Here is a 460012-nt window from a genome sequence, read left to right on the forward strand (position 1 = left end):
CTCGATGAACCCACCGCCACCCTGACGCCCAGCGAAGCCGAACTGCTGTTCGACATCATGCGCGAGCTCAAGCGCCAGGGCGTGGCGGTGATTTTCATCTCGCACCACCTGGAGGAGATTTTCCAGGTGTGCGACCGCATCAGTGTGCTGCGCGATGGCGGCAATGTGGGCGTGACGGATGTGGCCGACAGTGATATCGACCGCCTCGTTGAAATGATGGTGGGCCGCCGCCTGGAACACAGTTTTCCGCCCAAACCGACTCAAGCGCGCGGCCCGTTGCTGCTGGAAGTCAAAGACATCCAGCTGGTGCGCAACGGCCCCCACAACAGCTTCCAGTTGCACAAGGGCGAAATCCTCGGTTTCGCCGGGCTGGTCGGTTCCGGCCGCACCGAACTTGCCCTGGGCATGATGGGCGCGCTGCCGTCGGTGAGCAAAGACGTCTGGCTGCGCGGCGAGAAAGTCAGCCTCGACGACCCGGCCCAGGCGCTGGCTCACGGCATCGGTTTGCTCCCGGAAAGCCGCAAGAGCGAAGGGCTGATTACCGATTTCAGCATTCGCGAAAACATCTCCCTGAACAACCTGCCCAAATACCAGAACGCCTCGGGCTTGATCGACAAGGGCCGCGAATGCGCGAGTGTCGAAGGCCTGATGAAACAGCTGTCGATCAAGGCGCCCAGTGGCGAAAGCCGGGTGTTCAACCTCAGTGGCGGCAACCAGCAGAAGGTGGTGATCGCGCGCTGGATCAACCACCACTGCGACGTGCTGGTGTTCGACGAACCCACGCGCGGCATCGACGTCGGCGCCAAGGCGCAGATCTACACGCTGATGCGCAGCCTCACCGAACAGGGCTACGCCATCATCATGATTTCTTCCGAATTGCCGGAAGTCATCGGCATGTGCGACCGCGTCGCCGTGTTCCACAAGGGCGCCATCGTCAAGGTACTTGAAGCGTCTGCCGTCAATCCTCAAGAGGTCATGCGCCATGCAACAGGGGGCTCAAGTGAATATGTCCATTAAAACCGCCGACAGCGCCCGGCTGCGCCTGAACCTGGCGCGGCTGGTGCGCTCGCCGGCGTTTTACCCCTTTGTGGGGCTGGTGGTGGTGACGCTGGTGATGATTCTCGCCAGCGACACCTTCCTGACCACCAGCAACCTGTCGAACATCGCCCGCCAGGTGTCGATCAACGCGATTATCGCGGTGGGCATGACCTGCGTGATTCTCACCGGTGGCATCGATCTGTCAGTGGGCCCGGTGATGGCGCTGTCCGGCACGCTCACGGCGGGGCTGATGGTCGCGGGCCTGCCGCCAGGCCTGGCGATAGGTGCCGGCATGCTGATCGGCGTGGCCTTCGGCATCGGCAACGGCCTGTTCGTGGCCTACCTGCACATGCCGCCGATCATCGTCACGCTGGCGACCATGGGCATCGCCCGTGGCCTGGGCCTGATGTACACCGACGGCTACCCGATTTCCGGGCTGCCGGACTGGTTTGGCTTCTTTGGCCGCCAGAGCCTGTTCGGCATTGAAGTGCCGATCCTGATCATGCTGATCACCTATTTCGCCGCCTACGTGTTGCTGCAGCACACGCGCATCGGCCGCTATATCTATGCCATCGGCGGCAATGAAGAGGCGGTGCGGTTGTCTGGCGTGCGCGCGGCGCGCTTCAAGTTGCTGGTGTATGGCATCAGCGGCCTGACCGCCGCGATTGCCGGGCTGGTACTCACGTCACGCCTGATGAGCGGCCAGCCGAATGCCGGCGTGTCGTTCGAGCTGGATGCGATTGCCGCCGTGGTACTCGGCGGCGCCTCGATTGCCGGTGGGCGCGGGGTGATTGTCGGCACTTTGCTCGGCGCCATGCTGCTCGGCGTCTTGAACAACGGACTGAACATGCTCGGGGTCTCGCCCTACGTACAGAGCGTGATCAAAGGCGGGATCATTTTGCTGGCGATCTTTATCAGCCGTCAGCGCCACAAATAAACCTCTTACAAGAACAGGACCGAAAACCATGGACAAGCACACCGAAATGCAAGCCGTCGTCTGCCACGGCCCGAAAGATTACCGCCTGCAACGCATCAGCAAACCCCAGGCGCGGCCCAATGAACTGGTGATCCGCATCGCCGCCTGCGGCATCTGTGCCAGCGACTGCAAATGCCACTCGGGCGCGGCCATGTTCTGGGGCGGCGACAACCCGTGGGTCAAGGCGCCGGTCGTGCCGGGCCACGAGTTTTTCGGCTACGTGGTGGAAGCGGGTGAGGGCGCCGAGGAGCACTTTGAGGTCAAGGTCGGCGACAAGGTGATCGCCGAGCAGATCGTGCCGTGCGGCAAGTGCCGTTTCTGCAAGTCCGGCAAGTACTGGATGTGCGAAGTGCACAACATTTTCGGCTTCCAGCGTGAGGTCGCCGAAGGCGGCATGGCCCAGTACATGCGCATTCCCAAGACCGCCATCGTGCACAAGATTCCGGAGTCGGTGTCGCTGGAAGACTCGGCGCTGGTGGAGCCGATGGCCTGCTCGATCCACACCGTCAACCGTGGCGACATCCAGCTCGATGACGTGGTGGTGATTGCCGGCGCGGGCACCCTCGGCCTGTGCATGGTGCAAGTGGCCGCGCTGAAAACGCCAAAAAAACTGGTGGTGATCGACATGGTCGACGAGCGCCTGGAATTGGCGAAAAAATTCGGTGCCGACGTGGTCATCAACCCGGCCCGTGACAACGCCCGCCAGATCATCAATGGCCTGACCGATAACTACGGCTGCGACGTCTACATCGAAACCACGGGCGTTCCGGCCGGCGTGACCCAAGGCCTGGACCTGATCCGCAAGCTTGGGCGTTTCGTCGAGTTCAGTGTGTTTGGCGCCGAGACCAGCGTCGACTGGTCGATCATCGGCGACCGCAAGGAGCTGGACGTACGCGGCGCCCACCTCGGCCCGTATTGCTACCCGATCGCCATCGACCTGTTCGAGCGCGGCCTGGTCACCTCCAAAGGCATCGTCACCCATGACTTCCCGCTGGACGACTGGGCCGAAGCCTTTGAGCTGGCCAACTCGACGAAGTCGATCAAGGTGCTGTTGAAGCCGGTAATTTGAAGATGAACTACATCATGGGTGTCGACATCGGGACCCAGAGCACCAAGGCGCTGCTGGTGGATGGTCAAGGCACGATCATCGCCCAGCACAGCCAGGGGTATCGCGTGGATACCCCGAAAGTGCGCTGGGCCGAGCAATGGCCGCAGGTCTGGCTGGACGCCGTCGAGGCGTGCGTTTTGCGCTGCATGGAAAAGGCCGGGGTTACCCGCGAGCAGGTCAAGGCGCTGTGCATCAGCAGCCTGTATGGCGGCTCGGGGATTGCGGTGGATGCGCAGATCACGCCACTGCACCCGTGCCTGATCTGGATGGACCGCCGCGCGGGTGAACAGGTCGCCTGGGTGCGGGAACATGTTGACCTTGAGCGCCTGTTCGAAATCACCGGTAACTCGGTGGACAGCTACTACGGCTTCACCAAGATGCTCTGGCTCAAACAGCATCAGCCCCAGGTGTGGGCCAACACGCGCTACTTGCTGCCGCCCAACAGCTACATCAACTGGTGCCTCACCGGTGAGTTGGCGGTGGACCATAGCAGCGCGGGCAATATCGGCGGCGTCTACGACGTGAAGGCGCGCGGTTGGTCAGCCGAAATGCTCGACGCGCTGGGCATCCCGCAGACGATGATGCCCGAGCGATTGGTGTATTCCGGCGAGGTGGTGGGCGGCTTGCAAGGCAGCTGGGCCGCGCGTCTGGGCTTGCCGGCGGGCACGCCGATTCTGGCCGGTGGCGTGGATGCGGCCATGGCGACGCTGGCAGCAGGCGTGACACAGCCGGGCAACCATGTGGCGATGATCGGCACGAGCATGTGCTGGGGCTACTTGAACCAGCACGTGGACGCGCACCATGGTTTGGTGAGCATGCCCCATGTCTACAACGGCCATCAGGACCTGTACATCTTTGGTGGCGCGATCACCGCCGGGGCCTCGGTCAGCTGGTTTCGCGAGCAGTTCTGCCAGGCTGAAGAACAACAGGCCAAAACCACCGGCCAGGACAGCCTGGTGCTGCTGGAACAGGCCGCGATGAAGATCCCGGCGGGCAGCGAAGGCGTGGTGTTCCTGCCGTATTTGATGGGGGAGCGCAGCCCGGTGTGGGACGACCGCGCCAGCGGCAGTTTTGTCGGGCTCAACCTCTACCACAGCCGCATTCACCTGTACCGCGCGGTGCTCGAAGGGGTGAGCTTTGCCCTGCGCCATAACATCGAGGCGGGCACGCGCGGTGCGCACTCGCTGGACCCGCGCCTGATTGTGGTGGGCGGCGCGAGCCATTCGGATTTGTGGATGCAGATCATCGCGGATGTGACGCGGTATCCGGTTTACACCATTGTTCAGGAGGTGGAAGCGGCACTCGGCGCGGCGTTGCTGGCGGCGCACACGGTGGGGTTGGTGAGTGACGGGGAGATGGAGAAGGGTTGGGTGCAGCTCGAACTGAGGGCGCAGCCGAAGCGCGAGAATGTGGCGGCTTATGAGCAGGCGTTTGCCGAGTATTTGAAGCTGTATCCCGCGCTGAAACTGATCATGCATAACCTGCAAACCACCTGACTCACCAAGGTCCAAATGTGGGAGCGGGCTTGCTCGCGAATGCGGTGTGTCAGTCACCTAATGTGTTACTGAAACACCGCATTCGCGAGCAAGCCCGCTCCCACAGGGAATCTTCATCGCCTATGGAAGCATGACTATGACCACCACTTTTGACTTCACCCACCAACGCATCCTCGTGACCGGCGCCAGCAGCGGCATTGGCCGCGAAATCGCTTTGCAACTGATCGCCAGCGGCGCCGAGGTCTTTGCCCTTGGCCGCGATGCTCAGGCTCTCGCTCAACTCGGCTGCCAAACGCTGTGCCTGGACATCGCCGACAGCGCCGCCCTCGATAAAGCCCTGCAAGCTCTGCCGCCCTTGCACGGCCTGGTCAACTGCGCCGGCATCTCGCGCCTGGAACCCGCCGCTGCGATCAGTGCCGAGGCGTTCGACCAGGTGATGAACGTCAACGCCCGCGCTGCTGCACAAGTCGCCAGCCGGGTCGCTGCGAAGATGATTGACGCGAAGATCGCCGGCCGCATCGTCAACGTCTCAAGCCAGGCGTCGCTGGTGGCGCTGGACGATCACCTCGGCTACTGCGCGTCCAAGGCCGCACTGGACGCAATCACCCGCGTGCAGTGCGCCGAATGGGGGCGTTTCGGGATTCGTGTCAACAGCGTCAACCCCACCGTGACGCTGACGCCGATGGCCGCGATGGCCTGGTCCGAACCGGCCAAGCGCGATCCGGCGCTGGCGGCAATTCCGCTGGGGCGTTTTGCCGAGCCGGCAGAAGTGGCGATGCCGGTGCTGTTCCTGCTCAGTGATGCCGCGAGCATGATCAGCGGCGTCAGCCTGCCCATCGATGGCGGCTACACCAGCCGCTAGCCGTTTTCCAGCTGGCCTGCGATGACCACCTTGTCCCTTGGTTTGAACGGGTCTTCGAGGCGGTCCAGCAGCAGGCGCACGGCGCTGCTTCCGGCCAAGGAGGCGTCATGCGCCACGCAGGCAATGGGCACGCCGAAGATATCGGCGAAGGGCAGGCGGTCGATGCCGCAGATGGTCAGGCTGTCATGGGCGATGTTGTGCATGCGCAGGGCCCGCAGGGCGCCGAGGGTGATCAACTGGTTGAAGCCCATGATCGCGTCCGGCGCCGAGTGTTCGGCCAGGTAATCGAGGGTGTGCAGGTAGGACGGCATCAACGTGTAGTCGCCCGCCTGCACTTCAACGTGCACCTGCGGATGCTCGGCGAGCACTTCGCGCAGGCCCTTGAGGCGCTCCACGGTAATGCGTGAATGCTCGGGGCCGGTCAGCACCAGCAGGCGCTTGAGGTTCGGGGTTTGGCGCAGCAGGTAGTGGGCGGCCTGGATGCCGCTGTGGTAATTGTCGAGCACTACGCGGCTGAACGGGCTGTCGTGGATCGTGCGGTCGAGCAGCACCACCGGGGTTTTGCCGTTGCCCAGGCGTTCCAGGTAATCGGGTTGGTAATCAGGTTCGTCAGAGACCGGTGACAGGATGATTCCCGCCACGCGGTAGCCCAGCAGAGTGTCCACGGCTTTGCTTTCCAGCTCTTCGAGTTCGTCGGTGTCCACCAGCATGATGGTGTAGCCGTGTTTTTTCGCCTCGCGGGAAATCGCCTTGATCATCTCGCTGTAGAACGGGTTGTCCACCGACGCGGTGATCACCCCGATGATCAGGCTTTCACTGCGCTTGAGCCCACGCGCGAAGGCGTTGGGCACGTAGTCCAGCTCGCGCGCCACCTCAAGGATGCGCGCCAGGGTGGCGGGCTTGACCAGGTCGGGTTTGCTCAAGGCGCGGGACACCGTGATGGTGGTCATGCCGACCCGTTTGGCGATGTCGCTGATGGTGACGGACTTTTTCTTGTTCATCGGTCAGGCTGCAAAAGGAAACACCCGCAGGCTAGCACGCGCGCGGGCGTAGAGGGCTTCAAATCAGCGGGTCCCAGCGTTGCGACCAGTCACTTTCGGCCTTGACCACGCCGCGCAGCAACTCCAGTGCCCGTTGCAATACCGCCGAATCCCGCGCCCGTGAGTACACCAGATACGTCGGGAAGCTGAACTCCGGCGCCTTGGGCACGCGTTGCATCACGCCGCTGTCCAGGTAGCTCTGCACCACGCGGGTACGGAAGTAGCCGGCGCCGCCGTTTTCCAGGATGTACTGCAAGGCCAATGGGCCGAGGTTGAAACTCAGGGCGGCGCGGGCCTTGTCGGGCAGGGCGGCGTCGTGTTGCTGACGAAAACCGGGGCCCCAATCGATATACACGTAGGGCGCCGGGTTGCTCGCCAGTTGCACCAGGATCAGCTTTTCTTCCAGCACCTGCTCCACCTGCAAGCCGGGCCAGTATTGCGGCTGGAACACCAGCGCGGCATCCAGCACACCCAGTTCCAGTTGACGCAGCAGGTAGTCACCTTCACGCACCTCGGTGCGCAGGGCATGGCCGGGGATGTGTTGGCGCAGGGCCTGGGCCCACCCCAGCATCAGCGGGTTGCACAGGCTGACTTCACCGCCGATATGCAGCACGTTGCGGTAGCCATCCGGCAGCGGCAGGTCGCGTTTTGCGGCTTCCCAGGTTTGCAGCAACTGGTTGGCGTACACCACAAAAGCCTCACCGTCCGGCGTGAGGCGTGCCCCGGCGCGGTTGCGCACGAACAGCGTGCTGCCCAACTGGCTCTCGAGGTTTTTGACCCGTGCGGTGATCGCGGTCTGGGTGACGTGCAGTTTCTCGGCCGCCGCGGCGAGGCTGCCGCAGCGGGTGATTTCGAGGAAGGTGCGTGCCAGTTCGATGTCCATGAAGCCCCCGGGGATGAATGGGGGACATTGTAATGGAATGCGGTTAAACCTGTGGGAGCTGGCTCCCACAATTGACTGCATTTCAGGTCGGGGTTTTGGGTGCTTGCAAGTGTGAGGTAGGGAATGCTTTGGCATACGCCTGGCACACCCGCAGCACCTGTTCATCGGCAAACCGCGCGCCCACCACATGCAACCCCACCGGCAACCCGTTTGCCGCCAGCCCGCAGGGCACTGAGGCGGCGGGTTGCTGGGTCAGGTTGAAAGGGTAGGTGAACGGCGTCCACTCCATCCATTCTTCCATGCCTGATCCCGGTGGCACATTGTGCCCCGCCTCAAATGCGGTGATCGGCATCATCGGCGACACCAGCACGTCGTAATGCTCATGGAACGCGGCCATCCGTGCGACCAGTGCGGCGCGGGCTTCGAGGGCGTCGTTGAAGTCGCGCAGGCTCAGTTGCTCGCCGCGTCTGGCAATGCGCAGCAGGCCGGGGTCGAGCAGGTGTTTTTGCGCATCGCTCATGGCACCCGTCAGGCGTGCGGCGCCGGCGGCCCATAAGGTGCTGAACACTTCCAGCGGGTCAGTGAAGCCCGGGTCGATCTGCTCGACGTGCGCGCCCAGTTGCACCAGGCCGTCAACCGCCTGGGCGACGACCCTGGCCACCTGCGGGTCGACGTCCACATAGCCGAACGTGGGGCTGTAGGCCACGCGCAGGCCTTTGAGGTCTGTACCCGGCGTGAGCCATGGCGCGGTGCGCGGCGCGCCGATCAGGCCGTCGCGCGCATCCGGCTGCGCCACGGTTTGCAGCATCAGCACGCTGTCTTCCACGGTGCGGGTCATGGGCCCAAGGTGCGAGAGGAGGGTCATCGAGCTGGCCGGCCACTGCGGCACATAACCGAACGTCGGCTTGATTCCGAAGGTGCCGGTAAACGCGCAGGGAATGCGGATCGAACCACCGGCATCGCTGCCCTGATGCAACACCCCCAGGTTCAATGCCGCCGCCGCACCCGCGCCGCCGGATGAACCGCCCGCGGTGGTGCGGGTGTCCCACGGGTTGCGGGTGATGCCGTACAGCGGGTTGTCGGTGACGCCTTTCCAGCCGAATTCCGGCGTGGTGGTCTTGCCCAGCAGCACCGCGCCGGCTTTGCGCATAAACGCTGAGAAGGGCGCATCGACATCCCACGGGCCTTCAGCGGAGGAGGTGCGTGAACCCTTGCGGGTAGGCATGCCGATCGTCAGCGTCAGGTCTTTGATGGAACACGGCACACCGTCCAGCGGGCCACAGGGTTGGCCTTTTAGCCAACGTTGCTCCGAGGCGCGCGCGGCATCGAGCGCGCCTTGCGGGTCCACGTGGCAATAGGCATTCACTGCCGGGTTGAAGCGCTCGATACGCAGCAAGGCATCTTCGGTGACTTCCACCGGCGACAGGCTTTTGTCGCGAAAGTGCTGCAGCAGTTGCACGGCTGTCAGTTGGCCGACCTCACTCATGCCACATCCCCCTGCGCTGCGTTGACCATGGCGCGCAGCAACACCGCGCAGCCCGCTGCGAGATCGTCCGGCGCGGCGTTTTCGATTTCGTTATGGCTGATGCCGCCTTCGCACGGCACGAAGATCATTCCGGCGGGGCCCAGTTCGGCGACGAAAATCGCGTCGTGCCCGGCGCCGCTGACAATTTCCATATGGCTTAGGCCCAAGGCCTCGGCGCCCTCGCGCACGGCGTTGACGCAGGCCGGGGCGAAGTCCAATGGCGGGAAGTCGGCCGTGGGGGTCAATTCAAAGGTCAGGCCATGTCGTTTGGCGGTGGCTTCGATCACACCGCGCACTTCATCGACCATGGCTTGCAGTTTGTCGGCATGCAGGTGGCGCAGGTCGAGGGTCATGTGCACCTGGCCTGGGATAACGTTGCGCGAACCGGGGTGCAGGCTCAGGCAACCGACGGTGCCGCAGGCGTGGGGCTGATTCTGGTGGGCGATGCGGTTGACCGCGCTGACCACCTCGGCGGCGCCGACCAGGGCGTCCTTGCGCAGGTGCATCGGCGTCGGCCCGGCGTGGGCTTCGACGCCGGTCAACGTCAGGTCGAACCACTTCTGGCCCAGGCAGCCCATGACCACGCCAATGGTGGTGGCCCTGTCTTCCAGCACCGGGCCTTGCTCAATGTGCGCTTCGAAATACGCGCCCACCGGGTGGCCCAGCACCGCGCGCGAACCGGCGTAGCCGATGCGCTGCAATTCGGCGCCGACCGACAAGCCTTGGTCGTCGAGTTTGTCGAGGGTGTCCTGCAAGTCGAACTTCCCGGCAAACACCCCGGAGCCCATCATGCACGGCGGGAAACGCGAACCTTCTTCGTTGGTCCACACCACGACTTCGATGGGGGCTTGGGTTTCGATATTCAGGTCATTCAGGGTGCGGATCACTTCCAGCCCGGCCATCACCCCGTAGCAGCCGTCGAACTTGCCGCCGGTGGGCTGGGTGTCGATATGGCTGCCGGTCATCACCGGGGGCAGGGCAGCATTGCGCCCGGCGCGGCGCGCAAAGATATTGCCGATGGCGTCGACTGTGACGCTGCACCCGGCCGCCTCGCACCAGTGCACAAACAGGTCGCGGGCCTGGCGGTCCAGGTCGGTCAGGGCCAGGCGGCACACGCCGCCTTTGACCGTGGCGCCGAGTTGGGCCAGGTCCATCAGCGATTGCCACAAGCGGTCGCGGTTGATCAGCGGGGCATTGCTCTTGAGCGGTTGCGCAAAACTATTCATCAGCAGTCTCCGGTCAGGCACTCAGGGCCAAATAGCGGTTTTTGATGGTCGGATCAGCGCGGAAAGCGGCGGCGCTGCCTTCGTAGACCACGCGGCCCTGTTCGAGGACGTAATGGCGGTCGGCGAGCTTGTCGCAGACCATCAGGTTCTGTTCCACCAGCAGCACCGGCAGGCCATCCTCCTTGACCTTGCGCAGGATCTTCACCAACTCGTCGACGATCACCGGGGCCAGGCCTTCGGTGGGCTCGTCGAGGATCAGCAGCTTGGGGTCGTTGAGCAGGGCGCGGGCGATGGCGAGCATCTGTTGCTCGCCGCCAGACAAGGCGTGGCCGGCGTTTTTGCGGCGTTCCTTGAGACGCGGGAACATGCCGTACACATCCTCCATCTGCCAGCGGCTGGTTTTGCGCACGGCAATACGCAGGTTTTCCTCAACGGTGAGCAGGCGGAAAATTCCGCGGTTCTCCGGCACCAGCGCCAAACCCTGGCGCGCAATTTCAAAGATCTTCTGGCCGACCAGCGCCTGGCCGTTGAAGTGAATCTGGCCCTGGCGCGGGCAGATAATCCCGAGGATGCTGCGCAGGGTGGTGGTCTTGCCGGCGCCGTTACGGCCCAGCAGCGTGACCAGTTCGCCCGGGTTGACGGTCAGCGACACGCCTTCGAGCACGTGGCTCTTGTCGTAGTAGGAATGGATATTCTCGACGATCAGCATCAGGCAGCCTCCCCAAGGTAAGCGGTGCGCACACGCTCATCGGCGCGTACGAACTCCGGTGTGCCTTCGACCAGGATCTGGCCGTGGCTCATGACCGTGATGCGTTGGCTGATGGACATGACGATGCTCATGTTGTGTTCAATCAACAGCACCGTGTGGTCGCGGCCGAGGTCGCTGATCAGTTGGGTCATGATCGGGATGTCATCGATGCCCATGCCCGAAGTGGGTTCGTCGAGCATCAACAGTTTGGGTTTGGAGCAGATCGACATGCCCACTTCCAGCACCCGCTGCTGGCCGTGGGACAACTCGCCGGCGAGGGTGTCGGCGCGGGCGCTGAGTTGCAGGCGTTCCAGCACCTGGTCGGCCATCTCCAGGTGTTCGCGCTTGCTGTCGACGCGGCGCCAGAAGTTCAGGGCGCGGGCGCCATCGCGGCCTTGCGCGGCCAGGCGCAGGTTTTCGCGCACGCTGAGGTTCTGGAACAGGCTGGTGAGCTGGAACGAGCGCGCCATGCCCAGGCCTACGCGGCCGTGGGCCGGTTTGCGCATCAGGTTCTTGCCGTCGAAATGAATCGCCCCGGCGGTGGCCTGGCGCTCGCCGGTCAGGCAATGGAACAGGCTGGTCTTGCCCGCGCCGTTGGGGCCGATGATGGTGTGGATGGTGCCGGCTTCAACTTTGAGGTTGACGCCATTGACCGCATGGAACGCGCCGTAGGCCAATTGCAGATTTCTGGTTTCCAGCAGGATGCTCATAGCACTTGCTCCTTGGCCGTGACCGAGGTTTTGCGGCGGCTGCGCACGCGTTCGAACAGCGATGCGAGGCCGCCCCATAACCCGCCGCGCATAAAGATCACCACGAAGATCAGGATCACGCCGAGCAGCATCAGCCAGCGCGGCCACAGGTCGGAAAGGAAATCCCCCAGCAGCACGATGGAACCGGCGCCCAGCAGCGAGCCGAACAGCGAGCCGGTGCCGCCGACGATGGTCATGATCAGGATGTTCTCGGACATCGCCAGGTCGATGTTCGACAGCGGCACGAAGTGCAGCAGCATCGCGTACAGCGCCCCGGCAATCCCGGTGACAGCGCCGGACAGCACAAACACCAGGATCTTGAAGTGGCGTGTGTCGTAGCCGATGGCCGAGGCGCGGGTTTCGTTTTCGCGGATCGCCATCAGCGTGCTGCCGAACGGTGAGGCGATCACCCGGCGTGCGCCGATGAAGATCAGCAGGAACAGCACCGCGACAAAGGCGTAAAAGGCACGGGCGTCGCTGAGCGACAGCAGCACCGTTTCACCGATACGGATTTCCGGGCGCGGCACGCTGAGCAGGCCGTTGTCGCCGCCGGTCCAGTCGCTGAGGGTGTAGGCCACGAAGTAGGCCATTTGGCTGAACGCCAGGGTGAGCATCACGAAGTAGATGCCGGTGCGGCGGATCGCCAGGGCGCCGACCAGCAAGGCCAGGAAACCACCCGCGACGGCAGCGCCAATCAAGGCGCTGAACAGGCCCAGTTGCAGGTGAATCATCAGCAGCGCCGCGCAGTACGCGCCCGCCCCAAAGAAGATGCCTTGGCCGAACGACAACAGCCCGGTGTAACCCAGCAGCAGGTTGCAGGCGAGGGCGGCCATGGCGAAGATCAGGATCTCGGTGGCCAGGGTCGCCGAGGGCAATATCAGCGGCAGGCCGATCAGCACCGCCAGCACCCACAGCAACATCGCTTTGGACTGGGTTTTGGCAAATGGCAGGGGGTTTTTCTCGCTCATGTCAGGCTCTCCCGAACAGGCCGTAAGGGCGTACCAGAATCACCACGGCCATGGCGCCGTAGATCATCAGGCTCGCGCCTTGGGGCCAGAGTGTGGTCATCAGGCTTTGCACCACGCCCACCAGTAAACCGCCGACCAGCGCACCGCTGAACGAGCCCATGCCGCCGATCACCACCACCACGAAAGCCACGCCCAGAATCTCCGGGCCGACAAAGGGCTGGGCGCCGCGCAACGGGGCGAACAGCACCCCGGCCATGCCCGCCAGGCCGACGCCGAGGGCGAAGGTCATGGAAAACAGGCGGAAAATATTCGTGCCCAGCAGCGACACGGTTTCGGTGCTTTCACTGCCGGCACGCACCAATGCGCCGAAGCGCGTGCGTTCCAGCAGCAGCCACAGGCCCAGCCCGACCAACCCGGAAAAACCGATCAGAAACAGACGGTAGTGGGGGTATACAAAGTCGCCGACCACCAGCACCCCGCGCAGCAGTTGCGGCACGGCGACGCTTTTGCCCACCGGGCCCCAGATCATCACGCTGGCTTCCTGGATGATCAGTGCGATGCCCAGCGTCACCAGAATCTGGAACATGTGCGGCAGGTGGTAAATCCGCTGGATCAACAATCGCTCGATCACCCACGCCAGCGCAGCCACCACCAGCGGCGCGATCAGCAGCGCCAGCCAGAAGTTGCCGGTCAGGCTCACGGCGGTGTAGCAGATGTAGGCGCCCAGCAGAAAGAACGCACCGTGGGCGAAGTTGACGAAGTTGAGCAGCCCGAAAATGATCGTCAGGCCGACCGCGATCAGGAAGTAGATCATCCCCAGCCCAAGGCCGTTGAGGATCTGGAACAGGTAAAGATTCAGCATGCAGAAACCCTCGGCAGGACGCCGCTTGCACGGCCCTGCGCTGCAAAATTCAGGGGGTCAAGCGAGCGTGCAGCCCGTGGCTTCCACTGGCGGGAACGACTGGCCGGCACTGAGCACTTTGGCCAGGTCGTCCTTGTCGGCCATGTCGCCGGCCGCCTTGCCGATCATCAGGTAGTAATCCTTGATCACCTGATGGTCGCCGGCACGGATCGATTCCTTGCCGGTCGGGCCGTCGAAGCTCAAGCCTTGCATGGCCTTGGCGACCGTTGGGCCGTCGAAGCTGCCGGTGGAAACGATGGTGTCGAGCATGACTTTGGTGCTGATGTAGTCAGCGGCCAGCGGGTAGGTGGGGTTGATGCCGTATTTGGCCTGAGTCAGCTTGACCAGCTCACGGTTGAGCGGGCTGTCGACCTGGTGCCAGTACTGCGCGCCGAGGTACACGCCTTCGAGCACATCACTGCCCAACTCCTGGAATTGATCCAGGCCTGCGGACCACACCAGCAGCACTTTCATGCGTTCCTTGATGCCGAAGTTCACCGCCTGGCGCAGGGTGTTGGACGACTGGCTGCCGAAATTGAGCAGCACCAGCACATCGGGTTTGGCGGCGATGGCGTTGGTCAGGTAGCCGGAAAACTCCTGCTCCTGCAACGAGTGGTAGCTGTTGCCGATATGCTCCAGGCCGTTTTCCTTGAGCACATTCTTGGCGCCTTCAAGCAGCGCTTCGCCGAACACGTATTGCGGGGTGATGGTGTACCAGCGCTTGGCGTCCGGCAGCAGCTTGATCAGCGGCACCATGGTTTCGCGGATCGCGCCGTAAGTGGGCACCGACCAGCGGAACGTCGCGTGGTTGCAGTCTTTGCCGGTCACTTCATCGGCGCCTACCGGGGTCATGAATACGCCACCGACCTTGTCCACTTCCTTGGCCACGGCCAGTGCCGACGACGACAAGGTGCAACCCTGGAAGAACCGCGCGCCGTCCTGCTGGATGGCTTCCTGCACCTTGCGCACGGCTTTGCCGGCGTTGCCTTCGGTGTCGATGACTTTGTAGTTCAGCGGGCGGCCGAGCAGCTGGGGGTGCTGTTCCACGGCCAGGCGTGAACCCATGTCGGCAAACTTGCCGTAGCTGGCAAACGCGCCAGACATGGACTTGAGGCCGTAAAAGGTAAAGGGCTCGGCGGCGAATGCCGAACGCACGCTCAGCGGGAGGCTGAGGGCGGCTGCGGCGGTAAGACTGGCTTTCAACAACGTACGACGCTGCATGGGGTGACTCCCTGGTTTAGTTATTGGCAGGAGCGGCAAGGGCGATACGGTGGAGCAAGGGCCTGTGGGCAGGCCTGTTATTGAATTGGGTGAAGCGGTCTGACGGTTGGAACCGGGTTTGTGTGGGAGCTCCCACATTGGATTCGCGGTGTCCTTAGCGGTGATCGAACTCCAGCAAAAAGTGCGGGCTGACTTCGCCTTCCAGCGCGGTCATGTGGTGTTCGGCATCACACATGTGTTCGTGCATCAACCCGCGCACGGCGCTTTCATCCCCGGCGCGAAAGGCGATCAGCAATTGCTTGTGATAGTCCAGGTTGGCCGCGTCGAACTGTTTGCGCTTGGGCTTGTAGGCTTTTTTCAGCACCACCAGGTCGCGCAGCAGGTCGTTGAGAAACTGCGCCATGAAACTCAGCAACGGGTTGGGGCAGGCCCTGGCCAGCAGGTTATGGAACTCAAGCTCGGCCAGGCGCTGTTCGCGCTGGCCGGCTTCGCTGTCTTCCGGCGCGCTGCAAAAGTCCACGTTGTCTTGCAGGGCGCGGTAGTCGTCTTCGCTCAGGCGCCCGAGGACTGACACGGCCAGTTCTACTTCGATGACTTTGCGCAGCTGGTACACCTGCTCACCATCCAGATGCTGAAAATGCAGGTAGTTACGCAAGGCACGGCTGGCCGGCTCGGTGCCGGCCTGGTTCAGGTAGGCGCCGCCACTGGGGCCGGTGCGCGTGCTCACCAGGCCTTCAACCTCCAGCGCTTTGAGCGCTTCACGGGCCGACCCTTTGGAGCACTGAAAGCTTTCCATCAGCTCGCGCTCGGTGGGCAGGCGGTCGCCGGGCTTGAGGGCATCGGTGACGATAGAGCGCTTGACCGACTCGACAATCACATCGGAGAGCTTCTGGCGTTTGCGTCGCAACGGGCGGCTGAGCATGGTGTGCTATTGATCCTATTAATGCGGATTAATAGCACTTAATAACGATTGGGCGGGAGCGTCAACGCAGGGTGTCGTTTTCGACGCGAAGAGGTCGTAAACGCGGTGATTATTCCCAACCGCCCCGGTCGAGGCAGCGCGTGGAGACGGGCGGCTGTTTGCCGTACACCAGAAAATCCCCGATCCATTGCTTGATACATCCACTGGCGGTGGCGCCGGGCTGTGCTACCTCCTTGAGCTTCAGCAGGTCCACACCCGAAACAGCCGGGTCGTCGCGTTCGGCGTTGACCAGCGCCATGCGAGCCACGCGCTCGGGAAACAGCTCGGCATAGCGCCCACCGAGCCGGGCTGCCTGCGCAACGCCGAGGAAGTTGAGCTGCGGGTCTCCCAATTGACCGCGCACAAACTCCATATCCCGTGCGGCTTGCTCGATAGCGTTGTCTTGCGCCAGGTCGCGGGCGCTCAGTTCGACCACGTCATACCGGTTGGCCAGTGTGCGATAGGCCGGGGTGGCGTAGGACTCCCAGCGGCTGACCAGGGCGAGGGCGAAAGCTGCGTCTTGGGTGGCATGCCGTTCACCGGCCTGAATGAACACCACGCCCTCGCGGCTTAGCGGGTGCCGGGCGCCGACGCGGGTGACTGCCAGGCGTACGCTGCCACGCGCCGGCGCAGCGTGATCGCGGGGCACGCTGACTGTGCCGCACTGGGTTCGCTCCAGCACTTCGGGGTCCGGGCGTACAAGGGCGGGAAAGGGGCAGTCCAGCAGCCAGTCAATGGCGGTGGGGGCGATGAGCGGTTCAGCCAAGGCCGGCCCCGCGCTCAGCCACAGCCAGGCAAATGCCAAGGTTTTCAGAAGAGCGCTGGGTTTCATCAGCAGAATCCGGGCAACCGATTAAGTGCGGTTTTGTACCAAGGACCTGGGGTAGAGGAATGTAGGACTAGTAAACGCTTTATGTAAGTAAACGGAGTTTTGTCATCAGGTGCCCGGTTGCCAGCCGCCGCCCAAGGCTTTGTACAGCGCAATGCTGGCTTGCAGGCGTGAAAGCCGCAGTTGCACATCCAGGTCTTGGGCCGCGTACAGCGTGCGCTGGGTTTCCAGCACCGTGAGCAAGTCTTCAGCCCCGGCCTGGTAGCGGCTTTGCGCAATCCCGAACGCGGTCCGGGCCTGTTGCAGTTCTTCGGTCTGCCATTGGCGCTGCTGGTCCAGGCGCGTGATGCTGCTAAGGGCCTTTTCCACATCGGCAAAACCGTTGACGATTGCGCCGCGATAGATCTGCAGCAGTTCGTCCTGGCGGGCACGCGCCTTGTCACGCTCGGCGGCCAGGCGGCCATTGTTGAAGATGGGCGCGACCAGGCCGGACGTCAGGTTGTAGAACGGGCTGCGCAGAATGTCTTCGGCCTTGTACGAGCCTGAACCCAAGGTAGCACCGAGGGTCACGGTGGGCAGCATCGCCGCGCGTGCCACTGTGACATCGGCACTGGCGGCCGCCAACTGCGCTTCAGCCTGGGCCAGGTCGGGCCGGCGGCTCAGCAGTTGGCTGGGCACGCCGGGGCCGATGCCTGGCCAGGTCAGCGCCTGAAACGGTTCGCTGCCCACTTCCAGCGCCTGCACGGGCTGGCCGAGGAGGGCGGCAAGGGTGATCAGGGACTCTTCGGCCACTTGCTGAATCATTGGCAGTTGGCGCCTCTGGCCGGCGACCAGGCTTTTCTGTTGGGCCAGTTCGAGTGCGGTGGCGGAGCCTGCGTCATAGCGCGTCTGCACCAGGTCGAGCACGTTGCGCGCATTGGCCAGGTTCAGCTCGGCGATCTGTTGGCGCTGGCGGGCGGCGAGGGTTTGCGCATAGCGGTCGGCCACGTTGCTGAGCAAGGTCAGCTCCACGGTGGCCCTGTCGAACTCACTGGCGCGCAGGGTTTGCACGGCGCTGTCTCGCGCGGCGCTGCGGCCACCCCAGAAATCCAGCTCGTAACTGGCGGTGAGGTTGGCGCCAAAACTGTCGACGGTTTTTTCGCTTTCGGTGGCGTCCAGGTCCGAGTTGCCGGTACCGCGCAGCAGTTTTTCGCGGCTGGCGGTGAGGTTGAATTTCACCTCGGGCAATAACGGCGCACCCGCGATCACGGCACTGGCCCGGGCCTGGCGCACCCGTGCCATGGCGGCAGCTACGTCATGGCTGTCACGGCGTGCCTGGTCAATCAGGCGGTTCAATTGCGGGCTGCCAAATTGCGTCCACCAGCGCTGGTTGACCGCCTGGGCGGCGTCACGCTCGGCGTATTGCCAGGCGGCCGGCGGCGCGATTTGACTGTCGACGACGGCCGGGGTGCCGGTGCAGGCGTTGAGCAACAGGCACAGGCTGAGAAGAGAGAGTCGATTATTCACTGGTCAACGCCTTAACCGGATCGAGCCGGGCAGCTTTACGGGCCGGCATGAAGCCGAATACGACGCCGGTCACCAGCGCACAGCCAAATGCGCCGAACACCGCCACCAGGGAAAACTGGACTGCCACCTTGGCCAGCACCAACACGCCGCCCACCAGCAGCGCGAGCGCGATACCGCACAGGCCGCCGACCACCGAGAGCATCACCGCTTCGGTGAGGAACTGGCGCAGGATGTCGCGCTGGCGCGCACCGGTGGCCATGCGGATGCCGATTTCGCGGGTCCGCTCGCGCACGGTCATCAGCATGATGTTCATCACGCCGATACCGCCCACCAGGAGGGAAATCGCGGCAATCGACCCCAACATCAACGACAGTGTGTTTTGCGTGCGCGCCTCGGCCTGGATCATCGCGGCGCTGTTGGTCAGCCGGTAGTCGCGCTTGCCGTTGTGCAGCTTGAGCATGAGCTGGTCGATGGCCTGTTCGGCCTCATGCACCTTGCGTGCATCGGCGGCGGCGATCACCACGTATTCGGGGTTATAGGTGCCGAACAGGCGCACGCTGGCGGCGGTGTAGGGGATGGCGACACGGTCGTCGCTGTCCTCACTGCCGGAGCTGGAGCCTTTTTCCGCCAGCACGCCGATGACCTGGAAGGGCACGTTTTCAATCAGGATGTACTTGCCGATCGGCGTGGCGACGTTCTTGAACAGTTTTTCGCGGATGCGATGGCCGATCACCGCAACGGTGGCCCCCGTCCGCTCGTCGGCCTCGGTGAAGTAACTGCCCTCGACCACTGGCCAGTTGAAGATGTCCGGGAAATTGACGTCGTTGCCGCCCACATAGGCGAGGTAGTCGAGGTTGCCAAAACGCACCCCGGCGTCGTTGCCATTGACCGGCATGATGCGCTTGACCTGGGGCAGTGCGGCCAGGGCCGCGACATCACTGAGGGTGACCACACCCAGCGGCGTGCGCGGGTTGGGCGAGGAGCCGCTGAGGTAGATGATGTTGGAGCCGAACGCGCCCATCTGCGCCATGACCTGGCGCTTGCTGCCTTCGCCCACCGCCAGCATCACCACCACTGAAGCCACGCCGATGATGATCCCGAGCAAGGTCAGCGCGGTGCGGAAGCGGTTGATCCACATCACGCGCCACGCCGCTTGCACAGCGTCCAGCAACTCGGCCTTCCATGCGCCGTTGTGTTCGGCGCCGTCGGCCAGGCGCTGGCGCAGGTCCACGGCTTGCAAGGCGTCGCTGTTGGCGGCTGCCGGGACAAAGGTGTCCTCTTCGCACGAGTCACTGATGATCAGGCCGTCGCGAATCTCGATGATGCGGTTGGCTCGCGCGGCCACTTCACGGTCGTGGGTAATCAGGATGACCACATGGCCCTGGCTGGCCAGTTCGTCCAGCAAGGTCATGACCTCGGCGCCGCTGTGGCTGTCGAGGGCGCCGGTAGGTTCGTCGGCGAGAATGATATGGCCGCCGTTCATCAGCGCCCGGGCAATCGACACGCGTTGCTGCTGGCCGCCGGAGAGCTGGTGCGGGCGGTTGCCGGTGCGCTCGGCCAGCCCCAGGCGGGTGAGCAGGGCGTTGGCGCGGGCATGCCGTTCGGCAGCGCTGATGCCGGCATAGATGGCGGGCATCTCGACGTTTTCCAGGGCTGAGCCCGAGGGGATCAAGTGATAACCCTGGAACACAAAACCAAAGGCTTCGCGGCGCAACCAGGCCAGCTCGTCGCTGCCCAGGTCGGCGACATTTTCACCGGCGAACAGGTACTCGCCGACGGTGGGGCGGTCGAGGCAGCCGAGGATGTTCATCAGCGTGGATTTACCGGAACCGGAGGCGCCGACAATGGCGACGAATTCCCCGGCATGAATCGACAGGTCGATCCCGCGTAATACGTCGACTTGCGGGCTGTCGCCGCCGCCGTAGGATTTGCGGATGTGCTTGAGTTCGATCAGGGGCGTGGCCAACTCAACCCCCACTGCTATTGGCCGGGCCGATCAGCAGGTGGTCGCCTTCGTTGAGGCCGCCCAGCACTTCGACCCGCAGGCGATCACTGATGCCCAGGCGTACTTCACGCTCCTCGATGGCACCGTTTTTCGCCACGACCCGGGCAATCGACGTGCCGCTGCCCGCGCCGTTCAACAACGCAGCGACTGGCGCGGTGAGGGCATCCTTGACCTGGCCTGCGACGAAAAACACCTGGGTGGTCATTTCCGCCATCAACGCGTGGTCGGCGTTGTCCACATCGAGCAGTACCGTGTACAGCACCACGCGGCCGCTCCCGCTTTTGCTGGTGCTGTTGGGGCTGCCACCGCCCTGGCTTGTTTCATTGAGCGGCTTGGGCGGGATGGGCAGAATTTGACGCACGGTGCTGGTCCAGCGCCGGTTGCCGCCGCTCAAGGTGGTGAAGTAGGCGGTCATGCCGGGTTTGACGTGGCCGATGTCGGCTTCGGAAACTTCTGCCCACACGGTCATGGGCGACAGCTTGGCGATGCGCAGGATCAGCGGCGTCTGCTGCTGGGCGTTAAGGGTCTGGCCGACGCGCGCGTCCACCGCGACAACGGTGCCGTCCATCGGCGCGAAAATACGCGTGTAGCCCAATTCGGCTTCGTCGCTGCGCAGGCTGGCCCGCGCTTGACGGATCTGCGCCTGAAACATGTCGACGCGCGCCTGGGTGGCGCTCAACTCCGCCTTGGCGGTTTGCACGTCCTCTTCGCGGGTGGCGTTGCCGGCGGCGAGACGCTGTTGGCGCTGGTACTTCTGGCGCGCCAGTTCGTGCTGGGCTTTCTGCTCCTGCAATTGAGCCTGCAGGTTTTCAATCGCATAGCGGCTGGCATCGAGCTTGGCCTTTTGTGTGGACGGGTCGATCTCCACCAGTAACTGGCCTTCCTTGACCTGATCACCGGCCTCGACGTGAATCTTCTGGATCTGCCCGGACGCCTGCGCACCCACGTCCACATAACGACGCGGTTGCAGGGTGCCGAGGGCGGTGACGCTGCTTTCTATATTGCCGCGCGTCACGCTGACAGTGGCGAGGGCGTCGCGCCCCGCGGGCTGCATCTGCCAGGCGGCGACGGCGATCACGGGAATCAGGCACGCCACCACAAGCAGGGCGCGTCGGGCAGGTCGAGGGCGTTTCATGCTTAGGTTCCAGCCGGGAAAGATCGGAGCGCAGTTGCGCTGAGCTGACAGTTAAACGAGGAAATTGCTTGGAGATTTAGGCCGTTACACAATCGGTAACAGCTGCGCGGAATAAAAAAATCGACGGTTGGTGCGAGATTTCTTTAAAAGTAGATGAGAATTATTATAAATTGCACGCATTCAAACTGCCATCATCGGTAGGCTGCACTTTTAGCAATCAGGGATCGGATGCCGTCTGCCCGGACGGTCGGGAGTCATGTTGGAAAACTACTATCGCGAGCTGGTGTGTTTCCTCAACGCCAAGCTGGGCAACCGTCAGGTGGCCGAGGATGTGGTGCATGACGCCTATGTGCGGGTGCTGGAGCGTTCCAGCGACACGCCGATCGAGCAGCCCCGCGCATTTTTGTACCGCACTGCGCTGAACCTGGTGATCGACGGCCACCGGCGCAACGCCCTGCGCCAGGCCGAACCGCTGGAAGTGCTGGACAGCGAAGGGCGCTTCGCCAACGGCTCGCCCCACGCCACCCACGATCAAGGGCAACGCCTGGAGCTGCTGGAACGGGCATTGGCGGAGCTGCCGGCCGCTTGTCGCGACAGCTTCCTGCTGCGCAAGCTCGATGGCCTGAGCCACCTGCAAATCGCTGAGCGCCTGGGCATTTCCCGCTGCGTGGTGGAAAAACACATTGTCAATGCCATGAAGCATTGCCGGGTGCGCATGCGCGAGTGGGATGCGCACTGAGCGTCCATTGGCTAAATTTTATTTCATTGTCCTCGTTTCCTATCAACACATGACCTGTTGATCAGCCTTCAGGTCTCGAAGGTATTCCCGCCCCACCGCCACGGGGTTTATCCAGAGGACACTGGAATGACACAGGCAATTGCTTCGCCCGCGGTTCATGACCTGATCGGTATCGGTTTCGGCCCTTCGAACCTGGCGCTGGCCATCGCGCTGCAGGAACGCGAGAAAACCCAGGGCAAACTGGACGCGCTGTTTCTCGACAAGCAGGCCGACTACCGCTGGCACGGCAATACCCTGGTCACCCAGAGCGAGTTGCAGATTTCCTTCCTCAAAGACCTGGTAACGCTGCGCAACCCCACCAGCCCTTACTCCTTTGTCAATTACCTCAAGGCCCACGACCGCCTGGTGGACTTCATCAACCTGGGCACCTTTTACCCGTGCCGCATGGAGTACAACGACTACCTGCGCTGGGTGGCGGGGCAATTTCAGGCCCAGGGCCGTTATGGTGAGGAAGTGCTGGCCATCGAGCCGATCCTGCATCAGCAGCAGGTCGAAGCGCTGCGCGTGATCTCCCGTGATGCCCAGGGTGAGCAGCATGTGCGCACCACCCGTTCGGTGGTGGTCAGCGCCGGCGGTACGCCGCGTGTGCCGGCTGCGTTCAAGGGGCTCAAGGACGACAACCGCGTGTTCCACCACTCTCAATACCTTGCGCGCATGGCCCAGCAGCCGTGCGTGGAGGGCAAACCGATGCGCATTGCAATCATCGGTGGCGGCCAGAGCGCGGCTGAAGCCTTCATCGACCTGAACGACAGTTTCCCGTCGGTGCAGGTCGACATGATCTTGCGCGGCTCGGCCTTGAAACCGGCCGATGACAGCCCGTTCGTCAATGAAGTGTTCTCGCCGGCCTTTACCGACCTGGTGTTCCAGCAAGTCGGCGCCGAGCGCGAGCGCCTGGTGGCCGAGTACCAGAACACCAACTATTCGGTGGTGGACCTGGACCTGATCGAACGCATCTATGGCATCTTCTACCGCCAGAAAGTCTCCGGCATCGCCCGCCATGCCTTCCGTACCATGACTGTGGTCGAGAAAGCCGCGGCCGGCCCGCTGGGCATCGAGTTGACCCTGCGCAACAACGCCAACGGCGAAACCACACTGGGCCATTACGACGCCGTGGTGCTGGCCACCGGCTACGAGCGCCAGATGCACCGCGAATTGCTGGCGCCGCTGGATGACTACATGGGTGATTTTGAAGTCAGCCGTGATTACCGCATCGTCACCGACGAGCGTTGCAAGGCCGGTATTTATATTCAGGGGTTCAGCCAGGCCAGCCATGGCTTGAGTGACACCTTGTTGTCGATCCTGCCGATCCGCGCCGATGAGATTGCCGCATCGTTGTATGAGCATGATCGCCATCGTGGTCACGGGCGTTCGGTACGTGACCTGCTGCTGGCCACGGCCAGCTGATCGTTGTGGCGAGGGAGCTTGCTCCCGTTCGGGTGCGTAGCGCCCGCAAGCTTTTGGGGCCGCTGCGCAGTCCAGCGGGAGCAAGCTCCCTCGCCACGAAGGATGGATCCTACAGGCGGCACTGGCATCATGAATGAGCTACTGGTACTGTACAAAAAACCAGTATCGGTAGCCCTCCATGCAGTTGATCGAAAAACTCAGCATCCTCGCCGATGCCGCCAAGTACGACGCTTCCTGCGCCAGCAGCGGCGCGCCCAAGCGCAGCTCGGAGGGCAAGGCGGGGCTGGGTTCTACCGATGGCATGGGCATCTGCCACAGCTACACGCCTGACGGGCGTTGCGTGTCATTGCTCAAGGTGTTGCTCACCAACTTCTGTCTGTACGACTGCCAATACTGCGTCAACCGCCGTTCCAGCGACGTGCCCCGCGCACGTTTCAGCCCGGAGGAGGTGGTCACGCTTACCCTGGATTTCTACCGGCGCAATTGCGTCAGCGGGCTGTTTCTCAGTTCCGGCATCATCCGTTCGGCCGACTACACCATGGAACAATTGGTCCGGGTCGCCAAACTGCTGCGCGAGGAGCATGACTTTCGCGGCTACATTCACCTCAAGACCATTCCCGAAGCGGACCCTGCGTTGATCGCCGAGGCCGGGCGTTATGCCGACCGGCTGAGCGTGAATATCGAGCTGCCCACCGATGCCAGCCTGCAGACGCTTGCACCCGAGAAGCAGATTGTCTCGATCAAGCAAGCGATGCAGACCATCTACACCGGTGAGCAGACGGTATTGAACGAGCCGCGTGCGCCGCGTTTTGCCCCGGCCGGGCAGAGCACACAGATGATCGTCGGCGCCGATGACACAGATGACAGCACCATTCTGCACGGCGCCGAGGCGTTGTACGGCAACTACAAACTGCGCCGCGTGTATTACTCGGCGTTCAGCCCCATCCCCAACAGCCCGAAAAGCGTGCCGTTGGCGGCGCCACCCTTGATGCGCGAGCACCGTTTGTATCAGGCGGATTTCCTGCTGCGCAGCTACGGTTTCAGTGCCAACGAACTGTTTGAAGGCCCCGGCCATCTGGCATTGGATATCGACCCCAAGCTGGCCTGGGCGCTGGAGCATCGCGAGGTGTTTCCGCTGGACCTGAACCGCGCCGAACCCACCCTGATCGCGCGTATCCCGGGCATCGGCCTGCGCACCACCCAGCGCCTGGTCGACCTGCGCCGCGAACGCAAGATTCGTTTTGAAGACCTGGCGCGCATGCGTTGCGTGCTGGCCAAGGCCAAGCCGTTTTTCATCACCAGCGACTACCACCCGCAGCAGGCGGAAAGCTCCAGCGTGTTGCTGCGTGAACAATTGCGCGACCGCCCGGCGCCTCAGCAAATGGGGCTGTGGGGATGATCAGCCTGGAATGCGACAACCTGTTCGGCACCTGGCGCGAGCAGGCGCGCTGGCTGCTCAGCCATCAGGTGGATCCCAGCCAGGTCAGCTGGGGCGAGGCCGAAGTGGCGGACCTGTTTGCCACCGATGAGCCGATTCCCGAAGGGCTCGGTCCGTTCCAGGCACGGATTCCCAAGGCCTTGCTGGAGTTGCTGGAGTCCGCCGCCTGTTACCACGGCGATCAGCGCTGGAGCCTGTTGTATGAAGTGTTGTGGCGCGTCAGCCATGGCGACCGTACGGCGATGCTGGCAGGCGACAAGCTGGGCAGCGAGTTGCAGCGCAGGATCAAGCAGGTGAGCCGCGAAGCCCATCACTTGCACGCATTTGTGCGATTTATTGCGTTACCGACCGAGGCCGGGCCCGAGTTGCCCGAGTATGTGGCCTGGCATGAACCGGCCCACGATATTTTGAAGTCTGCCAGCCAGCATTTCGTGGGGCGCATGGGGCGCCATCGCTGGATGATCGCCACGCCACTGGACGGGGTGTATTACGACGGCGAGCAGTTGATTCACAGACGCGAGTGCCCCGAGGTGTGGCGGCAGCTGGCGCAGAATGTGGATGACCCGCACAGCGCCATGTGGCTGACCTATTACAGCCACATCTTCAACCCGGCGCGGTTGAACCCCAAGGTCATGGAAGGGCATTTGCCCAGCCGGTTCTGGAAGAACTTGCCGGAGGGCAAGTTGATACCCGGCTTGATCAGCGAGGCGCGGACGGGCAAGCAGAAGGATGGGCAGGCGAAGATGATTGGGGCACGGCCCGGTAAAAGAATTGCGAACCCTGTCAATGTGGGAGCTGGCTTGCCTGCGATGGCGGCGGGTCAGATTGAACAGAATTGACTGATGCGCCGCCATCGCAGGCAAGCCAGCTCCCACAGGGTTGTGCGGTGTTTAGGAGGTCGGGAGTCAGGCCAATGCTGTCGCGGTGTTTTTCACCACCGCCAACTCCGGATGCGCCACCAACTTATCAATATGCAACTCCTCATTGTTCAACCAGCTCTCCGTCAGCACCCGGTAATGCTCCATATCGCGGCAGCGCATGCGCAGGCTGTAGTCGAACGGCCCGCTGATCAACTGGCATTCGAACACCTGCGGGCAGGCTTTGACGCACGCCTCGAAGGCCTTCTGCGCCGAGCGCCCGCTCTGATTGGACAAGGCCACCAATACCAGCAGCGACAACCCCGGTGAGACCATCTGCACATCGATGATCGCCCCGTAGCCGCGGATCACACCGCGCCGTTCCAGCTTACGCACCCGTTCCAGGCACGGTCTGGGGGTCAGGTGTACCAGTGACGAGAGCTTTTCGTAAGTGATACGCCCCTGATGGCGCAGCACGTCGATGATTGCCTCATCGATGCGGTCCAGTACGGGGGCGGAATGAGGGCCGGTGGCCTTGGTATCCATGGTGTTCACTTCAAACAGTTGAAAAAAGGCGGCAAGCGTTACGTGCTTGCCTGACCTGCCACATGGTACGGCTGTAAGCCTGGTTCAAGCGCGCTTTTTTTGCTGCACGGCGGGCTGTTGGGCCAAGCGTGCGAAGAGGTTTTTTGGGTCGGCGAGTGCCGGCACCAGCTCCAATTCGCTGCCCACCTCCAATGCGGTCGCCACGTCCAGCACATAGCGCAGCGCCGAGTAATCTTCGAGGGCAAAACCCACCGAGTCGAACAGGGTGACTTGGCGTGCATTTTCGCGACCTGGTTTCTGGCCGTTGATCACTTGCCACAACTCGGTGACCGGGGAGTCCTCAGGCATGTGCTGGATTTCACCTTCGATACGGCTTTGCGGTTCGTATTCGACGATCACGCGGGCACGCTCGACGATGCGCCGGTCCAGCTCGGTTTTTCCCGGGCAGTCGCCGCCCACGGCATTGAGGTGCATGCCGGGTTCGATCATGTCGTCGGTCAGGATCGTCGCATACGTCTTGTCGGCGGTGACGGTGGTCACGATATCAGCGCCTTTGACGGCCTCGGCCACGCTGCTGGCCAGAATCACCTTTAGCGCCGTGAAGGCCTTGAGGTTGGCGGCCAGCTTGGCGGTGGCATTGGCGTCGATGTCGAACAGGCGGATTTCTGTGATGCCCAGCAGGGCGTGGAAAGCCAACGCCTGGAATTCACTCTGCGAACCATTGCCGATCAATGCCATGCTGCGGCTGTCGCCGCGCGCCAGGTAGCGCGCCACCAAGGCCGAGGTAGCGGCGGTGCGAATGGCAGTGGTCAGGGTCATTTCTGCCAGCAGGACAGGCCTGCCAGTGTCCACATCGCCCAGCGCGCCGAAGGCCATGACGGTGAGCATGCCCGCCTGGGTGTTCTTCGGATGGCCGTTGACGTATTTGAAGGCATACAACGACGCGTCGGACACCGGCATCAACTCGATCACACCTTGCGCCGAGTGGTTAGCCAGGCGTGCGCACTTGTCGAAATCCTGCCAGCGCAGGTAGTCGGCACGGATGTACTCGGCCATTTCGGCGATGCAGGTTTGCAGGCCTTTTTGCGAAACCAGGTAGCTCAGGTCGTTGACGTCGATATAGCGGGTCATGGGGGCTGCTCCTTATTGTTCGAAGACGACCAGCGCTTTCTGCTGTGTGCAAAGCGAGAGGGCGGGTGTGGCTGTGCGGCTATTGTCTGGGTTCTTGCGCTGGGATCCCGGCTGAAACAGAGGGCTTGCTCAGCCGGGAAAGCTGAAATGTGGGGTGTGACAGCCGAATCGGCTGTCCGTGCTGAAGTGCGATCACGCTGTGGGCGCTGGCTGGCCTGCGAAGCGGTGTTTACTGACAGACCGCTATCGCAGGCAAGCCAGCTCCCACATTAGTATGGTGGCGGTCGAAATACCTGAGCCAAGAAGGAGAGTGCATGTCCACCGCCGTTCGTCTCGCCCAAACCGCCGATGCCGAGGGCATCAGCCAAGTCATCCTGGCGGCCTTGCACAGCAGCAATGCGCGGGATTACCCGCCGGAGGTGATCGCCCGTGTGGCGAGCAGTTTTACGCCGGACGCGGTGTTGGGGTTGCTCAAGCGCCGGTTGGTGCTGGTGGCGGTGCAGGATCAGGTGATCGTGGCTACGGCCGCCCTGGACAGCACGGTGGTGCGTTCGGTGTTCGTCAACCCGGCGTTGCAGGGGCAGGGGATTGGCCGGTTGTTGATGATCGAGATCGAATTGCGCGCCCGTGAAGCGGGGGTGACGGTCTTGAGCGTACCGTCTTCGCTGACGGCCGAGCCGTTCTACACAAAGCTTGGGTTCAACACAGTGCGCGACGTTTACCACGGCAATGAGCGCACGTTGGTGATGGAGAAAGCCTTATTGTCCCGGCATCCCATCGGCGTGTATCGCGACCGTCAGCATCGGGCGCAAGTGGTCGCCTTGTGGCAGCAGGCGTTTGGCTATGATGCGGCGCACAACCTGCCCACCCTGGCGATTGACAAGAAGCTTGCCGTCAACGACGGGCTGTTCTTTGTGGCGACGGACAAGAAAGCCGTGATCGGTACCCTTCTCGCCGGTTACGACGGGCATCGAGGCTGGCTGTACTCGGTGGCGGTGCACGCCGATTACCGGCGTCAGGGCCTGGGCGCTTCACTGGTGCGGCACGCCGAACAGGCGTTGACCGCCTTGGGCTGCATGAAGATCAACCTGCAGATCACCGGCGGCAATGATGCGGTGGTGGGGTTCTACGAGGCGTTGGGGTATGGCGAGGAGCCAAGGATCAGCATGGGCAAGAAGATCGTGCAGAACATCCCGAAACAATCTTGAGCACACTGGAGATCAAATGTGGGAGCGGGCTTGCTCGCGAAAGCGATGGGTCAGTCAATAAATCTTGTGACTGACCCACCGCTTTCGCGAGCAAGCCCGCTCCCACACAAGCCAGCTCCCACAGGGGGCTTGCAGTGTGGCGGTCAGACCTTGACGATCCAGCCTGCTGGCGCTTCAACGTCACCGGTCTGCACACCGGTCAGCTCTTTGTAGAGCTTTTGGGTGATCGGGCCGACTTCGGTCTCGCTGTGGAACACGTGCAGCTGGCCGTTGTACTGGATGCCGCCGATTGGCGAGATCACCGCAGCGGTACCGCAAGCGCCGGCTTCCTTGAACTGGTCCAGCTTGTCGATGAACACTTCGCCCTCGACCACTTCAAGGCCCAGACGGGTCTTGGCCAGTTCGATCAGCGACAGGCGGGTGATGCCTGGCAGCACCGAAGGCGACTTCGGCGTGATGAACTTATTGTCGTGGGTGATCCCGAAGAAGTTGGCCGAGCCGACTTCCTCGATTTTCGAGTGGGTCATCGGGTCCAGGTAGATCGCGTCGGCGAAGCCGGATTTCTTCGCTTCCGAACCTGGCATCAGGCTGGCGGCATAGTTGCCACCGACCTTGGCGGCACCGGTGCCTTGTGGCGCGGCGCGGTCGAAGGTGGAAATCTGGAAGTTGTGGGGCACCAGGCCGCCCTTGAAATAGGCGCCAACCGGAATCGCGAACACCGAGAAGATGAATTCCGGTGCGGTGCGCACGCCGATGTTGTCACCGGTGCCGATCACGAACGGGCGCAGGTACAGCGCGCCGCCGCTGCCGTACGGCGGGATGAAGCGCTCGTTGGCCGCGACCACTTTTTTGCAGGCTTCGATGAAGTCCTCGGTCGACACGTGCGGCATCAGCAGGCGGGCGCAGCTGCGTTGCATGCGCGCGGCGTTCTGGTCCGGGCGGAACAGGTTGATCGAACCGTCCTTGCAGCGGTAGGCCTTGAGGCCTTCGAAGCACTGCTGGCCATAGTGCAGGGCAGTGGAGCCCTCGCTGATGTGCAGCACGTTGTCGTCGGTCAGGGTGCCTTCTTGCCACTCGCCGTTTTTCCAGACCTGGAGAAACCGCTTGTCGGTCTTGATGTAGTCAAAACCCAGCTTGTCCCAATTGATGCTTTCGTTACCCATGACACCCTCTATCTCTGGTCAACCGCCTGGTCGAAGGCAGGCTTGTCGGTTTTTTTCTGGATGGGCGCAACAATACTTCATTCTTGCTTTATGTGGGAGCGGGCTTGCTCGCGAATGCAGGGTGTCAGTCAATACGTCTGTGACTGATCCACCGCTTTCGCGAGCAAGCCCGCTCCCACAGGGGATCTGCGCAAAATTACAGATGGAGCGCGTGGCCCAAAGCCCGTAACGCGGCCTCCAGTACCGCTTCGCCGAGCGTCGGGTGGGCATGGATGGTGCCCGCCACATCTTCCAGGCGCGAGCCCATTTCCAGGCTCAAGCCGAAGGCCGTGGACAGCTCGGAGACCCCGACACCCACGGCTTGCCAGCCGACAATCAGGTGGTTGTCACGCCGGGCTACCACGCGCACGAAGCCGGTTTTCGATTCCAGTGTCATCGCCCGGCCATTGGCCGCGAACGGGAAGCTCGCCACCACGCAGTCCAGCCCAGCGGCCTTGGCTTCGTCCGGGGTTTTGCCGACCACCACCACTTCCGGGTCGGTAAAGCACACCGCCGGGATCGCCGCCGGGTTGAATTCGCGGGGTTGACCGCTGATCAGTTCGGCGACCATTTCGCCTTGGGCCATGGCGCGGTGAGCCAGCATCGGCTCGCCGCTCAAGTCGCCGATGGCGTACACATTGCGCATGCTGGTCTGGCAGCGGCTGTCGATTTTGATCGCCGAGCCGTTCATCTCCAGGTTCAGCGCTTCAAGGTTCCAACCCTGAGTGTTGGGTTTGCGACCGACGGCGACCAGCACCTGGTCGGTTGCCAACGACAGGGTGTCGCCATTCGGGTCGCGTACTTGCAGGCTGCCATCGGCAAAACCGGTCACGCTGTGCTTGAGGTACAGCTTCACGCCCAGTTGCTTGAGGGATTCAGCCACGGGCAGCGTCAGCTCTCCATCATAGGCAGGCAGAATGCGCTCCTGCGCCTCGACCACACTGACCTCGGCGCCCAGTTTGCGGTAGGCGATGCCCAACTCCAGGCCGATGTAACCGCCACCCACCACAATCAGGCGCTTGGGCACGCTTTTCGGCGCCAGGGCTTCGGTGGACGAGATTATCGGCCCGCCAATCGGCAACATCGGCAGGCTGACGCTTTTCGAGCCCGTGGCCAGCAGCAGGTGCTCGCACTGGATGCGTTGGTCACCGACGTCGACGGTCTTGCCGTCCACCACAGTCGCCCAGCCGTGGATGACCTGCACCTTGTGTTTCTTCAGCAAGGCGGCGACACCCGTGGTCAGGCGATCAACGATGCCGTCTTTCCATTCCACGCTTTTGCGGATGTCCAGCGTCGGCACATCCACTTCGATGCCCAGCTTCGAGCCTTGGCTGTGGTGCACGGTTTGCTGGAATTGCTCGGCGACGTGAATCAAGGCTTTGGACGGAATGCAGCCAATGTTCAGGCAAGTGCCGCCCAGCGCCTGGCCTTCCACCAGGATGGTCGGGATGCCCAACTGGCCGGCACGTATCGCCGCCACATACCCGCCAGGGCCGCCGCCGATAATCAGCAGTTTGGTATTCAGGGTTTGCATGGCTTACTCCAGGAACAGGCTGGCGGGTTGTTCGAGCAAGCCGCGAATGGCCTGGATGAATTGCGCCGCGTCCATGCCATCGACCACGCGGTGATCGAAGGAACTGGAGAGGTTCATCATCTTGCGCACCACAATCTGGCCCTTGATCACCATTGGCCGTTCGACAATGCGGTTGACGCCGACGATGGCCACTTCCGGCAGGTTCAGCACCGGCGTGCTGACGATGCCGCCCAGGGCGCCCAAGCTGGTCAGTGTGATGGTCGAGCCTGACAGCTCGTCGCGGCTGGCCTTGCCATTGCGCGCGGCGGTAGCCAGGCGTGCGATTTCTTCGGCATTGCCCCACAGGCTGCGGGCTTCGGCGTGACGTACCACCGGCACCATCAGGCCCACGTCGCTTTGAGTGGCGACGCCCACGTGCACCGCACCGAGGCGGGTGATGACCTGGGCTTCGTCGTCATAACGCGCGTTGATCTGCGGAAAATCACGCAGGGCCACCACCATGGCGCGCACGATAAATGGCAGCAAGGTCAGCTTGCCACGCGTGGCACCGTGCTTCTCGTTGAGGTGCACACGCAACTCGTCGAGGGCGGTGACGTCGATCTCTTCCACATAGCTGAAATGCGCGGCGCGGCGGGTGGCGTCCTGCATGCGCTGGGCGATCTTGCGGCGCATGCCGATCACCGGGATCTGTTCTTCGGTGTTGCGTTCGGCGTAAGGATTGCCAGCCACTGACGACTTTGTCGTGCCTTGTTGCAGGTAGACGTCGAGGTCTTCGTGCAGGATTCGCCCGGCGGGGCCGGAACCCTGTACCAGACGCAACTGAATGCCGGCGTCCAATGCGTGTTTGCGCACGGCCGGGGAGGCCAGTGGACGCTCGTCGGCTGCACGCGCCACAGGTGCCTGGGCCGTAATAACCGGCGCCGGTTTGCTTTCAACCGCCACCTGCGCAGGCTTGGCTTCAACCACCGGTGCGGCCTTCGGCGCTTCCTTCACCACGGGGGCTTCCTTGGCGTTGCCCGCGCCTTCCACTTCAATGCTGATCAAAATGCTGCCCACAGCCATGACCTCACCCGGCTCGCCGCCGAGGGAAATCACCTTGCCGTGCACCGGCGAGGGAATGTCCACCATCGCCTTGTCGGTCATCACATCCGCCAGCACCTGGTCTTCAACCACCAGGTCACCGACCTTCACATGCCACACCGACAGTTCAACTTCCGCGATGCCTTCGCCAATGTCCGGCATCTTGATAACGTGCGTGCCCATTCAGACCTCCATGACCCGTTTCAACGCCGCGCCCACTCGGGTCGGCCCTGGGAAATACGCCCACTCCTGCGCGTGCGGGTAGGGAGTGTCCCAACCGGTGACGCGTTCGATCGGCGCTTCCAGGTGGTGGAAGCAATGCTCTTGCACCAGCGAGACCAGCTCGGCACCAAAACCGCAGGTGCGCGTGGCTTCATGCACCACCACGCAACGGCCGGTTTTCTTCACGGACTTGACGATGGTTTCCAGGTCCAGCGGCCACAGGCTGCGCAGGTCGATGACCTCGGCGTCGATGCCGGTTTCTTCAGCGGCGACTTGCGACACATACACGGTGGTGCCGTAGGTCAGCACGGTGACGGCAGAGCCCGGGCGCACGATGGCGGCCACGTCCAGCGGCACGGTGTAGTAACCGTCCGGCACTTGGGCTTGGGGGTGTTTCGACCACGGGGTTACCGGGCGGTCGTGGTGGCCGTCGAACGGGCCGTTGTACAGGCGTTTGGGCTCGAGGAAAATCACCGGGTCATCGTTTTCGATGGAGGCGATCAGCAGGCCCTTGGCGTCATAGGGGTTGGATGGCATCACCGTGCGCAGGCCGCACACTTGGGTGAACACCGCTTCGATACTCTGGCTGTGGGTCTGGCCGCCATAGATGCCGCCGCCGCAGGGCATGCGCATGGTCAACGGTGCCGTGAACTGGCCGGCCGAGCGATAACGCAGGCGCGCCGCTTCGGAGATGATCTGGTCGGTGGCGGGGTACACGTAGTCGGCAAACTGGATCTCGGCGACCGGACGCAGGCCGTAGGCCCCCATACCTACCGCGACGCCGACGATGCCGCTTTCCGAGATCGGTGCGTCGAACACCCGCGAGCTGCCGTATTTGGTCTGCAAACCTTCGGTGCAACGAAACACGCCGCCGAAGTAACCCACGTCCTGGCCGAACACCACCACGTTGTCATCACGTTCAAGCATCACATCCATGGCCGAGCGCAGGGCCTGGATCATGGTCATGGTGGTGGTGGTGGTGGTCATGGCGGTTTCCACTTCAATACTGTTGTTGTGATCGTTCATGTCAGATCCCCAACTCCTGACGCTGGCGCTTCAAGTGCTCCGGCATCTCTTTATAAACGTCTTCGAACATGGTCGCGGCGCTTGGAATCTGGCCGCCGGCGAGGGTGCCGAAGGTTTCAGCTTCTTTCTGGGCCGCGATCACTTCGGCTTCAAGTTCGGCACTGACCGCCACGTGTTCCTCTTCGGACCACTGGCCAATCTGGATCAGGTGCTGCTTGAGGCGGGCTATCGGGTCGCCCAGAGGGAAGTGGCTCCAGTCATCGGCCGGGCGATATTTGGACGGATCATCGGAGGTGGAATGCGGACCGGCGCGGTAGGTGACCCATTCGATCAGGGTCGGGCCCAGGTTGCGGCGCGCACGCTCGGCCGCCCAGGCGGAGGCGGCGTACACCGCGATGAAGTCGTTGCCGTCCACGCGCAGGGAGGCGATGCCGCAACCGACGCCGCGTCCGGCGAAAGTGGTGGCTTCACCGCCAGCAATGGCCTGGAAGGTGGAGATGGCCCACTGGTTGTTGACCACGTTGAGGATCACCGGCGCGCGGTACACGTGGGCGAAGGTGAGGGCGGTGTGGAAATCGGATTCGGCGGTAGCGCCGTCGCCGATCCAGGCCGAAGCGATCTTGGTATCGCCCTTGATGGCCGAGGCCATGCCCCAGCCCACGCCTTGTACGAATTGGGTGGCGAGGTTGCCGGAAATGGTGAAGAAACCGGCGTCTTTTACCGAATACATGATCGGCAACTGGCGGCCCTTGAGCGGGTCGCGCTCGTTGGACAGCAGTTGGCAGATCAGGTCCACCAGCGGCACGTCGCGGGCCATCAGGATGCTTTGCTGGCGGTAGGTGGGAAAGCACATGTCGTCGATGTTCAAGGCCAGGGCCTGGGCGCTGCCGATGGCTTCTTCGCCAAGGCTTTGCATGTAGAACGACATTTTTTTCTGACGTTGGGCGACCACCATGCGGTTGTCGAAGATACGCGTTTTGAGCATGGCGCGCATGCCACGGCGCATGATCTCGACCGAGACGCCTTCAGCCCATGGGCCGAGGGCCTGGCCCTTGTCGTCGAGCACGCGAATCAGGCCCTTGGCCAGGTCAGCGGTGTCGGCGGGTTCTACGTCGATGGCGGGTTTGCGCACCGTGCCTGCGTCAGTCAGGCGCAGGTAGGTAAAGTCGGTCTTGCAGCCGGGGCGGCCTGAGGGTTCAGGCACGTGCAGGCGCAGTGGTTCGTACTGCTGGGTCATGGCTTTCTACGCTCTATCTTGTGAATTTCTTGTAGTGGGCGCGCTAGCTGACAGTCCGTCTCCGGGTAGGAGAAATCTTGTCCTACAACAATCATAGGCGGGGCGTAGAAGAATATTTATCTGTGTTTCATTGCGCTGCGGATCATTTGCGGATAAAAAAACTGCATAACCATAATAAACAGGTGATTTTGTCTCATGCGCAAACTGGACCGTACCGATATCGGCATTCTCAACGCTCTGCAGGAGAACGCCCGCATCACCAACGCCGACCTGGCTCGCTCGGTCAACCTGTCGCCCACGCCGTGTTTCAACCGGGTGAAGGCGATGGAAGAACTGGGCTTGATTCGCGACCAGGTCACGCTGCTCGACGCCGATTTGCTGGGGCTGCACGTCAACGTGTTCATCCATGTGAGCCTGGAAAAACAGAACGAGCTGGCGCTGCAGCAGTTTGAAGGTGCGATTGCCGACCGGCCGGAAGTGATGGAGTGCTACCTGATGGCGGGTGACCCGGACTACTTGATCCGCGTGCTGGTGCCGACGATTCAGTCGCTGGAGCGCTTCATGATGGACTTTTTGACCAAGGTGCCGGGGGTGGCGAACATTCGGTCGAGCTTTGCGCTCAAGCAGGTGCGCTACAAGACTGCGCTGCCGTTGCCCGCCAATGGCATCAACCTGGGTTCCTGAATCCATCCGATTCAAATGTGGGAGCTGGCTTGCCTGCGATAGCGGTGGGTCAGCTGGCACATTTGCTACTGATGTACCGCTATCGCAGGCAAGCCAGCTCCCACAGGGTTTTGCATTTCAGAGTTGGTTGAGGGGGATCTTCAGGTAAGTCACGCCATTGTCTTCCGCCGGCGGCATATGCCCCGCCCGCACATTCACCTGAATCGCCGGCAGCAGCAACGTCGGCATTCCCAGCCCGGCATCCCGCGTGGTGCGCATCTCGACGAACGCCGCCTCATCCACCCCGTCATGCACATGAATATTTCCCGCGCGCTGCTCGGCCACCGTGGTCAGGCATTTGGCCTCGCGGCCTTCGGGCGGGTAGTCGTGGCACACGTACAGTTCGGTTTCCAGGGGGAAGGCCAGCAATTTGCGCATCGACGCATACAGCTGCCGCGCATCGCCGCCGGGAAAATCGCAGCGGGCGGTGCCCACATCAGGCATGAACAAGGTGTCGCCGACCAGAATCAACCGACCATCGATCAGGTAGGCCATGTCGGCAGGGGTGTGGCCGGGCACGTGCAGCGCTTGTGCCTTGAGCTCGCCGATATGAAAGATCTCATCCGGCGCGAACAGGTGATCGAATTGCGAGCCGTCCACGCGAAACGCCGGCTCCAGGTTGAACAGGTTTTTGAAAACACCCTGCACCTTGCTGATGGACCGGCCAATGGCGATCTTGCCGCCCAGCGCCTGGCGCAGGTACGGCGCGGCAGACAAGTGGTCGGCATGGGCGTGGGTTTCCAGCAGCCATTGCACCTGCAAACCGTGTTCACGCACAAACGCGATGACCTTATCCGCCCCGTCAGTCGCGGTGCGCCCGGACGCGGGGTCGTAATTGAGCACTGAATCGACAATGGCGCACGGGCCGCCGTCATGTTCATAAATGACGTAGGTGAAGGTCGACGATGCCTCGTCCAGAAAAGCTTGAATCAACGCTGGCATGGCGGCTGTACCTGCTGAGGAATAAAGGTGAAGAAAAAAGTGGTTACAATCAGTTTACGTTTACACATAATGTTTTGAGCTTAAGTGACACAAAGGACCCGAAGCAAATGGAATCTACTCTGAGTGAAGGCGAAGTCGCCCAATTGCGGGCGTCGGCGTCCAAGGCCTGTTCCTTGCTCAAGGCGCTGGCCAATGAAGACCGTTTGTTGATCCTCTGCCAGTTGACCCAGGGCGAGCGCAATGTCGGCGAGCTGGAAGCCTTGACCGGTGTGCGCCAGCCCACGTTGTCCCAACAGTTGGGCATCCTGCGGGACGAAGGGTTGGTCGCCACCCGTCGGGAAGGTAAATACATCTTCTACGGGCTGGCCAGCCACGAAGTGATTCAAGTGATGAAAACCCTGTCCGGGCTGTATTGCGGCGCGGTCATCAAAAGCTGGGCGTGACGCCATCCGGCAGCGACCCTTGTGTGCACCCTAAGAAAGGCGATTGACCATGAACGACCAACACTGGGGCCCAACCATCAGTGGCGATGTCGTCGTCATCGGCGGCGGTTCGGCGGGCATCGGCCTGCTGGCCAGCCTGCTCAAGCGCGACCCGCACCTGAACATCACCCTGATCGAACCAAGTGAGTACCACTGCTACCAACCTGCCTGGACATTGGTGGGTGGCGGTGCCTACGACTTGAAAAAAACCCGGCGAGCGCTGGCGGACGTGCTGCCCAATGGCGTGACTTGGGTGCAGGCCGCCGTCACCGAGTTGCTGCCCGACGAGCAAACCCTGGTGCTCGACAGCGGCCAGCGCATCAGTTGGAACAACCTTATCGTCTGCCCCGGCCTGCGCCTGGCCTGGGAGAAAATCGAAGGGCTGCAAGACACCCTCGGGCAGAACGGCGTCACGTCCAATTACAGCTACCAGCATGCCGCCTACACCTGGCAACTGGTGCAGCAGCTCAAGGGCGGCAAAGCGATCTTCACCCAGCCGGCCATGCCGATCAAATGTGCGGGCGCGCCGCAGAAAGCCCTCTACCTGTCCTGTGATCACTGGCTCAAGCAGGGCGATCTGAACAACATCAATGTGGAATTCAATCTGGCTGGCGCTGCGCTGTTTGGAGTGCCGACCTTTGTGCCGCCGTTGATGAAATACATCGAGAAGTACAACGCGCACCTTGCGTTCAATTCCAACCTGATCAAGGTTGACGGGCCGGCGCGCAAAGCGTGGTTCGAGGTGAAGGACGCCGAAGGTAACGTCACTGTCGAAGAAAAGACCTTCGACCTGCTGCACGTGGTCCCGCCGCAAGTCTCCCCTGATTTTATCCGCGAAAGCCCGCTGGCCGACGCCGCCGGCTGGTGCGAGGTGAACCCCCACAGCCTGCAACACCTGCGTTACCCGCACATCTTTGGCCTGGGCGACGTGTGCGGCACCACCAATGCCAAAACCGCTGCCGCCGTGCGCAAGCAAATCGTGGTGGTGGCGGAAAACCTGCTGGCCCTGCGCAAACACGCGCCGTTGCCGCTCAAGTACGACGGCTACGGCTCCTGCCCGCTGACCGTGGAGAAGGGCAAGGTGGTGCTGGCCGAGTTCGGCTATGGCGGCAAGTTGCTGCCAACGTTCCCCCTCGACCCGACCCGGGCGCGGCGTTCGATGTGGTTCCTCAAGGCCACGCTGCTGCCGTGGTTCTATTGGAATGGCATGCTCAAGGGCCGCGAGTGGCTGACCCGCCTGAGCAAGGTGGACTGAATGTTACTGGCCAGTCTGTTGGGATTATTGATGGGCCTCGTCATGGGCCTGACTGGCGCGGGCGGCGGCATCCTGGGGGTGCCGGCGCTGGTGTTGGGGCTGGGCTTGAGCATGACTCAGGCCGCGCCGGTGTCATTGCTCGCGGTGGGGGCGGCGGCGGCAGTCGGCGCGATTGACGGCTTGCGCCACGGCCTGGTGCGCTATCGCGCCGCGTTGTTGATCGCGCTGCTCGGTGCGTTGTTCTCGCCGCTGGGGGTGTATTTCGCCCACCAGTTGCCGGAAAAACTGCTGATGGGGCTGTTCAGCGCGTTGATGGTGCTGGTGGCGTGGCGCATGTTGCAGCGCGAAAAAGTCGAAGCCGGGCCGAGTGACCACGGCGCCGCGTCCTGGGGCCAGAAGAACTGCATGCTCAACCAGCAGACCGGGCGCCTGGCCTGGACCGCCAAATGCAGTGCCACTCTGGCCGCGTTGGGCGCGGTGACGGGTGCGGTGTCGGGCCTGCTCGGCGTGGGCGGTGGTTTTCTGATCGTGCCGGCATTCAAGCAACTCACCGATGTGCAGATGCGCGGCATTGTCGCCACCTCGTTGATGGTGATCAGCCTGATTTCGTTGATTGGCGTGGGCGGTGCGCTGCAGGCCGGTGTGCGCATCGAGCCGATGGGCTGGGTGTTCATTGGCGCGAGCATTGTCGGCATGCTGGCCGGCCGGCGCCTGTGCGCACAGGTTCGTGCGCGAACCTTGCAAGTCGGGTTTGCCAGCCTGTGCGTGCTGGTGGCCGCCGGCATGTTGCTACGGGCGCTGGCCTGAAGCTGGCAGCGCGTCGGTAAGGTAACGGCGCTGAAATATTTTTCCCGGGGGCGCATACAAATGCGTTTGGGCAAGGCAAAATCGCGCCTGAATTGATGGCACGGTGCCATTTTGAGCCTCCAGGGACGATCTGCTCTATGAACCGCATTTTCAGTGTGATCTGGAATCACAGCCTTAACGCATGGGTAGTTGCCAGCGAAAACGCTAGCCGAGAGGGCAAGCGCGGCACTGTCGGCGCCATTTCAAACACTGAGAATACGCAGGGTAAAGGCCGCTTGCAGCGGCTGTCGGTGGCCATCGCGCTGACGCTCGGCGGCGGGTTGCTGACGTCCATGCCGGCCCTGGCGGTGGACTTGCCCAACGGTGGCAAAGTGGTACTCGGCAACGGCCAGATCCTCACGCCTGACCAGCAGAAAATGATCATCAACCAGTCCTCGCAAAAGCTCGCCATTGACTGGCAGAGCTTCAATATCGGCGCGGACAAGTCAGTCACCTTCGTGCAGCCGGGCAAGGACTCGGTCGCGTTGAACCGTGTGGTCGGCAGTGACGGTTCAAAGATCATGGGCCAGTTGAATGCCAACGGTCAGGTGTTCCTGGTCAACCCCAATGGTGTGTTGTTCGGTAAAGGCGCGTCGGTGGATGTCGGCGGGTTGGTGGCCTCGACCCTGGATATCTCCAACAAGGATTTCGCGGCAGGCAACTACCAGTTCAAGGGCCAGGGCGAAGCCGGCAATGCTGCTGTGGTCAATCAGGGAACGCTCAAGGCCGGTGATGGCGGCGCCGTAGCGTTGCTCGGCGGTACGGTCAGCAACGAAGGGGTGATTGTGGCCCGGCAAGGCAGCGTCGCCTTGGCCGCAGGCAATAAAATCAGCCTGGACTTTGTGGGCGACGGCTTGCTGAATGTGCAAGTGGACGAAGCCACCAAGAATGCCTTGGTGCAGAACAAACAACTGATCCAGGCCGACGGCGGCCAAGTGATCATGACCGCCAAGGCCGGCGACGCGCTGCTGCAAACGGTGGTCAACAACACCGGGATCATCGAGGCTCGCACCTTGGGCGAGAAGGGCGGCAAGATCGTCCTGCTCGGCGGCTTCGAAGGCGGCACCGTGCAAGTCGCCGGCACCCTGGATGCCTCGGCCCCCACGGGTAACGGCGGCTTTATCGAGACCTCCGGCGCACATGTGAAAGTCGCCGATTCGGCGCAGATCAGCACCGCCGCCTCCAGGGGCAAGACCGGCACCTGGTTGGTAGACCCGACGGATTTCACCATTGCCGCCAGCGGTGGCGACATGTCCGGCGCCACCGTCACCCGCAACTTGCAGAGCACCAACGTGCAGATCCAGAGTGACGCCGGGAGCGTGCAGGGGCTGGGCGATATCCACGTCAATGACAGCATTACGTGGAGCGCCAACACGCTGACGTTCACGGCGCAAAACACCATCAATATCAACCGCGAACTGTTCGGCTCCGGCAGCGCCAGGCTGGTCCTGCAATATGGCCAGGGTGCGCCGGCGGCGGGCAATACCGCCAAAGTGAACGTCAAGGCCCCGGTGAACCTGGCGGCCGGCCAGCATTACAGCACGAAGCAAGGGCGCGATGGCGCTCAGGTCGACTACACCGTCATCACAGACCTGGGCGCGGCCGGCAGCACCAGTGGCGCTGATTTGCAAGGGATCAACGGCGCGCTCAATGGCCACTTTGTGCTGGGCGCCAACATTGATGCCGGTGCTACCAGCGGCTGGAACGGCGGGGCAGGTTTCGATCCTCTGGGCGGTAGTGCGGCGTTCACCGGCGTCCTCGAGGGCAACGGGCACTTTATCAAGGACCTCACCCTGAACCGTCCGGGCCAGAATGGTACGGGGCTGTTCGGTGCCATCGGCGGTACCGGGCAGGTCGGCAACCTGGGGCTCAACGGTGGCAGCGTCAATGGCGGTGCGCTCACGGGGGCCTTGGCAGGTTCCAGTGCGGGCACGCTGAGCAACGTCTTTTCCAGCGCGGCGGTCTCGGGTTCATCCGGCGTGGGCGGTTTGGTCGGCGAGTTGTCCGCCGGTGGCGTCATTCGCGATGCTTACGCCAGTGGCACGGTGAACGCCAGCCAGAACCAGGCGGGTGGCCTGGTGGGGAATGTGGCCGGTGGCCAGATCGACAGGAGCTATGCCAGTGGTGCCGTCACCGCGGCCCAAGGCACAGTGGGTGGGTTGGCGGGTGGCAACGCCAACGGGCAAATCACCAACAGTTTCTGGAACATCACCGGCACTGGGTTGAGCGTCGGTACACCGAACGCAGAGGCGGGCGCGACCGGGCTGACAGATGAGCAGGCCCACACCCGTGCCACCTTCGCCAATGCCGGTTGGGACATGAATGGCACGTGGGTGGTCTACGACGGTATTTCCGGCCCGTACCTGCGCAACTTCATGACGCAACTGACCTACACCGCCAACAGCGCGGCTAAAACATACGATGGCCAAGCCTATGCCGGCGGCTACAGCGCTTCGGCGCAAGGCGATTCACGGCTGGTCGGCAATGTGGTGGTGGGCGGCACGGGGGCCGGGGCGATAGACGCCGGTGACTACAGCCTGCAACTGAGCGGCCTGGCCTCCACCGGCGGCCAGTACGGCTATTCGATCAACTACGTCGACGGCCGGCTTTCAGTGGGCAAGGCGTCGCTGAGCCAGGCCGGTGCGACGGTGGCCGACAAGGTGTATGACGGCACGACCACTGCTTCGGTGACCGGCGCTGTTTTCAATGGCGTGATGGCCCGGGACGTTGGCCGCTTGACCACCACCGGGCAGTTCGACAGCAAGAACGTCGGCACCCGCATCGGCGTGACACTGGGGCTTGACGGTGAGGCAGCGGGTAACTATTTCCTCACACCGTCCTATGTGACCGGCAGAATCACGCCAAAGGACGTGACCGTCACCCAGGTATACGCCGACAAAGTCTATGACGGCTCCCAAGGCACTTCGGTGCACTTCGCAACCTTGCAGGGCGTGGTCAACGGTGAGCAGTTGGGGTTCACCGGTAACGGCATCTTCAATGACCGTAACGTCGGTCTGATGAAACCTCTGGTTGTCCTCAACGGTACGCTGTTCAGCACCACCGGATCAGCCTCCAACTATCGCCTTGTCACGCCTGTGGGGCTGACGTCGGCGATTACCCCAAGGCTCTTGACGGTCAGTGGGATTACGGTCAATGACAAGGTGTATGACGGCAACACCACGGGTAGCGTCAACCTGAACAACGTGCGCTTCAACAACAGTGTAGCGGGCGACTCCCTTTCGGTGGCCAACGCCATTGCGCTGTTCAGCGATAAAAATGTGGGCGCCGGCAAGGCCGTCGACATCAGGGGGATCACGCTGGGCGGCCTGGACGCCGGCAACTACCAGTTGAATGCCCTGCCTGTGTTCACAAACGCCACGATCACCGCTAAAAGCCTGGCGGTCAGCGGCATCACGGCCGCCAACAAGACCTATGACGGAAACGTCACGGCCGACCTGAATACCTTGAACCCCGTCTTTGGCGGCATCGTACCGGGTGATTCGCTTTGGATAGCCGGCGCTATTGGCCGCTTCACCGACAAAAACGCGGGCAGCGATAAAACCGTGGGTATCAGCAGCATCAGCCTCGGTGGCCAGGACCGCAACAATTACATGGTGCCCGGCAATGCCACGGCCCGCGCGAATATTTCACTCAAGAGCCTGTCCTTGAGCAACATCAGCGCCTACGACAAAGTCTACGACGCCAGCACCTTTGCCTACCTGAACCTGAGCAACTACCGCCTTGATGGCCTGTTGGCAGGCGACTGGGTCGAGCTGGCCGGCGCTGTCGGCAGCTTCACCGACAAGAATGTCGGCGCCGGTAAAATCATCAACGTCAGTTTCAGCCTGTTGGGTAATGGTGTGAGCAACTACCTGATCAATCCCAATGTAGTGCTCAGATCGAGCATCACGCCCAAGGAAATCACCGTTAACGCCATCTCCGCTGCCAACAAGGTCTACGACGGCACGACGCTGGCAGCGTTGGACCTGGGCACTGCAACCATTCGTGACAAGGTAAGAGGCGATGACCTCTCTGTAGGCGCCGCCACTGGTCACTTCAACGACAAGAACGCCGGCGCCAAGAACGTCACCATCAGCGATCTTTCCCTCAGTGGTGCGGATGCCGGTAACTATTGGGTGAGCGGTATTGGCGGGGCCAGTGCGTTTATCACGCCCAAAGACGTGATCGTCACGGGCATCACCGCCAACAACAAGGTCTATGACTCGCGCACGAGCGCCAGCCTGAACGTGGCCAATGCGGCTTTTAACGGCCTGGTCGCCGGGGATCAGTTGGCGGCAGGTTTTGCCACTGGCCGCTTCAGCGACAAGAATGTGGGCGTTGGCAAGACCGTCGAGGTCAGCAACCTCAACCTGACCGGCGCCGACGCGCGCAATTATCGGGCAAGCACCGGGCCGACGACGGCAGACATCACGCCCAAGGAAGTCAACATCTGGGGCGTGCGCGCTGCGAATAAAGCCTACGATGGGACCACGGTGGCCACCTTGAACCTTACGGGCGCAGGGGTCGATGGCCTGGTGTGGGGCGATTACGCCTTCTTGACGGGGGCGACCGGCTATTTCTTCGACAAGAATGCCGAATGGTTCAAGCCTGTGGGCACCCGTGACTTCACCCTCGGCGGTCAGGATGCGGGCAATTACACAGTCGGCGGCATGATCACCCGGGTATCGGCCAATATCACGCCCAAGTTCGTGACCGTCAGCGGTATCACCGCTGATAACAAGGTGTACGACACCACCACCAACGCCACGCTGAACCTGGCCAATGCGCACATCAACGGCCTGGTCGAAGGTGATCATCTGGCGGTGGATTCCTCCTACGGCCGCTTCGCCAACCAGGAGGCTGGCATCGGTAAAGGTGTTCACATCTACGAGATCAACCTGGCCGGCAGCGATTTGCGTAACTATACGGTCCATCCTTACGCCGACACGACAGCCGACATTACCAAGGCGGCGTTGACCGTCAGTGTCAACGACGCGAGCAAACTGCAAGGCCAGCCCAACCCGGTGTTCGGGGTGACCTACAAAGGTTTCCTGGGCGAGGACCGTGCCGAATGGGATTTGAACGGCGACCTGGCCTTCAGTACCACTGCCACCGGCAGTTCCGCTGCCGGGGTGTACCGCGTCAGTGCGGGCGGCCAGTCAGCCACCAACTACGACATCGCCTACATCGATGGCCAGTTGACGGTGGCCCCGCAGGTGCCCGGCCAACCGCCTTTGCCGCAGCAGGTTCCCTTGGCAGAAGTCGTCAGCACGGTGCGCCCACTGCATAACCTGCCTGCGCCGGTGCTGCCGATCGCCCCGCCAGGGCCACGTCGCTCCAATGACCTTTACACCCTTATCGACCAAGGCCTGCGCCTGCCAGAAGGACTCTGATTCATGCGTTTGCGTTTAAACCCGATCACCCTTGCCTTAATGACCGTCGTGGCAGGGGCAGCCCATGGCGCCGAACGCGCCCCGGATGCCGGGCAGTCGATTCGAGAGATCCAGAACCAGCCTTTGACCCTGCCACCCCGGCAGACCCTGGAATTGAACCTGCCTGCGGCGCCAGACACTCGCGTTCAAGCCAGTGGGCCGACCCTGCAGGTCAATGCGTTCAAGCTGACCGGCAACACCGCCATTGGCAGCGACGAATTGCTGCCCCTGTTGGCCGACCTGCAAAACCGGATCGTCAGCCTCGGTGAGATCCAGGCGGGCGTAGCACGGATCACCCAGCTGTATCGCCAGAAGGGCTACCCCTTGGCGCGTGCGTATTTGCCTGCGCAGGAAATTGACGGTGGGGTGGTCAGCGTCGCTGTGCTGGAAGGCCAGTATGGCCAGATCAAACTCAACAACCACTCGCGTGTGCGTGACTTCGCCCTGCGAGCGCCGCTCTCGGCTCTGGAACCTGGCGAAGCCGTGCGCGCCGCGCCGCTGGAGCGCAGTTTGCTTGAGCTGCAACAAACGCCGGGCGTGGCGATCCAGTCGACCCTGCAACCGGGCACGGCGGTAGGCGCCACCGACCTGGTGGTCGACGTGAACTCTGCACCGCTGCTCTCCGGCCAGGTCGACCTGGACAACTACGGCAACCGCTTCACCGGCGAGTACCGCTTGGGCGGCACACTGAACCTGTCCAGCCCTTTGGGCATCGGCGACCAGGCGAGTGTGCGGGTGATGGGCAGCGATGAAGACCAGCACTACTATCGCGCCGCGTATCAGTTGCCGATCGGCCCCTGGTCGACGCAAGTGGGTGTGGCCTATTCGGACATGGACTACCAATTGGCCAAGGACTTCGATGACCTCGACGCCAAAGGTAATGCGCGCATCGCCAGTGTGTTTGTGCAGCAGCCACTGATTCGCAGCCGCCAGTTCAGCCTGAATGCGCAATTGCAGTACGACCACAAGCACCTGCGCGACGACATTGACCTGTACGACTCACAGAGTAAAAAGCAGTCGCGGGTCGTGACTGCGAGCCTCGACGGCAACCTGCGCGACACGTTGTTGGGCGGCGGCGTCACGGCCTTCTCCCTGGCCTGGAGCGAGGGCAGCCTCAACCTGGATGGGGCGTTCGACAAGTTCTTCGACGGCCTCACCGCCAAAACCGCCGGGCGATTTCAGAAGATCAACCCAAGCGTGGTTCGCCTGCAGCGCCTGAGTGACCGTTTCAGCCTGTATGGGCAAGTGCAGGGCCAGTGGGCGAACGGTAACCTGGACTCTTCCGAGAAAATCAGCCTGGGCGGTGCAACTGGGGTGCGCGCCTACCCTCAGGGCGAGGCGTCCGGCGACCAGGGTTACGTGGCCAACCTTGAGCTGCGTTATGCCCTGACTGAACAGTGGAACCTGCTGACCTTTGTCGATCACGGCGCGGTGCGGCTGAACAAGGACACTTGGGCGAGCGGTGAGAACCACCGCAGCTTGTCGGCCACCGGTGTCGGCGCCAACTGGAGCCTTTCCGGCTGGCGGCTGAGCACCGTGGCGGCCTGGCGCCTGGGCAATGCCGATCCGCAGAGCGATGTGGCACGTACGCCACGGGTATGGGCGCAAGTCAGCAAGGCGTTCTGACCTTCAGTCAGGCCGGATGACCCTCGGAAACTGGCAAGATGAACTCCCCTCAGGTTTACTACTCCCTGAGTCACGGACCCACCGGCGCAAAGCGCCGGTCATCAAGGCCATCGAATGGACAAATACACCCCCCACACCTGGCAGCCCCACGAGCGACCGAGCCTGCCCGGCTCACCGTCGACGCCGCTGCATTCCACGCCCAGGCGCTGGCTGTTTGCGCTGGTCGGTGTGCTGGTGGCGATCACCGGGGGGCTGGGTAACGCGCTGGTAATCGCCAACCTGCAATACCTGCAAGGCGCACTCGGCGCGACCACCGCCGAAATGGCCTGGCTGCCTGCCGCCTATGTGATGACCAACGTGTGCATGAACCTGCTGCTGGTGAAGTTTCGCCAGCAGTTTGGCTTGCGCGCGTTTACCGAAGTGTTTCTGGTGCTGTATGCGCTGGTGACTTTCGGCCATTTATTCGTCAATGACCTCAGCTCGGCGATTGCGGTGCGGGCGGCCCACGGCATGGTGGGTGCCGCACTGAGTTCGCTGGGCTTGTACTATATGATCCAGGCGTTCCCGGCCAAATGGCGCTTGAAAGCGCTGGTGCTGGGGTTGGGCACGGCGCAGCTTGCGTTGCCGCTGGCGCGGCTGTTCTCCGAAGACTTGCTGCAAATCGCCGAATGGCGCGGCCTGTACCTGTTCGAATTGGGCATGGCGCTGATCTGCCTGGGTTGCGTGTTCCTGCTCAAGTTGCCGCCGGGCGACCGTTTCAAGACCTTCGAAAAACTCGACTTCCTGACCTTCGCCATTCTCGCCACCGGTGTGGCGCTGCTCTGCGCGGTGTTGTCTTTAGGGCGCATTGACTGGTGGCTGGAAGCCCCATGGATCGGCGTCGCATCCGCCTGCTCGCTGGTGCTGATCATGGCCGGGTTGGCGATTGAGCATAACCGCGCCAACCCACTGTTGATGACGCGCTGGCTCGGCAGCGGCGTGATGATCCGCCTGGCGCTGGCGGTGGTGCTGATTCGCATGGTGCTGTCGGAGCAATCCACCGGCGCGGTGGGTTTCATGCAGATGCTGAACATGAGCTACCAGCAGATGCACACGCTTTACGTGGTGATGCTGGCCGGGGCGATTGCCGGGCTGGCGGTCAGTGCGCTGACGATCAACCCCGCGCATCTATTGATGCCATTGGTCATCTCTTTGGCATTCATGGCCACGGGTTCGGTGATGGACAGTTTCTCCAGCAACCTGACCCGGCCGGAAAACCTGTATGTCAGCCAATTCCTGCTGGGCTTTGGCGGCACCTTCTTCCTCGGGCCAACCATGGTGCTGGGCACAAAAAACGTGCTGACCAACCCGCGCAACCTGGTGAGTTTTTCGGTGATGTTCGGCATCTGCCAGAACCTCGGCGGCCTGATCGGCGCGGCCTTGCTCGGCACGTTTCAAATCGTGCGCGAGAAGTACCATTCGAGCATGATCGTCGAGCACCTGACCCTGCTCGACCCGCGTGTGGCCGCACGCGTGCAGAGCGGCGGCTCGGCCTATGGCGGCATCGTCGCCGACCCGGAACTGCGCAACCTCATGGGCATTCGCAGCCTGGCCACGGCGGCGACCCGTGAGGCGAACGTAATGGCCTACAACGATGTCTTCATGCTGATCGCGATCATCGCGATCCTGACCATGATCTGGATCTTTATCCGCAGCCTGTGGCTGATGAGCACCACCCAGGCAGCAACCCCTCCTGTTCAACCCAGCGGCGTGACTCAATGACTGAAACCACCACCACCACCAATGCCGTCGCCTCCACCCCTGAAGGCACCCCGCCCGCAGGCTCAACCGTGACTGAGCCGCGCTCTTTACGGGTGCGCATCATCTCCTCGCTGGGCTTTGCCGCGATTGCCATCGTCGGCGTGTTGATCGTGCTGTACGCCTGGCAGTTGCCGCCGTTCAGCAGTGCGGTGGAAACCACCGAAAACGCCTTGGTGCGCGGGCAGGTGACGATTATTGGCCCGCAGTTGGCCGGCTATGTGTTTGAAGTGCCGGTGCAGGACTTCCAGTACGTGAAAGCCGGTGACCTGCTGGTGCGTCTGGACGACCGCATTTACAAGCAGCGCCTCGACCAGGCGCTGGCGCAGCTGGCGGTGCAGAAAGCCGGGTTGGCCAATGTGGTGCAACAACGCAACAGCGCCGAAGCCACCATCAAATTGCGCCAGGCGGCACTGGCGGACAGCGAGGCTCAGGCGCGCAAGAGCACGGCGGACTTGCGCCGCAATGAAGAACTGATCAGCGATGGTTCCGTGTCCAAACGCGATCTGGACGTGACCCGCGCGGCGAACGCCCAGACCATCGCGGCGGTGGCCCAGGCCCAGGCCAGCCTGGAAATTGCGCGGCAGGATCTGCAGACGGTCATCGTCAATCGCGGCTCACTCGAAGCGGCGGTGGCGAATGCCGACGCGGCGGTAGAGCTGGCGCGGATCGACCTGTCCAACACCCGCATCACCGCGCCGCGTGACGGCCAGCTGGGGCAGATTGGTGTGCGCCTGGGGGCTTACGTGAATTCCGGCGCGCAACTGATGGCGCTGGTGCCGCCGCAGTTGTGGGTCATCGCCAACATGAAAGAAACCCAGATGGATAACGTGCAGGTTGGCCAGCCGGTGACCTTTACTGTGGATGCGCTGAACCACCGCAAGTTTCACGGCACGGTGCAGCACATTTCCCCGGCGACCGGCTCGGAGTTCAGCCTGTTGCAGGCGGACAATGCCACCGGCAACTTTGTGAAGATCGCCCAGCGTGTGCCGGTACGCATTACCGTGGACCCGGATCAGGCCGAGAGCGAGCGGCTGCGGCCGGGGTTGTCGGTGGTGGTGAGTATCGACACGGCGGGGCGGCTGAAAAACAGCCCGCCCTGATACCACAACGAGCAAAAATGCGGGGCTGCTTTCTGTGGCGAGGGAGCTTGCTCCCGCTGGGTTGCGAAGCAGCCCCAAAATACTTGCGGGCGCTACGCACCCGAGCGGGAGCAAGCTCCCTCGCCACAAAAGCCAGCTCCCACAATGGGAACGTATTTCATGCGGAATTCGAGTTGGGTTGACTGGCCCTGTTCCAAGAGTTTTAGCCCCGGCCTTCCTGGCAAATGGTGGGCATTCACCGGATGGCTCACCGGCTCGATGCAAAAGAACTCGAACTCGGGCGGGCAGAACAGCAGGAAATAATCCGCGCCGCTGGCCTGGCATTCCAGCGCATAACCCAGCTCCGGCTGCTCAATCCGGCAATGCCCGTCCCACGCGCAGAAGCCGTTGTCCACCCGCCTTTCGGGCAGGCTTTTGAGTTGTTGGAAGTCCCAGTCCGCCGGTATCGGCGCCAGGGCAGTGGGCAATTTTGACGCATCACTCATCCATACCTGTGAAGCCTTGGCCTGCAACCGCGTACCGGGCCTGCGTGGCAAATACGGGTGCAACCCCAACCCGTGCCACGCCGCTTTTTCAGCCAGATGGGTGACGCGCAAGGTGATGCTCAATGCCCCGTCACTCAAACTGAAACGTTGCTCGGCGCGGTAGGCGAAAGGCGTCGCGCATTCCACCGCCAGCACCACTTCATCCGCCGTCTGGCTGACCACTTGCCACGCTTGCTGCCACGCCGATCCATGAATCGGCAGCGGGTCGAGCAGGCTGTTTTGCTCCAGCGCCAGCCAGCCGTCCGGGTTGTTGAAACCGCCTTCGGCAATCCGGTTGGACCAGGGCGCCAGCGGGTAGCAGCCCAGTTTGCCCGGCAACCCGGTGTTTACCGCGTGCTCGTCACTGTGGCGCAGCAGCGGCTGGCCGGTGGCGATGACGGTCCAGTTGACGATGCTGCCGCCGATGGCGGGGGCCAGGGTGAGGTGGGTTAAATGATCTGAGAGTTCCAGCATGTGTTTACCTCGGTACAGGATGCATTCCCACGCAGAGCGTGGGAACGATCGTTTACAACACCAGGCCCGGCAGCCACAGCGACAGCGCGGGAATGTAGGTCACCGCCATCAGCACCAGGAACAATACGCCATAAAACGGCAGCAGTGCCTTCACGGTTTTCTCGATGGTGGTTTTGCCCACCGCCGCACCGACGAACAGCACCGCGCCCACCGGCGGGGTGATCAGGCCGATGCCGAGGTTGACCAGCATGATCATGCCGAAATGCACCGGGTCGACGCCGATACCGAGAATCACCGGCAACAGAATCGGTGTGAGAATCAGGATCAGCGGCGCCATGTCCATCACCGTACCGAGCAACAGCAGCATCAGGTTGATGCACATCAGGATCACATAGCGGTTGTCTGACAGGGTCAGGAACAGCGTGGTGATCTTCGCCGGGATCTGCATCAGCGTCATGATGTAGCCGAAGCTGGCGGCGAAAGCGATCAGGATCATCACGATGGAAATGGTGCGCACCGTGCGATGCATCAGCTTGGGCAGCTCGCGCCATTTGTAGTCGCGGTAGATGAACATGGTCACGAAAAATGCCCACAGCACGGCAATGGCGGCGGACTCGGTGGCGGTGAAAATGCCCGAGAGAATGCCGCCGAGGATGATCACCATGGCCATCAGGCCCCAGAGCGCGTCGGCGCAGATCTTCAGCGCCTGCTTGAGCGGGATGACTTCGCCCTTGGGGTAGTCGCGCTTCCTGGCGAAGATCAGGCACAGCACCATCAGGCACGCGCTCATCAGCAAGCCCGGCACCACGCCGGCCATGAACAGCGAGGCGATGGACACGGTGCCGCCAGCGGCCAGCGAGTAAAGCACCGAGTTATGGCTGGGCGGGGTCAGCAGCGCCTGCACCGAGCCGCTGATGGTCACCGCTGTGGCGAACTCGCGGGGATAGCCGCGGCGCTCCATTTCCGGGATCAGTACCGAGCCGACCGAAGCAGTGTCGGCCACCGACGAGCCGGAGATCGCGCCGAAAAACGTCGAAGCCATGATGTTGACCAGTGACAGGCCGCCGCGCACAAAGCCCACCAGCACCCCGGCAAACGCCACCAGCCGGCGCGACATGCCGCCCTCGGCCATGATTGCCCCGGCGAGTACGAAGAACGGAATCGCCATCAGCGAAAACTTGTTCACGCCGCCCGCGACCTGAATCATCAAGGCCTGGAATGGAATGTCGATCCACCAGGCGCCAATCAGCGCCGACATGCCCAGGGCGTAGGCCACCGGCATGCCGATCAGGATCAAGGCGATAAAGCTGCCCAACAGAATCAATGCGTCCATATCAGGCAGCCCCTTCGCTTTCTTCAACCAGGTCGAAACGCACCACGCGCCGGTGGCTTTGATCGCCGAGCAGGAGCTTTTCCAGCACGAAGACCAGGGTCAACAGCCCGCCAATCGGGATCGGCATGTAGGTGATGCCCACGCGCAGGGTCGGGATCGCGCTCATGAACTGGTTCCAGGTCGAGAGGCACAGTTTGCCGCCCCAAACCGTCATGAACAGGCAAATGGTCGCCATCAAGAGTTGGGAAACGATGCCGACAAGGCGGCGTTGGGTGGGTGGCAGGCGGTCGGTGATCATCGCCACCGACATATGCGCACCCGCACGGTAGCTGGCGGCAGCGCCGATAAAGGTGAACACCAGCATCAGCAGGATCGCGGTGGGCTCCGGCCAGCTTGAGCCGGTGCCGAGGATGTAGCGGGCGAAGATGCCCCAGGGAATGATCAACGCGACCCCCAATACCGAGAGGCCGGCGACCCAGATGCAGGTCATGTACAGCCGGTCATTGAAGCGCAGCAGTAAATTCTTCATGGCGTTCACCGTAACCGGGCGCGTCGAGGCCGACCGCGCCGGGCCTGTTGAGAGAGGAGGGTGATTACTCGACGGCGTCGATGCGCTTGATCACGTCGGCATAGGCCGCGCCGTATTTCGCGCGAACGGGGGCCGTGGCGTCATAGAAGGGTTTTTTGTCGACGGTGATGAACTCGACGCCGGCGGCCTTGAGCTTGGTTTCGCTGCTGGCGGACTTGGCGTCCCACAGCACACGTTCGTCAGCCTGGGCGGCCTTGGCGGCGTTTTTGACCATCACTTGCTGCGCGGGGGTGAGCTTGTTCCAGGTGATTTTCGACATCACGATGGGCTCGGGCAGGATCAGGTGTTCGGTGAGGGTGTAGAACTTGGCGTTCTGGAAATGGTTGTGTTCGAGCAGGGTCGGCGGGTTGTTTTCCGCGCCGTCGATCACGCCGGTCTGCAGGGCGCTGAAGATCTCGCCGGTGTCCATGGCGATGCCGTTGGCCCCCATTTCATTGAAGGCGTCGATGAACAACGGGTTGCCTTGCACACGAATCTTCATGCCTTTGAGGTCTGCGATCGAACGCACCGGTTTCTTGGTGTAGATATTGCGCGTGCCGCCGTCCATCCAGGCCAGGGCGACCAGGCCGAACTCGGAGTCGGTGATTTTGGCGAGGATTTCGTCGCCGATTTCGCCGTCGATGACTTTGCGCATGTGCGCCTGGTCACGGAACACGAACGGCAGGTTGAACACGTTTACGTCCGGCACCACCGGGCCGACGATGCCGAGGCTGACCCGCGCCATCTGGATGGCGCCGACCTGGGCTTGCTCGACGACTTCTTTCTCGGAGCCAAGTACGCCGCCCGGAAAGTACTTGAAGGTCAGTTCGCCGTTGCTCTCTTTGGTCAGGGCCTTGCCCATGTTTTCCTGGGCGACGACGGTGGGGTAGCCGGCGGGGTGGATGTCGGCAATTTTGATTTCCAGCGCGTGGGCGGCGCTGGCGAGGGTGAACAGTGCAGCGGCGAGCAAGGTGCGTTTGAAGTCCATGGGGTGTCTCTCCTGTCTTGTTATTGTTGTATTCAAGGCACAGCAATGCAGCTTTAGAGCGTGAAGCAGGGTTCGGCCAGTCCTTGTACGCCGGGGTTGAGGGCGAACACGCCGCCAGACAGCGACTGCTCACTGTTGTCATCGCGAATCGAGGTGACGAACAGCGTGTCCAGGCGGCTGCCGCCAAAGGCGCACATGGTGGGTTTTTTCACCGGTACGGTGAGGGAACGGTCGAGGCGGCCGTCGGGGGTGAAACGGTGGATCAGGCCGGCGTCGTTGGCGCAGATCCAGTAGCAACCGTCGGCGTCCACGGCTGCGCCGTCGGGGCGGCCGAGGAATTGGTGCATGTCCACAAACACGCGGCGGTTGGACGGCGTGCCGGTCTCGATGTCGTAGTCGAAGGCCCAGATCTGCTGCACCAACGGGTGCGAGTCTGAGGCGTACATCGTGCGGCCGTCAGGGCTGAAAGCCAGGCCGTTCAAGGTGATAAAGCCGCCCAGTTGCGCGTGGGGCGCCGAGCCTGACGCATAACGATAAAGGGTGCCCTCGGCCGCATTCAGGCCCATGTTCAGCACCATGCTGCCAGCCCAGAAGCGGCCCTGGCGATCACAGCGGCCGTCGTTCAGGCGCATGTCCGGGCGCGGGTGTTTCACGCCTGCCAGCGGCGTGGTATCGAGGCTGCCGTCGTTGTGCGGGGTGAGCTGGAAAAAGCCCGTCTCCATGCCCGCCACCCAGTTGCCCGCGTCGGTGCGGGCGATGCAGGCGAGCATCTGCGGGGCCTTCCACGCGGCGACGTGGCCGCTGGCGGCGCTCCAACGTTGCAGGCCGCCGTTGGGAATATCCACCCAGTACAGCGCGTTTTCTTCCGGTACCCATACCGGGCATTCGCCCACGGCATTGCGGGCGTCAACAATCAATTCAGCCGTCATGGCCACTCATTCCTTTGGGTTGTTGATGTGTACTCAGTCACCGAACGGGCCCGCCGCGCAGAACGCACCGCCCTGATACACCTTGGCCGGGTCATCGGCGGCCACCGGTGGTTGGGTTTCGACCTGTGCGCGGAACACTTCGGAGCTGTCCTTGGGCGCGAAACCCAGGTGCGCGGCGTAGCGGTTGTCCCACCAGGTGTCGAGGTTATCCGACATGCCGTAGACCACGGTGTGGCCCACGTTTGGCGTGTACAGCGCGCGTTCGAGCAGTTGGGTCAGGTCATCGAAGCTCAGCCAGGTGTGCATCATCCGGCGGTTCTGCGGTTCGGGGAACGAGGAGCCGATGCGGATGCTCACGGTCTCGATGCCGTAGCGGTCGAAGTAGAAGCTGGCCATGTCTTCGCCGTAGGATTTGGACAGGCCGTAATAGCTGTCTGGGCGGCGCGGGGAGTGGGCGTCGATGGTTTCGCCCTGTTTATAAAAGCCGATTACATGGTTGGAGCTGGCAAAAATCACGCGCTTCACGCCATGGCGGCGGGCGGCTTCGTAGATGTGGAAAATGCCGCTGATGTTGGCGCCAAGCACTTCTTCGAAAGAACGCTCAACCGACACACCACCGAAATGCAGGATGGCGTCGACGCCTTCGACCAGGTGATGCACGGCTTGTTTGTCGGCAAGGTCACAGATTTGCACTTCTTCGGCGGCATCCGCAGCGGGGGCCATGTTGGCGATGTCCGACAGGCGCAGCACTTGGGCATACGGGCGCAGGCGCTCGCGCAGGACTTTGCCCAGGCCGCCGGCGGCACCGGTGAGCAGCAGGCGGTTGAATGGAACGGGCGTGGTGGTGGTTGTGGTCATGGGGGTTCCAATGTTGTTGTAGGTTGTCGTATGACTTGGTGGAAGTATCGTTAGTGATTCCCCAGGTTGTCAACGCTCCTTCAGACGAATGAGATCAAATGTGGGAGCGGGCTTGTGTGGGAGCTGGCTTGCCTGCGATGCAGGCACCTCGGTCTGTCAGTTACATCGCGGCGATGCTATCGCAGGCAAGCCAGCTCCCACAAAAAGCTGGGTCTCAGATAGCCAACATCCACATTGATCGGGTTACAACAACGAAATCGGGTAGCTGATAAACAGCCGGTTCTCATCAAACTCGTTGTTGCTGAAATCCCGACGCATAGTCGAATTGCGCCACCGTACGTTCAAATCCTTCAGCGTACCGCTCTGTACGGTGTAGGCCAGTTCCGACTCGCGGCCCCATTCCTTGCCGTCGGTGATGGCCCCGGTGTGCACATTACTGCCGCTGATATAGCGGTTCATCATGGTCAGCCCCGGGATACCCAGCACCACGAAGTTGAAGTCATGGCGCACCTGCCAGGATTTTTCCTTGGCGTTGTCGTAGCTGGCGTTGTAGCTATCGTTGGCCAGCGTGCCGCCGCTGGTGCCGTTGACCTTCATCCACACGCTGTCGCCGGTGAGCTTTTGCAGGCCCACATAGAAGGCGTTGCCTTTGTATTTGGCCGAAAGCAAAGCGAAGGCGGTTTTGTTGTCGAGGTCGCCGGCCAGTGCGCTGCCGTCTTCCTTGCCGGTGAAGTAACCGAGGTTGGCGCCCAGAGTCCAGTCGCCCACGGGCTGGCTGTGGGTCAGGTTGAAGTACTTCTGCTGGTAGATATCACTCAGCTCGGCGTACCACACGCCGACCTGGGTGCGCTTGTCATTGAAGGTGTATTCGCCGCCGCCGAAGTTGAAACGGTCGGAGGTGAACGCGGCTTTGCCGTTCATGAACATGTCTTCCATGCTCGCGTCATTGCGCGGGCTGTTGCCACGGAACTGCCCGCCGTAGAGGGTCAGGCCGTCGATTTCCTTCGAGGTGACCTGGCCACCACGGAAGGTTTGCGGCAGTGAGCGGCCGTCGTCGGAGCGCAGGATCGGCAGCACCGGCATCCACTCGCCGACCTTCAATTCTGTCTGCGACAGCCTGGTTTTCAAGGCCACGCCCAGGCGCCCGAAGTTGTCGGCGGGGCGGCCGTCGCTGTGGATCGGCAGCAACTGTGTGCCGCCAGTGCCTTTGCCGCCATCAAGCTTTTGCGAATACAACCCGAGCACATCCAGCCCGAAACCCACGGTGCCCTGGGTGAAGCCGGACTTGGCATCGAGGATGAAGTTTTGCGTCCACTCTTCAGCTTTAGCCTGAGGGTAGGTCGGGTTGGTGAAGTTGCGGTTGAAGTAGGCGTTGCGCAGGTTGAGCGTGGCGGTGGCGTCTTCGATAAAGCCATCGGCCTGGGCGCTGAGGGGGAGGGTGAACGCCAGGCTGCCGAGACCGATAAGACCGAGGCGCGTGGAGGAATTACGGGCGAATGGACTCACAGTGAAGCTCCCTTTCTATTGTTGTTTTTATTATTTGTCGTACGTCGTCGTACAACATTAGGCGGATATTTGCGGGGTTTTCGCAGAGTGTCAAGCGGAAGTTATACGATGACTAGGCGTTGAACGGTCAAAAAGCGGGCACGGTTAATGTGGGAGCTGGCTTGCCTGCGATGCAGACACCTCGGCCTGTCAGTGACACCGCAGTGATGCTATCGCAGGCAAGCCAGCTCCCACAGTTGAGCGTATTTACAAGGGGATATTAGTTAGCCATGACCATCGGCGGCAGGGTGCCGAGGAGGGAGACGGCGGCTACCGCTGAAACACCCAATAACCATTCGAGCATCACGCTGGCCTTCAAACTGCCCCGGCGTGCCTCGCAGCGTTCAATCCGCAACCGGTTCAGCAGCGCCAGCGCCAACATGCCCAGCACCAGCAGCACTTTGATCAGCAGAATCAGCGCAAAGCCATCAAACAGCGGCGTGGGCCACAGCTGCCCGGTGAGCACGCGCACGTTGATCAGCCCGGTCACCAGCAACCCTGCCACCAAGCCGTAACCCACGCCGCTGAAACGCCGCAAAATCGGCTCCAGGGCCAAGCGTTCGGGCTGCCGCAGGATCAACACCAGCAACAACAGCCCGCCCAGCCAGGCACCAACGCACACCAGATGCACCACCTGATTTAGGATCAGCAATTGCCCGCTCAACCCGTTGAGCATGGCGCCATGGCCGACCGGTGCGAGCGTCGCCAGCAACAGCGTGATCAAGGGCAGGCGCAACGCCGGCCAGGGTTTGATCAACACGATGACCAGCAGAAGATTCAGCAACAGATGCCACGCCCACACCTGGCCGAAGAAGGTCTTGCCCAGCACCAACTGCACGGTGGCCGGTTGCAGTGCTGCGTCCCAACTGCCGGCCATGCTGGCGGTGATCAACAGCAGCCAGGCTACGCCGGAACCGAGCCCGACCCAGGCCAGGCCACGGGTGATGCGCAAGAGCTGCCGGTCCAGTGCCGGTTGCAATTCCTTGCCAAGCAACAGGGGCCTGAATACGCAGGCCCCGAACATCAGCAACACGACGATGAAATGCAGGAAGCGGCACAGCACCAGCACGGTCGCCATGGGTTATTGGCCGACCTTGAAGCTGTATTCACCGTTGCTCTTGTGGGTGTCGACCGACACGGCGTTCCACACCACCTTGTAGTTACCGGCCGCCAACGGTGCGGCGGGGGTGACCACCAGCACTTTTTTGTCGGCGTCGGGGGTTTCCAGGCCCTTGATGGCGATTTCGGTGCCGTCTTTGCTCAGGGACACTTTGGTGAAGGTGGCTTCCACGCCTTCGCTGAAGGTCAGGCGCAGGTCGGCGGGGGCGGCGACGGTGCTGTCTGGCGCAGGCGTCGAGCTTTTCAGATGAGCATGGGCAAACGCCGCCGAGGCGCCGAGCAAAGAGGCGAGGAGGGCGACGGTGGTCAGGGCTTTCTTGATCAGCATTGTTCAATACCTCAAGGTTTGGGAGTTGGAAGAGCCATGTGCAGCAAGGGAAAGGGCTTGCCTTCGCCGTCCAGCGGCGAACGCCCCACTTGAATAAACCCATAGTGCAGGTAGAAGCCTACGGCCTGGGGGTTTTGTTCGTTGACGTCCACCGTCAGCGTGTCGTGGCGCGCCAGCGCGTGGTCCAGCAACTGGCGGCCGATGCCCTGGCCACGGCGTGCAGGTTCGATAAACAGCATTTCCACGTTGTGCCCGCCGGTGGCGACATAACCGGCGATGCCCTGGGCGTCTTCGTACACCCACACGTCAAGTGCCGGCATCGGCAGGTAGGTGTCCCTTACCAAAGGCAGCAGACGCTGGATGTCATCCTCGGGGAGGAAGTCATGAGTGGCTCGTACCGAGCGCTCCCACAGTGCTCCGAGCACTGGGTCGTCGGCGGCCACGCGAGGTCGAATAGTCATGGCAATGATCCTTCAAAGGGACCGCGATCCTAACCAATCCTTTTTGGAGGGGAAAGCTTCGCGCAAGAAGTTTCACGTGGCTCTGCGCCGGGCTTATCACCCACCGGCAACCCGGCGCCGTTTGGTTTGGTACATGTCGTCATCTGCACGGCTGAGCAGCGTATCGGCGTTCTCGCCGTCTGCCGGATAAACGGCCACGCCGATGCTGCAGGACGGCATGGTGACGCCGTGAAATTCAGCGCCCAACGGTTCATTCATGACCGTGAGTATCTGGGCCACTTTCGCGGATACAGCGTCCTGCGACTCAATGCCCGTCAGCAGTACCGTGAATTCATCGCCCCCCATCCGCGCCACGAGGTCGCCCTCACGCACACAGCGCTCCAGCCGCCGTGCAATCACGCAGAGCACCCGATCGCCGACTGCATGGCCATGCACGTCGTTGATGGCCTTGAAGTCATTGACGTCCAGAAACAGCAGGGCAAAAGTGCTGTTCTGACGCTGCGCTGCCTGCAGCGCCGAGTCCAGCCCCTCATTGAACAGCGAGCGGTTGGTGAGCGCCGTCAACGGGTCGTGATGGGCGAGGAAGCGCAATTCTTCCTCGGCCTGGTTGAGCGCCGTGACGTCCCTGGCCACCCCGATTCGCGCGCCCACCTCTTCGGACCAGAAGGCGGCCCACAGGATGTGGACGATGCCGCCGTCCTTGCGGATATACCGGTTGCGGAAATCGACGTGGGGCTTGCCGTTCATCACCCGCACAATCGAGGCCCGGGTGCGCGCCAGGTCTTCGGGGTGCATGTAGTCGGTGATGAGAGTGCCGGTCAGCTCGTGCGCCCGGTAACCGAGCAGCGCTTCACAGGCATCGCTCACAAAAACGATCAGGTTGTCGCTGTCAACCACGAAGACCGTGTCCAGCATCAGGTGGATCAGTTTGGGGTAGAGGGCTTGCAGGTCAACGGCCATAGGTCAGGTGTCCGGTTCAGATTCGCCGATCATAGCCCGATCTGTCGTTCAACGGCGCACGGCGGCGGCGCGTCCGGACGACCTGCCGGTACGTCGGGGTGAAAGTGAAGGCGTGTGGCCTAATGCGGCTGTTCGTGATGTGATGGCGCATCCCTAACAGTGAGTGAGCTTGCAGTACCCATGGGCAATCACAAGATCGGAATTCGGCGGGTCAACGTCGAAAAAATCCTGCTGGCGGCGGAGAAGATCTTCGCCGAGAAGGGCTATGGCAGCACCGCCATGGCCGACATCGCCGAAGAAGTGCAGCTGCCGCGCTCCAACCTGCATTACTACTTCACCACCAAAAGCGAGCTGTACAGTGCGGTGCTGTTCGACCTGCTGGAGGTGTGGAAGCAGGACGCCTTGAGCTTCGAAACCTTTGATGACCCGCGGGTGGTACTCAGCAGTTACATCCGCGCCAAAATGCAGCGCTCGCGCACACGGCCGTATGGCTCCAAAGTCTGGGCGAATGAAATCATCCACGGTGCACCCACCCTCGGTGAGGCACTGGATGAAAGCCTGTATGACTGGGCCAAGATGAAGGAAGCGAAAATCCGCCAGTGGGTGGAAGACAAACGCATTCTGCCGGTGGAGCCGTCGAGCCTGCTGTACATGATCTGGGCCTCGACCCAACACTATGCGGACTTTGACCACCAGGTGAAGATTCTGAATGATCACCAGCCGTTGTCGGATATGCAGTTTGAGAGGGCGATTCAGACGGTCACGAGTGTGATTTTGCGGGGGATCGGGTTGGAGCCCTGATTTTAGTGGTGGGGCTGAGGGCCTCATCGCAGGCAAGCCAGCTCCCACATTTGAATGTGTTCACAAATCAACTGTGGGAGCGGGCTTGCTCGCGAAGGCGGTCTAAAGGGCTACACCGCCTCCCGGTAAGGATTGCGCGGATCCTGCGTCCAGTTCAAAAACGGCTTGCCCGTGTCCATCGGCACCATCTCGATGCACTCGGCCACCGGGCAGGTGATCTGGCACAAATTGCAGCCCACGCACTCATCATCGATCACCTCGTATTTATGCGTCCCGTCCGCCTGTTTCAAGCTGGCGATGGCCTGGTGCGAGGTGTCCTCGCAGGCAATATGGCAACGCCCGCAGCCAATGCAGGCTTGCTGATCGATCTTCGCAATCACCTGATAGTTGATGTCCAGGTACTTCCAGTCGGTGGTATTGCCTACCGCCCGCCCGGAAAATGCCTCCAGGTTTTTATACCCTTGGCTGTCCATCCAGCGCGACAGCCCGTCTTTCATCTCTTCCACTATCCGAAACCCATGCAGCATCGCCGCCGTGCACACCTGCACCGCGCCACAGCCCAGGGCGACGAATTCCGCCGCATCGCGCCAGTTGCCAATGCCGCCAATCCCGCAGATCGGCAGGCCCTGGGTCTGCGGGTCGCGGGCGATTTCCGCCACCATGTTCAGCGCAATCGGCTTGACTGCCGAGCCGCAATAACCGCCGTGGGTACTTTGGGTGCCGACCATGGGCAGGGCGACCATGCGCTCCAGATCCACGCTGGTGATGGAGTTGATGGTGTTGATCAGCGACACCGCGTCCGCGCCGCCGCGATAGGCCGCGCGTGCCGCCACGCGGATGTCGGTGATGTTCGGCGTGAGCTTGACGATCACTGGCAGCGAGCAATAGGTCTTGCACCAGCGCGTCACCTGTTCCACGTACTCCGGCACCTGGCCCACCGCCGCACCCATGCCGCGCTCGGGCATGCCGTGGGGGCAGCCGAAATTCAATTCGATGCCGTCGCAGCCGGTGGCCTCTACCAAGGGCAGAATGTTTTTCCAGGATTCTTCAACGCACGGCACCATCAGCGACACGATCAGCGCGCGGTCCGGCCAGTCCTTTTTCACCTGGGTGATTTCCCGCAGGTTGATCTCCAGCGAGCGGTCGGTAATCAATTCGATATTGTTGATGCCCAGTACTTCACGGTTCGCGCCGTAGTGCGCCGAGTAGCGCGATGACACGTTGACGGCCGCCGGGTCCTCGCCGAGGGTTTTCCACACTACGCCACCCCAGCCGGCTTCAAAGGCGCGCACCACGTTGTAGGCCTTGTCGGTCGGCGGCGCAGAGGCCAGCCAGAACGGGTTGGGGGCTTTGATGCCGGCAAATACAATCGAGAGATCAGCCATTACGCAGCCTCCACCTTCAGCATGAGTTGGGTGTGCATGGCCTCGGCGGCCAGCTTGCCGTGTTGCACGGCCTGCACGGTGAGGTCCTGGCCGAGGCTGACGCAATCGCCCCCCGCATAGACCCCCGGAATGCTGGTTTGCAGGTGCTCATCGACGAAGATCCGTTCGCCCACGCGGTGCAGCTGCTGGGCCAGCGGGTCGTGCAGCGCCTCGTTGTCGAAGCCTTGCCCGATCGCCTTGAAGATCGCATCGGCGGCCAGTTCGAAGGTTTCGCCGGTGGGGTGCAGGCGGCCGTTTTCCATGCGCGTGCGCAGGAAGCGCATGCCACGCACGTGGCCATGCTGGTCGAGCAAAACCTCTTCGGGTTGGGCCCAGATCAACAGCCGCACCTGGTTGGCCTTGGCGATGTCTTGCTCGTGGTGGGTGGCGCCCATGTCCGCCAGGCCTCGGCGGTACACAAGGTTGACATCGCGAGCACCGAGGCGGGCCATTTGCACGGCCATGTCGATGGCCGTGTTGCCGGCGCCGAGCACGATGCAGCGGTCGGCGAGAGGCAGTTGGGTCAGGTCATCGGCCTGGCGCAACTCGCGAATGTAGTCGGTGGCGGCGAGCACGCCGGGTGCGTCCTCGTGCGGCAGGCCGAGCTGTTTGCTGGCGGCAAGGCCCAGGCCGAGAAACACCGCGTCGAATTGCTGGTGCAGTTCGCTCAAGGTCAGGTTGTCGCCCAGGCGCTGGCCGTGGCGGATTTCGATGCCACCGATTTGCAGGAGGAACTCCAGTTCCTTCTGGGCAAAATCATCCACCAGTTTGTACTTGGCGATCCCGTATTCATTCAGGCCGCCGGCTTTTTCGCGGGCTTCGAAGATCACCACGTCATGGCCGTGCAAGGCGCTGCGGTGGGCGCAGGCCAAACCGGCAGGCCCGGCGCCGACCACGGCGATGCGCTTGCCGGTGGGCGCGGCGCGGTGGAAGGGGTGTTCGCTGAAGTGTGCGTTGTCCACGGCGTAGCGTTGCAGCAGGCCGATCAGCACCGGTGCGCATTCTTCACTGTTGTTGCGCACGCAGGCTTGCTGGCAGAGGATTTCCGTGGGGCAGACCCGCGCACAGCTGCCGCCGAGGATGTTGGCAGACAGGATTTTCTGCGCCGCGCCTTGCACGTTGTCGGTGTGGATATTGCGGATGAAGGACGGAATGTCGATCTCGCTGGGGCAGGCATTCACGCAGGGCGCGTCGTAGCAATACAGGCAGCGCGAGGCTTCCAGTTGCGCCTGGCGGGCGTTGAGGGGCGGCGCCAGGTCGGTGAAATGGCTGGCGAGCGTGGGCCCGTCTTCATGGGGGTGGGGGAGGTGGGTCAGGGTCTGGATCACGGTGTTGGCCTCACGGTTATTGAGGTGCTGCCTCTGATGGGCAGTGGTTTTTGTGTTGCCTGTGCTGGCCCCTTCGCGAGCAAGCCCGCTCCCACATTTTGAATGTATTCACAAATCGAAATGTGGGAGCGGGCTTGCTCGCGAAGGCGGCCTCAGCGGTTCACAGCCGCTGGCTTGGAATAAGCTGCCCGCTTGCCCAACTGCTCAAACACCGGCGGGTACGCCGGCCGCTCCACATACCGCCCGGCACCGCGCTCGGCGCGCAGGTCGCCATCAGCCCAGACCAGCTTGCCCCTGCTGATGGTGTGGCTCGGCACGCCGCGCACGGTCTTGCCTTCGAAGATGTTGAAGTCGACGTTTTGATGGTGGGTCTTGGCGGAAATGGTCCGCGTACCCTCGGGGTCCCACAGCACCAGATCGGCATCGGCACCCACGCGGACCGCGCCTTTGCGGGGGTAGAGGTTGAAGATTTTTGCGGTGTTGGTGGAGGTCAGCGCTACAAACTCCTGCATCGACAGGCGCCCGGTATTCACGCCTTCGTCCCACAGCAGCGCCATGCGGTCTTCGATACCGGCGGTGCCATTGGGGATTTTGCTGAAGTCATCACGCCCGGCGGCTTTTTGCTCGGCGCAGAAGCAGCAATGGTCGGTGGCGGTGGTGTGCAGGTTGCCCGATTGCAGGCCGTGCCACAGGGCCTCCTGATGGCCGCGCGGACGAAACGGCGGGCTCATCACGTAGCCGGCGGCGGTCTGCCAGTCGGGGTGCTGGTACACGCTGTCGTCCAGCAGCAGGTGGCCGGCGAGCACTTCGCCGTACACCGGTTGGCCTTTGGCCCGGGCGTAGGTGATTTCGTCGAGGGCTTCCTTGGTCGAAACGTGCACCAGGTACAGCGGCGTGCCAATGGTTTCGGCGATCCTGATCGCGCGGCTGGCCGCTTCGCCTTCCACCTGGGACGGCCGCGACAGCGGGTGCGCTTCCGGCCCGGTGATGCCCTGGGCCATCAGCTTGCGTTGCAGGTGATACACCAGCTCGCCGTTTTCCGCGTGCACGGTGGGCACCGCGCCCAGTTCCAGGCAGCGTTCGAAGCTGGCGACCAGGGTGTCGTCGGCCGCCATGATCGCGTTCTTGTAAGCCATGAAATGCTTGAAGCTGTTGATGCCGTGGTGGCTGACCAGCTCGGCCATTTCCTCGCGCACCTGCTCGCTCCACCAAGTGATCGCGACGTGAAAACCGTAGTCGGAGGCGGATTTTTCCGCCCAGCCACGCCACTGGTGAAAAGCTTCCATCAGGGATTGCTGCGGGTTGGGAATCACGAAGTCGATGATCGATGTGGTGCCCCCCGCCAGGCCCGCCGCCGTACCGCTGAAAAAGTCTTCGCTGGCCACAGTTCCCATGAAGGGCAGTTGCATGTGGGTGTGGGGGTCGATGCCGCCGGGCATCAAATATTGGCCGCTGCCATCGAGTGTTTCCGTGCCGGCGGGAATATCCAGGTTCGTGCCAATGGCGCGAATTAGACCGCCTGCGCATAACACATCGGCGCGGTAACTTTCATCATGGGTAATAACGGTGGCGCCACGGATCAACAGCGACATGTCGAGTTCCTCACAGGCTTGACCGGCTTGTGCCAGTTCTAAGTGTTGTAGTGCTGCTAACCGACGGTCGGTTAATTCCTGTCATCGGTGACAGGAATAGAAACTAGCCCGAGTTTTTCGATTGGGCAAGAAGATTTTTTATAAGCTTATATCGTGTTTAAATTGTTGATTATTAACGATAAAAAACTGTTTTCACCAAAATGAAGCGCCGTCTCACCATTTTGACGCACTTGACAGGTTCCTGAATTGAGCAACATTTCTTATTGCAAATCAGACGCTTGAGACATGCCTCTTGACGGGCATGGGAAATAAAAATAATTGTGTTGCACCAGATTGAGTCATGAAGGTTCGGACAACTTCCACGTTATTTAGCCTGAGTAACGCGGCAAGTACCGAAGGGCCAATCGGAAAGCTGATAAACATCAGCGAGTTATATAAGCGGTACGGGTTCGGTAACGGTTGTCGGCACGGATATTGAGTGCAGTGGCGGCTGGCCGGGCCCGTGATGTCATGTTGTTTATGCGGTACTCCGGCCGCCTGCACTCACCTTGCAGGCGAGCAAAAATAATTCGAAAAAACCGTGGAGCGGCCATGCAACAGAACAGATCGCAAGTCATTGAGCGCAACGGCCTGTACGAACTCGACGCCGGCCCCGACGTCCTCGACAGCCCGCGCTACAACCACGACATGGCACCGACCAAGGTGCACGAACGAACCTGGAACAAATGGCACATCACCGCGCTGTGGGTCGGCATGTCGATCTGCGTGCCCACCTACACGCTGGGCGGCGTGCTGACCGCCTACTTCGGGCTGTCGGTGGGCGAGGCGCTGATGGCGATTTTGCTGGCCAACATCGTGGTGCTGATCCCGCTGACCCTCAACGCCTTCCCCGGCACCAAGTACGGCATTCCGTTTCCCGTGTTGTTGCGCTCCTCGTTCGGCATCCTTGGTTCCAACGTGCCGTGCCTGATCCGGGCGCTGGTGGCGTGTGGCTGGTTTGGTATCCAGACGATGTTTGGCGGGCTGGCGATTCACCTGTTTCTGGGCTCGATTTTCGAGGGCTGGAAATCGTTGGGCGGTACCGGCGAAGTGATCGGTTTCATGATTTTCTGGTGCCTGAATTTGTGGGTGGTGTTGCGCGGCGCGGAGTCGATCAAGCGCCTGGAAACCCTGTCGGCGCCACTGCTGGTGGCGGTGGGCATTGGTTTGCTGGTGTGGGCGATGCCCAATGTGTCGCTCAGCGAGTTGATGGCGATCCCGCCGAAACGCCCGGAAGGCGCGAGCCTGACCGGTTACTTCATGGCCGGCCTGACGGCGATGGTGGGCTTCTGGGCCACCTTGTCGCTGAACATCCCGGACTTCAGCCGCTACGCCAAAAGCCAGAAAGACCAGATCCTCGGGCAGATTTTCGGCTTGCCGCTGACCATGTTTCTGTTCGCCGCCCTCGGCGTGATCATGACCGCGGCGTCGGTGAAACTGGTGGGCGTGAGCGTGTCCGACCCGGTGACCCTGATCGGGCATATCCAGAGCCCGGTGTGGGTGGCTATCGCCATGGCGCTGATCATCATCGCCACGTTGTCTACCAACACGGCGGCGAACATCGTGTCGCCTACCAATGATTTCCAGAACATCGCGCCCAAGCTGATCAACCGCACCACGGCGGTGATTCTCACCGGGCTGGTGGGGTTAGCGCTGATGGGCCACGAATTGCTGAAAAAGCTCGGGCTGATTGTTTCCGATGTGAGCCTGGAAACCGTGTATTCCAACTGGCTGCTGGGCTATTCAAGCCTGCTGGGGCCGATTGCCGGAATCATGGTGGTGGACTATTTCATCACCCGTAAACAGCAACTTGACCTGGCCGGTTTGTACCGCGATGACGTGTACCCGGCGTGGAACTGGAGCGGGTTTATTGCGTTTGGCGTGCCAGTGGTGTTGACGCTGCTGTCGCTGGGCAGCGATGCGTTCAGTTGGTTCTACAGCTATGGCTGGTTTACCGGTTCGGCGTTGGGTGGGGTGTTGTATTACGGCTTGAATGCCAAGCGCGCTGCCCGCCCTATCGCGGTGAAAAGTTGAAATGTAAGTCAAATGTGGGAGCGGGCTTGCTCGCGAATACGGTGTATCAGCCACTAAAAATGTTGTCTGAAAGACCGCTTTCGCGAGCAAGCCCGCTCCCACATTTTTGATCGAGTTCCGCCAGTTGAAACCATAAGAAATGTAGCCTGAGGAGATCCCCATGAACGCTGCCCTTGACGTTCTGCAATCCACCCATCAGCACATCAACCGCGACCGTTTGTGGCAGTCCCTCATGGACCTGGCCAAACTCGGCGCCACGCCCAAGGGTGGCGTCTGCCGCCTGGCCCTTACTGATCTCGACCGCAAGGCCCGCGACCTGTTTGTGAAGTGGTGCGAAGAGGCCGGTTGCAGCGTGACCGTCGACGGCATCGGCAACATCTTCGCCCGCCGCCCTGGCCGCAATCCCAACCTGCCACCGGTGATGACCGGCAGCCATATCGACACCCAGCCCACGGGCGGCAAGTTCGACGGCTGCTTTGGTGTGCTGGCTGGTGTGGAAGTGCTGCGCACCCTAAACGACCTCAAGGTGGAAACCGAGGCGCCCCTTGAAGTGGTGGTGTGGACCAACGAAGAAGGCTCGCGTTTTCCGCCATGCATGATGGGCTCCGGCGTGTTTGCCGAGAAGTTCTCATTGGCCGACACCTTGGCCAAGGTGGATGCCGAGGGTATATCCGTGGGTGACGCGCTGAATGCCATCGGCTATGCCGGCACGCGCCCCGAGAGCGGGCACAAGGTCGGCGCCTATTTTGAAGCGCACATCGAACAGGGCCCGATTCTTGAGGATGAAAAGAAAACCATCGGCGTGGTCTTGGGCGCGCTCGGCCAGAAGTGGTTCGACTTGAAACTACGCGGCGTTGAAGCCCACGCGGGGCCGACACCGATGCATCTGCGCAAGGATGCCCTGGTGGGTGCGGCAGCGGTGGTTGCGGCGGTGAATGCGGCGGCGCTCGGTCATCAGCCTCATGCGTGCGGCACAGTGGGTTGCCTGCAGGCCTATCCGGGCTCACGCAACGTCATTCCGGGTGAGGTGCGCATGACCCTGGATTTCCGCCATTTGGAACCGGCACGGCTCGATTCAATGATTGCCCAGGTGCGAGAGGTGATTGATGAAACCTGCGCCAAGCATGGCCTGAGTTTCGAGATGGAGCCCACGGCGGATTTCCCGCCGTTGTACTTCGACAAAGGCTGTGTGGATGCCGTGCGCGATGCGGCGAATGGGTTGGGCTTGTCGAACATGGACATTGTGAGCGGGGCAGGGCACGACGCGATTTTTGTGGCCGAACTGGGCCCGGCGGGGATGATCTTCGTGCCGTGTGAAGGTGGCATCAGCCATAACGAAATCGAGAACGCCGCACCGGATGATTTGGCCGCGGGGTGTGCGGTGTTGTTGCGGGCGATGGTGGCGGCTTCGGTGGCGATTGCCAGTGGCAAACTTGCTGCCTGAAAAACACCGCAGAACCAATGTGGGAGCGGGCTTGCTCACGAAAGCGGTGTGTCAGCAAAGTATGTGTTGACTGAAGCACCGTATTCGCGAGCAAGCCCGCTCCCACACAAGCCCGTTCCCACAGTTGAGTTGCTTTGCAGCAAAAAACTCGTCAGGCGCCCGGTTGCCAGCCGCCCCCCAACGCAGTCACCAACCCCACACTCGCCTGCAACTGCCGCGTCTGCACTGCCTGCAACGTTCTCTGAGCCTGCAACGCCGCCGTCTGCGCGGTGACCACATCCAGATAACTCACGGCCCCCGCCTGATAGCTGTTCATCGCCAGTGACTGGGTATGTTCGGCCGCATCCGCCGCCGCTTGCTCATCCTGGGCTTCTTGCTGCAGATCGCGCAGTTGCGCCAGGTTGTCTTCCACCTCACGCACGGCTTTGAGCACATGGCTGCGGTACTGCGCCGAGGCTTCTTCAAACTCGGCTTTGGCCTGGCGTTCATTGGCGCTCAAGCGGCCGCCATCGAAGATCGGCAGGTTGACCAAAGGCCCCAGCGCCCAATAGCGATTGCCGGCGGAAAGCAGATTGCCCACGCCCTGAGTTTGCCCGCCGATCAAGCCGGTCAGGCTGAAATCCGGGTACCACGCCGCTTTGGCCACGCCGATGTTCGCGTTGGCGGCAAACACCCGCCGTTCCGCCGCTGCAATATCGGGGCGACGTTGCAGCAGGTGGCTGGGCAACTGCGACGGAATTCCCGGCAGCGCGATCAATTGCTGGCTCGCCGGCAGCTCGAAATCACTGGCCGCGACGCCAACCAACTCGCCAATCGCATGCTCGGTCAGGTTGCGCTGCCCGCGTACTTCATCCAGTTGCGCCTTGGCTTCGGCCAGTTGGTTTTGCGCCCGCGTCAGGTCCAGCTCCGACGCAATCTGGCCCTCGTAACGGCTGCGCGTGAGTTGCAGTGCCTGGCTGAAATCATCCAGCGAGCTGTTGAGAATCCGGCTCTGTGCATCCAGCCCGTTGAGCTGCACGTACAAGGTCGCCAACTGATGTTGCAGGCTCAAGCGCGCCACCGCCAGATCATCGCCGGACGCCTGCGCCTGGGCATCTCCGGCGGCGACCTGATTGCGGATTTTGCCCCACACGTCCAGGTCGTAGCTCAACGAAAACGCCGCCGTATTGCTGTTGTACACCGAGGGCTGCGTATCCCCGCGCAAGGGCCGTGAATCCGATTGGCGCTGACGCAACGGCTGCGCGCTGGCGGTGATCTGCGGGAACAACCCGGCGTGCAGTTGGCTGGCATAGGCCTGGGACGCATCGAAGTGCGCCAGCGCGGCGGCCAGGTCCGGGTTGGCCTTGAGCAGTTGCTGTTGCAGGTCGTTCAGGCGCGCGTCGTTGTAGAGCTTCCACCACTCGGGCGCCAACTGGTCGGACGGCTGCGCACTGTGCCAGGGGCCATCGCGGGTCTGTTCGCGGTAGCCCGCCGGCAGGTTGACCGTTGGCACCTTGTAGGTGGGCGCCATCGAGCAACCTTGCAGCGCCAGCAGCATCAACGCCGCGAGGGGGTTAAGCCTTGGGCGCATGGGCACCTCCGGCTTCGGCCAACTGCACGGGGTCACCTTCGCGCAGGGCATCGGGCGGGTTGTCGACCACCCGGTCGGCCGGGTTGAGGCCCTGGTCGATCACCAGGCGGGCGCCGAGGTCGAGGCCGATGTGGATGGCTTGCAGGTGCACATGGTTCTGCGCATCGAGCAGCGCAACCTGAGTGCCCTCGGCGCGGAAGATCAGTGCGCTGGCCGGAATGCTCACGCCATGGGTGTCCGCTGGAATCGGCAGGGTAGCTTCGGCGTAATCACCGGGCAGCAATTCGCCGTTGGGGTTGTCGGCGACGAACTGCGCGAGCAAGGTGCCGGAGCGGCGGTCGATGGCGGTGGAGTCGCCGATCAGGTGCGCCTTGAAGTGCTCGCCGGGGTGCTCGGGCACGGTCAACTCGGCTTCGAGGCCAGGGTGAATGACCGCCGCGTAGTTCTGCGGCACCGGTACGTAGAGGCGCAATTGGTGGGTGTCGGCGATGTTGAACAGCTCCGGGTCGCTGTCGGTATCGGCCTTGATCAACTGGCCGATATCGGTGTTGCGCGCGGTGATGGTACCGGCGAACGGCGCGCGGATGGTCTTGTAGCTTTCCAGCGCCGACAAGCGTGCATAGTCGGCGGCGGCAGCTTCGGCGTTGGCCTTGGCGGCGGCGGCGTTGGAGGTTTTCTCATCGGCCTCCTGGCGCGACACCGAGTGGCTGGCCAGCAGGTTTTGCCAGCGGGTCGCGGTGGTTGCCGCCAGGCGTGCGTTGGCTTGTTCCTGGAGCAGGCGGGCGTGGGTTTGCGCCAGCTGCTGGTCGAGGTCCGGGCTGTCGATTTCCCCCAGGATTTGCCCCGCCTTGACCTGGCTGCCGATGTCGACCTTCCAGTCCTTCAAATAGCCGCTGACCCGTGCGTGAATCGGCGCCTTGCTCCAGGCTTCCAGGTGCGCGGGCAGGCGCAGGGTGTCGCCGGCGGCGTTCTGTTTGGGTTGGAACACCATCACTTGCGGGATGGCGGCGGTTTCCGTCCAGGCGGTAACCGATTGTTCGTGCAGCGTGCGGGCGTGCAGGCCGTTGGCGACCAACAAGGCGGCCAGTGTCAGGCCGCCGGCACCCATGAGCATCAGACGCTTGCGCGAGGGTTTGTGATCAGACGACATGTGGCGTTTCTCCAGCAGTTGCGCGAGTAGGGTGACGGCCGTGGACCAGGCTGAAGACCACGGGAACAAACAACAAAGTGGCGACGGTGGCGAAGATCAAACCGCCGATGACGGCCCGGCCAAGCGGGGAGTTCTGCTCCTCGGACAGCGCCAGCGGCAGCATGCCGATGATCATCGCCAGGGCGGTCATGCACACCGGGCGAAAGCGCGTGTAACCGGCTTCCATGGCGGCCTTGAGTGCATCGCCATGTTCGGCGAGGCGTTCACGGCAGAAGCTCACCACCAGGATCGAGTTGGCGGTGGCCACGCCCATACAGAGGATGGCGCCGGTCAGCGCGGGCACCGACAGCGAGGTGCCGCTGAGGAACAGCATCCACACGATGCCCGCAAGCGCCGCCGGCAATGCGGTGATGATCACGAACGGGTCGGCCCAGGATTGGAAGTTGACCACGATCAGCAGGTAAATCAGCACGACGGCGCCGAGCAAGCCGAAGCTCAAACCGCTGAAGGCTTCATGCAGCGCATCGATTTGCCCGTGCAGGCTGATCACTGCGCCTTTGGGGCGCATGGACGCGGTGTCATTCAGCACTTTTTGCACATCGCGCGCCACGCCGCCGAGGTCACGGCCCTGCACGTTGGCGTACAGGTCCAACGTCGGTTCGATGTTGTAGTGAGTCACCACCGCCGGGCTTTGCACCCGGGAAATGCTCGCCACACCGCCGAGGATTTGCGACTGGCCGTCGGCGCCGGTCACGGGCAGGGCCTCCATCGACGGCAGGCTGTCGAGGCGGTATTGCGGGGTAGCCGCGACGATCGAATAGGACACGCCGTTGGCCGGGTTGAGCCAGAAGGTCGGTGCCACTTGGGAGCTGCCGGCGAGAGAGGCGACCATGCTGTTGGTTACGTCGCGCTCGGTAATGCCCAGGCCGTTGGCGCGCATGCGGTCAACGTTGACTTGCAGCGACGGGTAGCCGGTGGACTGCTGGATACGCAGGTCGGCGATGCCCGGGATGTGCGACAGGCGACGCTCCAGTTCCACCGCGTAGGCGCGGTTTTCCTCATCGCTGCGCCCGGAGATTTTCACGTCCAGCGGGGCCGGGGCGCCGAAGTTGAGAATCTGGCTGCTGATGTCGGCGGGCAGGAAGGCGAAGTGGCTGCCGGGAAAGCTTTCCGGCAAGGCTTCACGCAGTTTTTTCACGTAATCGGCGGTCGGCGCATGCTCCTTTTTCAGCGTGACCTGAATATCGCCGTCCTGCGGGCCGATGGTGCCGCTGCTGCTGTAGGCCATGTCGATGCCACTGAGCGGAATGCCGATGTTATCGACGATGGTGTCGAGTTCTTCGGCGGGAATGACTTCGCGAATCCGCGCTTCAATCCGGTCAAAAGCCGCCGCGCTTTCTTCAATGCGCGTGCCCAGCGGCAAGCGCACGTGCAGGGCAAGGGCGCCGGCGTCGGTGGCCGGAAAGAAGTCCTCGCCCAGGCTTGGCAACAGCAGGAATGAGGCGAGCACGCAGGCCAGGAAGCCGACGATAAACCGCTTGCGCGCGCCGAGAGCGAGGATCAGCAGCCCGTGGTAGGTGTCGCGGATATTCGAGAAGTGGCGCTCGAAGCCCTGCTGAAAATTCAGCACCGATTGCAGCACGCGATTGCGGGGCTTCTTGTGCTGCTCACCTTCGTGGTGGTTGATGAATGCATCTTCGGGGTGATGCCCTGCACCTGGCTCCGGTGTATGCGGCTTGAGCAGGAACATCGCCAGGGTCGGCACCAGGGTGCGCGAGAGGATGAACGAGCTGGCCATGGCGAAGATCACCGCCAGGGCCATCGGCCGGAACAGGTAGCCGGCGATGCCTTGCAGCAGGAACATCGGCACGAACACGATGCAGATGCACAGCAGCGACACGAAGGCCGGGCCGACGATCTGCGCGGCGCCGTCAAGGATCGCAGTCTTCACCGCCTTGCCTTGTTCCAGGTGCCAGTTGATGTTTTCAATGGTCACCGTGGCGTCGTCCACCAGAATCCCCACCGCCAACGCCAGCCCGCCGAGGGTCATCACGTTGAGGGTTTGCCCGGTGGCCGCCAGCAGGGCGATGGCCGAGAGCACCGCGAGCGGAATCGAGGCGGCGATGATCAGGGTCGAGCGCCAGCTGCCGAGGAACAGCAGGATCATTGCACTGGTCAGCAGCGCGGCGATGATGCCTTCCTGGGCCACGCTGCCCACCGATTGTTTGACGAACACCGAAGCGTCACCCAGCAGCGAGGTCTTCAGCGACGGCGGCAGGGTTTCGTTGATGCGCGGCAGCATCTGGCGGATGCCGTCGATGATCGACAGCGTGGAAATGCTGCCGTTTTTCAACGCAGGCATGAGCACGGCGCGGTGGCCGTCCACGCGCACGATATTGGTCTGCGGCGGCGAACCGTCGCGCACGTGGGCCACCTGGCCGATGGTGATGATCGCGCCGTCGACCGTCTTGATCGGCAGGTCGTTCAGCTCATCGATCGCCTTGGGGCTGTTGTTGAGCAGGATCGTGTATTCGTTGGGGCCGAGCTTGGCGGTGCCCACCGGGATGATTTGGTTCTGCAAGGCCAGCGCGTTGCCGACGTCCTGCGCTGACAAGCCTTTGGCGGCCAGTGCCTGTGGGTCGAGGTCAAGGGTGATCTGGCGTTGCTTGCCGCCCATGGGGGTGGGCATGGCCAGGCCGGGCAGGGCGCTCAGCGGCAGGCGAATGTTGTTCTGTACCAGGTCGCGAATTTTGGCTTCCGAGAGGCTTGGGCTGGAAAACGCCAGTTGCAGGATCGGCACCGTGGAGGCGCTGTAGTTGAGGATCAGCGGTGGCGTGATGCCGGGTGGCATCTGCTTGAGCACGGTTTGTGAAACCGCTGTCACCTGGGCGTTGGCGGTGCGGATATCCACGCCGGGCTGGAAGAAGATTTTCACGATGCCCATGCCGGGCAGCGATTGCGATTCGATGTGTTCGATGTCGTTGACGGTGGTGCTCAAGGAACGTTCATAGGTGTAGATCACCCGACCGGCCATGGCGTCCGGTGACAGGCCGTTGTACTGCCACACCACGGCGACGACGGGGATGCCAATATCGGGAAAAACGTCCGTGGGGGTTCGCAGGGCCGCCATCGGCCCGATGATGCAGATGAATATGGCCAACACGATAAACGTGTACGGCTTTTGCAGTGCGGTCTTTACCAGCCCGAGCATGCGTGAACCTCCGAGGGAGCAAAATTGCAAACCCCGGCAGTCTTGCCCGACCCACCTAACACGCACCTTTCAGCCAGGTGAAGGAACATTTAGTTAACGGCTGAAGATCGTTTCATATGTATTCATTTGTTGTACATAAGGTGGCCCTCCAAGCTTGTAGCCCATCGGACACGACACAATTACGCCGAGTCCACCGAGTTTACTGATGCCCTTTGGAGCCCTGCCATGTCACTCAAGCACCTGTCACTTAAACCACTTTTGTTGATCCCTGCCCTCGGCGCCGTGCTGCTGTTGTCGGCCTGTGCCGGGCCCATCCCGAAAGCTGACCCCAGCGAAGCCTGGATCGGCCTGAAAGAAGAAGCGCCGAATGACCTGATGGCGGAGCGGGTGGATGGCAAGCGCGTGGATGATGGCCGTTTCTTTGAAGTCACCCCCGGTGACCATCGTCTTGACGTAACCCTGTTTGAAGAAGAGCCAGGCGACGACAACCAGCAAGACTGCCAGGGCCGGGTCGAGTACAAAGACTTCAAGGCGGGTGAGCACTACACCCTGGTGGAATCCAGCCTGGGCACTACCGTGCGCGCATCCCTCAAGGATGAGCACGGCAAGGAAGTCGCAGCGACGCAGGACTTCAATTGCATGCCTGGCTAGGCGTGATGCGCCGCCGCCCTTTGGGGTTTGGCAGGTGCAGCAGGTTTGACGTGGGGGTGATGATGCCGGCGCGTGACGCGCATCACGCCCCACAACATGGCGGCGGCTACTGCCAGCCAACCGCAGACCAGCAGGAAAATCGTTGTTGCAAGGCTCATTCGGGCCTCCTTTCGCCCCGCACGGGGCACACACAGTCTTCTCAATGGACAGTCTAGCTACCTGGCGGTTGCCTGCTATTGACCAATGGTCGTGTCCGTCCAACTTGTTTGCTCTATGCCGGGCGTTTTACTGACGTTGAAGGCTATACCGGCGTGGCTGGGCGCCCTATGATCAGGGCCCTTACCGGCAGTTGATCAAGAGAGCAGAAAATTGCGTTTACGCTCGAACGTTAAAACCTCCTTGTTGTTGGCCTGCGCTCTGGGGCTCGCGGCCTGTTCCGGGCACCCGTCCAGGCTTGCGGGCTTGCCGGAACGTGTCGAACTCAATGGCGTGCCGACCTTTCGCAGCGAGGCTTACCTGAGCGGCCCGAGTGCTTTAGCCAGCATGCTGTCGCAACAAGGCATTGTCATGACACCCGGCTTGCTCGATAAGCCGCTGCACTTGCCAGGCGGCGAGGCTGACCTTGAGCGCAACATGCAGGTGCTGGCGCGTGAGTACGGGCTGATGGTGTATCCGCTGGACACCGAGCTGACGGCGGTGCTGGCGCAGGTGGCGGCGGGTTACCCGGTGATGGCGCGGATCAACCCGAGCCTGTGGTCCGGCACGCGGTATGTCGTGGTGGTGGGGTTCAATCAGCAGAAAAGTACGGTACTGCTGCGTTCCGGCCTGGACCGCCGTTTGCTGATGAGCTTCAGCGATTTTGAATCAGCGTGGAAGAGCGCCGGTCACTGGGCCATCCTGACCCAGCGCCCGAGCCAGTTACCGGCGAACGTTGATGCACAACGCTGGCGTGAGGCGGCGAATGCGACGGCGCAGGCCGGGCAGGAGCAGGCGGCGGCGCAGGCGCTTAAAGTGTTGGCCGAAAAGAAGTAACCGCACTGACGTTCATCAATGTGGGAGCGCGTTTGTGTGGGAGCCGGGCTTGCCCGCGATGCAGGCAACTCGATTTTTCAGCCGGACCGAGTTGATGCTATCGCAGGCAAGCCAGCTCCCACACAAGCCTGCTTCCACATTGGAACTGTGATGTTTAGCGACGCACTTCTGCAGCGTTCGGCCGGTTCTTCAGGTTTTTGTCGGCCTTGTAGCGCAACGCCACATCCGGTACCGAACCGCTCTTGCCAGTCTCGACCCAATTACGAATGCGCGTGGCATCGGCGAAGTGGGTGAATTTGCCGAACGCATCAAGGATCACCAGCGACACCGGGCGGTTACCCATGCTCGTTACCAGCACCAGGCAATGGCCGGCCTGGTTGGTGAAGCCGGTCTTGGTCAGCTTGATATCCCAACTGGCGCGGTTGATCAGGTGGTCAGTGTTGGAGAAACCCAAGGTGTAGTTGGGCTTGCGGAACGCCACGGTTTTTTCCTTGGTGGTGCTCAGTTGGCTCAGCATCGGGTATTTACGCGCGGCGGCCAGCAGCTTGCTCAGGTCGCGAGCAGTGGACACGTTGTGAATCGACAGCCCGGTGGGTTCTACATAGTGCGTGCTGGTCATGCCCAGCGCCTTGGCCTTGGCGTTCATCGCCGCAATAAAGGCCGGGTAGCCACCGGGGTAGTGGTGGGCCAGGCTGGCGGCGGCACGGTTCTCTGAAGACATCAGCGCGATCAGCAGCATTTCTTTACGCGGCATTTCACTGCCGATTTTCACGCGGGAGAACACACCTTTCATTTCCGGCGTGTCCTTGATGTTGATGTCGATGTACTCGTCCATGTTCTGCTTGGCTTCGAGCACGATCAAACCGGTCATCAGCTTGCTCACCGACGCAATGGGCACTACCACGTCAGGGTTGCTGGCATAGATGACTTTGTTGGTCTGCAGGTCCACCAGCATGGCGCTGCCGGAGGCGATTTGCAGTTTGGACGTGTCACGCGGGGCCAGGGTGGATTCGGCGGCGTGCGCAAAGGTGCCTGTAAATGCAAAAAATAGGCTGACAATAGAGAGACGAATTTTCACGCGGGTGAACTCGCTAAAAAGGTAAGAAAATACCGTTCTGGAACGGGTGTTTTGAAAAATTACGTTACATTCTAGAAGTATGGATCAGAAACTGTCGAATGTTCTTCTAGAACCGGATGAAAGTTATTAAAAACTAAGAAAAAACAGGTTTTTCTCCGGGCAATAAAAAGCCCTGCGATAAGGCAGGGCTTTTTCATTACGGCTGGTTATTAGCCGTGCAGGGTCTCTGCTGCATACAGCGTATTTTCCAGCAGGCAGGCACGTGTCATCGGGCCAACGCCGCCGGGTACCGGGGTAATCCAGCCTGCGCGGGGCAGGGCGGTCTCGTAGACCACGTCGCCGACCAGCTTGCCGTCATCCTGGCGGTTGATGCCCACATCGATAACGATCGCGCCTTCCTTGATCCACTCACCTTTGACCAGGCCCGGCTTCCCGGCGGCAACCACCACCAGGTCGGCGCGGCCGACGTGGCCGGCGAGGTCTTTGGTGAAACGGTGGGTCACGGTCACGGTGCAGCCGGCCAGCAGCAGTTCCATGGCCATCGGGCGGCCTACGATGTTGGAGGCGCCCACTACCACGGCATCGAGGCCGTACAGGTCGACACCGGTGCTTTCCAGCAGGGTCATGATGCCTTTCGGCGTGCAGGGGCGCAGCAGCGGGATGCGTTGAGCCAGGCGGCCGACGTTATAAGGGTGGAAACCGTCGACGTCTTTGTCGGGGCGGATGCGCTCCAGCAATTTGGAAGCATCCAGGTGTTCGGGTAACGGCAGCTGGAGCAGGATGCCATCGATGGCCGGGTTATCGTTGAGGCCGTCGATCAGGTCGGTAAGGGCCTGCTGGGTGGTCTCGGAAGGCAAGTCATAGGCTTTGGAAATAAAGCCGACCTCTTCACAGTCTTTACGCTTGTGCGAGACATAAACCTGAGAGGCAGGATCGCTGCCGACCAGGATCACCGCGAGGCCGGGCGTGCGCAGGCCTTGCTGGCTGCGCTCGGTGACTCGTTTGGCGATCTGCTGGCGCAGGCTGGCGGCGATTGATTTGCCGTCGATAAGTTGTGCAGTCATTACGCGTGATTAACCATCGAGAGGGGGAAGAAAAGTGCGCGCATTCTCGCACGCCAAGGCGTGAGGGCAAAGGCGCTTGGTCTGCAAATTGCCCTAACCCCTTAAATAAAATGAATTTTTTTCAAAAAAGATTTGACGGGTTTCGGGGGCATCTATACTATTCGTCGCACTTGTCGGGCACAGCCTAGCACTGGTTAAGAAGGCCGAGCACAATTGTTGTAGTGCAAGGCCGGAAAGCACTTAGTTTGTAATCCTCCAAGAGTACAGATTAATAAGGCGCCCGTAGCTCAGCTGGATAGAGCATCCGCCTTCTAAGCGGATGGTCGCAGGTTCGAGTCCTGCCGGGTGCGCCATTAGGCAGCTTTGGCACAAGTAGCGTTAGATGGTGGGCGTAGCTCAGTTGGTAGAGCACGGGATTGTGACTCCCGTTGTCGAGGGTTCGATCCCCTTCGTCCACCCCATATTTTAAAAGGCGCCAGATTAATCGTCTGGCGCCTTTGCTTTAAGAGCTTCAAGCGCGGATGTGGTGGAATTGGTAGACACACTGGATTTAGGTTCCAGCGCCGCGAGGCGTAAGAGTTCGAGTCTCTTCATCCGCACCAATCAAGTTTCATCCAGCTTCAGGGTTGAATGAAACCAGGCAAGGAAGATGTTTGAGTTCCTTGTTGATGCAAGATGGTGGGCGTAGCTCAGTTGGTAGAGCACGGGATTGTGACTCCCGTTGTCGAGGGTTCGATCCCCTTCGTCCACCCCATATTCAGAAAAGCGCCAGATCAATGATCTGGCGCTTTTTTTTGCATCCGAAAAATACCCTGCCTCGTATGTATTCGCGAGGATGGCCTTGGACGGGCCTGGATCCTCATCGGGCGTTACCGTCGAGGGCAGTGAAATGTTGGCACGACAACAGGGTGAAAGTCGGGAGTTGGTCGGCGCAGAGGCGCACTTGCTGGGGCGACTGATGAGAGGTGACCAGGCCGCCTATAGCGAGATGGTCAGCAGCTATCAAGGTGCGATGCGGGCGGTGGCATCGGCGATTGCGGGTCATCGGCACGTCGACGATGTGGTGCAGGACGCTTGGCTGGCGGTGGTCAGGGGGTTGAGTGGTTTTCAGGGGCGGTCCAGTCTCAAAACGTGGGTGTTGACGATAACGGCCAATCAAGCGAAGGGCCGCTATGGGCGAAGCCGCCGTGATGGCGTACTTGAGGGTCGCTCGGATGATGGTTGCTTTTGTACGGTCACGGGGCAGTGGTTATCGGCGCCCTCCGGCTGGCACGAGGACACGCCGGAAGCGTTGCTGAGTGAAAATGAATTGCGCGAATGTATTGAGTACGCGCTGGAGGAGCTTTCCGAGCTTCAAAGCGGCGTACTGTTGCTGCGCGAGCGCGTGGGGCTTGAGCTGGAGGAGGTTGCCGAGTTGCTCGGTGTCAGCCTGTGCAATGCGCGGGTGTTGCTGCATCGGGCGCGCATTCGTGTATTTGCGGCCATCGACAGGTATCAGGCGTGCGGTAACTATTGACGCCAAGAAAAAACAAGCATTCTCAATGCCTTGGCGTTAGAATCGTTGCCGGTTTTGAGCGTGTGGAACTGATCCGAAGCGATATCCGGGTTGGTGCAGCTATTTAATAGCGAATTACGGCGCAGTACCTGAACAAGGACTGTGCCGTTTTTGTTTAAGCGTTTTGAATTTTCAGGGCAGGGCGTTTCATCGTATTTGTGTTTCTCGATGCTGCTGCCATGCCCTCCGGCCTTGTTCGCACGGCTGGTAGTCGAGGGCGTGCATCCAGGCTCTTCTATATATAGAAGGCTTGATGCAGAGCCTCGGCGTGTTGAGCTGTATTTGCTAACGGGATGAGGTGCATGCGTGCACTTGAACCTATAAATGGCCTGCTGTTTTTCTACCCGTTTTCAGTAGGGTGACTTCTTGAGTTTGACCCACTAGAATGCATGCCCTTGATTCTGGGGTCGGAAACGGCCGGCTAACGTCTGTGCAACGAGGAATATCCATGCAAGTTTCTGTTGAAAATACTACTGCTATCGAGCGCCGCCTGAGCATCACCGTGCCGGCAGAGCGCATCGAGACTGCGGTCAACAAGCGTCTGCAGCAGACTGCCCAAAAGGCCAAGATCGCTGGTTTCCGTCCAGGCAAAGTGCCGATGAGCGAAATCAAGCGCCGTTTCGGCGCTGATGCGCGTCAGGACGCTGTAGGCGACGTGATCCAGGCTTCCTTCTACGAAGCTGTTGAAGCGCAAAACCTGAAGCCTGCCGGTCAGCCTTCGATCGAGCCAAAATCCCTGGAAGCCGGCAAGGACCTGGAATACGTTGCCGTATTCGAAGTGTTCCCGGAATTCGAAGTTGCCGGTTTCGACGGCATCGCCGTTGAGCGCCTGAGCGCTGACGTGGCTGATAGCGACCTGGACAACATGCTGGAAATCCTGCGCAAGCAGAACACCCGTTTCGAAGTGGCCGATCGCGCTGCCCAGAACGAAGACCAGCTGAACATTGATTTCGTTGGCAAGGTTGACGGCGAAGTCTTCGCTGGCGGCTCCGCCAAGGGCACTCAGCTGGTGCTGGGTTCCAACCGTATGATCCCGGGTTTCGAAGACGGCCTGGTTGGCGCCAAAGCCGGCGAAGAGCGTGTTCTGAGCCTGACTTTCCCGGCTGACTACCAGAACCTGGACCTGGCTGGCAAAGCCGCCGAGTTCACCGTGACCGTCAACAGCGTTTCCGAGCCTAAGCTGCCAGAGCTGAACGAAGAGTTCTTCAATCAGTTCGGCATCAAGGAAACCGGTATCGACGGCTTCCGCACCGAAGTTCGCAAGAACATGGAGCGTGAGCTGCGTCAGGCCATCAAGTCCAAGGTCAAGAACCAGGTCATGGACGGTCTGCTGGCTGCCAACCCGATCGAAGTGCCTAAGGCCCTGCTGTCCAACGAAGTGGATCGCCTGCGCGTCCAAGCCGTTCAACAGTTCGGTGGCAACATCAAGCCTGACCAACTGCCGGCCGAGCTGTTCGAAGAGCAAGCCAAGCGCCGCGTTGTGCTGGGTCTGGTCGTGGCAAAAGTGGTTGAGCAGTTCGACCTCAAGCCTGACGAAGACCGCGTTCGCGAAATGATCCAGGAAATGGCTTCGGCCTACCAGGAGCCTGAGCAGGTCGTGGCTTGGTACTACAAGAACGACCAGCAACTGAACGAAGTACGTTCGGTTGTGCTGGAAGAGCAAGTTGTGGATACTGTTCTGCAGAAGGCTAAGGTGACCGACAAAGCGGTCTCTTACGAAGAAGCAGTCAAACCGGCGGAAGCAGCACAAGCCGACTGATTGTCCAACTCGTTGGAAATACAACCATAAGCCAGCCTCGCGCTGGCTTATGCGTTTTCAAGACATGACTATTTGGGAGTAACTGCAGAGCATGTTCCGTAATTCCTATATTCAGCAGAACTCTGATATCCAGGCCGCTGGCGGCCTGGTCCCGATGGTTGTCGAGCAATCTGCTCGTGGCGAACGCGCCTATGACATCTACTCGCGCCTGCTCAAGGAGCGAGTCATCTTTCTCGTCGGCCCGGTAGAGGACTACATGGCCAACCTGATCTGCGCGCAGCTGCTGTTCCTTGAAGCGGAAAACCCGGACAAGGACATCCATCTCTACATCAACTCCCCGGGCGGTTCGGTCACTGCAGGCATGTCGATCTACGACACCATGCAGTTCATCAAGCCAAACGTGTCGACCACCTGTATCGGCCAGGCCTGCAGCATGGGCGCGTTCCTGCTGACCGCGGGTGCCGAAGGCAAGCGTTTCTGCCTGCCGAACTCCCGTGTGATGATTCACCAGCCACTGGGCGGCTTCCAGGGCCAGGCGTCGGACATCGAAATCCACGCCAAGGAAATCCTGTTTATTCGTGAGCGTCTCAACACGCTGATGGCCAAGCACAGCGGGCGCACCCTGGAAGAAATCGAGCGCGACACCAATCGCGACAACTTCATGAGCGCCGAAGCCGCGCAGGCATATGGCCTGATCGATAAAGTGATTGACCGTCGCCCCGCTTAATATAAGCCGCTCAAAATAAGGCGGGTCGGCATGTCCGACCACCGGCGGGCTTGAAAAAGCCCGCATAAGCCTTCATCTTGTGTTGCAAGCCTATCGGATTTGGATCGAACGAATGACTGACACCCGCAACGGCGAGGACAACGGCAAGCTGCTCTATTGCTCCTTCTGCGGCAAAAGCCAGCATGAAGTGCGCAAATTGATTGCCGGCCCCTCGGTGTTTATCTGCGACGAGTGCGTCGACCTGTGCAATGACATCATCCGCGAGGAGGTGCAGGAAGCCCAGGCCGAGAGCAGCGCGCATAAATTGCCTTCGCCTAAAGAAATCAGCGGCATCCTTGACCAGTATGTGATTGGTCAAGAGCGTGCAAAGAAGGTTCTGGCCGTAGCGGTGTACAACCACTACAAGCGCTTGAACCAGCGTGACAAGAAAGGCGACGAAGTCGAACTCGGCAAGAGCAACATCTTGCTGATTGGTCCTACTGGCTCGGGTAAAACCCTGCTGGCAGAAACCCTCGCTCGTCTGCTGAACGTTCCGTTCACCATCGCCGACGCCACCACCCTCACCGAGGCCGGTTACGTGGGTGAGGACGTCGAGAACATCATTCAGAAGCTGCTGCAGAAGTGCGACTACGACGTAGAAAAAGCCCAGATGGGCATTGTCTACATCGATGAAATCGACAAGATTTCGCGCAAGTCCGACAACCCGTCGATCACCCGGGACGTTTCCGGTGAAGGCGTGCAGCAGGCCCTGTTGAAACTGATCGAAGGCACGGTGGCTTCCGTACCGCCACAAGGCGGCCGCAAGCATCCGCAGCAGGAATTCCTTCAGGTTGATACGCGCAACATCCTGTTCATCTGTGGCGGTGCGTTCTCCGGGCTGGAAAAAGTTATTCAGCAACGCTCCACCCGTGGCGGCATCGGTTTCGGTGCGGAAGTGCGCAGCAAGGAAGAAGGCAAGAAGGTGGGCGAGTCCCTGCGTGAAGTCGAGCCTGACGATCTGGTCAAGTTCGGTCTGATCCCGGAATTCGTTGGCCGTCTGCCGGTTCTTGCCACGTTGGACGAGCTGGATGAGGCTGCTCTGATTCAGATCCTCACCGAGCCGAAAAACGCCCTGACCAAGCAATATGCCAAGCTGTTCGAGATGGAAGGTGTAGACCTGGAATTCCGTACCGACGCACTCAAATCAGTGGCCAAGCGGGCACTGGAGCGCAAAACCGGTGCACGGGGTCTGCGTTCGATTCTCGAAGGCGTGTTGCTCGACACCATGTACGAAATCCCCTCGCAGTCCGAGGTGAGTAAAGTGGTGATCGACGAAAGCGTTATCGAAGGCAAGTCCAAGCCACTGTATATCTACGAAAACAGTGAGCCGACTGCCAAGGCTGCACCAGACGCGTAAGCGTTTTGCAGTTGCAGCACAAACAAGGGGCCTTTCGGGGCCCCTTATTTTTTGAGCCTGGTTTTGGGGCGTCTTTTAAATTTGCGTTTATTCATGCGTTTAACTGCTGGCATTGAGCTTGTTTTTTTTGCATGCAGCCCCCATCTTGGTTTCAAGCTAATTTTTCAACTGTCATAGAGGCGAAATCATGAAGACAACCATTGAATTGCCTCTCCTGCCGTTGCGTGATGTCGTCGTCTATCCGCACATGGTTATCCCGCTGTTCGTGGGGCGCGAGAAGTCTATCGAAGCCCTCGAGGCCGCGATGACGGGCGACAAGCAAATCCTGCTGTTGGCCCAGAAAAACCCTGCTGATGATGATCCGGGCGAAGATGCTCTGTATCGCGTCGGTACCATCGCCACTGTCCTGCAATTGCTCAAGCTGCCTGATGGCACCGTCAAGGTGTTGGTGGAAGGCGAGCAGCGTGGTGCGGTAGAGCGCTTCATGGAGGTGGATGGTCACCTGCGCGCCGAAGTGGCGCTGATCGACGAAGTCGAAGCCCCTGAGCGCGAGTCCGAAGTATTTGTGCGCAGCCTGCTCTCTCAGTTCGAGCAGTACGTGCAGCTGGGCAAGAAAGTCCCGGCTGAAGTCCTGTCTTCCCTCAACAGCATTGATGAGCCCAGCCGCCTGGTCGACACCATGGCCGCGCACATGGCGCTTAAAATCGAGCAGAAGCAAGACATCCTCGAAATCATTGACCTGTCGGCCCGTGTTGAGCACGTGCTGGCCTTGCTGGATGGCGAGATCGACCTGCTGCAGGTTGAGAAGCGCATCCGTGGTCGCGTGAAGAAACAAATGGAGCGCAGCCAGCGCGAGTATTACCTGAATGAGCAGATGAAGGCCATTCAGAAAGAACTCGGTGACGGCGACGAAGGCCATAACGAAATCGAAGAGCTGAAAAAGCGTATTGATGCCGCAGGCCTGCCGAAAGACGCCCTGACCAAAGCCAATGCCGAGCTGAACAAGCTCAAGCAGATGTCACCAATGTCGGCCGAAGCCACTGTGGTTCGTTCCTACATCGACTGGCTGGTACAGGTGCCGTGGAAGGCCCAGACCAAGGTGCGTCTGGACCTGGCACGCGCTGAAGACATCCTCGACGCTGACCACTACGGCCTCGAAGAAGTCAAAGAACGCATCCTTGAATACCTCGCCGTGCAAAAGCGTGTGAAGAAAATTCGCGGCCCTGTGTTGTGCCTGGTTGGGCCTCCAGGTGTGGGTAAAACCTCCCTGGCCGAGTCGATTGCCAACGCCACCAACCGTAAATTCGTGCGCATGGCCCTCGGTGGTGTGCGCGATGAGGCGGAAATCCGTGGTCATCGTCGTACTTACATCGGTTCGATGCCAGGAAGATTGATTCAAAAGATGACAAAGGTGGGCGTGCGCAACCCACTGTTCCTGCTCGATGAAATCGACAAGATGGGCAGCGACATGCGCGGCGATCCTGCCTCGGCGTTGCTCGAAGTGCTCGACCCCGAGCAGAACCACAATTTCAATGACCATTACCTGGAGGTCGACTACGACCTGTCCGACGTAATGTTCCTGTGCACCTCCAACTCCATGAACATCCCGCCAGCGTTGCTGGACCGGATGGAGGTGATTCGTCTGCCGGGTTACACCGAAGACGAGAAGATCAATATCGCCGTCAAATACCTCGCGCCCAAGCAGATTTCGGCCAATGGCCTGAAGAAGGGCGAGATCGAATTTGAAGTCGAAACGATCCGCGACATCGTGCGTTACTACACTCGCGAGGCCGGTGTACGGGGCCTGGAGCGCCAGATTGCGAAGATCTGCCGCAAGGCGGTTAAAGAACATGCACTGGAAAAACGCTTCTCGGTGAAGGTCACGGCCGACTCGCTCGAACATTTCCTGGGCGTGCGTAAGTTCAGCTACGGCCTGGCCGAGCAGCAGGATCAGGTCGGTCAGGTGACTGGTCTTGCATGGACTCAGGTGGGCGGCGAGTTGCTGACCATCGAAGCCGCGGTGATCCCTGGCAAAGGCCAGTTGATCAAAACCGGTTCGCTGGGGGATGTGATGGTCGAGTCCATCACTGCCGCGCAAACCGTGGTGCGCAGCCGCGCCAAGAGCCTGGGGATTCCCCTGGACTTCCACGAGAAGCACGACACCCACATCCACATGCCGGAAGGGGCGACCCCGAAAGACGGCCCTAGCGCCGGTGTAGGCATGTGCACGGCCCTGGTGTCGGCATTGACCGGCATCCCTGTGCGTGCGGATGTCGCCATGACCGGCGAAATTACCCTGCGGGGTCAGGTATTGGCCATCGGTGGTCTGAAAGAGAAATTGCTTGCTGCACACCGGGGTGGTATCAAGACCGTGATCATTCCTGAAGAGAATGTTCGCGACTTGAAAGAAATTCCGGACAATATCAAGCAGGATCTTCAGATTAAACCGGTTAAATGGATTGACGAGGTCCTGCAAATTGCGCTGCAATACGCGCCGGAGCCCTTGCCGGATGTGGCTCCGGAGATAGTCTCGAAGGACGAAAAACGCGAGTCTGATTCCAAGGAAAGAATTAGCACGCATTAATGCGATTAAGCCTGGGGGCTTCCTTGACAGCTTTTTAGAGCCCTTGTTATAAAGCGGCTCTTAAGTGTCTGTAGGCCATTCAGCACTGGTTTTTGCTTTCACCAAAAAACTTAGAATCATACTCAATAGATATATAAGGGGACTTAGAGTGAACAAGTCGGAACTGATTGATGCTATCGCCGCATCCGCTGATATCCCGAAAGCTGCTGCTGGCCGTGCGCTGGACGCAGTAATCGAATCCGTCACTGGCGCTCTGAAGGCCGGCGACTCCGTAGTACTGGTAGGCTTCGGTACTTTCTCTGTGACTGACCGCCCAGCTCGCACTGGCCGTAACCCACAGACTGGCAAAGCACTGCAAATCGCTGCTGCCAAAAAACCAGGTTTCAAAGCCGGTAAAGCCCTGAAAGAAGCCGTTAACTAAGCTTCGTTCAAGCCTTGCCTACCCGGGCCGGACGCAAGTCTGGCCTGGCAGCGGAGCGGCAGCTGGCCCGTGTATCCATCGGGCGCCAGGGCCTGGGGTGTGGGTTCAAACCCCCGTCCGCTCCGCCAGTTACGAGAAGGCGCATCCTCGGATGCGCCTTTCTTCTATCCGGACTCTACCCACGCTCCACGGTTGCCTAATTTTTGAAGATCAACCGTTTCTGGGGGACGCATGCTGCAAAATATCAGGGACAATTCACAAGGCTGGATTGCCAAGACCATTATCGGGATCATCGTCGCATTGATGGCGTTCACCGGTATCGAGGCCATTTTCCAGGCTTCGACCAACAACAAGCAGGACGTGGCCAAGGTCAACGGTGAAGAGATCACTCAAACCGAATTGAGCCAGGCCGTCGACATGCAACGCCGTCAGCTGATGCAACAGCTGGGCAAGGATTTCGATGCTTCACTGCTGGACGAAAAACTGCTGCGCGATGCAGCCCTTAAGGGCCTGATCGATCGCAAGCTGTTGCTGCAAGGTGCTGCGGATTCCAAGTTCGGCTTCTCCGAAGCGGCGCTGGACCAAGTGATCCTGCAGACACCGGAATTTCAGGTGGACGGCAAATTCAATGCCGAACGCTTTGACCAGGTGATCCGTCAACTGGGCTACAGCCGCATGCAATTCCGTCAGATGCTGACTCAGGAAATGCTGATCGGCCAGGTTCGCGCAGGCATCGCCGGCAGCGGTTTCGTGACTGACGCCGAAGTGCTGGCATTCGCCCGTCTGGAAAAACAGACCCGTGATTTCGCCACCGTCAATATCAAGGCTGACCCTGCGGCGGTGAAACTCACCGACGATGAGGTCAAGGCTTACTACGACCAGCACGCCAAGGAGTTCATGACCCCGGACCAGGTGGTCATTGACTATCTGGAACTGAAGAAGGCTTCCTTCTTTGACCAGGTCACCGTCAAGGATGAAGAGCTGCAGGCGGCTTATCAGAAAGAAACCGCCAACCTCGCTGAACAGCGTCGTGCCGCGCATATCCTGATTGAAGTCAACGACAAGACCACCGACGCGCAAGCCAAGGCCAAGATCGAAGAAATCCAGGCGCGCCTGGCCAAGGGTGAGAAATTCGAAGCCCTGGCCAAGGAATTCTCGCAGGATCCGGGTTCGGCCAACAATGGCGGTGACCTCGGTTTCGCAGGCCCGGGGGTCTACGATCCGGACTTCGAAACAGCCTTGTACGCGTTGAACCAGGATCAGGTTTCGGCGCCGGTGCGTACTACCTTCGGTTGGCACTTGATCAAGCTGTTGGGCGTTGAGGCACCTCAAGTGCCGACGTTTGCCAGCCTGAAAGACAAGCTGACCCGTGAGCTCAAGACCCAGCAGGTTGAACAGCGCTTTGTCGAAGCGACCAAGCAACTGGAAGATGCGGCATTCGAAGCGTCCGACCTGGCTCAGCCGGCGTCCGACCTGAAGCTGACCGTGCACACCTCCGCGCCGTTTGGCCGTGAGGGCGGTGAAGGTGTTGCGGCCAACCGTGCCGTGGTCACTGCTGCGTTCAGCCCGGAAGTGTTGGATGAGGGTGCCAATAGCAGCGCCATCGAACTGGATCCGGAAACCGTCATTGTATTGCGTGCCAAAGAGCATCTGAAGCCTTCGCAGTTGCCGCTGGAAAGCGTATCTGCCGCGATTCGCACCCAGATGACCAAAGAGCGTGCCAGTGCGGCTGCCAAGACTCACGCTGACGAGCTGATCGCCAGCCTGCGTGATGGCAAAACCCCGCTGAACCAGCCGGTTGATGGCCAGGCCTGGAAAGTCACCGAAGCCGCTACCCGTAGCGCCGAAGCGATAGACCCTGCCGTGCTGCAAGCGTTGTTCCGCATGCCCAAGCCTGCGGCCAAGGACAAACCGACCTTCACCACCGTGACCCTGGCTGACGGAAGCCTGGTGATCGTGCGCTTGAATGGTGTGAACGAGGCGGCTGCGCCAACGGATGAAGAAAAGGCGCAATACCGTCGTTTCCTCGCTTCCCGTATTGGCCAGCAAGACTTTGCTGCGTTCCGCAAGCAGTTGGAAACCAAGGCTGACATCAAGAAGTTCTGATGTCGGTTTGAAATCAAAGCCCCCGGCCTGAAAAGCCCGGGGGCTTTTTTATGGGCGCTGTCCCGTCTTGAATAAGGTTTACGCCTTCTGACCTATCTTCAGGAGGAGTCAATGGATTCGGGCAAAAGGCGAAGCCGCACTGCACTTATCTGTTCGCCCACCGCACATCCATTTTCGGCAGCAAGAATCGGAGTGCCAGCACATTTCGAAGCCCCTTACGATGAAACTCCAAACCTAGAGGAGTCCACCCTGGCTTGCGTATGGCTGGCCTTTCCCCCTTATCCACTCCAACAACTTTTTGGATTGCCGGGCATCAGCTATGCAATTCTCGAATCTTTTTGAGTTAACGAACGGCGCTGGAGGCAACCCATGAAATTACCCGATTATGTTCGACTACTTGCGCTGGCAGCGATCTGGGGCGCCAGTTTCCTCTTCATGCGCATCTCTGCTCCTGTTTTGGGTGCATTGCCGACTGCATTTTTTCGCGTGTTGTTGGGCGCTATCGGCTTGGCCGTCATTCTTGCCATGTTAAAAACCAACGTCGACTTCAAAGGCAAGCTGCAGCGGATCATGGTGTTGGGCGTTATCAATTCGGGCATCCCGTTTTTGATGTATAGCGTGGCGGCACTGCTGTTACCTGCCGGCTACTCAGCAATTTTCAATGCGACCACACCGATGATGGGGGTCTTGATCGGTTGGATGTGTTTCAGCGATTCGTTGACACTGAAAAAAGGTGCCGGCGTGTTGATCGGGCTTATGGGCATTACATTGCTGACCAGCACCGGCCCCGTCACACTTTCAATGACCGTGGTCATGGGCGCGTTGGCGTGTTTGGTCGCTACCAGTTGCTACGGTGCAGCAGGGTTTCTGACTAAACGATGGGTCGCTGACAAGGGTGGGCTGGACGCGAAACTCGTCGCTTTTGGCAGTCAGATCGGCGCAACGCTGTTTCTCGTACCGTTTTTCGGACTATCAACCGCAATAAACCCTCCGGCGAGCTGGGGTAACCCAGAGGTCTGGATAGCACTGATTGCGCTGGGTTTCATCTGCACGGCTTGTGCGTACATTCTGTACTTTCGCTTGATCGCGGATATCGGGCCAGTGCGTTCGCTGACCGTGACCTTCCTTATCCCTCCCTTCGGTGTGTTGTGGGGTGTGATGTTCCTGGGTGAACGTCTTTCGGCCGCGCATTTGTACGGCGGCGGGCTTATCTGCTTAGCTGTATGGTTCGTTCTCAGCAAGAGCACGCCGAAGCAAGCACCCTCGCCAGCTTCGGATTAACCCATCAACTTACCTGCCCTCAGCGATTTCTCATCTGATGGGCGAGTCGCCACTTAAGTGAATACCTTGTCTTGGTCTCGCGGCACCTGGTAGATGGCTTGGCCGGACGGATACGAAGAAGGAGCTTCAAACGTGCTGATTCAGGGAATGGCTTGCTGGGTTATCCGTCGCGCGAGTGTGGCGGATGCGCCCGCTGTGCTTCAGGTGTTTGATCAAGTGATCGGCTGGTTCGTGGGGATGGGCAATCAAGGCCAATGGGGCACCGAACCCTGGTCGGGCTTGCCTGAACGCGTTGCGCGGGTGTCTGAGGCCTGCTCGATGCCGGACGCGTGGGTGGTGGAAGACCCTGAGGGCTGTATTCGGGGCGCACTCGTGCTGGGTGAAGCCATGCCTTACGTGCCTTCGGCGACGGAGCCCGAGGTTTATGTCCGGCTGTTGATCACTGCCCGAGGTGAACACGTACGGGGTGTCGGCCGGCGTCTGATGGCCTTTGCCGATGATCGCGCTCGGGCTGCGGGGGTAAAGCGTTTGCGTGTGGACTGCTATGGCGGAGGGAGTGGCGCTTTGGTCCGCTTTTATGAGTCCTGCGGTTATGAGCGAATTTCAACCTTCGACGTGCAGGGGTGGCCGGGGCAATTATTGGGGCGCAGCCTGTGATGCCCCGGCCGGGGCTTTACTCAGCGCAGGTGCCGGGCTTGCACTGTGGTCAACAGGGCTAGAACCAGCAAGCCAATCACCGCCCAGGCAAATGAGCCCACGCCCAGCCCTTGCAAGAGCAGGCCGCCGGCCAATCCGCCACCGGCAATGCCTAGGTTCCAGACGGTGACCAGCATGGACTGTGCCGCATCGGCGGACGGGCCGGCGGATTTGGCCAGCGCTGTTTGCAGTAATGCCGGCAAGCCACCAAAGGCCAGGCCCCAAGCCGCCACGGTGATGTAGATGACTGCCGGTGAGCTGATCCACAACGCCAGCGCCAGGGCAGAGAGGGCAAACAGCGCGCAACTGATCAGCAGCAGCACGCGTAGCCATCGATCAATCCACACACCGGTAAGCCAGATGCTCAGCAAGGCAGCCAGGCCAAACACCAGCAGCACTCGGTCGATATCCGCAGCGATCCCGGCGGGCTCCAGCAAGGGGGCAATGTAGGTATAGAGAATGTTGTGGGCCAGCACGTAGGTCAAGGTGACCCACAGCACCGGACGAATGCCTGGCAACGTCAGCACTTGGCGCAGCCCCAAGCGTTTTTCTGCCGGCTCACCGGCGAAATCCGGGAGCTGCCAGCGCGCCCAAACCAGCAGTAGCAGGGTCAGCCCGGTCATGATCGCAAAGCTCAGGCGCCAGCCGACGGCAGTGCCGAGAAAGGTCCCGGCAGGTACGCCCAGGGACAAGGCCAGCGGTGCTCCCAGCATGGCCACGGCGATCGCCCGGCCTTGCAGGTGGGGCGCAACCATTCGGCTGGCATACCCCGCGAGCAGCGCCCAGAGCAGCCCGGCAAATACGCCTGCGAAGAAGCGCGCCACCAGCGTCAACCCGTAATGGCTCGACAGCGCGGTCACGCTGTTGACCAACGCAAAGCCGCCGATAGCGACCAACAGCAACGGCCGCCGCCGCCAACTGCGGGTCCACAGCGTGAGCGGGATTGCCGCCAGCAACGATCCGAGGGCGTACAGCGTGACCAGTTGGCCAACCAGTGCTGGCGAAACGCCAAGCCCTACGCTCATTTGCGGCAGTAACCCGGCTGGCATGGCCTCGGTGAGGATGGTGATAAACCCGGCGCACGCCAGGGCCAACAAGCCGGCCAGGGGCAGCGCATCCTGTCGGGTGGTGGGTGCGGCTTGGGCAAGGGAAGGGCAGTCGCTCATGTTCTGTGTCCATGCAAAAAGGCGAGGAGGCAGAATAGGGGGCTGTGGGCTGCGGAAAAACAGGCTAAGGTTCCGAACTTAACGGATGTTTTTGTCCGTAATGATCAAGGGGCAGGGCATGGACAGTCTGGGCAGTCTTTCGGTGTTTGTGCAGGTCGCGGAAACCCGTAGTTTCACCGCTGCGGGCCGGGTGCTGGGAGTGTCTTCGTCAGCGGTGGGCAAAAGCATTGCGCGCACCGAGGCGCGTCTGGGCGTGCGCCTGTTTCACCGCAGCACGCGCAGCATCACGTTGACAGCCGAAGGCGCACTGTTCCTGGAACGTTCGCGACGGATTCTCGCCGAGGTCGAGGCGGCGGAGCAGGAGTTGACCGAAGCCAGCGCCACGCCGCGCGGCAAGCTGCGTATCAGCCTGCCGCAAGTGCGTGGCCTGTTGATGCCTGTGCTCAGCGACTTTATGCGCGCTTACCCGCAGATCGAACTGGATGTGGATTTCTCCGACCGCATGGTGGACGTCATCGAGGAAGGTTTCGACGCGGTGATTCGCACTGGCAAGCCGGAAGATTCACGCTTGATGGCGCGCCACCTGGGGCATTACCGGCTGGTATTGGTGGGCACGCCGCAGTACTTCGCTCACTATGGCACCCCGCAACAGCCTCGGGACTTGAGTGGTCACGCCTGCCTGCGCCACAAATTCTGCGCCACCGGCAAGCTGGAGCCCTGGCCTTTGCGCCACGTACCTGGCGCTGCAGAGCCGGTGTTGCGTGCGCCATTGGTCAGCACGACCATCGAATCCCTCAACCATGTGGTGCACGAAGGCTTGGGTATCGCCTGTCTGCCGGACTTCATGGTCAATCAGGCCGTGCAGCAGGGGCGCTTGCAGCGGGTGCTGGATGATCACCTCGAACACCAAGGCAGCTTCTGGCTGCTCTGGCCATCGAGCCGTCACGCGTCAGCCAAACTGCGGGTGTTTATCGACCATATGTGTGCCAGACTTTTTCCTGCAGCCCCCGCCTGATAAACCTGTGACGTTTTACCGACAGGAATGCGCGCGCCAAGCCCTCGTTCTGTTGCACAATACCGCCCGGACCGTTTTCCTCAGGATTTTCAATGTCGACATCATTTCACTTGCGCAGCCTCGGGCTGGCGCTGGTGCTGGCGGGCGCCGCGGGCTGCTCGTCACCCAAGACCGCTATTTATGAACATGAAAATTTCGACGACTCCGGCACGTTTTCCCGTGATTACCCTGTCAGCGATGTGGCCGCGTGCGAAGCGGCCCGTCGTGCGTTGCTGAGCCAGGGTTACATCATCACCAGCAGCGATCCGAAACTGGTGGTGGGTAACAAGAGCTTTCAGCAAACCGGCGAAACCCACTTGCAGATCAGCTTCAACGTGGTGTGTGCCGCAGACGGCAGTAAAGGCTCGAACCATTCAACGATGTTCGCCAACGCCTTGCAGGATCGTTACGCGCTGAAAAAGGTCAACAATTCCGCGAGCCTGGGTGTGGGCGTTCTGGGTTCGGTATCGATGCCGATCGGCTCTACCGACGATTCGATGGTCAAAGTGGCGAGCGAGACCGTTTCGGCGCCGAAATTCTATGACCGTTACTTCGCGCTGGTGGATGTGTTCCTGCCCCAGGAAGTGAAAAAGGCCGAGCATATTCCCGAGAAACCCAAGGCGGAACTGGGCGTGCCGGAACCCAAGGTGGCTCCGGCAGCCGAGACGGTCGAGGCGCCAAAGGCAGAACCCGCAGCGCCTGCCGTTTCGCAGCCAGTCACGCCGCCGCCTGAAGCCGCGCCGATTGCCCCGCAAGCGGAACCGGTGCCTGCTGCGACGCCAGCCGTTGAACCTGCACCTGCGGCGACTAACCCGGCATTGCCGGCGCCGACGGAGGCGATTCCACCCCTGCCGACGCCTGCGCAATAATTCAGACCGCTACGGGGTTCGCCTTGTCGACGTTTATCCCGTAGCGGCTGATGGCCTCACTGACTTTTTCGCGGCTAACCACGCCGTCATCTGCCAGCGCCTTCAGGGCCGCCAGCACGATAAAGTGCCGGTCCACTTCAAAGAACTCACGCAAGGTTTCCCGGGTATCCGATTGCCCGAAGCCATCGGTGCCGAGCGCCACGCAGCGGCGGTTGTGCACGAAAGGGCGAATCTGGTCAGCGAACAGTTTCAGGTAGTCCGTCGCAATGACCAGCGGCCCCGTCTTGCCATCGAGGCACTGCTCTACGTAGCTCATGCGCGGCTCCTTTTCCGGGTGCAGCAGGTTCCAGCGTTCCACGGTGTGCCCGTCGCGGCGTAGTTCGGTGAGGCTGGTAGCGCTCCATACGTCGCTTTGCAGGTTGAAGTCGCTGTGAAGCAATTCGGCTGCAGCGATCACCTCGCGCAGGATCGACCCGCTGCCCATCAATTGCACCTGTGCTTGCTCGCTGCCGCTCAGCCGGTACATGCCTTTTAGAATGCCGGTTTCCACGCCTTCGGGCATTGCCGGGTGCGGGTAATTCTCGTTGAGCAGGGTGATGTAGTAGTAAATGTCCTCCTGCTCGACATACATGCGTCGCATGCCTTCGCGAATAATCACCGCCAGCTCGTAGGCAAATGTCGGGTCATAGGACACGCAGCATGGAATCACCGACGACAGGATATGACTGTGCCCATCGTCATGCTGCAAGCCTTCGCCCATCAAGGTAGTACGCCCGGCGGTAGCACCCAGCAGGAAGCCGCGCGCCCGGGCATCACCGGCCGCCCAGGCCAGGTCGCCGACGCGCTGGAAACCGAACATGGAGTAGAAAATATAGAAGGGCACGGTCATCAAGCCGTGGTTGCTGTAAGACGTGCTCGCCGCAATCCACGAGGAAATGGCGCCGGACTCGTTCAGACCTTCCTGCATGATCTGCCCGTCTTTGCTCTCTTTGTAGTAGCTCAGTTGCCCGGCATCCTGCGGGGTGTAGAGCTGGCCGACTGCAGAATGAATACCAATCTGGCGGAACAGACTTTCCATACCGAAGGTGCGCGATTCGTCCGGCACGATGGGCACGATCAGTTTGCCCAGGTGCGGGTCTTTGAGCAGGGTGCCGAGGATGCGCACGAAGGCCATGGTGGTGGAGATGGCGCGGTCGCCGGTGTCGTTGAGCTGGGTGGAGAAAACGCTCAGTTCGGGAATGCGCAGCGACGCTACGGCGCTGTGGCGCGCCGGTACATACCCGCCGAGGGCTTGGCGGCGTGCGGCAAAATAGCGGGCCTGCGCACTGTCGGCGGCGGGTTTGAGGTAGGGGATTTCGTCGAGCTGGTCATCGGCCACGTCCAGGTTGAAACGGTCGCGGAAGGCTTTTATCGCGTCGGCACCCATCTTTTTGAGCTGGTGGTTGATGTTCTGGCCTTCACCGGCCTCACCCATGCCAAAGCCTTTGACGGTCTTCGCCAGTATCACTGTGGGTTGGCTACGGTGGCGTACAGCGGCGGCGTAGGCGTTGTAGACCTTGTCCGGGTCATGGCCGCCGCGTGAGAGTTTCCAGATTTCTTCGTCGGACATGTCCGCAACCAATGCCAGCAACTCCGGGTATTTACCGAAGAAATGTTCGCGCACATAGGCGCCGTTCTGGGACTTGTAGTTCTGATAGTCGCCGTCCACACATTCCATCATGCGTTGGCGCAACAGGCCGCTCTGGTCCTTTTCCAGCAGTGCATCCCAGCCGCCGCCCCAGATCACCTTGATCACATTCCAGCCGGCGGCGCGGTACAGGCTTTCGAATTCCTGAATGACCTTGGCGTTGCCACGTACCGGGCCGTCGAGGCGTTGCAGGTTGCAGTTGACCACGAAGATCAGGTTGTCGAGTTTTTCACGGCCAGCCATGGAGATGGCAGCCAGGGATTCCGGCTGGTCCATCTCGCCATCACCGAGGAAGGCCCAGACCTTGCGGCCCTGGTGGGGTTTCAGCTGGCGAAATTCCAGGTAGCGCATAAACCGCGCTTGATAGGCCGCAGTGATCGGCCCCAGCCCCATGGACACGGTGGGAAATTGCCAGAAGTCCGGCATCAGGCGCGGATGCGGGTAGGACGACAAGCCTTCGCCCCCGGCCTCGCGCCGGAAATTGTCCAACTGGGCTTCGCTGATGCGACCTTCGAGGTAGGCGCGGGCGTAAATGCCCGGCGAGGAATGGCCCTGGATATACACGAGGTCGCCGTCGAAGCTGTCGGTACGGCCACGAAAGAAATGGTCAAAACCTACGTCGTACAGCACGGCGGCTGACGCATAAGTCGCAATATGCCCACCGACGCCCGAGTGTTTGCCGGCACGCAGCACCATCGCCATGGCGTTCCAGCGGATAAACGCATTGGTACTGCGCTCGATTGCCAGGTCGCCGGGGTAGGGCAGTTGGCGGTCCACGGCAATGGTGTTGACGTAAGGGGTGGTCACCCGCCCGTAGAAGTCGCCATGGCGCGCAACGTCGAAATCCAGCAACTGATCAATCAGGTAGTGGGCGCGCGGGCGGCCTTCGGTGGACAGCACCGATTCGATGGACTCAAGCCACTCGCGGGTTTCCTGTGGATCGTCGTCCAGTCTTGCTGCGTTGTTCGGGGTCATGTGAGGCTCCAGGGTCGGTGGATTTCAAGCGGCGTGCTCCTTGTGGGAGTGTGCCAATGTAATTGCAATTGCAACTACATGCCTGAATCTAGCGCGGGATGAGCTACTATTGCAACCTTCTTGAAATTCCCCGGATGGTGTTGCATGTCGTCGAAAGAGCCTGATGTATGGTTCCGTTTTGTCAGGGCCCACAGGACGGTCATCCGTGAAATCGAACGCCGCCTGGCCGACGCTGGCCTGCCGCCGTATGCCTGGTACGACGCGTTATGGGGCCTGGAAAGCGGCCCCGAAGGTACCCGCCGCATGCACGAATTAGCGGATGTGCTGGCGATTGAGCGATACAACCTGACGCGTCTGGTTGATCGCCTGGAAAAGGACGGCCTGGTGGAGCGTTCGCGTTCCGACGGCGATGGTCGTGCGGCGTTTGCCTCGATTACCGATGCCGGGCGGGTATTGCGTAAAAAAATGTGGAAGATTTACGAAAGCACGGTGGATGAGTTGTTCCTGTCGCAGATTGAGCCGGAGCACCGCCAACTGTTTGCCGATACGCTGGAGCGTACGGCGGGGTTGGCGATGGATGCCTGTGTGCAGACCCGAAGCCGGCGCAAAACCTGAAGAGCAAGGAAGATTCAATGCGGGAGCTGGCTTGCCTGCGATGGCTGCCCATGGGCACTGTTGTACAGTTTGACAGGCCGCAATCGCAGGCAAGCCAGCTCCCACAGTTGATCGTGTTCCAACCCATTAAAGTCGATACAGGGCCAGCGCTTCCTCTACCTGCCGGGTACCCATACGTCCCTCATCCGCCAACGCCCTGAGTGCCGACACCACAATCCAATACCGGCTCGGCGCCCCCGCCTGCACCGAACCGGCCCCCAGCGCGACAAAGCGCGCATCCACGTATCCTGCCAACTGATCGACAATCGCTTGCGGGTACCCGGTTACAGCCACCACCGGCGTCACGGTACCGGCCAGGCAATTACGTAAATGGCAGCTGCGTTTCGGCGCCACGGGGTGCAAGCGATTCCAGCGTTCAGCGCTCGCAGCCTCGCGGGCCAAACGGGTATAGCTGGGGCAACTCCACAGCTGCGCCGTGACTTTCCAATCCTGTTCAAGCAATCGCGCGGCCTGCACGACTTCCTCAAAGGCGCGTCCTGCGCCGAGCAACCGCACGGAGCCCGCGTGGCCCCGCCGTATCGGATACATGCCTTTGAGCGCGTCCTCACAGTCTTGCGCATTCAAATGCATTCCATTGTCCCGGTCATGCAACGCCAGGTAATAAAAACCGGGTTTGCTGTCGACATAGAGCGCGCGCAGCGCCGCCAGCACAATGGCCCAGGTTTCCTCGCCGGATGCCGGATCATAGGGCGTGCAATGCGGATGGCTGGCCAGCCAAAGCGGCAGCGACGGTTGGGTTCCCTTGGGCCAAGGCGACGGTTGGTTTTCGATGGCATTGCACAGGATGCCGCGTTGCGCGGTCTCGGCCGAGAGTGCGCACAATTGCACCGAAGATTGCGCGTTGTGCAGATACAGCAGCGGTTTTTCGGGGGTATTGCGTGCGAACCAACTGGGCCAGGTGCCCGCTCGCCGTGAGCGCGACAGGCCTCTTATCACCCAGGCCTGTCGGCTGGACTCCAGGGTGTCGGCGATCGCCATGACGGTGGACAGCGGCGAACTGCGCTGCGGTCCGGCCGCGTTCAACGCATCGATACAACGCTGCGCGGCGAGGGTGGAGAGGGTGGTCATGGGGAGTGGGCACCGTGGCTACGAATGCCCATACCCTAATGGAAATCTGTATTTGATTGCAATTGCAATGATTGCAATCGCGCCTCGAAGCCAAGGTGCTAAATCACCGCAACGCTGCTACGTTTTATCTGCAAGTGCAGGAACGTCATGGCGCCGACATTTTTTCGTCATCACGGCACTTTAGGCTGGGTTTGCAGGTCATTTATCTGCAACCGCTTTTAACCGAGAAGGAGTCCACCATGGACGATTACCAGGAAGAACTGCTGGAGTACCACGCGTTTGAAATGGATCCACTGGATCCGGCTGATGACGCCACCGAGCTGTAAGACCGACTTCAGGCGGAATGCCGCTGACTGCGGCGAAATTCCCCTGGGGTCTGGTTGTTCCACCGCCTGAACGCCCGTTGAAAGGCCTGGGCTGAAGCAAAACCGAGCAAGTAGGCGATTTCGCCGAACGCCAGTTCCGTGTCGCGAATGTAGGTCATGGCCAGGTCGCGGCGGGTATCGTTGAGAATTGCGCGAAACTGAGTGCCTTCGTCGGCCAGTTTGCGGCGCAGCGTCCAGGTTGGCAGCTTCAAGCGTGCCGCCACTTCTTCCAGGTCGGGTTCCCGGCCGCCATTGAGCATCGGCCCGAGCAACCGGGTAATGCGCTCGCGCAGGCTGCGGGTGCGGGTGAGCTGCTCCAACTCCCTTTCACACAGCTGCAACAACAGGTGCCAGGTGCTTGGGCAGTGCTGCGGGTTGCGCAGGGCCAGCGTCGGTTGGTCCAGGCGCAATTGGTTGGCAGCGGCGCCGAATTGCACAGGGCCGTCACCCAATACGTTGTAGTGCTCGCTGTACTGCGGCGCTTCAAACTCAATCTCGATGCGCTGCGCTTGCAGGGGCTGTTGGGCCAGGCTCGACAGTTGGTGCAGCCAGCCGGCGATGATCGAATCCACCACAAAGCGGTTGTAGGCGTTGTACGGGCTGATGGAGTAGAAGCGCAGCCAGGCGCCCTCGGCGTCTTCATGAAAACTCGACTGCCCGCGATAGTTGGAGCCATACAGCGCTTCAAAGCGGGTCAGCGTGCGCGCGGCTTCGCGCACGTTGGGCGCCTGCGCGGCAGTCACGCCGGCCAGCCCCGCCTGGCTCAAACGGCTGAACTGGCCCATGCGCAGGCCCAGGCCCGGGTCGCCGGTGAGCTGGATGGCGGCGTGGCCCAGGCGCATATAGCGCGGGATCGACAACCGTGCGCCAGCTTCGGCAAGGCGCGCCGGGTCCAGGCCGTATTGCAGCAGCAGCGGTTGCGGGTCTACACCGTGGCTATGAATCGCATCGGCCAGGGCTTGCACGAAGCCCACCGACAAATCCCCCAGGCGCACGGGCTTCAAGGCGTTACAACCAGATATTCAGCAAGCGCGCGCCACGGGCATCGCTGTCGGCGGTGACTTGCCCGTTGCTGCTGAGAAAGCTGTGGCCGGCGGTGCCCAAGTCCCAGAACTGCCCGCGCAGGAACACGCTCATGCCGGCCGTAGCATGGCTGATCGGCTGCTGGCTGATCAACGTGAGCCGGCGCCAAGCTTCACCTTCGCTGAGTTCTTCGGGTTTGAGGCTGATTTCAGTGGGCGTGGACACACTTTTAAAGCCGCGCCATGGGCGGTCCCAGGTGTCGCGGCCGGTCACGAGTGCCGGTACTGCAACCAACTGCGCGCCTCTCTCGTTGAGCTTGCGGTAGTTGTCCGGGTACCAGCTGTCACTGCCGATCAGGATGCCCAGGCGCCCGGCCGGGGTGTCGACCACGCTGACGATGTTTTCATCGCCCGGCTCGATAAAGCCGCGCTCATCGTAGATGGGATAGAACTGACGCTGCGGCTGGCCCACCGGCAGACCATCAGCACCAAATACCAGGCTGGCGTTGTACAGCGCGCCATGGCCGATCTGCAATTGCCCGTCGTTTACGCTGGGGTCGGGCAGGGCGATGGAACCGGCTACCAGGGTGACGCCGAACTCTTTGGCCAAACCGCCGAACAGCAATTGGTAGTCGCGGGCCATGGTGGGGGCTTTCATGCGCAGGTAGGCGTCGTCCATGCGGTTGTCGCCAGTGGCACCGAGCCATGCCCGCGCAAACAAAAACGGGTTGCTGGCCGTCAGCCAATTCATCGCGTCTTTAAGGTGGATGGCCTGGTACAGCTCGTTTTTTTCGCCTTTGAGCATCAGCCACGTGCCGATATGTTCCGGCAGCACGACGATGGTTTTTTCATTGATCAGCCCTTGGTCGCGCGCCTTTTGCAAATACGCCGCGAGCTTCAGGTGCAGGCGCTCAACGCTCTGATAATCGGCGGGGAACAGCTCCGGCTGGATGCCGAGCAAATTGCCGCGATCGGCCGGCACGCCTTCATTGACGGCCAGGGTGATACGCAGGTCCGACAGGTAATGCGCCACAGGGCGCTCCTGGGTCCAGACCAGATACGCGGCGACGACGGCAACCAGGGCCATGGTGAGGGTTAACGCTAGAAGTTTACGCATGGGGCAACAGACAACAGACCGGGTGCAGGGTTCGCCGACTAGGGTAGGGCGCGCGGCCTGAGTTGCCAAGGGGCGCTGTGCATTTGGATCAATAACTTGTGAGTTTCGGTCATTGAGCGGTAGGCCAACGACTCTTAGTCTGTGGGACATAAACCGATGGGGTGTCATTCGAATGCCCCACGTCCCGTGATGATCCGTTGTGGAGCTGTACCATGACCGCTGCTGCCTACCCGCACCTGCTGGCCCCGTTGGACCTGGGTTTTACCACCTTGCGCAACCGCACCCTGATGGGCTCGATGCACACCGGCCTTGAAGAAAAACCCGGCGGTTTCGAGCGCATGGCGGCCTACTTTGCCGAACGCGCCCGTGGCGGCGTCGGCTTGATGGTCACCGGCGGTATCGGCCCGAACGATGAAGGTGGCGTGTACGCCGGTGCAGCCAAGCTGACGACCGAGCAAGAAGCGCAACAGCACAAGATCGTGACCCAGGCCGTACACGAAGCGGGCGGCAAGATCTGTATGCAAATCCTCCACGCCGGCCGTTATGCCTACAGCCCCAAGCAGGTGGCACCGAGCGCGATCCAGGCACCGATCAACCCGTTCAAGCCCAAGGAGCTGGACGAGGAGGGCATCGAGAAGCAGATTCAGGATTTCGTTACCTGCTCGCTGCTGGCGCAGGTCGCCGAGTACGACGGCGTGGAAATCATGGGATCGGAAGGCTACTTCATTAACCAGTTTCTCGCCGCGCACACCAACCATCGCACCGACCGTTGGGGTGGCAGCTATGAAAACCGCATGCGCCTGGCGGTGGAGATCGTCAGCCGTGTGCGTGAAGCGGTAGGCCCGAACTTCATCATCATTTTCCGTCTGTCGATGCTTGATCTGGTGGAAGGCGGCAGCACTTGGGAAGAAATCGTGCAACTGGCCAAGGCCATTGAAGGCGCCGGCGCAACCATCATCAACACCGGCATTGGCTGGCACGAAGCGCGTATCCCGACCATCGCCACCAAAGTGCCGCGCGGCGCGTTCAGTAAAGTCACCGCCAAGTTGCGCGGTGCGGTAAAGATTCCGCTGATCACCACCAACCGCATCAACACGCCGGAAATCGCCGAGCAGATCCTGGCCGAGGGCGACGCCGACATGGTGTCGATGGCGCGCCCCTTCCTCGCCGATCCGGAGTTCGTCAACAAGGCGGCTGCCGGGCGTGCCGATGAAATCAATACCTGCATCGGCTGCAACCAGGCCTGCCTGGACCACACGTTCGGCGGCAAGCTGACCACCTGCCTGGTCAACCCGCGGGCGTGCTACGAGACTGAACTCAATTATTTGCCGGTCAAGCAGATCAAGAAAATCGCCGTGGTCGGCGCCGGTCCTGCAGGCCTGGCGGCGGCTACTGTGGCGGCTGAGCGTGGTCATCAAGTGACGTTGTTCGACTCGGCGAGCGAGATTGGCGGCCAGTTCAACATCGCCAAACGCGTGCCGGGCAAGGAAGAGTTTTTCGAAACCCTGCGCTACTTCAAGCGCAAATTGCAGACCACCCACGTCGAGCTGTGCCTCAACACCCGCGTGGACGTTGAACAACTCAAGGCCGGCGGTTATGACGAGATCATCCTTGCCACCGGCATTGCGCCGCGCACGCCGGCCATCCCGGGCGTCGAGAACGCTAAGGTGCTGAGTTACCTGGACGTGATCCTCGAGCGCAAGCCGGTCGGCAAACGTGTGGCCGTGATCGGCGCCGGCGGCATCGGTTTCGACGTGTCGGAATTCCTCGTGCATCAGGGTGTGTCCACCAGCCTGGACCGCGAAGCGTTCTGGAAAGAGTGGGGCATCGACACCCAACTGCAAGCGCGCGGCGGTGTGGCCGGCATCAAGCCGCAACCCCATGCCCCGGCGCGTGAAGTGTTCCTGCTGCAGCGCAAGACCTCCAAGGTCGGCGACGGCCTGGGCAAGACCACCGGCTGGATCCACCGAACTGGCTTGAAGAACAAACAGGTACAGATGCTCAACAGTGTCGAATACCTGAAAATTGACGACGAAGGCCTGCATATCCGTATCGGCGCCGAGGGCGAGCCTCAAGTGCTGGCGGTGGACAACATCGTTATCTGCGCCGGCCAGGACCCGCTGCGCGAGTTGCAGGATGGCCTGGTTGCCGCCGGGCAGAACGTGCACCTGATCGGCGGCGCGGATGTGGCGGCCGAGCTGGATGCCAAGCGCGCGATCAACCAAGGCTCGCGCCTCGCCGCCGAGCTGTAAGAAGAGAGAAGGGGCGGTGTTAGACTACCGCCTCTTTTTTCATGCAGAGCCCTCCCGATGGGTCCATTCGACTGGCTGCCCCACGCGCCCCTTGAGCCCTTGCAACTGGATTGGCTCAAGGGCGTCGAACTGGCCGTGCTGCGCCTGGACCGCATCGACCCGCTGATCAGCGGCAACAAGTGGTTCAAGCTCACCGGGCACCTGGCTCAAGCGCAAACGGCCAAAGGCGTTATCAGCCTGGGCGGCGCCTACTCCAACCATCTGCACGCGCTGGCGGCAGCGGGGAAGCGTTTTGGCTTCCAGACCGTCGGCCTGCTGCGTGGCCACCCGCAAAGCACACCCACTGTCCTCGACCTTGAATCTTTCGGCATGCAGTTGCATTGGCTGGGTTACGGCGGCTATCGCGCGCGCCACGCGCCGGGGTTCTGGCTGCCCTGGCGCGAGAGATATCCCGAGTTGCACCCTGTGCCTGAAGGCGGCGGGGGCAGCGAAGGGGCGTTGGGGTGCGGGGTGTTGGTCGAGCAAGCCCGTGCGCAGTTGAATACCCTGGGCTGGACCGATTACAACGGATGGTGGCTGGCGGCTGGCACCGGAACCACGTTGGCTGGCCTGGCGTTGGCCGAGGCAGGTGCGCACCCGGTCTACGGCGCCATGGCCGTGCCGGACGACCACGGTGTGGCGCAAAACGTAGAGGCCATCGTGCGGGGCGGGTATGAATTGCTGGACGCCAGCCGTGGCGGTTTCGCCAAGGTTGACCCGCCGTTGCTGGACTTCATCAACGCCACAGAGCAAGCCTGTGGTTTACCGCTGGAGCCGCTGTATACCGGCAAGGCGCTGCTGGCGCTCAAAGGTCAGATCGAAGCCGGGCGCTTCGCTCCCGGTACCCGCCTGATCTTTGTCCACACCGGCGGCCTGCAGGGCCGCCGGGGCTTCAACGCCTGATACACAACTCTAGGTGGGAGCTGGCTTGCCTGCGATGGCGATGTGTCAGTCAATGGATTTTCCGACTGACCCACCGCTATCGCGGGCAAGCCCGCTCCTATCCGGCATCATGCGCATCGCCGTGTTATCGCGCAGCACATAGTGATGAACCAGCGCGGCCAGTGCATGCAGCCCGATCAGCCAATAACCGATCTTGCCGAACAGCACATGCCAGCCTTCGATCTGCTTGGCCAATGCCTTGTTTTCCGCGATCAGCGGCGGCAACTCCATGCCATAAAACATCACCGAATGCCCCTCGGCGCTGACAATCAGCCAGCCCGCAATCGGCATGCCGATCATCAAGGCGTACAGCGCAAAGTGCATCAGCGTGGCCAACAGGCTCTGCCATTGTGGCGGCGCGGGCACGATCTTCGGCGCAACCCCCAGGCTGCGCGCAAACAGGCGCAGCCACACCAGTACAAACACGGTGAGGCCGAACATGAAGTGCATTTCGACGATCAGCGTGCGCCCGCCACTGCCTTTGGGGAACTGGCCGCGTAGCTCAATGCAGGCGTAAACCACCGCCAGCAGCACCACCATCAACCAGTGCAACGCGATCGACATGGTGCTGTAGCGCGTATCGGAGTTTTTCCACGGCATCGCTGGGTTCCTCACTCATCAGGGCAAACCTCCATTCTTTTGACGGAGTTCATTAACTGTATGCCGGTTTTGAGCGGTTCGCCTGGCGTGAGTGCCGTTGTTTTGACCTCTGTCAGTGGCTTTGCGGCATTTCACCGCGCGCCAGGCGTTTGTTGATGTCGCTGATGACGGCAGGCAGGTCGTTGAGCGTGTCGATCAGGTAGTGCGGGCGCGAGCCTTCGAACAGGGCCTCGATGCGCTTGCGCTCGCTGGCCAGTGTGGCCGCGTCGAGGGCGCGGAACTGCTCGTAGGTCAGGCCCAGTGCATTGCCGGAACAGGTCAGCGCCACGGTCCACATCCCGGCGCGGCGGCCTTCGAGGATGCCCGGCACGGTGTCGTCGACCTTCACGCAGGCCGCCACATCATCAATGCCCAGCGCGATCACGTTGGCCAGGGCCTGGGCCGGCCACGGGCGGCCATTCGGCACCTCGTCGGTGGCGACCACGTGGTCGGCGATGTAGCCGTTGGTGGCGGCCAGGGCGACGACCTTGTCCATCACCTGCTTGGGGTAGCCGGAGCAAGAGCCGACCTTGATGCCTTGCACGCGCAGGCGGGCGATGGTGTCCAGCGCGCCGGGGATGAGTGCCGAATGCTCGGCGATCTTCTCGATCTGCAAGGGCATGAAGCGTTGGTAGATTGCGGTGACGTCGTCGTCCGTGGGCGTGCGGCCGAAGGCCTTGCGGTAGCGCTCGGCGACTTGCGGTTGGTCGCACAGCGTACGGATATGGTCCCATTTGCCCATGCCCATCGGGCCACGGGCCTCTTCGATGGACACCTGCACGTCGAACTCGGCAAAGGCTTCGACAAAGATCTGCGTGGGGGCAAACGAGCCGAAGTCGACCACGGTGCCGGCCCAGTCGAGGATCACGGCCTGGAGGGTGTTGGGGTTTTCATAGTTCATGGTTGCGATCCAAACGTGGAAGGTTGATGTGCAGTGCGTGCAGGACTTCAGCGATGGCGGCCACGGCGGCGTGCATGTCCGTCGCGTGAACATTGCCGATACAGCCCACGCGGAACGTGTCGACCTGGGTCAACTTGCCCGGGTACAGGATGAAACCCTTGGCCTTGACGCCTTCGTAGAAGTCTTTGAATTGGTAGCGCGGGTCTTGCGGGGCGTGGAAGGTGACGATGATCGGCGCCTGGATCGCCGCCGGCAGAAAGCTGCGCAGGCCCAGTTCGGCCATGCCGTCGAGCAATGCCTGGCAATTGCGTGCGTAACGCCCGTGGCGTGCGGGCAAGCCGCCTTCCTCGGCGTATTGCAGCAACGCCTCGTGCAGGGCCGCAACCACATGGGTCGGCGGGGTGAAGCGCCATTGGCCGGTTTTGGCCATGTAGCTGTGTTGGTCGAACAGGTCCATCGCCAGGGAATGGCAGTTGCCTTGGGCGGCGGCCAGCGCGTGTTTGGCGGCGAAGACAAACCCCATGCCCGGCACGCCTTCCAGGCACTTGCCCGAGGCGGCGATCAGCGCGTCGAAGGGGATTTCACGGGCATCGATCGGCAGTGCGCCGAAGGAGCTCATGGCGTCGATGATCAGGCGCTTGCCGTGGTTTCTCACGACATGGGCGATTTCCGCCAGCGGGTTGAGGATGCCGGTGCTGGTTTCGCAGTGGATCAGCGCCACGTGGGTGATGGCCTTGTCGGCGTGCAGCAGGCGGTCCACATCGGCGGCGGTGGTGGGGAGGTCCTCGGCGGTTTCGAAGGTGCTGAAGTCGCGGCCAATGACTTCGCAAATCTTTGCCAGACGCTTGCCGTAGGCGCCGTTGATCAGCACCAGCACCTTGCCATTGCGCGGCACCAACGTGCCGATGGCCGCTTCGACGGCAAAGGTGCCGCTGCCTTGTAAAGGCACGCAGTGGTGGCTGCCGGCGCCGTGGATGATCGCCAGCAACTGCTCGCAGACACTGGCGGTGAGCTGATTGAAGCGGTCATCCCATGAGCCCCAGTCCACCTGCATCGCCTGGCGGGTGCGGGCCGAGGTGGTCAAGGGGCCGGGTGTCAGCAGGATGGGCGCGGGGGTGGTCATCTCAAATCCTCGTAAAACTAGGGCTGAATCTACGGCGCCTAAATTGCAGTTTGGCTTGTCATCAATCAAATTGTTTGTTGTTATGCGAGCTATCAGTGAGGCCGATAGCCATGAATTTGTTTCAACTGCGTGCATTCGATGCCGTGGCCCGTGAGGGCAGTTTTACCCGGGCCGCCACGCGGCTGTTTATCAGCCAGCCGGCGGTGACCGGGCATATCAAGGCGCTTGAGGAGCACTACCAGATCCCGCTGCTGCGCCGGACTGCGCGGCGGGTGGAGTTGACCGAGGAAGGCACGCGCCTGGCGGCCATCACCCGGGCGATCTTTGGCCTGGTGGATGAGGCGCAGACCCTGCTGGAGGCCAATCGCCAACTGCTCACCGGGCGTCTTGAAGTGGCGGCGGATGGCCCGCATCTGGTGATGCCGATGATTGCGCGGCTGCGCGAGCGGTACCCGGGCATCACGGTGAACCTGCGCCTGGGTAACGCCCAGGAAACCCTCGCAGCGCTGCTGTCCGAACATGCGGATGTGGCAGTGCTGACCGAAGTGGAGCCGCGCAACGGCCTGCATCTGCAACCGCTCGGCGAATCAAGGATCTGCGCGCTGGTGCCGGCGGGGCATCCTTGGCTGGCCGAACCAGAGGGCATCTGCCTGGAGCAATTGCACGAGGTGATCATGGTGCTGCGCGAGCCCAGCTCCATCACCCGCCGCACCTTTGATGAAGCCTGTGCCTCGGCGGGTGTGAAGCCCAGGGTGCTGCTGGAGCTGGACAGCCGTGAGGCCGTGACGGAGGCCGTCGCCGCCGAGTTGGGGGTTGGGGTGGTGTCATCGATGGAGGTCAGCCGCGACCCCCGGGTGCATGCCATTCCGTTGCAGGGCGAAGGGCTGGTCAACCGGCACATGCTCGGTTGCATGGAGCGGCGCCGCGCGTTACGCCTGATCCAGGCGTTTTTCGAGTTGGCGTCGTGACGGTTTTTTGCTGGAACGATCTTTTCCTGCCCTATAAACTCTGCCCCCAAAGCGCCGGCCAGTAGACGTTTCGGCGCGATGGACGAGAAGAGAGTGAGTCATGGGCGCACAGTGGAAAGTCAAACATAAAGAAGCGGCATCCAATGCCAAGGGCAAGATCTTTGGCAAGCTGGTGAAAGAAATCACCATCGCCGCCCGCAACGGCGCCGACGTTGCGACCAACGCCCACCTGCGTCTGGTGGTGGAGCAGGCCAAAAAAGCCTCGATGCCCAAGGAAACCCTGGAGCGCGCCATCAAGAAAGGCGCCGGCCTGCTGGGTGAAACCGTGCAGTACCACCGCGTGACGTATGAAGGGTTCGCGCCGCACCAGGTGCCGCTGATCGTCGAGTGCGTGACCGACAACATCAACCGCACCGTGGCTGAAATCCGCGTGGCCTTCCGCAAGGGCCAATTGGGCGCTTCCGGCTCGGTGGCCTGGGACTTCAACCACGTCGGCCTGATCGAAGCCTCGCCGGATACCCCGGACGCTGACCCGGAAATGGCCGCTATTGAAGCCGGTGCGCAGGATTTCGAAGACGGCGAAGAAGAAGGCGCCACCTTGTTCATCACCGAGACCACCGACCTGGATGCCGTGCAAAAAGCCTTGCCGGAGCAGGGTTTCACCGTGCTGTCGGCCAAGTTGGGTTACATCTCGAAAAACCCGGTCAGCGGTTTGACCGATGAGCAGATGGCCGAAGTTGAGGCCTTCCTGGAAGGCCTGGACAACCATGACGACGTGCAGGATATGTTTGTCGGCCTGGCGGGCTGATTACTAGCTGAAGAAACCCTGTCCAAATGTGGGAGCGGGCTTGCTCGCGAAGGCGGACTGTCAGTTGACCGATTAATTGACTGATACACCGTATTCGCGAGCAAGCCCGCTCCCACATGGGGTTAGTGGTGTTGGATAGAGTTGAGCATTGCCTCGATTTCCTCAAACCCAGGCCGCGCCAGTACATCCGGCTGACAGCAAGCCGCCTGCAGAGCGTTGAGCGCGTCATCTTTCACCCCGTCAACCCGCTCCAGCAACTCCCCCAGCAACACCCCGAATGCGCGCACTTCAATGCGCTGCAACGCCCGTGTTTCCAGGGTGTCTGCCGTGGCATGGAATGACGCCGCGCCAAAATCCCCCAGCAGGCAATCGCCCGCTTCATTCCACAAAATATTGTGGCCGTACAAGTCGCCATGGGTGATGCCGTGCCGGTGCAGGTGGGCTGCCACTGAAGCCACGCCCCGCGCCATGCGTAACGCCACTTGCGGGCTGAATCGAGTCGTTGGCGCGTAGATATCGCGGGTGCACGACGCCAGGCTCGGCAAGGCCGCCAGGTTGCGGTAGCTCGGCTCGATCAGGTCCATCACCAGCGCGGCCTGGTCATCCGGGTGGCCGATCACGCGGCCTTCCACCTTGATCAGGTTCGGGTGCAACCCGGCGGCGATGCAGGCCTGCATTTCGTGCAGCGGCGAGCCGTCGCTGGTGATCGTGCCTTTATACAGTTTGACCGCGACTGGCTTGGCCGCAGGCTTCCACAGCGCCTTGCGGATAATCCCCGAAGCGCCTTCGCCCAGTACCTCGCCCAGTTCCAGTTCAGGCCAGGGAATATCCGGCGTCGCGTCATCAGCCGCCACGTCCACCGCCATTTCCACCGGATTGCCCGCATAGGCCAGCCAGGTCAGGCCTGGCATCGTCAGCAGCCACGGCGGCAACTGGGTGAAACGGTTGGCGGCGATGCGCAGCAATTCGAGGTTGTGGCACTGCGCCAGGCTTGGCGGCAACTGGGCCAATTGGTTACCGGCCAGCATGAGTTTTTGCAGCAACGGCCGCTCGCCCAGTTCAGCGGGCAGTTGGCTGATGAGGTTGTCGGTGAGGATCAGCCAGCGCAGCTGCGGCGGCAGGGCGGCGGCGGGTACTCGGCTGATCTGGTTGGCCTTGAAGCCGATCATGCTCAGCTTTTCGCACTGGCCCAAGCACTCCGGCAGCTCGGTAAAAGCATTGTCCGAACAGAACAACACGCGCAGGTGCGTCAGGCGGTGCAGGTCGTCGGGCAGGCTGCTCAGGGCGTTGCCCGTGAGGTTGAGGATTTCCAGGGTGTCGGCCAGTTCGAAGATTTCCCGGGGGAACTCGGTCAGCCCGCAGGCCAGGTCCAGGCGCGTGATGCCGGCCAATTGGCCGGCCTTGAGTTGGGCGAGGGTATTCATGAACGGCGCGGCTACTCGGCTAAAGGGCGTAAATGGCGCTCATGATACCGGGTCGGATGCGTGTTGCGGGCTGGCCTTTTGTAATTGATGCAGGCGGCTGGCGGTGCGGGCGAGGTCGATGGCTTGGCCGCTCAAGGCAGTGTCCAGCGACTGCTCGCCGATCAGGGTCAGCCGTTTGTCGCGGTCGTAAAGCACGTCCACCAGGTTGATAAACCGCTGCTGCACGGCGATCGGGCAGTCCGCCAGCAGTGGCAGGCCGTCGATGATCCAGTGGTCGTAGTCCTGGCACAGCAGCAGGTAATCCATCACGGCAGTGAGCTGTTCGCAAAGATCATTGAAGGTAAAGGCGATGGTGCGCGCGCCATGGCTACGGCAAGTCAATTGCCGGGTGCCGACCGTCAAGGGCTGCGGCGGGCAATCCGTGCTCGGCAGGCCCAGCGCCTGGCGTTGTGACGCCGTGCCCGGCCAAACGTACTGCCCGCTGGTAAAGCGTTGTGAACTGCGGGCCTGGGGCAAGCTGCGAAAGTCCTGCGGCGAGCTGACTTCCAGCACGTCCATGCGCGCGGCGATCAGGTCGATGACCGGTTTGAAACGTTCGTGGTACAGCGGGTTGGGCAGCAAGCCTGCGGGCGGGTAGTTGGACGTTACCAGCACCAGCACGCCCCGCTTGAACAAGGCCTTGAACAGGCGGCTGATCAGCATGGCATCGCCGATATCGTGGACATGGAACTCGTCGAAACACAGCACCCGGCAGCCCGCCAGCAGTTCGTCGAGGGTCACGGCCAGGGCGTCGTCGTGTTCGCGGTGCTTGAACATGCCGCGATGCAGCCGCGCGAAAAACTCGTGAAAGTGCACGCGCTGCTTCTCGGCAACCGGCAACGCCTGGAAAAACCCATCGAGCAGCCAGCTTTTGCCACGCCCTACCGGGCCGTGCAGGTACAGGCTGCGCGCCGGTTGGCCCGCGAGCAGGTGCGCGGTTTCACGGGCCAGCGCCGCAATGGCTTGGGACTGGCCGCTGCTGAGGGTGTAGCCCTGCTGTTTTGCCCTGTTCTGGAAAAACGCCGGGATGGGGGTGTCGGCAGGGCTCTGGGTTTTTTTACCGAGCAGGCGCTGGATCAGGGAAAGCACGGCCAAGGCGGGTCACTCTGTGTTTCGGTGGTCGCTCACTTTAGGGCGAGCCGGGCGATTTGACCAATAGAGAAGGGGCCCTCCAGCTATGCCGAAAAGGCATGGCGTGGGCGCAATCCCGTCTGGACTGGCAGTTTCCCTCTTAATGACTAACCTCATACACAGCAGTCACCCCTGTATAAGGAATTGGGGCAGTGAAGGGACCCGCGGTATTGGCAGTCATGGGCGCGATGCTTTGCAGCTCGGCCGGCGCTGCGCAGCTCCAGGTGGAGGTGCGCATCGACGTGCAGCGCGGCTGCCAGCTGGTGGGCACCACCCGCAGCGCTGGCATCGAGCAACTTGGCGTATTGGATTTCGGCAGCGGCCCGCGTCTGGATGACCCGGCCGGGCCCCTGAGTGCGGCCCTGATCAGCCAGCGCCAGCCGCGCCTGGAATGCAACCCCGACACCCCTTATCAAATGCGCGTTGACGGCGGCTTGCACGGTGGCGTCGGTGAGGTGCGCTATCTGAGCGCGGCGAGCCCGTCGAGCAAACCCATTCCTTATCGCATCTACGCCGACGCCGCGCGGTTGATTCCGTTGCCGGTGGACGTGCCGGTCAGTGGCCGCGTGCCGGATTCCGGCTCGGTGGATTTGCCGCTGTATGGCCGCATCGAGCCGCTCAAGGCTATTCCCGCCGTCGGCCGCTATTCCGACCTGCTCAAGGTCACCGTCACATGGTAAGCCGCTACCTGGCCGTGATGGCCCTGGGCGGCTTGTTGCTGCTGGCCGATGACGCCCAGGCGGCGGCCGTGAGCGGGCAGATCCATGCGCGGCTGGTGATCACCGCCAGTTGCGAGGTGAGTAAAGGCAGTGACAGCGCCCCGGTCAGCCCCAACGGCGGCACCGCGCTGCTGGATTTCGGCAGCCAGGGGCCGACCTGGAACAACACCTTGGGCGCCGGTATTTCCGACGGTGACAAGGCGCCGCTGGCCGTGTCGTGCAACCCCTCGGTTTCAAGCTTCACCGTGACCATTGACGGTGGCACCAACGGCGATGGCACCACGCGGCGCTTGAGCAACGGGCGTCAGACCATTCCTTATCGACTGTCTGCCGACCCTCAGGGGCGCAGCAGTTACAGCATCGGGCAACAACGCAATTTTGTCGTGGCCAGGGGGACACAAATACCGATCCCGGTATTCGGCTCCGTGGTGGCAAATACCAGTGCCTTGCCGGCAGGGATCTACACCGACACGTTGACGGTGACACTGGACTGGTAAATCAAGAGGATGAACATCATGCATGCACTTGTATCTCGGATAGGCATTTGCGCAGTGGGCCTGGCGATGGCCTCCAGCCTCAATGCGGCGACGACCGTGACCGGCCAGATCAGCTCCACGCTGACGCTGATTGCCAGTTGCCAGGTCAATGGCTCCGGCGCGGCCACCGGCCTGAACTTCGGTAGCCTGAACTTCGGCACCACCAACAGCCTGTTCACCAACGCCGATGCCCAACTGCTCGGCGGCACCGGCACCGGCGGCGCGTTGTCGGTGCTGTGCTCGGCCGGCACCACGCCGGCCATCAAGGTACGCGCCGGGGCCCATGACAATGCCTCACCCGGCGGCACTCGTGCCCTGGCGGACGGTGCCGGCAACTTCGTGCCCTACGACTTCTACACCGACAGCGGGCATTCCACGCTGCTGGCCATCGACGGGGTCATCACCCTGGCGGCCAGTACCGGCGTGGCGCAGACCGTGAACCTCTACGGGCGTGCGGTGGGCAAGGCGGGGCTGCCGGCTGGCACCTACACCGACACGGTGGCAGTGGAACTGACGTTCTGACGCCATGAACCGTTCGGTGGCGAGGGCAGTGCTGGCGTGCACGCTGGTGGTGCCACTGCCGTTGTCGGCGGTGACCAGCCAGAGCTTTCAGGTGAGCGCGACCATCACGCCGGGCTGCCTGATTGTGGGCGGGGGCTCCAACTACGGTGCACTGACCTACGGCAGCTATTCGGCTCTGGCGACAAGCACCGTCACGGCGGCGCTGACCGGCGGGGTGACCTTGCAATGCACGCCGGGCGTGACGTTGAGCATGAGTGTCAACGGCGGCCTGCACAGCAGTACCGGGCGTAACTTGCAGCTCAACAGTGGCAGTGCGCGAGTGGCTTACCAATTGTTTCGGGATGCGGCGTTCAGTCAGGCCCTGGGGATCAGTCAGAGCGTCAACGTGACATACAGCGATGCCAACAACATCAGCCTGCCGATTTACGGACGGGTGCAGTTACCGGGCAATCAGCCTGGGGGGACGTACAGCGACACGCTGCAGGTGCAGCTGACGTGGTAAGGGCTATCGGTATAAGGAGTGGGTTTATGCGTTCAACTTCCCGGCGGTCGTGGGCCGCGGGTGCTGCCTTGGGTGCCTTGTGCGCCACAGGGTGGGTGCAGGCCGCCAGTTCGGTGCTGATCTGGCCGATCGACCCGGTGCTGGAGGCCGACCAACAGGCCAGTGCGCTGTGGCTGGAAAACCGTGGCACCGAGACCGCCAGCTTGCAGATTCGTGTGTTTGCCTGGAGCCAGAGTGGTTTTGACGAGCAATACCAGAACCAGCGCGATGTGATCGGCAGCCCGCCGGTGGCGAAGATAGAGCCGGGTCAAAAGCAACTGGTACGCCTGACGCGCACCCGTGAAGTGCCGCCGGGGCAAGAGTTGGCGTATCGCATCATCATCGATGAAATTCCCACGGCGCTGCAGGTTCCGCCGCCACCGGAAGGCAAGAACACTGCCGCCGCCATTCGCTTTCAGATGCGTTATTCGGTGCCGCTGTTTGCCTACGGCGCGGGGTTGTGGAGCAAGGACGACGCCACACGTCAGCGCGACCCCAAAGGTGCCGGCAAACCGGACCTGAGCTGGCAAAAAGTCACGGTGGCCGGGCGCACTTACATTGAGGTGCGCAACCAGGGCGCCGTGCATGCGCGCCTGACCGATGCCTCGTTCAAGCAGGGCGGGCAGGCTCGCCCCCTGGTCGACGGCTTGCTCGGTTATGTGCTGCCGGGCGCGACCATGCGCTGGCCGGTGCCGGATGCGATATCCGCCGACCAGTCGTTGCAGGTGCGCGTCAACGGCGCCCCTCAATTGGAGAGCCTGGCACCGAAGCGTTAAGCGTTTTTGCAGCGGGACGGGATGATGCCCGGGTTTAACAGGATGGAGATGTCCATTGAAGGACACAACGCCATGGAGCCGTGGTCGGGCTCGTTGTAGGTGGCCGTCGGTGGCAGTGGTGAGCGGGCTGTGGGGCGCAATGATCGCGCTTCCGGGCGTGGCGGGCGACCTGCCGCCGCCCCCGGGCAGTATGGAGGCTGTCGCCGATGCACAGCTGTTTCTGGAGCTGGTGGTCAACCAGATGGACACGGGCCGGGTCATCGCGGTCGATCAGCGTGCCGGGCAACTTTATGTGCCGGCCAGCGCGTTGCAGGACGTGGGCATGAAACTGCCCGGCGACTTGAGCGGCAGCGTCGACCTCGACAAGGTGCCCGGCCTGCACAGCGACTACGACAGCAACGGCCAGCGTTTGCTGCTGGATGTGCCGCCGTCGTGGTTGCAGGAACAGTTCATCGGCAATCGCAATACCTACCCGCGTACCCAGGCGATGAGCAGCTTCGGCGCCTTGCTCAACTATGACGTGTATTTCAACGACACCGATGATGGCGGCCGCTACCTGGCGGCCTGGAACGAAGTGCGGCTGTTCGATAATTGGGGCACCTTGTCCAACACCGGGCAATACCGCCAGACCCTCGCCGGTGGCGTCAGCGACAGTACGCTCAATAATGGCTACCGGCGTTACGACACGACCTGGCGTTTTTCCGATGATGAGCGGTTGCTGACCTATGAGGCCGGTGACGTGATCAGCGGCTCGCTGCCCTGGAGCAGTTCGGTGCGCCTGGGCGGGGTGCAGTGGTCGCGGGACTTTGCCGTCCGCCCGGACCTGGTCACTTACCCCTTGCCGCAATTTGCCGGTGAAGCGGCGGTGCCGTCCTCGGTCGATCTGTTTATCAACGGTTACAAATCCGAAAGCGCGCTGCTGCAGCCGGGGCCGTATACCCTGACCAACGTCCCGTTTATCAACGGCGCCGGCGAAGCGGTGGTGGTCACCACCGACGCGCTGGGGCGCCAGGTGTCGACGACGGTGCCGTTCTATGTCACCAGCACGCTGCTGCAAAAGGGGTTGACCGATTTCTCGGTCGCCGCCGGGACCTTGCGCCGAGACTACACCGTGCGCGATTTCGGCTACGGCCCGGGCGTGGCCAGTGGCACCTTCCGTTATGGTTATTCCGATAACCTGACCCTGGAAAGCCACGCCGAAGCCTCCAGCGACCTGACCCTGGGCGGGCTGGGTGGCAACCTGCGCCTCGGCAACTTTGGTGTGCTCAACACCGCCGTCAGCCAGAGCCAGTTCGATGGGCGCACCGGCCAGCAATTGAGCCTGGGCTACCAGTACAGCAGTTCGCGCTACAGCCTCTCGTATCAACGGGTTCAGCGGCGCGACGAGTATGCCGACCTGACCCTGGTCGACACGCCTTATGCCAGCCTCAGCAAGCGCAGCGAGCAAGTCACGCTGAGCCTTAACCTTGAGCGTTTCGGCAGCCTGGGCGTTGGCTATTTCGATGTGCAGGCTGCGGACGATTCACGCACGCGCCTGCTCAACCTCAGCTGGAGCAAACCGCTGTGGCATAACACCAGTTTTTACCTGTCAGCCAACCGTGAGATCGGCGACAGCAACTGGGCCATGCAGGCGCAATTGGTCATCCCGTTCGATATCAACGGCAGCCTGGCCTTGAGCACCGAGCGCAGCAAGGACGGCGCCAGCCGTCAGCGCATCAACTACAGCAGCGCGGTGCCGAGTGACGGTGGGGTGGGCTACAACCTCGGGTATGCTCAGGGTGATGGCCCGACCTACCGCCAGGCCGACCTGACCTGGCGCCTGCAATCGGTGCAGTTGCAGGCCGGTGTGTACGGCAGCAGCGGCGCTGAAACCCGTTGGGCGGATGCCAGTGGCTCGCTGGTGTGGATGGGCGGCGACACTTTTGCCGCCAACCGCATCAATGACGCGTTTGTGGTGGTGAGTACCCAGGGTTTTGGCGGCATTCCGGTGCGCTATGAAAACCAGCTGGTAGGCCAGACCGACCGTAACGGCAAATTGCTGGTGCCGTGGAGCAGTGCGTATTACCGCGCCAAATATGAAATCGACCCGCTGAACCTGCCGCCGAACGTGCAGAGCCCGAACGTGGAACAGCGGGTTTCAGTGCGCCGTGGCAGTGGTTATCTGCTGGAGTTTCCGCTGCGCCGGGTGCTCGCCGCGAGCATCACCCTGGTGAACAGCCAGCACCAGGAACTGCCACTGGGCAGCCTGGTCATCCATGAGCAGAGCAACAGCCAGGCCGTGGTCGGATGGGATGGCTTGGTGTACCTGGAAAACCTCAGTGCGCACAACACGCTGCAGGTCACGCTCGGCGAAGGCCGTAGCTGCCAGGCGTCATTCGATATCAATGAGCAGCAACAGGATGTGCCCTTGATCGGGCCATTGGTGTGCCAGTGAGCGGTTGAAAGAGGAGTGTGCGGGTGAGGGGCAAGGGATGGCTTTACAGTGTGTTGGCCGGCGCGGGCCTGGCAATGTCCAGCCAGGCAATGGCTGTGTGTTCCACGGTTGCCACGTCACCGGCGAGTTTCGGCTCGGTCAGTTCGATCAATGTGAACACCACCGTGCAAAACAGTTCGACCTTGAACGGGGGCTTGAGCTGCGGCCCTTCGCTGATTGCACTGGGCACCAGCGATCACTTTTATCTGACGATCTCTTCGCTGACCTCAGGGCTGGTCGGCCCCACGGGCGATGTGATCGGTTACACGGTCTACGGCAATAACTCCACCAGCTTTCCGATCAACCGTAACACCCTGTTCGATTTCGGGCCCAATGGCATTGCCACCGCGGCGGGGCTGTTGACGGGGCCGGGGAACAAGTCTTTGCCGCTCTACCTGGGCAGCATCACCGGCAGCAACGTGGCGGCAGGGGTTTACACCGAGGTCTTGACCCTGGCCTGGGGCTGGGATTATTGCATTGGCCTGGGGGTCGGCAGCTTGTGTGTGCTGCGCGATAAAAACCTTGCCCCCGCCACCCGTACCCTCACCGTCACCCTGACGGTCACCAATGATTGTCAGATCACCGCACCGGCGATCAGCTTTGGCAGCGCTCCAGTGATCAGTGGTTTTGCCACCGTGAATGGCCAGGCGAGCGTCTCCTGCACCAAGGGCAGTTCCTACAGCGTGGGCCTGAGCGATGGGCAGAACCCGATCAGCGTGGGGGGGCGCCGCCGAATGGTGTCCTCTGGCAACTACCTGGCGTACGACATTTTCAAAAGCGCCGGCACGACTCGCTGGGGCAGCGTGGGCGCGGCGCGGCGCGACAGTTCGACTGCCGAGATCAACCCGGGCAACGGTCTGGGCAGCGGCGCCAGTGGCGGCAGCCAGGTGTTCAACTACAACGCCAAAATCTACACCGACCAGACCACGCCACCGGGCGGCACCTACCTGGACAACGTGGTGCTGGATGTCGGGTTCTAGAACTTCAGCATCTGCGTGGTCGGCTGATCTACCGGGCTGACCACCGCATAGTTGTAGCCCGCACCTGACCAGTACTCGGCTTGCAGCCCGTCGGCGCTGCGACGGCCACGGGGCAGGAAGCCGTTTTCCGGGCCTGGCGGGCGGATATAGAAGCTGATGCGCCGGCCTTGAGGGTCCTCGTACAACACCATGGCGGCCGCGCCTTGCTCTGTAGTGAGCAGGCGCCCGCTGACCGGCTTGAAGCCTGACTGGCTCAGGTCGGGCAGGCGGTGGGCCTGGTTGAAGTAACGGTCCAGCCAAGCCTGCATGGTGCCGCCGTCCCCAGCGTTGTAATCGGCGGGCATGATGCCGTCCTGGCCAAACAGGCGGAACGCTTGCATCGCATCGGCCATGGGCAGCATGGCGGGCTGGGCGGCTTCGCGGGCTTGCCAGCCGCCGAGGCCGCCAAGGCTGACCGCGATAAGCAGCACGGCCGCCGTGGCAAAGTGGCGACGGGTTTGATGCTTGATGCGCTGGCGGATCAGCGCCGGGTCAAGGTCGGGGTTGGGCGGTTGTTGCAGGGCCCCGCTTAACGATGCACGCAGCAGGTGCGCATCCTGTTGCCAGGCCTGCACTTGGGCGGCGGCGTCGGGGTGGGTGGCCAGCCAGGTTTCAAGCACGCGTCGGTCGGCCTCCAGCAATTGGTGGTCGACGTAGGCATGCAAATCGCGTTCGCTGGGGGGCAGGCTGATCATTTGAGTATCCGCAGGGAAGGGCTGGCAATTTCGCCGTCGCTGAGTTGACGCAAGGCTTGGCGCGCGCGGGACAGGCGTGACATCACGGTGCCAATGGGTACATCAAGAATCTGGGCGACCTCTTTGTAACTAAGGCCCTCGACTGACACCCAGAGCAGCAGGGCGCGTTGTTCGGTGTTGAGCTGGTCGAAAGCCTGAAGGGCTGATTGAGCCATGACCGTACGCTCCACCGAGGGCTGTGCGTCGTCACGGCCGGTGAAAAATTCGAGCATGCGGGCGTAGCGCCTGCTGCGCCGGTGAGCGTCGAGGAACTGGCGATAAAGAATCGAGAACAGCCAGGCGCGCAAATCGCCTTCGATGCGTTTGTCGGCCCAACTGATGATCGCCCGTTCCAGGGCCGACTGAACCAGGTCGTCAGCGCTGCTGGCGTTACGGGTCAGGGACACGGCAAAGCGCCGCAACCTGGGGATGAGTTCACGTAACTGTTCGTCGAGTTCATGCATGGTCGGCTGGCTGGTCACTACGCTGGGACTAGAGAGACGTCCGGCGCTGAAGGTTATTCCTTTCCCTGAAAAATAAACTCAGGGGCCTGGAATAGAGCGGATCGGCGTTCGTCTTAATGCTCCGACCTTATGTTTCACCCCCTAAGGCCTCTGGCCCTGGAGTCACTTCATGGTAGATCACTCATCACCGCCCCGTCCTGCGTTGAGCACTGCGAGCCTGATCGCGCGACTCGCCGGGATCGGTGCCGTGGTTGCGGTTGTTGCCGGGGCGTTTGCCTACGTCAATGGCACGCTCGACCCACAGCGCCTGCGCCCTAAAACCCTGGTCAATGCCCTGGAAACCAACAATGGCATACACCCGGGCTTTCGCCGCAACCACGCTAAGGGCGTGTGCGTGGCGGGTTATTTCGAGAGTAGCCCTGAGGCGCGCGCGTACTCCAGCGCGCAGGTATTCAGCGAGGCGAAAACCCCGGTGATCGGCCGCTTTGCCCTGCCGAGCGGCAACCCTTACGCGCCGGACAGCAGTGTGCCGATCCGCAGTTTCGCCCTGCAATTCAGCCAGGCCAACGGCCAGCAGTGGCGCACGGGGATGAACAGCATGCCGGTGTTCCCGGTAGGCACACCCGAGGCGTTCTACCAGATGCTCAAGGCCGGCGCACCCGACCCGGCCACCGGCAAGCCGAACCCGGCGAATATGCCGGCGTTTTTTGCCTCACACCCGGAGACTGCGCCGTTCCTGGCTTGGGTCAAGACGGCCAAGCCGTCCGCCAGTTATGCGACTGAAACCTATAACGGCATCAATGCGTTTTTCCTGGTGGGGGCCGATGGCAAGCACCAGGCCGTGCGTTGGGGCGTGGTGCCGCAAAGCCAGGACGCGCCGGGTGAAACCGCGCCGTCGGGCAGTGATTTCCTCGAAAAAGATTTGGTACAGCGTCTGGCTTCAGGGCCACTGCGTTGGCAGTTGAACATGACGCTGGCCAACCCCGGCGACCCGCTGGACGATGCGAGCAAGGCCTGGACGGGGGAGCACAAGGTACTGAACGCCGGCACCCTGGTGTTGCAAAGCAGCCAGCCACAAGCGGATGGCGACTGCCGCGACATCAACTTTGATCCGCTGATTTTGCCCAGTGGCATCGAAGCCTCCAACGACCCGTTGCTGGCTGCACGGTCGGCCGCCTATGCCAGTTCATACGTGCGGCGTGCGGGTGAAGTCAGCCCGCTGCACAGCGCCCCTCAGGAGTCGAAGCCATGAATGCTCAACCACGGTTTTTCGCGCCACTGGCGCGCCTGCTGCATTGGCTGATGGCGCTGATGATCATCGCCATGCTGTTTATCGGTGCGGGCATGGCGGCGTCGGTTTCCGAACGGCACGAATGGTTGATTCACCTGCATAAGCCGCTGGGCATCGCCATTCTGGCGTTGGTGATCGTGCGGCTGATCGTGCGCTTCTCCACTCGGCAACCGCCTTTGCCTGCCGATTTGCCGCTCTGGCAGAGGTTGGCGGCCAAGGCGTCCCATGTGTTGCTGTATGGGTTGATGCTGGTGTTGCCAGTGCTGGGCTGGGCGATGATTTCGGCGGCGGGTGACCCGGTAATGCTCAGCAGCTCCGTGCAATTGCCGGCACTGGTGGGGGCGAACGCGCCGTTGTTTGCACTACTGCGCAAAGCCCATGGCTATCTCGCCTACCTGTTGTTCCTGACGGTGCTGTTGCATCTGGCGGCGGCGTTGTTCCATGGGCTGATTCGGCGCGACGGCGTGCTGCAAAGCATGACCGGCATCAAGGACTGACGCGGTTAGCGTGTGTGGTGAGCGAGCTTTTGTGGTGAGCAAGCTCGCTCGCCACAGATCAGCGCAAGGCTGTGACGATATCCGCCACGCTGCTCAATACGTCTTTGCCTAGCTGCTTGGAGCGCTCACCGGACCAACCGGTTTTCGGGTTGGGCATGTCGTCGTTGTCCTTGAAGGGCATCTCCAGGGTTAACGACAGGCAGTCGTACTTCTCGCCAACCGCATTGCAGGCCAGGGTCATATTGGCTTCGCCCGGCAGGTCGCGGGTGTAGCCGTGGGTGGTCTGGAAGTCACGGGTGAGGGCGCTCAAGTGGCTGCGAAAGTGTTTCTCCAGTGCCTCGATACGCGGGGTGTAGCCCGGGTTGCCTTCGCAGCCGGCGGTGAACACATAGGGGATTTCTTCGTCACCGTGGATGTCGAGGAACAGGTCGACGCCGTACTTTTCCATTTGTTCCTGGGCAAACAACACTTCAGGGCTGACTTCCTGACTCGCGCTTTGCCAGGCGCGGTTGAGGTCCTGGCCCATGGCGTTGGTGCGCAAGTGACCATGAAAAGCGCCATCGGGGTTCATGTTGGGTATCAGGTACAGGTCGGCGACGGACAGGAGTTTTTTCAGCTCATCGTCACCGTCCTGTTGCAGGCGTTCGATGATGCCTTCCATAAACCATTCGGCCATGTGTTCGCCAGGGTGCTGCTGGGCAATGATCCAGACCTTGCGTTGGCCCTCGCCACCTTTGCCGCGGCGCAGCAGCTGGATATCACGGCCCTCGGCACTTTTGCCGGTGGCAAGCAACTGGGTGCCGGCGCGGTTCAAGGCTTGCTCGATCAGCCAGTCGTGGCGTTCACGGCTGTAGGGCTCGAAGTAGGCAAACCAGGCGTGTTTTTCGCGGGTTTCCAGCGTGATGTGCAGCGTTTCGCCATCAAAGCGCGTGGGGACGCGGAACCAGTTGATATGGTCGTAGGACGCCACGGCGTTGTAGCCGCTCCAGGCGTTTTTATAGGAAGACTGGCTCGCGTTGCTCAGGCGAAAGTTGTGGGTGTGGCCCACGTGCATGCCTTCGGCCTTGAAATGGAACCATTGGAAATGTTGGCTGCGGGTGTCGGGTTTGATTGCCAGCAGCAGTTGGTAGGCGTCGCTGGCATCCAGGACCTGGATGTTGCCGCTGTCAAAGTCGGTGCTGATCTTGATGGAGGTCAAAGCCACGGTCATAGTCTGATTGCCTGAATATGAGTGTTGTGGCGGATATCTTACACAGGAGCCAGGCAAAATCTTGCGGCAAAATTGTTGCGTGGGAAGGGGGCGTCATCCTTGACGCGTCAGCAGCTTAGAATCTATGAGATTGATTCTCAAGCGCTATTTCGCAAAGATCCGGGCTAGAGCGTTCGTTCGGCTTTCTTTTGGCAATGGTCTTTTGCTACCATGCGCGCCATCAAGCAACACACAGTCTTCATTAGCCTGAAGCCACGCCAGGGAAACTGGCAAAAAAAAGACCCGGCCAAAGAGCCGGGTCAAAAACCGTGATTAGCCTGATGAGGAGATATTCCAAGAGTCCGACCTAAGGTCCCTTGGTCTATCGACTGATCTCGCGATCAGCTGGGTCCAATAATAATCATTATCATTTGCAAGTCAAATGTTTTTATCCGCGAGATAGAAATATTTTTCTTCGCGCCTGTCATGTGCTTGCCTGAGTAGCGCCGGGCGACTGCAACGACCGCTCCACCATCGCCTTCGCCATATCGATCAAATACACCACTGAAAATGCCAGGTCGCGTTGGTTGCCCTGATGGCTGCTTGCCGATTCGTAGGCCGTGGCCGCTGCGCTGCGCAACAGGTCCGAGGCGTGCACCAGGGCTTCTTCTTGGCTAAGGCCGGGCTTGATGGTAAAGAAGGCTCCGTCCGGGGCTGATGCCGACATATCCTCTTTCAAGTAATAGTCCAGCGCGCGCCTGGCAGCGCCGCTGCTGCGCATATCGTTCAGTTCGTCGTTTTCGGGTGTGTCGAGCAGGCGTTGCGGGGCTGTTGTCATGAGGGTCGGTACTCTGGCAGGGGGGCAAAAAACCATGGAACCGATAATAGTACGTATCGTATTTATGTCCTTTTATGGATTACTACAAACTGTTTATTGTCCTGAAAAATACGCAACGTATTGTCAGGCCCCATGGATAACTGGATAGCGTTGGTCAAGGCCAACATGAAAGACCGCAAGGTCACTCAAGACAAACTGGCCGAACGCCTGGGCATGTCCCAGGGCGGCGTGGGCCATTGGCTGAACAAGCGCCGTGTGCCCACACTCGCCGATATGAACCGGGTGCTCGCGGAGCTGGGGTTGGGATACCTGGAAGCGGTGCTGGAAATTCGCGAGAAGGCCGATGAAGCGCCGGCCCCGGAAAAACACTACAACCCGTATTTCCGCTACCCGGTCAGCGACTGGAAAGGTGTCTGCGAGATCCGCGAAGAACGCCCGGCCTACGGCGCCGCACGGTTCGAATTGACCGACTATCACGCCCGTGGCGAAGCCTTCTGGCTACCTGTAACGGGAGATGCCATGACCGCCCCCAGCGGCCTGAGCATCGGCGCAGGCATGATGATTCTGGTGGACCCGGCCATTGCCGTCGAGCCCGGCAGGCTTGTCGTCGCCCAGTGGGCTGGCAGCACCCAGGCCACCTTCCGCCAGTTGAGGGAAGAGAGCGGCCAGCTTTATCTGGTCCCCCTCAACCCCACTTATCCCAAGCAACTGTGCACCGCCGAGTGGCGAATGCTCGGCGTCGTGGTGCAAGCCACGGCGAAGTTCTAGCCCGCCGTTTCAAGCTCCACCAACGCACTGCCTTCTGCAACCATCTCGCCTTCCTGGCAAAACAGTGCCTTGATCACCCCGGCCCGGGGCGCGCGGATGCTGTGCTCCATCTTCATCGCCTCCAGCACCACCAGTTGCGTGCCGGCCTCCACGGTTTGGCCGATCTCCACCAGCACCCGAACGATGCTGCCGTTCATTGGCGCCGTGAGGCCGCCTTGTTGGGCACCATTGGCCTCGACCGCTGCAATCGGGTCAAACAGGCTGACCGCGTGCATCTCGCCGTCCCAGCGCAGGTACACAGTGCCCTCGCTACGGACTGCAAGATGGCTGCGCCGCACACCCTGGTGTTCGATGACCAATTGTTCGCCTTGCCAGTGCGCAGCGCTGCTGGCCAACGTCACCAGCCGGTCCTGCCCGGCGCTGCTCAAGTGCAACGAGACCTCGGCAGGCAGCCCTGCGCGAAACCCCCGCGTGTCGGCCCAAGGCCCGTTACCCACCGGCAAACTCTGCATAAAGGCCGAGCCCGCCGCCTGCCAGAACTCATCGCTCATTTCGCCGGCCACCGGCAACAGCTCATCCTGATAACGCGGAATAAACCCGGTATCCAATTGCGCCGCCGCAAAGGCCGGGTGCCCGATAATCCGCCGCAAAAAGCCCAGGTTGGTCTTCACCCCGCCGACGGCGAACTCGTCCAGCATGGCCAACAACCGCAGGCGCGCCTGTTCACGGTCTTCACCCCAGGCAATCAGTTTGCCCAGCATCGGGTCGTAAAACGGCGAAACACTGTCACCTTGCGACACGCCGCTGTCCACGCGCCGGCCCGGGCCGGGCGCCGATTCACGGTACAGCGCGAGGCGTCCGGTCGCCGGAAGAAAATCATTGGCCGGGTCCTCGGCATACAGTCGAACTTCAATCGCATGCCCGATCAATGGCACCTGTTCCTGGGTGATCGGCAGCGGCTCACCTCTCGCGACGCGAATCTGCCACGCCACCAGGTCGAGGCCGGTAATTGCTTCGGTCACCGGGTGTTCCACCTGCAGCCGCGTGTTCATCTCCATAAAGAAAAATTCGCCACGGGCGTCCAGCAAAAACTCCACCGTGCCTGCGCCCACATAGCCGATGGCCTGGGCGGCGCGCACGGCGGCTTCGCCCATGGCTTTGCGCTGTTCAACGCTCAAGCCGGGTGCCGGCGCTTCTTCCACGACCTTTTGATGGCGACGCTGGATCGAGCAATCACGCTCATTCAAATACAAGCAGTGGCCGTGCTGATCGGCAAACACCTGGATTTCCACATGGCGCGGCTTGAGCAGGTATTTCTCCACCAGCATCTGCCCGTTGCCAAATGACGACAGCGCCTCACGCTGCGCAGAGGCCAGCGCTTGAGCCAGTTGGCTGACGTCCTCAACCACTTTCATGCCCTTGCCGCCGCCTCCGGCTGTGGCCTTGAGCAACACCGGGTAGCCGATGCGCTCGCAGGCGGCGCGGAAAGTCTCCAGGTCCTGGGCCTCGCCGTGATAACCCGGCACCAGCGGCACCCCGGCGGTTTCCATCAGGGCCTTGGCGGCGGATTTGCTGCCCATCGCGTCAATTGCCGAGGCGGGCGGGCCGAGGAAGATCAAGCCAGCGGTTTCAATCGCACGTGCAAACCCGGCGTTTTCCGACAGGAAGCCGTAGCCCGGATGAATTGCCTGGGCGCCGCTGGCTTTGGCGGCCGCAATGATTTTGTCGATTTGCAGGTAGCTTTCGGTGGCCTTGCTGCCACCCAGGTCCACCCGAATATCAGCCTCACGGCTATGGCGTGCATCGCGGTCGATGGCACTGTGCACGGCCACGGTGGTCAAGCCCATGGCTTTGGCGGTGCGCATGACCCGGCAGGCAATCTCGCCGCGGTTGGCCACCAGCACGGTGGTCAAGGTTTTGCTCATGAACGTGGCTCCTGGGCTTGCCAGCTGGGCGTGCGTTTTTGCAGGAAGGCGCGCAAGCCTTCCTGGCCTTCGGGGCTGACACGAATCCGCGCGATGGCATTTTCGCAATAGCGGCGCAGGGCCGGGGTAAGGGCGCCGTTACCGACTTCGCGCAGCAAATCCTTGCTGGAGCGCATCGCGGCGGGGCTGTTTTGCAGCAGGTTGGCGATCCATTTTTCAACCTGCAGGCCCAGCTCCACGGCGGGATAACTTTCCGCCAGCAAACCGATTTCCCGCGCGCGCTGGCCGCCAAAACGCTCGGCGGTCAGGGCATAGCGCCGTGCTGCGCGTTCGCCGATCGCCTTGACCACGAACGGGCTGATCACCGCCGGGGCCAGGCCAATGCGCACTTCCGACAAACAGAACTGCGCGTCATCTGCGCCAATCGCCATATCACAGCAACTGATCAAGCCCAGCGCACCGCCGTAAGCCGCGCCTTGCACCACCGCCAGGGTTGGAATCTTCAGCTTGGCCAGGTTGTACATCAGCTCGGCCAGTTCGCGGGCGTCATCCAGATTGGTGTGGTAATCGAGTTCGGCCGACTGCTGCATCCAGGCCAGATCGGCCCCGGCGCTGAAGTGCTTGCCGCGCCCGCGCAGTACCAGAAAACGCAGGGAGGCGTCGCTCTGCACCTGGTCGAGGGCAATGATCAGTTCGCGGATCATCTCGGCATTGAACGCATTGTTCTTTTCTTCACGGCTGAGCCACAGCGTGGCAAAACCACGGCTGTCGGTGATCAGTTCAAGGGTGTTGAAATCGCTCATGGGGTACGGCTCCATTTACATGCGGAACACGCCGAAGCGGCTCGGCTCGATGGGGGCATTCAGCGCGGCGGACAAGGCCAGGGCCAGCACATCACGGGTCTGCAGCGGGTCGATGACGCCGTCATCCCACAGGCGGGCGCTGGAATAGTAGGGGTGGCCCTGGGTTTCGTACTGGTCGAGGATCGGCTGCTTGATCGCGCTTTCCTCTTCAGCGCTGAACTCGCTGCCCGCCCGTTCAGCCTGTTCGCGCTTGACCTGCACCAGCACGCCCGCAGCCTGTTCGGCCCCCATCACGCCAATGCGCGCATTCGGCCACATCCACAAGAAACGCGGGTCGTAGGCCCGCCCGCACATCCCGTAGTTACCGGCGCCAAAGCTGCCGCCGATGATCACGGTGAACTTCGGCACCTTGGCACAGGCCACCGCGGTGACCAGCTTGGCGCCATGTTTGGCAATACCGCCGGCTTCGTACTTCTGGCCGACCATGAAACCGGTGATGTTTTGCAGGAACAGCAGAGGAATGCCGCGCTGGCAGGCCAATTCGATAAAGTGCGCGCCTTTTTGCGCGGCTTCTGCGAACAGAATGCCGTTGTTGCCCAGGATCGCAATCGGGTAGCCGTGCAGGTGTGCAAAACCGCACACCAGCGTGGTGCCGAACAGCGCCTTGAACTCATCGAACACCGAACCGTCCACCAGCCGTGCGATCACTTCGCGTACGTCAAACGGCTGCTTGGCGTCTGCCGGGATCACCCCGTAAAGCTCTTCGCTGCTGTACAGCGGCGCGACGGGCGCGCGTTGCAGCAGCTCGCCTTGTTTGCGCCAATTGAGGTTGGCCACGCTGCGCCGCGCAAGGGCCAGCGCATGTTCATCGCTGTCGGCATAGTGGTCGGCGACGCCGGAGATCTTGCAGTGCACATCGGCGCCGCCCAGGTCTTCAGCGCTGACCACTTCACCGGTCGCGGCTTTTACCAGCGGCGGCCCGGCGAGGAAGATGGTCGCTTGCTGGCGCACCATGATCGCTTCGTCCGCCATGGCCGGCACATAGGCGCCACCGGCTGTGCAAGAACCCATCACCACGGCAATCTGTGGAATGCCCTGGGCGCTCATATTGGCCTGGTTGAAGAAGATCCGCCCGAAGTGCTCTCGGTCCGGGAACACTTCGTCCTGACGCGGCAAGTTGGCGCCGCCGGAATCCACCAGGTAGATGCACGGCAGGCGGTTCTGCTCGGCGATGGCCTGGGCGCGCAAGTGTTTTTTCACGGTGAGCGGATAGTAGGAGCCGCCCTTCACCGTGGCGTCGTTGGCGACAATCATGCATTCGACGCCTTCCACGCGGCCGATGCCGGCGATCACACCGGCCGCCGGCACGTCTTCGCCGTACACCTGATGGGCGGCCAACTGGCTCAATTCGAGAAACGGCGAGCCCGGATCAAGCAGGCGGTTGATACGTTCGCGGGGCAGCAGTTTGCCGCGCGAGGTGTGGCGTTCCTGGGCTTTGGCGCCGCCACCTTGCTGCACCTGGGCGAGCAGGGTGTGCAGCGCGTCGACCTGTTGGCGCATGGCGGTGCTGTTGGCGGAAAACTCTGGCGAGCGCGGGTTGAGCTGGGTGTGCAAGATGGCCATGGTGCGCTCCTTCAGCGGGTTTCGTTGAAGAGTTCGCGACCGATCAGCATCCGGCGGATCTCACTGGTACCGGCGCCGATTTCGTACAGCTTGGCGTCACGCAGAAGGCGCCCGGCGGGGAATTCATTGATGTAGCCGTTGCCGCCGAGAATCTGGATGGCATCCAGGGCCATCTGTGTGGCGCGCTCGGCGCTGTAGAGGATCACCCCGGCGGCATCCTTGCGCGTGGTTTCGCCGCGTTCGCAGGCCTGGGCCACCGCGTAGAGGTAGGCGCGGCTGGCGTTGAGTTGGGTGTACATGTCGGCGACCTTGCCCTGGATCAGCTGGAATTCGCCGATGCTCTGGCCGAACTGCTTGCGGTCGTGGATGTAGGGCACGATCAGGTCCATGCAGGCCTGCATGATCCCGGTCGGGCCGCCGGAGAGCACGACGCGCTCGTAGTCGAGGCCGCTCATCAATACTTTCACGCCGCCATTGAGCACGCCGAGGATGTTTTCCTCGGGCACTTCGACGTCATCGAAAAACAGTTCGCAGGTGTTGGAGCCGCGCATGCCCAGCTTGTCGAACTTGTTGCTGCGGCTGAAGCCTTTCCAGTCGCGCTCCACGATAAACGCGGTGATGCCGTGAGCGCCTTTTTCCAGGTCGGTCTTGGCGTAGATCACGTAGGTGCTGGCGTCGGGGCCGTTGGTGATCCAGGTTTTGCTGCCGTTGAGTACGTAATGGCCACCGCGCTTGTCGGCGCGCAGTTTCATCGAAACCACATCGGAACCGGCATTCGGTTCGCTCATGGCCAGGGCGCCGACGTGCTCGCCGCTGATCAGTTTGGGCAGGTATTTGAGTTTCTGCTCATGGTTGCCGTTGCGGTTGATCTGGTTCACACACAGGTTGGAATGCGCGCCGTAGGACAACGCCACCGAGGCCGAGCCGCGGCTGATTTCTTCCATCGCCACCACGTGGGCCAGATAACCCAGGCCGGCACCACCGTATTCTTCCGGTACCGTGATGCCGAGCAGGCCCATGTCACCGAACTTGCGCCACAGGTCGGCGGGAAACAGGTTGTCGCTGTCGATCTGGGCTGCGCGCGGCGCGACTTCCTTGGCCACGAAGTGCTGCACCTGGTCGCGCAGCATGTCGATGGTTTCACCGAGGGCGAAGTTCAGGGACGGGTAACTCATGGACAGGCACCTTACTGTGAGCTTTGTTGTTGTGTGGACGGCGCCGGAGGAGGGCGCTCACCTTTACGTTAACGTAAGCTTGCGTTGCGAGGCTGTCAATCGTAGTTTACGTTTACGTCAAGCAACCGCCGTCCACCTTACAAAAAAGACAAAAGGGGTCGTTATGGATCAACTGAACCCGAGCTACAGCCGTGGCTCTCAGGACAAGACTTTGCTGGCTGAAACGATCGGCCAGGCCTTTGATAAAACCGCCGCGCGCTACCCGGACGGCGAGGCGTTGGTGGTACGCCATCAGCAGCGTCGATATTCCTGGCGGCAACTGGCCGAGACCGTTGATTTGCATGCCCGCGCATTTATGGCCCTGGGCATGCAAACCGGTGATCGCCTGGGCATCTGGGCGCCCAATTGCGCCGAGTGGTGCATCAGCCAGATCGCCAGTGCCAAGCTCGGGGTGATTCTGGTCAACATCAACCCGGCGTATCGCAGCAGTGAACTGGAGTACGTGCTCAAGCAGTCCGGCTGCCAATGGCTGGTGTGTGCAGGTTCATTCAAAGCCTCGGATTACCACGCAATGTTGCAGGCGTTGAAACCCGACCTGCGCGCCATCATCAGCCTCGACCCCAGCCCGCCCCCGGGCTTTGTGCCCTGGTCGCAACTGTCGGCCCTCGGCGCAGGTGTTACGCCCGAGCAGTTGCACAGCCGCCAAGCCAGCCTGCATTTCGATCAGGCCGTAAACATCCAGTACACCTCCGGCACCACCGGTTTCCCCAAGGGCGCGACCCTCAGCCACCACAACATCCTCAATAACGGCTACATGGTCGGCGAAAGCCTGGGCCTCACCGCGCAGGACCGCCTGGTGATACCGGTGCCGCTGTATCACTGCTTTGGCATGGTGATGGGCAACCTGGGGTGCATCACCCACGGCACCACCATGATTTACCCGAATGACGGCTTCGACCCGCTGCTCACGTTGAGTGCCGTCGCCGAAGAGCGGGCTACCGGCTTGTACGGCGTGCCGACCATGTTTATCGCCATGCTTGATCACCCGCGCCGAGGCGAGTTCGAACTGTCAACCTTGCGCACCGGGATCATGGCGGGCGCCACCTGCCCCATCGAAGTGATGCGCCGTGTCATCAGCGAATTGCACATGGGCGAAGTGCAGATTGCCTATGGCATGACCGAAACCAGCCCGGTCTCGTTGCAGACCGGCGCGAATGACGACCTGGAGCGGCGCGTGACCACCGTCGGGCGCACCCAGCCGCAACTGGAAAACAAAATCATCGACGCGGCCGGCAACACCGTTGCGCGCGGCGAAGTCGGTGAGCTGTGCACCCGTGGTTACAGTGTAATGCTCGGGTACTGGAACAACCCCGAAGGCACCCGCGACGCCATCGACGACGCCGGCTGGATGCACACCGGTGACCTGGCGACCATGGATGAACAGGGTTACGTGTGCATTGCCGGGCGTAACAAGGACATGATCATTCGCGGTGGCGAGAACGTGTACCCGCGTGAGCTGGAGGAGTTTTTCTTCACTCACCCGGCGGTGGCGGATGTGCAGATCATCGGCATTCCGGACGAGCGTTATGGCGAAGAGATCGTCGCCTGGGTCAAGTTCCATCCCGGCCATGTGGCCAACGAGCTGGAATTGCAGACCTGGTGCAAGGGCCGCATTGCGCACTTCAAGACGCCCAAGCATTTCAAATTCGTGGATGAGTTTCCGATGACAGTGACCGGCAAAATCCAGAAATTCCGTATGCGCGAGATTTCCATCGAAGAGCTGCGAACCCAACCCGATTAGCGCCACAAGGCCCATGTGGGAGCTGGCTTGCCTGCGATAGCGGTGCGTCTGACAGGCCGCAATCGCAGGCAAGCCAGCTCCCACAGATTGGACAGTTGAGTGTCAGGTGCAAAAAGCACAAAGGGGACCCGAAGGTCCCCTTTAATTTGTCGTTGCGTGCTCTTTTTTTATTATTGAGGGGCGGTCTATTGTTGTTTTTGGCAACCGTTACCCTTTACCGCTGTTTTTGGCGACCCCCATCCGGGGTCAAGAGCAAACGTATTTTTTTGAACGCTGACCTGCTTCTTCGTGATCGACCCAACCAGTGGCAGCTACCTGAGGTAGTTTTATTTTTCTCTAACCGGTTGCGGGTTTCGGCATGCCGTACCCTGCGAAGCACATCTTCTTCAAAAAAATCTGTTAGCTGCGTCTCTGCCGTGTTGTTTTTGTTATGTCAGAGTCGTTTCGTCTTATTTTTATTAGGTTTGGCGCTTTTTATTCTTGTTATGCCATAGAGATAGCAGAAGCCGTGCCAACTTTTAAAAGTCCTTAAAAATCAATGGTTTGATTTTTATGTGGGACATGGCCTTCAGCAAATGCGACAAAATATGTTCCCGTGTTACTCGAAACGTAAGCGTGCGGTAACACATTGTCACAGCCTCCCTACTCAAACGGCATTACGTGCCTTGGCGACGCGCGACCCGGTAGGCCGGCCCAGCACCTGGCTGATTTGCCGGCCCGCACGCATCAAGGCGTCCAAGTCGATACCCGTTTCGATCCCCAGGCCGTTGAGCAGGTACAGCACATCCTCGGTGGCGACGTTACCGCTGGCGCCCTTGGCGTACGGGCAGCCGCCCAGGCCCGCGATAGAACTGTCGAACACATTGATACCTTCGAGCAGGCTGGCGTAGATATTGGCGATGGCCTGGCCATAGGTGTCGTGGAAGTGCCCGGCCAGCTTGTCCCGGGGTACCTGCGCCCCGACCACCTCGAACAACCGCCGTGTGGCGCCCGCCGTGCCGGTGCCGATGGTGTCACCCAACGACACTTCGTAGCAGCCCATGGCGTACAGCTCACGTGCGACGGCGGCCACTTGCTCCGGCGCGATGTCGCCTTCGTAAGGGCAGCCCAGCACACACGACACATAACCACGCACGCTGATGCCGTTGTTCCTGGCTGCGGCCATGATCGGCGCAAAGCGCTCCAGGCTTTCGCTGATGGAACAGTTGATATTGCGCTGGGAAAACGCCTCGGACGCCGCCGCAAATACAGCCACTTCCTTCACGCCCGCAGCCAGCGCGTCTTCAAAACCGCGCAGGTTCGGGGCCAGCGCGCCGTAGGTCACACCGGGCTTGCGCTGAATCTGCGCAAATACTTCGGCGGAGCCGGCCATCTGCGGCACCCACTTGGGCGAGACGAAACTGCCGACTTCGATATAGCTCAAGCCCGCAGCGCTCAAGGCGTCTACCAACTGCACCTTGTCGGCGACGCTGATGGGTTGGGCTTCATTCTGCAAACCGTCGCGCGGGCCGACTTCCACCAGGCGCACGTGTGAGGGGAGGGGCATGGCAGTTACCTTCTGATCAATGGCCAACCTGGCTCATGGTGTGCGCGAGGGCCTGGGTGCAGCGCTCTTCGGCGGTGTCCAGTTCCAGTTTCATCTGTTCGATGTCCAGCAACTGCTGCTCAAGCTGCTCACGGCGCTCAGCGATTTTCGCCAGCATGCTGTTGAGCTGAATGTGGTTGCCGCTGCTGGGGTCGTAGAGTTCGATCAGTTCGCGGCACTCGGCCAGCGAAAACCCGATGCGCTTGCCGCGCAGGATCAGCTTGAGGCTGACCTTGTCTCGCGCCGAATAAATACGCTCCTGGCCCCGGCGCTCCGGGGCCAGCAGGCCTTGTTCTTCATAAAAGCGAATCGCGCGGGTGGTGATGTCGAGCTCGCGAGCGAGGTCGGAGATGCTGTAAGTGGTGCTCATGGCGGCGCTCAAGAGGGGCTTGGCGCTAAGCTAATGTCAGGTTGACGTAAACGTCAAGCAAATAGCCCGCATGGGCACTTATCCTGTGGCGAGGGAGCTTGCTCCCGCTGGGCCGCGAAGCGGCCCCAAGAGATGGGCCTGCTGCGCAGGCCAACGGGAGCAAGCTCCCTCGCCACAGAAGCGGTCAGGCTTGCTTGCCATCCAGCTTCTTCTCGTGCGCCGTGACTTGCTGGCACAACTCGATCATCTGCTCGCGCATCCAGCGGTTGGCCGGGTCCTGGTCGGTGCTTTCGTGCCAATACAGGTGGGTTTCCACCGGCGGTACGTCATTGACCGGCAGGTTGAACCAGTGCAGTTCATGGCGGCGGGCAAAGCGTTCGGGCACGGTCATCACCATGTCGGTCTGCTGCAACACTTGCGAAGCCATCAAGTAATGCTGTGAGCGCAGGGCGATCTTGCGCTGCAGGCCCATCTTGCCGAGGGCCAGGTCCACATGGCCCAAACCGTTGCGGCGGCTGGAGATATGGATGTGGGTCAGCCCGAGGTAGTCATCCAGGGTCAGCTTGTCCTTGCCCGCCAGCGGGTGGCCCTTGCGCATGGCGCACACGTAACGGTCTTCCATCAACTTGACGTGGCGCACTTGCGGGTCGGTGTTGAGCGGCGCATCCACGGCAAAGTCCAGGCGCCCGGCGGCGAGTTCCTTGGTGGTTTCACGGCGTTTGGACAGGAAGCTCTCGATCACCACCGTCGGCGCCAGGCGGCGCAGGCGCTGGAACAGCAGCGGCAAAATCACCGCCTCGGTAAGGTCGGTCATGCTGATGCGGTAGGTCTTGGCCGCTTGTTGCGGGTTGAAAATCCGGCTTTCCTGCACCGACACCCGCAGCAACGACAACGCATTGCGCACCGGGCCGATGATGTTCTGGGCCATGGGCGTGGGCACCATGCCTTGTGCGGTACGCACGAACAGCGGGTCGTTGAAGGTCTCGCGCAAGCGTGCCAGGGCGTTGGACACTGCCGGCTGGGTGATGCCGACAATCTGCCCCGCGCGGGTCAGGTTGGCTTCGGTGTAGATCGCGTCGAAGACGATGAAGAGGTTGAGGTCGACCTTGCTCAGATTCATTTCGTTGCGCTCTTATTGTTAGATGCCGATAGGCCGATCATATATCGGTGATGAATGTTAATACACGCCGAGAATAGGCTAGGTAAATTATCAACGCTGTTCTAGCATCGATTGCATGACCTAAACAACCTCTCAGAGAAGGGAGCTGCTCATGGATTTCGCCTATTCGCCCAAGGTTCAGGAACTGCGTGAACGTGTCACCGCGTTCATGGACGCTTACGTTTACCCGGCCGAGCCGGTGTTTGAACGCCAGGTCAGCGAAGGTGATCGCTGGCAGCCCACCGCCATCATGGAAGAGTTGAAGGCCAAGGCTAAGGCCGAAGGTTTGTGGAACCTGTTCCTGCCGGAGTCCGAATTGGGCGCGGGCCTGACCAACCTTGAATACGCACCGCTGGCCGAGATCATGGGGCGCTCGTTGCTGGGCCCGGAGCCGTTCAACTGCTCGGCACCCGACACCGGCAACATGGAAGTGCTGGTGCGCTACGCCAATGAAGAACAGAAACAACGCTGGCTGGAACCGCTGCTGCGCGGCGAGATCCGCTCGGCGTTCGCCATGACCGAACCGGATGTAGCATCTTCGGACGCCACCAACATGGCCGCCCGCGCTGAGCGCCAGGGCGACGAGTGGGTCATCAACGGCAAAAAATGGTGGACCTCCGGCGCCTGCGACCCGCGCTGCAAAATCCTCATTTTCATGGGCCTGAGCAACCCGGATGCACCGCGCCACCAGCAGCACTCGATGATCCTGGTACCGGTGGATACCCCCGGCGTGAAAATCGTGCGCCCGCTGCCGGTGTTCGGCTACGACGATGCGCCCCACGGCCACGCCGAAGTGCTATTCGACAACGTGCGCGTGCCGTATGAAAACGTACTGTTGGGTGAGGGCCGTGGTTTTGAAATCGCCCAGGGCCGCCTGGGCCCTGGCCGTATCCACCACTGCATGCGCTCCGTCGGTATGGCCGAGCGGGCACTGGAATTGATGTGCAAACGCTCCGTCAGCCGTACCGCGTTTGGCAAGCCGTTGGCCCGGCTGGGCGGCAATATCGACAAGATCGCCGACTCACGCATGGAAATCGACATGGCGCGCCTGCTGACCCTGAAAGCGGCGTACATGATGGACACCGTGGGTAATAAAGTCGCGAAAAGTGAAATTGCCCAGATCAAGGTGGTAGCACCGAATGTGGCACTGAAGGTCATCGACCGCGCGATTCAGATGCATGGCGGTGCGGGTGTTTCCAACGACTTCCCGCTGGCCTACATGTACGCCATGCAACGCACCCTGCGCCTGGCCGACGGCCCGGACGAAGTGCACCGTGCGGCGATCGGCAAGTTCGAGATCGGCAAGTATGTGCCTCGGGAGTTGATGCGCGGCGAGCGGTAAGACCGAGTCGCCTGTATTCGCGAGCAAGCCCGCTCCCACACTTTGATTTGTGAACACATTCAAAATGTGGGAGCGGGCTTGCTCGCGAAGAGGCCAGTCTGAACAACACACAACCTCAGAGTTCAGTACACCCAAACCTCCACCCGCCGATTCTTGATCCGCCCCTCATCCGCCGTATTCGTCGCCACCGGCATCTGCGCACCAAACCCGCGAATATCGCGCAGTACAACACCGCTTTTGACCAATTCCCGGCGCACCGCCATCGCCCGCAATTTGGAGAGCAGCGCCGCCCGCTGCGGGTCATTCTTGGCATCACCAAACCCGACCAGCGTGACCTGCTTGTCGAGTTTGTTGTGGCTTCTTAAATAAGCCACCACTCGCTGCAGATCCTGGCGTGCCTTGTTGTCCAGGCTGGCGCTGCCCTCCTCGAAACGAAAATTCACGGTCAAGCGCTGGGCGTCACGGGCGATGGCCTGGTAGTCCTCGGGCATGGAGGCACGCGGTTCTACGGCGATGGCCTGCACGTGCTGCGCGATAAACCCGTTGGCCGCCACAATCGCCTGGCCCTTGCTGCTCTGGGCAAAACTCACCAGTGCATTGGCCCACAGGTTATGGCCCGACGGCGGCAGGTAAAAATACAGCCGGCGCGACAGCGGGTAGTCCTCGGTGGCAATCAGGCTGGTCAGTGGCAGCATGGGCTGCGAATCGCCGTCGACAATCGCCACCGCCTTGGCCTGACGCACATAGGGCAGGCCGATAAACCCGATGCCCTGAGGGTCATGGCTGACCGCATCGGACAGTTCTTCGCTGGACTCAAACCGCTTGGCGCCAGGGGCCAAGGGTTTGCCGCGCAGGCGCAGCACCAGTTCCTTGAAAGTGTCGTAGGTGCCGGATTGATCATCGCGGGCGTACAGATGAATCGCGCCGCCGACACCGCCCAGTTCCTCCCAAGTGCTGACCTCGCCGTTGAAGATCTGCGCCAGTTGCTCGGTGGTCAGCGTGTTCAACGGGTTGCGCGGATTGAGGATGATCGCCAGGCCGTCGATGGCAATCACCTGCTCGGCGCCCGGGCTTTTCAGGTCACCGAGCGGTTCAAGGTCCACCAGCTCACTGTCCTTGATCGGGCGCGAAGAAGCTGCAAGGTCGGCGCTGTTTTTTTTCAGCGCTGCAAACCCGGTGCTGGAGCCGTGGGCCGCGACGTCGATGGTCACGGTCTTGCCCAAGCGGGTCTTGCCGATCAGCCGCTGTTCATTGGCGCCTTCGGCCGCTTCGCTGTGCACGCCCTGTAACCCCTGATGCTCCATCAAGCCCATCACCAATGCCGGCCCCAGCGCCGCGCCAATGGTGTTGGAGCCCTGGATGCGCAGTGCGGCGCCTTGATCGGGAACGGGAAGAGGGGCGGCAACAGCGTAGAAGGGAAAAACGGCCAACAGGAACAGAACGCGCAGCTTCATGCCGGCACCTTCTCAAGCCAAAGGGAGTGCCGGTAGATTAAGTCAGTTGGGTTTCAGCATTGTGACTGACACACAACTTATCCAAGTGTGGGAGCAGGCAAGCCAGCTCCCACACTGAACAGTGTTGTCAGCTCAATTCGAGCCAGATCGGCGCATGGTCCGACGGCTTTTCCAGCCCACGCAATCCGTAATCCACACCCGCATCCTTGACCCGTGACACCAAGCCATTGGACGCCAGTATCACGTCGATGCGCAGGCCACGCTTGGGCTCATCTTCAAACCCGCGGCTACGGTAGTCGAACCAGCTGAAGCGGTCGGCCACGTCCGGGTTCAGGTGGCGGAAGCTGTCCACCAGGCCCCAGTTCTTAAGGCGCGCCATCCATTCGCGTTCTTCCGGCAGGAAACTGCACTTGCCGGTTTTCAGCCAGCGCTTGGCGTTGTCGGCGCCGATACCGATGTCGATGTCTTCGGGGGAAATATTGATATCGCCCATCACCACCAGTGGCTGGTCGTTGCTGAACTGGCTTTCCAGCAGTTGCTGCAAGTCTTCATAGAAGCGCTGCTTGGCCGGGAATTTAGTCGGGTGGTCACGGCTTTCGCCCTGAGGGAAGTAACCATTCATCACGGTGATCGACTGGCCATGCTCGTCGGCGAAGCTGCCCCAGATAAAGCGGCGCTGGGCGTCTTCTTCGTCGCTGGCAAAGCCTTTGTGCAGGCTCAACGCCGGCTTGCGCGAAAGGAGCGCGACGCCGTAGTGGCCTTTCTGCCCGTGGTAGTACACGTGATAGCCCAGGGCCTCTACTTCGGCCAGCGGGAACTGGTCATCGTGAACCTTGGTTTCCTGCAGGCCAATCACATCCGGTTGGTGCTTCTCGATCAGTGCCGCCAGCTGATGAGGGCGGGCGCGCAGCCCGTTGATGTTGAAGGAGACGATTTTCATGGTCGGCAGTCCAGTCTGGCAAAAGGGCGATGCTAGCCGACAAGTCGGACGGGGGCCAGCGTGGCAGTAGGGCAGATGCGCTGCTAATGTCTGGGAACGACTCGTGCTGCGCAGGTTCGTACTCATAAGAACGCTGCCTTTTGAGTAGCGCCCAGGGAGATTGACGCTATGCCGGACACTTCAACTGCCACTGCCGAAATTCGCCTGCTCAACAGTGGCTACTCTCGCGAAGCCCGCTCCCTGTTGTACCAGGCCTATCGGCATGAGCCGACGTTCGCCTATATCTTTGAAGCCGAGCGGCCGGGTTACGAACAGCGCGTGCGCGCCACCGTGCGCGAACTGGTCAAGCAGCATTTCTTCCAAAAGCTTCCCGCCATCGGCCTGTTCGTCAATGACCGGCTGATCGGCATCGCGTTGATCGCGCCACCGCAACGGCGCCTGGGGATTACCGAGAGCTGGGCCTGGCAGATCCGCATGTGGCTGAGCACCGGCGTGCGGGGTACGCGGCGTTATCTTGAATATCATCATGCCGTGCTCGCGTGCCTGCCGGGGGAATCGGTGCATGTGCTGCCATTGCTGGGCATTCACCCGCAATTCCAGGGCAAGCACTACGGCGAGCAACTGTTGGAGGCGGTGCACAACTGGTGCGCCGAAGACCCGCATTCATCCGGCGTGGTGCTCGATACCGGCAACTCGCGTTACCTGGAGTTCTACAAGCGACAGGGCTATGAGGAAATCGGTGAAGTTGCTGTAGGACCGGTCCTGGAACACGTGTTTTTTCATGCCAACCCCCAGGCGTTACAGGCTGCAACGGTTTGAGACAGAATTATTCAGACAATTCCGGGTTCAAAGAGTCTCCCAAGCTCGTGTAGCATCCGCGCCTATGAAGTTTCCAGGAAGATTTACCAGCGGCTTGATTCTGCTGTTCACAAGCTGCGGCGCCTTGGCGCAAAGCGAACTGGACGTGCGCATCAAGCCCTCAAACGACGCGTTGAAAGCCAATATCGAAGGCTATATCGGCGGGGTAGGCGATCGTGATGAAGAAGCCCTGCTGCGGTTCAGCCGCGGCGCCGAGGAGCAGGCGCGCAAAGCCGCGCAGGCCTTGGGCTACTATCAGCCACTGATCGAAAGCGACGTGAAGGGCGGCAAGAACCCGCGCCTGATCCTCAACATCGACCCCGGCGAACCGGTGCATTTGCGCGACGTGACCATTCGGGTCGATGGCCAGGCCGCCGACCTCAAATCCTTTCGCGTGCCTGCCGGCGACGACCTCAAGCCCGGCGCCGTGCTCAACCACGGCCATTACGAAGACGCCAAGCGCCTGATCCAGAACCAGGCCTCGCGCTACGGTTTTTTCAGCGGGCGCTTTACCCGCCAAAAACTCTCGGTCGACCCGCAGGCGGGTGTGGCCGATATCGAGCTTATCTACGACAGTGGCCCGCGCTACACCATGGGCAAGGTCAGCTTTACCGGCGACACGCCGTTTGATGAAGACCTATTGCAACGCATGGTGCCGTTCAAGAGCGGCACGCCTTACGACTCCGAACTGATCGCCGAACTTAACCAGAACCTGCAAGGCAGCGGCTTCTTCGAGGGCGTGCGCGTGGACGCAGCGCCTGCCGCTTCGGCCAACGATGTGATCCCGGTGGCGGTGCAACTGGAGACGCGCAAGCCACGCACCATGGGCCTGGGCCTGGGGTATTCGACCGACGTCGGCCCGCGCGGCAAAGCCAACTGGACGCGGCACTGGGTCAACCCCCAGGGCCACAGTTATGGCTGGGAAGCCGAACTGTCGGCGCCGCGGCAGAACGTCGGCCTGTGGTATGACATCCCGCTCGACCCGCCACTGACCGACAAGTTGCGCTTTGCCGGCGGCTACCAGAATGAAGAACTGGCCAACAGCGACACGTTGAGTAAATTGCTCACGCTGGGCCCGGAGTGGCACAGCAAATTGCCCAGTGGCTGGACCCGCATCATCTCGCTCAAATACCAGCGTGAAGAATACCGCGAGGGCAACGACTCGGGCCTGAGCAACCTGGTCATGCCGGGTATCAATTATTCCTACCTGCGCAGTGATAACCGCATTGACCCGCACAATGGTTATCGCCTGGCGTTCGACGCCAAGGTCGCCAAAGAGGGCCTGGGCTCAGACACCAACCTGCTTTATGGCACGGCCACGGTGAAAGGCTTGACCACCTTGTGGGACAACCACCGCTTCCTCGGCCGTGCCCAGTTTGGCGGCAGCGCCACCAACGGTTACAAGTCGATACCGCCGTCATTGCGTTTCTTTGCCGGTGGTGATCAAAGCGTGCGTGGTTACGAATACCAGACCCTGTCCCCCGAAAATGATCGCGGCGACCGTATCGGCGGCCGCTACATGGTGGCCTTGAGCGCCGAGTATCAATATTCCATTACCGATAAATGGCGGATCGCGACCTTTATCGACCAGGGCAATTCCTTTAATACCCTCGACCTGCCCAGCCTGAAAACCGGCGTCGGCGTGGGCGTGCGCTGGGTGTCGCCGGTCGGTCCGATTCGCCTTGATCTGGCCCATGCCCTGGAAGACCCGGGCGGCATTCGATTGCACTTTTCCATGGGGCCTGAGCTGTGATGCGTGGTTTGAAAATAGCGGGGCTGGCCGTGGTGGCGGTCCTCGCCTTGATACTGCTGGCGCTGTGGACGGTGCTCGGCACCCAGGCGGGCAGCCGCTGGGCGTTGGGCCAAGTGCCGGGTTTGACCGTGGAGAATTTCCAGGGCCACCTGGGTGGCCAATGGAGTGCCGACCATCTGGTGTGGCAGCAGGATGCCAGCCGGGTCGAACTTAACGCGCCGACGTTTGATTGGTCGCCTGCGTGCCTGCTGCGCATGACGTTGTGTATCAATCAACTGGAGGTGGAGCAGGTCAGCCTGCAATTTCCTCCGGGCACCGAGCAGAGCAGTGGGCCGATTCAATTGCCCGAGTTGAAACTGCCTGTTGCCATCCAGTTGGGCGACGTTCGCGTCGGCAGCCTGTTGTTTAACGGCAGCGAAGAACTCAAGGGCCTGCAACTGGCGGCGCACTGGACCGCCGCCGGCCTGCAGATTGACTCCGTGCACCTGCAACGTGACGGCCTGGTGCTGAACCTCAACGGCTTGCTGCAACCCACCGGAGACTGGCCGCTCAATGCCACCGGTGACCTGAGCCTGCCATACGCCCCAGGCGGCGCGCCTTGGAAACTGGCGCTCAAGGTCGAGGGCGACCTGCTCAAGACCCTCAAGCTTGATGCCGACAGCAGCGGTTATCTGCCCGCCAAACTGACAGGCGAGCTGCAACCCCTGGTGGAAAACCTGCCCGCGCAGTTGCACATCACCTCCGACAGCTTCAAACCCAGCGCCGACCTGCCCGATACCTTGCAACTCAACGGGCTGGACCTCACGGCCAAAGGTGACCTGAAAAGCGGTTACCAACTGCTGGGCAAGGCTGTGTTGCCTGCGGAAAAAGGCCCGGTGGATTTGTTGCTGCAAGGCAAGGTCGACGCCAAAGGCGCGCAGATCGCCGGCCTGGACCTGAATGCCGGTGACAAACAAAGCCTCAAGCTCAGCGCCAACCTGGACTGGCAGCAAGGCTTTAGCGCCGACGCGAAAATCGCCTGGCTGGATTTTCCCTGGCATCGCCTCTATCCATTGATCGACGAGCCGCAGGTCAGCTTGCGCACCTTCAATGGCGAGGTTTCCTACAAGGACGGTAACTACCTCGGCAACTTGAATGCCGACCTCGATGGCCCGGCCGGCAAGTTCAATGTGGTCACGCCGTTCAGTGGCGACCTCAAGCAAATCTTCCTGCCCGAGCTGAAATTGACCGCCGGCCAAGGCAAGGCTGAAGGCCATTTGAATGTGCAGTTCGCCGACGGTATTGCCTGGGACACGGCGCTGGACCTGTCGGCGCTGAACCCGGCGTACTGGGTGGCGGAGTTGCCGGGCACACTGGCCGGGCCGTTGCGCAGCAAGGGCGAGTTCAAGAATGAACAGCTCAAGCTGAACGCCGACCTTGACCTCAAGGGCCGTTTGCGCGGCCAAACTGCTGTGTTGGCGGCCAAGGCCGAAGGCGCGGGTGAGCAATGGACCCTCGCCAACCTGGATATCCGCCTGGGCGACAACCGCATCAATGGCAGCGGCAGCCTGCAGCAGCGGCTGGCCGGGCAGGTCGATATCAAACTCGCGCGTCTGGCCCAGTTATGGCCGCAATTGCGCGGGCAAATCAATGGCCGCCTGGATGTCGCCGGCAGCCTGAAAGCGCCGCAAGGCAAGCTGGACCTCAAGGGCCAGCAACTGGCCTTCGCCGACAACCAACTGCAAAACCTGACCCTCGATGCGAGTTTGGATAACGCCCAGCGCGCCAGGATCGACCTCAAGGGCAGCGGCATCCAGGCCGGTGAGACCCAGGTCGGCACCCTGACCGCCAGCGCCCAGGGCGATATCAAGAGCCAGAAAGTCCAGCTCGACCTGGCCGGGCCTCTGGTCAAGCTCGCCCTGGCGCTGGACGGCAACCTCGACAAGGGCAATTGGCGCGGCCGTCTGGCCAGTGGTGAGGTGCAGGCCGGTGGCCAGGACTGGAAGCTGCAAGCGCCAGCGAAGATCGAGCGCCTGGCCGACGGCAAGCTGACCTTTGCTGCGCATTGCTGGGTCTCGGGCCCCGCCAGCCTGTGCGGTGAAGATCAGCGTCTGATGCCCGAGCCGAAGCTGCGTTACCACCTCAAGCAATTCCCCATCGACAGCCTGGCGGCGTTTTTGCCCAAGGATTTCGCCTGGCAAGGCAAGTTGAACGCCGACGTGCAGCTCGACCTGCCGAACAGCGGCCCCAAAGGCGTGATTGCGGTGGACGCCAGCGGTGGCACCTTGCGCGTGAAAGACAAAACCCAGTGGGTGGATTTCCCCTACGACACCCTGAAGCTGGAAACCACGCTCAACCCCAAGCGCATCGACACCCAGCTCAACTTCCGTGGCGGCAAGCTCGGCGAGCTGCTGGTGCAGGCACAGATCAACCCGCTGCCGAAGAACAAGCCGATCACCGGCAATTTCACCCTCAACGGTCTTGATCTCGCCGTCGCGCGACCTTTCGTGCCGATGGTGGAAAAACTCAATGGCAAACTCAACGGCAGTGGCCGTATTTCCGGTGGGCTGCTGGCGCCACAGGTCAACGGCAACGTAAACCTGGTGGGCGGTGAGGTCTCTGGGCCGGAATTGCCGGTCAGCCTCGAAGGCTTGAATGTGCAGGCGCTGATTGCCGGCGAAAGCGTGCAGCTCAATGGCGCCTGGCGTAGCGGCCAGGTCGGGCAGGGCAGCCTCAAGGGGCAGATCGACTGGGGCCAGGCGCTGGTGGTGGATTTGAGCCTGCAAGGCTCGCAATTGCCGGTCACGGTGGAGCCCTATGCGGTGCTGGAAGTGGCGCCCGACCTCAAGATCAGCTTGAAGAACGACAAGCTCGCGATTGCCGGCAAAGTGCAGATCCCGCGTGGCGAGATCACCGTGCGCGAACTGCCGCCGTCAACCGTCAAGGTCTCGGATGACACCGTGATCGTCGGCAGCCAGACCGAAGAGGGCAAGCCGCCAATGGCGATGGCCATGGATATCGACGTGGTGGTGGGCGAAGACAAGCTCAGCTTCTCGGGCTTTGGCCTGACGGCCAAGGTGCAGGGCCACGTGCATATCGGCGACAACATGGACACCCGCGGCGAGTTGTGGCTCAACGACGGCCGCTACCGCGCCTACGGCCAGCGGCTTGACGTGCGCCGTGCGCGCCTGCTGTTCGCCGGGCCGCTCGACCAGCCGTACCTGGACATCGAGGCCATCCGCAAGACCGATGACGTGACTGCCGGCATCCGCCTGAGCGGCAGCGCCGAGCAGCCGACCACGCAGATCTTTTCCGAACCGGCGATGAGCCAGGAACAGGCGCTGTCCTACCTGGTGCTGGGCCGTCCGCTGAGTACCACCGGCGAAGACAACAACATGCTTGCCCAGGCGGCGCTGGGCCTTGGCCTGATGGGCAGCGCCGGGGTGACTTCGGACATTGCCAATAAGCTGGGCATTCAGGACTTCGACCTCGACACCCAGGGCAGCGGCAACAACACCGCCGTGGTGGCCAGCGGCAAGATCACTGAAAAGTTGAGCTTGCGTTACGGGGTGGGGGTATTCGAACCGGCCAACACCATCGCGTTGCGCTATCTGTTGAGCAAGAAGGTGTATCTGGAAGTGGCCAGCGGTTTGGCCAGTTCCCTGGATATTTTCTACAAGCGGGATTTCTAAAAACCGTACGCGGTAAAACTGTGGGAGCTGGCTTGCCTGCGAAAGCGGCGGCACGGCCAATCAAGAGGTCGCCTGACCCACCGCCTTCGCAGCCTCGCTGAAGCTCGACAGCTCCCACAGGAGATCGACGGTGACTAAGAAATCGTTATTGCCACGTCGCTGGCGCCGTGCACTTTCTACCAAACAATGAAGCTCTAATGTGGGAGCTGGCTTGCCTGCGAAGACGGCGGCACGGCCAATCAAGAAGTCACCTGGCCCACCGCCTTCGCAGCCTCGCTGAAGCTCGACAGCTTCTATCCCATGCCACTTGTCGCGAAAATAGCAAGCAAGCTAATAATTCCATTTGACATTCGCTGCCTAAGCAGTAACATCTTGTCATACATTCACTGCCTAGGCAGTAATAAGGTGACTTCCGATGACCCACTACACCCCTGACAGCTTTCGCAATTGCCACCTCGGCCTGCTGCTGGGCCGTGCTGCGCTGCTCAAGGACCGCATCATCGACACCCATATGGAACCACACGGCGTCACCGCCGCGCAGTTCAAGGTGTTGATCATCATTGCCCAGTTTGACGTCGATACCCCTGCCGAGCTGTGCCGCAACCTGTCCCTGGACAGCGGTTCGATGACACGCATGCTCGACCGTCTTGAGCAAAAAGGCCTGCTGGCGCGCAAACGTTCCGAGCTGGACCGCCGCCAAGTGCAGTTGGTGCTCACCGAAGACGGCCAACGCCTGGCAGACATGCTGCCGCACATCGGCGCGCAGTCGATGAATGAGTTGGCCGGTGCCCTGGCGCCCGGTGAGTTGCAAACCCTGGAAGCCATTCTCACAAAAATTCTGGTAGCTGCCGGTGACGCCATCGTCATCGAGCGGGTAGGTAATCAATGAACACTCGCGCACTGAGCCTGGTGCTGGTGGCAATGACGCTGGCCGGTTGTGCCAACTTCAGCGGCCTCGACACCCAAGGCAAACGCCTCGACGCCAACAGCTTGCAAACCGGTAAGTCGTTGAACGGCGTCACCCTGTCGAACGCTGCGTGGCCAACCGCCGACTGGTGGAAGAGCCTGGGCGACCCGCAACTCGATGGCTTGATTGCCGAGGCCCTGCAAAACAGCCCTGACATGCAAGTCGCCAGCGCCCGCGCCCATCAGGCCGAAGCCGCCGCCTATGCGGCCAATGCCGCACGCTTGCCGACCCTGGATGCCAGCGCCGGCGTGAGCCGCTCGCGCCTGGCCAAGGATCAGGACCCGCGTGGCGAGGGTGATGCCTACGCCACCGTGCGTAACATCGGCGCCAGCTTCAATTACAACTTCGACCTCTGGGGTGGCCAGCGTGCCGCCTGGGAGGCCGCGTTGGGTGAGGCCCGCGCCGCCGAAGTCGATCAGCAAGCCGCGCGCCTGACCCTGGCCGCCAATGTGGCCAAGGCTTACAGCGACCTGGGCCAGGCCCACATCGTGCGCGACCTGGCCAATGACGACCTCAAGCGCACTCGCCAGATGCTCGACCTGAGCAAGCGTCGCCTGAACTCGGGTATCGACAGCGAATATCAATACCAACAGACCGAAAGCCTGGAAGCCAGCTCCCAGTCGCAACTGATTGACGCGGAAAAGCAGCTGCAAAGCGCCAAAATCGCCCTGGCCGTATTGCTCGGCAAGGGCCCGGACCGCGGCAGCGAGCTGGTGCGCCCGAACGTGCTCAAGCCCAGCGCTGTGGCTGTGCCGTCGGTACTGCCGGCCGAGCTGCTGGGCCGGCGCCCGGACCTGATCGCCGCGCGCTGGCGCGTGGAGGCTGCGAGCAAAAACGTGGCCGCGAGCAAAACCCGCTTCTACCCCAACCTCAACCTGAGCGCGAGCGCCGGGGCGGAGTCGTTGCTGGGTGATGCGATGTTTGGGTCGGCCAGCCGTTTCTTCAGCATTGCGCCGACGATCTCGTTGCCGATCTTCGACGGTGGCCGTTTGCGCGCCGACCTCGATGCGCGCGACGCCGATTACGACCTGGCGGTGGCCCAGTACAACAAAACCCTGGTGCAAGCCCTGGGTGATATCGGCAACAGCCTGGTGCAGTTGCGTGAAACCGGGCGCCAGATCCAGGCGCAGCAACACGCCGCAGACATCGCCCAGCAGTCTTACGACACCGGCGTGCAGCGTTACAGCTCCGGCATCGGTAACTACCTGGATGTGCTCAGCATCGAGCAGCAACTGCTGCAAGCCCAGCGCCAGCTGGCGACGCTGAATGCCGCGCAGATCGATCTGTCGATTCAATTGATGCAAGCCTTGGGTGGCGGGTTCAACGCCGATAACGTGGCCGCGACCACGACCCGTCCCGCCACCCGTACGGAATAATTTGAGGTATTTGTCATGGCCACTGCCGAAAGCAACACCCCTGAACAACCCAAAGAAGACAGCAACCCGCGCAAACGCAAAGTCCTGCTGATCGGCCTGGCGCTGATCGTCATCCTGTGTGGTGTGGGCGTATGGGGCTGGTACGAATTTTACGGGCGCTTCAGCGAAAGCACCGATGACGCCTACGTGAACGGCAACGTGGTGGAAATCACCCCGCTGGTCACCGGCACCGTGGTCAGCATCGGTGCTGACGATGGCGACCTGGTCCATGAAGGCCAGGTGCTGATCAACTTCGACCCGAACGACGCCGCCGTCGGCCTGCAAAGTGCCCAGGCTAACCTGGCCCGCACCGTGCGCCAGGTGCGTGGGTTGTACAGCAATGTCGATGGCATGAAAGCCCAGGTCAATGCACAGAAAGCCGACGTGCAAACCGCTCAGGACAATTTCAACCGCCGTAAAACCCTGGCCCAAGGCGGGGCGATTTCCCAGGAAGAACTGTCCCACGCCCGTGACAGCCTGACGGCGGCGAAGAATGCGCTGACCAACCTTGAGCAACAATTGAAAACCACCAACGCTTTGGTGGATGACACCGTCATCTCGTCCCACCCGGACGTGCAAGCCGCCGCTGCGCAACTGCGCCAGGCTTACCTGACCAACGCGCGCAGCACCTTGATTGCACCCGTCACCGGCTACGTGGCCAAGCGCACCGTGCAGTTGGGCCAGCGTGTGCAGCCGGGTACCGCATTGATGGCCGTCATCCCGCTGAACCAGCTGTGGATCGACGCCAACTTCAAGGAAACCCAACTGCGTGACATGCGCATCGGCCAGCCGGTGGACATCGAAGCAGACATCTACGGCAGCGACGTGAAATTCAGCGGCACCGTCGACAGCCTCGGCGCCGGTACCGGCAGCGCGTTTGCCCTGTTGCCTGCGCAGAACGCCACGGGTAACTGGATCAAGATCGTGCAACGGGTGCCGGTGCGCATTCATATCAACGCCGAGGAATTGGCCAAGAACCCGCTGCGCGTCGGCTTGAGTACTGTGGTCAAGGTTGACCTGCATGACCAAAGCGGCCCGGTACTGGCGCAACAGGCCCCTCAAAAGGCTTCGTTCACCACAGACGTATACGACCGCCAACTGGCCGAAGCCGACGCCATGATCACGCAGTTGATCCATGACAACAGCAGTGCCGCCACGCCCAAGGCTGTGCAACGCTAATGAGCAATAACGCCTCCTTCACGCCACCCAGCCTGTTGATGGCCACTATTGGCCTGTCGCTGGCGACCTTTATGCAGGTGCTCGACACCACCATCGCCAACGTGGCGTTGCCGACCATTTCCGGCAACCTGGGTGTGAGTTCGGAGCAGGGTACCTGGGTCATCACCTCGTTTGCGGTGAGCAACGCCATTGCCTTGCCACTGACCGGCTGGTTGAGCCGCCGGTTTGGTGAGGTGAAGCTGTTCCTGTGGGCGACGATGCTGTTTGTACTGGCGTCGTTTCTCTGTGGTATTTCCACCTCGATGCCCGAACTGATCGGTTTCCGGGTGCTGCAAGGCTTGGTAGCGGGGCCGTTGTACCCGATGACCCAGACCCTGCTGATTGCGGTCTACCCACCCGCGAGGCGCGGCATGGCCCTGGCGTTGCTGGCGATGGTCACGGTGGTGGCGCCGATTGCCGGGCCGATTCTGGGGGGCTGGATCACCGACAGCTACAGCTGGCCGTGGATCTTTTTCATTAACGTCCCCATCGGCATTTTCGCGGTGATGGTGGTGCGTTCGCAGCTGAAAAAACGCCCCGTGGTCACCAGTTACCAACCCATGGATTACGTCGGGCTGCTGAGCTTGATCGTCGGTGTCGGCGCCTTGCAGATCATTCTCGACAAGGGCAATGACCTGGACTGGTTCGAATCCAACTTCATCATCATTGGCGCAGCGATTTCGGTGATCGCCCTGGCGGTGTTCATTATCTGGGAGCTGACTGACAAGCACCCGGTGGTCAACCTGAGGTTGTTCGCCTACCGCAACTTCCGCATCGGCACCATCGTGTTGATTCTTGGCTACGCAGGCTTTTTCGGCATCAACCTGATCCTGCCGCAATGGCTGCAAACCCAGATGGGCTACACCGCGACCTGGGCGGGCCTGGCAGTGGCGCCGATCGGTATTCTGCCGGTGCTGATGTCGCCTTTTGTCGGCAAATATGCGCACAAGTTCGACCTGCGCCTGTTGGCGGGCCTGGCGTTCCTGGCGATTGGCTTGAGCTGCTTTATGCGCGCCGGTTTCACCAATCAAGTCGACTTCCAGCACATCGCCCTGGTGCAGTTGTTCATGGGTATCGGCGTGGCGCTGTTCTTCATGCCGACCTTGAGCATCCTGATGTCCGACCTGCCACCGGCACAAATCGCCGATGGTGCGGGCCTGGCCACCTTCCTGCGGACCCTGGGCGGCAGCTTCGCGGCGTCGTTGACCACCTGGATCTGGATTCGCCGGGCGGACCAGCACCATGCGTACATGAGCGAGAACATGACCACCTACGATTCGGCGACCCGCGACGCCTTGCAGGCGCTGGGTGGGGCAGGGCACAAAGCGTACGCGCAGCTGGACCAGATCCTCACCAGCCAGGCGTACATGATGTCCACCGTGGATTACTTCACGTTGCTGGGGTGGATGTTCATGGGCTTGATGTTGCTGGTGTGGCTGGCGAAGCCGCCGTTTGGCGCGAAAGCCGGGCCGGAGGCTTCCGGGCACTGATTTCGGGATGTACGCGGTCAAAAATGTGGGAGCGGGCTTGCTCGCGAAGACGGTGTGTCAGTCGATACATAAGTTGACTGACACACCGTCTTCGCGAGCAAGCCCGCTCCCACATTTGGATCTCTGTTCACATAGGATCAGCGGTGTTTGAGGTTCAGGCCCCAGGCAGTGCCAACTGCGGGTTCACAAAATCAAACGCCGCCAATTGAAACCCTTGCTCATCCACCTGTAACACCCAGCCCTGCTTGTCCCAGTCCCCCAGCACAATACGCTTGGCCGCCTGATCACCAATCTGCAGCTTATGAATGGCTGGGCGGTGGGTATGGCCATGGACCAGGGTGCGCACGCCGAACTGCTGCATCACCTGCGGCACTTCCTCGGGCGTCACATCAACTATGTCGTTGGCCTTCATGCGTGTTTGCGCACGGCTTTCGCTGCGCAGCTTGCGCGCCAGCTTGTGGCGGGTGCTCAGAGGCAGGTGGCGCAGGATGAACAGCACAACCGGGTTGCGCAGGATGCGCCGCAGCTTCATATAGCCGAGGTCGCGGGTGCAGAGGCTGTCGCCGTGCATCAACAGCACAGGCTCGCCGTAAAACTGCACGACACTCGGGTCCTTGAGCAAACGGGCGCCTGCTGCTCTGCAGAACGCTTTGCCGATCAGGAAATCGCGGTTGCCGTGCATGATGAAAATCTGGGTGCCGCTGTCGCTCAGCTCACGCAGAGCCTCGCCAATCGAACGCTGGAAGGGGGTCATGCCATCATCGCCAATCCAGGCTTCAAAGAAGTCCCCCAGAATGTACAACGCCTGGGCGCCACGGGCGCGGCCGTGGAGCAGATCCAGAAACGCCCGGGTGATGTCCGGGCGCTCCTCTTCCAGATGCAGATCTGAAATAAGCAATATCACGCTTAGATGATCTCGGCTTTCTCGACGATAACGTCTTCTACCGGAACGTCCTGGTGACCGGCTTTACCGGTGGTCTGCACGCCTTTGATCTTGTCGACGACGTCCTGGCCTTCGGTCACTTTACCGAATACCGCGTAGCCCCAACCCTGCACGTTCTTGCCGCTGTGGTTCAGGAAGGCGTTGTCGGCCACGTTGATGAAGAACTGCGCAGAGGCCGAATGCGGCTCCATGGTACGGGCCATGGCGACGGTGTACTTGTCGTTGGAAAGGCCGTTGTCCGCTTCGTTCTGGATGCTTGGGCGCTTGTCTTTCTTTTCTTTCATGCCAGGCTCGAAACCGCCGCCCTGGACCATGAAGTTACCGATCACGCGGTGGAAAACGGTGTTTTCGTAGTGGCCGGCGTTTACGTATTCGATGAAGTTGGCGACGGTGATCGGCGCTTTCTCGGCGTTCAGCTCGATGACGATGTCACCGTGGTTGGTGGTCAGTTTGACTTGAGTCATGGTCGTTTCTCTTTCAAGGAATTCGTGGGTGTAGACGCCTGCAGCGCCTTACCGGTTTGGCAAAACTTCGGCCAAGGCGCGCAGTTTAGCGTGCCCGGCAGGAATTTCGAGGTGGTTTTTTACCGCCGGTGCATTAAATGCAGCAGTTTTCGGCCTCGCTCTGTCAGGTACTTGACAGCATCAGCTATGATATCGCCTTTGTTTTATCTGGCCTGACCCGGCCACGTACCTGTCTGTTCAAGGATCCTATGAGCAAGCCCACTGTCGACCCTACCTCGAATTCCAAGGCCGGACCTGCCGTCCCGGTCAATTTCCTGCGCCCGATCATCCAGGCGGACCTGGATTCGGGCAAGCACACGCAGATCGTCACCCGTTTCCCGCCAGAGCCCAACGGCTACCTGCACATCGGTCACGCCAAGTCGATCTGTGTGAACTTCGGCCTGGCCCAGGAGTTCGGTGGCGTCACGCACCTGCGTTTCGACGACACCAACCCGGCCAAGGAAGACCAGGAATACATCGACGCCATCGAAAGCGACATCAAGTGGCTGGGCTTCGAATGGTCCGGTGAAGTGCGCTATGCCTCCAAGTATTTCGACCAATTGTTCGACTGGGCCGTCGAGCTGATCAAGGCCGGCAAGGCCTACGTTGACGACCTGAGCCCGGAACAGGCCAAGGAATACCGTGGCACGCTGACCGAGCCAGGCAAGAACAGCCCGTTCCGCGACCGTTCGGTGGAAGAGAACCTGGACTGGTTCGCCCGCATGCGCGCCGGTGAGTTCCCGGACGGCGCCCGTGTACTGCGTGCCAAGATCGACATGGCCTCGCCGAACATGAACCTGCGCGACCCGATCATGTACCGCATCCGCCACGCCCATCACCATCAAACCGGTGACAAGTGGTGCATCTACCCCAACTACGACTTCACCCACGGTCAGTCGGACGCCATCGAAGGCATCACCCACTCCATCTGCACCCTGGAATTCGAAAGTCATCGACCGCTGTACGAATGGTTCCTGGACAGCCTGCCGGTACCGGCGCACCCGCGTCAGTACGAATTCAGCCGCCTGAACCTGAACTACACCATCACCAGCAAGCGCAAGCTCAAGCAACTGGTCGATGAAAAGCACGTGCACGGCTGGGACGACCCGCGCATGTCCACGCTGTCGGGTTTCCGTCGCCGTGGCTACACGCCAGCATCGATCCGCAACTTCTGCGACATGGTCGGCACCAACCGTTCCGACGGCGTGGTTGACTTCGGCATGCTCGAATTCAGCATCCGCCAGGACCTCGACGCCAACGCCCCGCGCGCCATGTGTGTGCTGCGCCCGTTGAAAGTCGTGATCACCAACTACCCGGAAGGCAAGGTCGACAACCTCGAACTGCCACGTCATCCGCAAAACGAAGCACTCGGCGTGCGCAAGCTGCCGTTCGCCCGTGAAATCTACATCGACCGCGATGACTTCATGGAAGAGCCGCCAAAAGGCTACAAGCGCCTGGAGCCAAATGGCGAAGTGCGCCTGCGTGGCAGCTATGTGATCCGCGCCGACGAAGCAATCAAGGATGCCGATGGCAACATCGTAGAACTGCGTTGCTCGTACGACCCGGACACCCTGGGCAAGAACCCGGAAGGCCGTAAAGTGAAAGGCGTGATCCACTGGGTGCCGGCTGCCGCCAGCATCGAGTGCGAAGTGCGCCTGTACGATCGCCTGTTCCGTTCGCCGAACCCGGAAAAGGCCGAAGACAGCGCGAGTTTCCTCGACAACATCAACCCTGACTCCCTGCAAGTACTCACTGGTTGTCGTGCCGAACCCTCGTTGGGCGAAGCACAGCCGGAAGACCGTTTCCAGTTCGAGCGCGAAGGTTACTTCTGCGCGGATATCAAGGACTCGAAACCTGGTCAGCCGGTATTCAACCGTACCGTGACCTTGCGTGATTCGTGGGGCCAGTGATTCAGTCTAAGGAATTGTCGTGCTAACGATTTACAACACACTCAGCAAGACCAAAGAAGTCTTCAAGCCGCTGGATGGCAACAAGGTGCGCATGTACGTGTGCGGCATGACCGTGTACGACTACTGCCACATCGGCCACGGCCGCAGCATGGTGGCCTTCGACCTGGTGACCCGCTGGTTGCGGTTCAGCGGTTATGACTTGACCTATGTGCGCAACATCACCGACATCGAAGACAAGATCATCAACCGGGCGCGCGAGAACGGCGAACCGTTCGATGTGTTGACCGAGCGCATGATCACCGCGATGCACGAGGATGAAGCGCGTCTGAACATCCTGAAACCGGACATGGAACCGCGTGCCACGGACCACATTCCGGGCATGCTGAGCATGATCCAGACCCTGATCGACAAGGGTTACGCCTACGCCCCGGGCAATGGCGACGTGTATTACCGCGTCGCCAAGTTCATGGGCTACGGCAAGCTGTCGCGCAAGAAAATCGAAGACCTGCGCATTGGCGCTCGCATCGAAGTCGACGAAGCCAAGCAGGACCCGCTCGACTTCGTGCTGTGGAAAGGCACCAAGCCGGGCGAGCCGAGCTGGGAGTCGCCATGGGGCGCCGGGCGTCCGGGCTGGCACATCGAATGCTCGGTCATGTCCACCTGCTGCCTGGGTGACACCTTCGACATTCATGGCGGCGGCAGCGACTTGGAGTTCCCGCACCACGAAAACGAAATCGCCCAAAGCGAAGCGGCCACCGGCAAGACCTACGCCAACGCCTGGATGCACTGCGGCATGATCCGCATCAATGGCGAGAAGATGTCCAAGTCCTTGAACAACTTCTTCACCATTCGCGACGTGCTGGAAAAGTACCATCCGGAGGTTGTGCGTTACCTGCTGGTGTCCAGCCACTACCGCAGCGCCATCAATTATTCGGAAGACAACCTCAAGGACGCCAAGGGCGCCCTGGAGCGTTTCTACCACGCGTTGAAAGGCTTGCCATCCGTGGCGCCTACCGGCGGCGAAGCCTTTGTGGCCCGCTTTACCGAAGTCATGAACGACGACTTCGGCACCCCGGAAGCCTGCGCCGTGCTGTTCGAGATGGTGCGCGAGATCAACCGTCTGCGTGAGAGCGATCTCGATGCAGCGGCTGGCCTGGCGGGGCGCTTGAAAGAACTGGCGAGCGTGCTTGGGGTTCTGCAAATGAAGCCCGAGGACTTCCTGCAAGCCGGCGCTGAAGGGCGTGTGGATGCGGCTGAAGTGGACGCGCTGATCCAGGCGCGTTTGGCCGCGCGTACCAATAAAGACTGGGCGGAATCCGACCGTATCCGCGACCAACTCACCGCCATGGGCGTGGTGTTGGAAGACGGCAAGGGTGGGACGACGTGGCGGTTGGCGGATCAGGTCTGATCGGTAACGGCTGAGTAAAAAATGCCCCGACTGGTTCGGGGCTTTTTTTAAGTGTTTTTTCAGCGGGGCTGGGCAGGTTGGTGGCTTCGAGGGCCGTCACGCAATGGTTAGGTGCCTCGGATTTTTTCTATGGCGAACGGGTTTTTCCTGATAGCAGGCGGTTTGGCGTTCTTTCTAATTTGAGGGGGACGGTTCTCAGGATGAGGACATTTTCAGCCATCTCTCTATAGAGTAATGAATATGCCAGTCTCCATGTTGCTGCAACCTGTACACGAAACCCCCTCTGTTGCACCGGTGAATGTGCTACCGGCCCGTTCTGACCTTTCCCCTCCGCTCAGCCCTTCAAGCCAAAGCACGGCATCTGCCCAATCCTCCCCGTTGCAGGAGGGTCAGCAACGCTCTCTCGAATCGTCACGCTCAGGCATGCACAAGGCGTTGGAGTCTGGCGAGCAACCCGCAACCTTGAGGCAGCTGGCGCTCGGTGCTGCAGTGCAGGAAGGCGCCGGCCTGCCACGTCAGAAACGTGAGTCTTCGCAGATACCCCTTAATCCGCCGCACAGGACGTTGGGCATTTTGGGGGCTCCGACTTCTCACGCTGAAACCGCGGACCATTTCCTGCAGACAGACATTATTTCGCTAATATCAGGTGTGCCTGATGCAGCGGTGATGGTGCCCGAGCACTCGCTGATTTCGCAGCCGTTCAAAATCTACAAACATGTTGTGAATAAGCTGGAGGTTATGGCGTGGCTCAGGGGCAAGGGTTTTTTCCTCGATTCGGTCATTATCAGCAAACAGGGTATTTCGGGGTTTGTCTCACACAAAGGTGAGGTCGCGTTCAAGAGCTATACCTTGCAAGACAATTCCGGCTGGTGGCAGGTCAGCGGCCGGCTCATGAGTGTGCTTGAAGCATTGGACCCCCTTAATAAAGGTGTGCCTTACGTAAATGAATCCAGCCAGAACATTTCCCGAAATGTTGCGATGAGGTTTTATGGGGTAACCCCAGCGACTTCCCCGCGAGAAGCGCAAGCCTTGGTAACCGCTACTGAGGCGGGTTGGCCCGCGCTCTCTACGGCGCAAACGCGCAGCCGCCAACTCGCGCTTGAGCGGGGCAAACGCGATATTGACCAGCAGGATGATCGGGACAACCTGGCAGATGCTTTGGAAGACGCGGCCAAAGGCTTGGTGGACAGCGAAAGGCTGGCATTGTCGGATATAGATTTTGAGGTCTCACGCACAAACCCGTTGAAGAACGATGACGATGCCCGTGCACGCTTGGACGCGTTCGTGGCGCGCCCCGAGGTTCGAGCCATTATTAAGGAAATGGCAGAAAATTTGCCGGACCAGCCACTGCGTGTGTATGAAGGCAAACTGCAGGTATTGCAGCCTATATCGCAAAAGTGGCAGGACGTGCCTGATGGCGAAGGCTGGACTCCAGTGTTGAAAACTGAATTGGCAGCGATTTCGGAGTTGACCAAAAAACTGGGGAACGCGCTTTATACCGAGGAACGCCACGATTTGCGTCAAGTGGCGATCTCCATGAACCTGGGGCCAATTGAAAAGGCAGGTGAGGCTCGGGCGGCTGCAAATTGGTTGAGAACCCGCTTTGCACCGCCCGCATCGATCGGAAATTATGCGACGCTGCTCCCTCAAGAGTGGGCTCCCGGAAGCTTGTCGGACGCCAACAAGCAGACACTGGCGGCGTTAGCGACGGATCAGAAGTATGGCGCCAATACGATAGGCACGGTGATGGGGCGCCGTATCGTGACCGATGTTGACCCGGGGCAGGCCGCTTCCAAGGCCGAAGAAATCTGGGTGCAGTTGCTCAATACGCCAGAGGCTCAAGCCTGGGGCAAGGAGCTCGCAAATGCAGTGGGTTGGTATAAGAAAGGGGTCAATTGGGAGGTGTCGGCTTTGGACCAAAAAAAGCTGGTGGCCGCCACTATCATGCTCAGTGTGGACTCGAACGTGCCGGGCGTTCCGGGCACCGCTGCCGGGTATAACTTTTACGCGCCGAAAAACATGGGGCGTGAGTTAGGCTCAATACGTAAAGACTTTGAAAAATACCTGACGGAAAAAAAGGGCGTGAGTGCGCGCGCAGCACCCTTGGTCGCTCATCTTTTTCTCGCACATGCCGCACCGGAATTTCTGGTGAAGCCTGATCTGCAGCAATTGGCAAAAACCCCTGGGCCATTGCGTGTGCCTGTGGATCAGATCCGCCTGGGGAGCCCGGCGTGGATGACGCTCGCCCTGGGGAGCGCTTTGGCCGAAGTGTGGGGCGGAGCCGGCTCCAGCCGCGGTATGAATGTCAATGAGCTTGGTGCACTAACCAAACTGGAGGGCGTTCTGCCCGAACATAAGGCTCTGGCGGTTGCGCTGGGTACCAGGGTTTCGCTGCAGATGGGTGTGATGAGCGGGAGTGTAACGCCACGCCCTGATGGCAAATACACTCCCGAGGACTATCGCAAGGCAACGCAAGGCATTACCCAGAGCAACACAGTGGTCGAGCATTCGATCAAAACTCTCGGCACGGCGCCACCTACTCGCACCAGCCTGGCAATAAAGGCGCTGAAGGAGGCATTTCCGGAATTGACGGGCGCTGAGCTCGAAACTATCACCTTGAGAAAACCCGCGACCAAGTTTACCCAGTGGGGGCAGGGCACAAACGCCAAACGGCCCACGTTGCTTGAGGCTTATGCAACGGGGGATTTACACGAGGGATGGTTTGGCTTCTCGCATCCGCACGTGACGCAAGCGCAGTTTGAGTCACGGATAAAGTCACTCCCCAAAATTGCCGATCAAGTAACCGGGGCAGTTGACCGCTATCTGCATGATGTCAAAGGCGCGATGCCTGGCCTCATGAAGATGACCCTTGCGAACTTGCCCTTAGAGGACCGGCAGGCGCTGGAGTGGGGCACGGTCAGCGTCTACAGGTTGCGGCGCGAAACCGGTGAATCACAACCGCAGGATGCCGCCAAGGGCAATAAGGTCGCTGAAAACCGAGGGTGGCACGGCGTATTGCTGTGCAGTGAATACGAGGGGAAAAAGCGTTATTACGAGTATTTTCCGACCTCCGGGACAGTCATTAACCGGACCGCCGATCTTTCAAGGTCGGATCTGAAACTTGACGGCCGGATTCAAACCGTGAATGAGAGCGTCGGCAGGTTTAACACAAAGCGGGTTCGCTACTTGCGAGGCTCGTCCCAACCGTTTGACTTCGAGGCTTACCTGACGGGCCAGCCCCCACGCCCCGGCTACACGTCCAACGCAATCCTTTCCAAAGTAGGGACTTCGTTGGCAGCATCAGCTACCAAAGGGCATGGTGAAAAACCTGAGGACTGGGTGCCTGATACCTTCAACTCCGCCAAGACCCAAGCAATTATTGACACTATCCTTCACGGTAACTACATCGGTAACTACAGCGGGCATCGTAAAGAACTCATCAGTCATGCAAATGCGGTACTGCCCAGCGAAGACACCGCCCGGGGTTACATTGATCGGCTGATGACAAAGGAAAACGGTCGGGCACTGGTTTCGATGATTTCGTTCGTCGGTCCTATAGTCAGCATGATTGAAGGCGACGTTAAAGATGGCTTCAAAGGCTTGCTGATCGATGTGATGTCATTCGCCGGTACTGGAGGGTTACAGGCCGGCTACAAAGCCTGGAAGGCAGTACGTTTGGCTTCAGGGCTAAACGGTCAGATGTTTCGTTCTGCGTTAAATACAGAGGGTACTGCGTTACTTCGTGGCATATTCAATCCTGCAGAAGGTTTTCTTGGGCTGGCGAGTCAGCCCGGCAATCTTTTGAAATTCTTGCAGCGCACCCGCAAAGGCGTGCCCACGAAAGTAGGGATGGGGATTTTTGTACCCGCTGATGTTTTCGAAAAAGCCCGTTTCATCCAGGATTCCACACCTGTCTTTTCCGAGATGCTGAGGGCAGCCTCCGCAACGCCGCCGAAGGTGCAGGGTACTGTCAGCCAGGTTACCCTTGAGGCCATCCAGGAAGACGGCCAGTGGTATGCGATTGATCCCCGCAGTGACCAGCCATTCGGTGCCCCTCTGGTTGGCTTTGTCCCCGCCGCTGCTTGATACCTTGGGCTAACCTGTGGGAGGCGTTTGCTCCCACAGGTTTTTCAAGATGATCGAAGATTAGCGAGCTGCTTTCCGAGCGGCAACCCTAAAACGCTGCCGGAAAATTCCGTGCGATTTTGCTTGCTCCTGCACTCAACTTGGCAATACATCCCGTGGTGCTCTGTGTTACCTGTATGCATAACGCGTTGTCTGCTGAATTGAAAACGCCCCGAGCAATCGGGTTTTTTCTCGCAGTTGTCTGCGCGACGGTTTCAAAGGGCTGTGTACTCCAACGGTTGGTAACAATTCCATGATGACGGGTGCGGCGAGCCTACATTGGGTATGGAACTGTCAACGTCTGCTCTACCACAGAATGCGTCGGAGCCCAGTGAGGCTCGTCAATCAGTCGGAGAGTTAAAGATGTTGAACTCAGCTGTGACAGGGATGATGGTCAGAGGCGTTGGTTATGCGCCAACTGTGGGGCGGTCGGAATCCGGCCCTGTTGTATCTGCAGCTGACATGGCTGCGGTTAAGCAATTGCTCAATGAACTGTCTCTCGCGACGCCCCCTGCCAAGGCACAGGCAGCGCGAAATCTGTCTGGCAAGTTAAAGTCGCTTCACGACAAGGCCGGTAGCGGCATGTTCAAGAACAATCTCAATGACCTGATTCAAACCCTGGATGGCCGCATAGCATCGCAGACGGCAGTTAGCCAGCCCATGCAGCAAGTTTCCCCGCAGACAAGTAGTTCACCGCTGCCTAGAAAAAAACGCGACCTTGACCAATATCGCGAATTTTTCAATAAACCCACACTTCGTACGCCGCACTATATAAACAACCAGGCATACAGTGCGCCGATCAGCCGGTATGACTACTACACAGATACAAGTAACCCCGGTAGAAGGCCCGGAGTAGGCAATGAACACGGCAATATCTGGAATGGTTTTTATCAGGGGCCGAACAAAGCGAACTGCACCACGGTTTCGTCAATAAAGGCCGCAATGATGAGGTTTGGTCAGAAACCCTCCGATATTTTCACCCAAGTGAAAGTGTCGGGCGATGGCTATGACGTAACGATGCGAGACGGGTTCAGGCTCTATCTTTCCAAGAATGAGTTAGCGGACGCCATCTACAGATCCGATTTTCGTGGCTCGGATAATGCGATGCTGGCGGATGCTTATTTTTTGTATGCCGTAAGTGCAAAGCGGGCGCAAATCGAAAATAACAAAGGTTATGCTGGACGGGGTTTCGATAGTGCTTTGTATAGCATCAACAATATGGGGTATACGTATGATGGGCTGCGGCGTTTGGGTTTGAGTGATCACATTCGACACACCACCGCTGAAAACTTGGCGTATGGGCAGTTGGGTATTGTGGATCACTACGTCACCAACTTTGTAGGCGCGGTCTTCTCTCATTCTCTTGCGGTGGTTAACGGGCGAGAGGAGGTTTGGGGTAATCAGGGTTGGTATCCGCCAGCTGATTCATACGCGCTGGCCCTTGTCTGAACCGGGTAATCTACGTTTCATGGTTTGATGTGTTTTTCCAGTCTTTACGGTATCGATTGATTGGGTCCTGTCACTCGATACCGGCTCTGAACAAATCCGTTCTGCGACACGCAGGTGTCGATATGGCGGAGTTCATGCTCGCTGCCGACCATGCTGAACAACGTAATCCCTTGCCCCAGCAGCAGCGGAATTCGGGTAATGATCAATTCATCGATCAAGCCCGCTTCAAGAAACGACTGAATGGTCTGCCCGCCGTCGATATACAGATGCTTCATGCCGCGCTCGGCCAACTGCTTGACCAGTGTGCCCACATCCGCCGCCAGCACTTCCACCTTGCCCTGTAGATGCGCGGGAATCTCCAGCGCCTGGTGAGACAGCGCGATCACAGGCAAACCCTCATAAGGCCACTCGGGAAAGGACAGGACTTTCTCCAAAGTCTTGCGACCCATGACCAAGGCATCAACAGTGGCGATGAAGTGTTCATACGTCACGCCATTCAAAGCGGCGGTTTCGTATTCGGGGCGGTGAAGCCATTCAATGTCACCGTCAGGCCGTGCAATGAAACCGTCAACGCTGGCTGCGATAAATACGGAGCACTTGATTTCCATGTGGGTTAAATCTCCTTTTTCCTGCTTGTTTTGACGAGCGCCGAATCGTAGCTTTAGATAGCCCCACGACTCAACTCATGACGAAAATGGCAGTGATTAAAATGGATTGTATTTTCTGCAGCATTGTCCGCAAAACCGCGCCGGCCCACATTCTGTGGGAAGACGACCAGCACATGGCCTTCCTCTCGATCTTCCCCAACACCCCGGGTTTCAGTGTGGTGATCCCCAAGCAGCATTACGGCAGCTATGCGTTTGCGCAGTCGGATGAAGTGCTGGCGGCGCTTGCGGTGGCGGCGAAGAAGACGGCCTTGCAGATCGACCGGGCGTTTCCCGATGTGGCGCGCACGGGGCTGATCATGGAGGGGTATGGCGTGGACCACCTGCATGCGAAGTTGTTTCCCATGCACGGGACCGGGTCGGACAGTAGGTTCAAACCGCTGAGCTCGAAGGTGGACAAGTTTTTCGAGGCCTATGAAGGCTATATCTCGTCCCACGACCATGCGCGGGCGGATGATGGTGCACTTGCGGAGTTGGCGAAGCACATCAGATCTTTTGCCTAGCGAGAACCCAATGTGGGAGCGGGCTTGCTCGCGAAAGCGGAGTGTCAGTCACTATATGTGTTTCTGATACACCGCATTCGCGAGCAAGCCCGCTCCCACATTTTTTACTGTGTTCGCCTGAGAAATCAGCGACGGCTGCTGACTTCAGCCGGCACATCATCCCCGGCCATGCGCTTGCGAAACAACGCCGTGCGCGCCAGCAGCAACGTCGTCACCGGCACCGTGATCGACAACAAAACCGGAATCAGCCAGCCGTGCAACACCGGCCCGGACTTGAGCACCGAAAAGTACACAATCGACGCCAGCGCCACGCACCACGCGCCCAACGTCGAGGCCAGTGCCGGCGGGTGCATGCGCTGGAAGAAATCCTTCATCCGCAGCAACCCAATCGCGCCAATCAGCGCAAATACGCTGCTCAGCACCAGCAGCACCGCCACGATCACTTCCACCCATAACGGCATCATTCAATCACCTCGCCACGCAGCAGGAACTTCGCCAGGGCAAACGAGCCGACGAAGCCGAACAGCGCAATCAGCAGCGCCGCTTCAAAGTACGTGTCACTGGCATAGCGAATGCCGAGCACCAGCATCATCAGCATGGCCAGGATGTACAGGTAATCCAGCGCCAGTACCCGGTCCTGGGCCGAGGGGCCTTTGAACAGGCGCACCAGGGTCAGCACCATGGCCAGGGAGAACAGGAACAGGCTGAACAGGATTGTATTGGAGAGCAGGGTGCTCATTCGAAGATCTCCATCAGGGGCCGCTCGTAGGCGGTCTTGAAATGCTCGATAAACGGCGCTTCATCCTCAAGATCAAACACATGCAAGAGCAGGACGCTGCGGTCCAGCGCCAGTTCCGACCAGATGGTGCCAGGCACCACGGTGGTGATCATCGACAACGCGGCGAGGCCGTTCGGATCGCGCAGGTCCAGGGGGATTTTGATGAAGCGTGAGCGTGGCGGGCGGGAGCCGCAGGTCAATACGCCCCAGGCCACTTGCAGGTTGGAGACGATCACATCGCGGCCCACCAGAAAAAACAGGCGGATGATCACGCCAGGCCGGCGGATACGGATTGGCAACGGCCGCAGCGGCGCCATCAGCAGCGGTGCGAGAAAGCCCAGCAGCGCGCCCAATAACAGGTTGCCGGGGCTCACGGACAGGTTCAGCACCAGCCACAACAACCACAAGGCCAGTGACAGCCATGGCGCAGGGAACAGGCGTTTCATGGCTGCACCTCCAGCATGGCGGCCTTGGCTTCAGGGCTCGGGACCGGGCGCGTAGCCATGACGGCCATCACGTAGTGTTCCGGGTTGTTCAGGCTGTCGGCGGTGGCCTGGGTGTAGCGCATCAACGGTTCCGCCTTGAAGGTCAGCAGGATGCTCAAACCCAGCAGGAAGAAAATCGGCACGCACTCATAGCGGCGCAGCAGCGGTGAGGGGCGTTCTTCGGGGGTCCAGAAACGCTGGATACCGAGGCGGGCGAAGGCGATCAGCGAGGCCAGGCCGGACAGGATGAGCAACGCCACCAGCCCCCAGGCAGCAGGCCGGATCGGCTCATCCACACTGACGCCAAGCCCCATTGGATTGACCAGCGCACTCAACAGGCTGAGTTTGCCGATAAACCCGGACAATGGCGGCATGCCGATGATCAGCAGGGCGCAGGCGATAAAGCTCAAGCCGAGGAACGCCATGGTCCAGGGAATCACCTGGCCGACCACGGCTTTCTGCTCGTCATCGAGGTTCACGCCGGGGCGTGGGTGCAAGGATTCCATCGCTTTGGGCAGTGCATCGATTTCCTCGTCCAGCGGCAGATCATTGGCCGAGCGCGAACGCTCGATCAATTCGGCCAGCAGGAACAGTGCGCTCAAGGCCAGGGTCGAGCTGACCAGGTAGAACAGCGCACCGGCGGTCAGGCTCGGCTGAGCAAAACCGACGCAGGACAGTAAAATCCCCGCCGACACCAGAATGCTCAGGCTGGCCATACGCTCCAAGCGTTGCGCCGCCACCATCGCCAGAGCGGCGCAGATGATGGTCGCCATACCGCCATACACCAGCCAGTCGCCGCCAAACAGCGCTGAGGCTCCGGCCTGGCCGGAGAACAGCAAGGTCCACAAGCGCAGCACGGTGTACACGCCCACCTTGGTCATGATCGCAAACATCGCCGCCACCGGCGCGCTGGCCGAGGAGTAGGCGGGTGCCAGCCAGAAGTTCAGCGGCCACATGCCGGCTTTGGCCAGGAACGCTGTCGCGAGGATCGCCGCACCCGCATGCAGCAGGCCGCGATCAGCCTCCGGCACCAGCGGAATTTTCAATGCCAGGTCGGCAAAGTTCAGCGTGCCGGTCACCCCGTAGATCATCGCCGCGCCAATCAGAAACAGCGACGACGCCAACAGGTTGATCGCGATGTAATGCAGTCCCGAAGACACCCGTGCGCGGCCCGAGCCGTGCAGCATCAAGCCGTAGGATGCCGCCAACAGCACCTCGAAGAACACGAACAGGTTGAACAGGTCGGCGGTCAGGAAGGCGCCGTACAAACCCATCATCTGGATCTGGAACAACGCATGAAAGCTGGTGCCCGCGCGGTCCCAGCGGGCCATGGCGAACAGCAGCGCACTCACGCCGATGATCCCGGTCAGCACCAGCATCAGTGCGGACAACTGGTCCACCACCAGCACGATGCCGAATGGCACTTGCCAGTTGCCCGGCAGGTACACGCCAATCGAACCAGGGCCGCCTTTTTGCGTCCAGTACAACAGCAGAATCGCGATGCCCAGGCCGAGCAGGCTGGAGATCAGATTGATCTGTGCCTTGAGCGGCCGGCGCTTCTCGCCCAGCATCAGCATCAGGGCGGCGGTCAGCAAGGGCAGCAGGATCGGCGCCACGATCAGTTGGTTGACCCAATTCATTCCTTGGGCTCCCGGCCGTCGACGTGGTCCGTGCCGGTCAGGCCCCGGGAGGCGAGCAACACCACCAGGAACAAGGCGGTCATGGCGAAGCTGATCACGATGGCAGTCAGCACCAGCGCCTGGGGCAGTGGGTCGGTGTAGTTGAGCAGGTCTTGCGGCACACCGTCCTTGATGATCGGCTCTTTGCCGATGAACAGGCTGCCCATGCTGAAAATGAACAGGTTGACCCCGTACGACAGCAGGCACAGGCCCATCACCACCTGGAATGTACGTGGCCGCAAAATCAGCCAGACGCCGGAGGCCGCCAGGACTCCAATGGCAATTGCGATGACTTCTTCCATCAGGCGGCTCCTTCCGTTGCGGCAACGGCCTTGGCCTGGTTGCTCGGTTTATGGGCCCGCACGGACTGGTGGCCGAGGGCGGTGAGCATCAGCAGCGTGGAGCCGACGACCATGGCGTACACGCCGACGTCGAAGAACAGGGCGCTGGCGATATGGATATCGCCCAGCACCGGCAAGCTGAAATGCCAGGTATGGGTGGTGAGGAACGGGTAACCGGCAAACAGTGCGCCGAGCCCGGTCAGGGTCGCCGACAACAGGCCGAAGCCCATCCAGCGCATCGGCCGCAGGCTCATCTGTGCCTCGACCCACTGCGTACCGGCGACCATGTATTGCAGGATAAACGCCACCGACATCACCAAGCCGGCGACAAAGCCACCCCCCGGTTGGTTATGGCCGCGCATGAACAGGTAGAACGACACCACCAGCGCAATCGGCAGCAGCAGGCGCACCAGCGCCGCCGGCACCATCATGAAGCCCAGTGCGGTGTCGCTGGCCTGGCGCGGGTTGACCAGGTCGGTGGCCACATCCGGTGCCAGTTGGCGCTGTTGCGCGGGCAGTTGCATGCTTTCCTTTGACGGGCGGAAGCGGCGCAGCAGGGCGTACACCGTCAGCGCCACGGCGCCGAGCACGGTGATTTCGCCGAGGGTGTCGAACCCGCGAAAATCCACCAGCATGACGTTCACTACGTTGCTGCCGCCGCCTTCGGGCAGGGCGCGGCTCAAGTAGAACGAGGAAATGTCGTTGGGCGTCTGGCGGGTCAGCATGGCGTAGGACAGCAGCGCCATGCCGCCACCGACCACGGTCGACAGCAGGAAGTCACGCAGACGGCGGATGCGCGCTTTGCGCAGTGAGCTTGGCAGGGGCGAGACCTCTTCGATCCGCCGTGGCAACCAGCGCAGGCCCAGCAGGATCAGCACAGTGGTGACCACCTCGACCACCAGTTGGGTCAGCGCCAGGTCCGGCGCCGAGAACCACACGAAGGTGATGCACGTCATCAGCCCGCACACGCTGACCATGGTCAGGGCTGCCAGCCGGTGGTATTTGGCTTGCCAGGCGGCGCCCAGGGCGCAGGCGATTGCCAGCAGCCACAGGGTCACGAACACGATGGAGCCTGGAATCTTCGGCCGGTCGCCCCAGCTGAGGCCGCTGTTGAGCATCGGGATCACGCCTGCGATCACTGCCGCCAGCACCAGCAGGAACAATTGGGTTTGCAGGCGCTTGGTGCTGATGCGCTTCTCGATCCGGCGCACGCCGCGCATCATCACCACCAGGCAGCGCTCGAAACCGCGCTTGCCGTTGAAGTAGCTGATCAGCGGCGGGTATTTGAAGCGCCCGCGCTTGAGTTGCTTGCGCAGCAGCAGGTACAGCACCACACCGCAACTCATGGCCACCAGGCTCATGATCATCGGCGCATTCCAGCCGTGCCAGATGGCCAGGCTGTATTCGGGCAGCACACCGCCGACCACGGGCAAGGCTGCGGCGGCGAGGATCGAACCAACCACCTGGGCCGGGAAAATGCCCACCAGCAGGCAAGTGAACACCAGCAATTCGACCGGTGCGCGCATCCAGCGCGGCGGCTCATGTGGCGTGTGCGGCAGGTTGGTGGCGGTGGGGCCGAAGAACACGTCGACGGTAAACCGTAGCGCGTAGACCACGCTGAAGGTGCCGGCGATGGTTGCGATCACCGGCAGGGCAAACTCCACCCAGGCGGTGGACGAGATAAATACGGTTTCGGCGAAGAACATTTCCTTGGACAGGAAACCGTTAAGCAACGGTACGCCAGCCATGGCGGCGCTGGCGACCATCGCCAGGGTGGCGGTAAACGGGATCAACCGCACCAGGCCGCTGAGTTTGCGGATGTCGCGGGTGCCGCTTTCGTGGTCGATGATACCGGCGGCCATGAACAGCGAGGCTTTGAAGGTTGCGTGGTTGAGGATGTGGAACACCGCGGCGACGGCGGCCAGCGGGCTGTTCAGGCCCAGCAACAGGGTGATCAAACCCAAGTGGCTGATCGTGGAATAGGCCAGGAGGCCCTTGAGGTCGTTCTGAAAGATGGCGCAGTAAGCGCCGAGGAGCAGGGTAATCGCGCCGGCACCGCCGACGATATAGAACCATTCTTCGCTGCCGGACAGCGACGGCCACAGGCGGGCCAGCAGGAACACGCCGGCCTTCACCATCGTCGCCGAGTGCAGGTACGCCGAAACCGGCGTGGGGGCCGCCATCGCGTGGGGCAGCCAGAAGTGGAACGGGAACTGCGCGCTTTTGCTCAGCGCGCCGATCAACACCAGGGCCAGCATGACCGGGTATAGCGGATGCGCGCGAATCTGATCGCCCGCCGCCAGCACCTGGTCCAGGTCGTAGCTGCCGACGATATGCCCCAGCAGCATCACGCCCGCCAGCAGGCACAAGCCTCCGGCGCCGGTGACCATCAAGGCCATGTAGGCACCGCGCCGCGCATCGGCGCGGTGGTGCCAATAGCCGATGAGCAGGAACGAGAACAGGCTGGTCAGTTCCCAGAAGAACACGATCTGGATCAGGTTGCCGGAAATCACCAGCCCGAGCATGGCGCCCATGAAGGCCAGGAAAAACGCGAAGAAGCGCGGCACCGGGTCATCCGGCGACATGTAGTAGCGCGCATACAGCGACACCAGTGTGCCGATACCGAGCACCAGCAACGAGAACAACCAGGCGAAACCGTCCATGCGCAACACGAAGTTCAAGCCCAGGCTGGGCAACCACATGAATTCTTCGCGGATCACGCCACCGTGGGCGATCTGGGGGTAGAGCAGGGCGACTTGAAGGGTGCCGACCAGGGCCACAAGGCCGGCCAACAGGGATTCGGTGTTACGTGCATTGTGCGGCAGCAAGGCCGCCAGACAGCTGCCAATGAACGGCAGAAGCAGTAGAACTATCAGGGACATAGGCTTCTAATCTGCGGGAGTTTGGGATGCATCATACGTGCCGCTTTCTCGATCACCAAACGGCAACATGTGGCAGGATCCTACAAGGTAGGCCGAAAACCCCCGTTTGGCATTGTTTCAGGCACCAACTTCAAGTGTGGGAGCGGGCTTGCTCGCGAAAGCGGTGGGTCAGTCAGCACATTTGTAACTGATACATCGCATTCGCGAGCAAGCCCGCTCCCACATTTGACCGAGTCCGGACCTATCCCTGTCGCTCTTGCTCCAGCTCGTCTTGCAACTCAAGCGCCTTCTGCCCCTTGGTCTTCATTTCACTCACAATCACCGCCGCCACAATCAATGCCGCGCCGACCATCGCAATCGGCGGGAAACGCTCCCCGGCAATCCGCCCGACCACTCCGGCCCACACCGGCTCACCGGCATAAATCAACGTGGCCCGCGTGGGTGAAACACTCTGCTGCGCCCAGTTCATCGCCACCTGGATCACCGCACTGGTTAAGCCCAGGCCCACCGCGCTGAACAGCAGCAGCCACGAAAACCCCGGCAGCGCCTCGCCCATCGGCACCACCATCATGAACGACAGCACCGAGGCGGTGGCCAGTTGCACCACGGTCACCCGGCGCACATCCACTTGCCCGGCAAACGCGCTGATCAAAATGATCTCGGCGGCAATCGCGATCGCGCCGATCAAGGTCGCGATCTCGCCGGGGCTGAAATTCAGCGAGGCCCCGGCAGGCCCGGTCAGCAACATCAAACCGGTAAACGCCAGCATGATGCCGATGCTCGGCATCAACCCCGGGCGACGGCCCAGTACCAGCCACTGCAATAGAGGCACAAACGGCACATACAGCGCGGTGATGAACGCCGACTGGCTGCTCAAGATGGTTTGCAGGCCAATGGTCTGCAGCCCGTAGCCGAACATGATCGCCACGCCGATAAATACCCCGGCTTTCAACTCGAACAACGTCAGGTCGCGCAGCGTTCGCAAGGAAAAGAAACCCACCACAATCGCCGCCGCCGCAAACCGCAGGCCGACGAAAAACATCGGGCCGCTGACGGTCATCGCGTGTTGCACCAGCAAAAAGGTGCCGCCCCAGATCATGGTGATCACCACCAGAATGCATTCGGCTTTGCTGAAACGGTTGAAACGAGGGGAAGTGTTCGGGGTGGTCATGGCGGCTCGGTCTTGCAAGGGAAAGGTACGGACCGCACAATGCGCCGCACGCTGGGCAGTATACTGCGCACATCCACCCATTGAGCAATATAGTGCACAAAGAAAATCCACAACGCGCTTCGGTGCTGCAACACGTCAGCCAGAATGTCCGACGGCTGCGCCATGCTGCGGACCTGAGCCAGACCGCGCTATCGGAAAAATCCGGGGTCAGCCGGCGCATGCTGGTGGCCATCGAAGCGGGCGAAAAGAACGTCAGCCTGTCTACGCTGGACCGCGTGGCCGAAGCCCTGGATGTTGCGTTCAGCGACCTGATCCAGGCCCCGGACGCCCCCGACCACAGCCGTATCAACGAGCTGGCCTGGGCCGGTGACATCCCCGGCAGCAAGGCGGTACTGCTGGCCAAAGCCACGGCGCGGCGTGAGGTCGAGTTGTGGGAGATGCAGTTGGAACCCGGCGATCGCTACAGCCCTGATCCCGACCCGGAAGGCTGGAGCGTGCAACTGTTTGTGTTCGAAGGTTGCCTCACGCTGCTGGTGGGTGAGGAAGAAAAGCGTGTCGCTGCCGGTGAGTTTTATATGTTCGCCAGCCGCCACGTCCATGGTTATCGCAATGACGGCGATGTGTCTGTGCGCTTTGTGCGCAACGTGGTGATCTAACTGTTCGCCTGGCAACAGTGGATGCACACTTTGCTGGTTTGAAACGCGCTCCACTGCGTTGAATGGCCGGCAAACCGCTGAATTTATTGGCGATTAAATTCGGGCACGACTCCTGCAATCACTCCTGTATCCCATCGGAGCCTGGAGTCGGCCCATGTCAGCCCACCCTCAACACCCTGCCCATATCATCCGCTCGGACGCCGAAGCCATCGAGGTGGCGACCCGCCTGGCCGCACGCTTCGCCGTCGAGGCCAGCGTGCGTGACCGTGAGCGCCGCTTGCCCGTGGCCGAACTCGACGAGTTCTCCGCCAGCGGCCTCTGGGGCATCACCATTCCCAAAGCCTACGGCGGCGCCCAAGTGTCCTATGTGACGGTGGCCGAGGTCATTAAGCTGATTTCCGCCGCTGACCCGTCACTGGGGCAAATTCCGCAGAACCACTTGGGCGTGGTGGACATCCTCCTGCAAACCGCGACTGAAGCCCAAAAGCAGCATTACTTCGGAAAAGTCCTGCAAGGCTACCGCTTCGGCAATGCGTTCTCCGAAGCCAAAAGCAAAAACGCCGGCACCTTCGAGACGCAAATCCGTTTTGACGGCGACACCGCGCACATCAACGGCGAGAAGTTCTACTGCACCGGCGCGCTGTTCGCCCATATCGTGCCCACCGTCGGCAACAACGAAAACGACCAGGCATTTATCGCGTTTGTTGAACGCGATGCGCCCGGCCTCAGCGTGGTTGACAGCTGGGATGGCTTCGGCCAGCGCACCACCGCCAGCGGGGGCGTGACCCTCGACGGCGTGGCGGTGCCCCTGAGCGCGGTTATCCCGGCTCACCGGGCGTTCGACCAACCCACCGCCAACGGCCCGATTTCGCAGATCATCCAGGCCGCCGTCGACACCGGCATCGCCCTCGGTGCCCTCGAGCAGGCCAAGATTTACGCTCGCCAGGCCCGCCCCTGGATCGACAGCCAGCAGGATCATGGCTGGCAAGACCCGTTCACCCTCGCGGCCATCGGCGACCTGGAGTGGCGCGTTCACGGCACCGAAGCCATCCTCGCCAAAGCCGGTAAAGCCGTAGACCTGGCCCTTGCCGAGCCGAATGAAGACACCGTGGCCAACGCGTCCTTTGTTGTCGCCCAGGCCAAAGTGCTCTCCGCTGAAACCGCGTTGCTCGCCAGCAGCAAGCTCTTCGAACTGGCCGGCACCCGCTCGGTTACCGGCAAACACAACCTCGACCGTTACTGGCGCAACGCGCGCACCCACACCCTGCACGACCCGGCGCGCTGGAAATACCACCTGATCGGCAACTTTGTGCTCAACGGCGTAAAGCCTGCGCGCCACGCCTGGAACTGAGGAACTTGACCATGACCGCACTCAACCTCGCGCGCCAACTGCTGGACAACACCCTGCGCCATGTCGGCCAAAGCGATGACCCCTATGTGATCAGCCGTTTCGGTGACCTGCAGATACGCGTCGATGTCGCCGCCGCTTTGCTTGAACGCGCCGAAACTCACCCCGGCCCGGTGGCTGCGACAGAGGCGCAAATCGCCGCCGCTGAGGCCTTGCTGTTTGCCAGTGCCACCGAGTTCGAACTAACCGGGCAGCGCACCGAGCTGCCGCCGACGCTGGATGATCCCCTGCGCCACAAATATCAGGTCGTCGGCAACTACCACCTTAACGGAGTGCTTTGATGTCCCGTGAAATCCGCTTGAACGCCTTCGACATGAACTGTGTCGGCCACCAATCCCCCGGCCTGTGGGCGCACCCGCGTGACCGCTCGTGGCAGTACAAGGACCTGGAATACTGGACCGATCTCGCCAAAATCCTCGAGCGCGGCAAGTTCGATGGCCTGTTTATCGCCGACGTGCTGGGCATTTATGACGTGTACAACGGCAACGGCGACGCGGCGATTCGCCAAGCGACCCAGGTGCCGGTCAATGACCCGCTGTCGCTGATCGCGCCGATGGCGCTGGTCACCGAACACTTGGGGTTTGGCTTGACGGCGTCGTTGTCGTTCGAGCATCCGTACCCGTTTGCCCGCAGGCTTTCCACCCTCGACCACCTGACCAAAGGCCGCATCGGCTGGAACATCGTCACCTCTTACCTGGAAAGCGGCGCCAAAAACCTCGGCCAGAAAGCCCAGACCGAACACGACGCACGGTATGACTATGCCGAGGAATACCTGGAGGTCTGCTACAAGCTCTGGGAAGGCAGTTGGGAGGAGGGAGCCGTGCTGCGTGACCGCGAGCGCCGGATTTTCAGCGACCCGAGCAAGATCCACGAAATTCGCCATGTCGGTAAGCATTTCCAGGTGCCCGGCATCCACCTGTGCGAGCCGTCACCGCAACGCACGCCCGTGCTCTATCAGGCCGGTGCGTCCAGCCGCGGCAAGCAGTTCGCCGCCGAGCAGGCCGAATGTGTATTTGTGGCGGCGCCGTCCAAGGTGCTGCTGAAAAAAACCGTCGCCGACATCCGTCGTCGCGCCGCCGAGGCCGGGCGTGATCCGAAGAAAATCCTGATCTTCAACTTGCAGACGGTGATCGTTGGCGAGACCGACGCCAAGGCCAAAGCCAAGTTCGACGACTACAAATCCTACGTCAGCTATGAAGGCGCCATGGCCCTGATCTCCGGCTGGACCGGCATCGATTTCAGCCAGTTCAAGCCCGACGAGCCGCTCAAGCATGTGCACACCAACGCGATTCAATCGGCGGTGGAAGCGTTCTCCACGGCAGACCCGAACAAGGTCTGGACGCCCAACGAGCTGGCGGATTGGGTCGGTATCGGCGGCTTCGGCCCGCTGTTCGTCGGCGGCCCGGAAACCGTCGCGGACCTGCTGCAGGAGTGGGTCGAAGAAACCGACGTGGATGGCTTCAACCTGGCCTATGCGCTGACCCATGAAACCTTTATCGACGCGGTAGACCTGCTGGTGCCGGAGTTGCAAAAACGCGGTGTGTACAAGACTGAATATGCTCAGGGCACGTTGCGCGAGAAGCTGTTTGGCGAGGGCGCGCGGTTGGGCGCCAATCACCCGGGCGCGGGCTACCGCAATTTGTCGGATATACATAAGGCCACTGTGGGAGCGGGCTTGCTCGCGAAGGCGGACTAATATTCAACATTGATATCGACTGAGTCACCGCTTTCGCGAGCAAGTCGAATCGTCGCACCGCCGCTCCCACATTTGATCTTCATTGTTTGATCTATTTCAGCCAGCGGACCACCGCACGCACACCCCTTCAATAGGAGTATTACCCCTATGAGCGTGCATGAACTCAAACCCCCGCTGGCGCTGGAATGGCCCGCTGAACGGCTCGACAACTTGCCAGAGGCATTGGAACACCTGCATCACTGGGCACAGATCACGCCGCTGCACACCGCCCTGCGCCACAAACGTGAGGGCCAGTGGTATGCGTGGCGCTGGATCGACGTGCTGCGCGATGTTGAGCGCCTTGCCGATGGCCTGCGCCAGCAAGGCTTCAACCAGCAATCGCGGTTGGCGCTCAGCGGGGCTTTTGAGCCCAATCTGTTGCTGCTGGCCCTGGCGGCGCAGTCCATCGGTGGGGAGGTGCTGACCCTGGCCGATGATCTGGAACCCCACGTGCTCTATCAACAGCTATGGCGGATCAGGCCCAGCCATGCGTATGTGCAAGGCCGCCAAGCGGTGGGGCGCTGGCAAGCCGCCAAACCGGTGGATTTTGCCCAGTTGCTGCGCCTGACCGACTCGGCGCAGCATGTGCAGCGCTGGTGGCAACCTCAGGGTGAAACGCTACTGTGGAGTGAAGAGGGCACTCACTGTCAGGGCGGCCTGGCGGCATTGCTTGAGCAGTGGCTGAACAGCGGCCATGGGCTGGGGTTTGCGCAACACCCGGGCTCGGTGCCCGGTGGTTACATTGACGGGGCGCCTTCAGGCCTGCGCAGGTTGTTCAAAGGGCTGCCGGGCTTGCAGCGTTTGATCTGAACGTCGCACGCTGGCGGCTACTTGCTGGATACTGCGCAGGACCACTTGCATGACATTTATCTGGGTAAACAGTAAGGGCGAAAGGGCATGACTGAAACCACCCGCAACGCTGATGTCTTGATCATCGGCGGCGGCCTGAGCGGCACGATGCTGGCCGTGCAACTGCTGCGCTTGCCTGGGCAGCGGCAAATCCTGGTGATCGAACCGCGCGCCGAACTTGGCCGTGGCGAGGCCTACAGTGCCGTCGAACTGGGCCACACCCTGAATGGCAATGCGGCGCGCATGAGCGTCGACCCGGACAATGCCGAGGACCTGACCCAATGGCTCACCGACTACATCGCTGCCGGTGGCTGGCCGGAGTCGGACGAGCAGCACGTACCGATCAGTGAACTGTTCCCGCCGCGCGGAATATTCGGTTTGTACGCGCAGCAGCGCCTGGCAGAGGCCAAGGCGTTGTCGGCATCCACCGTCGAGCATATCCGCGCCGAAGTGGTCGACCTGCAAGTGGACGAGACGTCCACCGTGCTGACGCTCGATAACGGCCAGCAGTTGCGTGGTGCACACGCGGTATTGGCCACCGGCATGTTCCCGGCCGCACGCACGCCGCAGACCGAATCCAGCGGGTTGAATGCAGCGGCGGTGGACCCGTGGGACGTCAAGGCCATGGCCCAAATCGACCCTCAGGCGCCGGTGCTGATCATCGGCTCCGGGCTGACCATGGTCGATGCCGTGGTGTCGCTTGAGCAGGCTGGCCATCGCGGGCCGATCCGGATTTTCTCGCGCCACGGGCTATTACCCCATGTGCGCCGCCAGCCACCGGCCTGGGTGGACTTCCTCGCCGACGACCACAGCCTGCGCAGCCCCCGGCAATTGCTGCGTGAAGTGCGCCGCCAATGCCGCCTCGCCCAGGCGCAAGACATTGACTGGCAAGCGCCGCTGGACACCGTGCGGGCGCACATCGGGCGGTTGTGGAGCCAGGCCGGTGAGCGCGAGAAGCGTCAGTTTGTGCGCCATGTAAGGCCCTGGTGGGAAAGCCATCACCACCGCTCGCCGCCGCTGAGCGCGCAGTTGGTGGCGCGGCTGCACGGGGAGGGGCGGTTGCAGATTCAGGCGGCCTCGTTCAAGGGTGTGGTGCCGTCCGATGAGGGCGTGACCATTCGCTTGCGCTACCGCGGCGAGCAGGCACTGACAGAGGTATCAGGTGCGGCGCTGATCAACTCCAGCGGCATCGAATACGACTGGCGCCGCGTGGCCCGGCCATTGCCGCAGCAGCTGCTCAAACGCGGGTTGATCCAGCCCGGGCCGCTGGCGCTGGGGATTGCGGCGGACAAGTCAGGGGCCGTGGTGGATGCCCAAGGTCAGGTGAGCCAGCGGTTGTTCGCCATGGGCCCGCCGTTGCGTGGGCTGTGGTGGGAGAGCACGGCTGTCACGGATGTGGCGTTGCAAGCCAAGTCACTGGCCGCCAAATTGGCACATTTCTGAAGGTGGGAGCTGGCATGCCTGCGATAGCACCACCACGGTGTCACTGATGCACCTCAGTGTCTGCATCGCGGGCAAGCCCGGCTCCCACACAAGCCCGCCCCCACCTTTGGATCTTCCTTTACCTTGCGGTTTTCACAAAGCCGGGCTTGAGCCCAAACACCTCAACCCCCTGCGCCGTCGATTGCCCGGTGGTCACCTTCACCCGCTCCTGCGGCTGATCCATGGCGGCGCGATACGCCACCGTCATGTCCTCACGGTTGATCGCCTGGGCCGGGATCACAATGGCCTGCTCATTGTTATAGGTCACGATGGTCAACCGTGCGCTCATCCCCAGCCGCACGCGCTGCACCTGTTGCGGCGTGAGCCTGGGAATCGACAAGGTCACCGGAAATTGCGCGCTGCCCTGGCTGTCGCTGGCAACCGCCAGGCCGCTGACCACGCTGACGGAACCGCTCAACCGTTCGCCATCAAACCCGTCGCCCATCACTTCCACGGGTTGGCCCTGATGCAAACTGTTGATGTCCAGTTCCGACACTTTGGCGACGATTTTCAGCCGCTCGATATTCGCCAGGCCGAACAGCACCTGGCCCTGGCTGACCTTGCTGCCCGCTTGCACCGGCGCGTTGCCGTTGGCGGCGGCCGGTGAGGTATTGTTGCCGGGCGCGGGCACCACGATGCCGGAGAAGGGCGCCTTGACCTCTTTGCCATCGAGCAGCTTGCGCAGGGCGTCGTATTTCACGGTGGCGTTGGTCAGCTCCATCTCGGCAATCTGGCGGTATTCGCCCTTGCCCTGTTCCAGCGCCTGTTGCAGTTCGCTGCGCGCCGCTGCCAGGTCCAATTGCTGCTGCTGGGCCTGTTGCTTGAGGTCATCGAGTTCGTTGCGCGGGATGATGCCGCGTTTGAACAGGTTTTCGCTTTCGGTGAGTTTGCGCTGGGTGTTGCCGGCGGTCATTTCCGTGGTGCGCAGGCTGCGGCGCGCACGGCTGACGGTGGGGCCGTTGTCCCAGTCCTGCATCTCCTGCACGGCACGGCGGGCCTTGAGTTGGGCGGACAGGGCATCACGCAGCTGTATTTCCAGAGTGGCCGGGTCCATGCGCAGCAATAGCTGACCGGCGTCGACCCGCTGGCCTTGCTCCACCAGGTTGGCCAACACATTGCCGTCAAACGGTGCGGTGAGAATGAGGGTGGCGTCGGGTTCGATCTTGCCCACCAGGCCGATCTGATGCACCAGCGCGTCAGGCTTTATTGCCAGCCATTGCTCGGCAGCCGGTGCCTGCCCGGTGGCGGGGCTGCGCAAGGCAATGCCTGCACCCGCCAGCAGCACCAGCAGTGCAGCGCCCAGCAGGTATTTTTTATCAGTAGTCATTGAGGGCTATTTCCCAACTTTCCAGCGTCATGCCCAGGGTCAAGTCGAGCTGGGTCTGGGCGTTCAAATAAGCGATCAGTGCATTGAGCTGCGCGTTTTCAGCGTTGCGCAGGTCAGTCTCGAAACTCAGCACCTGGAAGTTGGTGGAGCGCCCGGCGCTGAGTTTTTCCCGCTCGATCTCGATCTTGCGCCGCGACAATTCGACGGCGCGCTGGGAGATTTCATACTGGCGCCAGCGCGTACCGAGGTCACGTACCACGTCGTTGACGTTGCGTTCCAGCTCTTGGCGCGCGTCGGTGATGCGCACTTCCTGATCTTCCACATTCACCCGTGCACGGACTTCGGCCTGGCGGGTGCTGATGTCACCGATGGGGATCTGCACCTGCACCCCGGCGTAGCTGTTCCAGGTGCGGTTATTGTTGTTGCCGTTGTCGTTGTTGCTGTAGGCATCGCGGATCTGGTTGGCACCGGCCACCAGGTCGACTTGCCAGCGTCCGGAGTCTTTAGCAATGACCAGGTTGAGGTCAGCCTGCTGGCTGCCGAGCAGCGCGGCGAGGTATTCCGGTTGCTGGGTTTGGGCGAGGTTGAAGGCCTGGCGCTTGTCGATGCTCATCGGCTTGGCCTCCAGCGCCTCGCTGGCGCGGATCGGCGTCGACAGGTCCAGGGCCAGCAGGCGCAGCAGGGCCAGGCGGCTGGTGTCCAGCTGGTTCTGGGCTTCTTCCACGCCCAGTTGCTGGGTGGCCATATCGGCTTCGGTCTGCACGATTTCGAACTCGGCCATGCGGCCCGAGGCGATCAGCGCCTTGTTCACCTCCAGCAACGTCCCCGAGCGCTTGAGGGCGTCCTGCACGATGCTCAGTTGCTCCTGGGCGCGCAGCAGCTCGCGGTAAGTGGCGATGATCTGGCTGATGGTCTGTGCCACGGTGGCCTTGAGGTTCAGGCGGTTGGCCTGCTCCGACAGACGTGACAGGCGCAGCGGCGCAGTGGTGGCGTCCCAGCCGGCACCGCGCATCAGCGGCTGGATCAGCGCCAGGTCGAGGCCGTCGCTGCGGTAGCGGCCGGCGCGGTCGGCGTTGTTCAGTTGTTGGGTCCAGGCCATGCTCAGCCGGGTGCCGTATTCGCCGAGCAAGGTGGCGTTGGGCGCCAGGTTGGCGTTACGTGAGTTATCCGCCGAGCCACGGCTGTTGCGGTAATAACTGTTGAGGGTGAGCTTGGGGTTGAAAGTGTCTTCGGCCACCCGCAGGTCGAATTTCTGTGCCACCCGCTGCAAGTACGCGCTGCGGATCGCCGGGTTGTTGCGCAAACCCAGGTACACCGCGTCGCCCAGGGTCAAGGTGGTGACCTGGGCATTCAGCGACACGCTGCGCTCGTAACCGCTGCGCGTGGTGCTGGGCGCCGACGGGTTGATGACGACATCGGCAGCGGCTGCCGGCAGGCTGATCAGCGCGAGCAACCAAAGCCCCTTATTCATCGCGCAAGGCCTCCACCGGCTGCAGGCGCGAGGCCGAAACGGCCGGGTAGATGCCGAAAAACAACCCCACCAGCAACGTACTGCCCACCCCCAACGGCAGGGCGGCGGCGGCCAAGGCAAACTCCCAGCCTGACAGCCAGGCGTAGAGCCAGGCCGCCGTCATGCCCAGCACCGCACCACACAGCGCGCCGACAGCGGTGAGGGTCACGGCTTCGAGCAAAAACAGATTGCGGATATCCCGCTGGCGCGCACCCAACGCCATGCGAATGCCGATTTCACGGCGGCGCTCCGACACGTTCATCAACATCACGTTCATCACACCGACTCCGCCGCCCACCAGAGAAATCGCGCCCAGGGCCAGCAATAGATAAGCGAACGTGCGGCTTTGCCGGGTCATGCCATCAATCATTTGCTGGGGCACCTGGATGTTCACATCGTGGTCGGTGAGCTGGCTTTTCAGTGCCTCGCCGGCGTCGTGGGCCAAATGCTCCATGTTTTCACCGGGTACCGCGCGGATAATCACGTTGCTGATTTGCGGGGTGGGGTAGATGCGGCGCATGCCTTCAGCGGGGAGGTACAACGACTCATTGGCTTGCACCGGCATCAACAGGGCGCGGGGCTGGTTCTGCAAGATGCCCACGATCAAGAACAGGTAGTCGTTGATGCGCACACGGTCGCCCAGTGCCAGGGGCACCCCGTGGGCGCCAAGGGCCTGGGCGATCTGGTCACCGATCACGGCATAGGTTTCGTTGGTGTCAAAGGGCGACAAAAACCGGCCTTCACGCACGGCCAAACGCATGGCCTCCTTGATCCCCGGTGTGCTGCCGACAAAAGTGGCGCTGACGGTCTGGCCATTGAACACAATCGGGCCGCTGAACTGGGTCAGCGCACCGATATGGGCAATGCCGGGCACCGCCCGGCGCACGGCCTCAAGGTCGAGGCTGGCGCGCATCGGCGCGGTGCTGTTGCCCTTGGGCGGGAACTGGGCGACCAGGGTGTCGGTGCCCATGTCCTTGAAAATCAGCGCCGCATCGACCGCTGCGTTGTGGCCGATGTTGATCAAGGCCACCACCGACGAACTGCCGATCACGATCCCCAGCAGCGCCAGCACTGAACGTTTGCCCAGGGTGCGCAGGCTGACGAAGGCTTCATGCAGCAGTTGGCTCAGGCTCTGTTCAACCCGTCGGCTCATGGGCGGCCGGCCTCATGCACCACGCCATTGCGCACCAGAATCTTGCGCTGCAGGCGCTCGGCGATGTGCGGGTCGTGGGTGACGATGATCAGCGTGACCTGTTGTTCGCGGTTCAGTGCCAGCAGCAGGTCCATGATTTCCTGAGCGGTGGTGCTGTCGAGGTTGCCGGTGGGTTCGTCGGCGAGAATCACCGACGGGTTGCCGACCAGGGCGCGGGCAATCGCCACGCGCTGGCGCTGGCCGCCGGAGAGGTCGGCGGGGCGGTGGTGGGCACGCTCGGCCAAGCCGACTTGTTCGAGCATGCGTAGCGCCTGTTCCACCGATTCATGGCGCGACACGCCGCGATAACTCAGGGGCAGCGCGACATTGTCCAGGGCGCTCAAGCGTGGCAGCAGGTTGAAACTCTGAAACACGAAACCGATCTGGCGGTTGCGAATTGCGGCCAGTTCATCGGGGCTTGCGTTGAAAATATCGTGCCCGGCGAAGTGGTAGTGGCCGCAGTTGGGCAAGTCCAGCAGGCCGAGAATATTGAGCAGGGTGCTCTTGCCGGAACCGGAAGCGCCGAGGATGCCGCAGCTGTCACCGCGGGCGATGGTCAGGCACACATCATTGAGAATGGACAGGTGCTGGCCGGCCAGCTGATAGCTTTTGCCGATGCCTTGCAGGGAGATCAAACCTGGGTGCGCGGGGGTCTGTGTCATCATGACTACGCCTGCAGTCTCGACGGTGCCGTCCTGCCCCCGGTAAAGCTTTGTAACAAGTTCGGGAGCTGCCTTGTACGCGTCACGGACTGGTTTTATTTCTTGTTTTTAAAATATTGTTTGAATAGTACCCGCGTTCACTGCGCTTCGCCAGCCGTGGATGTAGAGCGGTTTTACCCTTTGAAATGAATTTCCAGGCGTGCACTCCAGGCGCTTGAAAAAGCCTTCGGCTAGCCTCCGCATGCCCGGTTATACGGGCTTTTGATGATATGGCGCAGTGTCACTACTTGCTTTCAACAGGCCGCCCCGGTATAAAAAATCAAATTATTTTTTAAAACAATATTTCCCCCGTGGAACTCTTTATGGTCGCGAAGAAACTCAGCGCTCCAAACGTTACCAAGACTCGACTGCTGGATGCGACAGAGGCTCTCTTCATCAAATACGGCTACGACGCCGTGCTGCTGCGGCAGATTACTGAGCGGGCCCAGGTGAACCTGGCCGCCGTGAACTATCACTTCGGGGACAAGGATTCCCTGATGAAAACCCTGCTGATGCAACGCCTGGAGCCGCTCAACGAGCAGCGCCTGGAACTGCTGGCGCGCTGCGAAGCCGAATCCGACGGGCCCCTCGATTGCGACACCTTGCTCGGCGTGCTGTTCGCCCCGGCCATGGGCCTGGAGCGCAGCGACCCGGCGAGCGGCGAAGGGCGTTCGTTCATCCGTTTCCTCGGCCGCGTTTACAGCGATACCTCACCGTTTATCCAGGAATACCTCAAGGTGCATTACCAGCCGGTGTTTCAACGGTTCTTCGAGGCGTTTGCCCTGGCCTTGCCGGACCTGCCGCGCAATGAACTGGGGGTGCGCCTGCAATTTGCCCTCAAGGCCATTTCCGGGGTCATGGCCGGCACCGAACTGCGCCTGCTGATGAACTCCATGAGCCTGGGCCGCCCGGCCACAGATGCCGAGGTGATGGCCAAGCTGATCACCCTGGTGTCGGCGGCCATCCGCGTGCCGCAGCAAAGCCCGGAAGCTGAAACGGCGTTGGCCAAGGTGCTGGATACCCAACGTGCCATTCGCGAACACGCCGCCTCACCTGCCGTCAAAGCCTCGCGCTGAACCCAAATCCCAGGCAAAAAAAAGCCCGCTGGGGCGGCGGGCTTGATGTGCAACGTTTGTAACGGATGAGGCTTCACCCTACGGCTGTGGATGTGAATAAATCGTGAAAAATATGTAAGAAAAAAGGCGCAACAGAAAAAGTTTCAACGCCACCTCGGCGCCCGCCGGTTTGTTCCAGGGCGTTCACGCCAATGCTCCGCGCGCTCACTCAGCCGGGTGAGGCCAGCGTTCAAATCTTCCAGTGACTCGATGATTTGGCTAATCGCTGGCGCATCCCATCGACATTCCCCGCCAGTTGCAACGTCAACAACCGATACCCATCCAGTGCACTGTGCACCGGCGCGTCCAGCGCAACGTCATCCGCGGCATGCGCAGCGGGCCGCTCCAACCGTTCTGTGACTCCGGACTTCAATGCCCGCGCCATGCCCACCAGTTGCACGCGAATCTGTCGGTTTTCGGCCTTCAACAGCACCTGCATCCGCGCCATTGCCTGTTCATCCCGAGGATCCGGGCGCGTATTGCCGAGAATCTCCAGGGTGCTGATGCACATCCTCAAATGCCGCTGGATCGCGTCCAGCTCCGTCATGGAGATGCGCACTTCCTTGGACACCGACGGCATCAACGAACGCAGTTGCAACATGGCCGCGTTCAGGCGGTTGAGCAGCTTGAGGTGTTCATCATCGGTGACCGACTGGCCGCTGATGATGCGGCTGTAGATCGCGGCGCAGTCACGCAATGCACTGGCCAGGTTGTAGCGCCAGGAATAAACGGCGTACAGCGGCAGGGCGAAGGAAAAAGCCAGGGCCAGCACGATGCCGATCAGGATATCGACCGTGCGCCACAGCCCGTCCGACAACGGGTTGTCGCCGTGGCCGGCGACGATAAACACGGTGATCGCCGACAGCAGCGCGATGTAGCCGCCTTTGCCGATGGCGTGGTACGAGAAGAACCCGCACACGATGGACATCAGCAGGTAAGTGACCAGCGGCTGGCCGAGGTACGCCTGTTGCGCCACGATCGCCAACCCCACGCTGGCGCCGATCAGGGTGCCGTAGGCGCGTTCCACGGCTTTTTTGCCGATATTGCCGTGGTGTTGCAAGCCACCGATCACGATCAGCATGGTCACCGAGGCCCACTCACCGTGGGGCAGGTTGATGCCGGTGGTGAGCAGGATGGTGGCGAGCAGGCCGATGGACACGCGCACGGCGTGGATCAGCTTGGCGTGACGATAGCGGCGGTAGGGGTCGAGCAAGGGGCGCAGCAGGCGCCTGGCGAAGAGGGGTAGATTCATCGGTATTAAAAGGGCCTCGGTAGTCAGGGCGAACTCGGTCAAATGCAGAGCTGGCTTTTGTGGGAGCTGGCTTGCCTGCGATAGCTTCACCTCAGTCTTTCAGGCAGACCACAGTGATGCCATCGCAGGCAAGCCAGCTCCCACACAAACCAGCCCGGCAGGGTGAGCTGCGGTGTTCTTAGAAAATGTAGTCGGTGGTCAAAAAGCTCGAGTCACGGTTACGCAGGATGTCGCTGACCAGCGCCTTGTTGCTCTCCTGGAACTTGGTCGCCACCAGGGTGCGGATCGAGAACACGCGCAGGGCGTCATGCACCGACAGCGTGCCTTCGGCCGAGTTTTTGCGGCCGTTGAACGGGAAGGTGTCCGGGCCGCGCTGGCACTGGGCGTTGATATTGATGCGGCCGACCTGGTTGGCGAAGGTGTCCACCAGTCGGCCGACTTCCACGGCGTTGGTGCCGAAGAGGCTCAACTGCTGGCCGAAGTCTGAATCCAGCACGTACTCGATCACGGTTTCCAGATCGCGGTACGGCACGATCGGCACCACCGGGCCGAATTGCTCTTCGTGGTACACGCGCATCTGCGGGTTCACCGGGTAAAGCACGGCCGGGTAAAAGAACGATCCACGGCTTTCAGCGCCATGCTCATTCACCACGCGGGCGCCGTGTTGTGCGGCATCGGCCACCAAGCCGTTGAGGTAATCGACCTTGCCGACTTCCGGCAGTGGCGTCAGCGCCACACCGTCTTCCCATGGCATGCCGGGCTTGAGCGTGGTCAGCTTCTGGTTGAATTTCTCGATAAAGCTTGCGACCACATCCTCATGGACGAACAGGATTTTCAACGCGGTACAACGCTGGCCGTTGAACGACAGCGAGCCGGTGACGGCCTCGTTCACGGCGTTGTCCAGGTCCACTTCGGGCAGCACGATGCCGGGGTTTTTTGCGTCCAGGCCCAGAGCGGCGCGCAAGCGGTGAGGTTTGGGGTGCAGCTTTTTCAGGTCGCTGGCGGCCTTGTTGGTGCCGATAAACGCGAAGATGTCGATCTTGCCGCTGGCCATCAACGCGCTGACGGTCTCACGGCCGCTGCCGTAGATCACATTGATCACGCCGGCCGGGAAGCTGTCACGGAACGCTTCCAGCAGCGGGCGAATCAACAGCACGCCGAGCTTGGCCGGTTTGAACACGACGGTGTTGCCCATGATCAGCGCCGGGATCAGCGTGGTGAAGGTTTCGTTCAGCGGGTAGTTGTAGGGGCCCATGCACAGCGCGACGCCCAGTGGCACGCGGCGGATTTGCCCGAGGGTGTCCTGTTCCAGTTCGAAGCGGCTGGAGCGACGGTCAAGCTCTTTGAGGGCATTGATGGTGTCGGTGATGTAGTCGCAGGTGCGGTCGAATTCTTTCTGCGAGTCTTTGAGATTTTTGCCGATTTCCCACATCAGCAGCTTGACCACCGCGTCGCGTTGTTCACGCATGCGCCGCAAAAACGCCTCCACATGCTGGATGCGGTCGGCCACGCGCATGGTCGGCCATTCACCCTGGCCACGGTCGTAGGCGCGCACGGCAGCATCGAGGGCGGTGAGGGCGGTTTCGGCGTCCAGCAGCGGTGTGCTGCCGATATGCACGCGCTCGTCGCCAAACTGCACCGGGCTTTGCACCTTTGCCAATGGGCCGTTCCATACCTGCAACTGGCCGTCGACCAGGTAATCACGCTGTTCAATCGGCGCTCCCAACTGGAATGGCGCGGGAACCTCGGCGGCGGAGGCGGGAAACAGCTGGGCGAGCAGGTTGCTGGTGGTCATGTCACTACCCCTGGAATAGTTGCAAAACATGACTAGAGAGTCACCCAACAACAGGCTCTATGGCAAGGCTTGCGCGCTTTCTTGTACGCCTGCGGGTAAACTGCGCGGCTTTTCAGAAGGAGTTCACATGAGTCACTACCAGCCGGGCATTCTTGCCGCCCCGGTGCCGTTGCAGGCACGCCATCTGTTTTTTGCCGTGGATACCCTGGCCGCTGTGCCTGCCGCGTTGGACGCGCTGGTGCAGTTGACGGATTCGGCCGCAGTGGTCGGTTTTGGTGCGCCGCTGGTCAGTGCCCTGGGGGCTCAGGTGGCAGGGCTGCGCACGTTTCCCACCGTCAGCGGGCCGGGCGCGCATAACCCGTCGACCCAGCAGGCGTTGTGGGTGTGGTTGCACGGGGTGGATCGCGGTGAACTGCTGTTGCGCAGCCGCGCGTTTGAAAAGGCCCTGGCGCCTGCGTTCCGCCTGGTGCAGATGACCGAAGGCTTTCGCTACAAGACCGGTTTCGACCTCACCGACTATGAAGACGGCACCGAAAACCCCCACGACGATGCCGCCGTGCAAGCCGCGCTGACCGACAGCGGCGCCAGTTTCGCCGCAATCCAGCAATGGCAGCACGACCTCGACGGCTTTGCCGCATTGCCCGCGCAAGAGCGTGACCACATCATCGGCCGCCGCCATGGCGACAACGAAGAGCTGGACGACGCTCCCGAGTCCGCCCACACCAAACGCACCGCCCAGGAAAGCTTCACCCCGGAGGCGTTCGTGGTGCGCCGCTCGATGCCGTGGGCCGAGAACGGTCAGGCGGGGTTGATGTTCCTTGCGTTTGGCCATTCGTTCGATGCGTTTGAAGCACAGCTGCGGCGCATGAGCGGGCTGGAAGACGGGATTGTCGATGGCTTGTACCGCATCAGCACTCCGTTGACCGGTGGTTACTACTGGTGCCCGCCGGTGAAGGATGGGCATTTGGACCTGAGTGCACTCGACGTTACACCGCAAATCTAAAATGTGGGAGCGGGCTTGCTCGCGAAGGCGGAGTGTCAGTTGATAAAACTCTCACTGATCCACCGCCTTCGCGAGCAAGCCCGCTCCCACATTTGATCTTTGTTGGCTGATAAAAAGTGCTTCAGATCACCCCACACACCAACCGCTCACCCCCACCGCCCAAAGGTTTAGGCATGTCGGAATGGTTGTCGCCACCGGCGTGGATCATCAGCGCGCGGCCTTTGATCTGCGCGATGGTTTTCAGGCGTGGCGCCAACACCGGGTTGGTGGAGGTGCCGTCCATGCTTACGTACAGCGCGGGCAAGTCGCCGAGGTGGCCGTCGGCGTAAGGGCCCAGGTGCTTGCCGGTTTTCTGCGGGTCGAAGTGGCCGCCGGCGGCAAGGGCCGCGACTTTCACACCGTCTTTCACACCCGCCTCACAGCTGCCGTTTTCATGGATATGAAAACCGTGCACGCCGGCTGGCAGGGATTTGAGGTCAGGGGTGAAGATCAGGCCATAGGCCGACTCGCTGATGGTCACGCTGCCCACGGGCTGCGGCGCGCCATCGGCACTCACCAGGTTGACCGGGACTTGCAGTGAAGCCGCTTGTGCGGTGCCGACTGCAAGAAGACTGAGCAGGCCGAGCATAATGGAGCGATTCATAAAAAGAGTTCCTGATAGTTATAGGTGTTGGGCAGTGTCAGGAACTACAACGATTGGGCCGCGCCGATAATTCCGTTGGAAAAAACATATTTTTCCAACGGAATAACCTTCACGGATCAGCTGTTTTGCATATCGATCCGCACGGGCTGCATGGGCGCAAAAAACGGCATCATCGCCGCGCTCCGGCAATGGCGGCAGCCGTATACGCCCAGCACCACGGGTTCTTTCACTTCAGGCACCGGCGCCTGTTCGAACCAGGTCGGCGCGACAAACCGGTAGCCCTGGCCCGCCGCTGTGGCGATATAGGACGATTCATCATCGCCCAGGGCCCGGCGCAGGGTCTTGATCTGCGTGCGCAGGTTGCATTCTTCCACCACCAGCCTGGGCCAGGCGATGTCGAGCAATTCGGCTTTCGCCAGCAATTCGCCGGGCCGCGAGGCGAGGGCGATGAGTAACGTCAGGGCACGATTGCCCAGGGCCACGGGTTGCCCGTGTTTAAGCAGCAAATGACGTTTGGGCAGCAGTTTGAACGGGCCGAAGTGGATCTCAAAGGAAGCGTCATCGGTAAGGTGGCTGCGAGTCGAGTACGTCATGTCATTAAACCTTTATGCGTTGGAAAACAGCCTGGCGCGGCTCCCTTTCATGCCGGGCTGCAGAAGGGTGTCGAGAGGTTACTCATCGAAATTTGCTGCTTTCATATATAGAGCGCCTGATGAACTAACGTTTTTGGCTATTAGTGCAACTGTACTAATCGGGCCTTCAGCGTTAGTTGCCAGCGAGTATTAAGGCCGCTTGCGCCGAGCTATGAAACGCGATGATTAAGTCGCTTTTGTTACAAATAGAAATATCTTGAAAGTTGGGCAAAGGGCTATTAGCGAAAAATGTGAAGTCGACACGAAAAAACCTGTGAAGGCCTGCCGAAAAGGTCATTCAAACCCGGGCCTGTTGCTCGACGATGCGCGTCATGCCGCAAGAAGGGCCCCGTAAACATTGGCGTTTACCGTGTTTTGGTTTTTTGCAAAAAGTTCAACACGCTCAGAGGGATGAGATTTTTTCAACGCCAGGTTGAGCCAAACCTTTCACGGCCTGTATCTGAAACGTTTCACAAGCTTTCACAGCGAAGGCGTTTTGATCGTGAGTAGTATGGAACCCATGCAAACCAACGGCGGTTCGAAAGCTCACTGTCTGACGTTTTGGGCATTCACCGGTTTGCATACTTTCAGCTTGCTGTTGCGCAACTGAATAACTTCCCTATCGATGCAAGGAGATGAACATGGCTGATGTCCCACCAGTAAAAGCAGGCGGCGCCGACGACGCTATCGCGAAGATGGAAGCGACCTTCAACATGGCTATCGAGAAGTCGGCCAAGATCACCGAAATCAGCACCGCGAAAAAAGCTGAGCTCGACGCTACCAAACAGCGTCCGCAGAACTGATTTGCCAAACGGGCGGCGCCGGCGCTGCCCGTTTACCCATCGCTTGTGGCTTGAAAAAACACTGTTTGAAAAATGTTGCACCGTTGTTGATCCACGCAGGCGTGCATGCGGCCTGTGATTCTCAAGGGGGCAAACCCGAACATGACAGCCTTGATTTCCTTGGGTCCGGTCGCCGGTACTGGCGCACCGACCCTGACTGTGACCGGCGGTTTGCACCAGGGCAGTTCCCTGGTGCTCGACCAGCCTGTCTACACCATCGGCGCGGACCTCGCGGCCGATCTGGTACTCAGCGATCCCGGCATTGCCGGCCTGCACCTGCGCCTGCGGTTTTTTGAAGGCGCTCAGGTGGCGGTCGAGGCGTTGGGCGGTGACGTGCTGCTCGGCGCCAATGTGCGCATTCCCCAAGGCAGCGGGCATCGCGCGCGGCTGCCATTGCAACTGCGCATCGGCACGGCAGGCGTGAGCCTGGCGCTGCCTGAAGGGGCAGAAAAACCCGCCGCCGCACCGCGCAAATTGACGCCGTGGATCGTGGCGGGCGCCTTGTTGTTTCTCTGTGCGGGCGCGCTGGCGTTTCGCGGTGAGGCGCCGTTGGCGTCGGCCGCAAGCGTGGTTGAGGTGCCTGCGGTTAAAAAAACTTCCCGCGAACAAGCCAGGGCCTGGTTTGAACAGCAGCTTCAGGCGGCGCACCTGGATGACATCAAGGTCAGCAACCTGAATGGCCAGCTCAGTGCCACCGGCACCTTCGAGCATTCGCAAAAACCGCAGTGGGTGGCGTTGCAGCAGGCCTTCGACCAGCGTTACGGGCAGCAAATCGTGCTTAACCCGAAAGTGGCGGTGCGCGCTGATGCGGCACGGCCGCGCGTGCGTTTTCAGGCCGTCTGGTTTGGCACCAACCCTTATGTGATCAACGACAGCGGCAAGCGCCTGTACCCCGGCGCGGCGCTGGCGGACAACTGGGTGCTGGAGCGCATCGAGAATAACCAAGTGATTCTCGCCAGGGGCGAGGAGCGCTTTACCTTCACGCTATGACCACGCTTTTTTAGCTAAGGCCCTGGGATGAAAGTCGAACCCCGCCCGTTGATTCCCAGTGATGTGCGCAGCGCACCGGTCGAAGCCATTCGCCCGGTCAACTCGCGCCAGGCGACCGCCTTCGAAGCGGTCCTGAAAACCCGCAAGACCCAGACCCGCCGCTCGCTGCGCAGTGACCTGGAAGAACTCACCAGCGCGGCCGGCGTCGACTCGCTGCTGTTTGGCAGCGCGCGTTCGCTTGAGCTGCTGGAACACGTGATGGAGCACATTCTGCCGACGCTGGACGCCGAACCTGAAATCAAGGAACTGGCCCACGACCTGATCAGCGAAGAGATCGAAGTCCGCCGCAACCTCGAACAGCAACGCTCGGAGGTACATGCCTGATGGCCCGCGATAACGACGACGCCGTGCAACTGCTCAAAGGCATTGGCGAGCTGTACCGGCGCAATGGCCAGTCCCAGCGCGCCTTGGTGATGTTGTTGATCGCCGTCAGCGTCGCCCCTCAAGACGGCGTGCTGTTGCGCTCGTTGGTGCTGGCCTTCACCGACAGCGGCGACGCCACCCGCGCCCTCGGTGCGCTGGACCGGCTGGTGGCGCTGGAGGGCGAGTCTGCCAGCTTGTTGCTGTTGCGCGCCCGCGCGCTGTGGTACGGCGAGCGCAAGGACGAAGCGCGCCAGTGCTTCAAACGCTACCTCGCCGCACGCAGGGCCGGCGCATGAGTGCAATGAACCGCTTGAACAACCTCGCGCGCATGGCCGCGCAACGCACTGACGTGATCATCGTCGCGTTCATGCTGATGGCGATTGTGATGATGATCATCCCGCTGCCCACCTACCTGGTGGATGCGCTGATCGGCCTCAACATTGCGCTGAGTATCCTGATCCTGATCGTCGCGTTCTACATCGGCCACTCGGTGGAGTTCTCCGCGCTGCCACCGCTGATCCTGCTCAGCACGCTGTTTCGCTTGTCCCTGTCGATCACCACCACGCGTTTGATCCTGCTGCACGGCGACGCTGGCCATATCGTCAAGGCCTTCGGCGACTTCGTGATCGCCGGCCAAGTGGTGGTGGGCATGGTGGTGTTCCTGATCATCACCGTGGCGCAGTTCGTGGTGATCACCAAAGGCGCCGAGCGCGTGGCCGAAGTGGCAGCGCGTTTCACCCTGGATGCCATGCCCGGCAAACAGATGAGCATCGACAACGATTTGCGCAACGGCGATATCGACCAGGCTGAAGCCCGTCGTCGCCGCTCGCGCCTGGAGCGTGAAAGCCAGATGTTCGGCGCGATGGACGGCGCCATGAAGTTTGTGAAAGGTGACGCCATCGCCGGCCTGGTGATTCTGGCGGTCAACCTGCTGGGCGGCATGCTGATCGGCATGATTGAGCGCGACATGCCGTTCGGCGTGGCGGTGCACACCTACTCGCTGCTGACCGTGGGTGACGGCCTGATCGCACAGATTCCCGCGCTGCTGATCTCGGTCGCGGCGGGTACCGTGGTCACCCGCGTCAACAGCGACGGCGAAGCCGGTGACCTGGGCAGTGAGATTATCAAGCAACTGGGCGCCAGCTACCGCGCGCTCGGTTTGACCGCGCTGATCATGATCGGCGTGAGCCTGCTGCCGGGTTTCCCGACTTGGGTGTTCCTCGGCTTGTCCGCAATCTTTGGCGGCGCGGCGTTTGTGATGTACCGCCGCCACACCCGTCAGCCCCAGGGCGAGATGGAGGTGCTGGCCGAGGTGCCGGAGCCGGTGGTGGAAGTCCAGGCCGAACTGGATGACAACCTGCTGCCCGACACCCGCGTGCTGCTGACCATCGGCAATGGCCTGTCCCAGAGCGCGCCGCGCCAGTTGCTGCGCCAGCGCATCGAAGCCTTGTGTCACGACATCCGCACCGAGCTCGGCGTGGACGTGCCGGTGCCAGGCATTTACATGGAGCCCAAGGCGCCGCCGGGCGGCTTTCGTGTGTCCCTGGAAGGTGTGCCGGTGAGCGAGGGCGAAATGCCGGTCAACTGCCTGTTGCTGCAGGATGACCCGGTGCACGTACAGCTGCTCGACATCGCCACCCTTCAGGCCGACTCGCCGCTCAATGGCCGCAACGCCCACTGGATCGAGCGCCAGCACGAAGAGACCTTGCGCAACGCCGGCATTGGTTTCCTGCTGCCCGATGAAGTGCTGCGTGGCGTGCTGGAACGCAGCCTGCGCCGTTATGCCGCCGACTTCCTCGGCATCCAGGAAACCCGCTTGCTGCTGGAACGTACCGAAGCCACCTACGGCGAACTGGTCAAGGAAGCCCTGCGCCTGGTGCCGTTGCAACGCGTCGCCGAAACCTTGCGACTGTTGGTTGGCGAAGGCGTGTCGATCCGCAACCAGCGCGCCTTGCTCGAAGCCATGGTGGAGTGGGGTGCCCGCGAGACGGATGCCGGGCGTTTGGCTGAGCACTTGCGCGCGGCCTTGGCGCGGCAGATCAGCCATCAATACGCCGACCGCAACCGGGTGATCGGCGCGCTGGTATTGGCACCGGGTCTGGAAGATCAATTGCGCGCCTCGCTGCGTCGCCAGGAGCCCCAGCGTGAATTGATCCCGGAAGAGGTCAGCCGCGCCTTGCTCGCTCAACTGCGTCAGGCCTGCGAGAACACCCGTGAAGTCAACAGCGCCGTGTTGCTGGTGCACCCGGAGTTGCGCCGCAGCCTGCGTCGTCTGGTGCTGCGCGGTGAGCTGGACCTGGCGGTGCTGTCGTTCCGCGAGCTGGCCACCGAGTACAACCTGCAAGCGCTGGTGACCATCAGCCTCACCGACATCTCCAACCGCCGCGCGCCTGCCGCGGCTTCCGTCACCCCCCTGGCGTCTGCCTCATGATGCGTTTTTGTGTGCTGTTGCTCAGTGTGTTTTCGTGTGTGTGCCAGGCTCAGGAAATTGCTGCCGGTGCTGGTGGCTCGATTAATCTGGCGTCCGGGGAAGGGCGCATTCTGCACTTTGTTGCGCCGGTGGAATCGGTGTTGGTGGCCGAACCGAATGTGGCCGACCTGCAAGTGGTGTCTCCGGGCACGCTGTATATTTTTGGCAAGGCACCAGGCACTACCAGCCTGATCGCGCTCGGCGAAAACGGTAAGCAACTGGCGAGCCTGACCTTGTCCGTCAGCAGCGGTACCCAGGGGGTCACCGCGCCGATGCAGGAATTGCACCCGGGCAACCGCGCGCAGATCACCGGCGCCGGTAACCGGCTGATCGCCAAAGGCACCGTGGGTTCGGTGGCTGAAGCAACGGACCTCAATGCGCTGCTCAATCCCCAGGGCCAAGGCTTTCAAAGCGCGATCAACACCACTGAATACACAGGCTCGGCCCAGGTGAACCTGCGTGTGCGCTTTGCCGAAGTGTCCCGTTCCGAACTGCTGCATTACGGCGTGAACTGGAACGCGATGTTCAACAACGGCACGTTTTCCTTCGGCCTGATCACCGGCGGCGGTTTGGCGGCGGCGACTGCCGGTGGCCTGGCCACGGCGGGCACCGGCTCGGGCAACGTGAACATCGACGGCATGCTCGATGCGCTGCAAGCCAACGGCGTGCTGCAGATCCTCGCCGAACCGAATATCACCGCCATGACCGGCCAGACTGCCAGCTTCCTCGCCGGTGGCGAAGTGGCGATTCCGGTGCCGGTCAACCGTGACCTGGTAGGTATCGAATACAAGTCGTTTGGTGTGTCGCTGCTGTTCAACCCCACCCTGCTGCCCAACGGCCGGATCGCCCTGCAAGTGCGCCCGGAAGTCAGCAGTGTGGTCAGCGGCGGCACCGTGGATTTCGGCAATTTCCATGTGCCGTCCTTCAGCGTGCGCCGCGCGGATACCCGCGTGGAAGTCGGCAGCGGGCAGACGTTTGCCATCGCGGGTTTGTTCCAGCGTGAGAGCAGCCAGGACATCGAAAAGCTGCCGTTGCTAGGCGACTTGCCGATCCTGGGCAACCTGTTCCGCTCCAAGCGTTTCCAGCGCAATGAAACGGAATTGGTGATTTTGATCACGCCGTATCTGGTGGAGCCGGTGCGCGGTCGCACCCTCGCCACGCCCCTGGACGCGCCAGCGGTTACCGCAGCGGCCACCGGGCCACGCAGCGGCGGGGCGTTCGGTTTTTACATGAATTGATGAGGGGGCTTGCGATGACTGTTTTACGTGTGTTGATGCTGCTCCCCCTGGCGCTGATGGGCTGCCAGACTCACCTGGCGCCGGTGTATTACTCGCCGGAGTACCGCGCCGATGGGTTGCCCACCCAGTGTCAGCAGCCGCCTGCGACCGACACGATTGGGTTGGATGAGGATTTCAAACCGACGTTGCCGCTGGGCTGTGCGAACAATCTGAATTTGATGCAGATGGTCGAGCGTAAGCAGGACCTGACCCAGGGCCGCGCCACCGGACCTGCCATGGCCGCGCCAGTAGGCCGCGCCGCGCAGGTGTATATCGAGGGGTTTGATCGGGAGCAGTTGCAGCGGCGTAAGGATCAGCAAGAGGCCAAGGCCGAAGCGGCGGGGGGCGGGCAATGACCTCCCTGGAAGTGATCGTTCCCTGTGACGAGCGGGCTTGTTATGGAAAGTGGGCTTATTGTGGCGAGCGGGCTTCCTGTGGCGAGCGGGCTTGCCCCGCGTTGGGCTGCGAAGCAGCCCCTTTCAATACCACCGCGATTAAACAGACACATCGCATGGCCCGGTTTTGGGGCCGCTTCGCAGCCCAACGCGGGGCAAGCCCGCTCGCCACAGTAAGCCCGGCAGCCTCAGGTTCAACGCGGATCAACCAACCCCAGTTCCTTGGCTTGCGCCACAGGATCGCTGATCGCCTTGATGCGCTTCGCTTCCGTCACCAGGCGCTCGCGCTCGGCGGCGGGGATGTCGTCCAGCGGCAAGCCGGCAACGCGTTGCTCGTAGCCGGCCAACACCATTACCAGCAGCTCGTTGCGTTGATGCCTTGGCAGTGCGCGGGGCGATTGGGTGACGGGGGCGATGGTGTCCAGCGCCTGTTGCGACTGCCCGCCCAGGGCGTAGGCCAGGGCCAGGTTGCAGCGGTTGTCGAGGTCGTCGGGCTTGAGGCTCAGGCTCTTGGCGAAGGCGGTTTGCGCGGCACCGGCCTGGCCGTTGAGGATTTGCGCGACGCCCAGGCGGGTGTAGGCGACCGGCAGGTGGTTGATCTCTGCGGCCTGGCCCAGAGCAGTGACGGCGCGTTGGGTCTTGCCCAGTTGCAGTTGCGCAGTGCCAAGGCCGAGCAGGGCGTCGGCGTTGCGTGCGTCAAACCCCAGGGCTTGCTGGAAGGCGCGTTCGGCGCCGAGTGCGTCCTTGGCGTCGAGCCTGGCCTGGCCGAGTTTGAGCCACAGGTCGAGGTTGGCCCCCGGTTGTTGGGTCGCGCGTTCGTACAGCGCCGCCGCGCTGGCGTAGTCGCCGCGTTTGCTCAGGTCGCCCGCCAGTTGCAGGGACTTGTCGGAATCGGTTGCAGGTTTACTCGAGCAGGCGGCGAGAAGCAGGGTACTGGCAAGCAGAAAATTCTTGGACATCGTCACAACTCGTCTGGCAAAGGCGCAGGCCATGTAAGCATATTTTTGACGGCACTCCTATGCCTCTTCAACGCCAGTTTCGCCAGCGCCGCCGAAGAGCCCGCGTGGTTCTCCAAACCCTACGCCTACGTGCTGGTGGACCAGGATGTGCGCAGCGCCCTGGAAGAATTCGGCCACAACCTCGAGGTGCCCCTGGTGCTCTCGGACAAAGTGCGCGGCAAGGCCCGCAGCACGATTCGCGCGGCCACCGCCGGTGAGTTTCTGCAAACCCTGTGCAGCACCAACGGCCTGACCTGGTACTTCGACGGCAACCTTCTGTACCTCAACACCAGCGACGAAATCACCACCAAGTTGTTCAAGGCCAGCGCCCTGAACCTGGACCAGTTGCAGGCCTATTTGAACAACCTCGATGTGTTCGGCCAGCAGTTGTCCATGCGCAATGGCCCCGAGGGCGATGAAGTATTCGTGTCCGGACCACCGCCGTACCTGGCGTTGGTGCAACAGCACGTCGATCACCTGCAACCCGTTCGTGTGGCCGCCCCGGTGGCGCGCGGGCAGGGTGTGCGGGTGTTCCGCGGCGCGCAAGTCAGCACTGAAACCCCAAACCAGTAAAGGAGCAGCACCATGTCCGTAACGGCCGTAGACAGCAATCTCGCCCCTGGTGGCGCCAGCCCTGAAGCCAAGTTCAATGCCGCGGTGGATAACGCCAAGGCCGCCGACAAACCGGCGGATACCTCGGACGCAGACGACGCCAAGTTCAACGATGCGTTGATCACCCAGGCCGTCACCATCGGTGGCCAGTTCATCATCATGCCGAAGATGCAGGAACTGCTGAACGATGCCATGTCCGATGACGACGACGAGTAGGAACCTCTTATGACTATCAGTCTCGCCGCCGGCGCTTCGGCCTTGCCGCCGTCCGCTGGCGCGGGGCCCGCCGGGGCCTCGCAGAATCTGTTCGAGCACATGGCCAATACCGCCAAGGGCATGCCCGAAGGCGCGAGCCCGCACCAGATCGGCTCGGGCTTGATGGAACGCATGAACAGTTTTATCGACCGCACGCGCGCGTTTTCCGAGCGTGCCGACGTGCTCACCAACAACCCGTCGGCGCCGCCACCGGCCTCGGCGCAAATCCGCACGGCCAGTGCCTCACCTCAGGCAGAACCGGGGAAAAAAGTCGGCGAGCAGCAGGTCGACCAGATCGTCCATTCCCTGGGCAAGATGTTCGACTACTCCATCGAAACCCAGATGGTGGTGCGCGGTGCGACGCAGATTTCCGGTTCCGCCAACACGCTGCTCAAGGGTCAATAACGCCATGCCAAGCCCAAACCGCGCCTTGCGCCTGTTGCTGATCGGCCTGCTCGCCAGCCTGTTGCAAGCGTGCAACACCGACCTCTATACCAACCTCAGCGAGCGCGACGCCAACGCCATGGTCGCGGTGCTGCTGCGCGGTGGCATTCCGGCAGAGCGCAAGACCCAGGACAACGGCCAGCTCAAGGTGGTGGTCGACGAAGAACGCTTCGCCGAAGCCATGACCCTGCTCGACAACGCCGGCCTGCCGCAGCAGAGCTTTTCCAACATGGGCGAGGTGTTCAAGGGCAATGGCTTGGTGTCGTCGCCGGTGCAGGAACGGGCGCAGATGATTTATGCGCTGAGCGAAGAGCTGTCGCACTCGGTGTCGCAGATCGACGGCATCGTGGCCGCGCGCGTGCACGTGGTGCTGCCGGATAACGACTTGCTCAAGCGCGTGATTTCGCCATCCTCGGCCTCGGTGCTGGTGCGCTACGACCCGGGCACCGACATCAACACATTGATCCCGCAGATCAAGACGCTGGTGGCCAATGGCATTTCCGGCCTGAGCTACGACGGTGTTTCCGTTACGGCGATCAAGGCGGCTGTCGCCATCAGCCAGAACCCCGCGCAACCGCGCCTGGCGCGTTTTATGGGCCTGTGGATGCTCGAAGACAACGTGCCTCAGGCGCGTTTCATGTTCGGCGGTTTGCTGCTGATCGCCCTCGGCGCCCTCGGTGTGTTGGCTCGCCAGCATTGGGCGCGGCGTCAGTCACAGGCCCTGTATGTACTCAAGGAGGGTGAATGAGCTTGTTTGAACGCTGGCAAGGGCTGATCGCCGAGCCGTTGCAGTTTGTGCGTGGGCCGAGCCTGGGCGCCTGTTTTGCCGATGACCTGCCGGATGAAGTGCTGCACGCCATGCAGGCCCAGCCGCGTTTTCGCCAGCGGCTAGAGGAGTTGCTGGTCAGCCATTACCAACTGGCGCCGCTGGAGCAACTGGTCTCGCCGTTGGCCGCTGACTTGCCGGTGCTGTTGTTGTCGGACGCGCAGTTTGCCCGCCTGCCAAGGTTGTGCGGGGCCATCTGGCATGCCTCGACCTTGAGCCGCGAGATTCGCCGCGAGGTGGTCAACGAGCTGCGCGCCGGCCTGGGGGCGCAAGTGTTCAGCCAGGCCCTGGCCCTTCGGCAACTGGGCGGCGCGGCAGATTTGCTGCGTGACCCCGCCGAGCTGATCGAAGCGATTGACCGCGACGGCCAGGGCTGTGTCGCCGCCTGGCTGCACGCCCAGCACGCCGATTTCCAAGGCTGGTTGCGCTTGCGTTTCGCCTTCCCCCAGGGCCACAGCGCCCGGCTGCCGCGCGACCTGGAAGTTGTTCAGGCCGCCGCCGCGTGCCTTGCCGCCGAGGACATTGCCCCATGAGTGAATTACCGAGCCGTCCGACGGCGCGCATCCTGCGTGCCGAAGAAGCCGCACTCTGGACTGACGGGTTTGCCTTTCTGCAAGCCGCCAAAGCGCAGGCCGAGCAGGTCAAGGCCGACAGCGACCAGTGGCTGGATGCCGCCCGTGCCGAAGGGTTTGAAAGCGCACGGCAAGAGGGCGCCGAGCAGGTCGCGCAGTTGCTGGTGCAAACCCAGTCTCAGGTGCAGCATTACCTGAGCGGCCTGGAAACTGCATTGGCTGATTTGGCCTTGGGCATCGTGCGTGAAGTGTTGGGTGAGCTGGACAATGCCGACCGCGTGGTGCGCTGCACGCGCCAGGCGCTCAGCGCATTTCGTCAGGATCAGGCACTGACGCTGTGGGTGGCGCCTGCCGAGGTGGATGCCTTGCGCCAGCGCCTCAAAGGTGAAGGGCTGGCGATTGCCGTGGACAGCGATGAGCAGTTGAGCGCCGGCCAGGCACGGCTGAGCAGTGCTGCCGGTTCCGTCGAACTGGGCCTGGAAGCGCAATTGCAAACCCTGCGTCGCAGCCTGTTGCCCTTCGCCGAAGAGGGCGTGGCATGAACCTGGAGCAGTTGCTGCCGCGCTTGAATGAGCGCCTGGCCCAGGCGCGACTGCGGCCGATGCACGGCACGGTGTTGAGCATTCGCGGCGTATTGCTGCGCGCCAGTGTGGCCGGGGCGAGCATTGGTGAACTGTGCCAGCTGCGTGACCCGGGCAGCGGTCGCAGCCTCAGTGCCGAGGTGATCGGGTTTGATGGCGACGAAGCGATCCTGTCGCCCATCGGCTCCATGGAAGGCCTGTCCACCCGTACGCAAATCACCGCCACCGGCGAGACGCTGGGCGTGGCGGTCGGTGATGCGCAGCTCGGGCGGGTGATCAGCCCCATGGGCGAATTTCTGGATGGCGACGGCATCCCGCCGACCGTGGCCTTGCAGCACTACCCGTTGCACGCCGAACCGCCCGCGCCCTTTTCACGGCAGCTTATCGTGCGCTCTATGGCGCTGGGCATCCGCTCCATCGACGGCCTGCTGACCCTGGCCCAAGGCCAACGCATGGGCATCTTTGGTGAGCCCGGCGTGGGCAAATCCTCGTTGCTGGCCAGCATCATCCGCAACAGCGAAGCCGATGTGATCGTGATCGGCCTGATCGGTGAGCGGGGCAGGGAGGTGCGAGAGCTGCTCGACGTGCAACTCGACGCTCAGGCCCGCGCCCGCACTGTGGCAGTGGTGGCTACCTCGGATCGCCCGGCGGCCGAACGGGTGCGCGCGGCGTTTGTCGCCACCACCCTCGCCGAATACCACCGTGATCAGGGGCGCAATGTGCTGCTGCTGATGGACAGCCTGACCCGTTTCGCCCGCGCCCAGCGTGAGATCGGCCTGGCCGTGGGTGAGCCGCCGACCCGGCGCGGTTATCCGCCCTCCTTCTTTTCGGCGTTACCGCGCCTGCTGGAACGTGCAGGCCCTGGCCCCACCGGCAGCATTACGGCGCTGTACACCGTGCTGACCGAAGGCGATGCCGCCAGTGACCCGGTGGCGGAAGAGGCACGTTCGATCCTCGACGGGCATATCGCCCTCAGCGCCGAGCTGGCCCAGCGTAACTACTTCCCGGCAGTCGATGTGCTGCGCAGCCGCAGCCGTTTGATGGAGCAGGTCGCCGGTGAAGAGCACAAACGCCTGGCCATGCGCATCCGTGAGCTGATGGCGCGCTATGGCGAGATCGAAATGCTGATCCGCGTGGGTGAGTACTCGGCCGGCAGCGACCCGTTGGCTGACGAAGCCATCACTCGGCACTCCGCCATCGAAGCCTTTTTGCGGCAGAACGCCGGTGAACCGAGCAGCCTGGAACAAACCCTGATCCGCATGCGCCAGGTGTTGGCATGAGAAGGTTTAGCGATTGCAGGCCTTGTTTTTGTGCCGGGCAAGCTCTTTGTGGCGAGCAGGCTTGCCCTGCGTTGGGCTGCGCAGCAGCCCCAGAAACGGCGAGCGTATTTTGCCCGGAAAAGCGCGGTGCTTTTGATGGGGCTGCTGCGCAGCCCAACGCGGGGCAAGCCCGCTCGCCACTGAATTTTGTGTTGGCATGATGATGGAGACGGTCCAATGAAAACCAATGAACTGCGCACCCTGCAAACCCTGCGGGTATTGCGTGAGCAGCGCGCCGCCAGCCAACTGGCTGCCCAGCAGCAACGCTGCGAGCAAACCCATGGCGTGCTGACCGACGCCAAGGAGCAACTGCGCCTGCACCGTGAAGCCATTGCCGAGGAAGCGCGGCAGGTCTATGCCTCCCTCACCGAAGGTTTGTCGGTCGCCAGTTGGCAGGCCGCGCAGGATCGCCTGCGAGGGCTGTCGGATGATCAGCAGTTGCTGGAAAACGACGTGACCCATGTCTCCACGACCCTGCAAAGCCAGGAGCGTGAGCGTGACCTGTTTCGCCAGGAGCGCCTGAGCCGTCAGCGCCAGTCCGACGCCTGGCAAAGCCTGCTGGAAGGCCGCGAAAGCGATGAGCGCCGCGTCGGCGAACTGCGCGACGAAGGCGTCGGCACATGATCGCAGCCCTTGCCGACCCTCTGTCGCCGTGGCTGACCCATTACGACCCGGCGTTGCTTGCGCTGCACAACCAATTGCACCGCCGTCGCCGTGCTTGGCAAGGCCGTTGTGCCGGGCAGGACCTGCGCGTGAGTTGGGCCGCCGAGCCGCAGGCCCTCAGCGCGCCGCGCGATGTGCTGCTGTTGCTCGGCCGCGCCCCGGTGCGCCTGCGTTTGTCGGCGGCGGCCCTTGAACAGGTGATGGTGCCGCTGGCGTTGCAGTTTGACGTGCAACAGCTGCCGTCATTGCCGCGCTCGTTGCTGCTGGAGCTGGCGGTGCTCGACCTGATCGAGTCCCTGGAGCCGCTGCTGGGCCACGCCGTGCAATTGCTTGAAGCCACTGAAGGTCTGGAACAGCGGCCGTTTGCTGTGCACCTGGCCCTGGAATTGAGCTTCGGCAACGGGCCGGCCATCAGCGCGCAACTGGACCTGAGTGAAGGCGCCGCCGTGATGGTGGCGCAGTTGTTGGCGCAATACGCCGAACTTGAACCGGACCCGTTGCCTGGCCTGCGCCAGACGCTGGCGGTGGTGGCCGGGCGGCAATGGCTGAGCCTCGGCGAGCTGAGCAGCCTGCGCCCCGGCGATGTGCTGATGCTGGAGCAAAGTTCGGGTTTGTTGCTCGACCTCGACGGTCGCTTGCAGGCCCGCTGCCAACAGCAGGGCGACGCGTTGCGCCTGCAAGAAGAATTGAAAGCGCCCCTTTTGGACATGGAGAACACGATGACTGACGTTGATGCGGCTGCGGCCCTGGATGACTTGCCGCTGAAACTGGTGTGCCAGGTCGGCAGCCTGGAACTGACACTTGCGCAATTGCGCGAGCTGGGTGCGGGCAGCCTGTTGCAACTCAATACACCTGGCGTGGACAACGTGGACCTGATGGTCAACGGGCGTCGCGTCGGCCAGGGCCAACTGGTGAAAATCGGTGACGGCCTGGGTGTGCGCCTGCTGAGTTTCGCCACCCCATGACCGGTTATCAGCCGAACCTGATCGAGATTATCCTGGTCGTTGCGACGATCGGGCTGATCCCGTTGGCGGTGGTCACACTCACCGGTTTCATGAAAATCTCGGTGGTGCTGTTCCTGATCCGCAACGCCCTTGGGGTACAACAAACGCCGCCGAACCTGGTGCTGTATGGCATCGCACTGATTTTGTCGGTGTACGTGACCACGCCGTTGATTGGCGACATGTACCGGCAAGTGGAGGGCCGCGACCTCAATATCGAGCATGTGGAGCAACTCAAGGACCTTGGCGACGCCCTGCGCCCGCCGTTGCAGGCGCACTTGAAGCGGTTCGCCAATGAATCCGAGCGCGGCTTTTTTGTGCAGGCCACCGAGACCATTTGGTCGCCTGAAGCCCGTGCCGACCTGCGTGACGACGACCTGGTGGTGTTGATCCCTGCGTTTGTCAGCTCGGAACTGACCCGCGCCTTCGAGATTGGCTTTTTGCTCTACATCCCGTTTCTGGTGGTGGATTTGCTGGTGTCCAACGTGCTGATGGCAATGGGCATGTCCATGGTCTCGCCGAACTTGATTTCGATCCCGCTGAAGATCTTTTTATTCGTGTCATTAAGCGGCTGGTCGCGCCTGATGCACGGTCTGATTCTGAGTTACGGCGGCTGAACCCTGCAGGGTGAGTGTGCATTTAAGGGGTGAGTGATGGGCCAGGACGTATTTTTATCCTTGATGAAACAGGCGCTGATGACGGTGCTGATGCTCTCCGCACCGGCGTTGGGCGTGGCAATCATCGTGGGCTTGAGCGTGGGGCTGTTCCAGGCGCTGACGCAGATCCAGGACCAGACCCTGCCCCAGGTGGTGAAGCTGGTGGCGGTGTTGCTGACCATCGTCTTCCTCGGCCCGGTACTCGCCGGGCAAGTGGCGGAACTGGGTGGCCAGGTGCTGGACAATTTCCCGATGTGGACGCGCTGACCGCCCATGGATGCCAGCCTTACCGCGCAGTTTTTGGAAGTCGCCTACCCGGTGATCAGCTCCGCTTCGCTTGCCGCCTGCCGCGCCATGGGCGTGGTGGTGATCACCCCGGCGTTCAACCGCCTGGGCCTCACCGGCATGATTCGCGGCTGTGTGGCCGTGGCCATTTCGATTCCGATGTTTTTTCCGGTGTTCGAGGCGCTCACGGCGATGCCCGAACACGGCAGCGTGTTTATCGCCGGGTTGCTGATCAAGGAGTTCTTGATCGGCATCCTGATCGGCCTGTTATTCGGCATTCCGTTCTGGGCTGCAGAGGTGGCGGGGGAGTTGATCGACCTGCAACGCGGATCGACCATGGCACAACTGGTGGACCCGTTATCGTCCGGGGAGTCCAGCGTGATGGCGACGTTGCTGACGGTGATGCTGATCACGCTGTTCTTCATGTCCGGCGGTTTTATCCTGATGGTCGACGGCTATTACCACAGCTACCAGTTGTGGCCGGTGACCTCGTTTACCCCGGTATTTGCCAGCTCCGCGCTGCTGGCGGTGTTGTCGATCCTTGACCAGATCATGCGGGTGGGCGTGCTGATGGTGTCGCCGCTGCTGATCGCGCTGCTGGTGACGGACCTGATGCTCGCCTACCTGTCGCGCATGGCGCCGAACCTGCATATCTTCGATTTGTCGTTGCCGGTGAAAAACCTGTTTTTCAGCATCCTGATGGTGATCTACATCGGCTTCCTGATCCCCATGATGCTCGACCAGTTGGGGGAGTTTCGTGGCACCGTCGAACTGCTCAAAACCCTCGCGGGCATGGAGTAGCCCATGGCGGATACCAGCGAAGAGAAATCCCAGCCGGCCACGGACAAGAAGCTCAAGGACGCGCGGCAAAAAGGCCAGGTCGCCAAGAGCCAGGACCTGGTGTCGGGCATGGTCATCCTGTTCTGCACCCTGTGTATTTCCATCCTCGCGCCCCGGGCCAAGGCCCAGGTCACGGCCTTGATCGACCTCACCGCGCAAATCTATATCGAGCCGTTCGCCACCGTGTGGCCGCGGGTGCTCGACCATGCCGAGCAGTTGGTGATAGGCATCACCCTGCCGGTGATGGCGGTGACCACCGGCGTGGTGATCCTCACCAATATCATTACCATGCGTGGGTTTGTGTTCTCGGTGGACCCGATCAAGCCCGAGTTCAAGCGCATCAACCCGGCGGAGGGCATGAAGAAGATCTTTGCCCTGCGCAACTTCGTGGAATTCATCAAGGGGTTGATCAAGGTGCATGTGCTGGCGATCGCGTTTTACGTGGTGGGCAAGCACGCGTTGCAGGCGCTGATGGAGTCGTCACGTTGTGGCGCCGAGTGCATGGAATCGACGTTTTTCCTGGTGCTCAAGCCGCTGGTCTTCACCGTGCTGTGCGCATTCATCCTGGTGGGCGCGGTGGACGTGATCATGCAGCGCTGGCTGTTCGGCCGCGACATGAAAATGACCCGCAGCGAAACCAAGCGTGAACGCAAAGACATCGACGGCGACCCGCTGATCAAGAGCGAGCGCCGGCGCCAGCGCAATGAAATGCAGGCGTTGGCCACCAAGCTGGGCCTGGGCCGCGCGTCAATGATGATCGGCACCACCGATGGCTGGGTGATTGGAGTGCGCTATGTGCGCGGCGAGACGCCAGTGCCGGTGATCGTGTGCCGGGCTTCGCCGGAGGAGGCGTTATTGATGCTGCAGGAGGCATACGACCTGGGCATTCCTCACGCGCCGGACAAGCCCCTGGCTTCCGAGATTGCGCGTAAGACTGTACCGGGCGACCCGGTGCCGGACGCATCGTTTCAGGCGGTCGCGGACTGGCTGGTAGCGGCACGCCTGATCTGAAGACTTATACCTGCGCAAAGTGCGTGTCGTATTCCAGGCTGAGTGCCTTTGCCTTTTCCGGGCTGAAACCGCCTTTGGCCGCCAGTTGATCAATGGCTTTGAAGTACTTGTCCTGCCCGCCGGGCAAGGTCCAGTCGAGCATGCGACCGACCGTGTCGCCGACGTTCTTGAAGCTGTGCACGGTGCCGCGCGGAATGAACAGCAACGTCCCGGCCCCTACCGTTTGTTCAGCCCCGTTGACGATCACCTGGTAGGTGCCCTCAACAATGAAGATGTATTCCTCCTGCGAGTGATGCAGGTGGTGGGGCGGGCCTTCACCGGGATTGTGGCTGGCGATGATCACGGAAGTCGCGCCGCCGCTGGCTTCGGTGCTCAGTAAAATACGCATGTCGAGCCCGAACGGATGTACCGGCAATGCATCTTGCGGGGAGACAACAAGCGGGAGCAGGGCTTGGGGCGATAGGTTCATGGTGTTCCTTCAGGGGTGGCAGTAGGGAAAGCGTGTCCCGTCCTGACTAAAACAACTGAAGGCGGTTTTTATTCCCGCCACAGTGGCAAGCGGGCTTCTTGTGGAAAACAGGCTTTTTTGTGGCGAGCGGGCTTGCCCCGCGTTGGGCTGCGAAGCAGCCCCATCAAGGCCACCGCGTGCTTTCAGTTAAACCGAGGTGGCAGGTTTTAGGGCTGCTTCGCAGCCCAACGCGGGGCAAGCCCGCTCGCCACAATGAATCACCCAGCAAAGACTATTCCCAGGACAACCGTGCATTGCGCCGTTCAAGGGCTTTGGAGGCGAAAAACGCCGCCGAGGCCAGCAGCACGTAGAACACCGCCGTCAGCGTGTAGGTTTTGAAGAATTCGAAGTTGCCCCCGGCCAGTTCCTGCATGCGTGCAAAAAACTCCGGGTACTGCACCAGAAACGCGATGGAGCTGTCTTTGAGGTTGTAAATGACCTGGTTGGTCAACGCAGGAATAGAGGTGCGCAACACCTGGGGAAGAATGATCCCGGTGTAGATCTGCACATCGCTGAAGCCTTGCGCCGTGGCGGCTTCCAGCTGGCTTTTGTCCAGGCCGTTGTAGGCCGTCAGCAAATACGCCGCATTGTAGGCGCCCACATTGGCGGTAAAGCCGATGACCATCACCTCGAACGGGCTGAGCCGCAGCCCCAGCCCCGGCAGGCCGTAGTAAAGGATATAAATGATGCAAATCAGCGGCGTGCCGATGAAAAACGACTTGTACGCCTCGACACTTCTGGCCACCCCGGCGCGCTTGCTCAGGCTTAAATAAAACACCAGCACGCCAAGCGCGAAGCCGGTCACCGAGACGGTCAGGGTCAATTTGACGGTCGCCAGGATGCCTGACGCGATCAATGGCCACTGCTCAACGAAGTCCTGATAAAAACTCAGCCAGCTCTCAAGCATCACGTTTCTTCCCGAAGAACCAGGCGACTTCGGGAATCGGCGCGTGCATTGCCAGATCTGCAACCGGGCCCTGGGCGACAATCTTCCCCGCGTACATGAACACCACGTTCTGGCTGATCTGGTCGGCAAAGGCGATGTCATGGGTCACGCATACCGTGGTGATCTTGCGCGCTTCAAGCTTCCTGATCAGCAAAGCCACTTCCTGGCTCATCAAGGGATCCAGCGCTGAGGTGGGTTCGTCGAGAATGACGATTTCAGGCTTCATCACCAGGGTTCTTGCCAGCGCTACGCGCTGTTTCTGGCCGCCGGACAGCTGTGCCGGAAACTTCTTTGCATGGGCGGCCATATCAAAGTAGGCCAACTCTTCCATTGCCAGGGCCCGTGCGTCTTCACGGCTTTTGCCTTGAAGTTTGCGCAAGCCCAGGGTGATGTTGTCCAGCACGCTCAGGTGCCGGTACAAGGCGAAATTCTGGAACACAAACCCGATGTTCTTGCGCAGCGTGCGGATATCCAGCTGCGGGCTCAGCAGGTCTTCGCCGTGAAACAGAATCGTGCCCTCGTCGGGCCGTTCCAGCAGGTTCATGCAGCGGATCAAGGTAGTTTTGCCGCAGCCCGAAGGCCCCATGATTACCAACGTGTCGCCGGCATGCACCGTAAGGTCAATGCCGTTCAATACAACATGATCGCCAAATGCCTTTGTCAGGTTGCTTATGTGCAGAATCGGCATGTTTTCTTCCCGGTATCACTGGTCGGCAAAGCGGCGCCGAACCATCAGCATCGCCACAGCGAATATTTTATAGATGCAAAAGTACATCAGGCCTGCGACCAAATAGATGTTCACACCCAGCGACGTGGAGGCCGTGAGCGCCTTGGCTTGCCCGAGGATCTCGGTGAAGCCGACGGTGTAGGCGAAGGGGGTATTTTTCAAAATGGCGGTCAGTTCGTTCATCACGCCCGGCAGGGAGAAGCGCAGCATTTGTGGCAGTTCGATATACAACACCACTTGCAGGTCGCTGAAGCCCATTGACTGGGCGGCCACCCGTTCCTGGTGCTCGACCGAGCCCAGGGCTCCCCGGAAAACTTCGGAGATGTAAGCACCGCCAATCACACCCAGGCTGAGGTTCATGGCGATCATCGGCGAGGGCCGAATGCCCAGGCTGGGCAAACCGAAATACACGAGGAACAGCAGCACCAGCACCGGAATCGAGCGAACAATGAACACCAGGGCGCTCAGCACGGCGCCTGTGCGATGGCCGGAAAGCCGCCGTAACACGGCGACTCCCAACCCCAATGCAAAGGCGGTGATGAAGCACGACAGCGTGATGTAGAACGTCGCCACCACGCCGTGCAGCAACAGCCCTATGACATCGAAGAACTGACGATCAAGCATCAGTTACGACTTCAGCCACTTGTCCATGATGGCGGCCAGCTTCTGCGGGCCCAGTTCTTTCAAGTAGGCATCGAAGTCGGCGCGGATCGGCGAGCCTTGCTGGAAGGCAAAACCGAGGTGGTCAACCCCCTTGAAGGAGTAGCTGACGGCGATGGGCAATTTTTGGTGGAACTTGTAGTTGTCGTACACCGGCTCTTCAATAAAAGCCAGATCCAGATTGCCGTTTTGCAGGTCTGTGATCACTTCATTGTACGAAGGGTACAACTTGGCATCGGCAACTTTGTAAATGCCTTTGGGCTCCAGGTCAGTCTTGATCAAGTCGGCGTACGCCATCCCGCGCGGGTAACCGATGCTGTATTTTTTCAACGACGCCAAGTCAGTCAAGGTCAACTTCTTGGATGCCAGGCTCACCAGGTTAAAGGAGTTCTCATAATATGGGATTGAGAAGTCCATCACCTTCTTGCGCTTGTCGGTAATTGAAATGCCCGAGAACGCGAGGTCTGCCTGTTTGCTGGCAACTGCACCCAGCATACCGTCCCAGTCATACTCGGTGGTCTTGATTGTGCAACCGCGAGACTTGCAGTAACCGTTGAAGATTTCCAGGTCAACGCCTTGCAGTTGCCCGCTCTGATCCTTGAACAGCATCGGCGGCGAGTTGGGTGAAACGGCGACTTCAAGGGTTTTCCCTTTCACCAGGTCACTGGCAGAAGCGCCGACGGCGACCAGGCTCAGCAAGGATGCAAACATTATTTTTTTTAAGCTTCGCATATCACGCTCTCATCAAAGTACAGGGAACACACCAGGACGGTTTATTCCGTTGAGATTGGTGATCCATCACACATTCACAGATAACTCTCCCAACAAAAGTGGGTGAGCCTCTCTTATCCAAAGGGGTGTTTAAACGGTCACAAGAATAAGTGAGGTGTGGCCATTATTTGCGTCTCGGTATTAAAAGGACGTGTTCATGAAGTGGATCCAATAGTGTGAATTTGTTTAGTTTGGATCCAATGAAAAAATAGTCACGTTGTCACATTTATATTACTGACACGTTTAGAGTGGCATAACTGAAATAGTTCGAGCGTGAACTTATATTTTTTTTAGTGTAAGTGCACCACATTGGAACTAAACGTTTTCGCCCTGAGGGGGGGTGTGCCGAATGTTGAGCACTAAGTAGCACGCGACCGCCAGCGTGACTACCGACAGTGCTGACAGAATGGACACCGTGACTTCGGCACCCGTCAGCGACAACAAATAACCGACGGCCAAGGGGGTAAGCGCCTGGCTGAAATAGACCGGCGCGGCCATTTTGCTGGAGACCAGCGCATAGTCTTTCAACGGCACGATGGCGAGCGGCAATGTGCTTCGCACGATGGCTCGAAGCCCGTTGCCGGCACCGTAAAGTACCAAGGCCCAGGCCGCAAAACGCTCGGCGAAGGCAAGCATGGACAAACCAGCGGCGGTCATGAACACCGAAATCAGCATGGTCCACATGGGGTGTTTGTTGCGGGTCAGCAGGTCGACGATTCGCGACCCTACTGAGGCGGGGCCGATGATCGCACTCAGTGCGATGGCGGCAGTCAGGGAGTTGCCGCGTTCTTGCAGCAGCACGATCACCACCACCGAGATAGCCGTCATCAGCACTGCAGACAGCGAAAACAGCACCGTCATCAGCCAATAGACCTTCGGGTCCATGGACAGGGCCGTGCGGGCCGAAGCCTGTTTTTTTCCGGGCTGGGCCTGTTGGTGCGGCAAGCAGTACCGGTAGAGCGGGTAAATGCCGATCATAAGGACCAGGCCGTATAAGTAGCAGGTGCCACGCCATCCCAAGGTGTGCACCAGCAACGCCAGCAGCGGCCAGATCACAGTGGTGCAAAAGCCGGAGATCAGGGTCACGCCAGTGATGGTTCCGCGCGCTTTCATTCCGTAGAGCGCGCCCAGCGCGCAGAAAAGGGCGTCGTAGAGTCCCGCTGCCATGCCCATTCCAATCAACACCCACGCTGCCAGGAACAGGGGCAGGGTATGGGCGCTGGCCATGATCCACAGCCCGGCCGCCATCAGGAAACCGTGGCAAGCCAGCACGCGTCGGCCACCGTAGCGCACGAGCAGCCTGCCGCACGCCGCAGAGACCACGCCCGCCGTCAGCAAGCCAATGGACACGGAACCCAGCACCCATTCGCGCGACCATCCGGTTTCTGCCACCACGGGGTCTGCGAGCACGGCCATGAGGTAAAAAGAGCCGCCCCAGGTCAGGATTTGCAGCAGGCCCAGCAGGGCAGTTTTACCGATGGAAAGGCTTGGGTGGATGACGGTGGTGTTCACGACGGCGCAGAACCTTGTGTTGCAGGTATTTGGGGGTGATTAAGTGCCGAATGGCGCATAAAAAAAAGCGACAAATACTCAAGGGTATTCATCGCTTTTTGTGATGCAACGACCAGCGCTGTCTCTGTGGCGAGGGAGCTTGCTCCCGCTGGGCTGCGAAGCAGTCCCGTCTTTGGGGCCGCTTCGCGCCCCAGCGGGAGCAAGCTCCCTCGCCACAGGCGGTTCGGTTGAGATCAGCCGTTGTCTACATCGTGATAAGGCCCGCCGTAGCCGTCACCGACCCGCCAGGTGATGTTGTGGTTGTCGTCGGTCCACTCCGACGGCTTGAGCGAGTACTTGAAGTCCTCCGACCTGCGGTTGTTGCCGTCGCCGATATAGTCCGCGTGATCCCGCTGGTGATCGCCGCTGCCCACCGTCGCACGGGCATCCCATTCGCTTTTGCGGAAGTCAAAGATGCTCTGGTCCTGCGGCGCGTCGCGCTGGCTCCAGTCAGACAAGTAGGTTTGCAACCACACGTAGGCTTCGTCGCCGTTGGGCTTGAGCAAGCCGTCTTGTTTGAAGTCCTGGATCTGGTCCCAGTTCTGCATCGAGATCTTGTGCAGCTTGTGCGACTGCACGGTGCTGAGGATTGCGCCGATAAAGGACAGCGCACCGGAGACCAGAAAACCGACCGGCCCCAGGAACGGGATGACCCGCCCGGTGATGCCAAGGGTGGTCAGTACACCGCCACCGGCGGCCACCAGGCTGCTGACACCGCCGGCCAGGGACAGCGAGCCGCCGGCAATTTTCATCGGGTCTTTCTCGCGCACGCCGTCGCGCAGAGTGAACGCGGCTTGCACCACACTGATCACGCCGCCCGCCACGTCGGTGGCCATGCCGATGACCTTGATCGCACTGCTGGCGAACTTGGCGCCGAAACCCGCACCGGCCACGCCGCCACGGCTGGCAATGCCTTTTTCAATGCCTTCCTGGACCTTCTTCGCGCCTTCGTCGCTCCAGCCGCCACTGTTGAGCACCTTGCCCACGTCCTTGCCGTCGTCCATGGCCTGGTCAACGATGTCGAAGTACTTCTTCTGGATCGCTTCGGCGTCCTTGGGCAGGGCGTGGTAACCCTCGCCCGGCTTGGCCCACAGGTCGGGCACGGAACGGTCGAAGCCCATCAGTTTGTAGGCGTTGGTGCCGCGCAGTTTGTCGTAAACCTTCAGTCCCAACGTGGCGAAGTGCGAACCGGTGCCGATGAAACCGAGGAAGTCGTTGGCGATGCCAAGCCGTTTCATCGGCGTGTTCGCCAGCTTGCCGCCCTGGCCCACGAGTTGGTAGACGATACGGCCCATGCCGATGGCACCACCGACCGAGCCGAGCACGCCGTTGTCCTTGAGGAAGCTCAGGTTCTTCACAAACGAACTGCGGTTCTCTTCGCTGAGGCTCGGCATGATCTCCTTGCTCACCGCGTGCTCGATGTCGCTGAAGCTGATCACGCCGTTTTTCTGCCAGGTATCGCCCAGGGAAATCATCGCCTTGCCGAAGTCGGCAGCGGCGTTTTTATCTTTGAGCAATTGGTCGACAAACTTCGAATACACGCCCAGCGCCTGGCGCGGCAGGCCGTCGGCGCTGCCCTTGAGCATCGACAGAATCGCCAGGGTGTTGTCCTGGGTGGCCAGCGCGGTGTTGTCGTCGCTGATCTTGCTCGGGTCGTCCATCAGCTTTTCAACGGCGTCGGTGTAGCCGTCGATCTGCAGGTTCTGCATGAAGTTGTCGGCCTTGGCCGGGTCGATGTCGGCGAGGGCGGTGTAAGCCGTCTGGATTTCCTGGGTGGCCAGTTCGGTCTTGCCGCTGTCCTGCAGGGACTTGATGTACTTGGTGAAGTTCTCCGACGAGGTGCTGTCGATCAGCTTCTGGTGCACTTCATCGACCTTGGCCTGGCCGCCGTCGACCTTGCCCAGCGCGGCGTCGTGGTTGGCCTTGATGTCGGCCTGGATGGTCGAGTCGCCCAGCAATTCGCCGATGGTTTTGTCGATGGACTTGGTGTCGAAGATATTGTCACGCACATCCCGCGAGGTGACGTCGATCGGCGGTGTGGCAGTGCCCTGGTTGTTGAAGCCGTGTTCGGGAATGATCGACATGCCGTTGTCGGCCATGCTCTTGGCTTCCACCGCCCGCAGGAATTTGGCGCGCGGGTCGTCCTTGGCGATGCTGCCGTCCTTGACCCCGGCGCGGTAGCTGTCCACCAGGGTTTTCATCGACAGGTCCTGCACGGTCAGCGGGTTGCCGCTGTCGTCTTTCTCCGTGGTGGTGAGGCTGTCCACCGACACGTCCTTGAGCGGCGGCAGGCCATTGTCGGCGCGCAATTTGTCCACGTCGGTGGTTTGCTGCGCGATATCGGTGCGGTAGCCGGAGATCTGCTCGAACATCTGCGGGTTGGTTTCTTCGCTGACGACGATTTTTTCTTCGCTGCCGCCCGGCTTGTGCTGGGTGAACGCGATCAAGCCCGGGCCATAATCGCCGACGCCGCCGACGCTCATGATGTCTTCGGTGGACGACAGGTACGCGTCCGGCCCGGCCAGGCTGTAGCCGTCGCCCTTGGCTTTCTCGATGCCGGCCAGGGTCTGGCCCTTGGTGGTGTAGGCGGCGAAGGCTTCGGGGGTGATGTCCTTGGAGACCACCAGCAGTTTGCCGTCGGCCTGATTGACGACAAGGATGCCGTCCATGGGCGCGTCGACCTTGCTGATATCCCCCAGCTTGAGGCTGGCCTCATCCTGTCGCAGCAGTGCCTGGCCGGGCAGGGACTGGGCATTCTTGATGTAGTCGAACGCCTGCGTGCCTTCACTTGCATGCACGGCGTGCAGGAAGTTGTAGAGGCTGCTGCCGGCGTTGGGGTTGGGGTTGCTGAGGTCAGCGCCGGGCTGCGGCAGGGCGGCCTCGGACTGGCTGATCATGTACTTCTTGCCCTGGTGCTCGAACAGGATCACCCCGGACTTCTGATCTTCGGACACCACTTTGAGCTGGCTGAAATCCAGGTCGCCGGGCAGGCTGGTGACTTCCTCGAAACCTTTGGCCTTGCCGTCGGCGAGGGCTGCTTTGGTCACCCCGGCGCTGTTGAAGCTGGCGAAGGCCTGGGGCGTCAGTTCTTCGGAAATCACCAGGGTCTGGCCGCTGGCCATTTCGACTTTGACCACGCCGTCTTTGGCTTCACCGACCGATTTTATATTGGCCAGGCGCACGGCAGGGTCGTCTTCGCGCAGCAGTTGCTGGTCGGGGGTGCCCAGGGCTTCACGAATGGCCTTGCCGGCGGGCGTGCCCTGGGTTTCGGCGAGGGTGTGCAGCAGGTCGTAGAGTGGCGTGCCTTCGTCCGGCCCGCCTTGGTTGACCGGCGCTACCGCGTGGCCGAAGTGCAGGCCCTTGAGCATGTCGAAACCGTCCTGGACCTTCTCGGCGCCTTCACGGGTGATCTTGAACTTGCTGCCGTCCTGCTCGAAGTAGATGACGCCGGCATCTTTGTCTTCGGACACGACCGTGAGCTTGTCGATGTCGAGCTTGGCGGGCAGGGCGGTGACTTCCTTGTAGTCGTCGGGTTTGATCTCACTGGGCTTTTTCAAGCCTTCGCCGGATTGCGCGGCGAGGACTTTGGGCTTGAAGGTTTTATCGCCTGACCCGGCGGCCGCCAAGGTTTTGGCCTTGTTCAGCAGCGCATCGAAGATACGCTCCGGTGCTTTGGTTTCGCCTGCGCGGGGGGAGGCGGCTTTCTCGGGTCGGTTGATCATTATTCAGTCCATGTGAGTGGGGGCGCACGAGGACTCGATATTAGGCGTTGATGGGGTGTGAAAACGGGGTTGTGGGTGAGATCGCACAAGCTTTCACAGCTGTGAAATGAGGGTGTCATTTGGGTGTGAATAGGGCATGTCCGTTATTTAGGTGACGGCTGATATTGGTTCGGCTCTTACAGCGGGTCGCTTTTTGAAGAGCGCAAAAAGTAATCAAATCAAAAGCACGGTGGCCTGATGGCCGGCCTGAGTGGTTGAAGCAAAAGCGCTGCTTTTGTCTGGGCAGGTTGCGTTCCTTCAGATATATGAATACCCAACTGTGGGAGCGGGCTTGCCCGCGATAGCGGTATTTCAGTGACAAATGTATTGGCTGACACACCCTCATCGCGGGCAAGCCCGCTCCCACACTGACCGCTTTTTGCTTCACTCCACTGCTCAGCGATGCTGAAACCGTGGCAACGAAGCAATCCGCAACTTGGGCTCCTGCAGCCGCGCCAGGTCCGTCGCAATCTGCGCCCGCCAAAAATGCGCCCCTGCCAACTGCGCATCGACCCACGCCTGGCGCAACACCACCTTGGCCTTTTCCACTGAACCATAGTGCCCCTGGCGCAAGGTCAATTGCGCCTTGATCCGCAACATCTGCGGCACAAACCAGCGCTCATGCCGGCCCAGCGCCAATTGCAAGGTGTCTTCCAATACCTCCAGCGCCAGTTTTTCCAGGCCCAGGCGCGCCAGCCCCAGCGCATATTCACAGCGCAGCATGCTGTAGAGCTGGCTGTCACCCTGGCCTTGCAGTTCATGCAGCGCTTCACCCAACTGCGGTACGCCTTCTTCCGGTGAACCTTGGCGAATCAGCAGGATGCTTTCAAAACACAACCGGAATTGCCGCCAGATATGCAGGTCCTGGCGGGTGGTACTGTCTTGCAGCAGGCCCAGGTAATGGCGCGCCTTTGGCAGGTTCGAGGCGAGTAATGCAAGGGGAATGGCGCCCAGGCACAGGGTGTACCAGAGGGTTGCCGGATGATCGAGCGAGATGGCCTCGTCAACACAAGTGCCGATCAGGCGCAGCGCCGGGTCGACGTCGCCCTCCAGCAATTGCACCTTGGCCTTGAGGCAGCGTGCGGCGATGCGTTGGTCGAAGTGCACGTCGATGATGTGCGAGCGCGGCGCCGACGGTGAGCCGAGGGCTTCGTCGATGTTTTGCCGTGCACCGGCCAGGTCGCCCATATGGAACAAGGCCACCGCGCGCATGCGCTTGCCGAGCAGTTGCTGGTTGCCGCTGTTGTTCAAAGCGATGTAACGCTCGGCCAGCTCCAGGGCTTCGGTGTACTGGTTGCAACCGACGCGGTCGGTCCACAGGCCCCACAGGGCGCGCAGTTTATGTTCGGCGTCACCGAGGTCGCGGGCGTCTTCGCGCACCTGGCGCCAGGCTTCGCGCATGGGGCCGCCGGTGCCGTAGGTGAGCATCAACACACTGGCCAGGGCCGTCTGCAACAGCATGCGCTGGCGCACCGGCAAGGCGCTGATCGCGTCGCTTGCCAGGCCTTTGTCGACCCAGGTGCGGCACTCGCTGACCAGCGACAGGCGCAACCATAACGGCACAGCACCCAGGGTCAGCTCAATGGCCATGGCCAGGTTGCCGTTGGGTGAATACGCCCATTCGAGGGCCGAGCGGATCGTATTGCTCTCGGGGCCGTAGAGGGCGATCCAGGTTTTCGGGGACAGCCCGTCGAGGGTCTGCCCGGCTTCCTGCAACACGCCAAGGGCGTAGTGTGCGTGGCGCTGCGCGGTGGAGTTGGCCTCGCCGTACTCGATCAGTTTTTCCTGGGCGTAGGCGCGGGTGGTTTCCAGCAGGCGGTAGCGCTTGAGCAGTTGCGATTCACCGGCGATCAGCAGCGACTTGTCCATCAGGCTTTCCAGCAAGGGCAACGCGTTGCGCGGGTCGAGGGTGCTGCTGGCAGTCATGGCCTTCACGGCGTCGAGGGTGAAGGAACCGGTGAACACCGCCAGTTGGCGCAGCATCGCCTGCTCGTCGTCGCTGAGCATGGAATAGGTCCAGTCCAGTGTCGCGCTGAGGGAGCGATGGCGGGCGAGGGCGGTGCGCCGGCCGGTCATTTGCAGGCGGAAACTGCCGTCGAGCAGGCCGACCAGATCCTGGATGCCGAAGGTGCGCACCCGGGCTGCAGCGATTTCGATAGCCAGTGCATTGCTGTCGAGCTTGCGGCAGATCGCACTCACGGCTGCCACGTCGGCATCGTTGAAGACAAATTCGGGGTCGAGGGCGCGCACGCGCTCCACAAACAGGCGCACGCCGGACCAGGCCAGGGCTTCGCCGACGCTGAGGCTGGCGCCTTCGTCGGGTACTTGCAATGGCGCCAGGTCGTGCACGCGCTCGCCGTCGGCGCGCAGTGGCTCACGGCTGGTGGTCAGCACGCAGCAGTGGGGCGCGGCACGCAGCAGGGTTTCGGCGATGTCGGCGATGGCGGGCAGCACGTGTTCGCAGTTGTCGAGCACCAACAGCAGGCGGCGCTCGGCGAGGGTGGCCGCGATGCTGTGCAGCGGGTCGTCGCTGATGGTCTGGATACCGAGTGCGCTGGCCAGCATGCCGGCGACCCATTGCCCACTGGTGGCGGGCGCCAGGTCGACGAAGCAGGTGTCGAGGTTGAACTCGCTGGCCAGGTTGTGGGCCACGGCCATGGCCACCGTGGTCTTGCCGATGCCGCCGGGGCCGGTGATGGTCACGAAGCGCTGGCTGATGACCTGACCGGCCAGGTTGGCGACCAAGGCATCGCGGCCGATCACTTCACCGGCCGGCGCGGGGAGGCTGGGTTCTTCGACACGTGCAGGAGGCGCAGGCAAGAGCTCTTCGCCGGCGGCCTGCACGGTAACGGGTGCCACGAAGCGATAGCCCCGGCCCGGCACGGTAACGATGTAACTGAAATTGCCGTCGTCACCCAGGGCCCGGCGCAGGGCCACAATCTGCGCCCGCAGGTTGCATTCCTCCACCACGACCTTGGGCCAGGCGAAGGAGATCAGTTCCGATTTCTCCAGCAATTCGCCGGCGCGGGTGGCCAGGGCGATCAGCAAGTACAGGGCACGGCTACCCAAGGTGACGGGCTCGCCGTTGCGCAACAACACGTGCTGGCGTGCCAGTAACAGAAAGGGGCCGAAGCCGATGGCGCTCTCGGTGGAAACCGGGGCCGGGTGGTCTGCGTCCATACAGGACACTGCGTGGGGCTTGCTCGAGCTCATCAATTCGTCCTTTTTATAGTCGGGCTTGTTATTGGCGATCAGGCCATTCGCCCTTTTGGGTGCAGATGTGCAGCAGCAGTCTTGGAAAGTTGATGTCGATCAAAGTGTCGAAAAGGCCACCCTCCTTTGGGGTGTGTCGTTTTTATGGCGTGTCACGGAGCCTGTCTCAGTTGATGAGACTGTCTCAAAGCTGAAACATTTTATTACTAGAAACCTGGATAAAGCAGAATGTATGCCAGTTGGCATGTAACGAAGATGACAACAACCGCATGAAATTTATGGTGATTTTTGTGGTCTTCGGCGACTTTTCGGCACGCTCGTTCGGAAAGGCGAATATTTCTAATTGTGTCGTTCGGGATGCCGAATAAAACGGCAGTGAATTGGCGCTGTTTTTCCGGCTGTGTATCGCACTGTATCCCCGCACCAGCCTGATACACCTGCATGACGTTCTGTCGTGTTTGCGACACAGACCGGATACACGCCTGGCTTTAACTCTGTTCACCAGCCGGCGCTGGCGGTCACCCACCGTCACACGCGCCCTGGCCACACTCAGTCAAGCCAGGAGATACACCGATGAAGCGTCCTTACGCAGCCCTCGCGGCCACCCTTGCCCTGTCCCTCAGCGCTTTCGCGGCGGTGGCCCATGCCGATGAGGCCAAACCCCAGGAAAAATGCTTCGGCGTGGCCCTCGCCGGTGCCAACGATTGCGCCGCGGGCAAAGGCACTTCGTGCGCCGGCACCGCGACCGCCGACTACCAGGGCAACGCCTGGGTGCTGGTAGACAAAGGCACCTGCACCCAAATCAAGACGCCCAAAGGCTACGGCAGCCTGACGGAGCAGCCATGAGCCGAGCCGCCGCGGCGGTGGTGATCCGCCGCCTGCTGCCTGAAGCGCTGCTATTGCTGGTGGCGCGCGTGGGTATCGCGTCGGTGTTCTTCCTCTCGGGGCGCACTAAGGTCACCGGCTTTCTGGAGCTCAAACCCTCGACCTACACGCTGTTCCGTTCGGAATACGCCTTGCCGCTGATTCCGCCGCAGTGGGCCGCGCACCTGGCGACGTATGCCGAACACCTGTTCCCGCTGCTGCTGGTGCTGGGCCTGCTGACCCGCCCGGCGGCCGCTGCGCTGCTGGGCATGACCCTGGTGATCGAGGTGTTCGTGTACCCCGACGCCTGGCCGGTGCACCTGACCTGGGCGGGCCTGTTGCTGCCGTTGCTGGCCTATGGCGGCGGGGCGTGGTCGCTGGATCGCGTGTTGTTTTCCAAACCTTTACTTCCTTGATGGAGACTTTCTGATGCGCATGCTTTCTTCCCTGGCCATTGCCATGGCCCTGACTGTCCCGATGCTGGCCCACGCGGCCGATGCGCCGCAGCCCGGCACCGGTAAAAGTGTGGTGATCGTGCCCGGCTCGTTTGTCGACGGTTCCGGCTGGCGTGTGGTGCACGACATCCTGATTCACAAGGGCTACAAGGTCACCGTGGTGCACCAGGGCCATGAAAACCTTGCTGCGGATGTGGCCGAAGCGCGTGAGGTGCTGGAGCAGCAAGTCGGCCCGGTGGTGCTGGTAGGTCACAGTTCCGGCGGCGCGGTGATCTCGATTGCCGGTGACCGTGACAAGGTCAAGTCGCTGGTCTACGTCTCGGCGCTGCAGCCGGAAGTGGGCGAGAACATGGCCCAGTTGATCGGCTCCATGCCGGCGCCCAGCGATGACATCAAGCCGAGCCGCGACGGTCACCTGTTCTTCGACCGCACCAAATTCAACGCCGACTTTGCCGCCGACCTGACCACCAACCGCACCGACTTCATGGCCGCCTCCCAAGTGCCGGCCACCACAGCGCTGTTCGGCGGCACCGTGTGGGCCGCGGCCTGGCACAAGAAACCGACCTACGCCGTGGTCTCCACCGAAGACCGCGCCCTGAGCCCGGACCTGCAACGCTGGATGTACAAGCGCGCCGGTTCCAAGGTCACCGAAATCAAGGCGAGCCACTCGGTGTACATCTCCCAGCCTGAGGCTGTGGCGAAGGTCATCGAAGACGCTGCGTCCGTCATCAAGTAATTCAACCCAACCCTGGAGAAATACCCATGAACACTGCACTCAAATCCCGCCTGAGCCTCGCCGCTGCGGCTGCCCTGGTTGCCATGGCATCCGCCACGTTCACCACGGCCGCCAGCGCCGCCGACCAGCAGGAAAAGCCCGGCCGCTGCTACGGCGTCAACACCTGCAAAGGCACCAGCCTGTGCGCCACTGCCAAGAACGACTGCAAGGGCCTCAACAGCTGCAAGGGCGAAGGCGTGATCGTCAAGACCCCGTCCGAATGCCTCAAGGCCGGCGGCACGTTGACTGAGCCGAAGTAAACCACCCGGCGGGTTCCTTGCGGGCCCGCCACCTTTTCTTTGCGGAGATCCGTCATGGCGACAGCCAACCCTCACTTTTCAGGCTACGGCCTGGGGCTGCGCAAGGAGCATTACTGCGACTTTCTGGAGACCTCGGTGCCCGTGGATTTCGTTGAAGTGATTTCCGAAAACTTTATGGTCGAAGGCGGCCAGCCCCGGCATATCCTGCGCCAGGTGCGCGAGCGGCACCCGGTGGCGCTGCATGGGGTGTCGATGTCGATTGGCACTGCCGAAGGGCTCGACCTGAGCTATCTGCACCGCCTCAAAGCGCTGGTGGACGAGATCGAGCCGCTGTTTGTTTCCGATCACCTCAGCTGGTCGCGCAGCGGCGGCTTCAACGCCCATGACTTGCTGCCCGTGCCCTATACCGAGGAGGCGCTGGACCTGGTGTGCAGCAATATCCATCAAGCCCAGGACGTGCTGGGCCGCACGATGTTGTTTGAGAACCCGTCCAGCTACCTGGCCTTTGACGGCGCCGAGATGAGCGAATGGGCATTTATCGCCGCCATGGCCGAGCGCACCGGCTGTGAATTGTTGCTGGACGTCAATAACGTGTTTGTCAGCGCCAGCAACCATGGCTTTGACGCCCTGGCGCTTCTCGACGGGATACCCGCTGAACGCGTGCGGCAGGTTCATCTGGCCGGCCATAGCCAGGGCCGCGATTTGTTGATCGACAGCCATGACAGCCCGGTGTGTGCCGGGGTCTGGGCGCTGTACGCCGAGGCCCGCGCCAGGCTCGGCCCGGTGGCGACCATGATCGAACGTGACGATGAGATTCCGCCGCTGGCCGAGCTGCTTGAGGAGCTGTCCATGGCGCGGGCGTTGGGGGGTGGGCGATGAACCTGGCGCAGTGGCAGCAGGCCTTTCGTACGTGGCTGGTAAGCGCTTCGCAAGAATCGGCGAAATCGTTGGGCGATCACCACGCGGGCCTGGCGGTGTACCAGAACAACTACCGGGCGCAATTGGTGGGGTGCCTGGAGCAGGCGTTTCCCAACCTGCGCCGCTGGATGGGGGAGCAGGCGTTTCTGGCGGCGAGTATTCACCATATCGACCGGCAACCGCCGCATGCCTGGACCCTGGACGCCTATCCCGAGGGGTTTCATCACAGCCTCAAAACACAGTTTCCCCACAACCCCGATGTACACGAGCTGGCCTGGATCGAGGCAGCGCTCAATGACGCTTTTGTCGCTGCCGATGCCCGGCCTTTGGCGATGGACACCTTGGCCGGGCTGGATTGGGACACGGCGGTGCTGCAACTGAGCCCGTCACTGCGCTGCCACGCCTTGACGACCAATGCCGAAGCCATCTGGTCGGCACTTTGGCAGGAAACACCCCCGCCCGAAGCGGCGATGCTGGACGAGGCGGGCGGCCTGGTGGTCTGGCGGCGTGCGTTCACTTCGCGCCTGCGTCAGGTGGATGCCTTGGAATTACAGGCCCTGTTGCACGTGCAGGCGGACGGCAGTTTTGCCGGGCTGTGCGAATTTCTGGTGCGGCGCCTGGGGGAAGATGCGGGTGTGCTGCAAGCGGGCGAATACCTGGCCGGGTGGCTGGGCAGTGAATGGATTGTGGGGGTGAGTCATGGTTGAACGTCGTGGTTTTTTGCTGCTGGCGGCGGTGGCGGTGGCCGCGCCGGCCTTTGCGGTGCAACAGGTCAGCTCCGATGAGCAGGCGTTCAGCTATGAACATGCCGGGCCGGAGGAGGGGCACGCGGTGATTTTGTTGGCGGCCGACGTCAAGGCGTTCGCTGAAGTGACAGCGCCACTGGCCGCCCAGGGGTATCGCGTGATCGTCCCTTACCTGCGCAGCGCCGATGACGCGGCACTCGGCCAGGATGTGCTGGAGCTGATGAACGCCCTGCACATTCCCGAGGCGGTCTTGGCCGGCGTGGAGTCAGGCGCGCGGGTGGCGGCACGGGCGGCGACGCTGAAGCCGAGCCGTTGTGTGGGGCTGGTCACCGTGAACAGCGCGCCGCACGCCGGTTTTGCCGAGGCGGTGGCCCTGATGGCAGAGACGGGCCATTGGCGAACATGAAAATATTGACAGCCAGGCAATAGGCCACTGAAAAAAATCCCGTCTGCCCTTACTCTAGAGTCCTTCGTCACCTGTGTGGATTGTTCATGTCTTCTGTCGCCGATGGGTTGCCCTCCAATAAACGCTTGCCGGCGGTGATCGCCCTGTCTTTGGGGATTGGCATGGCAACCCTGGACACGGCCATCGTCAACACGGCGCTGCCGACGCTGGCGCAGGGCATCGGCACCGATTCGGCGTCAGTCATCTGGGTGGTCAACGCCTACCAGTTGGCGATCATCGCCACGGTGCTTCCGTTTGCGTCCTTGAGCGATGTGCTGGGGCATCGCCGCGTGTATCTGGGCGGGTTGCTGCTGTTTATTGTCTCATCGCTGTTTTGCGGGCTCGCCGGCTCACTCTTGACCCTGACCGCCGCGCGGGTGGCCCAAGGGCTGGGGGCGGCGGCCTTGATGAGCGTCAACACCGCGCTGCTGCGGCATATCTACCCCTCGAAAATGCTCGGGCGAGGGCTGGGCTACAACTCGCTGGTGGTGGGGTTGGCCTTTACCCTCGGGCCGACGGCCGCGTCGGCGATTCTGTCAGTGGCGACCTGGCATTGGTTGTACCTGATCAACGTGCCACTGGGCCTGCTGGCGCTGGGGTTGGGCTTTCGCTCGTTGCCGGTGCTGCCATTGACCGGGCATGCCTTCGACCGCATTGCGGCGGTGCTGTGTGCCGGGCTGTTCGCCTTGCTGGTGCTGGGCCTGGGCACGGCGGTGCACGGGGCGCAGGGCGCCTTGACCCTGGGGTTGATTGCAGTGGCGCTGGTGTGTGGCGCCTTGCTGTTGCGCCGCGAGGCCGGTCACCCGGCGCCGATGCTGGCCGTGGACCTGTTCAAACGCCCGGTATTCGCGCTGTCTTCCCTCACAGCCATTTGCGCGTTCAGTGCACAAGGCCTGGCGTTTGTCTCGCTGCCGTTCCTGTTGCAGGCGGTGCTGGGGCATAGCCAGGTGGAGACCGGTTTTCTGATGACCCCGTGGCCGGCGGTGGTTGCGGTGATGGCGCTGGTGGCGGGGCGCCTGGCGGATCGGGTGTCGCTGGGGGTGCTGTGCGGCATCGGGTTGTTGATGCTCAGTGTCGGCATGGCGGCGCTGGCGACCCTGGGCAGTGGCGCATCAGCTTTTGATATCGGCTGGCGCATGGCCCTGTGCGGCGCCGGGTTCGGTTTTTTCCAGTCACCCAACCTCAAGGCCATCATGACCAGCGCGCCGCTGGCCCGCAGCGGCGGAGCGAGTGGCATCGTGGCGATTTCGCGGTTGCTGGGGCAGACGCTGGGGGCGTCGTTGGTGGCGTTCTGTTTCCACTTGTCCCTGGGCAGCGGCCCGCAGATCGCGCTGTGGCTCGGTTGCGCGTTTGCGCTGGCGGGCGCCGTGGCCAGCTGGTTACGCTTGTTGCCCTATGACAAAAAGGTGTGATCGGGCGTTGTAAAACACCGTTCGGGAAGGCTACCGTGGCGACCTGAATATTTCGGGATGTTTCAGATTTATGTCCAGCCTGGCCCAACGCACCGCTGATGTTTCGTCCCGCCGCGCCGCGCTGACCCTCGCTTTATGCCTGCCCAGTGACGTGTTGCTCTACCTGCTGCTGCCCATGGAATCCCAGGCGTTCGGCATCACCCTGGCCCAGGCCGGTGTGCTGCTGGCCGCCAACCGCCTGGTGCGGATTTTCGGCTACCGGCATGTGCTGAATTTCTACGCGCGCCATGGCGACCGGCTGACGTGCATGATCGCTGCCGGCGCTGCCACCGTGTGTGCGCTGGGCAACTCGATGCTGTCCGGCTTTGCCGCGCTGCTCGTGCTGCGCTTGATCTGGGGCCTGTGTTTTGCCGCGCTGAATCTGTCGACACAAGTGCTGGCGACTTCCGAGCCAGCCGGGTCGGCGCGCCGGGCGGGGCGCTCACGGGCGGTGATTGCGCTCGGGCCGATGCTCGCACTGCCGCTGGGCGGTTGGCTGACATTATGGGCCGGGCCACGGCCGATCTTTCTGATTCTCGCCGGGTGTTGTCTGTTGGGCGTGTGGGCAGCGCATGGGCTGCCTCGCGTGGGCCATAATCTGCACAGCACGGGGCGCCGCTTTAAATGGCCGGACAGTGTGGCGGCATGGTCCTTTATTGAGGGCGTGGCGCTGGACGGCCTGTTTATCTTTGGCCTGTCGATCCAGGCGCAGAAAATTCTCGGCGGTGACGCGGTGCTGATCGCCGGTGGCTTGATGGCCCTGCGCTACGCCTCGGAAATGCTCCTGAGCCCCTTGGGCGGGCGCGCCGCGCAGCACTTTGGCGCGACCTCGATGCTGCTGCTGTTTTCATTTATGAGCGCCCTGGCCCTGACCGCGTTTGGCAGTTACTGGGTGATCGCCGGCGCGGCGGCAGTGCTGGTGCTGCGCGCGCTGCAACTGCCGCTGGTGACCACGTTGGTGGCCGAGCGCAACCCAGGTTCGATGCGCGTGTCGGCGCTGGCCTCCAACTCGGTGTGGCGTGATGTCGGCGCCGGCCTCGGGCCGTTGCTGGCCGGCCTGTTGCTGCCGGTGGCGTCGGCGCACTGGGTATTCGGCCTGGCAGGCGCGGCCATCGCCGTGAGCGCGGTGTTCTGCTGGCGTGCAAAGGTTTCCAACTGATCGATGTGAGGTTGTGTGTGTCCCTTCAAGAAAACTTCGTACACCGGCTGGATGAGGCGTATCGACACTGGACCGGCCAGGGACTGCCGGCCCCTCACCACCTGAGCCCGCAACAGCGTCTGGCCTGGCTGCACAGCCAGGCACCGTATAGCCTGCTGGCCCATGACGGTGCCGCCGACCCGCGCTTTACCTATGTGAATGACTGCGCGTTGCAGTGCTTCAAATACCCGCGCGAAAGCTTTATCGGCATGCCTTCGCGCTTCAGCGCCTCGGCGCTGGACCGCGCCGCGCGCCAGGTGCTTCTGGAGCAAGTCACCGCCAACGGCATTGCCGACGGCTACAGCGGCTGGCGGGTGGATGCGCACAACCAGCCGTTCATGATCTATGCCGGCGTGGTGTGGACACTGCTGGATGAAGCTGGCCAGCCGAACGGGCAGGCGGCGCTGTTCTGGCCGGATGAACAGCGCATCGGCGTATTGGCTTAAGCGCTTTTAAGGCTTTCCAGCCAGGCGGGGTCGAGCCGGCGCGTTAGAGTTCGGGTCAGGTCTCAGTGTGGGGCGGCGTGGCATCACCCCATGCTGAACCCACAGGATCCGATCAGCCACTGAATGATGCGGTTTGTATCGTTTAACCTATTGTATCTACGTATAATTGCGCGCTGAAAAGTCACTGCACACGCGCTTTTTTATTGGTGCAGGTTGGAAATATTTAATTCGGATTATTATTTCAGGGAGCAACATGAAAGCAGAGACGGCTTACGCAATCCATGAATCCATGGGTGTTATTTTAAGTAGAAAACTTATGGACTGCCTTGACAGGATTGAGGAGTTAAGCACGCTTCAAACCACAAACGAATTCAGGGTTCTTGAATTGCTTCAGCGTACGGTTCCTGAAGCTGATTGTCTTGTTGGTGAGCCAGCTCCAAATGTTTCTTTCGAGATAGTTGTCGGACTTTGGAGTCAATTCAGTGATGAGGTGAACGCACTGAATGATACCTATAAGGCATTTCTGGACTCGGTGGCGCGAAGGTTTAAACTAAATGTGCCTCATCCGATTTTTTTGTTTGGCAGCATCGTGAAGCATGAAAAAAAGATTCGCGATAAGTTGGATGTGAATTTGCGGCCGCTGCTTAAAGAATATGTGATCGGTGCCGACGAAATAATCAAGCGCTTTAAAGTCGGCTTGCTTAATTATCAAGCAGCTGATTCAGTTGATCGCTTTCTTGATAATAGTGAGCCTTTTGAAAAGAGCGACGTGAGGTTTTTGCCGGCCGTGCTCGGCGTCCCGACGATCTATCTGGATCTGAATGCGGTCGCATTTATCTTGTCCAAAGCGAATATCAAGCGGCAATGTGTGGCCGCCAGTCAGGCGAATAAAATTGCATTTGTTTACAGCAGTTTTACGCTGGAAGATATTGTGCTATCCAACCCACTGTTTGTCTCAGACCTGATCGAGGCGCTTCAAGAGCTTGCGAGAGACCATCTGGTGGGCATTCTGAGCCAAGAAGTAGCGTTTGTTACGGAGGATATCTATCACACCTATGAGAGGGTAGAACTCTTGCGGCCGGGTACCCGTAATTTTGAGCATTATAATTTAGTGAGTACTGTTCGCCACTATCATGACTATCCTGCGTTTAGGCGAGGCGAGAAAGTTTACAATATTATTGTTGACGATCCCATGGCGCTTTTCGGTAAGGATAGCCTCCATCGAACCATTCCAGAGATGGAGTTTCTGACGCTGGAGTTTCGTGATGAACAGTTTGTTCAGGCGCTTCTTCGCACCGGTGAAGTCACCTTGGCCACGCCGGCGGACAGTTGCGAGGCAATTGAGCAGCTTTTGAAACTTTGCGATTTTATCAATTTTCAGACGGAAGTTGTGAAGATGGATAATGCGTCAAAAATTTCCAGTAGTTATCGCGATAACAAGCATATTTTGCATGCGAGTATCACGGATTATCTTATCAGTGATGATGAGAAACTCAGGGCAAGGGCGAAGTTCGTTTACGGGGTTCTTGGAATCACTACTGAAGTGATGACATCAAAAGTGTTTTTGCAACGGTCAAAAGAGATTCTTGCGGGCCTTGCCGCAGGTTAGTTTAGCGTGTGATAAAAGCTGTCGGCAAAAAAAGACACCGGCGTCATCGTCGGTGTCTGTGAATGTTGATAAGTGTATGCGTCAAATTTATTTGGGCGCGACCCAGGTGACCTCGGTAATCCCGAACTTTTCCGCCCAGGGTCGGGTGGTCTTCTTCACTTGTTCGTGGCCCACGCGGCCAATACGGCTGACGTGCGCAATGTCGGCATCAACCGCCGCCCAGTGCCAGGCCTCGGCGTTATTCATCACTTCGGCGCGCACCACAAAGGATTTCGGTTGACCGTGCAGCTGATAGTGGATGGTGTAGATTTTTGCGGTACTCATGTTGCCTCCCTGTCTTGTTATAGATGGATAGGTTGGCGCTCAAAAAGGTTCATTCAAAATGACAAATCCGCTGCCTGCGCGGCATAGTGTCGCGATCGCCTCGCACTCAAGGATTGCTTCATGCCTGGATTGACTCACTGCCAGCTTTACCTGCAACGCCTGGGCTACGATTCGCCGCCACCGCCTACGCTGCAAACCTTGCGGGAATTGCAGTTGCGCCATGTGTGCACCTTCGCCTTCGAGAGCCTGTCGACCTTGATGCACTTGCCGGTACCCATCGATTTGCCGAGCATCGAGCAAAAAGTCCTGCTGGACGGGCGCGGTGGTTACTGTTTTGAGCTGAACTACCTGTTCCTGAGCCTGTTGCAGGCGCTGGGTTTCGATGCGCGCGGCCTCACTGGCTGGGTGGTGATGGGCGGGCCGCCGGACGCACGCACCGGGCGCACCCACCGCCTGAGCCTGGTGACGCTGGACGGTGTGCGCTACATCAGCGATGTCGGTTTTGGCGGCATGGTGCCGAGCAGCCCGCTGCAACTGGACACCGAGGCCACCCAGGCCACCGCCCACGAACCGTATCGGCTGACATTCAATGAAGGCTGTTACACCTTGTGGGCCCAAGTGGGCGAGGAGTGGCGGGGGTTGTATGTGTTCGACCTGCAGCCCCAGGCGGATATCGATTACGAAATCGGCAACTGGTACGTGTCCACGCACCCGGCCTCAACCTTCGTCGGCCAGTTGAAGGCGGCGTTGTTGGCACCGGGTCAACGGCATACGCTAAGCAACGCCAACTATGCCGTTCACTCGCTGGACCGCCCCAGCGAAAAACGGGCAATCGACAGCGCCGATGAACTGCTGGCCTTGCTGCAAACCACCTTTGGCATTCGCCTGCCGGTCCAACCGCAACTTCGTGAAGCACTGGAGCGATTGGTCAAGGCTTGACTGTCCGCCCAAGCCCCCTTTGTGTCCCCCAAAACCCTCAACGCCGCGCAGCACCTGTCTTAGTGTGGAACGCAGGTTCCATACCATAAAAAGAGAGGGTGGCCATGCGCCGCATCCTGCTGTTGCTCGTTGTATCAGGCCTGCTCACGGCCTGTGACGGTCCCCCCAAGCACGCCTCCGAACACGCCGGCGCAGGCATGCCTGCTGACCCAGCGCTCGCCCAGGTCTACGACACCAGTTGCAAGCTGTGCCACGCCAACCCGGCGTCCGGCGCGCCGCTGAGCGGTGACCGTGCGGCCTGGAGCCCGCGTGTCGCCCAGGGCGCGGACACACTGCTGGATCACAGCATCAACGGCTACAACGGCATGCCGCCGATGGGCCTGTGCATGCAGTGCTCCGAGGCGCAGTTCCTCGCGCTGATCAGCTTTATGGCCGGTGTTGAACTCCAACAACAATAAGAAGAGGTGGTGGATGGCGCTTTCACGGCGGCAACTGTTGCAACGCTCAAGCCTGGCCGGGGCTTTTCTGGCGGTGACGAGCAATCCGGTGCTGGCCCAGCTGGTGCGGGCGCCCAGGCTGATCCCGTGGCGCAACTGGTCGGGCGCGCAGACCTGCCTGCCACTGGCACGCGTGGCGCCCAAGGATCTGGATGAGCTGGTGCAGGTGATTCGCCAGGCCCCGGGGCAGATTCGCCCGGTTGGCTCGGCCCATTCATTCAGCGCGCTGGTGCCCACTGACGGCACCTTGCTGTCCTTGAGTTACTTCAACGGCCTGCTTGAGCACGACGCCGCCACCCTGCAAGCCACCTTTGCCGCCGGCACGCCGATGTCGCGCATGGGCCCGGCACTCAAGGCGGTAGGGCAGGCGCTGCCGAATATGGCGGATATCGATTACCAGACCCTGGCCGGGGCGATTTCCACCTCCACCCACGGCACCGGTGTGGGGTTTACCTCGTATTCCGGCTGCGTGACCGGGTTGCAGCTGGTGACAGCCCAAGGCGAGGTGCTCGATTGCGACGCTCAGCGTCACCCTGAGGTCTTCAGCGCGGCTCGCGTGTCCCTGGGTGCACTGGGCGTTGCCACCCAAATCCGCTCGCAGAACCGCGCGCCGTACCGGCTGCGCGAGCGCCAATGGATTGCCAAGACTGAAGAGCTGCTGGAAGACGTCGACAAGAACACCCGGGAAAACCAGCACTGGGAAATGCTCGTCGTCACCCATTCCGACTACGCGCTGTCCATCGCCCTCAACGAAACCACCGACCCCGAAACCCCGCCGGTCGACCCGGCCGAGGCGGGTGGCAATGAGTTCGTGACGATCATCGAGAAGCTCGACAAATACGCCAGCGATTTCCCCGACACCCGGCGCACCTTGCTCAACAGCCTGCGTTTTTTCGCGCGTTTCGACGACCGCGTGGCCGAGTCGTTTCAGGTCTACGCCAACGTGCGCAATGTGCGCTTCAACGAGATGGAATACTCGGTGCCGGCCGAACACGGCCCGGCGTGCCTGCGCGAAATCCTCAAGCTGATCACCGACAAGGACCTGCGCACCTGGTTTCCCATCGAGTACCGCTACGTCAAGGCCGATGGCATTCCCCTGAGCATGTTCGAAGGCCGCGACAGCTGTTCGATCTCGGTGCACCAGCATTACGCCATGGACCACCACAACTTTTTCGCCGCGGTGGAGCCGATTTTCTGGAAGTACGCCGGGCGGCCGCATTGGGGCAAGTTGCACACCCTCAATGCGCGCACGTTGCAGCCGTTGTACCCGCGCTGGGATGAGTTCGCCCGCGTGCGCCGCGAGCTGGACCCGAGCGGAAAACTCCTCAACGCCCACCTGTCATCCATTCTGGGAGTGGCCTGATGAACCGTCGACATTTCGTATTGGGCACCGGTGCTTTGCTGGTTGCGGGTGCCTGGTGGCTGCGCCCGGGTGATCGTGGCAGCCCGTACACCGACTATTTTCGCACGCTCAACGCCGAGCTGAAGGCTCACGGGCCGATGCGCCCGGTGATGCTGATTGACTTGGACCGGCTGGATCACAACATCGACGTGGTGATGCAGGCGGTGCAGCGCGGCGGCAAGCATCTGCGGCTGGTGGAGAAATCCCTGCCGTCGCCGGGCCTGCTCGCGTATATCGCCAAGCGGGCAGGGACGCAGCGCTTGATGTCGTTTCACCAACCGTTTCTGAACCACGATGCGCAGGTGTTTCCTGACGCCGATATCCTGATCGGCAAGCCGCTGCCGGTGCGTTCGGCCGAACTGTTTTATCAGACGCACAAGGGCGCGTTCGACCCTTCGCGGCAGTTGCAATGGCTGCTGGATACGCCTGAGCGGTTGCAGCAGTATTTGGCGTTGGCTCAAGGGCTGGGCACGCGGTTGCGGGTCAATATTGAACTGGATGTGGGGCTGCATCGAGGCGGTATCAACGATAACGCTGTGTTGGGGCAGATGCTGACGTTGATCAGTGCCAACCCACAGCATCTGGCCTTCGCCGGGTTCATGGGCTACGACCCGTTTGTGGGCATGGGCGTGCCGGGGGTTCTCGGTTCGCCCCAGGCGCTGTTTGATCAGGTCATGCTGCGCTACAACGGTTTTGTGGATTTCACTCGCCAACAGTTCGCCGGGTTGTGGCGCGAGGGGTTGACCCTGAACACGGCGGGGAGCCCGAGTTATCGGATTCACCAGCAGGAAAGGCTCAGTACGGAAGTGTCGGTGGGCACGGCGCTGCTCAAACCGACCCATTACGACCTGCCGTCGTTGAGTGAGCATGTGCCGGCGGCGTTTATTGCCACGCCGGTGTTGAAAAGCACCGGGCCGGTGAATATCCCGGCGCTGGATGGCAAGTCGCGGGTGTTTTCGTGGTGGGACTCGAACCAGCGCCAGACGTTCTTTATTTATGGCGGTAACTGGATGGCCGAATTCGAGTCGCCCCAAGGGCTGCAAAGCAATGATCTGTACGGGCGCAGTTCTAACCAGGAGATGGTCAACGGCTCGCTGGCGGTGGGTTTGAACATTGAGGATCAGGTGTTTTTACGCCCCACCCAGAGTGAGTTTGTGCTGTTGCAGTTTGGTGATTTGCTGGCGGTTCGCGGGGGCAAAATTGTTGAGACCTGGCCTGTCTATAACAACTGACTGAGACGAACCTCTGTGGGAGCTGGCTTGCCTGCGATGGCGGTGGATCATTCACCACCGCCATCGCAGGCAAGCCAGCTCCTACATTTTTGGTTGGGTTTACAGGGCGAAAGGAATAGTGAGCTTGGCCCACAACATATCGCCTTCCGGCCGGTTCTTCACATCAAACTCCTTGGCCCAACGCACCTCCGCACTGGCGTATTTGAGAAAGGTGAAATACACCGCCGGGCCGATCGCAAACACCTGCCCGCGTACGCCGTCATTTACGTCTTCGCCATAGATGTTCACCACGGTGCGCCCGTTCTGTTTGTCGTCGGTGGTTTGCTTGAGGTAGTAGCCGTTGACCCCCAGGCTCAGGTTGTCGGTCACCTTGTAGCTGGCCGAATAATCGAAGTGAAAAATCTGCCCGGAGCGGTAATCGGTGTCGTGGTTTTCTTCGTTGAAACTGTAGGTGGTCTTGATCGACAGCTCGGTGCGGTCGTCTGGCATCCAGGTGGCCGACACGAGGGGTTTGTAGGTGTAGAAGTTATTGCTGGTATTGGCCAGGCGCGTGGCGTCGTATTCGCCCGTGGGCAGGGTGATTTCCACGGCGGCAGCCAGGGTCAGTTTCGGGCCCATGTCCCACAGGATGATCGGCGCCAGGGTGGTGTCGCCCATGCTTTCGCGCGTGTCGGACATACCGAACAGCGAGACCTGTTGCTTGAGGTAAGGCTGGGCAATGTAGCCGCCCAGGCGTCCGCCGAAGATGCGCACGGGGCTCAGGTAGTCCAGGCGCGGGATGATTGCGTCGGACTTGATGCGCACCTGCGAAACTTTGCCGCCCAGGGAACTGATGTCCAGTTTGCGGGCCTGGTAGTGGTTGTAATACAGGTTGAAGGCGAACATGTGGTCCGGCAGGTTGTTCACGTCCAGGGGCAGGATGTAGAAGCCATCGGTGCCGGGGCCGATGTTGTCGACGCCGCCTTCGGTGGCCAGGGCCGGCAGGCTGATCAGGCTCAACAACGCGAGTTGCAGCGGGTGAAGTGTGCGGGTGGGGTTCATGTCTGGCCTCGTTCTTATTGTTAGGGCACTGCTGGCCTTAGAAATAAGCCCTCAGGGGCTGGCAGGGCAGGGTTTTGGAGGACAGATAGGGGGACTTTGCCGGACAGGTTTCACTCAGGGTGCAGCGACTCTTGCAAGCGCCTATGATTGTCAGAATGTTTCTAAAACAAGAACTGAAGTACTCAGTCAGGAACCCGTGATCCATGCAAAGGAAAGCCGTTGACCCGCAATTCGAGCTGGCGCTGGTGTCGCCTTTTCTGTTGCAAACCCTGGCACAGGTGGTTTCGCAGAAGGGCGCCAGTGCCCAAGCGCTGTGCCGCGGGCTGGGGTTTACCCTGGCCGACCTGGATGACCCCTCGCAACGCATTTCCTATCGCCAGGCCGTGGCGATGATCCAGCGGGCGCTCAAGGCCTTGCCCGATCAGGGCCTGGGCCTGTGGGTGGGGCATCAGAACGTACTCGGCACCCTGGGCCTGCTCGGCCATGTGATTTCCCTGTGCAAGACCCTGCGCGATGCCTTTGCCATCGGCGAGCGGCATCAGCACACCTCCGGCGGCATCGCCACCACCCGCACCCATGAAACGCCGCAGGAAGTGTGCGTCGACGTTGAATGCCTGTTGCCCTACGCCGACGTCCAGGTGTTTGCGGCCGAAGAGTTCTTTGCCAGTCTCATGGTGTATGGCCGGGCGTTGGTCGGCGCCGATTTCAAGCCGCAGCGGTTGGAGTTTGTGCACGCAGCACCGTCCTATGTCGCCGAGTATCAGCGCTTGTTTGGCACGGACGTGCGTTTTGGTTGCCTGCACAATCGCATGGTGCTGGCGCCGCACTGGCTGGACACGCGCCTGCCCAATCATCACCCCTTGGCATTGCGCCAGGCCCTGGATTTGCTGGAGCTGGAAAGCGCCCAACTGCATCAGAAGATGGACCTGATCCAGGCAGTGGAGCGCGCCATCTCGCGGGATCTGCAGGGCAGCCAACTGGAGAAGGTCGCCGGCGACCTGAACATGAGCGGGCGCACCCTGCGCCGGCGCCTGACCGAGCACGGCCTGACCTTCGAAGCACTGCTGGAGCAGGTTCGGCGCGCACGCACCATGGGGTTGCTGGGGAATCCGGGGTTGTCGATCGAGCGCATCACCGAGGAAGTCGGTTACAGCGACGTGCGCAGTTTTCGGCGGGCGTTCAAACGCTGGACGGGGGTGAGCCCCAGTGCGTTTCGCGGTGATGGGGGAGGGTTGGCGTAGTCCTTAGGGTGGTCCCGTTCAGGACGCCGGTCTAGAGCGGCTTCACGAAGCTGACGAGCTTTGCGGTCGAGCGCGCAAAGGTTTGCTTTTTGGCGAATCAAAAAGCGCGCCGATCGCCTGACGCGCACGGGACAGCCGGCTCATGACGGTGCCGATCGGCAAATCGAGCATCTCGGCGGCTTCCTTGTAGCTGAAGCGCTCAACGCCCACCAGCAACATGACTTCGCGCTGGCCTTCGGGGAGTTTCTCCACGGCTTCGATGATTTGCCGGTGCATCAAGTCAGACTCCGGGTTGGGCGCCTCGGGGTCGCTGACGGTTTCCAGGAATTCGTCATTCCAGTCCATGCGCGAGCGGCTGCGGACTTTGCGCGAACGCAGTTCGTTGATCCAGGTCGAGTGGACAATGGAAAACATCCAGCTCAGCACCGACGTGTCGGGCTGCAACTGATGGGAGCGTTCCAGTGCGCGCACGCAGGCGAGCTGAACCAGGTCTTCGGCATCGTGCTTGTCGCCGGAAATGCGCAACGCAAATGCCCACAGGCGTGGCAGCAGTTCTGGAAGCAGTGCGGGTAAGTCAGCACCGGTGATCGACATATTTCCTCTTTTTATTTCTTGATGCCTAAAATGGTGCGGTCAGGCTACGAGGTCGATACCGTAGCGGATGCCTGTGTCGCGGCGTCCTTTTTGCGGTGCTGAGGGTCCTTGGGTGACGGTAAATTGTATCAAAATGCTGACAAATTGTATCAATTTGGATCGATTTTGAAAGGTTATTGACAGCTTATGCAGGTACCAGGCCAATAATTCTGACAATCGTGTCAGGAAAATTACCCGTACACATAGTGAAACATATAAGATTTATTCGGCCCTGGGAATATTTTCAATTCCAGGGTGTTCTCTTAGAGTATTTGCACCTGTCACTGAGTGCCTGTCGGTTGCTTTAAAGTTTTTTTGACCTGTTGCAACGTTAAAGATGATATCAATATGATGGCCTGTCGCTACCCGCAGATCGGTCACTTCGGCTCACAAAGCCGGACATCACACAGCAATAATTGATGAATACAAACGGAGAGATAACCCCATGGTAGCGGATGATGCCTTGCTAATGGCCTATGTTGACGGCGAGCTCTCGTCGCAACAGAACCAAGAGCTTGAGCGGCTCATAGACGCTTCGCCGGATCTGGCTCAGCGAGTCTCTCGGTTGATGGCTTCCTGCCTGCCTTATGAGGAAGCGTTTGCTCGCCAGAACGTGCCACCGGTGCCCGAGAGCCTGAAGCTCAGTATCGCGGCGTTGGCGGCTCAGCATTCGGCTGCGCAATCGACGGCTGGAACTGTTCCGACGAGTGGAGTGAACTCTTCCGATAAAGCAGACAGCGTTTTCTCGCGCCTGTTCGCGTTCCTCCAACCTAAATTTGCATGGCCGGCCCTGACGTTCGTTGCGGGTGCTGCCTGCTATGCCCTCGTGCTTCAAGTTGGTGCGTTCAGCGGCGCCCTCAAGCCCGGTTTTGATGCGAGCGCTCCGGCTGTTGCCCAGACCTCTCCCTGGGTGCAACAAGCGGCCGCGTACCAGCATCTTTATACCCGCGAAACCGTGGCTTACGGCGCTCAGCCCACTGATGTGGTGACCCAGACCCTCGCCGATATCCGCCAGATAGACGGCCTTGCCCTGCGTGTTCCGGACCTGAGTTCCGCCGGCCTGACCTTCAAGCGGGTGCAGCGCCTGCGCTTCAACAACAAGGCGTTGATCCAGTTGGTGTACCTTCCCGCCAATGGCGCGCCGGTTGCATTGTGCGTGATGAAAGAGCCCAAGCCGGATCAGTCCATCGCACAACAGAGCGTCGCGCAGATGAACGTAGTAACGTGGCGTCAGTCTGAACTGGGCTACGCACTTATCGGCGAGCCCGAAGGTGTAGACCTCAACGCCGTTGCCCGACTTGTCGCCGACCGAAGTGCTGCCCAGCTGTTCGCTGCTGTGCCCGCACCGATGTGGATCGCCGCCATCCAGAAATAACCGTGCTGGGGTCGGGCATTGGTTCCCAATGTCGTGATCCCAGATAGCTAGATGAAAACAACCTTCTCGCTGAAAAAACGCCATTACCTGCCTCTTGCCCTCGCTGCTGTGGTGGTCACAGGCCTCGGTGCCTGGCTGCTGCCGTCCTTTTATTCGCCTTCGCCGACGGCCACGCAAATCGTCGATGAGATGGAAGCGGTGGCCGGTGGTGCTCATCCCGGGTTTCGTCGTAATCACGCCAAGGGCCATTGCATCAGTGGCCGCTTTGAAAGCAACGGTCATGCGGCAGAGATTTCCCGCGCATCCCTGTTACAGCCTGGCAGCGTGCCGCTGATCGGCCGGTTGTCGGCCGCCGGTGGCGACCCGTCCCAAGCCGACGTACACGGCATGATCCGCAGCATGGCCCTGCGCCTGGCCGCCGCCGATGGCGAAACCTGGTACATGGCGATGAACTCCGTGCCGGTGTTTCCGGTAAATACCCCTGAAGGCCTGTATGAGCAGTTGCGCGCCTCGATGCCGGCGTACGGCGGCAGCGGCCCTGACCCGCAAAAAATGCAGGCCTTCAAAAACGCTCACCCTGAAATGCGTCCATTCGAGACCTGGCTGGCGGAGCATCCCGAAGCTTCAGGTTTCGACAATTCGACCTTCTACAGCGTGAATGCTTTCCGCATGACCGACGCTCAGGGCCGGGTGCACTTCGTGCGCTGGAGCATGGTGCCTGAGACGCCTTACAAACCGATGACAAGCGGCCAATCCCGCGACCCGGATTTCCTTGCCTATGGCTTCGCCAAACAGCTTGAACAAGGGCCGGTGCGCTGGGACCTGATCATCACCCTGGCCGAGCCCGGCGATGTGACCACTGACGCCACCCTGCGCTGGCCCCAGGGGCGGCGGCAGATCAATGCCGGCACGCTGATCATCGACAGCCAGCAATCCCAGGTCGAAGGGCCGTGCCGCGACGTGGATTTCAACCCGCTGGAGCTGCCGGACGGCATCGGGCCGTCGGATGACCCGTTGCTGATGGCGCGTGAAGCCGCCTATGCCGAATCCCACCGGCGGCGTATCGAAGAAGAAAGTGTCCATTAAGAATTTTTCCCGTCACGCGGAATAAATCATTTCCCTCGCCTGTTCTATTCCCAGAACAACTTGAACGAGGGAAGTACGATGGGCCTGCCCACCGAAGCTCAAACACTGGATTTCACGGTGCTGGCCCAACCTTTGGGCGAGGCTGGCGCGTGTGGCCAGAACCTTGAGTACGACCCGCAGTTTCTGGAGCTGGAAGAGGAAGCCCTCGGCAAACCCGAGGTGCAGTACGGCGACACCATCACCCAGGCCATCGAGCCGAACTGGAAACGCGTGATGGTCCTCGCTCAGCCCATGCTGGAGCGCAGCCGCGACCTGCGCCTGGCCATCTGGCTGACCCGCGCCCAACTCAACCTGAATGGCATCGCCGGCCTGGCCGCCGGTCTCGAACTGGTTCAGGCCCTGCTGGAAAACTGCTGGGACGGCTTGCACCCTCAGCTCGATCCCGACGACGACAACGACCCGCTGCTGCGCATCAATATTCTGGCGTTCCTCTGTGAACCGGCCGGCGTGCTGCGTGACGTGCTCGACGCGCCCTTGATCAGTGCTCGCAACTTGGGCGCCGTCACCTTGCGTCAGTTCGATCTGGCCAGCGGCGAGCAAAGTGGGGAGGGCGAAAACGTCAGCCTGGCGATGATCGAAGGCGCGTTTACCGAAGCCGACCCGCTGGAGCTGACGGCCACCGACGCCGCGCTGACACGTGCGTTGGAGCTGAGCGTTCAGATTGAGCAACTGCTGACCGAAAAGGTCGGCGTCGGTCGCGCCATCGACCTCAGCGGCCTGGCCACTTTGCTGCGCCGCGCGGGTGAAGTGATTCGCCGCCGCCTGCCCGGTGAGGCTCCTGTCGAAATCGCGACAGCCGCGACGGCCGCGACGCCTGTGGCAACCGTCGCCGCTGTCGCCGCCCCGCAAGCCCTGCGTGGCGAGATCAACAGCCGCGAAGACGCGCGCCAGACCATCGACCGCCTGTGCACCTATTTTCAGACATTTGAACCCGCAAGCCCGGTGCCGATTCTGCTGCAACGGGCGAAGAAATTGATCGACAAGAATTTCATGGAATTGCTGCAAGACCTCGCCCCCGACGGTCTCGCGCAACTGGCGCTGGTCAGCGGTATTCGCAACAGCGACAACTGACCCTTTTTGTATCAACCCCACTCACTGGAGCTTTTCCTGTGGCCAAAGAAAGCAGTCAGAAGTTCATCGCTCGCAACCGGGCGCCACGCGTGCAGATCGAATACGACGTGGAAATCTACGGCGCGGAAAAAACCGTGCAATTGCCCTTCGTCATGGGCGTATTTTCGGACCTTTCCGGCAAGCCTGCCGAACCGTTGCCGCCGGTGGCTGAGCGTAAGTTCCTGGAAGTCGATATCGACAACTTTGACGAGCGTCTCAAGTCGATGAAACCGCGCGTGGCGTTCCAGGTGCCCAACACCCTGACCGGTGAAGGCAACCTGCCGGTGGAAATCACCTTCCAGTCGATGGATGACTTCACCCCGGCGGCCATCGCCAGCAAGGTGCCGAGCCTTAACCAGCTGCTCATCGCGCGCAGCCAATTGTCCAACCTGCTGACCTACATGGACGGCAAGGTGGGCGCCGAGGAATTGCTCGCCAAGCTGCTGGCGGATCCGACCGTGATGCAAGCCTTGAGCTCGGCTCCCAAGCCAACCGAATAACTGAATAACCGTTAACGCCGCCGGTGCCCTGTTTGCCCCGGTACGGGGACGCTTTGCCCAAAATTTGAGGATACCGTCATGTCCACCACTCAATCTGAACAGCCAGGGCAGCTTGCCCCCGCCACGGATTTCGACGCCGGCGACTTCGCCAGCCTGCTGCAAAAAGAGTTCAAGCCCAAGACCGACAAGGCCAAAGAGGCCGTCGAAACGGCGGTGCGCACCCTGGCTGAACAGGCGCTGCACGGCACCAACCTGATGCCCAACGACGTGCTGGGCACCATCGAAGGGCTGATCGCGGCGCTTGATCAGAAGCTTACCGAGCAGGTCAACCACATCCTGCACCACGAGGAATTCCAGGGCGTGGAAAGCGCCTGGCGCGGCCTGCATTACCTGGTCAACAACACCGAGACCGACGAGACCCTGAAAATCCGCGTGATGAACATCTCCAAGAACGAAGTGCACAAGACGCTGCGCAAGTTCAAGGGTGTGGCCTGGGACCAGAGCCCGATTTTCAAGAAGCTGTATGAAGAGGAATACGGCCAGTTCGGCGGCGAGCCATACGGTGCGTTCGTGGCGGACTACTACTTCAACAACAGCGCGCCGGACGTGGAGCTACTGACCCAGATGGCCCGCGTCAGTGCCGCGGCTCACTGCCCGCTGATCACCGCCGCCGACCCCAGCGTGATGCTGATGGAGTCGTGGCAGGAACTGGCGAACCCACGTGACCTGACCAAGATTTTCCAGACCCCCGAGCACGCGGCCTGGCGCAGCTTCCGCGCCAGTGAAGACTCGCGTTACGTGGGCCTGGCCATGCCGCGCTTCCTGTCCCGCGCACCTTACGGCGCCAAGACCAACCCGGTGGAAGAATTTGACTTCGAAGAAACCACCGACGCTGCCGGGGCCAAGGATTTCACCTGGGCCAACGCCGCGTACGCCATGGCGGTGAACATCAACCGCTCGTTCAAACACTACGGCTGGTGCTCACAGATTCGCGGCATCGAATCCGGTGGTGTGGTGGAAGGGCTGCCGGTGCATACCTTCCCGACCGATGACGGCGGTGTCGACATGACCTGCCCAACCGAAATCGCCATCAGCGACCGCCGTGAAGCGGAGCTGGCGAAGAATGGCTTCATGCCGCTGGTGCACAAGAAAAACAGCGACCTGGCTGCGTTCATCGGTGCGCAATCGATGCACAAACCGGCCGAGTACGACGACCCGGACGCCACCGCCAACGCCAACCTGGCTGCGCGCCTGCCGTACCTGTTCGCCACCTGTCGTTTCGCCCATTACTTGAAGTGCATCGTGCGCGACAAGATCGGCTCGTTCAAAGAACGCGACGACATGCAGGTGTGGCTCAACAACTGGATCGGCCGCTACGTGGAACACAACCCGGCCACAGCCACCGACGCCGACAAGGCGCGCAAGCCGCTGGCCGGCGCCGAAGTGGTGGTTGAAGAAATCGAAGGTAACCCCGGCTATTACGGCGCCAAGTTCTTCCTGCGCCCGCACTACCAGCTCGAAGGCCTGACCGTGTCCCTGCGCCTGGTCTCCAAGCTGCCGTCCACCAAATCCAACTGATCAACCTGAAAGGTAACGACCATGATCCTGCTGAACTTCAAAGGCACCCAAATCAAGGGCACTTCCACCGTCGACGCGCACAAGGACTGGATCACCATCGACGCGATCCAGATGGGCGTCGGCCGCGCCATCTCCATCAGCGGCGGCGGCACCGACCGCGACACCAGCAACCCGTCGTTCTCGGAAATTTCCATGACCAAGGCCACCGACCTGGCCTCGGCTGACCTGTTCATGCAAGCCGTGTGCGGCAAGAGCCTGGGCGATGCCGAGATCCACTTCATCCAGACCGGCGGCCCGGACAAGAAGCAACAGGTGTTCCTCAAGCTGATCCTGGGCGAAGCCATCATCAGCTCCTACTCCGCCAGCAGTAATGGCGAGCGCCCGAGCGAAACCTTCTCCATCAACTTCACCACCATCAGCTACGAGTACGACTCCTTCACCGGCGATACCGTGATCACCGGCACGCCGAAGAAGTGGGACCTGGAAAAGAACCAGAAGATCTGATTCTGGCTCGGCCTGGTGCGGCGGGCGGGGCAGTTGTGGCAACCGGGTTTTCTGTGGCGAGCGGGCTTGTTGTGGCGAGCGGGCTTGCCCCGCGTTGGGCTGCGCAGCAGCCCTCAAAACCTATGCCGCGATCTGTCTGCAAGTGCGCGGTGGCCTTATTGGGGCCGCTTCGCGCCCCAACGCGGGACAAGCCCGCTCGCCACAACAGCCCCGATCACCACAGAAAGCCCGCTCGCAGCAACATGATGGAGTACTGATTTTATGGCTGAGCTCACCAGTCGCGAACGCTTGCAACCCTCGCTGCTCGATCGCCTGAGCGACGACGACACCGAACATGCCGTGGAACCCCGCGACAAACGTGTGTTGTCGATGCGTGGCCTGCGCAAGGCGGTGTTGCGTGACTTGGGCTGGCTGCTCAACAGCACCAGCCTGGGCAGCTTTCGCGACCTCAGTGCTCATCCTCTGGCCGGGCAATCGGTCATCAATTTTGGCTTGCCGGACCTTGCCGGCAAGACCGCCGCCGGTTTGGACCGGGAAGAGCTTGCGCGGCGCATCCGCCAGGCGATCTGGGATTTCGAGCCGCGGATTTTACGTGACAGCGTGCGGGTGGTGCCGGTGGCACCCGCCAGCAATGCCGCCAGCCCTAATCAGATGGCTTTTGAAATTCATGGCGAACTCTGGGGCCAACCGTTGCCCGAGCGCCTGTACCTGAAGACCGAACTCGACCTGGAAGCAGGCGAGGCGAGGGTCTTCGATATCGAGACAAGGGACGTGCGGTGAACGCCAAACTGCTGCGCTATTACGAACGTGAACTGGCCCACCTGCGCGAAGTCGGCGGTGAGTTCGCCCGCGACTACCCCAAGGTCGCCGGTCGCCTGGGGCTGGAAACCTACGCCTGCGCCGACCCCTATGTGGAGCGGCTGCTGGAGGGCTTCAGCTTTCTGGCGGCGCGGGTGCAGCTGAAAATCGACGCCGAATTCCCGCGTTTTACCAACCATCTGCTGGAACTGGTATACCCGCAATACCTGGCGCCCACGCCCTCGATGGCCGTGGTGCAATTGCAGCCGGACATGAGCGAAGGCAGCCTGGCTGCCGGTTTCAAAGTGGCCCGCGACACCGCACTGCACAGCCAGCTCGGCAAGGGCGACCAGACGGCCTGCGAATTCCGCACCGCCCATGACGTGACCCTGTGGCCGGTTGAGCTGGTCGAGGCGCGCTATTTTGCCTGTGGCGCGCAAGTGGCGGGTGTCGACCTGTCACGTCTGGGCGCCGTGAAGGCGGCGCTGCGGCTGCGCTTGCGCGTCGGTGCCGGGCTGACCTTCAGTGACCTGACACTCGATAATTTGCCGCTGCATATTCGCGGCGGCGAAGCCATGCCTTCGCGCATCCTCGAACAACTGCTGGCCCAGGCGGCGGGTGTGTTGGTGATGCCGGTGCAGGAACATGTGGACTGGCACCAGTTCCTGCCCAAAAGCGCCATCCGCAGTCTGGGTTACAGCGACAGCGAAGCCCTGCTGCCCAGCGGCCCGCGCTCGTTCCAGGGCTACCGGTTGCTGCAGGAATATTTCGCCATGCCCCAGCGCTTCCTGTTCGCCGAAATCGCGGGGCTGGCGAACAGCGTGAGCCGCTGCGCCGCCGAGCAACTGGACGTGATCGTGCTGTTCAAGAAGCTTGATCCGGTGCTGGAACAAAGCCTCAGCGCGGCCAACTTCGGGCTCTACTGCACGCCCGCGATCAACCTGTTCCCGATGCGCACCGAGCGTGTGCACCTGTCGGACCAGCAATCGGAGTACCACGTGATCCCTGACCGCACGCGGCCGATGGATTACGAGATCTATCAGATTGAAGGCGTTACCGGCTACGGCAGCGGTGCCGAGGCCAGCCAGACCTTTGAGTCGTTTTACCGCGCCAATGACCTGCACGCGCGCACGCCGCCCAAAGCCTTTTATCAGGTGCGCCGCGATGCGCGGGTGCTCTCCGAACAACAGCGGCGCCAGGGCCCGCGTTCCAGCTACATTGGCAGCGAGTTGTTCCTGTCGCTGGTGGACGCCCAGGAAGCCCCGCACCGCAGCGACTTGCGCCAACTGGGCATCGACACCCTATGCAGCAACCGCGACCTGGTACTGAGCATGCCGGTAGGCAGCGGCCGCACCGATTTTACGGTCGAGTCCGGCGCGCCGGTGCAGTCGGTGCGCTGCGTGGCCGGGCCTACCGTGCCGGCGCCATCGTTTGCCGAGGGCGAGACGGCGTGGCGTTTGGTCAGCCATTTGTCCCTCAACTATCTGTCGTTGCTGGATCAGGACCAGGAGCAGGGCGCTACCGCCTTGCGTGACCTGCTGCGCCTGTATTGCCGCATCGACGACGAGGCTGCGCATAAACAGATTGAAGGCCTGCGTTCCGTCACCGCCGAGAGCATCGTGCGGCGCCTGCCGCTGCCGGGGCCGATCACCTACGGGCGCGGCCTGCAAATCAGTGTGACCCTGGATGAGTCAGCCTTTGAAGGCGCCGGGGTATTCGTGCTGGGCTCGGTACTGGAGCAGTTTTTTGCCAAGTACGTGTCGCTCAATTCCTTCACCGAAACGGTGATCAAAAGCATGGCACGCGGCGTGATCATGCAATGGCCGGCGCGGGTGGGCAGATGCGAGATCCTCTGACCCTGCTGGGCGAGCTTGAAGCGCACCCGGGGCGCTTCGACTTCTATGGTGCGTTGCGCCAGCTGGAGTGCGCTTTCCCGCAACTGCCACGCATCGGCCAGGCCGCACGCCCGGCCGATGAGGCCGTGCGATTTGGCCAGCAACCGTCACTGGCGTTTGAACCGGCGATGATTGCCGCGCTCAAGCCTGGGGTAACACCCAAGCTGCTACTGAATTTCTTTGGCCTGATGGGCGCCAACGGCCCGTTGCCGATTCACCTCACCGAATACATCCGCGACCGCCAGCGCAACCTGAATGACCCGACCCTGGCGGCGTTCTGCGACGTGTTCCACCACCGCATGATCAGCCTGTTCTACCGCGCCTGGGCCAGTGCCCAGCCGGCGGTGAGCCTGGACCGGCCGGGGGCGGACCGTTTCGCCCAATACCTGGGTTCATTGATCGGCATCGGTCAGTCGTCGTTGCTCAGCCGCAACGCCGTGCCGGATGTGGCCAAGCTGCACTTTGCCGGGCGCCTCGGGCCACAGACGCGCAATGCCGAAGGTCTGGCGGCGTTGCTCACCGACTACCTCGGCGTGCCGGTCAAGGTTGAGCAGTTTGTCGGCCACTGGATGGCGTTGCCCGCTGACGGCTTGTGCGCCCTGCGCAGCGGCCCCGACGCCGCCGTGCTCGGCCAGACCACCGTGATGGGCAAGAAAATCTGGAACACCCAGCATAAATTCCGCCTGCTGATCGGCCCCCTCGACCTCGAACAAACCCGGCGCCTGTTGCCCGGTGGCGACAGCCTGCAACGCGTGCAGGACTGGGTGCGCCAGTACGTCGGCCTGGCGATGGACTGGGACGTCAACCTGATCGTCAAAAAAGAACAATTGCCCGGCCTGCGCCTGGGTTCCGCGCCCTTGGGCTGGACCAGTTGGCTGAGCAGCAAAACCCCTAAACACGATGATCGGCAATTGCTGATCAACCCTCGCATCTCTTCTCAAGGACCTGCCCATGGCTGACATCAGTCGCGTCGCGCTTTTCGGCAAACTCAATAGCCTGTGCTACCGGGCCATCGAAAGCAGTACCGTGTTCTGCAAGATGCGCGGCAACCCCTATGTGGAGCTGGTGCACTGGTTGCAGCAGATCCTGCAACTGACGGATTCGGACCTGCTGCGGCTGATCCGTCATTACGGCATCGACCCGGCGGTACTGGCCCGCGACCTGACCGCTGCGCTCGACCGTCTGCCGCGCGGCTCGACGTCGGTCACCGACCTGTCTTCGCAAGTGGAAGAAGCCGTCGAACGCGCCTGGGTCTATGCCACCCTGATGCTCGGTGAATCCCAAGTGCGTTCCGGCCATTTGCTGTTGGCGCTGCTGAAAACCCCGAGCCTGCGCAATGGTTTGTATGGCGTGTCCCGCGAGTTCAATAAGGTCGGCATCGATGACCTGAGCGAACAGTTCGGCGCGCTGCTCAAGGATTCCCCGGAAGCGCAAATGACCGCCAGCGATGGCTTCCAGGTGCCGGGTGAGGAGGCTGGCGCCCTGGCGCCGGCGGCGATGGGCAAGCAGGAAGCCTTGAAGCGCTTCACCGTCGACCTCACCGAACAGGCGCGCAACAGCAAGATGGACCCCATCGTGGGCCGTGATGAAGAGATCCGTCAGGTCATCGACATCCTGATGCGCCGCCGCCAGAACAACCCGATCCTGGTGGGTGAGGCCGGCGTCGGCAAAACCGCCGTGGTCGAAGGTTTCGCCCAGCGTATTGCCCGTGGCGACGTGCCGCCGAGCCTCAAAGACGTTCAATTGCTCGCGCTTGATGTGGGCCTGTTGCAAGCCGGGGCCAGCATGAAGGGCGAGTTCGAACAGCGCCTGCGTTCGGTGATTGATGAAGTGCAGGCCAGCGTCAAACCCATCGTGTTGTTTATCGACGAAACCCACACCCTGGTCGGCGCGGGCGGTGCAGCGGGTACCGGCGATGCGGCCAACCTGCTCAAACCGGCGCTGGCCCGTGGCACCTTGCGCACCGTAGGTGCGACTACCTTTGCCGAATACAAAAAACACATTGAAAAAGACCCGGCGCTGACCCGGCGCTTCCAGACCGTGCAGGTTGACGAACCCGACGAAGCGCGCGCCTTGCTGATGCTGCGCGGCATTGCCGAAACCATGCAGAACCACCATCAGGTGCACATCCTTGATTCCGCGCTGGAAGCGGCGGTGCGCTTGTCGAATCGCTACATCCCGGCGCGCCAGTTGCCGGACAAGGCGGTCAGCCTGATCGACACCGCCTGCGCGCGTGTTGCCATCAGCCTGCACGCCACGCCTGCCGAAGTGGACGACAGCCGTCGGCGCATCGAGGCCCTGGAAACCGAGCTGGCAATCATCGAGCGCGAAACGGCCATCGGTGTGGAAACCGCCAGCCGCCGCGTATCGGTCGAGGCCTTGCTGGCCACCGAACGTGAGCGCCTGGACGACGTGGAGGGGCGCTGGGACAACGAACTGGCGCTGGTGGAGCAGATCCAGCGTTTGCGCAGCCAACTGGCGGACTCCAGCGACCGCGAGGCCGGGCTGGTCGAACTGCGCCAATTGCAGGACGAGCTCGTCGCGCAACAGGGCGAGCATCCACTGGTATTGATCAGCGTCGATGAACAGGCCGTGGCCTCGGTGGTGCAGGACTGGACCGGCATTCCGGTGGGCCGCATGGTCAAGAATGAAATCGAAAACGTGCTGCGCCTGGCTGACCGCCTGGGCCAACGCATCATTGGCCAGAGCCACGCGCTGGAGATGATCGCGCGGCGCATCCAGACCTCCCGCGCCGGCCTCGACAACCCGGGCAAGCCGGTGGGCGTGTTCATGCTCGCGGGCACCTCCGGCGTGGGTAAGACCGAGACCGCGCTGGCGCTGGCCGAGTCGCTGTATGGCGGCGAGCAGAACGTGATCACCATCAATATGAGCGAATACCAGGAAGCCCACACCGTTTCCACTTTGAAGGGCGCGCCACCCGGCTACGTGGGCTATGGCGAGGGCGGCGTGCTGACCGAAGCGGTGCGGCGCAAGCCTTACAGCGTGGTGCTGCTGGATGAAGTAGAGAAAGCCCACCCGGATGTGCACGAGCTGTTCTTCCAGGTGTTCGACAAAGGCTGGATGGAGGACGGCGAAGGCCGGATCATCGACTTCAAGAACACCTTGATCCTGCTCACCACCAACGCCGGTACCCAGCTGATCAGCCGCCTGTGCCGCGACCCGAAGACCATGCCCGCGCCGGACGACATTGCCAAGGCCCTGCGCGAGCCGCTGCTGGAAGTGTTCCCGCCGGCCTTGCTCGGCCGTCTGGTGGTGATCCCGTATTACCCGCTCAGCGACGCCATGCTCGGCAGCATCATCCGGCTGCAACTGGGGCGCATCGAGAAACGCATCGCCGACGGCCACAAGATTCCGTTCACCTACAGCGACGAGGTGGTGCAGTTGATCGCCAGCCGTTGCACGGAACTGGAAAGCGGCGGGCGGATGATCGACGCGATCCTGACCAACTCGATGCTGCCGGCGATCAGTACCGAATTTCTCAACCGCCTGCTGCTGGGCACGCCGGCGACCCAGGTGCAGGTGGGCGTCGAGGGCGGCGAATTTACCTATGGGTTCGAGGCGCCCTGAAGCCGTCACATCACGAGGTCGCTGAACCCTTCTGTGGAATAAATCCGCTCGCCTGACTGTTCTGTCCAGGTGAGCGGACTGATCGCGCGTAGCTCGGACGGCCTGGACAGCATTTTCCATTTGCCTTGCAGGTAGAACACCAACGATGGCGACTCTTCAACAGCACCGCGAAATACAAGTAACCAGCGTGCTCGGCACCGATGTGCTGCTGTTTCGGCGCATGCAGGCCACCGAGGGCCTGTCGCAGCTCAGCGAATACCACCTGGAGTTGTATAGCGAGCGCGCCGACCTGAATATCGACGACCTGCTGGCCACCCAGATGACCGTGGCCGTAGACCTGCCCAAGGGCGGCAGCCGCTATTTCAGCGGGCATGTCAGCCACTTTTCGTTCAGCACGCGGCAGGGGCGGTACTCAACCTACAAGGCGGTATTGCGGCCATGGCTGTGGTTTTTGACCCTGGCCAGCGACTGCCGGATCTTCCAGGAACTGAGCGTGCCCGACATCCTCAAGCAGGTGTTTGCGCCCTACAGCATCGCCGATGTCGACACCTCGGGCCTGAGCGGCAGCTACAAGCCATTGACCTACTGCGTGCAGTACCGCGAGAGCGATTTCAATTTCGTCAGCCGCCTGATGGAACAGGAGGGCATCTACTACTACTTCAAAAGCGCCGCCGGGCGCCACACCCTGGTGCTGGCCGACTCCTACGGCGCGCATTCGCCGGCGCCGGGTTATGCCCAGGTGCGCTTCATGCCCGCCGAAGACCACGCCATGCGCGAAAGTGAAGTGATCTACGACTGGCGCATGGGCGGTGATGTGGAGCCGGGCGGCTACACCCTGCAGGATTTCGACTTCGAAAAACCCACCGCCAACCTGCTGGCCAAGTCCACCCTGGCTGGCAGCTACCCGCAATCGCGGCATGAACGCTACGACTATCCGGGCAAGTACACCGAGCGCAAAAGCGGTGAAAACTACGCGCGCACCTTGATTGAATCCCTGCACACCGGCACCCAGCGGGTCACCGGTGCCACCCGAGCGCGCGGCCTGTTTCCGGGGGCTTTGCTGACCTTGACCGAACACCCGCGCAGCGAGCAGAACGCGCAGTTCCTGTTGCTGGAAGCGCGTTACGCGTTGTCGTCCGACACCTACGAGCCGACGCCACCGGCCGAGCCTGCGCCGGTACTGAGTTGCGAGTTCGTCGCACTGTCGCGCCAGCAGCAATTCCGCGCGCCGTGCGTGTCGCGCAAACCGCTGATGCAAGGCCCGCAGACCGCCATGGTGGTGGGCAAGCAGGGCGAGGAAATCTGGACCGACAAGTACGGGCGCATCAAGGTGCAGTTCCACTGGGACCGCGAAGGCAAGCGCGACGAAAACAGCTCGTGCTGGATTCGCGTGGCCCAAAGCTGGGCCGGCAAGCGCTGGGGCGCGCTGTACACGCCGCGCATCGGCCAGGAAGTGGTGGTTAGTTTTCTCGAAGGTGACCCCGACCAGCCGCTGGTGACCGGCAGCGTCTACAACGCCGACACCATGCCGCCGTATTCGCTGCCGGAAAATGCCACGCGCTCGACCATCAAAAGCAATTCGTCCAAGGGCGGTGGTGGCTACAACGAACTGCGTTTCGAGGACAAAAAGGGCTCGGAGCAGGTGTTCCTGCACGCCCAGAAAAACCTCGACCAACGCGTGCTCAAGGATTCTTTGGATTGGGTGGGTGGCGACCGCCACTCCAAGGTCGACAAAGACCTGCGCGAGAAAGTCGGCGGTGACCGGCATTCCTCGGTGGGCGGCCACCGCAACGAGAAAGCCACCGGTGACGTGTCGATGGCGGCGGGCGCCAACATGATCATCAACGGTGGCATGAAGACCGGCATCACCGCCGGCATGGACACCTACATCAAGGGCGGCATGAACGTGGTGATCGAGGCCGGAGCGACCATCACCCTGAAAGTCGGCTCGACGTTTCTCACCCTGACCCCGGCCATGATCGTCGCCTCGATCATCCCGCTGCCATTGCCCGAAGCGGCCTCGGCAGCGCAAGCCCTGGCCCTGACGGCCGCCACCGGACCTGCCGGCACGCCGCTGCCGCCAAAGGACGCCGACGATGGCAAGTAACCTTTTCTGGAGCCCGCTATGAACCTGATCCTGCTGGTTAAAAGCTACCGCGACCAACCGATGCCCGGCGACGTGATCTGCCGCTTTACCGAGGTCGGCGGTTCCATTGGCCGCGGGCCGGACAATGACCTGACCCTGGACGATCCGGGCAAATACATCTCGCGTGTGCATGCGCGTGTCGAGTTGCGCGGTGAGCAGTTTTTCATCACCGACACCGGCAGCAACCCCAGCCTGGTCAACGAACGCCCGCTGGGTAATGGCCGCGAGCGTGCGCTGGAGGAGGGCGATCGCCTGGTGATCGGCGACTATGCACTCGAAGTGCGCCTGGAACAGCCGCACGTGCCGGAGCTCGAAGATGACGCCCTGGCGACGCGAATTCTACCGCCGCTGTTCGTGCCGCCCCCGCCGCCGGTAGCCGCCGAATTGCCGCCGCTGGAAATACCGCAGCCGCTGTTGCGCGACCCCGAAGTGGTGGTGCCGGTAGTACTGCACGACGACCTGGCGGGTGCGCGCATTCTGGAAGGCCACTCGCTGTTTGACGGCGCCATGCCGCTGTCCGACCCGCTGGGTTTGAACCCGGCGCTGACGCCGGTATTTCGTGGCACCGAGAGCGACCATGTGGCGCCGCAGATGCAGGCATTCAACCCGCCGATCTGGCAGGCCGAGCCGCAGGTGATTCCGGATGACTACGACCCGCTCCATGGGCTATCCACCCAACCCGCAGTTATCCCGGAACTAACTGTGGGAGCGGCGGTGCGACGATTCGACTTGCCCGCGATGACGGTCTCTGAGATTGAAGTAATTCCAGAAACAATCATTGTCCCTGAGGCCATCGCGGGCAAGCCCGCTCCCACACCGACCGTGCCCAACAGTGATGACGCAGTGTTGAAGGCCCTGCTTTCAGGCCTGGGCCTCCCCGAACTGCACACCTCCCGCACCCCCACCGAACTCGCCCAATTGGTCGGTGAGATGCTCCGCGCCGCCACCGGCGGCACCATGGATGTACTCATGGCCCGCGCGTTGACCAAGCGCGAAAGCCACATCGACATGACCATGATCGGCGCCTATTCCAACAACCCGCTCAAGTTCTTCCCCGACGCCGACAGCGCGCTGACCCAGATGCTCAACGGCGATTCACCGGCCTATATGCGCCCGGTCAAGGCCATGAACGCCTCCTTTGATGACCTCAAGGCCCACGAACTGGCAGTGATCGCCGGCATGCGCGCGGCTTTGGGCGCGGTGGTGCAGCGCTTCGACCCGGCGCGTGTGGAGCAGCGTCGCACCACCCACGGCGCGCTCGACAAGTGGATGCCGGCACGGCGCAAGGCGCGTTTGTGGGACCGCCTGGTGGAGCGCTACGAAGACCTGGCGCGCGATGCCGATGAGGATTTGCAGCGGTTGTTCGGGGAGCTGTTTTCCAAGGCTTATGAGGAGCAGGTGGCGCGGATGAGGCAGTAAGGGGCTGCTGCGCAGCCCAGCGGGAGCAAGCTCCCTCGCCACAGAAAGCCTCTTGCCACAACTGTCTGCTCAGTTTGAGAGAAGAATTTATGTCCTGGAATAACAAGGTAGTCTGGTCCGAAGGCATGCTGTTGCAGCCTCAGCACCTGCAACAACATGACCGGTTTTTGCAAACCCAGCTGCAAGCGCGCGTCGCCCCCTTGCGTGCCTACGGCTGGGGTTTTTCCAAATTGGAAATCGACCCGCAGCAGTTGGCGATGGGCAAGTTGTCGTTGCTGTCGTACAGCGGCATCTTGCCCGATGGCACGCCGGTGGGCCTGCCGTTTGATGATGAAATGCCGCTGCCGCTGGAGATCCCCGACGACGCCCGCGACCTTAAAGTGGTGCTGGCTTTACCGAGCCTGCGCCCGGGCGTGTCCGAGGTTGACGACAACCCCAGCTTTGAAAACTTCGCCCGCCACCGCAGCAGTGAATACGAGGCCTGGGACAGCAATGGCCTGGACAGCAGCGCGCTGATGAGCATCGGCAAACTGCGCCTGCGCCTGGCCTTTGAGGGGGATGTGGCCGACACCCACAGCGTGCTGGGCATCGCCCACGTGGTGGAAAAACTCGCGGACAAAAGCGTGGTGCTCGACCGCGAATACTGCCCGCCGTGCCTGGATATCCGCGCCGCCGAGCGCCTGCGCGCCTTCAACGATGAACTGCTCGGCCTGGTGCAGCAACGGGTCGAGGCCCTGGCTTCGCGTCTGACCCGCCCCGACGGCAGTGGAGCGGCGGAAATTGCCGACTTCCTGTTGTTGCAGTTGCTCAACCGCAGCCTGCCGCTGGTACGGCATTTGTCGGCGATGACCGGCCTGCACCCCGAGCAGTTGTACCGTGACCTCGCGTCGCTCGCCGGTGAGCTGGCGACCTTTACCCGCGACGACAAACGCGCCGCCAGCTACCCGGTGTACCGCCATGCCGCCCTGGCGGAAACTTTCGCCCCGGTGATGCTCGACCTGCGCCGCGCGCTGTCGGCGGTGATGGATGTGCGCGCCATCGCCATTCCGCTGGAGGAGCGCCAATACGGGATTCGCGTGGCGGTGTTGCCCGACCAGGAACTGCTGCGTTCGGCCACCTTCATCCTCGCGGTACAGGCACAAATGTCCGCCGAAAGCGTGCGCAACGGCTTCCCGCCGCAAGTGAAGATCGGCTCGGTGGAGAAGATCCGCGACCTGGTCAACCTGCAACTGCCGGGCATCGGCCTGCGCCCATTGCCGGTGGCGCCGCGGCAGTTGCCGTTCCATGCCGGCTTTACCTATTTCGAACTCGATCGCAGCAGCGAATATTGGCAATTGCTCAGCCAGTCGGCCGGCTTTGCCATGCATATCGCCGGGGTGTTCCCGGGGCTGGAAATGCAGTTCTGGGCCATTCGGAACTAAGGCAAGGTGACTGACGTGAACGACACTTTTGATGGCGGCCAGGACCCTGACCGCACCTTGCTGATCCCCACGCCCGGTGGGCGCCGGGCCGCGCCTGCGAGTGCGCCTGCCGCTGATGTGCAGCGCGCCGCCCTGGTGCTGCACGGCAAGGGCCTCAACCCGCTGGTGCGCGCCGCCAACCCGTTGCTCGACCTCGTGGTACCACTGCGCACCCTCACCGCGATGCCGGATATGGAAAGCCTGCGCCAGCGTTTGATTCAGGCGGTGCAGGCCTTCGAAGCCCAGGCCCGCGCCAGCCAGGTCGACGTGGAAACCGTCGCCGCTGCGCGCTACGCGTTGTGCACGCTGGTGGACGAAACCATCGCCAGCACGCCGTGGGGTGCAGGCGTTTGGGGCAGCCGCAGCCTGTTGGTGACGTTCCACAACGAAGCGTGGGGCGGCGAGAAATTCTTCATGATTTTGCAGCGTCTGAGCCAGGACCTGCGCACCCACATCGACGTCTTGGAATTGATGTACCTGTGTATGGCGCTGGGGCTGGAAGGGCGTTATCGCGTGCTGGATCGTGGCCTCGATCAGTTGGGCCTGCTGCGTGAGCGCTTGCTGCAATTGATCAACCAACAGCGCGGCAACCAGGAGCAGGACCTGTCGCCACGCTGGCGCGGTGCCGAGGCCCCGCAGGCATCGATGCTGCGCCGTGTGCCGTTGTGGGTGCTGGCGTCGGTGGCTGCGGTGTTGCTGCTGAGTGTGCAGTTGACTTACAGCTGGTTGCTCAACCGCGCATCCGACCCGGTGTTCGCGCAGTTGGGGTCGATCCGCGTGGCCTCGCCGCTCAAGGTCGCGGTGCCGGCGGAACCGGCGCCGGTACGCTTGTCGGGCTTCCTTGCGCCCGAAGTGGCCCAGGGCCTGGTGGTGGTCAAAGACAGTGCAGACCGCTCGGTGATTACGTTGCGCGGCGACGGTGTGTTTGCGTCCGGCAGTGCCGAGGTGTCGAGCAACTTTGACGGCTTGCTCGCGCGCATCGGCGATGCCTTGGCCACGGTGCCGGGGGATGTGGTGGTGGTTGGGCATACCGATAACGTGCGGCCGTCGGCAACCTCGCGATTGGGTTCCAACTTCGACCTGTCCCAGGCGCGGGCCAAGACCGTGGCGCGGTTGCTGGCACAGCGTGCCGGGCCCGTCGAGCGCTACCGCAGCGAGGGCCGTGGCGAAACCGAGCCGCTGGTGCCCAACGATTCAGCGGCCAATCGCGCACGTAACCGTCGCGTCGATATCACCGTGTTGATCCCTTCCCAGGCGCAATAACCATGAACTTTTCTTCGTTTTTCTCATTGTTATGGTCCCCGGTGGAGCGCTTTATTCTGTGGCTGCTCAAGCCGTGGTTGCTGTCACTGATCGGCGTGGCGCTGCTGTCGTTGCTGGTGTGGTACGAAGGCCCGTTGCTGGCGTTCAATGGCAGCGAGCCGCTGGCGCCGGAGTCGCGGCGCTGGGGGTTGATCGCGCTGTTTGTGCTGATCTGGGTGGGTTATTTTGCCTGGCGCCTGTGGCGTGCCTGGCGGGCCAACCGTGGCTTGATGGCCGGGGTGGCCGAGGCGCCCGTGGTGGCGCCCGGCGTGCGTGAAACCCAGGCCGAAGTCGCCGAGCTGGGCGAGCGCATGCGCTCGGCCATGGCCGTGCTGCGCAAGGCCAACCCCGGCTGGAAGATGAGTGGGCAGTACCTGTATCAACTGCCGTGGTACATGTTTGTCGGTGCGCCGGGCAGCGGCAAGACCACCGCATTGACCCATTCCGGCCTGCAGTTCCCCCTGCGCGAAGCCATGGGCAGCGGCGCCATCGGCGGCGTGGGTGGCACGCGGCATTGCGATTGGTGGTTTACCGACGAGGCGGTATTGCTCGACACCGCCGGGCGTTACACCACCCAGGACAGCTACACCGAAGTGGACCGCGCCGCCTGGGGCGGTTTTCTCGACCTGCTGAAAAAGTACCGCCGCCAACGCCCGGTCAACGGTGTGATCGTCGCATTGAGCGTCAGCGATTTGTTGCAACAGACCGAAGCCCAGCGCCAGGCTCAGGCCGTGGCCATTCGCGCGCGCATCAACGAGTTGTATGAACGCCTGGGCCTGCGTTTTCCGGTGTACGTGATCATCACCAAGTGCGATTTACTCGCGGGGTTTTCGGAGTTTTTTGAGAACTTTGGCCGCGATGAGCGCGCGCAGGTGTGGGGCGTGACGTTCCCGCTGGCACAGCCACCGCAAGCGGATACCGGCCTTGCGTCGTTCCCCGGCGAGTTCGATGCGCTCGAACGCCAGCTGCAACGTCGTGTGCTGGAGCGCCTGCAGCAAGAGCGCGACCTGTCACGTCGTGCCTTGCTCTACAGCTTCCCGCAGCAATTCGCCAGCCTGGGTGACGGCCTGACGCGGTTCCTCAATACCGTGTTCGAAGCCAACCGTTATCAGGAACCGGCCTTGCTGCGCGGGGTGTATTTCACCAGTGGCACCCAGGAAGGCAGCCCGATTGATCGGGTGCTGACCTCGCTGGCGGCGTCGTTCGGCCTGGGCCGCAAGGTGCTGGCGCCGAATGTGGCCAGCGGGCGCAGCTACTTCATCACGCGGTTACTGCGTGAGGTGATTTTCAAGGAGGCCGGGCTGGCTGGGGTCAATCATCAGGAAGAGCGGCGTCGGCGTTTGCTGGGGCGGGCCGGGCGGATCACGGCGGCGGCGGTGTTCGTGCTGTTGCTGGCGGCGATGACCATCAGCTACAACCGCAACCTGCAATTGATCGCCGATGCATCAGCCGCTGCGACCAATGTCGCGCAACTCGCCAAGGCACTGCCGGCTGACGGTGACGTGCTGGTGACATTGCCGCTGCTCAACGCTGCGCGCGCCTTGCCCAGCGGCTATAGCGACGCCGACAACAGCGTGCCGCTGCTCAGCCGCATGGGCCTGTATCAGGGCAACAAGCTGGGGGCCGGCGCGGTGACCCTGTATCGCCGTCTGCTGCGCAGTACGCTGTTGCCGCACATCGTCGCGAACATGGAAAACGCCCTGCGCCGTGGTGATGCGAGCAATCAGGAGTTCCTCTACGAGACCTTGCGCGCTTACCTGATGCTCGGCGAGCGGCAGTACTTCGACGCCGCCTCGGTGCAGGCCTGGGTCGATGTGGATTGGCGCCGCGAACTGCCTCAGGCCACGCCGGCGCAGTTGCAGCAACTGTCGGACCACGTTGCGGCGCTGCTGGAAGCCGACGACGAAGCCGAACCGGTGCAACTGGACAGCGCGTTGATCGCCAAGGTGCGCCTGGCGCTGGCGAGCATGCCGCTGTCTCAGCGTATCTATAACCGGGTCAAGCGCCAGGTGGATCAGCAACATCTGCCGGAGTTGAGCGTCAACAGCGCGGTGGGGCGGGACGTGTCGTCGTTGTTTACCCGTGCCAGTGGTGAGCCGTTGTCCCGTGGGGTCAGCGGCTTGTACCGCATCGCCGGTTACCGTGAGTTGACCGACAAGACCCCGCAGGCCGTGGCCGACATGGCCAAGGACAGCTGGGTGCTGGACCGCCAGGAGTCGGCACAGATTGCCGGTGGCAACCCGGCGATGCAGGCGGCGGTGCTGGAGTTGTATTACGCCGACTATATCCGCCAATGGGACACCTTTCTGGCGGATGTGCACCTGTCGCCATTGACCAGCCTGGGGCAGGCGGCCCAGGTGACCAATGCGCTGGCGGCTGCCGACTCGCCGCTGCGCGCCTTGCTGCAGGCCGTCTCGAAAGAAACCACGCTGGACGGCGCCCTGACCTCGGCCACCAGTAAAGACACCGACCAGCGCGTACGCGACAAGATCGCCGCCGCCACCCAGAAACTGCAATCGGCGCTGGGCGGCGACAGCCCGGCCCCGGTGGCGGATGCCTCGGCCAACCCGGTCGACCAGCATTTCGCCGCGCTGCATCGCTTGGTGGGCACCGGCACCGGGCCGCAACCGCTGGATGAAGTCCTGGCGTCCTTGAAGGATGCCGGGCAGTTTTTCGACAGCGCCGATGCGGCCCGTCGCAGCGCCGCACCGGCACCGTCCAATGAAGTGCTGGGGCGCTTGAAGCGCTCTGGTGATGTACAACCGGCGCCGCTGTCGTCGCTGCTGCGTGATGTGGAATCGGGCGGCAGCACACTGACCCTGGGCAACGAAAAAGCCCGCTTGAATGCACTGTGGGAAGCCACCGGCGCGCCGTTCTGCCGGGTTGCGATTGACGGGCGTTATCCGTTGGTGCGCAGTTCCGGCCGCGATGCCACTGCCGATGACTTCGGCAAGTTCTTCGGCCCGGGCGGTTTGATGGACGACTTTTTCAGCAAAAACCTCGCGCCCTATGTCGACATGAGCGGCAACCAATGGCGTTGGCGTTCTACGGGGGTGACGCCGCTGAATATTTCCCAGGATGTGCTCAACCAGTTCCAGCGTGGCGCCAAGTTGCGGGACATGTTCTTCGTGGCCGGCGCGCGCCAGCCGTCGATGCGCTTTGACCTGAAGACCCTGAGTGCCGACCCGGCGCTGACCAAGGTCACCCTGGACATCGACGGCCAGCCGGTGGTGTACGACGCCGGTAGCGTGGCGGACTTTACGGGTATCTCCCTGCCCAGCGGAAAATCTGGCGGCCTGGTGCGCTTGGACGCCACGCCGGCGCTGGTCAGCCCGTTGCGCAGCGATGGCCCCTGGGGCTGGTTGCGGATGATGGACAAGGCCTCGGTCAGCCCTCAGGGCGAACAGTTGCAACTGACCTTCAATGTGGAGGGCCACCGGGTGGTCTACCTGTTGCGCGCGAGCAGTGTGATCAACCCGTTCCGCCGTGATGGTTCAGACTCTTTCCATTGCCCCAGCAGCTTTTAAGGACCCGCCATGAATGGATTTTTCGGCAAGGTGATCAGCCATGGGGATTTTGTCAGCCGGCGTTTGCCGTCGACGTTTTTGGGGCCATGGGATGAATGGTTGCAGGCAGGCTTGCAGTGCAGTCGTGAGCGCCTGGGTGAGCAATGGCTGGAGGTCTATTTGTGTAGCCCGGTCTGGCGTTTTGCGTTGGCCGCAGGTGTGTGCGGCGAGCAGGGTTGGGCGGGGGTGATGATCCCCAGCCTGGATCGGGTGGGGCGTTACTTTCCGCTGACTCTCGCCACTGCGGGGGAGGATGTACCGTTGCTGGCGCGGCTGGAGCGCGATGTGCTTTGGTACGGCCAGTTGGAACGGCTGGCGTTGTCGGCGCTGAGTGAAGGTTTTTCCCTGGAGGCGTTCGACGAAGCGCTGTTGGCGCTGCCATTGCCCGGATGTTGGACCCCGCCGAGTTACTCGGCCGGCCTTGCCGCCCCTGCGCGCTGGCTTGATTTGCCTGACCCCGAGCGTATCGGCGACGGCATGCCGCAATTGAGTGCTCAGCTTGATGCGCGGGGGCTCGTCGGGCATTCGTTGTTCTGGACCGAAGGCTCGCCGCGTGTGGCGCCGTCGATCCTGGTGGGGGAAGGGTTGCCCGATGGGGCGACCTTTGCCGAAATGCTCGGCGGACGATGATGCCCCATGAAAAAATCCCGAACTTGCCGGGTTTTTCGCACTGAGTGACTTGTTGTGGTGTGTGGGCTTCCTGTGGGAAGCCCGCTCACCACAGAAAGCCCATTCACAACTCGGGCGTTGGTTTTCAGTTCAAGGCTGCCAGTTGCGCAACGGTCTCCGGGAACCGCGCCACCAGACGGATCAAGGTGACGGCCTGCGCATTGGGCTTGGCCCGGCCTTGCTCCCAGTTTTCCAGGGTGCGCGTATTGGTGCGCAGGTACATGGCGAACACCGACCGGGAGAGGTTGAGTTGCTGGCGCACCGCAACCACTTCTTCGGCGGTGAGCGGTTCCAGTTTGTTGAGGTGAACCTTGTGGGTACGCAGGGTGATTTTGCCTTGGCGTTCGTCTGCCAGGGCGTCGAAGCCTTCGACCAGTTCGGAAAAAATTTCACGTTTCATGATGTGTTCTCGCTTTGATTTCCTTGTCCAGCATCTGTTTAAGCGCTTTTTTGTGGTGGGGTGCCAGGTCGTCCTGTTCGTGTTTGCCGTACAGGGTGAACAACCAGAATTGCGTGCCGCCCGACCACCAGTAATAAATGACCCGCAGGCCACCGCGCTTGCCTTTGTTGCGTCGTTCATCGACGAAACGAACCTTTCGTAGGCCGCCTGTTCCTTCAATCACATCGCCTGCTTCCGGGTTTTTCATCAACTCCTGTTGAAAACCTTGGAAAAGCTCGTCGCTCAAGTAGTCCTTGCGATGCCGCTCGAAGGCCGGCAGTTCAATAAATAGAGCATCCATGTTCTGTACGTAGCCTGCGTATAGTTTGCTGGCCCACGCACCAAGGGTCAAGTGACCTGGTTGTGGGAACTTTCCTAAAACGCAGCCACCATACGGCGGCCTTCAACGGTTGAATGCCAGACGAGGAGGCGGGGAGGAGAGGAATTTTCTGCGATGGGGGAAAGTAAAAGAACGAGCGTGACCTGAACCCTGTTGATCGACAGGGTTCAGGCCTGAGAGGTGGATCAGTAGGCAGCAATCAACCCATCTTTACGCGGGTCTGTGCCCCCCACATAACCATGCCGGGTGCGCTGGATAATCTGCGCGCCGCCAAAGGCGAACACGCCATTGGGGTCTTCAAAGTCGATGGCGTGGCCTTTGGCACGCAGTGCCTGTGCCACCTGTTGATCGAATGCGCGCTCCACCGCGACCTGCAACCCGGCCTCTATCCGCCAGCGCGGCGCATTGGCGGCGGCCTGCGGGTTCTGCTTGTAGCGCAGGATGCGCATCATCATCTGCAAATGCCCTTGCGCCTGCATCGGGCCACCCATCAAGCCGAATGCCATCAACGGCGTACCGTCGGCATTCATCACAAAACCCGGAATAATGGTGTGAAAGGGGCGCTTGCGCGGTGCGACTGCGTTCACATGTTCGGGGTCCAGGGTAAACGCCGCCCCACGGTTTTGCAGGCTGATACCGGTGCCCGGCACCACCACGCCCGAGCCGAAGCCCATGTAGTTGGACTGGATGAACGACACCATCATGCCGTTTTCGTCGGCCGCCGATAAACACACGGTGCCGCCGGCCTTGGGTGAGCCGTGGCCTGGATCAGCGGCGTGCTCATTGACCTGCGCGGCACGTTCGCGCAAGTACGCAGGGTCGAGCAAGCGCTGGGGATCGAGGCGCATATGGTCGCTGTCTGTGACGTAATGCTGAAGATCGGCCAGCGCCAGCTTCATCGCTTCCAGCACCGGGTGCAGCGTCTCGGGGCTGTCGACCGGATGTTCACCGACACCGAGTGCTTCAAGCATCGTCAGCCCCGCCAGTGTGGCGATGCCTTGGCCGTTGGGCGGCAGTTCATGGACGACGGCACCGGCGTAGGGCACCGAGAGGGTTTCGGTCCAGTCGACGCGGTGATTGGCCAGGTCATCCAGGCTCATCACGCTGCCGTTGGCCTGTGCGTGGTCGATGATGGCGTGCGCCAGCTCGCCGCGGTAGAACGACTCGCCCTTGGTGTCGGCGATGCTTTTGAGGGTTTTTGCGTGATCCTTCAGCCGGATTTTTTCACCGGCAGTGGGCGCTTTGCCTCCGGGCAAAAAACACTCGGCGAAACCCGGTTGATCCTTCAATTTCTCGGCGCCCAGGCGCCACAACTCGGCAATGATGGGTGTGACCTGATAACCGGTGTGCGCATGGCTGATCGCCGGTTCAGCCAGTGTGGCAAAGGGTAATTTGCCGTAGCGCTCGGACAGCGCGACCCAGGCCGACACCGCCCCCGGCACCGTCACCGAGCCCCAGCCACGCTGGGGCATTTGTGCCTCGCCCGCAAAATGCTCAGCCGTCCAGCCTTGGGGCGAGCGGCCCGAAGCATTCAGACCCTGCAGCTGTTTGCCGTCCCAGACAATGGCAAACGCATCGCTGCCGATGCCGCACCCGGTGGGCTCGACCACCGTCAGCACCATGGCGGCGGCGATGGCGGCGTCGACCGCGTTGCCGCCCTTGCGCAGCATTTCCAGCCCGGCCTGCGCAGCCAGTGGCTGGGAGCAGGCGACCATGTTGTTGCCCATCACGGGCGAGCGTGCGGACGGGTAGGGTTGGCTGTAATCCAGATCATCAAACATGCGTGGCTCTCTTTGGGCAGTGGTTAATGTTTGGGGTCCAGGGCGTCACGTAAACCGTCCCCCAACAGGTTGAAACACAGGACGGTGATGTAGATCGCCACACCGGGTGCGATCGACATCCAGGGCGCCTGCTCCATAAAATTTTTGGCGGTATTGAGCATCGAACCCCAGGACGGCGAGGGAGGTTGCTGGCCCAGGCCGAGGAACGACAAGCTGGCTTCGGCGAGGATGGCCGACGCGATGGTCAGCGTGGCCTGCACCACCAGCGGCGACATTACGTTGGGCAGTACATAGCGCAGGATGATCCAGCGGTCCGGCAGGCCAATGGCACGGGCACCTTCCAGGTAATCCTCGTGACGGATGGCCAACACCTGGCCGCGTGTCAGGCGCGAAAAAATCGGCATCGCCGAGAGCCCGATGGCAATCATCGCGTTGGTCAGGCTTGGGCCGAGAAAGGCGCCCAGGGCGATGGCCAACACCAGGAACGGACAGGACAGCAACGCGTCCACAACCCGGGAAATCATCGCGTCCAGCTTGCCGCCGAAGTAGCCGGCGATCAGCCCCAGCGGCACGCCGATGGCCATGGCGATTGCCACCGAGACACCGCCCGCCACCAGCGAGCTGCGCGCGCCCCACAGCAAGCGCGAGAACAGGTCGCGGCCGAGTTCGTCGGTGCCCAGCCAATACAGCATCGACGGCGCCTTGCGCACCGCGAGGAAGTTGGCTTTGAGCGGGTCATACGGCGCAATCCACGGGGCGAGCAGGGCGGCGGCGATGAACACCAGCAGCACCGTCGCGCCGATCACTGCGCCCTTGTTGGCGAGGAATTTGTGCACAAACGGCGAACGAGTGCGTGGTTTCAATACGCGGTCACTGATGGGCGCAGCAGCTGAAACGATAGCGGTCATCAAGCCGTCCTCAAGCGTGGGTTGATCAGGCGATAGAGCACGTCGGCCAGCAGGTTCAACAGCAGGAAGCCGATGGCGACGCACAGCACCACGCCTTGCACCACGGCGTAGTCGCGGTTGAACACGGCATCGACGATCATCTTGCCGAAGCCGGGAATGCTGAAGACCTGCTCGGTCAGTACCGCACCGCCCAGCAACTCGCCAAACAACAGCGTGGTGAGGGTGACGATGGGCATCAGCGCATTGCGCAGGGCGTGCTTGAGAATCACCGTGCGCGGGAACAACCCTTTGGCCCGGGCGGTGCGCACATAGTCGGCGCGCAGCACTTCGAGCATGGCGCTGCGGGTATGGCGCATCAGCACGCCGGACAACCCGGCGCCGAGCACGAACGCCGGCAGGATCAGGGTTTTCAGGTTTTGCAGCACGTCTTCACTCAGCGGCACAAAGCCCGACGCCGGCAGCCATTGCAGCTTCACTGCGAAGATCATGATCAGCAAAAGCCCCAGCCAGAAGTGCGGAATCGAGATCCCGGACAATGCGACGATATTGGCCCCATAGTCCACGGCGGTGCCTTTGCGCACCGCAGAAATTACCCCGGCGGGGATGCCGATCAGCAGCGCGATGACCAGCGCCAGCACCGATAGCTCAATCGTCACCGGCAGCTTGGAGGCCACCAGCGTGGTCACCGGCTGTTCGGTGCGCAGCGAGGTACCGAAGTCACCTTGCAGCACGTTGCCGACCCAATGAATGTATTGCAGCGGCAGCGGGTCGTTGAGGCGATATTTTTCCCGCAGGTACTCCATCACCGCCGGGTCACGCTCTTCACCGGCCATGGCGAGCACCGGATCCCCCGGCAGCAGTTTTTGCAGGGTGAACACGAACAGCGAGACCAGAACCAGCGTGGGGATGGCGCTGAGCAGGCGCCTGACGATATAGATCAGCATGACGAACCCTCAAAGAGTATCGGGGTGTGCAAACGCATCACTTGATGACGACGTTTTCCAGACGGATCAGGCCGTCCGGGTTCGGCACGAAACCACTGATGTCGGCGCGCATGGCGATGATTCGCGGGTCGAAATACAGGTAGCTGGTGGGCACGTCATCGGCGATCAGGCGCAGCGCTTCGAAGTACAGCGTTTGGCGCTGCGCCTGGTCGTTGACCGTGCGGGCCTTGTCGAGCAATGCGTCGAGTTTCGGGTCACAGAAGTGGCCGTCGTTCTGGCCGCCCTTGCAGGCGACGAACTGATAGATATCACCGTCCGGGTCCGGCCGGCCCGACCAGGCGCTCATGCCGACCTGGAAGTTGCCCGACTGTTGTTCGCTGAGCAGCGTGGCGTACTCAGTGGCGACCAGATTGACCTTGAACCCGGCCTCGTCGGCCATCGCCTGGATGATTTGGCCCACTTACTGCGCGATGGGGTTGTTGGCGACTTTCAGCTCGACTGCCAGCGGCAGTTTGACGCCGGCCTCGGCCAGCAGCTTTTTGCTTTGTTCCACATTACGCGCCGGGATCGGCAGGCTTTTGTCGTAATACGGGCTGCTCATGGGGAACGGCTGGGCGCCGGGTGCATACAGGCCTTCGAACACCACCTGGTTGATCGCGTCGCGGTCAATCGCCAGTTCAAAGGCTTTGCGCACGCGCTTGTCCTGGCCCATTGGGGTTTTGGAACGCTCGCCATTGTCTGTGTTGTACATCAGCTGCATATAGCCCAGGCCCGGGGTGTTGAAGACTTGCAGCTTGCTGTCGGCCTTGGCGGTTTTCACGTCGGTGGGGGCCACGCGCTCGATCATCTGCAGGTCGCCGGAGCGCAGGTTGGCCAGGCGCACCGAAGTATCGGGGATGGGCAGGAAAATCACTTTGTCGAAGTGGTAGGCCTGCTTGTTCCAATAGTTGTCGAAACGCTCCAGCACGATGCGGTCCTGCTGCACGCGCTGGACGAACTTGTAGGGCCCTGAGCAGATCGGTTTGGCGCCGACCTCAGTCGCCGAGGCTTTGGGCGCCAGCATCATCCCCGCGCGGTCCGACAGTTGCGAAATCAACGTGGCATCGGGCTGCTTGACCTTGATCGCTACCGTGCGGGCATCGATCACCTCGACGCTGTCCACCGACGACAATTCGCTCTTGCGCAGTGAGTCGGGCAGGGTACGGGCGCGGTCGAGGTTGAACTTCACGGCGGCGGCATCGAAGGTTTCGCCGTCATGGAAGGTCACGCCGTCACGCAGGGTCATGGTCAGGGTCTTGTTGTCTTCACTCCAACTCCACGCTGTGGCCAATTGCGGGACGTATTCTAGATGCGGGTTGATATCGACCAGTTTGTCGCACAACGCGGTGTAGACCAACCGGCTTGAATAGGTGCGCGAGCGATGCGGGTCCAAAACGTCCGGGTCATCCTGGATGCCGATGCGCAGTGTGGACTCGGCAACAGCAGCGTTGGCCGCGAGCAGTAACAGCGTTCCCGTCATGAGGTGGGTGAACTTCATGGCTGACTCTCCAGAGATAGGGCTTGATGGCTTTTGAACAGGCTCAGGCGGCGGGTGTAGGCCGCGCTGGGGGTGGGAACCGTCAGTGAACCTGCACCGGCGTTGGCGATTTCGCGCCAGTAATGGCAGGCGACCTGGCGCTCGGTGTCGACGCTTTCAAACACCGGCTTGACGTCACGGCACAGGGCTTTGGCGTGGGGGCAGCGCGTGTGGAAGCGGCAGCCGGACGGCGGTTTGCTGGGGCTGGGCATGTCGCCTCCCAGCACCTGGCGCGGGTGGCGCAAGCCGGGGTGGCTGACCGGCACGGCGGCGACCAGGGCTTGGGTGTAAGGGTGCAGTGGCGTTTCGAACAACGCGTCCACCGGTGCCAGTTCGACGATTTCCCCCAGGTACATCACGGCCACGCGGTCGCTCATGTGGCGGATCACGGCCAGGCCGTGAGCGACGATCACCAGGGTCAAGCCAAATTGATGCTTGAGGTCTTCCAGCAGATTGACCACTTGGGCCTGCACCGACACGTCCAGCGCCGAGACCGGTTCATCACCGAGGATCAAGCGTGGTTCAGAGGCCAACGCCCGTGCGATGCCGATGCGCTGGCGCTGCCCGCCGGAAAACTCGTGGGGAAAACGTCGGCCATGTTCGGGAGCCAGGCCGACGGTGCGCAGCAGCTCGGCGACCTTGTCCTGGCGTGCGCTGCGGCTGTTGTCGGTGTGCAGCCAGATCGGCTCGCCGATGATCGATTCCACGCTCATGCGCGGGTTCAGCGAGGCGAACGGGTCTTGAAAGATGATTTGCAGATCACGGCGCGCCTGGCGCAACTTTTCCGGTGCCAGGCTGGCGAGGTTGTGGCCTTCGTAGATGACCTCACCCGCCGTTGGGTTAAGCAGGTTCGCAGCAGGCGGCCGAGGGTGGATTTGCCTGAGCCGGATTCGCCTACCAATGCCAGGGTTTCGCCCCGGCGTACCGCCAGTGACACTTGGTTGACCGCCTGCACCGGCGGCTTTTTGCGCTGGAACAGCCCGGTTTCACTGCTGAAATGTTTGCTGACTGCGATGCTTTGCAGGATCGCTTGCTCTGCGCTCGGCCCGAAAGGGTGTTCGAGTGGCTTCATGCGGTCTCTCCCAAGTGCTGTTCCAGTGGCACGCGCAGGCAGGCCGCGAAATGCCCGCTCGATACTTCCAGCAACGGCGGGCGCGCTTCGCGACAGGCGGCCAGGACAAAGGGGCAACGCCCGGCGAATCGGCAACCGCCTGGCATCTCGGCGGTCGTCGGCACGCGCCCGTTGATGGTTGTCAACCGACCCTCGCGCGGGCCTATGGAGGGCATCGAGCCCATCAGGCCGATGGTGTAAGGGTGCTGCGGGTCATCAAACAAGGCGTTGACCGGGCCGCTTTCCACCACTTGCCCGGCGTACATCACCATCACGTCGTCGGCGACTTCGGCCACCACACCCAGGTCGTGGGTGATGAGGATCATCGACGTCCCCGTTTCAGCTTGCAGGGCGCTGACCAACGCAAGGATTTGCGCTTGGATGGTCACGTCCAGCGCGGTGGTAGGTTCATCGGCGATGATCAGTTTCGGGTTGTTGGCCAAAGCCATGGCGATCATCGCCCGCTGGCGCATGCCGCCTGACAGTTCATGGGGGTAGGCGTCCAGGCGTTGCGCGGCGTCGGGCACGCGGACTTTCTCCAGCATCTGTAGCGCGCGTTGCCTGGCTTCTTTCTGGGACAGCCCTTGATGGCGCACCACGCTTTCGGCGATCTGTTCGCCAATGGTGAACACGGGGTTTAGCGAGGTCATCGGCTCCTGGAAGATCATCGCCATGCGATTGCCGCGTACGTCCAGCAAGCGCTCGTCGGCCATCTGCAGCAAGGCTTCGCCCAGCAGGCTTGAGGCGGTGGCGTGAACCGTAGCGGTGTCGGGCAGCAGGCCCATCAGCGCCATCGACGTGACGCTTTTGCCACAGCCCGACTCGCCGACGATGGCCAGGGTCTTGCCGGCCTGCACCGCGAATGACACGCCGTCGACCACGTTGGCCGGGGCGCCTTTGAAGCGCACTGTCAGGTTGTCGATGCTCAGCACCGGGGGAAGGTCGGGTTTCATAGGCTGGCCTCAAGGTCTTGCTGGATCACGGCTTCCAGGGCCTGTTGCAGGGCGCGCAGGTGACCACGCATGGCGGTTGCCGCCTTGACCGGGTCGCGGCTTTCGATGGCACTGACAATGTCGTCGTGGTCGTGGCTGTACATTTCCAGGCGCTCGTTACTGCGCGCCCGGTGCCGCAAGTCACGCCAGACCGGATCGAGGCGAATGGCATCGAGCATTTCGAACAGGTCCAGCATCAAGCGGTTGCCGGAGGCTTCGGCGATGGCGCGGTGCAGGGCGCTGTCCCATAGCTCGATGGATTCGGCGTCGGTTTCATCCACCCCTTGCTGGAAACTGGTGCGCTCGACCAGGCGGCGCAGGATCGCCATTTGCTCACCGCTGGCGCGGACGGCGGCGAGGGAGGCGAGCGCGGGCTCCAGGTACAGGCGGGCTTCCATGACCTCGCTGAAATTGGTTCGGCTGGCGACTTTGGCAAACGTCATGCTCGCGCTCGGCGGCGTCGGGCCGACATAGGTCCCTTTTCCCTGGCGACGCCAGATACGCCCTTCGGCTTCGAGCACGGCTAGCGCATGCCGGATTGCCCGGCGGCTGGCACCGAATTCGGCGGCCAGTTCGCGCTCGGTCGGCAGTGCCCGCTGGGGTGTCGAGGCGTGCTGGGCGACCATTTGGCGTAGCACGTCCAGCGCCATTTTCGAAGACTTGTTGGGGGATGCTTCGGTCTCGAACCTTTCCATAATGGTTTCTCGTGACGGGCCAAAAAGCGGGAGCAGGGGTGGGGCGAACCCGCGATCTGCGATGGGAGGGTGATTGCAAGCGTGATGCCAATTGCAATTGGTTCGCTGGCAGGGTAGTCCGCTGTTGCTGGGTGATGGGCGTGTGGCAGTGGGCGTATGGGCGGATCGGTGTGAGGCGTTGGAGGCCAATGTGATTGGTTCGGCGCTATTTGAACCAATTTTTTGGAGAGGGGGGTATCTGTGTGCACAAATGTAACGTGCGCCTCTTTAGCGTGCGTTGGGCTGGGCCGCCTGGCGTGCAATGTGGGAGCTGGCTTGCCTGCGCTGGCGCCCTGCCAGCCAACCTGTATCTGGCTGATGCCCCACGGTCCAACTGTGGGGGCGGGCTTGCTCGCGAATGCGGTGGATCAGTCACTTAATTTATCAACTGACACACTGCATTCGCGAGCAAGCCCGCTCCCACATTTCTGATCGAGTAAGACTTCAATATCTGCGCAGATCTGCTTTTCTGTGGGAGCTGGCTTGTCGAATCGTCGCACCGCTGCGATGCAGACACTTCGGTACATCAGGCACATCGAGCGTGAGCGAGGTGCCGAGTGTTGGGGCAAGAGCGTTTTGGTTACTTTGGCCTGGGCCGGCATTCCGGCTTTTGCAAAGTGACCCGCCGTAAGGGCGGAACCATAGGCAGCCGTTACCGCAGCAACGGATATGCACTCAGCAAACCATTCCCCCAAAATGCAAAAACGGCGCCCGAAGGCGCCGTTTTGTTTACTGCATCGGCTTAAGCGATCAAACGCCCAGCACCGCATGCTGCACCAGAGTGAGCAACGGCTGAGGGTAAACGCCCAGGAAGAACGCAAGCAGGGCGATGGCCAGCAGCATCACGCCACCTGCCTTCTGTTCCCAATGCAGCTCGGCATCCACACGGCGCAGGTTTGGCTCGATCAGGTACAGGGTGACCATCACGCGCAGGTAGTAGAACACGCCGATGGCGCTACCCAGCACGAGGGAGGCAACCAACCACCATTCGTGGGCTTCAACACCGGTAGCCACGATGTAGAACTTGCCGATGAAACCTGCGGTCAGCGGGATACCGGCCAGGGACAGCATCATCACGGTCAGTACGGCGGTCAGGTACGGACGGCGCCAGAACAGGCCGCGGTATTCGTACAGGGCGTCGGCGTCACGGCCTTTGAATGGCGAGGACATCAACGTGATCACGCCAAATGCACCGAGGCTGGTGATCACGTAGGTGACCAGATACACGCCCATGGCTTCCACGGCCAGGCCTTTGCTCGCCACCAGGGCGATCAGCAGGTAGCCGAAGTGAGCGATGGAGGAGTAACCCAGCAGACGCTTGAGGTTGTTCTGGGTCAGGGCCAGCAGGTTACCGAACAGGATCGACGCAATGGCGATCACGGTCAGCACGGTGCTCAGCACGCCGGTGTTGGCGGCCGGGGAGATCTGGAACAGACGCACCATCACCGCAAACACAGCCACTTTCGACGCAGTGGCCAGGAACGCAGCCACCGGCGCCGGGGCTCCTTCGTACACGTCCGGGGTCCACAGGTGGAACGGCACCAGCGACAGCTTGAACGCCAGGCCGATCAACATCATGGCCAGGCCCAACTGGGCAATCGGCGCAGGCATGCTGGTGGCGGCCAGGGCGTGGCCGATACCGGTGAAGCTCAGGTTGCCGGCTTCGGCGTAGAGCAGGGCCATACCGAACAACAGGAACGCGGAACCGGCGGCCGACAGCACCATGTACTTGATGCCGGCTTCCAGGGAGCGCTTGTTGAAGAAGGCGTAAGCCACCAAGCCGTAAGTCGGGATCGACAGCAGTTCCAGGCCGATGAACAGGCCCGCCAGGTGCTGTGCGCTGACCAGCACGATGCCACCGGCCGCAGCCAGCAGGATCAGCAGGTACAGCTCTTCGCGGTTGCCTGGGTAGCCGGTGCCGCCTTCGCCGAGGTAGGCGTGGGCGAGGGTGACGCAGGCCAGCGTGGCCACCAGGATCAGCGCGATGTACAGCAGGGCGAAGTCATCCACCATCATCAAAGGCGTAACCGCCAGTGGCGCGACCTTGAGGGCCGGGATGATCGACAGCAGGGCCAGGTTCAGACCGGCACAGGACAGCAGGAACGTTTGCGAGTGATTGCGGCGCCAGGCGATTGCCAGCATCACCACCACGATGGTGAGGCTGGTAATCAGCAGCGGCGCAAGCGCGATAAAGTGTTGGATCGTGAATTCCATAGCGCTCTTACCGGGCCGAAGCGAGTTGAGAGAAGGCGGTGCCGAACCACTGCTGCACGCCATGCATCGTTGCGGCAGAAGTGTCCAGGAACGGTTGCGGGTACACGCCGATGTAGATCAGCAAGACCGCAAGGCCGAGCACCATGATCAGTTCGCGAGCGTCCATCCCTTGCAGGACGGTGTCGGACTTGGCCGGGCCGAAGTAGGCGCGGTGGATCATGATCAGCGAGTAGACCGAACCGAACACCAGGCCGGAGGTAGCAATCGCACTGATCCACGGCGTCTGCACGAACGAGCCCATCAGGATCAGGAACTCGCCGATGAAGTTACCGGTACCCGGCAAGCCCAGGGACGCGGCAGCGAAGAACAGGCTGATCGCCGGCAGGTAAGCGATGCGCGACCACACGCCACCCATTTCACGCATGTCACGGGTGTGCAGGCGCTCGTACAGCTGGCCGCTCAGGATAAAGAGGGCAGCGGCCGAAACACCGTGGGCCAACATCTGAATCACCGCGCCTTGCAGCGCCAGTTGGCTGCCGGAATAGATGCCGATCAGTACGAAGCCCATGTGGGAAACGGACGAGAAGGCAATCAGACGCTTGATGTCGGTTTGTGCGAAGGCCAGGAACGCACCGTAGAAGATCCCGATCAGACCCAGGGTCATGGCGATCGGCGCGAACTCGGCCGAGGCATTCGGGAACAGCGGCAGGGCGAAACGCAGCAGACCATAAGCAGCGGTCTTCAACAGGATACCGGCCAGGTCGACGGAACCTGCGGTCGGCGCCTGGGCGTGAGCGTCAGGCAGCCAGGAGTGGAACGGCACCACCGGCAGCTTCACCGCGAACGCGATGAAGAAGCCCAGCATCAGAATGTACTCGGTGGTCAGGGACATCTTGGTTTTCAACAGATCGGCGTAGTTGAAGGTGATCACGCCGGTGTTGTTGAAGTTGACCAGTACCAGGCCCAGGATCGCCACCAACATGATCAGGCCGGAAGCCTGGGTGAAGATGAAGAACTTGGTCGCCGCGTAGATCCTGGTTTTCTTGCCGTCCGAAGAACTGTGACCCCAGAGCGCGATGAGGAAGTACATCGGCACCAGCATCATTTCCCAGAAGAAGAAGAACATGAACAGGTCGAGGGCGAGGAACACGCCGACAACGCCGCCCAGGATCCACATCAGGTTCAGGTGGAAGAAGCCCACGTGACGCTGGATCTCTTTCCAGGAGCAGAGTACCGAGAGGATACCCAGCAGGCCGGTCAGCAGGATCATCAACAGTGACAGGCCGTCGAGGGCCAGGTGCACGTTGATGCCGAAGCGCTGGATCCACACGTGCTTGAATTCAAGCGCGAAGGTTGGATCGGCACCCGGTGCCGGAGCAAATGAATAGTCGCCATGGGCCCACAGCCAGAGGCCAAGAGCGAGTTCCAGGGACATGGTCAGCAACGCAATCCAGCGGGGGAGGGTGGCGCCGAAGCGTTCACCCATCCAGCAGAGCAGGCCGCCGATAAAGGGGATCAGGATTAGCCAGGGCAGAATCATGACAGGCTCGTTTCCTTTCGCAAGTTCGCAAAGTTGGCAAAGTTCATAGTCAGACCGCTACCACAACGATGGCGCCGATCACCAGCACCGCACCGGCAGCCATGGAGGCGGCGTACCAACGCAACTGGCCCGTCTCGCTGCGGCTCAGGGCGGTGTGACCCGCCTTGGCGGCACGCGGGATTAAACCGATGGTCTGGTCGAGCGGGTCTTTGCGCAGTACATGGCTGATGGCCAGGTATGGCTTGACGAACAGTTTGTCGTAGATCCAGTCGAAGCCCCAGGCAGCGAACCACCAGGCTGACAGGAAGCGGCCAATGCCACTGTTGGCAACCGCAGTCACGAAACGGCGCTTGCCGAGGAACAGCAGCGCGGCCAACAGGATACCGGCGATAGCGATGGCACCCGAGGCGATTTCCAGGCTGTGCTTGGCAGCGCCACCGGCATGGCCGGCACTTTCTGGCAGCACGCCAGCCAGTGGCGGGGTGATCAGGGCGCCGACGAAGGTCGACAGCACGATCAGTACCGACAAAGGTAACCAGTGCGAAATGCCGTGGCCTGCGTGCGCTTCGGTCTTGGCTTCACCGTGGAAGGTGATGAAGATCAGGCGGAAGGTGTACAGCGAGGTCATGAAGGCACCGACCAGGCCTGCGTACAGCAGGTTCTGGTTACCGCTGGCAAAGGCTTCCCAGAGGATTTCGTCCTTCGAGTAGAAACCTGCGGTCACCAGCGGCAGGGCGGCCAGGGCGGCACCACCGACGATGAAGCTGGCGTAGGCCAGTGGCAGTTTCTTCCACAAGCCGCCCATCTTGAAGATGTTCTGCTCGTGGTGGCAGGCAACGATCACCGCACCGGAAGCGAGGAACAACAGGGCCTTGAAGAAGGCGTGGGTCATCAGGTGGAAGATCGCCGCGTCCCAAGCGCCAACGCCCAGGGCCAGGAACATGTAGCCGATCTGGCTCATGGTCGAGTAGGCGAGGATACGCTTGATGTCGGTCTGCACCAGCGCGGCGAAGCCGGCCAGTACCAGGGTCACGCCGCCAACGATGCCCACCAGGTGCAGGATTTCCGGCGCCAGGGTAAACAGGCCGTGGGTACGTGCGATCAGGTAGACACCCGCCGTTACCATCGTTGCCGCGTGAATCAGTGCGGAAACAGGGGTAGGACCGGCCATCGCATCCGCCAGCCAGGTTTGCAGCGGCAGTTGCGCGGATTTACCCACAGCACCACCCAGCAACATCAGGGTAGCGAGGGTGATCCAGAAGTCGCCGACCTGGAATTTCTGCGGTGCCAGCACCAGCAGTTCCTGGATGTTCAGCGTGCCCACCTGTTGGAACAGGATGAACAGGCCGATGGCCATGAACACGTCACCGATACGGGTCACGATGAAGGCTTTGAGGGCGGCGTTACCGTTGTTGCGGTTGCTGTAGTAGAAACCGATCAACAGGTACGAGCACAGGCCCACGCCTTCCCAACCGAAGTACAGGAACAACAGGTTATCGCCGAGGACCAGGAACAGCATGCTGGCGATAAACAGGTTGGTGTACGAGAAGAAGCGCGAGTAACCGGCTTCACCGCGCATGTACCAGGACGCGAACAGGTGGATCAGGAAGCCCACACCCACCACCACGCCGAGCATGGTGATCGACAGGCCGTCGATGTAGATAGCGAAGTTGGGCTTGAAGCCCTCCACCGACATCCACTGCCAGAGCACCAGGGTGTAGTGGCCGCCTTCCGGCGGGGCCACGTTGAATTGCCAGATGACGTAGGCAGCCACGATGGCCGACAGGCCGATGGAACCCACGCCCACCAGGGCCGAGAGGTTTTCCGACCAGCGCCCGCGAGAGAACGACAGCAGCAGGAAACCGATCAGGGGGAATACGAAAGTCAGAAAGATCATGTTCATCCGCGCATCTCACTGGCAGCGTCGATATCAAGCGTGTGGAAGCGACGATACAGTTGCAGCAGGATCGCCAGGCCGATACTGGCCTCGGCGGCTGCCAGGCTGATCACCAGGATGAACATGACTTGTCCATCCGGCTGGCCCCAACGTGCGCCCGCAACGATGAACGCCAGTGCGGCGGCGTTCATCATGATTTCCAGGCTCATCAACACGAACAGAATGTTACGGCGGACCATCAGGCCGACCAGGCCAAGGCAGAACAGGATGCCGGCGACTGCCAGACCATGCTCCAAAGGGATAGCAGGCATCGTCATTGCTCCTTGGCTTCGTTGCGGCCCAAGTGGAAGGCGGTGATGGCTGCCGCGAGCAGCAGCATCGAAGCCAGTTCGACCACCAGCAGGTACGGGCCAAACAGGCTGATGCCCACGGCCTTCGCGTCTACGGTGGTGTGGCCGATGGCCTGGCCGCTCTGGTGAGCGAACAGTACATACAGCAGTTCACCCAGCAGCAGGGCTGCCAGGACGACCGGGCCGAGCCAGATGCCGGGTTTGAGCCAGACGCGTTCCTGGGCGACCGAAGCCGGCCCCAGGTTGAGCATCATCACCACAAACACGAACAGCACCATGATGGCGCCCGCATAGGCGATCACTTCCAGCACACCGGCGAACGGAGCGCCGAGTGCGAAGAAGGTCATGGCCACGGCGATCAACGAAATGATCAGGTAGAGCAGGGCGTGCACAGGATTGGTGTTGGTGATCACGCGAAGCGTGGACACCACTGCAATACCGGACGCGAAATAGAAAGCGAATTCCATCTTTCTTCCTTAAGGCAGCAAGCTCTTCACGTTGATCGGCTCGGCTTCGTTTTGTGCGGCGCCTTTTGGCTTACCGGCAACGGCCATACCTGCAACACGATAGAAGTTGTAATCAGGGTTTTTACCGGGACCAGAGATCAAAAGATCTTCTTTCTCGTACACCAGGTCCTGACGTTTGAACTCGGCCATCTCGAAATCCGGTGTGAGCTGGATCGCGGTGGTCGGGCAAGCTTCCTCGCAGAGGCCGCAGAAAATGCAACGCGAGAAGTTGATGCGGAAGAAGTCCGGGTACCAGCGACCGTCTTCGGTTTCAGCTTTCTGCAGGGAGATGCAACCCACCGGGCACGCCACAGCGCACAGGTTGCAGGCTACGCAACGCTCTTCGCCATCGGGGTCGCGGGTCAGCACGATGCGGCCGCGATAACGTGGCGGCAGGTACACCGCTTCTTCCGGGTATTGCAGGGTGTCGCGCTTGCGAAAGCCGTGACCGAACACCATCACCAGGCTTCGCAACTGGGTACCAGTACCCTTAACGATGTCGCCAATATATTTGAACATGGGTCAAATCCTCACTGAACCGCGCCGGCTGGCGTGTTCAACAACACAACGGCAGCCGTCACCAGCAAATTGATCAGGGTCAGCGGCAGGCAGAAGCGCCAGCTGAAATCCATCACCTGGTCGTACCGTGGACGCGGAATGGAAGCGCGCAGCAGGATAAACAACATGATGAAGAACGCGGTCTTGAGGAAGAACCAGAAGAACGCCAACTGCGGCAGGATGCCGAACGGACCGTGCCAGCCGCCGAAGAACAGCGTGACCAGCAGGGCCGAGATCAAGATGATGCCGATGTATTCACCAACGAAGAACATGCCCCATTTCATGCCGGCGTATTCAATGTGGTAACCGTCGGCCAGTTCCTGTTCCGCTTCCGGCTGGTCGAACGGGTGACGGTGAGTCACGGCGACGCCCGCGATGAAGAAGGTACAGAAGCCGAAGAACTGCGGAATGATGAACCACAGGTTCTGCGCCTGGTACTCGACGATGTCGCGCATGTTGAACGAGCCAACCTGCACCACGATGCCCATCAGCGCCAGGCCCATGAACACTTCGTAGGACACGGTCTGGGCCGAAGCCCGCAAGCTGCCCAGCAGGGCGAACTTGTTGTTGCTCGACCAACCGGCGAACAGCACCGCGTAGACCGACAGACCGGCCATGGCGAAGAAGAACAGCAAGCCGATGTTCAGGTCCGCCACGCCCCAGGTCGGGGTGATCGGGATGATCGCGAAGGCGATCAGCAAGGCGCTCATGGCCACGACCGGTGCCAGGGTGAAGATCACCTTGTCGGCAAACGGCGGGGTCCAGTCTTCCTTGAAGAACATTTTCAGCATGTCGGCCGCGATCTGGAACATACCAAACGGGCCAACGCGGTTAGGACCATAACGGTCCTGCCACCAGCCCAGCAGGCGACGTTCGACGAAGCTGAGCAGGGCGCCCGCGACGACCACGGCCAACAGGATCACGATGGCCTTGAGGACCGCAATGATCACGTCGATCACTTCAGGGGTGAACCAGGTCATTGCGCTGCCTCCTGCAGACCGTCAACGGTTTTGCCAAAGATGGCCGCTGGGATGCCGGCGAAACCTTTCGGCAGTGCGACCAGGCCAGCGCCCAATTCTTCGTTGATGCGCAGCGGCAGACGCAGGGTCTGGCCGGCCACGTTCAGGCTGAGCAGGGCACCCTCGTTGACGCCCAGGCGGTCGGCTTCGGACTTGGCCAGTGCCACGTAGGCTTCTGGAATACGCTCTTGCACTGGCGCGGCTTTGGAAGAGGTCTCTTCGCTGCCGAACAGGTGGAAGAACGGCACAGCCTGCCAGGTGCCCTGGGCCGGGTTGAACGGACGCGGTACGGCGGCGAACCAGTTCAGCGCGTCACCGGTGCTTTCGATCAGGCGGGTGCCCGGGTCGCCAGCGCGGATGTGACCACCGACTTCGTCCTGGAACTTGTTCCAGGCCTGTGGCGAGTTCCAGCCCGGCGACCAGGCGAATGGCACCTGCTGACGTGGCTCGACCGAACCCGAGTAACCTTCCATGGAGAAGGCAAACGCGGTGTCCTGGTCTTGTGGAGTGCGCGGTTCGTGCACGCTGATGTTGGCGCGCATGGCGGTACGACCGGAGTAGCGCAGCGGTTCACGGGCCAGCTTCATGCCCTTGATGCGGAACGCGGCGGACGGTGCAGCGTCGACGATACGTGCCAGTTGCGGCGCGCTGGCGGCGGCAGCGGCGGTCACGTGGTCGAGCTGGGTCCAGTCGATCGGCTGGTTCAGCAGGGTGGCGCGCAGGGCATGCAGCCAGCGCCAGCCTTCGTGAACCAGGATGCTGGCGTCCATGTACTTCGGATCGAACACCTGGAAGAAGCGCTGGGCGCGGCCTTCCTGGCTGACCAGGGTACCGTCGCCTTCGGCGAAGGTGGCGGCTGGCAGGACCAGGTCGGCACGGTCGCTGGTGGCGGTCTTCTGGTGGTCGGCAACGATCAGCACCTTGGCGGCGTTGAGTGCAGCGTCAACCTTGGCGGCATCGGTGCGGGTGTACAGGTCGTTTTCCAGCACGACGATGGCGTCGGCCTTGCCATCCGTTACGGCTTGCAGCGCGGCGTCCAGGGACTCGCCACCGAGCATGGCCAGGCCAAGGCTGTTGGCTTCCGGCACGACCAGGCTGATGGAACCGTTCTTGTCGCGCAGCTTCAAGGCTTTGGCGATGTTGGCAGCGGCTTCGATCAGCGCTTTGGAACCCAGTGAGGTACCGGCGATGATCAATGGGCGCTTGGCGGCCAGCAGGGCGTCGGCGATGCGCTGGGCCAGTTCAACGGCTTCAGTGTCCAGGCCTTCGACGGCAGGCGCGCTGGCGTCGAGGGCGTGGGCCACGGCGAAACCGATGCGGGCCAGGTCATCCGGCGCTGCGTGAACGCATTCTTCGGCGATGTCGTCGAGCTTGGTCTCGGCCAGGCTTGCGATAAACAGCGGGTTCAGCGCGTGCTGGCCGATGTTTTTCACGGCGGCGTCGAGCCACGGCTGGACGCGCATGGCGTCGGCCATGTCTTCGGCCTTGCCTTTGACCGACTGGCGCAGCGACAGCGCGATGCGCGCGGCGGTCTGGGTCAGGTCTTCACCGAGCACGAAGATGGCGTCGTGGTCTTCGATGTCGCGCATGTTCGGAACCGGCAGCGGGCTGTCGTTCAGCACTTGCAGGACCAGGCGGATGCGCTCCAGCTCACCGGCTTCGATGCCACTGTAGAAGTGCTCGGCGCCGACCAGTTCGCGCAACGCGAAGTTGCTTTCGAGGCTGGCGCGCGGCGAACCGATACCGACGATGTTGCGGCCGCGCAGCAGGTCGGCGGCTTTATCCAGCGCGTCGTCCAGGCTCAGCTTGCCGCCGTTGGCCAGCAGCGGCTGACGCGGGCGGTCTTCGCGGTTGACGTAGCCATAGCCGAAACGCCCACGGTCGCACAGGAAGTACTGGTTGACCGAACCGTTGAAGCGGTTTTCGATGCGACGCAGTTCGCCGTAGCGCTCGCCCGGGGAGATGTTGCAACCGCTGGAGCAGCCATGGCAGATGCTCGGCGAGAACTGCATGTCCCACTTACGGTTGTAGCGCTCGGAGTGAGTCTTGTCGGTGAACACACCGGTCGGGCAGACCTCGGTGAGGTTGCCGGAGAACTCGCTTTCCAGCACGCCGTCTTCAACGCGACCGAAGTACACGTTGTCGTGGGCGCCGAACACGCCCAGGTCGGTGCCGCCGGCGTAGTCTTTATAGAAGCGCACGCAACGGTAGCAGGCGATGCAGCGGTTCATTTCGTGGGAAATGAACGGGCCGAGGTCCTGGTTCTGGTGGGTACGCTTGGTGAAGCGATAACGGCGCTCGTTGTGGCCAGTCATCACCGTCATGTCTTGCAGGTGGCAGTGACCGCCTTCCTCACAGACCGGGCAGTCGTGGGGGTGGTTGGTCATCAGCCATTCAACGACACTGGCGCGGAACGCCTTGGATTCTTCATCTTCGATGGAGATCCAGGTGTTGTCGGTGGCTGGGGTCATGCACGACATGACGATACGACCACGGGTGTCGTTCTCGTCGGTGTATTGCTTGACCGCGCACTGGCGACAGGCACCGACGCTACCAAGCGCGGGGTGCCAGCAGAAATACGGGATGTCGAGGCCTAGTGAGAGACATGCCTGTAACAGGTTGTCTGCCCCATCGACTTCGAGCGCTTTGCCGTCTACGTGGATAGTGGCCATGGTTCAAAGTTCTTCGTTGGCCCGTTGTCAGCGGGCGTGGCTAATGGAATCTTGTTATTCATGGGCATCAACACAGCCTTTACGGCGTCAGCCCATGAGAAGGAGAAGGGCACGGACCCTTCGCCTTTTTAAGCGTTACGCGCCGACTACAATCGGCCTTGCCAGAGGCGGGACGGCGGCGCTGACAGGCGCGATGCCGGCTTCGAACTCCGAGCGGAAGTATTTGATGGCGCTGCCCAATGGCTCCACGGCGCCCGGTGCGTGAGCACAGAACGTCTTGCCTGGGCCAAGGAAACCGACCAGACCCAGCAGGGTCTCGATGTCACCTGGCTGGCCTTCGCCTTTCTCGATCGCCATCAAGAGCTTCACGCTCCATGGCAAACCGTCACGGCAAGGGGTGCAGAAACCACAGGATTCACGGGCAAAGAATTGCTCCATGTTGCGCAGCAGCGAGACCATGTTCACGGTGTTGTCCACCGCCATCGCCAGGCCTGTACCCATACGGGTGCCGACCTTGCCGATGCCGCCGGCGTACATCTGTGCGTCAAGGTGCTCAGGCAACAGGAAACCGGTGCCGGCGCCGCCTGGTTGCCAGGCTTTCAAGGTGTAGCCGTCGCGCATGCCGCCGGCGTAGTCCTCGAACAGCTCGCGTGCGGTCACGCCGAACGGCAACTCCCACAGGCCAGGGTTCTTGACCTTGCCGGAGAAGCCCATGAGCTTGGTGCCCATGTCTTCGCTGCCTTCACGGGCCAACGATTTGTACCAGTCCACGCCGTCGGCGATGATCGCCGGCACGTTGCACAGGGTTTCAACGTTGTTCACGCAGGTCGGCTTGCCCCACACGCCCACGGCGGCAGGGAAGGGCGGTTTGGAGCGCGGGTTGGCGCGGCGGCCTTCGAGGGAGTTGATCAGTGCGGTTTCTTCACCGCAGATGTAACGCCCGGCGCCGGTGTGCACGAACAGTTCAAAGTCAAAACCCGAACCGAGGATGTTCTTGCCCAACAGGCCTGCTGCCTTGGCTTCTTCCACGGCACGGTTGAGGTGCTTGGCGGCGGTGGTGTACTCGCCACGCAGGAAGATGTAGCCACGGTAGGTTTTCAGCGCGCGGGCGCTGATCAGCATGCCTTCGATCAGCAGATGGGGCAGTTGCTCCATCAGCATGCGGTCTTTCCAGGTGTTGGGTTCCATTTCATCCGCGTTGCATAGCAGGTAACGGATGTTGATGGATTCGTCTTTAGGCATCAGGCCCCACTTAACGCCAGTGGGGAAGCCTGCACCGCCGCGACCTTTAAGGCCTGCGTCTTTCACGGTCTGGACGATGTCGTCCTGGGCCATGTCGGCGAAGGCTTTGCGCGCAGCGGCGTAGCCGTTCTTGGCTTGGTACTCGTCGAGCCAGACAGGCTCGGCATCGTCACGCAGGCGCCAGGTCAGCGGGTGGGTTTCAGGCGAACGCTTGATCAGGTTGGCCGGGCCGAAAGATGTAAGGGTCATGGGTAGCCCTCGAGCAATTGGGTCACGCCAGCAGGCTGCACGTCACCGAATGTGTCGTCGTCAATCATCAACGCCGGCGCCTTGTCGCAGTTGCCCAGGCAGCACACGGGCAGCAGCGTGAAGCGGCCGTCGGCAGTGGTTTGGCCCAGGCCGATGCCCAGCTTGTTCTGAATCTCGCTGACCACGGACTCGTGGCCACCGATGTAGCAGACCATGCTGTCGCACACGCGAATGATGTGGCGGCCCACCGGCTGACGGAAGATCTGGCTGTAGAACGTGGCCACACCTTCAACGTCGCTGGCCGGGATGCCGAGGATCTCGCCGATGGCGTAGAGGGCGCCGTCCGGCACCCAGCCACGTTCCTTCTGGACGATCTTCAAGGCTTCGATCGACGCCGCGCGCGGGTCTTCGTAGTGATGCAGCTCGTGCTCGATGGCCGAGCGCTCGGTTTCACTCAGGGTGAAACGGTCTGTCTGGATAAGCGTGCTGTTCATGCTTAGCGGTCCACGTCGGCCATAACGAAATCGATACTACCCAGGTACGCAATCAAGTCCGCGACCATCTCGCCTTTGATCACCGAAGGGATCTGCTGCAAGTGGGCGAAGCTTGGGGTACGAATCCGGGTGCGGTAGCTCATGGTGCCGCCATCGCTCGTCAGGTAATAACTGTTGATACCCTTGGTCGCTTCAATCATCTGGAAGGATTCGTTGGCCGGCATGACCGGGCCCCACGAAACTTGCAGGAAGTGCGTGATCAGGGTTTCGATGTGCTGCAGCGTGCGCTCTTTCGGTGGCGGCGTGGTCAGCGGGTGATCCGCCTTGTACGGGCCTGCCGGCATGTTGCGCATGCACTGCTCGATGATCTTCAGGCTCTGGCGCATTTCTTCGACGCGCACGATGCAACGGTCGTAGGCATCGCCGTTGGCCGCCAGCGGCACTTCGAACTCGAAGTTCTCGTAGCCGGAGTACGGGCGCGCTTTACGCAGGTCGAAGTCGCAACCGGTGGAGCGCAGGCCAGCACCGGTGACGCCCCATTCCAGGGCCTCTTTGGTGTTGTACTGGGCGACGCCGATAGTACGGCCTTTGAGGATGCTGTTATCCAGCGCAGCCTTTTGGTACTCGTCCAGACGCTTGGGCATCCAGTCGATAAACTCCTTGACCAGACGCTCCCAGCCATTCGGCAGGTCGTGGGCCACGCCGCCGATGCGGTACCAGGCCGGGTGCAGGCGGAAACCGGTGATGGCTTCGATCACCTTGTAGGCGCGCTGGCGGTCGGTGAAGGTGAAGAACACCGGGGTCATGGCGCCGACGTCCTGGATATAGGTACCCAGGAACAACAGGTGGCTGGTGATGCGGAAGAACTCGGCCATCATGATGCGGATGGTGTCGACGCGGTCCGGCACCTTGATGCCCGCCAGCTTCTCGACCGAGAGCACGTACGGCAGGTTGTTCATCACGCCGCCGAGGTAGTCGATACGGTCGGTGTACGGGATGAAGCTGTGCCACGACTGACGCTCGGCCATCTTCTCGGCGCCACGGTGGTGGTAGCCGATGTCTGGCACGCAGTCGACGATTTCTTCGCCGTCCAGTTGCAGGATGATACGGAAGGCACCGTGAGCCGAAGGGTGGTTCGGGCCCAGGTTGAGGAACATGTAGTCCTCGTTGGTGCCGGAGCGTTTCATGCCCCAGTCTTCCGGACGGAAGCGCGCGGCCTCTTCTTCAAGCTGTTGCTTGGCGAGGTTGAGGCTGAACGGGTCGAATTCGGTGGCGCGGGCAGGGAAGTCCTTGCGCAGCGGGTGACCTTCCCACGTCGGCGGCATCATGATGCGCGTCAGGTGCGGGTGGCCCGGGAAGTCGATGCCGAACATGTCCCACACTTCGCGCTCGTACCAGCTGGCGTTCGGCCAGATACCGGTCACGGTCGGGATGCTCAGGTCGCTCTCGTTTAGTGCAACCTTGATCATCACGTCGCTGTTACGTTCCAGCGACATCAAGTGGTAGAACACGGTGAAATCGGCGCCGCTCGGCAGCCCTTGACGCTTGGTGCGCAGACGCTCGTCCACGCCATGCAGGTCATAGAGCATGACGTATGGCTTGGGCAGGTTGCGCAGGAAGGTCAGGACTTCGACGAGCTTGGCACGCGCCACCCACAGCACCGGCATACCGGTGCGTGTGGCCTGGGCGGTGAAGGCGTCAGGGCCAAAACGGTTATTGAGTTCGACGACCACATCCTGGTCGTCTGCCTTGTAAGGCGGGATATACAGAGCGCTGCCTGTAGTCATGGTTTTTTTATCGCTTTCGGTCAACGTAAAGAATGAAGCCAGGTGTTCGTTCTATAAAAGAAGCGGGCTGGATCAGACTTCGTCAGGGCTGCGCAGGTTGGTGACTGCGATTCGCTGTTCGCGGCGCTGTTCCTTTTGTGACGGCATCTCGGCGCGATAAACGCCTTGATCACCGACAACCCAGGAAAGCGGGCGACGCTCCTTGCCAATCGACTCCTGCAACAGCATCAAGCCTTGCAGAAATGCTTCAGGGCGGGGCGGGCAGCCAGGCACGTAGACGTCCACGGGCAGGAACTTGTCCACCCCTTGAACGACGGAGTAGATGTCGTACATGCCACCGGAGTTGGCGCACGAACCCATGGAGATAACCCATTTCGGTTCGAGCATTTGCTCGTAGAGACGCTGAATGATCGGCGCCATCTTGATGAAGCAGGTACCGGCGATAACCATGAAATCCGCCTGGCGCGGCGAGGCCCGGATAACTTCGGCGCCAAAGCGCGCGATGTCGTGGGGCGCCGTGAAGGCGGTGGTCATTTCCACGTAGCAGCACGAAAGACCGAAGTTGTACGGCCACAGGGAGTTTTTACGCCCCCAGTTGACTGCGCCGCTCAGCACGTCTTCGAGCTTGCCCATGTAGATGTTTTTGTGGACTTGATCTTCTAACGGATCGGAAACGGTTTCCCGTTCGCCGATAGGGTACTGATCGTTAGGAGCATCCGGGTCGATCCTGGTGAGATTGTATTGCATCGCCAAAGCCTCATTGTTTCAGCTTCGCTTGCCGCTTACGACGAGCTTCCGGAGCCCAGTCAAGGGCGCCCACTCGGAATAGGTAGACAAGGCCTGCCAACAGAATTGCTATGAAAACGAGAGCTTCGACGAATCCGGTCCAGCCGCTTTCGCGGACGGACACAGACCAGGCAAAGAGAAAGAGGGCTTCGATATCGAAGATCACGAAGAGCATCGCGACCAGATAGAATTTGGCTGAGAGCCGCAAACGGGCGCCACCTGTAGGCAGCATGCCGGATTCGAACGGTTCATTTTTGCTGCGGCCCCAGGCTTTTGACCCGAGGAGGCTGGAGACGCCGAGCATGAAGGCGCAAAGGCCGACAACACCGAGGAGGAAAATGGCAAAGCCCCAGTTGTGGGCCATGAGTCCTGTCGCTTCGGTCATGCTGGAAATCCTTAACAGAGAGCAAAGGTCTCTGAGCTCGAAAAAGTAACGATGCAGTGACGATATGTCGCACTGCAATCAATCGCGGTGATTTTATGGCTAAACACCGGGCAAGTAAAATTCCTATAGCGAAATTATTCGATGGAATAAGGACATAGTGCACCTTCTTGGGGCTGTAGCCCTTGTGGGGCGGGGATTAGCGAGCTTTTCACCAATTATGTTTTGTTTAAGCGGTAAAGAAGTTTTCATGTGCTAAATGATAATGAATATTGTTTGCGTGGGGTTTAAGCGAATGTTTCTCGTGTGGCGGGGGAAGTTGCCGTTACTTGCTTGACTGTCGCTTAGTTGCTGATGGGGATCTTTTAGCTGATCTGATCGAAGGGGATACCGCTCTAGGTCAATGTTTTGCGCAAATATTTCCTGACTGAATGCATTCCCCTTGTGGGAGCGGGCTTGCTCGCGAAGGCTGTGTATCAGTCGCTGATGGGCTGATTGACCCACCGCATTCGCGAGCAAGCCCGCTCCCACATTTTGATCTTCATTGTGTCAGGAGGCTTTCCAGCGCCCAAAAAAACGCCCCGAACAGGTCGGGGCGTGATCTTTGTGCGGCACTGCGGTTAGGTCTTCCGTGGGGCCGCAGTGGCCGTGTACGTGGTGTGGCTTAGTGGAACTGTTCTTCTTCGGTCGAACCGGTCAGCGCGGTCACGGACGAGGTGCCGCCCTGGATCACGGTGGTCATGTCGTCGAAGTAGCCGGTGCCCACTTCCTGCTGGTGCGCCACGAAGGTGTAGCCCTTGGAGGCGTCAGCGAACTCCTGCTCCTGCAGCTTCACGTAGGCGGTCATGTCGTTGCGGGCGTAGTCGTGCGCCAGGTTGAACATGCTGTGCCACATGTTGTGAATGCCGGCCAGGGTGATGAACTGGTGCTTGTAGCCCATGGCGGACAGTTCGCGCTGGAACTTGGCGATGGTCGCGTCGTCCAGATTCTTCTTCCAGTTGAAGGAAGGCGAGCAGTTGTAGGACAGCAGTTGGTCCGGGTATTCCTTTTTGATCGCTTCGGCAAAGCGACGGGCTTCGTCCAGGTCTGGCTTGGCGGTTTCACACCAGATCAGGTCGGCGTACGGTGCGTAGGCCAGGCCGCGAGCGATAGCCTGATCCAGGCCAGCGCGCACTTTGTAGAAACCTTCCTGGGTGCGCTCGCCGGTCACGAACGGCTTGTCATACGGGTCGCAGTCCGAGGTCAGCAGGTCTGCTGCGTTGGCGTCGGTACGGGCCAGGATGATGGTCGGTGTACCGGCAACGTCAGCCGCCAGGCGGGCAGCAGTCAGCTTCTGCACGGCTTCCTGTGTTGGCACCAATACTTTGCCGCCCATGTGGCCGCATTTCTTCACGGAAGCCAGTTGGTCTTCGAAGTGCACGCCGGCAGCGCCTGCCTCGATCATGCTCTTCATCAGCTCGTAGGCGTTGAGTACGCCGCCGAAACCGGCTTCAGCGTCAGCCACGATCGGCGCGAAGTAGTCGATGTAGCCTTCGTCGCCCGGGTTCTTGCCGGCTTTCCACTGGATCTGGTCGGCACGACGGAACGAGTTGTTGATGCGCTTGACCACGGTCGGCACCGAGTCAACCGGGTACAGCGATTGGTCGGGGTACATGGATTCAGCGGAGTTGTTGTCCGCTGCCACTTGCCAGCCGGACAGGTAGATCGCCTGGATACCGGCTTTCACCTGTTGTACTGCCTGGCCGCCAGTAAGGGCGCCCATGCAGTTGACGAAATCTTTGTCGGGACGGAAGGAAGGCTTGGCACCTTGGGTTACCAGGTTCCACAGCTTCTCGGCGCCGAGTTTTGCAAAGGTGTGCTCAGGTTGAACCGAGCCACGCAGGCGGACGACGTCAGCAGCGGAATAAGCGCGGGTCACGCCTTTCCAGCGTGGGTTTTCAGCCCAGTCTTTTTCAAGGGCTGCAATTTGCTGTTCGCGTGTCAGTGCCATGGAGATAAACCTCGTCGCGTTTAGAAGATCCGTTTTCCAGCCGTGCATTCAATGCGTGGGCAGGGCTGCTCGCTGACCAGAAGCTTAGGCGGTCATGCCGGGTCTGGCGGGGAAGGCGACGGGATGAACGTGGTGCTCAAGGGGGAGTTGAGCAGGTAAGGGCAAACTGCGGGCAGTCTTCGGGCATCGTGGGCCTTTGTACGTTCCATCAGTGTGTAGCCGGGTTACCTGGTTAGCTTCCGTCCCTCGGGACAACTTCGTTCCAGTCGCAACCTCGTCAAACACGCCTTATGGGCGGTACAGACACGAATCGGCTCGCTTGGGTAGCTTGGAGCGGCGATCCGAAGGCCCTTGCCAGGGCCCCTGATTAGCGGGAGCGAGGCCATCATGCACAGGCTTTTTTGTATCGTCAAATGTTTTGTAGTGCTTTTTTTGAAGCACTACATCTTTAGTCTAAGACGACTCATCAGTCAGTTTTTGGTGCCTTAGTTCAGGGTGTCGACTTTGACCCGCAAAGTCAGGTCATCACGGCCCTGAGTAGAGTAGCTGCGGGTTGTAGAGGATTTGTCGGCCTGGGTCTCGCGATTGATGCCGGCCAGTGGGATCCATTCACCCAAGCGACCGCTGATGGTTGTGTCGGTACTCTGAATGTTCACTACATCGGGACGTTCCTGGCTCATGCGGTCACGGTTGGTACTGATGGCCAGGTGAACGGTCTCGCCGGTGACGCTGGCGGTGACGTAGAAGCCTTGAGTGACGTTGCGATACTGGGTCTGGTTTTGCAGGCGCCCGTAGCTGTCTTGCTGGGTGGTGGTCAGCGGTACGCTCTGCCCAACCTGAATCAGCGCGGGTACGCCTTCGCTGGCCTGAATTTGCTGGATCCCGCCGTCGCGGCTGGCGGTGCCGTAGCTGATGATGCGGGTTTGGCTGTCGCCGCTGTTCTGTTGGTTGTTTTCGTTGGTGTCCACGGTGATCAGCAGGCGCTTGGCTGGCGTGTCCAGCTGGGAGAGCAGGGCGCGCAGGTCCTGGATCTTGCCGGGTTCGGCGTTCACGATCAGCTGGTTGCCGTAGGCGCTGACGGTGCCGTCCTTGCCGATGAAGTTCTGCGCCACCGGGAGCAGGTCGGTACTGGTACGGTTGCTCAGGTTGACGACTTCGGTGTCGGCCATGGCTGAAGCGCTGGCGGTCAGGAGAAGGGCGGTGAGCAGGGTGCGTAGGGACATGTCCGTTATCTCTGCGAGTCAAAGGCTTGATAGTGCCAGTTTGTCGGCCTGGCAGGTCGCAAGTTGAATCGTAGACGGCAAAATGCCCTGGCAGGCAGGGCATTTTGGGTGTTGCTGAGAAAGCCATCGCAGGCAAGCCAGCTCCCACAGGGGAATGCATTCCAAATGTGGGAGCTGGCTTGCCTGCGATAAGGGCGGCTCGGTTTCGGATCAGCCCTCGCGCACCATATCGACATGCGGAATCCCGACCTCAAGAAACTCGTCACTGACGATCTTGAATCCCAATCGCTCATAAAACGGCGCCGCATACACCTGCGCGCTCAAGAACTGCTTGGTCTGGCCACGCTGCTCGGCCACGCCGATCACCGCGTCCATCAGCTTGTCGCCCACATTCAGCCCGCGCCAGTCCTTGAGGACCGATACACGACCAATCTCGCCCGTAGGCAGCAGGCGTGCAGTGCCGATGGGAAAGTCGCCTTCAAACGCGAGAAAATGCACCGCGCCCGCGTCTTCCGCGTCCCACTCAAGCTCCGGTGGAACCGATTGCTCAGCGATAAATACCGCTTCACGAATGCGCCGTATCTCGGCGATATCCTTTTGCCAGTCCGCGACACTTACGTGAATCTTATTCATCGGCAAATCCCAGGCTTCCTTGCTTGACCAATTCACACAGCAAATCGCGGCCATCTTCATCCGCGAGCCATGGGCCGAGGTTTTCGGCGTGCAGGGCGTCGGCGGCGCAAATCATTTTCAGCAGTTCGCGCAACTTGCCTGGCAGGTAACGGCTCTGGCCGCTGGCGAACAGCAGCACGTCGTCGTCCACTTCCGACCAGGCCATGCGCGCGCTTGGGTTACGTACCAGGATCGCGCCGTCTTGCAGGGCGTTGATGAAGTCTTCTTCGCCCAATTCTTCGCCGGCCACCAATTCAGGGTAGCGCGGCTCAGTCATGAACTGGCCGAACCAGGTCAGCAGCATGCGCTCGTCGCTCATGTGTTCGGCCAGCAAGCCTTTGAGGCGGTCGAGTGCGTCGCCCTGAATCTGGTGCGGGTCGCTGACGGGCTGTGCATCTGCATCAGTGTAGCGTTCCTCGTCAGTCAGGTACTGGCTGAGGAAGTCGGTGAAGTGGGTCAACACTTCGGCGGCGCTTGGGGCGCGAAAGCCCACCGAGTAGGTCATGCAGTCGTCTTCGGCGATACCAAAATGCGCCAGACGTGGCGGCAGGTAGAGCATGTCGCCCGGTTCCAGTACCCATTCGGCGCTTTCTTCGAATTCGGCGAGGATGCGCAGGTCGGCGTGCTGCAGCAGCGGGCTTTCGGAGTTGCACATCTGGCCGATCTTCCAGTTGCGCTTGCCCTGCGCTTGCAGCAGGAACACGTCGTAGTTATCGAAGTGTGGACCCACGCTGCCACCCGGTGCCGCAAAGCTGATCATCACGTCATCGATGCGCCAGCTTGGCAGGAAGCGGAACTGCTCCAGCAATTCAGCCACTTCCGGCACAAACTGGTCGACAGCCTGCACCAGCAGGGTCCACTCACGCTCGGGCAGGGTGCTGAACGCGTCTTCAGCGAACGGGCCGCGACGCAGTTCCCAAGGGCGCTCGCCGTGCTCGATCACCAGGCGCGATTCGACTTCTTCTTCCAGGGCCAGGCCGGCCAATTCGTCGGCGTCGATCGGGCTTTCGAAATCAGGAATGGCCTGGCGGATCAGCAGCGGTTTTTTCTGCCAGTAGTCGCGCAGGAATTCCCGTGCCGTGATGCCGCCCAGAAGTTGAAGAGGGATATCAGGATTCATGTGTAACCTATTGAAAGAAAGCACTTTTCAGACTGGAATAAAAACGCCCGGCGCGGCCGGGCGTCTCAAGGGTCTTGCGTGTATCAGATGCGCTTGGCTTGCTCTACAGCGTTGCCGATGTAGTTGGCCGGGGTGAGCAGTTTCAGCTCGGCCTTGGCGGCGGCTGGCATGTCCAGGCCGTCGATGAAAGTTTGCAGTGCTTCAGGGCTTATGCCCTTGCCGCGCGTCAACTCTTTCAGCTTCTCGTACGGGTTTTCGATGTTGTAGCGGCGCATCACGGTCTGGATCGGCTCGGCCAGGACTTCCCAGCACGCGTCCAGGTCAGCGGCGATTTTCTGCGCGTTGAGCTCCAGCTTGCTGATGCCTTTGAGGCTGGCTTCGTACGCGATCACACTGTGAGCGAAGCCCACGCCGAGGTTACGCAGCACGGTGGAGTCGGTCAGGTCGCGCTGCCAGCGGGAGATCGGCAACTTGCTGGCCAGGTGCTGGAACAGGGCGTTGGCGATGCCGAGGTTGCCTTCGGAGTTTTCGAAGTCGATCGGGTTGACCTTGTGCGGCATGGTCGACGAACCGATCTCACCGGCAATGGTGCGCTGCTTGAAGTAGCCCAGGGAGATGTAACCCCAGATATCGCGATCGAAGTCGATCAGGATGGTGTTGAAGCGCGCAATGGCGTCGAACAGCTCGGCGATGTAGTCGTGCGGCTCGATCTGCGTGGTGTACGGGTTGAAGCCCAGACCCAGCTCGTCTTCGATGAAGGCGCGGGCGTTGGCTTCCCAGTCGATTTCCGGGTAGGCCGACAGGTGGGCGTTGTAGTTGCCCACGGCGCCGTTGATTTTGCCCAGCAGCGGGACCGCAGCCACTTGAGCGATCTGACGCTCCAGGCGGTAGACCACGTTGGCCAGCTCTTTGCCCAGGGTGGTCGGCGAAGCCGGTTGGCCGTGGGTGCGCGACAGCATCGGCACGTCGGCGAAGCGGATGGCCAGTTCACGGATGGCATTGGCGGTCTGGCGCATCAGCGGCAGCATCACGTCATCACGGCCTTCGCGCAGCATCAGGGCGTGGGACAGGTTGTTGATGTCCTCGCTGGTGCAGGCAAAGTGGATGAACTCGCTGACCTGGGCCAGCTCCGGCAGTTTGGCCGCTTGCTCTTTGAGCAGGTATTCGATGGCTTTGACGTCGTGGTTGGTGGTGCGCTCGATCTCTTTGACACGCTCGGCGTGCTCCAGGGAGAAGTTTTCCGCCAGGGTGTTGAGCACAGCGTTGGCTTCGGCGGAGAACGCCGGCACTTCGCTGATGGCGGGGTGAGCGGCCAGGCGCTGGAGCCAGCGCACTTCAACCAGAACACGAGCACGGATCAGGCCGTATTCGCTGAAAATAGGGCGCAGGGCCTGGGTTTTGCCGGCGTAGCGGCCGTCAACAGGGGAAACCGCAGTGAGCGAAGAGAGCTGCATGGGGTGTTCTCGGACAGTCGGGCAACGAAATGGGGCGCGTATCATACATGAAAAAATCCGCCGGTCCGTCGCCAACTGACCGGCGTATTACGCGTGAGGCTATAAAAAACGGGTTGCTGCGACTTATTCGTTGCGCATCAACGGGTAAAGCTCTTTGAGCAATTTGCGGCGGCTGATCACCAGCTGCCAGCGATGACCGCCCAACTGGCGCCACAACCGCGCTGAACGAATGCCGGCCAGGAGCAGGGCGCGGATTTTCGAGGCGTTGTTCGGTTGTTGCAGGTTGCGCATGTCGCCGTGCACCTGGATACGCTGGCGCAAGGTGCTCAAGGTGTCCTGGTACAGCGCGCCACAGGCCGCGATCACGTTTTCGTGGGCGGGGCCGAAGTGCTCCACCTGGGACTGGATCTGCGGCAGGCGTTTGCCGATGGTCTCGAGCATGTCCTCGCGCTTGGCCAGTTGGCGCTCAAGGCCGAGCATCGACAAGGCGTAGCGCAATGGTTCGCGCTGCAAAGTGCTGGGGTCGCGCTCCAGAGCGCCGATCAGTGCGCGGTAACCTTCACGCAGCGCGATATCGTCGCCGCCGTAGACTTCCAGCGTGTCCTTGGGGTCGCGGATCAGCAGGCTGCCGAGCATGCAGGTCAGGCCGGCTTCGGTGACCTGGCCGGTCTTGGCAATCTTGTCCACCAGGACGGCGGCGAGGAAAACCCCGCCCAGTGCCGTCAATTGCTCCTGGGTCGGGCTCATGCCGGGTTGCTCCAGGCTTCGGCGATTTCAATCACGCCGCCGCCCAGGCAAATTTCGCCGTCATAGAACACCACGGACTGGCCAGGCGTGACCGCGCGCTGCGGGTCATCAAAGGTGGCGCGGTAGCCGGTGGCAGTTTTTTCCAGGGTGCAGGGCTGGTCGCTCTGGCGGTAGCGCACCTTGGCCGTCAAGCGGCGTGGGGTACTCAGGTCGATCGGGTTGACCCAATAGATCTCCGACGCGAGCAGGGCGCCCGAAAACAGCAGCGGGTGCTCATTGCCTTGGCCGACGATCAGCACGTTGTTTTCCAGGTCCTTGACCAGCACGTACCACGGTTCTTCGCCGGCATCTTTCAAGCCGCCGATGCCCAGGCCCTGGCGTTGGCCGATGGTGTGGTACATCAGGCCATGGTGGCGGCCAATGACTTCACCGTCGGTGGTCTTGATCTCGCCCGGTTGCGCCGGCAGGTACTGCTTGAGGAAGTCGCTGAAGCGGCGCTCGCCGATAAAGCAGATCCCGGTGGAATCCTTCTTCTTGGCGGTGGCCAGGCCGTGTTTCTCGGCAATCTTGCGCACTTCGGGTTTTTCCAGCTCGCCCACCGGGAACAGGGTTTTGGCGATCTGTTCGCCGCCGACGGCGTGCAGGAAGTAGCTCTGGTCCTTGTTCGGGTCCAGGCCTTTGAGCAGTTCGGTGCGACCATCGATATCGCGGCGGCGCACGTAGTGGCCAGTGGCAATCAGGTCGGCGCCGAGCATCATGGCGTAGTCGAGGAACGCCTTGAACTTGATCTCTCGGTTGCACAGGATGTCCGGGTTCGGCGTGCGCCCAGCCTTGTATTCGGCCAGGAAGTGCTCGAACACGTTGTCCCAGTACTCGGCGGCGAAGTTGGCGGTGTGCAGCTTGATGCCGATCTTGTCGCACACGGCCTGGGCGTCCGCGAGGTCGTCCATGGCGGTGCAATATTCCGTTCCATCGTCTTCTTCCCAGTTCTTCATGAACAGGCCTTCCACCTCATAACCCTGCTCCATGAGCAGAACGGCGGAAACGGAAGAGTCCACGCCACCGGACATGCCGACGATGACGCGCTTCTTTTGTGTGTCAGAAGGGGCTGGATCACGCATAGGGTTTCAACGGGTGTCTTGAAAAAGGACGCGATTCTATCAGGCTCAGGCCTTCAAGGCTAAAGAGAAGGGCGGATCAATTCGAGACTGTGGCGCTGGCCGGCCAGATAATCATCGATGCAGCGGATGATCAACTCGCTGCGCCAGTCGTCGCGTACGGCCATCAGCTCGTCGCGGGTCAGCCAGCGGGCGCGCAGGATGCCTTCATCGAGTTGATAGTCCGGGTGGTGTTTCAGGGCCTTGGCAATGAAGCAGACCCGTTGGTAAGTCACGCCGTTGCTCGGGGCCGTGTACAGGTAAATGCCGACGATGCCGGTGGCTTCGACGTCCCAGCCGGTTTCTTCCAGGGTCTCGCGCACGGCGGCTTCGGTGAGGGTTTCATGCGGGTCGAGGTGGCCAGCAGGCTGATTGAGTACGGCGCGGCCGCCCTTGAGTTCTTCGACCATCAGGAAGCGGCCGTTGTCTTCGACGAGGGTGGCGACGGTGATGTGGGGTTGCCAGGTCATTTAAAACCTCGATTCCGAATGTGACGCGGTCTTTGGGTTGGAGTGCAGTCAGTGTGGGAGCGGGCTTGCTCGCGAAGACGGAGTGTCAGCCACTGCAAATGTTGACTGGTCCACCGCATTCGCGAGCAAGCCCGCTCCGACATTTTGATCCGGTTTATTCAGCAATATCACGGTGTCCGCAAATAAAAACCCCGGCGCGGGGCCGGGGCTTCTTTGCATCCTTACAACCTTACTTCAACTTGGCAATGGCCGCGTTGAGGGTGTTGCTTGGGCGCATGGCTTTGCTGGTCAGCTCAGGGTTCGGCGAGTAGTAGCCGCCGATGTCCACTGGCTTGCCCTGAACGGCGTTGAGCTCGGCAACGATGGTTGCTTCGTTCGCGGTCAGGGTTTCGGCCAGTTCGGCAAACTGCGCTTGCAGAGCAGTGTCTTCGGTCTGGGCAGCCAGGGCTTGAGCCCAGTACAGCGCCAGGTAGAAGTGGCTGCCGCGGTTGTCGATGTTGCCGACTTTGCGCGATGGCGACTTGTTGTTGTCCAGGAACTGGCCGGTGGCCTGGTCCAGGGTTTTGGACAGTACCAGGGCTTTCGGGTTGTTGTACGTCACACCCAAATGCTCAAGGGAAGCGGCCAGGGCCAGGAACTCGCCCAGGGAATCCCAGCGCAGGAAGTTCTCTTCCACCAGTTGCTGCACGTGTTTCGGTGCCGAACCGCCAGCGCCGGTTTCGAACAGGCCGCCGCCGTTCATCAATGGCACGATGGACAGCATCTTGGCGCTGGTGCCCAGTTCCATGATCGGGAACAGGTCGGTCAGGTAGTCACGCAGCACGTTACCGGTCACCGAGATGGTGTCCAGGCCCTTGCGGGTGCGCTCCAGAGTGAACTTCATCGCGTCGACCGGCGACATGATGCGAATGTCCAGGCCTTCGGTGTTGTGATCTTTCAGGTAAGCCTGAACTTTCTCGACCACCACGCCGTCGTGCGCGCGTTTCGGGTCCAGCCAGAAAACGGCCGGGGTGTTGCTGGCGCGGGCGCGGTTGACGGCCAGTTTGACCCAGTCCTGGATCGGCGCGTCTTTGGTCTGGCACATGCGGAAGATGTCGCCGGCTTCAACAGCCTGTTCCATCAGCAGGGTGCCCTTGCTGTCGGTGACGCGAACAACGCCGTCAGCCTTGATCTGGAAGGTCTTGTCGTGGGAGCCGTACTCTTCGGCTTTCTTCGCCATCAGGCCAACGTTTGGCACGCTGCCCATGGTGGTCGGGTCGAAAGCGCCATTGGCCTTGCAGTCTTCGATGACCGCCTGGTAGATGGTGGCGTAGCAGCGATCCGGGATCACGGCCTTGGTGTCGTGCAACTGGCCGTCGGTGCCCCACATTTTGCCGGAGTCACGGATCATGGCCGGCATCGAGGCGTCGACGATCACGTCGCTCGGCACGTGCAGGTTGGTGATGCCTTTGTCGGAGTTGACCATCGCCAGCGATGGGCGAGCGGCGTATACCGCCTGAATGTCAGCTTCGATCTGCGCTTGTTGCTCGGCAGGCAAGGCCTTGATGCGAGCGTACAGGTCGCCGATGCCGTTGTTCAGGTTGAAGCCGATCTGGGCCAGCACGTCAGCGTGCTTGGTCAGGGCGTCTTTATAGAACTCGGCAACGATCTGGCCGAACATGATCGGGTCGGAGACCTTCATCATGGTGGCTTTCAGGTGAACCGACAGCAGCACGCCTTGTTTCTTGGCGTCTTCGATTTCAGCGGCGATGAACGCGCGCAGGGCTTTCTTGCTCAGCACGGCGGTGTCGATGATTTCGCCGGCTTGTACCGAGGTCTTTTCTTTCAGGACGGTCGCGGTGCCGTCCCGAGCGATCAGCTCGATTTTGACAGCATCAGCAGCTTCGATCTGCACGGCTTTTTCGCTGCCGTAGAAGTCGCCGTTGCTCATGTGCGCGATGTGCGACTTGGAGTCGGCAGCCCAGGCGCCCATTTTGTGCGGGTGCTTGCGCGCGTAGTTCTTGACCGACAGCGGTGCGCGGCGGTCGGAGTTGCCTTCGCGCAGTACCGGGTTCACGGCGCTGCCCTTGACCTTGTCGTAACGTGCGCGGGTTTCTTTTTCCGCGTCGGTGGTTACGGTTTCCGGGTAGTCCGGCAGGGCATAGCCCAAGGCCTGCAGCTCCTTGATCGCAGCTTGCAGCTGAGGGGTCGAGGCACTGATGTTAGGCAGTTTGATGATGTTGGCTTCAGGCGTCACGGCCAGGTCGCCCAGTTCGGCGAGGTGGTCCGGAACGGCTTTGGTACCCAGTTGCTCGGGGAAGCTTGCGAGGATGCGCCCGGCAAGGGAAATGTCGCGGGTTTCCACAGCAATATCAGCTGAAGCGGTGAAGGCCTCTACGATAGGCAGCAGTGAATAGGTGGCGAGGGCTGGGGCTTCGTCAGTGAAGGTGTAGATGATCTTCGAGCGGGTGGGCATATTCGGATTAACTCTCTTCTTTGCTGAAAGCGTGCGCAGAAACTCGAGATGCGCCGGGTGGAGCGCGTTCGTTCAAAGTCATCCATGAGCGAAATGTCGAGGTTTCTTCGCGGTGATGTTGGGTTGCATCAGTCGAGCGTCAAGCGGGTGGACTATTGTAATAGTCCTGCTTTCTGGTGGAAGGCCCGGTTCTAGAGCGGTCCGCCGTCGTGACTCTTGGGTCAGCGGCGGCATTATACATAGGTCACTATGCTTACGCCGAGCCTTCATACAAAAGGTGTGTCGTCCATTGGTCTAAAGGTCGCAGGTAGTTCGTCACATCGGAACAAGCACGATGTGCTCAAGATTGGCGATTTTGCCTTCTGTCTGAAGCTTGTAGGCGACTTAATGTGCTGTTTTCGATGCAAATGAGCATGGCGCGAGGTTTCAGTCGCCATTTATCTGGAGTAGGCTCGAACGCAGCCAGATGTTCAATCCATAGATGGAGTTCAACATGGGATACAAGAAGATTCAGGTTCCGGCAGTCGGCGACAAAATCACCGTCAATGCAGACCATTCTCTCAATGTTCCTGACAATCCGATCATCCCTTATATAGAAGGCGACGGTATTGGCGTCGACATCAGCCCGGTGATGATCAAGGTAGTCGATGCAGCTGTTGAAAAGGCCTACGGCGGCCAGCGCAAAATCTCCTGGATGGAGGTTTACGCGGGCGAAAAAGCAACTCAAGTCTATGACCAGGACACCTGGCTGCCCCAGGAAACCCTGGATGCGGTCAAGGATTACGTGGTGTCCATCAAGGGCCCGCTGACCACGCCGGTCGGTGGCGGTATCCGTTCGCTGAACGTGGCCCTGCGTCAGCAACTCGACCTGTACGTATGCCTGCGCCCGGTGCGCTGGTTTGAAGGCGTGCCCAGCCCGGTCAAGAAGCCGGGTGACGTGGACATGACCATCTTTCGTGAGAACTCCGAAGATATTTACGCCGGGATCGAGTGGAAAGCGGGCTCGCCGGAAGCGATCAAGGTCATCAAGTTCCTGAAAGAAGAGATGGGCGTGACCAAGATCCGCTTTGATCAGGATTGCGGGATTGGCGTGAAGCCGGTTTCCAAAGAGGGCACCGAGCGTCTGGCGCGCAAAGCCCTGCAATATGTGGTGGATAACGACCGCGACTCCCTGACCATCGTGCACAAAGGCAACATCATGAAGTTCACCGAAGGGGCCTTCAAGGAGTGGGCCTACGGCATTGCCGAGAAAGAGTTCGGTGCGACCCTGCTCGACGGCGGGCCCTGGATGCAGTTCAAAAACCCGAAAACCGGCAAGAATGTGGTGGTCAAGGATGCGATCGCTGACGCCATGTTGCAGCAGATTTTGTTGCGCCCGGCTGAATATGACGTGATTGCCACACTCAACCTCAATGGCGACTACCTGTCCGACGCGCTGGCGGCGGAAGTGGGTGGTATCGGGATTGCGCCCGGGGCCAACCTGTCGGATACCGTGGCGATGTTCGAAGCCACCCACGGCACGGCGCCGAAATACGCGGGCAAGGACCAGGTGAACCCGGGTTCATTGATTCTGTCGGCGGAAATGATGTTGCGGCACATGGGCTGGACCGAGGCGGCTGACTTGATTATCAAGGGCACCAATGGTGCGATTTCGGCCAAGACGGTGACCTATGACTTCGAGCGCCTGATGCAGGGCGCGAAGCTGGTGTCGTCGTCGGGCTTTGGGGATGCGTTGATTTCGCATATGTAACGCAGAAGCATAAAAAGCCAGCCACCCCTGTGAGACGGAGTGGCTGGCTTTTTAATTGGGGTTTGCTCGGTGGCTGATCAGGCCAGTTGCTTTTCTGATTTTTGAGCGTGGCCTTCCTGCGGGGCGCCGGCGGAGATGAGCGCCTGGATATTCACGGCGTGCAAGCCCTTCGGCCCTTGAGTAATCTCAAATGAAACCTCTTGGCCAGCTTTCAGTGTTTTATACCCTTCCGATTGAATCGCCGAGTAATGCGCAAACAGGTCTTCGTCCTTTTTGCCGTCTTCGTTGATGAAGCCGTAACCCTTGGCGTTGTTGAACCACTTGACCGTACCGCTAGCCATAGCCATATCCCTCTGCACCAGACTCCATCACTGGAGTATCATCCAGTTTATCCGTCCTAACCCGAATAAATTAAGGTTGACTGCGCGGACCTTTTTTACCCACTGTGGGTTCTATTGGTTGTAACACCGTTTCGCCGATAGTCAAGGCGACCAGTCGGTCAGAGTTGAATTTCTGACAGGTCGCCCCCACCACTGTATTTGAACCACTGACGAACCATTCTTTCCATGCATGCAAACAGCCAGATTCGACTAACATTCAATCAGGATCGCCCGGATCAGGAACATGACGACGACGGTTCTGCAGGCATTGCTGTTCAGGAGGCCAAGCCAGCTCTGCAGGCGCCGCCGATGTACAAGGTGGTTTTGTTTAATGATGATTACACACCGATGGATTTCGTCGTCGAAGTGCTCGAGGTGTTTTTTAACCTGAACCGCGAGTTGGCGACCAAGGTAATGCTGGCCGTTCACACAGAAGGACGGGCAGTATGTGGAGTGTTTACCCGCGACATCGCCGAGACAAAGGCCATGCAGGTCAACCAGTACGCCAGGGAAAGCCAGCATCCGCTACTCTGTGAAATCGAGAAGGACGGTTAACGCCGACCACTTGGGTATGAGGTGAAGCTATGTTAAACCGCGAGCTCGAAGTCACCCTCAATCTTGCCTTCAAGGAGGCCCGTTCGAAGCGTCATGAATTCATGACCGTCGAACACCTGCTGCTGGCACTTTTGGATAATGAAGCTGCCGCCACCGTTTTGCGTGCGTGCGGCGCCAACCTCGACAAACTCAAGCATGATCTGCAGGAGTTCATCGACTCCACCACGCCACTTATTCCCGTTCATGATGAAGACCGCGAGACCCAGCCAACCCTGGGCTTCCAGCGCGTACTTCAGCGTGCCGTGTTCCATGTGCAGAGCTCCGGCAAGCGAGAAGTCACTGGCGCCAACGTGCTCGTGGCGATTTTCAGCGAGCAGGAAAGCCAGGCAGTGTTTCTGCTCAAACAGCAGAGCGTTGCCCGTATCGATGTCGTCAACTACATCGCCCACGGTATCTCCAAGGTGCCCGGGCAGGGCGATCATTCCGAGGGTGAGCAGGATATGCAGGACGACGAGGGCGGCGAGTCTTCTTCTTCAAGCAACCCGCTGGATGCCTATGCCAGCAATCTCAATGAACTGGCGCGCCAGGGGCGGATTGATCCGCTGGTGGGGCGTGAGCTTGAGGTTGAGCGTGTAGCGCAGATCCTCGCGCGCCGTCGTAAAAACAATCCGTTGCTGGTGGGTGAGGCTGGCGTGGGTAAAACCGCGATTGCCGAAGGCCTGGCCAAGCGCATTGTCGACAACCAGGTGCCTGACCTGTTGGCCAACAGTGTCGTCTACTCCCTGGACCTGGGCGCGTTGCTCGCCGGGACCAAATACCGTGGCGATTTCGAGAAGCGCTTCAAGGCGTTGCTCGGCGAGCTGAAAAAACGCCCGCAGGCGATCCTGTTTATCGACGAGATCCACACCATTATCGGCGCCGGTGCCGCGTCGGGTGGGGTCATGGACGCCTCCAACCTGCTCAAGCCGCTGTTGTCGTCGGGTGATATCCGCTGCATCGGCTCGACCACGTTCCAGGAGTTCCGCGGTATTTTCGAGAAGGACCGTGCCTTGGCGCGTCGCTTCCAGAAAGTCGATGTGTCCGAACCTTCGGTTGAAGACACTATCGGTATCCTGCGCGGCCTTAAGGGGCGTTTCGAGGCGCACCACGGCATCGAGTACACCGATGAAGCGTTGCGTGCAGCTGCCGAGCTGGCGTCGCGTTACATCAATGACCGCCATATGCCGGACAAAGCCATCGACGTGATCGACGAGGCGGGTGCCTATCAGCGCCTGCAGCCGGTCGAGAAGCGTGTGAAGCGCATCGATGTGCCTCAGGTCGAGGACATCGTGGCGAAGATCGCGCGAATTCCGCCTAAGCACGTCAACAGTTCCGATAAGGAGCTGCTGCGTAACCTGGAGCGCGACCTCAAGCTCACCGTGTTCGGTCAGGATGCGGCTATCGACGCGCTGTCCACCGCGATCAAGCTATCGCGTGCGGGCCTCAAGTCGCCGGACAAGCCGGTCGGTTCGTTCCTGTTCGCAGGCCCTACCGGCGTCGGCAAGACCGAAGCTGCGCGCCAACTGGCCAAGGCCATGGGTATCGAGCTGGTACGTTTCGACATGTCCGAATACATGGAGCGTCACACCGTGTCGCGCCTGATCGGTGCGCCTCCGGGCTATGTCGGGTTCGACCAGGGCGGCCTGTTGACAGAAGCAATCACCAAGCAACCGCACTGCGTATTGCTCCTCGATGAAATCGAGAAGGCGCACCCGGAAGTCTTCAACCTGCTGTTGCAGGTGATGGACCACGGCACGCTGACCGACAACAACGGGCGCAAAGCGGATTTCCGCAACGTGATCGTGATCATGACCACCAACGCCGGTGCCGAAACGGCTGCGCGGGCTTCGATCGGCTTCAGCCATCAGGATCACTCTTCCGATGCCATGGAAGTGATCAAGAAGAGCTTTACGCCGGAGTTCCGCAACCGCCTGGACACCATTATCCAGTTTGGTCGCCTCAGCCATGAGGTCATCAAAAGCGTGGTGGACAAGTTCCTCACCGAGCTTCAAGCGCAGTTGGAAGACAAGCGCGTGCAGCTGGATGTCACCGATGCGGCGCGCAATTGGCTGGCCGAGGGTGGCTACGACGCGGCAATGGGCGCACGCCCAATGGCACGTCTGATCCAGGACAAGATCAAGCGGCCATTGGCTGAAGAGATCCTGTTCGGCGAGTTGTCCGACCATGGTGGCGTGGTGCATATCGATCTGAAGGACGGCGAGCTGACCTTCGAGTTCGAGACCACGGCCGAAATGGCCTGATCGCTGACAGCAATAAAGCAAAAAAGGCGCCTAAAAGCGCCTTTTTGCTTTATAAGGTCGGGCGCTATCTTTCGGTCACAGATGATCAAATGTGGGAGCGGGCTTGCTCGCGAAGACGGTGTGTCAATCGACACATCTATTGGCTGGCCCGACGCTTTCGCGAGCAAGCCCGCTCCCACAAAAGCCCGCCCCCCCCCCCACATGGGGTCAAGCGGTGACTGGTAAATGGCACGCACACAAAAACGCCCGGCATAACCGGGCGTTTTGTATTGACTTGCTTAGCGAGCGCGGTAAGTGATGCGCCCTTTGCTCAAGTCATAGGGCGTCAGCTCGACGCGCACTTTGTCACCGGTAAGAATACGAATGTAGTTCTTGCGCATCTTGCCGGAGATATGCGCGGTTACGACGTGCCCATTTTCCAACTCCACACGAAACATGGTGTTGGGCAGGGTGTCGACGACAGTGCCTTCCATTTCGAAGCTGTCTTCTTTCGACATGCAGTAAAGCCCTCGGTATCCAGTGAATGGCCCGGTGCAACTGCGCCAGGCAAAAGCGGCGTGCATTGTGCCCGAAAAAGGGTGTTTAAGCCAAGAGGTTCTAGTTAAGCGTGACCCATCTTTGATTAATCAGCAGTTCTATGGGCCGATATTGGGTCTTGTAGTTCATCTTTTTGCAGTTTTTGATCCAGTAGCCGAGGTACACCGCCTCCAGTTCCAGGCGCAGTGCTTCGCCGATTTGCCAGAGGATGGCGAACCGCCCCAGGCTGCGGCGCTCTTCGGCGGGTTCATAAAAGGTGTAGACCGCCGACAGCCCGTTAGGCAGCAAATCGGTCACGGCAACGGCCACCAGACGACCGTCGAGGCGAAATTCATAGAACCGCGAAAAGGGCAGGTCGCGCACCAGGAACGTCGAAAACTGATCGCGGCTGGGCGGAAACATATCGCCGTCGGCATGGCGTTGTTCGATGTAGCGCTGGTAAAGGTCAAAATACTCTTCACTGAAATGCGGCTTGGTAGCAGTGATCGTCAGGTCGGCGTTGCGCTTGAGAATGCGCTTCTGGTTGCGATCCGGCAGGAATTGCGCCACCGGAATGCGCGCCGGAACGCAGGCATTGCAGTTCTGGCAGTGGGGGCGGTACAGGTGATCACCGCTGCGCCGGAACCCCATCTCCGACAGGTCGGCGTACACGTGCACGTCCATGGGCTGGCTGGGGTCGAGGAACAGCGTGGTGGCCTGCTCGTCGGGCAGATAGCTGCAAGAGTGGGCTTGAGTGGCATAGAACTTCAAGCGCGCCAGCTCGGTCATGATCAACCCTCGGGATAAGCTTTGAAATAAGTGTAAGCCAGGTGCGCGCAAGTCGCCTAGGAAACCCACGGTCCAGAGCTGGGTTCATCCAAATGCTTGTGCAAATAGCGGGCGAAGTCATCTCGCGGAATGGCGCGGGCGCCGAGGCTGTGCAGATGGTCATTGGGCATCTGGCAATCGATCAGCACAAAGCCCCAGGCCTGCAATTGCCGTGTGAGGGTGGCGAAGCCGAATTTGGACGCGTTGTCGGCGCGGCTGAACATGGACTCGCCAAAGAACAGCTGGCCCATTGCAAGGCCGTACAGGCCGCCCACCAGTTCGCCGTTGTCCCATACCTCCACGGAGTGCGCATAGCCACGCCGGTGCAGCTCCAGGTAGGCGCTCTGGATGCTTTCGGTGATCCAGGTGCCGTCGGCATAGGCGCGGGGCGCCGCGCAGGCCTTTATGACGGCGGCGAAGTCGCTGTCGAAGGTCACGGTGTAGCGTTGTTGGCGCAGTAGCTTGCCGAGGCTGCGGGATACATGCAGCTCGTCGGGGAAAATCACGGTGCGCGGGTCCGGCGACCACCAGAGGATCGGCTGGCCGTCCGAAAACCATGGAAAGCAGCCATGACGATAGGCTTGAATCAATCGCTCGGCCGACAGGTCGCCACCGGCAGCCAGCAGGCCATTGGGTTCGCGCATGGCTTTGGCCAATGGCGGAAATGTCAGGGAGTCACGTTGCAACCAGGTCAGCATGGTATCCAGGCTTACGGTAGGGGAGGGGAGTGGCAGGAATGTCGCCTGCCGTAATGGGGGGATTATTGTCGACGCAGCGCCATTGGGCCAGCCTGAATCGGGCATTGGCGTGGATAAGCGTGAACGGGTGTTTCTGCAACTCTGTGCCTGAGGCGTGGTCGTAAACGGGGCTGGGCGGTGAAGGCCAATTGCCAAGCTTGCCTTGATTCGTAAAAACACCTCATAAGCCTTTGTCAGCAAAGACAATGCATGCTCAAATTGAACACGCTGTGACACTTCAATTGTCCAGGCTGCCGGGTGAGAGGCAAGTACGTGGCATCGCCGACGCAAACCCGTACAATGCGGGCATTGTGGCGTTATCGCCATTTCACCGATGCATCATCCAGTGTTAAAAATAGATTCAACGACGCTCGTTCATTTTTCAGCTGTCCGGATTGGGCAGTATTCACAGTCATTCAACAGATGGACGCGCTAAAGGCGCAGGAATAGACCCGTTTTGAAGAAATCCGCCGCAACACCCAAAGCAGCAGTCGTGCCGGCCTGGCGTCAGCACCTGCATTACCGCCTCAAGGAAGGTGCGCTGATCGCCATCGGCGCGCTGTGCCTGTTCCTGATGATGGCCTTGCTCACTTACGGCAAGGACGATCCGGGCTGGAGCCACAACAGCAAGATCGAAGACGTGCAGAACTTCGGCGGCCCTGCCGGTTCCTACAGCGCCGACATCCTGTTCATGGTGCTGGGTTACTTCGCTTACATCTTCCCGTTGCTGCTGGCGATCAAGACCTGGCAGATTTTCCGCCAGCGTCACGAGCCGTGGCAGTGGAGCGGCTGGCTGTTCTCCTGGCGCCTGATCGGCCTGGTGTTTCTCGTACTGTCCGGCGCCGCATTGGCGCATATCCATTTCCACGCGCCGACCGGTTTGCCGGCGGGCGCGGGCGGCGCGTTGGGCGAAAGCCTCGGCGACCTGGCGCGCAGGACCCTGAATATCCAGGGCAGCACGCTGATGTTTATCGCGCTGTTCCTGTTCGGCCTCACCGTGTTCACTGACCTGTCATGGTTCAAGGTGATGGACGTGACCGGCAAGATCACCCTCGACCTGCTGGAGCTGTTCCAGGGCGCCGCCAACCGCTGGTGGTCGGCCCGGGTCGACCGCAAGCGCATGGTGGCGCAGTTGCGTGAGGTCGATACCCGTGTCAACGAGGTGGTTGCCCCGAGCACGCCGGACCGGCGCGAGCAGGCCAAGGTCAAGGAGCGTTTGATCGAGCGCGAGCAGGCCCTGAGCAAGCACATGTCGGACCGCGAGAAGCAGGTGCCACCCGTGATCGCTCCGGCCCCGGCCAAGGCGCCGGAGCCAAGTGCCCGCGTGCAGAAAGAGAAACAGGCGCCGTTGTTTGTCGACAGCGCCGTCGAAGGCACCTTGCCGCCGATCTCGATTCTCGACCCGGCTGAAAAGAAACAACTCAACTATTCCCCCGAGTCGCTGGCGGCCGTCGGCCACCTGCTGGAAATCAAGCTCAAGGAGTTCGGCGTTGAAGTCACGGTGGATTCGATCCACCCTGGCCCGGTGATTACCCGTTACGAAATCCAGCCGGCGGCAGGCGTCAAGGTCAGCCGTATTTCCAACCTGGCGAAAGACCTGGCCCGTTCCTTGGCCGTGACCAGTGTGCGCGTGGTGGAAGTCATCCCCGGCAAGACCACCGTGGGCATCGAGATTCCCAACGAAGACCGCCAGATCGTGCGCTTCTCCGAAGTGCTGTCGACGCCGGAATACGACAATTTCAAATCGCCGGTCACCCTGGCCCTGGGTCACGACATCGGCGGCAAGCCGGTGATCACTGACCTGGCGAAAATGCCGCACTTGCTGGTGGCCGGTACCACCGGTTCGGGTAAATCCGTGGGCGTGAACGCGATGATCCTCTCGATCCTGTTCAAGTCCGGCCCGGATGACGCCAAGCTGATCATGATCGACCCGAAAATGCTTGAGCTGTCGATCTACGAAGGCATTCCGCACCTGCTGTGCCCGGTCGTTACTGACATGAAAGACGCCGCCAACGCCCTGCGCTGGAGCGTGGCCGAGATGGAGCGGCGCTACAAGCTGATGGCGAAGATGGGCGTGCGTAACCTCTCGGGTTTCAACGCCAAGATCAAGGAAGCCCACGAGCGCGGCGAGACGATTGATGATCCGTTGTACCGGCGTGAAAGCATCCACGACGAAGCACCGAAACTGACCAAGCTGCCGACCATCGTGGTGGTGGTCGACGAATTTGCCGACATGATGATGATCGTCGGCAAGAAGGTTGAAGAGCTGATCGCACGTATCGCCCAGAAGGCCCGTGCGGCCGGCATCCATCTGATTCTCGCCACCCAGCGGCCGTCGGTGGACGTGATCACCGGTCTGATCAAGGCCAACATTCCGACGCGGATGGCATTCCAGGTATCGAGCAAGATTGACTCGCGCACCATCATCGACCAGGGCGGCGCCGAGCAACTGTTGGGCCACGGTGACATGCTCTACATGCCGCCCGGCACCAGCCTGCCGATCCGTGTTCACGGCGCTTTCGTGTCCGATGACGAAGTTCACCGTGTGGTGGAAGCCTGGAAACTGCGTGGCGCGCCGGAATACAACGACGACATCCTCGCCGGTGTTGAAGAGGCCGGCAGCGGCTTCGACGGCGGCAGCGGTGGTGGTGATGACGATGCCGAAACTGACGCGCTGTACGATGAAGCCGTGGCCTTCGTACTGGAAAGCCGCCGCGCGTCCATTTCTGCGGTGCAACGCAAGCTGAAAATCGGCTACAACCGCGCCGCCCGCATGATCGAAGCCATGGAAAACGCTGGCGTCGTGACTGCAATGAATACCAACGGCTCGCGTGAAGTCATCGCCCCCGGGCAGATGCGCGACTGATCCCGTGCCGCGTGGCAGTACGCGGCACGCCCTGACTACTCAATGAGGACTCCCATGCGTCTTATCCGCATGCTGTTGTTGCCGGCACTGGCCCTGACCGCTGTTTCGGCGCACGCCGACCCGGCGTCCGTCGCCAGCCTGACCAACCTGCTGGACAAATCCAAGACCCTGACTGCGCGCTTCTCCCAGCTGACCCTGGATGCCGGTGGCACCCAGTTGCAGCAAACCGAAGGCGAAATGGCCGTGCAACGCCCTGGGCTGTTCTACTGGCACACCGAAGGCAAGTCCGAGCAGACCATCGTCTCCGACGGCCAGAAGGTCACGCTGTGGGACCCGGACCTGGAGCAGGCGACCATCAAGAAGCTCGATCCACGCCTGAACCAGACACCGGCGCTGCTGTTGTCGGGTGACGTGTCGAAAATCAACGATAGCTTCGAGATTACCTCCAAGCAGACCAGCAACGTCATTGAGTTCACGCTCAAGCCGAAATCCAAAGACACGCTGTTCGACACCCTGAACCTGTCCTTCGGCAACGGTGTGATCAACAACATGCGCCTGATCGACAGCGTCGGCCAGCGCACCGATATCCTGTTCTCCGGGGTCAAGGCCAACGAGCCGGTGCCGGCGTCCAAGTTCAAGTTCGACATCCCCAAGGGTGCCGACGTGATCCAGGAATAAACTGCCTAGAGGTTTCAAACGCTGCCCATGGACCTGTTTCGAAGTGACCCGATCTCTCAGCCGCTGGCCGCGCGTTTGCGCTCGACCAATCTGGACGAGTACGTTGGGCAGGAACACCTGCTCGCTCGCGGCAAGCCGTTGCGCGAAGCCCTGGAGCAGGGTGCGTTGCATTCGATGATTTTCTGGGGGCCGCCGGGCGTGGGTAAAACCACCCTGGCGCGCCTGCTGGCGAAAGTCTCGGATGCGCACTTCGAAACGGTCTCGGCGGTCCTCGCTGGCGTCAAGGAGATTCGCCAGGCGGTGGATGTGGCCAAGCAGCAGGCCGGGCAATACGGCAAGCGCACCATCCTGTTTGTCGACGAAGTGCACCGCTTCAACAAGTCGCAACAGGATGCGTTCCTGCCCTACGTTGAAGACGGCACGCTGATTTTCATCGGCGCCACCACCGAAAACCCCTCGTTTGAACTCAACAACGCCTTGTTGTCGCGAGCACGTGTCTATGTGCTCAAGAGCCTCGACGAAGCGGCGATGCGCAAGCTGTTGCACCGCGCGTTGGGCGAAGACAAGGGCCTGGGCAAACGCCAGCTGAGCCTGGGCGACGAAGCGTTCAAGATTTTGATGAGTGCCGCCGATGGCGACGGGCGGCGCTTTCTCAACCTGCTGGAAAACGCCTCCGACCTGGCCGAAGACAACAGCGAGATTGGCGTAGACCTGCTGCAAAGCTTGCTCGGCGACACGCGCCGGCGCTTCGACAAGGGCGGCGAAGCCTTCTACGACCAGATTTCCGCACTGCACAAGTCCGTGCGCGGTTCCAACCCGGACGGTGCGTTGTACTGGTTTGCGCGGATGATCGACGGCGGCTGCGACCCTTTGTACCTGGCGCGCCGTGTGGTGCGCATGGCCAGCGAAGACATCGGCAATGCCGACCCGCGCGCCCTGAGCCTGTGCCTCGCCGCGTGGGAAGTGCAGGAGCGCCTCGGCAGCCCGGAAGGCGAGCTGGCGGTGGCCCAGGCCATTACGTATCTGGCCTGTGCGCCGAAGAGCAACGCGGTGTACATGGGCTTCAAGTCCGCACTGCGCGCGGCCGCCGAACACGGTTCGCTGGAAGTGCCACTGCACCTGCGCAATGCGCCGACCAAGTTGATGAAACAACTGGGCTACGGTGATGAATACCGCTATGCCCACGATGAGCCGGACGCCTATGCCGCCGGTGAAGACTACTTTCCCGATGACCTTGAGCCGCAGCCGTTCTACCAGCCGGTGCCCCGTGGGCTGGAGCTGAAGATTGGTGAAAAGCTCAATCACCTCGCTCAACTCGATCGCCTCAGCCCCAAACAACGGAGAAAGTAGTGCTCAAGACCATTCTTGCCGTGTCCGTAGCCGGCATCGCTGGTACATTATTGCGTTTCGCCACCGGTACATGGGTCAGCGCCAATTGGCCGAAGCATTTTTATGCGGCGACCCTGGCGGTCAACCTGGTGGGCTGTCTGATCATCGGCTTGCTGTACGGCTGGTTCCTGTTGCGCCCGGAAGTGCCGATTGAAATTCGTGCCGGCTTGATTGTCGGTTTTGTAGGCGGTCTGACGACCTTTTCATCCTTTTCACTGGATACGCTGCGCCTGCTCGAAAGCGGGCAAGCCCTGATAGCTTTCGGTTATCTGGGCATCAGCGTGTTCGGCGGGCTGCTCGCCACTTGGGCTGGCCTGTCCTTGACCAAACTTTGATAAACGAGAGACCGACATGCTCGATTCCAAACTGTTACGTAGCAACCTTCAGGACGTAGCGGACCGCCTGGCTTCCCGTGGCTTTGCCCTGGATGTCGCGCGCATCGAAGCGCTGGAAGAACAGCGCAAGACCGTCCAGACCCGCACCGAAGCACTGCAGGCTGAGCGCAATGCACGTTCCAAATCCATCGGTCAGGCCAAGCAGCGCGGCGAAGACATCGCGCCGTTGATGGCCGACGTCGAGCGTATGGGCACCGAGCTGTCCGAGGGTAAGGTCGAGCTGGACAAGATCCAGACCGAGCTGGACTCGATCCTGCTGGGCATTCCCAACATCCCGCACGAATCCGTGCCGGTGGGTGCAGACGAAGACGGCAACGTCGAAGTGCGCCGCTGGGGCACGCCGACCGCCTTTGATTTCGAGATCAAGGACCACGTTGCCCTGGGCGAATTGACCGGCGGCCTGGATTTCGAAACCGCAGCGAAAATGTCCGGCGCACGCTTTGCCTTGCTGCGCGGTCCGATCGCGCGCATGCACCGTGCTCTGGCGCAGTTCATGATCAACCTGCACACCGGCGAGCACGGCTACGAAGAAGCCTACACCCCTTATCTGGTGCAGGCGCCGGCGCTGATGGGCACCAGCCAGTTGCCGAAATTCGAAGAAGACCTGTTCAAGATCAGCCGCGACGGCGAAGCCGACCTGTACCTGATCCCGACCGCCGAAGTCTCGCTGACCAACATCGTGGCCGGCGAGATCCTCGACGCCAAGCAACTGCCGATCAAGTTCGTGGCCCACAGCCCGTGCTTCCGCAGTGAAGCAGGCGCGTCGGGACGTGACACCCGCGGCATGATCCGCCAGCACCAGTTCGACAAGGTCGAGATGGTGCAGGTGGTTGAGCCGTCGACCTCGATGGAAGCCCTGGAAGGCCTGACCGCCAACGCCGAGCGCGTTCTGCAACTGCTGGAACTGCCGTACCGCGTCTTGGCGCTGTGCACTGGCGACATGGGTTTCAGCGCCGTGAAGACTTACGACCTGGAAGTGTGGGTGCCGAGCCAGGACAAGTACCGCGAGATTTCGTCGTGCTCCAACTGCGGTGATTTCCAGGCCCGTCGCATGCAGGCGCGTTTCCGTAACCCGGAAACCGGCAAGCCGGAACTGGTGCACACCCTCAACGGTTCCGGCCTGGCCGTGGGCCGTACGCTGGTAGCCGTGCTGGAAAACTACCAGCAGGCCGACGGTTCGATCCGTGTGCCGGAAGTGCTCAAGCCGTACATGGCGGGCGTTGAGGTCATCGGCTAAATGGAATTTCTGCCGCTGTTTCATAACCTGCGCGGCAGTCGTGTGTTGGTCGTCGGTGGCGGGGAGATTGCCTTGCGCAAATCCCGGCTGCTGGCCGACGCCGGTGCGTTGCTGCGGGTGGTTGCTCCCCAGATCGAAGACCAGCTCAACGAGTTGGTGCTGGGCAGTGGCGGGGAACTGATTTTGCGCGGTTATCAGGAGGCCGACCTCGATGGCTGCACCCTGATTATCGCCGCCACCGACGACGAGTCACTGAATGCGCAAGTGTCCAGTGATGCCAAGCGTCGCTGTGTACCGGTCAACGTGGTCGACGCGCCTGCCTTGTGCAGTGTGATCTTTCCGGCGATTGTCGACCGTTCACCCTTGGTGATCGCAGTGTCCAGCGGCGGCGATGCGCCGGTGCTGGCGCGCTTGATCCGGGCCAAGCTGGAAACCTGGATTCCGTCCACTTACGGCCAACTGGCCGGTTTGGCAGCGCGTTTTCGTGCCCAGGTCAAAAGCCTTTACCCGGATGTGCAGCAGCGCCGGGCGTTCTGGGAAGATGTTTTCCAGGGCCCGATTGCTGACCGCCAACTGGCCGGGCAGGGTGCTGAGGCTGAGCGTCTGTTGATCGAAAAGGTCAACGGTGCACCGCCGGATGCGCCGGGCGAAGTCTACCTGGTGGGCGCAGGCCCGGGTGATCCCGACCTGCTGACCTTCCGTGCGCTGCGCTTGATGCAGCAGGCCGATGTGGTGCTGTACGACCGCTTGGTCGCCCCCGCGATTCTCGAACTGTGCCGCCGCGACGCCGAGCGTGTCTACGTCGGCAAACGCCGCGCCGATCACGCCGTGCCGCAGGACCAGATCAACCAGCAATTGGTGGACCTGGCCAAGCAAGGCAAGCGCGTGCTGCGCCTCAAGGGTGGCGACCCGTTCATCTTTGGGCGGGGTGGTGAAGAAATCGAAGAGCTGGCGGCCCACGGCATTCCTTTCCAGGTGGTGCCCGGGATCACGGCGGCGAGCGGTTGCGCGGCGTATGCCGGGATTCCGCTGACTCACCGCGACTATGCGCAGTCGGTGCGCTTCATCACCGGGCATTTGAAGGACGGTACATCGGACCTGCCTTGGCATGACTTGGTGGGCCCATCGCAGACCCTGGTGTTCTACATGGGCCTGATCGGTTTACCGATTATTTGCGAACAGTTGATTCTGCATGGCCGTGCCGCTGATACCCCGGCGGCGTTGATCCAGCAGGGCACCACGTCCAACCAGCGCGTGTTCACCGGCACCCTGGCGGACCTGCCGCGCATGGTGGCGGAGCATGAAGTGCATGCGCCGACATTGGTGATCGTGGGTGAAGTTGTGGTGTTGCGCGAGAAGCTGAAGTGGTTTGAAGGCGCGCAGTCCCAAGTCTGACAGCACTACTGTGGTGGACTGTCTTTCTGTGGTGAGCGGGCTTGCCCCGCGTTGGGCTGCGCAGCAGCCCCCAAAACCAGACGCCGAGTTCTTTCTGAAAGAACTCGGCGTTTTTAGTGGGGCTGCTTCGCAGCCCAACGCGGGGCAAGCCCGCTCACCACAGTGACTTATCAGCTACAGACACTTTTACCGTTCAGTTGTGTTCGGTCATGTCGCCCATCAAACTCCTGCACCGGCCCCTTCGGCACAATCCCCGTCGGGTTGATCGTGCGGTGGCTCGCATAGTAATGCCCCTTGATATGCGCAAAATCCACCGTCTCGGCCACGCCCGGCCACTGATACAACTCCCGTAGCCAATTCGACAAGTTCGGATAATCGGCAATCCTGCGCAGGTTGCATTTGAAGTGGCTGTAATACACCGCATCAAAGCGAATCAGCGTGGTGAACAGGCGCACGTCGGCTTCGGTCAGGTATTCACCGGCCAGGTACCGATGTTTGCCCAGATGCTGTTCCAGGTGATCCAGCTCGGCAAACACGTCATCAAACGCACTCTCATAGGCCTGCTGTGACGTAGCGAAGCCTGCGCGGTATACGCCGTTGTTCACGGCGGGGTAAATGCGCTCGTTCAGCGCGTCGATGGTTGCGCGCAGCGGCTCTGGGTAGAAGTCCAGGGTGTTGCCGGTCAATTCATTGAACGCGCTGTTGAACATGCGGATGATTTCCGCCGATTCATTGCTGACGATGCGTTTCAGCTTTTTATCCCACAGCACCGGCACGGTGACGCGCCCGGTGTAGTCGGCCGTGTCGGCGGTATAGCGCTGGTGCATGAAGTCGAAATCATCCAGCTTGTCGCCGGTCGAGCCGTGGGCCTTGTCGAAGGTCCAGCCGTTTTCCAGCATCAACCAGCTGACCACGGACACATCGACTAGGCTTTGCAGGCCCTTGAGCTTGCGCAGGATCAGAGTGCGATGGGCCCACGGGCAGGCAAGGGAGACGTAGAGGTGATAACGGCCGGCTTCAGCCTTGAAGCCGCCTTCGCCACTCGGGCCAGGTGCGCCGTCGGCGGTCACCCAGTTCCGGCGTTGCGCCTGCTCCCGTTGGAATGCGCCGTCTGCGCTACTTTCGTACCACTGGTCTTTCCAGTGTCCTTCGATCAGCAAACCCATGACTGGCTCCTTGGCTAATAAGCGTTGGAGGTCAGTCTAAAGGGCTGAGTTCGATTTAAAAGCGCAAAGACCGGGCGCTAATGATCGATCAAATCGATTTGTCCCGTGCGTCCCAGTATTGCTGGGCCATGACGAACGCCTGTTCCCGTGAATGGCCCAGGCCGCGCAGGGCCAGGGCCATGGTCGCAATCAAGGCCAGTTGCGGGTAACTGTCTTCGACATCACCGCGCCACAGCGCTTTCAAGTGCTCAGGCTCAAGGCTGGCCGGCTTGACGTGGCGCTGGGCGGAGAGGGCGGGCCATTCTTCATCCCAGCTTTCGCCGCCGGTGGTGCCATACAGGTGGCTGGCGGAGTCGGGGTTGATCTCGATCTCGCCGCCATCGCCCTTGACCACAATCACATTGTCGCCCAGCAGGCCACTGGCATCGCGGTGTACACCCTGATAGCCCGGATGGAAAATGCTTTGCAGGCCGAGGCGCGCGTTCAATGGGTTGAGCAGGCGCGCCAGTGAATGGATGGGCGAGCGCAGGCCCAACGTGTTACGTAAATCGATCATGCGTTGCAGTTGCGGTGCCCAGTCGCCCAGCGGGATAAACGCCAGGTTGCCCTGTGCATAGGCCGCTTCAACTTGCTGCCAATTACGACACAGCGGAATCTGCAAGCCTTCCAGCAATTGCTCGGTGTACAGCCGCCCGGCCGTGTGTGCGCCGCCGCCGTGCATGAGGATGCGCACGCCGTTTTGCGCCAGGCATTTGGCGGCCAGCAGGTACCACGGCAAATGACGTTTTTTGCCGGCGTAGGTCGGCCAATCGACATCCACGTTCAATGCCGGTGCGTTCAGGCGTTCGCGCACGGCTTCGGTGAAGCCGGCCAGTTCTTCCGGGCTTTCTTCCTTGTGGCGCAGCAGCATCAGGAAGGCGCCGAGCTGGGTGTCTTCGACTTTTTCGTCGAGCAGCATGCCCATGGCTTCGCGGGCTTCCTCGCGGGTGAGGTTGCGCGCGCCGCGCTTGCCTTTGCCCAGGATGCGCACGAATGGCGCAAACGGGTGCTCGGCAGGGGTTTCAAGGGTCAGCGGGGCAAAGTCGGTCATAAGCAATTCGTCGGCCTGGGCAGGCCCGCCAGCTTGGCGGCGAGTTTGGCGGGAGTGCCATTGAACAGTTTGTTGAGGTGCAGGCTGTTGCCCTTTTCCGGGCCCAGCTTCAAGGCGGTGTACTTGATCAGCGGGCGCGTGGCGGGGGACAGCTGGAATTCGGCATAGAAGCCGCGCAGCAGCTCGAGGATTTCCCAGTGGTCGGCGGTCAACTCCAGGGGCTCGGCGGCAGCCAGGGCATGGGCGACCTCGGCAGACCATTGGTCCAGGTCAACGAGGTAACCGTCCTTGTCCAGTTCGAGGGTGCGCGCGCCTACGGTCAGGGTGTTCATAGCCAGCTGTTGACCTTGTCGTAGTCGAGCGACAGCTGCACAAAACCGGCGTAGTCCACGCTGTCGGCCCAGTCCGGCAGGCACACGCTGCGCGCCTGCATGTCTTCAGCCAGTACAAAGACTTTTACACCTTTGGTTTGCAAGGCCGGGTTATGCAACCCATAAGCACCGTCGCCGCACAGCAGAATGGCGTCATTGGCGCCACACACGCGCAGGCAGCTGGCGAAGCGGCTGTCGGTAAAGGGGGAGTGGGACACCACATGTAAAGTCGACATCAGAGGGTCACCACCTGGTCGTAACGGTCAATCAGTGTAGAGATGCCTTCACCGCTCAGCGGTTGGGCGCTGCTCGGGGGCACCAGCCCGCGTTCGTCGAGGCTGTGGCGGCAGGCGAATACGTCTTCAACGCCAAACAGTTCCAGGGCCTGCAGGTTGGCGCTGAGGTCTTTTTGCTGCACGGCCTTCGCGTCCTGGTGAGGGGCGAGCTGGAATACCCCGTCATCCATGAACAGCAGGCCAATGGGCAGGTCGAACGCGCCACCGGCCAGCACGATATCCAGCGCTTCCCGAGCACCCGGGCCGGACCACGGCGCCTGGCGGCTAATGATCAACAAGGATTTGGACATGTCACGGCCCTCCAAAACAGATCAGGCGGTCGGCGGCCTGCACGGCGTCATGCAGTTGGCCCAGGCCCGACAACGCCCACGGCGCATCGAGGTTGATGGCGCTGCGCTGGTAGCGCGTGGCTTCTTCTGTGTTGAGCACGCCACGGCGCAAGGCGGCGGCGATACACACCACACCGTCGAGCTGGTGCTCGCTGACAAACTCGCGCCATTGGCGGGCGATGTCTTGCTCATCCTGGGGCGTGACGAGGTTATCGGCGGCGTTGTACACACCGTCCTGATAGAAAAACAGCCGCACAATCTCGTGCCCGCCGGCCAACGCCGCCTGGGCAAACAGCAGGGCGCGGCGCGAAGAGGGCGCGTGGGCGGCGGAAAAAACTGCAATCGCAAACTTCATGGAACACTCGGCAAGCAAACGTGGGCCAATGATAAAGCCGCCGCCGCGAAAAAGCCCGCCGTGATCAAAACGGTCACCGTTTGTGACTGTTCCGGCGATTGCCGACGGGCACAAGGCTGCCTAGTCTGTGGGCATTCGAATCTGAAACGGAGTCTCCATGTCAGGCCCCTTGGCGTCCCTCAAAGTGCTGGATTTCTCCACCTTGCTGCCTGGCCCGTTTGCGTCCTTGATGCTGGCGGACATGGGCGCCCAGGTACTGCGTATCGAATCGCCGACGCGCCTGGACCTGCTGCGGGTGTTGCCGCCCCATGACCGGGGCACGTCGGCCAGCCATGCCTACCTCAATCGCAACAAGCGCAGCCTGGCCCTGGACCTCAAGAGGGCCGAGGCGCTGGAGATCGTGTATGAGTTGGTGAAGGGCTATGACATCGTTCTTGAGCAATTCCGCCCCGGCGTGATGGAGCGCCTGGGCCTGGGGTATGAGGCGCTGAAGGCGATCAACCCCAGGCTGATTTATGTGTCGATCACCGGCTACGGCCAGACCGGCCCCTACAAGGACCGCGCCGGGCACGACATCAATTACCTGGCGCTGGCTGGTGTGGCCAGCCACACCGGGCGCCAGGACAGCGGGCCGTTGCCGCTTGGCGTGCAATTGGCCGACGTGGCCGGTGGTTCGCTGCACGCAGTGGTGGGGTTGCTCGCGGCGGTCATTGCGCGGCAGCAAAGCGGGGTCGGGCAATACCTGGATGTGAGCATGACTGACTGCTCTTTCAGCCTGAACGCCATGGCGGGCGCGGGTTACCTGGCGTGTGGCGTGGAGCCGGAACGGGAAACCCATGTGCTCAATGGCGGCAGTTTTTACGATTATTACCGCACGCGGGATGGGCGCTGGATGTCGGTGGGCAGCCTGGAGCCGGCGTTTATGCAGCAGCTCTGCGCGGCGCTGGGGAAGCCGGAATTGGCGGCGCTGGGTTTGTCACCCAAGCTCAAGGGGGCGCTGCAAGTTGAATTTGAGAAGCGCAGCTTTGATGAATTGTGCGAGCTGTTCGCCGGGGTGGATGCATGCGTGGAACCGGTGCTGAGCCTGAGTGAGGCCGTGGAGCATCCACAGTTTAAGGCGCGGCAACTGGTGAGCCAGGTGCCACGAGGGGATGGGTCGACCCAGGCGCAAATTGCCTGCCCGTTGAAATTTTCCGAGGGTTTGCCAGCACCGAGGCACATTGGGGCCGCTGTGGGCGCGCACAGTGATGAAGTGCTGGTGGGCTTAGGGTTCAATGCTCAGCGGATAGCCGAGTTGCGGCAGGCCAAAGTTGTAGGGTGACTGTACGGGTGCCATCGCAGGCAAGCCAGCTCCCATAGTTGATCGGCGACGCGGTCAACATGTGGGAGCGGGCTTGCCCGCGATGAGGCCCGTTATTCCACCCGAGTTTCCCCGGTAAACACCAAGGTCTGCCGGCATCGCCGACACAAGTACCGCCGCCCCTGGGCCACTAGCCCATGGCGCTGCGAGGAGAACGGAAAATCACTGTCCGCGCACGGGCAGCGGTAAATATAGCGGGTCACCTGCCGGCGCTTCACTTCATAGGTATGGCAGCGGTCCGGCGGCAGTTCGTAAACCCCACGCATGATCAATTGCCATTCCTCGCCGTGAGGCTGGATACGCTCGCCAAACAATTGGTGGGCAATCAGATGCGCCACTTCGTGAGCCACGGTCTGTTTCAGGAAGTGTTGGCTGTTTTCACGGTACAACTGTGGGTTGAAGCGCAGCAGGTTCTCGTGCAAATGCGCGACACCGGCCTTCTGGCCCCGCAGCTTGAGGCTGACCTGGGGGCGTTTGAAGCTTCGTTTAAAAAAGGATTCGGCTTGCAGGAAACAATCTTCGACGCGGGTATTGAGTTGCTCGGGCATGCTGACCATATCTCCAGAGAACACCAGTATGCCGCAAAGCTGAGTGTTTCCGAATCTGTCAGGCGCCGAATGGTCATGCATAATGCACAAAGCCACCTTGCGGTGGCCTTGCCTGTGATTTTGAGTGACCTAGTTGGTGTAGATCGGGCCTACGCCGAGTCCCCAAACGATCACCGTAAACGCCATGATCGCCACCAGAACGACGAGCCCTACCGCCAGCACTGAGCTGGAAAACAGGAAACCCTCGTCCGGGTCGATGTTCATGAAGGTGGGCAGCCCCACATACAGCAGGTACACCGTGTAACAGATGGCTGCAGTGCCCACCACCATGCCCAGCCACATATGTGGGTAGAGCGCCGAGAGCCCGCCGATAAACAGCGGTGTGGCGGTATAGGTGGCAAACGCCACGCAACGCGCCATGCTTGGGTTGGCGTCGTAGGTGCGGGCCATCCAGTGAATGAACGCGCCCATGACCGCCACACCGCCGAGCATGGCGACATAGGACATGAGGGTCATCCACAACGCACTTTCCTGGGTCAACATCACCGGCGCACGGCTGCCGATGACCCAACCCACCCGGGTGGTGCCGATAAAGGCTGAAACGGCGGGGATCGCCGCGAGAATCAAGGTGTGAGTGAGGTACATGTGGCCGATGCTTTCTTCCTTATCGCCACGAATTTCCCGCCATTCCCTGTCGGGATGAGTAAAGAGCCCCACGACGTGATGGATCATGCCAGTCACTCCTGTCGTTATTACCATCGCCCCCCGTCGGAGCGCCCACCGGCCAGTTGGCCTGAAAGGTCTGGAGATATGTGCGACCTCAAGTCGCAGTATAGGAAGTGATGACCTGAAAAACTGTAGGGCTTTAGAGCAAATTGCGCTGTAAACATGGGCTCTAATCGCGGTGAGGTCTGTGAGTGGTAATACGGTCGAATGTGGGAGCGGGCTTGCTCGCGAATGCGCAGTGTCAGGTGGTAGATATGTCACTGATACACCGCATTCGCGAGCAAGCCCGCTCCCACATTGGATCTGGGTCGCTCATAACGGTAAAATACCCGGCTTTTCGTCACACACCTCTAGCGGATCCAAGCGCCATGGGCACTCTTACGGTCAACCAGAACAAACTGCAAAAACGCCTGCGTCGCCTGGCCGGTGAAGCGGTCGCCGATTTCAACATGATCGAGGACGGCGACAAGGTCATGGTCTGCCTCTCCGGCGGCAAAGACAGCTACACGATGCTCGATGTGCTGCTGCACCTGCAAAAGGTCGCGCCGATCAAGTTCGAGATCGTGGCCGTCAACATGGACCAGAAACAACCAGGCTTCCCCGAACATGTGCTGCCGGCCTATCTCAAAGCGCTGGGCGTGGACTACCACATCGTTGAAAAAGACACCTATTCGGTGGTCAAGGAGCTGATCCCGGAAGGCAAGACCACGTGCTCGCTGTGCTCACGCCTGCGTCGCGGCACGCTCTACACCTTTGCCGATGAGATCGGCGCCACCAAAATGGCGTTGGGGCACCACCGCGACGACATCGTCGAAACCTTCTTCCTCAACATGTTCTTCAACGGCTCCCTCAAAGCCATGCCGCCCAAGCTGCGCGCCGATGACGGCCGCAACGTGGTGATCCGCCCGCTGGCGTATTGCAACGAGAAGGACATCCAGGCCTACTCCGACTTCAAGCAGTTTCCGATCATTCCGTGCAACCTGTGCGGCTCCCAGGAAAACCTGCAACGCCAGGTGGTCAAGGAAATGCTGGTGGACTGGGAGCGCAAGACGCCGGGCCGTACCGAAAGCATTTTTCGCGCGTTGCAGAATGTACAACCGTCGCAACTGGCGGACCGCAACCTGTTCGATTTCACAGGCCTCAAGATCGACGAAAGCGCTGCTTCGCGCTTCGTCAATGTAGTGAACCTCTAAGCGATTTCCACGCTCTGACACACGGCGCTTGCGGGCGCCGTTTTCAATTCAATTCCCGGGAGAGGGCATGCGCGATTACAAGTGGTTGCACGAATTTTGTCTGAACCGCTTCGGCTCGGCTGCCGAATTGAACGCCCACCTGCCGGTACCCAAGACCCCGGCGCAGTTGCGCAAAATCAGCGATGACCGTTACCTGTCGACCTTGGCGCTGCGGGTATTTCGCGCAGGTTTGAAGCACAGTGTGGTGGATGCCAAGTGGCCAGCCTTCGAGCAGGTATTCTTTGGCTTTGACCCGGAAAAAGTCGTGCTGATGGGCGCCGAGCACCTGGAGCGGCTGATGCAGGACACGCGCATCATTCGCCACCTGGGCAAGCTCAAGAGTGTGCCGCGCAATGCGCAGATGATTCTGGACATCGAGCAGGAGAAAGGCAGCTTCGGCGCGTTTATCGCTGACTGGCCGGTAACCGATATCGTCGGGCTGTGGAAGTACCTGAGCAAACACGGCCACCAGTTGGGCGGGCTGTCGGCCCCGCGTTTTCTGCGGATGGTGGGCAAGGATACCTTTGTGCCGAGTGATGACGTAGTGGCGGCGTTGAATGCGCAGAAGATCGTCGACAAGGTTCCGACCAGCCTGCGCGATCTGGCGATTGTGCAGGATGCTTTCAATCAGTGGCATGCCGAAAGCGGGCGGCCGATGTGCCAACTGTCGATGATGTTGGCGTACACGGTGAATCATTGAGGTTGAGGTGATGCCATCGCAGGCAAGCCAGCTCCCACATTCGACCGCATTCCTTCAATTGAAATGCAATCAAATGTGGGAGCGGGCTTTCCCGCGAAGGCTGCCTGACAGGCACTACAGCTCTATCAGGCCTCGGCAAGCCGCCGATTGAGCTGATGCCGCCAGCGCACATACAGCAGCGCCGTACAAAACACCGCCAGGCTCGCCAGCATCTCCAGTACCCCGAACCACTGCCGGTTCGGGTCATACGCCGCCAGCGCGCCCTTGATGAAATACAGGTTCACCACGAAGCACATCCACGAGTGCCCGCGTGCGCTGCCCAGCAACATGCCTGGGGCCAGTATCAACAACGGCACCAGTTCGATCAGCAGGATTACCCACGGGCGCGCGCCGTGCAGATCGGCGACGAACAGGTAATAGCCGCACAGCAACCCCACCAGACCCAAGAGCGCCAGCAGGCTCAGCACCCGTGCGACCTTGACCCGTGGCGCCAGCCACGCCTGGGGTGGCAGGACCTTAGGCTTCCTGGCCACGGCCGCTCTCCAGCAGGATTGCGGTTTTTGCCAGCCGCAGGCCCAGGGCCCGGCACAGGGTGATTTCATGTTGGTCGAGCATGCGCTTGCCGTCCGGCCCGGAGTGATGGCTGGCGCCATACGGCGTGCCGCCGCCCTGGGTGTCGAGCAGGGCCTGTTCGCTGTAGGGCAGGCCGGTGATCAGCATGCCGTGGTGCAACAACGGCAGCAGCATCGACATCAACGTGGTTTCCTGGCCGCCGTGCAGGCTGGCGGTGGAGGTGAACACGCCCGCCGGTTTGCCGACCAGCGCGCCGGTCAGCCACAGGTTGCTGGTGCCGTCGAGGAAGTATTTGAGCGGCGCGGCCATGTTGCCGAAACGTGTAGGGCTGCCGAGAGCCAGGCCCGCGCAGTTTTTCAGGTCATCGAGGCTGGCGTACAGCGCGCCTTCGTCCGGAATGCTTGGCGCCACCGCTTCGCACTCGGCGGAGATCGCCGGCACGGTGCGCAGGCGCGCTTCCAGCCCGGCCTGCTCAATGCCCCGGGCAATCTGCCGGGCCATTTCGCTGACGGAGCCGTTGCGGCTGTAATACAACACCAGCACATAGGGCGTACTCACGGCAGGATCTCCAGCACGTTTTCCGGCGGGCGGCCAATGATGGCTTTGTCGGCTGTTTCCAGAATCGGGCGCTCCATCAACTTGGGGTGCTCGGCGATGGCGGCGATCAATTGCGTTTCGCTGAGGCTGGCATCGGCCAGGTTGAGCGCCTTGTATTCGTCTTCGCCGGTGCGCAGCAGTTGGCGTGCGCCAATGCCGAGCTTGCCGAGCAGGGCCTTTAATTGCGCGGCGTTCAGCGGGGTTTCCAGGTAGCGCACCACCGTCGGGGTGAGGCCACGGGCTTCGAGCAGTTCCAGCGCACCGCGGGATTTCGAGCAGCGCGGGTTGTGATAAAGCGTCAGATCGGTCATGTGCGGGTCGCATCTTGCGTAAGGTGGCGGGTATTCTACCCGGGCTGTGGCGCGTCCTTAAACCGTAAGAGGCGATAGGTCGCAGCCAATGTTCATTTTTACGAAGGATTACCCCATGACAAGGCGACTGATCGGTGCATTGGCGATCATCACAACCCTGCTGCTCAGCGGCTGCGGTAACGATTACGGCGTTGACCAATATGGCAAGAAAGTGGCGTCCGAGCGCTTGGACAAACAGTGGGTGGTGGTCAACTACTGGGCCGAATGGTGTGGCCCGTGCCGCACGGAAATCCCGGAACTCAATGCCCTGGCCGAGCAGCTGAAAGGCCAGAACGTGGGGGTGTTCGGGGTCAATTTCGATAACGTGCAGGGTGAAGAGCTCAAGGCCGCCAGCGAGAAGCTGGGGATCAAGTTCACCGTGCTGGCGCAGAACCCGGAAGAGATTTTCGACATTCCGCGCAGCGAGGCGTTGCCGGTGACCTACATTATTGATGACAAGGGCAAGGTGCGGGAGCAATTGATGGGTGAGCAGACGGCGCAAGGGGTGTTGGACAAGCTCAAGGCCTTGCGCGGATAAATCAACAACTCAAAACACATGTGGGAGCGGGCTTGCTCGCGAAAGCGGTCTTTCAGCCATATAGATGTTGACTGACCTACCGCTTTCGCGAGCAAGCCCGCTCCCACATTTTGACCTCGCTCAATCCTGAGGTTGGTACTGTCAGCCTTCTTCAAGCCACAGGCGAATCGGCTTGCCTTCGGCCGGCCAGAAACGCGCCTGTTCGATCGGCGAGATGTCCCAGCGCTCGACGCCCTGCAGCGCCTGGAAGAAGCGGTGTTCCTGCTCCATCAAGGCTTCGGCACAGAGTTTGCGGGTGCTGCCGATCTTGCCAAAGCTGAGCTTTTCACCCTCGACGGTGTACGGCGCAAACCAGTGGTTGCAGCCGCCGTTGCCATAGGCGCGGCCATCAGCGCCGAGGGTGACGGTCAGGTGCGCGTAATCCATCAACGGCCGCTCACCAATCCACTCCACCACGTAGCTGTGGTCCTGCTCCAGCTTCACCGCATCACCCGCGCAGCCGGTCAGGCCAACCCCGATGGCGGCGAGCAAAAGCGGGCCTTTCATTGCCCGGCCTGCTGGCATTTCGGGCAGCGGTGCTTGTCGCCCGTGCTGGCCCAGCCCAACTCCTTGATGCGCGCGTTGGCGGCGGGTTGCAACGGCTCTTTGCTCAGCTTGGTTTCCACCGCGAATTCAAATTCGAGCACGGTGGCGCAGCTGTCGCAGTTAACCTTCCAGGTGTGAATCTCCAACTCGCCGAACTTCGGCCCCTGGGCCATGGCGACCCACTGGCCTGCCGGGCGGATGGAGTAGCGCGCATCACCTTCAACGGTCAGGCGCATCGACAGGGTTTTACTGCCGCGCAGGGTGACGATCAGTACGTCGCCATGCTTGATCGAACCACCGTTGCCGGTGATCTGGTAACGGCCCGGCACCAGGGCGCGGCATTCGATCAGGGTGTGTTGCGGGCTCAGCAAGCTGAAGCGGAAATCGTGTTCGGCCATGGATCCTCCAAATAGGCGCGGCATCCTATCACGGGTGCCGGCTCATCATGAGCCCTGTATGTGACCGCTGATCATCCTTCGACAAGGTTCTGCGGCTGGCCCCCGGCCCACGCGGCAATGTTGGCCAGGGTGGTACCGGCGATGGCGGCCAGGGCTTCGCGGGTGAGGAAGGCCTGGTGCGCCGTGATGATCACATTGGGGAAGGTCAGCAGGCGGGCGAGCACATCGTCCTGCAATGGCAGGTCGGAGCGATCCTCGAAAAACAGCTGGGCTTCTTCCTCATAAACATCCAGCCCCAGGTAGCCGAGTTGGCCCTCCTTGAGCGCTTCGATCAGCGCGGGCGTATCGACCAGCCCGCCGCGCCCGGTGTTGATCAGCATCGCGCCGCGCTGCATGTGGGCCAGGGAGCGGGCGTTGATCAGGTGCTTGCTGTCGGCGGTCAGCGGGCAATGCAGGCTGATGATCTGCGCCTGGGCCAGCAGTTCGGGCAGGCTCACATAACGTGCGCCGAGGGCCTGGACTTGCGGGTTGGGGAAGGGGTCATAGGCCAGTAATTGGCAGCCAAACCCCGCCATGATTTTGGCGAACGTGGCGCCGATCTGCCCGGTGCCGACCACGCCGACGGTTTTGCCCACCAGATCGAAACCGGTGAGCCCATGCAGGCTGAAATCACCCTCGCGGGTGCGGTTATAGGCGCGGTGCAGGCGACGGTTGAGGGCCAGGATCAGCGCGACGGCGTGTTCGGCCACCGCGTGCGGCGAGTAGGCCGGCACGCGCACGATGGCCAGGCCCAGGCGCTTGGCGACGACCAGGTCAACATGGTTGTAACCCGCCGAGCGCAACGCGATCAGGCGCGTGCCGCCTTTGGCCAATTGCTCCAGCACCGGCGCGCTGAGGTCATCGTTGATAAAGGCGCAGACCACTTCGTGGTGTTCGGCCAGGGCTGCGGTGTCGAGGTTCAGCCGGGCGGGCTGGAATTGCAGCGCTACGCCTTCGGGCAGTTGCTCGCCGAGAAAGCTGTCGCGGTCGTAGGTTTGGCTGCTGAAAAGAATGACGCGCATCAAAAAGCTCCCTGCACTGACTGAAATAATCACATAACCCCTGTGGGAGCTGGCTTGTGTGGGAGCTGGCTTGCCTGCGATGCAGGCAACTCGGTACATCAGGCATACCCGGGTGATGCCATCGCAGGCAAGCCAGCTCCCACAGAAAAGCCAGCTCCTACAGAAGAGCTAGGCGTTGACCCGGGCTTCGCTGGCCAGCCGGGCAATTGCCATGTCCAGCTCGTCCAGCGCAGCAATGGCCTTGGCGTCGTCCTGCTTGAGCAGGGTTTCCGCGCGCTGGCAGGCGGCGCGCAGTTGCGGTACGCCACAGTAGCGGGTGGCGCCGTGCAAGCGGTGGACGCGTTCGATCAGCGCATTGTTGTCCTTGGCTTCGCGGGCGACAGTAATCGCCGAGCGGTCGGCTTCAAGGGACGCCAGCAACATGGCGAGCATGTCGGCAGCCAGGTCGGCTTTGTTGGCGGCCAGGCGCAGGCCTTCCTCGTGGTCGAGCACCAGCAATTGCACGCCGGGCCCCAGGTTGTCGTTGCTGCGTTCCGGGCCTTGGTTACGCAGGGCCAGACCGGTCCATTTCAACACCACCTGGGCCAGTTGCCGTTCGCTGATCGGTTTGGTCAGGTAGTCATCCATGCCGCTTTGCAGCAAGGCGCGTTTTTCGTTGGCCATGGCGTGGGCGGTGAGGGCGACCACCGGCAGCGGCGTGCCGTGGCGCTCGCTTTCCCATTGGCGGATGGCTTCGGTACTTTGGCGGCCGTCCATGCCGGGCATTTGCACATCCATCAGCACCAGGTCGAAGGTCTCCTGCTTCACCGCGTCGATGGCGGCATAGCCGCTTTCCACGGCATGCACCTTGGCGCCCATGTCTTCAAGCAGGGTTTGCACCAGCAGCAGGTTGGCCGGGTTGTCGTCCACGCACAGCACGCGCGGTGCCCGGCTGGACAGCGGTTCGCCGGGCTCGCTGCGCAACGGGCGCGGGCTGATCAGGTCGGCCAGCGCGCGGCGCAGCTTGCGTGTACACGCCGGTTTGGCCTGCAACTGGCTGTTGGGGTTGGGCACCGACTGGTTGAAGAGCATCTGCTCGGTGGTCGGGCACAGCACCAATACTTTGCAGCCCAGGTGTTCCAGGTCCCACAGGTGCTGGTTGAGACGTTCGGGCGGAATGTCGTTGGCCGTCACGCCGAGTACCGCCAGGTCAATTGCCTGTTCGGTCTGATGGGCGCTGGTGATGCCGTTGGTCAGGCTTTCCAGGGTGTTGAAAGGCGTAACTTCCAGGCCGCAGTCTTCGAGCTGATGTTGCAAGGCCTGGCGCGCCAGCTCGTGGTTTTCCAGCACCGCCACACGACGGCCGAGCAACGGCGCCGAGGGCAGATCGTCAACGTCGTCGCGGGTTTTGGGCAGGCTCAGGCTGATCCAGAATTCCGAGCCCTCGCCCGGTGTGCTGTCGACGCCGATCTCGCCGCCCATCTGCTCGATCAAGCGTTTGGAAATCACCAGCCCCAACCCGGTGCCGCCGGGCTGACGCGACAGCGAGTTGTCTGCCTGGCTGAAGGCCTGGAACAGTGCGCGTACGTCCTGGTTGGACAGGCCTATGCCGGTGTCCTGCACACTGATGCGCAATTGAACGCTGTCTTCTTCTTCGTCCTCAACCATCGCCCGGGCCACGATGGTGCCCTCGCGGGTGAACTTGATCGCGTTGCTGATCAGGTTGGTCAGGATCTGCTTGAGGCGCAGCGGGTCGCCGACCAGCGCCAGCGGCGTGTCGCGGTACACCAGGCTGACCAGTTCGAGCTGCTTGGCATGGGCGGCGGGGGCGAGGATGGTCAGGGTGTCTTGCAGCAAGTCGCGCAGGTTGAATGGCACGCTGTCGAGCACCAGTTTGCCGGCTTCGATTTTCGAGAAGTCGAGAATCTCGTTAATGATGCCGAGCAGGTTGTCGGCGGACTTTTCGATGGTGCCCAGGTAATCCAGCTGGCGCGGCGACAGTTCGCTCTTTTGCAGCAAATGAGTGAAACCGAGGATGCCGTTGAGCGGCGTGCGAATTTCATGGCTCATGTTGGCCAGGAATTCCGACTTGATGCGGCTGGCCTCCAGGGCCTCCTTGCGCGCCAGGTCGAGTTCGATGTTCTGGATTTCAATGGTTTCCAGGTTTTGGCGCACGTCTTCGGTGGCCTGGTCGATGCTGTGCTGCAGTTCTTCCTGTGCGTTCTGCAGGGTTTCGGCCATGCGGTTGATGCCCGAGGCCAATTGGTCCAGCTCCTGGCTGCCGAGCGGCGGCAGGCGGGTTTCCAGGTTGCCGTCCTTGAGCTGCGCCACGGCTTGTTTGATCTGGCCAATCGGCGAGTTGATGGTGCGGCTGATGCGCAGCGCCAGAGCGGCGGTGCAGATCAGGCCGATGGCGATCAACAGCAGGCTGGCGAACAGGCTGCGGTAGCCGCGCAGCAACATGCCGTTGTGGGAAAGCTCCACTTCAACCCATCCCAGCAGGCGGTCGGCTTCGTCGGGAATCAGTTCGCCGGCGAGGTTGCGGTGGCGGCCGAATACCGGCAGCAAGTAGCGCGTGGCGTCATTGCCGGTGCGCTGCAGCAGGTGCGAGCTGTTGCCCACGGGCGGTTGGTTGAGCATGGTCGGGCCCGCGTGGGCGAGGGGCGAGCGGTCCGGCGCAAGGAATGACACGGCGCGTACGTCCGGTTGTTCCAGGGATTGGGTGGCGATGCGTTCGAGCAAGTCGGTGTTCTTGGTGCTCAGGGCAGGGGCCACCAGTGGCGCCAGCTGTTCGGCAATCATTTCGCCGCGTTGCAGCAACTGGGTCTGCAACTCCGAGAGTTGCATCCAGGTGAAATAGCCCCCCAACAACAGGGCCATCAGGCTGGTCGGTAATAAGGTCAGCAACAGTACGCGGCCTTTTATCCCCATTCTTCTAAGCACGCCACTCTCCTGCTACCACATTGTTATCAATGAACCGCGCGGGCATCCGGCCCGCGCCACCTGCGCAGTGTAGCCATTTGCGCGGTGTGGAATCTTGCAAATTAATGACGCACGGCAATCTTTGAGCCGTTGGCCGCCGGCTGGCGATTGCCTGACACAGTTTAATCTTGAATAATCAGCCATTGAGAATGACTTGCAGACGCTAATGAATCCCGCAGTAGTTGGCCTACCCAGTATCCTGACCATCGAAGACGACCCTGTGCTGGGCGCCTATGTCCACGAGCACCTGGGCCGTTGTGGCTTTGAGGTCACCTGGTGCCAGAACGGCCAGCAGGGCCTGCAAATGGCCCGTGACCAGGCATTCGACGTGGTGTTGATGGATATCCTGTTGCCCGGGCTTGATGGTTTATCGATTCTGACTCACCTGCGCCGCAGCCATTCGATTCCGGTGATCCTGATGTCGGCCCTGGGCGCTGAAGCGGATCGTGTCAGCGGCTTTCGCCTTGGCGCTGATGACTACCTGCCCAAGCCATTCAGCATGATCGAGTTGCGTGTGCGCATTGAAGCCATCCTGCGTCGCGTGGCCCTGGACCGGCGGCCATTGCCCACTCGTCTGCCGGCTCGCGACGACTCACGCGCGCTGCGTTTGGACGATGAGCTGTGTGATGTGTTCTATCACGAACACTGGGCCGGGCTGACGCGCAGCGAATACCGCTTGCTGGAAACCCTGCACCGCAGTGCGGACGAAGTCCTCAGCAAGGCCTTTCTTTATCAGCATGTGTTGCAGCGCGGCTATGCCGCCCATGATCGCAGCCTCGACATGCACATCAGCCAGATTCGCCGCAAGCTCAAGGCCATTGGCTACACTGCGCGCGAGGTGCGCACGGTGTGGGGCAAGGGTTATGTGCTGAGCGGTCATGATGAAGGGCTTTGAGCGGCTGCCCGGCAGGCACTCGTTGTTCTGGAAGCTGGCGTGCCTGCTGATCGCCTTCTGTTTGCTGATGATCTGGCTCAGTTGGTCCTGGGGCCGGTATATGGAGGAGCAGAATGCCTATCTCTCCGAGGAGTCCCGGGAGACCCTGCGGGGCTACGCCGCCGGGGCCGAGCTGGCGTGGAATACCCAGGGCAGCGCCGGGGTGGACGCGTGGCTGCACCTGATGACCCGGCGGGAAACCACTTGGGTCGGGGTGATTGGCAATGACCTGCAATCGCTCAGCAGTGCGCCTCTGAGCGATAAGGAAAGCCAGCGCCTGACGTTTCTGCGCGGGCTGGAGTGGCCGGTCAGCCGGCATTCCAAAGGCTTGCCGTGGCTGAAAATCCCGTTTCCCATGGACCCGAGCGCCGGTTCGCTGGTCATCGAGCTGCCGAAACGTTTTATGCCGGGGCGCTATCAGTTGTTCTGGCGGATGGTGACCAACGGCGTGATTCCTGGTTTGTTCACCTTGTTTTTGTGTATCGGCCTTTATCGGCTGCTGATCATGCCGCTCAACCAACTGCGCGAACAGGCCAATGCCTGGCGGGCCGACCAGCTCAACGCGCGCATGTCCCACGAGGCCACCAGCCGCAAGGACGAGTTGGGCGAGCTGGGCCGGGCGTTTGACCACATGTCCGAGCGCTTGCAAGGCACGGTCGTGTTGCAGCAACAGCTGCTGCGCGATATGTCCCATGAGTTGCGCACGCCCCTGAGCCGCTTGCGGGTAGCCTGCGACAGTGAGCAAGACCTCGCGCAATTGCGTGAGCGGCTGGGCCGCGAAGTCGATGCGATGCAGCGTCTGGTCGAAGACAGCCTGCAACTGGCCTGGCTCGACAGCGAGCGTGCGCCGTTGCCCAACGAAGATATTCAGGTGCAGGCCCTGTGGGACATGCTGCGGGAAAACGCGTGTTTTGAAAGTGACTGGCCGGCGTCGCGCCTGCCCTGCCTGTTACCAGCCGAGTGCTGGGTGCGCGGTAACCTGAATGCGCTGGCCCAAGCCCTGGAAAATATCCTGCGCAATGCCATTCGCCATTCGCCTGCGCACGGGTTGGTGAAGCTCGATGGGTGCCGGGAAGGTGATTGCTGGCACCTGTGGCTGGAGGATCAGGGCGGCGGCATTGATGAACAGGACCTGGAGCGCATCTTCGCGCCGTTTACCCGCCTGGAAGGTTCACGGCCCGGGCACGGTGGTTTCGGCCTGGGCTTGAGCATCGCCCGTAACGCCGTTGAGCGTCAGGGTGGCCGTTTGTGGGCGGAAAACACCGGGCAGGGCCTGCGCGTGCATCTGCAATTGCTGGCGCGTTAGTTTCAGGCGCGGCGCTGCTTGCGCTTTTTCCATTGGTGCGCGACCCACCAGCGCCAGTAACCCATGGTCAAGCAATAGGCGAGTGCGCCCAGAACCAGCCCCAATACCACAGAGCCCAGCAGGAACGGCTGCCACAGTGTGCTCAACTGGCCGCTGATCCATTCCCAGGTCAGGTTATCGGGCAGGCTGCGGGGCGGCACGTTCATCAGCCATGCACCGGTCATGTAGGTGCAGATGAACACCACCGGCATGGTGATCGGGTTGGTCAGCCAGACCAGGCTCACGGCGATGGGCATATTGCCGCGCACCGCAATTGCCAGCACCGCCGCCAATAGCATCTGGAGTGGGATCGGTATAAAAGCCGCGAACAAACCCACCGCCATGGCGCGCGCGACGGAATGCCGGTTCAGGTGCCAGAGGTTGGGGTCATGCAGCAACGTGCCGAGAAACTGTAATGACTTGTGTTCCCTGATACTGCTGGGATCGGGCATATACCGTTTGAATAAGCGCCGGGGCATAAGGGGTCCAGGTCAGTTCGAGGGGCAAGTATGCCCGCATTCTATAAACAGAAAATTCAGACTTTGTGACAAAACATCATAGGCCGCGTTTGACGTTCGGCTAAGACTGAGTGGATCACCGCAAAAGGATGATTCATGAGAACAGGGATGTTCGCGTTCGGACTTGGCTTGCTTTCACTGCGATTTTTACCCGCACTGCCGCCAACCGGCTGGTTGCTGGCGATGCCGGTCATGGCATTGATGCTGTTGCCTTGGCGTACCTACCCGCTGGCGTTTTTCCTGCTGGGCTTGAGTTGGGCCTGTGTGAGTGCGCAATCGGCGCTGGATGATCGACTCAGCCCCGTGCTGGACGGGCACACTCGCTGGGTGGAAGGGCGTGTGGTCGGGTTGCCGCAGCACACGGAGACCGGCACGCGCTTTGAATTGGCCGACGGCCGGTCACGCCACGCTCGATTGCCGGCGCGCATCCGGGTGTCCTGGCATGGCGGCCCGCGGGTTCAAAGTGGTGAGCGCTGGCGTGTGGCGCTGACCCTCAAACGGCCATCCGGCTTACTTAACTTTCATGGGTTTGACTATGAAGCCTGGCTGCTCTCGCAACGCATCGGTGCCACGGCCTCGGTTAAAGATGGCGAGCGCCTGGCGCCCGCCGGGCATGCCTGGCGCGATCCGGTTCGTCAGCGCCTGATGGCGGTGAATGCGCAAGGCCGTGAAGCAGCGGTGGCGGCACTGGTGCTGGGCGATGGCTCGGGCCTGGCCGCTGATGACTGGCAAGTCTTGCAGGACACCGGCACCGTGCACCTGCTGGTTATTTCCGGCCAGCACATCGGGTTGCTGGCGGGGCTGATTTACGCTCTGGTCGCAGGCTTGGCGCGCTACGGCTGCTGGCCCCGCGTCTTGCCCTGGCTGCCTTGGGCGTGTGGCCTCGCATTTGCTGCGGCGCTGGGCTACGGGTTGCTGGCCGGGTTTGGCGTACCGGTGCAGCGGGCACTCGTGATGGTCGGGCTGGTGTTGCTCTGGCGTTTGCGCTTTCGGCACCTGGGTGTATGGCTGCCGCTGTTGCTGGCGCTCAACGCCGTGTTGGTACTGGAACCCTTGGCCAGTTTGCAGCCGGGGTTCTGGCTGTCGTTCGCGGCAGTGGCGGTGCTGGTGCTGGCCTTCGGCGGGCGCTTGGGGCCCTGGAGTGTCTGGCAGGTCTGGACCCGGCCACAGTGGCTGATCGCGATTGGCCTGTTTCCGGTTTTACTGGTGCTGGGGTTGCCGATCAGTCTCAGTGCGCCGGTGGCCAATCTGTTTGCCGTGCCGTGGATCAGCCTGGTGGTGCTGCCATTGGCTTTGCTGGGGACTGTGTTGCTGGCAGTGCCTTGGGTAGGCGAGGGCCTGTTGTGGCTGGCCGGTGGGGCGCTTGGCTGGCTGTTCAGCGGGCTGGCGCTTTTGGCCGGGCAATTGCCGGCCTGGGTTGCGGCCGAAGTACCATTGGGTTATTGGCTGGTCAGCGTGGCGGGTGCGGTGTTATTGCTGCTGCCAAAGGGCGTACCGTTTCGGTTGTTGGGTTGGCCGATGCTGTTGCTCGCCATCTTCCCTCCCAAGGAGCAGGTTCCCCATGGGCAGGTGGCGGTGGTGCAACTGGATGTTGGCCAGGGCCAGGCAGTGATTTTGCGTACACGCCAGCATACATTGCTGTACGACGCGGGGCCTCGCTCGGGTACGGTTGACCAAGGCGCGCGGGTGGTATTGCCAGCGTTGAAAAAACTCGGGGTTGGCGCACTGGACATGATGGTGCTCAGCCATGCCCACGCCGACCATGCCGGTGGCGCAGTGGCAGTTGCTCGCGGGTTGCCGGTCGGGCGGGTCATCGGCGGGGAAACCGAAGGCTTGCCTGCGTTCCTCGGCACTCAAGCGTGCATCAGCGGCGAGCGGTGGGCGTGGGATGGTGTGCTCTTTGAGCTGTGGCAATGGCCCGGCGCTACCAGCAGCAATCCCAAGTCCTGCGTACTGCAGGTTCAAGCCAATGGCGAACGCCTGCTGCTGACGGGCGACATTGATCGCGCCGCCGAACAGGCTTTCATCGGGTCGCCGCTGGCAACCCGCACCGATTGGCTGCAAGCGCCACATCACGGTAGCCGCAGCTCTTCATCCGAAGCCTTTGTACAACGGCTTGCGCCTGGGGCGGTGTTGATTTCCCGTGGGCGTGGCAATGCATTCGGTCATCCGCACCCGCAAGTGATGGCGCGTTATCAGGCAATGGGCAGCCGGGTGTACGACAGTGCCGAACACGGCGCGGTGCGCTTGCAATTGGGCACCTTCCGACCCCCGGAGGTTGCGCGCAGTCAACGGCGTTTCTGGCGCGAGGCGCTGCCTTTGTCCAGCGTCGCCAGGGGGCAGGGCCCGTGACAAACGGGCCTGCGGCGGGCGAACCCCGCGACTGAACCTATATGGTAAAGTGGCGCACTTTTTCGAGGGGACATTCACTGTGTGGGAATTGGTCAAATCCGGCGGCTGGATGATGTTGCCGATCATCTTGAGCTCCATCGCCGCACTCGGCATCGTCGCCGAACGCCTTTGGACCCTGCGCGCCAGCCGCATCACGCCTGACTATCTGCTGGGGCAGGTCTGGAGCTGGATCAAGAACAAGCAGTTGGACAAGCAAAAGCTCAAGGAGCTGCGCGCCAACTCGCCCCTGGGTGAAATCCTTGCCGCGGGCCTGGCCAACTCCAAGCATGGCCGCGAGATCATGAAAGAGTGCATTGAAGAGGCTGCCGCCCGGGTCATCCATGAAATGGAGCGCTACATCAATGCGCTGGGCACCATCGCCGCCATGGCACCCTTGCTCGGTTTGCTGGGCACTGTGCTGGGTATGATCGACATTTTCAGCTCGTTCATGGGCTCGGGCATGACCACCAACGCCGCTGTGCTGGCGGGTGGTATCTCCAAGGCGCTGATCACCACGGCGGCGGGCTTGATGGTCGGTATTCCCTCGGTGTTTTTCCACCGTTTCCTGCAACGTCGCATTGATGAACTGGTGGTCGGCATGGAGCAGGAAGCCATCAAATTGGTGGAAGTGGTGCAGGGCGACCGTGACGTGGATTTCGTCGAGGGCCGCGCGTGAAATTTCGCCGCAAGAGACGGGAAAACGTTGATATCAACCTCGCGTCCCTGATTGACGTGGTGTTTATCCTGCTGCTGTTTTTTGTCGTGACCACCACGTTCACCCGCCAAACCCAACTGCGTGTCGACTTGCCGGAGGCGGTCAGCGGCTCGCCAGCCGAAGATCAGGAAACCAAACAATTGGATATCGCCATCAGCGCCGATGGCGTGTTTTCGGTGAATAACCAGTTGCTGGAGAAAAACGACCTCACAGGCTTGATGGATGCCTTGCAGAAAGAATCCGGCGGCGACGTCAACTTGCCGCTGTCGATCAGTGCTGACGGCAAGACCCAACATCAAGCCGTGATCACCGCAATGGATGCCGCCGGAAAACTGGGCTTCACCCATCTGCGCATGACCACCGTCGAGGCGGCGGGCCAACCCTGATGGCCCTGTCCGATCGTTTGCTCAAGGCCTGGTACGAAGGCCATCCTGCGCTAGCGCTGTTGCGGCCGTTGGAGTCCTTGTATCGCCGGGTGGTGCAGCGTAAGCGCGGGCGTTTCCTGGCGGGCGAGGGCGAGATCTATCAATCGCCGGTGCCGGTGGTGGTGGTCGGCAATATCACGGTGGGTGGCACCGGCAAGACGCCATTGATTCTGTGGCTGATCGAGCACTGCCGCCGCAGTGGCTTGCGTGTCGGCGTGGTCAGTCGCGGATACGGTGCAAAACCGCCACAATTGCCCTGGCGGGTCGAGGCCAGCCACAGCGCCGAGCAGGCAGGTGATGAGCCCTTGCTGATCGTGCAGCGCTGCGGCGTGCCCTTGATGATCGATCCTGATCGCAGCCGCGCCGTGAAAGCGTTACTGACCAGTGAGCCCCTGGACCTGATTCTTTCCGACGACGGCTTGCAGCATTACCGCCTGGCCCGTGACCTTGAACTGGTACTGATCGACGCTGCGCGCGGGCTGGGCAACCAGCGGTGCCTGCCCGCCGGGCCGCTGCGCGAGCCGGTTGAGCGCCTGCAGAGTGTCGATGCCGTGCTTTATAACGGCGCCGTGTCTGATCGCGAGGGTGGCTTCGCCTTTCGTTTGATGCCCACGGCGTTGATCAACCTGAGCACCGGCGAGCGCCAGCCGGTTGATCATTTTCCGGCTGGCCAGCCGGTGCACGCGGTCGCCGGCATCGGCAACCCGCAACGTTTCTTCAATACCCTTGAAACGCTACACTGGCAGCCTGTACCCCATGTTTTTGCCGACCACGCGCCCTACAGTGCCGAGGTCTTGAATTTTGCGCCGCCACTGCCATTGGTCATGACCGAGAAGGACGCGGTGAAGTGCCGCGCCTTTGCCCGGCCCGACTGGTGGTACCTTGCGGTGGATGCGGTGCCATCGCCTGCGTTTGTCGCCTGGTTCGACACACAGCTGATGCGCCTGTTGCCCGCCCGTCTTTTGCCTTGAAACGCTTTTTTCCAGGAAACACTCATGGACACCAAACTGCTCGACATCCTCGCTTGCCCGATCTGCAAAGGCCCGCTCAAGCTCAGCGCCGATAAAACCGAGCTGATCAGCAAGGGCGCCGGCCTGGCATACCCGATCCGTGATGGCATTCCGGTAATGCTCGAAAGCGAAGCCCGCACCCTGACTACTGACGAGCGCCTGGATAAATGACCACCGCCTTTACCGTTGTCATTCCTTCGCGTTTTGCATCGACCCGCCTGCCGGGCAAACCGCTGCAATTGATCGGCAATAAGCCGATGATCCAGCTGGTGTGGGAACAGGCCTGCAAAAGCAGCGCCGAACGGGTAGTGGTGGCCACGGATGATCCACGCATCATCGAAGCCTGCAAAGGGTTTGGCGCCGAAGCGGTGCTGACCCGCGAAGATCACAATTCGGGCACCGACCGCCTGGCAGAAGTTGCCACGCACCTGGGCCTGGCGCCCGATGCCATTGTGGTCAACGTACAGGGCGACGAACCGTTGATCCCGCCGAGCGTGATCGACCAGGTGGCCGCCAACCTGGCCGCCCATGGCGAAGCGCGCATGGCGACCCTGGCCGAGCCTATCGAAGACATCGACACGCTGTTCAACCCGAACGTGGTGAAAGTGGTCAGCGACATCAACGGTCTGGCGCTGACGTTCAGCCGCTCGACCTTGCCTTGGGCGCGTGACGCTTTCGCCAAAAGTCGCGATGTATTGCCCGAAGGCGTGCCGTACCGCCGTCATATCGGTATTTACGCCTACCGCGCGGGCTTCCTGCATGACTTCGTCAGTTGGGGCCCGTGCTGGCTGGAAAACACTGAGTCCCTGGAGCAACTGCGTGCCCTGTGGCATGGCGTGCGTATCCATGTGGGTGATGCGCTGGAGGCACCGCCTGCCGGCGTCGATACCCCGGAAGACCTTGAGCGCGTTCGTCGCCTGCTGGGGGCTTGATGGAGGTTCTGTTCGTCTGCCTGGGCAATATCTGCCGCTCGCCCACCGCCGAGGGCGTATTGCGCCATAAGCTGCGCGAGGCGGGGCTGGCGGGCCAGGTGGAGGTGGCGTCTGCCGGGACGGGCGAATGGCATGTCGGCAATCCGCCAGACCGGCGTAGCCAGCGGGCTGCACTCTCGCGCGGTTATGACTTGTCTGCCCAGCGTGCCCGGCAGGTTTCCCGCGCCGATTTTGCGCGCTATGACCTGATCCTGGCCATGGACCACAGCAACCTGCGAAACCTCAAGAGCTTGCAACCGGGGCAGGGCAAGGCGGAGCTCGACTTGTTCCTGCGTCGTTTTGAGGCTGAGGTAGACGAGGTGCCAGACCCTTATTACGAAGGCGATCAAGGCTTTGAACGGGTCCTGGACCTCATCGAACAAGCCTGTGATTTATTGGTGATCGAATTGAAGGGGCGGTTATGACCTTGCACGTGCTCTCGCAGGTATCGCTCAAACCGTTCAACAGTTTTGGTATCGACGTGCGTGCCCAGCTGTTTGCCGAGGCGCACAGCGACGCCGATGTGCGTGAAGCCCTGGCTTATGCGGCTGCGCAAGCGCTGCCGCTGCTGGTGATTGGCGGTGGCAGCAATCTGCTCCTGACCCAGGACATCCCGGCACTGGTGCTGCGGATGGCAACCCAGGGCATTCGGGTGCTGAAGGACGACGGTGTGCACGTGGTGGTCGAGGCCGAAGCGGGCGAGGCCTGGCATCCATTTGTACTGTGGACACTGGAAAACGGCTTTTGCGGCCTGGAAAACCTCAGCCTCATCCCCGGCACCGTCGGCGCTGCGCCGATGCAAAACATCGGTGCTTACGGTGTTGAGATCAAGGACGTGTTTTGCGGCCTGACTGCATTGGATCGCCAGACCGGCGAGCTGCGGGATTTCAGCCTGGAGGCGTGCAAGTTTGCCTACCGCGACAGTCTGTTCAAGCACGAAACCGGGCGCTGGTTGATTCTGCGTGTACGTTTCGCTTTGAGCCGGGCCCGTCACCTGAAACTCGACTACGGCCCGGTGCAACAGCGCTTGGCGGCGCAAGGCATTACCGAGGCAACGCCCAGTGACGTCAGCCGGGCGATCTGCAGCATCCGCCGTGAAAAGCTGCCAGACCCCGCCGAACTCGGCAATGCCGGCAGTTTTTTCAAGAACCCGCTGGTGTCTCACGTGTTGGCGGCTGAGTTGAAAGCGCTGTATCCGGACCTGGTGGCGTACCCGCAACCCGACGGCCAGGTTAAGCTGGCCGCCGGTTGGCTGATCGACAAGGCGGGCTGGAAGGGCTTTCGTGACGGCGATGCAGGCGTGCACAGGCTGCAGGCACTGGTGCTGGTCAATTATGGCGGCGCCACCGGGCACGATATTGCCAACCTGGCGTTGCGTATCCAGCAGGATATTGCCGAGCGGTTCAAGGTTGAGCTGGAAATGGAACCCAACCGGTACTGAATGTCAGCCAATAAAAATGCCCCGTATCTTTCGATACGGGGCATTTTTTATGGCGCTAACGATCAGTCATCACGACCCATGATGCCGAAGATCTGCAACAGGCTGATGAACAGGTTGTAGATCGATACATACAGGCTGATGGTCGCCATGATGTAGTTACGCTCACCGCCGTGGATGATGGCGCTGGTCTGGAACAGGATGCACACGGAGGAGAACAGCACGAAACCAGCGCTGATCGCCAACTGCAGGCCACTGATCTGGAAGAACATGCTGGCAACCACTGCACCCAGCAACACGAAGAAGCCTGCGGTGATGAAGCCACTCAGGAAGCTCATGTCCTTGCGGCTGATCAGCACGTAGGCCGACAAGCCACCGAATACCAGGGCGGTCATGGCAAATGCCGAGCTGACCACTTCTGCGCCGCCAGCCATGCCCAGGTAACGGTTAAGGATCGGGCCGAGGATAAAACCCATGAAACCGGTCAAGGCAAACGCCGACACCAGGCCCCAGGCCGAGTCACGCAGCTTGTTGGTCAGGAAGAACAGACCGTAGAAGCCGATCAGCACGACAAAGATGTTCGGGTAGCGCACGTGCATCTGCTGAGCCATGAACGCCATCACGCCGCTGAATGCGAGGGTAAGGGCGAGCAGGCCATAGGTGTTGCGCAACACGCGGCTGACTTCAAGCTGCTCAGCCTGCGCGTTACCATTCACTGCGTAATTCTGTTCGCGCATGGCGACACTCCTTCAGTTTTGAAACGTTCAGTCGCAAAGATCATAACAGACGCTCTGTAACAAGCTATGCCGAGTGTTTGACAGTGTGTTTCATTCGGGTATTATGGCGCCCGCTGAGACAGGATGGGCTACTATAATCCTGTGATGCAAAAGGGAAATTGGCAGAGTGGTTGAATGCACCGGTCTTGAAAACCGGCGGACGTTAATAGCGTCTCCAGGGTTCGAATCCCTGGTTTCCCGCCAAACAGATAAAGAAATCCCGCGCGCCATAGGCTTTGCGGGATTTTTTTTGCCTGCGGTTTGTGGGGCTACCTACTGATGTACCTACTGATGTGTTGGCATTACGTGGGATGTGGTGGGTCGACGGGGGTAGGGCGGGTTGCTGAAATTGACAGGTGAGGGGCTTTGCCATGCAGCAAGCGCTTCGCCCTGCAATGAGCGGCCTAGCGGCGCCCGGCTCGTCGGCTGTGCGGCACCTTTCGGCGTCCTGGCCCCGACGGTGGCACACCGCCAGGCAGTGACCTTCGCTCAGTTGAGGTTGTAGCCAAATGTTCGCGTCATCAGCACGGCCTTCCAATGGCTTTCACGTGCATCAATCTCTTGCGGCATGGAGTGAAGGTCGGCGATCTCCAACAGGCTAAACCGAAAGTCCTGCTGACGCTCCACGGCAATGCCCAACTCTTTTACCAGCGCTTTGTTATGGCCGTGACCGTTCGCGGCATAACTGCACCAGCGCCCCCAAATGCCGTATTCACCATCCGCCTTGCCCACGTAAAGCTTGCCGGTCTGGGTATCGGTGATGAGGTAGACGCCTTTTACAGCTGACAACGCCGTGCGCCAGGACTCCAGGTTATGCAGCACGATCAAGTCCAGCTCGGCTTTGGAGAGATTGACGCGTTTGAAGCCGGGGAATTGGCCAATACTCAAGCGTTCGGGTAGCAGTTGTTCAAGGGTCAGATCCTGCGCAACGGTTTCGCCATACACATAGGTTTGTCGTTCCTTGTAGCGGCTTCGCAGAAACAAGCGCCCTTCGAATTCCACGGTGCTCGGCACGCGTACCAGGTTGTACATGAAGTGCGGATCGGGCGCGGGATGCTGTACGTAACCTTCGGAGCGGAACAAGCCGGCGAACAACCAGCGGGTATTAACGACCTTGTCTTGGACCAACGACACGACCCATTCGCGCTCAAAGTTGCGTTGTATTTGCCAGCGTTGCCACTCATCGAATCGGCCCTGCAGATACACGTCCATGGGCGCTTCTATCTTGTTGTGGCGCGCCAAGTGGACCTTGGCCTTGCTCGCATCAAAGGTTGGTTCTTGCAGCTTCAGAAAGTCCAGAAAATACACGGTAACTCCGGAGCGAGACCGCCTGCGCAGTGGTTAAGGCGATAGTGATCAACTGCCAGTTGGAAGGTGGCGACAGATTGAGTTTATCGGTGAATCTCGGCATGTTTCGCAGATAGCCGACGTCCGTAATCGGTCGATTATGTTGAACAAGCTGGCCTTGGTTTCCAGAGCAGAAAAGTACGCGTCGGAGATTGAAATCCTTGCGTTTTGCTGAGGGTTCCAGGCTCATATTTCGCGTGACAGTGTGCCTATATGGCGTTTTCCCCGTTCAATTCCGGGCAGGTTGAACGGAGCGATTTTTTTAACAATATCGGCCAAAACCTGACGTTCAGCTGTGCCAATACCCATACCCTGAATCGGCTAGTACGAAGTATTGCGAAGATCCTAACGGTAGGTCTCGCTAGGGTTTTGGTACAGCCTGCTCAGCACAAACAAATGTGAAGGTCGCTTTTTTTTGAGCAAGGCGCGTTAAGGTCACGCTGCAAGACCGTTCCGCTGCACGAACGAAAACGTGCTGCCCGACATTAATGTCAAACCGTTCATTTGCCAAGTAACCGTAAACACGGCTCTGCCCAAATGTATCCGTCACCGAGAGGGCTATCACATTTGGTGAATCGCCCCGGATTATCTAGACACTTTCAAAGCTCATTGGCCCATACCGAGCGATGGTATACAGCTCCTTGAAACTCAAAGCGGGAAGATAGAAGGGCTCAAGCAGGGGCCCAAGCACAACGTCTGAGCCTTATCTTTAATAGATAGGCCAGTGATGGCATTTTGATCTATCAAAAAACGTCGGCCCACATTTTCCTCGGCTACGCTCGCTTGAGCGGCCCTAGTATCAAGGGCGACATAAGCACTATTCGTATGGAAACGATGATGGGTGAAATGGATGACGTTGCTCATACGGAGCCTGCCCAAGAGTTTGATACCGGTCTTATCTGCCTTGCCATGCTTGCTCGTTTTCACAACATCGCAGTATCCCCAGAGCAACTGGATCATGAGTTCACGCCCCAAGGGCAACCCTTTGGTAAAGCGGAAATTCTCTTAGCTGCTCGTCACCTAGGGCTTAAAGCAAAATCGATCAAAACCACCCAGCAGCGGCTGTCAAACACACCACTCCCGGCAATCGCCTGCGCGTCTGATGGAAGCTTTTTCATTATTGCTCGTGTCGATCAGGAAAAAATCCTCATCCACAATCCTGAATCATCTCGCCCCGAGGTCTGGGAACAGGAGCAACTGGCCGAAAAATGGCAAGGTGAGATGATTCTGTTGCGTTCCCATGCTTCACAAGCTGCAGGGCTGAGCAAGTTTGACTTTACTTGGTTCATACCTGCCGTCGTGAAATATCGGAAGTTACTGGGGGAGGTATTGCTGGTCTCCTTTGTGTTGCAGATTTTTTCATTGCTCACACCACTATTCTTCCAAGTAGTAATGGACAAGGTTTTAGTGCATCACGGGCTGACGACGCTTGATGTGGTGGCTATCGGTCTACTTGGCATTATGTTGTTCGAGACGGCATTGAGCGGTTTGCGAACCTATGTGTTTGCTCATACGGCGAGTCGTATCGACGTTGAGCTTGGGTCAAAACTTTTTCGTCATTTGGTTACCTTGCCGCTGGCTTATTTTCAAGCTCGTCGTGTGGGCGACTCGGTAGCGCGAGTGAGAGAACTGGAGAACATCCGTAGCTTCCTGACGGGGAATGCGATTACCTTGGTGCTCGATATTTTGTTCTCTGTCGTCTTCATCGCCGTGATGTTTTTTTACAGCGGTTGGCTGACGTTAGTAGTGGTGCTTTCCCTACCATTATACATTTTGGTTTCGGTGCTGATTACGCCTCTATTACGCGCAAGACTGAACGAGAGTTTTGCCCGTGGAGCCGAGAATCAGGCTTTTTTGGTCGAAACAATCAATGGTATCGACACGCTCAAATCCATGTCAGTTGAGCCGCAGATCACCCGCAAATGGGATAACCAATTAGCGGCCTATGTATCGGCAGGATTCAAGACTCAAAATCTTTCTAACATCGCGAATGAAAGCGTTTCCCTGATTGGGAAACTGGTGACTGTTGCGACGCTTTGGTTAGGGGCTCGTTTGGTCATTGATGGCCAGCTATCCGTAGGGCAATTAATTGCCTTCAATATGCTTGCCGGCAGGGTCTCACAGCCAATTATTCGGCTAGCGCAGCTCTGGACTAATTTCCAACAGACTGGTGTTTCGGTACAGCGGCTAGGTGACATTCTCAACAGTCGTACAGAGAGCTCTCAAACTACCCGGAGTGTCTTGCCGACACTCAGGGGTCAAATCGAGTTTGATCAAGTGCAGTTTCGTTACAGACCAGAAGGGGCAGAAGTTCTTCGTGGTGTCAATTTGAGCGTTCAAGCGGGTGAGGTACTAGGCGTTGTTGGCCGTTCAGGATCAGGGAAAAGCACACTGACGCGTCTTTTGCAGCGGCTTTATGTACCTGAACGGGGGCGTGTATTAGTCGATGGTATGGATCTCGCCTTGGCCGACGTGACCTCATTACGTCGTCAAATAGGTGTTGTTTTGCAAGACAATATGCTGTTTTGCCGCAGCATCCGAGAAAACATAGCGCTGACAGACCCTGGGGCACCCCTAGAAGGTGTGATACAGGCAGCAAAAATGGCTGTGCTCATGACTTTATTCTCGAGCTCCCAGAGGGATACGACACCGTTGTGGGCGAGCATGGTGCATCACTCTCAGGCGGACAGCGTCAGCGAATTGCAATTGCACGTGCGTTGATTGGAAATCCACGCATCCTCATTTTCGATGAGGCGACCAGTGCACTCGACTACGAATCCGAACGCGTGATTCAGCAAAACATGCAGACCATCTGCAAGGGCCGGACGGTGATCATTATTGCCCATCGATTATCTGCGGTGCGTGATGCCAATCGCATCGTAGTGATGGACCGCGGTCAGATCGTTGAGCAGGGCACCCATAGTGAGCTGCTAGAACTGCAAGCAGGTCATTACTCTCGTTTGCATCGCATGCAGCAAGGATGACTGAGCATGGGTGAACCATCAGCGACGCGTGAGTTATTCAGGCGATACCGCCGGGCATGGAGTAGTGCTTGGAAGTATAGAAGGCAGTTGGATTCGCCTCATCGCTTGCCGCATGAAGTGCAGTTTTTGCCCGCATCTCTGGCGCTTCAAGAGCAGCCCGTCCACCCAGCGCCTCGCTACATTTTGTTCGCCATTATGTTGTTCTCGGCATTGGCTTTGTTGTGGGCCTGTTTGGGGGAGATTGACGTCGTTGCCACTGCGACTGGCAAGGTAGTCGCTAGCGGCAAAAGCAAAGTCATTCAGCCGAGCGAGGTTGCAGTGATCAACGCGATCCATGTGTATGACGGCCAACTGGTCAAGGCAGGGGACCTTTTGATTGAGCTCGATGCCAGTGCGACTGCCGCTGATGTCCAGCGCTTGACCAGTGATTTGATGGCGGCAGAGGTCGACAGTGCGCGGGCAGGGGCGATGCTTGAGGCAATTCAACGTCGTCAGGAGCCGGGTTCACTCCTGGGCAAGATCCCGGGTGCTGATCCCGCACAACAGCTTGATGCCGAGCGCTGGTTACAAGGTCAGTACCTTGAACTTAAGAGTGCCCTTTTTCAGGCAGATGCAGAAATCGATCAACGTTCGGCTGAAATAGCATCAACCACTATCAGCATCAGCGCTATGCAAAAGACCGTGCCTATTACCCGCAGGCTTGCAGAGGACTACAAAACACTGCTGGAACAGCAATATGTTCCGCGCCATGCCTATCTGGAAAAGGAGCAAGCGTTACTCGACGTAGAGCGGGAGTTGGCAATGCAACGTGCAAGAGTTGCAGAGCTCAAGGCCGCTAAAAAGGAGGCAGAAGGGCAGCGAGAAGGCGTTTTGGCACAGACAAGGCGGGCCATGCTGGACCTGCAACAGCAATCCGAGCAGAAAGTCGCCGCGCTCACTCAAGACGTCAAGAAAGCTCAGCAACGCGACCGCCTCATGCGTTTGACAGCACCTGTCGACGGGACGGTTCAACAATTAGCTGTGCACACTGTGGGTGGAGTAGTGACTGCCGCGCAAGCGTTGATGGTCATTGTGCCGATAGGCCAGCCGGTGGAGGTGGAAGCCATGCTGGAGAACAAAGACATTGGTTTTGTCAGCGCGGGTCAGGTGGTAACGGTCAAGGTCGATACATTCACATTTACCAAGTACGGCGTTGTCGAGGGGACGGTAGTCAGCGTTTCAAATGATGCTATTGAAGATGAAAAACGAGGGCTGCGTTACAGTGTGAGAATCAAATTGCTTAGCGATGTGGTGAGTGTAAAAGGAAATGCAGTTCGCCTGACTCCTGGGATGTCTGTTAGTGCTGAAGTTAAAACGGACAAGCGTAGAGTTATCGACTATTTATTGAGTCCTCTGGAACAACACTTGAATGAAGGTATGAGAGAGCGCTAGTTAATTGTGAAAGGAGGGGGTTATGCGAGCTCCAGGAATTTCAGAGCTGGTTCAAGAGGTTATCGATGAGGGTTTTTTTAAAGTATGGGTTGTTTGGGGTTTCCTGGTAATTACTTATGCCTTGGTAATAAGCGGTATCGCTGAAGATATTATGGGGTTTAGCTGGGTGGTAGTGAGGTTGGATTTTGTGGGGGGTAATATCCCTCAGATAGAGAGATGGGCATCAAGGTTTTTTACGACCAATGATACAGGTTTTAATTTTATACTTCCTTGGTGTTTTGGTTTTTATTATGCAGCGCTGATAGCTAAGTCGAATCCATGTCGTGAAAATTATATTCGCTCTCTCATTGGGCGGCGACGTTTTATGAAGGCGTTGCCAAGAGTGGTTATGTGTGGGGTGGGGATGTTTTTTGATGTGGAGTTTTCACCTGAGAAAAGTTGTCGTCGGCTTTGCGTGTGCGAATCACAGTTTATTTAGAGCATTTACTAAGCTAGTGGCTCGATGAAATTAAGAGTGTGTGGTTGTGATTCATTGGTTCGGTAGGAGGCGCTATTATGAAAAATTTGTGTACAGTGTTGGTCGTTTCGCTCATCGCTCTATTTGCTCCGATTGCTAAATCAAAGGATCTATGTGCAACTCTCGGGGATCACCGGATTGTCGTGTCAGAAAGTTATGTGCTTAAGCCGTTGGAATTAGAGGGGCAAGACGTTTGGGGTAAAGGTTTTATTCAGCAAGAGATATCATGCTCATCGAGGTTGAAACAACTGGTTGTTGCATTTGTTCTACCTGAAATGGGCTCGGGAGGAGGTGGTTTTTTCAAGGGGGTAAATAAAGCTGATGGTGTAATTGTATTTGTTGAGCCAATGGTGGATGGCGCTGCGGCACTTCAACATACTTTCAGTCTGCTCGTGGATCCAAGTAATAAGGTCGGACGAGGGCAAGACTATTACGATTCGAATATAGAATTGAATGCATTTAGTCGTAACTATACAAAAGGCGTCTTCTCAGTCGAAGACTATTATTGGAAGGGGACTGAAGGAAACGTCGAGCTATTCATTACATGTCCAAAAGGGAAGTACGGGGTGGCGGTATGTAAAGGGCATTTCAATATGGCTCGAAATTCGTATCGGTACAACATTGTATTTCCTAGAGGTGCTCTCCACCAGTGGCGCTCAATTTCTGAGCATGTGGAAGGTTTTCTGACTGCGATTATTCAGGGGTGACCAAATGGCTAGTATGACGACTGCTGATGCGGCTGAAGCTAGAAGGATATTAGATTCAGGTGGCCCCTCTGCAATGTATCAGTATCTTAAAAGTAAGGGGTTTAGATATGCGGAATTAGCTGATGGGGTCGCTACTGGAGACTCTGTGGCTGGCGACGCAGCACTTCGATTGCGAACACTGATGTGAAAAAAGAGATCATTGATCGATGCAAGGTTCAGATGGGGTCTTACGGATCTGCAATGATAAAAGCATGTGTTGATCAGGATCTGAGCGCGGTAGCGGAAATCAAGCAAATTCCAGACGAATACAAAAAAACCGTGGCTCGGTGCATGAAGCAGATGCGCCAATACGGGTTCGCCATGGTCAAGGCCTGTGCTGATCAGGATATTGAAGCCGATAAAGCGCTCAAGGAGTATTGAGCCGAATTAGAGCTTTCGTGAGCACGGATATCCATTCAGGCATCAATCCATCAAGGCAATTCAGGTGCTAATGAGGTAATGATGATATCGCCGACTCAATTCTCGCCATCATGGTTCAGATGCCTTACCGCAGTTGTGACAGGTTCGAATTCTCCCTTGGCGAGCGAAAATCGACGACGGATACCTACTGATGTACCTACTGATGCGACAAAATTTTATTGGAGGTTCTGATCCGTCATGAAACCGTTTCCCAATGCCAGATAGGGTCTTTAACCGTTCTAGACTGGGCCATTTGGGCTTCTATGGGATTGGATGAGCTGTCATCCGTTATCCCAGAACTGCCCTGTTTTGGCGGCCTGGTTTCCCGCCAAGATTTACACAAAAGCCCCGCGATTGCGGGGCTTTTGCGTTTCTGACGTTCGGCAACGAGTTCGATGGATCGCCTGATCGTTTCCGCATCATTTCAGGCAATTTCCGCAACTTATTGTCAGCGGGTCAGTTTAACAATCTCCCTCTACACGCCTGTAAACAAGTGCAAATCGCCACGGTGGACGATATGCACCTTATTGCCATCAGGGTCACGCAGGTACGCGCCATAATAGCCGTCCCCATAGTGCGGGCGTGGTCCTGGTTCACCCGCATCAACACCGCCAGCACGAAGGCCTGCGGTATAGGCGGCATCGACAGCCTCTGTATGTGGCGCGCAGAAAGCGACCATGCTGCCATTTCCCGCGACGGCCTCTTTGCGATCGTAAGGGCAGTAAACATAAAAACGAGGCAGGGGGCTGTTGGGGTTAACCCAGCACGCGGCAAGGGGCCCTCCATCCGGTGTTACAGCCCGGCGGCACAGTCCCAGAGGGATCAGCACCGCGTCATAGAAGGTCGCGGCCTTATCAAGATCGTTTGTCCCAACGGTTACGTGACTGAACATCCTGTATTCCTGCTTACGAAGGCGAGGGGCTATCGTGTCATTTTGTAGGCGGGCACGTATAGCCGTCGTTGTGTGGGCCAGGCAGGGTGAGCTTCACCAGGAGCCAGGCTTAACCATAGGCACACTCCTGCGAAACGGGATGTTTAAGGGCAGAAACAAGAAGCCCGGCGCTGGGCCGGGCTTCGATTCAACAGCGCCAGAAACTAACGATGCTTGTTCTTGTGTTTATGCTTGTTGTTGCCTTTGTGCTTCTTGCCATCCGACCGATGATTGCTCTCATCATCCGCCAAGTTGTTTCCTAGCGCGCCACCCGCAGCGCCGCCGAGACCTGCCCCGATCGTCGAGCCAGTTGTGCCGCCGAGGCGATTGCCTATAACAGACCCGCCAGCCGAACCGATACCGCCGCCTAAGGCAGCTTCCGCTCTGTTACCTCTTTGAGCACCCACAGCACTGCCGGCAGCACCCCCTACGCCTGCGCCTACCGCTGCGCCTGTCGAGCCGCCAAGCTGTTGACCCACGATGTTGCCAAGTGCTCCACCAACGCCGCCCCCAAGAGCGGCTGTGCCATCTCCGGCAGCCATCGCACCTTGCGAGATGAGGGCACCCAGAACCAGGGCGGGTAGTGTCATTTTCATTTTGTGAACCTCTATGGGTTGTCAGCAGGCGCTCACGGTTTAAAGCACGCCTGGCATTAGGACTGGAGTAAAAGTTTGGAGTTCTCTGCGGGCGATACCTGCGGGCGAATGGTTGTAACAAGATATGCCGTGATGGATTCGGCTACGGAGGGAGGGTTTGAGCGGGCGCCAGGAATGGGATGACCAGAGGCCCGAGTGTGAAGGGCGGATACAAGCAGCCATGCGCTGGGTCGCATGGCCGCCCAGGCAGCGGCAGGCAGCCTCTTTTCGGCCACTTGATTGACCGTCTTGATTTTGAATTCTTCGGGATAACGCGGTTTGCTCATGGCCCCTGCTGATTGGCCTCGGTTTAAGACAAAGAGGTGTCTACTCACCCCGGGGCGACTCACAACTTCCCGCATGGCTGGCGGATTTATTTGCCGATAGTTCCGCCAAGTAAACTTCTATCCTAATGCCCATTGGGTATTTAGGATCCTCGATCCTGCGTCCTATAGTTGGATGTTTCCACCCATAGTCCGGACCTTTTTGTGGCCAAATCCAGCTCAGTATTCGACTCGTTACGCCAGGACATAGACGCGTTAGCCAAACAACTCGGTGTCAGTTCCGTCCTTATCATGCGTTCCCTCCCTCAGCATATGCAGGTAGAGGCTTCTGGCGGACGCCATGAAGAGACCTATCCCATAGGCGCTCAGGGCAAGAAAAGCAGCCTGGCCCACAACGGCCAAGCGCTCTACTGTGAGCGGGTCGTGGATACCGACCAGCCACTCTACGTCAAGGACTCGCGTTTGGAGGCCGACTGGGCCGGCAACGAGGATGAGGTGGAGTTCGGGCTGAGCAACTATTTAGGCTATGCGGTACACGGACCGGATGGCGAGGTGTATGGCACCGTTTGCGCCTTGCACGAGGAAGCCAAGGAGTACAGCGCTGAAGAGCTGGCTGCGCTGGATGAGTTACGCAAAAAAGTTGAGGTGCTGTTGGCCCGGGAGTTGAAATAACGGGAAATGTAAGGGGCCGCCATCCAGGGCTTGAAAACCGGCGCACGTTAGAAAGAAATTCTAACGTCGCTATTTTCTAGTTATTGATGGCTGCGACCCTGTAGTGATCACGAACAAACAGAACGTTGAAGCCCGCCTTCAAAACATTTCTGGAAGAAGCGTCCATGGGAACGCCCGACGCTGGGGTTTCCGTTTCTATATGAAAACTCTTTACCCCCATTTTTTTTGCTTCGCTGACCCTCAGATTCAGTAGCAGGCTTTGTGCGCCTTGTCGGCGGTGTTGTTTGAGCGTGGCGCCCAGTCCAAGCCAGGCAAGCCCGTCTTTTACATACAGGGCCCCGGTGGCCACCGGAACGGCTCCGTCACAAGCAATAAAAATCCGCCAGCCGGGCCGACCGGCCAACTGCGCGAACCAGGTGTCAAAACCTTCTGGAAGGTCGAATGCCGTACTGACGAGCGTGCCATACAGGCCGCTCTCCTGTGGTGTGATCTCACGCACATTCAAACGGCTTTGAATGATGACTGCAGGGTTTTGCCCGTCATAAATAAAACGGGTTATGCCTTCATCACTGAGGGTCAAGCCTGAGGCTTGAAGCCACGCAGGTACTTGTTCAGGTTGAGTGTTTGGGTCTACCCCCATGTTGTAGGCAGGGCCCGCGTTCTTATCCATCCAGGACTGTATTTCTTTTAACGCAGGCTTGGTCAACGGGGAGGAGGCGCCCAGCTTTAATACGCGGTTGAAGTCCCAGGTTGGAAGGAACCTGTGCGCAAAGCACGTTCCGCCTGCCAGGCGAATGGCGCGCAGCCCATGCTGTCGGGCGTAGTCCTCAGGCGCTGCGTTATACATGTCCCACCAGGCAAGCTCTTCAATATGTTGGGCGTCGCGGTAAAGTTGCACCATGTCGCTCTCTTGGCGATTGACAGTGGCCATCGGGTGAGTGTCCTTTTTGAAGGTTGATCCTGTGCGTGAAGTGCCTGCAGGTCGCGATGCTTTTGATTTGTTAGGCGAAGTTTACATAAAAGATGATATTCAGAAGTTTTAATTAAATATTGATGTTGGTGAGTAATGAAAAGGCCGCGCTATTGTACATATGATTCGGGGCGGTGGCTGTGACAACGGTGATTAGTTGATCGTGTGTGTTTAAAAAATGACGGATGCGGGAATTTATTGGTGAGTACAGGTGTTACAAACAAGTAACGCCAACCCAATCATACAATAAGGCCTCGCCCATGACCGTCAACCCCCCTATCGACAACGAAACTTCATCGCTGTACCGCGACGCCCAGGATATTGAGGAGCTTGCCTGGTGGGACATTTATCAAGCAGCGCCTGATGAATACGCCCGTGATCACCAACTTCGCGCCGAGCGTTTGCCTGGCGGGACCTGCTTTGCTCATAAGCACCTGCCATCCTCACTTTTCAACCGTGTGTTGAAAGTGGGTATCGAAAAAACCGTGACGCCGCTCGAACTGGGGCAATTGCAGAGGTGGCTGGCGACTTACGCGAATCCGGTACACAACATCGGTATGGACCCCAATAGCCAACCCCCGGAGGCAACTGACTGGCTTCGTTCGCTTGGGCTGGAAGTGACGGGCGGTGGAATTGCCCGCTTCGTCCACCACGGGGGCGAGGCGGCAGCGGTTCCCCGAAGCGAGCTGACCGTGCGTGACGTGGGCCCCTATGAACAGTCACTGCTGGGTGATGTGGTGCGCCGTGCCTTTGGTTTTCCCGAAGGATTTGACACCTGGTTCGGACAACTTGCCGGGCGTGCTGATTGGCGAGTCTACTTTGCCTGCGACGGTATCCTGCCGGTCGGGATTGGCGCGATGTATGTGAAAGACGGTCGAGCCTGGTTGGGGGTGGGCGCTACGCTCAAAGAGCATCGTGGCCGTGGTGCTCAGCGCCTGCTGTTGAATCGCAGAGTCTGCGATGCCTCTGCAATGGGCGTGACGAATATTCACGTGGAAACAGGGCACCCTTTACCCGGTGAGCCTATAGGACCTTCCTACAGGAACATTTCAAGGGCAGGGTTTGACGTGTTATTCGTTCGCGATCAGTACATGCCCAAGCAGGCAGGCTGATTGGCCCCCTGCAGACTCACGCCTTCTTGTAACGTCCTGAGCACGCATCACGAAATGACCACCGTTACGTGATGCGTCAGGCCCGCGAAGCTGTAGGTGAGCGAATGGAGCGACCACCCGCGCCCGGGTGCAATCCAGTCATGAGTCATCGGCATGGGTTCTGAAAGCGTTGATTCAAGATACCTGTGATAAGAGGGTTGCCTCCCGGCGGCACTTGAATAAGCACCTCTGGCTCGAAAACCAGGCTGACGACGCCTGAATAATTCCCGGCGGGTGGACGAGTGTTAATGGGCTCGATAGCTAATTCATACCTGACGCCTCTTGCGGCAACGCTCGCGGGAACAAGGGTACATCCTCTGTTTCCGTTGCTGTAGTCAACAAGTTCATAGTTGTTAAGAACAACGGCAAGATCAATGCGGTTATTGGCCGAATATAAAGCGGCGGGAGCGTCGAGGCGCACAATAATGCCCCCGCTGGAGTTTCTCATATCGAGAGAGGTCTTCCATATATCAAGTTGACGCCTGGCGACATCCCAATTAAGCCGCTGCGTGGCAGACAGATTGGTACCGGGCTCCGCTCTGACATAAAAGTCTGCCGTTGGAATTGAAGCGGCGATTTTCACCGTGATCTGTTCGGCGGCAAAAGAAGAGGGCGGCATCAAGAGCGAGGTTGTAAGCAACGCAACGTATTTAAGTCTAGACATTGTGCAGTCTCTTTTGGCGCTGGATTTGAGGTGTGCACACACTAAAAGTGGGAGGGGAAAGCGTAAGCCGTATTTCGCTGGCGCCAGTGAAGGCGAATTCTGGCGCAGTGTCGGAATTGCCCTACACGGCAGAGCCCGTTCAGTTTCAACATGGCATGAACCCTTCGGTAGTCCTCACGATGAAACGCCAATGAATAGGGCGATAAGCCTTGGTCAATCTGGCATGTAGGAAATGCCCTACATGATTGTTCGTGTTTGCTTCTTTGATTTTAGGAATCTGCTGACTATCAGCCGGAAAAACGCCACAAATCCATCGCGAAAAAGCTACATCTAGCTACTCGCTCGAAATGGAAATATGCATTCCGTCGCCGCGCTGGCCAGGCAGGAGCCTGATTGCAGGGGTAAGCGCAATACCAGCGTGCGGCACTCCGAACCGGCACTCACTTGCTTGGGGCCGGACCCGATTGCACATTTTGTTTTGTCGAGGTTTTACATGATCAAGCGTTTGATGATGGCGGCTCCTGTGGCTGCCCTGGTACTCGGTTCTTCGTTCGCCATGGCGGCAGAAACCATCACCGTACAACTGAGGGCGGATGTTCCCGCCAACGATTTCTACGTTCGTCCTGTCGCCGGTACGGATCTTTCCCGCGTGCAAACGATGATCTGGAATATCGCCTCTAACCGGTTGGATGCCTTGCGCGTCGATCTGGATATGCGCAGCACCACACGGGGAATCAACGCCAAGCTGGATCTGGTGCCGGAACTGGTTGGCGGTTCCAACCGAATCCCGCTGGTCGTTAAAGTCGGGACTACCACGTTGACCACTGCCTCAGGCCTGGTAGCCGCGGCGGCTACCGTCGCCAACGGTGCTCGTAACACATTGAGCATCGAACCTACAGCGAATGCCACTTTTGCACCTGGCAGCTACACCGGTACCGTCTCGGTCATTTTCGAACCGGCTGCATAACATTATTCGTTTTGAATAACGCGTAGCTCATGTGTTTGGCGGACGGCCGTGTCCGCCATTTTATTTGTGTGAGTGTTATGCGCCTGAGTAACTAACCTATGTTTCCAGTGATCTTGATTGCCACTTCGCTTGGCGTGGTTTTTTCTTTAAATGCCTATGCCAATACGGATGAGCGTGCTCCGGTATCTCGCAGTTTATTGTCTCAGGCGAAAAATATCCCGGCCGAGTTCGAAGAGTATTTATTTGATGTGCCCTTGGCGGTGCGTATCGAACGTAATACGCAGTTTCTGGGCGAAGCATTGGTGGTGTTATCTCGGGATGACCGCATAACGCTAGTTGATTTTACCGATCTTTCTGAAAGTGCTGTCAGCGCGCCCGAACGCGATACCTGGGAGCACTTTCTCAAGCAGGGCGTCGCCTTCGGCGACTGCACCCAGCAGTGCCCGCAAGGGTTGCTGGCCGTGCATTACAACCTGGAAAACTCCGTGGTGTCGATTTTGACCAACCAGGCGGAGTCCGACAGCGCGGCAACGGCCTACTACCAGCAGCCCGAAGGTGGCAGCAGTGGTTTGATCCTGCGTAACCAGCTGAACCTCACGGGCGGGCAAGGCCAGGACATGAATGGCCGTTACAACCTGGAGGCCAAGAGCAGCCTGGGTAACTGGACCCAGAACCTCAGCCTGCAATTGGCCCGCTATGGCCGGCCGGATCAGCCGCTCTACCATGCAGTGCAGGAGCTTTACACCCAGCGTGAGCTGCAAGGGCAATTCTTTCGCCTGGGCTATTTCACCCCCAGCTCCGAAGGTTTGAGCCGCCAGCCGCGTACGTTTGGCAACAGCCCTGACACGGCCTTGGGGATCATGTATGGCAGCTCCGACAGCCTGGCCATCGATCAGCCACAGCCCAGTGTTTACCCGATTTATGTCACGGCGAATCGCCAGGCATCGGTTGAGATTTATCGCGACGGCAAGTTGATCAACACTCAATTGGTCGAGTCCGGCTTGCGTGCCCTGGACACACGTTCGTTGCCCAGCGGCATCTATGACGTGCAAGTGCGGTTGATCGAAGACGGTCGGGTGACCTCGACCCGCCAGGAGTTGGTGTACAAGCCCAACAATTGGCGCAATACCGAAGATCGCTGGCGCTACAACCTGTTTGCCGGGCGCGAGACGCAGTTGTTGAGCAATTGGCAGTCAGAATCGAGCCAGGCGTTGGCCGCAGGCGCAGCGCTGAATTATTTGCTCCACCCGCGCGCGGTCGTCGGCTTTTCCGCCCGGCAGATCAAGGACGCCATGCAGTACGGCAGTTCTATCGACTGGACGCTGACCGACTCCGCCAGCCTGTACGCCAACGTTTATCAGACCGCGGGTTATGGCACCGGGATTGATCTGCAGAGCATTTATAGCTATGGCTCCGGCAGCCTTGTCGCCAGCCATTCACGTACCTGGCTGGACACCCGCAACAGCTATGAAACCCTGGCCGACGGCACGCGTCTGCGGCCACGCCAGGTGTTTGTCGGGCAGACCAGTACCTCGTCGTTATCGCTGAGCCATCGGCTGGACCGGCGGGACTCGTTGAGTGGCCGGGTGGCCTACAGCGATGGTTACAGCCAGGGCGCGGCGCTGGACCTGTCCTGGTCACGGCAAGACACCTTGTTCGGTTCGGCAGCCGACTGGCGGCTGTCGGTGTTTGACCGGCCCGGCAGCTTCAGCAGTGGTGAGCGGCGCAGCCGCGGGGTCGACCTGAGCCTCAACCTTGCGCTGGGTGGCCCTGGACAGTCGCTGACCGGCAGCGTCGGCAGCCGTACTGCCCGCGACGGTGGGCGTGATAACTCAGTGGCGCTGATGTACCAGAAAAACCTGCAAGGGCATGTGCTGCAAAGCGTTTCCGCTACGGCGATTCACGACACCTATGGCGTCGGGCTTTCCGGCAGCAGCACCTTCCAGACATCCACGGTGACGGGGGATGGTTTCGTCCAGCGCTCGTCCTACAACGGCCACCTGAGCGGTGGGGTGAACCTGGACAGTACGATCGCCGTCGGCGGGAAAAAAATGGTCATGACCAGCCAGAGCCAAACGGCTGGGGCCGGGATGATCGTCGATCTGGAGTCAGATATTGCCGACGTTTTGATACGCGCCGACGATTTGAGTGGCGGCAGTTTCAACCTGCGGCCCGGGCGCAACTTTGTGCCGCTGACCGCTTACAAAAGTGGCCAGGTCAGTTTCGACTTTGAAGGCAACAGCGTACCGGCGGCGGCCATCCAGCCAGCCCGTACCCGTTACCACGTCAATAAAGGCGGGGTGGAATACCGGCAACTGCACGTGATGAAGACCCTCACGGTCCTGGGGCGTTTGCTGGATGCCCAGGGGCAACCTTTGAAGGGGCATCACTTGATCAATCACGCCAGCCGTGGCGTGACGGAAGTGGATGGTTTCTTTTCCATGGAAATGAGCGCCCGTTCACCGGTGCTGGAAGTGCGTTCTGGAGAGCTGTTGCTCTGTCGTTTCAAGCTGGACCCGAGCCAGGTCCTGGCTGGCCAGGATGTGTTGATGGTGGGGGACTTGCGGTGTTTGCCCGAGTCCCTGGCTTTTAAATAACGGGCGCGTGGTGTGGATTATTGAGGTTGGACAGCATGAAGTATTTATCGAATGTCAGGGGTTATTTGAGTGTGTTGTTGTTGTTTTTAGTCGTGGCGCCTGTTGTGGCTGCCAGGGCGGAAGTGGTTGAAATTTCCGCAACGTTTCGATCTGAAAATTTAAGTTCAAGAAATAACTTTTTGGATACCACGCGCTCATCAGGTTGCCCGTGGGGTATCAGCATGTGCTCGACGGCGGCGGTGCCACGCATTGCGATACCCGGAATAAGGTATGCATCGTCAGGCGGCGTACCCATCGATTCCGAGGTGGGCTTGAGGTTGCCTTCGGCTAATCGCTCGGTGTCGTTGGTTCATGAAGACGGCGTCAGCACAAGTGAGATGTTGTTTAAGGTTGACGGTGTGGGCGGTACATTGCCCACCCCGGAAATGGGCCTGCCGAGTTATTGGATTGGCGGCGGTACTTTTTCTGCCGGGATAACTTCGTGTGTGGGCCACTCAGGTGGGAACAGTTCAAAGTATATGTTTTTTTGGGGGATAAACGCTTCAGATACTTGCACGAGAAGAAATGCCAGGCCTATGGAAACAGTGGTCATGGATGATCTGTTTTTACGTTACAAAATCACCCCGCCAAATCCGGCGAACATGAAGCCGGGCGTCTATCGAGGGAGCGTGAGGTATAGCGTTGGTTCAGCACGCGAAGACATCGCCTTTCTCCCGTTAGGGGGGCGTGTTACCGATAATGTATTGGTTATTAACTTCACCGTGACCGTCCCGCTGATGTTCAGAGTGGATGTGCCAGCCGGGGGCCAAAGAGTAGAGCTGACTCCGCAGGAAGGCTGGGCAAATTGGTTGTTGCGCGGCCGTAAACTCTCCCGGTTGGTCAAGCATCAGACATTCAACCTATGGTCGAACGCGCCGCTGACCATGAGGTTAGAGTGCACAAGCCAGATCGGCGACAGTTGCGCACTGCAAGAAAAGGGTGGCGCTCTTGCTGTGCCGGTTAATGTCAGCGTGAGTCTGCCAGGGAATTTTACCGACAGTTCAAATGCCAGGGTCAATAACAAAGTGTTGAGTGTGAGTGGCATGGGGGCGGACAGTTTTAAGCCCAGTGGCTATATAGAGCGCCAGCCAGGAAATTTACAGTTTGAAGTCAGTGAAGAATCGGTTGCCGAAATGTTGAAGCGCCCTGGAAGCAATTACAGCGGTACGGTGACGGTGGTGTGGGAAAGTACTATTTAGTGTTATCCATCTATTGAGTGAGCATTTATTCATGAAAGCGTTATTTTTAATTGTGGTGGCTGGGTTGTTAAGTGGTGTGGCTCATGCGGGCCCGCAAATCGATGTCGGCGTGATGTATGACTATCTCGACGGCGACAAAAGTTCGTTTTTGAAGCGCGTCTTCAATGCCGGTGACACTACCGCCTTCGTCAAGATCAATGTCCTGGAAATCGTCTACAACGCCGAAGGCATGCCCGAAGAAGTCCCGGTGAAAAACCAGCCGGAGCTGGCCGCACGTAACGGTTTGATGGCCAGCCCAGCCCGTTTGATCGTCCCGGCCAACGGCATGCAAGGCACTCGCCTGTTATTTATGGGCCAGCGTGATCAGGAGCGTTACTTCCGGGTGCGTTTTGTGCCTGTCATCCCGGCCAAGGAAGATCAGTTTGCGGTCGCGGAAGAGGAGCGCGCAGGTTATGAGAAGACCTTGAGCGCGGGGGTCAATGTGCTGGCCGGCTACGGGACGATTTTCTTTGTCAGGCCGACCCACACCCAATTCGACACTCAGGTCAGCGAGGCTGCGTCCCGCTACCTGATGACCAATAAAGGCAATAGCGTGGTGATCATCGATGAGTTCAAGGACTGCCCGCTGGGCAAGGACGTGGACTGCAAACCGACGACCAAACACCACGTGTTGCCGGGCAAAGCGTTCGAGTTCGACAAGCAGTCGGGGCGTGAGTACCGATTCACCCTGATCGAAGGTTCGACGAAAAAGGTGCTGACCATCAAAGGTTAGCCATGACGTTACAGGCGCCTGACACTAAGGGACGGTCCATGGACAGGTTATTCAAGTGGGTACTGTTGTGCGCAACAGTGGGGGCGTTGACCTTGTGCAGCATGAGCGTCTTCGCCGCCGTGGAGCGTAAGCGTTTTGATCTGTCGGTCAGTATTCCAACGGTCGACTTTCACGTGTTGCCGGTCAACCCGCAGGTACTGACTCACGAGCAAGTGCTGGAGTGGGATGTACGCAGGAATGACCTGCGGCCGCTGGTGGCCGATTTCGATGTCAAGAACAGCGCGGGCGCGATCAGTGCTTACCTGGATTCGGCACCGACCATGAGCAATGGCAGTGCCACGTTCAGCCTCAATGTACGCTTCAACGGGGTCGACTTGTTGGTGCAGCGAAATAATATCCGCACGGTGGTCACTGAACCGGCGGCCCGTATCGGCGCACGCGTGCCCCTGGAGATTCAACCGGTGCGCCCGGCCAATGGGTATGAGGCCGGGACTTACTATGGCAATGTGCGGATGATCTTCGATGCCGTTGCGCCGCGCTGAAGGTTTTTTGACTATATTGTCGGCTGGGCTGCTGTCAGCTTGGCTCCACGGCTCTCCAAGCGAGCGGGCGCCCATCCTTAAGAGGCTTACATGAAAGCACTGGTAGTCGATGACCATCCGTTCATTCGCTCGGCGATCAAGTTGGCGCTTGAAAAAGAAGGGCTGGAGGTGGTGGGGCTGGCCGCGGACGGTATAGAGGCGATCCATCAGGCCAAGACGTTGTTGCCAGACCTGATGGTACTGGACATTGCGTTGCCCCTGCTCGATGGGCTGGAAGTCATCAACCGCATCGGTACCCTGGGCCTGCCCATCCGGATCCTGGTCCTGACCTCGTTGAATGCCGAGTTCTATTCGATGCGTTGCATGAAGGCCGGCGCGGCGGGTTACCTGGCGAAAACCGGGGATGAAGTGGACTTGGGCCGGGCGGTCAAAGCCATCATGTCGGGTTATACCTTTTTCCCCAACCTGGCGATGAGCACCGTGCGCCGGGATGATTCGGATGTCAGTGACCAAGGCCTGATCCAGAAGCTCTCGGATCGCGAATTGTCGATCCTGCAGCAGCTGTCCCGAGGCATGAGCAACAAGGAAATCAGCGAAGCCATGTTGATCAGCAGCAAAACGGTCAGTACCTACAAGGCCCGCCTGATCGAGAAGCTCAAGGTCAAGTCCTTGGTGTACCTCGCTGATTTTGCCCGTCGCAATCACCTGATTTAGCGGCCCATGAACCTGCGCGCTATCGCCCACGTGGTGCTGTTGCTCGGCAGCTTGCTGCTGGTGTCGACTGCCTATGGGGTGGCCGAACCGTTCAAACTGTTCAGCCGCTCCAGCGCTGCGGGCTTGAGCCTTGCGCTGGATGAGGAGGACTGGCGCTGGCTGCGCGCCAAAGGGGTTTTGCGCCTGGGGGTTTCGGCCCCGGATTCGGCGCCGCTGGACATTACGTCAGACGATGGCACCTACGAAGGGTATACCGCCGACTATGCCGGGCTGTTGTCCGAGTTGTTGAGCATCCGGGTCGAGGTGCTGCGTTTCGATTCCCGCGAAGAGTCCATCGAGGCCCTCAAACAAGGCAAGATCGACCTGCTGGGGTCCTCGACCGGGTTTGAGTCCGCCGATCCGGAACTGGCCCTGTCGCGGCCCTATGCCGATAGCCAGGCGATGCTGGCGGTGAGTACACAAACGGGTAACACGCCGCTCGACAGCACGCTGGCCGGCAAGCGCCTGGCCATGTACGACCACTTTTTACCGGCGCAGATGATCAAGGGCCTTTATCCCGACGCCACGTTGAAGTTGTATACCTCGGAGCTGAGTGCGCTGGGTGCAGTGGCGTTCGGGCAGGCCGACGTGTTCCTCGGGGACGGGATCACCACCGGCTATGTGATCAACAAGTACTACCCGGGCAACGTGCAGATCAACAGCTTTGCGCATATCTCCTATGACGATGTGGCGTTTGTGCTGTTGCCGGGCAATCAATCCCTGTTGCGCATCATCAACAAGACCCTGGAAGCCATCCCTTCGTGGAAATACCTGACCATCCTCAGACGCTGGAGCGCCGGCGCGGTCAATCTGCCCTGGGCCCAAACCGTCGATTTCAGCCCGCGGGAGCGGCGCTGGCTGGAGGCGCACAGAAAGCTGAAAATCGGCGTGTTGGATGACTATCCGCCTTTGTCTTTTTTTGACCAGGCCGGCCATTACCAAGGCGTGACCGATGAGGTGCTGAAGAAGATCAGCACGCTGACCGGTTTGCAGTTTGAAATTGTCCGTCTGCAAGATATCGATGAGCTCAGCCGTGCGCTGAACAACCGGCAGGTCGACGTGCTGGCGGGGTTCAATCGCACCTCGGTGCATAACGAGATGTTCAATTTTACCCGCTCATACTTTGCCAGCCCCTTTGTGCTGGTCGGCCAGAGCAACCGGACAGACATTACCGGCCTCGACGATCTGGCCGGTAAAAAACTCGCGTTGCGTCAGGACCATACTGAACGCGAGTACCTCGTGGAGCGCTATCGCGCGGTCAACCTGGTGGAAGTGCCGACGGGGGTCAGGGCGATGTCGCTGGTTACTGACGGCAAGGTCGATGCCTCGCTCAATACGTTGATGCATGCCAGCTACTGGGTTCGGCGCAATTCGCCGGCCCAGATAAAGATCATCGGCTCGGTGGGCGATGTGACGGCGCAGTATGCTTTCGCGGTCAATCATGGCTCGCAGGACATGTACTCGGTGCTGAACAAATCCCTGGCGGCGATTTCTCCCGAGGAGTTCGACCAGTTGGTCAACCGTTGGCACTACGAGGTGACCATCGACGAATCCTCCTGGCGGCGCCACCGGAACACGATTATCCAGGGGTTTGTCGGTGCGGCGATTTTGCTGCTGATCGCGTTGTACTGGATTTCCTGCCTGCGTAAATCAATCCGCCGCCGCGAGCGGGCAGAGGAAGCGCTGACCGAGCAGATGCAATTCATGCGCGTGCTGCTCGATGGCACGCCACACCCGATCTATGTCGGTGATCGCAACGGGCTGTTGCTGATGTGCAACTCCGACTACCTGCGCGCACTGGACCAGCGTTCCGATGACGTCATCGGGCAGCCCGTCGCCCAAGGCATTCTCGGCTGGCAAGGCGAGCCGGGCTACAGCGCAGCCTATGCCCGAGTGCTGGAGACGGGAGAGCCTTTGCTTGAGGACCGCGTCATCAGCCTGCAGGGGGCGAAGCAGGTGACGGCCCAGCATTGGCTGTTGCCGTTTCGCGTGAGTGGCGGAGAGATTGGCGGAGTCATCGCCGGTTGGATCGACATTGGCGAACGCCATCGCCTGATGAGTCAGCTACAAGAAGCCAAGGACGAGGCTGACCGCGCCAACCGCGCGAAAACCTCATTCCTGGCGACCATGAGCCACGAAATCCGCACGCCAATGAACGCGGTAATCGGCATGCTGGAGTTGGCGCTCAAACGCGCTGACAAGGGCGTATTGGACCGCTTTTCGATAGAGGTGGCCTCACGCTCGGCCCACGGGCTGCTGGACCTGATCGGTGACATTCTCGATGTGGTGAAAATCGAGTCCGGCAAACTGACCCTGTCGCCCCAGCGGGCCAACCTGCGGGCGCTGGTGGAGTCGGTCGTGCAGGTGTTTGACGGCGTTGCCCGGCAAAAGGGTTTGCACCTGGTGCTTGAGTTCGATGGGCAGGCCAGCGGCGACGTGTTGGTGGACCCCCTGCATTTCAAGCAGATTCTTTCCAACCTGTTGAGCAATGCCATCAAGTTTACGGGCCAGGGTTATGTGCACTTGAGCCTGAATGTTTTGCCGACGGCGGATGACAGCCGCATGGGGCTCAGGCTGCTGGTCAAGGACACCGGCGTGGGTATTTCCCAAGACAATCAGAAACGGCTGTTCAAACCCTTCAGCCAGGTCCAGGACGGCGGGCAGTCGGCTTACCGTGGGTCGGGCCTGGGGCTGCTGATCAGCCGCACGTTGTGCACCCTGATGCAAGGGCAGTTGAACCTCAGCAGTGAGCTGGGTGAGGGGACGCAGGTCGAGGTGCTGCTCAGCCTGCTCAAGCTTGCGCCATTGCCGCCGCAGGTGTCTGTGCCGCAAGCCGAGCCCCAGGGAGGTCCGCTGCGGGTGCTGGTAGTGGATGACTATCCGGCCAACCGTATTCTGATGTCCCAGCAGCTCGGTTACCTGGGGCATTCGGTCGTCGAAGCCGAAGATGGCGAAAAAGGCCTGCAGGCTTGGCGCGATGGCCAGTTTGATGTGGTCATCACTGACTGCAACATGCCGGTGGTGAGTGGCTACGAACTGGCCAGGTTGATTCGCCAGCTTGAACAGCACCAGCAGGCGCTGCCTTGCCTGATCCTCGGGTTTACCGCCAATGCCCAGGAAGAAGAGAAGCGCTTGTGCCTTGAGGCCGGCATAGACGATTGCCTGTTCAAACCGGCCAGCCTGGCGGACCTGCATGCCTGCCTGCGTCTGGTGGAGTCCAGCTTCGTGGCGCCGCCGATTCAGTTGAGCAGCCATTTCGACGCGATTGACTTGACCGGGCTCGACCAGTTGACCAGTGGTGACAAAGTCGCCATGCGCAGGCTGCTGACAGACCTGGCCGTGAGCAATGAAGAGGATTCGTTGCGGCTGGTGAAACTGTTCGGCGAACAGGACCGTCCAGGGTTGGCGGAGTTGGCTCACCGAATCAAGGGCGCGGCGAAAATCATCAAGTCAGAACGCATGATTCAATGCTGTGAACAGCTGGAGGTCGCGTGCAAGGCGGATGACGCCGAGCTGTTGGTGCAGTCGGTGGACGATCTTCAGCAGACCATGGAGCAACTGTCGGTGATTCTCGAGGATTGCCTGGAGCAGCTGTTAACGGAAGAGGGCGCGGCCTGAGTCAGGCTCAGGCGTTTTCGTGTAGGGCATTTCCTTCGATGAATCGGAAAATACTCCGCCTTCCTCAGGCCGTGCCTGACTGAAGCCCGCCTCTCAAATTCGCATACTGGCGCCCTGCATCTTTGTGAGCGCCTTATGAACGTCCCGGCCACCACCATTCTGGTTCTTGAAGAACACGCCTTTCAACGCTCTATCGCGGTGATGATGCTCGAGCGCTCCGGCGAGTTCAACGTGTTGAGCGCCGCCACGATCAAGCAGGCGCATAACCTGTTGCAGGGTGGCCAGCGGGTCGACATTTTACTGTGCGAGGTGCGCATGGACAGCCTCGACAGCCTGCTGTTTTTGCGCCAGTGCGGGCAGAAACACAACGTGCGTTCACTGGTGCTCAGCAGCGCCTTGAACCCCGACGTGCAACTGGCCGTGGAAGCGTTGGTGCCGCAGTTGGGCATGGCGTTGCTGGGTACCCTGGAAAAGCCTTTGCAGCAGGATCAATTGAGCAAGCTGTTGGCGCTGTACCCCTGCAAATCGGTGGCCCGGGACCCCGGGGGTTCCTTTCGTGCGCAGGCCAGTGAATTGGAAGTACGCAAGGCGTTGCTGGAAGGCCATATCCAGCCTTATTTCCAACCCAAGTTCAATTTGCAGACGAATGAGGTTGTCGGTGCCGAGGTCTTGGCACGCTGGCTCCATCCTCGGCGCGGCGTGCTGCCTCCCGCGGTGTTCATGCCGGTTCTGGAGCGGTGCGGGTTGTTGAACGAGTTGTTGTTTTCTCAGCTCCATCAGGGTTTGGCGTTGCAAAAGACCCTGAAGAAGCAAGGCCGCAGTGTTGCATTTGCCTATAACCTCGAAGTGGAACAACTGGCCAATCCGACGCTGGTTTCCAGGCTGGCCGCGGTATTGAAGAGCCATGGCATGCCGGCCAGTGGTTTGATGTTCGAGTTGACCGAGCGCGGGGCCTTCACCGCCAACACGGTCTATCAAGAGAGCCTGGTGGGCTTGAGAATGCTTGGCTGCCAATTATCCATCGATGACTTCGGTACTGGCTTTTCCTCGCTGCAACGCTTGTGCCAGGCGCCGTTCAATGAGCTCAAGCTGGATGCCGAGTTTGTCCGGGGGGCGGCCTGCGACAAGCGCTGCCAGGCCATCATCCAGCACATGCTTGCCCTCGGCTGCTCGCTGGGGATGTCAGTGGTGCTCGAAGGCATTGAAACCGAGATGCAGCGCCAGGCTTTGATTGAGCTGGGGGCAACCCTTGGGCAGGGCTACCTGTATGCCGGGCCCATGAGCGCTGCCGACTGGCTGGCCTGGCCGCTCACGGTGGGCTACGGAAAAGTCGACGGGCTATGACGAACAAACGCCTGCGGATCATGATTGTCGAGCGTGATCATCTACAACGCTTGAGCATCGAAAAAAGCCTCAATGGGCTGGGGTATTACGCCATAACCGGGATGAACTCGGCGGCGGAAGCCGTTTCGGTACTGCACTATGCCCAGCAGCTGTTTGACTGGGTGATTGCCAACAGCGAGTTGGTGGCCGAAGCAGACATCGACTTCCTGGCGCTGTGCCGGGACCACCCTTTTGTGCGCCATACCCTGATGTATGAATGCCCCCTGCCGGTATTCGAATCGTCCAGGCGGGGCTCGTCAGTGAAGATACAGTCGACGTTGTCTCACCTGCCTGACAGCCATTCCATGCGTTGGCTGATGCAGAGCCTTGAGGGGGTTGAACCTGCTGAGCCTGCATGACGTCATCCTTGCCTGGCTGGGCGATGCCAGCCCGGGAAGGGGTAGGTCGCCCTGCGCACGAGGTGTACAGTGCCCGAGGCTCAAGCTGCCTCCAACCGAAACCGAAAAAACAGGGACGTCATGAAGCCTCTTTGCTTGCTTTCAATCGCACTGCTCGCCGGTTGCACCCCGGCACCCAGATACCTCGTGCCCGACGGCGCACCCCAGGCGCAGATCCGCAGCGAACTGGACGCCCTGGACAACCATCGCAACGCCCTGAACCTGTCCGAAGCGCCGACCCTGGGCTGTAAATACGGTAGAACCGTGGAAGTTGTGCCGGGTGGGCAGTTGGTCTCGGTCTACAAAAACACCTCGAATCCGCCAGGTTACTTTCCGATCGAAGCCGGCAAGCCGCTGCATCTGGTCATGCGCGGCTGGGCCAACGCCAACCGCACGTGCAGGATAGGTTTCGTCAGTGAGTTTGCGCCGGGTGCGCGGTACGTGATCAAGGGCGGGATTGTCGATGACCCGTCGGCCTTGAGTGGTTGCCATATCACTATTTTCAACGCGGATTCAGGCTTACGCGTCCCCGTCGCAGACGAGCCGAAAGTAGAGCGTGGCTGCGCATTGGATAAGCTGCCACTGCAATGACGGGCAGGGCTCAACAGTTGAGCACCGGCGTATAACGCTCCTCACGTTTCTTGAAGTGAATCGGCGCCATGGGGACTTTCTCGCCATTCACAAAAATAGCCGGAAAGGTCAGGGTAAAGTCATCCAGGTCACCTTTGCCCAAGGGCGTGCCCTTGCTGTCGGAGTTGTTGATGTCTCTGGGATCAAACCCGGTTTTCAAACGCTCGACGCTGACCTGATAGGTCTGCCCGGACGCCAGTTGTACAGTGACTTCAGGTGATGCGGCGCTGACCCAGAGCGGCGTCTGCCCGTTGTCCAAAGCTGGTTTATAAAGGCGGCCAAACAGGCGAAGTTCCGCATCGGCTGATTTGACATTACCCGGCCAACTCGGCGTGCCGGGTGGCGCCACATACACCAGCACGCGAACCCAGTTGAGCGCTTGCGAAGCGGGCATGACGCTGATGGCTGCGTGCGCGCCGGGGCAGGTGCGTGAGAGCAGGGCGTTCTGGCCAATGCTGGATTCGGGGTGCAGATAAGGCCCGGTGCTGCAGCCCGTGACCAGTGCCAATGCTGCGATGAGGAGGTATGTCTTCATCTGCCAATTCCCTTTGCCGTTGTGATAGTGGGTGCATTTAAGCATGTCTATCGCGCGGGCTCGCAAACGGCTATTCAGCCAATGGCAGACAAAGAAAAGCCCACGATGGGGGCGCGGGCTTAAAAGGTGTTCGCTTAGGAGCTGAGTTCAAACTAGGCGCCCGACTGTGAAAACCGTGTGAAATTGGCGTGCGCATTATGTTTTTTGCAATGCGGCGGTGTGCTCGCGTAGTGTGCTTGCTTCCTGCCCAACCTGTGCAAAGGTGTTTTCATGTCAGATGAAGTGCGGCTTGTCGTCATTATCACCGCCCAGCCCGGCAAAGGTTCGCAGCAGTTGGCTGCGTTTGCGAAACTGGCGCCTCAGGTCAGGGCCGAGGAGGGATGCCTGCAATACGATTTGCATCCGGTCGTCGGCAACCCTGACAGTTTTGTGTTGATCGAGAAGTGGGCGTCCAAAGACTCACTGGATGCCCACCACAAGGCGGCGCATATGGTCGAGGCGGCCAGGCATAACCCGTCTTTCCGTGCCGGGCCTGCAACCGTTTTGCTGCTGGACGCCGCAGTGCTACCTGCCTGAGTCTGAATGACTCTACAGTTCCACCCGCCGCAATCTGCCGCTCAATGGCACCACTCGGTTGTCTGGCGTGGGAACCTGCCGCCCCGTCAGGCCCATGCCCTCACTCACCACCACCGCCCCCGGTACCAGGCACAGGTTGGACGGGGTATCCAGCCCGCGCGCCAGCACTTCGACGTGCCCATTGTGCAGGTTGCACCGCAACAACCGCCCGCTGAACCGGGTGAAACCGCCATGCAGCGGTTCGCCATCCCAGCCCGGCGGCAAGGGTTGTTGCAAATGGCTGCACAGCTCCAGCACCAACAGGTTGCCGTTCGGGCACAGCGCCAGCCCGGTGGGCAGTTGCAGGCCGCGTATCACCACCTCCATCTGTCCGTTGGCGGGGTGAACCCGGATCACCTGGCCCGCGAAGTCCGCAAAGTCGATGCCCTTGCGCGCCGGGTCGCCCTGCAATTCACCGGAGAACAGGCTGATCAGCACTGCGTCGGTCTCGGGCTCGTACACCAACGTGACGGGGACGGCTTCCTGGTCCTGGTCCAGTTCGGGGAGTTGCGCCAGCACGCGTTCTTCCTCGCCATCGCGAAATTCCACCAGCTGGTTGGTATCGGGCTTGACCGCCAACCAGCTGCGCCGCGTCGGGTGGTAGCACAGCGCATTCAGATTGCCGCGGCTATGAAACACCGGCTCTGGCGGGCTGTATTGCAGGTCGAGCAGTTTGGAGCCGCCGACATAATCGGTCTGGCTGGCCAGGCAGCGCCCGTCACCACTGGCAATATCGGACAATCCCATGATTTCATCGCGCAGCATGCGCGCCTGCATGTTCATCGCGCGAAACCCTTGGGCGACGACTTCACCGCGCAGGTAGGCGCCGGGTCTTTGCGGGTCAGGCGCCAGCCGGCTGATGCGGCCGCTGAACGGCTGGTCGGGCAAACCTGAGCCGGCTTCAGCCAATAACAGGCTGCCATCGGCTTGCAGGCACAGGCCGCGCGGGTTGAGCAGGCCTTCGGCAATCCATTGACTGGGGCGCAGGGTCTCGGTGGGCTGCGCAGGAATATGAATGCTCATCGGGTTTCCCTCCTATTGCGGTGGCTGCCACGGGCTGCCCGTGAGGTAGGCGCGCAGCAAGGCACGCTGCGCAGGCGACATCGAACGCACCACCGGCATGAACAGCGTGGTGCCTTTGTAGGCGTCTGCGGTGCGCGCGAGGATGGCGTTTTTTGCCGCCATGATTGCGTCCGGCTGGTTCAACGGCACGTAGCGCGACATGGCCGGGAAGGCCAGGTAATGAAAGCGCAGCACGTTGGGGTACACCTGTTGCCAGGTGATGATGCTGCCCTTGGCGATGCCAAAGTCGGTTTGCGCGTATTTGCGCAAGTTGGTGAAAAACGCGCCGTTGTCCACGCCATTCGCCGTGCACGTCAGCGAGACAAACCCGGCCTGGGCCGCGCTGCCTGATTTCAGCGTGACGGGAAAGCTCAGCGCCTGTTGGCCGGCATTCAGCGTCATTGACGCCGGAAAATTCAGGAAGTCGGTGTACTGCTTGCCCTCATAGGTCCCCGGCGCACTGGCTTGTACGCTGATTTTGGTGGCGCTGGGCACCGGCCCACCCAGGTAGCTGACCCGCAAGTTGATCGTCAGCCCGTTTGGGTAGTCTTCCAGGTATACGTTGCGCTGATCGGCATACACCCGGTAGGTCGACTCGATGGCGTTAAGCGTCTTGCCGTTCACCGCCGTCGGGCCGGTGATGGTCAGCGCGGTGGTCCTCACCGCCTGCTGCTGGCTGGTGTTCAACGGCAGGTCGACAATCCCGCCGTACACGTAGTAATTGACCAAGGGGCTCGCGGTCGGGTTGAGGGTGGTCAGCGCAGTGCCCCCGGCGGCAATCGTCACCGGCCCGTAGTTCGCATTCGGGCCGATGGGGCTGGTGATGTCATCCCGCACGGCACGGAAGGTTTGTTTGGGGATGACATTCACCATGTCCAGGCTCAACAAGCCGCTATTGCCCAGCGCTGCATAAGCGGCGTTGCCGGTGCTGAGGTTGACGATTTGCCGGCCCGGCTGACAGCTCAGCGGCTCGCCGGCGAAGGCCGGGGCCAGCGTGCCGATCACCCGGCCAATGCTTGGATTGGGGGTGAATTTTTTCGCGGCGTAATCCGCGTCCAGTTGTGGCGTGGTCATTTGCGGGCACATCTCGAACATCACGAAACGCAGCACAATACCGGTGGCACCGGGCGCCTGGATGATCGACTTCAAACCGGCGCTGTTCTGGTTCCAGCTGACGATGCTGCTCAACGGGAAGGTCAGTTGAAAGGTGCCGCTGGCATGGAACGAGCCTGGCGCATCCATCTTCGGCGGGTCGAGCACGCGGCCGGTCACGTCGAAACTGCTGCACACCGCATTGTTGCGAATCAGCAACTGAATGTTGTTGCTGGCGCCAATTTGCAGGCCGCCGACGAATATCTGTGTGGTCACCGAGGACGTCGGGTCGAGGTCGACCATCATCGGGCCCGACACCGGGCCCTGGCCGGTCACCGGGTCCACCGAGCCGAGCAGGTACACCGGTTGGCCGATGAGATCGCCGGTGGTGCTGATGTTGCCCGGGCTGCCTTGCGAGCTGATCAACGCATTCTGCATGTCCACCACATGCTGGCCGTAGTGGTTCCAGCCACCGGCGGTGTAGTAGTTGCCGGCGGGCGCGTTGATCATGTTGTTCAACTGGTCGTCGGTGTAGGGCTGCGCGCCCGGCGCCAGAGTCGAAGTGGTCAGGTCGAACAGCGGCCAGTCCGGGTTGCCATTGAACGGAATGGTCGGCGAGTTGTTCGGCAAGCTCACGTCCGTGCGGATGCCGCCCCAGAAATTCAGTCGTGGTCCGTTGAGAATGCTCATGGTCTATTCCTTGTCCGTGGCGTGAGGGGTCAGAGGCGGGTTGGCGAATTTGAACAGGTACGAGAAGTCCGACTTGAACGGGCTCTTCACCGGCGTCGCCATGGAGTGGCAGTTCATGCAACTGCTGTTGGGCTGGATGTAGCTTTCCATGGTCACGTTGGCCGACAACGCGGGTGTGGGCTGGCCCAGCGGGTTGCTCGGGTTGTTCGGCATCAACGGGCGTTGCGTGGTGACGAGCTGGTAGTACTTCAACACGCTGCGTTGCAGGCCGGGGTTGGCGCGGTAGTTGTTGTTGACCCAGTTCGTGACGTCGGCAATCGGCGTCACGCGGTTCAGCGGGTTCGGCGTCTGGAACGTGGTGCCGGCCTTGGGCACGCACACCAGCTGCGTGCCCTGGGTTTGCCAGTTGCACGGCGACTGGTTCAGCGCGGCGGCGGGGGCCGCGGCATTGAAGTAGGAATACGCAATGCCCGGCACCGGTTGGTCGACCCACTGGCCGTTGACTTTGGCCTTGGGCGGCACGTTTTCAATTTGTTCGAAGGTCGACCAGATCCACTGCGGGTAGCCATTGACCTTGGTGATGATATGCAGCCCCACCAAGCCCAAATAGGCCTCGCTGACCCCGATCTTCTGGCCCTGGCTGTTGAACCGCGCCACGCGCGCAAACTGGGTGAGGTAATGGCTGGCATTGTCACGCGGGGTCAGGATGCGCCAGCTGGATTTGATCTCGATCACGCCGTTGGGGAAGTTGATGTTGTTGGCCCTGGACACCACATTCGCGTTGTAGAACGTGTTGCCCACGATGTAGTTGTAGGACGCCTGGTTAGCCGAAATATCGTAATAGGTCGGGTTGCCCGCCTGGTCGATCAGCCAGCCGCCGACGGCCTGGTCGATGGAGTTGACCAGCGTGCTGTTTTTCAGCGCGGCAATGTTGATGATGCCCAGGCTCTTGGCCTTCAACGGGCTGTTCCACGGCCCCGGGTTGGCCGCCCCCGGCAGGAAAATTTCGCTGACGGTCTTGTAGGTCTGCCACACGGTGTAGCCGGGGTCGCCGGGCTGTTTGCTGCAATTGGGCGCGCCGCGCTGGCCGTCCTGGGCGGGCCAGTTCAAGGCGATAAACATGTTCCAGCTGTATTGGTCGAACTGGTCCTGGCCGGCGTTGGCGGCGGGTGCGCTACTCGGCGGCTGGCAGTTCAATTGGGTGGCCAGGGTGGCCGGTTGCGGCTCTTCACGCGCCTGCGCTGCCAGGCCGATCAGCCCAAGGGCCATCAGGCAAAAACTCAATAGATTTTTCATCGCGATTTGTCCTCACCTGTCAGGGTTTGCGCGGCATCAACTGGTTCCACTGCGCCTTGCGCCCGTTGCTCTGGGACGCGGGCGGCTCGAACAGTTGGCATTGCGGCGGGTTGGTCGGGCACATGGCGGCGACTTGTGCCCAGGTCTGGGCCGGGTCGGGTTTGGCGATGCGAAAGTTGGTGTAGTTCTGGCTGACAATCGGCGCGTTGGCCACGCTGGTGTCGCCGGAAAAGAAGAAGGATTGCGGCAGCCGGTAAGGCGGTTTGCCCGTCTGCTGTTTGTTGAACGCATAGCCGAACAGAATCGGCCCCGACGGCGATTGCAGGTCCAGCGCATAGGCCTGCACGCTGCCGCCCAGGTTCTTGCTGCGCTCAACGCTGTAGGGCAGGTGCTGCACGAAATCCTGGCGCGGCGGGTGGTTCATCGGCGAGAACATGCAGCAGGCCGGCATGTCTTTCGGGCGGTCCTCGGGGTAGGTCAGGAAGTAGGCCTTGTTGCCCAGTGACACGAAGGAGCAGCTGTAGTTGTTGTTCTTGATCGGGAAGATCGGCAGGCAGTATTTCTCGTAGTGCTCCAGCATCGCGCCGAAACCGTCGCCATCGGCGGGGATGTAGGTGGTGTCGTAGTAGCTGGTGCCGCGTGAAACCGTGTAGTCAGAGGGTTTCAGGGTGGATGGCGGGTTGCTGTAGGGCGGCGGGTTTTTCTCGTAGTTGTTCATCACCCGGTACATGGTCCAGTCGCTGATCCATTGCGCGGGAAAGAACGGGTCGGATGGCTCGCCGGGCAGGCGTGTGGCGATGCAATTGCCATTCTGCGCGTTGCACCCTTCGGTGTTGTGCACCCCGTTGGTGAAGTACACGGCGCCGCTGTCATCCGCAGCAAACGCGGCGGGGCAGAGGAACACAATCAGCAACAGCAGTCGGCTCAAGAGGCTGGCGTTCATAAGACACTCCTTTGAAAGCCGGGTGACAGGTGTGTCACCCGGTGGTCCTGTGTGCGGCGTTAGGTGTAGTCACTCATGCTGAGCTGGATGGGCGGGTAATTGCGCTTCACCAGCGCCTGCGCCCACAGCTCCAGCACGGCACGGCGGCTTTGCGGCATGTCACGGGTGATGGGCATCGCGAGCGTGCTTTCTTCCTGATAGGCCTTGCTGATCAGCACGATCAACTGGTCGACGGCGCCTTCGATGCGCGCGAGGTTATTGAGCGGCATGTACTTGCTCATGATCGGGTACAGGTAATAGAACGGCTGCAGGATGAAGGGGTAGATGAAGGTCTCCCAGATCACCTGGCCGGCGTCTTCGCGCTGGTAGATCAGGTTCCAGGCGTTGACGAAATCCTGTTGCATCTGCGGTTCCTGCGGCAGCACCCGCAGCGGCGCGAGGAAGTCGGTGTAGGCCTGGCCCAGCGGGAAGCTGAACGGAATCACCGGCGCCTGCTGACCTTCCTGCACAAAGAAACGCAAGGTCGGAAAGCCCGGCGCCAGGGCTGTGACCGTCAGGTTGGCGATGCCGTTGGCGTCGGTCTGGATCTGCGTCAGGCTGTACTGCACCGTGCTGTTGAGCGGGTCTTGCAGCGTGCCTTGCCGGGCAATCGGGTTTTGAAACGCAAGGGTTGGGCTTAACGGGACAGACGCGGGTGTCGGCAAGAACGCTTGATAAGTCACGGGCGTGGTCTGGTCGGCTGACGCCGCCAACCTCGTCGCCATCAACTGGCGCCCGGTGCCGTCGGTGACATGGCTGGGCAGGGTGACCACCCCCTGGAATTGCGGCAGGTTGGCGCTGTTGTTCGCCGGGTTCGCCGGGTCGTTGTTGAACAGCGTGAAGTTCGCCGCGTTACTGAAGGCCAGGTAGTAATCGGTGGTGCACAGCATGTAGGGGTTGCCGTATTCCGCAACCCACAACACCGTGCCGGTGGGGGCGGGCAGGCCGTCGTATTGCACCATGACCTGCAGCGTTTTGGTGTCGCCCACGTCGATGAAACCGGCGCTTTGCACCACCTCGGCGGTCCACATCTGCTGGGTCGCGGCCACGACGGGCGTGGTGCCTTGCCAGTGCAATTCGAGGCTGCCGGTTTGCAACTGTGTCTGCGCCTGCACGGTGAGCGGCAGGTCGAGAATGCCCGAACGCTTGTCGAATTGCAGTTGCTGGTAATCGGCATAACCGAATGTGGCCAACGGGCTGAATTGCGTGCCCTGGCGGATGCCGATCTGGTAATTGCCGGCCTGGTATTTGGCGGCAATCGGGATGTCGGCGGCCTTGTCGACCGGGTAGAACGGGAAGGCATTGCCCAGGTCCAGCGACAAGGTGTCGCCATGGGCCTCTACCGAAATCACCCCGAGTTGTACCGGGTTGGTATCACCGGGCGAGGTTTTATAGATGGGCACCTTTTGCGCCGGCACCAGGCGCCGGCCTGCCGGAGCGGTGGGGAACTCATCCGCAAACCACAGGCCCACGGTGCCGACCGTGCGGCTGTAGGCCGGGTTGAAAAAGATATCGCCGACGTTATCCAGCGCCTGCTGGTACATCGCCTGTACCTTGGCCTGGGCCTCGGGGCTGGAGCTGTGGGTGTCGATAGGCGGGTAGTTGTTGAGGATGCCGTTCTTGTCGTAGCAGGTCAGGTAGGTGGTGAAGCGGAACATCAGGCCCTTGGCGTTTTGCTGGGTCATCTGCGCCTGCAGGTTTTGCAGCAGGGCCGAACTGCCGAGCACCCATTCGAGGTTCTCTTTCGGGAAACAGGTTTGCCAGGTGGTGGTGACGTAACTCAGGCCGCCGAGGTTGGCCCAGTTGAAATTCAGGAAACGGTCGAGCATGCGGTGCTCACGGTTGAGCGTCAGGCTGCAACCGCTGCCGCCCAGCACCAGCTTGTCGAAGTACAGCGCGGTGAAGGTGTTCTGCCACGGGCTCACGTCGACAAAGCGCGCCGGGGAGTTGGGCGCGCCGCCAAACGGGTTGCCGAGCAACTGGAAGCTCTGGTTGATCAGCGGGTCGCTGCCCACATGGCCACCGTCCGGCAGCTCGCCGCCGGTGATCACCGATTGGGTCCCGTTGTAGCTGACGGTGCCGCAGGCGTTGTCACCGAACAGGTTCCATTCGCCAGGAATCATCGGTGTGGTCAACTGGCCGGCATTGCCCGGCACCTGCATCACATAGCTCGGCACCTGAGCAGGGGCCAGCGGTGCGATGGTCCAGGGCAACAGGGTGGTCGCGGCGTTCAACGGGGTGATGTTGAACGACTCCAGAAACCGCCAGTTCATGCGCATTTTCACGGCGTCGTAGAGCGGGTACATGTCGTTGTTGTTGGCGGTCGGCGGGTTCCAGAACATATGGCCACCGACGTAGATGCGCGGGAAATTCAATACGCTCATGTCAGGCTCCTTAGCGTTGCCACTGGGCGCGTTTGAGCGACCAGACAAAGTCCAGTTTGTGATAGCCGACAAAGTCGGAGGCCGGCAGTGCGGCGGTGGGGTAGACAATCCCGCCGTTTTTGTTGAGGGCGAAATTGAAGTAGCCCTGCTTTGGCGAATACGCCGCAGTGCCGTGGCAGGCAAAACACGAGGATTCGCTCTGGAACGCCGACTCCAGCTGGGAGTTGGCCAGCAGCGTCGGGTTGGTGTTGGACTGCACGCCGATCAACTCGTATTGGGCCAGCGCCGGAAATTGCGCCTGGAACGTGGTGTTGACCGGTTGCGCCGCAGCCGTCGGCCCGGTGCTGTTGGTTATTGGCGTGGGCGGAATCGCGTTGGTCACGGTGTACTTGCTGTTGTTGCGGTTTTCGAAAGTGGTCCACACCCAGTCCGGGTTGAGTTTGTTGATCACATGCAGGCCGCTCAGCGCGGCGTAGCCCACCACGTACTCTGTGCCTTGCTGGTAATAGGTCTGGGCGATGTAGTAGCCGTCATTGGCCAGTTGCTGCTGGTAGGTCGGGTTGTTGCCGATCCACAGCCAGGCCGCCTTGAGTTCCCATGCGGTAAAGGGAAAGTTCAGGTCGCCTGTCAGCGCGGCCTGGCCGTTCACGTTGTAGACCTTCTGCTGCACGATGTAGTTGAAAGTGTCTTCGCCCATCAGCAACTGGAAGCGCACCGCCTGGCCCTGTTCGGCCTGCGGCACCTGGCCGCCCATTTCCAGGATCAGCCCGTCCACCTGTTGCGTGGCGTTAAGGTTATGGAACAGGCGGCTGGTGTTCATGCCCATGGCCTGGGCCTGGCTCAGCACCGCAGCGGGCACCGGCGTGCGCTGGGCGTAGGGCAGGGGCGCGGCGCCTTTGGCCAGGTAGATCTGGTCCGACGGCTTCAGGGTTTCCCACACCAAGTCCGGGCTCTGCGCCGCCGCCGGTTGGTTCAGGCAGGCGAACCAGTTCCAGGCCAGGGTCTCGGGGCTATGGGTAAAGGTGGTTCGCGTCTTGTCGATGTCGCCTCCAAATTGCAGGAAGTTGCTGCAATCGAAGGGGGTGGTGGTCTGGGCCTGGGCCAATCCGGCCAGTGCACTCAGTACCGTTATTGATAAGGCTCGCCGCATGGAAGCTCCTTGGCTGTGGCCAGTTCGGTGTGGGGGCGCCCCAGGAAATGCTCCAGGAGCAGTTGTTTCACCGCCGTGGCCGCAAGATGCTGCGGTAACGGCAGATCACAATTGGTGATCAGCAGCGGGCCGGTCTGCGTGCTGGAGGGCAGGCGGCCGTGGCTGCCACGGACCAGCCCGGTGTCCAGCGGGATCAGGTCCATGTAGTAGCGAAAGCCGAGTTGCTTTTGCAGCAGGCGCCGCGCGACTTTCAGCTTGGGGAAACGAATGGCCGGGTCGATGAACAGCTCGACCGGGTCGTAGCCGGGCTTGCGGTGAATGTCCACGGTGCGCGCAAAATCCGGCGCCTTGCGGTCATCGAACCAGTAGTAGTAATCGAACCAGAACCCCTTGGCGGCCACGGCCACCAGCTCGCCGCTGCGCGGGTGGTCGAGCTGCCAGGCTTGCTGCCCGGCCTTGTCCAGCACGTGCTCGATGCCGGGCTGGCGCTGCAACAGGGCTTTGACACGCGGGATGTCCTCGGCGCGCTTCACGTAGACATGCGCAATTTGATGGTCGGCCACCGCAAATGCCGCGCTGGCGCCGGGGTCGAGCAATTCCCAACTCAGGGATTCGCGCACTTGCAACAGGCCTTCGGAGCGCAACAGGCGGTTGATCGACACCGATTGCTCGACGGCTTCGATGCCGTATTCGGAGAGCAGCATCACGGCCGCGCCCTCGGCTTCGGCGAAGGCGAGCAAGCGCCCGACCTCGGCGTCAATGGCGCGCACTTCATCCGTAATCGACGGGTGATCAGGCCCCACGCGTTGCAGGCTGTAGTCGAGGTGCGGCAGGTAGATCAGTTGCAAATGCGGCCGGCTGATCTTGAACTCGGCCATGGCGCACTCCACGATCCAGCGGCTCGACGCAATACCCGCCGCCGGCCCCCAGAAACCCGGAAACGGAAACGCACCAATCTGCTGTTCGATCTGTTCATGCAACCCGGGCGGTGACGAATACAGGCCAAACTGCTTGCGCCCATCGGCCGGGTAATGCGGGCGCGGCGTGATGGAGGCGTCGACGTCGGCGTACATGTTGTACCACCAGAACAACTGGCTGCAGCGAAAGCCCGGCATCTCACGCTTGAGGGTATGCCAGACCTTTTCACCCCGGATCAGCGCATTCGGTTGCAGCCAGAACCGCACCTCGGCCTGGTCGCGAAAGTACCAGCCATTGCCGACGATGCCGTGCTGCGACGGCGGCGCGCCGGTGAGGATCGACGCTTGCACCGTCGAGGTCACCGCCGGGAACACCGGCTGCAGCGTCGCCATCTTGGCGGTCTTGAGCAGCGTGTTGATATGCGGCGTCGCCTCGCCCAGCAGCGACGGCGTGAGCCCCACCACGTTGATCAGCAGCAGCGGTTGCTCAGAAGGCATCGGCGCAGGCCTCCGCTATCCGGGTTTGCAGCAGGTTGCGCTGGCGCAACTGGTCTTCGACCCAGCGCAGTTCGGCAGCAATACCTTCCAGTTGTGCAAGTTCGCTGGCCGGGCGCAGTTGGGCGGGCAGCACACCCCAACTGTAGGTCTCCACTTCCAGCACCGGGCGGAAATCGCCACGGGCGGCGAGGTAGTCGAAGGTCTGCGCCAGGGCCACCTGGCTGCCGCTCAGCTCGGGCAACAACAGGTGTTCGCTGAACAGTGGAATGTGAAAGTGAATGCGCAGCTCGGTGAACCCCGCACAATTCTCCAGCGCTGCGGGCAAGTCCGGCCAGGCCACGCGACGGCCATGGGTGTCGAGGGATTTGACCTGATGCAGGTAGGTGGTTTCGGCAAAGTTGCCGAGGGTGTTGAGCACGTGTTCGCGACGTTTTTCATCATTGGCCGGCAAGCGGCAAATCATCGCGTTGGACAGCTGGATCTTGCCCACCGGCACCCGCGCCTGGCGCAGCCGGTCGAGGGACTGGTAGCAGTCCTCGAACATCACCGCTTGGTGGCACACGTCAAAACACAGCGCCAGGTAGGCATGGTTGGGATCGATGGCCTGGCGGTGATGAAAGAAGGCGATGGTTTGCTCGGTGTTTTCCAGCACGCAGTCGGGTTCCATTTCCAGGCAGAACACGATTTTTTTGCCGGTCTCGCGGTGCAAGTCCGCCAGCGCCGCGGTGAGCTGGCTGAGGTGTTCGTCAGCACGGGTTTGCAACGCCGGGGTCCAGGTGGCGGCGTAGCCCAGCGGCACGCTGGAAATCACCCCTTGGCGGCAGTCAGGTGGCAAGGCGTGGGCGAGAATGCGCGCCAGGTCGAGGCTGTAGGCCAGCCGCTGCGGGTCGGCCCAGTCTGGCAAATACACTTCGGCTTTCACCGCACCCTGATGGAACTCGCCATAGGGAAAACCATTCAACGACGTCAGGCGCAAGCCGCTGCTGTACAGCAGCTTCAGAAAGTGTGCGCGCGCCGACTCGTTTTGCAGCTCAGCGGCCGCACGCGCGCAAATCCACAGGCCGCTGTCCTGTTCGCTCAACCCGCGCAGGCGGCGCACACCTTGAAAGTGCTGCTCGATGGAGGCGCGCAACCCGGCCAGGTCGCGAGTGGGGTGCACGTTGCTGCAATAGCCGACCTGGCTCGCGGTCCAGCCGCTGACGGCACTCATTTGACCACCGGGTCCTGGCCGCGCAGGGCCGAGTTTTCCTGCCATTGCTTGCGCTGGTCGATGGGCAATGGGGTGCTGACCAGCGCCTTGTCGAGCTGGCCGCTTTGGGCAAAGAAATCCACCGGGTTGTGGAACAGCACCTGCTCGACCTGAGCCTCAGAGAAACCCGCCGCGAGCATCGCCTGGCCGGTTTTCGGTACTTTGAGCGGGTCGCTGATGCCCCAGTCGGCGGCGCTGTTGACCACCATTTTCTCGGTGCCGTATTCCTGCAACAGCGCCACCATGCGCTGCTCGGACATTTTGGTGTTGGGGTAGATCGAATGGCCGCGCCAGCAGTCGCTGTCGAGCACCAGCGGCAGCGTCAGTTCGTTGAGGTGGTCGATGATCACCAGGTGCTCGGCGATCCCCACTTCACGGATCACGGCGAGGGTGCGTTTGGTGCCGCCGATCTTGTCGCGGTGCGGCGTGTGCACCAGCACCGGCAAGTTGAATTGCCTGGCGAGTTCCAGCTGCGCGGCGAGAAAACGGTCTTCTTCGGGGGTGATGTCGTCGTAGCCGATTTCGCCCACGGCGACCACGCCGTCTTTGACCAGATAACGCGGCAGAATCTCCAGTACTTCGTTGGCGATCGACAGGTCATTGGCCTCCTTGGGGTTCAGGCCGATGGTGCAGAAATGGTGGATGCCGAACATGCTCGCGCGAAAGCGTTCCCAGCCCAGCAGGGTGTCGAAGTAGTCGACAAAACTGCCCACGCTGGTGCGTGCCTGGCCCTGCCAGAACGCCGGTTCAATGACCCCGGTGATCCCGGCGGCGGCCATGTTCTGGTAGTCGTCGGTGGTGCGGCTGACCATGTGAATATGCGGATCGAAGTACTTGAGCATGGTGAATCCTCGTCAAGGAAAAAGGCGCAGGCGGTGAGCGGTTCAGTTCAGGTGGGCGTGCCATTCCGGCGGCAGGCGCAAGCCGCCCAGGCGCTGGCGTTGCGCGGGGCTGAGCAAGGGGAAAGCGATGGCGTTGGGCAGGCCGGGGGACACGGTTCGCGCGGCGGCGAGTTGTTCGTCCAGCAGGTCCAGCGCCAGCTGATTGAGCGTGACGCCGTGGCGTTGCTGCAGGCCGATGACACGACGGATGTCCAGGCCCATGCCCAAGGCTTTCAGCACCAGCTGGTGAAAGGCGCGTTCGGGGTAGTGGCGCGAGGGGTAAGCCGTGTCGAGGGCAAGGGCGGCGAACACTTGCGGGTTGCTGGTACGCCCGGCCTGCAAGGCCAGCGCCAGGCACAGGCCGTCGCTGTCGAGCCAGTCGAGGGCCTTGAGCAGCGCGATTTTCTCGTGGTCGTCGCCCCACAGGAACAGCTGGCGCAGCGTCGCACATTGCTCGGCATCAGCGGTTTGCTCAAGTGCCTGGGTCAGCAACAAGGCCCTTGCCAGTTCGACCTCGGGCGCCTTGAGGTGACGCTTGCACTGGCCGCTCAACAGCGCCGTGGTCGTGGCGCCCGGTTGTTGAGTCAGGTGCGCCTGTGCCTGCTGCCACCACTGCAACTCGGTAGCGTCCAGCTGTTGGGCAAGGGCTTGGCGATAGTCGATGAGGCATTGCTGGCGCATGTTCATGTTGGCTTGATCCAGCGCTGAAAGTGGGGAAGCAGGAAAAACACCAGCACGCACAGCAGGCTGCCCAGCGGCTGGTCGGCCACCGCCAGCACCAGCGCATCGAATAGCGGCAGGGCGGCAAGGCCTGCGCCGATAAACGCGCGTACGCTACGGTGCTGCGGGTCAGCCAGGTGCTTGCGGTAGTGCCAGCCCAGCCAGCCGAGCCACAACATCAGCACCGGCCAGAACCACAGGCTGGCGGCGTAGATCGCCAGCGCGAGCGGGCTGAGCATCAATAGCAACGGCAAGCGGCTGATCAACTGGTTGCGGTGTTCCTGGCGGGCCAGGTAGGTCAGGCCACTGATGTACACGCCCAGCAGCATCGCGCAGAGCCAGATCGGTTCCGGCGGCACCGCCAGGCTGGCGGCTGCGGTGAGGTACAGCGCCGAGCGGCAGGCGCCCATCAGCCACACGCTGTGGGCGTATTTTTTGTGCAGCAGGTTGTAGCCAACGATGCAGCCCACCAGCAGCACCACGCCGCCCAGCAACCAATGCGGCTGGTCAATCAGGCGGCTCAGGCCGAGTACCGCAGCGGCGGCGAGCACCAGCAACAACGCCGTGGCAAGGCCGACCTGTTGACGACTCGCAAGGCCCAGGGTGATGGGGCGCGGGTTGTGGTGTTGAAGGTCCCAGTCGGCGTCGAGCCAGTCGTTCAACAGCATGCCGGCCAGGTACAGTAGCGACAGGCTGACCAACAGCAACCCCCACACCAGCGACGACGGTGGCGCCAGGGCCCCGGCGCTGCTGGCGAGCAGTGCGGCGGCGAGGGTGTTGGTCCACACCGTGGGCAGGTTGGACACGCGGCCCAGGGTCAGCCAGGTTTTCACCGTGCTCTGGCTCATTGTGCGTAACCCAGGCGCAGGGCCATGTCGCTGCGGGTGACCAATTGGTGCAGTGCCCATTCCATTTGGGCGTCATCGATTTCATGCAGGTCCACCGACTGACCGATCCGGTTGAGCATCGGGATCGACAGCTGCCCACCCAAGTGCTGGCGGAAGTCCTCCAGGCCGAGCAACACCTGCGAGCGCCCTTGTGCGTCTTTCAGGCCCAGTTCCGGCGGGCACAGGTTGAAACCCAGCGTGTGCAACAGGTTCATCACGCGCTGGGTGTCGGCATCACTCAACAACCCCAAGGCATTCGCGTACAGCCCGTCCAGCGCCATGCCCACCGCGACCGCCTCACCGTGACGCAGCCGGTGGTGGCTGAGGTTTTCCAGCTTGTGCGCGGCCCAGTGGCCGTAATCCAGCGGCCGGCCATTGCCGCGTTCGAACGGGTCGCCGGCGCCGGTGATGTGCCCCAGGTGCAGCTCTGCACAACGCCGGATCGCGTAGCGGCTCGCCGGGTGGTCGAAGCGGGCGAGGGCGTCGGCGTGTTGCTCCATCCACTCGAAAAACGCCTGGTCCTTGATCAGCGCCACCTTGACGGCTTCGGCAAGCCCGGCGATCTGGTCGCGGTGGGTGAGGCTGGTGAGCAGTTGGAAGTCGTTGATCACCGCCGTGGCGGGATAGAAGGCGCCGAGCAGGTTCTTTTGGCCGAAGGCGTTGATGCCGTTTTTCACGCCGATACCGGCGTCGTTCTGCGCCAGCACGGTGCTGGGGATGCGGATCAGCCGAATGCCCCGGTGGAAGGTCGCACAGGCGTAGCCCACCGAATCCAGGACCGCGCCGCCGCCCAGCGCCAGCACGTAGCAATGCCGGTCGAGGCCGTGGTGCAGCATGTCGGTGTAGAGCTGTTCCAGCACGTGCGCGGTTTTGCTCAGTTCACCGGCGGGAACCGCAATGGGCGCGGTCAGCAAATGCAGGTCGGTGGCGTGGGTGGTGAAGTAGGCGTCGATCTGCGTGAGCAGCTCCGGTGCGCTGTTGAGCAGTTGCTCATCGGCGAACACCATCACCGTGGCCGGCCTTTGGTGCTGAGCGGTGAGTTGCTGGTACAAGCAGGGGTTGAGCGGGTCGAACAGGTGATCGGTGAACACCACCGGGTAGTCGTAACTCACCTCGAAACGGCCGTGCAGCGGTTGCCCGGCATCGGGTTTGCGCAAGGCCTTGAACAGGCTGTAGCCGGCCACGAACAGCAGCGGCAGCACCATGCTCGCAAGGATCGTCACCAGCAGCGCGTTCTCCTCGATCAGGAAGGTGCCAATGGCCGTGTAAGCCAGTGCCAGGCCGGCATTGGCCAAGGTGGTGATGAGTAAAAACGCGCGCAGCGGATAGCGTTGCATGCCAGCGGCCACCACCGAGGTTTCCGCCAGCACCGGCACGCCGCGCAGGCAGATCAGCGACAGCGTGTTCAGCCGGTACGCCAGTTGCCCCGGTTGGCGTTGGTGCAGGCCCAGGCGACCCGACAGCAAGCGAAAATAACCGGCCCCCAACGCATAGCCCAACCCGGCGCCCAGGCACAGGCCGATAAAGATCGCCAGGTAACCGCCGAGGCTGCCGAGCAGGGCCACTGCCAGCAACGCGACCATGCTCGACGGCACCGGCAACACCACGTCCAGCGCGAGCAGGGCGATCAGCAACAGTGCGACAGACAAGGCGCCGTTGGCGGTGGTGGGCTGGAACTGATTGAGTTGAATCAGAACGTGCTGAATCTGTTGTTCGAATAACAGGAAACTGGCGATAACCAGTACAGAGAAAACCATCAATGACAGCCAGAAATGATCGACCGGCCCCTTTTTCGAAAACGCACGACGCCACTGGCTGCGCTTCATCAAAGCATCCCTTTTCAAGTGTAAAGACCAAGTTCCGTTTCAGTCGTCAACGCTATTTCAGAGCAACAGAGCCCCCTGCCTGGAGGGCTGGTAATACGGGCGATTGAGTACGGCGGTGAAGGTATTCATGAACGTAGACGGTTGTGGTTTTTTTGCAAGTTCAGGCGGTAAAGGAGTTGCAGGAGGGGGCGCAGGCAGGGGTGGGAAGCGGGTACTTGGCCAATAATTACAATTACTTGTATGGCTTTTTATGCGGCGTCAATAACCCGTTTTAAAACCTCCAACTTACTCACCGCGCAGCGATGTTAGTTGGGTGGGTTATTGCCGCTGGCTATAAGTAATTTGGTCATACTTGGTTGTCGAGAACAATTCCGTTTAAGCCGTGGAATGTTTAAGGTGCCGAGTCTGGAACAGCGCGATAAACAGCGACTTCATCCGAACGAATCGTCTCTTTCAAGGTGTAAGTTGAACCGGTTTTGATCTTGACCTTCCACTGCTGCGTTGCCCGTGATGCGTTGGCATTGAAGGCGGCGTCCGGCACCGCCGCGAGGTTGTCGTAGCGATACAGGGTGTAGGCAACGTCCGGCTTCAAACCGGAGATCGTCAGGGTCAGTTTCAACAGGCCCGGCGGCGGGCGCTTGTTGGCGTGTTGCGCCATCGCCGGTTCCTCGGCGTTGACATCGGTCCACAGGCGCACCGGCAATGTTTCACCGTCGTGATCGACGATGCCGGTGATCGCCACGCCAAACTGCTTGCCGCGCGGCAGGGAATACACGGCCCGCGACGGCGCATTCGCCTCTTGGCGGCTGGCCTGGAATTCGCCGAACGGGAACGGGTAGCGGTAGACGGGTGCACCGTCGGGGGCCCACAGGCCGTTGTCACTCAATGTCAGCACATCGTCGGCGTAATAGCCCGGCGATGAGGTGAACGGGTGCTTCGACGAGACGCCCAGCACCGGCACGATATGGTCGTACTGCGCGTCACCGGCCTCGATGTCATCGGAGCCTTCGAAGTGGTGCATGTTTTCATACACACCGATGATCACCGGGTAACCGGCCAGCACATTGCCCTTGACCCACGTCAGGAAATGATTGGCGTTTGGTGTGCTGACACTGTTCCACTGCTGCGCCTGCAAGTGCATGCGTGCAGCAGCAGCGGCATCGTTGACCCCCGGCAATAACTGGCTGCCTGCCTTGGACTGGTCGACACCCGGGCTGGCGAGGGCGCGGGCGTCGTATTGGGAAACGTACTGGCCGTAATAGAGCCCGGCGCTGATGAACGCCACTTCGCCGCAGTAACCGTAGTTCGCCGTCCATTGCAGGCGCGGCGGGATATCGTTCTTCAGGCGCGCGGCGGCCGAGTCCTGTGCCCACAGCACTACGGGTAACAGCAGGACCATGAACAGCCTGTGTGGTTTGAGCCTCGACATCTCGATCGCCTTTGACAGTGAGGCCCAAAAGCTTACCGACCCTGGGTGGAGTTTCCCGCGAGGCTGTATGGAGAAACGATGGAGGCGCTACCGGCGCAGGCTGTTGCGGTACGCCTTGGGCGAACGGCCGGTGATGCGTTTGAAAGCGTTGCTGAATGCGCTGTCCGAGCCATAGCCCAGGGATTGCGCCAGCACCGCGATGGGGGTGTTTTCCTCGCGCAAGGCTCGCTCGGCAAGATGCATGCGCCATTGCGTCAGGTAGGTCAGTGGCGCTACGCCGGCAACGGCCTTGAAATGAAACGCGAACGTGGTGCGCGACATCGCACAGGCGCCCGCCAGTTCTTCAAGCGGCCAGGCGCGTTCGGGCTGTTCGTGCATCAGGCGCATGGCCGGCGCCAGGCGCGGGTCGCTCAATGCGCGCAGCCAACCGGCGGGCAAGTCGCTGGCGGTGCTCAAATGCGCACGCATGATCTGAATGAACAACAACTGCGACAGCTGCGCGCAGGCGAGTTGCACGCCGGGCAGCGCGGCCTGTTGTTCTGCCACCAACTGATCGAGTAACCCGCGAAATGCCATGGCCTGCGGCGAAGCGGCCGACACGTGAATCCACGGCGGCAACACCTGGGCCAGCAGGCGCCCGCTGATGGGGTCAAGCAGCACATGCCCGCCGATATAGGTGAAGGCCTCGCCGTCACCCAACTGTGCGGTGTTCTTGCCGGACCCGGAAAACAGCTGCATGGCATCCACCGGTTCCACCGACGGTTCACTGGACAACACAAAGCCGCGCGCCGCCGTCAGCAGGCCGACGTCGCCGGTGTCAAACCTTACCGGTTCGGGCTCGCCGTCGATGCTGACAAAGCAATGCCCTTTGATCACCGCAAAGAACTTGATGGAAGTGGGCGGGGGAAAGCGGATCGCCCAGGGGCCCCCGGCGCTGAAGCCGCCGGTCATCAGCGATTCGGCGTGGGTCAGCCTGAGGATGTCGGAAAAGGGATCACTGCTCACATTCGTACTCTCGCGATAGTTATCTGCACGCTGGCGCATTCAACGTCCGGCAGGGCGACTCTATCATGGGCGCTTTCCGATTCGCTGAATCCTGACCCTGGAGGTCACCATGCTCGAGACACCTACGTGGGTGCTGGTTACCGGCGGCACCGGTTTTATCGCGCAACACTGCATCATTGCCTTGCTCAACCAGGGCTATTGCGTACGCACCACCGTGCGCTCGTTAAACCGTGAAGCCGAAGTGCGCGCCCACCTCAAAACCGGCGGCGTGGAGCCGGGTGAACGGCTGGCCGTGGTGCGCGCCGATTTGAGTGAAGACCGTGGCTGGGCCGAGGCCGTTGCCGGTTGCGCCTATGTGTTGCACGGCGCCTCGCCCACGCCTTCTGGCGATCAGACCCGTGAAGAACAATGGGTCAAACCAGCGGTGGACGGCAACCTGCGGGTGCTGCGCGCCGCGCGCGAGGCGGGGGTCAAACGGGTGGTGCTGACGTCGGCGTTCGGCGCCGTGGGCGTGGGCCATCCGCCGATGCACCGACCCTTTGACGAGACCGACTGGAGCAACCTGGATGCGGGCCTGGCGCCCTATCAAAAGTCCAAAACCCTGTCGGAGCGCGCCGCCTGGGACTTCATCGCCCGGGAAGGGCGCGGGCTGGAGCTGGCGGCCGTCAACCCGGTGGCCGTGCTCGGCCCGGCGTTGGGCGCGGACTATTCGCACTCCATTCGCATTATCCAGCGCCTGATGGAAGGCCAGGGCGGCTGCCCAAAGATCAACTCGAGCTTTGTGGATGTGCGCGACGTCGCCGACCTGCACCTGCTGGCCATGACCCACCCGGCCGCCAGGGGCGAGCGCTTTCTGGCTTCGGCGGGGGAAAGCCTGTGGATCAAGGACGTGGCTCAGGTGCTGAAACGCCGCCTGGGGCCTGCCGCCTACAAGGTCTCGACGCGGGTGTTGCCCAACTGGCTGATACGCCTGCTCGCCCGGCGTAACCCTAACCTGGCCAACATGGTGCCGTTGCTGGGCGTGAAACTGAATGCCAGCAGCGCCAAGGCCATCCGCCTGCTGGGCTGGGCGCCGCGTTCGCAGGAGGCGTCGATTGTCGCCACCGCCGAGAGCCTGGTGCGCCTGGGTTTGGTGGGGCACAAAGCCTGATGCTGGCTTAACCGGCGGTGTAGCGGAAGCCGCCCGATAGCTTCTCCTTCAGAAACCCTACCAAGGCACTCACCGACTTCGGCACATGGGGCGAGTACGGGCGAATCAGGTAGATTTCATCGGCAAACGCGCCTTTGAGCGTCCAGCCCTTGAGCACCTGCACCAGCTTGCCGCTGGCCAGTGCGGCGTGGGCGCTGAAGTCCGGCAGCAGGGCGATGCCCAGGTGGTTGAGCGCCGAATCGCGCAGGGCCTCGCTGTTGTTGGTGGCGAAGCTGCCGGCGATGGGCACGGTGAGGCGTTCGGGTTTTTTGCTGCCGCGCTCGAAGGTCCAGGCGGGCTGGTCGGTGCCGCGCGGGTAGAACAGGCAATTGTGGGTGCCGAGGTCGGCCGGTTCGCGCGGCTCGCCGTGGCGTTGCAAGTATTCGCGGGTGGCCACCAGCACCGACGAGGTGTCGCACAGCTTCCACGCCACGTGGGTTTCCGGCACCTGAAAACCATGGCGTACCGCCAGGTCGTAACCCTCGGCCGCCAGTGAGCTCAAGGCATCGGATACATCCAGTTGAATGCGCACTTGTGGGTACTGCTGCAGAAATTCCGACAGGTGCGGCACCAGTTGCTGGCGGGCGAATGCCACCGGCGCGGTGAGACGCACCAGCCCGCGAATCTCGCCGGCCGAGTCGCGCACCGAGGAGAAACTGCGCGCGATATGCGCGTAGGCGCTGCGTACTTCACGGGTCAGGGATTGCCCCGCGTCGGTCAGCCGCACGCTGCGCGTGGTGCGGGTGACCAGCCGCGTGCCGGTGGCCTTTTCCAGGTCCGAGATGCGCTGGCTGACCGCCGACTTGCTCACGCCCAGCCGCGCCGCTGCAGCCGTGTAAGTGCCGTGTTCTTCAAGCACCGACAACCAGTGAATATGGGTCCAGAGCCCCTCGATTTCAGCCTTTTCCATGGTTCTATTGTTCGCCTGTGAGGACAATCAGTTCTGGATTCTGCTCTGGTTTGGAACAAACCGAAAGCCTATCGTGTGCCTCAACGCTACCGACCCGGGATCAACCGCCATGACCACCACGATTGAGCACTACATCAACGACCAGCGCGTGAGCCGCGATGATCGCTACCAGGACGTCTACAACCCGGCCACCGGCGAAGTCACCGGGCGCGTCGCACTGGCCAGCCGCCAGACCGTGGCCGAAGCGGTCGCTGCCGCCCAGGCCGCGTTCGCCGGCTGGGCCGACACCCCGCCAATCCGCCGCGCCCGCGTGTTGTTCGAATACCTGCACCTGTTGCGCGAACGCAAAGACGACTTGGCGCGCATCATCGTCGCCGAGCACGGCAAAGTGTTTACCGACGCCCAGGGCGAAGTGGACCGGGGCATCGATATTCTCGAATTCGCCTGCGGCATTCCCAACCTGCTCAAGGGCGAGCATTCCGACCAGGTGTCCCGTGGCATGGACAACTGGACCATGCGCCAGCCACTGGGCGTAGTGGCCGGTGTCACGCCGTTCAACTTCCCGGTGATGGTGCCGATGTGGATGTACCCGATCGCCATCGCGGCGGGCAACACCTTCATCCTCAAGCCAAGCCCGACCGACCCGAGTGCATCGTTGTTCATGGCCGAGTTGCTGCGTGAAGCCGGCTTGCCCAAAGGCGTGTTCAACGTGGTGCAGGGCGACAAGGAATCGGTGGATGCGCTGATCGAACACCCGGACGTCAAGGCGCTGAGCTTCGTGGGTTCGACGCCGATTGCCCAATACATCTACGAAACCGGCGCGCGCAACGGCAAACGCGTGCAAGGCCTGGGCGGCGCGAAAAACCACATGGTGGTGATGCCCGACGCCGATATCGAAAAAACCGTCGACGCATTGATGGGCGCCGCCTACGGCAGTGCCGGCGAGCGCTGCATGGCCATCTCCGTGGCGGTGCTGGTGGGCGATGTGGGTGACAAAGTCATCGCCGCCCTGACTGAACGCGCCAAGCAATTGCGCATCACCGATGGTCGCGATTTGAAAGCCGAAATGGGCCCGATTGTGTCCAAGGCAGCGCTGGAGCGCATCAGCGGCTACATCGAGCAAGGCGTGCAAGCCGGTGCAAAACTGCTGCTCGACGGGCGTGATTACGTGCCGACCGAAGCCGGGTTGGAAAATGGCTTCTGGCTGGGTGCGACGCTGTTCGATCACGTGACCCGAGAGATGAGCATCTACCGCGAAGAAATCTTCGGCCCGGTGCTGGCCTGTGTGCGTGTGAGTGACTTCGCTGAGGCGATCAAGCTGGTCAACGATCACGAATTTGGCAACGGCGTGAGCTGCTTCACCCGCGACGGCAACATCGCCCGCGAATTCGCGCGGCGCATTGAAGTGGGCATGGTCGGCATCAACGTGCCGATCCCGGTGCCCATGGCCTGGCACGGGTTTGGCGGCTGGAAGAAGAGCCTGTTTGGCGACATGCATGCCTATGGCACTGAAGGCGTGCGGTTCTACACCAAGCAGAAGTCGATCATGCAGCGCTGGTCGGAAAGCATCGAGCAGGGCGCGGAGTTTGCGATGCCGGTGTCCAGGTAACCCAAGCCAGCCACATTTTGATTGGGGGTGTGTCTGACGGGGCGTTGCGGATTCAGCAGGGAACTCCGATCTACCCGGCAACACCGATCACCTGTGGGAGCTGTCGAGCTTTAGCGAGGCTGCGAAAGCGGTGGGTCAGGCGGCATCTCCATCGGCAATGCCGCCGCCTTCGCAGGCAAGCCAGCTCCCACATTTTGATTGGGGGCGTGTCTGATGGGGCGTTGCGGATTCAGCAGGGAACGCCGATCTACCCGGCAACACCGATCCCCTGTGGGAGCTGTCGAGCTTTAGCGAGGCTGCGAAAGCGGTGGGTCAGGTGACATCTTTATCGGCAATGCCGCCGCCTTCGCAGGCAAGCCAGCTCCCACATTTTGATTGGGGGCGTGTCTGATGGGGCGTTGCGGATTCAGCAGGGAACGCCGATCTACCCGGCAACACAGATCTCCTGTGGGAGCTCTATTGCTGAGTCTCAAGCAGTTGATGGCAGGCTCTGGTTTTCTATAACCCGCTTGATCGCCTGAGGCGATTGCCCAAAGGCGCGCAGAAACGACCTGCGCATCCGCTCCCGGTCTCCAAACCCGCATTCCCTGGCGATGATGTCCAGGGAATGGCGACCGTCCTCCATCATGGTCCGTGCCGCTTCGACCCGCAGATGCTCAATGGCCTTGGCCGGCGACTGACCGGTTTCATCCTTGAAGATCCGGCTGAATTGGCGCGGGCTCAAGTGGGCCACCTCGGCCAGTTCCTCCACCGACAGTTCGGCGCTCAGGTGTTCCTTCGCGTAGATCAGTGTGCTTTGGATTCGGTCGGTTTTCGGGTCGAGGTCCAACAACGTCGAGAACTGCGATTGGCCGCCCGAGCGGCGATGGTGCACCACCAACTTCTTGGCGACACTGCGGGCGATCTCTGTGCCCAAATCCTTTTCTACAATCGCCAGCGCCAGGTCGATACCGGCGGTCATGCCGGCCGAGGTCCACAGCGCACCGTCGATCACGAAGATGCGGTCTTCTTCCATCTTTACGTTGGGGTAGGCGTCGCGAAACGCCCGCGCGTACGCCCAATGCGTGGTCGCACGGCGGCCTTCCAGCAGGCCGGCCCGGGCGAGCACGAAGGCGCCGGTGCACACGGCGGTGATGCGTTTTGAGGGGGTGTTTCGCAGGTAGTCGAGCAGCCCTTGCGACGCGTCGTCGAGGCGGTTATTGCCAATCACGACCAGCGTGTCGTAGTGCACACCGTTGAAGGACTGCGACTCCATGCCAAAGCCCAAAGAGGAGTGCACGATGCCGCCGTGCTCGGACACCACCGCCAGCTCATAGGACTGGCCGTGCAGGTCGTTCGCGGTTTCGAAAACCGCTGAAACGGCGAGCCCCAGTACCTGGAAGCCCGGGTAAATCACGAGACCGATGGTTTTCATAGTGTGCACTGCTCGCTGAGAAGGCATGTCCTAAAAAGGTGTATATACGACATTTGTGATATTCAAGGGAAGCCGTATGTTGAGTGACCGAAGTTTGTCGGCTCACTCTCCTGGAGACACCCATGAATACTGTAGCGTCCAAGGGCACGGCCCTTATCACTGGTTCGTCCACCGGCATCGGCGCGGTTTATGCCGACCGTTTGGCCAAGCGTGGTTATGACTTGATCCTGGTTGCGCGTAACGCAGAGCGCTTGAACACGCTGGCTGCCACATTGCGCGCAGACACCGGGCGCACGGTCACCGCGTTGGTGGCCGACCTGAATGACAAGGCGGCGCTGGCCAACGTCGAGGCTGTGCTGCGGGACGACGCCAGCATTACGTTGTTGGTCAACAATGCCGGCGTGGGGTCGGTGGCGTCGGTCCTGAACGGCGATGTGGAGGCGATGGACGCCATGATCGGTTTGAACATCACCGCGCTCACCCGCCTGACCTATGCCGTGGCCCCGGCTTTTGTGGCGCGGGGGGCGGGCACGATTATCAACATCGCGTCGGTGGTGGGCATTGCGGTCGAGGCCCTCAACGGCGTTTACAGCGCCTCGAAATCCTACGTACTCAGCTTCGGCCATGCCCTGCAACGCGACCTGGGGGACAAGGGCGTGCGTATTCAGAGCGTGTTGCCGGGCGCGACGGCCACCGAGTTTTGGGACGTGGCCGGCTACGCGCCGCAGAAGGAGAGCGCGAACACCATGTCGGCCAGTGACCTGGTAGACGCTGCATTGGCCGGGCTGGACCTGGGCGAACGAGTGACCATCCCCGGGCTGCACGAAGGCCAGGCCTGGGATGAGTGGGAGGCCGGACGCCGGGCGCTGTCCGGCAAGTTCAGCAATGCCCGGCCTGCGGCCCGTTATCTGGCCTGACGAGGGGGGCTGGGCTGGCCCAGCTCCCACATTTTTTACTGTGTTTCAGGTTTAAGGCATTCGATAGAGCGATCCACGGTGCTCTTCGCCATCTCCAGCAAGTGCCACACCGCCAGCACCTTGGCCCGCTCAGGCGGCGGCAGTTGCTCGCCACAATCGAGCGCAGTCGCCGACGCACTGTCGAGCAAACTGGCGGTGTAGAGCAGGGCGTCTTCGAAGCTGAGGTCTTCGATTTGAAGATGTCGGGTGGGCAGGTAATGGTCGATGGCGCGGTTGAAGGCGGCGCGGGCTTTGAGGGTGTCGAGAGGTGGGTCGGGGACAGCTTTATTCATTGTGCAACTCCACGTAGTTGAGCGCTGACACCTGTCGCGACTAAACGAAGGTGGCGGCTGTACGCAGGTTAGTCGACCGGTCACATGGCAAACCGGCGCGCCCTGGGGCGCCCATACGCACAGCCACCATAAAACTTCATGGAGACCATGCACCATATGAAATCCGGGCGACTAAACCCGATCACTGATGAGCAGTGACGGACCGCAGACTAGCCACCGATTTCAAGAGGCACAAGGCGGCAGGGATTGTCTAGGAAACGTCCTGCAATTAAAAGGGAGGCGGCTTGCTGGCCCTTTACAAACCATGACCAAATGCCACTAACGCCACCGAATCACTGTGGGAGCTGGCTTGCCTGCGATGGCGGTGTATCAGGTGCCTGATCAGTTGGCTGACCCGGCGCCATCGCGGGCAAGCCCGGCTCCCACAGGGATTCGGTGGCGTTAGCGCCGGCCGGTGCGCGTACTCACATCCACCCACACCGCCAGCACCAGAATGCTGCCCTTGACGATCATCTGCCAGTAACTGTCCACGTCGAGCATCGACATGCCGTTGTCCAGGCTGGTGATCACCAAAGCCCCAAGCAACGCGCCATACACGGTGCCCGAGCCACCGCGCATTGACGTACCGCCAATAAAACACGCGGCAATCGCATCCAGCTCGCCCATGTTTCCTGCCGAGGGTGAGCCGGCGGCGAGGCGGGCGGTGTTGACCAACCCGGCGAGGGCGCACATCACGCCCATGATGCCGAAGATCCACAGCTTCACTGCCTGCACGTTGATGCCCGACAGGCGCGTAGCCTCCATATTGCTGCCCACCGCGTACACGCGGCGGCCGAACACGGTCTGGCCTGTGACGTAGCTGAACACGCCGAGCAATGCCAGCAACAGCAGCACCGGCACCGGGATGCCATCGTAGCTGTTCAGCGTGGTGACGAAGGCCGCGAGTACCGCGCCGATTACGGCGACGCGCAGCACATCGCGCGTCAGGGAATGCGCCGCCAAGCCATGAGCGGCGCGGTTGCGGCGTTGTTTCCAGGTCAGGAACACCGTCAGGGCGAACAGCAACACGCCGAGCCCGATACCCACCGAATGCGGCAAATAGCCCTGGCCCACATACACCAGCGACGGCGACACCGGCGCAATCGTGGTGCCGCCAGTGATCCCCAGCAAAATCCCGCGAAACGCCAGCATGCCGCCCAGGCCGACGATAAACGAGGGGATGCGCAAGTAGGCGGTCATGTAGCCGTTGGCCACGCCGATCATCAACCCGCACAACGCCACCAGGCTCAGGTTGGCCAGCAGCGGCACGTGATACACCACGTCCAGAATCGCCGCCAGCCCGCCGAGCAAACCCAGCAACGAACCCACCGACAAATCGATCTCGCCGCTGATGATCACCAGCACCATGCCGCACGCCAGAATTCCGGTGATCGACATCTGCCGCAGCAGGTTGGACAGGTTGCGTGGCGTCACGAAACCGCCCTCGGTCTGCCAGCTGAAAAACAGCCAGATGATCGCCACGGCAATCACCAGGGCGAGCATTTTGTAGCGGGTGAAAAGGTGTTTGACCTGGTTCATCTACGCGCTCTTGTGATGGTTATTGTTGGCGCCGAGGGCGGCGGCGAGGACCTGTTCCTGGGTCAGGCCGGCGTTGACGAAATCACCGCGCAACTGGCCTTCGCCGATCACCAGTACGCGGTCGGACACGCCCAACACCTCCGCCAGTTCCGAAGACACCATGATGATCGACACGCCTTCGCCAGCCAGCGTGCCCATCAGTTTGTAGATCTCGTACTTGGCGCCTACATCCACGCCGCGCGTGGGTTCATCGAGGATCAGCACGCGGGGCTTGGCCATCAGCATTTTCGCCAGCACGGCCTTTTGCTGGTTGCCACCGGACAGGCTGGTGATCGGCAAAAACGGGCTGGCGGTTTTCAGGTGCAGGCGCGCGATTTGCTGGTCGATGCTGCCCAACTCGGCTTCGGCATCGATGCGCGTCAGGCGGGCGTAGCGGTCGAGCACGGCGAGGGTGATGTTCTGGCCCACGCCGAAGTCAGGGATGATGCCCTGGCGCTTGCGGTCTTCGGGCACCATGCACAGCCCGGCGCGGATCGATTTGAGCGGGGTTCGCGTATCGATCGACTGGCCATCCAGCCACACCTGGGCCGTATAACGGCCGGGATAGGCGCCGAACAGCGCTGACACCAGCTCAGTGCGCCCGGCACCCACCAGCCCGGCGATGCCGAGGATTTCACCGCGCTTGAGCACGAACGACACGTCGTCCACGCGTTTGCGCCTGGGGTTGTCGACGTCGTAACAGGTGACGTTGCGCGCCTCGAAAATCACCTCGCCGATGTCACGCGGCTCGGTGGGGTAGAGGGCGCTCATCTCACGGCCCACCATCTGCGTGATGATCTGCGCGATATCCATGTCGGCCATGGCCGTGGTCGCGATGTGTTTGCCGTCACGAATCACCGCGACGGTGTCGCACACGGCCGCCACTTCATCGAGCTTGTGGGAGATGTACACGCAGGCCACGCCCTTGGCCTTGAGGTCACGGATGATGTCGAGCAACACCTCGATTTCCGAACGGGTCAGGGCCGAGGAGGGCTCGTCGAGGATCAACAGGCGCGCCCGTTTGTTAAGCGCCTTGGCGATTTCCACCAGTTGCTGGTGACCACCGCCGTACTGCGACACCGGCAGCGCCACGTTCATGTCCGGCACCTTGAGTTCGCGCATCAAGGCTTCGGCGCGGTGCAGCATCGCCGGGTAGTTCATGCGCCCACCGGGCAAGGTCAGCTCGTGGCCCATGAAGATGTTTTCGGCCACCGACAGGTCGGGCACCAGGGTCAGTTCCTGGTGAATGATCACGATGCCCGCCGCCTCGGTTTCACTGATCGACTGGGCTTTGAGTGGCTGCCCGTCCCAGAGGATTTCACCCTCCCAGGTGCCGTGCGGGTAGACCGCTGACAACACCTTCATCAAGGTGGATTTACCGGCACCGTTCTCGCCGCACAGACCGAGGCATTCCCCCGGCCGCACCTGGAGGTCGATGCCGTTGAGGGCGTTGACACCGCCAAAGGTTTTGACGATGCCGTTCATTTGCAGCAGGTAGTCGGCCATGGCGGTCACTGCCCGGCAATCTGCTCTTTGGTGTAAAACCCGTCCTTTTCCAACAGGTCGATATTGGCTTTGGTCAGCGGGGTCGGCGTGAGCAGGATGGTGTCGACCTTTTTGCTGCCGTTGTCGTACTGCGAGCTGTAGGTGGGTTTTTCATTGCGCGCCAGTTGCACCGAGAGTTTGGCGGCTTCGGTGGCAATCAATTTGAGCGGCTTGTACACGGTCATGGTCTGGGTGCCATCGATCACCCGCTTGATCGCGGCGAGGTCGGCGTCCTGGCCGGAGATCGGCACCTTGCCCGCCAGCTTCTGCGCGGCCAGGGCCTGGATCGCGCCGCCGGCGGTGGCGTCGTTGGAGGCAACGATGGCGTCGATCTTGTTGTTGTTCCGGGTCAGGGCATTTTCGACGATGCTCAAGGCCTCGGTCGGGTTCCATTCCTTGACCCATTGCTGGCCGACAATCTTGATGTCGCCCTTGTCGATGGCTGGCTGCAGCACCTTCATCTGGCCTTCGCGCAGCACCTTGGCATTGTTGTCGGTGGGCGCGCCGCCGAGCAGGAAGTAGTTGCCCTTGGGCGCGGCTTGCAACACACCGTTGGCCTGCATCTCGCCGACTTTTTCGTTATCGAAGGAGATGTACGCGTCGATGTCGGCATTCAGAATCAGACGGTCGTAGGACACAACTTTGATCCCGGCTTTCTTGGCTTCGGCCACAGCGTTGGTCAACACGGTGGCGTTGAACGGCACGATGACGATCACATCGACGCCCCGGGAAATCAGGTTTTCAATCTGCGAAATTTGCTTTTGCTCATTGGCGTCGGCCGACTGCACGAAGACCTTGGCGTCGAGTTTTTCGGCGGCGGCGACGAAGTAATCACGGTCGCGGGACCAGCGTTCCAGGCGCAGGTCATCGATGGAAAAGCCGATTTTCGGATGGGCCGGGTCGGCCATCGCCGGCAGGGCGAGCAGGGCCAGGGCAGTGGCGAGCAGGGTGCGTTTGAATGACTTCATGGTGGTGCGTCCTTTTATTGTTGTTGGAAGACTCTAGACAAACACTGTACCTGTGGCTAACGGAACTCTTGTGGGCAGCGGGCATGTTGTGGGCTGTGGGCTTGTTGTGGCGAGCGGGCTTGCCCCGCGTTGGGGCGCGAAGCGGCCCTAAACCAGGCAGCGCGTTTTATTTGAAAGAGCGAGGCGTCTGTTTTTTTGGGGCTGCTTCGCAGCCCAACGCGGGGCAAGCCCGCTCGCCACAACAAGCCTGCTCACCTTTGAAAGCCCCGCTTGCCACAGTGTTACCGGTAGATGAAGCGGTTGACGATGCCCTCAAGCATCTCCTGCCGGCCGCTTACAGCCTGCGGGTTCAGCTCATTGGCAAACGCATGCTCGGCCAATGACTCCAGGCTGAACTCACCCGCCAGCACCGCCTGGCCCAATGGCTGATTCCAGCCGGCATACCGCTGGTCCTTGAACTGCTGCAATTGATCGTTTTGCACCATCGCCGCCGCACGTTCCAGGGCGAGGGCGAGCACGTCCATGGCGGCGACGTGGCCGTGGAACAGGTCGGTTTCATCCAGGCTTTGGCGGCGCACTTTGGAGTCGAAGTTGTAGCCGCCATTCTTGAAACCGCCGGCCTTGAGGATTTCGTAGGTGGCGAGGGTCATTTCCTCCACGCTGTTGGGGAACTGGTCGGTGTCCCAGCCGTTCTGCGGGTCGCCACGGTTGGCGTCGATGCTGCCGAAAATGCCCAAGGACACGGCGGTGGCGATTTCATGATGAAAACTGTGCCCGGCCAATGTGGCGTGGTTGGCTTCGATATTCACCTTGATTTCATGCTCCAGGCCGAACTCATGCAGAAAGCCGAATACCGTGGCGCTGTCGTAATCGTATTGGTGCTTGGTCGGCTCCTGGGGTTTGGGCTCGATCAGCAAGTCGCCCTTGAAGCCGATCTTGTGCTTGTGCTCCACCACCATGCGCATAAAGCGCCCGAGCTGCTCGCGCTCGCGCTTGAGGTCGGTATTGAGCAGGGTTTCATAGCCTTCACGGCCGCCCCACAGCACATAGTTGGCGCCCTTGAGGCGCAGGGTGGCGTTCATTGCGCTGAACACTTGCGCGGCAGCAAAGGCGAACACGTGCGGGTCCGGGTTGCTGGCGGCGCCGGCGGCAAAGCGCGGGTTGCTGAAGCAGTTGGCGGTGCCCCACAGCAGTTGGATGCCGGTCTGTTCCTGGTGGCGCTCCAGGTGGTCGACCATCTGCGCGAAGTGGTGGCGGTACTCCTTGAGCGAGCTGCCTTCAGGGGCGACGTCCGTGTCATGAAAGCTGTAGTAATCAATGCCCAGTTTGGAGAAAAACTCGAAGGCCGCATCCGCCTTGCCGATAGCCAGCTCCATCGGGTCGCCGCTGCGTTGCCACGGGCGTTTGAAGGTGCCCATGCCGAACATGTCCGCCCCGGGCCACACAAAGGTGTGCCAATAGCAGGCCGCCATGCGCAGGTGTTCGCGCATGGGTTTGCCGAGGATGAGTTTGTTGGCGTCGTAGTGGCGAAAGGCGAGGGGGGAATCGCTGTTGGGGCCTTCGAAGCGAACCTTCTCGACACCGGGGAAGTACGGCATGGCGTTTTCCTTATTGTTCTTGGCGATGCCCCGATACTAGCAACGGCCTTTGGCCCACCGATTATGAAAATCACCAAGGTGTGGTGCGATTTTGCGTGGCGGGGGCTAGTCTGTGGCGACTGGCCTATGGATAAAAACAATGAAAACCCTACCGCCCGTTCACCGCATTGCCCTGTTGTTCAACGGCAGCAAAATCTATGACCGTGGCATCATCGCCGGTATCGGCAACTACCTGAGCAGCACGCGCGCGTCGTGGGACCTGTTTCTGGAAGAGGATTTTTTGTGCCGTCTACGCGGCATCGAGCGCTGGCAGGGCGACGGCATCATTGCCGATTTCGACGACCCGCTGATTGGCGAGGCCTTGGCCGGCATCAAGTTGCCGGTGGTGGCGGTGGGCGGCTCCTATGAGGACTCTCGCGCCTATCCCAAAGGCATTCCCTATGTGGCCACCGATAATTACGCGCTGATCAAGCTGGCCTATGAGCATTTGATCGAAGCTGGCCTGACCCGCTTTGCCTGCTTCAGTCTGCCGGTGGCTCAAGCCAACCGCTGGGCTCAGGAGCGCGAGAAAGCCTTTCGCCGCCTGATGCGCCGCGATGGTTTGCAAGTCGAGATTTATCGCGGTTTGGGCACCAGCGCACCATTGTGGGACAGTGCCGTCGAACAGCAAATTGCCTGGCTGCAAGCCTTGCCCAAACCCATCGGCATCATCGCGGTCACTGACGCCCGCGCCCGCCAGTTGCTGCAAGCCTGCCTCACCGCGGGGATTGCCGTGCCGGAAGAGGTCGCGCTGATCGGCATCGACAACGATCCGCTGACTCGCACCCTCACGCGCGTGCCGCTCAGTTCCGTGATCCAGGGCACCGAGACCATGGGCCGCACCGCCGCCGCATTGCTGCACCAGATGCTGCACGGCAAACCCGCTGCGGGCACACAGATTCTGGTGCCGCCGGACGCGATCAATGTGCAGGCCTCCAGCTTGCATCAACCGCTGGGCAACCCTTACGTGATGCAGGCGCTGCTGTTCATCCGCCAATACGCCTGCCAGGGCATCAAGACCGCCCAGGTGGCGGCGTATGTCGGCGTGTCGCGTTCCTCCCTCGAGTCACACTTTCGCAAGGCGCGGGGTTGCAGCGTGCACGACGAAATCCTGCGCTTTAAACTGGCAGCGGCTGCCAAGGGGCTGGAAGATCGTGCGTTGGCGATTGCTGACGTTGCCACGCGTTGCGGGTTCAAATCGGCGCAGTACCTGCACACCGTGTTTCGACGCGAGTTTGGGTGTACGCCGCGGGAGTATCAGCACACGGTTGTTTGACAACCTGTGTGGAAAAAGGGAAAGGGAGAAGGATGAAGAGGATGCGGTATTACTGGCTCAGGCCGAAACTTGCAATGCCGGGTAAATGGGTGTTGGGAAGCATACGCCACGTTGATAACTGGCTCTTCAGGCACCCGCCTGCTGAGTTTATGGAACCGTGCACCTACACGCTTGACGTGCTGCACGACGGTGCAGAACGGGACTACTCGGTTGCCGGGTATGCCAGTGTTCCGGTGTTGAGCCAAAGGGCCTGTGAGGCCCTGGCGGGTTTGCCCGAGGTGGACGAACCTTATCACCACGTCGTGCTTGAGCCGGTCCGCATCGCGAACAAGGCCGTGTCGCAGGATTATTTTGTGATGGTCATCGAGACCCAGGTCGACTGCATTGACGAACAGCGCTCGGCGTTTGAACGCTTTGCGGTAGACGATCCTGTGAGGCCGGATCTGGCAGGGCAATACAGCTACTTTTTCCGGCTCGTCATCGACCCGTCAAAAACAGGCGGTCGCCATATCTTCCGGGTCAAGGACTACCTCGGCGCAATTATCGTCAGCGAAGAAGTCAAATGTCGTTTCGAGGCCGCTGGGCTGGTCGGGCTGGTCTTTGATTCGGTTGATGCTGACTGACCCTCGACGGTTTTATGGCCGGGGTGCAGCGGCCGCGCACCCGGCAATCACCCGGTCAGAAAACTGCTTTCACCTGCAGCCCCACCACCAGCGCATTGTCGATATCCACCCCGGAAAACGCCCCCGGCTCAATGATGTACTGCACATCCGGGCGCAATGTCAGCCATGGCGTGGCCTGGTAGCCATAACTCAGCTCGATCAACTGTTCGGCGTTGTTCAGGTTGGGGTAATCCGTCCCGGCGTTGATCGCGGCTTGTTCCTGTACCTCCCGGCTGCGCGGGTTGGGCACGGCGCGGCCATAACCCAGGGCCAGCGTATCCCGTGGGCGGCCTTCGAACGGTTTGTACAGCACCACGCCTGCGCCATACCACTTGCTGAATGGCGAGGCGGCTTCGCTGGCGGCGGAGTACTGGCCGAAGGCGTGCAGTACGCGCCCCGCGGATGAGCTGGACGCCCACACCGCCTGATCAATCAGCAGGTAATGACCGCCACGCCCATTCACTTTCTTGTCGCTGCCGATGCGTTTTACATCGGAGCTGTCGTAGTAATAACCGAGCTTGTATTCACCCGGCAGGGTGCCGGCGTGTTTGTAGATCAACTCGATCGGCACCACGGTGCCGGTGGTGCGTTTCGGGTCCAGGCGCCAGGCGCGGCTGGCGTTGCCGTTGCTGTCCGGGTCGACGTTGAAGGCGGCCACGCGCAACTGCCAGTTTGGCGAAAAATCATATTTCACCCGGGCGCCCAGGCGTGCGTTCGGGTAGTTGGTCCAGCCGCTGCCACCGGACATGTTCAGCGGGTGCCCGCAGAAACCGGCGTTCATGAAGTTGCACAGAATACCGCTGTCGAGGCCGCCAAGGTCGTTGCCCATGGCCATGTAGCCGAGCTTGATGTTCAGCGCAGGGGTGAACAACGTGCGCTCGTAGCTCAACTCGGTGAGGCGGGTGTAGAGGCCGCCGTAGTTTTCCTGGATCGGCAGGCGGTTGCCGACCAAGTCCTCGGAAGCGCTGTTGCCGCGACGGTCGTTGATCGTGACCTGGATGCGGTCGCCATGGTTGAAACCGTAGAGTTTGCCCAGGTCGAACTGCACGCCGAGCTTGATGTTCTGCGAGTAGCGCGCCGAGCGGTGTTGGCCGCCGTCAGCGTTGTAGGCGGTTTCGCCGCTGTAGTCGCCGGTAAAGCGGATGCCGTGTTCGTCGAGCTCGCGGCGCAGGCCGCCCCAGTCGCCGGTCAGGGTGGTGTCATCGGCTTGTACGGGCAGCGCGGCGCCCAGGGCGAGGCCCAGCAGCAGGCGCCCAAGGGAAGGATGAGAAGTGGGGGTCATGCGAAGTGTTCCAGGCAAAAAAAGCGCGGTGCCGGCAGGGCACCGCGCAAACAAAGGTTAGGGCAGGGCGTAGGCGATCACGTAGTCGCCACGATCGGTGGACTGGCGCGCACCGCCGGCGGTGATGACGATGTATTGCTTGCCGGTTTTCGGTGACACGTAGGTCATCGGGCCGCCCTGGCTGCCCACGGGCAAGCGGGCTTTCCAGACTTCATCACCGTTGCCGCTGTTGAAAGCGCGCAGGTAAAAGTCCTGGGTGCCGGCGATAAAGATCAGGCCGCCTTGGGTCGACAGTGTGCCGCCCAGCGTCGGCAAACCAATCTTGATCGGCAAGTGCATGCGGATACCCAGCGGGCCGGTGTCTTCCACCGTGCCCACCGGCACTTGCCAGGCGATCTTCTGCGTCTTCATGTCGATGGCGGTCAGGGTGCCGAACGGCGGCGCCTGGCACGGAATGCCGGCCACCGACAGGAAGCGGTTTTTGTTCACCGCATAGGGTGTGCCCTTGAGCGGCACGGCGCCCATGCCGGTGTTCAGTGCTTCACCGCCGGACGAGGCCTGAGCATTTTTTTGACCCGGCACCATCTGGATCCACAGGCCCAGGCGCATGTCGTTGACGAAGATAAAGCCATGCACCGGGTCGGTGGAAATACTGCCCCAGTTCATGCCGCCGAGCGAACCCGGGAAACTCAGGGATTTATCGGTGCCCGGCGCGGTGTACAGGCCTTCGTAGCGCATGCCCTTGAAGTCGATGCGGCACAGCAATTGGTCGTACGGCGTGGCGCCCCACATGTCCGATTCGGTCAGGGTTTGCGCGCCGATCTGCGGCATGCCCACGGATTTTGGCTGGGTCGGCGAGTAGGGTTCGTTGGGGATATTGGCGGCCTTGACCGGCACTTCGCGCACGTCGGTCAACGGCTTGCCGGTGGCACGGTCGAGCACGTAGATCTGGCCGGCTTTGGTGCCGATCACCACCGCTGGCACCGCCTTGTCGCTACCCGGCGGGGTGAAGTCGATCAGGCTCGGCTGCATCGGCAGGTCGAAGTCCCACAGGTCGTTGTGGACGGTCTGGTACACCCACTTTTCAGCACCGGTGGAGGCGTCCAGCGCCAGTACCGATGCGCCGTATTTGTGGTTGAGCTGGGTGCGCTCCACGCCGTAGATGTCGGTGGACGAGCTGCCCATCGGCAGGAAAACCGTGTTCATCAGCGGGTCATAGGACATCGGCGCCCAGCTGTTCGGCGTGCTGCGCACATAGGTGCTGCCTTCGGCCGGGGCTTTTTTGTCTTCAGGGTTGCCCGGGTCGAAGGCCCAGCGCATTTGGCCGGTGATCACGTCAAAACCACGGATCACGCCACCCGGCATGTCGGTTTGCACGTTATCGGCCACGCGGCCGCCGACCACCACGGTGGTGCCGGCGATCAAGGGCGCGGAGGACAGTTGGTAGTAGCTGTCCGGCACGTTGCCCAGGCCGGCTTTCAGATCGACCTGGCCGTGGGTGCCGAAGCCTTCGCAGAACTCGCCGGTGTCGGCATCGACGGCGATCAGGCGTGCGTCGATGGTGTTGGTCAGCAAGCGACGCTGACACTGCGCACCGGCCGGTACGCTGGCGGCGATGATCGGCGAGCTGTTGGGCTGGGTCGGCTGGGCGAGTGGTGCGGTGGCATCGAAATACGCCATGCCCCGGCAACGCTGCCACACCGCCGACTTGGCGTTGACTTCGTTCTTCCACAGCTCTTTGCCGGTGTCGGCATCCAGGGCGATCAGGTTGTTGTGCGGGGTGCAGATGAACACTTTGTTGCCGATCTGCAGGGGTGTCAGTTGGTCTTCAGCGCCGTTGCCGTCGCTGATGGCCACGTCGCCGGTGTGGTAGGTCCACGCCACTTTCAGCTTGTTGACGGTGTCGCGGTTGATCTGGTCCAGCGCGGCGAAGCGGCTGCCGCCTTCGGTGTTGCCGTAGTGCGCCCAGTCTTTCTGGGCGTCAGCCGGGGCTACCGGGGTGAGGCCCGGGCCTGCGCCCGTCGGTGCCACGCTTGGGTGGGCGACAAACATGTTGCCCGCCGCGACCGCTACGCCTAAGGCCAGCACTGCGGCAATGCCGTACGCACTGCGTGCAGGGCGGCCTGCCAGCAGCGGGTAGACCAACGCCACCACCACGCCAATGGCCGCAAACATGAACAGCCGCGAGAACAACGGCCAGAACACCAGCCCCACGTCCGCTATCGCCCACACGGCCGTACCGACCAGGAAGGTGGCGAACAACCACGCACCTGCCGGCTTGCGCTGGGCGATCAGCACGCCGGAAACGGCCATGACGCCGCCGCCGATCAGGAAGTACCAGGAACCGCCCAGGCTGGCCAGCTTGGCGCCGCCCACGGCCAGGGCCACACCGAGCAAGGCAATGACAATGCCCAGGCCCAGCAGGAGATATCGTGAGGCGCCAGCGGCGCGGGATGCTCGTTTCATGTCGGCAGGACTCGAATGTGACTGACTAAAGGGCGAATCTTAGCAAGATAAGTAACCAGTTAGTACATTAGAGTCCTGCAATAGACTATTACAGCTGCGGTGAAGATGAGACGTGGTCAAATGCCGCGCCGCGCTGGCGGATTTTTCAGCCAGGTTTAGAATCGCCTCATTCAGGCCTTTGAGGTTCCCGCATGCCTTCACCCACGCCACTGCGCGTGCTGATCGGCTTTTCGCCGCGCAGCGCTTCCGATGACTTGCTCAACAGCATGGCCCCGGCACTCGGCGCCGCGTTGGGGCGCCCGATCCAACTTGAATTGATGCCCGGTGAACTCGGGGTCAAGGCCGCCCGCGCGTTGATCGCCGGCCCGGCGGACGGCAATACCCTGCTGGTCGCCACGTTCGGCACCCACGCCATCAACCCCAACCTGCGTGATGACCTGGGCTATGACCCGCTGCACGATTTCGAGCCGATCTGCCTGGCGACGCGCGCACCGCTGGTGCTGGGCACCGGTTTGCCTCTGGAAAATCTGCAGGCACTGATTGAGTCGGGCCTGAACCAGACCCTGACCTACGGCAGTTCAGGCGTGGGCAGCGCGCCTTATCTGGCGGGTTTGTTGTTCGCGAAACTTACCGGCGTGAGGCTGGAGCACCGCGCTTACCCCGACACGCGCGAACTGTATGTGGCGCTGGAGGAGGGCCGCCTCGACCTGAGCTTCAACAATGCGGCGACCATGCTGCCAAAGGTGCGTGAAGGGGCACTACGCGCACTCGCCGTGACTACGCCGCAGAGGTCTGTGGCGCTGCCCGGCGTACCCACCCTGGAAGAAGCCGGCCTGAGCGGTTATGCGTTGAACAACTGGCTGGGCTTCGTCGCGGCCAAAGGCACTTCACCGGCGACTATCGCCGTGTTGAACCGCGCAATCGCCCTGGCCTTGAACGCCCCCGACACCCAGGCGCTGCTCCTCGAAAATGGCATTGAAACCGTGGCCGGCACGCCCGCGCAATTCGCTCGGCACCTGGCCGATGAATTGGCGCGCTGGGCGTGGCTGAGCGGCTAAAACGTGCAAGGCCTTACGCCAGGGCATCGCGCTGCATCGACTGCAGGTTCTTCTCGATGGTTTCGCAAATCGTCTCCATCTGAATCTGGTGTTCACTGGAGTGAAACGGGCTTTGCAGGTCGGTGCCGATGCGTTCGATCGCCAGCAGCATAAAACCCACCACAGTCGAGGCCAGCGGGGTGAACCAGCCCAGGGATTCGACCAGGCCCACCGGCACGATCAGGCAGAACAGCGAGATGAACAGGCGCGGAAAATACACGTAGGGGTAGGGCAGTGGCGTATTGGCGATGCGCTCCATGCCGCCTTGCGCGTTGGACAGGTCCACCAGCGTAGACTCCAGGCGCGCCAGGCGAATACTGTCCAGGCGCCCGGCCTGGTATTCGCGCGCCAGCAGCGTGGCGGAACCGGTGAGAATGTCGTTGGCGAAGTTATTGGTAGCGCCATTGCGCGCGAACTCTTCGCCGGGAATGAATGCGCGCACTTCCTCCGGGCACGGCTGGCCCTTGAGGTGCGCCGCGAGGCAGTTCACATAGGCGACGTGACGCCGCAGCAGGGTGGACTTGATCGGGTTGACCTCGCCGTCCGGGTCATCGAGCAGGGTCAGCACCTGCCGGGCGAAACTGCGCGAATTGTTGACCATCGCGCCCCACAGGGTTCGTGCTTCCCACCAGCGGTTGTAGGCGCTGCTGTTGCGAAAACTGATCAGCACCACCAGCGCGGAACCGAGCAAGGTCAGGGGCATCAACGGCAGATTGATCTTGGTGGTAAGAAACAGCATGAAGTCCACCGTCACGGCGACGTCCCACAACAACAGCCAGAACAGGGCCCAGCCCACATAGCCCATGGTCTTGATGATCAGGCGGTATTTTTTGATGATGGCGGCTTTCAAACGACAACCTCACGGCGAGCAGATGGCAACAATGCCTTAGCTCGGACGCGGGTTTGGGGGGAAAGGTTCGGCGATAAGCATCGCGAAGGCTGAATCGTTTCCGAATGGCGGCATTTCAGCCCTCGACAGGCTCAATTACATGCGGCCCGTCATGCCGCGGATTACCCACCGCGCCGTCTACCCGGAACCACTCAAACACTTCAGGCGGTTCGCCCTGAAACAGCACCATTTGCTCGGCCCTGCCTCGGTGGGTTGCCGGGTCCAGCCATTCCCGTGCCAGCAGCGGGTTCAGCACCACCGGGCGGCGGTCATGAATATCGACCATGCCGCCGGCGCTGTCAGCGGTGATGATCACAAACCCGTCGTGTTCGCCCGGGCCTTCATCGGCGTCCGGTAACTGGCCAATCGCAGCGCAAAAGGCCGGGGCGCCGTCGCGGCGGCGAATCAGATAGGGCTGTTTTTTCGGGCCGCCTTCGTCCACCCATTCAAACCAGCTGTCGATGGGCGCGAGGGCGCGGTGCGGCCAGATAGCACGGAAGAACGGGCCGTTGGCGACTTTCTCCACCCGCGCATTGATCGGCGGTGCGCGGTCTTTGGCCCAGTGCGGGCGCCAGCCCCAGCGCACGCGGTCGGCGTGCAGCAGGTCGTTGTCGACATGCAACAGCGCAACAGGCGTGGAGGGCGCCACGTTGTAGCGCTCCAGTGGCTGCTCGCCCACGCTATTGACCAGGGCATTGGGCATGCTCAAGGCCGCCACGAAATCATGGATGCCCCGGTACTGCGTCAATCGTCCGCACATGGCTGATCCCTCAGGCTGTCACCTGAGCGTAGCCGCTGCATCGCAGGCCGGGGCCGGTTGTTTATTCGATCGGGTAGCGCTTGAAGGCTGGATGCTGTTCAAGCCGTTCGGCGTGGCGTTTCAGGTTGGGAAACGCCTCGGCCTTGACCACCGAGGCCACGGTGAACTGGCTGAACGACCAGGCGACCGCCGCCGTCAGGGAGGCCTGGGTCAGCGCGCCGTCATCGGGCAGGTGTTTTTCCAGCAATGTATAAGCCGCCAGCAACTGGCCGCTGACGCGCTCGAGCCACGGTGCGTGCTGTTTCTCGGCCGGGCGCAGGTTGTGTTCATACACGATCTGCACGCTTTTTTCGCACGCCGCCAGGGCCAGCCCGAGCACCTGCACATCACGGGCGCGGGCGCTGGGGGACTGGGGCAGCAGCTTTTTGTCGGCCGGCGCCAGGGCTTCGAGATAATCGAGGATCAGGCTGGAGTCCATCAGCACGGTGCCATCGTCCAGTACCAGTGTGGGCGCCTTGACGACCGGGTTGATCTGGCCGAACTCGGCGAAGTGGCGAAACACCGAGAGTGCTTGATGCTCGAATTCCATCCCGTACAGGTCCAGGGAAATGGCCACGCGGCGTACGTAGGGCGAGTCCAGCATGCCGATCAGTTTCATGAAGCCTCCAGTGCGCTCAGGGTGTCGGGCTCACGAGAGTAAGGGCACTTGATCGGCCTGTGCAATGGCCGCTCGCAGTGGCCGGTAAGCGTCCACCAATTGTTCCAGGCCGAACGCCAGGTTGCGCCCGCTGGGGTTGGGCAACACCCATACCGAGGCGTCGCCCAGTAATTGCGGCTGCAACCCCCAGTCGAGCTGGCGTTGGCCGCTCAGTGCGCTGTAGCCGGCTTTGCCCAGAAACGCCACGAAGCGTGGCCGGCAGCGGCGGATCTTCTGTTCAAAGGCCGCCGCCGCGTCCTTGAACTCATGCCGCGCCAACTCGCCCGCGCTGGCCGTGGGGCGCTCGACCACCGTGGTCAGGCCGCAGCCGTAATCAAGCAATGTCGGCCCGTGTTCGGGGCGGATTTCGTGGGGCGTGAACCCGGCCAGGTGCAAGGTGCGCCAGAAGCGGTTGCTGCGGTTGGCAAAGTGCAGGCCGAGGGCGGCGGATCCCTTGCCGGGGTTGATGCCGCAGAACACCACCGACAAGCCTTCGGCGAGGATGTCTTCAAGCCGGTCCGTCATGTCGGATTTACCTGTAAATGGGTCAGCAGCCACGCGGTAAAACTGCGTGCCATGGGGTCGGATTCACTGTCGCGATGAGTCAACAATGCCCAGCTGGGGCCGCGAATGGTCGCTTCAACCAAGGGCGTGAGCAACCCGTCTTCCTGGGCCTGGCGGCTCAACAGCTGGCTGACCAGGCCAATCCCGAGCCCGGTGCACACCGCGTCCAGCAACAGGCCGGGATCGGAAAAATTCAAACCCTGGTCCTGTTGCCCCACATCAATGCCCGCTTCTACCGCCCAATGGCTCCAGTCCATTTCCCGCTCGCCGTGCAGGGTAGTGCGCTGCTCCTTCGGCACCTGCAACACGCGCGGGTGGCACGCTGGGAACAAGCGGTCGGCATGCAGCACCTTGAAGCTGCATTCGGCCTGGGAACTGATGTCGTCACGCACCGCCAGGTCGATGGTCTGGCTGGCCATGTCGGGCACTTCGTCGGTGCTGAAGATCCACAGGTCCACTTCCGGGTGCTGGCGGCGGAAGTCCGCCAGGCGCGGGAGCAACCAGTGCCGTGCAAAGGTCGGCGTGGTATTGAGCACCAGTTGGTTGGGCTTGCGGTATTGCCCCAGCCGCCGCACGCCGACCGCCAGTTGTTGCAGCAGGGCCTGGGTGGTGCTGAGGAAATCATAACCGGCATCGGTGAGGCTCACGCTGCGCCCGCTGCGAAAGAACAGCGGCTGCTCAAGATAGGCCTCCAGGCTGCGGATCTGCTGGCTGATTGCCGATTGGGTCAGGTGCAGTTCTTCAGCCGCCTTGTGGAAACTGCCCAGCCGGGCGGCGGCTTCAAAACCGCGCAGGGTGCCGAGGGGCGGCCAGTGGTTCAACATGCTGATAAGTTCCTCTAATCAGTTTTATACAAAATCCATCGTTTGTTTGGCCTTTTGCGCCACCGTAGCATGCATGCCAAGACTCCGTGGGCAGTTTTCACTGAACACAATGACTTAACTCAAAGGTACTTGTCATGCAGCGCAATGAAATTCCAAGCAGTGGTTGGTGGATGCCCGCGGAGTGGGCGCGTCACGTGGCGACGTGGATGGTCTGGCCGCATAACCAGGCCTTGTGGGAGACCACTTGGGGCGTGACCCTGGCGCAGGTGCAGGAAGATTTCGCCCGGGTCGCCAATGCGATTGCCCGGTTCGAGCCGGTGAAAATGATTGTCGACCCCTCGGCGGTCGCCAGTGCTAACGCGCTGTGCGGGCCGGGGGTGGAGTTGATCGCTCAGGCGGTCAACGACAGCTGGTGCCGCGACTCCGGTCCGAGTTTTGTGTGCCACCCACAACAGGGCCTGGCCGGGGTGAGCTGGCGCTTCAATGCGTGGGGCGGAAAATCGGCCCACGACCTGGATGAAAGCCTGGCACGCCGGGTGCTCAACCACTTGGGGCTGGAGTGCTTCGGTACGCCGTTGAGCAACGAAGGTGGCGCGATTCACGTGGACGGCGAGGGCACGCTGATCACCACCGAGTCGGTGCTGCTCAACCCCAATCGCAACCCCGGCGTGACCAAGGCCGAGATGGAGGAGATCTTCGCGCGCCTGCTGGGCATCAAGAAGACCATCTGGCTGCCGGGCGACCCGGATTACGTGACCGGTGACATGACTGACGGTCATGTGGACGGTGTTTGCGCCTTCGCACGCCCCGGCGTACTGCTGGTTGACGCCACCCGCGACCAAGGTTCGGTCTACGCCGAGGTGGTGCGCGAAAACCGCCGCGCCTTGCAATTGGCCACCGACGCTCAGGGCCGCTCCTTCGAGATGATCGAGCTCTACGAGGCCACCGATGCGGTGGACACGGAGGCTGAAGTGTTCTGCGCCTCCTACACCAATTTCTATATCGCCAACGGCGCAATCATCATGCCGGCCTACGGCATCGCCGCCGACCAGGTGGCCGCCCAGGTGCTGGCCCAGGCGTTTCCCGGCCGTGAAATCGTGCCGGTGCAGATCAACCATTTGGCCCATGGCGGCGGCGGGGTGCATTGCATCACGCAACAGCAACCGGCCTGGCCATTCAAGGGGTAATGCCATGACCGTTTTGACCATCGCGACTACTCAGATGCCGTGCAGCTGGGACTTGCCAGGCAACCTTGACCGCGCCGAACAGCTGGTGCGCGACGCGGCGGCCAAGGGCGCCCAGGTGATCCTGTTGCAGGAGTTGTTCGCCACGCCGTATTTCTGCATCGAGCAGCACCACAAGCATTTGGCGCTGGCCGAGGAATACTCGCGCAGCCAGGTCCTCAAGCGCTTTGCCACACTGGCTCGGGAATTGGGTGTAGTACTGCCGCTGAGCTGGTTCGAACAAGCCGGCAACGCCTTCTTCAATTCCCTGAGCGTGGCCGATGCCGACGGGCAGTTGCTGGGTGTGTACCGCAAGACCCACATCCCGAACGCCATCGGCTATCAGGAGAAGGAATATTTCAGCCCCGGCGATACGGGCTTTCGCGTGTGGGACACGGCATTCGGCCGCCTCGGCATCGGCATCTGCTGGGACCAGTGGTTTCCCGAAACCGCACGCTGCCTGGCCCTGCAAGGCGCCGAAGTGCTGCTGTTTCCCACCGCCATCGGTTCGGAACCCGGCTGCGCCAGCCTGGATTCCCGTGACCATTGGCAGATGACCATGCGCGGCCACGCGGCGGCGAACCTCGTGCCGGTGGTGGCGGCCAACCGCGTCGGGCGTGAAACCGCAACCACCGACGCAGGCCTGCAAATGGACTTCTACGGATCGTCGTTTATCTGCGACCACAAGGGCAAATTACTCGCCGAAGCCGACCGCGACAGCACCGGCGTGCTGGTGCAACGCCTCGACCTGTCAGCCATGCGTGAAGAGCGCCTGACCTGGGGCATCTTCCGCGATCGCCGCCCGCACCTGTACGGCGCGCTGTTGACCCTAGATGGCCGCCCAGCATGAAAACACTACTGAGCTGCACCCTGATGCTCGCGGCTGCCTGTGCCTCGGCGGATGACAAAACCCTGAGGCTCTACAACTGGGCGGATTACTTTGCCGCCGACACCCTGTCGCGGTTCACCGCCGAAACCGGCATCAAAGTGATCTACGACGTGATGGACGGCAGCGAAACCCTCGAAGCCAAGCTGATGGCCGGCGGCAGCGGCTACGACCTGATCTTCCCCGGTGACACCGTGGCCGAACGCTTGATGCGTGCGGGCGCCTTGCAGCCCTTGGACCCGGCAAAGCTGACCGAGACGGACGACATCGAACCCGGCCTGCAGAAGCTGCGCACCCACTACGTTCATTCGAACAAAGCCACAGTGCCCTACACCTGGGGCACCATCGGCCTGACCTACAACACTCAGCAGGTCCAGCAGCGCATGCCGAATGCCCCGGTCAACAGCCTCGATTTGCTGTTCAAACCGCAGAACGCAGCCAAATTCGCCGATTGCGGCATTTCGCTGATCGACTCGCCGGACGAAGTGCTTGCCGTGGTCCTCAACTACCTGGGCCGTGACCCGCGCAGCGCCAAGCGCGAAGACCTGGCCGCCGCCAGTGATTTGCTGCTCAAGCTGCGCCCTTACATCCGCAAGTTCCAGTCGCAGCCGGTGACCGACCTGGTCAACGGCAACCTGTGCCTGTCCCTCGGTTACAGCGGCGACATGACCCAGGCCCAACGCGCCGCCGATGCCGCCGGCAAAGCCGTGACGTTCGGCTACCACATCCCTCGCGAAGGCACCACGGTGTGGATGGACACCCTGGCGATTCCGGTCGACGCCAAGCACCCGGAATACGCCTACGCGTTCATCAACTTCGTGATGCGCCCGCAGAACATGGCGGCCATCACCAACTTCACCGGTTACCCCACGGCCAACGCCAAAGCCCGGCCGGAGGTGGAGGCGAGCATGCGCGACAACCCCGAGATCTACCCGGACGCGGCGACCTTTGATCGGCTGATCGCCGGCAAAGACATTTCCCAGGCCGATATGCGCGCGCGAATGCGCGTGTGGACTAAATTCAAGACAGCGACCGTCAAATAATTGTGGATAACACGCTTCCTGTGGCGAGCGAGCTTTTGTGGCGAGCGAGCTTGCTCGCGCTGGAGTGCGCAGCGCTCCCGCTTTTTTTGGGGCCGCTACGCAGCCCAGCGCGAGCAAGCTCGCTCGCCACAAAAAGCCTCGCTCGCCACAAAAGCACAGTTAACTCCCGTTCAACCCAACACCGCACTCCCGAGACCAACATGCCCACTCGCCGCACCTTCATCAAACAAGCCAGCGTGGTCTGCGCCATGACCCTGATCAACACCCACGTACGCGCCGCGGTTGGCGGGCGTTTCTACATGCCCGACGAAGGCGAAAAACACCGCCAGGCGTTTATCGCCTTTGGCGCCCAGGACGCCATCTGGGAAGACTTCACCGCCGACGTGCAGGCCGCCCTCGGGCGCATTGCCCGCGCCATCGCGGCCTATGAGCCGGTCACCGTATTCTGCCGCGAGGACGAGCGTGCACTGGCCGAGCAGCACTGCGGCACGCGCAACATCACCTTTGTCGAAACCGAGCTGGACGACATCTGGATGCGCGACACCGGCGCCAACTTTGTCATCGACGGCACCGGCGGCATCGGCGCGGTGGACTTCAACTTCAACGGCTGGGGCAACAAACAGCAGCACGACGAAGACGCGCAACTGGCCGGCCTGGTCGCCGAAGAAACCGGCGCCAAACACATCCGCAGCGAACTGGTGGGCGAGGGCGGTGGCATCGAAGTGGACGGCCTGGGCACCGGCATCATGACCGAGAGCAGCTGGATCAACCGCAACCGTAACCCCGACTGGAGCAAGGCCGATGTGGAAGCCGAGCTGAAAGAGCGTCTGGGGTTGCGCAAAATCATCTGGCTGCCGGGCATCAAGGGCAAAGACATCACCGACGCCCACGTCGATTTTTACGCGCGCTTTGTTTCGCCCGGCGTGGTGCTGGCCAACCTCGACACTGACCCTGAGTCCTATGACCACAAGGTCACCCTGGCGCACCTGGAGATCCTCAAGAACGCCACCGACGCCGATGGCCGCCCGTTGCAGGTGCACACCGTGTCGCCGCCGCTGAGCCCGCGCAAAAGCAAGTTCAGCAAAGGCAATGAAGATTTTGCGGCGGGCTATATCAACTATTTCGTGATCAACGGCGCGGTGATTGCGCCCGAGTTCGGTGACGCGGCGGCGGACCGCAAGGCGCTGGACCTGCTGACGCGGCTCTATCCGAACCGCAAGGTGGTGCAGTTGAATATCGACGCCATCGCGGCGGGCGGTGGCGGTATTCACTGCGTGACCAACCACCAGCCAATGGCTTAGTCGTTTTTGGCCAGCAACTGACGGGCGAAATCGTCGGAGGCGATAAAGTCCAGGGTCTGGCGCAGTTGCGCTGCCGCTTCCCGGCCGAACGCTTGATCAAAGCGCTCGGCCATTTGCGTTGAAATACGCCTGGCTTTGGCATGGATGCTGACGCCGGCGTCGGTCAGCAGCACACGGCGGGTGCGGCGGTCGAGTTCGTCTACGCGCAACTCCACCAGCCCGTCGCGCACCAGCGGTTTGAGCGTATGCCCCAGCGCCGACAAATCCATCACCAGAGCCTGGGCCAGTTCGCCCATTTTCGGCGTGCCGGCCTTGGCGATGCGGTTGAGCACCGCGTACTGGGTGGCTTTCAACCCGCAGGGTGCGAAGGCCTCGTCATAGATCTGGCCCAGGCGCCGGGACGTGCGGCGCACGGCGCCATTCACGCAGGCGCTGGGGCTCTCGGAGCAGGGCGGTGCAGATTTCAAGGGCAAATACTCTCTGATACAAAACGCGACGGAGTTGATTATGCCTGCCAACTCCGTCAGGACAAGGCCTTTGAGGCCGAGGATGAATACCGGTACAGGTTGAAACTGCAAAGGTGAATATTGAGACAGCTTGAAACAAATTAGTTGCGTACGCCACTAAATTGGATATCGTGGCCTATGCCTCTTTGTGACCCGGATGTCGTTGCAAACTCCCCAGGATGCGCATGGGGCGAGGCGGGAAACGGCACGGCTCTGCCTGCTTGAACGTCCAACCCCTGTCTGGATCACCTCCTATGCTGAGCCTCGTGCGCATCGCATTGCTGCGCCCCTATACCTTCCTGGTATTGGCCATCTTCATCCTGATCATCGGCCCGCTGGCGGCGTGGCGCACGCCGACTGACATCTTTCCCGAAATCCGCATCCCGGTCATCGCCGTGATCTGGCAGTACACCGGCTTGCCGCCCGACCAGATGGCGGGGCGCATCACTTCGCCGTTCGAGCGGGTGCTGACCACCACCGTAAACGACATCCGCCATATTGAAGCGCAGTCGATGAACGGCTACGGGATTGTGAAGATCTTCTTCCAGCCCGGCGTCAACATCAGTACGGCCAACGCCCAGGTGACGTCGGTGTCCCAGGCGATCCTGCGGCAGCTGCCGCCGAGCACCGTGCCGCCGTTGGTGCTCAACTACAGCGCCTCCACCGTGCCGATTGTGCAGCTTGCGCTATCAGGGCCGGGCTTGAGCGAACAGCGCCTGGGTGACATCGGCCTGAACCAGGTGCGCCTGATGCTCACCAGCGTGCCGGGCGCGGCGCTGCCGTACCCGTTTGGCGGCAAGAGCCGCCAGGTGCAGATCGACCTCGATTCGGCGCGCATGCAGGCCCGTGGCCTGTCGGCGCAGGACGTGGCCACCGCGCTGGCGACCCAGAACCTGATCACGCCGGTGGGCACGCAAAAGATCGGCAGCTATGAATTCAACCTGCAACTGAACAACGCCCCGTCGGATTTCCATGACCTGGAAAACCTGCCGATCAAAACCGCTGACGGCACCACGGTATTGATCCGCGACGTGGCCACCGTACGCGACGGCAACCCGCCGCAAACCAACATCGTGCATGTGAATGGCAACCGTTCGGTGCTGCTGCCGGTGCTCAAGACCGGCTCGGCCTCGACCCTGGGCGTGATCGCCGGGATCAAAGACAAGCTTGCCGACAACAAGGCCGCATTGCCGCCCAACCTGAACATCGACCTGATCGGCGACCAGTCGCTGTTCGTGCGTTCGGCCATCAGCGGGGTGGCCCGTGAAGGCTTGATCGCCGCGGCGCTGACCAGCCTGATGATCCTGCTGTTCCTCGGCAGTTGGCGCTCGACGGTGATTATCGCCACCTCGATTCCCCTGGCGATCCTCGCCTCGATTGCCACGCTGTCGGCGCTCGGCGAAACCCTCAACATCATGACCCTCGGCGGCCTGGCCCTGGCGGTGGGGATTTTGGTAGACGACGCCACGGTGACCATCGAAAACATCAACTGGCACCTGGAGCAGGGCAAGCCGGTGCAGACGGCGATCCTCGACGGCGCGGCGCAAATCGTGACCCCGGCGTTTGTGTCGCTGCTGTGTATCTGCATCGTGTTTGTGCCGATGTTCTTCCTCGATGGCGTGGCGCGTTTTCTGTTCGTGCCGATGGCTGAGGCGGTGATTTTTGCGATGATCGCCTCGTTCCTGCTGTCGCGGACCCTGGTGCCGACCCTCGCCAACTACCTGCTCAAACCCCACGTGCATGGCGAAGACGGGCCAGCGCCGACGCGCAACCCGCTGGTCAACTTCCAGCGTGGTTTCGAGCGGCGTTTTGAAGCCTTCCGCGAGCGCTACCACAAGGTGCTGGATAGCGCCTTGCACCACCGCCGTACGGTGGTGATCGGCCTGCTCGCGTTCGTCGCCGTCTCGTTTGCACTGGTGCCATTCCTGGGGCGCAACTTCTTCCCGGATGTGGATTCCGGGCTGATCCTGCTGCACGTACGGGCCCCGGTGGGTACGCGGGTGGAAAGCAATGCGCACCTGATCGCCGAGATTGAAAACGCGATCCGCCGCAAAGTCCCGGCCAGCGAACTCAAGGCCTTGGTCGATAACATCGGCCTGTCCATCAGCGGCATCAACGTGGTGTACAACAACACCGGCACCGTGGGCTCCCAGGACAGCGACATCCAGATCAGCCTGAACGAGGGGCACCGCCCGACCGCCGAGTACATGCGTGAACTGCGCGAGACCCTGCCACGGGAATTCCCGAGCGCGGTGTTCTCGTTCCCGGCCTCGGACATCGTCGGGCAGATCCTCAACTTCGGTTCTTCAGCCCCGATCGACCTGCAAATCACCGGCAATAATCTGGCGGGCAACTTCACCTATGCCAACACATTGCTGCGTGACATTCGCCGGGTGCCGGGGGTGGTGGATGCGCGTATCCAGCAGTCGCGGCAACTGCCGACGTTCAACATTGACGTGGACCGCACCCGCGCGCAATTGGTCGGCCTGACCGAGCGCGACGTGACCAACAGCCTGGTCGTGAACCTTGCCGGTTCGAGCCAGGTGGCGCCGACCTTCTGGCTCAACCCGGCCAACGGCATTTCCTATCCGATCGTGATGCAAACCCCGCAATACAGCCTCGAAAGCCTGGCGGCGCTGCATAACCTGCCACTCAGTGGCGGCAGCGGGGCGGCGGCTGACCAGACCCTTGGCGGCCTGGCGAATATCCAGCGCAGCCACAGCAATTCGGTGATCACCCAGTCGGATATCCAGCCGGTGGTTGAAGTGCTGACCGCGATCCAGGACCGTGACCTGGGCGGCGTCGCCGCCGATATTCAGAAGATCATCGCAGCCCACGCCGGTGAAGTGCCCACCGGTTCCAAAGTGATCCTGCAAGGCCAGGTGCAGACTATGAATGCGGCCTTCAGCGGCTTGCTGTTTGGCCTGCTCGGCGCGGTGGTGCTGATCTACCTGCTGATCGTGGTCAACTTCCAGTCCTGGGCCGACCCGTTTGTGATCATCACCGCGCTGCCGGCGGCGCTGGCGGGCATTGTGTGGATGCTGTTTATCACCCACACGCCGCTGTCGGTGCCGGCGCTGACGGGAGCGATCATGTGCATGGGCGTGGCCACCGCCAACGCCATCCTCGTGGTGAGTTTCTGCCGCGAACGCCTGGCGGTGCACGGCGATGCGGTGCAAGCCGCGCTGGAAGCCGGCTTCACGCGGTTGCGCCCGGTGCTGATGACCGCCATCTCGATGGTCATCGGCATGGCGCCCATGGCCCTGGGCCTGGGGGAGGGCGGTGAGCAGAACGCGCCGCTCGGCCGCGCGGTGATCGGCGGCCTGACCTTCGCCACCATCGCCAGCCTGATTCTGGTTCCACTGATTTTCAGTCTTGTGCACGGGCGTCGCCAACACGCGCCGCTTGCGACCACCGTTACCGTAGGGGTTTGACATGTCCGTTTCCCATTCTCAACCGAAGTCTTCCCGTGGCCTGCTTTGGCTTATCGTCGGTGGGGTCGTCGTGGTGGTCATCGTCGGTGTCGGCATCGGCGTGCGCGCCAGTGAGTCCCGTGACCTCAAGACCTGGACCGACGCCCAGGCACTGCCCAGCGTCAACCTGGTCAAACCGCTGGTGCAAGCCCAAGGGCCGGTGCTAAACCTGCCGGGGCGCATGGAAGCGTATTCCCGCGCGTCGATTTTCGCCCGGGTCAACGGCTACCTGAAATCCTGGAATGTCGACATCGGCACTCGCGTCAAAGCCGGGCAAGTGCTGGCTGAAATCGACACCCCGGAACTCGACCAGCAACTGCTGCAAGCCCGCGCCACCCTGGCATCGGCCCAGGCCAACGCGACCCTCGCGCAAACCACCGCCAAACGCTGGCAGGCCATGCTGGTCAATGACTCGGTGTCGCGCCAGGACGTGGATGAGCGCACCGGCGACCTGACCGCCAAGCTGGCCCAGGTGGCGGCGGCCAAGGCCAATGTCGAGCAATTGGTTGCCACCAAAGGCTTCCAGCACCTGGTGGCGCCGTTTGCCGGTGTGGTCACGGCGCGCAGCACAGACGTGGGTGCCTTGATCAGCGCTGGCGGTGCGGCCGGTAAAGAGCTGTTTGCCGTGGCCGATGTGAGCCGCCTGCGCGTGTACGTGCAGGTGCCGCAAACCTTCTCGCCGCAGATTCGCGAAGGCACCACGGCGCGCTTGAGCGTGCCGGAGTACCGTGGTGAAACCTTCACCGGCAAGGTGATCGCCACCGCCGACGCGGTCAACGCCGCTTCCGGCAGCACCCTCGTGCAATTGCTCGTGGACAACCCCGGGGGCCGCCTGCTGCCGGGCGGCTACACCAGCGTGCAGTTCGACCTGCCGGTGCAGGCCGACGTGCTGCGCATTCCGTCCAGCGCCCTGGTGTTCGATGACAAGGGCATGCGCGTCGCCACCCTCGACACCCAGAACCACGTGCACTTCAAAACCATCAGCATCGCCCGCGACTTTGGCGACAGCGTGGAAATCGCCAGCGGCCTGCAAGCCGCCGACCGCGTGATCGACACACCGCCCGACGGCCTGGCCGATGACGATTCGGTGCAACTGGCTGTCGCCGCCACCGAGGTCAAACCCCATGGCTAAGCGCACCCTGCTGGGGCTGCTCGCCACCTTGAGCCTGGGCGCCTGCTCGCTGGCGCCGCCACTCAAGGTGCCGCCCACCCCGATTGCCGCACAGTTCCATACCCAAGGGCCGTGGACCGTCGGCACGCCGAATGATCAGGCCAACCGTGATGGCTGGTGGCGCATCTACAACGACCCGCAACTGGACGCGATGCAGCAGGAACTGTTGAAAAACAACGCCGACCTGAGCGCGGCACTGGCGCACTATCAACAGTCCCAGGGCTTTGAGGCGCAGGCGCGTTCAGGGCTGTTTCCGAAGCTCTCGGCCATCGGCAACGGCCAGCGCATTCGCCAGTCGGACAACCGACCGTTGCGCTCCGCCACTTCGCCGGATACCTACAACTCGGCCACGCTGGGCCTGGAAGTGGACTATGAAGTCGACCTGTGGGGCCGCGTGCGCGATACCGTTGCCGCCGGCACCAGCGATTCGCAGGCGGCCAAGGCGGATCTGGCGTCGGTACGCCTGAGCCTGCAAGCCCAGCTCGCCGACAGCTACATCCGCCTGCGCGGCATCGACTGGCAAAACCAGTTGCTGGAACAGACCCGTGACGCCTACGCCAAGGCCCTCAACCTGACGGAAGGCCTGCACGGCGGCGGGATTGTTTCCGGCCTGGACGTGGCGCGGGCGCGTACGCAGTTGTCGACGGTCAAGTCGCAACTGACCCAGTTGCAGGTGCAGCGCGCGGTGCTGGAACATTCCATTGCGGCCATGCTCGGTGAGTCCGCCTCGACCTACAGCGTGGCTGTCAACGTCGCGCCGATCGCCTTGCCGAATGTGCCGACCGGCGTGCCGTCCAGCCTGCTGCAACGTCGCCCGGACATCGCGGCTGCCGAGCGGCGTATCGCCTCGGCCAATGCACGTATCGGCGTGGCCAAGGCGGCGTGGTTCCCGCAGATCACCTTGAGCGCCCAGGGCGGTTATCAGAGTGACGAGTTTGCCCGCCTGCTCAGTGCGCCCAACCTGTTCTGGGCCATCGGTCCGTCGTTGGTGGGGACACTATTTGATGGCGGTGCACGCCAGGCCCAGGTGGATATCGCCAAGGCCGCCACCGATGAAGCCGCGGCGAAATACCGTGGCGTGGTGTTGGGCGCGTTCGAGCAAGTGGAAGACAACCTGTCGCAAATCGCCGGCCTGGGCAGTGCGCTGGATGACCAGCGCGATGCTGCGACAGCCGCGCAATACGCCGAAGACCTCTCAACCTCGCGTTATCGCCAGGGCGCAGTGGCCTATCTGGACGTGGTGACCGCCCAAGTGGCGGCGCTGGAAGCCAAGCGCACGGTATTGCAACTGCAAACCCAGCAATTGAGCGCTAATGTGGGCCTGATCAAGGCGCTGGGCGGCGGATGGAACGTGGCTCAACTGGCCGCGTCGAACACTACTGAAACCAAGGAGCAGTAAATTCATGACTGACTATGTACCCCCGAAGGTGTGGACCTGGGAAACCGAAAGCGGCGGCACGTTCGCCAGCATCAACCGGCCCGTGGCCGGGGCGACCCATGACAAGGAACTGCCGGTGGGCAAGCATCCCTTGCAGCTGTATTCCCTGGCGACGCCGAATGGGCAGAAGGTCACCATCCTGCTCGAAGAGTTGTTGGCCCTGGGGCACTCGGGTGCGGAATACGATGCGTGGCTGATCAAGATTGGCGACGGTGACCAGTTCGGCAGCGGGTTTGTGTCGGTGAATCCGAACTCAAAAATTCCTGCGTTGCTGGACCGCAGTGGCGCCACGCCGATCCGGGTGTTCGAATCGGGCGCGATTTTGCAGTACCTCGCAGAAAAGTTCGGCGCGTTCTTTCCCGCCGAGCCTGCGGCGCGTGCGGAATGCTTGTCTTGGCTGTTCTGGCAGATGGGCAGTGCGCCGTATCTGGGTGGCGGCTTTGGGCATTTTTATGCGTATGCGCCGAGCAAGATGGAGTACGCGATCAACCGGTTTGCCATGGAAACCAAGCGCCAGCTGGACGTGCTGGATCAGCGTTTGGCCGTGAGCGAGTACATCGCCGGGGATGAGTATACGATCGCTGATATTGCGATTTGGCCCTGGTATGGCGGGTTGGTTAAGGGCCGGTTGTATGGGGCGGCGGAGTTCCTGTCGGTGCACGAGTACAAGCATGTGTTGCGTTGGGCCGATGCGATTGAAGCACGGCCTGCGGTGCAGCGGGGGCGCAGGGTGAATCGGGTTTCCGGGGAGGTTTCGGAGCAACTGGCTGAGCGGCATGATGCTCGGGATTTGGGCTGAGTACATATCCGTTATTTGGGGCGCGGCGGATATGGGTTCCGCCCTTACGGCGGGTCACTTTTGGAAAAGAGCCCCAAAAGTAACCAAAAGGGCTCTTGCCCCACCACTCGGCACCTCGCCCAGGCTCGGTGTGCCCGCACTCCGGCTTGAATCCGTGGGCCGCCGCCATGGGCCATCCCTGGCCCATCGCGGCTAACCCGGCGTCCTGCCGGGTTGCCCACGGCTTCAAGCCTGCGTGCGGCCAGCGTGGTTTAACGGGGCGCCCAAGATCAAGATCAAGATCAAAAGCAAGAGCACGGCGGCCTAGTAGCCGACCTGAGTGGTTGAAGCAAAAGCGCTGTTTTTGCCAGGGCAGGTTGCGTTCCTTCAGACAAATGAAGATCCAACTGTGGGAGCGGGCTTGCTCGCGAATGCGGTCTCTCAGCTACAAATCTTTTGACTGACCCACCGCATTCGCGAGCAAGCCCGCTCCCACATTTCTAACCGAGTAAGACTTCAATACCTTCACAGAGCTGCTTTTCTGTGGGAGCTGGCTTGCCTGCGATGCTGCCAACTCGGTCCAACAGGCACACCTGGTTGATGCCATCGCAGCGGTGCGGCGATCCGACAAGCCAGCTCCCACACTGAACCGCTTTTGCTCCACACCACTCAGGCCGCCGTGCTTTTGATCTTGATCTTGGGCGCCCCGTTAAACCACGCTGGCCGAACGCAGGTATTACGGAGCGGGTAAACCGGCAGGACGCCGGTTTAGCCGCGACGGGGCAGGGACGCCCCGTCGCGGCGGCCCGCGCAGTAATGCCGGAGTGAGGGCATGCCGAGCCTAGGCGAGGCACCGAGTGGTGGGGCAAGAGCCTTTTGGTTACTTTTGGGCTCCTTTCAAAAGTGACCCGCCGTAAGGGCGGAACCCATATCCGCCATCACCCCAATAACGGATATGTACTCCCACAACCTAGCCAAAATCCGTCCCCCGCGAAACACCCTCCCAGGCAGCAATCTCCGCCTGCAGCGCACTCAGCTTGGCACTCACGTGGTCCACCGCATCATTGCCCAACAACAAATGCGCCGGCGGCTCAGGGCTGGCCACTACCTGCATCATCGCCAGTGCCGCCTTGGCCGGGTCGCCGTCCTGGCGCCCGCTGCGGGCCTGGCGCGCGGCGCGCACGGCATCGAACGAAGCGTCATAGTCGGCAATCGTGCGCTCAGCCCGCACCATCGAACGTCCGGCCCAGTCGGTACGAAAGCCCCCAGGCTCGATGGCGGTCACGTGAATACCGAATGGCTTCACCTCTTTGCCCAATGCCTCGGAAATCCCCTCCAGCGCAAACTTGCTGCCGTGGTACACACCAAGCCCCGGGAAGGTGGTCAGGCCGCCCATGGACGTGATGTTGAGAATATGCCCGCGCCGCCGTTTGCGCATGAACGGCAGCACCGCCTGTATCATCGCCACCGCGCCAAACACATTCACCTCGAATTGCTGGCGTACGTCATCCAGCGCCGACTCCTCGAGCACGCCTTCAAAACCATAGCCGGCGTTGTTCACCAACACGTCAATGGTGCCGATATTTTTTTCGATTTCGGCAACAACGGCGGGCACGAACAGGCTGTCGGTGACGTCCAGCAAGCGCGCAAAGGAATAGCCGGGTTTGAGATTATCGAACGCATCGATGGCTTCCGGCGTGCGCACGGTGCCGACGACGCGCTCGCCGGCGGCCAGCAGCGCCTCGGCGAGGGCTTTGCCGAAGCCGGAGCTGATACCCGTGATAAGCCAGGTTTTCTGTGAGTGTGCGGGCATGGTGATCTCCTGTGAGTGTGCCTGGGATCTTTCGCTTTAAACCCCAGGCGCACAATCGGGCAGGGCCTGTTCAGGCCTTGAAGGCGCGCTTCACAATCGTCAGTCGCCGAGGTTTTCCGAGGTCACGATCTGCGGCGCAATGTGCACCCGGTGCTGCCGCGGATCGAACGCCTCGGCGGTCTGCAACGCCACCAGCAGTTGCACCAGCGCCGTGGCCGTCTGGCGCGGCTGTGAGTCCATCACCACATCGATCAGCCCGTGGCGCAACGCCTGGCGCGACAGCTCGGTGGACTCCTGCAAAATGCAGCACAGCGCCGGGCGTTTGGGCAACTGCGCCAGGGCGCTGATGATGCCGTCACCCCCGCCGCCGACCACGCAGAGGCCGCGCAGGTCGTTGTGGCGGCTGATCAGGTCCAGGGTCGCTTCTTCGGTAATGTCGCTGTTGTCCAGGTTGATCAACGGCTCCAGCGGCTTGAGCCCGGGGGCGTGTTCGGCGAGGTAGCTGTGCAAACCTTCAACCCGTGCCTGATGGCCGAGAAAACGGTGGCCGCCCAACAGAATGCCGACGCTTCCTTTGCGCGCGCCGCAGGTTCGCGCGAGCAGCCAGCCCATGGTGCGCCCGACCACGTGGTTGTCCTGGCCCACATAGGGTTCGGCCGCTTGCTCGTGGATGTCCGAAAGCAGCGCCACCACCGGCACGCCGGCGGCGCGGATTTGCATGAGGGTCGCGTTGATCAGCGGGTGGGCAAAGCTGACGACCGCGAGGGCATCGCACTGCACGGCCAATTGTTCGATTTGCCCGACGATGGCAGCGGGCGTGCGGTCGATGATGTAGTCGAACTGGCAGGTCAGGTTGGCCGTGGCGTGGTGGTAGGCAGCGTCGCTGATCGACTCGGCCAGGTTGGCGTAAAACGCCTGGGCCGTGCCCAGTAGCAGGATGCCAAAGCGATACGTCGGGCGGCGTTCGCGAATGCGTTGGCCAATCAGCCGTGCGGCGAAATAACCCACGGCTTCGGCGGCCTGGAACACCTGCTCGGCGGTGTCCGGATTGACCGGCGCGCGGGCATTCAATACCCGGTCGACGGTCGCCACACTCAGGCCCGCGTGGGCGGCGACAGTGGCAATGGTTGGGCGTTTATTGTTGTTCATGACAGGCCCCTTGAGCGCCTTGATAGAAAACTATCAAGCTGCGCCGAGGCCTGATGATAGCTTGATAGGGAATGGATTCAAGGCCTTGAGGGGCAATAAACCGTTCTCTATCGTTTGTTTCGCAAAGCACTTGAAACCCACGCTTGCGGAGAACAATAACAATGCCTGAACACACCGCCCGTACCGCTCGGCGCGACTATAGCCTCACTGGCCCCGAAGCTGCCCGTGCGGCAGAAAAAGGTCTGGTCTCAGCGAGTTGGTACCAGTCGCCCATTTCCCGTAAACGCATGAAAGAACTGATGCAGCGCCGCGACGGCCCGGCCTTGCGCGACACCGCGATCTGGGTGAGCGCATTGCTGGTCACAGGCGCCGGGGGCTGCCTGTTCTGGGGGACCTGGGCCTGCGTGCCGTTCTTCCTGGCCTATGGCGTGCTCTACGGCACCGCGTCCAACCCGCGCTGGCACGAAACCGGCCACGGCACCGCGTTCAAGACCCGCTGGATGAACGATGGGCTGTACCAGGTTGCGAGTTTCATGTGCATTTTCGAACCGCATGTGTGGCGCTGGAGCCATGCCCGTCATCACACCGACACCATTGTGGTGGGCCGCGACCCGGAGATCGTCGAGCCGCGCCCGCCGAGCTTTTTGATGATGTTTTTGAGCCTGTTCAACCTGCCGCTGGCCTGGAAAACCTTCAGCGGCGTGGCGCGGCATGTCGTCGGCCGGATGAGTGCCCAGGAGCAGGACTTCATTCCCGAGTCCGAGTGGCCAAAGGTGTTTCGTGCGGCGCGGATCTGGGTCGGCATTTACGCGGTCGTGCTCGGCACTGCCCTCTACTTGCACAGCTGGCTGCCGCTGATGCTGGTGGGCCTGCCGAGCCTTTACGGCGCCTGGCTCGGCTATGTGTTTGGCCTGACCCAGCACGTGGGCCTGGCCGAGGATGTGCTCGACCACCGCAGCAACTGCCGCACCATATACATGAACCGCGTGCTGCGCTTTATCTACATGGACATGAACTACCACCTCGAACACCACATGTACCCGATGGTGCCGTACCACGCGCTGGCACAACTGCACGACGAAATCCGCAGCGACTGCCCGTCGCCCTACGCGAATCTGTTGGAGGCCTATAAAGAGATCATCCCCACGATCTGGAAGCAGCGCAGCGACCCGACCTATTTCGTGCAGCGCCCTTGTGGTGAGCGAGCAAGCTCGCTCACCACAACAAGCTCGCTCGCCCACCACAAGAAATTGGAGAAAACACCATGAACGATCAATGGATCGACGTCTGCGCCGTGGGTGAAATAGACGAAGAGGACGTGATGCGCTTTGACCACGGGCCGCACACTTACGCGGTGTACCGCTCGGCCGAGAATGAATTTTTCGCCACGGCAGGCCTGTGCACCCACGAGAAAATCCACTTGGCCGACGGCCTGGTGATGGACCATGTGATCGAATGCCCCAAGCACAACGGGCGCTTCGATTACCGCTCCGGCAAAGCCCTCGGCGCGCCAGTGTGCGTCAACCTCAAGACCTTTGCGGTACGGGTCGAAGCGGGGCGGGTGTTGCTCGCCGTCATGGCGCAATGATGAACGCACCGCTTGTGATCGTCGGTGCCGGCCATGCCGGTGGCCGTGCGGCGCTGACCTTGCGCGAAGAAGGGTATACCGGGCGCCTGATCCTGATCGGCGATGAACCGCACGCACCCTACGAGCGGCCGCCGCTGTCGAAGGGCGTGTTGCAGGGCTCGGCGGATCTGGCCGGTTGCAGCCTGTGTGACGGCGCCCGGCTCGCCGCGTTGAACATCGAGCATCTGGCGAGCAACCCCGTACGCCTGCTGGAACCGCAGCACCAGCGCCTGCAACTGGCCGATGGTCAGTGGTTGCCCTACGCCGGGCTGTTGTTGGCCACCGGAGGCCGGGCGCGGCGCTTGCCGCCCAGTGAAGGCAACGTGCTGTACCTGCGTACCCACGATGAAGCGCTGGCGTTGCGCGCCGCCTTGCGCCCGGGTACGCGGCTGGTGATTGTCGGCGGCGGTTTTATCGGCCTGGAAGTGGCGGCGTCGGCGCGCAGCCTCGGGTGTGAAATGACGGTACTGGAGGCTGGCCCGCGGCTGGCGGGGCGCGTGCTGCCGCCCGTCATCGGCGAGGCGCTGTTGAATATGCACCGTTCGCAGGGCGTGGACGTGCGCTTGAACGTGGTGCTGGAATCCATCAGCCCTGACGCGGTGTGGTTGGTCAGCGGGGAGCGGCTGCCGTGCGACGTGGTGGTAGCGGGTATCGGCATGCAGCCCAACCTCGAACTGGCCACGCAGGCAGGGCTGGAAGTCGGGCAAGGCATCCGCGTGGATGCGTGCTTGCGCACCAGTGCGCCAAACATTTATGCGGCAGGCGATGTGTGTGAGTTCAGTGTCAATGGCCTCTACCAACGCCAGGAAACCTGGCGCAATGCCGAAGCCCAGGGGCGGCATGCCGCGCTGAATCTGTTGGGACGTGAGTTAGCGTTCGAGGCGGTTCACGGTTTCTGGTCCGATCAGTACGACTGGGGGTTGCAGGCGGTCGGCGTGATGACCCCGCGCACGGTCAGCCGCCCGCTGGCGGGTGGGGGGGTGTTGCTGTTCTACCTCGACGCCGACCAGCGTTTGCAAGGCGCCTGCGGCTGGGCGCCCGGCAACAGCGTGGCCAGGGACATCAAGCTGTGTGAGCGCCTGATCACGACCGCCATGCCTTTGAGCGAAGCCAGCCTGGCCGATCCTGAGCGGTCTCTCAAACACTGGCTGCGAGGCTGATATGCGCCAATTTCTGGTGTTCCAATCCCTGTGGGCGATGCAAACCGAACCGGGCCCGCTTGAAGCGTGGCTGGACCGGATCGCCGCCGCCGGATTCGACGGCGTCACCGACCATTACTGGAAACCTGCCGATGTCTCACGCCTGCACGCCGCCGCCACGGCCAGGGGTTTGCAGATTGAAGGCCAACTGTTCCCGCAGACGGTGGATGACCTGGCGGCGGCGCTGGAGGTGATCAGCCGCTATGGCTGCCACCACCTCACCCTGCAGGCCGACGTGCGCCCCCGCACGCAGGCCGAGGCGGCCAAGCTCATCGAGGGCTGGCAGCGCCTGGCCGAGCAGGTGGACTTCCCGGTGCTACTGGAAACCCATCGTTACCGCCTCACCAACGACCTGTTGTTCACCCTCGACCTACTCGCGCAAATGCCTGACCTGAAGCTGCTCGCTGACCTGTCTCACTATGTGGTGGGTCGCGAGTTGCCCGAGCCTGGCGCTGTTGAGGATGACGCGCAGATACACGAAATCCTGCGCCACAGCTGGGGGTTCCATGGCCGTGTGGCGAGTAGCGAGCAGGTGCAGGTTTCCCTGGATTTCCCCCTGCATCAGGCGTGGGTCGAGCGTTTCACTGGTTGGTGGCGCTACGGCATCGAACACTGGCTGGCGCGCCCTGATACGCCCCATAGCCTGTCCTTCACCTGTGAGTTGGGGCCGCCCCCCTATGCAATCACGGGCGCCGATGGCCGTGAAATCAGTGACCGCTGGGCCGAGGCGTTGAAGATGAAGGTATTGATTCGAGACGTGTGGCAGAGCTGTCAAAGATGATCTGCTAATCTGCGCGGGTTCAATTCGCCCATCGCCTGTGGACCCGCCCATGAAGACATGCCCCGTTCAACCGCCCCTGGAACCGCAATCCGTCTGCCACCCGATCACCCGCAGTGCGATTTTCATGGTCGCCACCCTGGCCCCCGGCGACCTCGACGGCGTGCGCGGCTGGTGCGCCGACATTGCCGGCCTGGTGCGCTCGGTGGGCAAGCGCGTGCCGTCGGGCAACCTCACGTGCGTCTGCGGGTTTGGCTCAGTGGCGTGGGACCGGCTGTTCGGCGCACCACGCCCGGCGGCGCTGCATCCGTTTCGCGAGTTTGGCGTGGAGGGGCGCAAGGCTGTCTCAACGCCGGGCGATATCCTGCTGCACATCCGCGCCGACCAGATGGACCTGTGCTTTGAACTCGCCACGCAACTGATGGCGGCCCTGGGTGACAGCGTTACGGTGGTGGACGAGGTTCAGGGTTTTCGCTACTTCGATATGCGCAGCATCATCGGCTTTGTCGATGGCACCGAGAACCCGGTGGGGCGCAAGGCCGAGGGGTTCACGATTGTCGGTGATGAAGACAGTGAGTTTCGTGGCGGCAGCTATGTGCTGGTGCAGAAATACCTGCACAACATGACCGCCTGGAACGGCCTGACGGTAGAAGAGCAGGAGAAGGTGATCGGGCGCACCAAACTGTCGGACATTGAACTGGACGACGAAACCAAACCGAGCAATGCCCACAGTGCACTGACCGTGATCACGGACGAGCAGGGCGAAGAAGTGAAAATCCTGCGCGACAACATGCCCTTCGGCCGGCCCGGTGCCGGGGAGTTCGGCACCTACTTCATCGGTTACGCACGCTCGCCGCAACCCTTGGAGCTGATGCTGGAAAACATGTTCGTCGGCCGCCCGGTCGGCAATTACGACCGCTTGCTCGACTTCAGCACCGCCGTGACCGGCGGCCTGTTTTTCGTGCCGTCGGCCGACTTGCTCGAAGAGCTGGCTGAGCGTAAGCCGGGCCTCTAAGACCCTACAGTCCAACTGTGGGAGCTGGCTTGCCTGCGATAGCGGTCTGTCATCCAGCCAATGTGTCGCCTGACACGCTGCTATCGCGGGCAAGCCCGCTCCCACCTCGGATGTGTGGTGGTTTGCGAGTGAGTCAGTTCAATACGCCGGTGCTGACCGCCACAATCAGAAAGACCCCCAGCAACGCGCGGTAGATCACGAACGGCCAGGTGGAGAAGCGCTCCAGGAATTTCATCAGGCCCCAGATCGCAAAGAATGCCGAGATACTGGCCACCACCAAACCGAAGATCAAATGCGGCCAGGCGTGCGCCGGCATGTCGGCGTGCAGCAGCACCCACAGCTCTTTCAAGCCTGCGAGGGCGATGGCCGGCAAACCCAGCAGGAAGGAAAAGCGCGCGGCTTCTTCACGCTTGAAGTTCAGGAACAGCGCAGCCGTCAGCGTGGAGCCCGAACGCGATACGCCGGGAATCAACGCGCCAATCTGTGCAACGCCAACGATCAAGGCGTCGCGCAGGCGCATTTCGCTGACTTCACGGGTGTGCCGGGCACGCACTTCGGCCACGGCCAGCAATACCGCCATGACCACGCAGGAAATGCCGATCACCATCAGGCCACGCAGCGGCGAGTTGCAGGCGTTCAGGGTTGACGACAGCGCCAGGCCGGCGATGCCAATCGGGATGGTTGCCAGCACAATCGCCACCGCCAGCTTGAACCAGCGGTCGTTGTAGTCGCCACGGCGCACCGCACTGATGCTGCCGGTGGTGACCTGGCGTACATCGCGCCAGAAATAACTGACCACCGCCGCCAACGCCGCCAGTTGCATCGCCGCCGAAAACGCCGAGCCCGGGTCTTGCCAGCCGAGCAAGGCGGGTACCACACGCATGTGGGCGGTGGACGACACCGGCAGCAACTCGGTAATGCCCTGGATCACGCCCAGGATGAAAATCTGCAGGTAATCCAGGGAGGCAAAGCCTACATCCAGGCCGGCGGTACAGACGTTGGTCAAAATTCAGGTCCTTGAGAAAAAGGGGGTGGCGAGCGAAGTTTATTCTAAATGTTTCAGGATTTTGGCGGGGCCACCATCAATCTGCAATCGGTTCAGCAAACAGAAAGGTTATGCAATGTATTGGCCTGGGCACAGGTTTTGTGAACAATGGCGCCCTGCGTTTTTTGACCGAGAGCCCCATGCCTGAAACCACCGTCGAACTGATCCAGACCGGCCCCGAAGAAGCCGAGCTGATCCGCAACCTCTACCAGTACTACGCCTACGAGTCCTCGGACTGGGAGCAGGAAGATGTCGAAGCCGATGGCCGCTTTTACATCCATGACGAACACCTGGCCCGCTACTGGCAAGACCCGCAATGGAGCGCCAACTTGCTGTTGGTGGACGGCTATATCGCAGGCTTCCTGCTGATCGAAGGCAGCGAATTACCAGGCTTCGACGCCCTGGAACTGGCCGACCTGTTTATCCTCAAGCGCTATCGCCGCAAAGGCATCGGCCGCGCCATCGCCACCCAAGTGCTGTGCAGCGGCGAGGCGAACTGGCTGGTGCGCTTTTTTGATCAGGATGAAGTGTCCCAGGCGTTCTGGCGCACGGTGCTGGACAACCTGCCGCGCCCGGTGCAGACCCTTGAGCTGGAGGATGACCCGCAGTTGGTCAGTTACCTGATTACGCGCGCGGCGCTGCATTAAACACTTGCTGCATCGCCTGTGGCGCTTGCCCGAACGCCCTGAGAAATGCCTGGCGCATGCGCTCGCGGTCGCCGAAGCCGGTTTCGCGGGCCACCACTTCAACCGGGTGGCGGCTGGTTTCCATCAGCGCGCGGGCTGCCTCCACTCGCAGTGATTCGATGGCCTTGGCCGGGGTTTGCCCGGTTTCTTCGCGAAACACCCGGCTGAACTGGCGCGGGCTGAGCCGCGCCACATCGGCCAGGGCTTCCACCGACAGGTCATGGGTGAGGTTCTCACGGGCGTAGGCCAGGGCCAGTTGCACCCGGTCCGACTTGGGGTCGAGTTCCAGCAGCGCCGACAATTGTGATTGCTCGCTGCCACGGCGCTGGGCGATCACCAGCTTGCGTGCGATGCGCCGGGCGAGGTCGCCGCCCAGGTCGTTTTCCACCATCGCCAGCGCCAGGTCGACCCCGGCGCTCATGCCGGCACAGGTCCAGATCTGGCCGTCGACCACAAACAGCTTGTCTTCTTCCAGGTGAATGCCCGGGTAGCGCTTGCGAAACGCCGGGGCGTGAATCCAGTGGGTGGTGGTGCGCTTGCCTTCGAGCAGCCCGGCTTCGGCGAGTACGAAGATGCCCATGCACAGCGAGGCCACCCGGCGCGACTGCGCGGCAGCGGCCTTGACCAGCTCCAGCAGGCTGGCTTCTGGCAGGCGAAAATCCATATAGCCGCTGACGATCAAGGTGTCGTAACCCTGCGGCCGAATGGCCGTGGTGTTCACCGAGAAACCCTGTGACGTCATCACCGCGCCGCCCTCCTGCGACACCAGATGGAACTCATAGGCCGGCTCGCCCCGCAACAGGTTCGCGCATTCGAATACCGACCCGGTGCTGAGGCTCAGGCATTCGAAATTGGGGTAAACCAGCAGCGCAACGCTGTGCATTGTCATTCTCCAGGGGCGTTCGGTGAGGCGATTGTCGGCGTGTGCCGGGTAAACGGCAACCGCCAGCGTGCCGTGTCCGGAATCCTTGCGGATATGACATTGTTGCGGTTTGCCCCCACGCCTAACATTCCCTCAACGAACTAGACGACTGGTCTAATCGAGCGGGATGAACGATGAATAACGCCACCCACAGTACAAAGCAGATCCTCTTGGACACGGCGCAATCGATTGTCGGCCGTAAAGGTTTTTCTGCGGTGGGCTTGAACGAAATACTGCAAGCCGCCGAGGTGCCCAAGGGGTCGTTTTATCACTACTTCACCTCCAAAGATGCGTTCGGTGTGGTGTTGCTCGACCACTACTTCGACAGCTACGTGCACGGCATGCAGCAACTGTTCAGCCAACCGGGTTTAACCGGCTACGCCAAGTTGATGCGTTATTGGGACTGCTGGATCGACAACCAGACCGGCTGCACCCATGCAGGCAAATGCCTTGCCGTCAAACTCGGTGCCGAGGTGTCAGACCTTTCAGAGCCCATGCGTTTGGCCCTGCAACGTGGCACCGCGCGCACCATTGCGTTACTCGCCGAGGCCCTCGAACAGGCCATTGCAGACGGCTCGGTCGAGACCGCACAACCCGCGCAGGGTCTGGCTCAATGCCTGTATGCGTTGTGGCTGGGCACCAGCGTGATGAACAAAATCACCCGTACAACCGCGCCGTTTGACCAGGCGCTGCTGCTGACCCGACAGCTGTTGGGCCGCCCTGAACCCACTGACATCCACATCGATCGAGGCACCGGAAAATGAAAGTATTAATGGTACTGACTTCTCACGACACGCTTGGCGACACCGGCCGCAAGACCGGTTTCTGGCTCGAAGAGTTCGCCGCGCCTTATTACGCGTTCAAGGACGCCGGTGCCGATATCGTGCTGGCATCCCCGGCGGGCGGCCAGCCGCCGCTGGACCCGGTCAGCGACTTGCCGGATTTCCAGACCGAACAGACTCATCGCTTCGCTGCCGACCCGGCTGCTCAGCAGGCCTTGGCCACTACGGTAAAACTGGCGTCCGTCAACGCCGATGATTTCGATACGGTGTTCTACCCCGGCGGCCATGGCCCGCTGTGGGACCTGGCCGAGTCGGCGACCTCCATCGCCTTGATCGAAGCCTTTGAACGCGCCGGCAAGCCCATCGGTTTTGTCTGCCACGCACCGGGCGCGCTGCGTCACGTCAAGGCAGTCAACGGTGAGCCGTTGATCAAGGGCCGCCGCGTGACCGGGTTCTCCAACTCGGAAGAGGCTGCGGTGGAATTGACCGACGTGGTGCCGTTCCTGATTGAAGATGAGTTCAAAAAGCTCGGCGGCCAGTATGAGAAGGGCGCCGATTGGCAGTCGTTCGTGATTGAAGATGGTTTGCTGGTCACCGGGCAGAACCCTGCCAGTTCCAGCGACGTCGCCAAAGCCCTGCTGAAACTCACCGCATAAATCACTAAACCCGTTCACTCATTGGCGGCTCTTATGAGCCGCTGATGCTTTGGCTCGCCCTGAATTTGGACAACCCCACATGGCTGACAGCATTTTAAGTACCCCGCTAACACTGGGGCATCACACACTGAAAAACCGTGTCGTCCTGCCGCCCTTGACCCGTCAACGCGGTGCGCAGCCCGGTGATATTGCCACCGGCTTGATGGCCGACTATTACCGCCAGCGCGCGGGCGCCGGTTTCATGATCAGCGAAGGCACACAGATTGAGCCCCGTGGCCAGGGCTATGCCTGGACGCCGGGGATCTACAGCCCCGCGCAGATCGACGGCTGGCGCACCGTCACCGACGCGGTGCATGCCGAGGGCGGGGTGATCTTTGCCCAGCTGTGGCATGTGGGGCGCGTATCTCACCACGACCTGCAGCCCGCCGGTGGCGCGCCGGTGGCGCCGTCTGCGATCCAGCCGACGCAAGTCAAAGCCTTCATCGAAACCGCGCCGGGCGCCGGGGAACTGGTGCAACCGCCAGTGCCTCGGGCGTTGAGCACTGCCGAGGTCAAGGCGCTGGTCGGGCACTACGCCCAGGCCGCGCGCAATGCGCTGGATGCCGGCTTCGACGGGGTGGAAATTCACTCGGCGAATGGCTACCTGGTCAACCAATTCATCTCGGCCCATGCCAATCAGCGCGACGACGAATACGGCGGTTCGCTGCATAACCGTTTGCGTTTCCTGCGCGAAATCGTCGAGGCCGTGAGTGCCGTGGTCGGGCCTGAACGCCTGGGTGTGCGTTTTTCGCCGTTGTTCAGTGGCACCGACCAGGACCGCGTGTACATCGGTTTGGTGGAAGAAGACCCCCACACCACCTACCTCGAGGCGATCAAGGTGCTGCAAGCAGCTGGCATTGCGTACGTTTCCATCGCCGAAGCCGACTGGGACAATGCCCCGGAACTGCCGGAAACCTTCCGCCGGGCGGTACGCGATACGTTCAGTGGGCGCATCCTCTACGCCGGCCGTTACACCGCTGAACGCGGTGCACAATTGCTGGAAGCCGGGTTGGCGGACCTGATCGGGTTCGGGCGGCCCTTCATTGCCAACCCGGACCTGCCGCAACGGCTGTTCAACGGCTGGCCGTTGAACCCGCTGCGGGCCGAGGGGATGTACGGTGGCGGTGAGGCGGGGTATATCGACTACCCGACCTACACCGAATAAGAAGCCACCTCTGTGGCGAGGGAGCGTGCTCCCGCTGGAGGGCGAAGCCCTCCCAATTTTTAGCTGGCAGCGTGCAGCCGTGACGAAAAAGGGGCTGCTTCGCACCCCAGCGGGAGCAAGCTCCCTCGCCACAGGGCAGCCTGTTTTTCTTCAGGCTACGCGCAACACAATCTTGCCAATGTGATCCCCGCCTTCCATCCGCGCATGGGCCTGGTCGGCCGCCGTGTAATCAAACACCTGGTCGATCATGGGCAGGCAACGCCCCGCCGACAGCACCGGCCACACGTGCTCGCGCAGTTGCTCGGCAATGGCGGCTTTCTCATCCCTGGTGCGCGCGCGCAGCAACGAGCCGGTGACGATGGCGCGTTTGCCGAGGATGGTCAGCAGGTCAACATCATTGGCCCTGGCGCCGCCGAGGAAGCCCAGCATCACAATGCGCCCGTCCATGGCCAGCGCCTTGAGGTTGTTGTTGAGGTAGGAGCCGCCCATGATATCGAGGATCACATCCACGCCCTGGCCGGCGGTTTTTTCGGCGATGACATCAGCGAAATCCTGCTCGCGGTAGTTGATCGCTTCGGCACCGAGGGCGCGGATGGCGGCGCATTTTTCTTCGCTGCCGGCGGTGGCGAACGCCTCGATGCCGAACTCTCGGCACAGCATCAACGCGGTGGTGCCGATGCCGCTGGTGCCGCCGTGGATCAGCACGCGCTGGCCCTTGTGTGCGCCGCCGATGCCGAACAGGTTGGCCCACACGGTGAAGAAGGTTTCCGGAATTGCCGCCGCTTGAATCCATTCCATGCCATGGGGTACCGGCAATGCCTGGCTGGCGGGCACAGCACAATACTGCGCGTAGCCGCCGCCATTGGTCAGGGCGCAGACCTTGTCGCCCAGGCGATAGTCAGTCACGCCGTCTCCCAGTGCCACCACTTCACCGGCCACTTCCAGCCCGGGAATCGGGCTCATGCCGGGTTTCATCGGGTACTTGCCGGCGCGTTGCAGCGCGTCGGGGCGGTTGACCCCGGCGGCGTGTACCTGAATCAGAATCTCGCCGGCGGCCGGGGAGGGCACGGGTTCCTGGCGCGGTTTCAACACCTCGGGGCCGCCGGGGGTGGTGATTTCAATCAGGGTCATTTGCTGGGGAAGGGACATTTGAGCGTTCCTGTCGCGATGGGCGTATGAGTTGGGACCGCGACGCGTTGCCGGCGGTTCTGAGTATTTTTCTGTGGCGCCCAGCATACCCACAAGCGCTGATGCAATAATGCTGCGATTACACGGCATAACGATGCAAATATGCATCGGGAGGGGCGGCAATGAATTGGGACGATGCACGCGTGTTTCTGGCGGTGTGCCGCGAGACCACCTCTCGCGGCGCGGCACGCGTGCTGGGGGTGGACCAGGCGACCGTGGGTCGGCGAATCAACGCACTGGAAAAATCCTTGAACGCAACTTTGTTTTTGCGCACCTCCGAAGGCTACGTGCTGACGGCTGTCGGTGAAGCCGCCTTGCTTTCGGTGGAGAAAATGGAGCACTCGGCCCTGGACCTGGAGCGGCAGATCCAGGGCCTGGATGATCGCCTGACCGGCACGGTGCGGGTCAGTACCACCGACTCCATGGCCATCGACTTCCTGATCCCGGCCATCGCCAGCCTGCACGACCAACACCCGGACGTGCGCGTGCAACTGGACGCCTCCACCCAGCTGATCAGCCTGGCCAAGCGCGAAGCCGATATTGCCGTGCGCAACTCCCGCCCGGACAACCCCGACCTGATCGCCCGGCGTATCGCCCGTTGGCCGGTAGGCCTGTTTGCGTCACAGGGTTATATCGACCGCCATGGTGTACCGGAGCCCGGCAGCCTGTTTGCAGGCCATGACCTAGTGGTCTATCAACCGCATTTGCAACACCAGAAAGACATGACCCTGGTCTGCGAACCCTTGGGCCACGGGCGCATTGTGGCGGCGCTCAGCTCCAGCCTGCTGGTACGCCGTTCCATCGCCGCGGGCCTGGGTATTGGCGAGATTCCCGTGCACAGCGGCGAGCGTGACGGGCTGGTGCGGCTGTGGCCGGAACGCACCCGGCCGTTGCCCTATGACGTGTGGCTGGTGACCCATGCCGATTTGCGCCACACCGCCCGGGTTCGGGTGGTGATTGATGAAATCGTCGCGGCGTTTGCCGGCACGGGCGATTGAACCCTGGCGGTTCAGGAAGGCCAGCAGGTCTCAGGCGCGGGATTTTTTTGGTTGGAGTACATATCCGTTGCTGCGGTAACGGCCACCTAGGGTTCCGCTCTTACAGCGGGTCACTTTTTTACAAACGCCTAAAAAAGTAACCAAAAAAGGCTTTGCCCCACCACTCGGCACCTCGCTCACGCTCGGTGTGCCCGCACGCAGGCTTGAATCCGTGGGCCGCCGCCATGGGCCATCCCTGGCCCATCGCGGCTAACCCGGCGTCCTGCCGGGTTGCCCACGGATTCAAGCCTGCGTGCGGCCAGCGTGGTTTAACGGGGCGCCTGAGATCAAGATCAAGATCAAGATCAAAAGCAAGAGCACGGCGGCCTGACAGCCGGCCTGAGTGGTTGGAGCAAAAGCGCAGCGAACACCGTTTAGCTGATGTAATGAGCTTCAAATGTGGGAGCTGGCTTGCCTGCGATGCAGGCAACTCGGTACACCTGATGCGCCGAGTTGCTGCCTTGTGCATCACTCAAGCCGACAAGTGCTCATACAAAATCGTCGTACCCACCAGCATCAGCACCACGCCGCCGACCATTTCGGCGCGCTTGCCCACCACCGTGCCCAGCACCCGCCCAAGCATCATGCCGATGGTCACCATGGTCATGGTCGCCAGGCCAATCGCCGCCGAGGCCAGCAGGATGTTCACATCGACAAACGCCAGGCCCACGCCCACCGCCAGTGCGTCAATGCTGGTAGCAAACGCCGTGACGGCCAGGATCATGAAGGAGTGCTGGGTGGGTTTTTCGGCCTCTTCTTCATCGGCCTTGAGACCGTTGTAGATCATGTGCAAACCCAGCGCGACGAGCAGGGTAAAGGCGATCCAGTGGTCCCAGTGTTCCACCCAGCGTGTGGCCGCGTGGCCGATGGCCCAGCCGATCATGGGGGTAATCGCTTCGATCACACCAAAGATCAAACCGGCGCGCAGGGCTTCGGTGAGGCGGGGTTTGTGCAGGCTGGAGCCTTTGCCGATGGCCGCCGCGAAGGCGTCGGTGGACATGGCGAGTGCGAGGAGAATCAGGGAAATGGGGTTCACGGCGCGGCTTCCAGTCGGGCTGTATGAGTCAACGACACAGCCACGTGCCCGACTACAGGCGTGGATGTGTCGCTGGTCTCACCAACCACAACGGTGTTCGTACCACGGCAGGTTGCCGAATATGTTGATACGAACGCTTCCGAGCAGGTCAGAAGCCGGTTACTCCCCAACGAAGGGCCGGATCATAAACGGGCAGACATGAAAAAACTGTCAACGCGTTTTAAACCACCATGATGATCTTCGACACCAGCTCCACCACTGTCTTGGCCTGCAGTTTTTTCATCAGCCGCGCCCGGTGCACTTCCACTGTGCGGTGGGAAATGGCCAGGCGCAGGGCGATTTCCTTGGACTTCAAACCGTTGACGATGTGCATGGCAATTTCCCGCTCCCGTGGCGTCAGGTCGCCCGTGCCCTGGTGGCTACGGTCCAGGCGTTCGAAGTGCCACACCATCAGCTCAAACGGGTTTCTCGGGGTGAGCGTATAGCCGTGGGATTTGGCCCAGAACACTTCGCCGTTTTTGTGCTGCATGAAGCGTTCGTCGGAATAGAAGCCGTTCTGGCTGTCGAGTAACCAGTCATGGCTGCGCTTGCCGATGGCGTGATAGTCGGCCTGGGATGGGTAGATCAGCAGGGTCAACTGGTCCTGTAACGCTTCGCGCGGGTAGCCGAACAGCTGCAGGAAGGCTTCATTGCAGTCGACGATCACGCGGTGGCGCGTGACCAACTGAGGGGCCGGGGAGTGTTGGAAGGCCAGGCGCTGAATATCCTGGAAGGGCTGTGCTAATGCGTTCATTGGGCATCCTGCCTCGTCTTTTTGCGCGCCGGGTGGCTACTTATTCATGTAAGTAGTTACACGAATTGGCGAGCGGCCAAGGGTGGGTCATTGTAAGGAATGTCCGCACCAAGAACAGAAGAAATTACCTATGCCTGCTGATTGCGTCTCCATAGTTGCTGCCGGTCATTCGAAGTTTGGTCGCCTGGAAGGCACCACCCTTGAAGACTTGATCGTGCAGGTCACCCGCGAAGCCCTGACGGACGCGGCCATTGATGCGTCGCAAATTGACGCGCTGTTTCTCGGCCACTTCAATTCGGGGCTGGTGCCCGACGGGTTTGCCGCCTCGTTGCTGATGCAGGCCGACCCGGGGCTGCGTTTCAAACCTGCGACTCGCTGTGAAAACGCCTGTGCGTCAGGCTCGGCGGCGATTCAGGCCGGGGTCAACGCCATCCTGTCCGGCAGCGCCGAGCTGGTGCTGGTGGTAGGCGCGGAAAAGATGACCCACACCTCAACCGCCGAGGTCACCCGGGCCCTGGCGGGTGCCGGCTACCAGAACGACCCGGCCGAATCCGGCCTGAGCTTTCCCCAATTGTTCGGCCGTGCGGCGCGGCAATACGCCGAGCGCTACCACTGCCCGCTGGGTTCGATGGCGGCCATCGCCAGCAAGAACCACTCCAATGCCATGGCCAACCCGTTGGCGCAGATGCACCGGGTGATGGATTTCGAGCATTGCAACAACGTGTCTGCGAGCAACCCGTTTGTGGCCGAGTCCCTGCGCCTGACGGATTGCTCGCTGATCAGCGACGGCGCCGCGGCCATCATTCTCGCTTCGCCCAAGCGTGCGCGGGCGTTTCGGCGGGAGGTGCAGATCCGTGCGATGACCCAGGTCAATGACCTGCTGCCGATTGCCGGGCGCGACATCCTCGCCTTCGAAGGCCCGCAACGTGCAATCCATACGGCATTGCGCGCGGCGAATATCACCTTGAATGACTTGAGCTTCGCCGAGGTACACGACTGCTTCACCATCGCCGAACTGCTGATCTACGAAGCCATGGGCCTGGCGCCGAAAGGCGAGGGCCACCGTGTACTCGACAGCGGTGTGGTGCGCGCGGGCGGGCGTTTGCCGGTGAACCTCTCCGGCGGGCTCAAGGCCAAAGGGCATCCGGTGGGCGCGACGGGCGTGTCGATGCACGCGCTTGCGTTCCGCCAATTGACCGGTGAGCCCATTGGCCTGGCGGCGCCGAACCCTGAGTTCGGCCTGGTGTTCAACATGGGCGGCATGGCGGTGGCCAACTATGCCTCGGTCCTGCACGCGCGGCGGAGCTGAGCCATGAACATCGCCAATTGGCTGCATGACACCGCGCGCCGCGCCCCGCAACGCCCGGCGCTGTTCGACGGCACCCGGCAAGTGGCTGACTACGCCACCTTCGCCGCCCACGCCCGCCAGCGCGCGGCCTGCCTGGTCGACCAGCACGCCATTGTGGCGGGTGATGCGGTCGCGGTGCTGATGAAGAACAGCTGCGACTATCTGGAAGTGCTCTACGCCATTTGGTGGGTCGGCGCGGTGGCGGTGCCGATCAACGCCAAACTGCATCCGGCGGAAGCCGTGTGGATCGCCGATAACGCTGAGGCGAAGTTGATAGTGACCGACGGCGGACGGGTGTTTTCGTCGCGCGAATTACCCCAACGCTGCAAGGAGCTGGACGGCCACACACTGCCGCCCACCCGTGGCTGGCCGACCCTCGAACAGCCCGTGCCGCGCCAGGACAGCGACCTCGCCTGGCTGTTCTACACCTCCGGCACCACCGGGCGCTCCAAGGGCGTGATGTTGTCCCACGGTAACCTGATTGCTATGTCGCTGTGTTACGCCACCGATGTCGACACGGTCAGCCGCGACGACGCGGCGGTGTATGCCGCGCCGATGTCCCACGGCGCCGGGCTCTACAACTTCATTCACGTGCGCTGCGGCGCGCGGCATGTGGTGCCGGCGTCCCGGGGGTTCGACGCTGCCGAGCTGTTCGGGCTGGCGACGCAAATGGGCAGGGTTTCGCTGTTTGCCGCACCGACCATGGTCAAGCGCATGGTCGAACAGGCGCGGCGCCAGGGTTACAGCGGCGAGGGTATCAAAACCCTCGTCTACGGCGGCGGCCCGATGTACCTGGCGGACCTGCGCGAGGCGGTCGACACCTTCGGCCCGCGCCTGGTGCAGATCTACGGCCAGGGCGAAAGCCCGATGACCATCAGCGTGTTGCCCCGCGCCCTGATTGCCGACCGCGCACGGGCCGACTGGGCAACGCTCGCTGCGTCCGTGGGCCATGCGCAATCCTGCGTGGAAATCCGCATTCTCGATACACAGCACCAGCCGCTGCCTGCGGGCCAGCGCGGCGAAATCGCCGTGCGTGGTGCAACGGTCATGCAGGGTTACTGGCGCAACCCCGAAGCCACCCGGCAGGCTTTGGTCGATGGCTGGTTGCTGACCGGCGATATCGGTTTTCTCGACCCGGCCGGTTACCTGACCCTTACCGACCGCTCCAAGGACGTGATCATCACCGGCGGCAGCAACGTGTACCCGCGTGAAGTCGAGGAGGTACTGGCCCAGCATCCCAACGTGTTTGAAGTCTGTGTGGTGGGCGAGGCGGATGAGCAATGGGGCGAGTCGGTGGTGGCCTTCGTCGTCACGCGCGACGGGCAGTTGCTCGAAGATGCCGAACTCACCAGCTGGTTTCTCGCGCGCATGGCCTCGTTCAAGAAGCCGAAGAAGTATGTGTTCCGCGACGAACTGCCGAAGAACAGCTACGGCAAGATCCTCAAGACCGACTTGCGGCAGCGGTTGAAAGAGGCGAGTATCGCCGCCGTTCGCTGAACCCGCTATTCCATGGATTGATAGACGACAAGGAGTCCCTTCGATGGGCATTTACGCGCAAGACACGGCCCGCAAGCGGCGCCGTGCGTTTCTCGGTGCCACCTCCGGCCACTTGATCGAGTGGTACGACTACGGCGTCTACGGCTTTCTCGCCGTGTACATCGGCCAGGCGTTTTTCGTCTCCGACGACCCCACCACCAGCTTGCTGGCCAGCTTCGCCGCGTTTGCCCTGAGCTTTTTCATCCGGCCATTGGGCGGGCTGTTCTTCGGCCCGTTGGCGGACAAGATCGGCCGGCGCAAAACCCTGATCATGGCGTTGGTGATGATGACCGGCTCCACGGTGCTGCTCGGCCTGTTGCCGACTTACGCCACGCTGGGCATCGCCGCACCCATCCTGTTGATTCTGGTGCGGTGCGTGCAGGGCTTCTCGGCAGGCGGCGAAATCGGCACGGTCACCAGCTTTATCTCCGAATACGCCGGCCCCGGCCGCCGGGGCTTTGCCACGTGCTGGCTGATGGTCACCGCGGTGCTCGGCCTGCTGCTGGGCGGTGCCGTGGCCAACGGTATGACCTGGGTGCTGGGCGCTGATGTGATGCAGGAATGGGCGTGGCGCGTGCCATTTCTGATCGCTGCACCGCTGGGCTTTATCTCCATGTACATCCGCCTCAAGCTTGAAGACAGCCCGGAGTTTCTTGCCCTGCAACGGGCCGGGCAAACCTCGCGCGCACCGCTGCGCGAAGTCTGGCAGTGGAAGCGTGCGATTGCCCTGGTGTTTTTTATCATCACCTTGCACAGCTCGATCTTTTACCTGGTGCTGACCTTCGCCTCGACCTACATGGCCAAGATTCTCAAGTTCGACAGCGGCACCACCTTGCTCTACGTGTTCGTCGCCAGTTTCTCGGCGGCGTTCGTGATGCCGTTTGGCGGCGCGTTCACCGACAAATATGGGCGCAAACCCTTCCTGATGGTGATCGGCACGCTGGCCACGCTGGCGATGTTCTGGCTGTTCAAGACGGCGCCGACCGCCACGCCCGCGACCTTCTTTGCGCCGTTGATGGCCGTGGCGATCCTGTTCGGTCTGTATGCCTCGTCGACCTATGCGCTGATGAGCGAACTGCTGCCCACGCGCATCCGCTCCACCGGGATTGCCGTGGCGTATAACGTGCCGGTCGCGGTGTTTGGCGGCAGTGCGCCGCTGATCTCCACCTGGCTGATCAAGGTAACCGGCGACATCACCTCGCCGTGGTATTTCTACGTGGCCACGGGCGTGGTCTCGCTGATTGCCCTGGTGCTGCTGCGCAAGGAGGACTTCGTGGCCAGTGGCAACCCGGCAGTGGTACCCGCTGGCGCAGCATTGGCCTGACGGCTCAGGGGCGCTGGGGCGTGACCGACGTCCCGAAGGTATTGCCCATGCGAATGCTGGTCGCCGCCGGGGTGGCCAGCCCCGCCTGGTTCGGCGGGCGTTTATGCACCGGCACGGTCAAGGCTTCGCGGTTTTTCTGTGCGGCCTTGGCGGCATCCGGGTCAGTGCTCATCTGCTGGCTCAGGCAGCCGTAGTCCGGCGCCTTGTACCCATCCACCGTCACTTCCGTGCAGCCTTTGGCAGCGGTTTCGGCGTGGGCGCTCAACGGCAGGGCAGCGCACAGCAACAGGCTGGCGAGGGTCGGAAAGTGCTTCATCGGGGCCTCCTGGCGGGCCCGCGGTGAGGGGCCGTCAATGCCGCAAAGTGTAGTGCAGCGGGCGTCTTGTCACCGTGATGTTTTTTTTGCCATCACCGTAACATCAGGTTCATAAACTGGCCTCAGGATGACGGTTTTCAAGGACACGTCAGCCGTGCAGCGATGCAACGCGGGGGGTGAGCAGGGGGGCTGGAGGCGTGCCGTTGGCGCCCTGGTCTTGCTGTTGCTGCTTGTCGCTGCGACGCCGACGAGGGCAGAGCCGCCGCTGTTGATACTGGACCTGCCTGCGCAAGACCTGGAACACGCCCTGCAAGCGTACAGCCGCGCCACCGGGATGGCGGTGCTGGTGGACCGCGAGTTGACGCGGGGCCGGCGCTCCCTGGGTGTGCACGGGCGTTTCACGGCGCAAGAAGCACTGGCGCTGCTGCTGACGGGGAGTGGTCTGATGGCGCGATATGCACGCGAGGATGCCTTCACCTTGCAACTGCCCGAGGTCAACCAGGCGGCTTCACCGCGCAACGCATCACGGGTCAACAACAGCTACGCCGCCGCGTTGCAACAAGCGATTGAGGCCAGCCTGTGCCGTTCACCGCTGACCCGCCCCGGTAGTTTCCGGGCGCTGGTGCAGGTGTGGGTCAACCCGCAAGGGGGGATCGAACACAGCCGGTTGGTCAGCTCGACCGGTGATGAGGTGCGCGATGAAGCCGTGTTGCTTGGCCTGGGCGCGGCCCGGGTGGAACGCCCGCCGCCGAGTTCGCTGCGCCAGCCGGTGACCTTACTTTTGATGCCCGACACAACAGGAAAACGCATGGAATGCACGGCAGGGAAAGGAGTCACGGGCGGATGAAAAACACCGGGCACAGTACGATGGTCAGCGTGTTTTTGGCGTCTTACGAGGACTTCAAAGTCCGTTTGCGCAAGCGCCTGGGCTCCGAGGACCTGGCAAACGACGTGCTGCACGAAACCTACCTGCGGGTCGACCGCATGGACGTGCCGCCGAACCTCCAGCAACCCAATGCCTACCTCTACCGAATGGCCTTGAACATCGCCGCCGACCGCCGCCAGGCTGACGCACGCCTGCTCACCGGCAGCGAGGTCGAAGAGCTGCTGCAAACCGCTGACGAAGCCCAGGACCCCTCGCGGGTGGTGGGCGGCCAGCGTGAGATTCAGTCGTTGGTCAAAGCCCTCTACGAATTGCCGGCGCGGCGTCGCAAGATCCTGATTGCTGCGCGGCTGGAGGAGGCGCCGCATCTGGAAATTTCCCAGCGGTTTGGCATTTCCACGCGCATGGTCGAGAAGGAAATCAAGGCCGCGCTGGGGCACTGCGCCAAACGCCTGGAAAGAAAAGTGATTCAGCGGTTCGGTCCCGGGGCCGGAAAACCGTCTTAGTGTTGAGTCCCTGAAAAAACCGCGAGTACCTGCACGCTTGAACATCTTCAATTTCCCCGCCGCACGGCCGATGCCCGCCGACCCGCTGCACGATGAAGCCCGTGACTGGCTGCTGCTGCTGACCTCGGGCCGCGCCACCGTGGCCGACGCCAAGGCGTTGCGCGCCTGGTGTGCCCGCAGCCCGGAGCACGCCCAGGCGTTTGAGCAGGTCAAGGCGTTGTGGCAGCAATTGGCCCCGGCTGCCGAACACCTCGCGCAACCGCGCCATTTCGGTCGTCGCGCCTTTCTGGGCGGGGCAATTGCGGCGTCGGCAGCGGTAGTGATGGTCCACGTTGGCCTGCCCGGCGGGTTTGCCGGGTTGACGGCGGACTACCGCACTGAAGTCGGCGAGCAGCGCCAGGTGGTGTTGAGCGAAGGCGTGAGCCTGGAACTCAACACCCAGACGCGCATCAGCCGGGTCGGGCAGGGCATTGAATTGCTGGAGGGCGAAGTCGAAGTGCTTGTCCACGGCGCGCAGCCGCTCAAGGTGCAGGCCGGAACCGGTTGGGTCAGTGCGGCACGGGCAAGGTTCAACGTGCGTAACACTGACCACAAGGTCTGCGTGACCTGCATCGACGGTGCGCTGTCGGTGGACGTCGCCGGGCGCAGCGTGCCGTTGCAACAGGGCCGGCAACTGACCTATGACGCCGCCGGGTTGGGCGAGGTGGCCACTGTCGATGCCCAGGCCGTAGTGGCCTGGCGCGAACAGGTACTGGTCTTCAACAACGCCACGCTGGCGACGGTGGTGGATGAAATCAACCGTTACCGCCCGGGCATGCTGGTGTTGCTGAACAAGGAACTGGGGCAGCGCCGGGTGCAGGCGCGTTTCAGTTTGCAGCAACTGGCCGGCGTGGCGCTGTTGATTCGCGACGCCTACGGGGCCAAGTGCACCGAGTTGCCGGGCGGGGTCGTGTTGCTGAGCTGATTCAACACGCCCCGGCCCGCGCCGTTAAGCGACCTTTTCTGCGGCCTGGCGCTCACGTTCGGCGACTAATTCCCGCGTCAGTGGAATCAGGCGTTTGCCGTAGTCGATCGCGTCATTGAGCGGGTCGAAGCCGCGAATCAGAAAGGTGGTAATGCCCAGGTCGTAATAGTCCAGCAGCGCTTCAGCGACCTGCTCGGCGGTGCCGACCAGAGACGTCGAGTTGCCCTGGGCGCCGAGCAGCCCGGCGATGCCGGTCCACAAGCGTTTATCCAGCCGAGAACCTTGGGCGGCGGCGGCGAGTAGACGCCGTGAGCCTTCATTCGGCGGTTCACGCCGCACAAAGCCGTTTTTCTCGGCCAAGGCGGTGGCCTGCTGCAAGATGCTGTCGGCACGCGCCCAGGCCAGTTCCTCTGTTTCGGCCAGGATCGGTCGCAGCGACAAACTGAAGCGAATCGTACGCCCGTGCTTGGCCGCTTCGGCGCGCACCTGGGTCACGACTTCGCGCACTTGCTCATAGGTTTCACCCCACAGTGCGTACACGTCGGCATGCTTGCCGGCCACCGCAATCGCCGCCGCCGACGAGCCGCCGAAATACAGCGGGATATGCGGTTGCTGCGGCGACTTCACGGCCGAATGCGCACCTTCGACCTGGTAGTACTTGCCCGCGAAATCGAAGGGCTTTTCACTGGTCCATTCCTGACGCACCACGCTCAGGTATTCGTCGGTGCGTGCGTAGCGTTCATCCTTGTCGATATGGCTGCCATCGGCGCGCAGCTCACGGTCGTCACCGCCGGTGATGATGTGCACGGCGGTACGGCCACCGTTGAACACGTCCAGCGTATTGAATTGCCGCGCGGCCAGAGTCGGCTGGGCAAAGCCTGGGCGATGGGCGATCAGAAATTGCAGCTTTTGGGTCACACTGGCGGCGTGGGCGGCAATCAGCGTGCTGTCCGGGCTGTTGGAGTGAAAGGCGATCAGCGCGCGGTCGAAACCGGCTTCTTCATGGGCGCGGGCCACGGTTTCCACATACTCGGGTTGCAGCACCGGGCCGCTGCGCGGATGAATTTCGGAGGCGTGGTGGCCGCCGATGTAGCCGATGAATTCAATGCTCATGGTCAGTTCCTTGATCAGGGGGTAATCAGCACCTCCACCGGGCAAGGGGTCGGCCATTGAGGTTAAAAGTAGGGCCAGCGGCACGCGTTGTAAAAGGCTGATTGGTTCTAACCTAATTATTAAAATAGAGAATCATAGGTTTATATAACTATTAGGAATGTGCATTTTAATTTCATCAGGTCATGCTTTCCGAGCTTTTACAGCGGTTCCATGCGATGAGTGCGTTCGCCATGCCTTAGTCCATGGCAATGCCGGGTTGCCCGGCCGTGCTGTTGACGCCGGCGCGGTCGGCCAGGTATCGCGCCGGCGGCTGGCCCACGGCCTTGCGGAACATGGTGATAAAGCCGCTGGCGTTCTCATAACCCAGGTCCAGTGCCACGCGCTGTACACTTTCCCCCTTGGCCAGGCGTTGCAGTGACAGGATCACATGCAACTGCCGGCGCCAACGCCCGAAACTCAAGCCCAACTCTTCCAGCAGCAAGCGGGTCATGCTGCGCTCGCTCATGCCGATGCGCACGGCCCATTGGCTGAGGGTGGATTTGTCGCCCGGGTCCGCGAGCAGGCTGTCGGCCAAGCGGCGCAGCCTTGCGTCCTGGGGCATGGGCAGGTGCAGGTCTTCGATGGGGGCTTCGGCCAGTTCATCCAATAGCGTGTTGATCAAGCGGCCCTGGGCGCCTTCCTCGTCATACAGTTGCGGGAAACTCACGGCCTTGGTGATCAACTCGTGCAACAAACCTGAAACGCCGAGGGTGCAGCATTGCTGGGGCAGAGCGTGCAAGGCGTCGGGGTCAACCAGCAGGCAATACACGTGCGCCTCGCCGGAGCCGCGCGCCGCATGGGACATGCCGCCGGGAATCCACAGCGCGCATTGTGGCGGCACAATCCAGATACCCGCTTCAATTTCACAGTGAATGACCCCGCGCAAGGTGTACATCAACTGCGCCTTGCGATGGGAATGCTGCTCATGCTCCCAGCTCTCGGCGGTGCTGGTCGCGCCCACTGCCACCACGGCGCGCGGGATCAGATCGGCGTCTTTGGACATTTGCGGGTCGCGCAGGTCGAGGCGATGGCGTTTCATGCAGGTTTGGCACTTTGGCTGAATTGCGAAACATACTGGCTATTTTGTGCAATGCCGTCCAGTGGCGTGATCACTATAGTGAGATCCACTCTCATTAAGGAGCTTTGCCATGCGACTCGACAGTTCAACTTTTCCCGTGGTGAAAATCGTCTTCGACGCCCCCAACGAAGGCGGCCCGGACGATTCCTTCCGGGTCTTTGAAAACCTGCTGGCGCGCCAACAGCCGTTCATGCTGCTGCACGAAAAGGCGGTGGACGAGAGCAATCACGAGCATTCCCACGAAGAGCGCAAACACGCCTCGATCTGGATGAAAAAAAACAAACAGGCGCTGCGTGCGTTCGTCAAAGGCATGATCCAGGTGGAACCCAGTGCGGCCAAACGCCTGGCGCTCAAACCCTTTGCCGCCACCTTCGGCAAGGCCTGGGGCTACCCGCTGCTGGTGGTCGAATCCAAAGACCGCGCCTGGGCGCTGGCGAAGGATGTGCTGGATGAGCAGGTGTCGGATGTGGCGTATTTCTAAGCCGTATCGCAAAACCCTTGTGGGAGCCAGCTCCCACAGGTGAGATTCCTGCCTGTACTGCCTGTTTGAGGTATCCTCCGCGCCCCGCTTATCACCGATTCAAAGACAGATGACAGGACAAGACATGCAGGCGCTGCTGGAGTCGATTCTCGACGAAGTGCGCCCACTGATCGGGCTCGGCAAAGTTGCCGACTACATCCCCGCGCTGGCCGACGTGCCTGCCAATCAACTTGGCATCGCCGTGTACGGCAACGACGGCGCGGCCTACTGCGCCGGGGACGCCGACACGCTGTTCTCGGTGCAGAGCATTTCCAAAGTGTTCAGCCTGGTACAAGCCATCGACCACGGCGGCGAAACCATCTGGGAGCGCCTGGGCCACGAGCCTTCGGGGCAGCCGTTCAACTCCATGGTGCAGCTGGAATTCGAACGCGGCCGCCCGCGCAACCCGTTCATCAACGCGGGTGCGCTGGTGATCTGCGACATCAACCAGTCACGCTTTGCCGTGCCGATTCTGTCGATGCGCGACTTCGTGCGGCGTCTGTCGGGCAACCCGCAGATCCTGGTCAACAGCGTCGTCGCCGAGTCCGAAGCCCAGCACGGCGCGCGCAATGCGGCCATGGCGTATTTGATGAAATCCTTCGGCAACTTCCACAATGACGTGGACGCCGTACTGCACAGCTACTTTAACTATTGCGCGCTGCAGATGAGCTGCCTGGACCTGGCCCGCGCCTTCAGCTTCCTGGCCAATGAAGGTGTGAGCGCCCACAGCGGCGAGCAGATCCTCACCGCGCGCCAAACCAAGCAAGTCAACTCGATCATGGCCACCAGCGGGCTGTATGACGAAGCAGGCAATTTTGCCTACCGCGTGGGCCTGCCGGGCAAAAGCGGGGTCGGCGGCGGGATCGTCGCCGTGGTGCCGGGGCAATTTACGGTGTGCGTGTGGTCGCCGGAGTTGAATGCTGCAGGGAACTCGCTGGCGGGGATGAAGGCGCTGGAGTTGTTGAGTGAGCGGATTGGCTGGTCGGTGTTTTGAAGTGTGATGTTGTCAATCTGCTGAAATGCAATCTACCAGCTACACATTTCCCCTGTGGGAGCGGGCTTGCCCGCGAATGCAATGGGTCAGCCAGCCGGGCCAATCCTGGCTCGCCGCCATCGCAGGCAAGCCAGCTCCCACATTTTTGATTGGTTTCCACGGTTATTTTTGGGTGGCTGTCACATCGTAGATCGCATAGATCTTCTCGTAGCCCTTGGTTTCAAACACCCCGGTCCAACCCTTGGGAATCGATACCGACTCGCCAGCCTTCACGGTCATCACCGTGCCGTCACTGGAGGTCAGGGTCACGCCGCCGGCGGTGAAGTATAAAAACTCTTCATACGGTGTACCCGGCGCGCCCAGTTCTTCGCGCATGGGGCCGGATTTGTACATGCCGGTCTGGAAGGCTTTGTCTGTGGATTCATGGGTGACTACGTCGACGGTTTTGGGTTCGCCGGGGGCGCTTTTCACCGCGTCGGCGCGGGCAAAAATGCTGCCGGCGACGTCGGCGTGGGAGGTTTTGGTGGGCTTGAGCGTGTCGGCGATTGCAAGGCTGGTGCACAAAAGCGGAACGATAAAGCAGGCAGTCGCGAGGGTCTTTTTCATGGGCTGTCTTCCGTAGGGCCTGATGTCAGGAATATTCGCCGATACAACGTTTGGGCGTCGGAGAATATTCCTGACGAGCGATCACAGCTACAGCGCGAGCCGATCCAGCAGGCTATACCAGGCCACGCCCGCACCAATGTAAAACCGTTGCAACCCATGCATCGGCAAGCGCTGCAGCGGCGTCACCGGGTAGGCGAACTCGGCGTTGCTGCCGCACAACCTTCCGGCCAGTTGCTGGCCCAGGCTCGTGCACAAGGCGATGCCACGACCATTGCAGCCCAACGCCAGCGTCAGTCCGGGCGCCGGTTCGTGAACGTGGGGCATAAAGTCCCGTGTGATCGCGATCCGCCCGGCCCAGCGATATTCAAACTCCAACGGTCCCAACTGTGGAAACAGCAGCGCCAGCGAGCGTTCCAGATGGGCAAAATCCGTCGGTGCAGTGGGGTCGTTGAACAACCCACGTCCGCCCATCAGCAAACGGCCGTAACTGTCCTTGCGAAAGTACAGCAGCAAGCGCTGCGCCGTGGACACGGTTTCCTGCCCCGGCAAGATGCTGTCGGCTGCGCGCCCGCTCAACGGTTTGGTGGCGACGATAAAACTGTTCGCCGCCAAAATGCTCTGCGCCATGCCCGGCCACAGGTTGCCGCTGTAGCCGTTGGTGGCCAGCACCACTTGATCGGCAATGACCTGCGCACCGTTCGCCGTCTGTAGCTGCCAGCCCGCAGCCTGGCGCTGCAACCCGGTCACCGCGCTTTGCCCATGAATACGTACACCCGCCGCCAGCGCCGCGCCGACCAGACCACGGGCATACGCCAGCGGCTGAATCGCCCCGGCACGGCCATCCAGCCAACCGCCCGCGAAGGCTTCACTGCCCATGCGTGAAGCCACCGCCGCTGCGTCCAGCCGTTGCACGGGCACTCCACGGCGCGCCCACTGATCGGCCCGCGCATGCAACCCGGTTACACCCTTTTCGGTGTACGACACCTGCATCCAGCCCTTGCGCACCGGCGCACACTCGATGCGGTGTTTTTCGATCAGCTTGAACACCAGGTCCGCCGAGTTCGACACAGTGGCAATCAACGGCTCAGCCCGTTCCGGCCCGTACATCTGCACCAGTTGCTCGGGGTCGTACTTGAGCGTGGGGTTGACCTGCCCGCCGTTGCGCCCCGACGCGCCCCAGCCCGGCTCGTTGGCCTCCAGCACACATACGCTCACGCCACGCTCGGCCAGATGCAGCGCCGTGGACAGCCCGGTATACCCCGCGCCGACAATCGCCACATCGACCTTCACCGATTCGTTCAACGCAGGCGTGGGCACCGCCTGCGGCGCCGTCGCCGACCACAATGATTTCATGGCAGGCTCCGCACAGCGCCGGTGGGGTGCAGCACGCGCCGCAAAAAGTCTTGAGTGCGCGGATGCTGCGGGTTGCCCAGCACCTGCTCGGCCGCGCCGCTCTCGACGATGTAGCCGCCGTGCAGGAAGCACACGCGGTCGGCCACCTCACGGGCGAAGCCCATTTCGTGGGTGACCACGATCATGGTCATGCCCTCATCGGCGAGGGTGCGCATCACCGCCAGCACGTCGCCGACCAGTTCCGGGTCGAGCGCCGAGGTGGGTTCGTCGAACAGCATGGCGTCGGGCTTCATTGCCAGGGCGCGGGCGATGGCCACGCGTTGTTGCTGGCCGCCGGAGACCTGCTCCGGGTAGGCGTCAGCTTTGGCACTCAGGCCGACTTTTTCCAGCAGCACCAGCGCTTCTTCGCGGGCTTGCCTCGGTGGCTCACCTTTGACGTACACCGGGCCTTCCATCACGTTTTCCAGCACGGTGCGGTGGGGGAACAGGTTGAAGCGCTGGAACACCATGCCCATGCGGCTGCGCAGCGCGTGCACGGTTTTGCTGGCACGTTGCACGGTTTCGCCGAACACGCTGATGTGTCCGCCGTCGTAGGCTTCCAGTGCATTGATGCAGCGCAGCAACGTGGATTTGCCCGAACCCGACGGGCCGATCAGGCACACCACTTCGCCTTTGGCCACGTTCAGGTCGACGCCGTGCAGCACGCGGTGGCTGCCGTAGTGTTTTTGCAGTTGGCGGATCTCGATCATGCTTTTTTCCTCCGGCCCAGGTGCTGTTCCATGCGGCGCAGGCCATACACCAGCGGCAGGCTCATCAGCAGGTAGAGCAGGGCGACAAGGGTATAGACGGTCATGTTCTGGAAGGTCGACGAGGCGATCAGCTGGCCCTGGCGGGTCATCTCCGCCACGGTGATGGTGGACACCAGCGACGAGTCCTTGAGCATCATCACCAGCGTGTTGCCATAGGGCGGCAGGGCGATGCGAAACGCTTGCGGCAGGATCACCCGGCGCATCATCAACGCCGAGCGCATGCCCAGCGCTTCGGCGGCTTCGCGCTGGCCCTGTTCGACGGCGATGATGCCGGTGCGGAAGTTCTCCGCTTGATACGCCGAGTAGGCGATGCCCATGCCGATCACGCCCGCGTAAAACGCGGTGAGGTGCACGCCCATGTCCGGCAGCACGAAGTAGATGTAGAACAGCTGCACGATGATCGGCAGGCCCCGGATCACGTTGATCACAGTACTGGCCGCCCACGACAGCGCGCGAATCGGCGACAGTTTGAGCAGCGCCAGCACCAAACCGATCGCACTGCTGAGCAGGAACGACAGCACGGTGATCTGGATCGTCACCAGGGCGCCTTGCAGCAAAATCGGCAGAAAGTCCTGGGCGTTTTGCAGAAACTCATTCATGGGTATCAAGCCCCCATTTCTTGAGGATGGCGTCGAGGGTGCCGTCGGCCTTGATGCCTGCGATGGCGGTGTTCAGGCGGTTGAGGGTTTCGGTGTCGCCCTTGCGCACCACCAGGCACACTTCGCCGACGTTGGTGGGCTTGTAGTCCGGGGCGAGTTTCACGCCTTTGAACAGCTTCTGACGGATCTGGTAGGCCACCACCGGCTGGTCGCCCACGGCGGCCTTGATGCGGCCCAGTGACAGGTCGCGAACCATCTCGCCGATGGAGTCGTACGTGCGGATTTCCTTGAAGATACCGAGCTTGTTCAACTGGTCGTAGAACACGGTGCCGGCCTGCACGCCGACCACCTGGTCCTTGAGCGGTGTGAGGTCGGGGTAGGCGGTATTGTCATCGGCGTTCACGATCAGGCCTTCGCCGTAGGCATACACCGGCGCGCTGAAGTCGACGACCTTGGTGCGCTCTGCGGTCTTGAGCATGCCGGCGGCAATGAAGTCGAGTTTGCCGGAGGTGAGGGAGGGGATCAGCGCGGCGAAGTTGGTCTGCTCGATCTGGCTGGTAAACCCACCGGCCTTACCTACGGCCTCGGCAACGTCGACCATCACCCCTTGAATGCTGTTGCTCTTGATATCGAGGAAGGTAAACGGCGAACCGCTGGCGGTTGCACCGACTTTGTACGAGGACGCACTTTCTGCGTGCACGGCCGTCACGCAAAGCGTGGCGCAAACACCCAAGGCAAGGCGGCGAAACAAGGGCAAAAGACTGTTCATCGGGTTACTCCAGAAGGAAAACGGAAAGTCAGTACCGCGAGCGGCTGGCGATGAAACCGCAAGCTCTATGCCATTTCGATTGATAAAAATCGTATATCGCTATACAAAATCGATTAAATGAACCATTCGTATCGATATGCGATATTTAATGGTCTATTTTTGTGATTTGCGGTAGAAATGCCGCCACGCCTGATCGAATAACGCCGCGAGTTCGCCATGTCCGAAGAACGCAACAGTCTGCACAACCAATCCCTGGAAAAAGGCCTGTCGGTGCTCAAGGCATTCAGCGCCCAGCGCCGCAGCATGAGCCTTGCAGAGGTGGCCGAGGCTGCCGGCATGACCAAAAGCTCGGCCCAGCGCATGGTGTTTACCCTCGAGAGCCTGGGTTACCTTCGGAAACACTCGCGCACGCGGCATTACCAACTCACACCCCGGGTGCTGGAGTTGGGCTTCAGTTACCTGGATGCGCATTCGTTGATCGAGGTGGCCAACCCGTTCCTCTCGGAATTGACGCGCCTGACGGGAGAAACCTCGTGCCTGACGGAGCCTGCGGGCTACGACATGACCTACATCGCGCGGTTCGTCAGCTCGGGGTTTGTGCCGGTGCACATGCCGATTGGTTCGCGGGTGCCGATGTACTGCACGGCGTCGGGCCGGGCGTATTTGAGCGCGCTGCCGCAGGAGGAGGCGCTGGTGTTGATCGAGAACAGCCAGCGGGTGGCGCACACCAGCCAGACGCTGACTGACGTCGAGCAGATCCTGGAATCGTTGCAACAAGTGCGTGAGCAGGGCTACGCGGTGAATGGTCAGGAATTGTTCCTGGGCGACATGACCATTGGCGCACCGGTGCTGGGTGCGAATGGTCGCCCGGTGGCGGCGGTGCATGTGGTGGCGCCGACCAGTCGGTGGAGCAGGGCGGATGCAGAGAAGCAGCTGGCGCCGGCACTGTTGCAGTGCTCACGAGCACTGAGCAATTCGGCCCGGAACCTGGAGTAGCCGATAATCCAAATACGCTGGAGATCCCATGTGGGAGCGGGCTTGAACTGGTCAAGTAATCTTGGACACTGATTACGGTTCACGCCGCCACCCTTTCCTTCACGACCGGCGACCTGTAGTCGTTATAGCTGTGAGGCCTGCTGATGTTGTAGCGCGAGACATAGCGCTGCACGTCTGCCCGGGCCTCATGTTCCAGTTTGTAGCCCGTTTCAGGAACCCACTCGGATTTCAAACTACCAAAGAAACGCTCCATCGGGGCGTTGTCCCAGCACTCGCCTTTACGGCTCATGCTTTGCCTAAATCCATGTTTCACAAGCGCGTTTCTGAATTTATGGCTGGTGTACTGGCAACCTTGGTCAGAATGAAACAGCACATCCTGGGGATGGCCACGCAACTCCACCGCCATGCGTAGTGCTTCGCAGGTCAGGTTGGCATCAGAAATCATCGAGAACGACCAGCCTACGATCCTGCGAGCGTACAGATCCAGAACGGCGGCGAAGTACATCCAACGCTTGCCGACCTTGATGTACGTTACGTCGCCACACCACACCTGATTAACCGCCGTCACATCAAACTTTCGCTTGAGCATATGCGGCGCCACCAAGGCCTCCACGCCCGGCGACTTGTACTTATGGCGCCTGCGCTGACGACTAGCGATGCCAGCTTCGCGCATCAAGTTGCGAGCCATATAACGTCCGACACGATGTCCTTTGGCTTGCAGCTCCTTGGACAAGGTACGTGCGCCCGCCGACTCTCTCGACGCCTTGTGGTACCTGACCAGCGCGGCTTTGAGCTTTTCCCGCTCAGGATTTGCTCTGCCTTGGCGCTGGCGCCAGGCATAGAAGCTGCTGCGGTTAACCCCGAACGCCCGGCAACACCTTTTAACGCCGTACTGCTCGTCCAGCTCATCGATCAGCGTGAATGATCTTTGGCGTCCAAAAGCAGGAGAGCACTGGCCTTTTTTAAGATTTCAATGTCCAGGTCTTTCTCCCTGAGCAGGGCTTTGAGTCTCTGGATCTCTCGTTGATCAGCCGTAATTGCTTTGGCTCCCACCGGAGTCGAGCCCAAGCGTTCTTTTTGCACTTGATCGACCCAACGGCGCAGAGCAGTAGGGCCAATATCCAGGCTGGCACAGACCTCGGTAACCGGCTGACCTTCATCCAGCACCATGCTGGCAGCCTTGAGCTTGAACTCACTCGAATAAGATTTACGCATATCCAAACACCTCAGATTTGGGCGCTATCATAGCGCCCGATTGAAGTGTCCAAAATCATTAGGCCAGTTCAGCTTGCTCGCGAAGGCGGTGGGTCAGCCAACTCATCTGTAGCTGATACACCGCTTTCGCGAGCAAGCCCGCTCCCACATTTGGATCTTCATTGGGTTTGCGAATTGTGCGAGCCCAAACAAAAAATGCGCCCCTGAGGGCGCATTTTTTTGTTCGGTCCGCTATCGCCTATCAGGCAATCGCATCCCACGCACGGTCACCGTGCTCATCCTTGATCCGGGTCGGCAAGCCCATCACGTCCAGCGCCTTGAGGAACGGCTCAGCCGGCAGTTCCTCGACGTTAGCCATGTGCTTCACATCCCACTCGCCACGGGCAACCAGCAGCGCAGCGGCTACCGGTGGCACGCCTGCGGTGTAGGAGATGCCCTGGCTGTCGGTTTCGGCGAAGGCTTCTTCGTGGCACGCCACGTTGTAGATGAAGACTTCGCGCGGTTTGCCATCCTTGGTGCCTTTGACCAAATCACCGATGCAGGTTTTGCCGGTGTAGCCCGGGGCGAGCGAAGACGGGTCGGGCAGTACGGCCTTGACCAGTTTCAGCGGCACGACTTCCAGGCCTTCGGCGGTGGTGACCGGCTTTTCGGAGAGCAGGCCGAGCTTGTTCAGCACGGTGAACACGTTGATGTAGTGTTCGCCAAAGCTCATCCAGAAACGCACGTTGGGCACGTCGAGGTTTTTCGACAGCGAGTGCACTTCATCGTGGCCGGTCAGGTACAGGTTCTGCGAACCGACCACAGGGAGGTCGTCGGTGCGTTTGACTTCGAACATGGTGTTGCTGGTCCACTGGCTGTTCTGCCAGCTCCACACCTGCCCGGTGAACTCGCGGAAATTGATTTCCGGGTCGAAATTGGTGGCGAAGTATTTGCCGTGGGAGCCGGCATTGACGTCGAGAATGTCGATCGAATCAATGCGGTCAAAATGTTGTTGTGCTGCCAGCGCGGCATACGCGTTGACCACACCCGGGTCGAAGCCCACGCCCAGAATGGCGGTGATGTTCTTCTGTTTGCACTCTTCCAGGTGGTTCCACTCGTAGTTGCCGTACCACGGCGGGGTCTCGCAGACCTTGCCCGGCTCTTCGTGGATGGCGGTGTCGAGGTACGCCACGCCCGTGTCGATGCAGGCACGCAGTACCGACATGTTGAGGAACGAGGAACCCACGTTGATGACGATCTGCGATTCGGTTTCGCGGATCAGGGCCTTGGTCGCTTCCACGTCCAGGGCGTTCAGCGCGAAGGCTTGGATATCTGCGGGTACCTTGAGGCTATCCTTGGCCTTGACGCTGTCGATGATGGCCTGGCATTTGGAGATGTTGCGCGACGCGATAGCAATACGACCGAGTTCGTCGTTGTGCTGCGCGCACTTGTGGGCCACCACCTTGGCGACACCTCCTGCACCAATGATAAGAACGTTCTTTTTCAATTGCTTTATCTCTCCTTTATCCGCCAGCTTACGAAAGGCTGGACAGGTAGTCGTCGTAACCAAATTCACGAACCACCTCGACTGTACCGTCGAGTTGTTTCACTACGATGGACGGCATTTTCAGGCCGTTGAACCAGTTTTTCTTGACCATGGTGTAGCCTGCGGTGTCGATGAACGACAGCCGATCGCCGATGGCCAGCGGACGATCAAATTGATACTCGCCGAAGATGTCCCCGGCCAGGCAGGATTTGCCGCACACCATGAAGGTGTGTTCACCGTCGCTTGGCGCCAGCTTGGCGTTGAGGCGATAGATCAGCAGGTCCAGCAGGTGGGCTTCGATGGAGCTGTCTACCACGGCCAGGTTCTTGCCGTTGTAGAGGGTGTCGAGCACGGTGACTTCCAGGGAGGCGCTGTTGGTGATCGCCGCTTCGCCGGGTTCCAGGTACACCTGCACGCCGTACTTTTCGGAGAATGCCTTGAGGCGCGCGCAGAACGCGTCCACCGCGTAGTCTTCACCGGTGAAGTGGATGCCGCCGCCGAGGCTGACCCACTGAACCTTGTGCAGCAGAGCGCCGAAGCGTTCTTCGATCACACCGAGCATTTTGTCGAACAGGCTGAAGTCGCCGTTCTCGCAGTTGTTGTGGAACATGAAGCCACTGATCTGGTCGATCACGCCTTCGATCTTCACCGGGTCCCATTCGCCCAAACGGCTGAACGGACGCGCCGGGTCGGCCAGCAGGTAGTCGGAGCTGCTCACTTGCGGGTTCACACGCAGGCCGCGCACCTTGCCTTCGCTGCGTTCGGCAAAGCGCTGCAGCTGGCTGATGGAGTTGAAGATGATCTTGTCGCAGTTCTCCAGCATCTCTTCGATTTCATCGTCGGCCCAGGCCACGCTGTAGGCGTGCGCTTCACCTTCGAACTTCTGGCGGCCGAGCTTCAACTCATAGAGCGACGACGAGGTGGTGCCGTCCATGTATTGCTGCATCAGGTCGAACACCGACCAGGTGGCAAAGCACTTGAGCGCCAGCAGAGCCTTGGCGCCGGACTGCTCGCGCACGTAAGCAATCTTCTGCATGTTGACCAGAAGCTTCTGTTTATCGATGAGGTAGTACGGCGTTTTGATCATTTTTGAGAGCCTGCGGCGGTGCCTGCCAAAAAAGGACACGCATTGTGCCCGCACTTGGATCAGATCGAAAGGTTAGCGGGCGGAAAATGCTGCCCTTGGTTTTTTCAGCGTAGCGCCGAAGTATGACCATCTCTAGGTATACGCTGGCCCAATGTGGGAGCGGGCTTGCTCGCGAATGCGGTGTATCAGTCACAGATTTTTCCACTGAACCACCGCATTCGCGAGCAAGCCCGCTCCCACATTTTTATCCGTGTTTAGTCTGAAATGCCGGTGTTGATTGCCATCAAACTGTCATCTCCTCACCGCCGAATTGCCACATTCCCTCGCTACTGTCCTCGCCAATGAGATCGATCTCAAGCGAGACATAATGACTGACCTGAAAGACGTCGCCCGGCTGGCGGGTGTATCCCGCGCCACTGCGGCGCGGACCTTTGCTTCCCCCGACCAGGTGCGCCCAACCACCCGCGAGCAGGTATTTTCCGCCGCCCGTGAGTTGGGCTTTCGCCCCAACTTGCTCGGCCGTCAGTTGCGCCTGCAAACCACCCAGTTGATTGGCGTGGTGGTGCCCAACCTGCTCAACCCGGTGTTCGCCGAACAGTTCCAGGCCATGGAGCGCGCCGCACGTTTACGCGGCTACAGCCTGTTGCTGGCGACCACCGACTACAGCAGCGAGCGTGAATGCATCGTGGTCGAAGAGCTGCTGCGCCAGCGTGTCGATGGCCTGGTGCTGACGGTGACCGACGCCGAAAGCAACAGCGTGCTCAGCAGCCTGAACACCGAGAAAACTCCTTTCGTGCTGGCTTATCACCAACCGGGCAATCCCAATTACAGCGCCGTGTCGGTGGACAACCGCGCAGGCATGGCCCTGGCCACCCGTTACCTGCTGGAGGCCGGGCACTGGCGCATCGGCATGGTCGCCGGGCCCGCGTTGCAGTCTGACCGTGCACGCCTGCGCTACGCCGGTTATTGCGATGCCATGCGCGAATACGGCCTCGAACCGCGCGCGGTGATCGAAATGCCGGCGCACACGCAGGCTGAATTCGCCGCCATCGAACCCTTTCTGCACGGCATTGAGGCGCCCACCGCGCTGGTGTGTTCCAACGACTTCCTGGCCATCAGCCTGATCGCCGAACTGCGCCGCAACGCCTGGAACGTGCCCGAACAACTCTCGGTGATGGGCTTCGATGGCATCGCCCTCGGCACCCAGATGCACCCGACTCTGTGCAGCGTGGTGCAGCCCATTGCGCTGCTCGCCAGCACCGTGATTGACCAACTGCTGGCCCAGATCGCCGGCGACGCCCCGATTTCCCATTGCCTGCCTTGCCACATCCGGCCCGGCGAAAGCACTCAACCCCATGAGGAGACGTTTGATGCGCGCGTTCAGTAAAACCCTGGCAGCCGTGCTGCTGTACGGCGTGGCCAGCCTGGCCCAGGCGGCCGAGACCGCGATTTGCTACAACTGCCCGCCAGACTGGGCCGATTGGGCCACTCAACTCAAAGCCATCGCCACCAGCACCGGCGTGCAAGTGCCGCTGGACAACAAGAACTCCGGCCAGTCCCTCGCCCAGCTCGTGGCGGAGAAAGCCGCGCCGGTGGCCGACGTCGTTTATTACGGCGTGACCTTCGGCTTGCAGGCGCAAAAAGCCGATGTGGTGGGTACCTATAAGCCCAAAGGTTGGGAGCAGATTCCCGCAGGCTTGAAAGACCCGGCCGGCCACTGGTTCGCGATCCACTCCGGGACCTTGGGCATCATGGTCAACGTCGACGCGCTGGGCGGCCTGCCCGTGCCGCAAAGCTGGGCCGACCTCCTCAAGCCTGAATACAAAGGCATGGTCGGCTACCTGGACCCCTCCAGCGCGTTCGTCGGCTACGTGTCGGCGGTGGCGATCAACCGCGCGTTTGGCGGCGACCTCGACAACTTTGCCCCGGCCATCGACTACTTCCAGAAGCTGGCCAAAAACGCGCCCATCGTGCCCAAGCAAACCGCGTACGCGCGGGTGTTGTCCGGTGAATTGCCGATCCTGGTGGACTACGACTTCAACGCCTACCGAGCCCGCTACAAAGACAACGCCAACGTCGCCTTCGTGATCCCGAAAGAAGGCAGCATCAGCGTGCCCTACGTGATGAGCCTGGTGGCCAACGCGCCGCACCGCGCGAACGCCGAGAAGGTCCTCGATTTTGTGCTGTCCGACGAAGGCCAGGCGCTGTGGGCCAAGGCTTACCTGCGCCCGGTGCGCCCGATGAAAATGCCCGCCGAGGTGGCCGCGCAGTTCCTGCCCGACAGCGACTACGCCCGCGCCGGGGTGGTGGACTATGAAAAAATGGCCGCCGTGCAGGAAGCCTTCGCCGCGCGTTACCTGAACGAGGTCAAGTAAGTGGGCAAACACGCAGGCTGGGCCCTGGCCCCGGCGTTCGCCGTGCTGCTCGCGTTCTGGCTGTTGCCGTTGGCGCACTTGATCGTGCTCGGCACCGAGCGCCGCGACAGCAGCGCCAGCGGCTATTGGCAGGTGCTGAGCAGCGCGCAATACCTGGGTAGCTTGGGGCAAACCCTGGTGCTGGCGGTGGTGGTGACGCTGGTCGCGTTATTGATCGGCGGCATCAGCGGCGTGTTCCTTGCGCGTCAGCAATTCTTCGGGCGTTCGGCGCTGGTGGCGTTGCTGACATTCCCGCTGGCGTTCCCCGGCGTGGTGGTGGGCTTTCTGGTGATTCTGCTGGCGGGGCGTCAAGGCCTGTTCGCTTCGCTGGGTCTGCAACTGGCGGGTGAGCGCTGGATCTTTGCCTACTCATTGGCGGGGCTGTTCGTGGGCTATCTGTACTTCTCGATTCCCCGGGTGATCCTCACGGTGATGGCCGCCTGCGAAAGCCTTGACCGCAGCCTTGAAGAGGCGGCCCATTCACTGGGGGCCGGGCATTGGCGCGTGGTGTGTGATGTGATCGTGCCGGGCCTGGCACCGGCCTTGGCGTCGTGCGGGGCGATCTGTTTTGCCACGTCCATGGGCGCTTTCGGCACGGCCTTCACCCTGGGTACGCGGCTCAACGTGACGCCGGTGGCGATCTACAACGTGTTCACCAATTACGCCAACTTTGCCGTCGCGGCGGCGCTGTCAGTGGTGCTTGGCGCCGTGACCTGGGCCGTGCTGCTGCTCACGCGCCGGCTGGTGAAAAACGCGGGGACGGTTCTGTGAAGCGCTCATCGCTGTTCGTGATTCAACTGCTGTTCACCCTGCTGGTGTGCACTTTCATGTTGGTGCCGGTGGTGATGTCGTTGCTCGCCGGGTTGACGCGCAATTTCTTCGTCGGCCTGTCCAGCGGCTTGACCTTCGACTGGCTGATCCAGGTGTGGCAGGCCTATTCGCCGACCGTGTGGCTGTCCCTGCAACTGGCGCTCGCCTGCGCGGTGTGCGTCTGCGTGATCGGCGTGCCGGCGGCTTACGCGTTGGTGCGCATGAACAACCGCTTCAGCCGCGCCTTCGAGGAATTGATGGTGCTGCCGGTGGCCATGCCCGGGCTGGCGAGTGCCTTGGCGTTGCTGCTGACCTACGGCCAATTCGGCACGTTTCGCAGCAGTTGGCTGTTCATCCTCGTCGGCCATGTGCTGTTCACCTTGCCGTTTCTGGTGCGGCCGGTGATGGCGGTGATGCAACGCCAGCAACTGCCGGTGCTGGAAGAGGCGGCGGCCAGCCTCGGTGCCGGACCGTTCAAGCGCTTTTTCAGCGTGGTGGTGCCCAATTGCCGCGCAGGGATTCTGGCGGGCGTGCTGATGGTGGTGACCTTGTCGTTGGGTGAATTCAACCTGACCTGGATGCTGCACACGCCCATGACCAAAACCTTGCCCGTGGGCCTGGCCGACAGTTACGCCTCGGCGCGCCTGGAAATCGCCAGCGCCTACACCCTTATCTTTTTGCTGATGATCGTGCCGCTGCTGATCTCGTTGCAGGCCATCAGCGCCCGTTTGTCCCGTGGAGAGCGTCGATGACTGCTATCACTATCCGCCTTAAAGGCTGTCGCAAGGCGTTCGCCGACGGCACCGTGGCCGTGCATGATTTGAACCTGACTGTTGAGGGCGGTGAAACCCTGGCCATTCTGGGGCCGTCGGGTTGCGGCAAAACCACGACCTTGCGGCTGATCGCCGGCCTGGAACGCCCTGACATGGGCCAGGTGTTTTTCGGTGATCAGGACGTGACGCGCCTGCCCATCGAGCGTCGCGATGTGGGCATGGTGTTCCAGAATTACGCGCTGTTTCCCAACCTGGATGTGGCGGGAAACATTGTCTACGGCCTGAAGATTCGCGGCATTCCCGCGCCCGAGCGCCACAAGCGCTGCGAAGAATTGCTGGAGCTGGTGGGTTTGCAGCACCACGGTAAGCGCAGTATCCACGAACTGTCTGGCGGCCAGCGTCAGCGTGTGGCACTGGCGCGCGCGTTGGCGCCACGGCCCAAGGTGTTGCTGCTGGATGAACCGCTAGCCGCCCTCGATGCGCAATTGCGTGAGCGCCTGCGCAGTGAGTTGGACCAACTGCTGCGCAGCCTGGGCATCACCTCGGTGTTTGTCACGCACGATCAGGGCGAAGCCATGGCGCTGGGCGACCGCATCCTGGTGATGGAGCAGGGGCGCATTGCCCAATTGGCCAGCCCGCGTGAGGTCTATCAGCAACCGGCGAACGCGTTTGTCGCAGGCTTCGTCGGCAACCTCAATGCGTTTACGGTGATTGAGCCGTCAGCCAATGGCCTGAAAGTCTGCGGCGGCGAACTGCCGTGGCACGGGGCCGATGTGCCGGGCACCCTTTACTGCCGCCCCGAACACCTGCGGGTGATGGAGGGCGAAGGGCACCTGCGCGGCCACTTGCTGGCGCAGTTTTTCCAGGGTGCCCAAAGCCGCCTGCTGGTGGATGTCGGCGCCCAGCAACCGCTGCTGGTGGACAGCAGCGACAACCAATTGCACCGCGTCGGCGCGCCGATTGCCCTGGCGGTTGCGCCGCACAGGTTGTTCACCCTCAATACCTGAGAACTTATGTTGAATCGTCCTTTTCTTGTCGCGCAGATCAGCGACCTGCACCTCAAAGCCGGCCAGCGCCTCACTTATGGCGTTGTGGATACCCTCGGCGCGCTGCGCCGCGCCGTCGACCACCTGAACGCCAGCCACCCACGGCCCGACATCGTGGTCATCAGCGGCGACCTGGTGGATTTCGGCCGCGCGGATGAATACGCCGTGCTGCACCCCGAACTCGCGCGCCTGCACATGCCGTGCTACCTGGTGCCGGGCAACCACGACGCGCGCGGGCCGTTGCTGGATGCGTTTGGTGATCATGGGTATCTGCCTGCGTCGGCAGATGGACCGCTGGATTGGGTGGTAGACGAGCATCCGTTGCGGCTGATCGGCCTGGATTCGACCATTCCCGGCAGCCATGGCGGGCAGTTGCTCGACAGCCAGTTGCAGTGGCTTGACGCGCAGTTGGCGCTGCAACCCGACAAGCCGACCTTGTTGATCCTGCACCATCCGCCGTTCATCAGCGGCATCGGCCATATGGACCGCGAACCCTTCATCAACGCCGCAGGCCTTGAGCAAGTCGTCGCGCGCCATCCGCAGGTGGAGCGTCTGTTGTGCGGGCATTTGCACCGGCCCATGCAACGGCGCTTCGGTGCCAGCCTGAGTTGCGTGTGCCCCGGCACGTCCCACCAGATCGTGCTCGACCTGCAAGACAGCGCCCCCGCGCATTTCAAGCTGGAACCGGCGGGGTTTTTGTTGCATCGCTGGGACGGGCAGGGCGTGGTCAGCCATAACGGCGTGTTCGGGGAGTATCCAGGGCCGTATCCGTTTTATGACGCGAATGGGTTGATTGACTGAAGTCCTCAGACAGGCTTCACCCATCGCCGGGTTAGAAAGCCAGGCGGCCCACGTAAGCCATTAACAGCGCCAGCCCGGCAATACCGAGCAGGGTGAAGACCAGCGCAGCCATGTGTGCCAGCAAAACCGTCAGCGGGTGCATGCAGGTGCTTCCTGAGCCATTCGGGAAGCACGATTATGAAAAGCGGCGGGGTGTTGATACAGACGCTGCCGGTTATTTCAGTGATAAGCAAACTGCACGGGCAGGGCCGGCGTAATGGCCGGCGCGGTGCCAGCCGTGGCGACCACAAACGTACAAGATTCGGCGCAACCCCCCTCACTAGACTCGTCAGACTTCTTCCAGTGCAGGTTGCGCCATGGACATTTTCCTCTACGCCTTCAGCGTCATGTACAGCCCCGGTCCCGTGAATTTCATGGGGCTCAACGCCGGGCTCACCGGCAAGTTCCGCCGTTCCACCGGGTTCTTCCTGGGCGTGGGGTGCGCGATGCTGTTGTTGTTCGTGCTGTTTGGCTACACCGGCGAGGCGATCATCTCCCAGGCGGCGCTGCCGTACATTTCCCTCGCGGGCGGGCTTTACACCTTGTACCTCGCCTATCAGGTGTTCACCGCGCGGCCGGTGGTGGAGGCGCCGTCAAGCGCGCCCGCGAAAACCCTTACGTTCTGGAATGGCTTGGTGATCCAGTTGCTCAACCCCAAGGGCATCGTGGCGGTGCTGCCGATTACCAGTGTGATGTTGCCGGCGGCGCATATCACGGGCGCGTCCATCGCCGGGGTTTCAGCCTTGCTCGGGCTCGGCGCCGTCGGCGCGCCGTGGGTGTATGCGTTGCTTGGCGCGGTGCTGGGCCGGCGGATTACCGGGGCGACGGCGTTTGTGGCGTTCAACCGCTGCATGGGGTTGGCGCTGGCCGCGTGTGCGTACTTCATGTTCCATGCGTTCTATCTGCACCTCGCCCAGACATGAACGATCAGCGGTTGTCAGTGAAATTGCCAGCGTCCCTGCGTGCAGATTAGAATGCGATCAATTCTTAATAACTCTTGGCCCAGCGCCGGTGATCTGCATGTCGTCTTCGCTCAATCTGCCGATTCAGGCCCTGTACTGCGAACACCACGGATGGTTGTATCGCTGGCTCGACCGCAAGCTGGGCAATGCCAGCGACGCGGCCGACCTGGCTCATGACACCTTCCTGCGCCTGCTCACCCGCCACAACAGCGCCGGTTTGGGCAATGAACCGCGCGCCTTGCTCACCCACATTGCCAAGGGCCTGATGATCGACAGCTGGCGCCGCCAGGAAGTCGAGCGTGCCTACCTTGACACCATCGCCCATCTGCCCGAGCAGGAAGTGCCGTCGCCGGAAACCCGCTGGTTGATCCTCGAGGCGCTGTATCGCATCGAAGCCATGCTGCGCGACCTGCCGCAGAAAACCCGCCAGGCCTTCCTGATGTCGCAGATCGATGGCCTGACCTACCAGCAGATTGCCGATGAACTTAAGGTGTCGCTGGTCTCGGTCAAACGCTACATGCGCGATGCCTTCCTCGCCTGCCTGAGCGTGGCATGAACCCCTCGATCGACCCGCTGATCCTCGGCGAAGCCGCCGACTGGATGGTGCAGTTGCAATCAGGCAGCGCCACCGACGATGACCGCCGTGCCATCGCCCAGTGGCAAGGGCGCAGTGCGCAACATGCCCAGGCCTGGCTGCGGGCGGAGGCGATCCTCGGCGATTTCAATACGGTGCCGGGCGCGATTGCCGGCGACACGCTCAAGCGCATCGGCCGCAAAAAAGCCCTCGGCCGTCGTCAGGCGCTCGGGCTGTTGCTGTTGGCGGGCCCGGCGACGTGGCTGGCGTATCGCTATACACCCTGGCAGCCGTGGACCGCCGACCAACACACCGCCATCGGCGAACAACGCCCGCTGACCTTGCCCGACGGCACGCGCTTGCTGATCAACACCGCGAGTTCGTTGAACATCGTGTTCACCGAACAGGTGCGGCGTGTGGATTTGCTGCAAGGTGAAGTGATGATCACCACTGCCAAAGACCCTGCGCCGAGCCATCGCCCGTTTGTCGTGCAGACCCGCCATGGCACCGCCCGCGCCCTGGGCACGCACTTCAGCGTGCGGGTCGGCGAGCAGAACAGCCGCGTGGCGGTGATTGAAGGCTCGGTGCAAATGCTGCCGCAACAGGCCGCTCAAGGTGTGATTCTCCAGGCCGGCGAGCAAAGCGCATTTGACCGTGACCGTGTGGCTGCCGTGGAGCCATTGAACACCGGCGCACTGACATGGGAAAACGGCATGCTGCTGGCTCAGCAGATGCGCCTGGCGGATTTGCTCGACGAGCTGGGCCGCTACCGTTCCGGCGTGCTGCGCTGCCACGACAGCGTGGCGGGGCTGAGTGTTTCCGGGGCGTTTCCCCTGCGAGACACCGATGCCAGCCTGCGCCTGTTGCAGGAAACCCTGCCGGTGAAGGTCAGCAGCTTGACCGGCTATTGGGTCACCGTGGAGCCGCGCTGAGTTTTTTCACCTTTCGCTGATACCTTTTTCGTTGTCGCCCGGTGTAGGGGAGAACCCTCAACGTTGCACCGCCGACAGGAACGCCCATGACCGCCAGACCGCACCCACACTGCCCCCGTCCGTTGAAGGCGCTGAGCCTGGCCGTTGCCCTCGCGGCCATCGCGCCGTTGCCCAGTGCCGTGGCGGCCGAGGCGACATCGACCGCTTCGGCGCGCAGCTTCAACATCGCAGCGGGCCCGCTGGGCAATGTGTTGGCGCAATTTGCGGCGTTGTCCGGCGTACCGTTGTCGTTTGACGCCAAACTGCTCAACGATCAGCACAGCCCGGGCCTGCAGGGCAGTTTCACTGCGCAATCGGGCTTTATGCAGTTGCTGCAAGGCAGTGGCTATACCCTGCAAAGTACCGGCGCCAATGGCTACACCGTGGTGCCGGCGGCCAACGGCGCTGCGGTGGAACTGGCAGCCACCACCATCAGCGGCGAAGCCGGCGGTGCGCAGGCGGACACCTATGGTGGCGGCCAGGTGGCGCGGTCGGCGCGCCTCGGCGTGTTGGGTAACCGCTCGATCAGTGACGTGCCGTTCAGCGTAGTCAGCTACACCGCGAAAACCATCGCCGACCAGCAAGCCCGCACCGTGGGCGATGTACTGCTCAACGATGCGTCGGTGCGCCAATCCTCGGGGTTCGGCAACTTCGCGCAGATGTTCATCATCCGCGGTCTGCCACTGAACACCGATGACATTGCCTTCAACGGCCTGTACGGCGTGTTGCCACGGCAGATCATCACCACTGAAGCGTTGGAGCGCGTGGAACTGTTCAAAGGCCCCAACGCCTTCGTGAACGGCGTGTCGCCAGCGGGCAGTGGTATTGGCGGCAGCGTCAACCTGGTGCCCAAGCGCGCTGAAGACCTTCCCACGCGCAGTGTGACGCTGGATTACGCCAGCGACGGCCAGGCCGGCGGCCACCTCGACCTGGGCCAGCGCTTCGGCGAAGACAACCGTTTCGGCGCACGGGTGAACCTGGCTCGGCATGGCGGCGACACCGCCATCGATGACGAAAACAAAAGTTCGCAATTGATCGCCGTCGCCCTGGATTACCGTGGCGATCGCCTGCGCGTGTCCACCGACTTGGGCTACCAGAAAGAACGCATCAACAATGGCCGCTCCGTGGTTTACCCCAACGGCACAAAAGTGCCGAAAGCCCCCTCGGCCAAGGATAATTACGCGCAGGACTGGAGCTGGTCGGAGCTTGAGGACACCTACGGCATGTTCAATGCCGAGTACGACCTCAACGAAAACTGGAGCGCCTACCTGGGCGGTGGCGCCAAACACACACGGGAAAATGGCCAGTATTCGTCGCTGTATGTGGGCAACGACGGCAGCGGGCGTGTGGGCTTTTTGTACTCACCCCATGACGAAGACAACAAAAGCGCCATGGCTGGGTTGAACGGGCATTTCAATACGGGGCCGGTGACCCATCAGGTCAATTTCGGCTTGTCAGGGATCTGGGGCGAGCAGCGCTCGGCGTTCGAGGCGATCCTGCAAGCCAACCGCGTGCCGGGCAATCTGTACAACCCGACCCAGGTGCCGCGCCCGACCGTCACCTATTTCGGCAGCGATATTCACGACCCGCGCATCGTCGGCAAAAACCGCATCAAAAGTGCCGCCGTGTCCGACACGCTGGGCTTTGTTGATGACCGCGTGCTGCTGACCCTCGGCGTGCGGCGCCAGACCCTCGAGGTCGACGCGTGGAACACCACCACCGGCGCGCGCAACGCCAACTATGCCGAGGCCATCACCACACCGGTGTATGGCCTGGTGGTTAAACCGTGGGAGCACGTGTCGTTCTACGCCAACCGTATCGAAGGGTTGGCCCAGGGGCCGACGGCGCCGTTGACCAACGTCACCAACCCCGGCGAAGTGTTTGCGCCCAACCGCAGCAAGCAAACCGAGGCCGGCGTGAAGCTGGACTGGGACCGCTACGGCGCGACGTTGGGTGTGTACCGAATCGAGCAGCCCAACAGTGCGACCAACCGTAACCCCAACGGCACCAACACCTTCAGCGTCGACGGTGAGCAAATCAACAAAGGTGTGGAACTCAACGTGTTCGGCGAACCCCTCGACGGCCTGCGTTTGTTGGCGGGTGCGGCCTGGATGGACACCGAACTGAAAAAGACCTCCAACGGCCTTACCGACGGTAACCGTGCAGCCGGTGTGCCACGCTTCCAGTTCAACGTCGGCGCCGACTGGGACGTTCCGGGCATTCAGGGCGCGGCCCTCAACGCGCGGTTGCTGCGCACCGGTGGCGAATACGTCAACGCGGCCAACACCTTGAACATCCCGGCGTGGACCCGCGTCGACCTGGGCGCCCGTTATGGCTTCAAGGCGGACGATAACTACATCACCCTGCGCGCCAACGTCGAGAACGTGGCCAACAAGGCGTATTGGGCCTCAGCGTCCACCGCCAACAACTACCTGACCCAGGGCGAGCCGCGTACGGTCAAGGTCTCGGCGACGGTGGATTTCTGATCGTGATGCGGCGGGCCAGCCGCAGGGCACTGTCATTTATGACAGTAGACCGAACGGCGGTCCGGGTATTTAGTGTCGAAATATCGGCACCGGAAAATGATTATCGGTGAATGCCACCCATCCTGGGAGTGTTGATCATGTCTAATCCATACCCGTCTCGCTGCAAGAATGCTTGCGGTGTTTGTCATGAATGCTCCGATGCGTGTTGCGGCTGTGGAGAGGGCGCACACGTGCATGTCCATGTTCATGTGCACCGTCACTGTTGTTCGCGTGCAGTGGACAAGCCAGTGGTGGAGAAGCCGGTGGACAAACCGGTGGAGGTGAAGCCTGTGGATCAACCCGTAGCGTTGCCGACCATCAGGTTTGGGCTTACGCACTTCGCAGTTGGCAACGACATATATTCTAATTTCCGCAAGCAAATGCAGGTGTCGTCAAACTATGGGGAGAAGGGGACTTACAATAAAATTCAAGCGGTAGCGTTTTTCGATGCTCTTCCAGATTTAGTGTCTTCAACGTTGACGGCGGCTCAATTAAAAGAAAAATATGATGTGCTTTTTGTGGGGGTTCACGTCAGTAGCCTGACGTCAGCGCATGTGCCAAAGTTAAAAGAGTTTCTAAGTTTGAAAGGTTGTTTGATTCTCGCATTCGAGCATACCCCGAACCAGCAAGCAGATGCTGTTCTAAAACAGTTTGAGCATGGTGCCGCTACACCTGGGTATTTGGGGAACTTGGGGGGCGTTGGGGTGTTTGCAGGGACGGAGTACAACGGATCATCCTCTTCGAAAGAAGGATTAAGCAATTGTTTTGGTGATACGTTGGGTGTGCCGCTCAAAGGGACGGGGGCGATGATCATCACGGAGGATAAACTTTCTGCGGGCAGCAAAGTAATCGCCAGCAGCGGGAATAGCGTGCTGATGTGGCTCATGGGAGGGACCAAAGGCAGAGCGGTCGCTTTTAGTGATATAGATTTACTGGCTTACGACTTCGCGGGTGATGCAATCGACACTGGGCAGAAGAAATTCTTTCACAATATGGTTGCCTATATTTTTGATCAGGTATTGGCAGCGCCTCAGTCATAGCGGGCTTCTGACGCTATTGAAAGTGGCCAGGTAAGCCGTGGCGTGTGGCAAGTCAACTCGCTTGCCACAGAAGCCCGGGCAACTACGCAAAGCCGGGCAGCCACAGACTTCAGAGTGTGTGGTTAACCTCCAGCCGGTCATACCCGCGCAACCGGTACAGCAACACCGATGCTGCCCAGCTGGCGATAAAAATGCCGATGATCAGGTAGCCGAGCATGCCGAAGCTGTCGTTCAAGCTGCCGATAAAACCCCAGAAGTCGCCCTTGAGTTCCAGCTGGTCCGAGATCAGCCCCAGCGCCTCGATACTGCCGATGACCACTGCCACCACCACAGACACCAGGGTGATGCTCATGTTGTAGTAGATCTTGCGGATCGGTTTCATGTACGCCCAGCCATAGGCGCCAAGCATCAGGTGCCCGTCGAGGGTGTCCACCAGCGACATGCCGGCGCTGAACAGCAGCGGGAACACCATGATCGACCACGGTGACAAGCCCTGCGCCGCCTGTGTGGCGGAGATGCCCAGGAGAGCGATTTCAGTGGCGGTATCAAAGCCCAGGCCAAACAGAAAACCCAGCGGGTAGAGGTGCCAGCTGCGGCTGATCAGACGAAACAGCGGGCGGAAGATACGCGCCATGAAGCCACGGTCGGCCAGCAGCAGGTCGAAATCATCCTCCTTATAAACGCCGCCCTGACGCACATGGCGCCAGGCCTGGTAGATCGAACGCAGGATCACCAGGTTCATCAGCGCGATCACCAGCAAAAACAGCGCGGACACTGACGTGCCGATCACGCCGCCGATGGTCTTGAAGCCTTCAAAATGCGCCTTCATGGTGGCGGCGGCAAACGCCACGCCGATCGACGCCAGCACTACCACCGAGGAATGCCCCAGCGAAAAAAAGAACCCCACGGCCACCGGGCGTTTCTTCTCTTGCATCAGCTTGCGGGTGGCGTTGTCGATAGCGGCGATATGGTCGGCGTCTACTGCATGGCGCAGGCCGAAGCTGTAGGCGAGCAGGGCGGTACCCAGCAAGATCGGGTGATCATGAAACGCCACCAGCGCCCACAACCAGGCGCCGAGGTTGATGGCGATCAACACCCCGTAAATACCGAACAGTTTGGCGCGCACTTCGCGGTTGGAATCGCTGAAAACCTGGGCAAGGCGGTGGATCATCAGGTAAACCCTTTATTGAATTTCCGATACGTCCAGGAAAGTTAATGGATTCCATCGGCGTCGATGATGAAATCTGCGGGTTTAACCAGAGGAAAGAGCGTGAGCATGACGCAACCGTTGGCCCAATCGATGGCGTGCCAGGGGCGAGGGCTTGGGCGAGGCCTCCCGCTCACATTAATACTTATTTGGAAGGCTTCAAGACTTGGTCAAACAGGTAGGCGATCAGGTTATGCAAAAACTTTTCTTCCTTGGTATTGACGCTGATGCCGGAAGAATTCAGTTTTATCAGTTCGTAATCACTGATCACTAATACCCGCTCGTCCATATCTCCCAGTAGCCAAAGGAGTATGGTCTTGTCAGTGCTGGCCAACACTCTACTGTTGGCAGGTAATTGTTTGGGCGTGAGCGCCAGTGTTGCAGCGCCATTAAGTTCCACGTCTGCGGCATCACCAAAGTAGTCGCTGGTTTTTTCCGTGCTTGATGACTGTCCACTATAGGCGGTGAGTAGTACAGACGATGGGGTAATGGCGCCGGTATGTCCAAACGCATTCAGGAAATCGACCATGCCGGGCGTGACTTTATGGTCGCAGGTTAAAATCAGGCCACCCCCTAAGGCGACATAGCCTTTCAAGAGCTTCGCTTGAACTGCCGTAGACGCTGTTCCATCAAGACCGAAGGAAATAACGCTGTATTTTTTCTTTAGCTGGGCAGGTGTCTGGGAGGGCTTGACAATATCTTTTGTGGCATCTGAAAACACCACAGATTTGATCTTGTTATATTTTCCGTTGGGCCCATAATTTTTAGACGACTTTATTTGAGTTATGAACTCGGCAGTACCGGGATCACCCAACGTGGTGCCCGAATAGCCAACCTTCATGGCCGGAAGCCCCAACGCTGCGTCAGCACCCAGAGGCTTTATAGGGGCCGATCGAGAGGCATGAGCCATCCGGGAGGCTGGAGTGATTGAACTGACGGCCTCATCCGGCGCAGGCGAACAGCATTTATTATGCAGATGAATATGAATGTGTACATGTAGCGGTTCGCTGGGGTTGCAACAGCCGTCGTGATGCTCTTGACAGTCCTCTGACATCAAAGCCGCAGGCTCTTCGTTCGCGGGTTTATCAGTGGGCTCCGACATGATTGACACTCCTGTTAGTAACGGCGGATCAGTGTTCACCGATGCACAGTATTCAGATTCATCCGCAAGCCACTAAACATCGGATCCCGCGCCCGGTCTACTGTCAGAAGTTACAGGTGGGCCAGCGGCAGTGCCTGTTAACGATGAGGCTCGACGCGGTGATGGAAAAACTTAACGGATCGTTTCGGTGTCGATGATATCTGCAGGTTTAAACAGAGGAAGGGCAATGAGCATGAACGAACAATCGGCCGAGGCGGTGATCGCATTCTGGAAACAAGCCGGCCCCAAACGCTGGTTCGCCAAGGACGTTGGCTTTGACGAGGCCTTTCGCGACACCTTCTACGCCACCCATATGCAAGCCGCACGGCGTGAACTGGAAAGCTGGCTGGGCTCGGCGCAGGGCGCGCTGGCCTTGCTGATTTTGCTCGACCAGTTCCCGCGCAATGCCTTTCGCGGTACCGCGCATATGTTCGCCACCGACCCGCTGGCAAGACTGTACGCCCACCGAATGGTAGAGGCCGGGCTGGATCAATTGATCGAGCCCGAGCTGCGCGCGTTCTGTTATTTGCCGTTCGAGCACTCGGAAGACCCGGCCGATCAACAGCATTCAGTGGCACTGAATCAGCATCTGGATGCCAACACCTTTCACTGGGCCAAGGAGCACGCACGCATCATTGAGCGGTTCGGGCGTTTTCCCCATCGCAATGAGGTGTTGGCCAGGGTAACCACCGCTCAAGAGCGGGCTTTTCTGGAT

Annotated in this window: 409 protein-coding genes, 5 tRNA genes and 5 pseudogenes (2 of these 419 only partly in view); 216 read left to right on the forward strand and 203 right to left on the reverse strand. The window is 61.2% G+C overall.

Annotated elements, in window-relative coordinates; translation table 11 throughout:
• The 5 genes from AB4P94_RS17505 to AB4P94_RS17525 all read left to right on the forward strand — a co-directional run.
• A protein-coding gene (locus AB4P94_RS17505; protein ID WP_395606630.1) for a sugar ABC transporter ATP-binding protein crosses the window boundary here: on the forward strand, window positions 1-1017 show its 3' portion. 492 nt of this gene lie to the left of the window's left edge; 1017 of the gene's 1509 nt are visible here — the last part of the coding sequence; the start codon falls outside the window, past its left edge; the stop codon is at window positions 1015-1017.
• The gene (locus tag AB4P94_RS17510; protein WP_395606631.1) at window positions 983-1975 is read left to right on the forward strand and encodes an ABC transporter permease; all 993 of its coding nucleotides are present in this window, start codon (window positions 983-985) and stop codon (window positions 1973-1975) included. Before AB4P94_RS17505 ends, AB4P94_RS17510 begins: the two co-directional genes overlap by 35 nt.
• A gap of 28 nt (window positions 1976-2003) precedes the next feature.
• On the forward strand, window positions 2004-3083 hold the full coding sequence (locus AB4P94_RS17515; protein ID WP_395606632.1) for an alcohol dehydrogenase catalytic domain-containing protein: 1080 nt from the start codon (window positions 2004-2006) through the stop codon (window positions 3081-3083).
• Between the two features lie 2 nt (window positions 3084-3085).
• Window positions 3086-4618, forward strand: coding sequence for an FGGY-family carbohydrate kinase (locus AB4P94_RS17520; RefSeq protein ID WP_395606633.1), 1533 nt, complete (start codon window positions 3086-3088; stop codon window positions 4616-4618).
• A 136-nt stretch (window positions 4619-4754) separates the two neighbouring features.
• Window positions 4755-5480, forward strand: coding sequence for an SDR family oxidoreductase (locus tag AB4P94_RS17525; protein ID WP_395606634.1), 726 nt, complete (start codon window positions 4755-4757; stop codon window positions 5478-5480).
• Here the strand turns inward: AB4P94_RS17525 and AB4P94_RS17530 are convergent.
• The 14 genes from AB4P94_RS17530 to AB4P94_RS17595 all read right to left on the reverse strand — a co-directional run bounded on the left by AB4P94_RS17530 (window position 5477) and on the right by AB4P94_RS17595 (window position 21177).
• On the reverse strand, window positions 5477-6481 hold the full coding sequence (locus tag AB4P94_RS17530; protein ID WP_395606635.1) for a LacI family DNA-binding transcriptional regulator: 1005 nt from the start codon (window positions 6479-6481) through the stop codon (window positions 5477-5479). The genes AB4P94_RS17525 and AB4P94_RS17530 overlap by 4 nt on opposite strands.
• A gap of 58 nt (window positions 6482-6539) precedes the next feature.
• On the reverse strand, window positions 6540-7403 hold the full coding sequence (locus tag AB4P94_RS17535) for a LysR family transcriptional regulator (RefSeq protein ID WP_395606636.1): 864 nt from the start codon (window positions 7401-7403) through the stop codon (window positions 6540-6542).
• Window positions 7404-7485: 82 nt separating this feature from the next.
• Entirely contained in the window at window positions 7486-8889 is a 1404-nt protein-coding gene (locus AB4P94_RS17540; protein WP_395606637.1) for an amidase, read from the reverse strand.
• A complete protein-coding gene (locus AB4P94_RS17545) occupies window positions 8886-10154 on the reverse strand; it encodes a Zn-dependent hydrolase (protein ID WP_395606638.1) in 1269 nt (422 codons plus the stop codon). The genes AB4P94_RS17540 and AB4P94_RS17545 overlap by 4 nt, the downstream gene beginning before the upstream one ends.
• Window positions 10155-10167: 13 nt before the next feature.
• Complete coding sequence (locus tag AB4P94_RS17550; RefSeq protein ID WP_395606639.1) at window positions 10168-10863, reverse strand: ABC transporter ATP-binding protein; 696 nt, start codon at window positions 10861-10863, stop codon at window positions 10168-10170.
• Window positions 10863-11612 (reverse strand): ABC transporter ATP-binding protein, encoded by a 750-nt coding sequence (locus AB4P94_RS17555; protein ID WP_395606640.1) that lies wholly within the window; start codon window positions 11610-11612, stop codon window positions 10863-10865. The genes AB4P94_RS17550 and AB4P94_RS17555 overlap by 1 nt, the downstream gene beginning before the upstream one ends.
• Window positions 11609-12619 (reverse strand): branched-chain amino acid ABC transporter permease, encoded by a 1011-nt coding sequence (locus tag AB4P94_RS17560; protein ID WP_395606641.1) that lies wholly within the window; start codon window positions 12617-12619, stop codon window positions 11609-11611. The genes AB4P94_RS17555 and AB4P94_RS17560 overlap by 4 nt, the downstream gene beginning before the upstream one ends.
• Before the next feature lies 1 nt (window position 12620).
• Window positions 12621-13481 carry a branched-chain amino acid ABC transporter permease gene (locus tag AB4P94_RS17565; protein ID WP_395606642.1) on the reverse strand — a complete coding sequence of 287 codons (861 nt, stop codon included), beginning with the start codon at window positions 13479-13481 and terminating at the stop codon, window positions 12621-12623.
• Window positions 13482-13538: 57 nt separating this feature from the next.
• Entirely contained in the window at window positions 13539-14741 is a 1203-nt protein-coding gene (locus AB4P94_RS17570; protein WP_395606643.1) for an ABC transporter substrate-binding protein, read from the reverse strand.
• 154 nt (window positions 14742-14895) lie between these two features.
• Window positions 14896-15663, reverse strand: a complete 768-nt coding sequence (locus tag AB4P94_RS17575) for a FadR/GntR family transcriptional regulator (protein ID WP_395606644.1) — start codon at window positions 15661-15663, stop codon at window positions 14896-14898.
• A 109-nt stretch (window positions 15664-15772) separates the two neighbouring features.
• On the reverse strand, window positions 15773-16534 hold the full coding sequence (locus AB4P94_RS17580) for an alpha/beta fold hydrolase (protein ID WP_395606645.1): 762 nt from the start codon (window positions 16532-16534) through the stop codon (window positions 15773-15775).
• A gap of 105 nt (window positions 16535-16639) precedes the next feature.
• Window positions 16640-18037 (reverse strand): efflux transporter outer membrane subunit, encoded by a 1398-nt coding sequence (locus tag AB4P94_RS17585; protein ID WP_395606646.1) that lies wholly within the window; start codon window positions 18035-18037, stop codon window positions 16640-16642.
• Window positions 18030-20003 carry a MacB family efflux pump subunit gene (locus tag AB4P94_RS17590; protein ID WP_395606647.1) on the reverse strand — a complete coding sequence of 658 codons (1974 nt, stop codon included), beginning with the start codon at window positions 20001-20003 and terminating at the stop codon, window positions 18030-18032. Before AB4P94_RS17590 ends, AB4P94_RS17585 begins: the two co-directional genes overlap by 8 nt.
• Window position 20004: 1 nt before the next feature.
• Window positions 20005-21177 carry an efflux RND transporter periplasmic adaptor subunit gene (locus AB4P94_RS17595; RefSeq protein WP_395606648.1) on the reverse strand — a complete coding sequence of 391 codons (1173 nt, stop codon included), beginning with the start codon at window positions 21175-21177 and terminating at the stop codon, window positions 20005-20007.
• 256 nt (window positions 21178-21433) lie between these two features.
• On the opposite strand from AB4P94_RS17595, the gene AB4P94_RS17600 reads away from it, so the two are divergent.
• The 4 genes from AB4P94_RS17600 to AB4P94_RS17615 all read left to right on the forward strand — a co-directional run bounded on the left by AB4P94_RS17600 (window position 21434) and on the right by AB4P94_RS17615 (window position 25657).
• Window positions 21434-21916, forward strand: a complete 483-nt coding sequence (locus tag AB4P94_RS17600; RefSeq protein WP_395606649.1) for a sigma-70 family RNA polymerase sigma factor — start codon at window positions 21434-21436, stop codon at window positions 21914-21916.
• Window positions 21917-22042: 126 nt separating this feature from the next.
• Window positions 22043-23380 (forward strand): lysine N(6)-hydroxylase/L-ornithine N(5)-oxygenase family protein, encoded by a 1338-nt coding sequence (locus AB4P94_RS17605; RefSeq protein WP_395606650.1) that lies wholly within the window; start codon window positions 22043-22045, stop codon window positions 23378-23380.
• A 178-nt stretch (window positions 23381-23558) separates the two neighbouring features.
• A complete protein-coding gene (locus AB4P94_RS17610) occupies window positions 23559-24779 on the forward strand; it encodes a putative DNA modification/repair radical SAM protein (protein ID WP_395606651.1) in 1221 nt (406 codons plus the stop codon).
• Entirely contained in the window at window positions 24776-25657 is an 882-nt protein-coding gene (locus AB4P94_RS17615) for a TIGR03915 family putative DNA repair protein (RefSeq protein ID WP_395606652.1), read from the forward strand. The genes AB4P94_RS17610 and AB4P94_RS17615 overlap by 4 nt, the downstream gene beginning before the upstream one ends.
• A gap of 66 nt (window positions 25658-25723) precedes the next feature.
• Here the strand turns inward: AB4P94_RS17615 and AB4P94_RS17620 are convergent, their stop codons facing one another.
• Both AB4P94_RS17620 and AB4P94_RS17625 read right to left on the reverse strand, forming a co-directional pair.
• Entirely contained in the window at window positions 25724-26221 is a 498-nt protein-coding gene (locus AB4P94_RS17620) for an Lrp/AsnC family transcriptional regulator (RefSeq protein ID WP_395606653.1), read from the reverse strand.
• A gap of 84 nt (window positions 26222-26305) precedes the next feature.
• Entirely contained in the window at window positions 26306-27352 is a 1047-nt protein-coding gene (locus AB4P94_RS17625; RefSeq protein ID WP_395606654.1) for an ornithine cyclodeaminase, read from the reverse strand.
• Window positions 27353-27666: 314 nt separating this feature from the next.
• Between AB4P94_RS17625 and AB4P94_RS17630 the strand changes: the two genes are divergently transcribed.
• Window positions 27667-28560, forward strand: a complete 894-nt coding sequence (locus tag AB4P94_RS17630; protein ID WP_395606655.1) for a GNAT family acetyltransferase — start codon at window positions 27667-27669, stop codon at window positions 28558-28560.
• Window positions 28561-28703: 143 nt separating this feature from the next.
• Here AB4P94_RS17630 and AB4P94_RS17635 read toward each other — a convergent pair whose 3' ends face one another.
• The 5 genes from AB4P94_RS17635 to AB4P94_RS17655 form a co-directional block, all read right to left on the reverse strand.
• Complete coding sequence (locus AB4P94_RS17635; RefSeq protein WP_395606656.1) at window positions 28704-29723, reverse strand: branched-chain amino acid aminotransferase; 1020 nt, start codon at window positions 29721-29723, stop codon at window positions 28704-28706.
• Between the two features lie 196 nt (window positions 29724-29919).
• The gene (gene lpdA, locus AB4P94_RS17640) at window positions 29920-31296 is read right to left on the reverse strand and encodes a dihydrolipoyl dehydrogenase (RefSeq protein ID WP_395606657.1); all 1377 of its coding nucleotides are present in this window, start codon (window positions 31294-31296) and stop codon (window positions 29920-29922) included.
• 3 nt (window positions 31297-31299) lie between these two features.
• Entirely contained in the window at window positions 31300-32559 is a 1260-nt protein-coding gene (locus tag AB4P94_RS17645; protein ID WP_395606658.1) for a dihydrolipoamide acetyltransferase family protein, read from the reverse strand.
• Window positions 32560-33624 carry an alpha-ketoacid dehydrogenase subunit beta gene (locus AB4P94_RS17650; protein WP_395606659.1) on the reverse strand — a complete coding sequence of 355 codons (1065 nt, stop codon included), beginning with the start codon at window positions 33622-33624 and terminating at the stop codon, window positions 32560-32562.
• A gap of 1 nt (window position 33625) precedes the next feature.
• Entirely contained in the window at window positions 33626-34861 is a 1236-nt protein-coding gene (locus tag AB4P94_RS17655; protein WP_395606660.1) for a 3-methyl-2-oxobutanoate dehydrogenase (2-methylpropanoyl-transferring) subunit alpha, read from the reverse strand.
• A 195-nt stretch (window positions 34862-35056) separates the two neighbouring features.
• Here AB4P94_RS17655 and bkdR point away from each other — a divergent pair, with 195 nt between their 5' ends.
• Window positions 35057-35545, forward strand: coding sequence for a Bkd operon transcriptional regulator BkdR (gene bkdR, locus AB4P94_RS17660; RefSeq protein WP_016974129.1), 489 nt, complete (start codon window positions 35057-35059; stop codon window positions 35543-35545).
• Window positions 35546-35662: 117 nt separating this feature from the next.
• Here bkdR and AB4P94_RS17665 read toward each other — a convergent pair whose 3' ends face one another.
• On the reverse strand, window positions 35663-36526 hold the full coding sequence (locus AB4P94_RS17665) for an MBL fold metallo-hydrolase (protein ID WP_395606661.1): 864 nt from the start codon (window positions 36524-36526) through the stop codon (window positions 35663-35665).
• A gap of 107 nt (window positions 36527-36633) precedes the next feature.
• Here AB4P94_RS17665 and AB4P94_RS17670 point away from each other — a divergent pair, with 107 nt between their 5' ends.
• The 7 genes from AB4P94_RS17670 to AB4P94_RS17700 all read left to right on the forward strand — a co-directional run bounded on the left by AB4P94_RS17670 (window position 36634) and on the right by AB4P94_RS17700 (window position 49067).
• Window positions 36634-36969, forward strand: a complete 336-nt coding sequence (locus AB4P94_RS17670) for a helix-turn-helix transcriptional regulator (protein WP_005789341.1) — start codon at window positions 36634-36636, stop codon at window positions 36967-36969.
• Window positions 36970-37018: 49 nt separating this feature from the next.
• The gene (locus AB4P94_RS17675) at window positions 37019-38263 is read left to right on the forward strand and encodes an FAD-dependent oxidoreductase (RefSeq protein WP_395606662.1); all 1245 of its coding nucleotides are present in this window, start codon (window positions 37019-37021) and stop codon (window positions 38261-38263) included.
• On the forward strand, window positions 38264-39070 hold the full coding sequence (locus AB4P94_RS17680) for a sulfite exporter TauE/SafE family protein (RefSeq protein ID WP_395606663.1): 807 nt from the start codon (window positions 38264-38266) through the stop codon (window positions 39068-39070).
• A gap of 137 nt (window positions 39071-39207) precedes the next feature.
• On the forward strand, window positions 39208-44502 hold the full coding sequence (locus tag AB4P94_RS17685) for a YDG domain-containing protein (protein WP_395606664.1): 5295 nt from the start codon (window positions 39208-39210) through the stop codon (window positions 44500-44502).
• 3 nt (window positions 44503-44505) lie between these two features.
• On the forward strand, window positions 44506-46167 hold the full coding sequence (locus tag AB4P94_RS17690; RefSeq protein ID WP_395606665.1) for a ShlB/FhaC/HecB family hemolysin secretion/activation protein: 1662 nt from the start codon (window positions 44506-44508) through the stop codon (window positions 46165-46167).
• 114 nt (window positions 46168-46281) lie between these two features.
• Window positions 46282-47928 carry an MFS transporter gene (locus AB4P94_RS17695; protein ID WP_395606666.1) on the forward strand — a complete coding sequence of 549 codons (1647 nt, stop codon included), beginning with the start codon at window positions 46282-46284 and terminating at the stop codon, window positions 47926-47928.
• Window positions 47925-49067: an HlyD family secretion protein gene (locus AB4P94_RS17700; RefSeq protein WP_395606667.1), complete on the forward strand. Its 1143-nt coding sequence runs from the start codon at window positions 47925-47927 to the stop codon at window positions 49065-49067. Before AB4P94_RS17695 ends, AB4P94_RS17700 begins: the two co-directional genes overlap by 4 nt.
• Before the next feature lie 92 nt (window positions 49068-49159).
• Here AB4P94_RS17700 and AB4P94_RS17705 read toward each other — a convergent pair whose 3' ends face one another.
• The 11 genes from AB4P94_RS17705 to AB4P94_RS17755 form a co-directional block, all read right to left on the reverse strand.
• On the reverse strand, window positions 49160-50065 hold the full coding sequence (locus AB4P94_RS17705) for an aldose 1-epimerase (RefSeq protein WP_395606668.1): 906 nt from the start codon (window positions 50063-50065) through the stop codon (window positions 49160-49162).
• A gap of 52 nt (window positions 50066-50117) precedes the next feature.
• Entirely contained in the window at window positions 50118-51398 is a 1281-nt protein-coding gene (locus tag AB4P94_RS17710; RefSeq protein WP_395606669.1) for a TRAP transporter large permease, read from the reverse strand.
• A gap of 1 nt (window position 51399) precedes the next feature.
• Window positions 51400-51927, reverse strand: coding sequence for a TRAP transporter small permease (locus AB4P94_RS17715; RefSeq protein WP_395606670.1), 528 nt, complete (start codon window positions 51925-51927; stop codon window positions 51400-51402).
• A gap of 64 nt (window positions 51928-51991) precedes the next feature.
• Window positions 51992-52954 carry a TRAP transporter substrate-binding protein gene (locus AB4P94_RS17720; RefSeq protein WP_395606671.1) on the reverse strand — a complete coding sequence of 321 codons (963 nt, stop codon included), beginning with the start codon at window positions 52952-52954 and terminating at the stop codon, window positions 51992-51994.
• A 53-nt stretch (window positions 52955-53007) separates the two neighbouring features.
• Window positions 53008-53883 carry an SMP-30/gluconolactonase/LRE family protein gene (locus AB4P94_RS17725; RefSeq protein WP_395606672.1) on the reverse strand — a complete coding sequence of 292 codons (876 nt, stop codon included), beginning with the start codon at window positions 53881-53883 and terminating at the stop codon, window positions 53008-53010.
• Between the two features lie 33 nt (window positions 53884-53916).
• Window positions 53917-54741 (reverse strand): NAD-dependent epimerase/dehydratase family protein, encoded by an 825-nt coding sequence (locus tag AB4P94_RS17730; protein ID WP_395606673.1) that lies wholly within the window; start codon window positions 54739-54741, stop codon window positions 53917-53919.
• A gap of 243 nt (window positions 54742-54984) precedes the next feature.
• Window positions 54985-56247, reverse strand: a complete 1263-nt coding sequence (locus AB4P94_RS17735) for an OprD family porin (protein ID WP_395606674.1) — start codon at window positions 56245-56247, stop codon at window positions 54985-54987.
• 259 nt (window positions 56248-56506) lie between these two features.
• The gene (gene copD / locus AB4P94_RS17740; protein WP_395606675.1) at window positions 56507-57364 is read right to left on the reverse strand and encodes a copper homeostasis membrane protein CopD; all 858 of its coding nucleotides are present in this window, start codon (window positions 57362-57364) and stop codon (window positions 56507-56509) included.
• Between the two features lie 3 nt (window positions 57365-57367).
• Window positions 57368-57733, reverse strand: a complete 366-nt coding sequence (gene copC / locus AB4P94_RS17745; protein WP_395606676.1) for a copper homeostasis periplasmic binding protein CopC — start codon at window positions 57731-57733, stop codon at window positions 57368-57370.
• Between the two features lie 11 nt (window positions 57734-57744).
• Window positions 57745-58194 (reverse strand): GNAT family N-acetyltransferase, encoded by a 450-nt coding sequence (locus AB4P94_RS17750; RefSeq protein WP_395606677.1) that lies wholly within the window; start codon window positions 58192-58194, stop codon window positions 57745-57747.
• Window positions 58195-58290: 96 nt separating this feature from the next.
• A complete protein-coding gene (locus tag AB4P94_RS17755; protein ID WP_395606678.1) occupies window positions 58291-59154 on the reverse strand; it encodes a diguanylate cyclase domain-containing protein in 864 nt (287 codons plus the stop codon).
• Between the two features lie 180 nt (window positions 59155-59334).
• Here AB4P94_RS17755 and AB4P94_RS17760 point away from each other — a divergent pair, with 180 nt between their 5' ends.
• Window positions 59335-59955 (forward strand): TetR/AcrR family transcriptional regulator, encoded by a 621-nt coding sequence (locus tag AB4P94_RS17760; protein WP_395606679.1) that lies wholly within the window; start codon window positions 59335-59337, stop codon window positions 59953-59955.
• Window positions 59956-60065: 110 nt separating this feature from the next.
• Here the strand turns inward: AB4P94_RS17760 and preA are convergent, their stop codons facing one another.
• The 3 genes from preA to hydA all read right to left on the reverse strand — a co-directional run bounded on the left by preA (window position 60066) and on the right by hydA (window position 64299).
• Window positions 60066-61340 (reverse strand): NAD-dependent dihydropyrimidine dehydrogenase subunit PreA, encoded by a 1275-nt coding sequence (gene preA, locus AB4P94_RS17765; RefSeq protein ID WP_395606680.1) that lies wholly within the window; start codon window positions 61338-61340, stop codon window positions 60066-60068.
• Window positions 61340-62707 (reverse strand): NAD(P)-dependent oxidoreductase, encoded by a 1368-nt coding sequence (locus tag AB4P94_RS17770; RefSeq protein ID WP_395606681.1) that lies wholly within the window; start codon window positions 62705-62707, stop codon window positions 61340-61342. The genes preA and AB4P94_RS17770 overlap by 1 nt, the downstream gene beginning before the upstream one ends.
• 152 nt (window positions 62708-62859) lie before the next feature.
• Window positions 62860-64299 carry a dihydropyrimidinase gene (gene hydA / locus AB4P94_RS17775; protein WP_395606682.1) on the reverse strand — a complete coding sequence of 480 codons (1440 nt, stop codon included), beginning with the start codon at window positions 64297-64299 and terminating at the stop codon, window positions 62860-62862.
• A gap of 591 nt (window positions 64300-64890) precedes the next feature.
• Between hydA and AB4P94_RS17780 the strand changes: the two genes are divergently transcribed.
• Both AB4P94_RS17780 and AB4P94_RS17785 read left to right on the forward strand, forming a co-directional pair.
• Window positions 64891-66372, forward strand: a complete 1482-nt coding sequence (locus AB4P94_RS17780) for an NCS1 family nucleobase:cation symporter-1 (RefSeq protein ID WP_395606683.1) — start codon at window positions 64891-64893, stop codon at window positions 66370-66372.
• Between the two features lie 160 nt (window positions 66373-66532).
• A complete protein-coding gene (locus AB4P94_RS17785; protein WP_395606684.1) occupies window positions 66533-67816 on the forward strand; it encodes a Zn-dependent hydrolase in 1284 nt (427 codons plus the stop codon).
• A gap of 151 nt (window positions 67817-67967) precedes the next feature.
• On the opposite strand, the gene AB4P94_RS17790 is transcribed toward AB4P94_RS17785, so the two are convergent.
• From AB4P94_RS17790 to AB4P94_RS17800, 3 genes are read right to left on the reverse strand one after another with little or no spacing between them, the layout of a single operon-like run.
• Entirely contained in the window at window positions 67968-69386 is a 1419-nt protein-coding gene (locus AB4P94_RS17790; protein ID WP_395606685.1) for an efflux transporter outer membrane subunit, read from the reverse strand.
• The gene (locus AB4P94_RS17795) at window positions 69370-70536 is read right to left on the reverse strand and encodes an efflux RND transporter periplasmic adaptor subunit (protein WP_395606686.1); all 1167 of its coding nucleotides are present in this window, start codon (window positions 70534-70536) and stop codon (window positions 69370-69372) included. The genes AB4P94_RS17790 and AB4P94_RS17795 overlap by 17 nt, the downstream gene beginning before the upstream one ends.
• Window positions 70526-73747 (reverse strand): efflux RND transporter permease subunit, encoded by a 3222-nt coding sequence (locus AB4P94_RS17800; protein ID WP_395606687.1) that lies wholly within the window; start codon window positions 73745-73747, stop codon window positions 70526-70528. Before AB4P94_RS17800 ends, AB4P94_RS17795 begins: the two co-directional genes overlap by 11 nt.
• 240 nt (window positions 73748-73987) lie before the next feature.
• Here AB4P94_RS17800 and AB4P94_RS17805 point away from each other — a divergent pair, with 240 nt between their 5' ends.
• A complete protein-coding gene (locus AB4P94_RS17805) occupies window positions 73988-74398 on the forward strand; it encodes a hypothetical protein (RefSeq protein WP_395611353.1) in 411 nt (136 codons plus the stop codon).
• Here the strand turns inward: AB4P94_RS17805 and AB4P94_RS17810 are convergent.
• Window positions 74395-74556: a hypothetical protein gene (locus AB4P94_RS17810; protein WP_395606688.1), complete on the reverse strand. Its 162-nt coding sequence runs from the start codon at window positions 74554-74556 to the stop codon at window positions 74395-74397. The genes AB4P94_RS17805 and AB4P94_RS17810 overlap by 4 nt on opposite strands.
• Window positions 74557-74767: 211 nt before the next feature.
• Between AB4P94_RS17810 and AB4P94_RS17815 the strand changes: the two genes are divergently transcribed.
• A complete protein-coding gene (locus AB4P94_RS17815; protein WP_395606689.1) occupies window positions 74768-75430 on the forward strand; it encodes a peptidase C39 family protein in 663 nt (220 codons plus the stop codon).
• A gap of 154 nt (window positions 75431-75584) precedes the next feature.
• Here the strand turns inward: AB4P94_RS17815 and pbpG are convergent, their stop codons facing one another.
• Window positions 75585-76508 (reverse strand): D-alanyl-D-alanine endopeptidase, encoded by a 924-nt coding sequence (pbpG, locus tag AB4P94_RS17820; RefSeq protein ID WP_395606690.1) that lies wholly within the window; start codon window positions 76506-76508, stop codon window positions 75585-75587.
• A gap of 209 nt (window positions 76509-76717) precedes the next feature.
• The gene (folD, locus tag AB4P94_RS17825) at window positions 76718-77572 is read right to left on the reverse strand and encodes a bifunctional methylenetetrahydrofolate dehydrogenase/methenyltetrahydrofolate cyclohydrolase FolD (protein WP_395606691.1); all 855 of its coding nucleotides are present in this window, start codon (window positions 77570-77572) and stop codon (window positions 76718-76720) included.
• A gap of 276 nt (window positions 77573-77848) precedes the next feature.
• On the opposite strand from folD, the gene AB4P94_RS17830 reads away from it, so the two are divergent.
• The 13 genes from AB4P94_RS17830 to AB4P94_RS17890 all read left to right on the forward strand — a co-directional run bounded on the left by AB4P94_RS17830 (window position 77849) and on the right by AB4P94_RS17890 (window position 90058).
• Window positions 77849-77925: transfer RNA gene (locus AB4P94_RS17830), tRNA-Arg, on the forward strand.
• Window positions 77926-77957: 32 nt separating this feature from the next.
• Window positions 77958-78033 (forward strand) — tRNA-His (locus tag AB4P94_RS17835).
• Window positions 78034-78089: 56 nt separating this feature from the next.
• Window positions 78090-78174, forward strand: a tRNA-Leu gene (locus AB4P94_RS17840).
• Window positions 78175-78250: 76 nt separating this feature from the next.
• Window positions 78251-78326: transfer RNA gene (locus AB4P94_RS17845), tRNA-His, on the forward strand.
• Window positions 78327-78461: 135 nt separating this feature from the next.
• Window positions 78462-79088, forward strand: a complete 627-nt coding sequence (locus tag AB4P94_RS17850) for an RNA polymerase sigma factor (RefSeq protein ID WP_395606692.1) — start codon at window positions 78462-78464, stop codon at window positions 79086-79088.
• 487 nt (window positions 79089-79575) lie between these two features.
• Window positions 79576-80886 (forward strand): trigger factor, encoded by a 1311-nt coding sequence (gene tig / locus AB4P94_RS17855; RefSeq protein ID WP_395606693.1) that lies wholly within the window; start codon window positions 79576-79578, stop codon window positions 80884-80886.
• Between the two features lie 91 nt (window positions 80887-80977).
• Window positions 80978-81613, forward strand: coding sequence for an ATP-dependent Clp endopeptidase proteolytic subunit ClpP (clpP, locus tag AB4P94_RS17860; protein ID WP_071487154.1), 636 nt, complete (start codon window positions 80978-80980; stop codon window positions 81611-81613).
• A 112-nt stretch (window positions 81614-81725) separates the two neighbouring features.
• Window positions 81726-83009: an ATP-dependent Clp protease ATP-binding subunit ClpX gene (gene clpX / locus AB4P94_RS17865; protein ID WP_083357885.1), complete on the forward strand. Its 1284-nt coding sequence runs from the start codon at window positions 81726-81728 to the stop codon at window positions 83007-83009.
• A gap of 187 nt (window positions 83010-83196) precedes the next feature.
• A complete protein-coding gene (gene lon / locus AB4P94_RS17870; protein ID WP_395606694.1) occupies window positions 83197-85593 on the forward strand; it encodes an endopeptidase La in 2397 nt (798 codons plus the stop codon).
• Window positions 85594-85741: 148 nt separating this feature from the next.
• On the forward strand, window positions 85742-86014 hold the full coding sequence (locus tag AB4P94_RS17875; RefSeq protein WP_003174819.1) for an HU family DNA-binding protein: 273 nt from the start codon (window positions 85742-85744) through the stop codon (window positions 86012-86014).
• Between the two features lie 231 nt (window positions 86015-86245).
• Window positions 86246-88120 (forward strand): SurA N-terminal domain-containing protein, encoded by a 1875-nt coding sequence (locus AB4P94_RS17880; RefSeq protein ID WP_395606695.1) that lies wholly within the window; start codon window positions 86246-86248, stop codon window positions 88118-88120.
• Window positions 88121-88489: 369 nt separating this feature from the next.
• Window positions 88490-89401 (forward strand): DMT family transporter, encoded by a 912-nt coding sequence (locus AB4P94_RS17885; RefSeq protein ID WP_395606696.1) that lies wholly within the window; start codon window positions 88490-88492, stop codon window positions 89399-89401.
• A 132-nt stretch (window positions 89402-89533) separates the two neighbouring features.
• Complete coding sequence (locus AB4P94_RS17890; RefSeq protein WP_395606697.1) at window positions 89534-90058, forward strand: GNAT family N-acetyltransferase; 525 nt, start codon at window positions 89534-89536, stop codon at window positions 90056-90058.
• Window positions 90059-90078: 20 nt separating this feature from the next.
• Here AB4P94_RS17890 and AB4P94_RS17895 read toward each other — a convergent pair whose 3' ends face one another.
• Window positions 90079-91263: an MFS transporter gene (locus AB4P94_RS17895; protein WP_395606698.1), complete on the reverse strand. Its 1185-nt coding sequence runs from the start codon at window positions 91261-91263 to the stop codon at window positions 90079-90081.
• A gap of 118 nt (window positions 91264-91381) precedes the next feature.
• Here AB4P94_RS17895 and AB4P94_RS17900 point away from each other — a divergent pair, with 118 nt between their 5' ends.
• A complete protein-coding gene (locus AB4P94_RS17900) occupies window positions 91382-92278 on the forward strand; it encodes a LysR family transcriptional regulator (protein ID WP_395606699.1) in 897 nt (298 codons plus the stop codon).
• A 92-nt stretch (window positions 92279-92370) separates the two neighbouring features.
• On the forward strand, window positions 92371-93186 hold the full coding sequence (locus tag AB4P94_RS17905; protein WP_395606700.1) for a DUF2242 domain-containing protein: 816 nt from the start codon (window positions 92371-92373) through the stop codon (window positions 93184-93186).
• Window position 93187: 1 nt separating this feature from the next.
• Here AB4P94_RS17905 and aceE read toward each other — a convergent pair whose 3' ends face one another.
• Window positions 93188-95848 carry a pyruvate dehydrogenase (acetyl-transferring), homodimeric type gene (gene aceE, locus AB4P94_RS17910; RefSeq protein WP_395606701.1) on the reverse strand — a complete coding sequence of 887 codons (2661 nt, stop codon included), beginning with the start codon at window positions 95846-95848 and terminating at the stop codon, window positions 93188-93190.
• Between the two features lie 144 nt (window positions 95849-95992).
• Here aceE and AB4P94_RS17915 point away from each other — a divergent pair, with 144 nt between their 5' ends.
• Window positions 95993-96463, forward strand: a complete 471-nt coding sequence (locus tag AB4P94_RS17915) for a MarR family winged helix-turn-helix transcriptional regulator (RefSeq protein ID WP_395606702.1) — start codon at window positions 95993-95995, stop codon at window positions 96461-96463.
• Window positions 96464-96589: 126 nt separating this feature from the next.
• On the opposite strand, the gene AB4P94_RS17920 is transcribed toward AB4P94_RS17915, so the two are convergent.
• The gene (locus AB4P94_RS17920; protein ID WP_395606703.1) at window positions 96590-97591 is read right to left on the reverse strand and encodes a transketolase-like TK C-terminal-containing protein; all 1002 of its coding nucleotides are present in this window, start codon (window positions 97589-97591) and stop codon (window positions 96590-96592) included.
• Window positions 97592-97686: 95 nt separating this feature from the next.
• Here AB4P94_RS17920 and AB4P94_RS17925 point away from each other — a divergent pair, with 95 nt between their 5' ends.
• Complete coding sequence (locus AB4P94_RS17925; RefSeq protein WP_395606704.1) at window positions 97687-97917, forward strand: hypothetical protein; 231 nt, start codon at window positions 97687-97689, stop codon at window positions 97915-97917.
• Window positions 97918-97925: 8 nt separating this feature from the next.
• On the opposite strand, the gene AB4P94_RS17930 is transcribed toward AB4P94_RS17925, so the two are convergent.
• On the reverse strand, window positions 97926-98960 hold the full coding sequence (locus AB4P94_RS17930; protein WP_395606705.1) for an AraC family transcriptional regulator: 1035 nt from the start codon (window positions 98958-98960) through the stop codon (window positions 97926-97928).
• 4 nt (window positions 98961-98964) lie between these two features.
• A complete protein-coding gene (locus AB4P94_RS17935; protein ID WP_395606706.1) occupies window positions 98965-100095 on the reverse strand; it encodes a carbon-nitrogen hydrolase family protein in 1131 nt (376 codons plus the stop codon).
• Window positions 100096-100307: 212 nt separating this feature from the next.
• Between AB4P94_RS17935 and AB4P94_RS17940 the strand changes: the two genes are divergently transcribed.
• Together AB4P94_RS17940 and AB4P94_RS17945 are read left to right on the forward strand one after the other, a co-directional pair.
• A complete protein-coding gene (locus AB4P94_RS17940) occupies window positions 100308-102347 on the forward strand; it encodes an FAD-dependent oxidoreductase (RefSeq protein ID WP_395606707.1) in 2040 nt (679 codons plus the stop codon).
• 57 nt (window positions 102348-102404) lie between these two features.
• Window positions 102405-103289, forward strand: coding sequence for a 1-aminocyclopropane-1-carboxylate deaminase/D-cysteine desulfhydrase (locus tag AB4P94_RS17945; protein WP_395606708.1), 885 nt, complete (start codon window positions 102405-102407; stop codon window positions 103287-103289).
• 45 nt (window positions 103290-103334) lie between these two features.
• On the opposite strand, the gene AB4P94_RS17950 is transcribed toward AB4P94_RS17945, so the two are convergent.
• The 3 genes from AB4P94_RS17950 to AB4P94_RS17960 all read right to left on the reverse strand — a co-directional run bounded on the left by AB4P94_RS17950 (window position 103335) and on the right by AB4P94_RS17960 (window position 105991).
• Complete coding sequence (locus AB4P94_RS17950) at window positions 103335-103928, reverse strand: cytochrome b (protein ID WP_395606709.1); 594 nt, start codon at window positions 103926-103928, stop codon at window positions 103335-103337.
• A 112-nt stretch (window positions 103929-104040) separates the two neighbouring features.
• The gene (gene phnX / locus AB4P94_RS17955; protein WP_395606710.1) at window positions 104041-104868 is read right to left on the reverse strand and encodes a phosphonoacetaldehyde hydrolase; all 828 of its coding nucleotides are present in this window, start codon (window positions 104866-104868) and stop codon (window positions 104041-104043) included.
• Entirely contained in the window at window positions 104858-105991 is a 1134-nt protein-coding gene (locus AB4P94_RS17960; protein ID WP_395606711.1) for a 2-aminoethylphosphonate--pyruvate transaminase, read from the reverse strand. The genes phnX and AB4P94_RS17960 overlap by 11 nt, the downstream gene beginning before the upstream one ends.
• Window positions 105992-106101: 110 nt before the next feature.
• Here AB4P94_RS17960 and AB4P94_RS17965 point away from each other — a divergent pair, with 110 nt between their 5' ends.
• Complete coding sequence (locus AB4P94_RS17965) at window positions 106102-106959, forward strand: LysR substrate-binding domain-containing protein (RefSeq protein WP_395606712.1); 858 nt, start codon at window positions 106102-106104, stop codon at window positions 106957-106959.
• A 100-nt stretch (window positions 106960-107059) separates the two neighbouring features.
• Window positions 107060-107767: a YebC/PmpR family DNA-binding transcriptional regulator gene (locus tag AB4P94_RS17970; protein ID WP_395606713.1), complete on the forward strand. Its 708-nt coding sequence runs from the start codon at window positions 107060-107062 to the stop codon at window positions 107765-107767.
• 122 nt (window positions 107768-107889) lie between these two features.
• Here AB4P94_RS17970 and AB4P94_RS17975 read toward each other — a convergent pair whose 3' ends face one another.
• Window positions 107890-109191, reverse strand: coding sequence for a protein kinase (locus tag AB4P94_RS17975; protein ID WP_395606714.1), 1302 nt, complete (start codon window positions 109189-109191; stop codon window positions 107890-107892).
• A 39-nt stretch (window positions 109192-109230) separates the two neighbouring features.
• Window positions 109231-110325, reverse strand: a complete 1095-nt coding sequence (gene zapE, locus AB4P94_RS17980; protein ID WP_395606715.1) for a cell division protein ZapE — start codon at window positions 110323-110325, stop codon at window positions 109231-109233.
• 215 nt (window positions 110326-110540) lie between these two features.
• On the opposite strand from zapE, the gene AB4P94_RS17985 reads away from it, so the two are divergent.
• The 7 genes from AB4P94_RS17985 (at window position 110541) to AB4P94_RS18015 (ending at window position 116908) form a co-directional block, all read left to right on the forward strand.
• The gene (locus AB4P94_RS17985; RefSeq protein WP_395611354.1) at window positions 110541-111041 is read left to right on the forward strand and encodes a spore coat U domain-containing protein; all 501 of its coding nucleotides are present in this window, start codon (window positions 110541-110543) and stop codon (window positions 111039-111041) included.
• Window positions 111035-111577 (forward strand): spore coat protein U domain-containing protein, encoded by a 543-nt coding sequence (locus AB4P94_RS17990; protein WP_395606716.1) that lies wholly within the window; start codon window positions 111035-111037, stop codon window positions 111575-111577. Before AB4P94_RS17985 ends, AB4P94_RS17990 begins: the two co-directional genes overlap by 7 nt.
• Before the next feature lie 18 nt (window positions 111578-111595).
• Window positions 111596-112138 (forward strand): spore coat U domain-containing protein, encoded by a 543-nt coding sequence (locus AB4P94_RS17995; protein WP_395606717.1) that lies wholly within the window; start codon window positions 111596-111598, stop codon window positions 112136-112138.
• Between the two features lie 4 nt (window positions 112139-112142).
• Window positions 112143-112640 (forward strand): spore coat U domain-containing protein, encoded by a 498-nt coding sequence (locus AB4P94_RS18000; protein WP_395606718.1) that lies wholly within the window; start codon window positions 112143-112145, stop codon window positions 112638-112640.
• Between the two features lie 26 nt (window positions 112641-112666).
• Window positions 112667-113455: a molecular chaperone gene (locus tag AB4P94_RS18005; protein WP_395606719.1), complete on the forward strand. Its 789-nt coding sequence runs from the start codon at window positions 112667-112669 to the stop codon at window positions 113453-113455.
• A gap of 139 nt (window positions 113456-113594) precedes the next feature.
• Window positions 113595-115889: a fimbria/pilus outer membrane usher protein gene (locus AB4P94_RS18010; RefSeq protein ID WP_395606720.1), complete on the forward strand. Its 2295-nt coding sequence runs from the start codon at window positions 113595-113597 to the stop codon at window positions 115887-115889.
• A 74-nt stretch (window positions 115890-115963) separates the two neighbouring features.
• The gene (locus AB4P94_RS18015; RefSeq protein WP_395611355.1) at window positions 115964-116908 is read left to right on the forward strand and encodes a spore coat protein U domain-containing protein; all 945 of its coding nucleotides are present in this window, start codon (window positions 115964-115966) and stop codon (window positions 116906-116908) included.
• Here the strand turns inward: AB4P94_RS18015 and AB4P94_RS18020 are convergent.
• Window positions 116905-117642: an anti-sigma factor family protein gene (locus AB4P94_RS18020; protein WP_395606721.1), complete on the reverse strand. Its 738-nt coding sequence runs from the start codon at window positions 117640-117642 to the stop codon at window positions 116905-116907. The two genes, AB4P94_RS18015 and AB4P94_RS18020, sit on opposite strands and share 4 nt — an antisense overlap.
• Entirely contained in the window at window positions 117639-118145 is a 507-nt protein-coding gene (locus tag AB4P94_RS18025; RefSeq protein WP_395606722.1) for a sigma-70 family RNA polymerase sigma factor, read from the reverse strand. The genes AB4P94_RS18020 and AB4P94_RS18025 overlap by 4 nt, the downstream gene beginning before the upstream one ends.
• A 169-nt stretch (window positions 118146-118314) precedes the next feature.
• Here AB4P94_RS18025 and AB4P94_RS18030 point away from each other — a divergent pair, with 169 nt between their 5' ends.
• Complete coding sequence (locus tag AB4P94_RS18030; protein ID WP_395606723.1) at window positions 118315-119397, forward strand: catalase family peroxidase; 1083 nt, start codon at window positions 118315-118317, stop codon at window positions 119395-119397.
• Window positions 119394-119933 (forward strand): cytochrome b, encoded by a 540-nt coding sequence (locus AB4P94_RS18035; protein ID WP_395606724.1) that lies wholly within the window; start codon window positions 119394-119396, stop codon window positions 119931-119933. Before AB4P94_RS18030 ends, AB4P94_RS18035 begins: the two co-directional genes overlap by 4 nt.
• 58 nt (window positions 119934-119991) lie before the next feature.
• On the opposite strand, the gene AB4P94_RS18040 is transcribed toward AB4P94_RS18035, so the two are convergent.
• A complete protein-coding gene (locus tag AB4P94_RS18040; protein WP_395606725.1) occupies window positions 119992-121143 on the reverse strand; it encodes a M14-type cytosolic carboxypeptidase in 1152 nt (383 codons plus the stop codon).
• A 463-nt stretch (window positions 121144-121606) separates the two neighbouring features.
• The gene (locus AB4P94_RS18045) at window positions 121607-121960 is read right to left on the reverse strand and encodes a DUF6124 family protein (RefSeq protein ID WP_395606726.1); all 354 of its coding nucleotides are present in this window, start codon (window positions 121958-121960) and stop codon (window positions 121607-121609) included.
• A gap of 132 nt (window positions 121961-122092) precedes the next feature.
• Here AB4P94_RS18045 and AB4P94_RS18050 point away from each other — a divergent pair, with 132 nt between their 5' ends.
• Complete coding sequence (locus AB4P94_RS18050) at window positions 122093-122728, forward strand: LexA family protein (RefSeq protein ID WP_395606727.1); 636 nt, start codon at window positions 122093-122095, stop codon at window positions 122726-122728.
• On the opposite strand, the gene AB4P94_RS18055 is transcribed toward AB4P94_RS18050, so the two are convergent.
• Genes AB4P94_RS18055 through AB4P94_RS18070 form a run of 4 tightly spaced genes read right to left on the reverse strand, consistent with a single transcriptional unit; the run spans window position 122725 to window position 128254 of the window.
• Entirely contained in the window at window positions 122725-124653 is a 1929-nt protein-coding gene (locus AB4P94_RS18055) for an acetyl/propionyl/methylcrotonyl-CoA carboxylase subunit alpha (RefSeq protein ID WP_395606728.1), read from the reverse strand. The genes AB4P94_RS18050 and AB4P94_RS18055 overlap by 4 nt on opposite strands.
• Window positions 124650-125456: a gamma-carboxygeranoyl-CoA hydratase gene (locus AB4P94_RS18060; protein ID WP_395606729.1), complete on the reverse strand. Its 807-nt coding sequence runs from the start codon at window positions 125454-125456 to the stop codon at window positions 124650-124652. Before AB4P94_RS18060 ends, AB4P94_RS18055 begins: the two co-directional genes overlap by 4 nt.
• A gap of 15 nt (window positions 125457-125471) precedes the next feature.
• Window positions 125472-127079 carry a carboxyl transferase domain-containing protein gene (locus AB4P94_RS18065; RefSeq protein ID WP_395606730.1) on the reverse strand — a complete coding sequence of 536 codons (1608 nt, stop codon included), beginning with the start codon at window positions 127077-127079 and terminating at the stop codon, window positions 125472-125474.
• Window positions 127080-127090: 11 nt separating this feature from the next.
• On the reverse strand, window positions 127091-128254 hold the full coding sequence (locus AB4P94_RS18070; RefSeq protein WP_395606731.1) for an isovaleryl-CoA dehydrogenase: 1164 nt from the start codon (window positions 128252-128254) through the stop codon (window positions 127091-127093).
• Window positions 128255-128417: 163 nt separating this feature from the next.
• Here AB4P94_RS18070 and AB4P94_RS18075 point away from each other — a divergent pair, with 163 nt between their 5' ends.
• Window positions 128418-130055 carry an AMP-binding protein gene (locus AB4P94_RS18075; protein ID WP_395606732.1) on the forward strand — a complete coding sequence of 546 codons (1638 nt, stop codon included), beginning with the start codon at window positions 128418-128420 and terminating at the stop codon, window positions 130053-130055.
• 646 nt (window positions 130056-130701) lie between these two features.
• Here the strand turns inward: AB4P94_RS18075 and AB4P94_RS18080 are convergent.
• Window positions 130702-131601 carry a hydroxymethylglutaryl-CoA lyase gene (locus AB4P94_RS18080; protein WP_395606733.1) on the reverse strand — a complete coding sequence of 300 codons (900 nt, stop codon included), beginning with the start codon at window positions 131599-131601 and terminating at the stop codon, window positions 130702-130704.
• A 16-nt stretch (window positions 131602-131617) separates the two neighbouring features.
• On the reverse strand, window positions 131618-132010 hold the full coding sequence (locus AB4P94_RS18085) for a MerR family DNA-binding transcriptional regulator (protein WP_395606734.1): 393 nt from the start codon (window positions 132008-132010) through the stop codon (window positions 131618-131620).
• Window positions 132011-132093: 83 nt separating this feature from the next.
• On the opposite strand from AB4P94_RS18085, the pseudogene AB4P94_RS18090 reads away from it, so the two are divergent.
• Window positions 132094-132192: pseudogene (locus AB4P94_RS18090) on the forward strand (N-acetyltransferase); the annotation flags it as partial.
• 2 nt (window positions 132193-132194) lie between these two features.
• Here AB4P94_RS18090 and AB4P94_RS18095 read toward each other — a convergent pair.
• Window positions 132195-133130 (reverse strand): LysR family transcriptional regulator, encoded by a 936-nt coding sequence (locus AB4P94_RS18095; RefSeq protein WP_016974062.1) that lies wholly within the window; start codon window positions 133128-133130, stop codon window positions 132195-132197.
• A 151-nt stretch (window positions 133131-133281) separates the two neighbouring features.
• Here AB4P94_RS18095 and AB4P94_RS18100 point away from each other — a divergent pair, with 151 nt between their 5' ends.
• Window positions 133282-134511, forward strand: coding sequence for an acyl-CoA dehydrogenase (locus AB4P94_RS18100; protein WP_395606735.1), 1230 nt, complete (start codon window positions 133282-133284; stop codon window positions 134509-134511).
• A gap of 122 nt (window positions 134512-134633) precedes the next feature.
• On the opposite strand, the gene AB4P94_RS18105 is transcribed toward AB4P94_RS18100, so the two are convergent.
• Together AB4P94_RS18105 and xthA are read right to left on the reverse strand one after the other, a co-directional pair.
• On the reverse strand, window positions 134634-135965 hold the full coding sequence (locus AB4P94_RS18105) for a substrate-binding domain-containing protein (protein ID WP_395606736.1): 1332 nt from the start codon (window positions 135963-135965) through the stop codon (window positions 134634-134636).
• Window positions 135966-136092: 127 nt separating this feature from the next.
• Window positions 136093-136905, reverse strand: a complete 813-nt coding sequence (gene xthA, locus AB4P94_RS18110; protein ID WP_395606737.1) for an exodeoxyribonuclease III — start codon at window positions 136903-136905, stop codon at window positions 136093-136095.
• 168 nt (window positions 136906-137073) lie between these two features.
• Between xthA and AB4P94_RS18115 the strand changes: the two genes are divergently transcribed.
• The 7 genes from AB4P94_RS18115 (at window position 137074) to AB4P94_RS18145 (ending at window position 148277) form a co-directional block, all read left to right on the forward strand.
• Window positions 137074-137724 carry a GNAT family N-acetyltransferase gene (locus AB4P94_RS18115; RefSeq protein ID WP_395606738.1) on the forward strand — a complete coding sequence of 217 codons (651 nt, stop codon included), beginning with the start codon at window positions 137074-137076 and terminating at the stop codon, window positions 137722-137724.
• Between the two features lie 64 nt (window positions 137725-137788).
• Complete coding sequence (locus AB4P94_RS18120) at window positions 137789-139516, forward strand: autotransporter assembly complex family protein (RefSeq protein ID WP_395606739.1); 1728 nt, start codon at window positions 137789-137791, stop codon at window positions 139514-139516.
• A complete protein-coding gene (locus AB4P94_RS18125) occupies window positions 139516-143187 on the forward strand; it encodes a translocation/assembly module TamB domain-containing protein (protein WP_395606740.1) in 3672 nt (1223 codons plus the stop codon). The genes AB4P94_RS18120 and AB4P94_RS18125 overlap by 1 nt, the downstream gene beginning before the upstream one ends.
• Window positions 143188-143602: 415 nt before the next feature.
• On the forward strand, window positions 143603-144076 hold the full coding sequence (locus AB4P94_RS18130) for a MarR family winged helix-turn-helix transcriptional regulator (RefSeq protein ID WP_395606741.1): 474 nt from the start codon (window positions 143603-143605) through the stop codon (window positions 144074-144076).
• The gene (locus tag AB4P94_RS18135) at window positions 144073-145530 is read left to right on the forward strand and encodes an efflux transporter outer membrane subunit (RefSeq protein ID WP_395606742.1); all 1458 of its coding nucleotides are present in this window, start codon (window positions 144073-144075) and stop codon (window positions 145528-145530) included. The genes AB4P94_RS18130 and AB4P94_RS18135 overlap by 4 nt, the downstream gene beginning before the upstream one ends.
• Window positions 145531-145545: 15 nt before the next feature.
• The gene (locus AB4P94_RS18140; protein WP_395606743.1) at window positions 145546-146748 is read left to right on the forward strand and encodes an efflux RND transporter periplasmic adaptor subunit; all 1203 of its coding nucleotides are present in this window, start codon (window positions 145546-145548) and stop codon (window positions 146746-146748) included.
• A complete protein-coding gene (locus AB4P94_RS18145) occupies window positions 146748-148277 on the forward strand; it encodes a DHA2 family efflux MFS transporter permease subunit (protein ID WP_395606744.1) in 1530 nt (509 codons plus the stop codon). The genes AB4P94_RS18140 and AB4P94_RS18145 overlap by 1 nt, the downstream gene beginning before the upstream one ends.
• 154 nt (window positions 148278-148431) lie before the next feature.
• Here AB4P94_RS18145 and lpxH read toward each other — a convergent pair whose 3' ends face one another.
• Window positions 148432-149181, reverse strand: a complete 750-nt coding sequence (lpxH, locus tag AB4P94_RS18150) for a UDP-2,3-diacylglucosamine diphosphatase (protein WP_395606745.1) — start codon at window positions 149179-149181, stop codon at window positions 148432-148434.
• A 2-nt stretch (window positions 149182-149183) separates the two neighbouring features.
• Window positions 149184-149684: a peptidylprolyl isomerase gene (locus AB4P94_RS18155; RefSeq protein WP_017734190.1), complete on the reverse strand. Its 501-nt coding sequence runs from the start codon at window positions 149682-149684 to the stop codon at window positions 149184-149186.
• A 248-nt stretch (window positions 149685-149932) separates the two neighbouring features.
• On the opposite strand from AB4P94_RS18155, the gene AB4P94_RS18160 reads away from it, so the two are divergent.
• The 4 genes from AB4P94_RS18160 (at window position 149933) to AB4P94_RS18175 (ending at window position 158615) form a co-directional block, all read left to right on the forward strand.
• On the forward strand, window positions 149933-151633 hold the full coding sequence (locus AB4P94_RS18160) for a glutamine--tRNA ligase/YqeY domain fusion protein (protein ID WP_395606746.1): 1701 nt from the start codon (window positions 149933-149935) through the stop codon (window positions 151631-151633).
• A 19-nt stretch (window positions 151634-151652) separates the two neighbouring features.
• A complete protein-coding gene (cysS, locus tag AB4P94_RS18165) occupies window positions 151653-153041 on the forward strand; it encodes a cysteine--tRNA ligase (protein WP_395606747.1) in 1389 nt (462 codons plus the stop codon).
• Window positions 153042-153464: 423 nt separating this feature from the next.
• Entirely contained in the window at window positions 153465-157127 is a 3663-nt protein-coding gene (locus tag AB4P94_RS18170) for a hypothetical protein (protein ID WP_395606748.1), read from the forward strand.
• 402 nt (window positions 157128-157529) lie between these two features.
• Window positions 157530-158615, forward strand: coding sequence for a hypothetical protein (locus tag AB4P94_RS18175; RefSeq protein WP_395606749.1), 1086 nt, complete (start codon window positions 157530-157532; stop codon window positions 158613-158615).
• A 44-nt stretch (window positions 158616-158659) separates the two neighbouring features.
• On the opposite strand, the gene AB4P94_RS18180 is transcribed toward AB4P94_RS18175, so the two are convergent.
• Window positions 158660-159223, reverse strand: coding sequence for a dihydrofolate reductase family protein (locus AB4P94_RS18180; RefSeq protein WP_395606750.1), 564 nt, complete (start codon window positions 159221-159223; stop codon window positions 158660-158662).
• Window positions 159224-159324: 101 nt separating this feature from the next.
• Here AB4P94_RS18180 and AB4P94_RS18185 point away from each other — a divergent pair, with 101 nt between their 5' ends.
• On the forward strand, window positions 159325-159783 hold the full coding sequence (locus AB4P94_RS18185; RefSeq protein WP_395611356.1) for an HIT family protein: 459 nt from the start codon (window positions 159325-159327) through the stop codon (window positions 159781-159783).
• Window positions 159784-159908: 125 nt separating this feature from the next.
• Here the strand turns inward: AB4P94_RS18185 and AB4P94_RS18190 are convergent, their stop codons facing one another.
• The 7 genes from AB4P94_RS18190 to AB4P94_RS18220 all read right to left on the reverse strand — a co-directional run bounded on the left by AB4P94_RS18190 (window position 159909) and on the right by AB4P94_RS18220 (window position 167119).
• Window positions 159909-160247 carry a Na+/H+ antiporter subunit G gene (locus AB4P94_RS18190; protein WP_395606751.1) on the reverse strand — a complete coding sequence of 113 codons (339 nt, stop codon included), beginning with the start codon at window positions 160245-160247 and terminating at the stop codon, window positions 159909-159911.
• Window positions 160244-160522, reverse strand: coding sequence for a K+/H+ antiporter subunit F (locus AB4P94_RS18195; protein WP_395606752.1), 279 nt, complete (start codon window positions 160520-160522; stop codon window positions 160244-160246). The genes AB4P94_RS18190 and AB4P94_RS18195 overlap by 4 nt, the downstream gene beginning before the upstream one ends.
• A complete protein-coding gene (locus AB4P94_RS18200; RefSeq protein WP_395606753.1) occupies window positions 160519-161007 on the reverse strand; it encodes a Na+/H+ antiporter subunit E in 489 nt (162 codons plus the stop codon). The genes AB4P94_RS18195 and AB4P94_RS18200 overlap by 4 nt, the downstream gene beginning before the upstream one ends.
• Window positions 161004-162686 (reverse strand): monovalent cation/H+ antiporter subunit D, encoded by a 1683-nt coding sequence (locus AB4P94_RS18205; RefSeq protein WP_395606754.1) that lies wholly within the window; start codon window positions 162684-162686, stop codon window positions 161004-161006. The genes AB4P94_RS18200 and AB4P94_RS18205 overlap by 4 nt, the downstream gene beginning before the upstream one ends.
• On the reverse strand, window positions 162683-163027 hold the full coding sequence (locus tag AB4P94_RS18210; RefSeq protein WP_003192163.1) for a Na+/H+ antiporter subunit C: 345 nt from the start codon (window positions 163025-163027) through the stop codon (window positions 162683-162685). The genes AB4P94_RS18205 and AB4P94_RS18210 overlap by 4 nt, the downstream gene beginning before the upstream one ends.
• On the reverse strand, window positions 163027-165948 hold the full coding sequence (locus tag AB4P94_RS18215) for a monovalent cation/H+ antiporter subunit A (protein WP_395606755.1): 2922 nt from the start codon (window positions 165946-165948) through the stop codon (window positions 163027-163029). Before AB4P94_RS18215 ends, AB4P94_RS18210 begins: the two co-directional genes overlap by 1 nt.
• Window positions 165949-166189: 241 nt before the next feature.
• Window positions 166190-167119 carry a DMT family transporter gene (locus tag AB4P94_RS18220; RefSeq protein WP_395606756.1) on the reverse strand — a complete coding sequence of 310 codons (930 nt, stop codon included), beginning with the start codon at window positions 167117-167119 and terminating at the stop codon, window positions 166190-166192.
• A 92-nt stretch (window positions 167120-167211) separates the two neighbouring features.
• Here AB4P94_RS18220 and AB4P94_RS18225 point away from each other — a divergent pair, with 92 nt between their 5' ends.
• The 6 genes and pseudogenes from AB4P94_RS18225 (at window position 167212) to AB4P94_RS18250 (ending at window position 173210) form a co-directional block, all read left to right on the forward strand.
• The gene (locus AB4P94_RS18225) at window positions 167212-167775 is read left to right on the forward strand and encodes a helix-turn-helix domain-containing protein (protein ID WP_395606757.1); all 564 of its coding nucleotides are present in this window, start codon (window positions 167212-167214) and stop codon (window positions 167773-167775) included.
• A 154-nt stretch (window positions 167776-167929) separates the two neighbouring features.
• The gene (locus AB4P94_RS18230; protein WP_395606758.1) at window positions 167930-169126 is read left to right on the forward strand and encodes an SfnB family sulfur acquisition oxidoreductase; all 1197 of its coding nucleotides are present in this window, start codon (window positions 167930-167932) and stop codon (window positions 169124-169126) included.
• An 11-nt stretch (window positions 169127-169137) separates the two neighbouring features.
• Window positions 169138-169464, forward strand: a complete 327-nt coding sequence (locus AB4P94_RS18235; protein WP_395606759.1) for an acyl-CoA dehydrogenase — start codon at window positions 169138-169140, stop codon at window positions 169462-169464.
• Window positions 169464-170879: an LLM class flavin-dependent oxidoreductase gene (locus tag AB4P94_RS18240; RefSeq protein WP_395606760.1), complete on the forward strand. Its 1416-nt coding sequence runs from the start codon at window positions 169464-169466 to the stop codon at window positions 170877-170879. Before AB4P94_RS18235 ends, AB4P94_RS18240 begins: the two co-directional genes overlap by 1 nt.
• Before the next feature lie 147 nt (window positions 170880-171026).
• Window positions 171027-171683, forward strand: a pseudogene (locus tag AB4P94_RS18245) (AMP-binding protein); the annotation flags it as partial.
• Window positions 171684-171815: 132 nt separating this feature from the next.
• The gene (locus tag AB4P94_RS18250) at window positions 171816-173210 is read left to right on the forward strand and encodes an FAD/NAD(P)-binding protein (protein ID WP_395606761.1); all 1395 of its coding nucleotides are present in this window, start codon (window positions 171816-171818) and stop codon (window positions 173208-173210) included.
• Between the two features lie 118 nt (window positions 173211-173328).
• Here AB4P94_RS18250 and AB4P94_RS18255 read toward each other — a convergent pair whose 3' ends face one another.
• From AB4P94_RS18255 to AB4P94_RS18270, 4 genes are read right to left on the reverse strand one after another with little or no spacing between them, the layout of a single operon-like run.
• Window positions 173329-174576: an efflux RND transporter periplasmic adaptor subunit gene (locus tag AB4P94_RS18255; RefSeq protein ID WP_395606762.1), complete on the reverse strand. Its 1248-nt coding sequence runs from the start codon at window positions 174574-174576 to the stop codon at window positions 173329-173331.
• A complete protein-coding gene (locus AB4P94_RS18260; protein ID WP_395606763.1) occupies window positions 174566-176047 on the reverse strand; it encodes a TolC family protein in 1482 nt (493 codons plus the stop codon). The genes AB4P94_RS18255 and AB4P94_RS18260 overlap by 11 nt, the downstream gene beginning before the upstream one ends.
• Window positions 176040-177239, reverse strand: a complete 1200-nt coding sequence (locus tag AB4P94_RS18265) for an ABC transporter permease (RefSeq protein ID WP_395606764.1) — start codon at window positions 177237-177239, stop codon at window positions 176040-176042. Before AB4P94_RS18265 ends, AB4P94_RS18260 begins: the two co-directional genes overlap by 8 nt.
• Window positions 177236-177943 carry an ABC transporter ATP-binding protein gene (locus AB4P94_RS18270; protein ID WP_395606765.1) on the reverse strand — a complete coding sequence of 236 codons (708 nt, stop codon included), beginning with the start codon at window positions 177941-177943 and terminating at the stop codon, window positions 177236-177238. Before AB4P94_RS18270 ends, AB4P94_RS18265 begins: the two co-directional genes overlap by 4 nt.
• Window positions 177944-178302: 359 nt before the next feature.
• On the opposite strand from AB4P94_RS18270, the gene AB4P94_RS18275 reads away from it, so the two are divergent.
• Window positions 178303-179055, forward strand: a complete 753-nt coding sequence (locus AB4P94_RS18275) for a TetR/AcrR family transcriptional regulator (RefSeq protein WP_395606766.1) — start codon at window positions 178303-178305, stop codon at window positions 179053-179055.
• Between the two features lie 229 nt (window positions 179056-179284).
• On the opposite strand, the gene AB4P94_RS18280 is transcribed toward AB4P94_RS18275, so the two are convergent.
• Complete coding sequence (locus AB4P94_RS18280) at window positions 179285-180346, reverse strand: FUSC family protein (protein WP_395606767.1); 1062 nt, start codon at window positions 180344-180346, stop codon at window positions 179285-179287.
• A gap of 178 nt (window positions 180347-180524) precedes the next feature.
• Window positions 180525-182141 (reverse strand): NADP-dependent glyceraldehyde-3-phosphate dehydrogenase, encoded by a 1617-nt coding sequence (locus AB4P94_RS18285; protein ID WP_395606768.1) that lies wholly within the window; start codon window positions 182139-182141, stop codon window positions 180525-180527.
• Window positions 182142-182268: 127 nt separating this feature from the next.
• Between AB4P94_RS18285 and AB4P94_RS18290 the strand changes: the two genes are divergently transcribed.
• Window positions 182269-183144, forward strand: a complete 876-nt coding sequence (locus AB4P94_RS18290) for a Dyp-type peroxidase (RefSeq protein WP_395606769.1) — start codon at window positions 182269-182271, stop codon at window positions 183142-183144.
• Between the two features lie 121 nt (window positions 183145-183265).
• On the opposite strand, the gene sodC is transcribed toward AB4P94_RS18290, so the two are convergent.
• Complete coding sequence (gene sodC / locus AB4P94_RS18295) at window positions 183266-183787, reverse strand: superoxide dismutase [Cu-Zn] SodC (protein WP_395606770.1); 522 nt, start codon at window positions 183785-183787, stop codon at window positions 183266-183268.
• A 116-nt stretch (window positions 183788-183903) separates the two neighbouring features.
• Window positions 183904-184380 carry a transcriptional regulator gene (locus AB4P94_RS18300; protein WP_395606771.1) on the reverse strand — a complete coding sequence of 159 codons (477 nt, stop codon included), beginning with the start codon at window positions 184378-184380 and terminating at the stop codon, window positions 183904-183906.
• A gap of 680 nt (window positions 184381-185060) precedes the next feature.
• On the opposite strand from AB4P94_RS18300, the gene AB4P94_RS18305 reads away from it, so the two are divergent.
• From AB4P94_RS18305 to AB4P94_RS18335, 7 genes are all read left to right on the forward strand, one after another.
• Window positions 185061-185222: a hypothetical protein gene (locus AB4P94_RS18305; protein WP_016969018.1), complete on the forward strand. Its 162-nt coding sequence runs from the start codon at window positions 185061-185063 to the stop codon at window positions 185220-185222.
• A gap of 141 nt (window positions 185223-185363) precedes the next feature.
• On the forward strand, window positions 185364-186251 hold the full coding sequence (locus tag AB4P94_RS18310; protein ID WP_395606772.1) for an FHA domain-containing protein: 888 nt from the start codon (window positions 185364-185366) through the stop codon (window positions 186249-186251).
• A 27-nt stretch (window positions 186252-186278) separates the two neighbouring features.
• Window positions 186279-186635: a hypothetical protein gene (locus tag AB4P94_RS18315; RefSeq protein ID WP_395606773.1), complete on the forward strand. Its 357-nt coding sequence runs from the start codon at window positions 186279-186281 to the stop codon at window positions 186633-186635.
• Window positions 186635-186970: a tetratricopeptide repeat protein gene (locus AB4P94_RS18320; protein ID WP_371319385.1), complete on the forward strand. Its 336-nt coding sequence runs from the start codon at window positions 186635-186637 to the stop codon at window positions 186968-186970. Before AB4P94_RS18315 ends, AB4P94_RS18320 begins: the two co-directional genes overlap by 1 nt.
• The gene (sctV, locus tag AB4P94_RS18325; RefSeq protein ID WP_395606774.1) at window positions 186967-189105 is read left to right on the forward strand and encodes a type III secretion system export apparatus subunit SctV; all 2139 of its coding nucleotides are present in this window, start codon (window positions 186967-186969) and stop codon (window positions 189103-189105) included. Before AB4P94_RS18320 ends, sctV begins: the two co-directional genes overlap by 4 nt.
• Window positions 189102-190382 (forward strand): type II and III secretion system protein family protein, encoded by a 1281-nt coding sequence (locus tag AB4P94_RS18330; protein WP_395606775.1) that lies wholly within the window; start codon window positions 189102-189104, stop codon window positions 190380-190382. Before sctV ends, AB4P94_RS18330 begins: the two co-directional genes overlap by 4 nt.
• A gap of 14 nt (window positions 190383-190396) precedes the next feature.
• Window positions 190397-190777: a hypothetical protein gene (locus tag AB4P94_RS18335; protein WP_395606776.1), complete on the forward strand. Its 381-nt coding sequence runs from the start codon at window positions 190397-190399 to the stop codon at window positions 190775-190777.
• A gap of 233 nt (window positions 190778-191010) precedes the next feature.
• On the opposite strand, the gene AB4P94_RS18340 is transcribed toward AB4P94_RS18335, so the two are convergent.
• On the reverse strand, window positions 191011-191775 hold the full coding sequence (locus tag AB4P94_RS18340; RefSeq protein ID WP_395606777.1) for a tetratricopeptide repeat protein: 765 nt from the start codon (window positions 191773-191775) through the stop codon (window positions 191011-191013).
• Window positions 191776-191820: 45 nt separating this feature from the next.
• On the opposite strand from AB4P94_RS18340, the gene AB4P94_RS18345 reads away from it, so the two are divergent.
• From AB4P94_RS18345 to AB4P94_RS18405, 13 genes are all read left to right on the forward strand, one after another.
• The gene (locus tag AB4P94_RS18345; RefSeq protein ID WP_395606778.1) at window positions 191821-192387 is read left to right on the forward strand and encodes a type III secretion protein; all 567 of its coding nucleotides are present in this window, start codon (window positions 191821-191823) and stop codon (window positions 192385-192387) included.
• A 12-nt stretch (window positions 192388-192399) separates the two neighbouring features.
• A complete protein-coding gene (locus tag AB4P94_RS18350; RefSeq protein ID WP_017137572.1) occupies window positions 192400-192642 on the forward strand; it encodes a hypothetical protein in 243 nt (80 codons plus the stop codon).
• A 9-nt stretch (window positions 192643-192651) separates the two neighbouring features.
• Entirely contained in the window at window positions 192652-193086 is a 435-nt protein-coding gene (locus AB4P94_RS18355; RefSeq protein ID WP_395606779.1) for a hypothetical protein, read from the forward strand.
• A gap of 4 nt (window positions 193087-193090) precedes the next feature.
• On the forward strand, window positions 193091-193873 hold the full coding sequence (sctJ, locus tag AB4P94_RS18360; protein WP_395606780.1) for a type III secretion system inner membrane ring lipoprotein SctJ: 783 nt from the start codon (window positions 193091-193093) through the stop codon (window positions 193871-193873).
• Entirely contained in the window at window positions 193870-194484 is a 615-nt protein-coding gene (locus AB4P94_RS18365) for a type III secretion protein (RefSeq protein ID WP_395606781.1), read from the forward strand. The genes sctJ and AB4P94_RS18365 overlap by 4 nt, the downstream gene beginning before the upstream one ends.
• Complete coding sequence (sctL, locus tag AB4P94_RS18370; protein WP_395606782.1) at window positions 194481-195065, forward strand: type III secretion system stator protein SctL; 585 nt, start codon at window positions 194481-194483, stop codon at window positions 195063-195065. Before AB4P94_RS18365 ends, sctL begins: the two co-directional genes overlap by 4 nt.
• Complete coding sequence (locus AB4P94_RS18375; protein ID WP_395606783.1) at window positions 195062-196384, forward strand: FliI/YscN family ATPase; 1323 nt, start codon at window positions 195062-195064, stop codon at window positions 196382-196384. The genes sctL and AB4P94_RS18375 overlap by 4 nt, the downstream gene beginning before the upstream one ends.
• 216 nt (window positions 196385-196600) lie before the next feature.
• Entirely contained in the window at window positions 196601-197047 is a 447-nt protein-coding gene (locus tag AB4P94_RS18380; RefSeq protein ID WP_395606784.1) for a hypothetical protein, read from the forward strand.
• Window positions 197044-198051: a type III secretion system cytoplasmic ring protein SctQ gene (sctQ, locus tag AB4P94_RS18385; protein ID WP_395606785.1), complete on the forward strand. Its 1008-nt coding sequence runs from the start codon at window positions 197044-197046 to the stop codon at window positions 198049-198051. Before AB4P94_RS18380 ends, sctQ begins: the two co-directional genes overlap by 4 nt.
• Window positions 198048-198704, forward strand: a complete 657-nt coding sequence (gene sctR, locus AB4P94_RS18390) for a type III secretion system export apparatus subunit SctR (RefSeq protein ID WP_016969170.1) — start codon at window positions 198048-198050, stop codon at window positions 198702-198704. The genes sctQ and sctR overlap by 4 nt, the downstream gene beginning before the upstream one ends.
• 36 nt (window positions 198705-198740) lie before the next feature.
• Window positions 198741-199010: an EscS/YscS/HrcS family type III secretion system export apparatus protein gene (locus AB4P94_RS18395; protein WP_016969171.1), complete on the forward strand. Its 270-nt coding sequence runs from the start codon at window positions 198741-198743 to the stop codon at window positions 199008-199010.
• 6 nt (window positions 199011-199016) lie between these two features.
• A complete protein-coding gene (gene sctT, locus AB4P94_RS18400; RefSeq protein ID WP_395606786.1) occupies window positions 199017-199829 on the forward strand; it encodes a type III secretion system export apparatus subunit SctT in 813 nt (270 codons plus the stop codon).
• A gap of 3 nt (window positions 199830-199832) precedes the next feature.
• On the forward strand, window positions 199833-200879 hold the full coding sequence (locus tag AB4P94_RS18405) for an EscU/YscU/HrcU family type III secretion system export apparatus switch protein (RefSeq protein WP_395606787.1): 1047 nt from the start codon (window positions 199833-199835) through the stop codon (window positions 200877-200879).
• 4 nt (window positions 200880-200883) lie between these two features.
• Here the strand turns inward: AB4P94_RS18405 and AB4P94_RS18410 are convergent, their stop codons facing one another.
• The 8 genes from AB4P94_RS18410 to AB4P94_RS18445 all read right to left on the reverse strand — a co-directional run bounded on the left by AB4P94_RS18410 (window position 200884) and on the right by AB4P94_RS18445 (window position 213016).
• Complete coding sequence (locus AB4P94_RS18410) at window positions 200884-201348, reverse strand: cupin domain-containing protein (protein WP_395606788.1); 465 nt, start codon at window positions 201346-201348, stop codon at window positions 200884-200886.
• A gap of 271 nt (window positions 201349-201619) precedes the next feature.
• Window positions 201620-202294, reverse strand: coding sequence for an amino acid ABC transporter permease (locus AB4P94_RS18415; protein ID WP_395606789.1), 675 nt, complete (start codon window positions 202292-202294; stop codon window positions 201620-201622).
• Entirely contained in the window at window positions 202287-203021 is a 735-nt protein-coding gene (locus AB4P94_RS18420) for an amino acid ABC transporter ATP-binding protein (protein WP_395606790.1), read from the reverse strand. Before AB4P94_RS18420 ends, AB4P94_RS18415 begins: the two co-directional genes overlap by 8 nt.
• Before the next feature lie 15 nt (window positions 203022-203036).
• On the reverse strand, window positions 203037-203684 hold the full coding sequence (locus tag AB4P94_RS18425; RefSeq protein ID WP_395606791.1) for an amino acid ABC transporter permease: 648 nt from the start codon (window positions 203682-203684) through the stop codon (window positions 203037-203039).
• Window positions 203685-203687: 3 nt separating this feature from the next.
• Window positions 203688-204431: a transporter substrate-binding domain-containing protein gene (locus AB4P94_RS18430; RefSeq protein ID WP_395606792.1), complete on the reverse strand. Its 744-nt coding sequence runs from the start codon at window positions 204429-204431 to the stop codon at window positions 203688-203690.
• Between the two features lie 375 nt (window positions 204432-204806).
• Window positions 204807-206003, reverse strand: coding sequence for an MFS transporter (locus AB4P94_RS18435; protein ID WP_395606793.1), 1197 nt, complete (start codon window positions 206001-206003; stop codon window positions 204807-204809).
• Window positions 206004-206236: 233 nt separating this feature from the next.
• Window positions 206237-209764, reverse strand: a complete 3528-nt coding sequence (locus tag AB4P94_RS18440) for a hypothetical protein (RefSeq protein ID WP_395606794.1) — start codon at window positions 209762-209764, stop codon at window positions 206237-206239.
• A 435-nt stretch (window positions 209765-210199) separates the two neighbouring features.
• Window positions 210200-213016, reverse strand: coding sequence for an ATP-binding protein (locus AB4P94_RS18445; RefSeq protein WP_395606795.1), 2817 nt, complete (start codon window positions 213014-213016; stop codon window positions 210200-210202).
• A gap of 573 nt (window positions 213017-213589) precedes the next feature.
• Between AB4P94_RS18445 and AB4P94_RS18450 the strand changes: the two genes are divergently transcribed.
• From AB4P94_RS18450 to AB4P94_RS18500, 11 genes are all read left to right on the forward strand, one after another.
• The gene (locus tag AB4P94_RS18450) at window positions 213590-213862 is read left to right on the forward strand and encodes a DUF2282 domain-containing protein (RefSeq protein ID WP_395606796.1); all 273 of its coding nucleotides are present in this window, start codon (window positions 213590-213592) and stop codon (window positions 213860-213862) included.
• Window positions 213859-214296 carry a DoxX family protein gene (locus AB4P94_RS18455; RefSeq protein WP_395606797.1) on the forward strand — a complete coding sequence of 146 codons (438 nt, stop codon included), beginning with the start codon at window positions 213859-213861 and terminating at the stop codon, window positions 214294-214296. Before AB4P94_RS18450 ends, AB4P94_RS18455 begins: the two co-directional genes overlap by 4 nt.
• Window positions 214297-214309: 13 nt before the next feature.
• On the forward strand, window positions 214310-215071 hold the full coding sequence (locus tag AB4P94_RS18460) for an alpha/beta fold hydrolase (RefSeq protein ID WP_395606798.1): 762 nt from the start codon (window positions 214310-214312) through the stop codon (window positions 215069-215071).
• Window positions 215072-215097: 26 nt separating this feature from the next.
• Window positions 215098-215370: a hypothetical protein gene (locus tag AB4P94_RS18465; protein WP_395606799.1), complete on the forward strand. Its 273-nt coding sequence runs from the start codon at window positions 215098-215100 to the stop codon at window positions 215368-215370.
• A gap of 54 nt (window positions 215371-215424) precedes the next feature.
• Complete coding sequence (locus AB4P94_RS18470; RefSeq protein ID WP_395606800.1) at window positions 215425-216249, forward strand: DUF692 domain-containing protein; 825 nt, start codon at window positions 215425-215427, stop codon at window positions 216247-216249.
• On the forward strand, window positions 216246-216995 hold the full coding sequence (locus AB4P94_RS18475) for a putative DNA-binding domain-containing protein (RefSeq protein ID WP_395606801.1): 750 nt from the start codon (window positions 216246-216248) through the stop codon (window positions 216993-216995). Before AB4P94_RS18470 ends, AB4P94_RS18475 begins: the two co-directional genes overlap by 4 nt.
• Complete coding sequence (locus tag AB4P94_RS18480; RefSeq protein WP_395606802.1) at window positions 216988-217440, forward strand: alpha/beta fold hydrolase; 453 nt, start codon at window positions 216988-216990, stop codon at window positions 217438-217440. The genes AB4P94_RS18475 and AB4P94_RS18480 overlap by 8 nt, the downstream gene beginning before the upstream one ends.
• 86 nt (window positions 217441-217526) lie before the next feature.
• Window positions 217527-218891, forward strand: coding sequence for an MFS transporter (locus AB4P94_RS18485; RefSeq protein WP_395606803.1), 1365 nt, complete (start codon window positions 217527-217529; stop codon window positions 218889-218891).
• 70 nt (window positions 218892-218961) lie between these two features.
• Window positions 218962-220089 carry an MFS transporter gene (locus tag AB4P94_RS18490; protein ID WP_395606804.1) on the forward strand — a complete coding sequence of 376 codons (1128 nt, stop codon included), beginning with the start codon at window positions 218962-218964 and terminating at the stop codon, window positions 220087-220089.
• Between the two features lie 17 nt (window positions 220090-220106).
• Window positions 220107-220574 carry an MEKHLA domain-containing protein gene (locus AB4P94_RS18495; protein ID WP_395606805.1) on the forward strand — a complete coding sequence of 156 codons (468 nt, stop codon included), beginning with the start codon at window positions 220107-220109 and terminating at the stop codon, window positions 220572-220574.
• Window positions 220575-220827: 253 nt separating this feature from the next.
• Entirely contained in the window at window positions 220828-222183 is a 1356-nt protein-coding gene (locus AB4P94_RS18500; RefSeq protein WP_395606806.1) for a hypothetical protein, read from the forward strand.
• Between the two features lie 87 nt (window positions 222184-222270).
• Here AB4P94_RS18500 and AB4P94_RS18505 read toward each other — a convergent pair whose 3' ends face one another.
• Window positions 222271-222507 carry a DUF6555 family protein gene (locus AB4P94_RS18505; protein WP_016974012.1) on the reverse strand — a complete coding sequence of 79 codons (237 nt, stop codon included), beginning with the start codon at window positions 222505-222507 and terminating at the stop codon, window positions 222271-222273.
• A gap of 120 nt (window positions 222508-222627) precedes the next feature.
• On the opposite strand from AB4P94_RS18505, the gene AB4P94_RS18510 reads away from it, so the two are divergent.
• The 4 genes from AB4P94_RS18510 (at window position 222628) to AB4P94_RS18525 (ending at window position 226577) form a co-directional block, all read left to right on the forward strand.
• Window positions 222628-223446 carry an arylamine N-acetyltransferase gene (locus tag AB4P94_RS18510; protein ID WP_395606807.1) on the forward strand — a complete coding sequence of 273 codons (819 nt, stop codon included), beginning with the start codon at window positions 222628-222630 and terminating at the stop codon, window positions 223444-223446.
• A 104-nt stretch (window positions 223447-223550) separates the two neighbouring features.
• Entirely contained in the window at window positions 223551-223904 is a 354-nt protein-coding gene (locus AB4P94_RS18515) for a c-type cytochrome (protein ID WP_395606808.1), read from the forward strand.
• A 73-nt stretch (window positions 223905-223977) separates the two neighbouring features.
• Window positions 223978-225306, forward strand: a complete 1329-nt coding sequence (locus AB4P94_RS18520) for a D-arabinono-1,4-lactone oxidase (protein WP_395611357.1) — start codon at window positions 223978-223980, stop codon at window positions 225304-225306.
• 59 nt (window positions 225307-225365) lie between these two features.
• Complete coding sequence (locus AB4P94_RS18525) at window positions 225366-226577, forward strand: DSD1 family PLP-dependent enzyme (RefSeq protein WP_395611358.1); 1212 nt, start codon at window positions 225366-225368, stop codon at window positions 226575-226577.
• A gap of 99 nt (window positions 226578-226676) precedes the next feature.
• On the opposite strand, the gene AB4P94_RS18530 is transcribed toward AB4P94_RS18525, so the two are convergent.
• Entirely contained in the window at window positions 226677-227618 is a 942-nt protein-coding gene (locus tag AB4P94_RS18530; protein ID WP_395606809.1) for a transporter, read from the reverse strand.
• A 203-nt stretch (window positions 227619-227821) separates the two neighbouring features.
• Between AB4P94_RS18530 and AB4P94_RS18535 the strand changes: the two genes are divergently transcribed.
• A complete protein-coding gene (locus AB4P94_RS18535; RefSeq protein WP_395606810.1) occupies window positions 227822-228859 on the forward strand; it encodes an AraC family transcriptional regulator in 1038 nt (345 codons plus the stop codon).
• 42 nt (window positions 228860-228901) lie between these two features.
• On the opposite strand, the gene AB4P94_RS18540 is transcribed toward AB4P94_RS18535, so the two are convergent.
• Window positions 228902-229453 carry an RNA polymerase sigma factor gene (locus AB4P94_RS18540; protein WP_395606811.1) on the reverse strand — a complete coding sequence of 184 codons (552 nt, stop codon included), beginning with the start codon at window positions 229451-229453 and terminating at the stop codon, window positions 228902-228904.
• A gap of 484 nt (window positions 229454-229937) precedes the next feature.
• Between AB4P94_RS18540 and AB4P94_RS18545 the strand changes: the two genes are divergently transcribed.
• From AB4P94_RS18545 to tagF, 16 genes are all read left to right on the forward strand, one after another.
• Window positions 229938-230867: an anti-sigma factor family protein gene (locus tag AB4P94_RS18545; protein ID WP_395606812.1), complete on the forward strand. Its 930-nt coding sequence runs from the start codon at window positions 229938-229940 to the stop codon at window positions 230865-230867.
• 51 nt (window positions 230868-230918) lie between these two features.
• On the forward strand, window positions 230919-231953 hold the full coding sequence (locus AB4P94_RS18550) for a catalase family peroxidase (protein WP_395606813.1): 1035 nt from the start codon (window positions 230919-230921) through the stop codon (window positions 231951-231953).
• A 78-nt stretch (window positions 231954-232031) separates the two neighbouring features.
• Window positions 232032-233084: a type VI secretion system protein TssA gene (gene tssA / locus AB4P94_RS18555; RefSeq protein ID WP_395606814.1), complete on the forward strand. Its 1053-nt coding sequence runs from the start codon at window positions 232032-232034 to the stop codon at window positions 233082-233084.
• 38 nt (window positions 233085-233122) lie between these two features.
• On the forward strand, window positions 233123-233623 hold the full coding sequence (gene tssB / locus AB4P94_RS18560) for a type VI secretion system contractile sheath small subunit (protein ID WP_078743334.1): 501 nt from the start codon (window positions 233123-233125) through the stop codon (window positions 233621-233623).
• A 78-nt stretch (window positions 233624-233701) separates the two neighbouring features.
• Entirely contained in the window at window positions 233702-235201 is a 1500-nt protein-coding gene (tssC, locus tag AB4P94_RS18565; protein WP_395606815.1) for a type VI secretion system contractile sheath large subunit, read from the forward strand.
• A gap of 21 nt (window positions 235202-235222) precedes the next feature.
• Window positions 235223-235705 (forward strand): type VI secretion system tube protein Hcp, encoded by a 483-nt coding sequence (locus AB4P94_RS18570; protein WP_078743332.1) that lies wholly within the window; start codon window positions 235223-235225, stop codon window positions 235703-235705.
• 261 nt (window positions 235706-235966) lie between these two features.
• Complete coding sequence (tssE, locus tag AB4P94_RS18575) at window positions 235967-236485, forward strand: type VI secretion system baseplate subunit TssE (RefSeq protein ID WP_395606816.1); 519 nt, start codon at window positions 235967-235969, stop codon at window positions 236483-236485.
• Complete coding sequence (gene tssF, locus AB4P94_RS18580) at window positions 236482-238359, forward strand: type VI secretion system baseplate subunit TssF (protein ID WP_395606817.1); 1878 nt, start codon at window positions 236482-236484, stop codon at window positions 238357-238359. Before tssE ends, tssF begins: the two co-directional genes overlap by 4 nt.
• Window positions 238344-239357 carry a type VI secretion system baseplate subunit TssG gene (gene tssG, locus AB4P94_RS18585; RefSeq protein WP_395606818.1) on the forward strand — a complete coding sequence of 338 codons (1014 nt, stop codon included), beginning with the start codon at window positions 238344-238346 and terminating at the stop codon, window positions 239355-239357. The genes tssF and tssG overlap by 16 nt, the downstream gene beginning before the upstream one ends.
• Window positions 239350-241986 (forward strand): type VI secretion system ATPase TssH, encoded by a 2637-nt coding sequence (tssH, locus tag AB4P94_RS18590; RefSeq protein ID WP_395606819.1) that lies wholly within the window; start codon window positions 239350-239352, stop codon window positions 241984-241986. The genes tssG and tssH overlap by 8 nt, the downstream gene beginning before the upstream one ends.
• Window positions 241987-242131: 145 nt before the next feature.
• Window positions 242132-244093: a type VI secretion system Vgr family protein gene (locus AB4P94_RS18595; RefSeq protein ID WP_395606820.1), complete on the forward strand. Its 1962-nt coding sequence runs from the start codon at window positions 242132-242134 to the stop codon at window positions 244091-244093.
• Window positions 244094-244111: 18 nt separating this feature from the next.
• Window positions 244112-245551 carry a type VI secretion system-associated FHA domain protein TagH gene (tagH, locus tag AB4P94_RS18600; RefSeq protein ID WP_395606821.1) on the forward strand — a complete coding sequence of 480 codons (1440 nt, stop codon included), beginning with the start codon at window positions 244112-244114 and terminating at the stop codon, window positions 245549-245551.
• Between the two features lie 89 nt (window positions 245552-245640).
• Window positions 245641-246972: a type VI secretion system baseplate subunit TssK gene (gene tssK, locus AB4P94_RS18605; RefSeq protein WP_395606822.1), complete on the forward strand. Its 1332-nt coding sequence runs from the start codon at window positions 245641-245643 to the stop codon at window positions 246970-246972.
• Window positions 246973-246987: 15 nt separating this feature from the next.
• Window positions 246988-248274, forward strand: coding sequence for a type IVB secretion system protein IcmH/DotU (gene icmH / locus AB4P94_RS18610; protein ID WP_395606823.1), 1287 nt, complete (start codon window positions 246988-246990; stop codon window positions 248272-248274).
• Window positions 248275-248276: 2 nt separating this feature from the next.
• The gene (gene tssM, locus AB4P94_RS18615) at window positions 248277-251840 is read left to right on the forward strand and encodes a type VI secretion system membrane subunit TssM (RefSeq protein WP_395606824.1); all 3564 of its coding nucleotides are present in this window, start codon (window positions 248277-248279) and stop codon (window positions 251838-251840) included.
• Between the two features lie 9 nt (window positions 251841-251849).
• Window positions 251850-252509 carry a type VI secretion system-associated protein TagF gene (tagF, locus tag AB4P94_RS18620; RefSeq protein ID WP_395606825.1) on the forward strand — a complete coding sequence of 220 codons (660 nt, stop codon included), beginning with the start codon at window positions 251850-251852 and terminating at the stop codon, window positions 252507-252509.
• 124 nt (window positions 252510-252633) lie between these two features.
• Here the strand turns inward: tagF and AB4P94_RS18625 are convergent, their stop codons facing one another.
• From AB4P94_RS18625 to AB4P94_RS18775, 31 genes and pseudogenes are all read right to left on the reverse strand, one after another.
• On the reverse strand, window positions 252634-252948 hold the full coding sequence (locus AB4P94_RS18625) for a DNA-binding transcriptional regulator (RefSeq protein WP_178918806.1): 315 nt from the start codon (window positions 252946-252948) through the stop codon (window positions 252634-252636).
• Window positions 252938-253288: a toxin gene (locus tag AB4P94_RS18630; protein ID WP_395606826.1), complete on the reverse strand. Its 351-nt coding sequence runs from the start codon at window positions 253286-253288 to the stop codon at window positions 252938-252940. Before AB4P94_RS18630 ends, AB4P94_RS18625 begins: the two co-directional genes overlap by 11 nt.
• Window positions 253289-253512: 224 nt before the next feature.
• On the reverse strand, window positions 253513-255108 hold the full coding sequence (locus AB4P94_RS18635) for a gamma-glutamyltransferase family protein (protein ID WP_395606827.1): 1596 nt from the start codon (window positions 255106-255108) through the stop codon (window positions 253513-253515).
• A 23-nt stretch (window positions 255109-255131) separates the two neighbouring features.
• Window positions 255132-256016, reverse strand: a complete 885-nt coding sequence (locus AB4P94_RS18640) for an ABC transporter permease (protein ID WP_395606828.1) — start codon at window positions 256014-256016, stop codon at window positions 255132-255134.
• On the reverse strand, window positions 256016-256960 hold the full coding sequence (locus AB4P94_RS18645) for an ABC transporter permease (RefSeq protein ID WP_016974040.1): 945 nt from the start codon (window positions 256958-256960) through the stop codon (window positions 256016-256018). Before AB4P94_RS18645 ends, AB4P94_RS18640 begins: the two co-directional genes overlap by 1 nt.
• Window positions 256961-256997: 37 nt before the next feature.
• Window positions 256998-258497, reverse strand: a pseudogene (locus tag AB4P94_RS18650) (ABC transporter substrate-binding protein).
• Window positions 258494-259608, reverse strand: a pseudogene (locus AB4P94_RS18655) (ABC transporter ATP-binding protein). The pseudogenes AB4P94_RS18650 and AB4P94_RS18655 overlap by 4 nt, the downstream one beginning before the upstream one ends.
• The gene (locus AB4P94_RS18660; protein ID WP_395606829.1) at window positions 259605-260600 is read right to left on the reverse strand and encodes an ABC transporter ATP-binding protein; all 996 of its coding nucleotides are present in this window, start codon (window positions 260598-260600) and stop codon (window positions 259605-259607) included. Before AB4P94_RS18660 ends, AB4P94_RS18655 begins: the two are co-directional and overlap by 4 nt.
• A complete protein-coding gene (locus AB4P94_RS18665) occupies window positions 260597-261334 on the reverse strand; it encodes a FadR/GntR family transcriptional regulator (protein ID WP_395606830.1) in 738 nt (245 codons plus the stop codon). Before AB4P94_RS18665 ends, AB4P94_RS18660 begins: the two co-directional genes overlap by 4 nt.
• Before the next feature lie 789 nt (window positions 261335-262123).
• The gene (nuoN, locus tag AB4P94_RS18670) at window positions 262124-263587 is read right to left on the reverse strand and encodes an NADH-quinone oxidoreductase subunit NuoN (RefSeq protein WP_012724956.1); all 1464 of its coding nucleotides are present in this window, start codon (window positions 263585-263587) and stop codon (window positions 262124-262126) included.
• Window positions 263588-263594: 7 nt separating this feature from the next.
• On the reverse strand, window positions 263595-265127 hold the full coding sequence (gene nuoM / locus AB4P94_RS18675) for an NADH-quinone oxidoreductase subunit M (RefSeq protein ID WP_395606831.1): 1533 nt from the start codon (window positions 265125-265127) through the stop codon (window positions 263595-263597).
• Window positions 265128-265176: 49 nt separating this feature from the next.
• Window positions 265177-267030, reverse strand: coding sequence for an NADH-quinone oxidoreductase subunit L (nuoL, locus tag AB4P94_RS18680; protein WP_395606832.1), 1854 nt, complete (start codon window positions 267028-267030; stop codon window positions 265177-265179).
• Window positions 267027-267335, reverse strand: coding sequence for an NADH-quinone oxidoreductase subunit NuoK (gene nuoK, locus AB4P94_RS18685; RefSeq protein ID WP_003174727.1), 309 nt, complete (start codon window positions 267333-267335; stop codon window positions 267027-267029). Before nuoK ends, nuoL begins: the two co-directional genes overlap by 4 nt.
• A gap of 2 nt (window positions 267336-267337) precedes the next feature.
• Window positions 267338-267841 carry an NADH-quinone oxidoreductase subunit J gene (gene nuoJ / locus AB4P94_RS18690; protein ID WP_057721781.1) on the reverse strand — a complete coding sequence of 168 codons (504 nt, stop codon included), beginning with the start codon at window positions 267839-267841 and terminating at the stop codon, window positions 267338-267340.
• A 9-nt stretch (window positions 267842-267850) separates the two neighbouring features.
• Window positions 267851-268399, reverse strand: coding sequence for an NADH-quinone oxidoreductase subunit NuoI (gene nuoI, locus AB4P94_RS18695; RefSeq protein WP_003174725.1), 549 nt, complete (start codon window positions 268397-268399; stop codon window positions 267851-267853).
• A gap of 11 nt (window positions 268400-268410) precedes the next feature.
• On the reverse strand, window positions 268411-269418 hold the full coding sequence (gene nuoH, locus AB4P94_RS18700; protein ID WP_395606833.1) for an NADH-quinone oxidoreductase subunit NuoH: 1008 nt from the start codon (window positions 269416-269418) through the stop codon (window positions 268411-268413).
• On the reverse strand, window positions 269415-272129 hold the full coding sequence (gene nuoG / locus AB4P94_RS18705; RefSeq protein WP_395606834.1) for an NADH-quinone oxidoreductase subunit NuoG: 2715 nt from the start codon (window positions 272127-272129) through the stop codon (window positions 269415-269417). Before nuoG ends, nuoH begins: the two co-directional genes overlap by 4 nt.
• 135 nt (window positions 272130-272264) lie before the next feature.
• Entirely contained in the window at window positions 272265-273620 is a 1356-nt protein-coding gene (nuoF, locus tag AB4P94_RS18710; RefSeq protein WP_395606835.1) for an NADH-quinone oxidoreductase subunit NuoF, read from the reverse strand.
• A complete protein-coding gene (gene nuoE / locus AB4P94_RS18715; RefSeq protein ID WP_056861694.1) occupies window positions 273617-274114 on the reverse strand; it encodes an NADH-quinone oxidoreductase subunit NuoE in 498 nt (165 codons plus the stop codon). The genes nuoF and nuoE overlap by 4 nt, the downstream gene beginning before the upstream one ends.
• 2 nt (window positions 274115-274116) lie before the next feature.
• A complete protein-coding gene (nuoC, locus tag AB4P94_RS18720) occupies window positions 274117-275901 on the reverse strand; it encodes an NADH-quinone oxidoreductase subunit C/D (RefSeq protein ID WP_029293360.1) in 1785 nt (594 codons plus the stop codon).
• A gap of 72 nt (window positions 275902-275973) precedes the next feature.
• Complete coding sequence (locus AB4P94_RS18725) at window positions 275974-276648, reverse strand: NADH-quinone oxidoreductase subunit B family protein (protein ID WP_012724951.1); 675 nt, start codon at window positions 276646-276648, stop codon at window positions 275974-275976.
• Between the two features lie 10 nt (window positions 276649-276658).
• The gene (locus AB4P94_RS18730; protein ID WP_003219575.1) at window positions 276659-277072 is read right to left on the reverse strand and encodes an NADH-quinone oxidoreductase subunit A; all 414 of its coding nucleotides are present in this window, start codon (window positions 277070-277072) and stop codon (window positions 276659-276661) included.
• 661 nt (window positions 277073-277733) lie between these two features.
• The gene (gene aceA, locus AB4P94_RS18735) at window positions 277734-279059 is read right to left on the reverse strand and encodes an isocitrate lyase (RefSeq protein ID WP_395606836.1); all 1326 of its coding nucleotides are present in this window, start codon (window positions 279057-279059) and stop codon (window positions 277734-277736) included.
• Between the two features lie 485 nt (window positions 279060-279544).
• The gene (locus AB4P94_RS18740; RefSeq protein ID WP_395606837.1) at window positions 279545-280282 is read right to left on the reverse strand and encodes a secretin N-terminal domain-containing protein; all 738 of its coding nucleotides are present in this window, start codon (window positions 280280-280282) and stop codon (window positions 279545-279547) included.
• Between the two features lie 210 nt (window positions 280283-280492).
• A complete protein-coding gene (locus AB4P94_RS18745; protein WP_395606838.1) occupies window positions 280493-280915 on the reverse strand; it encodes a GNAT family N-acetyltransferase in 423 nt (140 codons plus the stop codon).
• A complete protein-coding gene (locus tag AB4P94_RS18750) occupies window positions 280908-282074 on the reverse strand; it encodes a JmjC domain-containing protein (RefSeq protein ID WP_395606839.1) in 1167 nt (388 codons plus the stop codon). Before AB4P94_RS18750 ends, AB4P94_RS18745 begins: the two co-directional genes overlap by 8 nt.
• 83 nt (window positions 282075-282157) lie before the next feature.
• Window positions 282158-283528 carry an adenylosuccinate lyase gene (purB, locus tag AB4P94_RS18755; RefSeq protein ID WP_215516856.1) on the reverse strand — a complete coding sequence of 457 codons (1371 nt, stop codon included), beginning with the start codon at window positions 283526-283528 and terminating at the stop codon, window positions 282158-282160.
• Window positions 283529-283651: 123 nt separating this feature from the next.
• Entirely contained in the window at window positions 283652-284275 is a 624-nt protein-coding gene (gene hflD / locus AB4P94_RS18760; protein ID WP_395606840.1) for a high frequency lysogenization protein HflD, read from the reverse strand.
• Entirely contained in the window at window positions 284272-285396 is a 1125-nt protein-coding gene (gene mnmA, locus AB4P94_RS18765) for a tRNA 2-thiouridine(34) synthase MnmA (RefSeq protein WP_395606841.1), read from the reverse strand. The genes hflD and mnmA overlap by 4 nt, the downstream gene beginning before the upstream one ends.
• A 59-nt stretch (window positions 285397-285455) precedes the next feature.
• Complete coding sequence (locus AB4P94_RS18770) at window positions 285456-285902, reverse strand: NUDIX hydrolase (protein ID WP_395606842.1); 447 nt, start codon at window positions 285900-285902, stop codon at window positions 285456-285458.
• A gap of 229 nt (window positions 285903-286131) precedes the next feature.
• Window positions 286132-288357 carry an NADP-dependent isocitrate dehydrogenase gene (locus tag AB4P94_RS18775; protein ID WP_395606843.1) on the reverse strand — a complete coding sequence of 742 codons (2226 nt, stop codon included), beginning with the start codon at window positions 288355-288357 and terminating at the stop codon, window positions 286132-286134.
• A 493-nt stretch (window positions 288358-288850) separates the two neighbouring features.
• Here AB4P94_RS18775 and icd point away from each other — a divergent pair, with 493 nt between their 5' ends.
• Window positions 288851-290107 carry an NADP-dependent isocitrate dehydrogenase gene (icd, locus tag AB4P94_RS18780; RefSeq protein WP_395606844.1) on the forward strand — a complete coding sequence of 419 codons (1257 nt, stop codon included), beginning with the start codon at window positions 288851-288853 and terminating at the stop codon, window positions 290105-290107.
• A 77-nt stretch (window positions 290108-290184) separates the two neighbouring features.
• Here the strand turns inward: icd and cspD are convergent, their stop codons facing one another.
• A complete protein-coding gene (gene cspD, locus AB4P94_RS18785) occupies window positions 290185-290448 on the reverse strand; it encodes a cold shock domain-containing protein CspD (RefSeq protein WP_395611359.1) in 264 nt (87 codons plus the stop codon).
• Window positions 290449-290673: 225 nt separating this feature from the next.
• Between cspD and clpS the strand changes: the two genes are divergently transcribed.
• Window positions 290674-291042 carry an ATP-dependent Clp protease adapter ClpS gene (gene clpS, locus AB4P94_RS18790; RefSeq protein WP_005789091.1) on the forward strand — a complete coding sequence of 123 codons (369 nt, stop codon included), beginning with the start codon at window positions 290674-290676 and terminating at the stop codon, window positions 291040-291042.
• Window positions 291043-291071: 29 nt separating this feature from the next.
• On the forward strand, window positions 291072-293342 hold the full coding sequence (clpA, locus tag AB4P94_RS18795) for an ATP-dependent Clp protease ATP-binding subunit ClpA (protein WP_395606845.1): 2271 nt from the start codon (window positions 291072-291074) through the stop codon (window positions 293340-293342).
• A gap of 278 nt (window positions 293343-293620) precedes the next feature.
• Here clpA and infA read toward each other — a convergent pair whose 3' ends face one another.
• The 3 genes from infA to aat form a co-directional block, all read right to left on the reverse strand.
• On the reverse strand, window positions 293621-293839 hold the full coding sequence (gene infA, locus AB4P94_RS18800; RefSeq protein WP_002553999.1) for a translation initiation factor IF-1: 219 nt from the start codon (window positions 293837-293839) through the stop codon (window positions 293621-293623).
• A gap of 100 nt (window positions 293840-293939) precedes the next feature.
• Window positions 293940-294647 carry an arginyltransferase gene (locus AB4P94_RS18805; RefSeq protein ID WP_395606846.1) on the reverse strand — a complete coding sequence of 236 codons (708 nt, stop codon included), beginning with the start codon at window positions 294645-294647 and terminating at the stop codon, window positions 293940-293942.
• Window positions 294648-294703: 56 nt separating this feature from the next.
• Complete coding sequence (gene aat, locus AB4P94_RS18810; protein ID WP_395606847.1) at window positions 294704-295384, reverse strand: leucyl/phenylalanyl-tRNA--protein transferase; 681 nt, start codon at window positions 295382-295384, stop codon at window positions 294704-294706.
• A gap of 496 nt (window positions 295385-295880) precedes the next feature.
• Between aat and AB4P94_RS18815 the strand changes: the two genes are divergently transcribed.
• The 6 genes from AB4P94_RS18815 to cysG are packed head-to-tail and all read left to right on the forward strand — an operon-like array spanning window position 295881 to window position 303383.
• Window positions 295881-298289 (forward strand): DNA translocase FtsK, encoded by a 2409-nt coding sequence (locus AB4P94_RS18815; RefSeq protein ID WP_395606848.1) that lies wholly within the window; start codon window positions 295881-295883, stop codon window positions 298287-298289.
• 54 nt (window positions 298290-298343) lie between these two features.
• The gene (gene lolA / locus AB4P94_RS18820) at window positions 298344-298967 is read left to right on the forward strand and encodes an outer membrane lipoprotein chaperone LolA (protein ID WP_016969264.1); all 624 of its coding nucleotides are present in this window, start codon (window positions 298344-298346) and stop codon (window positions 298965-298967) included.
• 27 nt (window positions 298968-298994) lie between these two features.
• Window positions 298995-300317, forward strand: coding sequence for a replication-associated recombination protein A (locus AB4P94_RS18825; RefSeq protein WP_395606849.1), 1323 nt, complete (start codon window positions 298995-298997; stop codon window positions 300315-300317).
• A complete protein-coding gene (gene crcB / locus AB4P94_RS18830; protein WP_105698587.1) occupies window positions 300317-300691 on the forward strand; it encodes a fluoride efflux transporter CrcB in 375 nt (124 codons plus the stop codon). The genes AB4P94_RS18825 and crcB overlap by 1 nt, the downstream gene beginning before the upstream one ends.
• A gap of 16 nt (window positions 300692-300707) precedes the next feature.
• Window positions 300708-301988 carry a serine--tRNA ligase gene (gene serS, locus AB4P94_RS18835; RefSeq protein ID WP_395606850.1) on the forward strand — a complete coding sequence of 427 codons (1281 nt, stop codon included), beginning with the start codon at window positions 300708-300710 and terminating at the stop codon, window positions 301986-301988.
• Entirely contained in the window at window positions 301989-303383 is a 1395-nt protein-coding gene (gene cysG / locus AB4P94_RS18840; protein WP_395606851.1) for a siroheme synthase CysG, read from the forward strand. It begins immediately after the preceding gene.
• Between the two features lie 170 nt (window positions 303384-303553).
• On the opposite strand, the gene AB4P94_RS18845 is transcribed toward cysG, so the two are convergent.
• The 6 genes from AB4P94_RS18845 to tusD form a co-directional block, all read right to left on the reverse strand.
• Window positions 303554-304549, reverse strand: coding sequence for a glutathione S-transferase family protein (locus AB4P94_RS18845; protein ID WP_395606852.1), 996 nt, complete (start codon window positions 304547-304549; stop codon window positions 303554-303556).
• An 88-nt stretch (window positions 304550-304637) separates the two neighbouring features.
• A complete protein-coding gene (locus AB4P94_RS18850; RefSeq protein WP_395606853.1) occupies window positions 304638-305639 on the reverse strand; it encodes a glycosyl transferase family protein in 1002 nt (333 codons plus the stop codon).
• Window positions 305636-305971 carry a TusE/DsrC/DsvC family sulfur relay protein gene (locus AB4P94_RS18855; RefSeq protein ID WP_395606854.1) on the reverse strand — a complete coding sequence of 112 codons (336 nt, stop codon included), beginning with the start codon at window positions 305969-305971 and terminating at the stop codon, window positions 305636-305638. Before AB4P94_RS18855 ends, AB4P94_RS18850 begins: the two co-directional genes overlap by 4 nt.
• Complete coding sequence (gene tusB, locus AB4P94_RS18860) at window positions 305968-306246, reverse strand: sulfurtransferase complex subunit TusB (protein ID WP_395606855.1); 279 nt, start codon at window positions 306244-306246, stop codon at window positions 305968-305970. The genes AB4P94_RS18855 and tusB overlap by 4 nt, the downstream gene beginning before the upstream one ends.
• Window positions 306246-306596 (reverse strand): sulfurtransferase complex subunit TusC, encoded by a 351-nt coding sequence (gene tusC, locus AB4P94_RS18865; RefSeq protein ID WP_395606856.1) that lies wholly within the window; start codon window positions 306594-306596, stop codon window positions 306246-306248. Before tusC ends, tusB begins: the two co-directional genes overlap by 1 nt.
• Window position 306597: 1 nt before the next feature.
• Window positions 306598-306990, reverse strand: a complete 393-nt coding sequence (gene tusD, locus AB4P94_RS18870; RefSeq protein ID WP_395606857.1) for a sulfurtransferase complex subunit TusD — start codon at window positions 306988-306990, stop codon at window positions 306598-306600.
• 157 nt (window positions 306991-307147) lie between these two features.
• On the opposite strand from tusD, the gene AB4P94_RS18875 reads away from it, so the two are divergent.
• On the forward strand, window positions 307148-308311 hold the full coding sequence (locus AB4P94_RS18875) for a CaiB/BaiF CoA transferase family protein (RefSeq protein WP_395606858.1): 1164 nt from the start codon (window positions 307148-307150) through the stop codon (window positions 308309-308311).
• Between the two features lie 92 nt (window positions 308312-308403).
• On the opposite strand, the gene AB4P94_RS18880 is transcribed toward AB4P94_RS18875, so the two are convergent.
• Both AB4P94_RS18880 and AB4P94_RS18885 read right to left on the reverse strand, forming a co-directional pair.
• Window positions 308404-308898, reverse strand: coding sequence for a SprT family zinc-dependent metalloprotease (locus AB4P94_RS18880; RefSeq protein ID WP_105522930.1), 495 nt, complete (start codon window positions 308896-308898; stop codon window positions 308404-308406).
• A gap of 129 nt (window positions 308899-309027) precedes the next feature.
• Window positions 309028-309630 carry a Yip1 family protein gene (locus AB4P94_RS18885; protein ID WP_395606859.1) on the reverse strand — a complete coding sequence of 201 codons (603 nt, stop codon included), beginning with the start codon at window positions 309628-309630 and terminating at the stop codon, window positions 309028-309030.
• Between the two features lie 362 nt (window positions 309631-309992).
• Between AB4P94_RS18885 and ttcA the strand changes: the two genes are divergently transcribed.
• Both ttcA and AB4P94_RS18895 read left to right on the forward strand, forming a co-directional pair.
• Window positions 309993-310817 carry a tRNA 2-thiocytidine(32) synthetase TtcA gene (gene ttcA / locus AB4P94_RS18890; protein ID WP_395606860.1) on the forward strand — a complete coding sequence of 275 codons (825 nt, stop codon included), beginning with the start codon at window positions 309993-309995 and terminating at the stop codon, window positions 310815-310817.
• 67 nt (window positions 310818-310884) lie between these two features.
• Window positions 310885-311556 carry a DNA-3-methyladenine glycosylase I gene (locus AB4P94_RS18895; RefSeq protein WP_395606861.1) on the forward strand — a complete coding sequence of 224 codons (672 nt, stop codon included), beginning with the start codon at window positions 310885-310887 and terminating at the stop codon, window positions 311554-311556.
• Window positions 311557-311681: 125 nt separating this feature from the next.
• On the opposite strand, the gene AB4P94_RS18900 is transcribed toward AB4P94_RS18895, so the two are convergent.
• Genes AB4P94_RS18900 through arsC form a run of 3 tightly spaced genes read right to left on the reverse strand, consistent with a single transcriptional unit; the run spans window position 311682 to window position 313037 of the window.
• A complete protein-coding gene (locus AB4P94_RS18900; protein ID WP_395606862.1) occupies window positions 311682-312089 on the reverse strand; it encodes a DUF2069 domain-containing protein in 408 nt (135 codons plus the stop codon).
• Entirely contained in the window at window positions 312073-312687 is a 615-nt protein-coding gene (gene wrbA, locus AB4P94_RS18905; RefSeq protein ID WP_395606863.1) for an NAD(P)H:quinone oxidoreductase, read from the reverse strand. The genes AB4P94_RS18900 and wrbA overlap by 17 nt, the downstream gene beginning before the upstream one ends.
• Window positions 312684-313037: an arsenate reductase (glutaredoxin) gene (arsC, locus tag AB4P94_RS18910; RefSeq protein WP_395606864.1), complete on the reverse strand. Its 354-nt coding sequence runs from the start codon at window positions 313035-313037 to the stop codon at window positions 312684-312686. Before arsC ends, wrbA begins: the two co-directional genes overlap by 4 nt.
• Before the next feature lie 115 nt (window positions 313038-313152).
• Between arsC and AB4P94_RS18915 the strand changes: the two genes are divergently transcribed.
• Window positions 313153-313614: a redoxin domain-containing protein gene (locus AB4P94_RS18915; protein ID WP_395606865.1), complete on the forward strand. Its 462-nt coding sequence runs from the start codon at window positions 313153-313155 to the stop codon at window positions 313612-313614.
• A gap of 141 nt (window positions 313615-313755) precedes the next feature.
• Here the strand turns inward: AB4P94_RS18915 and AB4P94_RS18920 are convergent, their stop codons facing one another.
• The 4 genes from AB4P94_RS18920 to AB4P94_RS18935 all read right to left on the reverse strand — a co-directional run bounded on the left by AB4P94_RS18920 (window position 313756) and on the right by AB4P94_RS18935 (window position 318580).
• The gene (locus tag AB4P94_RS18920) at window positions 313756-314160 is read right to left on the reverse strand and encodes an META domain-containing protein (protein ID WP_395606866.1); all 405 of its coding nucleotides are present in this window, start codon (window positions 314158-314160) and stop codon (window positions 313756-313758) included.
• Entirely contained in the window at window positions 314157-314597 is a 441-nt protein-coding gene (locus tag AB4P94_RS18925) for a hypothetical protein (RefSeq protein ID WP_395606867.1), read from the reverse strand. The genes AB4P94_RS18920 and AB4P94_RS18925 overlap by 4 nt, the downstream gene beginning before the upstream one ends.
• Window positions 314598-314668: 71 nt before the next feature.
• Window positions 314669-315658, reverse strand: coding sequence for a 2-hydroxyacid dehydrogenase (locus tag AB4P94_RS18930; protein ID WP_395606868.1), 990 nt, complete (start codon window positions 315656-315658; stop codon window positions 314669-314671).
• Window positions 315659-315826: 168 nt separating this feature from the next.
• The gene (locus AB4P94_RS18935; RefSeq protein WP_395606869.1) at window positions 315827-318580 is read right to left on the reverse strand and encodes a response regulator; all 2754 of its coding nucleotides are present in this window, start codon (window positions 318578-318580) and stop codon (window positions 315827-315829) included.
• A 205-nt stretch (window positions 318581-318785) separates the two neighbouring features.
• Here AB4P94_RS18935 and AB4P94_RS18940 point away from each other — a divergent pair, with 205 nt between their 5' ends.
• Together AB4P94_RS18940 and AB4P94_RS18945 are read left to right on the forward strand one after the other, a co-directional pair.
• The gene (locus AB4P94_RS18940) at window positions 318786-319514 is read left to right on the forward strand and encodes a response regulator transcription factor (RefSeq protein ID WP_395606870.1); all 729 of its coding nucleotides are present in this window, start codon (window positions 318786-318788) and stop codon (window positions 319512-319514) included.
• Complete coding sequence (locus AB4P94_RS18945) at window positions 319501-320859, forward strand: histidine kinase sensor domain-containing protein (protein ID WP_395611360.1); 1359 nt, start codon at window positions 319501-319503, stop codon at window positions 320857-320859. Before AB4P94_RS18940 ends, AB4P94_RS18945 begins: the two co-directional genes overlap by 14 nt.
• Window positions 320860-320861: 2 nt before the next feature.
• Here AB4P94_RS18945 and AB4P94_RS18950 read toward each other — a convergent pair whose 3' ends face one another.
• Window positions 320862-321377 carry a DUF2062 domain-containing protein gene (locus AB4P94_RS18950; RefSeq protein ID WP_395606871.1) on the reverse strand — a complete coding sequence of 172 codons (516 nt, stop codon included), beginning with the start codon at window positions 321375-321377 and terminating at the stop codon, window positions 320862-320864.
• Between the two features lie 135 nt (window positions 321378-321512).
• Here AB4P94_RS18950 and AB4P94_RS18955 point away from each other — a divergent pair, with 135 nt between their 5' ends.
• From AB4P94_RS18955 to murB, 8 genes are all read left to right on the forward strand, one after another.
• Window positions 321513-323768, forward strand: a complete 2256-nt coding sequence (locus tag AB4P94_RS18955) for a DNA internalization-related competence protein ComEC/Rec2 (RefSeq protein ID WP_395606872.1) — start codon at window positions 321513-321515, stop codon at window positions 323766-323768.
• A 79-nt stretch (window positions 323769-323847) separates the two neighbouring features.
• Complete coding sequence (locus AB4P94_RS18960; RefSeq protein WP_395606873.1) at window positions 323848-324483, forward strand: MotA/TolQ/ExbB proton channel family protein; 636 nt, start codon at window positions 323848-323850, stop codon at window positions 324481-324483.
• Window positions 324480-324908, forward strand: coding sequence for an ExbD/TolR family protein (locus AB4P94_RS18965; protein ID WP_395606874.1), 429 nt, complete (start codon window positions 324480-324482; stop codon window positions 324906-324908). The genes AB4P94_RS18960 and AB4P94_RS18965 overlap by 4 nt, the downstream gene beginning before the upstream one ends.
• The gene (gene lpxK, locus AB4P94_RS18970) at window positions 324908-325918 is read left to right on the forward strand and encodes a tetraacyldisaccharide 4'-kinase (protein ID WP_395606875.1); all 1011 of its coding nucleotides are present in this window, start codon (window positions 324908-324910) and stop codon (window positions 325916-325918) included. The genes AB4P94_RS18965 and lpxK overlap by 1 nt, the downstream gene beginning before the upstream one ends.
• Before the next feature lie 24 nt (window positions 325919-325942).
• On the forward strand, window positions 325943-326128 hold the full coding sequence (locus AB4P94_RS18975) for a Trm112 family protein (RefSeq protein ID WP_003174668.1): 186 nt from the start codon (window positions 325943-325945) through the stop codon (window positions 326126-326128).
• The gene (kdsB, locus tag AB4P94_RS18980) at window positions 326125-326889 is read left to right on the forward strand and encodes a 3-deoxy-manno-octulosonate cytidylyltransferase (protein ID WP_395606876.1); all 765 of its coding nucleotides are present in this window, start codon (window positions 326125-326127) and stop codon (window positions 326887-326889) included. The genes AB4P94_RS18975 and kdsB overlap by 4 nt, the downstream gene beginning before the upstream one ends.
• Complete coding sequence (locus AB4P94_RS18985) at window positions 326889-327353, forward strand: low molecular weight protein-tyrosine-phosphatase (RefSeq protein WP_395606877.1); 465 nt, start codon at window positions 326889-326891, stop codon at window positions 327351-327353. Before kdsB ends, AB4P94_RS18985 begins: the two co-directional genes overlap by 1 nt.
• Complete coding sequence (murB, locus tag AB4P94_RS18990; RefSeq protein ID WP_395606878.1) at window positions 327350-328369, forward strand: UDP-N-acetylmuramate dehydrogenase; 1020 nt, start codon at window positions 327350-327352, stop codon at window positions 328367-328369. The genes AB4P94_RS18985 and murB overlap by 4 nt, the downstream gene beginning before the upstream one ends.
• A gap of 62 nt (window positions 328370-328431) precedes the next feature.
• Here murB and AB4P94_RS18995 read toward each other — a convergent pair whose 3' ends face one another.
• Window positions 328432-329103, reverse strand: a complete 672-nt coding sequence (locus AB4P94_RS18995; RefSeq protein ID WP_395606879.1) for a Bax inhibitor-1/YccA family protein — start codon at window positions 329101-329103, stop codon at window positions 328432-328434.
• A gap of 152 nt (window positions 329104-329255) precedes the next feature.
• On the opposite strand from AB4P94_RS18995, the gene AB4P94_RS19000 reads away from it, so the two are divergent.
• Window positions 329256-329346, forward strand: a tRNA-Ser gene (locus AB4P94_RS19000).
• Between the two features lie 285 nt (window positions 329347-329631).
• Here the strand turns inward: AB4P94_RS19000 and AB4P94_RS19005 are convergent.
• The gene (locus AB4P94_RS19005; RefSeq protein ID WP_395606880.1) at window positions 329632-330450 is read right to left on the reverse strand and encodes a GIY-YIG nuclease family protein; all 819 of its coding nucleotides are present in this window, start codon (window positions 330448-330450) and stop codon (window positions 329632-329634) included.
• Between the two features lie 885 nt (window positions 330451-331335).
• Here AB4P94_RS19005 and AB4P94_RS19010 point away from each other — a divergent pair.
• The 5 genes and pseudogenes from AB4P94_RS19010 (at window position 331336) to AB4P94_RS19030 (ending at window position 336548) form a co-directional block, all read left to right on the forward strand.
• Window positions 331336-333473, forward strand: a pseudogene (locus tag AB4P94_RS19010) (type I secretion system permease/ATPase).
• Window positions 333474-333479: 6 nt separating this feature from the next.
• Window positions 333480-334904, forward strand: a complete 1425-nt coding sequence (locus AB4P94_RS19015; protein WP_395606881.1) for an HlyD family type I secretion periplasmic adaptor subunit — start codon at window positions 333480-333482, stop codon at window positions 334902-334904.
• Between the two features lie 22 nt (window positions 334905-334926).
• Window positions 334927-335382, forward strand: a complete 456-nt coding sequence (locus AB4P94_RS19020; RefSeq protein WP_395606882.1) for a hypothetical protein — start codon at window positions 334927-334929, stop codon at window positions 335380-335382.
• A 77-nt stretch (window positions 335383-335459) separates the two neighbouring features.
• Window positions 335460-336128, forward strand: a complete 669-nt coding sequence (locus AB4P94_RS19025) for a hypothetical protein (RefSeq protein WP_395606883.1) — start codon at window positions 335460-335462, stop codon at window positions 336126-336128.
• Window positions 336129-336311: 183 nt separating this feature from the next.
• Window positions 336312-336548 (forward strand): hypothetical protein, encoded by a 237-nt coding sequence (locus AB4P94_RS19030; protein WP_395606884.1) that lies wholly within the window; start codon window positions 336312-336314, stop codon window positions 336546-336548.
• 514 nt (window positions 336549-337062) lie between these two features.
• Here the strand turns inward: AB4P94_RS19030 and AB4P94_RS19035 are convergent.
• Together AB4P94_RS19035 and AB4P94_RS19040 are read right to left on the reverse strand one after the other, a co-directional pair.
• Window positions 337063-337479 (reverse strand): VOC family protein, encoded by a 417-nt coding sequence (locus tag AB4P94_RS19035; RefSeq protein ID WP_395606885.1) that lies wholly within the window; start codon window positions 337477-337479, stop codon window positions 337063-337065.
• 203 nt (window positions 337480-337682) lie between these two features.
• The gene (locus tag AB4P94_RS19040) at window positions 337683-338114 is read right to left on the reverse strand and encodes a hypothetical protein (RefSeq protein ID WP_395606886.1); all 432 of its coding nucleotides are present in this window, start codon (window positions 338112-338114) and stop codon (window positions 337683-337685) included.
• Between the two features lie 527 nt (window positions 338115-338641).
• Between AB4P94_RS19040 and AB4P94_RS19045 the strand changes: the two genes are divergently transcribed.
• Window positions 338642-339109, forward strand: coding sequence for a GAF domain-containing protein (locus tag AB4P94_RS19045; RefSeq protein WP_395606887.1), 468 nt, complete (start codon window positions 338642-338644; stop codon window positions 339107-339109).
• Between the two features lie 76 nt (window positions 339110-339185).
• On the opposite strand, the gene AB4P94_RS19050 is transcribed toward AB4P94_RS19045, so the two are convergent.
• Window positions 339186-340040: a hypothetical protein gene (locus tag AB4P94_RS19050; RefSeq protein WP_395606888.1), complete on the reverse strand. Its 855-nt coding sequence runs from the start codon at window positions 340038-340040 to the stop codon at window positions 339186-339188.
• A 299-nt stretch (window positions 340041-340339) separates the two neighbouring features.
• On the opposite strand from AB4P94_RS19050, the gene AB4P94_RS19055 reads away from it, so the two are divergent.
• On the forward strand, window positions 340340-341191 hold the full coding sequence (locus AB4P94_RS19055) for a hypothetical protein (protein WP_395606889.1): 852 nt from the start codon (window positions 340340-340342) through the stop codon (window positions 341189-341191).
• A gap of 145 nt (window positions 341192-341336) precedes the next feature.
• Here the strand turns inward: AB4P94_RS19055 and AB4P94_RS19060 are convergent, their stop codons facing one another.
• Window positions 341337-341894, reverse strand: coding sequence for a CS1 type fimbrial major subunit (locus AB4P94_RS19060; RefSeq protein WP_395606890.1), 558 nt, complete (start codon window positions 341892-341894; stop codon window positions 341337-341339).
• 493 nt (window positions 341895-342387) lie between these two features.
• Here AB4P94_RS19060 and AB4P94_RS19065 point away from each other — a divergent pair, with 493 nt between their 5' ends.
• The 10 genes from AB4P94_RS19065 to AB4P94_RS19110 all read left to right on the forward strand — a co-directional run bounded on the left by AB4P94_RS19065 (window position 342388) and on the right by AB4P94_RS19110 (window position 354753).
• Window positions 342388-342861 carry a CS1 type fimbrial major subunit gene (locus AB4P94_RS19065; protein WP_395606891.1) on the forward strand — a complete coding sequence of 158 codons (474 nt, stop codon included), beginning with the start codon at window positions 342388-342390 and terminating at the stop codon, window positions 342859-342861.
• A 98-nt stretch (window positions 342862-342959) separates the two neighbouring features.
• Window positions 342960-345458 carry a TcfC E-set like domain-containing protein gene (locus tag AB4P94_RS19070; protein ID WP_395606892.1) on the forward strand — a complete coding sequence of 833 codons (2499 nt, stop codon included), beginning with the start codon at window positions 342960-342962 and terminating at the stop codon, window positions 345456-345458.
• A gap of 35 nt (window positions 345459-345493) precedes the next feature.
• A complete protein-coding gene (locus tag AB4P94_RS19075; RefSeq protein ID WP_395606893.1) occupies window positions 345494-346696 on the forward strand; it encodes a hypothetical protein in 1203 nt (400 codons plus the stop codon).
• 31 nt (window positions 346697-346727) lie between these two features.
• The gene (locus AB4P94_RS19080) at window positions 346728-347468 is read left to right on the forward strand and encodes a molecular chaperone (protein ID WP_395606894.1); all 741 of its coding nucleotides are present in this window, start codon (window positions 346728-346730) and stop codon (window positions 347466-347468) included.
• Between the two features lie 38 nt (window positions 347469-347506).
• Window positions 347507-348010, forward strand: a complete 504-nt coding sequence (locus tag AB4P94_RS19085) for a CS1 type fimbrial major subunit (protein WP_395606895.1) — start codon at window positions 347507-347509, stop codon at window positions 348008-348010.
• Between the two features lie 90 nt (window positions 348011-348100).
• A complete protein-coding gene (locus AB4P94_RS19090; protein WP_395606896.1) occupies window positions 348101-348724 on the forward strand; it encodes a response regulator in 624 nt (207 codons plus the stop codon).
• A gap of 6 nt (window positions 348725-348730) precedes the next feature.
• Window positions 348731-352381: a transporter substrate-binding domain-containing protein gene (locus AB4P94_RS19095; RefSeq protein ID WP_395606897.1), complete on the forward strand. Its 3651-nt coding sequence runs from the start codon at window positions 348731-348733 to the stop codon at window positions 352379-352381.
• A 135-nt stretch (window positions 352382-352516) separates the two neighbouring features.
• Complete coding sequence (locus tag AB4P94_RS19100; RefSeq protein ID WP_395606898.1) at window positions 352517-353725, forward strand: EAL domain-containing protein; 1209 nt, start codon at window positions 352517-352519, stop codon at window positions 353723-353725.
• The gene (locus AB4P94_RS19105; protein WP_395606899.1) at window positions 353722-354123 is read left to right on the forward strand and encodes a hypothetical protein; all 402 of its coding nucleotides are present in this window, start codon (window positions 353722-353724) and stop codon (window positions 354121-354123) included. The genes AB4P94_RS19100 and AB4P94_RS19105 overlap by 4 nt, the downstream gene beginning before the upstream one ends.
• A 135-nt stretch (window positions 354124-354258) precedes the next feature.
• Window positions 354259-354753: a hypothetical protein gene (locus AB4P94_RS19110; protein ID WP_395606900.1), complete on the forward strand. Its 495-nt coding sequence runs from the start codon at window positions 354259-354261 to the stop codon at window positions 354751-354753.
• 10 nt (window positions 354754-354763) lie between these two features.
• Here the strand turns inward: AB4P94_RS19110 and AB4P94_RS19115 are convergent, their stop codons facing one another.
• Window positions 354764-355327 (reverse strand): hypothetical protein, encoded by a 564-nt coding sequence (locus AB4P94_RS19115; RefSeq protein WP_395606901.1) that lies wholly within the window; start codon window positions 355325-355327, stop codon window positions 354764-354766.
• A 270-nt stretch (window positions 355328-355597) separates the two neighbouring features.
• On the opposite strand from AB4P94_RS19115, the gene AB4P94_RS19120 reads away from it, so the two are divergent.
• The gene (locus AB4P94_RS19120) at window positions 355598-355903 is read left to right on the forward strand and encodes a putative quinol monooxygenase (protein ID WP_395606902.1); all 306 of its coding nucleotides are present in this window, start codon (window positions 355598-355600) and stop codon (window positions 355901-355903) included.
• 12 nt (window positions 355904-355915) lie between these two features.
• Here AB4P94_RS19120 and AB4P94_RS19125 read toward each other — a convergent pair whose 3' ends face one another.
• From AB4P94_RS19125 to AB4P94_RS19190, 14 genes are all read right to left on the reverse strand, one after another.
• On the reverse strand, window positions 355916-356965 hold the full coding sequence (locus AB4P94_RS19125; protein WP_395606903.1) for a hypothetical protein: 1050 nt from the start codon (window positions 356963-356965) through the stop codon (window positions 355916-355918).
• A 12-nt stretch (window positions 356966-356977) separates the two neighbouring features.
• Window positions 356978-358786 (reverse strand): hypothetical protein, encoded by a 1809-nt coding sequence (locus tag AB4P94_RS19130; RefSeq protein WP_395606904.1) that lies wholly within the window; start codon window positions 358784-358786, stop codon window positions 356978-356980.
• A 3-nt stretch (window positions 358787-358789) separates the two neighbouring features.
• Window positions 358790-360082, reverse strand: coding sequence for a hypothetical protein (locus AB4P94_RS19135; protein ID WP_395606905.1), 1293 nt, complete (start codon window positions 360080-360082; stop codon window positions 358790-358792).
• A 19-nt stretch (window positions 360083-360101) separates the two neighbouring features.
• On the reverse strand, window positions 360102-361025 hold the full coding sequence (locus AB4P94_RS19140; protein ID WP_395606906.1) for a hypothetical protein: 924 nt from the start codon (window positions 361023-361025) through the stop codon (window positions 360102-360104).
• Window positions 361026-361084: 59 nt separating this feature from the next.
• Window positions 361085-363448 carry a hypothetical protein gene (locus AB4P94_RS19145; RefSeq protein ID WP_395606907.1) on the reverse strand — a complete coding sequence of 788 codons (2364 nt, stop codon included), beginning with the start codon at window positions 363446-363448 and terminating at the stop codon, window positions 361085-361087.
• A 10-nt stretch (window positions 363449-363458) separates the two neighbouring features.
• Window positions 363459-364598: a hypothetical protein gene (locus AB4P94_RS19150; RefSeq protein WP_395606908.1), complete on the reverse strand. Its 1140-nt coding sequence runs from the start codon at window positions 364596-364598 to the stop codon at window positions 363459-363461.
• Entirely contained in the window at window positions 364577-366013 is a 1437-nt protein-coding gene (locus tag AB4P94_RS19155) for an alkaline phosphatase family protein (protein WP_395606909.1), read from the reverse strand. Before AB4P94_RS19155 ends, AB4P94_RS19150 begins: the two co-directional genes overlap by 22 nt.
• The gene (eboE, locus tag AB4P94_RS19160) at window positions 366003-367223 is read right to left on the reverse strand and encodes a metabolite traffic protein EboE (RefSeq protein ID WP_395606910.1); all 1221 of its coding nucleotides are present in this window, start codon (window positions 367221-367223) and stop codon (window positions 366003-366005) included. The genes AB4P94_RS19155 and eboE overlap by 11 nt, the downstream gene beginning before the upstream one ends.
• Complete coding sequence (locus AB4P94_RS19165; RefSeq protein ID WP_395606911.1) at window positions 367220-368104, reverse strand: TatD family hydrolase; 885 nt, start codon at window positions 368102-368104, stop codon at window positions 367220-367222. The genes eboE and AB4P94_RS19165 overlap by 4 nt, the downstream gene beginning before the upstream one ends.
• 42 nt (window positions 368105-368146) lie before the next feature.
• Window positions 368147-368830, reverse strand: coding sequence for an EboA domain-containing protein (locus tag AB4P94_RS19170; RefSeq protein WP_395606912.1), 684 nt, complete (start codon window positions 368828-368830; stop codon window positions 368147-368149).
• Window positions 368827-369711: a UbiA family prenyltransferase gene (locus tag AB4P94_RS19175; protein WP_395606913.1), complete on the reverse strand. Its 885-nt coding sequence runs from the start codon at window positions 369709-369711 to the stop codon at window positions 368827-368829. The genes AB4P94_RS19170 and AB4P94_RS19175 overlap by 4 nt, the downstream gene beginning before the upstream one ends.
• On the reverse strand, window positions 369708-371576 hold the full coding sequence (locus AB4P94_RS19180; protein ID WP_395606914.1) for a 3-dehydroquinate synthase: 1869 nt from the start codon (window positions 371574-371576) through the stop codon (window positions 369708-369710). The genes AB4P94_RS19175 and AB4P94_RS19180 overlap by 4 nt, the downstream gene beginning before the upstream one ends.
• 391 nt (window positions 371577-371967) lie before the next feature.
• Window positions 371968-373005: a hypothetical protein gene (locus AB4P94_RS19185; RefSeq protein WP_395606915.1), complete on the reverse strand. Its 1038-nt coding sequence runs from the start codon at window positions 373003-373005 to the stop codon at window positions 371968-371970.
• Between the two features lie 87 nt (window positions 373006-373092).
• Window positions 373093-374049 (reverse strand): AraC family transcriptional regulator, encoded by a 957-nt coding sequence (locus AB4P94_RS19190; protein ID WP_395606916.1) that lies wholly within the window; start codon window positions 374047-374049, stop codon window positions 373093-373095.
• 70 nt (window positions 374050-374119) lie between these two features.
• On the opposite strand from AB4P94_RS19190, the gene AB4P94_RS19195 reads away from it, so the two are divergent.
• Window positions 374120-375160, forward strand: coding sequence for an SDR family oxidoreductase (locus AB4P94_RS19195; RefSeq protein ID WP_395606917.1), 1041 nt, complete (start codon window positions 374120-374122; stop codon window positions 375158-375160).
• Window positions 375161-375167: 7 nt separating this feature from the next.
• Here AB4P94_RS19195 and AB4P94_RS19200 read toward each other — a convergent pair whose 3' ends face one another.
• Window positions 375168-376109, reverse strand: a complete 942-nt coding sequence (locus AB4P94_RS19200; RefSeq protein WP_395606918.1) for a LysR family transcriptional regulator — start codon at window positions 376107-376109, stop codon at window positions 375168-375170.
• Between the two features lie 109 nt (window positions 376110-376218).
• Between AB4P94_RS19200 and AB4P94_RS19205 the strand changes: the two genes are divergently transcribed.
• Window positions 376219-377718 carry a CoA-acylating methylmalonate-semialdehyde dehydrogenase gene (locus AB4P94_RS19205; protein WP_395606919.1) on the forward strand — a complete coding sequence of 500 codons (1500 nt, stop codon included), beginning with the start codon at window positions 376219-376221 and terminating at the stop codon, window positions 377716-377718.
• Between the two features lie 469 nt (window positions 377719-378187).
• Here AB4P94_RS19205 and AB4P94_RS19210 read toward each other — a convergent pair whose 3' ends face one another.
• The gene (locus AB4P94_RS19210) at window positions 378188-379132 is read right to left on the reverse strand and encodes a GlxA family transcriptional regulator (RefSeq protein WP_395606920.1); all 945 of its coding nucleotides are present in this window, start codon (window positions 379130-379132) and stop codon (window positions 378188-378190) included.
• A gap of 122 nt (window positions 379133-379254) precedes the next feature.
• Between AB4P94_RS19210 and AB4P94_RS19215 the strand changes: the two genes are divergently transcribed.
• Window positions 379255-380049, forward strand: coding sequence for an SDR family NAD(P)-dependent oxidoreductase (locus tag AB4P94_RS19215; RefSeq protein ID WP_395606921.1), 795 nt, complete (start codon window positions 379255-379257; stop codon window positions 380047-380049).
• A gap of 35 nt (window positions 380050-380084) precedes the next feature.
• On the opposite strand, the gene AB4P94_RS19220 is transcribed toward AB4P94_RS19215, so the two are convergent.
• The 5 genes from AB4P94_RS19220 to xylA form a co-directional block, all read right to left on the reverse strand.
• A complete protein-coding gene (locus AB4P94_RS19220) occupies window positions 380085-380381 on the reverse strand; it encodes a DUF6124 family protein (RefSeq protein ID WP_395606922.1) in 297 nt (98 codons plus the stop codon).
• Between the two features lie 441 nt (window positions 380382-380822).
• On the reverse strand, window positions 380823-381959 hold the full coding sequence (locus AB4P94_RS19225; protein ID WP_395606923.1) for a sugar ABC transporter permease: 1137 nt from the start codon (window positions 381957-381959) through the stop codon (window positions 380823-380825).
• The gene (gene xylG, locus AB4P94_RS19230; protein ID WP_395606924.1) at window positions 381960-383513 is read right to left on the reverse strand and encodes a D-xylose ABC transporter ATP-binding protein; all 1554 of its coding nucleotides are present in this window, start codon (window positions 383511-383513) and stop codon (window positions 381960-381962) included.
• Window positions 383510-384511, reverse strand: a complete 1002-nt coding sequence (gene xylF, locus AB4P94_RS19235; RefSeq protein WP_395606925.1) for a D-xylose ABC transporter substrate-binding protein — start codon at window positions 384509-384511, stop codon at window positions 383510-383512. Before xylF ends, xylG begins: the two co-directional genes overlap by 4 nt.
• 281 nt (window positions 384512-384792) lie before the next feature.
• On the reverse strand, window positions 384793-386109 hold the full coding sequence (xylA, locus tag AB4P94_RS19240; RefSeq protein ID WP_395606926.1) for a xylose isomerase: 1317 nt from the start codon (window positions 386107-386109) through the stop codon (window positions 384793-384795).
• Between the two features lie 139 nt (window positions 386110-386248).
• Between xylA and AB4P94_RS19245 the strand changes: the two genes are divergently transcribed.
• Window positions 386249-387424 carry a XylR family transcriptional regulator gene (locus AB4P94_RS19245; protein ID WP_395606927.1) on the forward strand — a complete coding sequence of 392 codons (1176 nt, stop codon included), beginning with the start codon at window positions 386249-386251 and terminating at the stop codon, window positions 387422-387424.
• Between the two features lie 41 nt (window positions 387425-387465).
• On the forward strand, window positions 387466-388047 hold the full coding sequence (locus AB4P94_RS19250; protein WP_395606928.1) for an imm11 family protein: 582 nt from the start codon (window positions 387466-387468) through the stop codon (window positions 388045-388047).
• Window positions 388048-388102: 55 nt separating this feature from the next.
• On the opposite strand, the gene AB4P94_RS19255 is transcribed toward AB4P94_RS19250, so the two are convergent.
• Both AB4P94_RS19255 and AB4P94_RS19260 read right to left on the reverse strand, forming a co-directional pair.
• Window positions 388103-389368: a carbohydrate porin gene (locus AB4P94_RS19255; RefSeq protein ID WP_395606929.1), complete on the reverse strand. Its 1266-nt coding sequence runs from the start codon at window positions 389366-389368 to the stop codon at window positions 388103-388105.
• Between the two features lie 57 nt (window positions 389369-389425).
• On the reverse strand, window positions 389426-391834 hold the full coding sequence (locus AB4P94_RS19260; protein ID WP_395606930.1) for a glucose/quinate/shikimate family membrane-bound PQQ-dependent dehydrogenase: 2409 nt from the start codon (window positions 391832-391834) through the stop codon (window positions 389426-389428).
• Between the two features lie 191 nt (window positions 391835-392025).
• On the opposite strand from AB4P94_RS19260, the gene AB4P94_RS19265 reads away from it, so the two are divergent.
• Entirely contained in the window at window positions 392026-392892 is an 867-nt protein-coding gene (locus AB4P94_RS19265; RefSeq protein ID WP_395606931.1) for a Bug family tripartite tricarboxylate transporter substrate binding protein, read from the forward strand.
• A 13-nt stretch (window positions 392893-392905) separates the two neighbouring features.
• On the opposite strand, the gene AB4P94_RS19270 is transcribed toward AB4P94_RS19265, so the two are convergent.
• From AB4P94_RS19270 to AB4P94_RS19290, 5 genes are all read right to left on the reverse strand, one after another.
• Window positions 392906-393781 (reverse strand): bestrophin family protein, encoded by an 876-nt coding sequence (locus AB4P94_RS19270; RefSeq protein ID WP_395606932.1) that lies wholly within the window; start codon window positions 393779-393781, stop codon window positions 392906-392908.
• Window positions 393782-393896: 115 nt separating this feature from the next.
• Entirely contained in the window at window positions 393897-394580 is a 684-nt protein-coding gene (locus tag AB4P94_RS19275) for an SOS response-associated peptidase (RefSeq protein WP_395606933.1), read from the reverse strand.
• Window positions 394581-394641: 61 nt separating this feature from the next.
• A complete protein-coding gene (locus tag AB4P94_RS19280; protein WP_395606934.1) occupies window positions 394642-395238 on the reverse strand; it encodes a glutathione S-transferase in 597 nt (198 codons plus the stop codon).
• 30 nt (window positions 395239-395268) lie between these two features.
• Complete coding sequence (gene mug / locus AB4P94_RS19285; RefSeq protein WP_395606935.1) at window positions 395269-395802, reverse strand: G/U mismatch-specific DNA glycosylase; 534 nt, start codon at window positions 395800-395802, stop codon at window positions 395269-395271.
• Window positions 395799-396665: a LysR substrate-binding domain-containing protein gene (locus AB4P94_RS19290; protein ID WP_395606936.1), complete on the reverse strand. Its 867-nt coding sequence runs from the start codon at window positions 396663-396665 to the stop codon at window positions 395799-395801. Before AB4P94_RS19290 ends, mug begins: the two co-directional genes overlap by 4 nt.
• Window positions 396666-396799: 134 nt before the next feature.
• On the opposite strand from AB4P94_RS19290, the gene AB4P94_RS19295 reads away from it, so the two are divergent.
• The 4 genes from AB4P94_RS19295 (at window position 396800) to AB4P94_RS19310 (ending at window position 401118) form a co-directional block, all read left to right on the forward strand.
• The gene (locus tag AB4P94_RS19295; protein WP_395606937.1) at window positions 396800-397852 is read left to right on the forward strand and encodes an agmatine/peptidylarginine deiminase; all 1053 of its coding nucleotides are present in this window, start codon (window positions 396800-396802) and stop codon (window positions 397850-397852) included.
• A gap of 4 nt (window positions 397853-397856) precedes the next feature.
• A complete protein-coding gene (gene aguB / locus AB4P94_RS19300; protein ID WP_395606938.1) occupies window positions 397857-398738 on the forward strand; it encodes an N-carbamoylputrescine amidase in 882 nt (293 codons plus the stop codon).
• Entirely contained in the window at window positions 398735-399817 is a 1083-nt protein-coding gene (locus AB4P94_RS19305) for an extracellular solute-binding protein (protein ID WP_395606939.1), read from the forward strand. The genes aguB and AB4P94_RS19305 overlap by 4 nt, the downstream gene beginning before the upstream one ends.
• A gap of 200 nt (window positions 399818-400017) precedes the next feature.
• Window positions 400018-401118: an agmatine/peptidylarginine deiminase gene (locus AB4P94_RS19310; RefSeq protein ID WP_395606940.1), complete on the forward strand. Its 1101-nt coding sequence runs from the start codon at window positions 400018-400020 to the stop codon at window positions 401116-401118.
• Here the strand turns inward: AB4P94_RS19310 and AB4P94_RS19315 are convergent.
• On the reverse strand, window positions 401115-401585 hold the full coding sequence (locus AB4P94_RS19315; RefSeq protein ID WP_395606941.1) for a MarR family winged helix-turn-helix transcriptional regulator: 471 nt from the start codon (window positions 401583-401585) through the stop codon (window positions 401115-401117). The two genes, AB4P94_RS19310 and AB4P94_RS19315, sit on opposite strands and share 4 nt — an antisense overlap.
• Window positions 401586-401878: 293 nt before the next feature.
• On the opposite strand from AB4P94_RS19315, the gene AB4P94_RS19320 reads away from it, so the two are divergent.
• The 4 genes from AB4P94_RS19320 to yghU are packed head-to-tail and all read left to right on the forward strand — an operon-like array spanning window position 401879 to window position 408505.
• Window positions 401879-405058, forward strand: a complete 3180-nt coding sequence (locus AB4P94_RS19320; protein WP_395606942.1) for an efflux RND transporter permease subunit — start codon at window positions 401879-401881, stop codon at window positions 405056-405058.
• 1 nt (window position 405059) lies between these two features.
• Window positions 405060-406229, forward strand: a complete 1170-nt coding sequence (locus AB4P94_RS19325) for an efflux RND transporter periplasmic adaptor subunit (RefSeq protein ID WP_395606943.1) — start codon at window positions 405060-405062, stop codon at window positions 406227-406229.
• Window positions 406222-407667: an efflux transporter outer membrane subunit gene (locus AB4P94_RS19330; RefSeq protein ID WP_395606944.1), complete on the forward strand. Its 1446-nt coding sequence runs from the start codon at window positions 406222-406224 to the stop codon at window positions 407665-407667. The genes AB4P94_RS19325 and AB4P94_RS19330 overlap by 8 nt, the downstream gene beginning before the upstream one ends.
• Before the next feature lie 4 nt (window positions 407668-407671).
• A complete protein-coding gene (gene yghU, locus AB4P94_RS19335) occupies window positions 407672-408505 on the forward strand; it encodes a glutathione-dependent disulfide-bond oxidoreductase (RefSeq protein WP_395606945.1) in 834 nt (277 codons plus the stop codon).
• A gap of 949 nt (window positions 408506-409454) precedes the next feature.
• Here yghU and AB4P94_RS19340 read toward each other — a convergent pair.
• Window positions 409455-410297, reverse strand: a complete 843-nt coding sequence (locus AB4P94_RS19340; protein ID WP_395606946.1) for an oxidoreductase — start codon at window positions 410295-410297, stop codon at window positions 409455-409457.
• A gap of 99 nt (window positions 410298-410396) precedes the next feature.
• Window positions 410397-411446: a LacI family DNA-binding transcriptional regulator gene (locus AB4P94_RS19345; RefSeq protein WP_395606947.1), complete on the reverse strand. Its 1050-nt coding sequence runs from the start codon at window positions 411444-411446 to the stop codon at window positions 410397-410399.
• A 161-nt stretch (window positions 411447-411607) separates the two neighbouring features.
• Here AB4P94_RS19345 and AB4P94_RS19350 point away from each other — a divergent pair, with 161 nt between their 5' ends.
• The 5 genes from AB4P94_RS19350 to AB4P94_RS19370 are packed head-to-tail and all read left to right on the forward strand — an operon-like array spanning window position 411608 to window position 416065.
• Complete coding sequence (locus AB4P94_RS19350; RefSeq protein WP_395606948.1) at window positions 411608-412714, forward strand: fatty acid desaturase family protein; 1107 nt, start codon at window positions 411608-411610, stop codon at window positions 412712-412714.
• Complete coding sequence (locus AB4P94_RS19355; RefSeq protein ID WP_395606949.1) at window positions 412711-413034, forward strand: MocE family 2Fe-2S type ferredoxin; 324 nt, start codon at window positions 412711-412713, stop codon at window positions 413032-413034. Before AB4P94_RS19350 ends, AB4P94_RS19355 begins: the two co-directional genes overlap by 4 nt.
• On the forward strand, window positions 413034-414233 hold the full coding sequence (locus AB4P94_RS19360; protein WP_395606950.1) for an NAD(P)/FAD-dependent oxidoreductase: 1200 nt from the start codon (window positions 413034-413036) through the stop codon (window positions 414231-414233). Before AB4P94_RS19355 ends, AB4P94_RS19360 begins: the two co-directional genes overlap by 1 nt.
• Before the next feature lies 1 nt (window position 414234).
• On the forward strand, window positions 414235-415053 hold the full coding sequence (locus AB4P94_RS19365; RefSeq protein WP_395606951.1) for a sugar phosphate isomerase/epimerase family protein: 819 nt from the start codon (window positions 414235-414237) through the stop codon (window positions 415051-415053).
• Between the two features lie 49 nt (window positions 415054-415102).
• Complete coding sequence (locus tag AB4P94_RS19370; protein ID WP_395606952.1) at window positions 415103-416065, forward strand: Dyp-type peroxidase; 963 nt, start codon at window positions 415103-415105, stop codon at window positions 416063-416065.
• A gap of 133 nt (window positions 416066-416198) precedes the next feature.
• Here the strand turns inward: AB4P94_RS19370 and AB4P94_RS19375 are convergent, their stop codons facing one another.
• Entirely contained in the window at window positions 416199-417071 is an 873-nt protein-coding gene (locus AB4P94_RS19375) for an undecaprenyl-diphosphate phosphatase (RefSeq protein ID WP_395606953.1), read from the reverse strand.
• 179 nt (window positions 417072-417250) lie between these two features.
• Here AB4P94_RS19375 and AB4P94_RS19380 point away from each other — a divergent pair, with 179 nt between their 5' ends.
• On the forward strand, window positions 417251-417757 hold the full coding sequence (locus AB4P94_RS19380; protein WP_395606954.1) for a GNAT family N-acetyltransferase: 507 nt from the start codon (window positions 417251-417253) through the stop codon (window positions 417755-417757).
• On the opposite strand, the gene AB4P94_RS19385 is transcribed toward AB4P94_RS19380, so the two are convergent.
• Window positions 417735-418679, reverse strand: a complete 945-nt coding sequence (locus tag AB4P94_RS19385; protein WP_395606955.1) for a GlxA family transcriptional regulator — start codon at window positions 418677-418679, stop codon at window positions 417735-417737. The genes AB4P94_RS19380 and AB4P94_RS19385 overlap by 23 nt on opposite strands.
• 173 nt (window positions 418680-418852) lie before the next feature.
• Here AB4P94_RS19385 and AB4P94_RS19390 point away from each other — a divergent pair, with 173 nt between their 5' ends.
• From AB4P94_RS19390 to AB4P94_RS19400, 3 genes are all read left to right on the forward strand, one after another.
• Window positions 418853-419482, forward strand: coding sequence for a TetR/AcrR family transcriptional regulator (locus tag AB4P94_RS19390; RefSeq protein ID WP_395606956.1), 630 nt, complete (start codon window positions 418853-418855; stop codon window positions 419480-419482).
• On the forward strand, window positions 419479-420156 hold the full coding sequence (locus AB4P94_RS19395) for a type 1 glutamine amidotransferase domain-containing protein (RefSeq protein ID WP_395606957.1): 678 nt from the start codon (window positions 419479-419481) through the stop codon (window positions 420154-420156). Before AB4P94_RS19390 ends, AB4P94_RS19395 begins: the two co-directional genes overlap by 4 nt.
• A gap of 79 nt (window positions 420157-420235) precedes the next feature.
• Window positions 420236-421360: an alkene reductase gene (locus AB4P94_RS19400; RefSeq protein ID WP_395606958.1), complete on the forward strand. Its 1125-nt coding sequence runs from the start codon at window positions 420236-420238 to the stop codon at window positions 421358-421360.
• Window positions 421361-421510: 150 nt separating this feature from the next.
• Here AB4P94_RS19400 and AB4P94_RS19405 read toward each other — a convergent pair whose 3' ends face one another.
• A complete protein-coding gene (locus tag AB4P94_RS19405) occupies window positions 421511-422509 on the reverse strand; it encodes an NAD(P)H-quinone oxidoreductase (RefSeq protein ID WP_395606959.1) in 999 nt (332 codons plus the stop codon).
• A gap of 161 nt (window positions 422510-422670) precedes the next feature.
• Here AB4P94_RS19405 and AB4P94_RS19410 point away from each other — a divergent pair, with 161 nt between their 5' ends.
• Window positions 422671-423546 (forward strand): LysR family transcriptional regulator, encoded by an 876-nt coding sequence (locus AB4P94_RS19410; protein ID WP_395606960.1) that lies wholly within the window; start codon window positions 422671-422673, stop codon window positions 423544-423546.
• Window positions 423547-424057: 511 nt separating this feature from the next.
• Here the strand turns inward: AB4P94_RS19410 and mntP are convergent.
• Both mntP and AB4P94_RS19420 read right to left on the reverse strand, forming a co-directional pair.
• On the reverse strand, window positions 424058-424621 hold the full coding sequence (mntP, locus tag AB4P94_RS19415) for a manganese efflux pump MntP (RefSeq protein ID WP_395606961.1): 564 nt from the start codon (window positions 424619-424621) through the stop codon (window positions 424058-424060).
• 220 nt (window positions 424622-424841) lie between these two features.
• Complete coding sequence (locus AB4P94_RS19420) at window positions 424842-425414, reverse strand: LuxR C-terminal-related transcriptional regulator (RefSeq protein ID WP_395606962.1); 573 nt, start codon at window positions 425412-425414, stop codon at window positions 424842-424844.
• 130 nt (window positions 425415-425544) lie between these two features.
• Between AB4P94_RS19420 and AB4P94_RS19425 the strand changes: the two genes are divergently transcribed.
• From AB4P94_RS19425 to AB4P94_RS19435, 3 genes are read left to right on the forward strand one after another with little or no spacing between them, the layout of a single operon-like run.
• The gene (locus AB4P94_RS19425) at window positions 425545-426723 is read left to right on the forward strand and encodes an acetyl-CoA acetyltransferase (RefSeq protein WP_395606963.1); all 1179 of its coding nucleotides are present in this window, start codon (window positions 425545-425547) and stop codon (window positions 426721-426723) included.
• A gap of 3 nt (window positions 426724-426726) precedes the next feature.
• A complete protein-coding gene (locus AB4P94_RS19430; RefSeq protein ID WP_395606964.1) occupies window positions 426727-428259 on the forward strand; it encodes a class I adenylate-forming enzyme family protein in 1533 nt (510 codons plus the stop codon).
• A 43-nt stretch (window positions 428260-428302) separates the two neighbouring features.
• Window positions 428303-429622 carry an MFS transporter gene (locus tag AB4P94_RS19435; protein ID WP_395606965.1) on the forward strand — a complete coding sequence of 440 codons (1320 nt, stop codon included), beginning with the start codon at window positions 428303-428305 and terminating at the stop codon, window positions 429620-429622.
• Between the two features lie 4 nt (window positions 429623-429626).
• On the opposite strand, the gene AB4P94_RS19440 is transcribed toward AB4P94_RS19435, so the two are convergent.
• Window positions 429627-429938, reverse strand: a complete 312-nt coding sequence (locus AB4P94_RS19440; RefSeq protein ID WP_395606966.1) for a hypothetical protein — start codon at window positions 429936-429938, stop codon at window positions 429627-429629.
• Window positions 429939-430155: 217 nt separating this feature from the next.
• Here AB4P94_RS19440 and AB4P94_RS19445 point away from each other — a divergent pair, with 217 nt between their 5' ends.
• The 3 genes from AB4P94_RS19445 to AB4P94_RS19455 are packed head-to-tail and all read left to right on the forward strand — an operon-like array spanning window position 430156 to window position 432291.
• Entirely contained in the window at window positions 430156-430785 is a 630-nt protein-coding gene (locus AB4P94_RS19445; protein ID WP_395606967.1) for a secretin and TonB N-terminal domain-containing protein, read from the forward strand.
• Window positions 430782-431327 carry an RNA polymerase sigma factor gene (locus AB4P94_RS19450; RefSeq protein ID WP_395606968.1) on the forward strand — a complete coding sequence of 182 codons (546 nt, stop codon included), beginning with the start codon at window positions 430782-430784 and terminating at the stop codon, window positions 431325-431327. Before AB4P94_RS19445 ends, AB4P94_RS19450 begins: the two co-directional genes overlap by 4 nt.
• A 37-nt stretch (window positions 431328-431364) precedes the next feature.
• Window positions 431365-432291 carry a FecR family protein gene (locus tag AB4P94_RS19455; protein ID WP_395606969.1) on the forward strand — a complete coding sequence of 309 codons (927 nt, stop codon included), beginning with the start codon at window positions 431365-431367 and terminating at the stop codon, window positions 432289-432291.
• Between the two features lie 24 nt (window positions 432292-432315).
• Here AB4P94_RS19455 and AB4P94_RS19460 read toward each other — a convergent pair whose 3' ends face one another.
• On the reverse strand, window positions 432316-433404 hold the full coding sequence (locus AB4P94_RS19460; protein ID WP_395606970.1) for an LLM class flavin-dependent oxidoreductase: 1089 nt from the start codon (window positions 433402-433404) through the stop codon (window positions 432316-432318).
• 235 nt (window positions 433405-433639) lie between these two features.
• Window positions 433640-434482: an AraC family transcriptional regulator gene (locus AB4P94_RS19465; protein WP_395606971.1), complete on the reverse strand. Its 843-nt coding sequence runs from the start codon at window positions 434480-434482 to the stop codon at window positions 433640-433642.
• Window positions 434483-434591: 109 nt separating this feature from the next.
• On the opposite strand from AB4P94_RS19465, the gene AB4P94_RS19470 reads away from it, so the two are divergent.
• Window positions 434592-435002 (forward strand): hypothetical protein, encoded by a 411-nt coding sequence (locus AB4P94_RS19470; protein WP_395606972.1) that lies wholly within the window; start codon window positions 434592-434594, stop codon window positions 435000-435002.
• A gap of 124 nt (window positions 435003-435126) precedes the next feature.
• Entirely contained in the window at window positions 435127-436035 is a 909-nt protein-coding gene (glsB, locus tag AB4P94_RS19475) for a glutaminase B (RefSeq protein WP_395606973.1), read from the forward strand.
• A gap of 162 nt (window positions 436036-436197) precedes the next feature.
• On the opposite strand, the gene AB4P94_RS19480 is transcribed toward glsB, so the two are convergent.
• The 5 genes from AB4P94_RS19480 to AB4P94_RS19500 form a co-directional block, all read right to left on the reverse strand.
• Window positions 436198-436641, reverse strand: a complete 444-nt coding sequence (locus AB4P94_RS19480; protein ID WP_395606974.1) for a cupin domain-containing protein — start codon at window positions 436639-436641, stop codon at window positions 436198-436200.
• An 87-nt stretch (window positions 436642-436728) separates the two neighbouring features.
• Window positions 436729-437994 (reverse strand): NAD(P)/FAD-dependent oxidoreductase, encoded by a 1266-nt coding sequence (locus AB4P94_RS19485; protein ID WP_395606975.1) that lies wholly within the window; start codon window positions 437992-437994, stop codon window positions 436729-436731.
• Window positions 437991-438743, reverse strand: coding sequence for an amino acid ABC transporter ATP-binding protein (locus AB4P94_RS19490; protein ID WP_395606976.1), 753 nt, complete (start codon window positions 438741-438743; stop codon window positions 437991-437993). Before AB4P94_RS19490 ends, AB4P94_RS19485 begins: the two co-directional genes overlap by 4 nt.
• A complete protein-coding gene (ehuD, locus tag AB4P94_RS19495) occupies window positions 438740-439402 on the reverse strand; it encodes an ectoine/hydroxyectoine ABC transporter permease subunit EhuD (protein WP_395606977.1) in 663 nt (220 codons plus the stop codon). The genes AB4P94_RS19490 and ehuD overlap by 4 nt, the downstream gene beginning before the upstream one ends.
• Window positions 439395-440171 (reverse strand): ABC transporter substrate-binding protein, encoded by a 777-nt coding sequence (locus tag AB4P94_RS19500; RefSeq protein ID WP_395606978.1) that lies wholly within the window; start codon window positions 440169-440171, stop codon window positions 439395-439397. The genes ehuD and AB4P94_RS19500 overlap by 8 nt, the downstream gene beginning before the upstream one ends.
• Before the next feature lie 216 nt (window positions 440172-440387).
• On the opposite strand from AB4P94_RS19500, the gene AB4P94_RS19505 reads away from it, so the two are divergent.
• Window positions 440388-441167: an IclR family transcriptional regulator gene (locus AB4P94_RS19505; protein ID WP_395606979.1), complete on the forward strand. Its 780-nt coding sequence runs from the start codon at window positions 440388-440390 to the stop codon at window positions 441165-441167.
• A 79-nt stretch (window positions 441168-441246) separates the two neighbouring features.
• Here the strand turns inward: AB4P94_RS19505 and AB4P94_RS19510 are convergent, their stop codons facing one another.
• The 4 genes from AB4P94_RS19510 to AB4P94_RS19525 form a co-directional block, all read right to left on the reverse strand.
• Window positions 441247-442083 carry an IS3 family transposase gene (locus AB4P94_RS19510; RefSeq protein WP_395611291.1) on the reverse strand — a complete coding sequence of 279 codons (837 nt, stop codon included), beginning with the start codon at window positions 442081-442083 and terminating at the stop codon, window positions 441247-441249.
• A complete protein-coding gene (locus tag AB4P94_RS19515) occupies window positions 442080-442382 on the reverse strand; it encodes a transposase (protein WP_014717988.1) in 303 nt (100 codons plus the stop codon). The genes AB4P94_RS19510 and AB4P94_RS19515 overlap by 4 nt, the downstream gene beginning before the upstream one ends.
• A 241-nt stretch (window positions 442383-442623) precedes the next feature.
• Window positions 442624-443868 carry a saccharopine dehydrogenase family protein gene (locus AB4P94_RS19520; protein WP_395606980.1) on the reverse strand — a complete coding sequence of 415 codons (1245 nt, stop codon included), beginning with the start codon at window positions 443866-443868 and terminating at the stop codon, window positions 442624-442626.
• A 28-nt stretch (window positions 443869-443896) separates the two neighbouring features.
• Window positions 443897-444994, reverse strand: coding sequence for a carboxynorspermidine decarboxylase (locus AB4P94_RS19525; RefSeq protein WP_395606981.1), 1098 nt, complete (start codon window positions 444992-444994; stop codon window positions 443897-443899).
• A 367-nt stretch (window positions 444995-445361) separates the two neighbouring features.
• Here AB4P94_RS19525 and AB4P94_RS19530 point away from each other — a divergent pair, with 367 nt between their 5' ends.
• The 11 genes from AB4P94_RS19530 (at window position 445362) to AB4P94_RS19580 (ending at window position 456949) form a co-directional block, all read left to right on the forward strand.
• Window positions 445362-446381, forward strand: a complete 1020-nt coding sequence (locus AB4P94_RS19530; RefSeq protein WP_395606982.1) for a LacI family DNA-binding transcriptional regulator — start codon at window positions 445362-445364, stop codon at window positions 446379-446381.
• The gene (locus AB4P94_RS19535) at window positions 446365-447369 is read left to right on the forward strand and encodes an ABC transporter substrate-binding protein (RefSeq protein WP_395606983.1); all 1005 of its coding nucleotides are present in this window, start codon (window positions 446365-446367) and stop codon (window positions 447367-447369) included. Before AB4P94_RS19530 ends, AB4P94_RS19535 begins: the two co-directional genes overlap by 17 nt.
• Window positions 447370-448179: an ABC transporter permease gene (locus AB4P94_RS19540; RefSeq protein ID WP_395606984.1), complete on the forward strand. Its 810-nt coding sequence runs from the start codon at window positions 447370-447372 to the stop codon at window positions 448177-448179.
• Entirely contained in the window at window positions 448176-448970 is a 795-nt protein-coding gene (locus AB4P94_RS19545; RefSeq protein ID WP_395606985.1) for an ABC transporter permease, read from the forward strand. The genes AB4P94_RS19540 and AB4P94_RS19545 overlap by 4 nt, the downstream gene beginning before the upstream one ends.
• Window positions 448967-449998: an ABC transporter ATP-binding protein gene (locus tag AB4P94_RS19550; RefSeq protein ID WP_395606986.1), complete on the forward strand. Its 1032-nt coding sequence runs from the start codon at window positions 448967-448969 to the stop codon at window positions 449996-449998. The genes AB4P94_RS19545 and AB4P94_RS19550 overlap by 4 nt, the downstream gene beginning before the upstream one ends.
• Window positions 449999-450007: 9 nt before the next feature.
• On the forward strand, window positions 450008-450838 hold the full coding sequence (locus AB4P94_RS19555; RefSeq protein ID WP_395611361.1) for a phosphodiesterase: 831 nt from the start codon (window positions 450008-450010) through the stop codon (window positions 450836-450838).
• Window positions 450839-451194: 356 nt separating this feature from the next.
• A complete protein-coding gene (locus AB4P94_RS19560) occupies window positions 451195-451800 on the forward strand; it encodes a LysE family translocator (RefSeq protein ID WP_395606987.1) in 606 nt (201 codons plus the stop codon).
• 97 nt (window positions 451801-451897) lie between these two features.
• Window positions 451898-452395, forward strand: coding sequence for a sigma-70 family RNA polymerase sigma factor (locus AB4P94_RS19565; protein WP_395606988.1), 498 nt, complete (start codon window positions 451898-451900; stop codon window positions 452393-452395).
• A complete protein-coding gene (locus tag AB4P94_RS19570; RefSeq protein ID WP_395606989.1) occupies window positions 452392-453345 on the forward strand; it encodes a FecR domain-containing protein in 954 nt (317 codons plus the stop codon). Before AB4P94_RS19565 ends, AB4P94_RS19570 begins: the two co-directional genes overlap by 4 nt.
• Window positions 453346-453431: 86 nt before the next feature.
• Entirely contained in the window at window positions 453432-455870 is a 2439-nt protein-coding gene (locus tag AB4P94_RS19575; RefSeq protein WP_395606990.1) for a TonB-dependent siderophore receptor, read from the forward strand.
• A 302-nt stretch (window positions 455871-456172) separates the two neighbouring features.
• Window positions 456173-456949 (forward strand): hypothetical protein, encoded by a 777-nt coding sequence (locus AB4P94_RS19580; RefSeq protein ID WP_395606991.1) that lies wholly within the window; start codon window positions 456173-456175, stop codon window positions 456947-456949.
• Between the two features lie 109 nt (window positions 456950-457058).
• Here the strand turns inward: AB4P94_RS19580 and AB4P94_RS19585 are convergent, their stop codons facing one another.
• Window positions 457059-458120 carry a HoxN/HupN/NixA family nickel/cobalt transporter gene (locus AB4P94_RS19585; RefSeq protein ID WP_395606992.1) on the reverse strand — a complete coding sequence of 354 codons (1062 nt, stop codon included), beginning with the start codon at window positions 458118-458120 and terminating at the stop codon, window positions 457059-457061.
• A gap of 181 nt (window positions 458121-458301) precedes the next feature.
• Window positions 458302-459258, reverse strand: a complete 957-nt coding sequence (locus AB4P94_RS19590) for a hypothetical protein (protein WP_395606993.1) — start codon at window positions 459256-459258, stop codon at window positions 458302-458304.
• 232 nt (window positions 459259-459490) lie between these two features.
• Here AB4P94_RS19590 and AB4P94_RS19595 point away from each other — a divergent pair, with 232 nt between their 5' ends.
• On the forward strand, window positions 459491-460012 hold the 5' portion of the coding sequence (locus AB4P94_RS19595) for a DUF924 family protein (protein ID WP_395611362.1). Its footprint extends 21 nt past the window's final position; the window shows 522 of its 543 coding nt (coding positions 1-522); it begins with the start codon at window positions 459491-459493; the stop codon falls past the right edge of the window.

This window comes from Pseudomonas sp. B22129 (genome assembly GCF_044218875.1).
Classification (GTDB): Bacteria; Pseudomonadota; Gammaproteobacteria; order Pseudomonadales; family Pseudomonadaceae; genus Aquipseudomonas.

Coding starts and splice junctions, on each gene's coding strand:
- AB4P94_RS17510 (WP_395606631.1), top strand. CDS start 983: ATGCAACAGGGGGCTCAAGTGAATATGTCCATTAAAACCGCCGACAGC.
- AB4P94_RS17515 (WP_395606632.1), top strand. CDS start 2,004: ATGGACAAGCACACCGAAATGCAAGCCGTCGTCTGCCACGGCCCGAAA.
- AB4P94_RS17520 (WP_395606633.1), top strand. CDS start 3,086: ATGAACTACATCATGGGTGTCGACATCGGGACCCAGAGCACCAAGGCG.
- AB4P94_RS17525 (WP_395606634.1), top strand. CDS start 4,755: ATGACCACCACTTTTGACTTCACCCACCAACGCATCCTCGTGACCGGC.
- AB4P94_RS17530 (WP_395606635.1), bottom strand. CDS start 6,481: ATGAACAAGAAAAAGTCCGTCACCATCAGCGACATCGCCAAACGGGTC.
- AB4P94_RS17535 (WP_395606636.1), bottom strand. CDS start 7,403: ATGGACATCGAACTGGCACGCACCTTCCTCGAAATCACCCGCTGCGGC.
- AB4P94_RS17540 (WP_395606637.1), bottom strand. CDS start 8,889: ATGAGTGAGGTCGGCCAACTGACAGCCGTGCAACTGCTGCAGCACTTT.
- AB4P94_RS17545 (WP_395606638.1), bottom strand. CDS start 10,154: ATGAATAGTTTTGCGCAACCGCTCAAGAGCAATGCCCCGCTGATCAAC.
- AB4P94_RS17550 (WP_395606639.1), bottom strand. CDS start 10,863: ATGCTGATCGTCGAGAATATCCATTCCTACTACGACAAGAGCCACGTG.
- AB4P94_RS17555 (WP_395606640.1), bottom strand. CDS start 11,612: ATGAGCATCCTGCTGGAAACCAGAAATCTGCAATTGGCCTACGGCGCG.
- AB4P94_RS17560 (WP_395606641.1), bottom strand. CDS start 12,619: ATGAGCGAGAAAAACCCCCTGCCATTTGCCAAAACCCAGTCCAAAGCG.
- AB4P94_RS17565 (WP_395606642.1), bottom strand. CDS start 13,481: ATGCTGAATCTTTACCTGTTCCAGATCCTCAACGGCCTTGGGCTGGGG.
- AB4P94_RS17570 (WP_395606643.1), bottom strand. CDS start 14,741: ATGCAGCGTCGTACGTTGTTGAAAGCCAGTCTTACCGCCGCAGCCGCC.
- AB4P94_RS17575 (WP_395606644.1), bottom strand. CDS start 15,663: ATGCTCAGCCGCCCGTTGCGACGCAAACGCCAGAAGCTCTCCGATGTG.
- AB4P94_RS17580 (WP_395606645.1), bottom strand. CDS start 16,534: ATGAAACCCAGCGCTCTTCTGAAAACCTTGGCATTTGCCTGGCTGTGG.
- AB4P94_RS17595 (WP_395606648.1), bottom strand. CDS start 21,177: ATGAAACGCCCTCGACCTGCCCGACGCGCCCTGCTTGTGGTGGCGTGC.
- AB4P94_RS17600 (WP_395606649.1), top strand. CDS start 21,434: ATGTTGGAAAACTACTATCGCGAGCTGGTGTGTTTCCTCAACGCCAAG.
- AB4P94_RS17605 (WP_395606650.1), top strand. CDS start 22,043: ATGACACAGGCAATTGCTTCGCCCGCGGTTCATGACCTGATCGGTATC.
- AB4P94_RS17610 (WP_395606651.1), top strand. CDS start 23,559: ATGCAGTTGATCGAAAAACTCAGCATCCTCGCCGATGCCGCCAAGTAC.
- AB4P94_RS17615 (WP_395606652.1), top strand. CDS start 24,776: ATGATCAGCCTGGAATGCGACAACCTGTTCGGCACCTGGCGCGAGCAG.
- AB4P94_RS17620 (WP_395606653.1), bottom strand. CDS start 26,221: ATGGATACCAAGGCCACCGGCCCTCATTCCGCCCCCGTACTGGACCGC.
- AB4P94_RS17625 (WP_395606654.1), bottom strand. CDS start 27,352: ATGACCCGCTATATCGACGTCAACGACCTGAGCTACCTGGTTTCGCAA.
- AB4P94_RS17630 (WP_395606655.1), top strand. CDS start 27,667: ATGTCCACCGCCGTTCGTCTCGCCCAAACCGCCGATGCCGAGGGCATC.
- AB4P94_RS17635 (WP_395606656.1), bottom strand. CDS start 29,723: ATGGGTAACGAAAGCATCAATTGGGACAAGCTGGGTTTTGACTACATC.
- lpdA (WP_395606657.1), bottom strand. CDS start 31,296: ATGCAAACCCTGAATACCAAACTGCTGATTATCGGCGGCGGCCCTGGC.
- AB4P94_RS17645 (WP_395606658.1), bottom strand. CDS start 32,559: ATGGGCACGCACGTTATCAAGATGCCGGACATTGGCGAAGGCATCGCG.
- AB4P94_RS17650 (WP_395606659.1), bottom strand. CDS start 33,624: ATGAACGATCACAACAACAGTATTGAAGTGGAAACCGCCATGACCACC.
- AB4P94_RS17655 (WP_395606660.1), bottom strand. CDS start 34,861: ATGACCCAGCAGTACGAACCACTGCGCCTGCACGTGCCTGAACCCTCA.
- bkdR (WP_016974129.1), top strand. CDS start 35,057: ATGCGCAAACTGGACCGTACCGATATCGGCATTCTCAACGCTCTGCAG.
- AB4P94_RS17665 (WP_395606661.1), bottom strand. CDS start 36,526: ATGCCAGCGTTGATTCAAGCTTTTCTGGACGAGGCATCGTCGACCTTC.
- AB4P94_RS17670 (WP_005789341.1), top strand. CDS start 36,634: ATGGAATCTACTCTGAGTGAAGGCGAAGTCGCCCAATTGCGGGCGTCG.
- AB4P94_RS17675 (WP_395606662.1), top strand. CDS start 37,019: ATGAACGACCAACACTGGGGCCCAACCATCAGTGGCGATGTCGTCGTC.
- AB4P94_RS17680 (WP_395606663.1), top strand. CDS start 38,264: ATGTTACTGGCCAGTCTGTTGGGATTATTGATGGGCCTCGTCATGGGC.
- AB4P94_RS17685 (WP_395606664.1), top strand. CDS start 39,208: ATGAACCGCATTTTCAGTGTGATCTGGAATCACAGCCTTAACGCATGG.
- AB4P94_RS17690 (WP_395606665.1), top strand. CDS start 44,506: ATGCGTTTGCGTTTAAACCCGATCACCCTTGCCTTAATGACCGTCGTG.
- AB4P94_RS17695 (WP_395606666.1), top strand. CDS start 46,282: ATGGACAAATACACCCCCCACACCTGGCAGCCCCACGAGCGACCGAGC.
- AB4P94_RS17700 (WP_395606667.1), top strand. CDS start 47,925: ATGACTGAAACCACCACCACCACCAATGCCGTCGCCTCCACCCCTGAA.
- AB4P94_RS17705 (WP_395606668.1), bottom strand. CDS start 50,065: ATGCTGGAACTCTCAGATCATTTAACCCACCTCACCCTGGCCCCCGCC.
- AB4P94_RS17710 (WP_395606669.1), bottom strand. CDS start 51,398: ATGGACGCATTGATTCTGTTGGGCAGCTTTATCGCCTTGATCCTGATC.
- AB4P94_RS17715 (WP_395606670.1), bottom strand. CDS start 51,927: ATGAAGAATTTACTGCTGCGCTTCAATGACCGGCTGTACATGACCTGC.
- AB4P94_RS17720 (WP_395606671.1), bottom strand. CDS start 52,954: ATGGACTTCAAACGCACCTTGCTCGCCGCTGCACTGTTCACCCTCGCC.
- AB4P94_RS17725 (WP_395606672.1), bottom strand. CDS start 53,883: ATGACGGCTGAATTGATTGTTGACGCCCGCAATGCCGTGGGCGAATGC.
- AB4P94_RS17730 (WP_395606673.1), bottom strand. CDS start 54,741: ATGACCACAACCACCACCACGCCCGTTCCATTCAACCGCCTGCTGCTC.
- copD (WP_395606675.1), bottom strand. CDS start 57,364: ATGGCGACCGTGCTGGTGCTGTGCCGCTTCCTGCATTTCATCGTCGTG.
- copC (WP_395606676.1), bottom strand. CDS start 57,733: ATGCTGATCAAGAAAGCCCTGACCACCGTCGCCCTCCTCGCCTCTTTG.
- AB4P94_RS17750 (WP_395606677.1), bottom strand. CDS start 58,194: ATGACTATTCGACCTCGCGTGGCCGCCGACGACCCAGTGCTCGGAGCA.
- AB4P94_RS17755 (WP_395606678.1), bottom strand. CDS start 59,154: ATGGCCGTTGACCTGCAAGCCCTCTACCCCAAACTGATCCACCTGATG.
- AB4P94_RS17760 (WP_395606679.1), top strand. CDS start 59,335: ATGGGCAATCACAAGATCGGAATTCGGCGGGTCAACGTCGAAAAAATC.
- preA (WP_395606680.1), bottom strand. CDS start 61,340: ATGGCTGATCTCTCGATTGTATTTGCCGGCATCAAAGCCCCCAACCCG.
- hydA (WP_395606682.1), bottom strand. CDS start 64,299: ATGTCGCTGTTGATCCGTGGCGCCACCGTTATTACCCATGATGAAAGT.
- AB4P94_RS17780 (WP_395606683.1), top strand. CDS start 64,891: ATGCAACAGAACAGATCGCAAGTCATTGAGCGCAACGGCCTGTACGAA.
- AB4P94_RS17785 (WP_395606684.1), top strand. CDS start 66,533: ATGAACGCTGCCCTTGACGTTCTGCAATCCACCCATCAGCACATCAAC.
- AB4P94_RS17790 (WP_395606685.1), bottom strand. CDS start 69,386: ATGCGCCCAAGGCTTAACCCCCTCGCGGCGTTGATGCTGCTGGCGCTG.
- AB4P94_RS17795 (WP_395606686.1), bottom strand. CDS start 70,536: ATGTCGTCTGATCACAAACCCTCGCGCAAGCGTCTGATGCTCATGGGT.
- AB4P94_RS17800 (WP_395606687.1), bottom strand. CDS start 73,747: ATGCTCGGGCTGGTAAAGACCGCACTGCAAAAGCCGTACACGTTTATC.
- AB4P94_RS17810 (WP_395606688.1), bottom strand. CDS start 74,556: ATGAGCCTTGCAACAACGATTTTCCTGCTGGTCTGCGGTTGGCTGGCA.
- folD (WP_395606691.1), bottom strand. CDS start 77,572: ATGACTGCACAACTTATCGACGGCAAATCAATCGCCGCCAGCCTGCGC.
- AB4P94_RS17850 (WP_395606692.1), top strand. CDS start 78,462: ATGTTGGCACGACAACAGGGTGAAAGTCGGGAGTTGGTCGGCGCAGAG.
- tig (WP_395606693.1), top strand. CDS start 79,576: ATGCAAGTTTCTGTTGAAAATACTACTGCTATCGAGCGCCGCCTGAGC.
- clpP (WP_071487154.1), top strand. CDS start 80,978: ATGTTCCGTAATTCCTATATTCAGCAGAACTCTGATATCCAGGCCGCT.
- clpX (WP_083357885.1), top strand. CDS start 81,726: ATGACTGACACCCGCAACGGCGAGGACAACGGCAAGCTGCTCTATTGC.
- lon (WP_395606694.1), top strand. CDS start 83,197: ATGAAGACAACCATTGAATTGCCTCTCCTGCCGTTGCGTGATGTCGTC.
- AB4P94_RS17880 (WP_395606695.1), top strand. CDS start 86,246: ATGCTGCAAAATATCAGGGACAATTCACAAGGCTGGATTGCCAAGACC.
- AB4P94_RS17885 (WP_395606696.1), top strand. CDS start 88,490: ATGAAATTACCCGATTATGTTCGACTACTTGCGCTGGCAGCGATCTGG.
- AB4P94_RS17895 (WP_395606698.1), bottom strand. CDS start 91,263: ATGAGCGACTGCCCTTCCCTTGCCCAAGCCGCACCCACCACCCGACAG.
- AB4P94_RS17900 (WP_395606699.1), top strand. CDS start 91,382: ATGGACAGTCTGGGCAGTCTTTCGGTGTTTGTGCAGGTCGCGGAAACC.
- AB4P94_RS17905 (WP_395606700.1), top strand. CDS start 92,371: ATGTCGACATCATTTCACTTGCGCAGCCTCGGGCTGGCGCTGGTGCTG.
- aceE (WP_395606701.1), bottom strand. CDS start 95,848: ATGACCCCGAACAACGCAGCAAGACTGGACGACGATCCACAGGAAACC.
- AB4P94_RS17915 (WP_395606702.1), top strand. CDS start 95,993: ATGTCGTCGAAAGAGCCTGATGTATGGTTCCGTTTTGTCAGGGCCCAC.
- AB4P94_RS17920 (WP_395606703.1), bottom strand. CDS start 97,591: ATGACCACCCTCTCCACCCTCGCCGCGCAGCGTTGTATCGATGCGTTG.
- AB4P94_RS17935 (WP_395606706.1), bottom strand. CDS start 100,095: ATGCGTAAACTTCTAGCGTTAACCCTCACCATGGCCCTGGTTGCCGTC.
- AB4P94_RS17940 (WP_395606707.1), top strand. CDS start 100,308: ATGACCGCTGCTGCCTACCCGCACCTGCTGGCCCCGTTGGACCTGGGT.
- AB4P94_RS17945 (WP_395606708.1), top strand. CDS start 102,405: ATGGGTCCATTCGACTGGCTGCCCCACGCGCCCCTTGAGCCCTTGCAA.
- AB4P94_RS17950 (WP_395606709.1), bottom strand. CDS start 103,928: ATGCCGTGGAAAAACTCCGATACGCGCTACAGCACCATGTCGATCGCG.
- phnX (WP_395606710.1), bottom strand. CDS start 104,868: ATGAACTATGAAAACCCCAACACCCTCCAGGCCGTGATCCTCGACTGG.
- AB4P94_RS17960 (WP_395606711.1), bottom strand. CDS start 105,991: ATGACCACCCCCGCGCCCATCCTGCTGACACCCGGCCCCTTGACCACC.
- AB4P94_RS17965 (WP_395606712.1), top strand. CDS start 106,102: ATGAATTTGTTTCAACTGCGTGCATTCGATGCCGTGGCCCGTGAGGGC.
- AB4P94_RS17970 (WP_395606713.1), top strand. CDS start 107,060: ATGGGCGCACAGTGGAAAGTCAAACATAAAGAAGCGGCATCCAATGCC.
- AB4P94_RS17975 (WP_395606714.1), bottom strand. CDS start 109,191: ATGAATACCCTCGCCCAACTCAAGGCCGGCCAATTGGCCGGCATCACG.
- AB4P94_RS17985 (WP_395611354.1), top strand. CDS start 110,541: ATGGGCGCGATGCTTTGCAGCTCGGCCGGCGCTGCGCAGCTCCAGGTG.
- AB4P94_RS17990 (WP_395606716.1), top strand. CDS start 111,035: ATGGTAAGCCGCTACCTGGCCGTGATGGCCCTGGGCGGCTTGTTGCTG.
- AB4P94_RS17995 (WP_395606717.1), top strand. CDS start 111,596: ATGCATGCACTTGTATCTCGGATAGGCATTTGCGCAGTGGGCCTGGCG.
- AB4P94_RS18000 (WP_395606718.1), top strand. CDS start 112,143: ATGAACCGTTCGGTGGCGAGGGCAGTGCTGGCGTGCACGCTGGTGGTG.
- AB4P94_RS18005 (WP_395606719.1), top strand. CDS start 112,667: ATGCGTTCAACTTCCCGGCGGTCGTGGGCCGCGGGTGCTGCCTTGGGT.
- AB4P94_RS18010 (WP_395606720.1), top strand. CDS start 113,595: ATGATCGCGCTTCCGGGCGTGGCGGGCGACCTGCCGCCGCCCCCGGGC.
- AB4P94_RS18015 (WP_395611355.1), top strand. CDS start 115,964: ATGTCCAGCCAGGCAATGGCTGTGTGTTCCACGGTTGCCACGTCACCG.
- AB4P94_RS18020 (WP_395606721.1), bottom strand. CDS start 117,642: ATGATCAGCCTGCCCCCCAGCGAACGCGATTTGCATGCCTACGTCGAC.
- AB4P94_RS18025 (WP_395606722.1), bottom strand. CDS start 118,145: ATGCATGAACTCGACGAACAGTTACGTGAACTCATCCCCAGGTTGCGG.
- AB4P94_RS18030 (WP_395606723.1), top strand. CDS start 118,315: ATGGTAGATCACTCATCACCGCCCCGTCCTGCGTTGAGCACTGCGAGC.
- AB4P94_RS18035 (WP_395606724.1), top strand. CDS start 119,394: ATGAATGCTCAACCACGGTTTTTCGCGCCACTGGCGCGCCTGCTGCAT.
- AB4P94_RS18040 (WP_395606725.1), bottom strand. CDS start 121,143: ATGACCGTGGCTTTGACCTCCATCAAGATCAGCACCGACTTTGACAGC.
- AB4P94_RS18045 (WP_395606726.1), bottom strand. CDS start 121,960: ATGACAACAGCCCCGCAACGCCTGCTCGACACACCCGAAAACGACGAA.
- AB4P94_RS18050 (WP_395606727.1), top strand. CDS start 122,093: ATGGATAACTGGATAGCGTTGGTCAAGGCCAACATGAAAGACCGCAAG.
- AB4P94_RS18055 (WP_395606728.1), bottom strand. CDS start 124,653: ATGAGCAAAACCTTGACCACCGTGCTGGTGGCCAACCGCGGCGAGATT.
- AB4P94_RS18060 (WP_395606729.1), bottom strand. CDS start 125,456: ATGAGCGATTTCAACACCCTTGAACTGATCACCGACAGCCGTGGTTTT.
- AB4P94_RS18065 (WP_395606730.1), bottom strand. CDS start 127,079: ATGGCCATCTTGCACACCCAGCTCAACCCGCGCTCGCCAGAGTTTTCC.
- AB4P94_RS18070 (WP_395606731.1), bottom strand. CDS start 128,254: ATGAGTTACCCGTCCCTGAACTTCGCCCTCGGTGAAACCATCGACATG.
- AB4P94_RS18075 (WP_395606732.1), top strand. CDS start 128,418: ATGGATCAACTGAACCCGAGCTACAGCCGTGGCTCTCAGGACAAGACT.
- AB4P94_RS18080 (WP_395606733.1), bottom strand. CDS start 131,601: ATGCCCCTCCCCTCACACGTGCGCCTGGTGGAAGTCGGCCCGCGCGAC.
- AB4P94_RS18085 (WP_395606734.1), bottom strand. CDS start 132,010: ATGAGCACCACTTACAGCATCTCCGACCTCGCTCGCGAGCTCGACATC.
- AB4P94_RS18095 (WP_016974062.1), bottom strand. CDS start 133,130: ATGAATCTGAGCAAGGTCGACCTCAACCTCTTCATCGTCTTCGACGCG.
- AB4P94_RS18100 (WP_395606735.1), top strand. CDS start 133,282: ATGGATTTCGCCTATTCGCCCAAGGTTCAGGAACTGCGTGAACGTGTC.
- AB4P94_RS18105 (WP_395606736.1), bottom strand. CDS start 135,965: ATGAAGCTGCGCGTTCTGTTCCTGTTGGCCGTTTTTCCCTTCTACGCT.
- xthA (WP_395606737.1), bottom strand. CDS start 136,905: ATGAAAATCGTCTCCTTCAACATCAACGGGCTGCGCGCCCGCCCTCAT.
- AB4P94_RS18115 (WP_395606738.1), top strand. CDS start 137,074: ATGCCGGACACTTCAACTGCCACTGCCGAAATTCGCCTGCTCAACAGT.
- AB4P94_RS18120 (WP_395606739.1), top strand. CDS start 137,789: ATGAAGTTTCCAGGAAGATTTACCAGCGGCTTGATTCTGCTGTTCACA.
- AB4P94_RS18125 (WP_395606740.1), top strand. CDS start 139,516: ATGCGTGGTTTGAAAATAGCGGGGCTGGCCGTGGTGGCGGTCCTCGCC.
- AB4P94_RS18130 (WP_395606741.1), top strand. CDS start 143,603: ATGACCCACTACACCCCTGACAGCTTTCGCAATTGCCACCTCGGCCTG.
- AB4P94_RS18135 (WP_395606742.1), top strand. CDS start 144,073: ATGAACACTCGCGCACTGAGCCTGGTGCTGGTGGCAATGACGCTGGCC.
- AB4P94_RS18140 (WP_395606743.1), top strand. CDS start 145,546: ATGGCCACTGCCGAAAGCAACACCCCTGAACAACCCAAAGAAGACAGC.
- AB4P94_RS18145 (WP_395606744.1), top strand. CDS start 146,748: ATGAGCAATAACGCCTCCTTCACGCCACCCAGCCTGTTGATGGCCACT.
- AB4P94_RS18155 (WP_017734190.1), bottom strand. CDS start 149,684: ATGACTCAAGTCAAACTGACCACCAACCACGGTGACATCGTCATCGAG.
- AB4P94_RS18160 (WP_395606746.1), top strand. CDS start 149,933: ATGAGCAAGCCCACTGTCGACCCTACCTCGAATTCCAAGGCCGGACCT.
- AB4P94_RS18170 (WP_395606748.1), top strand. CDS start 153,465: ATGCACAAGGCGTTGGAGTCTGGCGAGCAACCCGCAACCTTGAGGCAG.
- AB4P94_RS18175 (WP_395606749.1), top strand. CDS start 157,530: ATGTTGAACTCAGCTGTGACAGGGATGATGGTCAGAGGCGTTGGTTAT.
- AB4P94_RS18180 (WP_395606750.1), bottom strand. CDS start 159,223: ATGGAAATCAAGTGCTCCGTATTTATCGCAGCCAGCGTTGACGGTTTC.
- AB4P94_RS18185 (WP_395611356.1), top strand. CDS start 159,325: ATGGATTGTATTTTCTGCAGCATTGTCCGCAAAACCGCGCCGGCCCAC.
- AB4P94_RS18190 (WP_395606751.1), bottom strand. CDS start 160,247: ATGATGCCGTTATGGGTGGAAGTGATCGTGGCGGTGCTGCTGGTGCTG.
- AB4P94_RS18195 (WP_395606752.1), bottom strand. CDS start 160,522: ATGAGCACCCTGCTCTCCAATACAATCCTGTTCAGCCTGTTCCTGTTC.
- AB4P94_RS18200 (WP_395606753.1), bottom strand. CDS start 161,007: ATGAAACGCCTGTTCCCTGCGCCATGGCTGTCACTGGCCTTGTGGTTG.
- AB4P94_RS18205 (WP_395606754.1), bottom strand. CDS start 162,686: ATGAATTGGGTCAACCAACTGATCGTGGCGCCGATCCTGCTGCCCTTG.
- AB4P94_RS18210 (WP_003192163.1), bottom strand. CDS start 163,027: ATGGAAGAAGTCATCGCAATTGCCATTGGAGTCCTGGCGGCCTCCGGC.
- AB4P94_RS18215 (WP_395606755.1), bottom strand. CDS start 165,948: ATGTCCCTGATAGTTCTACTGCTTCTGCCGTTCATTGGCAGCTGTCTG.
- AB4P94_RS18220 (WP_395606756.1), bottom strand. CDS start 167,119: ATGACCACCCCGAACACTTCCCCTCGTTTCAACCGTTTCAGCAAAGCC.
- AB4P94_RS18230 (WP_395606758.1), top strand. CDS start 167,930: ATGTCAGCCCACCCTCAACACCCTGCCCATATCATCCGCTCGGACGCC.
- AB4P94_RS18235 (WP_395606759.1), top strand. CDS start 169,138: ATGACCGCACTCAACCTCGCGCGCCAACTGCTGGACAACACCCTGCGC.
- AB4P94_RS18240 (WP_395606760.1), top strand. CDS start 169,464: ATGTCCCGTGAAATCCGCTTGAACGCCTTCGACATGAACTGTGTCGGC.
- AB4P94_RS18250 (WP_395606761.1), top strand. CDS start 171,816: ATGACTGAAACCACCCGCAACGCTGATGTCTTGATCATCGGCGGCGGC.
- AB4P94_RS18255 (WP_395606762.1), bottom strand. CDS start 174,576: ATGACTACTGATAAAAAATACCTGCTGGGCGCTGCACTGCTGGTGCTG.
- AB4P94_RS18260 (WP_395606763.1), bottom strand. CDS start 176,047: ATGAATAAGGGGCTTTGGTTGCTCGCGCTGATCAGCCTGCCGGCAGCC.
- AB4P94_RS18265 (WP_395606764.1), bottom strand. CDS start 177,239: ATGAGCCGACGGGTTGAACAGAGCCTGAGCCAACTGCTGCATGAAGCC.
- AB4P94_RS18270 (WP_395606765.1), bottom strand. CDS start 177,943: ATGATGACACAGACCCCCGCGCACCCAGGTTTGATCTCCCTGCAAGGC.
- AB4P94_RS18275 (WP_395606766.1), top strand. CDS start 178,303: ATGGTCGCGAAGAAACTCAGCGCTCCAAACGTTACCAAGACTCGACTG.
- AB4P94_RS18280 (WP_395606767.1), bottom strand. CDS start 180,346: ATGAATCTACCCCTCTTCGCCAGGCGCCTGCTGCGCCCCTTGCTCGAC.
- AB4P94_RS18285 (WP_395606768.1), bottom strand. CDS start 182,141: ATGACCACCAGCAACCTGCTCGCCCAGCTGTTTCCCGCCTCCGCCGCC.
- AB4P94_RS18290 (WP_395606769.1), top strand. CDS start 182,269: ATGAGTCACTACCAGCCGGGCATTCTTGCCGCCCCGGTGCCGTTGCAG.
- sodC (WP_395606770.1), bottom strand. CDS start 183,787: ATGAATCGCTCCATTATGCTCGGCCTGCTCAGTCTTCTTGCAGTCGGC.
- AB4P94_RS18300 (WP_395606771.1), bottom strand. CDS start 184,380: ATGACGTACTCGACTCGCAGCCACCTTACCGATGACGCTTCCTTTGAG.
- AB4P94_RS18305 (WP_016969018.1), top strand. CDS start 185,061: ATGGCTGATGTCCCACCAGTAAAAGCAGGCGGCGCCGACGACGCTATC.
- AB4P94_RS18310 (WP_395606772.1), top strand. CDS start 185,364: ATGACAGCCTTGATTTCCTTGGGTCCGGTCGCCGGTACTGGCGCACCG.
- AB4P94_RS18315 (WP_395606773.1), top strand. CDS start 186,279: ATGAAAGTCGAACCCCGCCCGTTGATTCCCAGTGATGTGCGCAGCGCA.
- AB4P94_RS18320 (WP_371319385.1), top strand. CDS start 186,635: ATGGCCCGCGATAACGACGACGCCGTGCAACTGCTCAAAGGCATTGGC.
- sctV (WP_395606774.1), top strand. CDS start 186,967: ATGAGTGCAATGAACCGCTTGAACAACCTCGCGCGCATGGCCGCGCAA.
- AB4P94_RS18330 (WP_395606775.1), top strand. CDS start 189,102: ATGATGCGTTTTTGTGTGCTGTTGCTCAGTGTGTTTTCGTGTGTGTGC.
- AB4P94_RS18335 (WP_395606776.1), top strand. CDS start 190,397: ATGACTGTTTTACGTGTGTTGATGCTGCTCCCCCTGGCGCTGATGGGC.
- AB4P94_RS18340 (WP_395606777.1), bottom strand. CDS start 191,775: ATGTCCAAGAATTTTCTGCTTGCCAGTACCCTGCTTCTCGCCGCCTGC.
- AB4P94_RS18350 (WP_017137572.1), top strand. CDS start 192,400: ATGTCCGTAACGGCCGTAGACAGCAATCTCGCCCCTGGTGGCGCCAGC.
- AB4P94_RS18355 (WP_395606779.1), top strand. CDS start 192,652: ATGACTATCAGTCTCGCCGCCGGCGCTTCGGCCTTGCCGCCGTCCGCT.
- sctJ (WP_395606780.1), top strand. CDS start 193,091: ATGCCAAGCCCAAACCGCGCCTTGCGCCTGTTGCTGATCGGCCTGCTC.
- AB4P94_RS18365 (WP_395606781.1), top strand. CDS start 193,870: ATGAGCTTGTTTGAACGCTGGCAAGGGCTGATCGCCGAGCCGTTGCAG.
- sctL (WP_395606782.1), top strand. CDS start 194,481: ATGAGTGAATTACCGAGCCGTCCGACGGCGCGCATCCTGCGTGCCGAA.
- AB4P94_RS18375 (WP_395606783.1), top strand. CDS start 195,062: ATGAACCTGGAGCAGTTGCTGCCGCGCTTGAATGAGCGCCTGGCCCAG.
- AB4P94_RS18380 (WP_395606784.1), top strand. CDS start 196,601: ATGAAAACCAATGAACTGCGCACCCTGCAAACCCTGCGGGTATTGCGT.
- sctQ (WP_395606785.1), top strand. CDS start 197,044: ATGATCGCAGCCCTTGCCGACCCTCTGTCGCCGTGGCTGACCCATTAC.
- sctR (WP_016969170.1), top strand. CDS start 198,048: ATGACCGGTTATCAGCCGAACCTGATCGAGATTATCCTGGTCGTTGCG.
- AB4P94_RS18395 (WP_016969171.1), top strand. CDS start 198,741: ATGGGCCAGGACGTATTTTTATCCTTGATGAAACAGGCGCTGATGACG.
- sctT (WP_395606786.1), top strand. CDS start 199,017: ATGGATGCCAGCCTTACCGCGCAGTTTTTGGAAGTCGCCTACCCGGTG.
- AB4P94_RS18405 (WP_395606787.1), top strand. CDS start 199,833: ATGGCGGATACCAGCGAAGAGAAATCCCAGCCGGCCACGGACAAGAAG.
- AB4P94_RS18410 (WP_395606788.1), bottom strand. CDS start 201,348: ATGAACCTATCGCCCCAAGCCCTGCTCCCGCTTGTTGTCTCCCCGCAA.
- AB4P94_RS18415 (WP_395606789.1), bottom strand. CDS start 202,294: ATGCTTGAGAGCTGGCTGAGTTTTTATCAGGACTTCGTTGAGCAGTGG.
- AB4P94_RS18420 (WP_395606790.1), bottom strand. CDS start 203,021: ATGCCGATTCTGCACATAAGCAACCTGACAAAGGCATTTGGCGATCAT.
- AB4P94_RS18425 (WP_395606791.1), bottom strand. CDS start 203,684: ATGCTTGATCGTCAGTTCTTCGATGTCATAGGGCTGTTGCTGCACGGC.
- AB4P94_RS18430 (WP_395606792.1), bottom strand. CDS start 204,431: ATGTTTGCATCCTTGCTGAGCCTGGTCGCCGTCGGCGCTTCTGCCAGT.
- AB4P94_RS18440 (WP_395606794.1), bottom strand. CDS start 209,764: ATGATCAACCGACCCGAGAAAGCCGCCTCCCCCCGCGCAGGCGAAACC.
- AB4P94_RS18445 (WP_395606795.1), bottom strand. CDS start 213,016: ATGAGCTCGAGCAAGCCCCACGCAGTGTCCTGTATGGACGCAGACCAC.
- AB4P94_RS18450 (WP_395606796.1), top strand. CDS start 213,590: ATGAAGCGTCCTTACGCAGCCCTCGCGGCCACCCTTGCCCTGTCCCTC.
- AB4P94_RS18455 (WP_395606797.1), top strand. CDS start 213,859: ATGAGCCGAGCCGCCGCGGCGGTGGTGATCCGCCGCCTGCTGCCTGAA.
- AB4P94_RS18460 (WP_395606798.1), top strand. CDS start 214,310: ATGCGCATGCTTTCTTCCCTGGCCATTGCCATGGCCCTGACTGTCCCG.
- AB4P94_RS18465 (WP_395606799.1), top strand. CDS start 215,098: ATGAACACTGCACTCAAATCCCGCCTGAGCCTCGCCGCTGCGGCTGCC.
- AB4P94_RS18470 (WP_395606800.1), top strand. CDS start 215,425: ATGGCGACAGCCAACCCTCACTTTTCAGGCTACGGCCTGGGGCTGCGC.
- AB4P94_RS18475 (WP_395606801.1), top strand. CDS start 216,246: ATGAACCTGGCGCAGTGGCAGCAGGCCTTTCGTACGTGGCTGGTAAGC.
- AB4P94_RS18480 (WP_395606802.1), top strand. CDS start 216,988: ATGGTTGAACGTCGTGGTTTTTTGCTGCTGGCGGCGGTGGCGGTGGCC.
- AB4P94_RS18485 (WP_395606803.1), top strand. CDS start 217,527: ATGTCTTCTGTCGCCGATGGGTTGCCCTCCAATAAACGCTTGCCGGCG.
- AB4P94_RS18490 (WP_395606804.1), top strand. CDS start 218,962: ATGTCCAGCCTGGCCCAACGCACCGCTGATGTTTCGTCCCGCCGCGCC.
- AB4P94_RS18500 (WP_395606806.1), top strand. CDS start 220,828: ATGAAAGCAGAGACGGCTTACGCAATCCATGAATCCATGGGTGTTATT.
- AB4P94_RS18505 (WP_016974012.1), bottom strand. CDS start 222,507: ATGAGTACCGCAAAAATCTACACCATCCACTATCAGCTGCACGGTCAA.
- AB4P94_RS18510 (WP_395606807.1), top strand. CDS start 222,628: ATGCCTGGATTGACTCACTGCCAGCTTTACCTGCAACGCCTGGGCTAC.
- AB4P94_RS18515 (WP_395606808.1), top strand. CDS start 223,551: ATGCGCCGCATCCTGCTGTTGCTCGTTGTATCAGGCCTGCTCACGGCC.
- AB4P94_RS18530 (WP_395606809.1), bottom strand. CDS start 227,618: ATGAACCCCACCCGCACACTTCACCCGCTGCAACTCGCGTTGTTGAGC.
- AB4P94_RS18535 (WP_395606810.1), top strand. CDS start 227,822: ATGCAAAGGAAAGCCGTTGACCCGCAATTCGAGCTGGCGCTGGTGTCG.
- AB4P94_RS18540 (WP_395606811.1), bottom strand. CDS start 229,453: ATGTCGATCACCGGTGCTGACTTACCCGCACTGCTTCCAGAACTGCTG.
- AB4P94_RS18545 (WP_395606812.1), top strand. CDS start 229,938: ATGGTAGCGGATGATGCCTTGCTAATGGCCTATGTTGACGGCGAGCTC.
- AB4P94_RS18550 (WP_395606813.1), top strand. CDS start 230,919: ATGAAAACAACCTTCTCGCTGAAAAAACGCCATTACCTGCCTCTTGCC.
- tssA (WP_395606814.1), top strand. CDS start 232,032: ATGGGCCTGCCCACCGAAGCTCAAACACTGGATTTCACGGTGCTGGCC.
- tssC (WP_395606815.1), top strand. CDS start 233,702: ATGTCCACCACTCAATCTGAACAGCCAGGGCAGCTTGCCCCCGCCACG.
- AB4P94_RS18570 (WP_078743332.1), top strand. CDS start 235,223: ATGATCCTGCTGAACTTCAAAGGCACCCAAATCAAGGGCACTTCCACC.
- tssE (WP_395606816.1), top strand. CDS start 235,967: ATGGCTGAGCTCACCAGTCGCGAACGCTTGCAACCCTCGCTGCTCGAT.
- tssG (WP_395606818.1), top strand. CDS start 238,344: ATGCGAGATCCTCTGACCCTGCTGGGCGAGCTTGAAGCGCACCCGGGG.
- tssH (WP_395606819.1), top strand. CDS start 239,350: ATGGCTGACATCAGTCGCGTCGCGCTTTTCGGCAAACTCAATAGCCTG.
- AB4P94_RS18595 (WP_395606820.1), top strand. CDS start 242,132: ATGGCGACTCTTCAACAGCACCGCGAAATACAAGTAACCAGCGTGCTC.
- tagH (WP_395606821.1), top strand. CDS start 244,112: ATGAACCTGATCCTGCTGGTTAAAAGCTACCGCGACCAACCGATGCCC.
- tssK (WP_395606822.1), top strand. CDS start 245,641: ATGTCCTGGAATAACAAGGTAGTCTGGTCCGAAGGCATGCTGTTGCAG.
- tssM (WP_395606824.1), top strand. CDS start 248,277: ATGAACTTTTCTTCGTTTTTCTCATTGTTATGGTCCCCGGTGGAGCGC.
- tagF (WP_395606825.1), top strand. CDS start 251,850: ATGAATGGATTTTTCGGCAAGGTGATCAGCCATGGGGATTTTGTCAGC.
- AB4P94_RS18625 (WP_178918806.1), bottom strand. CDS start 252,948: ATGAAACGTGAAATTTTTTCCGAACTGGTCGAAGGCTTCGACGCCCTG.
- AB4P94_RS18630 (WP_395606826.1), bottom strand. CDS start 253,288: ATGGATGCTCTATTTATTGAACTGCCGGCCTTCGAGCGGCATCGCAAG.
- AB4P94_RS18635 (WP_395606827.1), bottom strand. CDS start 255,108: ATGTTTGATGATCTGGATTACAGCCAACCCTACCCGTCCGCACGCTCG.
- AB4P94_RS18640 (WP_395606828.1), bottom strand. CDS start 256,016: ATGACCGCTATCGTTTCAGCTGCTGCGCCCATCAGTGACCGCGTATTG.
- AB4P94_RS18645 (WP_016974040.1), bottom strand. CDS start 256,960: ATGCTGATCTATATCGTCAGGCGCCTGCTCAGCGCCATCCCCACGCTG.
- AB4P94_RS18660 (WP_395606829.1), bottom strand. CDS start 260,600: ATGAAACCCGACCTTCCCCCGGTGCTGAGCATCGACAACCTGACAGTG.
- AB4P94_RS18665 (WP_395606830.1), bottom strand. CDS start 261,334: ATGGAAAGGTTCGAGACCGAAGCATCCCCCAACAAGTCTTCGAAAATG.
- nuoN (WP_012724956.1), bottom strand. CDS start 263,587: ATGGAATTCACGATCCAACACTTTATCGCGCTTGCGCCGCTGCTGATT.
- nuoM (WP_395606831.1), bottom strand. CDS start 265,127: ATGATTCTGCCCTGGCTAATCCTGATCCCCTTTATCGGCGGCCTGCTC.
- nuoL (WP_395606832.1), bottom strand. CDS start 267,030: ATGAACATGATCTTTCTGACTTTCGTATTCCCCCTGATCGGTTTCCTG.
- nuoK (WP_003174727.1), bottom strand. CDS start 267,335: ATGCCTGCTATCCCTTTGGAGCATGGTCTGGCAGTCGCCGGCATCCTG.
- nuoJ (WP_057721781.1), bottom strand. CDS start 267,841: ATGGAATTCGCTTTCTATTTCGCGTCCGGTATTGCAGTGGTGTCCACG.
- nuoI (WP_003174725.1), bottom strand. CDS start 268,399: ATGTTCAAATATATTGGCGACATCGTTAAGGGTACTGGTACCCAGTTG.
- nuoH (WP_395606833.1), bottom strand. CDS start 269,418: ATGACCTGGTTCACCCCTGAAGTGATCGACGTGATCATTGCGGTCCTC.
- nuoG (WP_395606834.1), bottom strand. CDS start 272,129: ATGGCCACTATCCACGTAGACGGCAAAGCGCTCGAAGTCGATGGGGCA.
- nuoF (WP_395606835.1), bottom strand. CDS start 273,620: ATGACCCTTACATCTTTCGGCCCGGCCAACCTGATCAAGCGTTCGCCT.
- nuoE (WP_056861694.1), bottom strand. CDS start 274,114: ATGAACAGCACGCTTATCCAGACAGACCGTTTCACCCTGAGTGAAACC.
- nuoC (WP_029293360.1), bottom strand. CDS start 275,901: ATGACTACAGGCAGCGCTCTGTATATCCCGCCTTACAAGGCAGACGAC.
- AB4P94_RS18725 (WP_012724951.1), bottom strand. CDS start 276,648: ATGCAATACAATCTCACCAGGATCGACCCGGATGCTCCTAACGATCAG.
- AB4P94_RS18730 (WP_003219575.1), bottom strand. CDS start 277,072: ATGACCGAAGCGACAGGACTCATGGCCCACAACTGGGGCTTTGCCATT.
- aceA (WP_395606836.1), bottom strand. CDS start 279,059: ATGGCACTGACACGCGAACAGCAAATTGCAGCCCTTGAAAAAGACTGG.
- AB4P94_RS18740 (WP_395606837.1), bottom strand. CDS start 280,282: ATGTCCCTACGCACCCTGCTCACCGCCCTTCTCCTGACCGCCAGCGCT.
- AB4P94_RS18745 (WP_395606838.1), bottom strand. CDS start 280,915: ATGAATAAGATTCACGTAAGTGTCGCGGACTGGCAAAAGGATATCGCC.
- AB4P94_RS18750 (WP_395606839.1), bottom strand. CDS start 282,074: ATGAATCCTGATATCCCTCTTCAACTTCTGGGCGGCATCACGGCACGG.
- purB (WP_215516856.1), bottom strand. CDS start 283,528: ATGCAGCTCTCTTCGCTCACTGCGGTTTCCCCTGTTGACGGCCGCTAC.
- hflD (WP_395606840.1), bottom strand. CDS start 284,275: ATGAGCCCGACCCAGGAGCAATTGACGGCACTGGGCGGGGTTTTCCTC.
- mnmA (WP_395606841.1), bottom strand. CDS start 285,396: ATGCGTGATCCAGCCCCTTCTGACACACAAAAGAAGCGCGTCATCGTC.
- AB4P94_RS18770 (WP_395606842.1), bottom strand. CDS start 285,902: ATGACCTGGCAACCCCACATCACCGTCGCCACCCTCGTCGAAGACAAC.
- AB4P94_RS18775 (WP_395606843.1), bottom strand. CDS start 288,357: ATGCCCACCCGCTCGAAGATCATCTACACCTTCACTGACGAAGCCCCA.
- icd (WP_395606844.1), top strand. CDS start 288,851: ATGGGATACAAGAAGATTCAGGTTCCGGCAGTCGGCGACAAAATCACC.
- cspD (WP_395611359.1), bottom strand. CDS start 290,448: ATGGCTAGCGGTACGGTCAAGTGGTTCAACAACGCCAAGGGTTACGGC.
- clpS (WP_005789091.1), top strand. CDS start 290,674: ATGCATGCAAACAGCCAGATTCGACTAACATTCAATCAGGATCGCCCG.
- clpA (WP_395606845.1), top strand. CDS start 291,072: ATGTTAAACCGCGAGCTCGAAGTCACCCTCAATCTTGCCTTCAAGGAG.
- infA (WP_002553999.1), bottom strand. CDS start 293,839: ATGTCGAAAGAAGACAGCTTCGAAATGGAAGGCACTGTCGTCGACACC.
- AB4P94_RS18805 (WP_395606846.1), bottom strand. CDS start 294,647: ATGACCGAGCTGGCGCGCTTGAAGTTCTATGCCACTCAAGCCCACTCT.
- aat (WP_395606847.1), bottom strand. CDS start 295,384: ATGCTGACCTGGTTGCAACGTGACTCCCTGACATTTCCGCCATTGGCC.
- lolA (WP_016969264.1), top strand. CDS start 298,344: ATGCGTCTTATCCGCATGCTGTTGTTGCCGGCACTGGCCCTGACCGCT.
- AB4P94_RS18825 (WP_395606849.1), top strand. CDS start 298,995: ATGGACCTGTTTCGAAGTGACCCGATCTCTCAGCCGCTGGCCGCGCGT.
- serS (WP_395606850.1), top strand. CDS start 300,708: ATGCTCGATTCCAAACTGTTACGTAGCAACCTTCAGGACGTAGCGGAC.
- cysG (WP_395606851.1), top strand. CDS start 301,989: ATGGAATTTCTGCCGCTGTTTCATAACCTGCGCGGCAGTCGTGTGTTG.
- AB4P94_RS18845 (WP_395606852.1), bottom strand. CDS start 304,549: ATGGGTTTGCTGATCGAAGGACACTGGAAAGACCAGTGGTACGAAAGT.
- AB4P94_RS18850 (WP_395606853.1), bottom strand. CDS start 305,639: ATGACCGACTTTGCCCCGCTGACCCTTGAAACCCCTGCCGAGCACCCG.
- AB4P94_RS18855 (WP_395606854.1), bottom strand. CDS start 305,971: ATGAACACCCTGACCGTAGGCGCGCGCACCCTCGAACTGGACAAGGAC.
- tusB (WP_395606855.1), bottom strand. CDS start 306,246: ATGTCGACTTTACATGTGGTGTCCCACTCCCCCTTTACCGACAGCCGC.
- tusC (WP_395606856.1), bottom strand. CDS start 306,596: ATGTCCAAATCCTTGTTGATCATTAGCCGCCAGGCGCCGTGGTCCGGC.
- tusD (WP_395606857.1), bottom strand. CDS start 306,990: ATGAAGTTTGCGATTGCAGTTTTTTCCGCCGCCCACGCGCCCTCTTCG.
- AB4P94_RS18875 (WP_395606858.1), top strand. CDS start 307,148: ATGTCAGGCCCCTTGGCGTCCCTCAAAGTGCTGGATTTCTCCACCTTG.
- AB4P94_RS18880 (WP_105522930.1), bottom strand. CDS start 308,898: ATGCCCGAGCAACTCAATACCCGCGTCGAAGATTGTTTCCTGCAAGCC.
- AB4P94_RS18885 (WP_395606859.1), bottom strand. CDS start 309,630: ATGATCCATCACGTCGTGGGGCTCTTTACTCATCCCGACAGGGAATGG.
- ttcA (WP_395606860.1), top strand. CDS start 309,993: ATGGGCACTCTTACGGTCAACCAGAACAAACTGCAAAAACGCCTGCGT.
- AB4P94_RS18895 (WP_395606861.1), top strand. CDS start 310,885: ATGCGCGATTACAAGTGGTTGCACGAATTTTGTCTGAACCGCTTCGGC.
- arsC (WP_395606864.1), bottom strand. CDS start 313,037: ATGACCGATCTGACGCTTTATCACAACCCGCGCTGCTCGAAATCCCGC.
- AB4P94_RS18915 (WP_395606865.1), top strand. CDS start 313,153: ATGACAAGGCGACTGATCGGTGCATTGGCGATCATCACAACCCTGCTG.
- AB4P94_RS18920 (WP_395606866.1), bottom strand. CDS start 314,160: ATGAAAGGCCCGCTTTTGCTCGCCGCCATCGGGGTTGGCCTGACCGGC.
- AB4P94_RS18925 (WP_395606867.1), bottom strand. CDS start 314,597: ATGGCCGAACACGATTTCCGCTTCAGCTTGCTGAGCCCGCAACACACC.
- AB4P94_RS18930 (WP_395606868.1), bottom strand. CDS start 315,658: ATGCGCGTCATTCTTTTCAGCAGCCAAACCTACGACCGCGACAGCTTT.
- AB4P94_RS18940 (WP_395606870.1), top strand. CDS start 318,786: ATGAATCCCGCAGTAGTTGGCCTACCCAGTATCCTGACCATCGAAGAC.
- AB4P94_RS18945 (WP_395611360.1), top strand. CDS start 319,501: ATGAAGGGCTTTGAGCGGCTGCCCGGCAGGCACTCGTTGTTCTGGAAG.
- AB4P94_RS18950 (WP_395606871.1), bottom strand. CDS start 321,377: ATGCCCCGGCGCTTATTCAAACGGTATATGCCCGATCCCAGCAGTATC.
- AB4P94_RS18955 (WP_395606872.1), top strand. CDS start 321,513: ATGAGAACAGGGATGTTCGCGTTCGGACTTGGCTTGCTTTCACTGCGA.
- lpxK (WP_395606875.1), top strand. CDS start 324,908: ATGGCCCTGTCCGATCGTTTGCTCAAGGCCTGGTACGAAGGCCATCCT.
- AB4P94_RS18975 (WP_003174668.1), top strand. CDS start 325,943: ATGGACACCAAACTGCTCGACATCCTCGCTTGCCCGATCTGCAAAGGC.
- kdsB (WP_395606876.1), top strand. CDS start 326,125: ATGACCACCGCCTTTACCGTTGTCATTCCTTCGCGTTTTGCATCGACC.
- AB4P94_RS18985 (WP_395606877.1), top strand. CDS start 326,889: ATGGAGGTTCTGTTCGTCTGCCTGGGCAATATCTGCCGCTCGCCCACC.
- murB (WP_395606878.1), top strand. CDS start 327,350: ATGACCTTGCACGTGCTCTCGCAGGTATCGCTCAAACCGTTCAACAGT.
- AB4P94_RS18995 (WP_395606879.1), bottom strand. CDS start 329,103: ATGCGCGAACAGAATTACGCAGTGAATGGTAACGCGCAGGCTGAGCAG.
- AB4P94_RS19015 (WP_395606881.1), top strand. CDS start 333,480: ATGGGTGAACCATCAGCGACGCGTGAGTTATTCAGGCGATACCGCCGG.
- AB4P94_RS19020 (WP_395606882.1), top strand. CDS start 334,927: ATGCGAGCTCCAGGAATTTCAGAGCTGGTTCAAGAGGTTATCGATGAG.
- AB4P94_RS19025 (WP_395606883.1), top strand. CDS start 335,460: ATGAAAAATTTGTGTACAGTGTTGGTCGTTTCGCTCATCGCTCTATTT.
- AB4P94_RS19035 (WP_395606885.1), bottom strand. CDS start 337,479: ATGTTCAGTCACGTAACCGTTGGGACAAACGATCTTGATAAGGCCGCG.
- AB4P94_RS19040 (WP_395606886.1), bottom strand. CDS start 338,114: ATGAAAATGACACTACCCGCCCTGGTTCTGGGTGCCCTCATCTCGCAA.
- AB4P94_RS19050 (WP_395606888.1), bottom strand. CDS start 340,040: ATGGCCACTGTCAATCGCCAAGAGAGCGACATGGTGCAACTTTACCGC.
- AB4P94_RS19055 (WP_395606889.1), top strand. CDS start 340,340: ATGACCGTCAACCCCCCTATCGACAACGAAACTTCATCGCTGTACCGC.
- AB4P94_RS19060 (WP_395606890.1), bottom strand. CDS start 341,894: ATGTCTAGACTTAAATACGTTGCGTTGCTTACAACCTCGCTCTTGATG.
- AB4P94_RS19065 (WP_395606891.1), top strand. CDS start 342,388: ATGATCAAGCGTTTGATGATGGCGGCTCCTGTGGCTGCCCTGGTACTC.
- AB4P94_RS19070 (WP_395606892.1), top strand. CDS start 342,960: ATGTTTCCAGTGATCTTGATTGCCACTTCGCTTGGCGTGGTTTTTTCT.
- AB4P94_RS19075 (WP_395606893.1), top strand. CDS start 345,494: ATGAAGTATTTATCGAATGTCAGGGGTTATTTGAGTGTGTTGTTGTTG.
- AB4P94_RS19080 (WP_395606894.1), top strand. CDS start 346,728: ATGAAAGCGTTATTTTTAATTGTGGTGGCTGGGTTGTTAAGTGGTGTG.
- AB4P94_RS19085 (WP_395606895.1), top strand. CDS start 347,507: ATGGACAGGTTATTCAAGTGGGTACTGTTGTGCGCAACAGTGGGGGCG.
- AB4P94_RS19090 (WP_395606896.1), top strand. CDS start 348,101: ATGAAAGCACTGGTAGTCGATGACCATCCGTTCATTCGCTCGGCGATC.
- AB4P94_RS19095 (WP_395606897.1), top strand. CDS start 348,731: ATGAACCTGCGCGCTATCGCCCACGTGGTGCTGTTGCTCGGCAGCTTG.
- AB4P94_RS19100 (WP_395606898.1), top strand. CDS start 352,517: ATGAACGTCCCGGCCACCACCATTCTGGTTCTTGAAGAACACGCCTTT.
- AB4P94_RS19105 (WP_395606899.1), top strand. CDS start 353,722: ATGACGAACAAACGCCTGCGGATCATGATTGTCGAGCGTGATCATCTA.
- AB4P94_RS19115 (WP_395606901.1), bottom strand. CDS start 355,327: ATGAAGACATACCTCCTCATCGCAGCATTGGCACTGGTCACGGGCTGC.
- AB4P94_RS19120 (WP_395606902.1), top strand. CDS start 355,598: ATGTCAGATGAAGTGCGGCTTGTCGTCATTATCACCGCCCAGCCCGGC.
- AB4P94_RS19125 (WP_395606903.1), bottom strand. CDS start 356,965: ATGAGCATTCATATTCCTGCGCAGCCCACCGAGACCCTGCGCCCCAGT.
- AB4P94_RS19130 (WP_395606904.1), bottom strand. CDS start 358,786: ATGAGCATTCTCAACGGACCACGACTGAATTTCTGGGGCGGCATCCGC.
- AB4P94_RS19135 (WP_395606905.1), bottom strand. CDS start 360,082: ATGAAAAATCTATTGAGTTTTTGCCTGATGGCCCTTGGGCTGATCGGC.
- AB4P94_RS19140 (WP_395606906.1), bottom strand. CDS start 361,025: ATGAACGCCAGCCTCTTGAGCCGACTGCTGTTGCTGATTGTGTTCCTC.
- AB4P94_RS19145 (WP_395606907.1), bottom strand. CDS start 363,448: ATGAGCGTATTGAATTTCCCGCGCATCTACGTCGGTGGCCATATGTTC.
- AB4P94_RS19150 (WP_395606908.1), bottom strand. CDS start 364,598: ATGCGGCGAGCCTTATCAATAACGGTACTGAGTGCACTGGCCGGATTG.
- AB4P94_RS19155 (WP_395606909.1), bottom strand. CDS start 366,013: ATGCCTTCTGAGCAACCGCTGCTGCTGATCAACGTGGTGGGGCTCACG.
- eboE (WP_395606910.1), bottom strand. CDS start 367,223: ATGAGTGCCGTCAGCGGCTGGACCGCGAGCCAGGTCGGCTATTGCAGC.
- AB4P94_RS19165 (WP_395606911.1), bottom strand. CDS start 368,104: ATGCTCAAGTACTTCGATCCGCATATTCACATGGTCAGCCGCACCACC.
- AB4P94_RS19170 (WP_395606912.1), bottom strand. CDS start 368,830: ATGAACATGCGCCAGCAATGCCTCATCGACTATCGCCAAGCCCTTGCC.
- AB4P94_RS19175 (WP_395606913.1), bottom strand. CDS start 369,711: ATGAGCCAGAGCACGGTGAAAACCTGGCTGACCCTGGGCCGCGTGTCC.
- AB4P94_RS19180 (WP_395606914.1), bottom strand. CDS start 371,576: ATGAAGCGCAGCCAGTGGCGTCGTGCGTTTTCGAAAAAGGGGCCGGTC.
- AB4P94_RS19185 (WP_395606915.1), bottom strand. CDS start 373,005: ATGTCGAGGCTCAAACCACACAGGCTGTTCATGGTCCTGCTGTTACCC.
- AB4P94_RS19190 (WP_395606916.1), bottom strand. CDS start 374,049: ATGCGCCAGCGTGCAGATAACTATCGCGAGAGTACGAATGTGAGCAGT.
- AB4P94_RS19195 (WP_395606917.1), top strand. CDS start 374,120: ATGCTCGAGACACCTACGTGGGTGCTGGTTACCGGCGGCACCGGTTTT.
- AB4P94_RS19200 (WP_395606918.1), bottom strand. CDS start 376,109: ATGGAAAAGGCTGAAATCGAGGGGCTCTGGACCCATATTCACTGGTTG.
- AB4P94_RS19205 (WP_395606919.1), top strand. CDS start 376,219: ATGACCACCACGATTGAGCACTACATCAACGACCAGCGCGTGAGCCGC.
- AB4P94_RS19210 (WP_395606920.1), bottom strand. CDS start 379,132: ATGAAAACCATCGGTCTCGTGATTTACCCGGGCTTCCAGGTACTGGGG.
- AB4P94_RS19215 (WP_395606921.1), top strand. CDS start 379,255: ATGAATACTGTAGCGTCCAAGGGCACGGCCCTTATCACTGGTTCGTCC.
- AB4P94_RS19220 (WP_395606922.1), bottom strand. CDS start 380,381: ATGAATAAAGCTGTCCCCGACCCACCTCTCGACACCCTCAAAGCCCGC.
- AB4P94_RS19225 (WP_395606923.1), bottom strand. CDS start 381,959: ATGAACCAGGTCAAACACCTTTTCACCCGCTACAAAATGCTCGCCCTG.
- xylF (WP_395606925.1), bottom strand. CDS start 384,511: ATGAAGTCATTCAAACGCACCCTGCTCGCCACTGCCCTGGCCCTGCTC.
- xylA (WP_395606926.1), bottom strand. CDS start 386,109: ATGCCGTACTTCCCCGGTGTCGAGAAGGTTCGCTTCGAAGGCCCCAAC.
- AB4P94_RS19245 (WP_395606927.1), top strand. CDS start 386,249: ATGAAAACCCTACCGCCCGTTCACCGCATTGCCCTGTTGTTCAACGGC.
- AB4P94_RS19250 (WP_395606928.1), top strand. CDS start 387,466: ATGCGGTATTACTGGCTCAGGCCGAAACTTGCAATGCCGGGTAAATGG.
- AB4P94_RS19255 (WP_395606929.1), bottom strand. CDS start 389,368: ATGACCCCCACTTCTCATCCTTCCCTTGGGCGCCTGCTGCTGGGCCTC.
- AB4P94_RS19260 (WP_395606930.1), bottom strand. CDS start 391,834: ATGAAACGAGCATCCCGCGCCGCTGGCGCCTCACGATATCTCCTGCTG.
- AB4P94_RS19265 (WP_395606931.1), top strand. CDS start 392,026: ATGCCTTCACCCACGCCACTGCGCGTGCTGATCGGCTTTTCGCCGCGC.
- AB4P94_RS19275 (WP_395606933.1), bottom strand. CDS start 394,580: ATGTGCGGACGATTGACGCAGTACCGGGGCATCCATGATTTCGTGGCG.
- AB4P94_RS19280 (WP_395606934.1), bottom strand. CDS start 395,238: ATGAAACTGATCGGCATGCTGGACTCGCCCTACGTACGCCGCGTGGCC.
- mug (WP_395606935.1), bottom strand. CDS start 395,802: ATGACGGACCGGCTTGAAGACATCCTCGCCGAAGGCTTGTCGGTGGTG.
- AB4P94_RS19290 (WP_395606936.1), bottom strand. CDS start 396,665: ATGTTGAACCACTGGCCGCCCCTCGGCACCCTGCGCGGTTTTGAAGCC.
- AB4P94_RS19295 (WP_395606937.1), top strand. CDS start 396,800: ATGCAGCGCAATGAAATTCCAAGCAGTGGTTGGTGGATGCCCGCGGAG.
- aguB (WP_395606938.1), top strand. CDS start 397,857: ATGACCGTTTTGACCATCGCGACTACTCAGATGCCGTGCAGCTGGGAC.
- AB4P94_RS19305 (WP_395606939.1), top strand. CDS start 398,735: ATGAAAACACTACTGAGCTGCACCCTGATGCTCGCGGCTGCCTGTGCC.
- AB4P94_RS19310 (WP_395606940.1), top strand. CDS start 400,018: ATGCCCACTCGCCGCACCTTCATCAAACAAGCCAGCGTGGTCTGCGCC.
- AB4P94_RS19320 (WP_395606942.1), top strand. CDS start 401,879: ATGCTGAGCCTCGTGCGCATCGCATTGCTGCGCCCCTATACCTTCCTG.
- AB4P94_RS19325 (WP_395606943.1), top strand. CDS start 405,060: ATGTCCGTTTCCCATTCTCAACCGAAGTCTTCCCGTGGCCTGCTTTGG.
- AB4P94_RS19330 (WP_395606944.1), top strand. CDS start 406,222: ATGGCTAAGCGCACCCTGCTGGGGCTGCTCGCCACCTTGAGCCTGGGC.
- yghU (WP_395606945.1), top strand. CDS start 407,672: ATGACTGACTATGTACCCCCGAAGGTGTGGACCTGGGAAACCGAAAGC.
- AB4P94_RS19340 (WP_395606946.1), bottom strand. CDS start 410,297: ATGCCCGCACACTCACAGAAAACCTGGCTTATCACGGGTATCAGCTCC.
- AB4P94_RS19345 (WP_395606947.1), bottom strand. CDS start 411,446: ATGAACAACAATAAACGCCCAACCATTGCCACTGTCGCCGCCCACGCG.
- AB4P94_RS19350 (WP_395606948.1), top strand. CDS start 411,608: ATGCCTGAACACACCGCCCGTACCGCTCGGCGCGACTATAGCCTCACT.
- AB4P94_RS19355 (WP_395606949.1), top strand. CDS start 412,711: ATGAACGATCAATGGATCGACGTCTGCGCCGTGGGTGAAATAGACGAA.
- AB4P94_RS19360 (WP_395606950.1), top strand. CDS start 413,034: ATGAACGCACCGCTTGTGATCGTCGGTGCCGGCCATGCCGGTGGCCGT.
- AB4P94_RS19365 (WP_395606951.1), top strand. CDS start 414,235: ATGCGCCAATTTCTGGTGTTCCAATCCCTGTGGGCGATGCAAACCGAA.
- AB4P94_RS19370 (WP_395606952.1), top strand. CDS start 415,103: ATGAAGACATGCCCCGTTCAACCGCCCCTGGAACCGCAATCCGTCTGC.
- AB4P94_RS19380 (WP_395606954.1), top strand. CDS start 417,251: ATGCCTGAAACCACCGTCGAACTGATCCAGACCGGCCCCGAAGAAGCC.
- AB4P94_RS19385 (WP_395606955.1), bottom strand. CDS start 418,679: ATGCACAGCGTTGCGCTGCTGGTTTACCCCAATTTCGAATGCCTGAGC.
- AB4P94_RS19390 (WP_395606956.1), top strand. CDS start 418,853: ATGAATAACGCCACCCACAGTACAAAGCAGATCCTCTTGGACACGGCG.
- AB4P94_RS19395 (WP_395606957.1), top strand. CDS start 419,479: ATGAAAGTATTAATGGTACTGACTTCTCACGACACGCTTGGCGACACC.
- AB4P94_RS19400 (WP_395606958.1), top strand. CDS start 420,236: ATGGCTGACAGCATTTTAAGTACCCCGCTAACACTGGGGCATCACACA.
- AB4P94_RS19405 (WP_395606959.1), bottom strand. CDS start 422,509: ATGTCCCTTCCCCAGCAAATGACCCTGATTGAAATCACCACCCCCGGC.
- AB4P94_RS19410 (WP_395606960.1), top strand. CDS start 422,671: ATGAATTGGGACGATGCACGCGTGTTTCTGGCGGTGTGCCGCGAGACC.
- AB4P94_RS19420 (WP_395606962.1), bottom strand. CDS start 425,414: ATGAACGCATTAGCACAGCCCTTCCAGGATATTCAGCGCCTGGCCTTC.
- AB4P94_RS19425 (WP_395606963.1), top strand. CDS start 425,545: ATGCCTGCTGATTGCGTCTCCATAGTTGCTGCCGGTCATTCGAAGTTT.
- AB4P94_RS19430 (WP_395606964.1), top strand. CDS start 426,727: ATGAACATCGCCAATTGGCTGCATGACACCGCGCGCCGCGCCCCGCAA.
- AB4P94_RS19435 (WP_395606965.1), top strand. CDS start 428,303: ATGGGCATTTACGCGCAAGACACGGCCCGCAAGCGGCGCCGTGCGTTT.
- AB4P94_RS19440 (WP_395606966.1), bottom strand. CDS start 429,938: ATGAAGCACTTTCCGACCCTCGCCAGCCTGTTGCTGTGCGCTGCCCTG.
- AB4P94_RS19450 (WP_395606968.1), top strand. CDS start 430,782: ATGAAAAACACCGGGCACAGTACGATGGTCAGCGTGTTTTTGGCGTCT.
- AB4P94_RS19460 (WP_395606970.1), bottom strand. CDS start 433,404: ATGAGCATTGAATTCATCGGCTACATCGGCGGCCACCACGCCTCCGAA.
- AB4P94_RS19465 (WP_395606971.1), bottom strand. CDS start 434,482: ATGAAACGCCATCGCCTCGACCTGCGCGACCCGCAAATGTCCAAAGAC.
- AB4P94_RS19470 (WP_395606972.1), top strand. CDS start 434,592: ATGCGACTCGACAGTTCAACTTTTCCCGTGGTGAAAATCGTCTTCGAC.
- glsB (WP_395606973.1), top strand. CDS start 435,127: ATGCAGGCGCTGCTGGAGTCGATTCTCGACGAAGTGCGCCCACTGATC.
- AB4P94_RS19480 (WP_395606974.1), bottom strand. CDS start 436,641: ATGAAAAAGACCCTCGCGACTGCCTGCTTTATCGTTCCGCTTTTGTGC.
- AB4P94_RS19485 (WP_395606975.1), bottom strand. CDS start 437,994: ATGAAATCATTGTGGTCGGCGACGGCGCCGCAGGCGGTGCCCACGCCT.
- AB4P94_RS19490 (WP_395606976.1), bottom strand. CDS start 438,743: ATGATCGAGATCCGCCAACTGCAAAAACACTACGGCAGCCACCGCGTG.
- ehuD (WP_395606977.1), bottom strand. CDS start 439,402: ATGAATGAGTTTCTGCAAAACGCCCAGGACTTTCTGCCGATTTTGCTG.
- AB4P94_RS19500 (WP_395606978.1), bottom strand. CDS start 440,171: ATGAACAGTCTTTTGCCCTTGTTTCGCCGCCTTGCCTTGGGTGTTTGC.
- AB4P94_RS19505 (WP_395606979.1), top strand. CDS start 440,388: ATGTCCGAAGAACGCAACAGTCTGCACAACCAATCCCTGGAAAAAGGC.
- AB4P94_RS19515 (WP_014717988.1), bottom strand. CDS start 442,382: ATGCGTAAATCTTATTCGAGTGAGTTCAAGCTCAAGGCTGCCAGCATG.
- AB4P94_RS19525 (WP_395606981.1), bottom strand. CDS start 444,994: ATGATCAAAACGCCGTACTACCTCATCGATAAACAGAAGCTTCTGGTC.
- AB4P94_RS19530 (WP_395606982.1), top strand. CDS start 445,362: ATGACTGACCTGAAAGACGTCGCCCGGCTGGCGGGTGTATCCCGCGCC.
- AB4P94_RS19535 (WP_395606983.1), top strand. CDS start 446,365: ATGCGCGCGTTCAGTAAAACCCTGGCAGCCGTGCTGCTGTACGGCGTG.
- AB4P94_RS19550 (WP_395606986.1), top strand. CDS start 448,967: ATGACTGCTATCACTATCCGCCTTAAAGGCTGTCGCAAGGCGTTCGCC.
- AB4P94_RS19560 (WP_395606987.1), top strand. CDS start 451,195: ATGGACATTTTCCTCTACGCCTTCAGCGTCATGTACAGCCCCGGTCCC.
- AB4P94_RS19565 (WP_395606988.1), top strand. CDS start 451,898: ATGTCGTCTTCGCTCAATCTGCCGATTCAGGCCCTGTACTGCGAACAC.
- AB4P94_RS19570 (WP_395606989.1), top strand. CDS start 452,392: ATGAACCCCTCGATCGACCCGCTGATCCTCGGCGAAGCCGCCGACTGG.
- AB4P94_RS19575 (WP_395606990.1), top strand. CDS start 453,432: ATGACCGCCAGACCGCACCCACACTGCCCCCGTCCGTTGAAGGCGCTG.
- AB4P94_RS19585 (WP_395606992.1), bottom strand. CDS start 458,120: ATGATCCACCGCCTTGCCCAGGTTTTCAGCGATTCCAACCGCGAAGTG.
- AB4P94_RS19590 (WP_395606993.1), bottom strand. CDS start 459,258: ATGTCGGAGCCCACTGATAAACCCGCGAACGAAGAGCCTGCGGCTTTG.